The 461,373-nt window shown below is 37.3% G+C and carries 432 protein-coding genes, 3 tRNA genes, 1 other RNA gene, 4 pseudogenes and 4 riboswitches (1 of these 444 only partly in view); of the genes and pseudogenes, 137 read left to right on the top strand and 303 right to left on the bottom strand.

Annotated elements, in window-relative coordinates; translation table 11 throughout:
* The 3 genes from B5P37_RS09635 to B5P37_RS09625 form a co-directional block, all read right to left on the bottom strand.
* A protein-coding gene (locus B5P37_RS09635) for a pyruvate carboxylase (protein WP_085238015.1) crosses the window boundary here: on the bottom strand, positions 1-2,489 show its 5' portion. 982 nt of this gene lie to the left of the window's left edge; only the first 2,489 of its 3,471 coding nucleotides appear in the window; the start codon lies at positions 2,487-2,489; its stop codon lies beyond the left edge, outside the window.
* Between the two features lie 327 nt (positions 2,490-2,816).
* Complete coding sequence (ftsW, locus tag B5P37_RS09630) at positions 2,817-4,043, bottom strand: cell division peptidoglycan polymerase FtsW (protein ID WP_085238014.1); 1,227 nt, start codon at positions 4,041-4,043, stop codon at positions 2,817-2,819.
* Between the two features lie 71 nt (positions 4,044-4,114).
* Positions 4,115-4,390 carry an Fpa/YlaN family protein gene (locus B5P37_RS09625; protein WP_085238013.1) on the bottom strand — a complete coding sequence of 92 codons (276 nt, stop codon included), beginning with the start codon at positions 4,388-4,390 and terminating at the stop codon, positions 4,115-4,117.
* Positions 4,391-4,528: 138 nt separating this feature from the next.
* Here B5P37_RS09625 and B5P37_RS09620 point away from each other — a divergent pair, with 138 nt between their 5' ends.
* Positions 4,529-5,011, top strand: a complete 483-nt coding sequence (locus tag B5P37_RS09620; RefSeq protein WP_085238012.1) for a hypothetical protein — start codon at positions 4,529-4,531, stop codon at positions 5,009-5,011.
* The gene (locus tag B5P37_RS09615) at positions 5,012-5,185 is read left to right on the top strand and encodes a DUF2197 domain-containing protein (RefSeq protein WP_085238011.1); all 174 of its coding nucleotides are present in this window, start codon (positions 5,012-5,014) and stop codon (positions 5,183-5,185) included.
* A 237-nt stretch (positions 5,186-5,422) separates the two neighbouring features.
* Here B5P37_RS09615 and B5P37_RS09610 read toward each other — a convergent pair whose 3' ends face one another.
* Entirely contained in the window at positions 5,423-6,550 is a 1,128-nt protein-coding gene (locus tag B5P37_RS09610) for an NADH-dependent flavin oxidoreductase (RefSeq protein WP_085238010.1), read from the bottom strand.
* 195 nt (positions 6,551-6,745) lie between these two features.
* A complete protein-coding gene (gene typA, locus B5P37_RS09605; protein ID WP_085238009.1) occupies positions 6,746-8,596 on the bottom strand; it encodes a translational GTPase TypA in 1,851 nt (616 codons plus the stop codon).
* 96 nt (positions 8,597-8,692) lie between these two features.
* Here typA and B5P37_RS09600 point away from each other — a divergent pair, with 96 nt between their 5' ends.
* Positions 8,693-8,875 (top strand): DUF5325 family protein, encoded by a 183-nt coding sequence (locus B5P37_RS09600; RefSeq protein ID WP_085238008.1) that lies wholly within the window; start codon positions 8,693-8,695, stop codon positions 8,873-8,875.
* A 224-nt stretch (positions 8,876-9,099) separates the two neighbouring features.
* On the opposite strand, the gene B5P37_RS09595 is transcribed toward B5P37_RS09600, so the two are convergent.
* Complete coding sequence (locus B5P37_RS09595; RefSeq protein ID WP_085238007.1) at positions 9,100-9,921, bottom strand: inositol monophosphatase family protein; 822 nt, start codon at positions 9,919-9,921, stop codon at positions 9,100-9,102.
* A gap of 116 nt (positions 9,922-10,037) precedes the next feature.
* On the opposite strand from B5P37_RS09595, the gene B5P37_RS09590 reads away from it, so the two are divergent.
* Complete coding sequence (locus B5P37_RS09590) at positions 10,038-10,649, top strand: YktB family protein (protein ID WP_085238006.1); 612 nt, start codon at positions 10,038-10,040, stop codon at positions 10,647-10,649.
* Between the two features lie 173 nt (positions 10,650-10,822).
* Here the strand turns inward: B5P37_RS09590 and B5P37_RS09585 are convergent, their stop codons facing one another.
* The 13 genes from B5P37_RS09585 to B5P37_RS09525 form a co-directional block, all read right to left on the bottom strand.
* Complete coding sequence (locus B5P37_RS09585; protein WP_085238005.1) at positions 10,823-11,326, bottom strand: DUF4064 domain-containing protein; 504 nt, start codon at positions 11,324-11,326, stop codon at positions 10,823-10,825.
* 222 nt (positions 11,327-11,548) lie between these two features.
* The gene (gene auxB / locus B5P37_RS09580) at positions 11,549-12,550 is read right to left on the bottom strand and encodes a lipoteichoic acid stability factor AuxB (protein WP_085238004.1); all 1,002 of its coding nucleotides are present in this window, start codon (positions 12,548-12,550) and stop codon (positions 11,549-11,551) included.
* A 65-nt stretch (positions 12,551-12,615) separates the two neighbouring features.
* Positions 12,616-13,689 (bottom strand): ABC transporter substrate-binding protein, encoded by a 1,074-nt coding sequence (locus B5P37_RS09575; protein ID WP_085238003.1) that lies wholly within the window; start codon positions 13,687-13,689, stop codon positions 12,616-12,618.
* On the bottom strand, positions 13,686-14,498 hold the full coding sequence (locus tag B5P37_RS09570; RefSeq protein ID WP_085238002.1) for an ABC transporter permease: 813 nt from the start codon (positions 14,496-14,498) through the stop codon (positions 13,686-13,688). Before B5P37_RS09570 ends, B5P37_RS09575 begins: the two co-directional genes overlap by 4 nt.
* On the bottom strand, positions 14,495-15,301 hold the full coding sequence (locus B5P37_RS09565; RefSeq protein ID WP_085238001.1) for an ABC transporter permease: 807 nt from the start codon (positions 15,299-15,301) through the stop codon (positions 14,495-14,497). The genes B5P37_RS09570 and B5P37_RS09565 overlap by 4 nt, the downstream gene beginning before the upstream one ends.
* Complete coding sequence (locus tag B5P37_RS09560; protein ID WP_085238000.1) at positions 15,288-16,388, bottom strand: ABC transporter ATP-binding protein; 1,101 nt, start codon at positions 16,386-16,388, stop codon at positions 15,288-15,290. Before B5P37_RS09560 ends, B5P37_RS09565 begins: the two co-directional genes overlap by 14 nt.
* Before the next feature lie 12 nt (positions 16,389-16,400).
* The gene (locus B5P37_RS09555) at positions 16,401-16,940 is read right to left on the bottom strand and encodes a helix-turn-helix domain-containing protein (RefSeq protein ID WP_085237999.1); all 540 of its coding nucleotides are present in this window, start codon (positions 16,938-16,940) and stop codon (positions 16,401-16,403) included.
* Positions 16,941-17,042: 102 nt separating this feature from the next.
* Positions 17,043-17,315 (bottom strand): UPF0223 family protein, encoded by a 273-nt coding sequence (locus tag B5P37_RS09550; RefSeq protein ID WP_085237998.1) that lies wholly within the window; start codon positions 17,313-17,315, stop codon positions 17,043-17,045.
* 358 nt (positions 17,316-17,673) lie between these two features.
* Positions 17,674-19,080, bottom strand: a complete 1,407-nt coding sequence (gene lpdA / locus B5P37_RS09545; protein ID WP_085237997.1) for a dihydrolipoyl dehydrogenase — start codon at positions 19,078-19,080, stop codon at positions 17,674-17,676.
* A 4-nt stretch (positions 19,081-19,084) separates the two neighbouring features.
* Positions 19,085-20,380 (bottom strand): dihydrolipoamide acetyltransferase family protein, encoded by a 1,296-nt coding sequence (locus B5P37_RS09540; RefSeq protein WP_085237996.1) that lies wholly within the window; start codon positions 20,378-20,380, stop codon positions 19,085-19,087.
* Positions 20,381-20,517: 137 nt separating this feature from the next.
* Positions 20,518-21,495 (bottom strand): alpha-ketoacid dehydrogenase subunit beta, encoded by a 978-nt coding sequence (locus B5P37_RS09535; RefSeq protein ID WP_085237995.1) that lies wholly within the window; start codon positions 21,493-21,495, stop codon positions 20,518-20,520.
* A gap of 3 nt (positions 21,496-21,498) precedes the next feature.
* Positions 21,499-22,611, bottom strand: coding sequence for a pyruvate dehydrogenase (acetyl-transferring) E1 component subunit alpha (pdhA, locus tag B5P37_RS09530; protein ID WP_085237994.1), 1,113 nt, complete (start codon positions 22,609-22,611; stop codon positions 21,499-21,501).
* Between the two features lie 162 nt (positions 22,612-22,773).
* Positions 22,774-23,406, bottom strand: coding sequence for a YkyA family protein (locus B5P37_RS09525; RefSeq protein WP_085237993.1), 633 nt, complete (start codon positions 23,404-23,406; stop codon positions 22,774-22,776).
* 226 nt (positions 23,407-23,632) lie between these two features.
* Between B5P37_RS09525 and def the strand changes: the two genes are divergently transcribed.
* Positions 23,633-24,184 (top strand): peptide deformylase, encoded by a 552-nt coding sequence (gene def, locus B5P37_RS09520; RefSeq protein ID WP_085237992.1) that lies wholly within the window; start codon positions 23,633-23,635, stop codon positions 24,182-24,184.
* Positions 24,185-24,562: 378 nt separating this feature from the next.
* On the opposite strand, the gene B5P37_RS09515 is transcribed toward def, so the two are convergent.
* Positions 24,563-24,838: a hypothetical protein gene (locus tag B5P37_RS09515; protein WP_244898652.1), complete on the bottom strand. Its 276-nt coding sequence runs from the start codon at positions 24,836-24,838 to the stop codon at positions 24,563-24,565.
* Positions 24,839-25,163: 325 nt separating this feature from the next.
* Here B5P37_RS09515 and B5P37_RS09510 point away from each other — a divergent pair, with 325 nt between their 5' ends.
* A complete protein-coding gene (locus B5P37_RS09510; RefSeq protein WP_085237990.1) occupies positions 25,164-25,379 on the top strand; it encodes a DNA-dependent RNA polymerase subunit epsilon in 216 nt (71 codons plus the stop codon).
* Positions 25,379-27,058, top strand: a complete 1,680-nt coding sequence (rnjA, locus tag B5P37_RS09505) for a ribonuclease J1 (protein ID WP_085237989.1) — start codon at positions 25,379-25,381, stop codon at positions 27,056-27,058. The genes B5P37_RS09510 and rnjA overlap by 1 nt, the downstream gene beginning before the upstream one ends.
* Positions 27,059-27,149: 91 nt before the next feature.
* Here the strand turns inward: rnjA and B5P37_RS09500 are convergent, their stop codons facing one another.
* The 3 genes from B5P37_RS09500 to B5P37_RS09490 all read right to left on the bottom strand — a co-directional run bounded on the left by B5P37_RS09500 (position 27,150) and on the right by B5P37_RS09490 (position 30,521).
* Positions 27,150-27,809 (bottom strand): potassium channel family protein, encoded by a 660-nt coding sequence (locus B5P37_RS09500; protein ID WP_085237988.1) that lies wholly within the window; start codon positions 27,807-27,809, stop codon positions 27,150-27,152.
* Between the two features lie 346 nt (positions 27,810-28,155).
* Positions 28,156-29,175 (bottom strand): cytochrome d ubiquinol oxidase subunit II, encoded by a 1,020-nt coding sequence (locus B5P37_RS09495; protein ID WP_085237987.1) that lies wholly within the window; start codon positions 29,173-29,175, stop codon positions 28,156-28,158.
* Positions 29,175-30,521, bottom strand: a complete 1,347-nt coding sequence (locus B5P37_RS09490) for a cytochrome ubiquinol oxidase subunit I (protein WP_085237986.1) — start codon at positions 30,519-30,521, stop codon at positions 29,175-29,177. Before B5P37_RS09490 ends, B5P37_RS09495 begins: the two co-directional genes overlap by 1 nt.
* Before the next feature lie 204 nt (positions 30,522-30,725).
* Here B5P37_RS09490 and B5P37_RS09485 point away from each other — a divergent pair, with 204 nt between their 5' ends.
* A complete protein-coding gene (locus tag B5P37_RS09485; protein WP_085237985.1) occupies positions 30,726-30,956 on the top strand; it encodes a glutaredoxin family protein in 231 nt (76 codons plus the stop codon).
* A 217-nt stretch (positions 30,957-31,173) separates the two neighbouring features.
* Here B5P37_RS09485 and ptsP read toward each other — a convergent pair whose 3' ends face one another.
* The 5 genes from ptsP to auxA all read right to left on the bottom strand — a co-directional run bounded on the left by ptsP (position 31,174) and on the right by auxA (position 36,561).
* Positions 31,174-32,895 (bottom strand): phosphoenolpyruvate--protein phosphotransferase, encoded by a 1,722-nt coding sequence (gene ptsP / locus B5P37_RS09480; protein WP_085237984.1) that lies wholly within the window; start codon positions 32,893-32,895, stop codon positions 31,174-31,176.
* Positions 32,895-33,161, bottom strand: coding sequence for a phosphocarrier protein HPr (locus B5P37_RS09475; RefSeq protein WP_085237983.1), 267 nt, complete (start codon positions 33,159-33,161; stop codon positions 32,895-32,897). Before B5P37_RS09475 ends, ptsP begins: the two co-directional genes overlap by 1 nt.
* Before the next feature lie 167 nt (positions 33,162-33,328).
* Positions 33,329-33,856, bottom strand: coding sequence for a DUF697 domain-containing protein (locus tag B5P37_RS09470; protein ID WP_085237982.1), 528 nt, complete (start codon positions 33,854-33,856; stop codon positions 33,329-33,331).
* A 46-nt stretch (positions 33,857-33,902) separates the two neighbouring features.
* Entirely contained in the window at positions 33,903-35,075 is a 1,173-nt protein-coding gene (locus B5P37_RS09465; RefSeq protein ID WP_085237981.1) for a class I SAM-dependent rRNA methyltransferase, read from the bottom strand.
* Positions 35,076-35,241: 166 nt separating this feature from the next.
* A complete protein-coding gene (auxA, locus tag B5P37_RS09460; RefSeq protein ID WP_085237980.1) occupies positions 35,242-36,561 on the bottom strand; it encodes a lipoteichoic acid stability factor AuxA in 1,320 nt (439 codons plus the stop codon).
* A 375-nt stretch (positions 36,562-36,936) separates the two neighbouring features.
* On the opposite strand from auxA, the gene graF reads away from it, so the two are divergent.
* The 4 genes from graF to B5P37_RS09445 all read left to right on the top strand — a co-directional run bounded on the left by graF (position 36,937) and on the right by B5P37_RS09445 (position 40,521).
* Complete coding sequence (gene graF / locus B5P37_RS12050; RefSeq protein WP_206168697.1) at positions 36,937-37,068, top strand: glycopeptide resistance-associated protein GraF; 132 nt, start codon at positions 36,937-36,939, stop codon at positions 37,066-37,068.
* 441 nt (positions 37,069-37,509) lie between these two features.
* A riboswitch (TPP riboswitch) is annotated at positions 37,510-37,609 on the top strand.
* A 125-nt stretch (positions 37,610-37,734) separates the two neighbouring features.
* Positions 37,735-38,310: an ECF transporter S component gene (locus tag B5P37_RS09455; protein WP_085237979.1), complete on the top strand. Its 576-nt coding sequence runs from the start codon at positions 37,735-37,737 to the stop codon at positions 38,308-38,310.
* An 11-nt stretch (positions 38,311-38,321) separates the two neighbouring features.
* Positions 38,322-39,737, top strand: a complete 1,416-nt coding sequence (locus B5P37_RS09450) for an ABC transporter ATP-binding protein (RefSeq protein WP_085237978.1) — start codon at positions 38,322-38,324, stop codon at positions 39,735-39,737.
* Complete coding sequence (locus B5P37_RS09445; RefSeq protein WP_085237977.1) at positions 39,730-40,521, top strand: energy-coupling factor transporter transmembrane component T family protein; 792 nt, start codon at positions 39,730-39,732, stop codon at positions 40,519-40,521. Before B5P37_RS09450 ends, B5P37_RS09445 begins: the two co-directional genes overlap by 8 nt.
* Positions 40,522-40,766: 245 nt before the next feature.
* Here the strand turns inward: B5P37_RS09445 and purD are convergent, their stop codons facing one another.
* Genes purD through purE form a run of 11 tightly spaced genes read right to left on the bottom strand, consistent with a single transcriptional unit; the run spans position 40,767 to position 51,948 of the window.
* The gene (gene purD, locus B5P37_RS09440) at positions 40,767-42,017 is read right to left on the bottom strand and encodes a phosphoribosylamine--glycine ligase (protein WP_085238463.1); all 1,251 of its coding nucleotides are present in this window, start codon (positions 42,015-42,017) and stop codon (positions 40,767-40,769) included.
* A 16-nt stretch (positions 42,018-42,033) separates the two neighbouring features.
* A complete protein-coding gene (gene purH / locus B5P37_RS09435; protein ID WP_085237976.1) occupies positions 42,034-43,512 on the bottom strand; it encodes a bifunctional phosphoribosylaminoimidazolecarboxamide formyltransferase/IMP cyclohydrolase in 1,479 nt (492 codons plus the stop codon).
* Between the two features lie 16 nt (positions 43,513-43,528).
* Positions 43,529-44,095 carry a phosphoribosylglycinamide formyltransferase gene (purN, locus tag B5P37_RS09430; RefSeq protein WP_085237975.1) on the bottom strand — a complete coding sequence of 189 codons (567 nt, stop codon included), beginning with the start codon at positions 44,093-44,095 and terminating at the stop codon, positions 43,529-43,531.
* Positions 44,095-45,126 carry a phosphoribosylformylglycinamidine cyclo-ligase gene (gene purM / locus B5P37_RS09425; protein ID WP_085237974.1) on the bottom strand — a complete coding sequence of 344 codons (1,032 nt, stop codon included), beginning with the start codon at positions 45,124-45,126 and terminating at the stop codon, positions 44,095-44,097. The genes purN and purM overlap by 1 nt, the downstream gene beginning before the upstream one ends.
* Positions 45,127-45,129: 3 nt before the next feature.
* On the bottom strand, positions 45,130-46,551 hold the full coding sequence (gene purF, locus B5P37_RS09420) for an amidophosphoribosyltransferase (RefSeq protein WP_085238462.1): 1,422 nt from the start codon (positions 46,549-46,551) through the stop codon (positions 45,130-45,132).
* On the bottom strand, positions 46,530-48,719 hold the full coding sequence (purL, locus tag B5P37_RS09415) for a phosphoribosylformylglycinamidine synthase subunit PurL (protein WP_085237973.1): 2,190 nt from the start codon (positions 48,717-48,719) through the stop codon (positions 46,530-46,532). Before purL ends, purF begins: the two co-directional genes overlap by 22 nt.
* The gene (gene purQ / locus B5P37_RS09410) at positions 48,712-49,383 is read right to left on the bottom strand and encodes a phosphoribosylformylglycinamidine synthase I (RefSeq protein WP_085237972.1); all 672 of its coding nucleotides are present in this window, start codon (positions 49,381-49,383) and stop codon (positions 48,712-48,714) included. Before purQ ends, purL begins: the two co-directional genes overlap by 8 nt.
* Before the next feature lies 1 nt (position 49,384).
* On the bottom strand, positions 49,385-49,645 hold the full coding sequence (gene purS, locus B5P37_RS09405; RefSeq protein ID WP_085237971.1) for a phosphoribosylformylglycinamidine synthase subunit PurS: 261 nt from the start codon (positions 49,643-49,645) through the stop codon (positions 49,385-49,387).
* 2 nt (positions 49,646-49,647) lie between these two features.
* The gene (gene purC, locus B5P37_RS09400; protein WP_085237970.1) at positions 49,648-50,349 is read right to left on the bottom strand and encodes a phosphoribosylaminoimidazolesuccinocarboxamide synthase; all 702 of its coding nucleotides are present in this window, start codon (positions 50,347-50,349) and stop codon (positions 49,648-49,650) included.
* Positions 50,346-51,479 (bottom strand): 5-(carboxyamino)imidazole ribonucleotide synthase, encoded by a 1,134-nt coding sequence (purK, locus tag B5P37_RS09395; RefSeq protein WP_085237969.1) that lies wholly within the window; start codon positions 51,477-51,479, stop codon positions 50,346-50,348. Before purK ends, purC begins: the two co-directional genes overlap by 4 nt.
* A complete protein-coding gene (gene purE / locus B5P37_RS09390; RefSeq protein ID WP_085237968.1) occupies positions 51,466-51,948 on the bottom strand; it encodes a 5-(carboxyamino)imidazole ribonucleotide mutase in 483 nt (160 codons plus the stop codon). Before purE ends, purK begins: the two co-directional genes overlap by 14 nt.
* A 210-nt stretch (positions 51,949-52,158) precedes the next feature.
* On the opposite strand from purE, the gene folD reads away from it, so the two are divergent.
* Positions 52,159-53,016 carry a bifunctional methylenetetrahydrofolate dehydrogenase/methenyltetrahydrofolate cyclohydrolase FolD gene (folD, locus tag B5P37_RS09385; RefSeq protein WP_085237967.1) on the top strand — a complete coding sequence of 286 codons (858 nt, stop codon included), beginning with the start codon at positions 52,159-52,161 and terminating at the stop codon, positions 53,014-53,016.
* Positions 53,017-53,163: 147 nt separating this feature from the next.
* On the opposite strand, the gene B5P37_RS09380 is transcribed toward folD, so the two are convergent.
* A complete protein-coding gene (locus tag B5P37_RS09380; RefSeq protein WP_085237966.1) occupies positions 53,164-54,309 on the bottom strand; it encodes a globin domain-containing protein in 1,146 nt (381 codons plus the stop codon).
* Between the two features lie 224 nt (positions 54,310-54,533).
* Here B5P37_RS09380 and B5P37_RS09375 point away from each other — a divergent pair, with 224 nt between their 5' ends.
* The 5 genes from B5P37_RS09375 (at position 54,534) to qoxD (ending at position 59,525) form a co-directional block, all read left to right on the top strand.
* Entirely contained in the window at positions 54,534-54,884 is a 351-nt protein-coding gene (locus tag B5P37_RS09375; RefSeq protein WP_085237965.1) for an immunoglobulin-like domain-containing protein, read from the top strand.
* Between the two features lie 664 nt (positions 54,885-55,548).
* Positions 55,549-56,649 carry a cytochrome aa3 quinol oxidase subunit II gene (qoxA, locus tag B5P37_RS09370; RefSeq protein ID WP_085237964.1) on the top strand — a complete coding sequence of 367 codons (1,101 nt, stop codon included), beginning with the start codon at positions 55,549-55,551 and terminating at the stop codon, positions 56,647-56,649.
* Positions 56,650-56,651: 2 nt separating this feature from the next.
* Complete coding sequence (gene qoxB, locus B5P37_RS09365) at positions 56,652-58,640, top strand: cytochrome aa3 quinol oxidase subunit I (protein ID WP_085238461.1); 1,989 nt, start codon at positions 56,652-56,654, stop codon at positions 58,638-58,640.
* A complete protein-coding gene (gene qoxC, locus B5P37_RS09360) occupies positions 58,630-59,238 on the top strand; it encodes a cytochrome aa3 quinol oxidase subunit III (protein WP_085237963.1) in 609 nt (202 codons plus the stop codon). Before qoxB ends, qoxC begins: the two co-directional genes overlap by 11 nt.
* The gene (qoxD, locus tag B5P37_RS09355; protein WP_085237962.1) at positions 59,235-59,525 is read left to right on the top strand and encodes a cytochrome aa3 quinol oxidase subunit IV; all 291 of its coding nucleotides are present in this window, start codon (positions 59,235-59,237) and stop codon (positions 59,523-59,525) included. The genes qoxC and qoxD overlap by 4 nt, the downstream gene beginning before the upstream one ends.
* Positions 59,526-59,688: 163 nt before the next feature.
* On the opposite strand, the gene B5P37_RS09350 is transcribed toward qoxD, so the two are convergent.
* From B5P37_RS09350 to B5P37_RS09290, 13 genes are all read right to left on the bottom strand, one after another.
* Entirely contained in the window at positions 59,689-60,279 is a 591-nt protein-coding gene (locus B5P37_RS09350) for a PepSY domain-containing protein (protein ID WP_085237961.1), read from the bottom strand.
* A 109-nt stretch (positions 60,280-60,388) separates the two neighbouring features.
* Positions 60,389-61,720: a glycosyltransferase family 4 protein gene (locus B5P37_RS09345; protein ID WP_085237960.1), complete on the bottom strand. Its 1,332-nt coding sequence runs from the start codon at positions 61,718-61,720 to the stop codon at positions 60,389-60,391.
* 52 nt (positions 61,721-61,772) lie between these two features.
* Entirely contained in the window at positions 61,773-62,684 is a 912-nt protein-coding gene (locus B5P37_RS09340) for an ABC transporter ATP-binding protein (RefSeq protein WP_085237959.1), read from the bottom strand.
* A gap of 20 nt (positions 62,685-62,704) precedes the next feature.
* Positions 62,705-64,705, bottom strand: coding sequence for a hypothetical protein (locus tag B5P37_RS09335; RefSeq protein WP_085237958.1), 2,001 nt, complete (start codon positions 64,703-64,705; stop codon positions 62,705-62,707).
* The gene (locus tag B5P37_RS09330; protein ID WP_085237957.1) at positions 64,702-65,418 is read right to left on the bottom strand and encodes a hypothetical protein; all 717 of its coding nucleotides are present in this window, start codon (positions 65,416-65,418) and stop codon (positions 64,702-64,704) included. Before B5P37_RS09330 ends, B5P37_RS09335 begins: the two co-directional genes overlap by 4 nt.
* A gap of 13 nt (positions 65,419-65,431) precedes the next feature.
* Entirely contained in the window at positions 65,432-65,791 is a 360-nt protein-coding gene (locus tag B5P37_RS09325; protein ID WP_085237956.1) for a hypothetical protein, read from the bottom strand.
* Positions 65,772-66,920 carry a glycosyltransferase family 4 protein gene (locus B5P37_RS09320; protein WP_085237955.1) on the bottom strand — a complete coding sequence of 383 codons (1,149 nt, stop codon included), beginning with the start codon at positions 66,918-66,920 and terminating at the stop codon, positions 65,772-65,774. The genes B5P37_RS09325 and B5P37_RS09320 overlap by 20 nt, the downstream gene beginning before the upstream one ends.
* Positions 66,917-69,496, bottom strand: a complete 2,580-nt coding sequence (locus B5P37_RS09315) for a glycosyltransferase (protein ID WP_085237954.1) — start codon at positions 69,494-69,496, stop codon at positions 66,917-66,919. The genes B5P37_RS09320 and B5P37_RS09315 overlap by 4 nt, the downstream gene beginning before the upstream one ends.
* On the bottom strand, positions 69,493-70,065 hold the full coding sequence (locus B5P37_RS09310) for a hypothetical protein (RefSeq protein WP_085237953.1): 573 nt from the start codon (positions 70,063-70,065) through the stop codon (positions 69,493-69,495). The genes B5P37_RS09315 and B5P37_RS09310 overlap by 4 nt, the downstream gene beginning before the upstream one ends.
* The gene (locus B5P37_RS09305) at positions 70,066-71,259 is read right to left on the bottom strand and encodes a glycosyltransferase family 4 protein (RefSeq protein WP_085237952.1); all 1,194 of its coding nucleotides are present in this window, start codon (positions 71,257-71,259) and stop codon (positions 70,066-70,068) included. It lies immediately after the preceding gene.
* Between the two features lie 19 nt (positions 71,260-71,278).
* Positions 71,279-72,091 (bottom strand): ABC transporter permease, encoded by an 813-nt coding sequence (locus B5P37_RS09300; protein WP_085237951.1) that lies wholly within the window; start codon positions 72,089-72,091, stop codon positions 71,279-71,281.
* Between the two features lie 12 nt (positions 72,092-72,103).
* Complete coding sequence (locus tag B5P37_RS09295) at positions 72,104-73,384, bottom strand: nucleotide sugar dehydrogenase (RefSeq protein ID WP_085238460.1); 1,281 nt, start codon at positions 73,382-73,384, stop codon at positions 72,104-72,106.
* Positions 73,385-74,087: 703 nt separating this feature from the next.
* Entirely contained in the window at positions 74,088-75,743 is a 1,656-nt protein-coding gene (locus tag B5P37_RS09290) for a phospho-sugar mutase (RefSeq protein WP_169710801.1), read from the bottom strand.
* 227 nt (positions 75,744-75,970) lie between these two features.
* Here B5P37_RS09290 and B5P37_RS09285 point away from each other — a divergent pair, with 227 nt between their 5' ends.
* The 4 genes from B5P37_RS09285 to B5P37_RS09270 all read left to right on the top strand — a co-directional run bounded on the left by B5P37_RS09285 (position 75,971) and on the right by B5P37_RS09270 (position 82,563).
* Complete coding sequence (locus B5P37_RS09285) at positions 75,971-77,167, top strand: LCP family protein (protein ID WP_085237949.1); 1,197 nt, start codon at positions 75,971-75,973, stop codon at positions 77,165-77,167.
* Between the two features lie 14 nt (positions 77,168-77,181).
* Positions 77,182-77,652, top strand: a complete 471-nt coding sequence (locus tag B5P37_RS09280; protein ID WP_085237948.1) for a DUF2538 family protein — start codon at positions 77,182-77,184, stop codon at positions 77,650-77,652.
* 441 nt (positions 77,653-78,093) lie between these two features.
* Positions 78,094-78,516: a GNAT family N-acetyltransferase gene (locus B5P37_RS09275; RefSeq protein ID WP_085237947.1), complete on the top strand. Its 423-nt coding sequence runs from the start codon at positions 78,094-78,096 to the stop codon at positions 78,514-78,516.
* A gap of 294 nt (positions 78,517-78,810) precedes the next feature.
* Positions 78,811-82,563 (top strand): GW dipeptide domain-containing protein, encoded by a 3,753-nt coding sequence (locus B5P37_RS09270; RefSeq protein WP_085237946.1) that lies wholly within the window; start codon positions 78,811-78,813, stop codon positions 82,561-82,563.
* 201 nt (positions 82,564-82,764) lie between these two features.
* Here B5P37_RS09270 and B5P37_RS09265 read toward each other — a convergent pair whose 3' ends face one another.
* Complete coding sequence (locus B5P37_RS09265) at positions 82,765-84,561, bottom strand: acyltransferase family protein (RefSeq protein WP_483409476.1); 1,797 nt, start codon at positions 84,559-84,561, stop codon at positions 82,765-82,767.
* Positions 84,562-85,015: 454 nt separating this feature from the next.
* Here B5P37_RS09265 and B5P37_RS09260 point away from each other — a divergent pair, with 454 nt between their 5' ends.
* Complete coding sequence (locus B5P37_RS09260) at positions 85,016-86,020, top strand: acyltransferase family protein (RefSeq protein WP_085238459.1); 1,005 nt, start codon at positions 85,016-85,018, stop codon at positions 86,018-86,020.
* Between the two features lie 121 nt (positions 86,021-86,141).
* Positions 86,142-87,323, top strand: coding sequence for an aminotransferase class I/II-fold pyridoxal phosphate-dependent enzyme (locus tag B5P37_RS09255; protein ID WP_085237944.1), 1,182 nt, complete (start codon positions 86,142-86,144; stop codon positions 87,321-87,323).
* Between the two features lie 219 nt (positions 87,324-87,542).
* Here the strand turns inward: B5P37_RS09255 and menB are convergent, their stop codons facing one another.
* From menB to B5P37_RS09235, 4 genes are read right to left on the bottom strand one after another with little or no spacing between them, the layout of a single operon-like run.
* The gene (gene menB, locus B5P37_RS09250; RefSeq protein ID WP_085237943.1) at positions 87,543-88,361 is read right to left on the bottom strand and encodes a 1,4-dihydroxy-2-naphthoyl-CoA synthase; all 819 of its coding nucleotides are present in this window, start codon (positions 88,359-88,361) and stop codon (positions 87,543-87,545) included.
* Between the two features lie 16 nt (positions 88,362-88,377).
* Entirely contained in the window at positions 88,378-89,169 is a 792-nt protein-coding gene (gene menH, locus B5P37_RS09245) for a 2-succinyl-6-hydroxy-2,4-cyclohexadiene-1-carboxylate synthase (protein ID WP_085237942.1), read from the bottom strand.
* Complete coding sequence (gene menD / locus B5P37_RS09240; RefSeq protein WP_085237941.1) at positions 89,156-90,826, bottom strand: 2-succinyl-5-enolpyruvyl-6-hydroxy-3-cyclohexene-1-carboxylic-acid synthase; 1,671 nt, start codon at positions 90,824-90,826, stop codon at positions 89,156-89,158. Before menD ends, menH begins: the two co-directional genes overlap by 14 nt.
* Positions 90,819-92,177, bottom strand: a complete 1,359-nt coding sequence (locus tag B5P37_RS09235; protein WP_085237940.1) for an isochorismate synthase — start codon at positions 92,175-92,177, stop codon at positions 90,819-90,821. Before B5P37_RS09235 ends, menD begins: the two co-directional genes overlap by 8 nt.
* 173 nt (positions 92,178-92,350) lie before the next feature.
* On the opposite strand from B5P37_RS09235, the gene B5P37_RS09230 reads away from it, so the two are divergent.
* Positions 92,351-93,289, top strand: a complete 939-nt coding sequence (locus tag B5P37_RS09230; protein WP_085237939.1) for a 1,4-dihydroxy-2-naphthoate polyprenyltransferase — start codon at positions 92,351-92,353, stop codon at positions 93,287-93,289.
* A gap of 178 nt (positions 93,290-93,467) precedes the next feature.
* Here the strand turns inward: B5P37_RS09230 and B5P37_RS09225 are convergent, their stop codons facing one another.
* The 4 genes from B5P37_RS09225 to B5P37_RS12175 form a co-directional block, all read right to left on the bottom strand.
* Complete coding sequence (locus B5P37_RS09225; RefSeq protein WP_169710800.1) at positions 93,468-94,229, bottom strand: ABC transporter permease; 762 nt, start codon at positions 94,227-94,229, stop codon at positions 93,468-93,470.
* The gene (locus B5P37_RS09220; protein WP_085237937.1) at positions 94,229-94,879 is read right to left on the bottom strand and encodes an ABC transporter ATP-binding protein; all 651 of its coding nucleotides are present in this window, start codon (positions 94,877-94,879) and stop codon (positions 94,229-94,231) included. The genes B5P37_RS09225 and B5P37_RS09220 overlap by 1 nt, the downstream gene beginning before the upstream one ends.
* Complete coding sequence (locus B5P37_RS12180) at positions 94,872-95,021, bottom strand: hypothetical protein (RefSeq protein ID WP_240622360.1); 150 nt, start codon at positions 95,019-95,021, stop codon at positions 94,872-94,874. Before B5P37_RS12180 ends, B5P37_RS09220 begins: the two co-directional genes overlap by 8 nt.
* Before the next feature lie 155 nt (positions 95,022-95,176).
* Positions 95,177-95,449 (bottom strand): GNAT family N-acetyltransferase, encoded by a 273-nt coding sequence (locus B5P37_RS12175; RefSeq protein ID WP_240622359.1) that lies wholly within the window; start codon positions 95,447-95,449, stop codon positions 95,177-95,179.
* A gap of 142 nt (positions 95,450-95,591) precedes the next feature.
* Between B5P37_RS12175 and B5P37_RS09210 the strand changes: the two genes are divergently transcribed.
* Positions 95,592-96,002 (top strand): YolD-like family protein, encoded by a 411-nt coding sequence (locus B5P37_RS09210; protein WP_085237936.1) that lies wholly within the window; start codon positions 95,592-95,594, stop codon positions 96,000-96,002.
* A 183-nt stretch (positions 96,003-96,185) separates the two neighbouring features.
* Here B5P37_RS09210 and B5P37_RS09205 read toward each other — a convergent pair whose 3' ends face one another.
* Both B5P37_RS09205 and B5P37_RS09200 read right to left on the bottom strand, forming a co-directional pair.
* Positions 96,186-96,788: a CPBP family glutamic-type intramembrane protease gene (locus B5P37_RS09205; RefSeq protein WP_085238458.1), complete on the bottom strand. Its 603-nt coding sequence runs from the start codon at positions 96,786-96,788 to the stop codon at positions 96,186-96,188.
* A gap of 7 nt (positions 96,789-96,795) precedes the next feature.
* A complete protein-coding gene (locus B5P37_RS09200; RefSeq protein ID WP_085237935.1) occupies positions 96,796-96,981 on the bottom strand; it encodes a YkvS family protein in 186 nt (61 codons plus the stop codon).
* Positions 96,982-97,167: 186 nt separating this feature from the next.
* Between B5P37_RS09200 and lplA the strand changes: the two genes are divergently transcribed.
* Positions 97,168-98,157: a lipoate--protein ligase gene (gene lplA, locus B5P37_RS09195; protein WP_085237934.1), complete on the top strand. Its 990-nt coding sequence runs from the start codon at positions 97,168-97,170 to the stop codon at positions 98,155-98,157.
* Positions 98,158-98,290: 133 nt separating this feature from the next.
* On the opposite strand, the gene B5P37_RS09190 is transcribed toward lplA, so the two are convergent.
* Complete coding sequence (locus tag B5P37_RS09190; RefSeq protein ID WP_085237933.1) at positions 98,291-98,512, bottom strand: IDEAL domain-containing protein; 222 nt, start codon at positions 98,510-98,512, stop codon at positions 98,291-98,293.
* A gap of 242 nt (positions 98,513-98,754) precedes the next feature.
* On the opposite strand from B5P37_RS09190, the gene B5P37_RS09185 reads away from it, so the two are divergent.
* The 3 genes from B5P37_RS09185 (at position 98,755) to B5P37_RS09175 (ending at position 99,740) form a co-directional block, all read left to right on the top strand.
* Complete coding sequence (locus tag B5P37_RS09185) at positions 98,755-99,369, top strand: competence protein ComK (protein ID WP_085237932.1); 615 nt, start codon at positions 98,755-98,757, stop codon at positions 99,367-99,369.
* Positions 99,370-99,575: 206 nt separating this feature from the next.
* A tRNA-Asn gene (locus tag B5P37_RS09180) sits at positions 99,576-99,650 on the top strand.
* Position 99,651: 1 nt separating this feature from the next.
* Positions 99,652-99,740 (top strand) — tRNA-Ser (locus tag B5P37_RS09175).
* 129 nt (positions 99,741-99,869) lie between these two features.
* Here B5P37_RS09175 and B5P37_RS09170 read toward each other — a convergent pair.
* The 5 genes from B5P37_RS09170 to B5P37_RS09155 form a co-directional block, all read right to left on the bottom strand.
* Positions 99,870-101,132, bottom strand: coding sequence for an ISL3 family transposase (locus B5P37_RS09170; protein WP_085238457.1), 1,263 nt, complete (start codon positions 101,130-101,132; stop codon positions 99,870-99,872).
* Between the two features lie 280 nt (positions 101,133-101,412).
* The gene (locus B5P37_RS09165; protein WP_085237931.1) at positions 101,413-101,610 is read right to left on the bottom strand and encodes a hypothetical protein; all 198 of its coding nucleotides are present in this window, start codon (positions 101,608-101,610) and stop codon (positions 101,413-101,415) included.
* On the bottom strand, positions 101,603-101,719 hold the full coding sequence (locus B5P37_RS11835) for a hypothetical protein (RefSeq protein ID WP_103210810.1): 117 nt from the start codon (positions 101,717-101,719) through the stop codon (positions 101,603-101,605). Before B5P37_RS11835 ends, B5P37_RS09165 begins: the two co-directional genes overlap by 8 nt.
* A 451-nt stretch (positions 101,720-102,170) precedes the next feature.
* On the bottom strand, positions 102,171-102,479 hold the full coding sequence (locus B5P37_RS09160; protein WP_145951848.1) for a hypothetical protein: 309 nt from the start codon (positions 102,477-102,479) through the stop codon (positions 102,171-102,173).
* 85 nt (positions 102,480-102,564) lie between these two features.
* On the bottom strand, positions 102,565-103,053 hold the full coding sequence (locus B5P37_RS09155; RefSeq protein ID WP_085237929.1) for a hypothetical protein: 489 nt from the start codon (positions 103,051-103,053) through the stop codon (positions 102,565-102,567).
* A 1,834-nt stretch (positions 103,054-104,887) separates the two neighbouring features.
* Here B5P37_RS09155 and B5P37_RS09145 point away from each other — a divergent pair.
* Positions 104,888-108,913 (top strand): SdrD B-like domain-containing protein, encoded by a 4,026-nt coding sequence (locus tag B5P37_RS09145; RefSeq protein ID WP_085237927.1) that lies wholly within the window; start codon positions 104,888-104,890, stop codon positions 108,911-108,913.
* A gap of 505 nt (positions 108,914-109,418) precedes the next feature.
* Here the strand turns inward: B5P37_RS09145 and B5P37_RS09140 are convergent.
* Positions 109,419-110,936, bottom strand: a complete 1,518-nt coding sequence (locus B5P37_RS09140; protein ID WP_085237926.1) for a bifunctional metallophosphatase/5'-nucleotidase — start codon at positions 110,934-110,936, stop codon at positions 109,419-109,421.
* Between the two features lie 347 nt (positions 110,937-111,283).
* Here B5P37_RS09140 and B5P37_RS09135 point away from each other — a divergent pair, with 347 nt between their 5' ends.
* From B5P37_RS09135 to dltD, 5 genes are read left to right on the top strand one after another with little or no spacing between them, the layout of a single operon-like run.
* Positions 111,284-111,412 (top strand): teichoic acid D-Ala incorporation-associated protein DltX, encoded by a 129-nt coding sequence (locus tag B5P37_RS09135; RefSeq protein WP_019167254.1) that lies wholly within the window; start codon positions 111,284-111,286, stop codon positions 111,410-111,412.
* Between the two features lie 18 nt (positions 111,413-111,430).
* A complete protein-coding gene (gene dltA, locus B5P37_RS09130) occupies positions 111,431-112,885 on the top strand; it encodes a D-alanine--poly(phosphoribitol) ligase subunit DltA (protein WP_085237925.1) in 1,455 nt (484 codons plus the stop codon).
* A complete protein-coding gene (gene dltB, locus B5P37_RS09125) occupies positions 112,882-114,099 on the top strand; it encodes a D-alanyl-lipoteichoic acid biosynthesis protein DltB (RefSeq protein ID WP_085237924.1) in 1,218 nt (405 codons plus the stop codon). The genes dltA and dltB overlap by 4 nt, the downstream gene beginning before the upstream one ends.
* Before the next feature lie 12 nt (positions 114,100-114,111).
* Complete coding sequence (gene dltC / locus B5P37_RS09120; protein ID WP_085237923.1) at positions 114,112-114,348, top strand: D-alanine--poly(phosphoribitol) ligase subunit DltC; 237 nt, start codon at positions 114,112-114,114, stop codon at positions 114,346-114,348.
* Positions 114,345-115,487, top strand: coding sequence for a D-alanyl-lipoteichoic acid biosynthesis protein DltD (dltD, locus tag B5P37_RS09115; protein WP_085237922.1), 1,143 nt, complete (start codon positions 114,345-114,347; stop codon positions 115,485-115,487). The genes dltC and dltD overlap by 4 nt, the downstream gene beginning before the upstream one ends.
* Positions 115,488-115,673: 186 nt before the next feature.
* Here dltD and B5P37_RS09110 read toward each other — a convergent pair whose 3' ends face one another.
* From B5P37_RS09110 to B5P37_RS09085, 6 genes are all read right to left on the bottom strand, one after another.
* Entirely contained in the window at positions 115,674-117,032 is a 1,359-nt protein-coding gene (locus B5P37_RS09110; protein ID WP_085237921.1) for a TrkH family potassium uptake protein, read from the bottom strand.
* Between the two features lie 17 nt (positions 117,033-117,049).
* On the bottom strand, positions 117,050-118,681 hold the full coding sequence (locus tag B5P37_RS09105; RefSeq protein WP_085237920.1) for a S1C family serine protease: 1,632 nt from the start codon (positions 118,679-118,681) through the stop codon (positions 117,050-117,052).
* 283 nt (positions 118,682-118,964) lie between these two features.
* Entirely contained in the window at positions 118,965-119,765 is an 801-nt protein-coding gene (locus B5P37_RS09100; protein ID WP_085237919.1) for a TerC family protein, read from the bottom strand.
* Between the two features lie 218 nt (positions 119,766-119,983).
* Positions 119,984-120,107: riboswitch (yybP-ykoY riboswitch) on the bottom strand.
* A 200-nt stretch (positions 120,108-120,307) separates the two neighbouring features.
* Positions 120,308-121,870 (bottom strand): peptide chain release factor 3, encoded by a 1,563-nt coding sequence (locus B5P37_RS09095; RefSeq protein WP_085237918.1) that lies wholly within the window; start codon positions 121,868-121,870, stop codon positions 120,308-120,310.
* A gap of 20 nt (positions 121,871-121,890) precedes the next feature.
* Positions 121,891-122,130, bottom strand: coding sequence for a YueH family protein (locus B5P37_RS09090; RefSeq protein ID WP_085237917.1), 240 nt, complete (start codon positions 122,128-122,130; stop codon positions 121,891-121,893).
* A complete protein-coding gene (locus B5P37_RS09085) occupies positions 122,120-123,604 on the bottom strand; it encodes a UDP-N-acetylmuramoyl-L-alanyl-D-glutamate--L-lysine ligase (protein ID WP_085237916.1) in 1,485 nt (494 codons plus the stop codon). The genes B5P37_RS09090 and B5P37_RS09085 overlap by 11 nt, the downstream gene beginning before the upstream one ends.
* A 416-nt stretch (positions 123,605-124,020) precedes the next feature.
* Between B5P37_RS09085 and B5P37_RS09080 the strand changes: the two genes are divergently transcribed.
* Both B5P37_RS09080 and ltaA read left to right on the top strand, forming a co-directional pair.
* The gene (locus B5P37_RS09080; protein ID WP_085237915.1) at positions 124,021-125,196 is read left to right on the top strand and encodes a diglucosyl diacylglycerol synthase; all 1,176 of its coding nucleotides are present in this window, start codon (positions 124,021-124,023) and stop codon (positions 125,194-125,196) included.
* On the top strand, positions 125,174-126,358 hold the full coding sequence (gene ltaA / locus B5P37_RS09075) for a lipoteichoic acid biosynthesis MFS flippase LtaA (RefSeq protein ID WP_103322022.1): 1,185 nt from the start codon (positions 125,174-125,176) through the stop codon (positions 126,356-126,358). The genes B5P37_RS09080 and ltaA overlap by 23 nt, the downstream gene beginning before the upstream one ends.
* Positions 126,359-126,558: 200 nt before the next feature.
* On the opposite strand, the gene B5P37_RS09070 is transcribed toward ltaA, so the two are convergent.
* From B5P37_RS09070 to B5P37_RS09060, 3 genes and pseudogenes are all read right to left on the bottom strand, one after another.
* Positions 126,559-127,065, bottom strand: a complete 507-nt coding sequence (locus tag B5P37_RS09070; protein WP_085237913.1) for a 2'-5' RNA ligase family protein — start codon at positions 127,063-127,065, stop codon at positions 126,559-126,561.
* A 55-nt stretch (positions 127,066-127,120) separates the two neighbouring features.
* Positions 127,121-127,855 carry an esterase family protein gene (locus B5P37_RS09065; protein WP_085237912.1) on the bottom strand — a complete coding sequence of 245 codons (735 nt, stop codon included), beginning with the start codon at positions 127,853-127,855 and terminating at the stop codon, positions 127,121-127,123.
* Between the two features lie 105 nt (positions 127,856-127,960).
* Positions 127,961-129,531 (bottom strand): annotated as a pseudogene (locus B5P37_RS09060) (alanine/glycine:cation symporter family protein).
* A gap of 213 nt (positions 129,532-129,744) precedes the next feature.
* Between B5P37_RS09060 and cozEa the strand changes: the two are divergent.
* The 3 genes from cozEa (at position 129,745) to B5P37_RS09045 (ending at position 131,961) form a co-directional block, all read left to right on the top strand.
* The gene (gene cozEa, locus B5P37_RS09055) at positions 129,745-130,842 is read left to right on the top strand and encodes a lipoteichoic acid biosynthesis protein CozEa (protein ID WP_085237911.1); all 1,098 of its coding nucleotides are present in this window, start codon (positions 129,745-129,747) and stop codon (positions 130,840-130,842) included.
* 272 nt (positions 130,843-131,114) lie between these two features.
* On the top strand, positions 131,115-131,564 hold the full coding sequence (locus B5P37_RS09050; RefSeq protein ID WP_085237910.1) for a LytTR family DNA-binding domain-containing protein: 450 nt from the start codon (positions 131,115-131,117) through the stop codon (positions 131,562-131,564).
* A gap of 10 nt (positions 131,565-131,574) precedes the next feature.
* On the top strand, positions 131,575-131,961 hold the full coding sequence (locus tag B5P37_RS09045; protein ID WP_085237909.1) for a DUF3021 domain-containing protein: 387 nt from the start codon (positions 131,575-131,577) through the stop codon (positions 131,959-131,961).
* Positions 131,962-132,212: 251 nt separating this feature from the next.
* Here the strand turns inward: B5P37_RS09045 and fabI are convergent, their stop codons facing one another.
* The 7 genes from fabI to B5P37_RS09005 form a co-directional block, all read right to left on the bottom strand.
* Entirely contained in the window at positions 132,213-132,983 is a 771-nt protein-coding gene (fabI, locus tag B5P37_RS09035; protein ID WP_085237907.1) for an enoyl-ACP reductase FabI, read from the bottom strand.
* 153 nt (positions 132,984-133,136) lie between these two features.
* Positions 133,137-134,975 carry a monovalent cation:proton antiporter family protein gene (locus B5P37_RS09030; RefSeq protein WP_085237906.1) on the bottom strand — a complete coding sequence of 613 codons (1,839 nt, stop codon included), beginning with the start codon at positions 134,973-134,975 and terminating at the stop codon, positions 133,137-133,139.
* A gap of 13 nt (positions 134,976-134,988) precedes the next feature.
* A complete protein-coding gene (gene mgtE, locus B5P37_RS09025) occupies positions 134,989-136,389 on the bottom strand; it encodes a magnesium transporter (protein WP_085237905.1) in 1,401 nt (466 codons plus the stop codon).
* A gap of 13 nt (positions 136,390-136,402) precedes the next feature.
* Positions 136,403-137,257, bottom strand: coding sequence for an RluA family pseudouridine synthase (locus B5P37_RS09020; RefSeq protein WP_085237904.1), 855 nt, complete (start codon positions 137,255-137,257; stop codon positions 136,403-136,405).
* Positions 137,254-138,063 (bottom strand): NAD kinase, encoded by an 810-nt coding sequence (locus B5P37_RS09015; protein WP_085237903.1) that lies wholly within the window; start codon positions 138,061-138,063, stop codon positions 137,254-137,256. The genes B5P37_RS09020 and B5P37_RS09015 overlap by 4 nt, the downstream gene beginning before the upstream one ends.
* Before the next feature lie 11 nt (positions 138,064-138,074).
* Positions 138,075-138,707: a GTP diphosphokinase gene (yjbM, locus tag B5P37_RS09010; RefSeq protein ID WP_085237902.1), complete on the bottom strand. Its 633-nt coding sequence runs from the start codon at positions 138,705-138,707 to the stop codon at positions 138,075-138,077.
* Between the two features lie 16 nt (positions 138,708-138,723).
* A complete protein-coding gene (locus B5P37_RS09005) occupies positions 138,724-139,071 on the bottom strand; it encodes a UPF0738 family protein (RefSeq protein ID WP_085237901.1) in 348 nt (115 codons plus the stop codon).
* A gap of 131 nt (positions 139,072-139,202) precedes the next feature.
* Between B5P37_RS09005 and B5P37_RS09000 the strand changes: the two genes are divergently transcribed.
* The 3 genes from B5P37_RS09000 (at position 139,203) to yjbH (ending at position 141,332) form a co-directional block, all read left to right on the top strand.
* Positions 139,203-139,790, top strand: coding sequence for a CYTH domain-containing protein (locus B5P37_RS09000; protein ID WP_085237900.1), 588 nt, complete (start codon positions 139,203-139,205; stop codon positions 139,788-139,790).
* A gap of 365 nt (positions 139,791-140,155) precedes the next feature.
* Positions 140,156-140,527, top strand: a complete 372-nt coding sequence (locus B5P37_RS08995) for a truncated hemoglobin YjbI (RefSeq protein ID WP_085237899.1) — start codon at positions 140,156-140,158, stop codon at positions 140,525-140,527.
* 16 nt (positions 140,528-140,543) lie between these two features.
* On the top strand, positions 140,544-141,332 hold the full coding sequence (gene yjbH / locus B5P37_RS08990) for a protease adaptor protein YjbH (RefSeq protein ID WP_085237898.1): 789 nt from the start codon (positions 140,544-140,546) through the stop codon (positions 141,330-141,332).
* A 350-nt stretch (positions 141,333-141,682) separates the two neighbouring features.
* On the opposite strand, the gene B5P37_RS08985 is transcribed toward yjbH, so the two are convergent.
* Positions 141,683-142,429: an ABC transporter permease gene (locus B5P37_RS08985; RefSeq protein ID WP_244898607.1), complete on the bottom strand. Its 747-nt coding sequence runs from the start codon at positions 142,427-142,429 to the stop codon at positions 141,683-141,685.
* Positions 142,413-142,883, bottom strand: coding sequence for an ATP-binding cassette domain-containing protein (locus B5P37_RS08980; protein WP_085237897.1), 471 nt, complete (start codon positions 142,881-142,883; stop codon positions 142,413-142,415). Before B5P37_RS08980 ends, B5P37_RS08985 begins: the two co-directional genes overlap by 17 nt.
* A gap of 119 nt (positions 142,884-143,002) precedes the next feature.
* Between B5P37_RS08980 and B5P37_RS08975 the strand changes: the two genes are divergently transcribed.
* Positions 143,003-144,144 (top strand): IS3 family transposase gene (locus tag B5P37_RS08975; protein WP_280521809.1). Its coding sequence is split into 2 segments (ribosomal slippage): positions 143,003-143,261 and positions 143,261-144,144, totalling 1,143 coding nucleotides; the frame shifts between segments, so codons are not numbered across the junction.
* Positions 144,145-144,297: 153 nt separating this feature from the next.
* A complete protein-coding gene (locus B5P37_RS08970) occupies positions 144,298-144,486 on the top strand; it encodes an ATP-binding protein (RefSeq protein ID WP_244898606.1) in 189 nt (62 codons plus the stop codon).
* A gap of 44 nt (positions 144,487-144,530) precedes the next feature.
* On the opposite strand, the gene B5P37_RS08965 is transcribed toward B5P37_RS08970, so the two are convergent.
* The 11 genes from B5P37_RS08965 to spxA all read right to left on the bottom strand — a co-directional run bounded on the left by B5P37_RS08965 (position 144,531) and on the right by spxA (position 155,803).
* Positions 144,531-144,944: a hypothetical protein gene (locus B5P37_RS08965; protein ID WP_085237896.1), complete on the bottom strand. Its 414-nt coding sequence runs from the start codon at positions 144,942-144,944 to the stop codon at positions 144,531-144,533.
* Positions 144,944-145,753 (bottom strand): SagB/ThcOx family dehydrogenase, encoded by an 810-nt coding sequence (locus B5P37_RS08960; RefSeq protein ID WP_085237895.1) that lies wholly within the window; start codon positions 145,751-145,753, stop codon positions 144,944-144,946. The genes B5P37_RS08965 and B5P37_RS08960 overlap by 1 nt, the downstream gene beginning before the upstream one ends.
* 20 nt (positions 145,754-145,773) lie before the next feature.
* A complete protein-coding gene (locus tag B5P37_RS08955; protein ID WP_085237894.1) occupies positions 145,774-146,994 on the bottom strand; it encodes a YcaO-like family protein in 1,221 nt (406 codons plus the stop codon).
* Positions 146,995-147,507: a hypothetical protein gene (locus B5P37_RS08950; RefSeq protein WP_085237893.1), complete on the bottom strand. Its 513-nt coding sequence runs from the start codon at positions 147,505-147,507 to the stop codon at positions 146,995-146,997. It abuts the gene before it with no gap.
* Entirely contained in the window at positions 147,491-147,850 is a 360-nt protein-coding gene (locus B5P37_RS08945; RefSeq protein WP_085237892.1) for a hypothetical protein, read from the bottom strand. The genes B5P37_RS08950 and B5P37_RS08945 overlap by 17 nt, the downstream gene beginning before the upstream one ends.
* A gap of 144 nt (positions 147,851-147,994) precedes the next feature.
* Positions 147,995-148,246, bottom strand: a complete 252-nt coding sequence (locus B5P37_RS12380) for a transposase (protein WP_085236924.1) — start codon at positions 148,244-148,246, stop codon at positions 147,995-147,997.
* Between the two features lie 45 nt (positions 148,247-148,291).
* The gene (locus B5P37_RS08935) at positions 148,292-149,548 is read right to left on the bottom strand and encodes an IS1182 family transposase (RefSeq protein WP_085237024.1); all 1,257 of its coding nucleotides are present in this window, start codon (positions 149,546-149,548) and stop codon (positions 148,292-148,294) included.
* A 1,536-nt stretch (positions 149,549-151,084) separates the two neighbouring features.
* On the bottom strand, positions 151,085-152,893 hold the full coding sequence (pepF, locus tag B5P37_RS08930) for an oligoendopeptidase F (protein WP_085237891.1): 1,809 nt from the start codon (positions 152,891-152,893) through the stop codon (positions 151,085-151,087).
* 72 nt (positions 152,894-152,965) lie between these two features.
* Complete coding sequence (locus tag B5P37_RS08925; protein WP_085237890.1) at positions 152,966-153,931, bottom strand: competence protein CoiA; 966 nt, start codon at positions 153,929-153,931, stop codon at positions 152,966-152,968.
* Positions 153,932-154,215: 284 nt separating this feature from the next.
* Positions 154,216-154,920, bottom strand: a complete 705-nt coding sequence (gene mecA, locus B5P37_RS08920; RefSeq protein WP_085237889.1) for an adaptor protein MecA — start codon at positions 154,918-154,920, stop codon at positions 154,216-154,218.
* Positions 154,921-155,407: 487 nt separating this feature from the next.
* Positions 155,408-155,803: a transcriptional regulator SpxA gene (gene spxA / locus B5P37_RS08915; protein ID WP_085237888.1), complete on the bottom strand. Its 396-nt coding sequence runs from the start codon at positions 155,801-155,803 to the stop codon at positions 155,408-155,410.
* A 311-nt stretch (positions 155,804-156,114) separates the two neighbouring features.
* Between spxA and trpS the strand changes: the two genes are divergently transcribed.
* The gene (gene trpS, locus B5P37_RS08910) at positions 156,115-157,104 is read left to right on the top strand and encodes a tryptophan--tRNA ligase (RefSeq protein ID WP_085237887.1); all 990 of its coding nucleotides are present in this window, start codon (positions 156,115-156,117) and stop codon (positions 157,102-157,104) included.
* Between the two features lie 103 nt (positions 157,105-157,207).
* On the opposite strand, the gene B5P37_RS08905 is transcribed toward trpS, so the two are convergent.
* From B5P37_RS08905 to opp3b, 5 genes are read right to left on the bottom strand one after another with little or no spacing between them, the layout of a single operon-like run.
* Entirely contained in the window at positions 157,208-158,866 is a 1,659-nt protein-coding gene (locus tag B5P37_RS08905; RefSeq protein WP_085238455.1) for a peptide ABC transporter substrate-binding protein, read from the bottom strand.
* A 28-nt stretch (positions 158,867-158,894) separates the two neighbouring features.
* Positions 158,895-159,839, bottom strand: coding sequence for an ABC transporter ATP-binding protein (locus B5P37_RS08900; protein WP_085237886.1), 945 nt, complete (start codon positions 159,837-159,839; stop codon positions 158,895-158,897).
* Positions 159,832-160,911 (bottom strand): ABC transporter ATP-binding protein, encoded by a 1,080-nt coding sequence (locus tag B5P37_RS08895; RefSeq protein ID WP_085237885.1) that lies wholly within the window; start codon positions 160,909-160,911, stop codon positions 159,832-159,834. The genes B5P37_RS08900 and B5P37_RS08895 overlap by 8 nt, the downstream gene beginning before the upstream one ends.
* A gap of 14 nt (positions 160,912-160,925) precedes the next feature.
* Positions 160,926-161,987: an oligopeptide ABC transporter permease gene (gene opp3C, locus B5P37_RS08890; protein ID WP_085237884.1), complete on the bottom strand. Its 1,062-nt coding sequence runs from the start codon at positions 161,985-161,987 to the stop codon at positions 160,926-160,928.
* Entirely contained in the window at positions 161,987-162,913 is a 927-nt protein-coding gene (gene opp3b / locus B5P37_RS08885) for an oligopeptide ABC transporter permease (protein ID WP_085237883.1), read from the bottom strand. Before opp3b ends, opp3C begins: the two co-directional genes overlap by 1 nt.
* Before the next feature lie 200 nt (positions 162,914-163,113).
* On the opposite strand from opp3b, the gene B5P37_RS08880 reads away from it, so the two are divergent.
* Positions 163,114-163,491, top strand: coding sequence for a DUF3899 domain-containing protein (locus B5P37_RS08880; RefSeq protein ID WP_085237882.1), 378 nt, complete (start codon positions 163,114-163,116; stop codon positions 163,489-163,491).
* Between the two features lie 567 nt (positions 163,492-164,058).
* Here the strand turns inward: B5P37_RS08880 and fabF are convergent.
* Both fabF and B5P37_RS08870 read right to left on the bottom strand, forming a co-directional pair.
* The gene (fabF, locus tag B5P37_RS08875) at positions 164,059-165,303 is read right to left on the bottom strand and encodes a beta-ketoacyl-ACP synthase II (RefSeq protein ID WP_085237881.1); all 1,245 of its coding nucleotides are present in this window, start codon (positions 165,301-165,303) and stop codon (positions 164,059-164,061) included.
* 17 nt (positions 165,304-165,320) lie between these two features.
* The gene (locus B5P37_RS08870) at positions 165,321-166,262 is read right to left on the bottom strand and encodes a beta-ketoacyl-ACP synthase III (RefSeq protein WP_085237880.1); all 942 of its coding nucleotides are present in this window, start codon (positions 166,260-166,262) and stop codon (positions 165,321-165,323) included.
* A gap of 151 nt (positions 166,263-166,413) precedes the next feature.
* On the opposite strand from B5P37_RS08870, the gene B5P37_RS08865 reads away from it, so the two are divergent.
* Complete coding sequence (locus tag B5P37_RS08865) at positions 166,414-166,605, top strand: DUF2929 family protein (protein WP_085237879.1); 192 nt, start codon at positions 166,414-166,416, stop codon at positions 166,603-166,605.
* 167 nt (positions 166,606-166,772) lie between these two features.
* Here the strand turns inward: B5P37_RS08865 and B5P37_RS08860 are convergent, their stop codons facing one another.
* The 4 genes from B5P37_RS08860 to B5P37_RS08845 all read right to left on the bottom strand — a co-directional run bounded on the left by B5P37_RS08860 (position 166,773) and on the right by B5P37_RS08845 (position 173,446).
* Positions 166,773-167,672, bottom strand: a complete 900-nt coding sequence (locus B5P37_RS08860) for a 5'-nucleotidase, lipoprotein e(P4) family (RefSeq protein ID WP_085237878.1) — start codon at positions 167,670-167,672, stop codon at positions 166,773-166,775.
* A gap of 341 nt (positions 167,673-168,013) precedes the next feature.
* Positions 168,014-170,647, bottom strand: coding sequence for an ATP-dependent chaperone ClpB (gene clpB, locus B5P37_RS08855; RefSeq protein ID WP_085237877.1), 2,634 nt, complete (start codon positions 170,645-170,647; stop codon positions 168,014-168,016).
* 326 nt (positions 170,648-170,973) lie between these two features.
* Positions 170,974-172,833, bottom strand: a complete 1,860-nt coding sequence (locus tag B5P37_RS08850) for an acyltransferase family protein (RefSeq protein WP_085238454.1) — start codon at positions 172,831-172,833, stop codon at positions 170,974-170,976.
* Between the two features lie 304 nt (positions 172,834-173,137).
* Complete coding sequence (locus B5P37_RS08845; RefSeq protein WP_085237876.1) at positions 173,138-173,446, bottom strand: metal-sulfur cluster assembly factor; 309 nt, start codon at positions 173,444-173,446, stop codon at positions 173,138-173,140.
* A 113-nt stretch (positions 173,447-173,559) separates the two neighbouring features.
* Between B5P37_RS08845 and B5P37_RS08840 the strand changes: the two genes are divergently transcribed.
* Together B5P37_RS08840 and B5P37_RS08835 are read left to right on the top strand one after the other, a co-directional pair.
* Complete coding sequence (locus B5P37_RS08840; RefSeq protein WP_085237875.1) at positions 173,560-174,390, top strand: Cof-type HAD-IIB family hydrolase; 831 nt, start codon at positions 173,560-173,562, stop codon at positions 174,388-174,390.
* Positions 174,391-174,413: 23 nt separating this feature from the next.
* Positions 174,414-175,736 carry a CoA-disulfide reductase gene (locus B5P37_RS08835; RefSeq protein WP_085237874.1) on the top strand — a complete coding sequence of 441 codons (1,323 nt, stop codon included), beginning with the start codon at positions 174,414-174,416 and terminating at the stop codon, positions 175,734-175,736.
* Positions 175,737-176,019: 283 nt separating this feature from the next.
* Here the strand turns inward: B5P37_RS08835 and B5P37_RS08830 are convergent, their stop codons facing one another.
* The 7 genes from B5P37_RS08830 to B5P37_RS08800 form a co-directional block, all read right to left on the bottom strand.
* Positions 176,020-176,409, bottom strand: a complete 390-nt coding sequence (locus B5P37_RS08830; RefSeq protein WP_085237873.1) for a YisL family protein — start codon at positions 176,407-176,409, stop codon at positions 176,020-176,022.
* 288 nt (positions 176,410-176,697) lie between these two features.
* Positions 176,698-177,606, bottom strand: a complete 909-nt coding sequence (locus tag B5P37_RS08825) for a fumarylacetoacetate hydrolase family protein (RefSeq protein ID WP_085237872.1) — start codon at positions 177,604-177,606, stop codon at positions 176,698-176,700.
* Between the two features lie 81 nt (positions 177,607-177,687).
* Positions 177,688-181,332, bottom strand: coding sequence for a helicase-exonuclease AddAB subunit AddA (gene addA / locus B5P37_RS08820; protein ID WP_085237871.1), 3,645 nt, complete (start codon positions 181,330-181,332; stop codon positions 177,688-177,690).
* The gene (addB, locus tag B5P37_RS08815) at positions 181,313-184,798 is read right to left on the bottom strand and encodes a helicase-exonuclease AddAB subunit AddB (RefSeq protein WP_085237870.1); all 3,486 of its coding nucleotides are present in this window, start codon (positions 184,796-184,798) and stop codon (positions 181,313-181,315) included. Before addB ends, addA begins: the two co-directional genes overlap by 20 nt.
* Positions 184,799-185,094: 296 nt before the next feature.
* A complete protein-coding gene (lepB, locus tag B5P37_RS08810; protein ID WP_085237869.1) occupies positions 185,095-185,667 on the bottom strand; it encodes a signal peptidase I in 573 nt (190 codons plus the stop codon).
* An 18-nt stretch (positions 185,668-185,685) separates the two neighbouring features.
* Positions 185,686-186,201, bottom strand: a complete 516-nt coding sequence (lepB, locus tag B5P37_RS08805) for a signal peptidase I (RefSeq protein WP_169710799.1) — start codon at positions 186,199-186,201, stop codon at positions 185,686-185,688.
* A gap of 215 nt (positions 186,202-186,416) precedes the next feature.
* Positions 186,417-187,748, bottom strand: a complete 1,332-nt coding sequence (locus tag B5P37_RS08800; protein WP_085237867.1) for a glucose-6-phosphate isomerase — start codon at positions 187,746-187,748, stop codon at positions 186,417-186,419.
* Between the two features lie 193 nt (positions 187,749-187,941).
* Between B5P37_RS08800 and B5P37_RS08795 the strand changes: the two genes are divergently transcribed.
* From B5P37_RS08795 to B5P37_RS08785, 3 genes are all read left to right on the top strand, one after another.
* Entirely contained in the window at positions 187,942-189,144 is a 1,203-nt protein-coding gene (locus B5P37_RS08795) for an argininosuccinate synthase (protein ID WP_085237866.1), read from the top strand.
* Complete coding sequence (gene argH, locus B5P37_RS08790; protein WP_085237865.1) at positions 189,137-190,522, top strand: argininosuccinate lyase; 1,386 nt, start codon at positions 189,137-189,139, stop codon at positions 190,520-190,522. Before B5P37_RS08795 ends, argH begins: the two co-directional genes overlap by 8 nt.
* Before the next feature lie 271 nt (positions 190,523-190,793).
* A complete protein-coding gene (locus tag B5P37_RS08785; protein WP_085238453.1) occupies positions 190,794-191,714 on the top strand; it encodes a glycerophosphodiester phosphodiesterase in 921 nt (306 codons plus the stop codon).
* Between the two features lie 108 nt (positions 191,715-191,822).
* Here the strand turns inward: B5P37_RS08785 and B5P37_RS08780 are convergent, their stop codons facing one another.
* The 3 genes from B5P37_RS08780 to pruA all read right to left on the bottom strand — a co-directional run bounded on the left by B5P37_RS08780 (position 191,823) and on the right by pruA (position 196,092).
* On the bottom strand, positions 191,823-193,067 hold the full coding sequence (locus B5P37_RS08780; RefSeq protein ID WP_085237864.1) for a Glu/Leu/Phe/Val family dehydrogenase: 1,245 nt from the start codon (positions 193,065-193,067) through the stop codon (positions 191,823-191,825).
* 106 nt (positions 193,068-193,173) lie between these two features.
* Positions 193,174-194,373, bottom strand: coding sequence for an ornithine--oxo-acid transaminase (locus B5P37_RS08775; RefSeq protein ID WP_085237863.1), 1,200 nt, complete (start codon positions 194,371-194,373; stop codon positions 193,174-193,176).
* Between the two features lie 174 nt (positions 194,374-194,547).
* Positions 194,548-196,092, bottom strand: coding sequence for an L-glutamate gamma-semialdehyde dehydrogenase (gene pruA, locus B5P37_RS08770; RefSeq protein WP_085237862.1), 1,545 nt, complete (start codon positions 196,090-196,092; stop codon positions 194,548-194,550).
* Positions 196,093-196,848: 756 nt separating this feature from the next.
* Here pruA and ygs point away from each other — a divergent pair.
* Together ygs and B5P37_RS08760 are read left to right on the top strand one after the other, a co-directional pair.
* On the top strand, positions 196,849-197,238 hold the full coding sequence (gene ygs / locus B5P37_RS08765) for a S1 domain-containing post-transcriptional regulator Ygs (RefSeq protein WP_085237861.1): 390 nt from the start codon (positions 196,849-196,851) through the stop codon (positions 197,236-197,238).
* Positions 197,239-197,506: 268 nt separating this feature from the next.
* Positions 197,507-197,707, top strand: coding sequence for a cold-shock protein (locus B5P37_RS08760; RefSeq protein WP_014614408.1), 201 nt, complete (start codon positions 197,507-197,509; stop codon positions 197,705-197,707).
* Positions 197,708-198,211: 504 nt separating this feature from the next.
* Here the strand turns inward: B5P37_RS08760 and B5P37_RS08755 are convergent.
* Positions 198,212-198,475, bottom strand: coding sequence for a DUF1871 family protein (locus B5P37_RS08755; RefSeq protein WP_085237860.1), 264 nt, complete (start codon positions 198,473-198,475; stop codon positions 198,212-198,214).
* 27 nt (positions 198,476-198,502) lie between these two features.
* Complete coding sequence (locus B5P37_RS08750; RefSeq protein ID WP_085237859.1) at positions 198,503-199,096, bottom strand: peptidylprolyl isomerase; 594 nt, start codon at positions 199,094-199,096, stop codon at positions 198,503-198,505.
* 73 nt (positions 199,097-199,169) lie between these two features.
* On the opposite strand from B5P37_RS08750, the gene kapB reads away from it, so the two are divergent.
* The 8 genes from kapB to B5P37_RS08710 all read left to right on the top strand — a co-directional run bounded on the left by kapB (position 199,170) and on the right by B5P37_RS08710 (position 205,447).
* Positions 199,170-199,550, top strand: a complete 381-nt coding sequence (gene kapB, locus B5P37_RS08745; RefSeq protein ID WP_085237858.1) for a sporulation phosphorelay system protein KapB — start codon at positions 199,170-199,172, stop codon at positions 199,548-199,550.
* Positions 199,551-199,676: 126 nt separating this feature from the next.
* Positions 199,677-202,094 (top strand): Na+/H+ antiporter subunit A, encoded by a 2,418-nt coding sequence (locus tag B5P37_RS08740; RefSeq protein ID WP_085237857.1) that lies wholly within the window; start codon positions 199,677-199,679, stop codon positions 202,092-202,094.
* Entirely contained in the window at positions 202,057-202,503 is a 447-nt protein-coding gene (locus B5P37_RS08735) for a Na(+)/H(+) antiporter subunit B (RefSeq protein ID WP_085238452.1), read from the top strand. Before B5P37_RS08740 ends, B5P37_RS08735 begins: the two co-directional genes overlap by 38 nt.
* Positions 202,503-202,850, top strand: coding sequence for a Na+/H+ antiporter Mnh1 subunit C (gene mnhC1, locus B5P37_RS08730; RefSeq protein ID WP_085237856.1), 348 nt, complete (start codon positions 202,503-202,505; stop codon positions 202,848-202,850). The genes B5P37_RS08735 and mnhC1 overlap by 1 nt, the downstream gene beginning before the upstream one ends.
* Positions 202,840-204,339 (top strand): Na+/H+ antiporter subunit D, encoded by a 1,500-nt coding sequence (locus tag B5P37_RS08725; RefSeq protein ID WP_085237855.1) that lies wholly within the window; start codon positions 202,840-202,842, stop codon positions 204,337-204,339. Before mnhC1 ends, B5P37_RS08725 begins: the two co-directional genes overlap by 11 nt.
* Before the next feature lies 1 nt (position 204,340).
* A complete protein-coding gene (locus B5P37_RS08720) occupies positions 204,341-204,820 on the top strand; it encodes a Na+/H+ antiporter subunit E (RefSeq protein ID WP_085237854.1) in 480 nt (159 codons plus the stop codon).
* Entirely contained in the window at positions 204,820-205,113 is a 294-nt protein-coding gene (locus tag B5P37_RS08715; RefSeq protein ID WP_085237853.1) for a Na(+)/H(+) antiporter subunit F1, read from the top strand. Before B5P37_RS08720 ends, B5P37_RS08715 begins: the two co-directional genes overlap by 1 nt.
* Positions 205,091-205,447 (top strand): Na+/H+ antiporter subunit G1, encoded by a 357-nt coding sequence (locus B5P37_RS08710; RefSeq protein ID WP_085237852.1) that lies wholly within the window; start codon positions 205,091-205,093, stop codon positions 205,445-205,447. Before B5P37_RS08715 ends, B5P37_RS08710 begins: the two co-directional genes overlap by 23 nt.
* A gap of 185 nt (positions 205,448-205,632) precedes the next feature.
* Here the strand turns inward: B5P37_RS08710 and B5P37_RS08705 are convergent, their stop codons facing one another.
* From B5P37_RS08705 to B5P37_RS08680, 6 genes are all read right to left on the bottom strand, one after another.
* On the bottom strand, positions 205,633-206,007 hold the full coding sequence (locus B5P37_RS08705) for a PaaI family thioesterase (RefSeq protein ID WP_085237851.1): 375 nt from the start codon (positions 206,005-206,007) through the stop codon (positions 205,633-205,635).
* A gap of 21 nt (positions 206,008-206,028) precedes the next feature.
* Entirely contained in the window at positions 206,029-207,342 is a 1,314-nt protein-coding gene (locus B5P37_RS08700) for a Na+/H+ antiporter family protein (protein ID WP_085237850.1), read from the bottom strand.
* 233 nt (positions 207,343-207,575) lie between these two features.
* Positions 207,576-209,069: a M17 family metallopeptidase gene (locus tag B5P37_RS08695; protein ID WP_085238451.1), complete on the bottom strand. Its 1,494-nt coding sequence runs from the start codon at positions 209,067-209,069 to the stop codon at positions 207,576-207,578.
* Positions 209,070-209,313: 244 nt separating this feature from the next.
* On the bottom strand, positions 209,314-210,516 hold the full coding sequence (locus tag B5P37_RS08690) for an NAD(P)/FAD-dependent oxidoreductase (protein WP_085237849.1): 1,203 nt from the start codon (positions 210,514-210,516) through the stop codon (positions 209,314-209,316).
* 453 nt (positions 210,517-210,969) lie between these two features.
* Positions 210,970-211,329 (bottom strand): HesB/IscA family protein, encoded by a 360-nt coding sequence (locus tag B5P37_RS08685; RefSeq protein ID WP_085237848.1) that lies wholly within the window; start codon positions 211,327-211,329, stop codon positions 210,970-210,972.
* A gap of 13 nt (positions 211,330-211,342) precedes the next feature.
* Positions 211,343-211,579 (bottom strand): YuzB family protein, encoded by a 237-nt coding sequence (locus B5P37_RS08680; protein WP_085237847.1) that lies wholly within the window; start codon positions 211,577-211,579, stop codon positions 211,343-211,345.
* 282 nt (positions 211,580-211,861) lie between these two features.
* Here B5P37_RS08680 and B5P37_RS08675 point away from each other — a divergent pair, with 282 nt between their 5' ends.
* Both B5P37_RS08675 and B5P37_RS08670 read left to right on the top strand, forming a co-directional pair.
* Positions 211,862-212,926, top strand: coding sequence for an NAD(P)/FAD-dependent oxidoreductase (locus B5P37_RS08675; protein ID WP_085237846.1), 1,065 nt, complete (start codon positions 211,862-211,864; stop codon positions 212,924-212,926).
* A gap of 407 nt (positions 212,927-213,333) precedes the next feature.
* Positions 213,334-214,293: a site-2 protease family protein gene (locus tag B5P37_RS08670; protein ID WP_085237845.1), complete on the top strand. Its 960-nt coding sequence runs from the start codon at positions 213,334-213,336 to the stop codon at positions 214,291-214,293.
* A gap of 255 nt (positions 214,294-214,548) precedes the next feature.
* Here the strand turns inward: B5P37_RS08670 and B5P37_RS08665 are convergent, their stop codons facing one another.
* Positions 214,549-214,869 (bottom strand): YuzD family protein, encoded by a 321-nt coding sequence (locus B5P37_RS08665; RefSeq protein WP_085237844.1) that lies wholly within the window; start codon positions 214,867-214,869, stop codon positions 214,549-214,551.
* Between the two features lie 102 nt (positions 214,870-214,971).
* On the opposite strand from B5P37_RS08665, the gene B5P37_RS08660 reads away from it, so the two are divergent.
* Positions 214,972-215,214: a NifU family protein gene (locus tag B5P37_RS08660; RefSeq protein WP_016424597.1), complete on the top strand. Its 243-nt coding sequence runs from the start codon at positions 214,972-214,974 to the stop codon at positions 215,212-215,214.
* A 129-nt stretch (positions 215,215-215,343) separates the two neighbouring features.
* On the opposite strand, the gene B5P37_RS08655 is transcribed toward B5P37_RS08660, so the two are convergent.
* Genes B5P37_RS08655 through B5P37_RS08645 form a run of 3 tightly spaced genes read right to left on the bottom strand, consistent with a single transcriptional unit; the run spans position 215,344 to position 217,536 of the window.
* The gene (locus B5P37_RS08655) at positions 215,344-216,309 is read right to left on the bottom strand and encodes a 2-hydroxyacid dehydrogenase (RefSeq protein ID WP_085237843.1); all 966 of its coding nucleotides are present in this window, start codon (positions 216,307-216,309) and stop codon (positions 215,344-215,346) included.
* A 6-nt stretch (positions 216,310-216,315) separates the two neighbouring features.
* Positions 216,316-217,101, bottom strand: a complete 786-nt coding sequence (locus B5P37_RS08650) for a TIGR01457 family HAD-type hydrolase (RefSeq protein ID WP_085237842.1) — start codon at positions 217,099-217,101, stop codon at positions 216,316-216,318.
* A gap of 3 nt (positions 217,102-217,104) precedes the next feature.
* Positions 217,105-217,536 (bottom strand): DUF86 domain-containing protein, encoded by a 432-nt coding sequence (locus B5P37_RS08645; RefSeq protein WP_085237841.1) that lies wholly within the window; start codon positions 217,534-217,536, stop codon positions 217,105-217,107.
* A 101-nt stretch (positions 217,537-217,637) separates the two neighbouring features.
* Here B5P37_RS08645 and B5P37_RS08640 point away from each other — a divergent pair, with 101 nt between their 5' ends.
* Entirely contained in the window at positions 217,638-217,904 is a 267-nt protein-coding gene (locus B5P37_RS08640; protein ID WP_085237840.1) for a DUF3055 domain-containing protein, read from the top strand.
* A gap of 98 nt (positions 217,905-218,002) precedes the next feature.
* On the opposite strand, the gene B5P37_RS08635 is transcribed toward B5P37_RS08640, so the two are convergent.
* The 5 genes from B5P37_RS08635 to B5P37_RS08615 form a co-directional block, all read right to left on the bottom strand.
* The gene (locus tag B5P37_RS08635; protein WP_085237839.1) at positions 218,003-218,368 is read right to left on the bottom strand and encodes a YutD family protein; all 366 of its coding nucleotides are present in this window, start codon (positions 218,366-218,368) and stop codon (positions 218,003-218,005) included.
* A gap of 18 nt (positions 218,369-218,386) precedes the next feature.
* Positions 218,387-219,304, bottom strand: a complete 918-nt coding sequence (gene lipA, locus B5P37_RS08630; protein WP_085237838.1) for a lipoyl synthase — start codon at positions 219,302-219,304, stop codon at positions 218,387-218,389.
* Positions 219,305-219,386: 82 nt separating this feature from the next.
* Positions 219,387-220,709 carry a bifunctional metallophosphatase/5'-nucleotidase gene (locus B5P37_RS08625; protein WP_085237837.1) on the bottom strand — a complete coding sequence of 441 codons (1,323 nt, stop codon included), beginning with the start codon at positions 220,707-220,709 and terminating at the stop codon, positions 219,387-219,389.
* A 22-nt stretch (positions 220,710-220,731) separates the two neighbouring features.
* On the bottom strand, positions 220,732-221,553 hold the full coding sequence (locus B5P37_RS08620; RefSeq protein WP_206168703.1) for a sulfite exporter TauE/SafE family protein: 822 nt from the start codon (positions 221,551-221,553) through the stop codon (positions 220,732-220,734).
* Between the two features lie 14 nt (positions 221,554-221,567).
* On the bottom strand, positions 221,568-222,416 hold the full coding sequence (locus B5P37_RS08615) for a DUF72 domain-containing protein (protein ID WP_085237836.1): 849 nt from the start codon (positions 222,414-222,416) through the stop codon (positions 221,568-221,570).
* A gap of 120 nt (positions 222,417-222,536) precedes the next feature.
* Here B5P37_RS08615 and B5P37_RS08610 point away from each other — a divergent pair, with 120 nt between their 5' ends.
* Entirely contained in the window at positions 222,537-223,067 is a 531-nt protein-coding gene (locus tag B5P37_RS08610) for an alpha/beta hydrolase (RefSeq protein WP_085237835.1), read from the top strand.
* 78 nt (positions 223,068-223,145) lie between these two features.
* On the opposite strand, the gene B5P37_RS08605 is transcribed toward B5P37_RS08610, so the two are convergent.
* Genes B5P37_RS08605 through B5P37_RS08595 form a run of 3 tightly spaced genes read right to left on the bottom strand, consistent with a single transcriptional unit; the run spans position 223,146 to position 226,925 of the window.
* Positions 223,146-224,201: a thiopeptide-type bacteriocin biosynthesis protein gene (locus tag B5P37_RS08605; protein ID WP_085237834.1), complete on the bottom strand. Its 1,056-nt coding sequence runs from the start codon at positions 224,199-224,201 to the stop codon at positions 223,146-223,148.
* Between the two features lie 35 nt (positions 224,202-224,236).
* A complete protein-coding gene (locus B5P37_RS08600; RefSeq protein WP_169710797.1) occupies positions 224,237-226,108 on the bottom strand; it encodes a lantibiotic dehydratase in 1,872 nt (623 codons plus the stop codon).
* A complete protein-coding gene (locus B5P37_RS08595; protein ID WP_085237832.1) occupies positions 226,080-226,925 on the bottom strand; it encodes an Rgg family transcriptional regulator in 846 nt (281 codons plus the stop codon). The genes B5P37_RS08600 and B5P37_RS08595 overlap by 29 nt, the downstream gene beginning before the upstream one ends.
* 192 nt (positions 226,926-227,117) lie before the next feature.
* Between B5P37_RS08595 and B5P37_RS08590 the strand changes: the two genes are divergently transcribed.
* From B5P37_RS08590 to abc-f, 8 genes and pseudogenes are all read left to right on the top strand, one after another.
* Entirely contained in the window at positions 227,118-228,701 is a 1,584-nt protein-coding gene (locus B5P37_RS08590; RefSeq protein WP_169710796.1) for an ATP-binding cassette domain-containing protein, read from the top strand.
* 1 nt (position 228,702) lies between these two features.
* A complete protein-coding gene (locus B5P37_RS11985) occupies positions 228,703-228,909 on the top strand; it encodes a hypothetical protein (protein ID WP_085237830.1) in 207 nt (68 codons plus the stop codon).
* Positions 228,910-228,988: 79 nt separating this feature from the next.
* Positions 228,989-230,130, top strand: a pseudogene (locus tag B5P37_RS08575) (IS3 family transposase).
* A 119-nt stretch (positions 230,131-230,249) separates the two neighbouring features.
* Positions 230,250-230,576, top strand: coding sequence for a S41 family peptidase (locus B5P37_RS08570; protein WP_085237829.1), 327 nt, complete (start codon positions 230,250-230,252; stop codon positions 230,574-230,576).
* A complete protein-coding gene (locus B5P37_RS12270; protein ID WP_275086687.1) occupies positions 230,554-230,685 on the top strand; it encodes a hypothetical protein in 132 nt (43 codons plus the stop codon). Before B5P37_RS08570 ends, B5P37_RS12270 begins: the two co-directional genes overlap by 23 nt.
* A 68-nt stretch (positions 230,686-230,753) precedes the next feature.
* Positions 230,754-231,008 carry a hypothetical protein gene (locus B5P37_RS08565; RefSeq protein WP_085237828.1) on the top strand — a complete coding sequence of 85 codons (255 nt, stop codon included), beginning with the start codon at positions 230,754-230,756 and terminating at the stop codon, positions 231,006-231,008.
* Positions 230,998-231,855, top strand: coding sequence for a phosphoenolpyruvate carboxykinase (ATP) (locus tag B5P37_RS08560; RefSeq protein ID WP_085237827.1), 858 nt, complete (start codon positions 230,998-231,000; stop codon positions 231,853-231,855). The genes B5P37_RS08565 and B5P37_RS08560 overlap by 11 nt, the downstream gene beginning before the upstream one ends.
* A gap of 10 nt (positions 231,856-231,865) precedes the next feature.
* Entirely contained in the window at positions 231,866-233,335 is a 1,470-nt protein-coding gene (abc-f, locus tag B5P37_RS08555; protein ID WP_085237826.1) for a ribosomal protection-like ABC-F family protein, read from the top strand.
* Between the two features lie 664 nt (positions 233,336-233,999).
* Here abc-f and istB read toward each other — a convergent pair.
* The 7 genes from istB to sufC all read right to left on the bottom strand — a co-directional run bounded on the left by istB (position 234,000) and on the right by sufC (position 241,654).
* A complete protein-coding gene (gene istB, locus B5P37_RS08550) occupies positions 234,000-234,767 on the bottom strand; it encodes an IS21-like element helper ATPase IstB (protein ID WP_085236837.1) in 768 nt (255 codons plus the stop codon).
* Positions 234,768-234,777: 10 nt separating this feature from the next.
* On the bottom strand, positions 234,778-235,974 hold the full coding sequence (gene istA / locus B5P37_RS08545; RefSeq protein WP_240622398.1) for an IS21 family transposase: 1,197 nt from the start codon (positions 235,972-235,974) through the stop codon (positions 234,778-234,780).
* A gap of 376 nt (positions 235,975-236,350) precedes the next feature.
* Positions 236,351-237,748: a Fe-S cluster assembly protein SufB gene (gene sufB, locus B5P37_RS08535; protein ID WP_085237824.1), complete on the bottom strand. Its 1,398-nt coding sequence runs from the start codon at positions 237,746-237,748 to the stop codon at positions 236,351-236,353.
* A gap of 97 nt (positions 237,749-237,845) precedes the next feature.
* Positions 237,846-238,295 carry a Fe-S cluster assembly sulfur transfer protein SufU gene (sufU, locus tag B5P37_RS08530; RefSeq protein WP_019166867.1) on the bottom strand — a complete coding sequence of 150 codons (450 nt, stop codon included), beginning with the start codon at positions 238,293-238,295 and terminating at the stop codon, positions 237,846-237,848.
* Positions 238,285-239,526: a cysteine desulfurase gene (locus B5P37_RS08525; protein ID WP_014614445.1), complete on the bottom strand. Its 1,242-nt coding sequence runs from the start codon at positions 239,524-239,526 to the stop codon at positions 238,285-238,287. The genes sufU and B5P37_RS08525 overlap by 11 nt, the downstream gene beginning before the upstream one ends.
* A 28-nt stretch (positions 239,527-239,554) precedes the next feature.
* On the bottom strand, positions 239,555-240,862 hold the full coding sequence (gene sufD, locus B5P37_RS08520) for a Fe-S cluster assembly protein SufD (RefSeq protein ID WP_085237823.1): 1,308 nt from the start codon (positions 240,860-240,862) through the stop codon (positions 239,555-239,557).
* A 21-nt stretch (positions 240,863-240,883) separates the two neighbouring features.
* Positions 240,884-241,654, bottom strand: a complete 771-nt coding sequence (gene sufC, locus B5P37_RS08515; RefSeq protein WP_085237822.1) for a Fe-S cluster assembly ATPase SufC — start codon at positions 241,652-241,654, stop codon at positions 240,884-240,886.
* 298 nt (positions 241,655-241,952) lie between these two features.
* Here sufC and popT point away from each other — a divergent pair, with 298 nt between their 5' ends.
* Positions 241,953-242,825 (top strand): polyprenyl-phosphate transporter PopT, encoded by an 873-nt coding sequence (gene popT, locus B5P37_RS08510; protein WP_085237821.1) that lies wholly within the window; start codon positions 241,953-241,955, stop codon positions 242,823-242,825.
* A 121-nt stretch (positions 242,826-242,946) separates the two neighbouring features.
* Here popT and B5P37_RS08505 read toward each other — a convergent pair whose 3' ends face one another.
* The 8 genes from B5P37_RS08505 to B5P37_RS08470 all read right to left on the bottom strand — a co-directional run bounded on the left by B5P37_RS08505 (position 242,947) and on the right by B5P37_RS08470 (position 248,251).
* Positions 242,947-243,771, bottom strand: a complete 825-nt coding sequence (locus B5P37_RS08505; RefSeq protein WP_085237820.1) for a MetQ/NlpA family ABC transporter substrate-binding protein — start codon at positions 243,769-243,771, stop codon at positions 242,947-242,949.
* 110 nt (positions 243,772-243,881) lie between these two features.
* Entirely contained in the window at positions 243,882-244,706 is an 825-nt protein-coding gene (locus tag B5P37_RS08500; protein WP_085237819.1) for a MetQ/NlpA family ABC transporter substrate-binding protein, read from the bottom strand.
* Positions 244,707-244,726: 20 nt separating this feature from the next.
* Positions 244,727-245,422: a methionine ABC transporter permease gene (locus B5P37_RS08495; protein ID WP_085237818.1), complete on the bottom strand. Its 696-nt coding sequence runs from the start codon at positions 245,420-245,422 to the stop codon at positions 244,727-244,729.
* The gene (locus B5P37_RS08490) at positions 245,415-246,443 is read right to left on the bottom strand and encodes a methionine ABC transporter ATP-binding protein (RefSeq protein ID WP_085237817.1); all 1,029 of its coding nucleotides are present in this window, start codon (positions 246,441-246,443) and stop codon (positions 245,415-245,417) included. The genes B5P37_RS08495 and B5P37_RS08490 overlap by 8 nt, the downstream gene beginning before the upstream one ends.
* An 89-nt stretch (positions 246,444-246,532) precedes the next feature.
* Positions 246,533-246,641, bottom strand: a riboswitch (SAM riboswitch).
* Positions 246,642-246,686: 45 nt separating this feature from the next.
* Entirely contained in the window at positions 246,687-246,998 is a 312-nt protein-coding gene (locus tag B5P37_RS08485) for a thioredoxin family protein (RefSeq protein ID WP_085237816.1), read from the bottom strand.
* A complete protein-coding gene (locus B5P37_RS08480; RefSeq protein ID WP_085237815.1) occupies positions 246,961-247,356 on the bottom strand; it encodes a toprim domain-containing protein in 396 nt (131 codons plus the stop codon). Before B5P37_RS08480 ends, B5P37_RS08485 begins: the two co-directional genes overlap by 38 nt.
* Positions 247,357-247,434: 78 nt before the next feature.
* Positions 247,435-247,815, bottom strand: a complete 381-nt coding sequence (gene gcvH / locus B5P37_RS08475) for a glycine cleavage system protein GcvH (protein WP_085237814.1) — start codon at positions 247,813-247,815, stop codon at positions 247,435-247,437.
* Between the two features lie 79 nt (positions 247,816-247,894).
* On the bottom strand, positions 247,895-248,251 hold the full coding sequence (locus tag B5P37_RS08470; protein ID WP_085237813.1) for an arsenate reductase family protein: 357 nt from the start codon (positions 248,249-248,251) through the stop codon (positions 247,895-247,897).
* 280 nt (positions 248,252-248,531) lie between these two features.
* Here B5P37_RS08470 and B5P37_RS08465 point away from each other — a divergent pair, with 280 nt between their 5' ends.
* Positions 248,532-248,852, top strand: a complete 321-nt coding sequence (locus tag B5P37_RS08465; protein ID WP_085237812.1) for a thioredoxin family protein — start codon at positions 248,532-248,534, stop codon at positions 248,850-248,852.
* A gap of 367 nt (positions 248,853-249,219) precedes the next feature.
* Here the strand turns inward: B5P37_RS08465 and B5P37_RS08460 are convergent, their stop codons facing one another.
* Genes B5P37_RS08460 through B5P37_RS08450 form a run of 3 tightly spaced genes read right to left on the bottom strand, consistent with a single transcriptional unit; the run spans position 249,220 to position 251,569 of the window.
* On the bottom strand, positions 249,220-249,765 hold the full coding sequence (locus B5P37_RS08460) for a nitroreductase family protein (RefSeq protein WP_085237811.1): 546 nt from the start codon (positions 249,763-249,765) through the stop codon (positions 249,220-249,222).
* Positions 249,766-249,818: 53 nt separating this feature from the next.
* Positions 249,819-250,544 carry a type I 3-dehydroquinate dehydratase gene (gene aroD, locus B5P37_RS08455; RefSeq protein ID WP_085237810.1) on the bottom strand — a complete coding sequence of 242 codons (726 nt, stop codon included), beginning with the start codon at positions 250,542-250,544 and terminating at the stop codon, positions 249,819-249,821.
* A gap of 20 nt (positions 250,545-250,564) precedes the next feature.
* Positions 250,565-251,569, bottom strand: a complete 1,005-nt coding sequence (locus B5P37_RS08450) for a D-2-hydroxyacid dehydrogenase (RefSeq protein ID WP_085237809.1) — start codon at positions 251,567-251,569, stop codon at positions 250,565-250,567.
* 144 nt (positions 251,570-251,713) lie between these two features.
* Between B5P37_RS08450 and B5P37_RS08445 the strand changes: the two genes are divergently transcribed.
* A complete protein-coding gene (locus B5P37_RS08445; protein WP_085237808.1) occupies positions 251,714-252,133 on the top strand; it encodes an Ohr family peroxiredoxin in 420 nt (139 codons plus the stop codon).
* A gap of 291 nt (positions 252,134-252,424) precedes the next feature.
* Positions 252,425-252,925, top strand: a complete 501-nt coding sequence (locus tag B5P37_RS08440; RefSeq protein ID WP_085237807.1) for a GNAT family N-acetyltransferase — start codon at positions 252,425-252,427, stop codon at positions 252,923-252,925.
* 217 nt (positions 252,926-253,142) lie between these two features.
* Here the strand turns inward: B5P37_RS08440 and B5P37_RS08435 are convergent, their stop codons facing one another.
* The 21 genes from B5P37_RS08435 to B5P37_RS08330 all read right to left on the bottom strand — a co-directional run bounded on the left by B5P37_RS08435 (position 253,143) and on the right by B5P37_RS08330 (position 270,627).
* Positions 253,143-254,378 (bottom strand): serine hydrolase domain-containing protein, encoded by a 1,236-nt coding sequence (locus B5P37_RS08435; protein ID WP_420852989.1) that lies wholly within the window; start codon positions 254,376-254,378, stop codon positions 253,143-253,145.
* Between the two features lie 519 nt (positions 254,379-254,897).
* A complete protein-coding gene (locus B5P37_RS08430; RefSeq protein WP_085237805.1) occupies positions 254,898-255,596 on the bottom strand; it encodes an exotoxin beta-grasp domain-containing protein in 699 nt (232 codons plus the stop codon).
* Positions 255,597-255,906: 310 nt separating this feature from the next.
* Positions 255,907-256,620 carry an exotoxin beta-grasp domain-containing protein gene (locus tag B5P37_RS08425; protein ID WP_085237804.1) on the bottom strand — a complete coding sequence of 238 codons (714 nt, stop codon included), beginning with the start codon at positions 256,618-256,620 and terminating at the stop codon, positions 255,907-255,909.
* Between the two features lie 89 nt (positions 256,621-256,709).
* The gene (locus B5P37_RS08420) at positions 256,710-258,248 is read right to left on the bottom strand and encodes a coagulase domain-containing protein (RefSeq protein WP_085237803.1); all 1,539 of its coding nucleotides are present in this window, start codon (positions 258,246-258,248) and stop codon (positions 256,710-256,712) included.
* Positions 258,249-258,756: 508 nt separating this feature from the next.
* Positions 258,757-258,987, bottom strand: coding sequence for a DUF3923 family protein (locus B5P37_RS08415; RefSeq protein WP_085237802.1), 231 nt, complete (start codon positions 258,985-258,987; stop codon positions 258,757-258,759).
* Between the two features lie 448 nt (positions 258,988-259,435).
* Positions 259,436-259,669, bottom strand: coding sequence for a hypothetical protein (locus B5P37_RS08410; protein ID WP_085237801.1), 234 nt, complete (start codon positions 259,667-259,669; stop codon positions 259,436-259,438).
* A gap of 97 nt (positions 259,670-259,766) precedes the next feature.
* Positions 259,767-260,075 carry a phage head closure protein gene (locus B5P37_RS08405; protein WP_085237800.1) on the bottom strand — a complete coding sequence of 103 codons (309 nt, stop codon included), beginning with the start codon at positions 260,073-260,075 and terminating at the stop codon, positions 259,767-259,769.
* A 172-nt stretch (positions 260,076-260,247) separates the two neighbouring features.
* On the bottom strand, positions 260,248-261,891 hold the full coding sequence (locus tag B5P37_RS08400; protein ID WP_085237799.1) for a terminase large subunit: 1,644 nt from the start codon (positions 261,889-261,891) through the stop codon (positions 260,248-260,250).
* Positions 261,884-262,204: a hypothetical protein gene (locus tag B5P37_RS08395; RefSeq protein ID WP_085237798.1), complete on the bottom strand. Its 321-nt coding sequence runs from the start codon at positions 262,202-262,204 to the stop codon at positions 261,884-261,886. Before B5P37_RS08395 ends, B5P37_RS08400 begins: the two co-directional genes overlap by 8 nt.
* Before the next feature lie 419 nt (positions 262,205-262,623).
* Positions 262,624-262,905 carry a head-tail connector protein gene (locus tag B5P37_RS08385; protein ID WP_085237796.1) on the bottom strand — a complete coding sequence of 94 codons (282 nt, stop codon included), beginning with the start codon at positions 262,903-262,905 and terminating at the stop codon, positions 262,624-262,626.
* Positions 262,906-262,963: 58 nt separating this feature from the next.
* Positions 262,964-264,193 (bottom strand): phage major capsid protein, encoded by a 1,230-nt coding sequence (locus B5P37_RS08380; protein ID WP_085237795.1) that lies wholly within the window; start codon positions 264,191-264,193, stop codon positions 262,964-262,966.
* A gap of 1 nt (position 264,194) precedes the next feature.
* Positions 264,195-264,761: an HK97 family phage prohead protease gene (locus B5P37_RS08375; protein WP_085237794.1), complete on the bottom strand. Its 567-nt coding sequence runs from the start codon at positions 264,759-264,761 to the stop codon at positions 264,195-264,197.
* A complete protein-coding gene (locus B5P37_RS08370; RefSeq protein WP_085237793.1) occupies positions 264,748-265,926 on the bottom strand; it encodes a phage portal protein in 1,179 nt (392 codons plus the stop codon). The genes B5P37_RS08375 and B5P37_RS08370 overlap by 14 nt, the downstream gene beginning before the upstream one ends.
* A 134-nt stretch (positions 265,927-266,060) precedes the next feature.
* The gene (locus B5P37_RS08365; protein WP_085237792.1) at positions 266,061-266,402 is read right to left on the bottom strand and encodes a pathogenicity island protein; all 342 of its coding nucleotides are present in this window, start codon (positions 266,400-266,402) and stop codon (positions 266,061-266,063) included.
* Positions 266,403-266,717: 315 nt separating this feature from the next.
* Complete coding sequence (locus B5P37_RS08360; protein ID WP_085237791.1) at positions 266,718-269,090, bottom strand: phage/plasmid primase, P4 family; 2,373 nt, start codon at positions 269,088-269,090, stop codon at positions 266,718-266,720.
* 97 nt (positions 269,091-269,187) lie between these two features.
* On the bottom strand, positions 269,188-269,490 hold the full coding sequence (gene tscT / locus B5P37_RS08355; RefSeq protein WP_085237790.1) for a type II toxin-antitoxin system toxin TscT: 303 nt from the start codon (positions 269,488-269,490) through the stop codon (positions 269,188-269,190).
* Positions 269,490-269,762: a hypothetical protein gene (locus B5P37_RS08350; protein WP_085237789.1), complete on the bottom strand. Its 273-nt coding sequence runs from the start codon at positions 269,760-269,762 to the stop codon at positions 269,490-269,492. Before B5P37_RS08350 ends, tscT begins: the two co-directional genes overlap by 1 nt.
* Position 269,763: 1 nt before the next feature.
* A complete protein-coding gene (gene tscA / locus B5P37_RS08345) occupies positions 269,764-269,973 on the bottom strand; it encodes a type II toxin-antitoxin system antitoxin TscA (protein ID WP_085237788.1) in 210 nt (69 codons plus the stop codon).
* 1 nt (position 269,974) lies between these two features.
* Positions 269,975-270,178, bottom strand: a complete 204-nt coding sequence (locus B5P37_RS08340) for a pathogenicity island protein (protein WP_085237787.1) — start codon at positions 270,176-270,178, stop codon at positions 269,975-269,977.
* Positions 270,179-270,190: 12 nt separating this feature from the next.
* Positions 270,191-270,409 carry a helix-turn-helix transcriptional regulator gene (locus tag B5P37_RS08335; RefSeq protein ID WP_085237786.1) on the bottom strand — a complete coding sequence of 73 codons (219 nt, stop codon included), beginning with the start codon at positions 270,407-270,409 and terminating at the stop codon, positions 270,191-270,193.
* A gap of 2 nt (positions 270,410-270,411) precedes the next feature.
* Positions 270,412-270,627, bottom strand: a complete 216-nt coding sequence (locus B5P37_RS08330; protein ID WP_085237785.1) for a helix-turn-helix transcriptional regulator — start codon at positions 270,625-270,627, stop codon at positions 270,412-270,414.
* A gap of 134 nt (positions 270,628-270,761) precedes the next feature.
* Between B5P37_RS08330 and B5P37_RS08325 the strand changes: the two genes are divergently transcribed.
* Positions 270,762-271,337: a helix-turn-helix domain-containing protein gene (locus B5P37_RS08325; protein ID WP_085237784.1), complete on the top strand. Its 576-nt coding sequence runs from the start codon at positions 270,762-270,764 to the stop codon at positions 271,335-271,337.
* A 2-nt stretch (positions 271,338-271,339) separates the two neighbouring features.
* Positions 271,340-272,446, top strand: coding sequence for a tyrosine-type recombinase/integrase (locus tag B5P37_RS08320; RefSeq protein ID WP_085237783.1), 1,107 nt, complete (start codon positions 271,340-271,342; stop codon positions 272,444-272,446).
* 106 nt (positions 272,447-272,552) lie between these two features.
* Here B5P37_RS08320 and ssrA read toward each other — a convergent pair.
* From ssrA to B5P37_RS08260, 12 genes are all read right to left on the bottom strand, one after another.
* Positions 272,553-272,911, bottom strand: a transfer-messenger RNA (tmRNA) gene (gene ssrA, locus B5P37_RS08315).
* A 71-nt stretch (positions 272,912-272,982) separates the two neighbouring features.
* On the bottom strand, positions 272,983-273,447 hold the full coding sequence (gene smpB, locus B5P37_RS08310; protein ID WP_085237782.1) for an SsrA-binding protein SmpB: 465 nt from the start codon (positions 273,445-273,447) through the stop codon (positions 272,983-272,985).
* 14 nt (positions 273,448-273,461) lie between these two features.
* Positions 273,462-275,822, bottom strand: coding sequence for a ribonuclease R (gene rnr / locus B5P37_RS08305; protein ID WP_085237781.1), 2,361 nt, complete (start codon positions 275,820-275,822; stop codon positions 273,462-273,464).
* Between the two features lie 55 nt (positions 275,823-275,877).
* Positions 275,878-276,618, bottom strand: coding sequence for an alpha/beta hydrolase (locus tag B5P37_RS08300; RefSeq protein ID WP_085238449.1), 741 nt, complete (start codon positions 276,616-276,618; stop codon positions 275,878-275,880).
* A gap of 98 nt (positions 276,619-276,716) precedes the next feature.
* The gene (gene secG / locus B5P37_RS08295; RefSeq protein WP_085237780.1) at positions 276,717-276,950 is read right to left on the bottom strand and encodes a preprotein translocase subunit SecG; all 234 of its coding nucleotides are present in this window, start codon (positions 276,948-276,950) and stop codon (positions 276,717-276,719) included.
* Between the two features lie 68 nt (positions 276,951-277,018).
* A complete protein-coding gene (locus tag B5P37_RS08290) occupies positions 277,019-277,486 on the bottom strand; it encodes a hypothetical protein (RefSeq protein WP_085237779.1) in 468 nt (155 codons plus the stop codon).
* Between the two features lie 225 nt (positions 277,487-277,711).
* Positions 277,712-279,013, bottom strand: a complete 1,302-nt coding sequence (eno, locus tag B5P37_RS08285; RefSeq protein WP_085237778.1) for a surface-displayed alpha-enolase — start codon at positions 279,011-279,013, stop codon at positions 277,712-277,714.
* Positions 279,014-279,139: 126 nt separating this feature from the next.
* Positions 279,140-280,657: a 2,3-bisphosphoglycerate-independent phosphoglycerate mutase gene (gene gpmI / locus B5P37_RS08280; protein WP_085238448.1), complete on the bottom strand. Its 1,518-nt coding sequence runs from the start codon at positions 280,655-280,657 to the stop codon at positions 279,140-279,142.
* Between the two features lie 2 nt (positions 280,658-280,659).
* On the bottom strand, positions 280,660-281,421 hold the full coding sequence (gene tpiA / locus B5P37_RS08275) for a triose-phosphate isomerase (protein WP_085237777.1): 762 nt from the start codon (positions 281,419-281,421) through the stop codon (positions 280,660-280,662).
* A gap of 50 nt (positions 281,422-281,471) precedes the next feature.
* Positions 281,472-282,662 carry a phosphoglycerate kinase gene (locus B5P37_RS08270; protein ID WP_085237776.1) on the bottom strand — a complete coding sequence of 397 codons (1,191 nt, stop codon included), beginning with the start codon at positions 282,660-282,662 and terminating at the stop codon, positions 281,472-281,474.
* 141 nt (positions 282,663-282,803) lie between these two features.
* On the bottom strand, positions 282,804-283,811 hold the full coding sequence (gene gap, locus B5P37_RS08265; protein ID WP_085237775.1) for a type I glyceraldehyde-3-phosphate dehydrogenase: 1,008 nt from the start codon (positions 283,809-283,811) through the stop codon (positions 282,804-282,806).
* 63 nt (positions 283,812-283,874) lie between these two features.
* Positions 283,875-284,912 (bottom strand): sugar-binding transcriptional regulator, encoded by a 1,038-nt coding sequence (locus tag B5P37_RS08260; protein ID WP_085237774.1) that lies wholly within the window; start codon positions 284,910-284,912, stop codon positions 283,875-283,877.
* A gap of 284 nt (positions 284,913-285,196) precedes the next feature.
* On the opposite strand from B5P37_RS08260, the gene B5P37_RS08255 reads away from it, so the two are divergent.
* On the top strand, positions 285,197-285,421 hold the full coding sequence (locus B5P37_RS08255; RefSeq protein ID WP_085237773.1) for a hypothetical protein: 225 nt from the start codon (positions 285,197-285,199) through the stop codon (positions 285,419-285,421).
* A 108-nt stretch (positions 285,422-285,529) separates the two neighbouring features.
* On the opposite strand, the gene B5P37_RS08250 is transcribed toward B5P37_RS08255, so the two are convergent.
* Positions 285,530-286,150 (bottom strand): DUF4887 domain-containing protein, encoded by a 621-nt coding sequence (locus B5P37_RS08250; protein WP_085237772.1) that lies wholly within the window; start codon positions 286,148-286,150, stop codon positions 285,530-285,532.
* A gap of 687 nt (positions 286,151-286,837) precedes the next feature.
* Between B5P37_RS08250 and B5P37_RS08245 the strand changes: the two are divergent.
* Positions 286,838-287,760 (top strand): annotated as a pseudogene (locus tag B5P37_RS08245) (TIGR01777 family oxidoreductase).
* 115 nt (positions 287,761-287,875) lie between these two features.
* Here the strand turns inward: B5P37_RS08245 and B5P37_RS08240 are convergent.
* Positions 287,876-288,376 carry a GNAT family N-acetyltransferase gene (locus B5P37_RS08240; RefSeq protein ID WP_085237771.1) on the bottom strand — a complete coding sequence of 167 codons (501 nt, stop codon included), beginning with the start codon at positions 288,374-288,376 and terminating at the stop codon, positions 287,876-287,878.
* A gap of 88 nt (positions 288,377-288,464) precedes the next feature.
* Positions 288,465-289,052, bottom strand: coding sequence for an ATP-dependent Clp endopeptidase proteolytic subunit ClpP (clpP, locus tag B5P37_RS08235; protein ID WP_085237770.1), 588 nt, complete (start codon positions 289,050-289,052; stop codon positions 288,465-288,467).
* A 151-nt stretch (positions 289,053-289,203) separates the two neighbouring features.
* Here clpP and B5P37_RS08230 point away from each other — a divergent pair.
* Positions 289,204-289,275 (top strand) — tRNA-Arg (locus B5P37_RS08230).
* A gap of 344 nt (positions 289,276-289,619) precedes the next feature.
* On the opposite strand, the gene whiA is transcribed toward B5P37_RS08230, so the two are convergent.
* The 14 genes from whiA to B5P37_RS08160 all read right to left on the bottom strand — a co-directional run bounded on the left by whiA (position 289,620) and on the right by B5P37_RS08160 (position 305,474).
* Positions 289,620-290,564, bottom strand: a complete 945-nt coding sequence (gene whiA / locus B5P37_RS08225) for a DNA-binding protein WhiA (RefSeq protein ID WP_085237769.1) — start codon at positions 290,562-290,564, stop codon at positions 289,620-289,622.
* 46 nt (positions 290,565-290,610) lie between these two features.
* Complete coding sequence (locus tag B5P37_RS08220; RefSeq protein WP_085237768.1) at positions 290,611-291,606, bottom strand: gluconeogenesis factor YvcK family protein; 996 nt, start codon at positions 291,604-291,606, stop codon at positions 290,611-290,613.
* 1 nt (position 291,607) lies between these two features.
* On the bottom strand, positions 291,608-292,516 hold the full coding sequence (rapZ, locus tag B5P37_RS08215) for an RNase adapter RapZ (RefSeq protein WP_085237767.1): 909 nt from the start codon (positions 292,514-292,516) through the stop codon (positions 291,608-291,610).
* 295 nt (positions 292,517-292,811) lie between these two features.
* Positions 292,812-293,750, bottom strand: a complete 939-nt coding sequence (gene trxB, locus B5P37_RS08210) for a thioredoxin-disulfide reductase (RefSeq protein ID WP_085237766.1) — start codon at positions 293,748-293,750, stop codon at positions 292,812-292,814.
* Between the two features lie 63 nt (positions 293,751-293,813).
* Positions 293,814-295,253: a tetratricopeptide repeat protein gene (locus B5P37_RS08205; RefSeq protein ID WP_085237765.1), complete on the bottom strand. Its 1,440-nt coding sequence runs from the start codon at positions 295,251-295,253 to the stop codon at positions 293,814-293,816.
* 17 nt (positions 295,254-295,270) lie between these two features.
* Positions 295,271-295,756 carry an acyltransferase gene (locus tag B5P37_RS08200; RefSeq protein WP_085237764.1) on the bottom strand — a complete coding sequence of 162 codons (486 nt, stop codon included), beginning with the start codon at positions 295,754-295,756 and terminating at the stop codon, positions 295,271-295,273.
* Between the two features lies 1 nt (position 295,757).
* A complete protein-coding gene (lgt, locus tag B5P37_RS08195) occupies positions 295,758-296,597 on the bottom strand; it encodes a prolipoprotein diacylglyceryl transferase (protein WP_085237763.1) in 840 nt (279 codons plus the stop codon).
* A complete protein-coding gene (gene hprK, locus B5P37_RS08190) occupies positions 296,594-297,535 on the bottom strand; it encodes an HPr(Ser) kinase/phosphatase (protein ID WP_085237762.1) in 942 nt (313 codons plus the stop codon). Before hprK ends, lgt begins: the two co-directional genes overlap by 4 nt.
* Before the next feature lie 544 nt (positions 297,536-298,079).
* Positions 298,080-298,427, bottom strand: coding sequence for an SHOCT-like domain-containing protein (locus B5P37_RS08185; protein WP_085237761.1), 348 nt, complete (start codon positions 298,425-298,427; stop codon positions 298,080-298,082).
* Between the two features lie 3 nt (positions 298,428-298,430).
* Positions 298,431-301,274 (bottom strand): excinuclease ABC subunit UvrA, encoded by a 2,844-nt coding sequence (gene uvrA / locus B5P37_RS08180; RefSeq protein WP_085237760.1) that lies wholly within the window; start codon positions 301,272-301,274, stop codon positions 298,431-298,433.
* Between the two features lie 5 nt (positions 301,275-301,279).
* A complete protein-coding gene (uvrB, locus tag B5P37_RS08175) occupies positions 301,280-303,262 on the bottom strand; it encodes an excinuclease ABC subunit UvrB (RefSeq protein WP_085237759.1) in 1,983 nt (660 codons plus the stop codon).
* A 187-nt stretch (positions 303,263-303,449) separates the two neighbouring features.
* Positions 303,450-303,695 carry a CsbA family protein gene (locus B5P37_RS08170; protein ID WP_085237758.1) on the bottom strand — a complete coding sequence of 82 codons (246 nt, stop codon included), beginning with the start codon at positions 303,693-303,695 and terminating at the stop codon, positions 303,450-303,452.
* Between the two features lie 5 nt (positions 303,696-303,700).
* A complete protein-coding gene (locus B5P37_RS08165) occupies positions 303,701-304,342 on the bottom strand; it encodes a YfbR-like 5'-deoxynucleotidase (protein WP_085237757.1) in 642 nt (213 codons plus the stop codon).
* 388 nt (positions 304,343-304,730) lie between these two features.
* Positions 304,731-305,474 carry a nitroreductase family protein gene (locus tag B5P37_RS08160; protein ID WP_085237756.1) on the bottom strand — a complete coding sequence of 248 codons (744 nt, stop codon included), beginning with the start codon at positions 305,472-305,474 and terminating at the stop codon, positions 304,731-304,733.
* A 96-nt stretch (positions 305,475-305,570) separates the two neighbouring features.
* Here B5P37_RS08160 and B5P37_RS08155 point away from each other — a divergent pair, with 96 nt between their 5' ends.
* Both B5P37_RS08155 and B5P37_RS12375 read left to right on the top strand, forming a co-directional pair.
* Positions 305,571-305,903 (top strand): winged helix-turn-helix transcriptional regulator, encoded by a 333-nt coding sequence (locus tag B5P37_RS08155; RefSeq protein WP_085237755.1) that lies wholly within the window; start codon positions 305,571-305,573, stop codon positions 305,901-305,903.
* Positions 305,904-305,960: 57 nt separating this feature from the next.
* Positions 305,961-306,116 (top strand): MepB family protein, encoded by a 156-nt coding sequence (locus B5P37_RS12375; protein ID WP_085237754.1) that lies wholly within the window; start codon positions 305,961-305,963, stop codon positions 306,114-306,116.
* 91 nt (positions 306,117-306,207) lie between these two features.
* Here the strand turns inward: B5P37_RS12375 and prfB are convergent.
* The 6 genes and pseudogenes from prfB to fakB1 all read right to left on the bottom strand — a co-directional run bounded on the left by prfB (position 306,208) and on the right by fakB1 (position 313,953).
* Positions 306,208-307,311 (bottom strand): annotated as a pseudogene (gene prfB, locus B5P37_RS08145) (peptide chain release factor 2).
* Positions 307,312-307,345: 34 nt separating this feature from the next.
* Positions 307,346-309,874, bottom strand: coding sequence for a preprotein translocase subunit SecA (gene secA / locus B5P37_RS08140; protein ID WP_085237753.1), 2,529 nt, complete (start codon positions 309,872-309,874; stop codon positions 307,346-307,348).
* Positions 309,875-310,236: 362 nt separating this feature from the next.
* A complete protein-coding gene (gene hpf / locus B5P37_RS08135; RefSeq protein WP_085237752.1) occupies positions 310,237-310,797 on the bottom strand; it encodes a ribosome hibernation-promoting factor, HPF/YfiA family in 561 nt (186 codons plus the stop codon).
* 64 nt (positions 310,798-310,861) lie between these two features.
* Positions 310,862-311,509, bottom strand: a complete 648-nt coding sequence (locus B5P37_RS08130) for a ComF family protein (RefSeq protein ID WP_240622354.1) — start codon at positions 311,507-311,509, stop codon at positions 310,862-310,864.
* A 17-nt stretch (positions 311,510-311,526) separates the two neighbouring features.
* A complete protein-coding gene (locus B5P37_RS08125) occupies positions 311,527-312,813 on the bottom strand; it encodes a DEAD/DEAH box helicase family protein (RefSeq protein WP_085237751.1) in 1,287 nt (428 codons plus the stop codon).
* A gap of 252 nt (positions 312,814-313,065) precedes the next feature.
* A complete protein-coding gene (gene fakB1, locus B5P37_RS08120) occupies positions 313,066-313,953 on the bottom strand; it encodes a fatty acid kinase binding subunit FakB1 (RefSeq protein WP_085237750.1) in 888 nt (295 codons plus the stop codon).
* Between the two features lie 230 nt (positions 313,954-314,183).
* Between fakB1 and B5P37_RS08115 the strand changes: the two genes are divergently transcribed.
* Positions 314,184-314,831: a YigZ family protein gene (locus B5P37_RS08115; RefSeq protein ID WP_085237749.1), complete on the top strand. Its 648-nt coding sequence runs from the start codon at positions 314,184-314,186 to the stop codon at positions 314,829-314,831.
* Between the two features lie 381 nt (positions 314,832-315,212).
* Here the strand turns inward: B5P37_RS08115 and B5P37_RS08110 are convergent, their stop codons facing one another.
* Entirely contained in the window at positions 315,213-316,268 is a 1,056-nt protein-coding gene (locus B5P37_RS08110) for a glycosyltransferase family 4 protein (RefSeq protein ID WP_085237748.1), read from the bottom strand.
* Between the two features lie 444 nt (positions 316,269-316,712).
* On the opposite strand from B5P37_RS08110, the gene gdpS reads away from it, so the two are divergent.
* The 4 genes from gdpS (at position 316,713) to pepT (ending at position 320,610) form a co-directional block, all read left to right on the top strand.
* On the top strand, positions 316,713-317,783 hold the full coding sequence (gene gdpS / locus B5P37_RS08100; protein WP_085237746.1) for a GGDEF domain-containing protein GdpS: 1,071 nt from the start codon (positions 316,713-316,715) through the stop codon (positions 317,781-317,783).
* Positions 317,784-318,075: 292 nt separating this feature from the next.
* On the top strand, positions 318,076-318,837 hold the full coding sequence (locus tag B5P37_RS08095; RefSeq protein WP_085237745.1) for a threonine/serine exporter family protein: 762 nt from the start codon (positions 318,076-318,078) through the stop codon (positions 318,835-318,837).
* 69 nt (positions 318,838-318,906) lie between these two features.
* Positions 318,907-319,359, top strand: coding sequence for a threonine/serine exporter family protein (locus B5P37_RS08090; protein ID WP_425319124.1), 453 nt, complete (start codon positions 318,907-318,909; stop codon positions 319,357-319,359).
* 21 nt (positions 319,360-319,380) lie between these two features.
* Positions 319,381-320,610 (top strand): peptidase T, encoded by a 1,230-nt coding sequence (pepT, locus tag B5P37_RS08085; RefSeq protein WP_085237743.1) that lies wholly within the window; start codon positions 319,381-319,383, stop codon positions 320,608-320,610.
* Between the two features lie 71 nt (positions 320,611-320,681).
* On the opposite strand, the gene B5P37_RS08080 is transcribed toward pepT, so the two are convergent.
* The 3 genes from B5P37_RS08080 to B5P37_RS08070 form a co-directional block, all read right to left on the bottom strand.
* A complete protein-coding gene (locus B5P37_RS08080) occupies positions 320,682-321,797 on the bottom strand; it encodes a glycerate kinase (RefSeq protein ID WP_085237742.1) in 1,116 nt (371 codons plus the stop codon).
* Between the two features lie 459 nt (positions 321,798-322,256).
* Positions 322,257-322,577 (bottom strand): bacillithiol system redox-active protein YtxJ, encoded by a 321-nt coding sequence (gene ytxJ / locus B5P37_RS08075; protein ID WP_085237741.1) that lies wholly within the window; start codon positions 322,575-322,577, stop codon positions 322,257-322,259.
* A gap of 172 nt (positions 322,578-322,749) precedes the next feature.
* Positions 322,750-323,640 carry an EMYY motif lipoprotein gene (locus tag B5P37_RS08070; protein WP_085237740.1) on the bottom strand — a complete coding sequence of 297 codons (891 nt, stop codon included), beginning with the start codon at positions 323,638-323,640 and terminating at the stop codon, positions 322,750-322,752.
* 109 nt (positions 323,641-323,749) lie between these two features.
* On the opposite strand from B5P37_RS08070, the gene B5P37_RS08065 reads away from it, so the two are divergent.
* From B5P37_RS08065 to B5P37_RS08055, 3 genes are all read left to right on the top strand, one after another.
* Positions 323,750-324,271 carry a GrpB family protein gene (locus tag B5P37_RS08065; protein ID WP_085237739.1) on the top strand — a complete coding sequence of 174 codons (522 nt, stop codon included), beginning with the start codon at positions 323,750-323,752 and terminating at the stop codon, positions 324,269-324,271.
* A 140-nt stretch (positions 324,272-324,411) separates the two neighbouring features.
* Positions 324,412-325,341: a UDP-N-acetylmuramate dehydrogenase gene (gene murB / locus B5P37_RS08060; protein ID WP_085237738.1), complete on the top strand. Its 930-nt coding sequence runs from the start codon at positions 324,412-324,414 to the stop codon at positions 325,339-325,341.
* 26 nt (positions 325,342-325,367) lie between these two features.
* Entirely contained in the window at positions 325,368-325,682 is a 315-nt protein-coding gene (locus tag B5P37_RS08055) for a CHY zinc finger protein (protein ID WP_085237737.1), read from the top strand.
* A gap of 618 nt (positions 325,683-326,300) precedes the next feature.
* Here the strand turns inward: B5P37_RS08055 and nrdF are convergent.
* The 3 genes from nrdF to nrdI form a co-directional block, all read right to left on the bottom strand.
* Positions 326,301-327,269 (bottom strand): class 1b ribonucleoside-diphosphate reductase subunit beta, encoded by a 969-nt coding sequence (nrdF, locus tag B5P37_RS08050; RefSeq protein WP_085237736.1) that lies wholly within the window; start codon positions 327,267-327,269, stop codon positions 326,301-326,303.
* A 158-nt stretch (positions 327,270-327,427) separates the two neighbouring features.
* Positions 327,428-329,533: a class 1b ribonucleoside-diphosphate reductase subunit alpha gene (gene nrdE / locus B5P37_RS08045; RefSeq protein WP_085237735.1), complete on the bottom strand. Its 2,106-nt coding sequence runs from the start codon at positions 329,531-329,533 to the stop codon at positions 327,428-327,430.
* Entirely contained in the window at positions 329,496-329,894 is a 399-nt protein-coding gene (nrdI, locus tag B5P37_RS08040; protein ID WP_085237734.1) for a class Ib ribonucleoside-diphosphate reductase assembly flavoprotein NrdI, read from the bottom strand. The genes nrdE and nrdI overlap by 38 nt, the downstream gene beginning before the upstream one ends.
* Before the next feature lie 621 nt (positions 329,895-330,515).
* On the opposite strand from nrdI, the gene B5P37_RS08035 reads away from it, so the two are divergent.
* From B5P37_RS08035 to B5P37_RS08020, 4 genes are all read left to right on the top strand, one after another.
* Positions 330,516-331,400 carry a DMT family transporter gene (locus tag B5P37_RS08035; RefSeq protein WP_085237733.1) on the top strand — a complete coding sequence of 295 codons (885 nt, stop codon included), beginning with the start codon at positions 330,516-330,518 and terminating at the stop codon, positions 331,398-331,400.
* A 17-nt stretch (positions 331,401-331,417) separates the two neighbouring features.
* On the top strand, positions 331,418-331,918 hold the full coding sequence (queF, locus tag B5P37_RS08030) for a preQ(1) synthase (protein ID WP_085237732.1): 501 nt from the start codon (positions 331,418-331,420) through the stop codon (positions 331,916-331,918).
* 270 nt (positions 331,919-332,188) lie between these two features.
* Complete coding sequence (locus B5P37_RS08025) at positions 332,189-333,694, top strand: peptide MFS transporter (protein WP_085237731.1); 1,506 nt, start codon at positions 332,189-332,191, stop codon at positions 333,692-333,694.
* A gap of 354 nt (positions 333,695-334,048) precedes the next feature.
* A complete protein-coding gene (locus B5P37_RS08020; protein WP_085237730.1) occupies positions 334,049-335,551 on the top strand; it encodes a peptide MFS transporter in 1,503 nt (500 codons plus the stop codon).
* Positions 335,552-335,818: 267 nt separating this feature from the next.
* Here the strand turns inward: B5P37_RS08020 and B5P37_RS08015 are convergent, their stop codons facing one another.
* The 13 genes from B5P37_RS08015 to B5P37_RS07955 form a co-directional block, all read right to left on the bottom strand.
* On the bottom strand, positions 335,819-336,361 hold the full coding sequence (locus B5P37_RS08015; protein WP_085237729.1) for a 5' nucleotidase, NT5C type: 543 nt from the start codon (positions 336,359-336,361) through the stop codon (positions 335,819-335,821).
* Positions 336,362-336,449: 88 nt separating this feature from the next.
* Positions 336,450-337,499 (bottom strand): histidinol-phosphate transaminase, encoded by a 1,050-nt coding sequence (hisC, locus tag B5P37_RS08010; RefSeq protein WP_085237728.1) that lies wholly within the window; start codon positions 337,497-337,499, stop codon positions 336,450-336,452.
* A 292-nt stretch (positions 337,500-337,791) separates the two neighbouring features.
* Complete coding sequence (locus tag B5P37_RS08005; protein WP_085237727.1) at positions 337,792-339,306, bottom strand: ABC transporter permease/substrate-binding protein; 1,515 nt, start codon at positions 339,304-339,306, stop codon at positions 337,792-337,794.
* Positions 339,303-340,262: an ABC transporter ATP-binding protein gene (locus B5P37_RS08000; RefSeq protein ID WP_085237726.1), complete on the bottom strand. Its 960-nt coding sequence runs from the start codon at positions 340,260-340,262 to the stop codon at positions 339,303-339,305. The genes B5P37_RS08005 and B5P37_RS08000 overlap by 4 nt, the downstream gene beginning before the upstream one ends.
* Positions 340,263-340,588: 326 nt before the next feature.
* Positions 340,589-342,370, bottom strand: a complete 1,782-nt coding sequence (gene recQ / locus B5P37_RS07995; RefSeq protein ID WP_085237725.1) for a DNA helicase RecQ — start codon at positions 342,368-342,370, stop codon at positions 340,589-340,591.
* Positions 342,371-342,379: 9 nt separating this feature from the next.
* A complete protein-coding gene (locus tag B5P37_RS07990) occupies positions 342,380-344,266 on the bottom strand; it encodes an ABC-F family ATP-binding cassette domain-containing protein (RefSeq protein WP_085237724.1) in 1,887 nt (628 codons plus the stop codon).
* Positions 344,267-344,500: 234 nt separating this feature from the next.
* Positions 344,501-346,438 (bottom strand): polyglycerol-phosphate lipoteichoic acid synthase LtaS, encoded by a 1,938-nt coding sequence (ltaS, locus tag B5P37_RS07985; protein WP_085237723.1) that lies wholly within the window; start codon positions 346,436-346,438, stop codon positions 344,501-344,503.
* 359 nt (positions 346,439-346,797) lie between these two features.
* Positions 346,798-347,802 carry a 5-oxoprolinase subunit C family protein gene (locus B5P37_RS07980; RefSeq protein WP_085237722.1) on the bottom strand — a complete coding sequence of 335 codons (1,005 nt, stop codon included), beginning with the start codon at positions 347,800-347,802 and terminating at the stop codon, positions 346,798-346,800.
* The gene (locus B5P37_RS07975) at positions 347,802-348,482 is read right to left on the bottom strand and encodes a 5-oxoprolinase subunit B family protein (RefSeq protein ID WP_085237721.1); all 681 of its coding nucleotides are present in this window, start codon (positions 348,480-348,482) and stop codon (positions 347,802-347,804) included. Before B5P37_RS07975 ends, B5P37_RS07980 begins: the two co-directional genes overlap by 1 nt.
* Positions 348,483-348,496: 14 nt before the next feature.
* Entirely contained in the window at positions 348,497-348,703 is a 207-nt protein-coding gene (locus B5P37_RS07970) for a hypothetical protein (RefSeq protein WP_085237720.1), read from the bottom strand.
* A 58-nt stretch (positions 348,704-348,761) separates the two neighbouring features.
* On the bottom strand, positions 348,762-349,325 hold the full coding sequence (locus B5P37_RS07965) for an aminotransferase class IV (protein ID WP_244898605.1): 564 nt from the start codon (positions 349,323-349,325) through the stop codon (positions 348,762-348,764).
* Positions 349,322-350,470 carry an aminodeoxychorismate synthase component I gene (gene pabB, locus B5P37_RS07960; RefSeq protein WP_085237719.1) on the bottom strand — a complete coding sequence of 383 codons (1,149 nt, stop codon included), beginning with the start codon at positions 350,468-350,470 and terminating at the stop codon, positions 349,322-349,324. The genes B5P37_RS07965 and pabB overlap by 4 nt, the downstream gene beginning before the upstream one ends.
* Entirely contained in the window at positions 350,454-351,047 is a 594-nt protein-coding gene (locus B5P37_RS07955; protein WP_085237718.1) for an anthranilate synthase component II, read from the bottom strand. The genes pabB and B5P37_RS07955 overlap by 17 nt, the downstream gene beginning before the upstream one ends.
* 271 nt (positions 351,048-351,318) lie before the next feature.
* On the opposite strand from B5P37_RS07955, the gene queC reads away from it, so the two are divergent.
* From queC to B5P37_RS07930, 5 genes are all read left to right on the top strand, one after another.
* Positions 351,319-351,984 carry a 7-cyano-7-deazaguanine synthase QueC gene (queC, locus tag B5P37_RS07950; protein WP_085237717.1) on the top strand — a complete coding sequence of 222 codons (666 nt, stop codon included), beginning with the start codon at positions 351,319-351,321 and terminating at the stop codon, positions 351,982-351,984.
* Between the two features lies 1 nt (position 351,985).
* The gene (gene queD, locus B5P37_RS07945) at positions 351,986-352,417 is read left to right on the top strand and encodes a 6-carboxytetrahydropterin synthase QueD (protein WP_085237716.1); all 432 of its coding nucleotides are present in this window, start codon (positions 351,986-351,988) and stop codon (positions 352,415-352,417) included.
* Complete coding sequence (gene queE / locus B5P37_RS07940; protein WP_085237715.1) at positions 352,410-353,123, top strand: 7-carboxy-7-deazaguanine synthase QueE; 714 nt, start codon at positions 352,410-352,412, stop codon at positions 353,121-353,123. The genes queD and queE overlap by 8 nt, the downstream gene beginning before the upstream one ends.
* 149 nt (positions 353,124-353,272) lie before the next feature.
* Complete coding sequence (locus B5P37_RS07935; RefSeq protein WP_085237714.1) at positions 353,273-353,872, top strand: hypothetical protein; 600 nt, start codon at positions 353,273-353,275, stop codon at positions 353,870-353,872.
* A gap of 65 nt (positions 353,873-353,937) precedes the next feature.
* On the top strand, positions 353,938-354,192 hold the full coding sequence (locus B5P37_RS07930) for a GlsB/YeaQ/YmgE family stress response membrane protein (RefSeq protein WP_206168691.1): 255 nt from the start codon (positions 353,938-353,940) through the stop codon (positions 354,190-354,192).
* Positions 354,193-354,381: 189 nt separating this feature from the next.
* Here B5P37_RS07930 and B5P37_RS07925 read toward each other — a convergent pair whose 3' ends face one another.
* The 8 genes from B5P37_RS07925 to norA all read right to left on the bottom strand — a co-directional run bounded on the left by B5P37_RS07925 (position 354,382) and on the right by norA (position 365,265).
* Positions 354,382-355,359, bottom strand: coding sequence for a glycosyltransferase family 2 protein (locus B5P37_RS07925; protein WP_085237712.1), 978 nt, complete (start codon positions 355,357-355,359; stop codon positions 354,382-354,384).
* A 267-nt stretch (positions 355,360-355,626) separates the two neighbouring features.
* Positions 355,627-356,982 (bottom strand): hemolysin family protein, encoded by a 1,356-nt coding sequence (locus B5P37_RS07920; protein WP_085237711.1) that lies wholly within the window; start codon positions 356,980-356,982, stop codon positions 355,627-355,629.
* A gap of 301 nt (positions 356,983-357,283) precedes the next feature.
* Positions 357,284-359,182: a PTS fructose transporter subunit IIABC gene (locus B5P37_RS07915; protein ID WP_085237710.1), complete on the bottom strand. Its 1,899-nt coding sequence runs from the start codon at positions 359,180-359,182 to the stop codon at positions 357,284-357,286.
* A gap of 1 nt (position 359,183) precedes the next feature.
* Positions 359,184-360,107, bottom strand: a complete 924-nt coding sequence (gene pfkB, locus B5P37_RS07910; RefSeq protein ID WP_085237709.1) for a 1-phosphofructokinase — start codon at positions 360,105-360,107, stop codon at positions 359,184-359,186.
* Positions 360,104-360,859, bottom strand: coding sequence for a DeoR/GlpR family DNA-binding transcription regulator (locus B5P37_RS07905; RefSeq protein WP_085237708.1), 756 nt, complete (start codon positions 360,857-360,859; stop codon positions 360,104-360,106). The genes pfkB and B5P37_RS07905 overlap by 4 nt, the downstream gene beginning before the upstream one ends.
* A 273-nt stretch (positions 360,860-361,132) precedes the next feature.
* Positions 361,133-361,612: a Cys-tRNA(Pro) deacylase gene (gene ybaK / locus B5P37_RS07900; RefSeq protein WP_085237707.1), complete on the bottom strand. Its 480-nt coding sequence runs from the start codon at positions 361,610-361,612 to the stop codon at positions 361,133-361,135.
* A gap of 26 nt (positions 361,613-361,638) precedes the next feature.
* Positions 361,639-363,963 carry a CDP-glycerol glycerophosphotransferase family protein gene (locus B5P37_RS07895; RefSeq protein ID WP_085237706.1) on the bottom strand — a complete coding sequence of 775 codons (2,325 nt, stop codon included), beginning with the start codon at positions 363,961-363,963 and terminating at the stop codon, positions 361,639-361,641.
* A 132-nt stretch (positions 363,964-364,095) separates the two neighbouring features.
* The gene (gene norA / locus B5P37_RS07890) at positions 364,096-365,265 is read right to left on the bottom strand and encodes a multidrug efflux MFS transporter NorA (protein ID WP_085237705.1); all 1,170 of its coding nucleotides are present in this window, start codon (positions 365,263-365,265) and stop codon (positions 364,096-364,098) included.
* 302 nt (positions 365,266-365,567) lie between these two features.
* Here norA and B5P37_RS07885 point away from each other — a divergent pair, with 302 nt between their 5' ends.
* Complete coding sequence (locus B5P37_RS07885; RefSeq protein ID WP_085237704.1) at positions 365,568-366,281, top strand: CPBP family intramembrane glutamic endopeptidase; 714 nt, start codon at positions 365,568-365,570, stop codon at positions 366,279-366,281.
* 428 nt (positions 366,282-366,709) lie between these two features.
* On the opposite strand, the gene mdh is transcribed toward B5P37_RS07885, so the two are convergent.
* The 4 genes from mdh to B5P37_RS07865 form a co-directional block, all read right to left on the bottom strand.
* Entirely contained in the window at positions 366,710-367,654 is a 945-nt protein-coding gene (mdh, locus tag B5P37_RS07880) for a malate dehydrogenase (RefSeq protein ID WP_085237703.1), read from the bottom strand.
* Between the two features lie 231 nt (positions 367,655-367,885).
* On the bottom strand, positions 367,886-368,167 hold the full coding sequence (locus B5P37_RS07875; protein ID WP_085237702.1) for a hypothetical protein: 282 nt from the start codon (positions 368,165-368,167) through the stop codon (positions 367,886-367,888).
* Between the two features lie 81 nt (positions 368,168-368,248).
* Positions 368,249-369,157 carry an aldo/keto reductase gene (locus B5P37_RS07870; RefSeq protein ID WP_085237701.1) on the bottom strand — a complete coding sequence of 303 codons (909 nt, stop codon included), beginning with the start codon at positions 369,155-369,157 and terminating at the stop codon, positions 368,249-368,251.
* Between the two features lie 25 nt (positions 369,158-369,182).
* Complete coding sequence (locus B5P37_RS07865) at positions 369,183-370,109, bottom strand: CobW family GTP-binding protein (protein WP_085237700.1); 927 nt, start codon at positions 370,107-370,109, stop codon at positions 369,183-369,185.
* A gap of 226 nt (positions 370,110-370,335) precedes the next feature.
* Here B5P37_RS07865 and mgrA point away from each other — a divergent pair, with 226 nt between their 5' ends.
* The gene (gene mgrA, locus B5P37_RS07860) at positions 370,336-370,773 is read left to right on the top strand and encodes a global transcriptional regulator MgrA (protein ID WP_085237699.1); all 438 of its coding nucleotides are present in this window, start codon (positions 370,336-370,338) and stop codon (positions 370,771-370,773) included.
* 344 nt (positions 370,774-371,117) lie between these two features.
* Here the strand turns inward: mgrA and cydC are convergent, their stop codons facing one another.
* Together cydC and B5P37_RS07850 are read right to left on the bottom strand one after the other, a co-directional pair.
* Positions 371,118-372,803 carry a thiol reductant ABC exporter subunit CydC gene (gene cydC / locus B5P37_RS07855; protein WP_085237698.1) on the bottom strand — a complete coding sequence of 562 codons (1,686 nt, stop codon included), beginning with the start codon at positions 372,801-372,803 and terminating at the stop codon, positions 371,118-371,120.
* Complete coding sequence (locus tag B5P37_RS07850; RefSeq protein ID WP_085237697.1) at positions 372,803-374,440, bottom strand: ABC transporter ATP-binding protein/permease; 1,638 nt, start codon at positions 374,438-374,440, stop codon at positions 372,803-372,805. The genes cydC and B5P37_RS07850 overlap by 1 nt, the downstream gene beginning before the upstream one ends.
* 381 nt (positions 374,441-374,821) lie before the next feature.
* Here B5P37_RS07850 and B5P37_RS07845 point away from each other — a divergent pair, with 381 nt between their 5' ends.
* The 3 genes from B5P37_RS07845 (at position 374,822) to B5P37_RS07835 (ending at position 377,786) form a co-directional block, all read left to right on the top strand.
* Positions 374,822-375,673, top strand: coding sequence for an undecaprenyl-diphosphate phosphatase (locus tag B5P37_RS07845; RefSeq protein ID WP_085237696.1), 852 nt, complete (start codon positions 374,822-374,824; stop codon positions 375,671-375,673).
* Positions 375,674-376,069: 396 nt separating this feature from the next.
* The gene (locus B5P37_RS07840; RefSeq protein ID WP_085237695.1) at positions 376,070-376,981 is read left to right on the top strand and encodes a hypothetical protein; all 912 of its coding nucleotides are present in this window, start codon (positions 376,070-376,072) and stop codon (positions 376,979-376,981) included.
* Positions 376,982-377,219: 238 nt separating this feature from the next.
* Entirely contained in the window at positions 377,220-377,786 is a 567-nt protein-coding gene (locus tag B5P37_RS07835; RefSeq protein ID WP_085238446.1) for an LOG family protein, read from the top strand.
* Positions 377,787-377,858: 72 nt separating this feature from the next.
* Here the strand turns inward: B5P37_RS07835 and B5P37_RS07830 are convergent, their stop codons facing one another.
* From B5P37_RS07830 to B5P37_RS07820, 3 genes are all read right to left on the bottom strand, one after another.
* Entirely contained in the window at positions 377,859-378,407 is a 549-nt protein-coding gene (locus B5P37_RS07830; protein WP_085237694.1) for a GNAT family N-acetyltransferase, read from the bottom strand.
* Positions 378,408-378,579: 172 nt separating this feature from the next.
* Entirely contained in the window at positions 378,580-378,879 is a 300-nt protein-coding gene (locus tag B5P37_RS07825) for a hypothetical protein (RefSeq protein ID WP_085237693.1), read from the bottom strand.
* A 108-nt stretch (positions 378,880-378,987) separates the two neighbouring features.
* Positions 378,988-379,335 (bottom strand): SA0632 family lipoprotein, encoded by a 348-nt coding sequence (locus B5P37_RS07820; RefSeq protein WP_085238445.1) that lies wholly within the window; start codon positions 379,333-379,335, stop codon positions 378,988-378,990.
* A gap of 258 nt (positions 379,336-379,593) precedes the next feature.
* On the opposite strand from B5P37_RS07820, the gene B5P37_RS07815 reads away from it, so the two are divergent.
* Positions 379,594-380,277, top strand: a complete 684-nt coding sequence (locus tag B5P37_RS07815; protein ID WP_085237692.1) for a DUF1129 family protein — start codon at positions 379,594-379,596, stop codon at positions 380,275-380,277.
* 225 nt (positions 380,278-380,502) lie between these two features.
* Here B5P37_RS07815 and B5P37_RS07810 read toward each other — a convergent pair whose 3' ends face one another.
* The 10 genes from B5P37_RS07810 to B5P37_RS07765 form a co-directional block, all read right to left on the bottom strand.
* Positions 380,503-381,711, bottom strand: coding sequence for a sugar efflux transporter (locus B5P37_RS07810; RefSeq protein ID WP_085238444.1), 1,209 nt, complete (start codon positions 381,709-381,711; stop codon positions 380,503-380,505).
* A gap of 73 nt (positions 381,712-381,784) precedes the next feature.
* Positions 381,785-382,657 carry a LysR family transcriptional regulator gene (locus B5P37_RS07805; RefSeq protein ID WP_085237691.1) on the bottom strand — a complete coding sequence of 291 codons (873 nt, stop codon included), beginning with the start codon at positions 382,655-382,657 and terminating at the stop codon, positions 381,785-381,787.
* Positions 382,658-382,772: 115 nt separating this feature from the next.
* The gene (locus B5P37_RS07800) at positions 382,773-383,336 is read right to left on the bottom strand and encodes a ribonuclease FAU-1 family protein (protein WP_206168689.1); all 564 of its coding nucleotides are present in this window, start codon (positions 383,334-383,336) and stop codon (positions 382,773-382,775) included.
* A 268-nt stretch (positions 383,337-383,604) separates the two neighbouring features.
* On the bottom strand, positions 383,605-384,081 hold the full coding sequence (locus tag B5P37_RS07795) for a cupin domain-containing protein (protein ID WP_085237689.1): 477 nt from the start codon (positions 384,079-384,081) through the stop codon (positions 383,605-383,607).
* 20 nt (positions 384,082-384,101) lie between these two features.
* Positions 384,102-384,818: a YebC/PmpR family DNA-binding transcriptional regulator gene (locus B5P37_RS07790; RefSeq protein ID WP_085237688.1), complete on the bottom strand. Its 717-nt coding sequence runs from the start codon at positions 384,816-384,818 to the stop codon at positions 384,102-384,104.
* 75 nt (positions 384,819-384,893) lie between these two features.
* A complete protein-coding gene (locus B5P37_RS07785; RefSeq protein ID WP_085237687.1) occupies positions 384,894-385,898 on the bottom strand; it encodes a ThiF family adenylyltransferase in 1,005 nt (334 codons plus the stop codon).
* The gene (locus tag B5P37_RS07780; RefSeq protein WP_085237686.1) at positions 385,898-386,665 is read right to left on the bottom strand and encodes a thiazole synthase; all 768 of its coding nucleotides are present in this window, start codon (positions 386,663-386,665) and stop codon (positions 385,898-385,900) included. Before B5P37_RS07780 ends, B5P37_RS07785 begins: the two co-directional genes overlap by 1 nt.
* Before the next feature lie 3 nt (positions 386,666-386,668).
* Positions 386,669-386,869 (bottom strand): sulfur carrier protein ThiS, encoded by a 201-nt coding sequence (gene thiS, locus B5P37_RS07775; RefSeq protein ID WP_085237685.1) that lies wholly within the window; start codon positions 386,867-386,869, stop codon positions 386,669-386,671.
* Positions 386,870-387,463 carry a thiamine phosphate synthase gene (locus tag B5P37_RS07770; protein ID WP_085237684.1) on the bottom strand — a complete coding sequence of 198 codons (594 nt, stop codon included), beginning with the start codon at positions 387,461-387,463 and terminating at the stop codon, positions 386,870-386,872.
* A 73-nt stretch (positions 387,464-387,536) separates the two neighbouring features.
* Positions 387,537-387,645: riboswitch (TPP riboswitch) on the bottom strand.
* Positions 387,646-387,663: 18 nt separating this feature from the next.
* Complete coding sequence (locus tag B5P37_RS07765) at positions 387,664-388,296, bottom strand: Bax inhibitor-1/YccA family protein (protein ID WP_240622353.1); 633 nt, start codon at positions 388,294-388,296, stop codon at positions 387,664-387,666.
* A 334-nt stretch (positions 388,297-388,630) separates the two neighbouring features.
* On the opposite strand from B5P37_RS07765, the gene B5P37_RS07760 reads away from it, so the two are divergent.
* On the top strand, positions 388,631-389,446 hold the full coding sequence (locus tag B5P37_RS07760; protein ID WP_085237683.1) for a LysM peptidoglycan-binding domain-containing protein: 816 nt from the start codon (positions 388,631-388,633) through the stop codon (positions 389,444-389,446).
* Positions 389,447-389,746: 300 nt separating this feature from the next.
* Here the strand turns inward: B5P37_RS07760 and B5P37_RS07755 are convergent, their stop codons facing one another.
* From B5P37_RS07755 to B5P37_RS07730, 6 genes are all read right to left on the bottom strand, one after another.
* Positions 389,747-390,748: an inorganic phosphate transporter gene (locus B5P37_RS07755; protein ID WP_085237682.1), complete on the bottom strand. Its 1,002-nt coding sequence runs from the start codon at positions 390,746-390,748 to the stop codon at positions 389,747-389,749.
* Positions 390,749-390,762: 14 nt separating this feature from the next.
* A complete protein-coding gene (locus B5P37_RS07750) occupies positions 390,763-391,380 on the bottom strand; it encodes a DUF47 domain-containing protein (protein WP_085237681.1) in 618 nt (205 codons plus the stop codon).
* Between the two features lie 919 nt (positions 391,381-392,299).
* Positions 392,300-394,213, bottom strand: coding sequence for an FtsX-like permease family protein (locus B5P37_RS07745; protein ID WP_085237680.1), 1,914 nt, complete (start codon positions 394,211-394,213; stop codon positions 392,300-392,302).
* Positions 394,203-394,964 (bottom strand): ABC transporter ATP-binding protein, encoded by a 762-nt coding sequence (locus B5P37_RS07740; RefSeq protein WP_085237679.1) that lies wholly within the window; start codon positions 394,962-394,964, stop codon positions 394,203-394,205. Before B5P37_RS07740 ends, B5P37_RS07745 begins: the two co-directional genes overlap by 11 nt.
* A 92-nt stretch (positions 394,965-395,056) precedes the next feature.
* A complete protein-coding gene (locus B5P37_RS07735) occupies positions 395,057-396,094 on the bottom strand; it encodes a sensor histidine kinase (protein ID WP_085237678.1) in 1,038 nt (345 codons plus the stop codon).
* Positions 396,081-396,761, bottom strand: a complete 681-nt coding sequence (locus tag B5P37_RS07730) for a response regulator transcription factor (protein ID WP_085237677.1) — start codon at positions 396,759-396,761, stop codon at positions 396,081-396,083. The genes B5P37_RS07735 and B5P37_RS07730 overlap by 14 nt, the downstream gene beginning before the upstream one ends.
* Before the next feature lie 294 nt (positions 396,762-397,055).
* Here B5P37_RS07730 and B5P37_RS07725 point away from each other — a divergent pair, with 294 nt between their 5' ends.
* A complete protein-coding gene (locus tag B5P37_RS07725) occupies positions 397,056-397,565 on the top strand; it encodes a GNAT family N-acetyltransferase (protein ID WP_085237676.1) in 510 nt (169 codons plus the stop codon).
* A gap of 222 nt (positions 397,566-397,787) precedes the next feature.
* Here B5P37_RS07725 and B5P37_RS07720 read toward each other — a convergent pair whose 3' ends face one another.
* The 7 genes from B5P37_RS07720 to B5P37_RS07690 form a co-directional block, all read right to left on the bottom strand.
* The gene (locus tag B5P37_RS07720; RefSeq protein WP_085237675.1) at positions 397,788-398,813 is read right to left on the bottom strand and encodes an alpha/beta hydrolase; all 1,026 of its coding nucleotides are present in this window, start codon (positions 398,811-398,813) and stop codon (positions 397,788-397,790) included.
* Positions 398,814-398,855: 42 nt separating this feature from the next.
* A complete protein-coding gene (locus B5P37_RS07715; RefSeq protein ID WP_085237674.1) occupies positions 398,856-399,923 on the bottom strand; it encodes a YkvI family membrane protein in 1,068 nt (355 codons plus the stop codon).
* 436 nt (positions 399,924-400,359) lie between these two features.
* Positions 400,360-401,802 carry an MDR family MFS transporter gene (locus B5P37_RS07710; RefSeq protein ID WP_085237673.1) on the bottom strand — a complete coding sequence of 481 codons (1,443 nt, stop codon included), beginning with the start codon at positions 401,800-401,802 and terminating at the stop codon, positions 400,360-400,362.
* A 207-nt stretch (positions 401,803-402,009) separates the two neighbouring features.
* Positions 402,010-402,507: a hypothetical protein gene (locus B5P37_RS07705; RefSeq protein ID WP_085237672.1), complete on the bottom strand. Its 498-nt coding sequence runs from the start codon at positions 402,505-402,507 to the stop codon at positions 402,010-402,012.
* 296 nt (positions 402,508-402,803) lie between these two features.
* On the bottom strand, positions 402,804-403,607 hold the full coding sequence (locus B5P37_RS07700; protein WP_085237671.1) for an ABC transporter ATP-binding protein: 804 nt from the start codon (positions 403,605-403,607) through the stop codon (positions 402,804-402,806).
* Between the two features lie 357 nt (positions 403,608-403,964).
* Complete coding sequence (locus B5P37_RS07695; protein WP_085237670.1) at positions 403,965-404,798, bottom strand: YitT family protein; 834 nt, start codon at positions 404,796-404,798, stop codon at positions 403,965-403,967.
* Between the two features lie 536 nt (positions 404,799-405,334).
* Positions 405,335-406,561, bottom strand: coding sequence for a NupC/NupG family nucleoside CNT transporter (locus tag B5P37_RS07690; protein ID WP_085237669.1), 1,227 nt, complete (start codon positions 406,559-406,561; stop codon positions 405,335-405,337).
* A gap of 275 nt (positions 406,562-406,836) precedes the next feature.
* On the opposite strand from B5P37_RS07690, the gene B5P37_RS07685 reads away from it, so the two are divergent.
* From B5P37_RS07685 to B5P37_RS07675, 3 genes are read left to right on the top strand one after another with little or no spacing between them, the layout of a single operon-like run.
* On the top strand, positions 406,837-407,073 hold the full coding sequence (locus B5P37_RS07685; protein ID WP_085237668.1) for a FeoA family protein: 237 nt from the start codon (positions 406,837-406,839) through the stop codon (positions 407,071-407,073).
* Positions 407,066-409,060, top strand: coding sequence for a ferrous iron transport protein B (feoB, locus tag B5P37_RS07680; protein ID WP_085237667.1), 1,995 nt, complete (start codon positions 407,066-407,068; stop codon positions 409,058-409,060). The genes B5P37_RS07685 and feoB overlap by 8 nt, the downstream gene beginning before the upstream one ends.
* Before the next feature lie 13 nt (positions 409,061-409,073).
* Positions 409,074-409,232 (top strand): FeoB-associated Cys-rich membrane protein, encoded by a 159-nt coding sequence (locus B5P37_RS07675; protein WP_085237666.1) that lies wholly within the window; start codon positions 409,074-409,076, stop codon positions 409,230-409,232.
* Between the two features lie 209 nt (positions 409,233-409,441).
* Here the strand turns inward: B5P37_RS07675 and B5P37_RS07670 are convergent, their stop codons facing one another.
* Entirely contained in the window at positions 409,442-411,193 is a 1,752-nt protein-coding gene (locus B5P37_RS07670; protein WP_085237665.1) for an ABC transporter ATP-binding protein, read from the bottom strand.
* Positions 411,194-411,470: 277 nt separating this feature from the next.
* Between B5P37_RS07670 and pbp4 the strand changes: the two genes are divergently transcribed.
* Complete coding sequence (pbp4, locus tag B5P37_RS07665) at positions 411,471-412,748, top strand: penicillin-binding protein PBP4 (protein ID WP_085237664.1); 1,278 nt, start codon at positions 411,471-411,473, stop codon at positions 412,746-412,748.
* Positions 412,749-412,960: 212 nt separating this feature from the next.
* Here pbp4 and tagD read toward each other — a convergent pair whose 3' ends face one another.
* The 3 genes from tagD to B5P37_RS07650 form a co-directional block, all read right to left on the bottom strand.
* Positions 412,961-413,359, bottom strand: a complete 399-nt coding sequence (tagD, locus tag B5P37_RS07660; protein WP_085237663.1) for a glycerol-3-phosphate cytidylyltransferase — start codon at positions 413,357-413,359, stop codon at positions 412,961-412,963.
* A gap of 94 nt (positions 413,360-413,453) precedes the next feature.
* Positions 413,454-414,545, bottom strand: a complete 1,092-nt coding sequence (tarB, locus tag B5P37_RS07655) for a teichoic acid glycerol-phosphate primase TarB (RefSeq protein ID WP_085237662.1) — start codon at positions 414,543-414,545, stop codon at positions 413,454-413,456.
* A gap of 74 nt (positions 414,546-414,619) precedes the next feature.
* A complete protein-coding gene (locus B5P37_RS07650) occupies positions 414,620-415,423 on the bottom strand; it encodes an ABC transporter permease (RefSeq protein ID WP_085237661.1) in 804 nt (267 codons plus the stop codon).
* A gap of 276 nt (positions 415,424-415,699) precedes the next feature.
* Here B5P37_RS07650 and tagH point away from each other — a divergent pair, with 276 nt between their 5' ends.
* A complete protein-coding gene (gene tagH, locus B5P37_RS07645; RefSeq protein WP_085237660.1) occupies positions 415,700-416,494 on the top strand; it encodes a teichoic acids export ABC transporter ATP-binding subunit TagH in 795 nt (264 codons plus the stop codon).
* Between the two features lie 266 nt (positions 416,495-416,760).
* Here tagH and tarA read toward each other — a convergent pair whose 3' ends face one another.
* On the bottom strand, positions 416,761-417,582 hold the full coding sequence (gene tarA / locus B5P37_RS07640; protein ID WP_085237659.1) for an N-acetylglucosaminyldiphosphoundecaprenol N-acetyl-beta-D-mannosaminyltransferase TarA: 822 nt from the start codon (positions 417,580-417,582) through the stop codon (positions 416,761-416,763).
* Positions 417,583-417,949: 367 nt separating this feature from the next.
* On the opposite strand from tarA, the gene B5P37_RS07635 reads away from it, so the two are divergent.
* Complete coding sequence (locus B5P37_RS07635; protein ID WP_425319115.1) at positions 417,950-418,711, top strand: M50 family metallopeptidase; 762 nt, start codon at positions 417,950-417,952, stop codon at positions 418,709-418,711.
* 63 nt (positions 418,712-418,774) lie between these two features.
* Here B5P37_RS07635 and sbnI read toward each other — a convergent pair whose 3' ends face one another.
* From sbnI to sbnA, 9 genes are read right to left on the bottom strand one after another with little or no spacing between them, the layout of a single operon-like run.
* Entirely contained in the window at positions 418,775-419,542 is a 768-nt protein-coding gene (gene sbnI, locus B5P37_RS07630; protein WP_085237657.1) for a bifunctional transcriptional regulator/O-phospho-L-serine synthase SbnI, read from the bottom strand.
* Positions 419,542-420,741 (bottom strand): type III PLP-dependent enzyme, encoded by a 1,200-nt coding sequence (locus B5P37_RS07625; RefSeq protein WP_085237656.1) that lies wholly within the window; start codon positions 420,739-420,741, stop codon positions 419,542-419,544. Before B5P37_RS07625 ends, sbnI begins: the two co-directional genes overlap by 1 nt.
* Entirely contained in the window at positions 420,728-421,510 is a 783-nt protein-coding gene (locus tag B5P37_RS07620; RefSeq protein ID WP_085237655.1) for an HpcH/HpaI aldolase family protein, read from the bottom strand. The genes B5P37_RS07625 and B5P37_RS07620 overlap by 14 nt, the downstream gene beginning before the upstream one ends.
* The gene (sbnF, locus tag B5P37_RS07615; RefSeq protein WP_085237654.1) at positions 421,507-423,261 is read right to left on the bottom strand and encodes a staphyloferrin B biosynthesis protein SbnF; all 1,755 of its coding nucleotides are present in this window, start codon (positions 423,259-423,261) and stop codon (positions 421,507-421,509) included. Before sbnF ends, B5P37_RS07620 begins: the two co-directional genes overlap by 4 nt.
* Complete coding sequence (locus B5P37_RS07610) at positions 423,236-424,966, bottom strand: IucA/IucC family protein (protein WP_085238442.1); 1,731 nt, start codon at positions 424,964-424,966, stop codon at positions 423,236-423,238. Before B5P37_RS07610 ends, sbnF begins: the two co-directional genes overlap by 26 nt.
* The gene (locus tag B5P37_RS07605) at positions 424,953-426,212 is read right to left on the bottom strand and encodes an MFS transporter (RefSeq protein WP_085237653.1); all 1,260 of its coding nucleotides are present in this window, start codon (positions 426,210-426,212) and stop codon (positions 424,953-424,955) included. Before B5P37_RS07605 ends, B5P37_RS07610 begins: the two co-directional genes overlap by 14 nt.
* Positions 426,184-427,959 carry a staphyloferrin B biosynthesis protein SbnC gene (gene sbnC, locus B5P37_RS07600; RefSeq protein WP_085237652.1) on the bottom strand — a complete coding sequence of 592 codons (1,776 nt, stop codon included), beginning with the start codon at positions 427,957-427,959 and terminating at the stop codon, positions 426,184-426,186. The genes B5P37_RS07605 and sbnC overlap by 29 nt, the downstream gene beginning before the upstream one ends.
* 11 nt (positions 427,960-427,970) lie before the next feature.
* Positions 427,971-428,981 (bottom strand): 2,3-diaminopropionate biosynthesis protein SbnB, encoded by a 1,011-nt coding sequence (gene sbnB / locus B5P37_RS07595; protein ID WP_085237651.1) that lies wholly within the window; start codon positions 428,979-428,981, stop codon positions 427,971-427,973.
* Between the two features lie 20 nt (positions 428,982-429,001).
* A complete protein-coding gene (sbnA, locus tag B5P37_RS07590; RefSeq protein ID WP_085237650.1) occupies positions 429,002-429,961 on the bottom strand; it encodes a 2,3-diaminopropionate biosynthesis protein SbnA in 960 nt (319 codons plus the stop codon).
* 231 nt (positions 429,962-430,192) lie between these two features.
* On the opposite strand from sbnA, the gene B5P37_RS07585 reads away from it, so the two are divergent.
* Genes B5P37_RS07585 through B5P37_RS07575 form a run of 3 tightly spaced genes read left to right on the top strand, consistent with a single transcriptional unit; the run spans position 430,193 to position 433,184 of the window.
* Positions 430,193-431,176, top strand: a complete 984-nt coding sequence (locus B5P37_RS07585) for an ABC transporter substrate-binding protein (RefSeq protein WP_085237649.1) — start codon at positions 430,193-430,195, stop codon at positions 431,174-431,176.
* 17 nt (positions 431,177-431,193) lie between these two features.
* Positions 431,194-432,189 (top strand): FecCD family ABC transporter permease, encoded by a 996-nt coding sequence (locus B5P37_RS07580; RefSeq protein WP_085237648.1) that lies wholly within the window; start codon positions 431,194-431,196, stop codon positions 432,187-432,189.
* Entirely contained in the window at positions 432,186-433,184 is a 999-nt protein-coding gene (locus B5P37_RS07575) for a FecCD family ABC transporter permease (protein WP_085237647.1), read from the top strand. The genes B5P37_RS07580 and B5P37_RS07575 overlap by 4 nt, the downstream gene beginning before the upstream one ends.
* A 933-nt stretch (positions 433,185-434,117) precedes the next feature.
* Here B5P37_RS07575 and B5P37_RS07570 read toward each other — a convergent pair.
* Positions 434,118-434,774, bottom strand: a complete 657-nt coding sequence (locus B5P37_RS07570; protein WP_085237646.1) for a metal-dependent transcriptional regulator — start codon at positions 434,772-434,774, stop codon at positions 434,118-434,120.
* A gap of 120 nt (positions 434,775-434,894) precedes the next feature.
* Here B5P37_RS07570 and B5P37_RS07565 point away from each other — a divergent pair, with 120 nt between their 5' ends.
* The 5 genes from B5P37_RS07565 to B5P37_RS07545 all read left to right on the top strand — a co-directional run bounded on the left by B5P37_RS07565 (position 434,895) and on the right by B5P37_RS07545 (position 438,367).
* Positions 434,895-435,674 carry a metal ABC transporter ATP-binding protein gene (locus B5P37_RS07565; RefSeq protein WP_085237645.1) on the top strand — a complete coding sequence of 260 codons (780 nt, stop codon included), beginning with the start codon at positions 434,895-434,897 and terminating at the stop codon, positions 435,672-435,674.
* Complete coding sequence (locus tag B5P37_RS07560) at positions 435,649-436,488, top strand: metal ABC transporter permease (protein ID WP_085237644.1); 840 nt, start codon at positions 435,649-435,651, stop codon at positions 436,486-436,488. Before B5P37_RS07565 ends, B5P37_RS07560 begins: the two co-directional genes overlap by 26 nt.
* A complete protein-coding gene (mntC, locus tag B5P37_RS07555) occupies positions 436,485-437,408 on the top strand; it encodes a manganese ABC transporter substrate-binding lipoprotein MntC (RefSeq protein WP_085237643.1) in 924 nt (307 codons plus the stop codon). The genes B5P37_RS07560 and mntC overlap by 4 nt, the downstream gene beginning before the upstream one ends.
* Positions 437,409-437,930: 522 nt before the next feature.
* Positions 437,931-438,134: a sigS mRNA-stabilizing protein SroA gene (sroA, locus tag B5P37_RS07550; RefSeq protein ID WP_085237642.1), complete on the top strand. Its 204-nt coding sequence runs from the start codon at positions 437,931-437,933 to the stop codon at positions 438,132-438,134.
* 17 nt (positions 438,135-438,151) lie between these two features.
* A complete protein-coding gene (locus B5P37_RS07545; protein WP_085237641.1) occupies positions 438,152-438,367 on the top strand; it encodes a DUF2922 domain-containing protein in 216 nt (71 codons plus the stop codon).
* A gap of 367 nt (positions 438,368-438,734) precedes the next feature.
* Here the strand turns inward: B5P37_RS07545 and B5P37_RS07540 are convergent, their stop codons facing one another.
* Positions 438,735-438,953, bottom strand: coding sequence for a hypothetical protein (locus B5P37_RS07540; protein WP_244898604.1), 219 nt, complete (start codon positions 438,951-438,953; stop codon positions 438,735-438,737).
* A 266-nt stretch (positions 438,954-439,219) separates the two neighbouring features.
* Between B5P37_RS07540 and B5P37_RS07535 the strand changes: the two genes are divergently transcribed.
* The 3 genes from B5P37_RS07535 to sarA all read left to right on the top strand — a co-directional run bounded on the left by B5P37_RS07535 (position 439,220) and on the right by sarA (position 443,479).
* On the top strand, positions 439,220-440,098 hold the full coding sequence (locus tag B5P37_RS07535; RefSeq protein ID WP_244898603.1) for a DMT family transporter: 879 nt from the start codon (positions 439,220-439,222) through the stop codon (positions 440,096-440,098).
* Positions 440,099-440,312: 214 nt separating this feature from the next.
* The gene (locus tag B5P37_RS07530) at positions 440,313-441,632 is read left to right on the top strand and encodes an ISL3 family transposase (RefSeq protein ID WP_085238388.1); all 1,320 of its coding nucleotides are present in this window, start codon (positions 440,313-440,315) and stop codon (positions 441,630-441,632) included.
* Between the two features lie 1,475 nt (positions 441,633-443,107).
* Complete coding sequence (gene sarA, locus B5P37_RS07525) at positions 443,108-443,479, top strand: global transcriptional regulator SarA (RefSeq protein ID WP_085237638.1); 372 nt, start codon at positions 443,108-443,110, stop codon at positions 443,477-443,479.
* Between the two features lie 240 nt (positions 443,480-443,719).
* Here sarA and B5P37_RS07520 read toward each other — a convergent pair whose 3' ends face one another.
* From B5P37_RS07520 to B5P37_RS07495, 6 genes are all read right to left on the bottom strand, one after another.
* On the bottom strand, positions 443,720-444,436 hold the full coding sequence (locus B5P37_RS07520) for a hypothetical protein (protein WP_085237637.1): 717 nt from the start codon (positions 444,434-444,436) through the stop codon (positions 443,720-443,722).
* A 101-nt stretch (positions 444,437-444,537) separates the two neighbouring features.
* Positions 444,538-445,047: an SA0570 family protein gene (locus tag B5P37_RS07515; RefSeq protein ID WP_085237636.1), complete on the bottom strand. Its 510-nt coding sequence runs from the start codon at positions 445,045-445,047 to the stop codon at positions 444,538-444,540.
* An 86-nt stretch (positions 445,048-445,133) separates the two neighbouring features.
* Positions 445,134-445,934, bottom strand: a complete 801-nt coding sequence (locus B5P37_RS07510; protein ID WP_085237635.1) for an alpha/beta fold hydrolase — start codon at positions 445,932-445,934, stop codon at positions 445,134-445,136.
* A complete protein-coding gene (locus B5P37_RS07505) occupies positions 445,934-446,638 on the bottom strand; it encodes an HAD family hydrolase (RefSeq protein ID WP_085237634.1) in 705 nt (234 codons plus the stop codon). The genes B5P37_RS07510 and B5P37_RS07505 overlap by 1 nt, the downstream gene beginning before the upstream one ends.
* Before the next feature lie 55 nt (positions 446,639-446,693).
* Positions 446,694-447,644 carry a FecCD family ABC transporter permease gene (locus B5P37_RS07500; protein WP_085237633.1) on the bottom strand — a complete coding sequence of 317 codons (951 nt, stop codon included), beginning with the start codon at positions 447,642-447,644 and terminating at the stop codon, positions 446,694-446,696.
* A complete protein-coding gene (locus B5P37_RS07495) occupies positions 447,634-448,512 on the bottom strand; it encodes an ABC transporter substrate-binding protein (protein ID WP_085237632.1) in 879 nt (292 codons plus the stop codon). The genes B5P37_RS07500 and B5P37_RS07495 overlap by 11 nt, the downstream gene beginning before the upstream one ends.
* A 452-nt stretch (positions 448,513-448,964) precedes the next feature.
* On the opposite strand from B5P37_RS07495, the gene efeO reads away from it, so the two are divergent.
* From efeO to tatC, 5 genes are all read left to right on the top strand, one after another.
* Positions 448,965-449,819: an iron uptake system protein EfeO gene (gene efeO, locus B5P37_RS07490; RefSeq protein ID WP_085237631.1), complete on the top strand. Its 855-nt coding sequence runs from the start codon at positions 448,965-448,967 to the stop codon at positions 449,817-449,819.
* A complete protein-coding gene (gene efeB, locus B5P37_RS07485; protein WP_085237630.1) occupies positions 449,816-451,042 on the top strand; it encodes an iron uptake transporter deferrochelatase/peroxidase subunit in 1,227 nt (408 codons plus the stop codon). Before efeO ends, efeB begins: the two co-directional genes overlap by 4 nt.
* Positions 451,023-452,747 (top strand): FTR1 family protein, encoded by a 1,725-nt coding sequence (locus tag B5P37_RS07480; RefSeq protein WP_085237629.1) that lies wholly within the window; start codon positions 451,023-451,025, stop codon positions 452,745-452,747. The genes efeB and B5P37_RS07480 overlap by 20 nt, the downstream gene beginning before the upstream one ends.
* Positions 452,748-452,973: 226 nt before the next feature.
* A complete protein-coding gene (locus tag B5P37_RS07475; RefSeq protein ID WP_085237628.1) occupies positions 452,974-453,195 on the top strand; it encodes a twin-arginine translocase TatA/TatE family subunit in 222 nt (73 codons plus the stop codon).
* Positions 453,155-453,904, top strand: coding sequence for a twin-arginine translocase subunit TatC (gene tatC / locus B5P37_RS07470; RefSeq protein ID WP_085237627.1), 750 nt, complete (start codon positions 453,155-453,157; stop codon positions 453,902-453,904). The genes B5P37_RS07475 and tatC overlap by 41 nt, the downstream gene beginning before the upstream one ends.
* 41 nt (positions 453,905-453,945) lie before the next feature.
* On the opposite strand, the gene argS is transcribed toward tatC, so the two are convergent.
* The 6 genes from argS to B5P37_RS07440 form a co-directional block, all read right to left on the bottom strand.
* On the bottom strand, positions 453,946-455,604 hold the full coding sequence (argS, locus tag B5P37_RS07465) for an arginine--tRNA ligase (RefSeq protein WP_085237626.1): 1,659 nt from the start codon (positions 455,602-455,604) through the stop codon (positions 453,946-453,948).
* Position 455,605: 1 nt separating this feature from the next.
* Positions 455,606-456,016, bottom strand: a complete 411-nt coding sequence (locus B5P37_RS07460) for a YwiB family protein (RefSeq protein ID WP_085237625.1) — start codon at positions 456,014-456,016, stop codon at positions 455,606-455,608.
* Positions 456,017-456,262: 246 nt separating this feature from the next.
* Positions 456,263-456,772: a YwhD family protein gene (locus B5P37_RS07455; protein ID WP_085237624.1), complete on the bottom strand. Its 510-nt coding sequence runs from the start codon at positions 456,770-456,772 to the stop codon at positions 456,263-456,265.
* 91 nt (positions 456,773-456,863) lie between these two features.
* Positions 456,864-458,162 carry an HD domain-containing protein gene (locus B5P37_RS07450; RefSeq protein ID WP_085237623.1) on the bottom strand — a complete coding sequence of 433 codons (1,299 nt, stop codon included), beginning with the start codon at positions 458,160-458,162 and terminating at the stop codon, positions 456,864-456,866.
* Positions 458,163-458,184: 22 nt separating this feature from the next.
* Entirely contained in the window at positions 458,185-458,664 is a 480-nt protein-coding gene (locus B5P37_RS07445) for a GNAT family N-acetyltransferase (RefSeq protein WP_085237622.1), read from the bottom strand.
* A 223-nt stretch (positions 458,665-458,887) separates the two neighbouring features.
* Positions 458,888-459,229 (bottom strand): YuzB family protein, encoded by a 342-nt coding sequence (locus B5P37_RS07440; protein ID WP_085237621.1) that lies wholly within the window; start codon positions 459,227-459,229, stop codon positions 458,888-458,890.
* Positions 459,230-459,578: 349 nt separating this feature from the next.
* On the opposite strand from B5P37_RS07440, the gene B5P37_RS07435 reads away from it, so the two are divergent.
* Both B5P37_RS07435 and B5P37_RS07430 read left to right on the top strand, forming a co-directional pair.
* Positions 459,579-460,286, top strand: coding sequence for a trypsin-like serine peptidase (locus B5P37_RS07435; protein ID WP_085237620.1), 708 nt, complete (start codon positions 459,579-459,581; stop codon positions 460,284-460,286).
* Between the two features lie 299 nt (positions 460,287-460,585).
* Positions 460,586-461,296, top strand: a complete 711-nt coding sequence (locus B5P37_RS07430) for a trypsin-like serine peptidase (RefSeq protein WP_085237619.1) — start codon at positions 460,586-460,588, stop codon at positions 461,294-461,296.
* The last annotated feature ends 77 nt before the right edge of the window (positions 461,297-461,373 follow it).

Below are 461,373 nucleotides of genomic sequence, written 5' to 3'. Positions count from 1 at the left end.
TACACTTCTGTATGCGGCGACTTCATATCACTTTCAAAGTCACTATAATAAGGTCGTACCGCATCCCAATAATGAGAAAGTGATTCGTGTCCTTCGATATCCATTCGAATTCGACGCTCAAAACCACTCATCGCATAGTAAAGTGAATTGCTACTCGGTTGACTCGTCAAACCAGACATTGCGGCTACAGCTGTATCAATGATATCCACGCCTGCTTCAATCGCTTCTTTGTATACAAGAATACCGTTACCGCTTGTATCGTGCGTATGGAGATGAATCGGCAAATCAATCGCCGCTTTCAATTCTCCGATGAGCTCATAAGCCGCTCTAGGTTTGAGTAAACCGGCCATATCTTTAATTGCTAGCATGTGGAAGCCTTCACGTTCTAAATCTTTTGCTAACTTAACATAGTATTCTAATGTATAAATATTTGAACGCTCTGGATTTAAAATATCACCTGTATAACAAATCGTACCTTCTGAAATTTTACCTGCTTTTTGTACCGCTTCATTGGCAACTTTCATTTGTTCTAACCAATTCAATGAATCAAAAATTCTAAATACATCGATACCCGCTGCTGCACTCTCAGCTATAAATTTTTGAATGACATTGTCTGGATAATTGCGATAACCGACGGCGTTTGATGCACGTAATAACATCTGAAACAACACATTAGGAATCGCAGCTCTTAATTTTTCCAAACGTTGCCAAGGACTTTCTTTTAAAAAGTTATAGGCGACATCGAACGTCGCTCCGCCCCACATTTCAAGCGAGAAATTATCTTTCATCACGCGCGCAGTCTCAGGCGCAATTTTCATCAAATCATGCGTCCTTACCCGCGTTGCCAATAAGGATTGATGTGCATCTCGAAATGTCGTATCCGTTAATAACACGTCATCCTGTTGTTTGACCCATGCCGCTACCGCTTGCGGCCCTTCTTGATCGAGCAACTGTTTCGTGCCGACGAATGATGCAATGGTCTGTGCATCCGGTTTAGGAACACATGGCGTTTCAAAATGTGGCTTCGGTCTTTTTTCGACACTTGGGAATCCATTAATCGTTACATTACCGATATACTCAAGCGTTTTCGTCCCTCTATCGCGAGAAGTTCTAATTTCAAATAATTCCGGAGATTGTTCTAAAAATTTTGTCGTGTAATCTCCTGAAGCAAATTTTTCATGTAGAATCACATTACGTAAAAATGGAACATTTGTTTTCACACCACGAATCCGCATTTCTCGTAATGAACGGACCATTTTTTCACGTGCTTCTTTATAACTAATCGCATGTGTGGACACCTTAACGAGTAATGAATCATAGTATGGTGAAATTTCAGCACCTTGGAAAGCATCCCCTGCATCAAGACGTACACCAAAACCACCACTAGAACGGTACGCGACAATTCGTCCCGTATCTGGCATAAAGTCTTGCGTCGGATCCTCAGTTGTAATACGACACTGAATCGCATACCCCAATGTGCGAATCTCACTTTGCTGAGGCATTGCAATCGCTTCATCGTGTAACGCTTCACCATCCGCGATAAGAAGTTGTGTTTTTACAATATCTACCCCTGTGATCATTTCAGTTATCGTATGTTCAACCTGGATACGTGGATTGACTTCGATAAAATAAAAGTCATCCCCAGACACTAAAAACTCAACCGTCCCTGCATTGACATATTGAATTTGTTTCATTAAATCTACAGCTGCATCACAAATACGCTCGCGCAGTTGATCAGACAAACTTACTGATGGCGCTACTTCAACCACTTTTTGATGCCGTCGTTGTACCGAACAGTCTCTCTCATACAAATGAATGATATTGCCTACTTCATCACCAATCACTTGAACTTCGATATGTTTCGGCTCATCAATAAACTTTTCAATGTAGACCTCGCTATTACCGAATGATTTTTCTGCTTCTGATTTTGCACGAGTAAACGCTTCTTGGAGTTCTGAAGCTTCACGCACGATGCGCATTCCTTTACCTCCACCCCCACTCGTTGCTTTAATCATCAGTGGGTAGCCCGCTTCTTCCGCAAATTTTTCTGCATCTGCAAAATCATGAACAGGGCCATCAGTTCCGGGAATGACTGGTAAATTCGCACGAATAGCCGTAGCACGTGCTTTAACTTTGTCACCAAACATATCTAAATGTTCGAGATGTGGTCCAACAAAAATAATGTTTTCTTCAGCACAACGCTTTGCAAATTGCATATTTTCACTTAAGAAACCATAACCTGGGTGAATGGCATCCGCCCCTGCTTCTTTAGCGACTTTAATAATTTGTTCGATATTCAAATAACTTTCAGCAGGCCCTAAATTTTCACCCACTAAATACGATTCATCCGCTTTATAACGGTGCAAAGATCCCATATCTTCTTTTGAATAAATCGCTACTGTCTGAATGTTTAACTCGGTCGCTGCTCTGAAAATACGTATTGCAATTTCTCCACGGTTAGCGACTAACAATTTATGTATACGTTTCATTATGTGAACCCCCTGAATAGTAAGAAAATTCTAAAAATACATAGTCTATTATAGCAATAAATCGCACATATTTAAAAGATTCTGATTCTAAGAAACTTTTAAATTCTCAATCAAATTCATCTAAAGTCATTACTTAAACTTATCACTATTAATAAATTTAAGTAATATGTTAGTATTTTATCTTTATTTTTTAGCGATGTCAAAATTTTATCGTGTATAGAATAAACATATGCCTTGGCCCTACTTGTATACGCAAAATAAAATAAAATAAAGAAGTGGAGCAATCATTACAATTACCCCACTATGTAAACGACCTCGTAACTGTCGTTACTTCATTCTTTTCTGTTGTTTTTGCATATAGCGCTTTTTCGCTGCCTCATATTTAATTTGTTTGGCAATAATCAGCAATAATCCCATTGCAATACTCAAACTCAGCATAGAAGACCCACCAAAACTAATAAATGGCAATGGTACACCGGTTAAAGGAATCAAGCCGGAAATCCCCCCTAAGTTGACAAAGGATTGTAATGCGATATAACTTGCGATCCCAACGCAAACCAGTTTATAAAAATACGATGTTGTTCGAGAAGCAAGTTCAAAAGCACGGTAAACAATAAAGAATATGAGACACAAAACGGCCATTGCACCGATAAAGCCCAGTTCTTCACTAATGATTGCAAAAATAAAGTCCGTATGTGGCTCAGGAAGATAGCCCAGTTTCATAATGCTATTTCCGAGTCCCCGACCAAATAATCCCCCATTCCCTATAGCTAAGAGTGAATTGGACAAATGGTATCCAATGCCTGACTCATAATTAAAAGGGTTTTCCAACGCGCTAAATCTCGCCGTTAAATATGATGGGAGAATATTAATTCGGAAAATAACAATGATGATGATCACACCGACAAGCGCAATCATAGCATAGGACCCGATTTTAATGAGGTTTTTCACCCCAATACCCGAATAGACAATGATACTAAAGAATATGGCACCCGTTAAAAGCGTTTGACCGACGTCCTTTTGTAACAAAACGAGGCTCAGACAGAAGCCGACAAACGCAATTGGCCATAAAATCACAGTCGGCTGTCGCTGGATTTCGTAGCGCTTTCTTTCAATAATGTATGGGACGTATAAAATAATGGCAATTTTCAACAGTTCTGATGCTTGTAAATTCATGAAGCCCAAGTTTAACCAACTTTTCGAACCATTGATTTCACTACCAAACAATAGCGTCGCAAAAAGAAGTATCAATATGATTCCCATCATACCGAGCTGAACATTACGTTGTTTTAAAATTCTCACATCCATAATGTACGCTAAAAAAAACACAATGCCGAATCCCATCAATACGTATATTAACTGTCGTGAATAAAAATAAGTGCCTGCAACCGGTGTACCACCAGTCAACGTACCACGTGTTGCGGCCACCATACTTGCACTATATACCATTGTTAAGCCAATAAAGCAAAGTGCAAGATATGTGATTAATAATGGAAAATCGATATATTTAGATGACCTCAAAATATATCGAAATAGTCTTTTCATATTATTCATATGTTTCAATCATCCAATTCTCGCACTTAGACGGCGAAAAAACGCGCTACTATACATTAAGATAGTAACTGTTATACGCGAGTAAATGCTTCGTGTAATTTTGATAACTCTTTTTCTAAACGCAACATTAACTTTTTGCCATCTTCTTCACTTACAAGTCCAAGATTAACTGCAAAGTCAACCTCTTTTTGTAAACCGTACATTTGTGTATCTAAAACTTCCTCATACAAAGGACATTGTGGTAATGTTAAATTATCTATTTGAACTTTGATCAGTTGTAGTATTCGTTCTGCATCTTTATTCAATTGGTCATATGCAGTATTGCGCAGTTGTTGTTGCTTGCTCATGACATAATCCCCCTATTTCATTTTCTTCTTCTTTAAAAAAGTTTATCTTATCCCTATATAAAAAGCAAGTATATTTGACATGCCACCAAGGTGAAGTATGTTAAAATGTAGAGAGTGAAACTGAGGGAGTGCATATGAATGATTCAAATCAAAGGTAACGTTAAATTTCCAATTACACTTGATAGTACCACTTGGATTTTTGATGATAGAAAACTTTCAGTAGAAGATTTAGAAAAAGGCGTTTTTGATAGTCAAAAGCCTATCCAATTTGAAAATAACAAAGAATGGAACCGTGCGATACTAGAAGGCCAAACGAATCCACCGACCTTGAACAGTGAAATCAACTATAAAAAACGTGCCGTATTAAACGGATCATTTGTGATTAATATGACACCGTTCTTTAGAAATGCTGAGCCTAATGACGCTGTTACAACGATTCGGTTGTCGAATTCTGCAGATCATATCGATATTCCATTTGAATGTTTACCTTATCTATTCTTTCAATTTGCAAAAGAGGGTAAAAAACTTTATGAAGATGAAGGTGTTGATAGCTTTGTGTATACATTAGAAAATGGATACGAATATCAGTTTAAACACGTCACACATATCGAGGTGTTTTAGATGCGCAAAGTAACTTGTGTCATATGCGATACGGAAGTTTTGTTAGATGAAAACACACGCTTATCCAAACGATTGAAGCATAATCCAATTAAAACATTTATGTGCGATGAATGTAAAAGTCGACTTGACACACCAAAGCAACGTTCCTCTTCTTATCGTTACGACAAGTCTTGAGGAAGATAAGACCGTCACGTTGCTAGAATGAATGCTTTTCTAAAATATTCCCCTATAAGTCGGACGTAACGTGCCGATTTTATAGGGGGTTCTTTTAAGTGCATGGGTAGGACTGATCATATGATGAGGTGACAGTACAACAGCTCGTCACCTTTAATTAAGTCATCGTCAAAATGAATCATAGCATGAAAGTCGCTTCTGTTCAGCCATTTCCTACACCTCTATCTCAATGCGTTTCTAAGATTTAGGCTTCTGTGGATACGGATATCTCCCCTCAGCAAATGCTTTCCATAATGGATATGGCAAATGATGATGATCCGGTCTATCCGGGTCAAAGTAGGATATAATTTCTTGTTCTTTTCCGAGTTTGATTTTTCGAATGAAATCTTGATCAAATAGTAAGCCTCGTCCTAATGCAATTAAAGGTACACCCGCTTCAATTCCAGAACGTGCGTCTTCCGCATTAAATACAGCACCTACTGCAATAAGTGGCATACGCCCTTGCATCCATTTGAGAATTAAATCAATTCGTTTTTGCCCTTCATATTGACCGCTTCGTATTTTCGAATGAAGCGCCATCAGAGAGACATGGAGATAATCAATAGGTTTTTCGATAAGCGCTTTGACAATTCGTTCAGTAATATCCATTGTAAGTCCGCCTTCTTCCGCTTCTTCTGGAGAAAAACGATAACCTACAATAAAATCTTTTGGACCTTCTGAACGTGCAACACTCAACACTTCATCTGTAATGGCATGAGGGATAGCGAGACAATCTTTCCACTGATCCGTTCTACGGTTGTAATGAGGTGAGGTGAACTGATGAATCGCGTAATGATTTGCACCGTGAATTTCAACACCATCAAAACCTGCTTTAATTGCGAGAGATGTTGCTTTACCAAAATCTTTAATCATCGTCGCGACTTCTTCATCTGTCATTGCGCGAGCGTCATGCGTGGTATCTTTCCCAAATCCCACTGTTGAAATTGCACTCGGCGCTTTCACGTCACCATTAGGTACAAGTTCAGGTAAACTTTTTGCCCCACCATGATGAATTTGGACAACGGCTTTTGCGCCCCCTTCTTTCATTTTTTGAGCCAGTGTCCGGAGTCCATCAATATCACTTTCTTTAGAAATGGATGGCTCTCCAGGAAATGCCTTCCCTTCTTTATTCACATAACTTGCCGCTGTAATGGCTATGCCCACATCTTTTGAACGTGAAGTTACAAATTCTAATTCAACATCAGAAACAGTGCCATCTTCATTTGATAACGTATGTGTAAGGGGTGCCAGTACAAAACGATTTCTTACTGTTGCCCCATTTGGAAGTTCTAAAGGTTCAAATAAAGTTGCATATTTTCGATTCATTATGTTATCCTCCTCTTTTATCTCTAGTTTAGTATGATTTGTATGACAAAACGAAAAATACGCTCACATCCATGCATCAATATGATTTATTTCAAACGGATCATCTTCAATCGAAGCCCATTCATGACAATCTCTCGTTTATAAAGAAAAGAAGTAATGTCGTCTCCCTATAAAACGACATTACTTCGGTATTAATTAGTTCTCTTCCGCTTCCATCATTTGTTTGATACGTTTGGCCTCTTTTTCACGTTGCCCTTTGTTTAATATTCTTTTTCTTAAACGTACATTTTCTGGTGTCACTTCAACCAATTCATCATCATTGATAAACTCTAATGCTTCCTCTAATGACAATTTACGTGGTTTCTTCATTGTTTCTGTTTGATCTTTCGTCGCGGAACGCACATTCGTTTGATGTTTTACTTTTGTGATATTTACAGTTAAATCATTTTCACGATTGTTTTGACCTACAATCATGCCTTCATATACTTCCGTACCCGGTTCCATAAAGTTAACGCCACGATCTTCAAGACCAAGAATCGCATATTCACTTGCAGTGCCTTGATCCATCGACACAAGTACACCGTTACGGCGACCGCCAATACGTCCTTTAATACGCGGTCTAAATTCATCGAAAGTATGATTAATAATACCATAGCCACGCGTCATTGACATAAATTCTGTCGTATAACCGATTAAACCACGTGCAGGGACATTAAAAATAAGTCGTGTTAAGCCGTTATCCGTAGTCACCATGTCTACCATTTCACCTTTACGTTGCCCTAAAGATTCAATAATCGCACCCGTGTATTCTTCAGGCACTTCCGCTTGCACACGTTCAAATGGCTCGTGTAATACACCATCAATATCTTTTAAGATTACTTGTGGTTTGGAGACTTGTAATTCAAATCCTTCTCGACGCATATTTTCAATTAATATAGAGAGATGGAGTTCTCCTCGTCCTGCTACAGTCCATGCATCTGGTGAATCTGTTGGTGTGACTTTTAATGAAACATCCGTTTCCAACTGATTATCAAGGCGCTCTTGGATTTGACGCGCTGTCACAAACTGTCCTTCTCGACCCGCAAATGGGGAATTGTTCACTCTAAATGTCATTTCAAGCGTCGGTTCATCAATGCGTAATACAGGTAATGCTTCTTGATGATCCTGTGGTGTAATCGTTTCTCCAACGTTGATGTCTTCCATACCTGAAACTGCGATTAAGTCACCTGCATACGCTTCTTGAATTTCTTCACGCTTAAGGCCGAAATAACCAAAAATTTTCGTTACACGGAAGTTTTTAACAGAGCCATCTAATTTTAATAATGATACGTTTTCACCCACACGCATTGTCCCACGAAAAACGCGTCCGATTCCAATACGGCCTACATAATCGTTATAATCCAATAATGCAGGTTGGAATTGCAACGGTTCATCCCTGTTATCAACTGGCGCAGGAATATATTCTAAAATCGTTTCATATAAACTTTGCATATTTTCATCTTGTTGGTCAGCGTTCAAACTTGCTGTTCCATTAATCGCTGAAGCGTATACAACAGGGAAATCAAGTTGTTCCTCATTCGCATCCAGTTCAATGAATAAATCTAGAACCTCATCCACAACGCCTTCAGGACGGGCAGACGGTTTATCGATTTTATTCACAACAACCACCGGCTTCAAATTTTGTTCCAATGCTTTTTTCAACACGAAACGCGTTTGTGGCATCGTTCCTTCATATGCATCAACGACTAACACAACGCCATCAACCATTTTCATTATGCGTTCAACTTCACCACCAAAGTCAGCATGTCCTGGTGTATCTAAAATGTTGATTCTCGTATCTTTATAATCGACTGCGGTATTTTTCGCTAAAATTGTAATCCCGCGTTCCCTCTCGATGTCGTTAGAGTCCATCGCGCGTTCTGCTACATGCTCATTTTCACGGAAAATCCCAGATTGTTTTAATAGTTCATCGACCAAAGTCGTTTTACCATGGTCTACGTGAGCGATAATCGCAATGTTACGAACATCTTCTCTAAATTTTGTCATACTGTAATTCCTTTCTCGGGTAAATTATCACTTTCTTTTACAACTCGTTTATTATATCATAGAAACGAAATGAAGAAACAGTGAGGTGGACGAATAATGAAAAAATCTCAATCCGTCTTTTTAATTCTAGCCGTATTGGCTGTTTTCTTTTTAACTTTATTTAGCTTTGCCCTTGCTGCGACAAATATTTTTTGGATTATTGTGACGTTCATATTAATGGCAGCGACATTCGGCACAGGTTTTACTTTAAAAAGAAAATATCGTGAAGACGACGAGTAATCGTATTTTAAGCGGGACAAAACGCTCTTTTATAATGAAAAGATTGTCCCATCCCGCCCCTTTTAAAGTCAGTGATACTTGAAAAATTCAATTCAAACATCTGTATCTTCTTCTGATTCAAAACATCTCACCGCTTTACGCAAAGCGTCTCTCCTCAGGCCCTATCCACATATGCGACTGGATTGATTCCATTCCTTTATACTATGAACCGTCATCTGTGGTGACTACTTCTTTTTTTGAAACTTTTGCTGTAACGCCTGAAGTACAAAATCATAATTTTGTAAATACGATTGTCTGATTTCTTCGTGAACTTCGCGGTTACCTACTAAAATAGAGTTAGGTCGTGTAATTGACAGTGGTTCACCTAAAAAGTTCGTTGCGATGCCCCCTACTTCTTCCAAAATAATCATTCCACCGGCATAATCCCACGGTTGCAAACGTGGCGTTAAATATGCCGCTAAATGCCCGGTCGCTACATAAACAATTTCCAACGCCGCTGAACCGTATGCACGCGCACTTCTTGAATCAGCAATCACTGGTTGTAAGATTGTACTCAAAAAAGGTTTTGTTAACCAATTCGGGTTCATTCCAATGATACTCTCTTTGACTTTCGTACCGCTTAATTGAGGGATAGGATCTTGATTCTGATAAGCGCCTTGTCCCACTTTTGCATGATAGAGGATATCGTTCATCACATCATATACAAAGCCGGCATATGCTTGTCCTTCTTTAAAAACACCTATGGATATCGCAAAGTTCTCCCCTTGATGAATAAAATTAAGCGTTCCATCGATCGGATCTATCACCCACACGACGCCTTCAGTCGTATGGATATCGTGACCGTGGCCTTCTTCACCAATAATTCGATGATGCGGATATCTTTCTTGAATTTTTTGGACGATGAATGCTTCTACAGCCTTATCCACATTTGTTACAAGATCATTCGGATTTGATTTCACTTCAATAGCCAGTTCATCAACCATCCATTTTCGAATATTATTTCCCGCTTCTAGCACTAGACTTTTTGCAAAATCATATAAATGCATTTACCTCACTCCTATTGCATTTATTATACACTAAATGAGTTGAATTTAAATGTTCAAATACCCGTAATATGCTACAATGAAATCGATTTAAGAGATATAGATTAAGGAGGTCAATGATGACAAAATATCGATTTAAACCTAAAGATTTTAAAGTCTTTCAAATAGAAGGACTTGAGGCAAGAATGACAGGGATTGAAGCACAAATACGCCCCCAACTTTATGCGTTAGGTGACTATTTCACGGATTATTTAGAAACCGTCACTGGAGAAACCTTTTACGCTCATGTCGCAAAACATGCCCGTCGTACGGTGAATCCTCCTAAAGATACATGGGTCGCGTTTGCAACAAATAAACGTGGTTACAAAATGATGCCACATTTTCAAATTGGTTTATTTGAAGACCATTTATTTGTCATGTATGGCGTCATGCATGAAGATCAACAAAAAGCAGAAGACGTAAAAGTCTTTGAATCGCGTTTAGATACATTGTTACAGTTACCGGACGACTTTCAAATTTCTTTAGACCATACACAACCCAAAAAGTCACGAATTCAAGAAATGTCTAAAGATGAAATCAAAAAAGCCATTCATCGTGCTAAAAACGTTAAAAAAGGCGAATTTTTTGTAGCGCGTGCAATCACACCGCAATCTGAACATTTAAAATCAGATCGCCGCTTTATCGCGTTTTTAGAAGATACGTTTGAACACTTGTTGAAGTTTTATGCATAATTTTCAAAACTTTAAATGATTATCATAAAAGGTTGAGACATCACGACGTCTCAACCTTTTTTCAATGTGCAAACACGTCGTATAACATGAACATGTTTGTCCGTATTTTCTAATATTCTATCATTCAACATCCATCAAAGAATCATCGTGATGCTGTCATGATCAGTATTTGTCTAAAGATCCTTTTTTTCGTCATTGAGATTTACGCCTGTATCTGTTTCATCGTATGTGTCATAACGATAAGGATGATCCGTTTGGTAAACACCATTAGACGGATTTTTCGGCTTACGCACAAATAACATGATACTCGCAACCAACCACAACAATGCGGCGATCAAACTACCAGTAAGAAATAACCCCGTAAGTGCGCCAATAATTAAAAGAATCCCTGCTAAAATTTGTTTTTTAAAGATAAACGCGGCAACAACAGAAAAAATCAACGGGACTAATCCGAGTGCAATGATCAGAACACTTGCAATCTGATAATTTTCCACATCTTGAGTTGTCAATTGTAATTCATTTTGAAATTCAGGACTTTTCACTAATGAAAGGATATAGACTAACACAATCACCCATACAATATGTAGCCCAACCCCTACCCATGTTAATACCTTTTCTACTGTTCTCTTAAGTGGGGCCGCGTTACCTTGCGCATTTAATGTCTGTTCATCTACCATATAATAATACCTCCTTTTAAACTATATTACCTGTTTCAATTATACTTAAACTTAAAATATAAAGCACTATCAATTTCACACAAAAAAATATCTATTTTTAATCATATAAAATAACAAATTCTAATATAAAAAGATTAGGTCACATCACTATATGTGTCGGCACTTTGCTCAATCGAGTCAAAAACCTTCTAAATATAATGAATATGTCCTAATCCATTCGAATTATTGCTGTTCTTTTTCCGTTTCAGATGCCGCCCCTTGCTTTGAACGTGCTTGTTGCAATTTCAAACGATCATCGTAATTTTGACGTCGTTGAGAAGAAGCGCTAGGGCGTCGCTTACGTTGTTCCTTTTCATAAGCTTTACGTGCTTTTTTCTCTTCTTTTCTCTGCTGTCTTTCTTCCGATTTTGACAAAGGTGCTGTACGATTCTCTTCGCTATGCATGTCTTGTGCCATATGCTGGCTCGAACGCGGTTCTACATTCCTTGCCATTGTACGACTATCGTACACCATTGCATCATCATCTTCTTCAAGTGGCTGCTGTTGGTCATCTTGTCTTTTCAACGGCTTATGATGATATTTTGCAGATCGTGATAAGACTTCCGGCGTCTCCTCATCATTCTGCTCTATTGTTCGAGTCAACATTTCATCGTCTGTCGTTGTGTACGTGGAAGCAGATGGACGATTTTGATATTGTTGCTCGTACGTATGCTCTCGTACAGGTTCATATGGCGGGTATTGACCATATCCTTCTTCTTGATATGCAGGGACGAGTACAACTTTTTCTCTTCTCACTAACATCATTAATGCGGCGATAAAGAAAAATAACGGTACTAAAATGAAGAATAATGGTAAAGTCACAATAGTTACTAATAAAAATAATAAACCTGAAATAATGCGGTGGTTGATTGAAATCAATGCGAGGAATGAAATCAACAGACAAACGATTAAATATACGATAAATGCCCACACACCATTTTGCAACATAATCACAAATTGTGTTGCATTCATATTATTGTTTACTAAAATTTCCTGTAAAGTGACGTTGTTTGCAATACTATTCTCCAAACTTTGAATCGAACTTTCATTGCTAAACAACACCAAGCCAAAAAACATAGCAACGACAGTGCTACCTAGTAACAATAACCAACTTAACCAGCCCAATACCTTTTCAGCAAGTCGATTTACAGGACGACTGATTTGTGTATATGCTTCTCCTGTCATGCTTTCACTCCTTATATTTATCTTACTTCCTTCATTATAACTAAACTGAATTGAAATCACTACAATCAAAGCGCCATTTTGAAATTAAGAAAACGCTCATTATATTCGTTCAATACATCAAGTCCTAAATCGTGATAAACTTCTAAACGTCGCTGTCTTTCATGTGTTGGATAGACGCGCGTATCCTCACGCAATTCTTTCGGAAGATGTGCTTTTGCTGTCTCGTTCGGTGTCGCATAGCCGACCCATTCCGTGTTTTGCTGATTCACTTTTGGATCGAGCATAAAGTTAATAAATCGATGTGCCCCTTCAACATTTTGCGCAGTTTTTGGAATAACCATATTATCAAACCATAAATTAGAGCCTTCCTTAGGTACGACGTAATCAAAACGTTCGTCATCTTGGAAAACAGGTGCGGCTGAACCACTCCAAATCACTGCAACACTTGCTTCATGTTGTTGAAGCATCATCCCTATTTCATCACCAACGACGCCTCGGATGTTGGGTGCAATAGATTTGAGTTGTTGCTCCGCTTGCGCTAGATGCTCTGAATGGCGGTCATTCAAACTGTAACCTAAACTATTTAGCGCTAAGCCCATCACTTCACGCGCTCCATCAACTAAAAGAATATCGTTCTTCAAACGCGGATTCTTTAACACATTCCAGCTTGTAAAATCAATATCTGGATACTTTTCTTTATCGTATAAGATTCCTACCGTACCAAAAAAGTATGGCATTGAATAAACGTTATGACGATCAAACGGTTGATTCATATAATACGGGTCTAAATGCTTCATATTCGGAATTTTCTTATGGTCGAGTGGACGCAACAGATTGGCTTTCTTCATTTTTTCAATCGTATAATCACTTGGAAAAGCCACATCATAGTGCGTACCTCCATTACGAATTTTAGCCTCCATCGCCTCATTCGAATCAAAGGTCTCGTATACCACTTTTATACCGGTTTCTTCTTCAAATTGACTGATTAATTCTGGGTCGATATACTCACCCCAATTGTAGACATAGAGCTTATCCTGCTGTTTGCCGCCAAACTCATCATGATTAATCCAATAACCTACACCGAGACAAAGCAACCCCAATACGAGTGTACTCCCAATCAGCTGCATTAATTGTTTCATATCGTCACACCCCTTTTATTGGATTGTCGTTTGCGCTTTTGTCTCTGTACAAGTTGATATACGATTAAACCGACCATGATTAACGCAAACAGAATCGTGGATATCGCATTGATCTCCATACTAACTCCACGGCGTGCCATTGAGTAAACTTCAACTGACAGCACACTAAAGCCATTTCCTGTAACGAAGAAGCTTACAGTAAAGTCGTCCAATGAATAGGTTAAAGCCATAAAAAAGCCACCAATAATCCCAGGCATAATATGAGGAATCACCACTTTACTCAACAGTTGAAACTCAGATGCACCTAAATCTCGTGCTGCATTCATAATAGAGTCATTCATTTCATATAATTTTGGTAACACAATAATGACGACAATCGGGATACAAAATGCGATATGAGAAATCAATACCGATGTGAATCCTAATCCGAAACCTGTTAAATGGCCTAATGCCGTAAACATAATTAAAAACGATGCACCAATCACCACGTCAGACGACACCATTAATACATTGTTTAAAGTGAGCAACGAAATTTTGAGTGTTTGATTGCGCAATTGATACAACAATAACGCTCCAAATATACCAATAATCGTCGCAAGACTCGCCGCTAACAACGCGACAGCAATCGTATTAAAAACCACTTGTAACAAACGTGTATTCGCAAATAATGTTTGGTAATGCTCCCATGTAAAACCTTCAAAATGAATCATGTTGCCTGCACGATTAAACGAATAGAGTATTAAATAGAAAATCGGTAAATATAATAATACCAACAAAATAAACAAATAAAATTTCCCATACCATCTCATTTTAATGTCCCTCCCTTGCGCTTACTTCGTGTTAAAATCATAATCACTGCCATAAATAACACTAAGAAAAGTGCAATGGTAGACCCCATGCCGAAGTTTTGAATCACTAAAAACTGCTCTTCAATCGCAGTCCCAATATTAATCACTTTGTTACCTGCAATCAATCGAGTAATCATAAAAAGGGATAAAGCCGGAATAAAAGTCACTTGAATCCCTGTTTTAACCCCTTCAGCAGTGAGCGGGAGTAATACTTTTCGTATCACTGTCCACGTATTCGCGCCTAAGTCTTGTGCTGCAAAAAAGAGCTGATTGGGAATATCTTTCATACTGTTGTATATCGGCAACAACATGAAAGGGATATAAATATAGGCAGCCACAAAAATAAATGCAGGTGCAGTGAACAAAATATTTTGAGATGGAATATGCAATACTGCTAAAATTTTATTGATAAGACCATCATGACTGAAAATGCCGATAAATGCATATGTCTTAAGTAGTAAATTCATCCATGTGGGTATAATCATAATCAACAACCATGTCGCTGCATGTCGTGAATGATGAATAAAATATGCAGCAGGATAACTCACGAGTAAACAAATCAATGTAATTAAAAACGCATAGATAATCGACTCCAATAACATCGTCATATAGCGAACTGATAAGAATTGTTGATAATTCATTAAAGTAAAGTGACCGTTATCATCTACAAAAGAAAAATAACACAGCAAAATAACCGGAATAATAATAAACAAAACCATCCACAATAAATAAGGCACCGCAAGCCAACGATTAATATGTTTCATGATTCAAATCCCCATATCCTTCAATACGTTTATCAAATTCTTCCTCAGTTTCACCAGGCACCATAATATGAATCGCTTCTGGCTCAAAATCCAACCCGACACGTGTCCCAATGACTGCGTTTTTTGTCGATTGAATCATCCATTCATAGCCTTTACGATCCTCACAAATCATTTCATAATGCACACCTCGGAATAAGGAGCTTGTGACAGTCGCTTTGAAGAGCCCTTGTTCTTCCGGTACAACTGTAATATCTTCAGGTCGAATCACAACATCTACTTGTGTATGCGGTGGGATATCTTTATCGACACAATCAAAATCTTGGCCATATATATTCACAACGTAATCCTTAACCATTGTCCCTTCGACAATATTAGACTCCCCAATAAAATCAGCTACAAATCGATTGACTGGTTCATCATAAATATCTAAAGGTGTCCCAAATTGCTCAATTTTCCCATCGCGCATGACAAAAATAAAGTCGCTCAACGCAAGTGCTTCTTCCTGATCATGTGTGACAAAAACAAACGTAATACCGAGTCGCGATTGTAATTCTCGAAGTTCATATTGCATTTCTGTACGCAACTTGAGATCTAATGCCGATAATGATTCATCTAATAATAGAATTTCAGGTTCATTCACGATGGCACGTGCAATAGCGATACGTTGCTTTTGCCCGCCACTTAATGCATGAATGGGACTGTGAATATATTTTTCTAATTTGACTAATTTTAATGTCTCTTTTACCTTTACATCAATTTCTGCTTTTTTAAATTTTTTTAACTTCAAACCGAATGCAACGTTATCATAGACATTGAGATGCGGAAATAGCGCGTAATCCTGGAAAACCGTATTGACTTGACGTTGGTTCGCAGGGAGTTGATTGATATTTTTACCTAAATAAATCACTTCTCCCTCATCTGGCGCTTCAAAACCTGCAATTAATTTTAGCATTGTCGTTTTTCCACAACCCGAAGGCCCTAATAAGGTATAAAAATAACCCGACTCAATTTCTAAATCAATATCATCTAAAATCGTTGTTGTATCATATTTTTTTGTAACATTCTTAAACTTTAGTAATTCACTCAATTCTTAAACCTCCTATAAATATGACGACGTTGCAACAATCATCAATTGACTACTCACACGCCCCGTATTCGACAAGCGATGTGTCGCGTGCGCTTTAAAATAAAGTGCATCTCCTTTCTCCGCTGTATACTGTTGATCCCCCAAAGTAAGCGTCACTCGCCCTTCTAAACAATAAACAAACGTGTCTGATGTTGAAGGTTGAAAATCTTTGTATGAAGCATCAGGTTCTAGTGTTAGTATGAGAGGCTCCATATCAAACTCATTTGACCGTTTTACCGGCCATTGAAGAAAATAGCCCTTCTCTTCTTCACAGTAACTTAATTGTTCACTTTTTGGATAATGAACTTTTGCAACTTGTTTGTCATCAAAAAATTCTCGAGGGGATGTCCCCAGTACTTCTAAAATATTAAAAAATGTTTCCATATTTGGTGACGTTTTATTACTCTCAATTTGAGAGATATAACCTTTTGACAAATCGGTTCGTTCACCCAGCTCTTCCTGCGTTAAGTTTTTTAGACGCCTTAAATTTTTTATTTTTTGACCAATTTCCATACAGTGCCTCCACTCAAAAAAAGCGACTTGTTTACTTTTACTAAACATTTTGTTTAATGCTTAATAAAAATAACAAATCGCACAGCAAATTACAATACTTTTTTAATGGTTTGATAAAGTTTTTTGTTCTGGATTGTTTCTTGCTTCTTTAATCACTGCGTAACTGTCATAGCCACTTTGTTTTTTGAAATCATTGAAGCAATTTTTTTCATCAGCTTTACCGGGTATGATCTGTTTGAATTCGCGGTAACGTGTCATCAGTACTGTACGCTCAACTTGATCTTCATAATAGGCTTCAATCGCATTAAAAAAGCGTATCACGGCCATCATTTCATCTTGTGTCCAACTGACATCTATAGGATACGTATATTCCATTCTGTCACACCTTTCTTGCACGTTTTTTGGCACCGGTTCCCTATGCCATCTTATCATATTAATCAAAGGCTTATGAGTAAATGTATTAAAGTCATCGTGAGAGATTTGATATTACCCGCCTCTTAAAAGATGACACTGGAAAAGTGAATCAGTGGGATGAAATCATTTACCCCACCAGTTCGATTGATCATTGCGCCTTTTAATCGTGTACATGTCAAAATAGAAAAACGGTGACCTGGGTTGAAAAAACACTTTTATCAAGCTTTCTCCAACGCAAGTCACCTTTTCTTTAAAGGAACAATCATATCATCTGGTGTACAGCAAATGACTGTTCTGCATTTTTAAATATTCTTATCGTTTACATTGTATGAATTGGTAAACCAATCGCTTTTTCAGCTGCTTCCATGCTCATTTCACCTAAAGTTGGATGCGCATGTACTGTTAATGCGATATCTTCAGCATTCATACCTGCTTCAATGGCTAAGCCAAGCTCAGCGATAACATCTGAGGCATTTGTCCCTACAACTTGTGCACCAATTAATGTGTCATCTTCTTTTAATGTAATCAATTTAACGAATCCATTTGTATCGTTTAATGACAACGCACGACCATTGGCTTGATAAGGGAATTTAGAAGCTTTATAAGCTAATCCTTCTTCTTTTGCTTCTGCTTCAGTATAACCCACTTGCGCTAATTCTGGCTCAGTGAAACATACTGCTGGCATACCAATATAATCCACTTCTGAATTTTGTCCTGCAATCGCTTCAGCTGCGACTTTAGCTTCGTAACTTGCTTTATGTGCAAGAGGGAGACCCGGTACGATATCACCAATTGCATAGATACTATCCACAGACGAACGACTTTGTTTGTCTACTTCAACTAATCCACGATCAGTTAATTTCACACCCACTTCTTCTAAACCAAGTTCGTCTGTATTTGGACGACGACCGACAGTCACTAATACGTAATCCGCTTCAATGACTTTTTCTTCACCTTTCACTTCATAAGTGACTTTAACGCCGTTTTCTGTTTCTTCAGCAGATTTGGCTAAGGCTTCAGTTTCAATCTTCATTCCTTTGGCTTTCATTTCTTTTTTAACAGGGGCTACCATTTGTTTTTCGAAACCACCTAAGATTTCTTTAGCACCTTCAAGAATTGTCACTTCTGAACCAAAGTTTGCATACGCTGTACCTAACTCTGAACCGATATAGCCGCCACCAACGACAACTAATTTTTCAGGAACTTCTTCAAGGTTTAATGCGCCTGTCGAATCGAGCACACGACCGCCAAATTCAAAATTAGGGATTTGGATAGGACGTGAACCTGTTGCAACAATCGCATTTTTAAAGTTATACGTTTGCGCACTCTTTTCGTCCATTACACGTAAACTATGGGCATCAACAAAATACGCCTCACCTTTCACGATTTCAACTTTGTTACCTTTTAATAGCGATTCAACACCGCTTGTTAATTTATTCACTACTGAACCTTTAAACGATTGCACTTTGTTGAAATCTAAAGTGACGTTTTCTGCAGTCACACCTAGGTCATCCCCATGTTGTGCTTGTTCAAAACGATGAGAAACATTGAGTAGTGCTTTTGAAGGGATACATCCCACATTTAAGCATACGCCACCTAAATTACCTTTCTCAACGATGGTTACTTTTTGACCTAATTGTGCTGCACGAATTGCTGCAACATAACCACCAGGACCTGCCCCAATGACAATAGTATCTGTTTCAATTGGAAAATCTCCAACTACCATAATTTTACCCCTCCATTAATAATAATTCTGGATTGTTTAATAGACGTTTAATGTGATTCATTGCATTTTGACCTGTTGCGCCATCAATTTGTCTATGGTCAAAGCTTAATGACAATGCTAACACTGGTGCTGCAATGATTTCGCCATCTTTAACGATAGGTTTTTGTGCAATACGGCCAATACCCAAAATTGCAACTTCTGGGTGATTAATAACTGGTGTAAACCATTGACCACCTGCTGAACCGATGTTACTAATTGTACATGTTGCACCTTTCATTTCATCAGAAGTTAATTTACCTTCACGTGCTTTTACAGCCAATTCGTTAATTTCATCTGAGATTTGGAACATTGATTTACGATCAGCGTGTTTAATCACTGGAACTAACAAACCTCTTTCTGTATCTGCAGCAATACCGATATTCCAGTAGTGCTTATGAACCACTTCACCAGCTTCTTCGTTGAATGATGTGTTCAGTGCTGGATATTTTTTCAATGCAGAAACTAATGCTTTAACCACATAAGGTAAGAAAGTCAATTTTGTACCTTGTTCTGCAGCAATTTCTTTAAATTTCTTACGGTGATCCCATAATTCTTGAACATCGATTTCGTCCATTAAAGTCACGTGAGGTGCAGTATGTTTAGAGTTTACCATTGCCTTAGCAATTGCCTTACGCATCGCTGAGATTTTTTCTGTTGTTTCTGGGAAGTCACCTTCAGTCGAAATCGCTGCTGTCGTTGCCGCTGATCCTTCTGAAGAATCTGTTGATGCAGTCTCTTGCGCGGATGTCACTTCTTGTCCACCGCCATTTAAGTATGCATCTACATCTTCTTTAGTAATTCTACCATTTTTACCTGTACCATTTACAGCTTTAATGTTGACTTGATTGTCACGTGCATATTTACGCACTGACGGCATCGCTTTGATTTGTCTATTCTCATCAACTTCTACTGCTTCTTGAGTTGCTGGTGCAGCCTCTTGTTTAACTTCTTCTTTAGGGGCTTCTTCCGCTTTTTCTGACGCATTATCGTGATGTCCACCTTTAAATTCCATTTCTTCTGCGTCTGGTGCATCAATTTTTACAATGACGTCCCCCACAACTGAAACTGTTCCTTCGTCCACTAATACCTCCAGAACTGTACCACTAACAGGAGATGGGATTTCTACAACTGATTTATCGTTTTGCACTTCACATAGTATATCGTCTTCTTCAATCGTATCCCCAGCCTTAACAAACCACTTTACGATTTCACCTTCGTGGATACCTTCACCGATATCGGGTAATCTAAATTCAAATGCCACGTTGTTTCCTCCTAAATAAATCATTTTATAAACAAGTGCATTGCATACACATTTAGGAGAAGAAACGTCACCATTTCATTCTCCATCACTGTGTTGCAAATGACTTCTCATTAAAAATTCTTCTCAAATTTTAAACGTTAAAATTCTAATGTTGCTTTCGCTTTTTCAATAATATCATTTTTGTTAGGTAACCAAACATTTTCGGCTTGTGTAAACGGATAAATTGTATCTGGTGCTGCAACACGACCGATTGGTGCTTCTAATGAAAGAATTGCACGCTCAGATAATTCAGCGACAACATTAGCACCTACGCCAGCTTGTTTTTGAGCTTCTTGAACGACAACCACACGACCTGTTTTTTCTGTTGATTTTACTAAAGTTTCAACATCTAATGGTTGTACTGTACGTAAATCGATGACTTCAACAGAGTAACCGTCTTTTTCGAGTTCTTCAGCAGCTTTTAATGATTCTTGTACCATTGCCCCATAGCTAATAATCGTTAAATCTGTTCCTTCACGTTTAACGTTGGCTTTACCAATTTCAATTGTATAGGCTTCTTCAGGCACTTCTTCACGGAAAGAGCGGTAAAGTTTCATGTGTTCTAAGTAAACAACCGGGTCATTACTGCGGATACTTTCAATCAATAATCCTTTTGCATCATAAGGACCAGAAGGAATCACGACTTTTAAACCTGGTGATTGCGCTAAAATTCCTTCCAAATTATCTGCGTGTAATTCAGGTGTATGAACCCCACCACCGAATGGCGTACGAATTGTAATCGGCGCAGTTTTTGAAGCGCCAGAACGGAAACGATGACGTGCAATTTGACCTGCAACAGAGTCGAACACTTCAAATACGAAACCTAAAAATTGGATTTCCATAATTGGACGATAGCCTTGAGTAGCAAGTCCTAACGCCAAACCACCAATTCCTGATTCTGCTAAAGGTGTATCAAATACGCGATCTTCACCGAATTCTTTTTGTAACCCTTCTGTTACACGGAAAACACCGCCGTTTACACCTACATCTTCACCAAATAACAAAGTATTTTCATCGTTTTTAAGTTCAGTTGCTAGCGCATTGTTAATCGCTTGAACCATTGTCATTTGTGCCATGGCTTATTTCGACTCCTTCTCTTTGTAGATTTCATATTGCTCTTTTAAGTTGGCAGGCATCTCTTCATACATGATACCCATCAATGCAGTCACTGTTTGTTTTTCAGTGCCATCTGTTTCCTTAATTGCTGCTTTAATTTCTTTTTTAGCTTGCTCAATCACTTCATTTTCTTTTTCTTCAGACCATAAGCCCTTGTTTTCTAAGAATTTTCTGAAGCGTACCAACGGGTCTTTTTTCTCCCAATCTGAATCTTCATCTGAAGTTCTGTATTTAGTTGGATCGTCCCCTGCCATCGTATGTGGTCCGTAACGATACGTCATCGTTTCAATCAATGTTGGCCCTTCACCATTAATTGCTCGATCACGCGCTTCTTTTGTTGCTTGATATACAGCTAAAGCGTCCATACCGTCAACTTGAATACCTGGGATACCTACTGCAACTGCTTTTTGAGCTAATGTTTTTGCAGCCGTTTGTTTCTCACGTGGCGTTGAAATGGCGTAGTTGTTATTTTGAATAATGAAAATTGCAGGTACTTTATACGCAGATGCAAAGTTAATTCCTTCATAAAAATCACCTTGTGAGGAACCACCGTCACCTGTATAAGTGATTGCAACAGCTTTTTTACCTCGTTTTTTCAGACCTAATGCTACACCAGCAGTTTGAACGTATTGTGCCCCGATAATGATTTGTGGACTTAATGCATTGACACCTTCAGGCATTTGATTACCTATAAAATGTCCGCGAGAGAATAAGAAAGCTTTAGTTAAAGGTAAACCGTGCCAAATCAATTGTGGCACATCACGATAACCAGGAAGAATGAAGTCTTCTTTTTCTAATGCAAATTGTGAAGCAAGTTGTGAAGCTTCTTGACCTGCAGTCGGTGCATAAAATCCTAAGCGCCCTTGTCTGTTTAATGAAATTGAACGTTGGTCTAAAATACGTGTCCATACCATTCTTCTCATTAACTCAACCAACTGCTCATCCGATAAGTCCGGAAGTAAATCTTCATTTGTTACATTCCCATCTGCATCTAAAATTTGAACCATTTCAAATTTCGACTCAGTATCTTTCAATACTTTTTCAGCATCGAATTGGTGGTTTAACTTAGTAACCATGCAATTCACCATACCTTTCCCGTTTATAAATTAAATAATATTCGACTCACTCTAGTGTAACACAAAATATATAACTGTTAAACAGTTTTAACAAAGTTCTGTAACACTTGCTATCACAACAGTAAAGGCAACTGTTACACCTTTTTCTCCAAACTGTTATAGTTATTTGTTAGCGATTTCATCTACATCTTGTTTTTCTGTTTGAACTTTTCGAATGGCTTTCGTGTAGTCATCAACTTTTTTCTGCATCTCTTTTTGCGCGTCTGCTAATGCTTTAGAACGTTGATCCACTTCTGCTTGTGTACCCGTTTTCGATTTAAAATAACTAAATAAATCTTTCTCTTTATTAATGATATTTTGATAGCCTTTGATATACGCATCATGCTTTTTATTTTTGTCTTCAATCGCTGCATTCAATTGATCAAATTCTTTTTTGACATCTTTATCTTCAATTTGTTTTGACTCCGCCTTCATTTCTTTAAAAGCTTTTTCTGAATTTTGAATTGTACTTGCTTCTTTTTCCAATTGTTTCTCACGTTCTTTTGCATTATCGAGAACTTTATCGACCTGTGCTTGCACTTTAGAAATATCTTGTCCACTGATTTCTTTAGACAATTTTTCTTTCTCTTTTTCAAGTTTGTTCAGTTCTTTGTTAATTTGCTCGGTAGGCGCCTCAGCTTTTTGCATTTTATCAAATTCATCATTGTATTTCTGAATGTACTCACTATCTTTGTTACAGCCAGCCAATAATACAGCTGCTAGGACTGCAGTGCCCATTGTTTTTTTAAATTTCATTTTGCTTCCTCCTTCATCTTGTCAATGGTAATATTAATGAAAAAAACAGCATAATTCAAATAATCATTCACTTTTACATGCACTTCTTCGTTTTATCGATTCAGTCATTGTCACTTTCAAATCCTATCTCAACGCATTTCCTCGCCTGCTCCATTTGATTTCAAACCTCGGACTATCACTTGTCCTCTATTTTTTGATATATTATTCAATAAGGAAGGTGTCAAAAATGTTAACAATGAAAGATATTATTAGAGATGGACATCCGACATTGCGCCAACGCGCAAAAGAAGTGGAGTTCCCTTTAACTGAAGAAGATAAACAGACTTTAAAGGAGATGCAATTGTTTTTAAAAAATAGTCAAGATCCTGAAATAGCTGAAAAATATCAATTACGTAGCGGTGTGGGGTTAGCTGCGCCACAAATCAATGTACCAAAGCGCATGTTCGCTATTTATCTCCCCGATGATGGCGAAGGTCATGCCTATGATTTTGGTATCATCAACCCTAAAATTGTCAGTCACAGTGTTCAAGACGCTTATTTACCAACGGGCGAAGGATGCCTAAGTGTTGATGAAGATATCCCCGGTTTAGTACACCGCCATTATCGTATCAAATTAAAAGGCTATGATATTGAAGGAAATGAAATAAATTTGCGGTTGAAAGGGTATGCTGCAATTGTCGTTCAACATGAACTCGATCATCTTAACGGCGTTTTATTTTATGATCACATCGATTCCAAACACCCTTTACAACCTAAAGACGGTGCAGTAGAAGTTTAACAAGTCACTCTTCGTTAGGTTCACATTAACATTCGCGTACATGGCGCTTTCTTTGATAAGGAAAGCCTCATGTACGCCTTTTTTATTCATTTTACGAAACAAATCCCCTTTTACTTTGCATGAACATACCCGGACAAAGATAACGGACAGTTCAGCAATCGGGACGAAAATCGAATCCAAGAAAAAAGATGGGGTGGTGAAAAGATGGATACGTTCCCTTTCACTACCCCCAATGGCTGCAATCGCCCGACTACGGATTAAAATGATATCCCTATTTCTATACTTCGACTTGCATTTCTTTAAACAAAGGCGCTTTTTTTGATTGTTTTCATTGTCAATGTCAATATAAAAGATGATTCTTTTTCGATCACCTCGTCATTACATAAACATATCTTTACGTTGTTTGTATCGAATCCCCTCGTTATCTAATGCTTTTTTCAGTTTTTCAAATGTTTCTATGTCTAAAACTTCTGGGTCATGATGGTGTCTTATAAAATAATGGTCGGCTTGTGGCGTTTGCACTTCTTCGTATTCAAAAAACATCGTCACTTCATTAATTCTAATTTCAAACCGAATTTCACTCAAAAACTTATCCTGTCTGTTACGTTCTTCTTTAATTTCTTCCAGTAGTTGCGTCACACTTTTCATCTTCATCACCTATTTTGTGAATTTCAAATGATATTCTCTCCATTTAATCATTAGATAGTCTCTAGTTTATCACATTCCGCTTTATTTATTCGATGACTTCATGTAAAATAAAACCAAATGGGCTGTGTGCGCATATGGCCATACGCTCAATCTAGAACGGAAATCAAAACATTGCATGACACATAAAATGGCGAGTGACGGATGAATGGAATGATGTAGCACGTGAATGGATTACAAATTCGATTCATATTTTTTATTTTCATTGCCTTTCATGTGTTGACGCAACGTATCTATACAAAGTTAAGGTATCCAACTTAGGAGGAAAAAATAAATGTCAATTTTTAAAGTTTTTTATCAACATAATCGTGATGAAGTAATCGTTCGTGAAAATACACAAACACTTTATGTTGAAGCAAGATCTGAAGAACAAGTTCGTCGTTACTTAAAAGAACGAAATTATAATATTGAATTCATAACTAAATTAGAGGGCGCACATTTAGAATATGAACAACAATCCGATCATTTTAATGTGGAGCGCGCACAATAATGAAACAACTTCAAAAAAATGAAGTCGGTGTATATGCCCTCGGCGGTCTAGGTGAAATTGGTAAAAACACTTATGCTGTCGAGTATCAAGATGAAATTTTAATCATTGATGCAGGAATTAAATTCCCCGATGATGATTTGCTCGGTATTGATTATGTCATACCGGACTATACGTATCTTGAACAAAACCAAGATAAAATAGTCGGTTTAGTCATTACACACGGTCACGAAGATCATATCGGTGGTGTGCCCTACCTGCTCAAAAAGATTAATGTGCCTATTTACAGTGGTCCGCTTGCACTCGGCCTCATACGAAATAAATTAGAAGAACATCATTTGTTACGACAAGCAAAGCTCATCGAAATCACAGAAGATACAGTCATTACGTCGAAACATTTTAAGACGAGTTTTTATTTAACAACGCATAGTATTCCAGAAACATACGGTGTCATTGTCGATACACCTGAAGGCAAAATCATTCACACAGGTGACTTTAAGTTTGATTTCACACCTGTTGGCGCACCTGCGAATATTGGAAGAATGGCCCAATTGGGTGATGAAGGCGTGCTATGTTTACTGTCTGATTCAACGAACTCGCTTGTACCAGATTTTACATTAAGCGAACGCGAAGTCGGTCAAAATGTTGATAAAATTTTCCGTAACTGTACGGGACGTATTATCTTTGCCACTTTTGCTTCAAATATATACCGTGTTCAACAAGCCGTTGAAGCTGCTGTTAAGTACAACCGAAAAATCGTAACATTCGGTCGCTCAATGGAAAATAACATTAAAATTGGTACAGAATTAGGTTACATTAAAGCACCCCCAGAAACATTCGTAGAACCGAATAAAATCAATAGCATTCCAAAGCATGAGTTATTGATTTTATGTACAGGCTCTCAAGGTGAACCGATGGCAGCGTTATCTCGTATTGCTAATGGGACACATAAACAAATTAAAATTATTCCGGACGATACAGTAGTCTTTAGTTCTTCGCCAATTCCTGGAAATACGAAAAGCATTAACCGAACAATCAATGCGTTATATCAAGCAGGCGCTGAAGTAATCCATAGTAAAATCTCAAATATTCATACATCGGGACATGGTTCTCAAGGTGATCAACAATTAATGTTACGCCTCATTCGACCTAAATACTTCTTACCCATCCATGGTGAATATCGTATGCTCGTTGCACACGGACAAACAGGTGTGGACTGTGGTGTCGCTGAAGAAAATGTCTTTATTCATGATATTGGGGATGTGCTCGCATTAACACGAGATAGCGCGCGAACAGCTGGACGTATTCCTTCAGGTAACGTTTTAGTCGATGGAAGTGGTATTGGTGATATCGGTAACGTCGTTATTCGAGATCGTAAACTGCTCTCTGAAGAAGGCTTAGTAATTGTCGTCGTCAGCATTGACTTTAATAAAAAGCAATTATTATCAGGTCCAGATATTATTTCACGTGGCTTCGTCTATATGCGTGAATCCGGTCAATTGATTTATGATGCTCAAAAGAAAATTAAACAAGACGTCATTTATAAATTGAATAACAATGATAATATCCAATGGCATCAAGTTAAATCTTCTATTATCGAAACGTTGCAACCTTATTTATTTGAAAAAACAGCACGTAAACCTATGATTTTACCAGTCATAATGAAAGTCAATGAAAAGTAAGTCTGACATAACATTGTCTAGGTCGTAAAAAACCGATTAAGGAAAAATAATTTTTCTTAATCGGTTCTTTTTGAATAAATTAATTTAGATTTTAATGCGCCATCTTCTTTTCAAAACGTGTTAAATCATTATCATGACCAATCATAATTAAAATATCATCAAATTCTAAGGCCATGTCCGCTGCAGGCGCCACAATAATTTCTTTTCCTCTTTTAATCGCAATAATGTTAATTCCAAACTTTGCTCTTATATCTAAGCCAATCAACGTTTGACCTGCCATCGTTTCGCTGGCTTTAATCTCAACGATTGAGTGTTCATCAGAAAGCTCTAGATAATCCAATACTGACGCACTTGCTACGTTATGCGCAATGCGTCTTCCCATATCTCTTTCAGGATGCACGACTGTGTCTGCACCAATTTTATTTAAAATTTTCGCATGATAATCATTTTGTGCTTTAGCCGTTACTTTTTTTACACCTAATTCTTTAAGGATAAGGGTCGTCAGTGTACTCGCCTGAATATTTTCACCAATCGCGACAATGACATGGTCAAAGTTTCTAATTCCTAAACTTTTCATTACTGCTTCATCTGTTGTATCTGCAACAACCGCATGCGTCGCAATATCACTATATTCGTCCACACGATTTTCATCTTTATCTATCGCCATAACATCCATATCTAGTGCGTTCAGCTCTCTAACAATACTCCCACCGAATCGACCTAGACCAATGACTACATATTCTTTATCCATGTTTGACCTCCTGAAGTCAAAATTAAATTATACGCTGTGAGGAAAGCAGTTTATGAATGAGACAAGTATCCTTTATCATCGTTTTCTCCCATAAAGAAAAGTCGGTACACGTTGCAAATTATGAAAGTAAATCAAGCAATCAGGCAGCTCCTGTGCCCTGACATCATACCTCTCCCGTCATATCCCAACCTACTATGGTCAACTTCAAAACGCGGATACATGCCCAAGTCCATTTCTGTTCATTCTCAAAACTACACCTCAGCAAATGACACTCTTATCTTACTACAAAACACAGGAAGATGCATGGTTTCATCATGTGAATGTTCATGTACGAGACGATAGCTCCTTACTTTTTACCACGGACATAATCTTTATCAAATACAAATAATTTAAATATGAAGAAAAGCGAAGGACAAAGTAAGAGCAAACCACCAATAAACGCAATGATTAATACGACAGCCATGCCATCGCTTGTCACAGCATCCTTAATCTGAATGTACGGATACAGAATATACGGTAATTTACTTAAACCATAACCAAAAAAGGCCGTTCCAATTTGGATAATTACGAATATAAATGCTATGCCGTGTGCCTTTTTCATATATGTTAAAATGCCTGCCGCAATAAAAGCAATGAAGCTTAAAATAAATAACCAGCCATAGTCCCATACTGCTGAATTAAAGTGTGCTTCATTTTGCACACGTAAGGACAAAAAGACAAATAATGAAATAAACATCATCGGTGGTCCCCACATTAGAAACCATTTTCTCATTAACTCGTAAGCATTGTGATCATGTGCGCGATGTGCATAAAATGTCAAAAACCCAGATGAAATATATAAGACTGAAACAAGTGCTAAAAATACAACAGCCCAACCATACGGGTTCAACAACAGTGCTGTCCAGTTTAAATCAATTTTACCCGTCGCCGTTTCTTTAATAAAACCCCCTTCTGAAATTGTTAATGCGGTTGATAATGAAGCGGGAATCAACAAACCTGAGACTGCATAAAGCATTAACCACGATAATTTACTATCTTGGCCATAATTTTCAAATGCATAAAATGCCCCTCTAATCGATAATAGAATTAAAGCGATCGAACCTGGGATTAACAGTACTGTACCATAGTAGTAGGCCGTATCAGGAAAAAATCCAACAATACCGACAAAGAAAAAGACAAAGAATACATTTGTGACTTCCCATACAGGATTTAAATAGCGCTGAATTAAATGGTTAATCTGATGAGATTGATTAAATAATTTAGCGTGCAGGGAGAAAAAACCTGCGCCAAAATCAATAGAAGCAACGATGATGTAACCAAATAAGAAAAGCCATAGCACCGAAATGCCAACGAGTTCATAATTCATCATGCTTCACCTCGATTACGATTTAAATGTTCAATATGTTCATGAGCTGTTTTATTTTTAAACATTTTAAGAAGAACATATGTCGCTGAAAATAAAAGTACAAAATATAAAATAGCAAAGAGAATCGTCACAAATACTAGGCCATTTGCATCCGTTACTGCATCTTGCACTTTTAAAAATCCTCTAATGATCCATGGTTGACGTCCTAACTCTGTCAAAAACCAACCAAATTCAATCGCTAGCATTGCAGCGGGTCCTGTTAATAGAATCGTATACAATAAAAATTGATGTTGTGGATTGCGCTTTTTAATCCATAACATCACCACATACGCGAATGAAACAACAAAACAAAATATACCGAAGAATACCATTAAATCAAAGAAATAATGAACAATTAATGGTGGTAATTCATCCTTAGGAAAATCATTTAAACCTTTAACTTCTGTGTCAAAGCTCGAATCTGACAGAAAACTTAACGCACCTGGGATATGCAAGGCACCTTTAACTTCCTGAGTGGATTCATCTAAAACGCCAAATAATACTAAGTCAGCCCGAGATGCCGTATCAAAATGCCATTCATATGCGGCTAGTTTTTCTGGTTGTACCTGGTGTAAAAATTTTGCTGATAAATCGCCTGCTAACATAGACAAGAGAGAAAATATCAGACCTGCAATCATCGTCATTTTTAAAGCGGCTTGATGATAAGCCCGATCTTTTACAACTTTGTTTTTAAGCAATTTAAACGCGGCAATACTTGCCAAAATAAATGCCATAGTCATTAATGCTGTTGTAACGACATGAAAAGACCGTACAAAAAACGAAGCATTAAACATCGCTTCAATCGGATCAACATTTACCATTCTACCGCCCTTAAATTCCATACCTGCAGGCGTATTCATAAATGAATTCACCGATGTGATGAAGAGGGCTGAAAATGTCCCGCCTATGATTACTGGAATACTCATTAGAAAATGTATCCATTGATTTTTAAAACGATTCCAAGTATATAAATAAATACTTAAGAAAATAGCCTCAAAGAAAAACGCAAAAGTTTCCATAAATAATGGTAATGCAATCACGTGTCCACCAATTCGCATAAAAGTTGGCCATAATAATGATAATTGTAGTCCGATTACCGTTCCTGTCACTACACCGACGGCTACAGTAATCGTATATCCTTTAGCCCAGCGTTGGGCCAATGCTATATATTGAGCACTTTTCTTTTTAATGCCGATAAATTCTGCAATTGCAAAGAAAAGGGGCATACCCACACCAATTGTTGCAAAAATAATGTGGACTGCGAGTGTCATGCCAGTCAAAAAGCGGCTAATATCCACTGCATCCATGTCATTTCCTCCTTTAAACATATTCAAAATGTCCATTAATTATATACAATCAATCAGATGGTTTAATATAAATTTGTTCATTTATGCAATGACAATTTATTGACAAGACTAAAATTTGTCATTTTTATTTAGGCACTTGATTTGCTTTTTATAAATCTTTCCATTACGATGTAACAATCATGACTAAAGAAAGTAGGCTGAACCATGCCAGAAGTTATTCTTTATACACAAAATGATTGCCCACCTTGTGCATTTGTTAAACAACATCTTGCAGCACACCGTGTCACTTTCGAGGAGAGAAATATTGCAAATCCCACTTTTAGAAACGAAATGATTGCCCGCGACGCGTTTTCAACGCCATTTATTTTAATTGACAATGTACCGATGTACCAAGTTGATTTGGATGAATTAAATCAAAAAGTTGGCATTGATTAACTGACACGACTTCTTAAATTGATGATGCGCACCTGTTCATTTTTTTGAAGTCACTTTGGCGGGTGCGGTCAGTTTTTTATTACTATCAAAAACGGACGAGCGGAATGGCTTGGTCCGTTTTTCATTTTGTGCCCTATTAAAACAGACAGGTGAAGAAATCATTACGATTTTTCACCTGTCTGTTTTATGCGATTACATTTTTAGTTGTTCGTTGTCGTTATGCTTCGCTTGTATAAGCTTTTACGAGTGCTACAACTTCATCAACTGTCGCACAATTCAATGCACGATCAGCCAGTTGTACCATTTCAGTACGACTTAGATTTTTCAGTTGACGACGTGCTTTCAAAATAGAAGTGGCACTCATAGAAAACTCATCTAGTCCTAAGCCAACTAATAGTGGAATGGCTGTTTCATCTCCCGCCATTTCACCACACATGCCTGTCCATTTTCCTTCTTGATGTGAGGCGTCAATGACTTGCTTGATTAAACGCAAAATTGATGGATTGTATGGCTGATAAAGATATGACACACGTTCTGACATACGGTCAGCCGCCATCGTATATTGAATTAAATCGTTAGTACCGATACTGAAGAAATCAACTTCTTTTGCAAACACATCCGCTAAAGCCGCAGTCGAAGGAATTTCAACCATGATTCCTAATTCAATATCATCGCTGACTTCAACACCCTCTTGCTTCAAGTTTTCTTTTTCTTCAAGCAGTAACGCTTTTGCATCACGGAATTCTTGAATCGTTGCAACCATTGGAAACATAATATTCAATTTACCGTATACAGAAGCTCTTAACAATGCACGCAATTGCGGACGGAAAATATCTTGCTGATCTAAACAAAGTCGTATCGCACGATAGCCAAGGAATGGGTTCATTTCTTCTGGAAGGTTGAGGTATGGTAATTCTTTATCCCCACCGATGTCTAGCGTACGTACGACAACGCGTTTCCCTTCCATTGATTCTAGTACTTTTTTATACGCTTCAAATTGCTCATCCTCAGATGGCATATTGTCGCGTCCCATATAAAGAAACTCAGTACGATACAAGCCAATCCCTTCTGCACCATTGTTTTTTACACCTTCTAAATCGTTTGGTGTCCCAATGTTAGCAGCGAGTTCAACTTCATGCCCATCTTTTGTTTTTGAAACTTCATCGCGCAATTGTTTCAACGCTTCACGATCTGCAAAGTACATCTCACGTTTATGTTGATACGCCTTAATTTCATCATCTGCAGGGTTAACAATAACATCCCCAGTTAAACCATCAATGATAATCATATCGCCTTGTTGCACGATTTCTGTAATCGATTTTGTCCCGACTACAGCAGGAATCTCTAATGAACGACTCATAATAGCCGAGTGTGAAGTCCGTCCTCCAATATTCGTTACAAAACCTTGCACATATTGTTTATTAAGTTGTGCTGTATCTGACGGTGTCAAGTCATGCCCCACGATGACGACACTCTCATCTATAATGCTCGGATTCGGTAGTTCAACACCTAAAATATGCGCTAATACACGCTTTGAAACATCGCGAATATCCGCCGCACGTTCCTTCATATATTCATTGTCCATTGATTCGAAAATCGTAATGAAATTTTGTGTCACTTCTGTAAGCGCATGAGGTGCACTCGCATTTTCATTTTTAATTTTATCTTCAATCGGTTGAATTAATTCAGGGTCATCTAAAACCAATAAATGTGCATCAAAAATCGCCGCTTTATCTGGGCCGAGTTGTTCTTCTGCATGGTTACGAATTTTAGTTAATTCGATTTTAGAGCTTTTAATGGCTTCATTGAATTTTTGAATTTCCGCTTCAGGTTGTGTCGTCTGCGTATCCGTAAAACTTAAGTCCGGTTCCACGAGCAGATATGCTTTGGCAATAGCAACACCATCTGAAGCTGCAATTCCCTTAATAATATTTGACATTATTTTGTTAATCCTTCTTTAGATAAGACTTCTGTAATTGCGTTAATCGCTTCTTTTTCGTCACTACCATCAGCATAAATCGTGATTTCTGCATCTTTACCCACACCTAAGCTCATTACACCCATGATTGATTTTAAATTAACTTTTTTCGCATTATATTCAAGTTGAATATCTGAATCAAACTTTGATGCAGTTTGAACAAGCATTGTTGCTGGACGTGCGTGAATACCTGTTTCGTCAATAATTACATATGATTGTTGTTCCATCTTTTATCTTACTCCTTCTAATTCTAGATTGACTAGCTTAAATTATAATTTAATTCGCTATACAGCATAACATTACCAAATTCTATATTTAAATTCAATTCGTAAATGCTCAACGATACGTTTTTAAACGTCTTTACGCTTAATTTTGTGAAAAAGCACACAAATACCTATAAGGATTTAATGACATTTTCACATTTTTGAATATGGTCTTTCCCTACTTTAATCATAAAATAATAACTAATCGATGCTGACACAGCTTGACCGACAATTGGAAACCACCGTGTCTGTTTAGCTGCTGTACGCTTGGCCACATCACGTACAAATACTTTTAACAAGCCACTTGAAACTTTCTTTCCTATTAATTGGCTTCCTTGTATACCAGCGGATATGAGAATTCTATTTTTTAAATCGTCACTCATTTGGTTGACTTGTTTATGATCAAGTCCATAAATTTTGTTAATATCTTCAATCACATCACGCATCAATTTCATATCCACACCAAAGTCAAATCCAGGAATTGGGACAACTGTTGCAGTGGAAGACAATAATGCTTTCTTTTTAACAATACGTTCTGCCCGTTGACGTCTTTCATGTAATTCTGTATCTGTCGTTGGAAGGCCACCCTTTTTATCAACCTTTTCGATATTTAAAACTTTATGGCCTAATACGTCTGAAATTTTTTTCGATATACCCATTTTCAACTTCCTCCTCTTTCCGAATTTTTTTGCACGCATTATCAACTTATGGTTCAATTGTCACAAAAACCACTTTTAAGTATTTAGAAGGTTTGTAAGCGGCATGTGTTTTAAAATCTTTTGGTAAACCCATGACCTCTTTCATTTGATACGTATACCCTTGTTGTTCAATTGTATGCTTCACCATGTTTTTAAAAGCCTTCAACGTGTATGTACTATGATTCGTACTGAGCACTAATGTCCCTCCACGTGTGAGTATCTTTAAAGCCCCTTCAATTAAATGGTGGTAATCTTTAGTCACAGAAAATACTTTCTTTTTATTACGCGCAAAACTTGGTGGATCAATAACAATGGTATCGTAACGCAACTGATGACGCTGTGCATATTTATAAAAATCAAATGTATCCATCACAAAAATGGCATGTGATTGCGGTGCGATGCCGTTGAGTCCAAAGTTTTCTTCGGTGTATTGACGAGAACGATTCGCTAAATCCACACTCGTTGTCTGAGCGCCTCCAGTTGCTGCAATCACAGAAAATGCGCCTGTATAGCTAAATAAATTCAGAACTTTACGCCCTTCTGAATAATAATCTCTTAATTTTTTTCGAACATCCTTTTGGTCTAAGAAAATCCCCGTCATTGGCCCGTCATCAAGGTGTACGTTGTAAAAAGTATGGTTTTCTTCAATGACAATTGGAAATTCTGGTGCTTGACCTGCAACGAAGCCCCCTTCAATCGATTGATGCTTGAACCGTGTTTTCTCATAAACAGAATCATAGTGAAAAACCTTTTTAATCGCATCGATGATATATGGTCGATAATGATAAATCCCTTCAGAATACCATTGGATTAACAGATGGCCATGATAATTATCAATCGTTAACCCGCCTATCCCATCTCCCTCACCATTAAATATGCGAAAAGCGTTCGTGCCATCAATGTGATAGAAGTATTCACGTACTTCACGGGCTTCTGCAAAGCGCGTTTCAAAGTATGTGCGATTTATTTCTTCGTCTTCTCTATAAGTTAAAACCCAACCCAGTCCTTTATGTTGACGCCCGACATAACAAGTTGCTACATAACGATGTGTCGATGTCAGCAATTTAAAAAGATCCCCTTCTTCTAAATCATCTTGTTGAAATAAGTCTGCTTCCTCAATCAGTGGGTATTGATTAAAATATTTCTCTTCTTTACCTTTATTTAATATAGCCGTTTTCATGTGAGATCAACCTTTCCCTTCGTAACGCATGCTTTTGATTTTAACACGTAAGTTTTCTAATGCAAAATTTGACCGATAAATCCATGTAAAATAAAAAGGTAGAAACTTCATAATCCATTCGAAATTTCTACCTTTATTCATACATGTCACGTGCCAATTCCTATTTTCAACGTGGTTCGACAGGTTGTCTCAGTTGCAATACGAATGCAACAATGGCAGGCACCAACATCAGTACAAGTATCGGCGTAATAAATATTGAGAGTAGCAAACCATGAAATAGAATAACAATATATTCCGTAAGTAATTTAAAGAATAATATGCTGATCATAAACAATTGTAAATAATAAAATTTACCTCGCAACATTCTGACCACGCTCGTCACAATAAAAATAATCGCAATAATTAAGAGTAATAACAAGCTGACCCATTCATAAACATATTGGGTTTGTGACAATTGCCAATCCCCTGACATAAACAACGCATTACGATTATTGAATTCTAATAAAATAAAAAACAGTAACATGACACCGCATGCAATCATGACATAATGACGATTAATCCATTTCGGTCTCACCTTAAGAAATGAAGGGATATCATCATCTTCTAATCGTGCCCAAGCGAACCATTTTTTACCCAATGCTTCACGTTTAGCACGCATCTTCTCCATATCAATGCTTCTGCGCGTACGATGTGAAATATCATGAGTGAATTCCGCTGTGCGATGTTGAATATCTTTAAAATGTGTTTTAGACGTGTTTGTAAATTGATATTTTTTACTTCTGGAATATTCATTCGTTTCTCCAGTTATTTCTTCCTCAGACACAGGAAGTGCACGTCTCAAAAAGAGGAAATTCCAAATTGCCATTTGTCCAATCAACCATAACACAACAAAAAACGTATTGATGCTTAAAACATCAATGGGTGCAACATCATTGGCTTCAATACGGGTATACAGCGCCAGTTGTGTCATGATGTAACAAATCCCATAACTAAAAATAATCCATAAGTAGTGCTCTTTACGATGTAGTGGATTCAATTCATCTTTATACGTAATATAACCAATATGTACAAGAAAAGGGATCGTAAAGACAAAAGCAGTCCAACCGTACACTTGAGACATAAAAATTAATGTTAATACGAAGAAAATAATACCGATTAATAAAAATAAAATAGAAATATCGTAATCAAAGCGTGTTGTATTCGTTAACGTTCTCCCTATCAAAATCATCAAAAGGCCAAAAAGCAAAATGATCATACCGCTAGCTAAAGGTATGTCTCCAATATATTTGCTCATGACTCGAATGATTTCATTGAAAAAAGCCATAATAAAATCCCACAAATTATCGATATTGGTTCTAGGTTGCTTACCAGCTTTAAACTGTTGAATGAGTGGAATATTAATAAAAATAATAACGCTCAGCAATATTGAAAGTACACCGATAATGTAACTGTAAATCACTTCGGTGTATTTATTAAATAAAGACATCCTCTCACCTCAAAGTTATTATATACGAAGTTGTGTCGCCTGTCTGTATATTTCAAAAATATCAGACTTTAGAATGGGATAGTCATGAGTTTAACATGTTTTAAGCCCCAGTTAAGTCATCAAATAAAGCTTGTGTCATCATATCCTTGCCACTCCAATGTGTTTTACAACAATTCAAATGACATTGTGTTCAATGATTATATTAAAGGTTCAGATGATAGATCAAAAATCATTTGCTTTGAACAATTTGCCCTTGATGAACGGATGTTGCCCTATTCGATTCATAAATAAAAAATGCTACCGTTGATTATGTTTAGAAAAAACCCATTTAGGTTATAAAGTCGTATAGCTCAATATGAAAAGGAGGCGTTATAGATGACTGAAAAAGACATTAAAAATGCAGCCGAAAAAGCAAAAGATAAAGAGGAATCATTGAAAGATCAAGCGAAAGAAACCAAAGACGGCATTGAAAAAACAAAAGACGATATTCAAGATACATTTGAATAATACCCGTCAATGACATGTTTAAATGTGCTTCAATGACATTTAAACGTAGAATAGACTGTATGAGGGAGACACACAAACACGATTGATAAATGTTAATCAATCGCCTACTCGCGCGAGATAACTTGCTCAATTGGAGCAAAAAAGCTGTCTCGCGCTCTATATTAATGGCGCCGTTCACATCAAAGCCCCTTTGTGCTTTTTATTTTAAATATAAATCAACGTGCATCAATGGTGTGGCAAAAGTTTGGAAAGCGTCATGAGCATCAAGCAATGGAGATTGTACGCGATGTTGTCATTCTCTCATTGTCTCATCATTTTTAAATGCTATCCGTCAACAGTGTCTATTTTTTATACGATAATCGAACTCAAATCGCTTTAGAACAGCGTTTTAAGACCTTGACTTTTCACATGACTAGGTGTACATTTGCAATATCAACTAAATACGCACACTAGGGGTGTGAAAACTGAGATGAGGCGTCCCCTCAAACCCTTCGAACCTGAACTAGATGATACTAGCGTAGGAAAGTGTTTTGTTATGATATGAATACACACCAAATATTGTCCATTAACATTCAAATTATGGTGATTTATACATAAGTTAGCACAGTCACGCCTGTCTCTGTTTAGGAGATATGCGTATTTTTTTATTTTGGGAGGCATTAACAGATGAAAAAAGGTTTAACATTATCAGATGTACTCGTGACTGTATTAATTTCTGTCATTTTTGCAGTCATTTACAATCTTTGGTGGATTGTCAATAATACTGTACAGCCATTAGGTCTGCATATCGACCAACTCTTGTATGGGATGTGGTTTAGCGCAGCCGTTGTGGCTTACCTCATCATCCCAAAAATGGGGATTGCATTATTAGCAGAATTTGCTGCAGGTGCTGGCGAAACCATTCTTATGGGTCGTTTTGATATTCCTACAATTATTTATGCTTTACTACAAGGTCTTGCATGTGAAATTGTCTTTGCGATTTTCCGTTATCAATCGCGTGCATTTATGGTGGCGATTCTTGCTGGTATCGCTGCAGCAGTCATCAGTTTACCGATTGATTGGTATTACGGGTATTTAAATGAAGTCGCAACATGGAACTTAATTCTATTAATTTCATTCCGTTTGATTAGTGGCGCTGTTTTAGCGGGTATCTTCCCTTATTTACTCGTTAAAGCATTAGATCAAACCGGTGTGACACGCCTCTTTCGTCCAGCTTCGAAAGATGACTATGACACATTGTAAGGTGACGACACGTGCTAAAAGTTAAAAATTTACGTTTAAAATATCCAAGTGCACATCATAAAACATTCGATGGGATTGACCTCGAAATCAAAGACAAAGAAAAAGTACTTTTACTAGGGCCCTCTGGCTCTGGTAAGAGTACTTTACTCAATGTTCTCAGTGGCATTGTTCCAGACTTAATTGATTTACCATTAAAATACGATACATTAATGCCAGCGAAAAATGCGGGTGTTATTTTTCAAGACCCAGATTCACAATTTTGCCTGCCACAAGTGAATGAAGAATTAGCATTTATTTTAGAAAATCAGCAAGTGCCACGACAAGATATGGATCGCCGCATTCAACACGCATTAACACAAGTCGGGTTGGACATTAACCCTAAACAACAGATTCATCAATTAAGTGGAGGAATGAAACAAAAACTTGCCATTGCCGGCACGTTACTTCAAGGGGCAGACACGCTTTTTCTTGATGAACCCACTGCGATGTTAGACATTGAAGCTACAGAAAATCTTTGGAATCTTCTCAAATCCCTGTGGGCAGATCAAACTGTGTTAATCGTCGAACATAAAGTTGAACATATTTGGCAACATGTTGATCGTGTCATTCTTATGAATCATCGTGGACAAATCATTCAACAAGGGACACCTGACTACATTATGTCTGAATTTGAAGATTTATTGAGTGAATATGGAGTATGGCATCCTCATGCTTGGGCACGCGCGCCTCATCCTCGCCATGATGCACCAAAGCCCATTGATAAGCCCCACACCTTTCAATTTTCATATCAACAAGGCGCTGTTCAACGTGGACGACGCACATTATATCAAGTCGACCAACTTGAAATTTTGCCAGGTGAATGGATTACACTTACAGGTAAAAATGGCACAGGTAAAACATCCCTATTAGAGTCTATGATGCAATTAATTCGCTACAAAGGCGATATGCATTATAATGGGCAAAAATTAACAAAAATCAAAAGCGCGGCAAAACATATGTATTTAGTGTATCAAAATCCAGAACTTCAATTCATCCAGAATACCGTCTTTGATGAAATATGCATTAATTACCATCATATGGGAGCAGAACAAGCCAAATCAAAAACCAGCGACATGTTATCGTTGTTAGACTTAAAACATGTGGCTCAACAACATCCATTTGAGTTGTCTATGGGGCAAAAGCGCCGTTTAAGTGTTGCTACTGCGCTCAGTACAAATGCCGACATTATTTTACTGGATGAACCTACCTTTGGACTTGACAGTCAAAACACTTTTAAACTTCTCGAGTTATTCCAAAATCGAATCGCACAAGGGCAAACGGTATTCATGGTCACACATGATCCTCACATTATCGAAAAATATCCATCACGTCGATTAGAAGTTTTGGATGGCAAATTATATGAATATGAGGTGAGCGCACATGATTGAATCTTGGAAAACACGCTATACCTTCATGGATCAAGTGAATATCGTTACTAAATTATTGGTGGGTGTCGCACTCTTTTTCTTCATTATTTTTATTCACCATTTTGATTTTATGATTTACTTAGCAACTTTAATGTTGATTTTCATGTTACTCGTTGCGGGAACGAAATGGAGAGTCGTACTGACCTTTACATTTATCGCGACATTTTTTGCGCTGACTTCATCGTTATTTATGATTTTTTACGGTAAAGGACAACATCTATTACTTACATTTGGTTTTGTCAAAATAAGTACGGAAAGTCTCGTTCGAGGGCTTCACTTGTCTTTTCGAACAATGACAATTAGTTATTTAGGACTGGCGATTGCATTTACTTCACAAGTCATTATGATCTTTTATAGCTTTATGCAACACTTAAAAGTCAAACCTAAAATCGCGTATGCTTTTATGGCTGCTTTTCGAATGATTCCGCTCATGCTAGCCTCTTTATTCCAATTGCGAAATGCTTTAAAAATGCGTTATCAAATGATTGATAACCGCAACTATGTCGGCTTCAAACATTTAAAGCATTTACTCATTCCATTGTTAAGTCAAAACATTAGAAAAGCACATCGCCTCTCTGTCGCAATGGAGAAAAAAGGATTTAAAGATGGGCCACGTACTTATTATTATCACGTGCCTTTCAGCTATAAAGACCTTATTTTTGTTGGGGTAATCGTGATTATCATTTTTGCATCCTTCTTCCTCGCAAATACTTTACCAATTACCGGCATCACAGACGCACGTTAATGTTAACGCATGACAATTGCCATTATTTTGTGTGTCGGTTTGGTCGGTCGATGGTAACGAGCGGATGCGCGACATATTTCGGGACTGGAACATCATTCAGTCCCGATTTTCATTTTCATCTACATCATCATAGAACCTCATTTGACTACCTTCTTATCCACTGTACGGCACATACTTCAGCAACGTAAAACGAGGCTCAGGACATTTATAAAATGTGTCCTGAGCCACGATATGATACGTATGATTTACAATCCATCTCGCAATGCTTTGTGGGCAATATCTTTTCGATAAAACAAGGCATCACTTTCAATTTTGTCTACACGTGCATAAGCAGCTTTTTGTGCCGCTTCAATCGTCTCACCTTCACCGATAGCCAAGATCACACGGCCCCCCGCATTGATGAAATGACGACCATTATGTTTTAGACCACTGACAAAATAAGAACCTGGGTCATTTTCAAACCCTGTCACTTTTGCGCCCTTCTCATACTCAGCCGGATAACCTTTGGAGGCGAGCATCACGCCAACTACGGCATTGTCTTTCCACTTCATATGAATTGGCGCTTTCTCTTCCAATTCAATGATATGTGCCATCAGATCACTTTCTAAACGTGTGAGTAAAACTTGTGCTTCGGGATCCCCAAATCTTGCATTGAATTCAATCACTTTTGGACCCTCATCTGTTAAAATCGCACCGATATACAATAATCCGAAGTAATCATATCCTTCTGCTTTCATTGCTTGGGCAATCGGTTGCGCAATTTTTTCATTTGCTTCAGCAAGGACACGCGCACTCATATGCGGTACAGGGCAGTACGCCCCCATTCCCCCTGTATTCGGGCCTTTATCGCCATCATATGCACGTTTATGATCTTGTGCAATGGTATCGAACGGAACGGCATACTCACCATTCACAAACGTCATAAGTGAAAACTCTTCTCCAACTAAAAATTGCTCAAAGACCACTTTACTCTGTTGTTCTGGATAAAGTGTTTCCACAGCTTCACGTGCTTGTTCGCGTGTTTCAGCAATAATAACCCCTTTACCTGCTGCGAGGCCATCTTTTTTAAGAACAATTGGCAATTCACACGTTTCAATATATGCCAATGCTTCATTTTTATCATCTATTTCACGATATTCAGCAGTTGGAATATGATATTGCGCCATCAAACGCTTAGCAAATGATTTAGAGCCTTCAATTTGTGCGGCTTCTTTATTAGGTCCAAAGACTTTAATATTTGAACTTCTTAATGCATCTGCTAATCCTTCTGTAAGCGGCTGTTCTGGACCAATAATCACCCATTTAATGTCATGTGATAATGCGAAATCAACAATTGCGAGGTGATCATTTTCAGCAATTTCACTATGAACTTCTGCAACATGAGACATCGCGGGATTACCTGGAATCGCATAAACTCGTGTCACTAACTCTGACTGATTTAGTTTGTGAGCAATCGCATGTTCGCGCCCCCCACTACCGATGACTAGTACGTTCATCATTGATTAACCTCCTCTAATGTTTAAAATGACGCATGCCTGTAGTGACCATAGCGATGCCATAATGGTTGGCCATCTCTATTGAATCTTGATCTTTAATAGAGCCGCCCGGTTGAATAATCGCTTTGACTCCTGCTTTAGCCGCTGTTTCAACGGTATCACTCATTGGGAAGAAGCCATCCGAAGCGAGAACGACATGGTCATTCATTTCAATTGCGCGTTCAATCGCAATCTTCGCTGCACCGACACGATTCATTTGTCCAGCGCCAATCCCCACCGTTTGCTGCTCGTTAGCAAGCACAATCGCGTTACTTTTAACTGATTTGACAACTTTCCAAGCCAATAATAACGCACGCCATTGCGCATCAGTTGGTGCAACCTCAGTCACAACCGTCATCTCATCCGGTTCAACTTCAAATAAGTCCTTATCTTGTACGAGATAGCCGCCTGATACTGAGACAAATTCTGTTTTATCTGCTTCAAGCGTCATCTCAATTTCAAGTAAACGAATGTTTTTCTTTTGTTTTAAAATATCTAATGCTTCCGGTTCAAATTGTGGTGCAATCACAACTTCTAAAAATATCGCATGTAAATCTTCAGCAAGTGCGGCTGTCACCGGTCTATTTAATGCAACAATGCCACCAAAAATCGATTGGCTATCCGCTTCATATGCATGTTTGTATGCTTCATGTATGTTTGCACCAGTCCCCACGCCACATGGGTTCATGTGTTTAACAGCAACAGCGGCAGGTTGATCAAATTGTTTCACGAGGTTTAACGCCGCATCAGCATCTTTAATATTGTTATAGCTCAATTGTTTACCATGATGTTGATAGGCACCTGCAATCGTATTTCTCGCTGTGGACGTACGAATAAATGATGCGGATTGTTGTGGATTTTCCCCATAGCGTAACTGCTCTTGTTGTTGACCGAAAAATTGAGCGATGGCTTGGTCATATTCAAAAGTATGTTGAAACACTTTAAGCATTAATGCTTTTCTGAATGCTTCATCCAGTTCATTTTGTTGAATTCGTGTAATGATTTCTTCATAGTCGCTTGGATCAACAACTGTTGTCACATGCTTGAAATTTTTAGCTGCGGCACGTAACATTGTCGGACCACCGATATCAATATTTTCAATGGCATCCATTTCTGTGACCTCTGGGTTTTTAACCGTCTCTTGAAATGGATATAAATTCACGACAACCATATCGATTAAATCAATATTTTGCTGATTCAACTGTTCAAGGTGTTCTGGTTTGTCACGATCTGCTAAAATTCCTCCATGTACTGCTGGATGTAAAGTTTTAACACGACCGTCCATAATTTCTTCAAACCGTGTAAGTTCTGAAACAGAATTCACAGTAATTCCCGCTTCATCGATTGCACGAAATGTGCCGCCTGTCGAATAAAGTTCATACCCTGCTGCCACCAGTGCTTTGGCAAAATCAACAATACCTGTTTTATCTGAAACACTTAAAATTGCTTTTTTCATGATTGGTGATAACTCCTTATCGAATAATCTTCTTAATCACTGCTGGATACAACGCATATTCCAATGACTTAATACGCGCTTCTAATTTTTCTTGTGTATCGTCTTCATAAATCGGACATGTGCGCTGTTCAATCATTTGACCTGTGTCCATCCCAGCATCCACATAGTGTACCGTCGTTCCTGTGACTTTATCCCCACTGTTCAACGCCTGTCCAACTGCATTCTTCCCTTTATATTTGGGTAATAATGACGGATGAATGTTTAAAATTTGCCCTTCATATGCAGCTAATAACGTCTCTCCGATTAAACGCATATACCCCGCTAAGACAATCCATTCCACATTTTCTGCGCGCAATTGATTCAATACTGCTGTTTCGTAAGCAACTTTAGACTCAAAACGATGCGGTTCATAGGCATGTACCGGAATTTGACGGGCTTCTGCCAATGCAATACACGCTGCTTTAGGTTGATCCGTATATAATGCGGTCACTTCAATATGTGCAAGTTCACCAGATGCCACATGCGCCATAATATTATCAAAGTTCGTCCCAGAACCAGATGCAAAAATCGCGATTTTTACCACTATAATGCCTCCGTTAAGCGAATGGGTTGTGCTTCTTCGGTGATATAACCAATTGTATAAGCATCAACATTCGCATTTTTCAAGATTTTGTGTGCTTTTTCTTCGTCTTCAGGTGAAATCACAAGTGTAAAGCCAATCCCCATGTTAAAAATATGATACATTTCATCTGTTTCTATTTGACCTTGTTGTTGTAACCAATCAAAAATTGCAGGTGTCGGGAAGGACTCAGTGTTTACAACTGCCGTTTTCCCTTTTGGTAAAGCTCTCGGAATATTTTCATAAAAGCCGCCCCCTGTAATATGTGTCATCGCTTTAATTTGAACGTCTTTCTTCAATGCGAGAACAGGAGACACATATAATGCAGTCGGTGTTAACAAAACATCTAAATATGATTGTTCCCCTTCAAATGTATTTTCAACTTGGATACCTGACTCGGCAACAATACGGCGGACAAGACTATAACCATTCGAGTGAATCCCGTTCGATGCGAGACCAATGATTACATCACCTGTTTCAACTTTTGAACCATCGATATAGTCCTCTTTTTCAACGGCACCTACAGCAAAACCAGCGACATCATATTCCCCTTCATGATACATTTCGCCCATTTCTGCCGTTTCACCGCCAATCAGCGCTGTATTCGTTTCGACACACCCATCACTAATCCCTTTAACAATTTGCTCAATGACTTCTGGTACAACTTTATTTGTTGCGATGTAATCCAAGAAATAAAGTGGCTCAGCACCTGTCGTTAAAATGTCATTAACACACATTGCAACAGCGTCAATACCAATGGTGTCATGCTTATCGTAATCGATCGCAAGTTTCAATTTCGTGCCCACCCCGTCAGTCCCCGATACAAGAACAGGGGCTTTCATATCAAGTTGCGATAAATCAAATGTCGCTCCAAAGCCGCCTAAACCACCGATGACCTCTTTACGCATTGTCCGTTCAACATGGCTTGACATCCGCTTTACTGCTTCATAACCCGCTTCAATGTCTACGCCTGCTTTTTTATATGATTCCGCCATGGGTTACACTCCTCTTCTTTTCATTTCCTTTTGTTCTGGTAATTCATGATCTACAATTTCAATTGGGTATTGTCCAGTGAAACACGCATTACATTCCCCTTTAGAACCATGTGCTCTAAAAACTTCATGCATGCCTTCAACAGATAAATACGTCAGTGAATCCGCACCAATCATTTGTCGAATTTCATCCACACTATGTTGTGCAGCCATTAATTCCGCATGTGTAGAAACATCAATTCCGTAATAACATGGATCTTTTAGTGGAGGTGAGGAAATACCCATATGCACTTCTTTTGCACCTGCCATTTTCAACGCTTTGACAATGTATTTACTCGTCGTGCCACGGACAATGGAATCATCAATGACAACGACACGTTTCCCTTCAATGACGTCACGTATCGGTGCATGTTTCATTCGCACTTGACGTTCTCTCACACTTTGATCTGGCGTAATGAAAGTCCGCCCGATGTACCTGTTTTTAAGCAACCCTTGTTCATTCGGAATACCTGTCTGTTCAGAAAAACCTTTTGCCGCTTGTAATGAAGAATCTGGAACACCGATGACAATGTCCGCATCTACACCCATTTCTTCAGCCAATTTTCGACCTAATGCTTTTCTAACATTATAAATCGAATGCTTGTTGAATTCAGAATCCGGACGCGCAAAATAAATGTATTCCATCGCACACATTCGATGATCAATATCATGTGAATACATATCATAATCGACGTCATTGTCATTCGAGAATGTAATCAACTCACCTGGTTCGATATCACGGATGTACTCCGCACCAATGGCTGTAAATGCACAGGTCTCACTCGCAACACAATAAGCACCATCCACTTTTCCAAGCATCAGCGGACGAACGCCACATTGATCACGTGTGACTGTCAGTTGATTTTCATTTAAAATGACACAACTGAATGCCCCTTTAACTTGATTCAATGCTGCTTTTTGATTCGTTTTAATTTGGCTGGATTTCCCTTTAATCAGAAGATGCGCTAACACTTCTGAATCACTTGTTGTTTGAAAAATCCCTCCCATTGCTTCGATAGCCAAACGAATCTGATGTGCATTCGTTAAATTACCATTATGTGCTAAACCTAAATCCCCTTTGGAGTGTTTAAACAGAAAGGGCTGTACATTAGAAATCTCACTCGCGCCCGTCGTGGCATAACGAACATGCCCGATCGCATTAGGGTATGACTGTAATGAATGGAGCTGCTCTTCTGAAATGGCTTCTGTTAATAAGCCCATCCCACGTGCACCAAACAATTGCTTTCCATTCGAGCAAACAATGCCCGCACCTTCTTGGCCTCGATGTTGTAGACTGTGTAATGCCATATACGTCAGATATGCGGCATGTGGATGATTCCATATTCCGAATATCCCACATTCTTCATTTAGTCCACGGATGTCATACATGACTCAATAGCTCCTTCCCATTCACGTTTAAGTTCGGATGTACGACGTTCGATAATACTCTTTTGTGCGACGACTTTAAATTCATCTGTGTCAGTTAAAGTTCCGATTGGTGTAGCACGCTCAATATTTAATGTTTGTCCTTCTTTTACCGCAACAATATAGCGCCCTTGTGTCTCACTAAACAACTGGCCGTCTGTCAGGTCCACTTGTGCATCGATACCTAAGCCGTAGTGTGCACTGATTCTTGCAAGCGTAATGAGTAATCCACCTTTACCGACTGTTTGTGTATGTGAAATCACACCTTCGCGGATTGCTGAACGGATAGCTTCACCTTTTTTGACTTCATTTGATAAATCTAGGTGTTCAATTTCATGATTCACATCTTGATATAATAATTTTTCAATTTGACTACCGCCATAACTGTCTGTCGTTTCACCAATGACATAAAGTGTATCTCCAGCGCTAGGGTGATATGTTTGTAAGAACTGAATATCTTCAATCAAACCGACCATTCCAACTACTGGCGTTGGGAAAATAGAAGATGTACGTGTTTCGTTATACAAAGAAACATTCCCCGATACGACAGGTGTCGCTAATACTTCACATGCCTCTGCCATTCCTCGAGTAGAGTCTGCTAATTGTTGATAAATATGTTTTTTCTCCGGCGAACCATAGTTAAGACAGTCTGTCATTGCAAGTGGTTTAGCACCAACTGCGATTAAATTTCGATAAGCTTCGGCTACAACCATTTTGCCGCCTTCGTATGGATCGTTAAAAACATACCGCGCTTCACCATCAATCGTTGAAGCAATCGCTTTATTCGTTCCTTCAACGCGTACGACTGAAGCTTGAAGTCCTGGTTTAACAATCGTATTCGCCCCCACTTGTTGGTCATACTGATCATATAAATAATGCTTAGATGCGATGGTCGGATGCGTTAATAGGCGTTCAAACACATCATTCACATCAATATCATCATAACGATTCGGTGACGCATCATGTTGTAATGGCTCACCTTCAAGAATATAGACTGGTGCTTCATCAGCAAGAGGTTCTACTGGAATATCAGCAAACACTTCACCTTCATACGTTAATACAAAGCGGTTTGTGTCTGTCACTTCGCCGATCACTGCACTATCTAATTCATGATAATCAAACAAATCTAAAAACTTTTGTTCTGTTCCTTTTTTAACAACAAGTAACATGCGCTCTTGTGTTTCAGATAGCATCATTTCATAAGGTGAAATCCCTTCTTCACGGACAGGTACTTTTTCAAGTTGGAGATGAATACCGCTGCCACCTTTCGCCGCCATTTCTGATGATGATGACGTCAAACCCGCTGCCCCCATATCTTGAATACCAACGAGTTCTTCATAAGTAATCGCCTCAAGTGTCGCTTCCATTAATTTTTTACCGACAAATGGGTCACCAATTTGAACGGAAGGTCGTTTGCTTTCACTTTCTTCTGTCAGTTCTTCCGAGGCAAACGTCGCCCCGTGAATGCCGTCACGTCCCGTTTTTAAACCAACATATATGACTGAATTGCCAACCCCTTTGGCTGTGCCTTTCTGAATCATATCGTGGTCGATGACACCCACACACATCGCATTCACAAGAGGGTTTCCGTCATAACGCGCATCGAATTCGATTTCTCCGGCTGTTGTAGGAATACCGATACAGTTGCCGTAACCTCCAATGCCTGCGACAACCCCACGTAATAAACGACGATTGGTTTTTTCTGTCAGTTCACCAAAACGTAAGCTGTTCAATAAATTAATTGGACGTGCGCCAATCGATACGATATCACGAATAATACCGCCAACACCCGTTGCCGCCCCTTGATATGGTTCTATGGCAGAGGGATGATTGTGCGATTCTACTTTAAAGACCACTGCTTGATTATCGCCAATATCAACGACACCTGCCCCTTCACCAGGTCCCATCAAAACATGTTCACCTGTTGTTGGAAACTGTTTTAAAAATGGTTTTGAGTGTTTGTAAGAACAATGCTCACTCCACATCACCGAAAAGATACCTGTTTCGGTAAAATTGGGTGTCCGTCCTAAAATTTCACTTACTTTTTCGAATTCTGCATCACTTAATCCCATATCACGATACAACTTTTCAATTTTGACCTCTTCTGCAGTCGGTTCTAAAAATTTAGGCATTTTGTTCCCTCCAACTATTGACCATTGATTCAAATAATTTCACACCACTGTCTGTACCTAAAATCGCTTCTAATGCACGCTCTGGATGTGGCATCATCCCACAAACGTTACCTGTTTCATTAACAATACCTGCAATATCTTCATATGAACCGTTTGGATTGTCCACATACTTTAAAATGATTTGGTTATTTGCCACAAGTGCTTCATAGATTTCATCCGTACAATAATAATGACCTTCACCATGGGCAACAGGATAGACAACCTCTTCATCCTTGTTGTAGCTTTTTGTAAACGGCGTTTGATTATTGACGATTTTTAAACGTTCATTGCGGCTGACGAACAAGTGCGAATCGTTATGTAATAATGCACCTGGTAATAATCCTATTTCTGTCAGAATTTGAAAGCCATTACAAACACCCAGTACTGGTTTTCCTTCCTCAGCCAATCGTTTGACCTCTTTTATCACAGGGGCAACACTTGCGACTGCACCCGAACGTAAATAGTCACCAAAGGAAAATCCTCCTGGAATCAATACACCATCAAACCCTGATAATGATGTCTCTCGATAATCGACATATTCCGCATCAACGCCTGACTTTAATGCAGCATTATACATATCACGGTCGCAGTTTGAACCCGGGAATCTAAGGACAGCGAATTTCATATTATTCATTCTCCTTTTCATCCAAAACTTTGTAACTGTATTCTTCAATCACGGTATTCGCAAATAATTTTTCACTCAAAGTGGTAATGACATTGTGAACGGCTTCATCCGTCGCTTCATCTACGGTCATATACAAAACTTTACCGACACGAATGTCATTCACCTGTTCGTATCCTAAATCATGCACAGCACGGTTGAGTGCCTGTCCTTGCGTATCCAAAACTTGCGGTTGTAATGTGATGTGTAATTCGATAGTTTTCATGATTAAAGTGCCTCCAATTTATTTAAAAAAGTTTGATATGTCTCTATTAAAGAACCGGTCTCTTCTCTATATACATCTTTGTCAAAATTTTCTTGCGTTGCTTTATCCCAAATGCGGCATGTATCAGGTGAAATCTCATCTGCTAAAAGTATGTGTCCTTCCTGATCTCTACCGAACTCAATTTTAAAATCTACTAATGCCAATCCCATGGCGTCCATGAGCTTGATTAGTGCTTGATTCACTTGCAAGGCACGTGCTTTTAACTCGGCAATGGTGTCATCATCAGCAAGGTGTAACAATTTGATATGATCTTCTGTCATCAACGGATCATTGAGCGCATCATTTTTGTAGAAAAATTCTACAAATGGATAATCAAAAACAAGCCCTTTTTCAAACCCTAAACGCTTCGTAATAGACCCCGCCGCAATATTGCGTACAACAACTTCTAATGGGATAATTTCTACCGCTTTTACAGATTGTTCTGTCTCTGAAAGTTGGGATATAAAATGACTTTCTATCCCTTCTTGTTGAATATATTCAAAAATGCGTGATGTAATTTGGTTGTTCAAGCGACCTTTGCCAACCATGGCATCTTTCTTGGCTCCATTTCCAGCAGTCACTTCATCTTTATATTCAATTCTGAGTAAGCCTTGTTGTTCTGTTTCGTATACGCGTTTCGCTTTGCCTTCGTATAAAAGACTCATTTCGATTTGTCTCTCCCTTCAAATTTAGCAACGATTTTTTGTTCCGTCTCGCTCACATGATCAGTCAAAAGTGTTAAGTGTCCCATCTTTCGTTCAGGTTTACGCGTGATTTTACCGTACAGATGGACATGCCAATCCGGGTGTTCAAATAATTCTGTCTCTAATAAATCTAAATCTTTTCCTAATAAATTCATCATGATTGCCGGCTTAAACAGCTCAATCCGTTCAGGGAGTCGCTGCCCTGTTACAGCTAAAATGTGCGTGTCGAATTGCGAATAATCACAAGCTTCAATCGAATAATGACCTGAATTGTGAGGGCGTGGTGCAATTTCGTTAACAAATAATTCATGCGCTTCAGTGATGAAAAATTCAACAGTGAACGTGCCCACAAAATGCACCACTTGTGTGATTTTTTCAACTTCCGCCACTGCGGCTTGTGCTAAATCTGAACGTGCCGGGACGACTGTTTTAAACAATATTTGATCTCGGTGTTCATTTTCCTGTAATGGGAAATAAACTTTCTGCCCTTCTTTTCCCACTGTCACTGTTAAGGAGACTTCCATCTTCAAATTGACAAATTGTTCTGCAACGCATTCCTGTTGTGCAATCAGCTGCCGTGCTTCTTCTAATTGGGCTTCAGAGGTCAAACGAATTTGGCCTTTGCCATCGTACCCTCCAAAACGTGTTTTCAACATCAATGGATAACCTAATGTTTGAATTGCCTGATCCAAATCTGCCTCAGTTGTCACCTTTACAAACGGCACGACTTTTGTACCCGCTTGTGCAAGCGTTTGCTTTTCTGTATAACGGTCTTGCAACAGTTGTACTGCCTGATAGCCTTGTGGCACATGATAGGTTTTTGCGAGTTCTTTCAGTTGTTCACTCGCAATATTTTCAAATTCGTATGTGATGACATCCGATAATTGACCTAATTTCTCTAGCGCCGCCATATCATCGTATGCGGCATGAATAAACACATGTGCAATGTAGCGACTCGGACAAGTCTCATCCGGATCCAACACAACGACCCTAAAACCCATTTTTTGTGCGGATTGTGCCATCATTTTTCCGAGTTGTCCGCCCCCTATGATGCCAATCGTTTGACCGATTTTTAATTTATTGAAGGTCATCTTGCATCGCCTCTACTTTCTCAACGAGTGATTGCTCGTATGCTTCAAGACGTTTTTGCACCGCCTGATCAGCCATTCCAATCATTCGAGCCGCTAAAATACCTGCATTTTTTGCACCCGCTTGACCAATGGCCGTGGTCGCCACTGGAATTCCTCCAGGCATTTGAACAATTGAAAGTAAAGAATCAAGCCCTTTCAAACTTTTCGATTCAATCGGTACACCAATCACTGGCAATGTCGTCATAGATGCGACCATGCCAGGCAAATGCGCCGCACCACCTGCGCCTGCAATAATAACGGAATAACCATTTTTTCGTGCATTCGATGCAAAATCAACCATCATATGTGGTGTACGATGCGCAGAAACAACTTTTTGATCGTATGGAATTTTAAATTCTTCTAACATGGCACACGCTTCTTTCATCATTTCCCAATCAGAAGAACTCCCCATAATGACTGCTACTTTCACTGTGAACACCCTTTCAAAAATTTGAAATACTATTCTAATTAGTTGTATATTACAGATATAGCATACCAAGCTTAAATTGTTTTTTCAATGTAAAAATCGAACTTTAACACATTTTTAATATCTATAATTCGTTTTTTATAGCTGTTTTTGTTACAATTGAAATGCAATCATTCGTTAATTGTTCGAATTATTATGAGGAGGCTAATATTTATGAGCGCAAAGATTTTAGATGGTAAACAAATAGCAAAAGATTATCGTCAAGGGTTACAAAATGAGGTGGAGAAATTATCAGCACAAGGTTATACACCAAAACTATCAGTTATTTTAGTTGGTAATGATGGAGCGAGCCAAAGCTACGTTCGTTCAAAAAAGAAGGCAGCCGAAAAAATCGGTATGATTTCAGAAGTCATTCACCTCGATGAAAACACTTCAGAGGAAGATGTCCTTAAGGAATTAGACCGTCTGAACAATGATGATTCAGTCAGTGGTATTTTAGTTCAAGTGCCACTTCCTGCCCATGTAGATGAACAGAAAATGCTCGATGCGATTGATCCAGACAAGGATGTTGACGGTTTCCACCCTATTAATATTGGGCGCTTATATTTAGATAATGCACAACTCATTCCTTGTACACCATTAGGCGTCATGGAATTGTTAAAACATGCCGACATCGATCTTGAAGGGAAACACGCTGTTGTTATTGGCCGAAGCCACATTGTCGGTCAGCCTGTTGCAAAATTGCTCATCCAACAAAATGCAACGGTCACAGTATTACATTCTCGAAGTCAAAACATCAGTGACCATTTAAAACGAGCAGACGTGATTGTTAGTGCAGTCGGTCGTCCTGGTATGGTCACTAAAGATGACGTTAAACCTGGCGCTGTTGTGATTGACGTTGGTAATACACCTGACGAAAATGGTAAGCTTAAAGGCGATGTAGATTATGAAGATGTCAAAGAAATTGCTGGTGCGATCACCCCAGTCCCAGGTGGCGTTGGACCTATGACCATTACGATGGTATTAAATAACACATTGATTGCTGAGAAAATGCGTCGCGGCCTTGAATAGTCAATGCCCTCATCGTCCTGTCACAGCGCACATGACTCAGTCGTTGCTTGAGTTTCACACTCATTTTAAATGTAAAAATCCGAGACAACATCGTAAAACATTACGATGGTCTCGGATTCTATTTTTCTAACGTTTTTATGCCCTCTTTTAAACAGCCACACTCAATCTTGGTACAAATGTTTCGTAATGAATGTGCGATGCTTCTACTCCCAAACTTTGTAAAGATTCCATAACAGATTGTATAAATGCCGCACCTCCACAGACATATACTTGCGTGTCATCTGTAATATATGGTTTTAGCGCTTCCGCTTCTAAATAACCTTCACGATTTCTTAAATGGATGTGTAAATGATTATGATGGCCAGAAGCCGTAAGCTGTTCGAGTTCGTGTTTAAATGCCACATCATCTTCCGTTTTAGCCACATTTATAAATTGTGCAGTCACATTCTGAGGTGCAACTTGTCGATACATGGCGATGAGTGGTGTCACGCCGACGCCTGAACCAATGAACAACTGTGGTTTGTCAGCATGATGCACTTTGAAGCCACCTACTGGCGCTGATAAGTCAATCGTATCACCTACTTTAAATTCATCGTGTAATACGGTTGATACTTCCCCTTCATGTGTTTCGCTCACGTCTCTTTTCACAGCAAATGTCAGAAAATCTTTACCACCATCTGTAATCGAATAATGACGTTTCGCTTTATACGGCAATTTTTCACTTTCTATATCCACTGTAATATATTGCCCAGGTGTAAATTGACTCAAATCTTGTTCTTTTGAAGTGACTGTAAACGCTTTAATCTCATGCGTTATCGATTCAATTTTAGTGATTTCAAACGATTTGAAACCTTCCCATGCCATATGATCGTAAATATCTTTTTCAACGGCGATAAAAGCATCCGCAATCACACTGTAAGCTTTCGCCCAAGTTTGAATAATAGGATGTTCTGCATCGATGCCGACCACTTCTTGTATGGCTGCCAATAAATTTTCACCAACAATCGAATAATGTTCCGGTAACACTTGTAATGCACAATGCTTATATGCAATTTCTTTCACGACCGGCAAAATAGGCGTGAAATCGTCAATATGCATCGCCGCTGCTAGAACAGATTGTGCTAATGCCGTTGATTGAAAGCCTTTTTTCTGATTGGTTTGGTTAAACATATGACGTAATTCAGGATGTTGATGAAACATTCTATTGTAAAAATTAGACGTTATGTCAGTGCCTTGTTCTTTTAATACGGGGACCGTTTCTAAAATAATACCTTTTTCTTCTTGCGTTAACATTAACAATCACTCCTATTTTTATATACAATTTTATTTAACCGCATCATCATGACTTAAAATGATAAACTCATTCAGTCAACTCTTAAAAAACAATTAACAACTATTACAAATGTTTAATTATAATTAGGTCCATAGTAGGATAGCATATGCGCTTCAAAATTGTATAATACAAATGAATCATATGATTATCACAACTATAACAATAAACGGAGGGTCTGATTCCTATGAATAAATTACTTCAATCCCTGTCAGCATTAGGGGTGTCTGCTTCGCTTGTATCACCCAACTTATGTGTCGAAGCAACGACAAATGACAGCCCTTCTATTAAAGGTACGCATGATGAAGTCGTAAAACTAGGCGATGCATACAACCCTTTACACGGTGTATTCGCTTTCGATAAAGAAGACGGTGACTTAACAGATAAAATCACTGTCAACGGTCATATCGATACATCAAAACAAGGCGTATATCAATTACAATATCAAGTCACTGATTCTGATGGCATGACGGGTAAAACATCACGTACTGTTCAAGTCGTTGATGCACCACGTAATCTATCACAATCGGATAGCTAAACAATGATACGGCTATACACGTCGAAAAGCATACCTATGACAGCACTTTCCTTTTAGCAATAGGTCATTGTATGCGCTTCAGTGCCCTATACATGTGAACACCTTGTTCTCTTTCGTTGCGCATCTCCTAAAGCAACGCATTCATATGCATGAAACGACTGTTTCATCCCATCCCCACTGCAAATCATCATCAAAAAAGTATCCAGAATGTCGGCGACTGTACAGTTACAATCTAACAGTCGCTGAATGACATCCATTGACATACGTCATCTCCTTTGATGGATAAAGAAAATTCATATGTGCACGCGCATATAAGGTGCATCGTTGCCCTACACTTTTATTTTACACTTTTTTTCACAAACTTTTATTAGTAAATTCCCTATATTTTTATAAAAATCCCCTGTTAGCAATCATTAGAAAATTCAGTCATTATATGGGAATTGACCTTCTGTTTGCCGTTTACCTCATTAAATAAGTAGTTATTGGAACATTTCACAAAATGTACACATAATTTTAATAAAGCGCTGAACCCCTGTCACACTTAGAGTCTCAACGGTTTCATGAATTTCCATTAATTGTTTTTTCAAAATGCCACTTGTAAATATCATATATTATTTTAAAATTAGTATAAGCCCTACAATTGTAGTATTAGGAGGTCAAAAAAGTGTCAAAATTTAAGTCTTTGCTTCTTGCTTTCGGAACATTGTTTTTGCTTGCGGGCTGTTCTGATGTAGAAGTTTTAAACGCAAAAGGGCCAATGGCCAGCGACCAAAGATTTTTGATTATTTATTCAATCATCTTCATGGTTGCCATTGTTGCTGTTGTACTTATCTTATTCGCAATATTCACTTATAAATACCGATATAATAATACACGCGAATCTGGTAAGATGCATCACAACGCACTTCTTGAAACAGTATGGTTCCTTATCCCTGTAATTATTTTAATTGCATTGATGATTCCTACTGTTAAAGCTTTATATCAATATGAGGAGCCACCTAAAGCTGAGGACGATCCTATCGTTATCTATGCTGTAAGTGGTGGGTACAAGTGGTTCTTCGCTTATCCAGATGAAAAAATTGAAACGGTTAATCACCTTAAAATTCCAACTAACCGTCCAATCACTTTCAAACTTCAAGCGATGGACACAATGACAAGTTTCTGGGTTCCACAACTCGGTGGTCAAAAATATGCAATGACTGCTATGACTATGGAGTGGACTTATGAAGCACATGAGGAAGGTACATATCGTGGTCGTAACTCTAACTTCAACGGAGAAGGCTTCTCTCGTCACACATTTACCGTTGAAGCTGTTAGTCAGAAAGAATATGATGCTTGGGTGAAAGAAGCACAATCTCAAAAACCACTCGACCAAGATACTTTCGACAAACAATTGCTTCCAATCACTCAAAACAAAGCATTAACATTCAGTGGAACACACATGGCATTTGTAGATCCAGCAGCAGATCCGGAATACATTTTCTACGCTTATGATCGATTCAATTATGCACCGAAAGATCCAAACTTCTATGATGATAAAGTAGGCGTCTTAAGTGAACCGAACAAACCAGCGCGTAAATCACAAATTACGAATGTTAACTATGAGCGTCATGGTATGAAACCTGCGATTCTTAAAAACAATGAGCCTTATAACAATGAGTTCAAAAAAGAACAAGATCATACTATGGACGAAATGGAATCAATGCACAAAGGTGCCAAAGATGCTGAGGCACACAAAGATCATAACAGTGGAGGTGGACATTAATGATGGACTTTCCATGGAATGAGCTTATCGTAAAAGGAAACTGGATGATTACATTGGCTCAAATCAGTGCACCTTTTCTAGTTATAGGTGTTATTGCAGCCATTACTTACTTTAAGCTCTGGGGATATTTATATAAGGAATGGTTCACGTCAGTCGACCACAAAAAAATTGGTTTAATGTACTTGATCTGTGCTGTTCTAATGTTCGTACGTGGTGGTATTGATGCAATTCTATTACGTATTCAATTAACAGTACCAGACAACCCATTCTTAGAATCAAATCACTACAATGAGATTTTCTCAACGCACGGTGTCATCATGATTATCTTCATGGCAATGCCGCTTGTTATTGGTTTAATGAACATCATTATCCCATTACAAATCGGTGCGCGTGACGTTGCTTTCCCACTACTCAATAACATCAGTTTCTGGTTGTTCGTAGCGGGTATGCTTTTATTTAACCTTTCATTTATCGTGGGTGGATCACCAGCGGCAGGTTGGACAAACTACGCACCACTTGCAGGTGAGTTTAGTCCTGGTCCAGGTGTAAATTATTATTTAATTGCCATCCAGATTTCAGGTATTGGGACTTTAGCGACTGGTATTAACTTCTTTGTTACTATTATTCGTCTAAAATCACCAAGCATGACATTTATGCAAATGCCAATGTTTGTAGTTACAACATTTATTACAATGTTAATTATCATCTTGGCATTCCCAGTATTAACGATTGCACTTGCTTTAATGACTGCTGATAGAATCTTTGACACTGCATTCTTTACAGTAGCTAACGGTGGTATGCCAATGCTATGGGCAAACTTCTTCTGGGTATGGGGGCACCCTGAAGTATACATCCTTGTCCTTCCGGCATTTGGTATTTATTCAGAAATCATTCCAACATTTGCACGTAAACGTTTATTTGGACACCAAAGTATGGTGTGGGCCACTGCGGGTATCGCATTTTTGAGTTTCTTAGTTTGGGTTCACCATTTCTATACAATGGGAAATGGCGCTTTAGTTAACTCATTCTTCTCAATCACAACAATGTTGATCGCCGTGCCAACAGGTGTAAAAATCTTTAACTGGTTATTTACACTCCATAAAGGACGTATTACTTTTGAATCGCCAATGCTTTTCGCGTTAGCGTTTATTCCTAACTTTACAATTGGTGGGGTGACTGGTGTTATGCTTGCCATGGCATCAGCTGACTTCCAATACCACAACACGTATTTCCTAGTGGCACACTTCCACTATACAATTGTTGCTGGTGTCGTATTTGCATGTTTTGCAGCTATGATTTTCTGGTATCCAAAAGCAATGGGATACAAACTATTCGAAAAACCGAACAAATGGTTCTTCTGGATTTTCATGATTGGTTTCAACGTGACGTTCTTACCTCAGTTCATTTTAGGTCTTGATGGGATGCCACGTCGTCTATACACTTACATGCCAGAAGATGGTTGGTTCGTGTTAAACTTGATTTCTTCAATCGGTGCAGCAATGATGTCAATTGCGTTCTTAATCTTTGTAGGTAACATCGTATACAGTCACCTTAAAGCACCACGTGAAGCGACTGGTGATAACTGGAACGGTTTAGGACGCGGATTAGAGTGGTCAACAGCTTCTGCAATTCCACCTAAATACAACTTTGCTATCACACCAGATTGGGATGACATTGATACATTTGTTGAAATGAAAAAGCAAGGTAGACATTACCTTGACAATCATAATTACAGCGATATTCACATGCCGAACAATACACACATTGGTTTCTGGATGGGTATCCTATTCTTTATCGGTGGGTTCTTCCTAGTATTTGAAACATTATTACCTGCAATCCTTTCATTAGCTGGTATTTTTGCTTTAATGATTTGGAGAAGCTTCCAACAAGATCATGGTTACTACATTCCTGCAAGTGAAGTAGCTGAGACTGAAGCGCGCTTGAGAAAAGCTCGCCAAAAAGAAAGGGAGGCTATGAATCATGAGTCATAAAGTGGTTGATACTATTGATGCTCGTACACATGAAGGCGATCTGAATAAGCTCGGTTTCTGGATCTTCCTTACAGCTGAATTCGCACTTTTTGGTACACTTTTCGCAACGTTATTAACATTGCAACATGGCGGTGGATACGGTGGGATGCTGACAACAGAATTATTTGAGCTCCCCCTCGTTTTAATTATGACATTTTTACTTTTAGCAAGTTCTTACACATGTGGGATTGCAATCTATTACATGCGTAAAGAAAATAAAAGTTTATTGTTAGTATGGATGATTATTACAGTATTATTAGGGATGGGCTTTGTGGGCTTCGAAATTTTCGAGTTCTCACATTACGTTCATGAAGGTGCGACACCACAATTAGCTTCTTATTGGTCTAGTTTCTTTATTCTTTTAGGAACACACGGTGCCCACGTAACAGTTGGTATCTTCTGGATTATTTGTTTATTAATCCAAGTGGTAACACGCGGTTTAACAAAATATAATGCACCGAAATTGTTTATTGTGAGTTTATACTGGCACTTCTTAGATGTTGTATGGATCTTCATCTTTACTGCAGTCTATATGATAGGGATGGTGTATAGCGGATGAACACAATTGTAAAACATACGATAGGCTTTATTGCCTCAATCATCTTGACGTTACTCGCTGTATTCGTGACTTTATATACATCATTGACTTTTAACGCTAAAGTAACAATCATTTTTGGTTTTGCGTTTATCCAAGCCTTCTTACAACTCTTAATGTTCATGCATTTAACTGAAGGTAAAGATGGTCGCGTTCAACTTGCAAAAGTTATCTTCGCGATTATTATTACACTTATTACAGTCATCGGAACATATTGGGTTATGCAAGGTGGGCATGGTTCTCATATTTAAGCGATGCAAACCTAAAAGCACTAGCACTTCATGTGCTAGTGCTTTTATCATTGATAGAAAACTGACTTGATACTTGTAAAAAGAATCGACCCAGTCCATTAATTTTGACTGAGTCGATTCTTTTTTGGCTAGAGTCAAATGCCCCACCCTATTTCATTTCAATTTATTCATGATCTTGTTCTAGCACTTTGCTTGTTTTAGCATCTAATACAATTTCTTTTTCACCTTGCTTGCCATTCAATTCAATTTCGTATACAAAATGACCATCACTATTTTTCAACGTCCACTGTTTTAATTCGCCTTGTTGCTGTTCTTGCGCTTTTTTCACAGCTTTATCAAATTGCAATGCATCTGAATATTGAATTGTCGGATGCTGTTCTTGATCTTTCTCTTTGTCAATATGCTTATGAATGACTTTATTGTCTTTGTCTGATACTTTTATTTCAGCCTCTTCTTGACCTTTATGCAACTCTACATCGTAAACCCATTCACCTTTTTCTTTTTTATATTCGATTTGTTTTAACTCACCGTCAAACGCACTTTTGGCTGTTTTGATTGCGTTTTCTGGTTGCGTTTTAATCTGATTTAAAGCGATCGTTTGGCCATCTGTATTTTGATTTTTATGTTGTTGGTCATGAGTATGCTCAGTTTTAGTATGGTTAGCCTCTTTTTCAGAATCATGATGATCATCTTGACCACATGCTGCTAAAATGAAGCCTGTAGATAAGAGTATAGTTGTTAATTTTAATTTCATGATAGTATTACCTCCAATATCATTGTTTGCAATTGTTATACCCTTACAATACTAAAATATTCATATTCATATTGAATTCTATAAAATATCAGTCGTCAGATCGAGTGCATTATTTCATTTTAGAATTTATTCTCCCTATAAAAGAAACTTTACCATCTAATGTATCGTAAACGTTCAAGAAGCGCTGCTTTTCATTTTGCCAATTATAAATTTGTTTAGCGTGTCGTGTCTGTGCGCGATAATGTTGATATTGTTTGTCGTCATGAAGCAGTTGATTCACAGCTTGAGCAATATTACGACTCTCATGTGTGTCTGTGACAATACCGACTTCTTCCTCTTCTACCACACGTTTAATTTCAGGAAAATTACATGCAATAACAGGAACGTGGGCCATGATGTATTCAAACAGTTTGTTCGAACTCGCTGAATAATGATTAAAACAAATATTTTGAAGCACTTGAAAACCCACATAGGCTTCTCGGGTAATACTTGGTAACACTTCAAAAGGCACTTTGTCTAAGAAATAAATGCGATCCCGTGCTTCCGATTGTTCGGCTTGTGCTTTTAATACATCCGTTAATTTCCCTCCACCTACAAATAACAACACACCTTCGTCTATCATTGGCATTGCTTCAATCAGCTTATCTAATCCTCTGCCTTGCTGCAATCCACCTTGATAAAGTAGAATTTTTTCATCTGCATTAATACCCAGTTTCTCACGCAAATGACTGTATGGTTGTTTTTCAATATCGTAAAGCATTGAATAATTATATACCGGTTGCGGATAAAACCCATAAATCTCTTTATTGTACTGCGCTCGCGTATGATTCTCTACAATCATTGTATCTACAAAACGTAATAAAAAGCGCTCGATTTTTTTAATTCGTTCAGAGTTGTAGCCCGTTCGATCTGATTGCACTTCATGACTATCATAAACAAGTGGCTTAGGATGTAATCGCAACTTTGAACAAACAATGCCTTGAGGTAACGTATTCAAATCATTGGCATGGTATATATCCGCATTTAATCCATAACCTTTAACAATCATACGTGCAATAATCGAACCATTGACAACCCACTTTCGTATTTTTTTTACTTTTATCATCAACATCGTGATCAGTAACATCATCATATAGCTCAATAAATATTTTAAACTGATATAAAACAAACCTACTGCTATCACAAATGACACGCCTGCAATGATGGCAACAAAATACTTACCATGATCAGCATAAGCCTGTATGACCACCGGATAACGTTTCACGCGATGGACTCTAAAATGCGGTTCTCGCTGCTCAAAAGCGTCAATATCTTTATTTTTAAGGTCATTAATCGCAATTAAATCAACATCATATCCCGAGTCTGCCAGTGCCGTACATTCACGATTGACGCGTGCATCGTTTGTAAAATGATTCCACACAAACATGGCGACTTTTTTCATTTTCGCCCCTCCTTCTTTTCATAGACACTAACGATTCCTTTTTACATCAATATTAAAGCACACCGATTTGCCATAACAAGGCGAAGAGAAATAACACGCCGCTTCCGAGTAATGAAAAAAGGCTTCTTTTATCGTCAACATCCCATTCATGTTGTTCAATGGCATCATTTCGCTGTTGTTGTAATGTCAACATTTTCTTTTTATAAGCCAGCTGCCCTTTTTTATCACGTGCTTTAAACCCTCTAATTAACGTATTATAACGTTGAACGACTTCGTTCACTTCACCGTACGCAACCATTTCTCCATAATGAATCCAAATCGCGCGATCACACATGTTTTTAATTTGTGCAGCAGAATGCGACACAAAAAAGATTGTTTTTCCTTCTTCCTGCAAAGCTTTCATTTTTGCAATACACTTATTTGCAAACGTTTCATCTCCAACTGATAATGCTTCATCTACAATAAGGACATCCGGGTTCGTGTGAATCGCAATTGAAAATCCAAGCCGTGCTTTCATTCCACTTGAATAACTTTTAATCGGTTGATAAATAAAATCATCAAGTTCAGAAAAAGCGACGATGTCATCAAAAACGTGATTAATTTCTTTTAAAGACATGCCATGCATCAAACATTTATACCGAATATTTTCTTCACCTGTAAAATCATTATTTAAGCCGGCTGAAATCGCAATCAATGACGATTGGCCATTAATGTCGACAGACCCTTTTGTAGGTTGTAACACCTCAGCTAAAATATTGGATAATGTCGATTTACCTGAACCATTTAATCCTATCAAACCCACAGACATTCCTGGTTCAACTTCGAACGAAATATTGTATAATGCATAATAAGGTTTCGGTCGATAAAAGTAGCCAAAGGATAACAGTGCCAGTATTTTGTTAACTTTACTTTTATTTAAGTCATAAATTTTAGATACGTGATCTACTTTTACTTTATATGTCATCAGAACACCTCATTTTTCACTTAATCCCGCTTCAATCTCACTACAGCCGCTTTAATTTGCTGAAAACCATCAATATAGTGATCGAAATCTGCCATAAGTGTGTGAATGATATCGTTATCTTGTGCCATCGTACTCCCTTCTTCTACAAACGCCCACACCTTTTTGCCACTTCCTTTATAATCACTTAATTTGGATGGCACATAAGGATTAATGGTTTTAATTCCTGTTGTATGGGCATCAAATAATAGCAATCCGTCAAATTTTTGAGTGATATTTAAAAATTCAAAATAACCGACCAAAGGATGTAAGACGATATAATCTTTAAAATCACTGTTACGATATATATTTTTAATATTGCCACGAATATTTGTAAAACAATGAATTTTAAACGCCGTTTCCCCTTTTGCTTCCAAATATTTACATACAAGTTCAATTTCATTAAATCCACGCGTCGCATAGAAGTTGCCAAAATAACCTAAATGAATCAAATCCGGATCTAGTGGATAATGCGTATTTACTTTCTTATAGTCGTGAGGTCGTGGAATCGGGTGTCTTGAAATAACAGCACGTGACTGAATCGATTGCTTCATTTTTTCATCAAAACGTTCAATCATATATTTGAGCTGATGTTCATTCGTAAAAATCAGTTCGTCCGCATGACTGAGCGCTAACAATTCACATACATTGAATACATTATCATCAACGAGAGGACGCCACTCTCGATGGAGTCGTTGCTTCACGCTGTCAATATAAGACGCATCTTGAATTGGCGCATACCTTAAATCACTCGTCACAGTGGTATGTAAAGGGTCTGAAAACTCTGCTCTCCAATAAATCTCTGGTTGCTCTAATTTAATTTCAAAAGCTAAAAAATGAGATTGTGGAAACATCGCTCTTGAATATAAATGACGATACATTTTAGGATGCTGTGCAAGGACCTCTAAACCTTGCTCGGTAAAACCAGCAATACTTTCCCAACTTGAAAAGGCTTGTTTTGCATCGAGTAAATAATGTGTGTCGACCAAATGCGCTGCTAAAGTATTCAGTTTTTCATCTTTCTGCCGAATTCGTGACATGTCATTCGAAATGATATCCACAATTTCCCCTTTATCTCGAATACGCTTAGCCATGACATTTCCACTCGTGTCAATGTACGGTGGAAAACAGTACGCAATGACGAGCGTTTCTGCATGCCCTTCATTCAATAAATGGTAATGAAAAATCGGCATTTTCTCATAGATGTCTTGCTTGATCTGCCTTACTGTTTCTGGATCTTGTGTGTCAAGAAATCGACGTATTTGACGAATTAACGCGTTCACTTCCGGATAACACGACATATCCGTAGCATCTGTTACATTATAAATCGCCTCGATGGTCTCTAACGCTTCATAAACAGCTTGTCGATGCTTAATCTTCACGCCTTTTGTTTGCACATATTCCGAAAATAATCGTATTTCTGAAATACCTGGCGTACGATAACATACCTCATCGATATAACATTTCACGAAAGCATTAATTGGCTCATACAAATTCAAACCTTTCATCAATGCCGTTGGGTAAATTTTATCATTTGCGAGTCGATATAACACATGCGATGCCACTTCATGGTTCGCAATCGGGAGACTTGTGAGTGGCGTCTCTGATTCTAATGTGAGCACCACATGCGACACTTCAATTTGTTGTATCGCAAATGCAAATGATACATTAAAATGACGCTGATCCAATACAGAAAAGAGATGGTTTTCATGGCGCAATGGAGATTGCATCAGTTTTGAAAGGCCGTCCTCCCACTGAAAAACGAGAATGAGCTGATCATAAGTACGGTGTAATCGTGCAATCGTCTCAAGGTCAAATTGTTGAGGGACAAACCAAATACATGCAATACCTTTTTTCAATGCTTGAGTATATGGAATATTTTGCGTATGTCGAATCTCATTAATTAATAAATGACTTTGTTTTGGTATCGGTTGGTGCATTGCTTCAATTTGTTCTTGCGTATATTGCATCTCACGTTTTGTCATGATTTCACCTTCTTCCAAATCAACTTCACGCCTTTTTTTATATTCGTCCGATTCAGTCTTTTTTGATAGTATGAAATTTGTTCTAATCGTCGAATCCATGATTCATGTGCAAGATACTTTTTCTTATATTTCCAAGCACTTCGTTTAAATTGATGTAGTGTTCGAAAAGCATATTGCATCCGTTCGTGCGTATGTCGATACGTTTCATATAACATTTCATAATCTTTATTTAATTTGAGAATTTCTTGCTTTAACTGCATGACATTCAGGACAGGTTTCATTTTTTCATCTGCCCAATTTATAAGTAGTTGTGACATCAATCGCTGATTATGACTTTCATCATAAGACACACGATCTAAAGCAAAATACATCACCGTACATTGTCCATTTTGAAAATGATAAATATTCATAGTAAAGCGCTTTTCGAGTGGTTCTAAAACGGCTAGCAATTTACTTTCATCAATTTGGATAGCGTGCAACTGAATTTTTATGATTGTTTGTGTAGAAATTTGAGTGACAATTTGATGATATAAAGCGAGTTGCTGAGCGTGAATTGGATAATAAAAATGGAGTTCAATCTTGCGTATCGTCTTCATTATTGATGAAAATTCATTTGCTGGTCGTACGTCAATATCTTTACCTTTAAAATCAATTCGTAACATTGTTTCATCATTATTAAGGTCACGCGTAAGAAAATATTCATTTTGAACCATGTCAGCGTCCCCCTCAATAGACTTTAATTTGTGCTGTATCTGAAACTTTCTGTTGCTGATTTTGCTTCACAAATGCTTTAATACGATATTTCCCAGGTTCTAAAGTCAAGTGAAATACATTTTGATGTTGATACATGATTTTCTCCGTTGCTACCGATTCACCTTTTTTATAAATATAGAGCGCATATGTCATCTTTTCACCAGAACTACAGACGATGACATCTATCACCCCTTCTTCTTCCTGATGTGTCAAGATTTCATCGATTCTAAGTGTTGCTGGATTATGATCTAACAATGTCGCTGTTTCTAGCATGATATCTTCTAATTGGGACTCTAAATATTCATATGCACGTTTATAATCGATACTTGCCATCTGTGATCACCTCTAATTCTTTTTGAATAACAACATCCGCCCCCGTCTTACGTTGAATCATTGATGCAGCATTTTGACTCATCTGCAGAAAGACATCAGGATTTTGGATCAGTTCATCGATGTAAAGCGCCATGCGTTCAACATCATTTCGCGGTGCTAAATAACCAGAAATACCATGCTCAATAAAGTCTGGGATACCTCCAATCGCATTCGATATTGGTACAAGACCTGAACTCATGGCTTCATTTAATGAAACTCCCTGTGAATCATGGCGTGAAGGACCTAAATAAATGCCATGTTGTTGATGAATATGAGTGATGTCTTGTTGAGGAACAAATTTTTGATGCAGTTGAACGTTACGATATTTTTTCAATGGCGCCGTCAGTTTTTCAAATAACGGACCTTCACCATAGATTGAAAATGACAATTTTTTGAAATACCGCCGTTTTGCTAATTGTTGAATCACTTCTACCGTTAAATCATTGGCATAGTTTTTCGCTGTGAAAGGTCGAATGGACACGATACGAAAGCGATCTTCCACTTGTTTAGGCGTATATGGAAAAATTTGAGCATCTACAATATTAGGAATAATGTGATACCGTTCCGGAGTGACACCAACAAAAGGATCTACATATAGCACTTTAAATCGTTCTGAGATGTAAACAAATTGAATTTCTAAATCTTTACGCGTCATTAAATCTTTCAAAAAGGCTTTCTGATACTCATAATGTGTCTCTTTTTTTTGTAACTGTGCTTTCAACGCTGTTGCGGATGATAAGTAGTTATAATAGCGCGTGTACCATGCTTCTGCTTCAAATCCATGTAGCCATACAACAATGGGTGGTTTTTCCGCTAATCGTTCAATCGCACGAAACATCTTGTAGTTAATAAAGTGAAATAATAACTTGTCGTAGTGATGATTTTTCAAATGGCTATATAACTGTGCTTCATCCATGTACATCACTTTTACGCCGTCATAGTATGCATCTCGTTTGATTTTTGTTGTAAATACAACAACCGTCATTTCTATTTGATGTTGTTGATAGCCTTTCACTCGGCGATGTAAAAAGGCATTCGCATAAATTTTTTCTTGATTAGGATAGGTGTTCGTAATCAATAAATAGCTCATGATTTCACCTTTCTTTTTAATTGTTCTATTTCTTTTAATAACGTTGCATCGTGCGGTCGTTTAAATGATGCATAGCGTTCAACAATACGTAGAAATGCTTGAATCGTTTCTTCACTATGAAGTGTTGAACGTTTCAATCGTGCGATATACCAATGATAGATATAGTAATTAAAGCGATATTTCATATACGTGTCTATATAACCTTGTTTTGTCAAAAAGTTGATTTTTTCTTCCTCTAATCGCTCGTATTTATTAAAAAACTCGGCTGTGATTTGATTGGTCATAGAGTTCGTGTTTGCTGCATAATATACATGAATATTGTGATTGACGACTTTTACAACACGTGCATAATGCATCAATTGTAAAAAGAAGAGCGAATCCTGTCCAAGCGCACCAGGTACCATTCGAATCTTATGGCGTTGTAACAATGATTTTTTCGTAATCAAGGCTTGAATGCTCGCAGTTTTAAGTTTCATATTATGGAGCAATGTTCGTGTATCCTCTGTTCTATCCGCTTGTGCAACTGCAACGAAAGCATCATAATAACGATGCACTTGTGTTTGATTATCGTCTGCTTTAATCATGTTGCCAACGACCACATCGATTTCTGGATGTGCGCGCATCTCATTGAACAGCTGTGTCATCCCTTCTCCTACCCACTCATTATCAGGATCTAAAAAAGCAATCAGTGGAGCTTGTGCACGTTCTATTCCCACATTTCGCGGTGTTGATGCACTACCTGATGCTTTTGCTAATTCAATGACACGAATATTGGCATACCACTGGCAATATAAAGCAATGAGTCGTTTCGTATAATCATCGGTTGATCCATCATCGACAAGTATGATTTCAAGTTGCGGAAATAAGGTGTGGCTAATCATCGAACGCAAACACTTATGTTCTAAATGTGTCCCATTATTATGAACCGGTACAATCACACTCAATGCCGGTTGCTGATGATGTACAACACTTTGCTGTGGCATATCATCTACAAAGGTCAAATCTAATGCAAACCCCTGCTGCTCCCTGTCGGTCTCGTCGACTGAATCACGTTGAAATAAAGTCAGTTCTCGTTCCTCAAATGTATCTACATAGCGATAACCTTGTGCCATTTTGGTTATGAATGGGCTTTGAGTATAGACCGTTGCCGCCATTAAATCCGCAAGATACTCAGGTGCATACTGATGTTGCGAACTGAAGTACGTATAAAATGGCGTATCCACATCAGCGATACGAGAGACACTTTTTTTATGTTGATAGGTTTGTGCTTGGAACATGTCAGATGCCAACGCATCATCGTCCGAAATAATCACGCTGACCCATGGGTTAGAGAGATTTGGCGTAGATCGACCAAGAAATTGTGCCATTTCATTTAACCAATGGACATGGGTCATCGAGAGCATCATCTTCTGTGTCCCGATTGCCCGTGCACGATTCATCAGCATCGCATCCAGCTTTTTCACTTTGGCCATATCCGCCAATTCAAAAATAATCTGTATTTGTGGAAAAGTCATATTTACAAAGGCATTGTAATTTGAAACTAAAAAACTCCCCATCGCTTGCTGTTCAAAGATACGATTTGCACACATACTCTTTGAATATTTCACCGTGTTAAGATTAAGCACAATAGGAAATGTCCGATACATCGTTAAAGTATGTGCATGTGTGAGTGGTGCAGCAATATAAGGTAAATAACGCGCTGGATATTGATATTTCGTTCGATTGTGCCATAAATTACGATCAAATATTGTCAAATCTAACCCATTCTCCAAAGCACCGTCAAAAAGCATCATCATATCGTTTGTACGTTCTTCATACTTATTCAGCCATGAACCTGCAAAGACGACATCCCGTTTTGTCGCCGCTCTGTGAGTACCGATGGGATGATGCCATTCAGGATTGACCGGGAAATGCATCGCTTTCACACGTTGATGACCAAGCAATGCTTTATATTTTTCTACTAATGCCACTTCTGTCGTGATGACAACGTCCGCACATTGTGCATGCATTTGAAACACTTCAAAATTAACAGGATCTTCCTTATTAAAAAAAACGACCGGAATGTTTCGAGATTGACAGTCCGCCATTAATTGTTGTAACTCTTGAAATCGCGTACTATGCATCTGCGTATTACCTCTCCAATAACCGTCTACCCCTTCCCATGTTGAAGCAATAATGACGAAATCATATTGTGTCATGCACTGGGGTTGATTGATATACTCAAGTTCACATGCCCCCTCTAATGCACGATATAAAAATAGATCCGATACAATACCGACCTTCAGCGGTAACGTGCGACGCGATTGCGTGCGTTCACTCTGCTTTAATAACGCTTCGTAATCCGCATTTTGATCGCCTCTTCCAACTTCGTGATACGTTTTTAAGTAATCTACGAAAGGTTTTAAATACGGGGTTTCACTGATTTCAAAAAATGCTTTACTCGGCTCGATATCCAACAATTCTGCTAAATGTTCAAGTGCTGGCGTCTCTGTTTCATCAAAAGGAATCGGTTCTCTTGTCATCTGAAATGGCTTAGGAGAGCCAAAAAATAATTGTTTGATCGCTTTAAAATTCATGAGCGTCGCTCCCATAACTTAATCTGAATTTTTCCTAATTTTGAATGTCGTAACTTTAAATAGCGTGTCTTTAACGTCTCTCTCTGTTCAATGAGTTGTGCTACAAAATGACGTTTTTCAATCGCATCACCTAACACTTTTTGTACGATAAAACGATGTTGTCGCTCTTGCACTGCTTGTAACACATTTAAATGCTGGGCGATATGTAGCCAACTATTTTGATGCGGACACACCTTCTCATGCATTGGTGTATCCAGTTGAAATGTTTTCCATTCCTTATCGAAGTGCGCCAATTGAATCTGATTTTGTGAAGATTGCCAATCCACATATAGAAGGAGTTCCACCTGCTGTTTATGTACAAAATACGTCTCTGTTTTGTCCTGAATTGCGAGTTTCTGTCCCTTTTCAAACTCATAACGTACGAGACAAATCGTGCTTGCGACGTCATTTATGACGACCTTTTGGGTACATGCTTCGTCTGAATACAGTGCACTTTGATCGGCAAAAACAGCCACATAAGCCCCCGTATATGAGGTATTACGTAAAAAATCTTCCACTTGTGCATCCATCTAATTCCCCCTCAATCGTGCGATTAATTTCTCAATATTCCTTTCCCACATCAATGCTTCATCGCGCAATTTTACTGTATGTGAAATCGTTTGCGTCAAGGTCTCATGATCATTTTTCAACTGCTTTATATAAGCGATGATGTCTTCTGTTGAAGCATGTGCTTTAGCATAGCCCACACCATACTGTTGAATGAGTTGATCAACAGGCGCACCTAAGTTACACACAACAGGCGTCCCGCAACAAATACTATCCATCACTTTGCCAGGCATCACGTTCATAAATACACCTGTAGGTTTTAAAATGGAAAGTGACACATGATGTTCTGAAATCATCTTTAAACAAGGCGTGCGCTTCATAGGTGGAATAAGGTGCACATACGATAATCCCTCATTTTTAACGACTTGGCGAAATTGGTGGGCATGGACGCCATAAATCATTACTGTAAAATGAATATGTGCTTGATTAAGTTGGCGTGCAATATCAATCAGTTGTTCAACATTTTGCGCATAACCTAAATTCCCACTATAAATCACTGAAAAATAGGGTCTTTTTTGTTGAACTTGAACCTCATCTTTCGTAAAGGCATTGGGTAAATAAATAAAAGATGACGTTTCACCTATCATTGCTTTAATATGTTGTTCGAAATAGGGATTATTAACGACAATTTCATCGGCAGATTGATACATCTTCTTTTCCAAAAATTTAAGGAGTGGGAATGTCCATTTAAGCTGAAGTGCACCTACCCCTAAAAAGCTATCCGGCCACAAGTCTCTTATTTCTAAAAAATATTTCGCTTTACGATCTGTTTTGAAAAACAATGTGGCCCAAGCGAGAAAAATATTTGGACTTGTGACGTATATATTGTCAAAAGCAATCTTCTGTTTAAGATAGGCCTTCACTTTAATCATCAGCTCTAAATAATACAACAAGCGATAACATAAATTGGGGTGCTGCTTATCGAATTTCATCCGTATGCGATGAATCTGAGTCCCTTCTAACGCATTCAACGATTCACTATCAAAATAAGCACGGTTTTTGAATAATGTTTTGTTGGGATATGAAGGTTCAGTTGTCAGCACGATGGGTGAAAACCCCCGTTGATTAAGCTGCTCAAAAATCTTTTTCATACGGTTAGCAGCTGAACCTAACTCAGGATAAAAATTTTGGCTGATGATCAATATTTTCCTTTTCATAGTAACCCCTCTTCTGACGTTATAGAAAATCAAGTAATCGGTCCTTAAATCTTTGGTGTACCATTGCCCCTAAAATGAGTACGAATAGTGTGAACATCCAATAATAAAAATGATCTGACCATGTGCCATAGAGAATGGGATGTTGATGTACAAAAGCACTGCGATAGACCTCTACTAAATAAGTAAAAGGATTCAGTCTTGTGATCATTCTCAAAATAGGTTGAGCGCTATTCATACTCCAAAAAATAGGGGTCATAAAAAAGCCGAGCCTCAATATATTTTGCAAAATATTCTTTGTATCTCTTACGACAATCACTAACGAACTCATCAATAATGAAATACCGAAAATAGCTGGAAATGCCGCTATAATAAAATAAATAAATAGGAAATATTTCCAAAAATCGACTGTCCCTTGTAGGAGAGAGGTCACAAATAAAATACTCGTCATAAAAATCAAATTGAATAATGTATTTGTAAACGAAATCGACAATAATACCGATGAAGGGAATTTCATTTTAGTCACAAGTCCTAAATTGGCTTGAATGGCATTCGCTCCTGAATTTATGCTTTGTGAGATGAACAGCCACGGAAACAGTCCTGATATCAAATGCATAATAAATGGGACGCCATCCACTAAACGGTCTCCCCCACCTCTCAAGCCCAATCCAAAAATGAGATAATAAACACCCACTTGCATCATGGGTTGTAAAATATTCCAAAAGACGCCGAGATAATGGTTTGAATATTGGCTTTTCATATTGTAGAACGCAAGTTGGAAAATTTTAGGTCCGTTCTCAATCTGTTCCTTTAATAGCAAAAATAAGACTTTCACGCATAAAACCTACTATCTTTGTGGATTTTTCGCTGGTGTATGATACGTATACAAATTGCCATAATTGTAATAATCAACGGTATCAAATGACTGAGACATGACATTTTTTGTATCGAAAATGATGGGGTGTCGCATCCCTTTAAAATGGCGATCTGTTAATTTTTTAAATTCAGAATGGTCACTCAGTACAAGGACGAGAGAAGCATCATGCACAGCTTTCTCCATATCTTTCTCAACAAAATCGAGTTTCACATGTGGGTCGAAAGCAACAATTTCTATATCAAGGTGTTCATGTAATAATTCGTAAATATCAAAGGCTGGCGACTCACGAATATCATCAACATCGCCTTTATACGTCAAACCGAATACCGTCACCTTTACTGCGTTCAAATCTTGCAGTATTTGTTTAACCTTCTCTACGACATATGCCGGCATAGAACGATTGACTTGACGTCCTGTTTGAATTAAAGGCGAAAGTTCAGGAGATTTTGCAATGATGAAATATGGATCTACTGCTAAGCAATGGCCGCCCACCCCTGGACCTGGTTGATGAATATTCACACGCGGATGTTGATTCGCCATTTGAATCACATCTAAGACATTGATGTGTAAATCATCACTTATCTTTGCGATTTCATTAGCGAGCGCAATATTCAAATCGCGGTATGTATTCTCCATCAATTTACTCATTTCCGCAGTACGTGCATTCGTTTCAATCATGTCACCTTTTACAAAAGTTTGATAAACCTTTTTGCCAGCATCAACACATGCAGGTGTCACCCCACCGATAATGCGGTTGTTGTATACCAGTTCTTCTAAAATCTTGCCTGGAAGGACGCGTTCTGGACAATGAACTAAAAACAAATCTTCACCTATTGTATAACCCTGATGTTCAAGAAATGGTTTAACATGATCATCAATGGTTCTTGGTGCAATCGTCGATTCCACAATGACCGTATTGCCTTTTTTTAAATAAGGGACAATACTTGCTGTTGCCTGCATTACGATGGAAATATCACAAGATTCATATTCATCATCATTGTTCGGTGTCGGCACCGCAATAATAAACACATCCGCTTCTGCTGGCGTCAATGAAGCTTTGAAATGACCCGTCGCACGCACGTCATCAAATGCTTCTTGAAGACCTGGTTCCTCGATATGTATACATCCGTTATTTAAACTTTCTACCGTTTCACTATTAATATCCACACCTAAAACGTCAACCCCATGCTTGGCAAACATAATTGAAGTAGGTAATCCAATATAACCTAATCCGACAGTTGTTAATTTCACATTCATACACCTTTCTTCCCTTGAAATTGAGTGTTTTCTAAAGCATGCATTAGCGTGATGCTTTTGTTTGTTGATTATTAATTCTATATTAATTTTTAAGTAAATGAAGATTAATTTCAATTAAAAATAGTAAATAATCATTTCTTTTACTAAATTTTATAATTGAATAAACAATTAATAAACATTCTTTACTTTATATTTACATTTCAACTTGAATGTATTAAAAAATAAGTGTTGAGATTAGAAATCACTGGTGATCAAAAATGAATTCTGTCAAACGTCTTTGAGTTCAATCTTATGATTTTTCTCGATTGAAGAAATAGGAAAAAAAGGGGGGGATCCATATCAGTTATGACTAAAGGATGCAAATCACATGCAGCGCTGTGCATATGGATATAGATATGGCACTTTAGCACGCGCGTTGCCTTACTCAGGCAAAAATTGTGACATCCTCGACTTTCATGTGCACTCAAAGTTAAATCCATCATTTTTGTTTTTGGAGATGTATAAACGATTACAGGAGGAATGCCACGATACTCGAATTGATTTTCACACATTGTATGCCGGTTGATCCTGCTTGATGGCAAAGAAAAGACGTACACCTAAAAGCATCTTAGGCGTACGTCTTTTCATTTATAATGTAGTGATTCACTGGGGTAGCGCGTTTTCAATGACACAAGCGCGCTTCATTGCTCAGCACAGTCTATACTGCGTCGTTTAAGTATGTCGACTTAAATTCGTCAACAAGCGCTTCAAAATCAGGGACATTTAATGAAAAGTATACTTTAATTTTCGGCTCCGTACCAGACGGTCGCAAAGCTATAAATCCTTCATCAAATGTATATCGAATCACATCCGCTTTCGGTAAGTCAATCGGTGTCATCGAATCGTCTTGAAAATGTGTCGTTTGCTGGAACAAATAATCTTCTTTTGTTAATACTTTTAATCCTAACAAGGTGTCACTCGTATCATTTCTAAAATGTGACATCAAAGCATCGATTTTCTGTCTCCCAGCTTGACCAGAATATGTGGGTGATAACGTCACATCTTGATATTGGCCAATTTGTTTGTAAATGTCTTCTAATACCGCTTTAAATGTTAAACCATTTTGCGCTAACATTTGTTTATATTTCACAAGTAACGGGATAAATTGGATGGCGTCTTTATCACGCGATAAATCTTTGGCGAGATAACCATGACTCTCTTCAAATGCCAATACGAGTTGCGACGCATCTTTTTGACGTTGTTGAAGTTGCTCGGAAATATATTTAAAACCCGTTAAGACATTGACCACATCAATGTTCAACCTTTTTGCCAATACTTCGCTTAACGCACCTGTAACAATAGATTTAATGATATAAAAAGTCTCACTTGTTGGTTGCAATGTTTGATATCTTAATTTCATCAAGATCAAACCAATTTCATTCCCATTAAAATAGCGTGTTGTTCCATCCTCGTATCTTTCGACAAAACCAAAACGATCTGCATCTGGATCTGTTGCAATAATTAATGATGCGTCTTCTTTTTCAGCCAGTCGTATACCATATTCAAATGCCGCTTCTTCTTCAGGATTGGCACTTTTAACAGTAGGAAAACGACCATCCGGTTGAGATTGTGTTTTTTCAATCACGAAATCTTCAAACCCTAGCTCCGTAAGCAGTGTAGCGCCTAGAGGTAAACTCGTCCCATGTAGACTCGTTAAGATCACTTTTTCTCCTTGTGATACAATGGGGCCGACTAATGACTTAACGCCTGCTTTATATGCGTCTGTCACTTCTGAAGCTAATGGCGTAATCATCGCTTCATCGCGTAGGACTTCCACCGCTTTCGCCTCAATCGTTAAAGGAGACTGAATCGCATGAATACAGCGGCTTAAATCTTCTGATGCAGCCGGTAGTAACTGACCCCCATCTGCCCCATAAACTTTAATACCGTTATAATGACTCGGGTTATGACTCGCTGTAATCATGACACCCGCTGTAGCGTTTAAATACCGAACTGCAAAAGAAAGTTCAGGCGTCGATCTATAACGATCTGCTAATATGACCTTAACGCCTTCTGTCGCTAACACACAAGCCATCTCTTGTGCAAATTCCGACGACAAGAAACGTGTATCATAGTGAATGACAACCGAAGCTTCCTTAGATGTTTCGGTTAAGTATTGCGCTAAACCTAATGCGACTTTGCGCACAGTAAATTTATTTAAACGCCCCGGACCTAAACCTAATGTACTTCGAATCCCTGCTGTGCCAAAAGATAATACTTCTTCAAAACCTGCGTCTTGCTCTTCTTTTGTTTGCGCTTCATAAAACGGTCTGACTAAACTTTCATCAAGATGAGATATCCATTCTGCTTTCAAAACATCCACCATCCTCATATCTTACATAATTGAATATTGAGAGGTAAAAACCATTCACGATACCTCCCATTCATATCAATTTTATTATACATGAACATCTTCCATCCTCATAGAAAACAAATACCCCGTACAAAATACATCAAAATGATTGAAATGATTGAAATGTAACAAACACTTGCATTAAAATAGATAATCATATGTAAAATACCTGTTAGGAGCAATTCACTATGAATAAAGGACTCAAATTTTTACTCTATTTGTTAGCTTCAATGCTTGTTATTGTTCCTGCAATTTTTGTATTCATCCTATTTAACTCATCAAAAAATGCTTTTAACGATTCGTTCTCACAATCTGACGAACGTCAATCACAGTTAAGAGACACGAAAGTCAATGCTGCAAAAGAACCGATTTCTATTTTATTTTTAGGAATAGATGATAGCAGTACAAGAAGAGAAAATGGACAAAGTACCGAGAGCGCTCGTACAGATGCAATGATTTTATCAACTTTGAATCCTGACAACCATCAAATTCGATTGCTCAGTATTCCTCGTGACACTTTAAGTTATATCCCAAAAGTCGGATATTATGATAAAATCACACATGCGCATGCATACGGTGGCCCTGAAGCCTCTATGCGCGCTGTCGAAGCTTCACTTAATGTCCCTGTTGATTACTATGTTCGAATTAATATGGAAGCTTTTGCAACAACTGTAGATGAACTTGGTGGCATTGATTTCGATGTGCCGTATGACCTGAATGAGCCCAATACGAAAGATGAAGGTCGTATTAAGCTGAAAAAAGGTAAACAACATCTTAACGGCGATGAAGCGCTTGCGATTACACGAACACGTAAACAAGATTCTGATTTGCAACGCGGGCAACGCCAATTAGAAGTTTTAAAAATTCTGTTTAAAAAGGCCCAAGAAACTAAATCTTTACACAAATTAGATGAAATCATTGAAATTGTAGGAAAAAATTCAAAACATAATCTCAGTTACGCAGAAATCCAAGCACTTGCGACCCAGTATTTAGTCAATGATGTCGAAATTAAATCACAACAATTGAAAGGTGAAAGTGCATTACTGAATGGTATTTACTACATTAACCCTGACGTTGACAGTTTAATCGAAACATCTAACTTGTTACGTAAAGACTTAGGTTTAAAACCTATCCAAAATAAAAATGACTTTTTGACTGAACGCGTCAAAACGTTTTATGGTGAAATTCCTCCACTGTTACAGATTAATGATCAACTGTTACAAGATGTGAAAAAATTAACGCCAAATGATTCAACAAATGCAGATGATGGCACGACACAATCGAATGGTCCAGTTTCTCCCGATGCCCAGCAAGCGCAACCGTCCGTCGACCAACAACAAGGTGACACGACACAAAATCAAAACTCGAATGGTGCTTATCAATAATAGGAGGTCTCTACATGTCACGTCATACACAAGAAAAAATAAGACAAATCAATGGCATATTCAACATGCTTGAGCAACAAATTATTCATAGCAAAGATATGGCACACTTCCGTCAAGAATTATTTTATGTGAATCATGCGCATCGAGAAAATTACGAAGCCTTATTGCTTTATTATCAGGAGAGCCAAAACAATCCTGTCATCAATGGCGCTTGTTATATCGTAGCCCTCCCAGAAATCTTTGATGCAATCGACGTTTTTGAATCACCGCTTCCCTTTTCATGGGTCTATAATGAACAAGGGCTTACACCCGAAATGCAAAATTTAAGCGTTCCGATTCAATACCTTGTCGCTGCCGCACTTGAAGTGACAGACGTGAACATATTTAAACCTTCTGGCTACACAATGGGGATGAACAATTGGAATATTGTACAAATGAGACTCTTTTGGCAATATACCGCACTTGTTCGCCAGAATGCAAGTTAAGCTTTCATTTTCAACGCGTCCGATCAATGGACATTTGCCGTATACACTCGAATCGTACACAATGGCAAATCGATATCTAAGACACATAAAAATAAGGTTTTATGTCTAAAAGCGCTCTTCATTCGTCGCTTTTAGGCACTTTTTTTGGTAATTGATATTTCTATTGCTCCCCCCACTTTTAATTACGTTGTTCGAATCCTTACGACTGACTTCCGCTTTGATTTTTCTGATGTAGCGTACATCATCACTGCTTACATCATGCGCTATCGATGGCTTGCCACTTATGACGTATCCCCCGTATTCATTGTATTGAGCCATATCAAATACGATGCTATATTTTATACTTACATCATAAAAAATCGTTTAAAAAGCTTCCTTTCTTTCCTCAAATCTATTAAGATAAACGGTAACTTCATCTTCAATATGAAAGGAATGAATCGTATGTTTAAGAAAGTAGAAAATGAACAAGAGTACCAAGATGTACTCAAAATTCGTAAAACGGTATTTATTCAAGAACAAGGGGTCTCTGAAGAAGAAGAAATTGATAAGTATGAGAAGACAGCACATTATTTCATCGCCTACAATGATGCACAGCAACCTGTTGGAACTGCGCGCTATAGAGATGTAGATGGCAGTGCTAAAATTGAACGTGTCGCTGTTTTAAAAAGTACTCGGGGACAAGGTATCGGCAAACAATTAATGCAAACACTTGAAGAAGAGGCTGCTCAACAAGGATTTCGTCATTTCAAGTTAGGGGCTCAAACCCATGCTGTTCCTTTTTATGAATCACTGGGTTACCACACGTATGGGGAAGAATTTATGGATGCAGGTATGCCACATTTCAACATGGAAAAGCATATTTAACACGTTTCTTTTTTCAAAAATGACTGGTTCACATCGACGAATTTGTCAATGTCAATCAGTCATTTTTTGTTTTTATATTGAAACTCGTATGCTCTCCATGTCCAAAGCGCGATGTGTCTTTACATGCGAGATGTAGTAATTGTTGTTTATTTTAAATAATTAGAGAATATAAAAGAAGCGAGCGATTATTAAAATTAAATTACAATCCAGTTAAAATACACAAATTGTACTCTAATATCTCTATAATGTGATTAATCAACTTTTTAAATTAATTTATCTTAAAGGAGTCATGACATGGTCAAAAAATTTGGTTATAAGACACCCGCAATGCTCGCACTTACTTTGGCTGGAACTGCATATACGGCACATCATGCCGATGCAGCAGAACAATCACCTTCAGACAAACCTCCGATTAATGATAGGGGAAACACAAATACATTAAATCAAGCACAAACTGTTTCAAAGGTAACAACATCAGCATCCACTTTGGCTGGTTCTCAAACTTACAAAGATCCTAAACAAATCGATCCAATCAAAGTCACAACTGTCTCACAAACAGACAAGTCATTGACGGATATTCAACAGACCGGGGAGCAAGGCATAACGGGAGCAACTTCTCAAGATAAAACACAAACTGATGCACTGAATCAAACTTCAAACACACCACAGCGACCACATCAAGAGACTCCAAATACGAATATGAATCATCCCGTTGCATCAGAAAAATTCAATACGCAACAACGTACTGACAATTCTCCAACAACAAATAATAACCCAGCAAATCAGACAATACCAAAGCAAAACGAAGTGGCGGCAACGACTCAAGGTCAATCGATTAAAGCTGTTGTCAATTCAACACCTAAAGATATCAATGCCAATCCAGATGGTCCTACACCCCCACGTGTTGGCGGTAAAGGCGGCCCAGCCACTTTGTCACTCACACCATCCAATCAGACTGCTTATCGTGCTGCAACCGTTTCAACACCAAGCCCTTATCAACCTCAAGTGAAGTCGTCAATCAATGACTACATTCGTAAAAAGGGGTATCAAGTGCCTAAGTACGAAGAAGATTATTCAGTAACATTTCCAAAATATGGTTATCGCAATGGCGTAGGGGCACCTGAAGGCATTGTCCTTCACGATACCGCCAATGACAATTCAACAATTAATAGTGAGATCGCTTACATGAAGCGTAACTATCAAAATGCTTTTGTACATGGTTTTATTGATGGTAACCGCATAATTGAAACACATCCAACAGACTATTTAGCATGGGGTGCAGGCGCTATTGCCAATCAGCGTTACATCCATATTGAGCTTGTACACGTTCACGATTATGACTCGTTTGCACGTCAAATGAATAATATGGCGGACTATGCTGCAACGAACTTGCAATACTATAACTTGAAGCCAGATAGTGCTGAATATGACGGTCGCGGTACGGTTTGGACACATGCCGCAGTATCAAAATTTTTAGGTGGAACTGACCACGTGGATCCACACGGCTATTTAAAACAACATGGGTATTCTTACGATGAATTGTATGACTTAATTAATGAAAAATATCAAGTCAAAATGGGCTATGCATTACCGGCTGGGTCAACATCCCCTCCTGCACCATCTAAACCATCGACAAATACCAATCTAACTGTGAATGCTAAGACAGGTTATGGTCGCATCGCAACAAAAAATAGTGGGTTATATCAAACGGTCTATGATACAGCCGGTAAAAGTACAAACCAAATCAATAAAACTTTAAAAGTGACGAAAGAAGCCGCATTAAATGGGAATAAGTTCTATCTTGTGAGCGATGGCACATCTAATCAGTTACTCGGTTGGGTCAAGCAAGAAGATGTCACTTACCAAAATGCACAAGCCGAGAAAAGTAAAACGCAAAATTATCAAATCAAGCCGGGTACAGTCGTATACCAAGTGCCTTGGGGTACCAATAGTCAAGTCACGGGAACTGTGGCAGGTTCGAACAACGCGACATTTAAAGGGACGAAAGAACAAACTGTCGGTAATACGCAATGGCTATACGGAACTGTCAACCAAATAACAGGATGGATTAACGCAAATAGCATTGCACCGGATACACCTAAACCATCTACAAACACAGGATTACAGCTTACCAATGATACAGGTCTAGGCCGAATTAATTCAAAAAATAGCGGGTTGTACGCGACGGTTTATGATAAAAATGGCAAAGCAACCTCAGCCACAAATCAGACATTTAAAGTAACAAAAAAAGCCAATTTAAACGGTGAGACGTTCTACCTCGTGTCAGACTATCTTAACGGTAGCGCGATTGGTTGGGTTAAAAAATCTGATGTGAATTATCAAACGAGTCAAGCACCAACAACGATTAACGAAACGTATACTGTTCCATCCGGGGCAACATTATATCTCGTACCTTGGGGCACCAATAATCAAGTTGCAGGTCAAGTATCAGGGACAGGACAACAAACGTTTAAAGCAACGCAATCACAAAAAGTAGGTGCATTAACATACGTCTATGGCACTGCGAATCAATTATCAGGTTGGATTGATTCATCACTTTTAACCGCTTCCAAAGCGACAAATAATTTACCACAAAGCGTTTCACAAATGGGACAACTCAAAGTGACGAATTCTGGTATTAAAGCTTCTATTTATGATGCTAAAGCCAAAGATGCATCAACTTGGGCAGGTCAAACGTACAAAGTCACTAAATATGCGACAGCTCGTAACGAAGACTACGTGCTACTTCTCAATCAAAATGCGACTACACCACTCGGTTGGTTCAAAGCAGCAGATGTATTGACACGTGACTTAAGTGCAGAAAAAATAGTGAACGGACAGTATACAGTCAACAATAATACGACGGGCCTATACTCAGTGCCTTGGGGAACTGTCAAACAGCGCATTGATAATTTGAAAACCAGTGTAAATGCGACTTTCTCAGCTCAAAAATCGGTAACAGTTGGAAACGATACTTTTCTGTTTGGTTCAGTTAACCAAAAACTCGGCTGGATTAACCAAAAAGAATTAACTGCCGTTGCACCCAAAATAGCAACCCGTGCAGCCGCACCGCAAGTCGGCGTTAAAGGGGTTTCTACAACCGTGCCATCTCATATAGATGATTACTTTGTAACAAACGCAAAAGGATATTATTATGCTAAAGCAGGTGATAAAAAGGCAGCCGGAACACTTAATGCCTTTTACGAGCAGTTATTCAAAGTCCAAAAGTCTACCCTATCAGACGGTATCACCTGGTATTACGGTAAGTTTGAAAATGGCGTTTCAGGTTGGGTTAAAGCGGCTGATTTGCGCTCGACTTTGATTAAATATTATAAGTCCCCTAGTACCTTAAAAGCAGCATTAGATAAACAAATGGCATTATCCTATCCACCACAAACACAACGTGTCCCTGGTAAATGGGTTGATGCGACACGTGATGAAACATTAAAAGCGATGGACACGAATGCACTAGCTAAAGATTCAACACAAATCTATCAATTTTTAAAACTGGATCAATATCAAGGCTTAAAAGCTTCAGATTTAAATAAATTGTTGGTAGGTAAAGGCATTTTAGAAGGCCAAGGTCAAGCTTTCCAACAAGCCGCACAAACACATAATATTAATGAAATCTATTTAATTTCTCATGCGCTATTAGAAACTGGAAATGGGACATCTCAACTCGCAAATGGCGGTTATGTGGATAGCAAAAATAAAGTTGTAACGACAGATAGTAAAAAATATTACAATATGTTTGGCATTGGCGCTGTGGACACAGATGCATTGCGTAGTGGATTTAAAACAGCTGAGCAATACGGCTGGAACACCGTGAGTAAAGCGATTGTCGGTGGTGCAAAATTCATTCGTGATAAATATCTCGACGTATCGCAAAATACGTTATACCGTATGCGCTGGAATCCTCAGAATCCTGCTGTACACCAATATGCAACAGATATTCAGTGGGCAAGTGTTAATGCTTCACGTATGAAACATTTCTATAATCAAATTGGTGAATCAGGCATCTATTTCGATATCGACACCTACCAATAACAACACTTTCTTATAACAGGGAGCGAGGACACGATAAGGTCTTCGTTCCCTGTTTGATTGATCTGAAATTGCCAATAATACATGCCAATTTATCGCACAACGACCACGCTTTTCCTCTTCAAAAATGCAATTCAGAACTTCAAAAAAAGCAGCTGATGCCTCGATCAGCTGCTTCTTCAATTCAATCTGCTATTCCACCCATTAGGTGCTCACCGGTGTATGATGTGCTTTCATTTGCTCATCTAATTCTTTTACAAGTCTAACGATACCAGGATGTTCCAAATGGATACCATCATAAGCAAAGTATTCGACATGTCCCACGCCTACTTTATTCCAATCCACGAGAGTCACATGTTTATGCTTCTTCGCTGCTTCTTTAATCAATGTATTAACGTGGTTTTTATAGTCACGTGGCACTGTTGTATTCACTAAATAAATATCTGCTTTATCAAAATCTTTAACGAGGGTTTCCAATTGTTCTTCATTAAAATCACCATTTGTCCCTATTTGAATTACAATCGGCTGACCTTTACGATTAAATGACGCATAATTTCTCGCAACTTGTATCGCTGCTGCCATTGAACGTCCAACTTGTGCATCGATCGTCGGTTGATGATAGTGTTCATCAAGATAATACCCCATTCCAACGGTTAAAGAATCACCAATGAAAAGTGGCGATTGTTTTTGAGGGTCAAACGCAGTGTCTTTAGGTTGTGACGCCTCTTCAGATTTTTCGGTTGGTTGCTCAGGAGGTTGATTTTTATTTTTATGATTCGTCTGATAATGTTGTGCTTTTTGTTCATGCTGTGCAAGGTAATCAAATTGTCCACTTAAAACTAACGTCGCCATTACGATAATCGCTAATACAACAGGTGTCCGGATAATCGATATGAAACGCTGCTCTTTCCTATAAAATGCTTTGAAGCCATATCGTCTAAATGGTGTTTCAACAAATTGATACGATATTTCTGCCATCAACAGCATTAAACCGACGTCGATAAGGTACACATAGTACGGATATTGTCCTGCTACAAAATGTTGATGCACAAATGTCACAATGACAAAGTGCCATAAGTATAAACTGTATGACCTTTTACCAATGTAAATAAATAATGGGTTGCTCATCCATTTTGCTAATCGACCCGTCGGATGTACAAGACTTGCAATCAAAATTAACGTCAACAATGAAATGCCATAAAAGCCACCACTATATAGAAAATATTGTTGCTCGTTTATCAAATAAAACAAACTCAACAATGCAAGTAATGCCAACACACCGACAATATCTATAATAGCCGTAACAAGTTTTGGAGGTTGGACTTTCAACCGGAAAGCTGGCCAAATAAATGCAAATACAACACCGAGTAACAATGTTTGTAAACGTGTGTCCGTTCCAAAATAAGTTCGTGCATGGTTTGTATCAGGTGCAGAAAGATAATACATGAGCACCGCCGACCCTATAGAAATCAATGTAAATAGAATAACGAGCCATTTTTTTCGCTTAAATATCTTAAAAAATAACACTAATATCATCGGAAAAAAGATATAAAATTGTTCCTCAACTGCTAACGACCACAAATGTTTCAGTGGCATAGGTTTAAATTGATCAAAATAATCTACATCTTGGAAAATGTACCACCAGTTCGACATATATAATAATGCCGCAATCGCATCACCTTTGATGGATTCTAAAATTTTCGGTTCAAACATCACAACGTACAATACGGATACTAATGTGACAAAAAGCATCGCTGGGATTAAGCGTTTAAACCTTTTAATCCAGAAATTGGCTAAATCAATCTTATGATAGTTTTCATATTCAAACAGTAGCAACGATGTAATTAAATAGCCTGAAATAACAAAAAATGTATCTACACCTAAAAAGCCTCCTGATAGCCACTGTGCATTAAGATGATAAATAATAATAGCTATAACTGAAATTGCCCGCAATCCATCCAGTCCTGGTAAATAACGTGGTGGATGTTGTAATCGTTTCATTCCAGTAAAATTATGATGTGACATAACAACATTCTCCTAAGTTTGATGATATTTATAAAGAAGCGATTTGTAGATATATGCTATTCAATTTACCATAAATCTTGTCTAAATAAAATAGATAATACATGGTAGATTGTCAAACACCGTCCACACCTACTTCCAATGTTGCCGCTTTTATATGATTACCTATCACTGCAAACTTTATTTTAAGATTTCTTTCATAAATAATCAAATCAATCATCAGCTACATGAAATGTAATCGATTGGGGTATCATAAGGTGAATGCATGTTTCATAAAGGCGTCGTTGGATTTAAATTCTGATACGACAAGAGGCGGTGGTGTATCACTTCTCTTCCTTCATCACTCATGTATATTATTCGTTTTCTTTGCATTAGTAAAAAGTTTTATAATACCATTAATGTTGATATTGTTAAAAGGAGTCAGACCATTATGGTGGCACATCAAAAAAAGAGAGACGCATTTTTTGATAATGCACGTGCAATTTTAATCTTTTTAGTTGTCTTTGGGCATTTAATTCGCCCTTATGTTGATACGCATCCAGCGATTAACGCATTATATTTATTAATTTATAGTTTTCATATGCCTACATTTCTTTTCATTTCAGGCTACTTTGCCCACCATGTGGGTCGTGCTGGCTATATCGAAAAGGTAGGAAAAAAACTGTTAGGCCCTTATCTTATCTTTTTTGCCTTTTTCTCAGTTTATTACTTTGTAAGTGGCAAAAACAGTTCATTAGACTTAGATCCATTTGATCCTGTATTCGCGTTATGGTTTTTACTCACGCTCTTTTTCTTTAATGTTATTATTGTCATCGTTCGTCAGTTTAAACCCATCTATGTATTACCGATTGCCATTTTAGTAGCTGTGTTAGCAGGATTCTCAACGAACGTCAACGGCTATATGAGTTGGTCTCGCACGCTCGTTTTCTTCCCAGTCTTTTACATCGGTTATATCATAGATACGAGATTGAACCATTACGTACAACTGAGACGCTTCATGCCTATTTCTGTGCTGATTTTAATCGGCTTTTTTATTCTCTATCTCTTCCACCCTATCGATGCAGACTGGTTGCTTGCAAGTTCACCGTACAAGCAAGTTGAGGGGATTGAGTTAATCTATAGTCCACTGAAACGGTTATGTTTATACGTCATCATTTTTATGACAATGGGGGCCTTCCTCAATTTAGTCCCTCGAACGCATCATTATTTTACTTATATTGGATCTCGAACAATGTACGTATACTTATTACACGGTATTTTTATTGGGGTGATTCGTGGTCATCAAATTTATCCATTCATTGATCAACCATGGCTAGGGCTCATCTATAATTTTGTACTGACTGGTTTTATCGTATGGTTATGGTCTACCCATTTTATAGCGAAATGGACCAATCCATTTGTCAATTTACAACGCCCTTCCGCATTCAAACCTTATTAAAAAACATGAAGAAGTTAACTTTAGTCGATAAAAATAAATGTTCGTGTCACTTTAGGTTAGATTTTAAAGTCACGCTCATGTTATCCTAAATGTTAACTTCTTTATTTTAGGACGTGATGACATGAAATTAGCACTCAATACGCACGCACAACAACTCAAAGCACCAAGCATTCGACAATTTTCTAGCAAAATAAGTCAAATAGATGATGTTGTTAATCTAACGATTGGTCAACCAGACTTTCATATGCCAGATGAAGTTAAAGCAGCCTACCAAGATGCTATTAAAAACAATTACACCACTTACTCCCATAATAAAGGCCGTTTGGATACCCGTGAGGCCGTGGCAACTTATTATCAATCACGCTTTAAGGTTCACTATGATCCGGAAGAAATCATCATTACGAATGGCGCATCTGAAGCACTAGACACTGCGTTGCGCTGTATCATTAATCCAGGTGATGAAATCTTACTACCAGGTCCTGTGTATGCCGGTTATATCCCTTTAATTCAAACATTAGGCGGGATTCCTGTATTAATCGATACCCGTGATACCGAATTTAAAGTGACACCTGAAGCAATTCGGCAACACATAACACCTCGTTCTCGTGCGATACTACTCAACTATCCTTCCAATCCAACGGGTGCCATCTTATCAGGTGAAGAAGTTGCAGCGATTGTCGAAGTCATACAGTCTTACCCTATATTTCTCATCAGTGATGAAATATATGCTGAAAACACTTTCGGACAGATGCATACCTCTTTCGCACAGTTTGAATGTATTCGTGATCAATTATTACTCATTAACGGTTTAAGTAAATCACATTCAGCTACTGGGATACGGATTGGTTTTCTATCAGGTCCACAATATTTAATCGACCAGTTAACATTTATGCATGCTTATAACTGTATTTGTGCCAATGTGCCCGCTCAAATGGCAACGATTGCTGCATTACGTGATGCCGTTGATGCACCTAAAAAGATGAACGACGCTTATATTGCTCGGCGCAACTATTTGATTTCTGAATTAGAGGCAATGGGGTTCCAATTAGATGGGGTTCCTCAAGGTGCGTTTTATATTTTCCCTAATATCCAACAGTTTACCGATGACGACTTTTCGTTTTGTGTAGATGTCCTTGAACGCGTTGGGGTCGCAATGGTTCCTGGCTCCTCATTCACTGATTTGGGTAAAGGTTACGTTCGCATTTCATATGCTTATGACATGGCTTTATTAAGAGAAGGCATGAAGCGGCTACGTCAATACTTGTCTACGTATTATCCCTCATCTATAGTGACGCGAAATTAACATATCGTGATGTCATACCATACGATTATCAGCGTACATGTTTGTGCATATCCCTTCCATTTATGCTCGCGGAAAAAACAAACAAGTCACAATGAATGGATATATGCCCCCTTCAAAGTAAACAGTAAAATGAATACTTTGAAGGGGGCATATCAATCATATCGCTCACTCGATTTAATTATTGTGTTAAATTGTGCTCGTTTGCACGGTCATTGATTTTTATGGGAATTTTGGAAATTGATCAAAATCCGGATCACGCTTCTCTTTAAACGCGTCCCGACCTTCTTTGGCTTCGTCTGTCGTGTAATACAGCAATGTCGCATCTCCCGCAAATTGTTGTAAACCAGCTAAACCATCCGTATCCGCATTCATTGCGGCTTTTAAGAAGCGCAACGCAGTCGGTGAATGACGCATGATTTCTTTACACCATTGCACTGTTTCATCTTCAATATCTGCGAGTGGAACAACTGTATTTGCCATCCCCATATCCAATGCTTGTTGGGCATCATATTGACGACACAAATACCAAATTTCACGTGCTTTTTTATGGCCGACAATACGTGCTAAATAACCTGAACCGTAACCGGCATCAAATGATCCTACTTTTGGCCCTGTTTGACCGAAACGTGCATTGTCTGCCGCAATAGTAAGGTCACATACCACTTGTAAGACGTTGCCACCACCAATCGCATAGCCTTTAACCATGGCAATGACAGGTTTAGGAATCACGCGAATCAAACGTTGTAAATCCAATACATTCAAACGTGGGATTTGATCATCGCCGACATACCCTCCATGTCCGCGCACTTTCTGATCTCCCCCTGAACAAAAGGCTTTATCCCCCTCACCTGTCAAAATGATGACACCAATACGCGCATCATCTCTTGCACGTGTAAATGCATCAATCATTTCTTGGACTGTGTTCGGTGTAAACGCATTATGTACTTCGGGACGATTGATAGTCACTTTCGCTATCCCTTCAAAAAACTCATATTTTATTTCTTTATATTCTTTTAATGTTTCCCATTGTCTCTCCATGGTCGACCTCCTCTAGTTAAGCTTTTATAAACGCTAATAGTATTGTATCAAATTTAGCCGCATCTTCCACATTTATCGTATGCCCTACTTGTGCAACAACAGATAGATCAACTTGTGTTAAGTGATTGACCATCTCCCGAGCAATGTGAACAAACTTTTCATCCCATTCACCTACAATCAATTGCACAGGGCATTTTAAACGAGACAACTCAGGCCATAGGTTAGGCATATGACCTGTTCCATAATCTCGTAAAGCCTTTGCTAAGCGCTGTGGGTGTTGCGCAAGTCTCAGTTGACGGATGTCCTGGCGTTGGGCATCAGGTAAAAATCGCTGTGTCTGAAACAATGGCAATTGTTCCCAATCATTAACAAACACTTCTATGTTGGCCAATTCCAAAACACGTGCACGCGCGGCATCGACTTGTTGGCGCTCGATACGTGCACGTTCATCTTGAATGCCCGGCGAACCACTCTCTAATATCAACCCAGCCAGAAAATCTGGATGTTTCAATGCATAATATAATGCCACCCGTGCCCCCATTGAGTAGCCATGTAAGTAAATCGTATAGGATGGAAATAAACTGAAGACTTGATGCAATTGCGCTACGATAAAGTCAAAGTCCCAAGTGATTTCTAACGATGTATCATCTTGACCGTGCCCCGGCAAGTCTATACATAGCACGTGTGCTTCTTTCGATAACGGTTGAATATGGGCATCAAAAACACGTTGATCACTTATAAACCCGTGCAATAACACGAGCACATCTTTTGTATCTTTTTGCGCTTCGTACCAATTATAATGTAACATTGACCACTTCTCCCAATTTTTGGTATAGCTTTTGATGCGCTTCGTAATTGCCCTCACGACTTGTAATGACTTCAAATAAAGTAGATGTCATCGTTTCTAATGAACTATATTCAAACGATTGCAAGTCTTGAAAACGTTTGAAATTAAAATGATAAAGCATTGCTGTATGTTCAAAATCCAAACCTGTCGGCGTACCAAATAGACGTTCAAAATAATCAGACGCGCCTTCCTTTTGTGGTAAATATGAAAAGATACCACCACCGTCATTATTTAACAGGACAATATTCATATGAATATCATTTAATTTTGACATTAAAAGCCCGTTCATATCATGATAAAAAGCAATATCGCCAATTAAAAGCGTCACTTTTTGATGAACTGCCATCCCTAAAGCTGTAGAAACAACCCCGTCAATCCCATTCGCTCCTCGATTAGCATAAATGCGCGCTTGATGTTCAATGTATAGATTGTCTATATCACGAATAGGCATGCTGTTGCTGACGAACAATGCATCATCCGCACTTAATTTGTCCAACAAACGGCTCACATAAGCCGCTTCATCCGTTGCCGACTTTTGATGTGCTTTGATCGTTATACGCGCTTGTTCTTCCATACTTTGCCATTGGCGTAACCACATTTTTCTGTACGCAGCAGGAATCTCTCCTAAAGATCTAAAAAAGTCATTGGCAGACATTTCATAGTAGTAATCCGGCGTTTTAGGAAATGCGTCAATATCCACACTGTTTTGTACTAAAATTTGTGTCGCATCCGTCGTTTTCAACCAATGATTTAACTTTTTAGAAACGACTGGTTTACCAACACGAATCACGAAATCGGCTTTCAGTTCAAGGCCGCCACGCAACAATAAATCATAAGTGCCTATCACATTCGGGTGTTGTGTCGCACGTATCCCATTTAACGGGTCGGCGAGTATTGGCAAATCATAAATCGTTGCAAACGTTAAAATTTGGGAAATATCCTGATGTTGCATATCCCCTACAATAATCAAGCCTTTAGATTGCTTAAGTACAGGAAGAATCGCACTGAAATCCATCATTTTTTGATAATGTGGACGTGCATACGTATGTGACGTTAACAAATCTTGTCGAGAAATATCAGGTGTCAATGGTTCACGAAATGGTAAATTAAAATGAACGGGCCCTTGATGAGGACCGTCAAAGAACTGACTCGCCTTTTGCAATTGAAAGTCATTCGCTTCCAACGTATGTACCGTTCCATCTGCAATAGGAAGATCAAATTGAAAACGCACATAATTTTGAAACATGTTGACTTGATCGATCGCTTGAGGTGCACCCACTCCCCTTAATTCATGTGGTCGATCACTCGTTAAAATAATTAACGGCAATCGACTAATATGACTTTCTGCGATGGCTGGTACATAGTTGGCAGAAGCCGTTCCCGAAGTACAAACCAGTGCCACTGGACGTTGACTCCCTTTCATCAAACCGAGCGCGAAAAAAGCAGCACTTCTTTCGTCAGGATGAATCCATGTTTGAATATCGGGATGACACTCAAATGCTAAAGCTAAAGGTGTCGAACGTGAGCCAGGACTGATGACCGCCTCGCGCAATCCATAGGCATATAATTCTGATACAAAATGAAAGACTTGTTCTGTTAGAAAGCGCTGATTAGTCATATTCATTCACCCCTAAAGCTACCATCATCGGTTTAAATTTTAATGCGGTTTCAGCAACTTCTTCTGCCGCATTTGAATCTTTAACAATCCCCGCACCAGCAAACAATAAGGCTTGTTGGTGATTCATTAACATCGAACGAATTGCAACTATAAATTCACAGTCATCATACATATCAATCATCCCTACTGGTGCACCATACAATCCACGCGCTCCGAATTCATGGGCTTCAATGTAGTCTAATGCACGCGCCTTAGGATATCCTCCTAAAGCAGGTGTCGGATGTAAGTCGTCTATCAATTCAATGTAAGAAGAATGGGCTAACGGTCCACCAATTTCTGTGTATAAATGATACAAATGATCATTTTTAAGTACTTGAGGCTCACGATTATAATTGGCATATTGAATAAAAGGTCGAATATCTTCTAATATGCTCTCAACCACAATATCGTGTTCGATCAAATTTTTCTTGTTTTTCAGCAATGCCTCAATGCGCGCTTGATCTTGCGCCTCATCATTCGTTCTTGGAATCGTTCCTGCAACGGCTTTTGTATACAACGTGCCTGCTGTCACTCTAAATAATTGCTCTGGTGTTTGAGAAATAAAAATGTCCTCTTCTGATTCTAAAACAAACAGATAACTGTTTTTTTCGTTTTTGAGCGCACGATGTAACACTGCACCAATCTCGATATCTACATCAAATTGAATCATACGCCGACGCGAAAGGACAATTTTTTCATCATCTGCCAATTTTTCTGTTGTGGCTGCAACCAATGCCTCCCACTCATCTTTATAAATATCTTCAATACGCTTAATATGCGGAGGTGTAACGTTTTGGACCTCCACGCGTGTTAAATGATTTAATTTATCAACTAATTTATTAAATTGCTCAATCGAAAACGTTTCTTTCTGAACAGTATATGTCAAAAACGTCTCTTGATTGACTTGCGAGATTAAAACTTCAGGCAAAATAAAATGATTCACACCAAAACGACGCCATTCGTCCCCCATGCGTTTGTTCGAAAATTGGAAACCTCCGCAAATTCGTAAATGATGGCGTTCAGAATCAGGATGAATTAACGCAATGTTATTTTTAAACTTCTCCCATTCTTTAAAAATTGAGCGTTTATTTGTGAAATCATTTTTTATTTTTGTTGCAACACGGTATCCGAAAAACGAGGTTTCGTTATCATTTAAACGGAAATAGAAACGATCTCCTGCATCTTTTTTTGACATATCAAACAATGTAATAGGATCTATCGGTTGATCAAGCTTGATTTCAACTGAGACCCATTGTTGCTTTGTTTGTTGTACCGCGTCGATGATTGCCTGTTCGCAGACATCAACACTCATCCCATACTCACTTCTTTCATCATAATCAAGTTTTTTCCATTATTACATTCTAACATTTTTACAGAAGAATGTATGCCCAAGTGTCTTTTCCATAACATTATTATTGATTTCATAGAAGAACTTTTTTATAATGTCAATGTAATATAAATATTATAAAAAAGAGGTTGACTTACATGACATCTCAATTTGAAAAACATTCAACGTTTCACAAATATTGGCAACTCATGCGTCCTCATACGTTAACCGCGTCAGTGGTTCCTGTTTTAGTGGGAACAGCCACGGCGAAACTTTTTTTATTGGGCAGTGAGGACCACCTTCATTTTGGATTATTCATCGCTATGTTGTTATCATGTTTACTTATTCAAGCAGCAACGAACATGTTCAATGAGTACTACGACTATAAAAAAGGATTAGACGACCACGAGTCCGTGGGTATTGGTGGTGCAATTGTCCGAAATGGCATGACACCCCAACACGTATTCCAGCTGGCCATTATTTTTTATGTGATTGCCGCAATACTCGGACTTTACTTAGCAATCCAAAGTTCTTTTTGGCTTATTCCAGTCGGTCTTTTATGTATGGCCATAGGATATTTGTACACTGGCGGTCCTTTTCCAATCTCATGGACACCTTTAGGAGAACTTTTCTCAGGTGTATTTATGGGAATGATTATTGTCGTCATCGCTTTTTACATACAAACCGGTCAACTTCAAAGTTACGCCTTTTGGATAAGTATTCCTATCGTTATCACAATTGGTTTAATCAACATGTCGAACAATATTCGTGACCGTGTTAAAGACCGTCAAAGTGGTAGACGTACATTGCCTATTTTATTAGGTAAACGAGGATCACTCCTCTTTTTAGCGGTATTCTATGCAATTGCTTACCTTTTTGTCGTTTATACTGCATTTTTCAAAGATGGGGGGTCGCTGTTCTACTTACTCGCATTACTCAGCTTCCCATTACCCGTTAAAGTGTATCGCCGTTTCCAGAAAAACGATACACCGCAAACCATGATGCCTGCGATGGCCGCTGCTGGGAAAACCAATACCTTATTCGGCGTGTTATATGCACTTGGTATTTATATCAGTGCCTTGTTAGGCGGCGTCTAGTTTTTAAGCGAATAACCGTTGAAACGAAGTCTTGATTCATATTCAAGACTTCGATTTTTTTACGCCTTTTAATCCGCTATTACACTAAATTATATACTATTTCTATCTCATTCTACCACCCTCATTTGAACAGATACAAAACATCCCTTTCATTTCGCCCTTGTTTCATGATTGTTTTCTAATCTTCTGAGACCTGAATGAGTTGGTGACGCGGATTAAAAAATTGACGATACATTAAATAGGTTGCCACTAATGCTGAAACAATCGTTGCCGTCGTATGAATAAAGACGACCATTAACTGAAACTTAATCGCTTGCATCGGTGGCACACCTGCGATAATCATCCCCGTCATCATACCGGGTATCGATACGAGACCGTATGTTTTTACTGAGTCAATCGTCGGGACAATCGCCACTTTAATACTTTCCCGAATCGCATCTTTGGCCGCAATTGCAGGGCTCGCACCTAAAGAGAGTTTAGCCTCTATCATATCTGTTTCTTTTGTAAAAATGCGATTTAAATTTTGGTAACTTAAATTAATCGCAATCATCCCATTACTCCCGACCATACCGGCTACAGGTATGATTTCATTTGGAGTAAAATTAATCGCCCCTGTTAATAACACACCACCTAAAGACAAGGTTGCGCCTGTCAAAATACCTGCCAAAGAAATCCAAAAGGCATGCTTCACAACGACGGGTTGACGCTTTTTCGTATTCGCAGCCGCATTGATCATGATCACTAAAATCAAGGTAAGTACAATCCACACTTGTTCTAATTTAAATACAAATTCTAGTAAATATCCGATAATCACCAATTGAATCACCGCTCGTATCGCGGCAATGATCAGATCTTTCGCAATATGTAACTTTTCTTTGAATGAGACGATAATAGGAATGAACAATAATAAAGACGTCAGTAATAAAGAAGTGGTGCTCATCACATCAATCGCTCCTCCTTTGCTATCGATCCATGCTGTATTTCAATTTTACGATGAAACTGCCGCTGACTTTGATCGGTATTGTGTGTAATCCACAATACAGACATCCCTTTTTCTACTAAATCAAATACAAGCTTTTCAATTTGACGACTGTTTTTATCATCCAATGCACTCGTCGCTTCATCGAGCATGAGCAAATCAGGTGTAAACATGAGCTGGCGTACAATTGTAATACGCTGTTTCTCGCCCCCGGACATATTTTGCACTTTATCCGACAGTCGATACTTTTTCAATCCTACCTTCGCCATTAATGATTTGGCTTTTGCTTTATCAAAAGGCTCACGACGCACTTGTGCCGGAAAAGCTAAATTATCTCGAATCGTTCCACTAAGTAATGTAACACTTTGTGGTAAATAACTGATATGTTGCCTTAACATTTCTGGTTTATACTGGTCGTAACTTTTACCTTTAAAACACAAATCACCTTCAGTCGGGCTCAACAAATCTGCAATCACTTTTAACAAAGTACTCTTACCACTTCCAGAAGGCCCAACCACTGCGATTGCTTCACCACTTTCAACATGAATATTCACTTGCTTCAAAATATGGCGTTGCGCGATTTGATAACTCACATTCGTTAATTCAAGCATGTATTTTCTCTCCATTTCGGTATGTCATATAGTGATAACGATGGCCATAGCGTTCTTTTTGCAGGCACACTCGAAAACCTAACCTCTGATACAATTGATGCGCCACTGTATGATGCACATCACAATTCAATGCCCACGTCACTTCTGGTTTTGTACACAACTGATGATTGATCAATTTTGTCGCAATCCCACGCCCCCGATATTACGGGAAAGTCGCAACCGCTTCAATATAAAAATCATCGTGCTCCGCTTCCATTTGAGGGAGTGGCGTTCCATGTTGCAATAACAGCGGTCGCTCTAACGATAACTGTCGCCATGCTTGCTCATAATCTGCTTCGCACTGACCCGGATAGGACACACTCCCATCCCCGCCACTTGTCCTTCTATCTCGTAAACATCCACATGTTGAATATGCGTCCGATATTTGACTTCAGTGGTACTTCTCATCACCGCATCTATGACAAGGTCTGCGGGATAACGTTGGACGATTTCAAGATCCATATCTTGCCAAATGATATACGTTAATTGTGCAATCGCATGTGCATCTTGAGGCGTCGCTTTCCTAATCATACGCATCCACCTTTTCATCAGACCATTCATATTTCAGCCTATTTAACATCATCTTTAAAAACATCTCCTTTTAAACACAAATGTTTGCTTCATACTTTTCAAAACAGAACATATGTTCTATAATCAAGTGGAGGTGATTTTTATGCAAGATCAAACGCTTCCTAAAGCATATCAATGTGAAACAGATTATCGAAAAATTCCTAGGCAGTATCTCAATGCACGCATACCTAAAGGGAGAGGTATCGTCAAATGGGCGCCTTTTGCTACACTACCCGAACAATTTGAAGCCATCAAACAATTCGAACAACAACAACTTAAAATTGACCGCCCTCTCCTAAGTGAAGACCAATTCATCGAAATGAATCAAACCTTACATTTCAAAATTGCTAAAAATGCTTACAGCTACATTCGTTATTGGCGTAATGGACATATCCACACCGCTCAAGGTTATATTGCAAGCATCGATATGTTAAATAATGAACTCCTACTCACCAATGAAAAACGAACAAATCAAGTCGTCATCGGATTAAATGAACTGTACGCAATTGAATAGCGGTGATCATAAGGAAAAACCATACTTTTTAAACCACTTTTCCTAATGATATCCTATACCCATATTTCGGATAAATGGGTCATCAATTTGAATTTTTTTATTTTCTCCAACATTTCCGACACATTCACAGCCAACGCAAAACACAGTAAATGCAACAATCCAGTCACATTTACTGTGTTAAATTTAACCATGAAAAATCAATAGAATGACCACCGCTACAATTTGAGCAACCGTTGTTGTAATGATTCGACGTGTATACATATAACTCGCCCCCAACAACAACTGGCAAATAAAGATAAAGACTACAATCCACCATTGATCCAAATAAATAAAGAATGACGCTGAAAAAATCGCACTCAAAAATACAGCAAGCCATGGTTTCGAAGTAAGGCGTAGCATTTCCTTTTGCAAAATTGTACGTACATAAAGCTCATGGCAAGGCATGACAAATAATAATGTAACGAGCACTTGCCATTTAAAATATACCCCTGTCGCAGATAATTGCTTAATCAGTGAAGGATATGTGAGACTTGATGTCATCCAAGAAAAAATCACTTGTACGAGTACGAGTGCCACCCCCGTTGCCAATCCAATCGCAATAGATGTTAATAAACGCTTTGAAGCAAAATCTCTTTGATAAAAGACATAGCTAATCCCTGCGATTAACATAATACCTGTGTAGAGTTGCCAATAAACTTCCTGCTCTCCCCACAACAACGATAGAAGAATGTGGAAAACAATAAAGCTGAGTATAAACCAAAGTAGCGGTTTGCTGATTTTTTTCATATGCATATTATCCTTTTTGTTCAATAATTTTATATCTCTTATGATTAATGACTGTTTTTTCAGGTAAATCCAACTGACTGAAATTTTCCATGATTGTTAAATCTACAATCACGGAGTTATCATTAATCTTTTCAACCTTTCCTTTAATACCATCATGAAATTCTACAATATCTCCTATTTCTGCAATTGTCATTTTAATGCCCCCCTTAGAATTTACTAGCGTATATTGTACTAAAATTTACATTTTAAATAAACAATTTACGATAATTGTCAGAAATTAGTTATATTCTACTACTTTTTGAGACACATAAGTGGAAAAATGAAATTAAATGATGCATAACATAAATAAAGACATATTTATGGAAAGGCGTGTATCGCAATGAAATTCATTAGTAATCTTAACCATACCGATCCCGCTTTAAACTTGGCGATGGAAGAATACGTATTAAATACTGTTCCACTTGATGATGACAGCTATTTTCTATTTTATATCAATCGCCCATCGATCATTATCGGTAAAAACCAAAACACAATTGAAGAAGTGCACCAAGCTTATGTTGACAAACATCACATCGATGTAGTCCGTCGAATCTCTGGAGGCGGTGCTGTTTACCACGATTTCGGAAATTTAAACTTCAGTTTTATTACCAAGGATGATGGTCAAAGCTTTCATAACTTCAAAAAATTCACCCAGCCGATTGTCGACGTGTTAAATGATCTAGGTGTCAATGCTGAGTTAACTGGTCGCAATGACATACAAGTCGGTCAAGCTAAAATTTCAGGTAACGCTATGGTGAAAGTCAAAGATCGGATGTTTAGTCACGGCACCCTGATGTTGAACAGTGAATTAGACGAAGTTCAAAATGCTTTGCGCGTAAATCCCGCTAAAATCAAATCAAAAGGTGTCAAATCTGTTCGTAAACGGGTTGCCAATATCCAAGAATTTTTAGATTCCCCTCTCGACATCGAAACATTTAAAACCATCATTCTAAAAAAATTATTTGGTGAAGCCGAAGTTGAGACTTACACACTGACCGAGCAAGATTGGAATAATATCGAAAAATTAAGTAATGAGAAATATCGCACTTGGGAATGGAATTACGGTAAAAATCCAAAATACAATTTTGAGCGTGAACATAAATTTGAAAAAGGGTTCGTACAAATCAAACTTGATGTCAAAAAAGGCCGTATTGCACACGCCAAAATTTTTGGAGACTTTTTTGGTGAAGGTGAAATCTCTGAACTTGAAAATGCTTTAATTGATGTTTTACACCAAAAAAGCGCAATTCAAGATGCCCTTAACGATTATGATTTTTATCATTATTTCGGTGATATTCCTCGCGATGAATTAATTGACATGATGCTTTAAGGCACCAAAACACCTCTTAAATCATTGGTGTTTATTCAAAACAAATTCAACTTCTATTAGAAAACCGCATTAAAAACAGGACGCTCCTTATATGACGGATCGTCCTGTTTATTTTGAAACATTTTCAATTGTGCTACTGTTCACAATCCTCTGCCTCCAGCTCTAAATATTCTTCCGTATAGGCTAAAAACGCACGTTCATTTTTATTGATTAACGCCTCGTCAATCAAACGTCGTAATGCTTGCTTACGCTGATTTTTCAATGCTTGTGCAATCACAATTTCCACGCCTAATTGTTTAATCGTAAGAATTGGGTCAAATACAATCAGTTTTTTTACGTCTGTTTGATTTTTCATATTGAGTCACTCCTTTGTATTTATCATCTATAGACTCTTAAGTTATTTAACAGTATACCGAAATACACTTAAAAACGCAATGAATATTCTGAATTTTTAAAGTAATTAAGTCAGAATTTTATCTAATTAATGTAATAGTAAACTTAAAGAAACAAAGTAAAATTGACTTCATTCAGAATATTCATATAATTAGTATTAGAAAGAGAGAACCTACACCTTTTTATAGACAGGAGGGTTCGAACATGGACCAAAGTTCCAATACCACATACGCCATTTGTAAAGGAGATATGTTTTTAAGGCCTGTTGATGGCCCTGATGGCATACTGATGAGTACCGAAATTTATAGATACGATGGTGCACATTTTATTATTCACGATCGTGTCCAACGTATCATGGAGCGTAGTTGTAAACATTATGGGGAAACATACTCTGGGAGAAAAGCACAGGCAAAAAGAATCGCACGTATCTCCAACAAAACCCCTATCTTGCTCACTCCGATTTATCAAACCTACTTTTTCCCCACTCATTCTGACAGAGTTCCTGAGAATTCCTGGTTGAATATGCATTATGTCGTTAAACTTAAGCCAATGAAAGGCGCTCGTTGTAAAGTTACTTTTGCTAATGAAGAATCTGTGATCATCAACATCTCTCATCACAGTATTAAGCATCAATTTTTGAACTGCATTTACTTTTCTTATTTAATGACAAGATCTAATCAAGTACAAACGCATAATCCGGAAAAGCCTATTGATTACAATCAGCAACGCTTTAACATCTTTGAAGCCTTATCTCAATACGCACTATTAGAAAAAACGAAAAAAGAATTAGAAGAAAAGAAAGTCCAAGATTACCTGTAGCCTAAACGCTCATCCGTATGAATATTTCACAAGAAATCATTCAATTGTCATATCATTCAACGATTATTATTTCAATCCATTAACAAAGTGTAAAGTTAACGGAAGTTGTATACGCATAGTGTAAATATTCCGTTAACTTTTTTATCGTTATCCCTTGATTTCTTAATTGATATTGCTATAATAGTATTTGTGATTGAAAAAAACATTCCACAGTAGCTCAGTGGTAGAGCTATCGGCTGTTAACCGATCGGTCGTAGGTTCGAGTCCTACCTGTGGAGCCATGGAAACGTACTCAAGTTGGCTGAAGAGGCGCCCCTGCTAAGGGTGTAGGTCGTGAAAGCGGCGCGAGGGTTCGAATCCCTCCGTTTCCGTAAGATAGGAAACAATGGTTAATATTTGTTTTCTTAAAACTATGAAGAACGCTGTTATTACGGCGTTCTTTTTATTTTCACTTAATATTCGGGCTCTTTGTCAACGTCGGTTGGTGAAGAAATATCGTACTAAGTGGCAATTTTTTGTTGCTTAGTACGTTTTTTATATTCACTTACGTATAACCTTGAAATAATTAAAATCCTATTTCTAAAGTTATAAAAATTTCTATAACCATAAGAGACACGCTTAATAAGCTTTATTTTATTGTTAATACCTTCAATTGGACCATTGGTCAAATGAGGATTTTGAATCGTATTTGAAATATAAGGTATATATTTTATGAGTGTGTTAATAACACGTTTGAGTCCATTTGATCTTAGAGTTTCTAGAATATGATGCCCTGCTTCATACGTTAATTGGAATTCTTCATCAAAAGTTAACAAGAATTGTACTAAACTATACTGACTATGCCATGTATTAAAAAGTCTGAACGAGTGATAGTGGACTCTGTCTAATTCAATTGGAGATTTTAATAAAAGCTTCCAATACCGTTTTAATTTATTGTACTTGGGTTTTTCTCTAGTCTTAAAACTATTCATTGTTTTAACGCGACTGTGATTGATTTCACGGTTAACCGCTTGAACAATATGAAAACGGTCTAAGATAATATCTGCATTGGGAAATAATGATTGAATTAGCGACATGTATGGTGGATACATATCAATAGAAACACTTTTAACTCCTTCACGCTGCTTTCTTGAGAATCTTAAAAAGTATTCTTCCAACTTGAACTTACGTCGATCTGGCAAGATATCAATAATATCATGCGTGATACTATCACAGTATATAAAGCTCATAGAGCTGTCGACATCATTAGTTGACTTAAATTCATCAAAGGATAAATGTTGGGGCAATATATCACTAGGTTGTGTTTTTACTGCTTCCCCTAGGTCTTTCAAATACCGATGAACAGTTGAAGGTGAAACTAAAACACTATTCGCTATATCTTTTTCAGATATGACAGTGGCGAGCTTTCTCGTCACCATTAGTTTTACGTCATTAGAAATTGTACAACGCGGTTCTATATATGGTGTTTTAGCCGTAAAAGTTTGACCACAAGCTTTACAATAGAAGCGTTGCTTTTTTAACACAAGATAACTAGGCCTTTCAAGAATAAGCCCCATATACACTCTTGTACTGCGAAAGCCATTTTTAATAACTGTGTGTTGCTCATTCTTGATACCACAACACTCACAACCTTTAGGTTGATAAGTTAAAACCCCTTTATAAAACAATGATTGAACGTTCTTGAAGGTTTGAATACCTAAACATTCAGTGATTTTTAAATTTGATACTTTTATTCCAATCATTTCTGATATATCATTATACATAGGCACGAATATCTCTCCTTAATTTGTTGGTTTTGTCACTTACAATTATAGAGATATTTGTGCTATTTTTGAATTTAAAACAAAAATAACGGCCAGTGAAAAAATCACCAACCGTTAAAAGTATAGAACCAATATTCGTTGACATCTGATTCGAAATAAAGCGGTCAATTTATGGTCAAATAAAAAATATTTTTACTTTTTACGTCTCTCATTGACCATTTTTTGACCAAATTAATTTTCAAAATGAATACCCCCCACCTATTGCAGGCGGGGTAGTTTTTTATTTATTTTCTCGTTCGAGTTGTTTTTGGTAGTTGTAAAGTTTTTCTGCAGTATCAAGAGAAATACCTCCTAGTTCTCTAACACCTCTTCTTAAATCGGAAATACGCGCTTGTGATATACCAGTATCTTTAAATATTCTATATCCTGACACATCGCTATCTAGTAATTTTTGGATTGATTTTTTAAATTCAGTCATTTTTCTTCACATTCTTTTTATCTAAGTAATAGAAATGCGTTTTTCTTCCTATAAACAATAATAATGGTAGGCTTAATATAAATAATGATAAATACATTTGACCTGTCATATTTGAAAACCTCCAAAATTTATTATATACTTCAAGTGTAAGGAGGAGCCAAAAGGCTCCATTAGATTACTTGTCTTGGTTATCTTGTTTGGTCGCCAGATAACCTAGGTGCCACATTCTAAGTTGTTTTAATAGCGCTGGAAGAACTAGTATCAACAACGATGCTGGTTGTTCTAGCGCTTTTTCTATCAAGTAAACCAAGGTTTTACCCTCCCTTCACTTGAAGTGCGTAAGGCATTAACCACCTTACATAAACTATTATACTACCCAGAAGGAATATAGTCAATCCCTTTTCACTAACTTTTTTAAAATTTTTACATAAAAAATACCACACCGATGAGGTGTGGTGGTGAATAGGCAACCGTCGCAACAGTTAGCCTCAAGTACACTCCGCAGCTGTGTACCGCTATTTGTTTGTATTATAACAAAAAATCACAACAATATAAAATTGTTAATCTTTTCCATACTCTAAACTATTAATATTACACTCATATTTTTTGGATATCTCAATATTAGATACTTCATATAATATTTCACAAAAATTTAAATTGAATTCCTTATTGGTTTTTATGTTTATGTTTCTAAAATCATCACCTAATACATGAATTCTATATAAATCATCTGTTGTTTGAAAATTTATAACACTATTTTTATGATCAACGTATACAATCTTACCCTTTTTCTGTATATTAACCTTGGTTTCTTTTTCATTTACCGCTTCAAGTATACTATTGATATTATGAATAGTTTTATTATCCATAATTATTTCTTTTTGACTATCCCTATTCTTATATGTAATTTCCAACTTATCTTCATCAAGTTCTTTATACCATTTTCTGATAGCTTTAAAAAGTCCTATACCCCAGTTTTTTTATGTTTGTTTCCGGGTTAAAATCATCGGAAGACTTAAAAACTTCATCAAAAATATAAAAATCATTATTTTCAACATCATTCATATCGATTTGACTATTCGGGTTTCTTTCTAACTCTAAAATATATGAACCAGCATATGTGTTATTTAATATTAATGTACTTTGTTCTTTTACCTTTTCTGATATTTTACCCTTTAAAGCGCTATTTCCAGATTTGTAGTTTAATGCGTATGTGTAAATCTTTTGTAAACCACCAATAATTTGATTTAAACTCACTAAATCAATTGTTCCACTTTTTAGATCTGAAAATATCTTAATTTCAACTTTGTTTGATTTCTTTTCTATTTCATCTTGAAACGAAATCATCCTTTTGTTGCCTACTTCTAATATATTTCTATAGCTACTATTTTTAATTTTATTTAGTTCGTTATCGTCTACTAAAAAATCAGTTATCTTTTTCATAAAATTCACACCTCCTAGTACATATGTAATCTTATGAGCGCTTTTTTATTGCCGTTTCTATCGGTGCTGAAAAATTTTATCCAACCTGTTTCTTGTCTTTTTAGATTTGAATATACATCTATATATTGATCTATATTTTTATCGAGAGTTCTAGAATCAGGAGCACATAAAAAATCAACATTATATTTTTCTTTTGTATAACATCGAAGTTTCTGCTGTAATTTTTCATCACTCGCTAATTGAAAACCTTTATTCTTCCTCAAATCTATTAAAGCTATTATGTCTATATCTCCGTTTCCGTATTTTGCTTATTTTTCGTTAATACACCGTTATATCTCGTAACACAAACGTTGATATGACGGTGTTTTGTTGTATTTGGTTGTTTTTCGTTAAACCTCGTATTTAGATTTTTACGTCCCCGGAACGTCCCTGAAAAGCGTAAAAATTAGAAAAACGTCCCCGGAACGTCCCCCGTGTTTTTTATTAAAAATAACCCCATTTATTTCAGGCGGGGTATTGGGGAAGGCTACTCTATGATGTAGTCTTCCTCTTCTTCTGTGTGCTGCAGTGGAATGTCAACTGGAGATTGAGTCGGTACACCGAACTCTTGTAAAATCCGTAAATTAACCCCTCTAACACTCGTTGTTAAAGAGGTTTTGTTTTACACGTGTCAAAAATGTGTCATGACTTAAAATAACCCCCATCTATTGTAGGCGGGGGTTATTTATTCGTTTTCTTTATCGAGTTTCTTTTGGTAGTTGTATAGTTTTTCAGCATTCAACAAACCTAATCTATCTAATTTAGACTTACCTAACCTTAATTGTTTAATAGTCGCTTCGTTCATACCTGCCTCTTTACTTATTTTGTATGCACTAATATCAGAGTTAAGTAGTTTTATAATTTCGTTTCTCACTTAGAACACCGCATTTGCTATACATATCCCCAATACTACAAATAGCAAACATGCTATAAATTCAAGTTTTTCTTTTATGTTCGTTTTTCTGATGCTATATTTTATCCTCATAGTTTGCACATAAATGAAGAACATTATACATTAAATTTGAAAGGGAAATTGCCCTCTCGTTATTTAGTTGAGTTCGAAAGCTATCTCGATTACGATAACCGCCAAGTTAAGTTTTATCGAGAACTTAAAGCTTTTGAACTTTTTTGTTTCTCTATTTATTTACCTCCCTTCTATTTGGTATCCTTATATGATAAGTGAGTTTTCTAACTTATCCAGTCCCTTTTACTGATTTTTCTTTTTTATTTTTAAGTACAAAACACTTTCATATATACCTATTTCACATGTTATACTCCTTTTTTCATAAATGAACAGAATTTATACCTTCATACGTATCAAATTACTTCATTCGATTTCGTAAAACAACCCCTCAATAGTTACAAAAGTTACTTTTTCTTAAAAACACTTATTTTTTTCGACAAATTTATTTTTTTTGTACGTCGTAAAAGCATTATTTTTAAACATAATAAATCATATATTGTATGTCATTTAAGTTTTAAGGTGTGATATTTTTATAATTTTAATCTCTCTTTAACATTATTAATGTTTATAAGGCTCTTTTGTTTAATTTTACCTTTGTATTATTATTTAATATATATGACAATCGCATCAAGTTTGACTGTTAATATTTTCGTTAATACTTTTGCTAAATATTAAAAAAGTTAAAATATGGCGTATCCCGTTATAATAATGCTTGATTAATTAAATATTTTAATCTCTTTTAATTGTATTAATCAATTTATTGTGATAGGATTTTAACACGTCGGCTTAAAAAAAAGATAAACAAGAAACGTAATTTGGAGATGATATTTTATGAATAAGAATAACCCTATTAAAAACAAAACCCTTTCGCGGTTTTCTATCCGAAAGTGTTCTGTGGGTACAGCCTCTTTCTTGATAGGAACTGTGGCATTTTTTGGAATCCACCACGAGGCATTTGCGGCGGAGAATTCAACAGCACCTGTAACCGTAACACAATTAAAAGAAAATCCAAGTCAAAATACAGTTGATTCATCCGCATCAACAGAAGCGACAAATACAAATACACAAGCGCCAACCGATGTACAATCCCCTTCTCAAAGCAATCCAGAACAAAGTAGTCCAGCAACTCAAGCAACAGAAACAACAGAAACAACAAACCCAAGTGATGGAACACAAACAGCTGATTCATCCAATAACAAAACTGAACCAAGCGCAGATGCGAACAAAGTAGATACGAATACTAGTACTGATACAGCAAACGGTCAATCTAAAGAGCAACAAGAAACAACCCCTCTTTCAGAATCTCAACCTACAACGACATCGGAACAAAGCAATACGACTACTTCACCACAGACAAATACACAAGAACTTCCATCTACTGAAAATACAAACACAACACCAACAACTCAAGCGGCTTCAGCTGAACAACCAACTGAATCGACACCACAATCAGGCGAAAATGCGAATATTCAAAATGTTAACACTATTAATACACCTGCGTCTCCTTCACAATTAACAAAGATTGAGGGAACAACACAAGCTCGTGCATTAGATGCAACAACGACACAACCCACCGCTGCTGGAGGAAGCAATGTAAATGATAAAGTCACTGCATCAAATATCAAAACTACTGAATCATACATTGAGCCAAATAACTCCGGAAGCTTTTATTTAAGAACTCAGTTTACTGTAAATGGTGACGTCAAAGAAGGCGATTACTTTACAGTTACAATGCCAGAGACTGTCAATATTTATGGAGATACACGTTACCATTCAGATGATCGAGAATCACTAAAAAGCGCAGATGGTCAAGTTATTGCTATTGGAACTTATGATGTCCCTACTCATAAGATGACATACACATTTACAAATGTAGTCAATAATTTAACGAACGTTACTGGGTCATTTAATTTAACACAATTTATGGACCGTAAAGCAGCACCTAATTCACAAGTTTATCCGTTAAAATATGACGTAGCCGGAGAATCTTTTGAAACGAACCTTGATGTTTACTATGGCAAATATTATAATTACAAAGATTCCAATTTAAAGTCAATGATTACTATGGAAGATACTAAAACGGGGGATTATGAACAATACATTTATGTTAATCCACTAAAAATGACTGCCACTGATTCAGTCGTTAGAGTTCAAGGCTTCCAAAAAGATCCAACAGCGAGTAATGGACAATTAAATCAGCAGAATTCAAAAATTCAAATTTTTAAAGTAAATGATAATCAAAATTTAAATAGTAGCTTTGGAGTTAATGATGGTGATTATCAAGATGTTACAAATCAATTTAACATAACATATTACAATAAAGACAACGTTGCAGACATTAACTTCGGTACACTAAATGGTGCACGCTATATTGTTAAAGTAACAAGTAAAGAAGTCGCTGATTCAAAAGCGGATTTACAATTACGTTCTATTATGTATACTAAAAATGCCTATAACCAGTATGATACTATTACTTGGGATAATGACATTTTAAAAAGTGCTTCAAGCGGAACAGCAGACGGAACAGAAGCCTTGTATAATCTTGGTGACAAAGTGTGGAACGATGTCAACAAAAACGGTATTCAAGATGCTGGAGAAGTCGGTATTCCAAACGTTAAAGTCACATTAAAAGACAGTAATGGCACAGTTATTGCAACAACAGAAACAAATACAAACGGAAAATATGTTTTCAACAAACTGAAAAATGGTGTTTATTACGTTGACTTTGAAACACCTGCAAATTACACACCAACTGTAGCTAATCAAGAAAACGATGCGCTTGATTCTGACGGTCCATTACGTGCACCTGCAATTATCAGTGACGGAAATAATTTAACAGTTGACCAAGGTTTTTATCTGACTGAAACACCAAAATATAATGTCGGTGATAAAGTTTGGGAAGATTCAAATAAAAACGGTATCCAAGATGCAGATGAAAAAGGTATCTCTGGTGTGACTGTCACGTTGAAAGATACTGACGGAAATATCGTTGGCACACAAGTCACTGATGCAAATGGAAATTATTTATTTGAGAAAGTTGCAGAAGGTGAATATCATATTGACTTCACGACACCTGAAGGTTATACACCTACAATAACTGGACAAGGTCCTGTTGAAAATGATTCTAATGGCGTATCTACAAACCTTATCGTGGCTGGTCAAGATGACCTTACAATCGACAGCGGTTTCTATCGCCCGACTTACAATGTCGGTGATAAAGTTTGGGAAGACTCTAACAAAGACGGTATCCAACAGGATAACGAAAAAGGTATCTCTGGCGTAACTGTTACGTTGAAAGATACTGCTGGTAATGTCATCGGTACACAAGTCACTGATGCTAACGGTAACTATTTATTTGACAATGTCAATGATGGTGAATACAAAATTGAATTCACGACACCTCAAGGTTATACGCCTACAGTGACTGGTCAAGGGACTGCTGACAAAGATTCTAACGGCGTTTCTACGACAGTAACCGTAGCTGGACATGACGACGTTACAATCGACAGCGGTTTCTATCGCCCGACTTACAAAGTTGGTGATAAAGTTTGGGAAGACTCTAACAAAGACGGTATCCAACAGGATAACGAAAAAGGTATCTCTGGTGTCACTGTTACGTTGAAAGACAATGCTGGTAATGTCATCGGTACACAAGTCACTGATGCTAACGGTAACTATTTATTTGACAATGTCAATGATGGTGAATACAAAATTGAATTCACGACACCTCAAGGTTATACGCCTACTGTCATTGGTCAAGGTTCTACTGACAAAGACTCTAATGGTGTTTCTACGACAGTAACCGTAGCTGGACATGACGACGTTACAATCGACAGCGGTTTCTATCGTCCGACTTTCAGCGTTGGTGATAAAGTTTGGGAAGATTCTAACAAAGACGGTATCCAAGATGCAGATGAAAAAGGTATCTCTGGAGTGACTGTTACGTTAACACGCCCTGATGGCTCTACTGTTACAACGACTACAGATGCGAATGGTGAGTATCACTTTAACGATTTAGTGAATGGACAATACAAAATTACTTTCCAAACACCTGAGGGCTTCCAACCTACTGCGACACACGCTGGTGGTAATAACGCTACAGATTCTGATGGCACATCTGTTGACGTCACTGTTAACAATGCAGACGACTTAACAATCGACAGTGGTTTTTATCGTCCGACTTACAATGTTGGTGATAAAGTTTGGGAAGACTCTAATAAAGATGGTATCCAAGATGCAGATGAAAAAGGTATCCCTGGCGTGACTGTTACGTTGAAAGACGCTACTGGCAATATCATCGGTACACGTGTTACTGATGAAAACGGTAACTATTTATTTGACAATGTCAATGATGGTGAATACAAAATTGAATTCACGACACCTCAAGGTTATACGCCTACTGTCATTGGTCAAGGTTCTACTGACAAAGACTCTAACGGCGTTTCTACGACAGTGACCGTAGCTGGACATGACGATTTAACAATTGATAGTGGATTCCACAAAGATACACCAGATCAACCAAGTCCGGAACAACCGAGCGAACCAGGTCAACCAAATGACCCGACTCCAGAAAAACCAAGTGAACCAGGTCAACCAAACAATCCAAGTCCGGAACAACCGAGCGAGCCAGGCCAACCGAACGACCCGACTCCAGAAAAACCAAGTGAACCAGGTCAACCGAACAATCCAAGTCCGGAACAACCAAGTCATCCAGCTCCATCAAAACACATGTCTACTTTACCTGAAACGGGTCAAAACCCATCACAACAAGGGACATTGTTAGGTGGTATTTTAGCAGCATTAGGTGCACTCTTATTTGCGCGTAAAAAACGTAAATCGAAAAAGCAATCACATTAATCACAATTCAAGTTGGATTGATTTAAACAACTAGATCTAACGATAAAGATTCATCATGTACATGCTTTGATCAAGTGATGCGTGTTTTATTGACAACGTCACTTGTCATCCTATTGCGTGTATGATGTCATGCGTCTTTGCCTCAGCTTCTTAAAGTTTTAATGAGAAGCTGGGGCTTTTTCAGGTTCTAAATTTGACTATATGACTAAAGTCTCGTCATTTTGCACAGCATTATGCCTCTGTTTAACGTGTTTTACGCGCTATGAAGCTTGATTTTCAATGTTTTACCCCTTTATTTTTAATGATGTACGACAAATGCCGTGAGAAGATTCACTGTAATGCATACATAAAATGTCTCAAATAACACTTCAGGCCGAAAAAACTCAACCTTAGACAATGTCTTTTATAATAGAAGAAATTAAGTTACAGCGTTGTCGTGATATACAAAAAATAAAAGCTAATTCTATTAAAATCCTAACAATAGAAATTAGCTTTTTATATTTGCTTATCTGTAGCTTTTAAACTGCATGTTTTGTGCTAAAGGAACAGACGTATCTTCAAATGTACGTAACTCACGTACTAACAATTCAGGCATCGTTATAGGAAGTGTTTGATGAACGATAGCCCGCGTGAGTAGATGTCGATAATGACGATAGATATAATCTGTCGTAACGACACGATAACTAAAATCATGACGCAGCTCAAACTTCGTCACACGTTGATGACTCGGTTGGGATACATCTATCACATAATCAAAGCCACTCCAAAACAAAAAGTGTGTAGGATCCGTGTCTCTCAGTTCCCACTTGCCTTCCTCTTGTGTAAGGTGCGCAACACTTGTCTCAATTAACCGTAATATATCCGCTCCTTTTAGCGTTAAATGAATCGGTTTATCAGGATGTGGATAGCTATAATAAATATCTTCATTCTTCAATTGCCCTTTTAATCCCGTTGCATGAGGTAATGGTAAATGAACACATGTGATTGGAATATCTGTTTCACGATATAAACTTTGATGTAGCAATTGAATATACGGATGCATTTGTGGCGTAGAAATCAAATCGTGAAAAGTGTCAAAATGCATATCAATTGCTCGCGAAGTCACATATTCATTTTTCCAATTCCAGATTGCTTTACGATCATAATAGGTCAAATTCAGTAAGTCTTGAGCTTCTGGATAATCTGTTAAAGTAACAATTTTAGGTTCCATTTTTAGCAGTTCAAAAGAATTACGTCGCTTTCTAAAATGTGCCTTCACATGAACCACTGTCTCAGCATTTTGTCCGGCTTGTACGAATAATGTCGTCCCATCATTTTCAATCATCATTTCATGTTGATGTCCAGTGATCATTAAATCAATCATTCCAGCTTTTCTCATAATCTCTTCTGCTTGATTTTTACTTACTGCATCATGTGAATGACTCAGTTTTGATAATCCGCCATGATAAAGTACAATGAGGAAATCTGGCTCAATCGTCTCGTAAATATATTGTATCCATCGCTGTGCAGCAAATGTCGCGCTTTCTACCATCACTTCTGATTCCATTTCAATATTTTCATTTCTCATTAATCCTTCAGAAGAAAGTCCAATCACAACGAGCTTAAGCCCTTCAATATATTTAACAGTGTAGGGCGTTGAAAAATAAGGTTCGTGTGTCACTGCATAAACGACATTGGCTGACAACCATGGAAAACGTGATAAAGCTGCTGAACGATTAAAAAAGTCCAAACCATATTTAAATTCATTTTCACTCATGCCACTCGCATCATAGTTCATGGCATTCATCAATTTAATCATCGGATGTCGCTTATAAGGTGCTATAATGGCGTAATAAAACGCTGTAATACTTCCGGCTAGGTTACCACCATTATCCACTAAAACGACGTGCTGGTGCTTCTGACGCACTTCATTAATATATGTCCCTGCACGATAAATATTTGATCGTTCGCTTTCATTCAGTATCTGACTATGCATGTCAGATGTGGCTATAATGTGTATCCTGATTTCGTCATGTACGCTCATCATCTCTCACCTCGCATCCCTTTGTACTTATTTTATCATATCTCACTTGGGACAACTATTGACCTTCCGCTTATTTTCATATAACATCATAAACGTGTGATACATCATTAAAAATTATCAATATTAAAATTGTTTTCAAAATGCTGTTCAACAATAAAAACAATTTTAAATATACTTTTATTTATTTAACCTCACACCATACAACTGGAGACCTATTTTCTTGTATTTTTATCCTTTTTTTCAATAAATGAATTGACTTTCAGAATATATTAAATTAAATTATCTTTATCCGGGTTAAATGACATCGTTTAATCATCACGTCAAATGAGGCAAAGGGTGAAAATATTATGAAATTAAATCAATTACCTATTAAAACGGTCGCATTAACATTACTTTATTTTGCTATTATGCTGACATTGTATTTTATTTATGGTAATGGCGATACACAAAACACATTCATCTATAATGATTTTTAATGTTAAAGGAGCCAAAACATGAAAGATGTTTTAAAAATGATTACACAGCACAGTCAAACGCAACCGGACTACGTAGCCGTACAACATCAGGATGAAACATTAACTTATCTAGAGTTAGAAAACTACTCATCACGTCTTGCTGCACAGTTACTAGAGAGCAAAAATCCTGTTATTGTATACGGTCATATGTCTCCTTTTATGGTAGTTGGTATGATTGCTGCCTTAAAAGCTGGATGCGGTTATGTCCCAATTGATCAGTCCATACCAACAAACCGTATTCAACACATTTTCGACAAAGTTTCACCACAATTTGTGATCAACACAACTGACACACCGCTCAATTTTGAAGGGGTACATGAATATGTTATTCAAGATATACGCGCGTTTGAAGCCGTACAATCCCTACCACTTATGAAAAGTGACGCGATTGCTTATACGATTTTCACATCAGGATCAACGGGGTTACCTAAAGGTGTGAAGATTTATTATGAGAGCCTTGTAGAATTTGCGAACTGGGTTGATTTGCTGAATCAATACCATACAAAAGATATATGGTTAAACCAAGCCCCATTCTCATTCGACTTGTCCGTTATGGCGATTTATCCATGTCTCCTTTCGGGTGGGACATTATTATTAGTCAATAAAGAAATGATTGCTGCACCTAAAAAATTATATGAATTATTCCAGAGTGAAAAGATTAACGTTTGGGTTTCCACACCTTCTTTTATGGAAATTTGTTTAATGTTGCCTAATATGAATGAAAAAGATATGGCATACTTACGTACATTTTTATTCTGTGGAGAAGTGTTAGGTCACCATACAGCACAGTCACTGTTAAATAAATTCCCACAATCTTATTTATACAACACGTATGGGCCAACAGAAGCAACTGTTGCCATTACAAGCGTACGCGTCACACAATCAGTCCTAGATCGTCATCAAGCGGTTCCTGTGGGTCTTCCTAGAAGTGGCACAACGTTAGATTTAACTGAAGAAGGCGAACTGATTATTAAAGGAAGTTCTGTCAGTGCGGGTTATTTGAAAGATCCTGAGAAAACTGAAAAAGCTTTCTTTTCAGATGGGGGTCAACGTGCATACTACTCTGGAGATAAAGCCACTTTTGAAGATGGTTTGTGGTTTGTGAAGGGACGTATCGATAATCAAATTAAATACAATGGTTATCGTATGGAACTTGAAGAAATCGAAGCCAAAATGAATGCTTTATCTTACGTCAGCACATCCATGGTTGTACCTATTTATAAAAAAGATAAAATCGTATATTTAAAAGGTGTCATTAAGCTGAACGCTGAGAATGTCGATATTGCTGATATTTCTAAAGATGTCAAGCAACACTTAAAAAGCGAATTGCCAGATTATATGATTCCTAAAAAGATTGAAGTTGCGGAAGATATGCCATTAACAAATAACGGAAAGCTTGACCGTAAACGCATTAACGAGGTATATCAATCATGATCCCATATAGTAGCTTTCACTTTTTTGCGATTGCACTGATTGTACTTTTACCTGTTATGATACTTGGACTATTAGGCAAACGATCAAAAATTTACAACTTCATCAGCACGTTCATTATGATTGTCATTATCTTTGCTGATGACAAACACAATTTTTTTGGTATGAGTTATTTAAGTTATCACTTAATGAGTTTGTTTTTGTATATCGTATGGCAAACAATCATTATTAAAGGTTTCGAACATTTTAGAGCTAAAGGGCGTTCTACAGCACTGTATGTCACTACGATGATTTTATCGATAGCACCGCTCTTTATGGTCAAACTCTTGCAAAGTTCATGGTTAGGTTCAGGCCAACTCCATTTACACAGTTCGAAACTCGTCGAACTCTTTGGTTTTCTTGGGATCTCTTATATTATGTTTAAGAGTGTCCAATTAATTATGGAAATCCATGATGGCACATTAAAGCAAACGGTAGATGTGAAGAAACTCGTGCAGTTCATCACTTTCTTCCCGACCATTTCTTCTGGTCCGATTGATCGCTATCGCCGTTTCGTCAAAGACTACGATAAACCGATTGTATTGGATAAATATGGGCCATTGTTAGGTAAAGCTGTTCACTATATTATGATAGGTTTTCTGTACAAATATATTATTGCGCATTTTGTACAACAATACTTTGTTACACCCTATCAGAATGATCTCCATGCATTCACGGATTATCTCATTTATATGTATGGCTATAGCTTCTACCTGTTCTTTGACTTTGCCGGTTATAGTTTATTCGCGATCGCATTGAGTTACGTTTACGGTATTGAGTCACCGATTAACTTTAATCAACCATTTCGTGCGAAAAACATCAAAGACTTTTGGAATAGATGGCATATGAGTTTATCTTTTTGGTTCCGTGATTGTATCTATATGCGCTTTATTTTCTTCATGACAAAGAAGAAATATATCAAATCGACATTCCACGTCTCTAACTTAGCATTCTTATTGAACTTCGGTATCATGGGATTGTGGCATGGTTTTGAATGGTTTTATGTTGCTTATGGCTTATATCACGCACTACTTTTCTTTTTGTACAACCATTATGAAAAATGGCGTAAAAAACGCTTTGGTAAATTAGATCATCCCGTACTCAATGTCTTGAGTATCTTGATTACTTTCCACTGTGTTGCTTTTGGCTTTTTAATCTTTTCAGGACATTTAATTTAAGGAGAGAGATTTATGGAATTTAACGAAAAAGTTTTAGATATTATTGCAGAAGTTGCAGATGACGATATTGTTAAAACAAATCCAGATATTCACATTTTTGACGAAGGCATTATGGATTCAATGCAATCTGTACAATTGTTGGTTGCTTTCCAAGAAGAACTTGGTATTGAGGTGCCGATTATGGACTTTAACAGAGAAGATTGGGGTACACCAAATCAAATGATTAATGAATTGGCAAAATTACAATGAAATTAAAGCAGCCTTACATTATTGCGTTTTTAGCAAGTATCCTATTGTTTGCCATTTTCATTTTATTACCTGCAAAATGGTTTGTACCACCACATCTCGCAAATCAATTGCCAAAATATCAAGTTTCAAATGATAGTGATATGTTAAAAGGACAGTATCTACAAGAAGCGATGGTGAAGGACCCTGATTATTATCCAGTTTATGGATCCAGTGAACTCACTAAATCAGACCCATTCCAGCCTGCGATTTTGTTAAAAGGACATTCAAAACGCTTGTTTTATATCGGGACTGGGGGCTCTACAGATTTAATTCAACTCATGACATTAGGTGCACAATTTGACCATTTAAAAAATAAAAAAATGACGATTATTGTGTCACCACAATGGTTCACACATCACGGATTAACTGAAGTGAATTATCAAGGTCGCTCTTCTCAGTTACAGATTAACAGTATTTTTAATAATCCTAATATTTCTCAAGACATCAAAAAACGACTTGCTCATCGTTTATTGCATTTCAAAGAGAACCAAAATAATGACTATTTGAAATCCTATGCAAAGACTGATCATCCAGACGGGCATTTTTTGAATCCACTTTATACCAATCATCTTGAGAAAATGGAAGCGTTGCAGTCGTATTTGCCGCTTCATCACCTCAGTGACTTACCAAAGTTATATGACAACAGTAAGAAGCAAGATTTAAATTGGAAAGCATTGGATAAAAAAGCATACCAATATGGTGCGTCTCAAAGCCGATCTAATCCTTATGAAATCAAAGATGAATATTGGCATAAATTAAAGCATAAAAAGTCTATCGGCAGACAACATGAATTCCGATTAAAATCTGTTGAGTATGATGACTTATCACTTTTAATCGATACAATGAATGAAGCCGGCGCAGATGTACAGTACATTTTAATTCCAGTGAATGGAAAATGGTACGATCACATTGATATCCCAAGAGACAGACGTATGGCTGTGAATCAAAAAATTGTGAAGACCATTGAAGATCATCACGGTCAAGTCGTAGATTTATCTAAAAATGACTATACCCCGTATTATATGAGTGATGCTGTACATATTGGCTGGCGTGGCTGGGTTGATGTCAGTCAGCACATTCAAGAACATATGGCACAATAAAACGCCTGTGCATATCACAAAAAAGACATTCCATTTACATTTCTTGTACCTTGGAATGTCTTTTTGATTTGTGTTATTAAACAAATTATGAAATGGCAACATCGTCTGAACGATAAAAATTACTTTGCTTCACTACAAACATTATCGAAAGTATGGCCACGATTTCTCTGTCACACACATGAACAGCTAACCAATCTGAATGCGTTCTTTTGGGAAATGGTACTTTGCAGGTTCACGATGACCGCTGATCATAATAATAAACGAAATCAAACCGACACGCCCAATAAACATCAAAATCATTAATACCACTTTGGATACACTCCCCAATTCTGAAGTAATCCCCGTTGATAAGCCACAAGTTCCGAATGCTGACATGATCTCAAAATAAACTTTGATAAAGTCAATATGATGGCCTTCGTTTAACAGAATGACAAATGTCCCTATAAAGGTCATCACAATAGCAATGCAAAATACCGCAAAGGAACGTTGTATATCTTGATTGTGAATTTCACGATTAAACACGCGAATGGATGACTTTTCAGCATTAGGTTTGTAATTAATGACGAATAAAATAATAATCGCAAACGTCGTTGTACGAATGCCACCGCCTACAGAACTAGGAGATGAACCAATGAACATCAACGCGCCCATCAGTAAATTCGTTGCATCTGAGAACTGTGACACATCAAATGTTTGTAAGCCGGCACTTCGCGTCGACACCGATTGGAACATAGCGTAAAATAAAGTTTTGTGCCATGATTCATTGGCAAACACACCATTCGCCTCAATCAATAAAATCCCTACAACACCGCCGATTAAAATCATTAAATAAGTCACCGTTGTCACTTTGGTGAAAAGCGAAAATCTGAAGTTCGGAATTCTGTTTTTAATATAGGCTTTGATTTCAAGTAATACTGGAAAACCGATAGAGCCTAAAACAATTAAAACCATGACAATCGACTGGACAAAGTAATCATTGGCATAAGGAATCAAAGAGTCACCTGTAATGTCTAATCCACCGTTTGTCGTCGCTGAAATCGAAACAAATACCCCTTGTAAAATGGCTTCTTTCAAATCATGAATATCCCGATAAAAATAAAAAGCAAGTAATGTTGCACCGACGAATTCAATGGCTAAAATCGCTCTCACAATGTCTAAAATGAGTTTGACTGTTCCACTCATTGAATCTCTATTATTATCTAACATAATGAGTTGGCGCTCACGTATTCCAATATGTTTCCCTAATACAACCCATAACAACGTACCAATTGCCATCACACCAATGCCACCAATATTGAGAATAACCAATAACATCATGTACCCAAAAGCAGAGTACGTCTCTGATATATTCACCGGTGTCAATCCAGTCACACTCACACCTGATACAGCGACAAACAATGTATCGATCGGGGCCACTTTGACACCTGGCTTGTGTACACCCGGTAAATTCAACAATAAAAACGCACCGATGATTGCGACAAAGTAGTACAAGACAATCCCTTGCTGTGGGCTCGATTTCTTCAATAACAATTTGACTATGGACACAGTCATTCACCCCAAAGCTATTTCAATTTAAATGAGATGTTCTTCATCTCACCTTCACGTATAACCTGTAACTCAATTGGCGCCTTCTCATCAAGATGTTCGGTCAATTTTTCTTTATAAGCCAATGTGTTTTTAATAGGTTGATGATCTAATTCTACTATGACATCCCCTTTTTTCAAACCCGATCCTTGTGCAGGACTATTTGACTCAATCTCTCGAACAATGACACCTTCTTTTTGAGATTCAGCAATTTTCAATGATTTTCGTAAAGCAGGGCTGATATCCTCAATATTATCCAATTTGATATATGTTTGAGGTTGTTGAATATCCCCTTCTTTTTCAATCTTTTCCGCTACTTTTAACGCCCAATTGATAGGTATTGCAAACCCCATATTTTGTACACTCGGCATGTTTATTTTAAGTGAAGCAATGCCAATTAATTGTCCTTTTTGATCAATGACCGCACCTCCTGAATCACCTGGGTTAATCGGTGCATCGACTTGGAAAGTGTTCAGTAACGTATCATATGTATTGTCTTGATTTAAGTCCACTGGTACATCACGCTTTAAACCAGAAACAATGCCCTCTCCCACTGTGTTTTGAAAGTCCAAACTAACGGGATTCCCTATCACAAGCACAGGTTCACCTAAAACAATCGCATTCGAATTTCCAAGTTTGAATGGCTTGAGGACGTCCCCTTTAGGTACTTTCATCTTCATGACAGCAATATCTGCCAATGGATATCGACCAATTACCTCTGCCGTCTCTGTTTGTTGATCCCCAAAAGTGAGCATATGCGTTTTACGGTCACCGACAACATGCGCGTTCGTTAATATATAAAGGGTGTCATCTACTTTTTTGTAGACGACACCTGAGCCACTTTCTTTTTCTATTTGTGTTTGACTGCCTGTCCCTTTATCTGTACTTGGTGTGTTTTGTCTATTATTTTCAATTGATACGACAGACTTTATTGCGTTATTCGCATTTTCCATCGTTTGAGTCACTATTTTACCTGAACCATTTTCTTTCTGTTCTGTTTGAAGCGCTTGTTTCGTATTATGATTTTCGCTTTGGTTTACATTTTTAAAGATAGAGAACAACAAGACGAGTATCAATATTGCTGCAATCACAATTAAAATTTTCGCCCATTCTCGTGTCAAGAATGCGGTCACTTTTTCTGTCCAATCTCTCTTTGTCGTATATGCGTGTTGTGCTGGATCTTCTTGCTGAGAATCTGATGACGACGTGTTTTCAGCGGTACGACTTTCTTTCTTCGTTTCACCTTCATCTACTGTGTGTTTGTGATGTGACGCGCCCTGTGTTTGTTCTGCACGACTCCCATTGATACTGACGGATGAAGTCTCTTCAAGAGGTCGCACACGTTGAGAGAAGCCCTCTGATTCGGTTTGCGCTGCTTTTGACTGCTTTTCATGGTCATCATGTGTAATTTTTTCAATGCGCGCTTTTCGCAAGTTATCTTTCACTCGTTCTTCATTATTTTTAACTTGTGCTTTTTCCTTTTCAGCTTTGAGCGCGTTTTCTTTTGCTTCAGCTTTTAATCTCGCCTCACGCTCTTCATTATGAAAATATTCGCGACGTTGACGCTTATATTGATGTCTAGGAATCACATGTTTTTGATCTCGATCCATTGCACGTCCTCCTCATATATTTCTTTTTCTATTATGCCATATTGTCACTTAAATTTCTGTAATATTCTCTTATATAGCACGAAATTTTTAAAGTACACACAGATCATTTTTAGAATATATATTGCTTGTTTTCGTTATATGGATCTTATGTAGATATGCCTATTTCAATAGATGAATCTCAATATTAAAAACGGTTACGTCCTTGCCCCCTTATTGCTCATTTGAAGCACATTTTATAAAATCAACACCACTCATATCATTCAGGCGGTGTTGATTTTCATTTTTATGATGAATGTTTTTTATTTTTGACTGCCGATGTAAGCCAACCGACAACGACAAGCCCGATCATCACTGACCAGAAGATGATTTGCCATAATACAGAATGCGGGAAATTTTGTGGAATTAAACCGACATCTTTGTGCGCTAACACAAGAATGACAAGTTTAACCCCTACCCAACCCACAATTGCAAATGCGGCCCCTTCAAGTCCAGGGTATTTGTTAAGTAATTCAACGAAAAATGACGCTGCAAAACGCATTAAAATGACCCCTATCAATCCTCCGATAAGCATCACTACGAATTGTCCTGCATCCATCCCTCCAAAATGCACACCAATCGCTGGTAAAGTGACTGCAATCGCTAATGCTGCTAACATGGAATCAATCGCAAATGCAATGTCTGCAAATTCAACTTTAGCCACCGTAGCCCAAAATTCTTTGGCGCTGACCTTTTTTTCGACACCTGATTCATCAAAATGATGATCATCATTGTCCGGTGTCGTCTGTTCTTCATCTTGATGTTTAAAAAATGTGTACAGGTTCTTAGCAGACATATAAAGGAGGTATAGCGCACCTAATGCTTGAATCCACCAAAAATTCGCCAAAATACTAATTAAAAATAAGGCAATAAAACGAAAAACAAATGCACCTAACAAACCATAAAACAATGCTTTTTTACGTTGCTCTGGCGGTAAATGTTTCACCATCACTGCCATAACAATGGCATTATCAGCAGCTAATAATCCTTCTAAAAATACAAGGACTAACACAACCCAACTATATGATAACAATAAACTCGGATCCATCGTTCATCCACTCCTTTACGTTTTTAAAATGTACACGGGACAAATACCTCATTTTTAGGTTGTTGTCTCCGCCGAATAAAATGACAACCGCTACATGACTCACTTATTATAATCTCAAGAGACGACTGAAAAGACATTCACTCATCACCACTTATTGCTACCTAAAAAATGAGCCGGCTGACTTAAAACATAATTAAAGAGACCCATGCTAAATCAATAGCAAAGGTCTCACTTAGCAAAATACTTTGCCCGCTTCACCGGAAGACTATTATTCTTCGTAATGACGACAAAGCGTTATTAACGTCTCATACGTTAATCAAGTTACTCCCCTCTGACAACAGTCAGTCACAGATATTTAATAATGATGTCAATATTATACCCAATTTTCGAGAAAAATAACAGTCCCTTAGTATAAATATTTATTTTTTATTAAAATACATAAGATATTTTCAATACTTACCTATTATTGTTACGCTTTCATTATCAAGCAAAACCTCTGATGCAATATCCATCACATCAGAGGCAATAAAAACAAGAACGTATTAAAGTAAACTATACAACTTAATCTCAGGAAACTTCTCTTCAAACCAACGTGTCGCAAAATCATTTTCAAATAAAAACACTTTGTTGTCATAACGGTCATTAACTAAAATGGAACGACTTGTGCTCATTTTATCTTGCACATCTTCCTCGTTCTCAATCCAACGCGCAATCTTTTTACCGACCGGTTCCATGACCACATCAACGTTGTATTCATTTTTCATACGATGCTCAAACACTTCGAATTGTAATTGTCCGACTGCACCTAAAATAATTTGATTGGTATGCGGCGATTTATAATACTGAATGGCCCCTTCTTGTACTAATTGTTCAATCCCTTTGTGAAAATGCTTTTGTTTCATGACATTTTTAGCAGACACTTTCATAAAAATCTCAGGGGTGAACTGAGGAAGTGCTTTAAAATTGAAATTTTGGTTTCCTCCGACTAATGTGTCTCCAATTTGGTAATTCCCTGTATCATATAAACCAATAATGTCCCCGGCAACTGCATGGTTGATGGTTGCTTTGTCATCTGCCATAAAGCTCGTTGATCGTGTAATCTTTTGCTTTTTACCTGTTCGCTGCAGCTTCACATCCATACCACGTTCGAATGCGCCACTCACAACACGCATAAAAGCAATACGGTCACGATGTTTCGGATCCATGTTTGCCTGAATTTTAAAAATGAAACCAGAGAAGTCTGTATCGAAAGGACTGACCTCTACATCTTCATCTGTTTGGCGCGCATGAGGCATTGGGGCATGATCCACATAGGCATTTAAAAAGTTTTGCACGCCAAAGTTCGCTAACGCCGAGCCAAAAAATACCGGTGTTAAATCTCCGCGCATTAAGGCATCCTGATCAAACGTTTCACCTGCCTCCTCCACGAGCATAAACTCTTCTATCGCCTGTGAAAAAACGCTGTCACTTGCGATTGGGTGTGCTTCTTCTAATTCATAGTCCTCATTTATGTGCAAAATATTTTCTTCATCTCTGAAAGGTTCTATCGTACGGTCTTCTCGATCAATAATCCCGAAGAAACTTTGTCCCATTCCGATAGGCCAATTCATTGGATACGTTTCAATACCTAAAGTCGACTCAATTTCATCTAATAATTCAAACGGCTCTTTACCTACACGGTCTAGTTTGTTGATAAATGTAAAGATAGGAATCCCTCTCATTTTACATACTTTAAAAAGTTTAAGCGTCTGGGGCTCGATTCCTTTGGCACAGTCGATCACCATGACCGCACTGTCCACAGCCATTAACGTCCGATACGTATCCTCTGAAAAGTCTTCATGCCCAGGTGTGTCCAATATATTGATTTTAAAATCATCGTAGTCAAACTGCATCACTGAACTCGTCACAGAAATACCACGTTCTTGTTCAACTTTCATCCAGTCACTTGTTGCAAACTTACCTGTTTTCTTTCCTTTTACTGTCCCGGCTTCACGAATTGCACCACTAAAATATAATAATTTTTCAGTTAATGTGGTTTTCCCAGCATCTGGATGCGAGATAATCGCAAACGTTTTACGGGACTGTACTTCTTCTCTAATACCCATTTCATAACTCCTTTAGTTTTTTAAACTTCTTGTATCCATCTTGTGATACGTAAGGCGAGTATTTGTGCCTCTTCTTCATCAATCACATTAAATAAATGAATCCATAAATGTTCGGTCAATGCATCTCCGTACAAGGTGTCTGCAATTTGAATCGACCAATACAATTCTGGAATTGATACGACAATATAATTCTCTTTATGATTATGGTATAGCCATACTTTTGCTGAAAAATGTTCACTATAGCTCTCTCTAATCTTCATTCGGACCGCCACCAAACTTTTGATATGCTGCTTCTAAACCGATTAAATCATCACGATGTGGAACTTTGACATGACCTGGCATGATTTGATACGGCTCTCGCCCTTTTGAAGCGAGGACGACCGTATCCCCCGGTTCTGCAACTTCAATCGCATGGCGTATCCCTTCAGCACGATCTGAAAATTCCACAAAATTTTGATGTGTCGCACCTTTAGCCAGTTCTGCTGTCAACATCTTAGGATCATCATTCGCTGGATTATCCGGTGTGAAAATGACATAATCCGCACGAGAAGCCACGCGTCCCATCTCAGGGGTTTTCGTTAAATCACGCTCTCCTGCCATACCGACAAGGAAAATGAGTTTTTGTTTTACAAAAGGTTGTACCGCATCGATTAACTTAGACATCCCATCCGCTGTGTGCGCATAATCGATAATCAAATCAATCGGTAACGATGGATCGAGGACTTCTAAACGTCCCTCAATGGGTGCTAAATTCGCCACACATTTTGTAACTTTTTCAAGTGAGATCCCTTTGACCCATACCGCTAACATCGCCGCCATCAAATTTGAAATATTAAAGCGACCGACATAAGGCGAACGTACAGGATATGTCCCAAACGGTGTCACAAAATCAAACGTCACACCTTGCAATGATTCTTGAATATGAGTCGCCATAAATTGCGCCTCTTGCTCGATTCCGTATGTGATACATTCATAAGGCGTCACTGTTTTTAAATGCGTTGAAAAAGGATCATCTGCATTGACAATCACATATTTTTGACGACTTAAATCTTGGCCAAGTTGACTGAACAAAAGTGACTTCGCATATCCATAGGCTTCCATAGTGCCATGAAAGTCCAGATGGTCTTGTGTTAAATTTGTAAAAATCGCCACATCAAACTCTACGCCATTGAGTCGTCCCAAACTTAATCCATGAGAAGACACTTCTAACGTCATGACTTCAGCCCCTGCTGTAACCGCTTCATGCATTTTTTTAGTCAGCAGTACCGTTTCAGGTGTCGTATTGGCACCTTTCGTCAATGTTTCATTGATTTGAAAACCATTCGTACCAAGATATGCACTGCCTTTGCCTAACTGACGATATATATAATGAATCATTGTTGCAATAGATGTCTTACCATTAGTCCCAGTAACACCTATTGTTGTGAGTTGTTGACTTGGAAATCCAAAAAGTTGGTGTACTAAATAACTTGCGACACGCAACGTATCTGGAACAACGACTTGTGTCACATCTCCTTCTAAATCAAGGAGACGGTTAACCACCACGATACGACACCCTTGTTCAACGACATTTTGTGCAAAGCGATGACTGTCTACCGTATACCCTTTTGATGCGACAAAAATACTACCTTCTTTTGCCTGACGCGAATCTGTCGTTACATCATTCACTTCAATATCTAAATGTCCCTTCACTTGCTTGATTAAAATATGATCGAATAAGTGTTCCGCATTCACAGACATCTCTCCTTTTTGTATACTCACTTATTATACACTTTTTTGCTTCAAATTATATGCTATATCGCGTATTTTACGACGATATACGCCTAGTTGTCACATATTATATGATTCATTTTATATAAAAACGGGTATGTTTTTAGCAACGTTTTTGATTCATACACCTCTAGTCCGAAATATATAACTCACTATTGTATCAAACATTAGAGTAAGTTAAGATAAAATAATGAAATGACGGGAGTCGTGCGTGTCATATTCGTTTTTTTCGCTGAAATTAAGCGAATGTTTTACTTTCTTATTATATTAACATTGTTACTATTGCGTTAGAAATTCTTATAATTTTTCACAATATGCGCAAATTACGGTACACTAGCATTGAACAAGAATATGTCTAAATATTTCGGAGGCTGGCTTTCATGATAACTGAAAAGAAAAAATTATTGATTATCACGGGTTCGTTTGGAAATGGTCACATTCAAGTGACAAACAGTATCGTTGAACAATTAAATCAAATGAACCTCGAAAACCTTACAGTTGTTCAACATGATCTGTTTTTAGAAGCACATCCTATCATGACAACAATTTGTAAAAAATGGTACATCAATAGTTTTAAATATTTCCGTCGTATGTATAAAGCATTCTATTATAGTCGCCCGGATCAATTAGATAAATGCTTCTATAAATATTACGGTTTAAATAAGCTACTCAACTTATTACTTAAAGAAAAACCAGATTTAATTTTAGTGACTTTTCCAACCCCTGTGATGTCTGTACTCACAGAGCAATTTAATATCAATATTCCAATTGCCACGGTGATGACCGATTATCGCATGCATAAAAACTGGATCACTCCGAATTCGACACGTTATTATTTAGCAACGAATGATTTGAAAAAAGAATTCGAATCCATTGGTATTCCTAGTGAAAAATTAAAAGTGACTGGCATTCCAATTTCTGATCAATTCGAACAACCTGTTGAACGTGAAGCGTGGTTACGTCAACACCAACTTGATCCGAATGCAAGAACGATACTCATGTCAGCAGGGGCTTTCGGTGTCTCGAAAGGATTCGACCACATGATCCAACGCATACTCAATGAAAATCAGCAAGTACAAGTGGTCATGATTTGTGGGCATAATAAAGAGTTGAAACGACAACTTTCAGCGACTTTTAAGCATCATGATAATGTGCGCATTCTCGGTTATTCTGCACATATGAACCAGTGGATGGCCGCCAGTCATTTAATGATTACCAAGCCTGGTGGCATTACAATTTCTGAGGCATTAGTCAGAAAAATACCGATGATTTTCTTAAATCCTGCACCTGGTCAAGAATTAGAAAATGCACTTTATTTTGAAGAAAAAGGGTTTGGAAAAATTGCACAAACACCTTCAGAAGCGATTGATATTATCACTTATTTGACACACCACCCCTCTGACATAGCACGAATGATTGAACATATGAATGATGCATATGAATCCCATGCCACGCAACGTTTGTGTCAAGACTTATTAGATTTACTATACAACAGCGCGCATGTTGAAACTGTTTATGGAAAGGTGCCTTTATATGCAAAACTACTCGTCAAATAAGATGACCACACGGAGTTTCTATCTGCTATTAGTCATTTTGTTTTTGATGGAATTTGCAAGAGGTATGTATGTTTTAAGCTACTTACCCTTATTACCAACTGCATCGCATATTGCCGTTAGTATTACATCCATTGCAATTTCCATTCATTTTATTTCGGACTCAGTAACCAATTTTGTTATCGGTTTCATATTAAAGCGACTTGGCCCTAAAATTGTCCTTACTTTAGGTTTTCTTGTCGCATTAATTAGTTTGTTTTTAATCATTTGGTTCCCTACCTCACCACTCATACTTATCTTGAGTGCTGTGATGCTGGGAATTGCTGTATGTCCAATTTGGGTAATCATGCTAGCGAGTGTCGATGAATCGACTCGGGGCAAACAAATGGGGTATGTTTATTTTTCGTGGCTATCAGGGATGTTAGCCGGTATGATTACGATGAATTTAATATTTAAAGCGCACCCAACACGGTTTAACTTTTTAATGTCCCTCTGTGTCGCGGTTGCTTTCATACTTTATTATTTTGTAAAGGTAAAACTGACTGATTACCATACAAAAAGCGTAAAACAACAACTCCAACAAATCGTCAGTGTGTCCCGTCGTCATTTTGTCCTATTTCCTGGTATTTTATTTCAAGGGATTGCTATCAGTGCCCTTGTTCCAGTGCTCCCTCAGTATGCCGTCGATATTGTAGGGGTGACCACATTAGAATACACAGTCGCCATTATCACTGGCGGGATAGGTTGTACAATTTCCATGCTTTTTCTATCCAAATTGATTGATGCTTACTCCACTCGTTTTACGAAAAGCATTATATTGACTGGCTTTGTGATTTATAGCCTTGCCATTTTTTCACTCACATTCATCCAGTATATTGTCATCGTGTGGATTATTGCGTTTTTCATTGGGATGTTGTATGGCTTATTATTACCAGCTTGGAATACCTTTATGGCACAGTTCATTCATCCAAATGAACAAGAGGAAACTTGGGGCGTTATTAATAGTATTCAAGGCTTCGGTGCAATGTTAGGTCCATTATTTGGTGGTCCGATTTCACAATTCACTGGGAGCCCAATCTTTACTTTCTATTTTGCAGCGTTACTCATCTTTTTCCTTGCTTGTTTTTATGGCGTATATTTTGTTAGACAGCGCCATGTACACTAATGCGCTTCAAATATGATAGAGGCACCTATAACATCTGAAAATCATAAAAACAAACACAATGATTAAAAATCAACATAAAATGAATGAGAGTGGGATGACGAAACCAACATAGATTTCGTCATCCCACTCTCATTTTCATATGGATACTATTGTCCCGAATCCTTCAGATAGCATTGCTTTTCGTCTCATTTTGTTCATTATTATAAAGAGAACGTTGCAATTTCTTCCCATTCCTCGACATCTTCATTAAATTGCATCAGTGACAATTGATCAATGGTTTCTTTATGATTCACACCTGCAAGGCGGACTTGACCATAAATATCTTCGAACTCTTGACTCGTCAAACCTTGTGCAATCGTAAAATGTGGCACAAACGCATGCTCGGATTTGCCATAAAAGTCTTCTCCATCAAAGCGATTAAATAAATCTTCTAAAGCAGCATTTTTTTCTACTTTGAAGTAAATCACGTTCGTAACCGGTGCAAAATTTGACGCTTTTGTCACATGCACCTCTACTTCCTGTGCCCCTGCCAAACGCTTTTCAATTTCCGCTTTAACTTGTTCGAGTTGAGACGCTTCAACGTCAAAGTGACTTTTAATCGTAATATGCGGTTGAATCATTGTATAATGCTTATCATAACGTTTACGATATGCATTGACCTCTTTTTGGAAATCTTTTGACGGAATTAATGCTAATCCTAAAATCATTTGAATTCCTCCTTTGTATTCGCTTACTTTCTATTATAGCAAATTTTCTAAACAATTAGTTACTCAAAAAATAGGTCAACATATCGGGAAGTTTTTTTTGCCAAGTTTTCCAGTTATGACCACCATCTAATTCCTCGTATTGATAGGTCATTGCTTCAGACTCGATTAAATCTTTTAACACGCGATTCGGTGTTAAAAAATCAGCGTCCTCCCCAGTCGTAGGAAGCTTAAATGCAATTTCTTCTTTTCCTATAACGTGCCAAATATTCAACTCTGATTTAAATTGGCATCGGTCGAAAATTTGTTTCACGGTATCATCAAAATATGGACTGAGCATCCCCACTTGACTCATGACACGCGGATAAGACAGCGCGGTTAAAAAGGCAATACTTCCAGCTAAACTATCGCCTAATAATAATCTCGCATGGCCCACTTTATAAGTTGCAAACGTGCGATCAATCCAAGGTAAAATTTCATTAGCGACAGCTTGAACAGTTTGCCCTGCCTTTTCACCTTGTGGATGAAATTCCTTACGCCGCATCTCCACATTTTCATAGTGCAAACCGATAATAATGGCCCGTTCAATTTCCCCTGCTTTTCTCAGCTTCTCATAGACACGATGAATTTGCCCGTATCTCAAAAAATCACGACCATCAAAACAAAAAATTACTTTAGACTTGTATAAATCAGAATAATCTCTAGGTAAATACACTGATAATGTAATTTCTCGCTCTAAGTAGTCACTATTAAAATGTGTAACGGTGATTTCACCTGGTTTAAATGACGACATAAAAGCGCCTCCTTATACGAATTAATCTCATTGTATCAGGAGACGCCGATTGTGTTAATTTATATCACTCATATCACATGTTTGAATACTGAAGTTAACCTCAAATTATGATTGAACCTCTTCTTCTTTTAAACGTTTAGGATAATCTTCCAACCAAAATGTTGCAGTTGGTAAGTCCTTCGCATCAGGACGATAAATCGCTGTTTTACCAGTCCCATTTTTCTTTTTCTGTAACTCGAAATCTTTTAATGCATTCATTGCAGGTTTGTGTAAAATCCAAATGGCTACAATGTTTAACCATGCCATCAATCCAACACCTAAGTCACCCATTGCCCATGCAACATCCGCTGTTTTTACTGCACCATAAGCTGTCGCAGCAATTAAGATGATACGCGTCACATTCCGCCACAGTCGATTTTGATTTTTAGCTACTCGGTTCGTTAAGAAACTTACATTCGTTTCAGCAATATAGTAATAAGCTAGAATTGTTGTAAATGCAAAGAAGAACAATGCAATGGCAATAAAGTAAGAACCAAAACCTGACACACTTGGATCAAAGTGATAGCTCGATCCGTGTAGCGCTTTATCAATACCAGCCTGTGCGTACATCGCTGTACCAGAATAATCTTTCGTGCCATCTGCATTTTGTACAAAAATTCCACCATCTCTAATCAAATGCGGCGCACCACTTGCTTCAACTGTACCATCTGTCGTATTGTACGTCCCTGCAATTAAAATCATTAATGCTGTCGCTGTACATACAAATAACGTATCAACATAAACTGAAAAGGCTTGTACAAGGCCTTGTTTCGCAGGATGTGAGACCTCAGCCGCCGCTGCTGCGTGAGGACCTGTACCTTGACCTGCTTCGTTCGAATAAAGACCACGTTTGACCCCAATCTCAATCATCGCACCAACGATTCCCCAAATGCAGCTTCCATACCAAATGCCGATTTGAAGATGAGTGCAAATAACGCCGGAACTTCTTGAATGTTTAACACAATAATGACTACAGCCATCAAAATATAGACAATAGCCATAAAAGGCACGACGGCTGTTGCAACGGATGCAATCCATTTCACGCCTCCAAAAATAATCAACGCTAAAATAATCACAAGGGCAATAGCCACGCTCCATGTCGGCACACCAAATGCGTTATGCATCGAGCTCGCAATGGCATTAGATTGAACACCTGGTAGTAACAACCCTACTGAAATAATCGTCACAATTGCAAAAGCCAAGCCATAAATTTTACCGAACTTACCTTTAATTCCCCGTTCAATATAGTATGCAGGGCCACCCCGGTATTCGCCGTCTTCTTCTTTCTTATAAATTTGACCGAGTGCAGATTCAACAAATGCCGTACCCGCCCCTAAAAAAGCTGTCGCCCACATCCAAAATACCGCACCAGGACCCCCGATAAAAATTGCTGTTGAAACACCGACGATATTCCCTGTTCCGACACGCCCTGCTAATGAAAGCGCAATCGCTTGAAAGCTCGAGATTCCGGTAGGTGACTTCTCTCCTTGGAACATTAAGCGAATCATTTCTTTAAAGTGACGGACTTGTAAAAAGCGACTCATTAAACTAAATGCAACCCCCGTAAGCAAAAGACCATACACCAACGGCTTACTCCAAACAATCTCGTTAAGCCATCCCACCACAGTTGCTAACATAATTATTCCCCCTGAAACTTTCGGATTATTTTTAAAAATTTTCTGATAATATGAATTGATTATACACACTTAATAAATTCCGCGCAACCTTTTTTCGATATACATGAGCCAATTCTCAATCTTTATCATAATGATTTAAATTTAGCCTTTTAAGCTTTTTATGATTGGGCTATACTGTAAACAGTGTTGTTATAAAAGAAGGAGGAACTATGTATGACAAATAAAGTGTGGTTTCGCACAGGAATAGCATTGCTCATTTTATTTTTACTTATTAAATTATTTTTAGATGTTAACTACATCTTTATGCCTATAATCGTAATCATTCAATCTATTATACTGCCTTTATTATTAAGTGGGTTTTTATTTTATGTTTGCTTACCTTTTCAAAAGTTTTTAGAAAAACATCATCTTCCGAGGTGGGCAAGCATTACAATTATCTTGCTGGGACTCACAGCTATGATTGCTGCTGTCATTGGTGTCATCGGTCCTGTCATCGCCACTCAAATCGAAAACTTAATCCATCAAATTCCATTTATTCAACGTGAAGCGGAGCGATTAATCAACTTCGCATTGGCCCAACGTGATCGATTACCTGATGAAGTGACGAACAAAATCAATGATGTCATTTCATATTTGAGCCAAATGACTTCAAACCTCTTATCCAATTCACTCAACATTATTTCAAGTATTGTGTCGACACTATTTTTGCTTATTTTAGTTCCATTTTTCTTGATATATATGTTAAAAGATCATGAACGTTTTATTCCTGCAGTGGCAAATATTTTCAATGGCGAACGTAAAATTTTTGTCGTCAACTTATTAAAGGATTTAAACCAAACACTGATGTCCTACATTCAAGGTCAAGTCACTGTCAGTTTGATTTTGGGCGTCATTTTATATGTTGGATATACCATTATCGGTTTAGAATATACGTTACTTCTTGTCATGTTTGCGATTGTTGCCAATATGATCCCATTTTTAGGCCCATGGATGGCATTTTTACCGGCAGGGATTTTAGGATTGATTCAAAGCCCTAGTACTTTCGTTTGGGTCTGTGTCATTACTTTAATTGCACAACAATTAGAAGGAAATGTCATTACACCGAATGTTATGGGGAAATCACTTAATATTCATCCATTAACGATTATCATTGTTATTTTAGCTTCTGGTAGTTTAGGTGGCTTTACATTAATCTTAGTTGCCGTACCACTTTACGCCGTCCTAAAAACAATTGTTCGGAATGTCTTTAAATATCGTCATCAAATCATGCAAAAAGCGCATAGTGATGTCAATGATAAAAGTATGCTCTAACTATACATGAATAGCAGTCAGCACCCGCATCGCTTAATTGAAGCGTAGAGGTGCTGACTTTTTTTGGATAAAACAATCTCAATCAAATGGAACCCAGGACATCATATCCATCGTGCTTTAATGGGTGAACATTTTATTTTTTATTTTTGCTAAAAAATCGATGTCATTTCAACCGCTTAGCTTTATATTTCAACCGCTTAGCTGACATTTGATTTCAGCGCGTCTACTTTTTGATATGCTATGTCTAAGATAGAAGTGAAGGAGTTTAGACTATGAAATGGCGATTTAAAGAAAATAAAGCTCAGCATGATTTGGTTTTGACGATTGAGAAAGCACAATACGATAAGGAAGTTTCAGATTTGGTGGCCTATTTGGAAGCCTTTCAAGTCATGAAATCAGACGTTATTGCGGTTAAATCCGATGATCACATTTACTTGCTAAAAATAGATGAGATTATTACCATCGAAGTGGATGGAGACGCTTTAGTGGTTATGACTAAAAATCAATGCTACCGCATGCGGGAACGCCTTTACAAGATGAAAGATCGTTTGCCAACTGATCATTTTGTTCAAGTATCCAAACAAGCGCTCATTAATTTGAATCACTTGCAGATGATGGAAGCTTCTTTCTCGGGTAATATGCTGGCTGTTTTAACCAACAAAACCAAAATAATTATTAGCCGTCGTTACTTGAAAAATTTGGAAGAAAAACTAGGATTGTGAGGGAGAATAAATGAAAAAAATAATCAATTTGTATATCTATGGTATCGGTATAGGGGGAATCATTTATAGCTTAAGCTTAATCGTAGGAGGCGTTGAAACACAAACCGTATCAAACATTGTCTCTTGCCTTGCTTTTAGTGGTTTTATGGGCATCGCTTCACTCTATTATGATATTAAAAACTGGTCACTTTTACAAAAAAGCATTTGTCATTTTTTAACCATTGCGCTGATTGTTTTTGCCATGAATGTCTATAATCATTGGTTTTCCCCTAAGGAATATTTAGGATTTTTCCTTGAGTTTTCTGTGATTTATATCATCATTTGGCTCTGTACTTACTTTTTGAATTATCGTAGTAGTCGAGAAATAAATAAAAAATTGAGAGAAAGACGTAAGTAAGCCATGCAAGCCGTTTCCACACCCTTTTCTGGTATTACGAGACCCGCGATATCAAACAAATTTATGTATCAAAATCATCCATTGACATGGGTGGTTTTGATACGTTTGAAAGCCTCCAATACGGACCCTCCCCATTAGCTTTTCTTCTTACGCATAACAAAAATAAGCTATTTACAATAAAAAAAGACAACTTCATTTTTGAAAATGAGGTTGTCTTAGAGACTTCCAAATCCAATCCACACATAGACGCCTTAACGAATTGCATGATATCCAGCATCGACATGAATGTTTTCACCTGTGACACCTGAAGAAAAGTCACTTAACAAATAAGCAGCCGTTTTGCCGACTTCTTCTTGATCAACATTACGTCTTAATGGTGCACGTTGTTCAATCTCTTTTAAAATCGTCGTAAAACTCCCTACCCCTCTTGCGCTTAACGTACGAATCGGGCCTGCGGAAATGGCATTCACTCGAATATTATCTTGACCTAAATCGGCTGCCAAATATTTCACTGACGCTTCTAAACTCGCTTTTGCAATTCCCATTACGTTATAGTTTGGTACAGCAAATTCGCCACCAATATAAGTCGATGTCACGATACTTCCCGCTTCGTTCATGATTTTTCGCGCTTCACGTGCAACGATAGTTAATGAGTATGCACTGATATCTTGTGCAAGTAAGAAGCCGTCACGTGACGTTTCAGAATATCGCCCTCTCAATTCTTCAACACGTGCAAACGCGATAGAATGGAATACCCCATCAATTTTACCGACATCTTTACCAATTTGTTCAAAACCTTTAATCACATCTTCGTCACTTTGAACATCCACTTGATAAACATGTTTCTCAGTTTGATTCAGTTGGTCAATCAATTGGTCTAACTCTTTAAAACTTCTTTCTTTTCGATATGTAAATACTAATTTTGCCCCCAATTGATCCAATACTTTTGCAACACCATAACCGATACTCCGTTTATTTGCGATACCCATCACTACAAATGTTTTGCCTTCAAGATTCATCAATTTGATTACTCCTTTTCGTTTAATTACATCTTGTTCTTAATTTTAACATCTGGTACTAAATTTTAAAAATGATATCCTCAATAACGTGGCACACCTATCAAAACCCGTTACATCAACGTTCACACTCTGATTTTGATAGGTGCCCATTTACTATTAAAACATTTCAAGTTCTATTTTCAATTGATCCACATATTCTTTCGTACCTGTCACAATTAATCGATCACCATACTTAAGTTGCGTATCACCGTGAGGCACAATAGATTCATTGTTGCGAATAATCCGGACAAAGATGATATCTCCACCGAATGGAAAATGGCGCAACTGCATTTGATCGAATGCATAATTGTACATACCAATTTCATATAAAGAGGTTTCGACGTTGCTAAGTAAATTCAACATGTTCGGCGTCTCAATCATCCCTTTTAATAAAATCTGATTGCTTTGGAAGTTACTAAACAATTCAATGCCTTGGCTGCTCAGTTCCTGTGCTTCATCATTCGTTTCTAAACGACAAATGACACGCTCTACACCGTGTTCCTTTGCCATTAAAGCGACGCGGCGATTAATCTCGTCATCATTCGTTGAACAGACCACAATATCGCTCTCATACAAGCCAAGTCTCTCCAAAATATCCGAGCGATAATCCGTCATCTCTATCATTGTAATGTCGTCCGATAGTACTCGATGATCGGATAAATCTTTTCGATAGTACAGCGAAATTTCATAAAGTTGCGAACGTAGGCCTTGTGCAATAGGAATAGATAATTGATTTTTCCCAATCATTGCCACTTTAATCGAACGTTGTACTTCGTCTGGAATCGGAATGAGCTTTTTAAAAACAATCGGGACAAATACGCACGTAATCACAGCACTTAAAATTAAAATGCCTGACGTTTCTTCACTGATTGTTCCCAACTTCTCAGCGATTTTTGCCGCAGCGATGACGAGCGATAATGTAGACGTCAACAAAAACGCAGAAGCAATCGTGGTTCTCATATCAAACCATTTCTTTATCAACATGACAGGCACTAATTTTGAAATGATGAAAGTGATAATCAATGCTGGGATGATCAACACTATTTTCGGATCATTAATCAACGAAGGAATGTCGAGGTCCACCCCAACCATAATAAAGAAAATCGGGATGAAGAAACCATAACCAAATGAGTCTAATTTTTCGACAAGATCTTTAGTTGGCCCGAGCAACGACACAACGACGCCTGCTAAAAACGCCCCTAAAATGTGTTCTGCACCGACGCCCTCTGCTAACGCGACTAATAATATCATCAATGCGAAAACTGCACGAATACCAATTTGCGTCGTCCCATTCATTAATTTTTCTAAAAACGGTGCTTTCTTGAATAGTCCACCTAAAAAGTAAAAGACAATCGTAAAAACGACCAAAATCCCGATGAGCCAAATTGTACCGCCTCCTGATGCATGCAATGCACCATAAACCGTCAGCAATAACATCGTCGCTAAATCTGCTAAAACCGCTACGAGCAAAATAAATTGACCTATCGTCGTACTCATTAAATGCATTTCTTTCAACGTTGGCACAACAACGCCTAATGAGATCGTAGAAATAATGATCACCATTAATAGGACATCATCGATTAAGCCGAACCAGTGGAAGGCATAGGAAAGCCCAATAGAAAACAACATAATTAACATAAAAACATAAAGCGCTAATTTTAAATGACTTGGGCCTTGTTGCTCGGCTTCGTTTTGTTTTTTATTCGATTTATCTTTTTTAAAGGCTGAAAAATCAATTTCCAAACCACTTAAAAACATTAAGAAAATAAACCCTAACGTGGATAAAATATTCAACACATCATCTCGATGAACTAAGTTTAAAAATGAATTGCCGATAATAATCCCCATCAAAATCTCAGCAACAACTACCGGTAAAAATGAAATTTTCAACCTATGAATCAAGATGGGTGTGATCATCGCCGCAATAATGACGATGACTAGCGATACAAATTGCATGCATGTCTCTCCCTCAAGTTAAATATGACATGAATGTCGTTGCTAATCCAAAATAAATCAACATACTGACAATGTCATTAATCGTAGTAATAAATGGGCCGCTTGCAACAGCTGGGTCAATCCCGATACGATTGATTAAAAGCGGAATCACTGAACCAATCGTTGTCCCCACCGTCATAGCAATGGTGAGGCTCGTCCCCACAATCATGGCAAGATAGGGTTGACCGTATAATACCATAATAATGATGCTAAGGCTCATCGCACAGGTAATTCCTGTTAGAAAACCACTCCCTGATTCACGTAAAGCCAATTTAATTTTACTTTTTTCTTTAATCTCTCCTGTAGAAATATTACGTACAGATACGGCTAGGGATTGTGTTCCGGAATTTCCGGACATCCCACTAATTATCGGAATAAACGCAGCTAATAATGCTACTTTTTCTAATGTTTCTTCAAAAGAACCCAATATTGAAGCCGTTATCATCCCTAAAACAGTGAGAATTAACAACCAAGGCAAACGTTTAATCGCCGTTTGAATGATTGTATCGTCCGTAGAGTCAATGTCTGACACCCCGGCTAAACGAGAGTAGTCTTCGCTCGCTTCTTCATCCATAACGTCGACGATATCATCAATCGTAATAATCCCTAATAAGTGGTTCTGATAATCGACAACCGGCATCGCAATAAAGTCATAGTCTCTCATGGTTTGCGCCACATCTTCTTGGTCGTCTGCAACATTCGCACTAATCACACGTTCACTCATGATGTCCTCAATATAGGCATCGTTTTCAGCGACAATCAAATCTCTTAGAGAAATCACCCCAACCAGCTTCTTACTTTCATCCACAACAAAAATGACATAAATGGTTTCCGCATCAGGTGCTTGTGCCTTTACATGCATTAACGCTTCATGAACCGGTGTGTTCACTGTTAATGAAATATATTCGGTTGTCATGATACCGCCGGCTGTGTCTTCTTCATAGTGCAGTAACGCTTTTATCTCTTTAGCGTCTTCACGATTCATCAACATTAACAAACTGGCGAGCTTCTTTTTAGAGAGCTGATTTAAAATATCGACCGCATTATCATAAGACATTTGCTCAAGGACTTGACTCGCATAAGTTGCATCCATCGTCTCAAATAATGCTTCATAATCTTCTTCATCAATTTCTAAATGTTCAAAGAACGCCGCAATCTCTTCTGGAGAAAGAAATTGATACATTATTTGACGAACTTCATCATCACTGTCTTCAAAATATTCGCTTTGTTCATAAGCATGTAATGTTAAAAATTCTTCTCGAAATTGATCAATATCGCCACTTTCAATTAAATCATCCAACATTTTTTTATTGTACATTTCCTCATCATCGTGTGTGATGCGTTCATTGTCTTTTGTCACTTTTGCCACCTCCATCAATCTTATCACGCTACAAAGTCGTTAAAATTCGCTCGAAGCAAGGTTGCTCATTTTTGATGCATAAGTTTTCTTGTGTCAACGGGTGCTTAAATCTGACATCTGCACATTTTAACAATTGCGTTGGATATTTCGGATGCGCTTGACCATATAATGTATCTCCTACCAAGGGTGTGCCAAGCCATTGAAAATGCACGCGGATTTGATGGGTTCTTCCCGTTTCAAGTTTAACACGGCACCACGTATATGACTTAAATTGCTTTAACGGCCAATACAGTGTTTTGGCAGGTTTCCCATCATTTGAAACAACTCGATTGATAATACTATCTGACGCCCGTTTAATCGGTACATCTATCGTCCCTTGCTCAGATAATCTCCCTTCACAAATGCACTCATAGTATTTTTCTATTGAGCATTGATTCATGAGATGATGCATATGACGTGATTTTGCAATAATCACAATGCCACTCGTATGTCGGTCAAGTCGTGTGACAATATGAGGAATCCCTTGTTCATCATGCGCTAACATGTGTGCAAGTGCTTGTTCAACAAGACTTTGATGCGGGTGTTCACGTGATGGTGCTGTATTTTGATGCGTCGGTTTCGCTACCAATAGCAAACTATCGTCTTCATATAATATATTTAATGGTGCATCATATGGAATAAGATAGGGACTCGGCACTTCTTTCGGTAAATGGACTTCTAATATATCGCCTGCTTCCAATACATACCGAACTGTACGATTATGGCCATTCACAATTAAAGCGCCATCTTGTTTAATGGCGCTCAACGTCTTTTTGGAAAACTGTTGTTCGTATAGCAATGCCTTTATTGTAGTTGTTTCGGTCACATGATATTTAAAAATCACAATGTCTCACCACTTGAAATAAATGAATCATGGACTCTCTTCCAAAATGGGAAAGGCCTGAAACGTGCGAAACGAACCTTTTCATTTGCAACACGATATTGAATCGCATTCACATTTTTATGTTTTACACTCACATGATCCACAGTAGATAAAATAACTTCGTGATTCACTGGTTTGACATGACATGTATGATGTTTAGGGAGTACGAGCGGTGAGCCTACCGTCCGGAAGACTCTATTGTTAATCGAAGCGATTTCGGTTAACTGAATGGCTTCCAATGAAGGGTGAATCAACGCTCCGCCTAATGCTTTATTGTATGCGGTCGAACCGGATGGTGTTGACACACACAAGCCATCTCCTCTAAAACGCTCAAAATGCTGACCGCGAATGTCGATATCAACCACTAATGTGCTTCCATTCTCAGTTTTCATTGTCGCTTCATTTAAAGCTAAATAACGGGTCTCATATCCTTGATTATGGTATCGAACAATCACTTCAAGCAAAGGATACTCAATCACTTGAAACTGGGAATTATGAATGGCAATGACCAATTTTTCAACTTCATGTGGTAACCAATCGGCATAAAAGCCCAAATGTCCAGTATGAATCCCTACAAAAGCGCAACGGGATAACATATGACTATATTGATGAAATGCTTGAAGCAACGTTCCATCTCCACCCACAGAAATGACAATTTCAGGATTTTCTCGATCTTCCTGCATTTTAAAATCTTGCATATGGCACATCATTTTATGTTTCAGTGCTTCAGACTTTGAATCTCCTTTAGATAAAATAACGTAACGCATCTGTCCACCCCTCACTTCTCATGTTGATTCGCCCGTTTTTTTGAATAATACTTCTGCGCTTCCTGTATCTCTTCTTTGATTTCGGACATTTCTTCATCCAAAAGAAAGGCAGCTTCCGCAGCGCGTTCAAGTCTCGATTGAATCTCTGGTGGATAGTCCCCATCATACTTATATCGTAACGTATGTTCAATTGTCGCCCAAAAGTTCATTGCAAGCGTGCGAATCTGAATTTCTGCCAGTATCAACGTCGTCCCATTTAATGTCTCAATGGGGTATTCAATGATGACGTGATACGAGCGATAACCACTTTGTTTCGTATTGCTGATGTAGTCTCGCTCCTCAACAACTTTAAAGTCTTTTCGTTGACGCAACAATTCAACCACAATATCGATGTCATCTACAAACTGACACATCATTCGAAGTCCAGCGATATCATACATTTCTTCGCGTAAACAATCGAATGCAATCCCCCTTTTATTTGCCTTATCAACAATACTAGAAATCGGTTTTACACGTCCAGTCACAAATTCAATTGGTGAATGATGTTCATTGACTTGATATTGTTTGCGTAACCCCTTTAACTTGACTTTCAACTCATCAATCGCTTGTTGATAGGGTGCTAGAAAAAATTCCCATTGGTTCATCTTACCTCACTCCGCTTCATTCGAGTTCAAATACTTCTTCAACAGCAGACACAAATGGTTTTCCATAATTTAAATTACCTTTAATATTATCTAACAAGTAATCTAATTCCGTAGAAAAATTTGTGAGCGTTAATGAATCGTTGATCACTATCTCTTTGTCTCGATGTTCATGAAGCATAGACCAGGTTTCTTCAACAAACATTAAATACGAAAATGAAGTGCCGTCATCTAATAAATAAACAAACGCATGTCGATCACTATCTGCAAGCATTTGCCCTACTTCTGTTAAACCTTCTGTGGATTGATCCGTATAGCATAAAATACGGTGATCTTGAATTTTTACTTCGTTGACATAAATACGCATATACTTTCCTCCTCATCACATAACATTTTAACACAATTTAATGATGTGCTCATTGTTGAAATATGGCATATTCTAAATACTTTTATATGAAGACACAATTCGGCATAATATCTCATAAGGAGTGATTTTTAATGGCAATCGAACATGAAATTGAATTCAAGCAACTGCTCGATCAAAACACGTATGAAACGATAAAAACACACTATTTCAAACAACAAAGACCGTTTAAACAAGTCAATTTCTATATTGATACACCTGACTTACAAATCCAATCCCAAAAAATGGCTTTACGCATCCGAAAAAAAGCTGACAGTACGCACGAACTCACTTTAAAAGTGCCTGACACAGTCGGATTACTTGAATATCATGCGACATGTCATATCCAACCAGAAGCAGCAATGGCCATCCCACAATCTCTGCTCAGCTCTGAAATACGTGACCAACTGAAAATGCGTCACGTGTCATTAGACGCATTACAAGTTTTAGGAGCATTGACCACGTATCGATTGGAATTGCAAATGGATGAGGGCTTACTCGTGTTAGACCACAGTCAATATTTAGGAACTGAAGATTATGAATTAGAATTTGAAGTGCATGACTTCGAAACAGGTCAACAAGCGTTTCACGAATTATTAGCACAACACCATTTATCACCGAATGTCCCAAAAAATAAAGTCCAACGTTTTTTTGATTATCAACAATCCAAGCCACACGGTTAGGACGCGTTCGAGAGATATCGCCATGATGAAAGCGTTAAAATCATGCTCCAATCGCATTCGGCTTGACTTGTTAATCAATCACAAATCTTTGGTATTTAAATCGCTTATCACAAAGCGACCCTATGATTTAAAAGTCATATCTCCATGATTCTCTAGTCCTATGAACGTGTACACTACGGAGTTTACAATTGATTGATCAATATGAAGAAGCACAAGTTGACTATCATATGCGTCATACATTGATGAAAGCCTTTTTCTGTACCGCTATTTATACGAAACATCGACAAACGTAAGTGTTTTTGCTTTGAATTGTAAAAATTCATGTTATCATTTATGTATAACTAGTCATATAAGCGGTGATAACAATGACACAGACGCCTTATGAAATGATTGGTCGAGAGAGGCTGAATCAGCTTGTCGATCACTTTTATCGTCTCGTAGAACAAGATAATCGTATTAACCATATATTTCCTGGTGATTTTGCAGAAACAGCACGTAAACAAAAACAATTTCTGACACAGTTTTTAGGAGGGCCCGATTTGTATACACAGGAGCATGGCCACCCTATGTTAAGAATGCGTCATATGCCATTTCCCATCGACCATATCGCCAAAGATGCATGGCTTGAAAACATGCATACGGCTATTTCACATGCGCAACTACCGCATGGTGTGGGAGATTATTTGTATGAACGGCTACGTTTAACAGCAAATCACATGGTCAATATAGAAAATTAATTGTAGGTGAAATCACATGACGAAAGAATTGAGAGCTATTGTAAATACTTGTCGTGAAGATTCAAATCTTTCACCTGTCAGTAAGATTGAGATTTATTCTTTCTTTGATCCATTTGACAAAGATAGTTTTAAACTTTCTGCCGTTCTGTCAAAATTAAGAATTGAATATCATCAATATATCCGTATTCGTCATATTTTAAACCCATCATTACGTGTCCTCACAAAGTGTCAAGCACAGAGCACATCAGATCGTGACAACATTGCTTTGGCCTTTAAAGCAGCAGAATTACAAGGGCGTGCACGTGCACATCGTTTTATGCATCTCATTCAAAACGAAATCATACCGAAGCCTGATATTGTTACAGAAGCTATGATTGCGAATTGTATCGTGAATGCTGGATTAGATTACGATGTGTATCAAGATGATTTAAAAAACGGACACTTGCGTGAGAGTTTGAAAGTTGACCTTCATATTGCACGAGAAATGGAAGTCGAACAAGCCCCTTCCCTCGTTTTTTTTAATGAAGATATTCGAGAGGAAGGATTGAAGGTAGAAGGCCTTTATCCCTATCATATTTATACGTATATTATTAATGAAATGATGGGTGCACCTATAGAAAAGTGTTTACCCCCTAAATTATATGAGTATATTCAACAGAAACAGTTAGTCACTGTAGAAGAATTGCTCACTATTTATGAATGGCCTGAGAAAACGTTGAGAAAAGAATTAAAAAAACTGATGTTGCAACAAAAAGTAAAGAAACTCAATTATCCAGATGGAGAGTTTTGGAAATCTATGATGTAGCGTGAGCCCATCATACGAATCGATCTTTTGGGGTGGGAGGTTATACTTCCCGCTTTTTTATTTTTATCCTTTAGAAACTGATGGGACATACCAAACCGTCACTCGCTAAAAAACCAACTCAAATCAGGCGTTCTATCACTGCCAATTTTGGTTACAAATCGTAATGATGACATACTTTGAATACAACAAAACAAGCACATTTATAACTGATTATTCTTTTTCTTTTATAAGTGATATCCAAATACATATATACTTAATACTTAAGACAATTAGAATAGTAACAGCAAAAAACCGATTAAGTAATCATATTTTACTTTGTCGGTTTTTACAGTTTATATTAATTTTTAATACTAATACTTTTTCTCTCTTTTGGACAAATACAAAAAAACAACTAGGAATACAAAAGAGTAAATTATTAAAGTAAGAACACTGGCCCAAGAAATCTGATTTCCCGCAACGATATCCCAACCCAATTTAGCATAATTGTATGACGGTAGTGTTTTCGCAAAGCCTTGCATATTAGAAGGCATTGCTGCTACAGGCATCCAAAGCCCTCCTAAAAATGATAAAATAAGGTACACAATAGTTCCAACAGATTGTGCGATAGATCCCAATTGTCCTATAATCAATGCTAAAAATAGGAATACAAAACTTCCTATATTTAATGCTAAAGTGACGTAAAAAACTTTAGTTAACTCTATATGTACACCATTCCAAAAGTATGCAATAACAAACATTAGTATTGTAAAAAGTATTGAAATTAATAAGTAAGTAAATAAATGACTTATCAAATAATAACTTGTTTTAATCGGTGATACCTTTAGATAATTATACCAATTATCTTTTTTTTCACTAGCAACACGAGTTCCTAATAAATTAATAGCATTTCCCATTATACCAAATGAAATTAGTGAAATTAGTGAATACTCTACCCAACTCGTACCATCAATATTGGCATTTTTAGGAAATATTTCAGAATAAATAATATAAAAAATAGTTGGTAATAATATGATTAAACAAACATACTTAAAGTCTCTGAAATTTCTTTTAACATTTAATTGTATCAAGAATAATAATTGTTTACTTTTTATCATCATTTATAATCCCCCTAAATATTTTATTTATTGTTATTTCTTCTTTTTTAAAAAACATGTTTAACTCAGGAGATTTCTTTATCAATTCTTGATATTGTGAATAAGAAAAATATAAAGTATCATCTTCGATTATCTTTGCCAAATTTTCGATATCGCATATGTCAATATTCATTAAGTGCTTCTTGTCCAAAAGAAATAGTGGATCCTTTTTCGCTAATAGTACATCTTTATTTTTATCGAGTACTATTTTTCCTTTGTTTAAAATGACAATTCTATTAGTAAACCTTTCTATTTCATCAAAGTCATGACTTATAAGTAAGATAGTTAAATTTGAGTTTTCCACTTTATTTTTAATATTACTCCAAAATTTTTCTTTTGATAAAATGTCCATACCTACAGTAGGTTCATCAAGAATAAGCAATAAAGGGTCATTCGAAATTGCTGCTGCATATTGCAACCTTCTTTGCTGTCCTCCAGATAATTGGGAGCAATAATGATGTTAGACTCATTAACGGACACAGCGAATTGATAATAAATAGTTTATAATAATATTATTAATTTACGGGAGTGTCTGTCATGACTAAGAGAAGATATGATCATAACTTTAAGATGGAAGCAATAAAACTGGTTGAATCAGGTAGAAAAGCGACTGAGGTCTCAAGAGACCTTGATATACCGATACAAACACTTACAAAATGGCTGAGTAAGTATCGTGAAGGTGGCGAAGCATCTTTTGTTGGTAGCGGTAAATTAACACCAGTAAAACAAACAGAAGTCGAATTACAAAAGCGACTTAAGGAACTTGAAGAAGAGAATCGAATATTAAAAAAGGCTATGCACATCTTTGCCAAAGACCAGAAATAATTTATGAATTTATATATCAACACCGGCACGAATTTCGTGTGACTAAGATGTGCAAAGTATTAGGTGTTTCAAAAAGTGGATATTATGATTGGAAAAAACGTCCAGCTTCATCACAACAAAAGAGACGTGATAGATTAAAAAAGGAAATCTATAAAGTTTATATTGGAAGTCAAAAAAGGTACGGCAGTCCAAAAATCACAAAGGAACTGATGAAAGAAGGAATAAAGGTTTCACAGCGTACAGTAACAAGATTGATGAAAGAAATGGGTATCAGATCAATCACAAAGAAGAAATATAAAGCAACAACAGATTCTAAACACAATCTACCAATATATCCGAATTTACTAAACCAACGATTTAAAGTTGAAAAGCCAGGTGTGGTATGGGTATCAGATATTACCTATATTTATACACGGGAAGGATGGGTGTATCTCGCAACAGTGATGGATTTATTCTCAAGAAGAATAATAGGTTGGTCAATGTCGAACAGAATGACGAAAGATTTAGTGATTTCAGCACTAGAAAGAGCATTTACTGCACAGAAGCCAACAGCAGGTTTAATACACCATTCTGATAGAGGAAGTCAATATGCCTCAATAGAATATCAAAATATATTAAGAGAAAACGAAATAATAACGAGTATGAGTCGGAAGGGAAATTGTTATGACAATGCGTGTATAGAGTCATTTCACAGTATAATAAAGAAAGAACTCATTCATCATTGTAATTTTCAAACGCGTAATGAGGCAATGTTTAGTATTATAGAATATATTGTGACATTCTATAATTCCAAAAGAATTCATTCAACACTAAATTATCTAAGTCCACTTGAATTTGAAAAAATGTTTTCATAAAATGACCTGTTTAAAAATGAACTTATATGATTTAATAAGTTTATTTTTGAATAGGAAACCGAGCAGAGCGAGGTAAAATTATAAATTCACTGTGTCCGATTTCTTGACACAAATCCAGACCTCTTCTATCAATTGATGTCACTCAGGTATGAAATGAAATCCACAATCATAACGACGAATATCCCATTTTCTAGTTGGGGAGACTCATTTAGTAACAAGATAGCGTCAGCAGCCATTATTGATAGACTTATTCACCATTCAAAAATATTTAAAATTACAGGCGATTCATACCGACTTAAAGACTATAAAAGTGAAAAAAGTTTAAACATACGTCATTCTTAAACCGCCAAAAAACGACATTTTCAAACCGCCATAAAACAACATTTTCAAACCGCTATTGACACTAACCAATCATTTAGATTGTCTAAAGATATTTTTAACTTCTCTTCTAATGGTTTTTGTCTTATTAATGATAATAATTGACTAACGTCGTACTTTTGCAAAGCTAATTCTTGATGAATTTCAGAATCCGCCAATTGAATATCATTATCACTTATATTATTTAAGTACTTATCAATACACAAATTTTCTAAAGGGGTTTTTTCACTAATTATTATTTTTATAAAATTTCTATTAGAGCATCCATCAATGACAATAATATTATCGCGCTTCATTTTGTGAATAAGTATATGTTCAAGTATATGCATATACGATAAATCCTCTTCTGATTCAAACCTTATATATATCGATGTGTGACTAAAAAGTTTACTCCTTTTAAAAAATATTGTTTTTCTAGGCATTATAGTTCCTCCACATCTTTAGTGATAAATAAACAATTAATTAAACTTTCATTCTTTCCGTCTACACCTAGTAAAGTTTCAACTTTAAAATCATCCGTACCTCCCATATATGTACTCACCAAATTATATTCAGTAGCCATTAAGGATATATTTTGTGCCATTGCGCCTGCTTCTATTAGCATATATCTATATGCTCTATCATCATATTTAAATGTAGATCGTTTAAATATAGTTGTGATAAAAAATATAATAGACGGTTTTCCCATATTTTGAAACATCATTATATAATTTGAAATATTGAATAATTCTGAATTCGAACTTATTAAGCTTAAAGAATGATTATCAGAACTATAATGATATAAACCTTTTGGCAATTCTTCATAATCGTCAAATACAATACCATATAACTCTAATGGGTACAATGCACCTGCTGATGGAATAACTCGTGTATTTTTCTTATTTTTACCATATCCTGACCAAAATAAATTAGATATTATGTCAAATGTAATTCTCGAATTAGTGGTTGGTATCTTAACTTGTGACCTTCTATTATTAAGTAAATTAAATAAACACTTTTTACTTGGACCCTTCAAATTAAAGCTCTGTTGAAAAATATAATGTTTTTCTGGATTTATTGAAGATTTTATAAAATTCCGACTATTCAAAAGAGTTCGAGACTTATACATATTTCTCATTAAATAACCTTTACTGTGCTTAGTATTTTGATGAAATTCTTGAAAAAGAATTGCGTTTTGGCCTATTAAACCTGTATAATAATTACTTATCATTGTTGATTTAAAATCTTCCATATTTTCCTCCGTCAATTTCATTATGGAAAAGGATGTGGTACAATTGGTTGATTATTTTTTAATTCTTCTTTAATTCTTATTCCTCTAGAAATTAAATTATCATCAATTTCTTCTAATCTTTTATGTTTTAATACTTTTATGAAGTTAGGTTCAATATCAAGCATATTGGGTATTATAGTTTTCCCAACTAACCAATTAGTTCGTTTTAATTCTTTTGAAGTAACATCCACATAATATACATCCTTTTTTATTTTTTTCATTTCATTTAAAAGTTGTTCATAAATTTCTTTATCATCTTTTTCCATTACTTCTTCATTTATATTAAACTCTTTATTTTCTTTATCTAAAAAATATAAATGTTTACACATATTATCGTTGAAATATAATATTGAATGATCTTGATAATCATTAATGTTATCGAAATTATCTATTCTGATTCTTTCTTTATTAAAAACCACTGCAGCATAACCTATAATACTTTGTGTCAATTCTAACAGTGTTTTTTTACAAGCTTCAATCCAAGTATGTCTAACGCATGCAGCAACAACACATCCACCATTTTGGAACTCTGCCACACCAAATACTGCTGGAACATTCCAATCTAACTCCATTTTGTATAATCTAAATTTTATATTCGAGCACTTAATATAATTATCAAAATATTTTTTTAATATCGTATTTGCTTCAATTGATATTCTCTTGCATGGCAATTGCCTTCTCCAAATATACTGAAAAGCGTCGCGCTCTAACACCTCAGAAATTCCTTTCCACATACACTGGTATTGGTTTTCACCACACGCAGCTCCTGTAGCAGTTGTTATCCATCTATTAGTTTTATTACTTCGATAGGTTAAATAAATAGCATCGACAGGTAATGCAACTATTTTGTTATTTACGCAATCTAAACACTCTTTCCATTTATAGTCATCATAATTATTGCTAGCTTCACTATTTAGATATGAAGGATCAATTTTCTTGATACCTTCTTTTATAACTTCTAAATTGTTTGGATGTAAGCAAGAGTATCTTTCAATATATTCACCTACAGCAGAGTTCTCTGCATTTTCAGGTGTTATTCCCGCCCCACTAGCATTAAATCCGGCAGTTGAATAATTCCCCCCAAATGCCATTTTGACATAAACCTTTGGCAAACCATAATAAGTAGGAAAACTATAAATATTTTTTATCAATCCATATTTTTCATCAATAAATAATGAGGAATCTACTTTATTACAATTCATTTATAACTTCACCTCAAAAACACTATTATCATATTCGGAATCAGGGAAACAATTCTTACATTTTGTACTTTTCAGTAAATTATGTTCTCTCCAAGAACTATTCATAAAAGAGTATTCCATGATTTTTTGTGCAATTTCATTTTCAATAATCACGTCATTACTTTGCAAAATCCTTTTAAAAATAATTGTATTAACATAAGAAAATCCTAATTCTAATAATTCATCTAATACAAATTCCCTACTGTCTATATCAGAATTATTAAATAATTTTAATATGTCTCCATAATAGTTATTATCAGTTTCCCTTATGATTTTACACTCTAAACATGAAGTTACTCTCGGAATGGTGTATGGACCTATAACAAATGATAAATCTTCGTATACTAAAGATATATAAGGTTTATTTAATTTAGATAAATATTCATTTAAAATAAGTTGCTTATTTCTGTTGAATTTTCTGATTATTATTAAACCAATATCAAAATTACCTTTATCATTATTTAAATTGATCATTTTTTTTCGCATAGGAGTATTTAGAAATATATTTCTCAACTAAGTCTGCATCTCCACATACACCGATGATATTATTTTCTATAGTATTTATTGAAATATTTATATTCTTCGCTCTTAATAAATGTTCTGTATTTTCGGATTTTTCCAAACCGTGATTTTGTCTTAATAATTCATATATTTGCTTCTTATAAAGTTTATCATCAAAATTTAAATCTCCATTTTTAATTTCTTGGATAATTGATAAAACTTTACTTTTGCTTAATCCATGAATTTCAAATATACTCTTGGCTATTTTTAAATAAATACGGTTATCCTTTGATACTACGTCAATATCTGTTCTCATTAAAAATCCCCTCAAATTTAAGATGGGGCTGGGACACAGACCTTCAGTTCCATTAAGAAAAAGCCGTCAAAAATTCATTTTTTAGAATTTGACGGCTTTTTTCTTAATTAGCGAACGAAAACTAGCACTAATTTTGGCCAGTTTTCATATATTTACTGCCATGAGTGCGATGCCAAGTTCACATTCAACTTTTGATTGAGTGCGAACCGATAATCTTTGGAAACCCAAATTAGCCTTCAGATTTCCAAAAGTTGATTCAACATCTATCTTTCTCTTTTGATAAATGTGTTTTTTCTTTGGATCTGAAAGCTGCTTATTTGTGAAAGCTTTAAAATAGTCCCAAGTTAGATTTTTAAATAAGCTTTTATTTGTGTTGGGGTGAGTACTTTGTTTCATACATTGACTTCGTAATGGACAGCCCACACACTCTTCACATGCATATCATTTAAAATCTCTTTGAATACCGTATCCGTCTCTTCTCTTTCTGTAACTTCGAAAATGTAATGTCTTCTTATTCGGACATATGTAATAATCTTCTATCTCGTTGTATTCCCAGTTAGCAGTAATAAATGGATTGTTTTTATATTTACGCTGCTTCTCTTTGAGATACATACTATAAGTGATCAAAGGTGTTTTCTCAAATTTATCTAGTATCATGGTATAGTTGTATTCACTTCCGTAACCTGCATCTGCCACGATATACTCCGGAATGTCACCATATAATTCTTTCATTTCATTCAAAAACGGCTCCAGTGTTCTCGTATCTCCTGGTTTATTATACACGCCGTAGGCTAGTATAAATTGATTATTTGTTGCTATTTGTAAGTTATAACCTGGTTTTAATTGTCCATTTTTCATGTGGTCATCTTTCATTCTCATAAATGTCGCATCATGATCAGTCTTAGAATAACTTTTTCTGTCGCCATAAATTTCCATTTGTTTGTCATATTTTAATTTACGGTCTTTAAAATCTTGGACGGCTTTCTTACTTTGTCTCACCTTACTTCTTTCTTTTCTAAGGCTTTTTCTTGTTTTTACATCTTGAGTCGTTTCAATTTCAGACGTGAGCGCATCATCTTTAAAACCTAAATGCGTCTCTATTTGATTCAGTTCTTCACTTGTTAATTCATGCCCAGATTCACGCTTGATTTCAGGAATAATCTCTTCAGAAACGAGTTGCTCATATAATGCCGTAGATTTTTCAATGACAGACTGACTAAAACGCTTCGTATTAGCTAGCCATTGGAATGTGTACTTATTCGCATTTGCTTCTATTTTTGTGCCATCAATATAAATGACATCCTCTGTAATGAGTTTATCTTCTAATAATTGTGCTCTTAAACCGACAAATAAAATATGTAGAAATTTCATCATATGGGGGTTCACTCTAAAGCGATTGATTGTTCTATAAGTTGGCGTTTGGCCTTGCGCAAGCCACATCATTCGGCAACTATCTTTTAAAAGGTGTTCGATTCTTCGGCCTGAAAAAACAGAATGAGTATAACCATACAGTATGATTTTTAACATCATTTTGGGGTGGTATGATGAAGGACCTCTTTGGCTATAATATGGATTAAAAGCTTCTTGGGGAATAGATTCTACCAGCTTGTTGATAATGAATACGATATCATTTTCTGGAAAAGACATCTCAGTTTCTATTGGAAGTGTAAGTTGAAACATGTTATAATTTTTGTACATATAAAGCACCCCTGTCTATTATTTTTGTGGTTATTAATAATTATACGGGAAGTGCTTTATTTTTTTAAGTCATATCTAAAAAGAGCTCTGATTAAATGTTTTTTGACATCTAATCAGAGCTTTTTTAACAAACTAGGGGGATTATGTCCCACCCCCTTTTTCAAATTAACAACAGCAACAACATGGACAGCAACATAATGTTACATTCCAATTCATTTGTTCACTTGCCAAAAAGTCATCCATTTCTAGTTTACGAATTACAAATTGTTCTTCCATTTTTTTCACTACCATTAAAACTAAAATCAGAAAAAAGACTGTCTCGAAATCCTATTAATAAACCAAGTAAAAGAAATATAACTTTCCTATGGTCTTTAAATGTATTCACATAATCTTTTTTCACTTACATATTATAATACTGTAAAAGCACATTTACAATGATTATTTTCTGAAAAGTTAGAATATTTTGAATGATAAGCGAAAATACTTCTTTACTACTTTTTTAAAATTCTAAATTATAAAATAACAATCTAACGAAAACCAATTAAATTGATTTTCCATTTGAGGTTTTTGATTGAGATATATATTTATGAAAAAATGTCTTTTTGCATTATAAAAGATATTTAACTCGATTATTCAGAATTAAGAAGAAAGTACAAATGATCCAAGAACAATAAAAAAACACTACAAAACTTGTAATTTATTGGAATTAGAAAAACAAAGTAAGAGAATTACGTTAAAAAAACCACAGAAATTAGATTCATACAAAACAATAATTAACGAATGTTAGAGTTAGGCTTTACAGTAATGGACATTTATAAGTATACTGAAAAGTAAAACCCCGAAAGCAAGTAAACATATTTATAAACGTCAAATCTTTATCTTTTAATTTTGTCTTTAATATACCTTATTACCATCAAATGTATTTATAAAGTGGAAATCATTGTTTTACTGCGAAAGCGAAAGCCATTTTTAATAACTGTGTTGCTCATTCTTAATACCACAACACTCACAACCTTTAGGTTGATAAGTTAAAACCCCTTTATAAAACAATGATTGAAAGTTCTTGAAGGTTTGACATGAATACCTAAACATTCAGTGATTTTTAAATTTGATACTTTTATTCTGATCATTTTTGATATATCATTATACATAGGCACGAATATCTCTCCTTAATTTGTTGGTTTAGTCACTTACAATTATAGAGATATTTGTGCTATTTTTGTATTTAAAACAAAAATAACGGTCAGTGATAAACTCACCAACCGTTAAAAGTATCAGGCATATTTTTTGAACACTATATCATTATCCGAGTTACGTTAAACAGATAGATTTTCCAATATAAAAAACGCCGTGTTTCGACACGGCGCTAAACAAAGGGGATGGGAGAAATTTTTCACTTCAAACAAAGGGGTATGTTTGTAATGTGATTAATTTCATGCTCATAATATATCATGTGTGTCACGTTGTTTCAACCCATTTCAATCCTAAAAGTAAAACTTTCACAAATCCGACATATTGTAAACGGATTCAATCTTATCAAGCTTTCATTAATTTTTCAAAAGTATCTAATTTTTGTTCAAACACTTTACACGCATCTTCAATTGGTTCTGGAGTCGTCATATCAACACCTGCATTTTTCAAAATTTCTATTGGATAATTCGAACTTCCTTTTTTCAAAAATTCATTGATATAACGTTCTACTGCAGGTTGACCTTCTGTTAAAATTTGATGACTCAAACTTTGCGCAGCACTGTAACCTGTCGCATATTGATAAACGTAATAGTTCATATAAAAATGCGGAATGCGTGACCATTCTTTACTAATATTTTCATCTGTTTCCACTGTGTCGCCAAAATATTGACGATTTAATGCTGCATATTCTTCATTCATACGCGTTGCGGTTAAAGGCTCTCCCGCTTCTTCAATTTGATGAATTTTATGTTCAAACTCTGCAAACATCGTCTGACGGAATAATGTCGCACGGAATCGCTCTAATTCTTGGTTGAGTAACAATAAGCGACGTTTGTCATCCAAATGCTGATCCATATAATGACTCAACAACGCTTCATTACATGTTGATGCCACTTCCGCAACAAAAATAGAGTAATCACTCATATTGGACGGTTGATTTTTACGACTGAAGTAACTATGCGCTGAATGTCCAAATTCATGAACAAGTGTATACAAGTCAGAAACAGTATCCGACCAGTTCAATAAAATAAATGGGTTCGTTTGATGTGCACCTGATGAATATGCGCCTGAACGTTTACCTTTATTTTCATAAACGTCAACCCATCTGTTGTCTAGCCCTTCTTTGATCACGTTTAAATATTCTTCGCCCATTGGTGCTAAACCTTTCAACATCCACTCTACGGCTTCATCATATGGCATCTCAAATTGGATATCTTTTACCATTGGTGTATACATATCGTACATTTTCAATTCATCTACACCGAGTAATTCTTTTCGCAATTGAGTATAACGATGTAATAGCGGTAGATATTTATGTACGGTTTTAACTAAGTTGTCATACACTTCTTCTGGGATATGGTTGTTGCTTAATGCTTGTCCACGTGCACTTTTATAATTATGAGAACGTGCATTAAATACATGCTTCTTCACTTCACCTGCTAATGTTGCAGCGAGTGTATTATTATAGCTCCCATAAGCTTTATACATTTCATTATAAGCAGATTGGCGTAACACACGATCATCTGACTCTAAATATTTAATAAAAGTCCCTTGTGTTAATGGATGCGTTTTTCCATCTTTGTCAGTCACATCTTCAAATGTTAAATCTGCATTATCAAACATACTAAACACATTGCTAGGTGTTGAAAGTGCGTCCTGCACTTCAGCTAACAATTTTTCTTTATCTGCATCTAATACATGAGGTCGTTTTTGATTAATTAATTGTAAATCAAATTCAAAACGTTTTAATCCTTCATGCTCAGCTACAAAAGATTCAATTGTTTTTTCATCAATTTGCAATAATTCAGGCACTAGGAAACTCCATGTTGAACTGAGTTTAATTGCTAATTGATGTGCACGTGCTTCAAAACCTGTATATTTGTCATTTGCTGTATCTTGATCCTGTTTTAAATGCGCATAGACATAGACTGTTTCTAACTCTGTTTCAACCTCGTCTTCTAATGCAAGTGCTTGAAATAATGTTTCAGCACTATCGCCTAAATGACCTTTGAATTGTTCTTCTTTACCAAGATAGCTTTCTACCTTTTTAAAAGCCTGTTCCCATGCTTCATCGTTCTCAAAAATGGTTGTTAAATCCCATGAATATTCAGGATATTTTTGTTCTTGTGCTTCTCTAGTCAATTGTTGACTCATATGATCTCCTCCTCATGATGAATGTGATAAGACTATTTTCTCATTTTTCTCACAATAATGCACCTCATTCAACTATAAATGTAGTAATTTTAAATAACGTTGGATCACTTGATGGATGATTTGCCTTTTATCATACCCTTCAATTGCAAAGTAACGCCATTTTATCTTCTCGTATAAAGCGGGCTCGATCTGTTGCTTTGTTTGAAGTGCGCTTAGCATGACGAGTTGCCACAAGACAGGATGTGTTTGAATATAAAGCTGCTCAGGAAATAAATATCCTGTTAATTTTGTGACTTGAATATCGGTTAACCGCATTTGATACATTAATGACAATGTTGTATCCAAAACACTATTTTTGCGGCGACATTGTTGGATATAATTCAATATTTGAGATGTTGATAACTTTCTGATTTCACAGCTTTGCGTCGGCATAGCTTCCAAATGCGCGCCAAACTTTGAAATCGGGATCATGGCTGATTGTACATGAAACGTATTGTGTGACAATGGAATGAGTCCTGATAAACAAATGAGCTGAAACTGTATCGTGTCAATACAGTACAACGTGCGATGTGACGGGATAATGCACTGTTGTTGTAATTGTGATAAGCAATATTGCCCGTTCCTTTGACGCGGCTGACTTGTTAACCAGATTACTTGATAGCCCGCGTCTCGCAAACCGCGCGTCCTTTCACGCAACTTTCTAATACCAATTGGGCTGAACTGAATTTCAATCGCCCATTTTTTAAATATAATGTCAGGGATTTGTGCCACTTCGCTCAGATAAGGTTCCAACTTGACGTGACTGTCTATCGTTTGAAGCTTTTGATAGAGCATCGATTTACATTGACGATGTTGTATGGATTCTCCTTTATGATGTACATGTGCTTGTCCATGATGAAAATGTGCAAAATGTGGCGCCTTACGTATACCTGTTTTCAAAATCAAAGGCGCCTTGCACACTGGACAGTAGTAGCGTTCTTTTTTATTGGCATGGCTCGCAAAAATTTGTTCTAATTGCGCATTATAAGCTGTTAACATTGTTTCACCTCAATCACATACACGCATATGAATCAATGATTACTTTTAAAATGCATAATAAAATGATAAACACGAATGAATCTATGTCTCACTTGTTCAACCTTGCTTTATCAATGACATGAGATATCAGATAGAGGATAACTTGATCTCCTTTGTATCATTATGGTTGCCACGCGCCTCTCCTCGTCTTTCCATTCAGCCTCACACATCCAAAAACCTCATAATAAAAAGAGGTAGCGCTATTAAAGCACTCCCCCTCTTTTATTACTCACAGCACGATTCAATTATTGGGCATCTGAAAAGTAACGCGTCACTTGTGCCATCACATTATGACTCATTACAATTTTGCCGTAGTCATTTAAATAAATTTCAGTTTTATCACTTGGTGCTGCGAATTCTAGAATCTGTCCATAAAAATCATGAATCAACGTTTCAGAAACCGCTTCATCAAAATGCACAACATAATAATATTGATTATCCAGCATATAAAGCAAATCTTCAAATTGTGTGACTTGTTGATCATTGCGATGTGCATAAGCAATCACATTTTCTAAATCTTCAAATTTAAAGAGCGCTGTTCGTGTTGTCTCATGCTGTTTATGAGAACGTTTACGATATGAAGGCGCCTCTGCCACTTTCTGACTTTCTGATGTTTCTTCGTCTTTTAATGACTGTGATAACAATTCGTTCAATTGACTATCGAATTCATCAAATGCACGCTCTTCCTCTGACATCTGCATTAAATCTTCATTTTTTGATTTGGAAATTGTGACTTCCACACCTTTCTCAAAGGCATGAACTTGAATCCATAGCGGCCCTTCAACGACGAAATCTTCTTCTTCATTGACTTCTTCCATTACTGACCAAAAAAATTCTTCACCGCGTTTACGGTTTGTCCACAGGTCTTCACGTTTAAATCCGCGCGCTTCTATATCTGTATACGTAATAAAAAGCTTTACTGTCATGTCATCAATGCGTTCTATTCTCATATCATCTCACTCCTTACAGTCGATGAATAGTAATCCTATTGTATTAAACAACTTGTAAAAACTCAATCTATTTGTCTGTATGATGATGTTGTAAAACATATCCATTTTTTTAATACGGTACTGTTAATCTTATACCCTGTTGGTACATCATTTCAACGTGAATATCGTCATTTTTATAAATAATAAAATCGGTTGACTTACACGCGCATTGCACATCCTATTAGGCGTATGTTCTCATCAAATCACAAAAGAAGTTTTATACTATCCCGGCCTATGCACGTGGGAAAACACCCTTTAATCATCAAACCAATGACATGATTGCGCATTTTTAAAGTGACACGCATAACATCTCATCATTTTCATGCCTAACCTTTCATCAACCTCTCCTTTTTGAAACACCCTCACACACACAAAAAGGACTGGAACGTCTTTTGTTCTAGTCCTTTTTATTTTCGTTTTACCGTTCATTGCAGTAAAATCAATATCATTAATCCACCATACGTTGCGCTTCTTGCAATTGGAACGTACGAACTTTGCGAGGTAAGAAACGACGGATTTCGTCTTCATTGTAACCCACTTGTAGTCGTTTATCATCTAGAATGATTGGTCGACGTAAAATACCAGGGTTTTCTTGAATGATTGTATATAAATCTTGAAGTGGTAATGAATCGATATCCACGTTGATTTTCTGATAAGTTTTAGAACGTGTTGAGATAATTTCATCCGTTCCATCTTCAGTCATTTTTAAAATTTGTTTAATTTCATCTAAAGTTAAATGTTCAGAAAAAATATTTCGCTCCGTATACGGAATGTCATGTTCTTGTAACCATGCTTTCGCTTTACGGCAAGATGTGCAACTTGGTGAAGTAAATAATGTTACCATACATCTCACTCTCCTCAATTAATGAAAATGAATTCATTGTAATTTAACGTTTCAAGTTTGACTGCTTCATAGACGTTCAAACAATGCAAATCTTTACTTTCTCGTATCTAACGTTATGTTTCTATTATACACCTTTAACATTAAAATTAAATGAGAAAAATACAAAATAATTCAATGATTGCAATAATCAGACTTTAGTATGATTTTTCCAATGTGTGATGTAGGTTTTTATAGGAACATCCCTTACAAACTTTGAAAATACTGTTACAATAGAAATACATATAAACATGACAGAAAGTAGGCTAATTAATATGAAAACATTATTCTCAGGTATTCAACCTAGTGGTATCCCAACAATTGGCAATTACATTGGGGCATTAAAACAATTTAATGAAATTCAAGATGACTATGATTGTTATTTTTGTATCGTTGATCAACATGCCATTACTGTACCACAAGATCGCTTGAAATTGAGAAAACAAATTCGTCAGCTTGCAGCCATTTACCTTGCATCAGGTCTAAATCCCGAGAAAGTCACACTTTTTATTCAGTCCGAAGTACCTGCTCATGTTCAAGCAGGTTGGATGCTCACAACGATATCTTCTATCGGTGAGCTTGAACGGATGACTCAGTTTAAAGATAAAGCGCAAAAGCAGAGTGAAGGCATCCCTGCTGGCTTACTCACATACCCACCACTCATGGCAGCAGATATCATTCTATATAATACTGAAATTGTACCCGTTGGTGAAGATCAAAAACAACATATCGAACTCACACGTAACTTAGTCGATCGCTTTAATAGTCGTTATAATGATATTTTAGTAAAGCCCGAAATTCAAATGCCTAAAGTCGGTGGTCGCGTAATGAGTTTACAGGATCCGACTAAGAAAATGAGTAAAAGTGACGATAATACTAAAAACTTTATTTCTCTTTTAGATGATCCAAAAGCGGCAGCTAAAAAGATTAAAAGTGCAGTTACTGATTCAGATGGTATCATTCAATTTGATAAAGAAAACAAACCTGGAATCTCTAATCTTCTGACGATTTATTCAAGCTTAACAGATGAATCTATCACATCATTAGAATCTCGTTATGCGAATGAAGGTTATGGGACATTTAAAGCGGATTTAGCAACTGTCGTTGAAAACTTTTTAACTGATTTCCAAGAAAAATATAATGCTTTTTATGAATCGGAAGCATTAGATACAGTCTTAGATCAAGGCCGTGAAAAAGCACATCGCGTCTCATCTAAAACATTGAAAAAAATGGAAAAAGCGATGGGCTTAGGTCGTAAGCGATAAAAAGCACAGTTAGACTTGCATATTTTTTATATCAAAGACAAAAGCGCGTGCCCGTGTAGTCATTTCACTACACGGGCACGCGCTTTATTTTCTTTAAAACTCATTATTTCTCTTTCTTTTTCCCAGTTTCTCTATCGATACTTTTATCGATATAAGCATATTTCAACGATGTGTCACCACCGATGTTATGATATTGTAAATTTTTCACTTGTGGGTTCGTTAAATGAGACTCCCCTTTCTGATAAATCGGTGCAATCGGTGCTTCATTTAACAATAGTTCTTCCGCTTCTACCAATATGCGGTTGCGTTGATCAACATCTTTCAATAACGGGCCATTCGCCTCTTTAATTTTTTGGTCATAAATTTTGTTACTCCAACCCGTGTTGTTCGACGCATTTCCTGTTGTCATAATATCAAGGAACGTCATCGCATCTGGATAATCTGGTCCCCATCCTGAAATTGAAATATCATAATCTCCACCATGTTCACGTGCAATACGTTGTTTAAATGGCAATTGTTGAATTTTCACTGTTACACCCGGCAAATTCTTTTCAATTTGTGCTTTAATAAATTCAGCTGAAATTTTATTTGATGGTGTATCATCTGTATTCATTGTAAAGGTAAATTCTTCTTGACCTAACGCTTGTTGCGCTTTTTTGAAGTGTGCTTTTGCTTCTTCAGGCTGATACTTCAGCGGCGATTTAATCTGATCCGCATAGTCTTTACCGCTTGGATCTTTCGCTGTATCTTTTGATGTGAAACCATCACTAGGTTGAGAACCATTGTTTAATACCGAATCCACATAAGCATTTTTATTTATGGCTTGTGCAAATGCTAGGCGTAAATCTTTATTTTTGAATGCAGGGACTTTATCTTGATTTAATTTCAAGTAAAACGTTGCCGCAAGTAAACGTTTTTTTAATGCAGGTGTACCTTTATATTTGTCCACTTGTTCAGAAGTAATCGTTGTATCATCGACTGAGCCAGTATCGTATAAAGACGCACCTGCTTGGGCATCTTTCAATACTTTGTAGTTGATTTTATCCAATTTGACTACATCTTTATCCCAATATTGGTCATTTTTAACGAGGAGTATTTTATCTTCAACTGCCCATTTTTTCACTTTAAACGGACCATTGTAGACAGATTTATCTGCTGTTGTACCGTAACGCTCACCATATTTTTTCACCACTTTTTCATTTTGTGGTAAAAACGTTCCAAATGCTAACATTTCTTTAAAATATGGAATTGGCTTATTTAATTCAAATTGTAATGTATAATCATCTAAAGCTTTTACACCGAGTTCTGATGGTTTCTTTTTACCTGTATTAATCGCTTCAGCATTTTTTAAATCATACATGATGTAGGCATATTCAGAAGCCGTATCAGGGTTTAATACACGTTGCCATGCGAAAACAAAGTCGTGCGCTGTCACTGGATCCCCATTCGACCATTTCGCATTTTTTCTCAATTCTATTGTCCATGTTTTACCGTCTTCTGAAATGTTGGGCTCCCCTTTTGCGACACCAGGTTGTGCAACATCATTTTTACCTAACGTATACAACCCTTCATAAACTTGATTAAACTTATCAAAGCTTACTGTGTCTGTGACTTTTGCAGAATCGAGCGAAGCCATGTCTTGTGGAATTACTTTTCGGAACACTTGACCTTCATCATCATAAATGCCTCCGCTATTTCCACATGCCGCCAATACAAGCACGGCTAATACTGCTGTTACAAATAATTTAAACGTATGACGCATATTCAATTGTATTTCCCCCTTTCTGTCTTTATCCATTCACCGTATCGTATTCATTTTGTTGATATTGTTTAAGCTCTTCGTCTGTCGCAAACACAAAATGATCAGGTGTGACTTCGACTAGACGACGTTGATCATCGAGCGCATCCTCTGTTTGGAACATGATACGTTTTCTCGTACGCTCACTATCTGGATCTGGTTGTGGTACAGCAGATAATAAAGACTTCGTATAAGGGTGCAGTGGATGATGATATATTTCATTTGCAGATCCTAGCTCAACAATCCTTCCAAGATGCATCACTGCAATGCGATCAGAAATGTATTTAACCATCGATAAATCATGCGCAATGAATAAGAATGTAATATTTCTTTCACGCTGTAACTTCTGCATTAAGTTGACAACTTGTGCTTGAATCGAAACGTCCAAAGCTGAGATCGGTTCGTCTGCAATAATAAATTCTGGTTCAACCGCGAGCGCACGTGCGATACCAATACGTTGTCGTTGTCCTCCAGAGAATTCATGGGGATAACGATTCGCATGACTCTTTCTTAAACCTACAGTTTCTAATAAGTCGTATACACGTTTTTTTCTGTCTTCACGATTTTTTGCTAGCTTGTGGATATCAATCCCTTCTGCAACAATATCCATTACTTTCAGTCTCGGATTTAACGATGCATAAGGGTCTTGGAAAATCATTTGGATTTTTTTATTAAACTTCAATAAATCTTTACGCTTTTTAATTTCCTGGATGTTTACCCCTTCGTAAAGCACCTGTCCATCTGTAACGTCATTCAGCCTAATAATGGCTTTTCCTGTTGTTGATTTTCCTGAACCAGACTCTCCAACCAAACCAAAAGTTTCTCCTCTATATATTTTAAAAGAGATATCTTCAATCGCACGTACTTCATTTCGTTTACCATGATTAAAATATTGTTTTAAATTTTTAACTTCAAGGAGTACTTCTTTCTCAGCCATTAAACGACACCCTTTCTACACGTTCTGGTTTTGCTAAATTATTAGGCATTGGACGTTGTTTCCGCTTCACAATTTCTGGTGGTTCAACTTGCGGTGCACGTTCATCTAATAGCCAAGAGCGCACAAAATGCGTAGGTGAAACTTTAAACCACGGAGGTGCCTCTTTAAAATCAATCGCGAGCGCATATTCACTACGTGCGGCGAATGCATCACCCTTAGGTGGATGAATCAAATCTGGTGGTGAACCTGGTATTGCTAATAAGGTTGCATCATCCCCCATATCTAAGTCAGGCATTGATGAAAGCAATCCCCATGTATATGGATGCTTAGGGTCATAGAAAATTTCGTTGACATCGCCTGTTTCAATCATTTGACCCCCATACATGACGGCCACTCGATCAGCGACGTTCGCTACAACACCTAAATCGTGTGTAATGAAAATGATTGATGTATCAATTTTTTGTTGAAGCTCTTTCATCAACTCTAATATTTGCGCTTGCATTGTTACGTCAAGTGCTGTCGTAGGTTCATCAGCAATGAGTATTTTAGGTTCACATGCAAGGGCTAAAGCGATGACGATACGTTGGCGTTGTCCTCCAGAAAATTGATGAGGATACGCATTGAAGCGTGCTTCAACATTTTTTAAACCGACTAACTTTAATAATTCAATGGCTCTTTTTTTGGCTTCTGATTTACTCAAACCGATATGACGAATAATAGGCTCCATGACTTGTTTTCCAATCTTCATTGTCGGATTTAATGACGTCATCGGATCTTGGAAAATCATTGAAATTTCTTTTCCACGTAATTTCATTAATTCTTTTTCCGACTTTTGCGTTAAGTCTTCACCGTTAAATATAATACTCCCTTTTTTAATTCGCCCTGTTGGCCCTTGGAATAACTTAGTAATTGCTTTTGTCGTTACAGATTTCCCTGAACCTGATTCACCAACAATCGCTAACGTTTCTCCTTTGTTTAAATATAAATCAACGCCTCTTACCGCTTGCACTTCCCCAGCTTCAATATCGAAAGAAACATGCAAGTCATTAATTTCTAATATACGTTCAGACATTGTACATTCCTCCTTTATTTACGCATTTTAGGGTCAAATGCATCGCGTAGACCGTCACTAAAGAGATAGAAAAATAGAATAAGTAAACTTAACACAACAGCAGGTACAAATAATTCATGTGGATGAATTAATAACATCGCACGGCCCTCATTAACCAGTGAACCTAGAGATGTTCGAGGTGCTGGTACGCCGATACCGATAAAGCTTAAAAAGGCTTCGAAGAAAATCGCATTAGGTACAGTGAACATTGATGTCACGATAATCGCCCCTAATGTATTCGGTAAGATGTGTTTAAAAATTAATTTTAAATCCGATGTGCCCAATGTACGTGAGGCTAAGACGAATTCTTGACGTTTCAACTTCAAAAATTCTCCACGAACGACCCTGCTCATGCCAATCCAACCTGTAATCGTCATCGCTAAAATAATAGTCCAAATCGATGGTTCAAAGATTAAGACGAATAAAATAACAACGATTAAAGTTGGAATCGATGAAATGATTTCAATGATACGTTGTAAAATATCATCAACACGACCGCCGAAATAGCCTGAAACCGCCCCATAAATTACACCGATAAAAATATCCAATATTGCCGCAACAAAACCGATAAAGAGCGACACTTGTGTTCCTTGCCACGTACGAGACCACAAATCACGACCGAGTTGGTCCGTACCAAACCAAAAGTTTTCTTTAACATGTGCTTTTTCATAGGCATTTCCATCCACGCCTTGTCCATCAAAAGGCAAAAACGGAATTTGATCTAACACAGCTATTTTAGGTGGCAAATTACGTCGTTGAACATCTTGTTCGGCATAGTCATGACCGTTTAAATGGGGGCCAATTAATGCAAATAAAATCATAATAATAAGGCCAATCATGCCGATCACAGCTAATTTATTACGTTTTAACTGCGTCCATGCATCTTGCCAAAATGTGCGTCCTTCGCGCTGGAAGTCTTGCTCTCCACTATCTGGTGCACCGGTACGAACAAAATCTTCATGCATGATGCCCGCTGTTTGCGCAACTGTTGCGCCAGAAAGATCATCCCCTGGTAAATGATGTTGTTGATTCGACATTATTTTTTACCCCCTTGCAATCGAATTCGTGGATCAATTAAACCGTAAAGTACATCCACAATGAAAATGGATACGATAAACAATGTACTGAATAAAAGCGTAATCGCCATGATCACTGAGAAGTCATTTGTGGTAATTGAACGCACAAATTGGTCACCTAATCCTGGGACACCGAAAATGTTTTCAATTGTTAACGTCCCGGTTAAAATGCTCGCTAACATTGGGACTAAAATCGTTACCACTGGGATAAGCGCATTACGTAACGCATGTCCAAATAACACTCGTGCTGTAGAATTCCCTTTTGCTCGAGCCAATAGTATGTAATCAGAGCTCAAGACTTCTATCATTTCTGCTCGAATATAACGTGCAACGGTCGCTAAAACAACAGCGGATAAAGCTAATGAAGGTAATACCGCTGTCGATAGTCCTTCCCAACCCGCAACTGGAAACCATTGTAATCTCACGGCAAAGACGTACTGTAATAAAACCGCTAAGACAAACGACGGCACAGATATTGCAATTACTGAGATAAAGGTGGCGAGATAGTCTACCCACGAATTTTGACGTGTGGCCGCAATCACACCTAATATGACTCCTAATATGACACCAATCACCATCGCAAATAACCCCATTTGAACTGATGGTACTAATCTCGGTTTAATGAGATCCCAAACAGGTTGGTTGTCATATTGGAAAGAATTACCAAAATCTCCTTTTACAACATTTTTCATATAGTTCGCATATTGCACCGGTAACGGATCATTTAATCCGTATTTCTCGTTCAATATTGTTTTTTGTTGTTCACTTAACTTTTCATCGTTAAATGGTGAGCCCGGCATCAATTTCATTAAGAAAAATGTAATGGTAATAATAATAAACAAAGAAATTACCATATACAATAAACGTTTCAGAGTATACCTAAGCATTGATTCATTCCCCCTACATCTAAGTTAACATTCCCTTCTAAATTTTCAGAAATATTAATGCCATTATAGTCTTTCCGTAAAATTTAATCAATAGCATTTGGTTTAACTCTATAAAATTTTTGATTACTTTTATTTTATATATCAAAATCGCTCTATATCCGTTACAATATTTGAAAAAGCTTTAAAAAAGGACTGAAACTATGAAATACTTAAATCAAAATGCCATTATTTATATTTTATTCACACCCCTGGCAACTTTGGGCATATGGTTATTTACAACACACACTTTCATTCATTTCGTAAATACCTTTTTCACCATCACTGTACTCGTAGGGATGATGTTGTTCGCCTTACTCATTGTTCAAGAAGGCATACTCGATGTAACCAGTTATGGGTTTAGAAAATTTCGTTACCAACTGATGCGCAAAAAAAATCGTGTCCGTTATGAAGCAGATGAATTTTTCAATCCAAAACACCCTAAAAAAACACATCATTTTGTATCACCTTGGATTAAACCTGCTTTAATCATACATTTCATCTATTTTGTCATTTCTATTGCACTCGCTTTTCTCATTTAAAAATGAATACCCTATACATGGGTGTTTGTTGAACACGCATGTGATATCAGATAATTCTGAAATAAAGTAACTTCATAGCTTGTTTATAAAGGTGAATATTTAATTGTCTCAACTTCAATTAAATGGAAACTCTGTGATTAAACTACTTTTAAAATAATGCCTATAAATCAATTTTCTATGATATAAATCATTTTCCTAAACGGAATTTTTATGACGTGTTTCTTCTATTAAAAATGTCAACACATAAGATGCACTTCATGCACATAATCTTTCATCTTTTCAATCAAATTGATGTACGTCTATAGCAAACATCATTTGTATATCTATTCATAAATATGCCTTACACTTCTTAATATTGTGAAACCAAATCTGTAAGCCCTTACTCCTTTATCGATTTGTTCTTTCACATACCAAGCTCTTTTATTTCATTTCCTCCCATTAAAAATTCATATGCCTTCTAAAAAAGCGGCGGATCTTGTCAGAGACAAAATCCACCGCTTCGAGGATATGACTGGATTCGCATCACAATAAACGTGCTAATCCATTGTCATATTTAACTTTTCACAGTTATTCACTATATTTTTTAAAGATCAGTACTGCGTTATGTCCACCAAAACCTAAACTGTTACTCATCGCATATTCAATCTCATGATCAACAGCTTGATTTGGCGTAATATCTAAATCAATTTCTGGATCTGGGCTATTCGCATTGATTGTTGGAGCGATTTTACCATCTCGAATAGATAAAATAGAGAAAATGGCTTCGATTCCACCTGTCGCACCTAACAAATGGCCTGTCATAGATTTTGTAGAGCTGATTTTCAATGATTTCGCCGCTTCACCAAATGTGTTTTTCACCGCTTGAATTTCAGATAAATCGCCTACCGGTGTACTTGTCCCATGTGCATTTAAGTATTGGATATCGCTCGGTTGAACCCCCGCATCTTTAATCGCGGCTTCCATCGCACGAGAGCCTCCTTCACCTTCAGGCGCTGGTGCCGTAATATGGTAGGCATCACCAGTCGCACCATAACCTACGAGTTCAGCATATATATTTGCACCTCTTGCTTGTGCTGACTCAAGTGATTCTAAAATTAATACGCCAGCACCTTCACCCATTACAAAACCGTCTCGGCCTTCTTGGAATGGACGACAAGCCGTTTCCACATCCTCATTTGTTGTCAGCGCACGGCTTGCACTAAACCCTGCAATTGCCATATGTGTAATAGGCGCCTCAGTTCCACCCGCAATCATCACATCTGCGTCACCACGTTCAATAAATTTAAACGCTTCACCAATTGAGTTTGTGGCAGTTGCACATGCAGTAACTGTAGAGCCGTTAGGTCCTTTTGCACCCGTATCAATCGATACTTGACCTGACGCCATATCGGGAATTAGCATAGGAACAAAGAATGGGCTCACACGACGAGGACCACGTGCTTTTAATTGATCATAAGCTTGTTCAAACGTTTCCATACCACCAATGCCTGAACCAATCCAAACCCCGACGCGATCTGCATTGTGCTCATCTATGATTAATCCTGAATCTTTTAACGCTTCTCGTGCAGCAACAATGGCATATTGTGTAAAACGCGCCATTTTACGTGCTTCTTTCTTAGGAATAAAATCTTCAATATTAAAATCTTTTAATTCTCCACCAATGTGAACTTGATAAGGTGACGTATCTAATCGCGTAATTTTATCGATACCATTAACACCCTTTAAAGCATTTTCCCACATTGTCGGGACATCATTTCCGATTGGTGATAATCCACCTAAACCTGTTACTACAACACGCTGTTTCTTTGTCATATTCATTTCCTCCTCTATTATTTACCCCATCTGATGACGATTGAGCCCCAAGTGAGTCCGCCACCGAAGCCTACAAAAACAACAATATCATCGTCTTTGATACGTCCATCTTCTAATTCTTGTCTTACACTGAGCGGGATAGAAGCTGCTGATGTATTTCCATATTTATTTACTGAGACACTCATTTTTTCTTTCGGTAAATTTAAGCGTTGACGTGCTGATTCCATAATGCGAATATTGGCTTGATGCGGAATAAACATGTCAATATCATCTGCACTTAAGTTCGCTTTTTCCACTGCACGTTGTGACGATTCACCCATCACACGTACAGCAAATTTAAAGACTTCGCGTCCGTTCATACGAATAAAGTTAGTCTCTTTATCTTGATAGAGATACTTACCTCCAACACCATCAGAACCTAACTCATAGCTCAGAATACCACGATTTTCTGATACTTCGCCAATGATAACTGCACCTGCACCATCACCAAATAAAATCGCTGTTCCACGATCATTAAAATCTGTAATTTTTGACAGCTTATCCGCACCAACTACAAGTACGTTTTGATATTCTCCTGATAGCACAAAGGAGCGTGCTGTTACGATAGCATACATAAACCCTGAGCATGCGGCCAATTGATCCATAGAAGCAATTTTACCTAAACCTAAACGCTGTTGTAATATATTCGCTACGGTAGGAAAGCGATGATCCCCTGTAGATGTTGCCACAATAACCATGTCAATGTCTTGTGCTGCGATACCTGCATCTTCTATCGCACGAAGACTGGCTTCATACGCTAAATCAGATGTATCTTGATTTTCATCTGCCCATCTACGTTCTTTAATACCTGTCATTTGTGAAATCCATTCATCTGATGTATCTAGGTATGATTCAAAATATGCATTATCCACAACCCGATCTGGTGCGTATGCCCCAAACCCTTTAATACCTACATTCATGGTTTGAACACCTTCTTCTTAATTTTTTAATACCAGGTATTAATTTAACATATAATCGTTTAAAAAAACAAGCCACATGCTAGTGAACGCTATACAAAACATGAGAAGCATACTATAATGAACTTATCAGTTTTATGGAGGCAAATATAAAATGAAATACTTCATCACATTGATTTGGGCTATTCTCCTTGTAGAAATGATTAACTTTGTTTTGAATAGTCTTAGCGGTGGCGGACCTCTTAATCTTGTGACACCTCTTTTCGTCGCAGTCTTTGCAGTCATTGTACTTGCATTATTAGATGTTGCCACAACACCGCACAAGCAATCTCAAGATACACATTAAATTGAATCATACGCTATGATAATTAAAGGTTGAATACGAACACACGTTATTTCGTTCGTACTCAACCTTTTTTGTACGTGAATCTTTCTTCTCAAATCTGCCAAAATACGTCAAACAGCAGAACAAAATTGACTCCACCTCAATTTGCCCTGCCGTCATGTTAACTATTATTTCATTTCATACGTTTTCACTTTATTCGTTTTAACATCAAAATAGCGTAATGATTGTTCACGCTTTTCAATTTTTTTATTGCCATCAATGCTGTAATCGTTATTGTATAATGTCGCTTCCCAACTGCCATACATTGGATTAGGGAAAATAATATATTTGCTACCAAACTCATCTTCATGCTGTTTCACTAATTGTTCACGCGCTTGCGGTGTTGCAGCTTTAGGCTCGTCAAAGTCAAGTAAATTGTCACCAAATAACATCACTAAGTTATATTCAGTACGCACGCGATCACGGCGCTCAGCTTTACCTTTTTCTCCCTCTTTTTTCAATAATACGTGCTTTTTATCTGCTTGTGGCAATTTTTCGCTTCTCAAGTTTTTAATCGTTGCCTCTAAATCTTTTTCATGCGAACGGTCAGATACGTAAAAAATTTCCACACCGTGGCGATCGGCGTATTTTAAAAACGACTTCGCGCCATAAACAGGTTTCGCTTGCGCCGATTCAACCCATTCATGCCATCCTTCAGGAAACACTTGCCCTTTTAATGCACTCGTTGCTTGATACGGAGAATTATCAAGTACCGTTTCGTCAATATCAAGTACAATGGCTAATTTTTTTCCGCCTTTATGATCCTTAATTTTCTTACTTAATGTTTCTTTTGCTGCGTTATAACCTTGTGCATACAAAGCTTTAGCTTCAGCAGAGTTTTGATACCATGCCACACTCATCACATTTTGTTGCCCTAATATACGAGCGGCTTGATTTTTGTCCTGAGTTGTTGCTTGTTGTGTTTTTACGCCCTCTTGTTCACCAGAAGCAAACGTTGCTGAAGGAAGACTAGAAGATACAATCCCAAGTGCTAAGAGTGCTGCTGTCGTTTTTGTCCATTTTTTCAAGTCATTCACCTTTTCTTATGTATAATATGAGAATCCATTGTTTGTGTTATCCACACATCTATATTAAAACCTTTTATAATAAATCTCAATATTTCTATTAATTTTTTTATATTCTTTACAATAAAAGCAGACATTCTTAAAATTAAAACATTTAACTATGATGCTAATTCAAAAAAATAATTTTTATCATTGATGTACATCCACTGACTTCTGTGCGTTTCACCATATAAGATAAGGGGCTGAAACAACACAGTGTTAACTCGTGTCTCAGCCCCTTACGAATGTTTATATTCCAATGAATAAAGTTTACCGCCTGATGTTGTTGCCTCAACTATACTGCTTTATTCTTGTGTCGAAACGTCATCATCCACTTCAGATGGTCGCTCAACTTTAAATTGAATATCACCGTCTTTTAATTCTCCATAAATCATTGTGCCTTCTGGTAAGTTTTCTTTAATCATCATACGCGCAAGTGGTGTTTCTACATGGCGTTGTACAAAACGTTTTAATGGACGTGCACCAAATTGCGGTTCATAAGCTGTTTCTCCCATCCATTTTGCCGCCGCATCTGAAATTTCGAGCGTGATGCGTTGATCTTTCAAACGTTGATTTAAGTTCATCAATACTTTATCTACAATTAATCGCATATCTTCAACTGTCAAAGGTTTGAATAGGACAATGTCATCCATACGATTCAAAATTTCAGGTTTAAAATAAGCATTCAAACTTTCCATTACTGCTTTTTCAGTATGTGCATCGATAACACCCGTATCTTTGACATTTTCTAATAATATTTGTGAGCCAATATTACTTGTCATGATAATAATTGTGTTTTTGAAGTCGACACTTCGACCTTTTGAGTCTGTGAGGCGCCCTTCATCTAAGATTTGCAAGAGCACATTGAAAACATCTGCATGCGCCTTTTCAACTTCATCTAATAAAATCACTGAATATGGGTGACGTCTAACCGCTTCAGTCAATTGCCCACCTTCATCATGACCCACATAACCTGGAGGGGCACCAATCAACCGAGAAACGGCATGTTTTTCCATGTACTCGCTCATATCAATACGAATCATATGTTTTTCAGAATCAAACAATGATGATGCCAATGATTTGGCTAATTCTGTTTTACCTACACCTGTTGGTCCTAAAAATAAGAAGGAACCAATCGGACGATTCGGATCTTTAATCCCCGCTCTCGCACGTACAACAGCATCTGCAACTAAGTCTACCGCACGGTCCTGGCCAACAACACGCTCATGAAGAATATCGGATAAGTGTAACAACTTATCACGTTCAGTTTCGACAAGTTTTGACACTGGAATACCTGTCCATTGACTTACAATCTCACCAATTTCTTCGTCTGTAACGACTTCTCGAATGATTCTATCCGTGTCTCCACCTTGTTCTTCCTGGAATGCTGCTTCTAATGCTTTTAACTCTTTTTCTAATTGTGGTATTTTACCATGCTGAAGTACCGCTGCTTTCTCTAAATCATAATTATTCTCAGCATCTTCTAACGCTTTACGACTTTCATCAAGTTCCGCCCGTTTTTCTTGTACTTTAGCAATTTTTTCTTTTTCATTTTCAACACGTGCTTGAAGTGAGGCTTGTTTTTCTTTTTCTTCAGCCAATTCTTGTTGTAACTCTTTCAAACGTAAACGACTTGCTTCATCAGATTCTTTTTTCAATGCATTTTCTTCAATTTCTAACTGCATGACACGACGATTGGCTTGGTCAAGTTCAGTCGGATTTGATCCCATTTCTGTACGAATCGTTGCTGAAGCTTGATCGACTAAATCAATGGCTTTATCTGGTAAGAATCGATCTGTAATATAGCGATCAGACAATTCTGCAGCAGCGACTAACGCACGGTCTTGAATGCGCACACCGTGATGGACTTCATAGCGTTCTTTTAATCCTCTCAAAATCGAAATTGTATCTTCAATATTAGGTTCAGCCACATTGACTTTTTGGAAGCGACGCTCTAATGCCGAATCTTTTTCGATATATTCACGGTATTCATTTAATGTTGTCGCACCGATACAATGTAACTCTCCTCTAGCCAACATCGGTTTCAACATATTTCCCGCATCCATTGCGCCATCTGTTTTCCCTGCACCGACAAGCATATGGATTTCATCGATAAATAATAAAATACGTCCTTCTGATTCTTTTACTTCTTTAAGTACAGCTTTAAGACGCTCTTCAAATTCACCACGATACTTTGCACCTGCAACGAGTGCACTTAAATCTAACTCAAATACAGTTTTATCCAATAGTGAATCCGGTACATCTTTTTTTACAATTCGTTGTGCCAAGCCTTCAACAATCGCTGTTTTACCGACACCAGGTTCCCCGATAAGGACAGGATTGTTTTTTGTTTTACGACTTAAAATACGAATAGTATTTCGAATTTCTTCATCTCGACCGATAACAGGATCCATATTCCCTTTACGTACTTCTTCTACTAAGTCACGCCCATATTTTGCTAACGCTTCGTAATTGATTTCTGGATTTTGTGTCGTCACATGATTCCCTCCTCTAATCTTTTTAATGATTTCAATGATTGCTTCTTTCTTATTACCTACAAATCGTTGTGTCGTTTCATCTATGTCCATTGCTGCACGCAAAATATGCTCCATAGAAATATATTGATCTTCATATGTTTGCATATATTTTTCTGCTTTAAGAAATAAGTCGTTTGTTTTAGGAGAAAGGTACTGACCATATTGCACTTGGTCACCTTTCACTGTCGGGTAATTATTAAGTTGACGCTCATAAGCTTGATTTAACGCATGCGTATCGATGTGCGCACGTTCTAAAATACTATTGAATAAGCTCTCTGGTGCTTCGAGAACGGCTTTTAATACCGTCTCTACTTCTATATTCGTCAGTTTGTAAGATTTTGCATGTTCAATTGCTTTTTGAAGTGCATTTTGAATTGCATGTGTCATTTGATTAATGTCCAAAATGTCTCACTCCTTTATTAAAATAGGTCGATTGACTTTGACTTTCTTTGACCTTAATCATATTATAAGCCTATTATCTACAAAAATCAATCCATAACTTTGACTTTTTTTGACCATTTATAATGACATCACTTTCTCTTCGGTTTCCATCATTAAAAGCGCCCATATGAGGTTGGATTCCTTTAAATAAAAAGGTAGCAGCGAGGGAAGAGAGAAATCTCGTTTTAATTCAGATTTCATCAACTTCCCCTGCCCTACCTTCAAAGGCATGCCTATTGTCTCATATCAAAGTATCCATTTCGCACCAAGAGGGTAGCCATAACGTCCTAACGTTTCAATTTCATAGCTGATTCATTCGTCGACGGATGCTTTTTTTCGATTGTTTTGATGATTGCATTCGTTAATGCGCGTACACCCGGTGGCTCCAAATGTATGCCATCCGGTGCAAAGTATTCCACATGATTGGCAGAATCATGATACCAGTCGACTAATGTCACATTATCCTGATGTTTTGCCGCTTGTGCTAACACTTTATTCACATGTGTTTCATATGAGCGAGGAACACGCGTATTCACGAGATATATGTCCGCTTTGTCGAATTGTTTAATCAGGTCTCCCAACTGTTCTTCTGTAAAATCTCCATTGGTTCCCAATTCAAGGACAACAATATCATTTTTATCTCGGTAATCGGTATACTTTTCTTTCGCGAGTGGAATCGCTTCTATTAAGTTCCGTCCTACTTTTCCATCAATGGTCGCATTGGGTACAAAAGATTTGAAATAATCACCAATATCCACCATAACAGAGTCTCCAATTAATAGCGGTTTCCATGATGCATAACGTTGTTTGCTGCCTTTGACAATTAAACCGTTAATTTCAAGTTGTGGTAAAACGGCTGGATGCGTCACCCACTTATCCATTTCTGCTGTATTGACTTCTGTCATGTGTGTGGGTTGATATTCAGAAAAGCGATTGAAGCCACCTGCAAGAACAATGAGGCTAGGTACAAGTAGAATGATAAAAAGCCAAGTTCGTCTCACTTTAGATAAACGCCAATTTTTTAAGTGCTTGAACGTGAAACTGTTAAATCCTTGTTTTCTAAAAGGCTGTTCAATAAAACGATATGAAAATTCTGCCATGATAACAATTAAAATCAACTCAATCCCGTAAATCAATTGCGGAATTTGACCTTGTACGAATTGATGATGTATCAATACAATAATTGGAAAATGCCATAAATACAGACTGTATGAACGACTACCGATGTATGTTAATATGCGAGTACCCATCAGTTTTGCGAAATAACCAGAAGGATGCACGCTACTCGCGATAATCCCTAACGTCAACCCTGAGATGACAAAAAATCCACCATAATAAAGGACAGCATTTGTCTCTTCTACAAACTTAAAGCAGAGTAACAAGATGATTAAACCTAAAAGCCCCACACTATCGATACTCATACGCATTCCAAAGTTGACTTTTGACTTTAACTGAAAAGGTGGCCAGATGAATGCCAATAAAACACCCATTAATAAAGTCTGTAACCGTGTATCCGTACCGAAATAAACACGCGCAACATTTGCATGCGGTACATACATCACCATCATCATAATCATAGAAATAACAAGCAAAGTGAAAAATGTAAGACGTAACCACTTTAAACGACGGATTAAGGAGATTAAAATGGACAATATAATTGGAAAAACAAGGTAAAACTGCTCCTCAATCGCTAAAGACCATAAATGCTTTAAAGGTTGTACGGTAAATTGCTCAAAGTAGTCCACATCTTGTGCAATATACCACCAATTCGAAACATAAAAGATGGCTGCAAGACTATCCCCACGTACTTTTTGAATTTCTGAAGGTGCAAAAACAAGCGTTAACACGATGACGCCCATGACTAAAAAGAACACAGCCGGTATGAGACGTTTCATTCGTCTCAACCAAAACTTCAATAGTGCAATCCGCCCTGTGTTATGATACTCCGTTAATAATAAACTCGTAATTAAATAACCTGAAATAACGAAAAATGTGTCAACCCCTAAAAAGCCCCCAGGCAACCATTGCGGATTCAAATGATAGATCAGAATCGCAATCACTGCAATTGCTCTTAAACCATCTAATCCAGGCATATAACGAGGTTTGATTGTTCGTCTCTCTCTCTGATTAAAATTCCACACAATCATCATTCTTTCCAATTTAATGTAATCATTTACCATTTTATAATATTTGTATATTATATCTTTTCGATTGCGCGAGTGCAATAACATTTTAAATTGTATTCCAACTATTTCTTCAACTTATGCAATCGCTTACATTTGCTGTCGTCCAAAGGCGTGGATATGTAACCAGGTGCGTCTAAAATAAGACTACTTTGTTTGCTTTGCATGAAATCACATTTAAATGCGCTTGATACTGAAAAAGAACTTTCAAAATTGATGACAACAATTAAGAAAGTTCTAAACAAGCGTTTTAACTGATTAACAGTGATTAGCTCACGCCTAACGCAATTTTAGCGTAACGAGACATCATGTCTTTGTTCCAAGGCGGATTCCAAACAATATTCACTTCTGTATCTTGAATTTCTGGCAGCTCTGCTAATACCGTTTTGACCTGATCAACAATTTGTGGCCCGAGCGGACAACCAATAGACGTTAATGTCATTTCTACTGTACATAAACCGTCATCATCTAAATCAACTTTATAAACAAGCCCTAGATTAACAATATCGATACCTAGTTCAGGGTCGATGACATTTTCTAGCGCGCCTAATATGCTATCTTTGAGTGCTTCTTCCATCCGTATCACCTCATTTTACTTTTTACTAGTAACAATATAACAAAATCCCCACTTTTCGACAATAAAATGCTATGATATGAATACACTGAAACTTGGAACTAAGGAGCTAATGAATGGAACAGCATTTAATTTGTTTAGATTTAGATGGAACACTCTTGAATGATCAAAAAGTGATTCCCGAATATACATTTCGAGTGTTAAAAGCACTCCAACAACAAGGACATGCCATCATGATTGCGACAGGTCGTCCTTATCGCGCAAGTCAACTTTACTATGATCAACTCGATTTAAAAACACCTATTGTCAATTTCAATGGTGCATTTGTCCACCACCCCCACGATGACACGTTTCCAACGCAACATCATCGTTTAGACGAAGGGATTGCGACAAGTATTATTGACACTTTAAAAAAAATGAACGTCAAAAATTTGATTGCTGAAGTAAAAGATTGCGTTTTTATAGATCAACCTGACGCACGCCTTTTTGAGGGCTTTAGCATGGGTAATCCTGTGACACAAGTCGGTGATTTACGTGAGACTTTAAATGAAGATCCTACTTCATTACTCATTGAGGCTGAAGAAATCATGATTCCACGCATCAAACAAATGCTCACACGCTTTTATGCTGAAAATATAGAGCATCGTCGCTGGGGGGCCCCTTTCCCCGTGATTGAAATTGTGAAAAAAGACATTAGTAAAGCGGTCGGTATTCATTTCGTCAAAGAGTGGCTTCAAATCAAACACGAAAACACCATTGCATTCGGCGATGAAGATAATGACTTAGAAATGATTAAGTATGCAAACTACGGTATTGCAATGGATAATGCCATTGATGAGTTAAAATACGTCGCTAAAGAAATCACACAATCCAACAATGAGGACGGTATCGGTGTGTATTTAAATCGTTTCTTCAATTTAAATATTCCTAAAGATCAAGAAAAATAGACAGAAAAAAGGAGCTTATTTACATGACACAACATATTATCGTCGTTGGCGCAGTCGCAGGTGGCGCTACAAGTGCAAGCCAAATCCGACGCTTAGACAAAGAAAGTCGCATCACTGTTTATGAAAAAGACAACTATATGAGTTTTGCAAATTGTGGTTTACCTTACTATCTTGGTCATGTCGTTGCCAAAAGAGATCACCTCTTATCCGCAACGCCTGAAAAGTTTAAAACTAAAAAAGATATTACAGTTAAAGTGAATCATGAAATTATAGATATTGATGACATTCATCAAACAGTAACAGTGAAAAACCACTTAACAGGTGAAACATTTGAGGATCATTACGACATTTTAGTGCTCAGTCCTGGTGCACGAGCTAATCGACTTAACTTTAATGTCCCTCACCTCTTTACACTGCGCAACATGGATGACACTGATCAAATTGATGCGTACATCGAAGAACACCGAGCACAGCGTGTTTTAATTGTCGGTGCCGGTTATGTCAGTCTAGAAATGGTTGAAAATATGTATCATCGTGGACTCCAACCAACACTCATCCATCGTTCAGATGCAGTTAATAAATTAATGGACCAAGATATGAATCGCGTTATTTTTGACCAACTCGATCAACATCACATTCCTTATCGATTAAATGAAGAAATCGTAGCCATCGAAGGGCATCAGGTGACCTTTACTTCTGGTCTAGTAGAGCACTATGATTTAATCATTGCGGGTGTAGGCGTAACGCCTAACTCTGAATTTATAGCAAAATCAAATATCCAACTAGATGACAAAGGCTATGTTCCTGTTGATGATTGCTTTAAAACAAACGTCCCAAATGTGTATGCTGTTGGAGATATCATTACAAGTTTTTATCGCCACGTTGACCTCCCTGCACACGTTCCACTTGCTTGGGGCGCGCATCGAGGGGCTAGTGTGATTGCTGAACAAATCAGCGGTAATCATGACATTAAATTTAAAGGTTTCATCGGTGCAAATATCGTTAAATTTTTCGATTACACGTTGGCTAGCACAGGGATTTCCCCACAAGAATTAAAACATTTTGACTATCAAATGGTCGAAGTAAAAAAATCAACACATGCCGGCTACTATCCAAATAATAGCGACGTACATTTAAGAGCTTATTTTGACAAAAAAACACGCCAAATTTTGCGTGTCGCAGCAGTAGGTGAAAAAGGGGTCGACAAACGGATCGACACCCTTTCTATGGCCTTGATGCATCAGGCAACAATTGATGAATTGACCGAATTCGAAGTGGCTTATGCCCCACCATTCAGTCATCCAAAAGATCTCATTAATTTATTAGGTTACCAAGCACGCCAATAAGATTGAATGTGATAACAGGGGGGGACGATTTATATTCCAGCCCTGTTCGTTTATCTCTTGGATGATATAAAGAAGAATGAAACACCTTTTTGTACTTTTCAAACAGCCTTTCTCTATTTTGGCATTCCATATCGGCTGCCCTTTATTAAAAAAAGACCTGATTTAATGTTTTTAGCAATAAATCAGGTCTTTTTTATGATGAGGATTAGGCGAATGCGATCTTAATCACTTGATTTTAAGACGACTCCGTCTACTTCAATTTGTTGATATATCAAAGGCAAGGTTATTTGAATAATCCTGTGATAGGTCCCCAAGGCAATATTGCACCTAAAACGATGGTTAACAATGCGACAATCCACGTTGCAATAAATAGACCTCGCGTCTCTAACTTTTTCTTTTTACGTGCAATTGTCACTTCCATCAGTCCAATGACTGCAATACCACCTACCATTTTTAGCGTCAATAACATATGACTAGCGCCAGCACTTGTGAACGCCTTCACCACGAGCCAAAAACCAGTCACAAGAACGAAAAGCATCAATACACGAGTTGCCATATGTAATGATTTAAATAATGGTGTTGGGCCTTGTTTGTTAGAGTAGTTTTCATAAGCCGCATAGAAAAGAATTAACAAGACAATCCAACTGACAATATGCAAGTTAATTAACAACATATTTAATAGCTCCTTTCTTTGTGAATCTTCCCCATCATAACATAATTGTAATATTCTATACATATAAATTACCTTTGTGTTATTTTATAAACATTTTGTATTTAGAACGACCATTAATTTTATTAAAAAATGGCGCACACGGCTTCCATGCCATAGGCTGTTCGTCAATACGCCTGATGTCGGGGCTGCTTTTTGGTCTCTTTCATCAAACTCAAAGAGACTGAGTGCAGTTCTCAACATACAACTCAGTCTCAATTGAATGGGTGTCTCCCAACACGCCCATTGATGTTATTCTTCTTTTGCAATAAAGTTCGTTAAAGTCCCAATATTATCAATTGTCACTTTCACTTCATCACCCGGTTGTAAAAACTTCGGTGGGTTCATACCGGCACCGACGCCAGCAGGTGTCCCCGTTGCAATAATGTCACCAGGATGTAAAGCTACATATTTTGAAATTTCTTCAATTAACTCATCAATTTTCAAAATCATTTGAGACGTATTACCGTCTTGGCGAATTTCATTGTTGACTTTTGTCACGATATTAACATTTTCAGGTGTTGGCAATTCATCTTTTGTGACAATGTAAGGCCCCATCGGACACGCGCCAGTTAAACTTTTTGACAAGAAAGCTTGCGCATGCGCCTTTTGTGCATTACGATCTGTAATGTCGTTAATAATCGTGTAACCATAAACATAATCCAAAGCTAAGCCTTTTGGAATCTTTTCTCCTGATTTACCAATCACGACACCTAATTCACCTTCATAATCTAACGCATCCGTCACATCACGGTGGTTCGGAATCGTACTTTCATCACCTGTCAATGAAGAAGCCGCTTTTGTAAATACATATAAGCGGTTCACTTCATGGTTAAGTTCTTCCGCGTGCGCTTTATAATTACGTCCGAAAGCAATCACGTTGTTTGTCGGTGTAACTGGTGGTAAAAATTCGATATCTTCAAACGGAACTTTATAGTCAGCGCCTTGGCCACTGTTTTCTGCCGCAACGACCGCTTTTCTTACTTGTTCTTGAAAATCTAGTGTTTGGTTTTGTTGTAAACCTTCGAGTAAAGTTTTGGGATGGAAATCTCCTTCTCCAAAATTAGCGAAAACGCGCTTTAAATCCCAAGCCGCTTCTTCTCTTTTCACCTTCACTCCATATGAAATTTCACCATTATGTTTGAATGATAGGAATTTCATTCATCATCAGCTCCTAACGTATATCTTAGTCATATTATAACGGAAATTTTAAACGAATCACAAATTTTTAAAGTTAAACGCTTAAATCTCTAATTCACCGTATTTAAAGAAGTATAAATAACCATTCACAGGTGTCTTCAATATCGTTTCTAATGCACGTTGATAATACTGCATTTGAACACGATATTTTTGTTTCAGCATCATTTCCATCTCTGCATCGGATATCCCTCGTCTTCGAATCAACGCATCAGTTTTATAATCTACAAAGTAATAATGACCGTTCTCTTTAAAAACTAAATCGATCATCCCCTGTATCATTGAAGCGTCCGTGGATACATTTGTCTCTTCAACTTCATGTTGATTCACGACGAAAGGTACTTCGGTATGCCGTTCTTCACTTTTAGCGATACGTGCATACAGTGGACTGTTAATGAAACGTTGAATTTCATCGACGGCAATCACTTGTAATGCTTCGGCCGGAATAATCGAGCGCTCGACTAATGATGTTAAAAACTGATTCAATGCTTGTTCTGTAAAACCATCTTCTACAAATGGTAAATGCTGCATGACGGTGTGCATCAGCGTCCCAATTTCCGCAGCGGTATACTTCACTTCTTGTAAAAATTGAGGACGATCATAAGTTGCAATGCCTAATCGATATTGCCGAACCCGTTCATAATTCGTGTCCGCTTGTTCTGTTTCAAGTTGACGTTTCAATTCTGATACAGATTGCTTTGATGCTTGCTGAACCGCTTGCTGATATGGATATTCAAACAAAAGTTGTTGCTCGATTTGTTTGGCAACCTGATCATCTATAGGGGTTGACGCTAATTTCGCTTCTAATGCTTCCAGTGAATGACTCTGATTATCAACTAAATCTTGCTCCGTCGGTAAGACCGTTTCCGCCTCGAGATGTTGCACTTGAATATGCGGCTTAACAACTGGGGCTAATGTCGTCGCATCGGATTCAAAACGTTGATGTGCTTGTAATGCACTATTTTGATATTTGCTGAAAACACTGTATAACAGTTGGAATGGATTTTTAGCATTAAAGCGATCCATCACTGTTAACTTTTGATTTGCAATCGGCGCTGACGCTAACACTTCAAGTTCTTTTTCTTGCTTAGCCGTTCCGATTAAAAAGAGTTGTTCCTTTGCTCGAGTAAAAGCCACATAGATTAAACGCATTTCTTCTGAAATCATCTCTTTTTGATTCACAAGATCAATACTCATCGAAATCAAAGAAGGATAAAATAATCCTTGTGCTTCATCATAGTATTGTAAGCCTAAACCTGCATGTTGATTGAGCACGACGGCTTTGCCCAAGTCACTTTTATTAAATTGACGCGTTAGACCAGAATAAATGACGAATGGGAATTCCAAACCTTTACTGCTGTGAATCGTCATCATACGCACAACATTATCATTGGGTCCGATGACATTTTCTTCTCCAAAATCTTTCCCACGCGCAATCATTTGATCGATAAAACGAATAAATTGGAATAATCCACGAAAACTTGAATTTTCAAAGTCAACAGCCTTATTAAACAAGCCGTACAAATTTGCGCGTCGCCCTCGTCCTCCGATTAACGCACTAAAATATTGAATGATATAGTGATCGTTAAACAATTGATCAATCAACTGATAAACAGGGTGATGTAAACTATAGTCTTGGTAAAATGCTAAATCGTTTAAAAATTTCTCCAATTTTGCAACGATCGCAGGTTCGGCTTCATCTGATGCGAGATAATGTTGAATGGACTGATAAAAGTAATTATCTTGTGGTGCAACAACACGAATTTTGGCAAGTTCATCTTCTGTAAATTGATATATCATCGATCGCATTAAACCGACCAAATAAATATCTTGGAGCGGGTTGTCAATCGTACGTAAAAACGATAACATCAAACGGATTTCAGTCTGTTCAAAATAACCTTGTTTACTATTCACAAATAAAGGAATATCTCGATCTTTGAAAGCTTGTTGAACAAGTCGCGCATTGCTATAACTTCTTTCAAGGATGACGATATCTTTATACTGCGCTGGACGATAAGTTTGCGTTTTTGAATCGTACACTTTTTTTGTTTCAAGAATGGTTTGAACCTGTTGAACAATCAAATGCGCCTCTTGCTCACTCGCCGTCATCTCTCGGTCTTGATCTACCATCAATACATTGAACTGGACCGGTAATTCGACTGCATCATAGGACGCACCATGATACAATTTTGCAGCGTCATCATATTCAATTTCACCGACTTCCGTATCCATCATATGCGTAAATAAATAATTCGTCGTTGATAATACTGCCGGACGTGATCGGAAATTTTGAGATAAATCGATTCTCCAGCCTCCTGGTTGTTCAGGCTGATTAAACCGTTGATATTTTTCGATAAATAAGCTAGGATCCGCTTGTCTAAATTTATAGATGGACTGCTTCACATCTCCAACCATGAACAGATTACCGTTCGATTCATCGCCGCGTTTAATGCTCGCGATGATGCTTTCTTGTACACGGTTTGTATCTTGATATTCATCCACCAAAATCTCTTTGAAATGTTCTCGATATGCTTGAGCAATCTCTGACGGGTTTCCGTCTCCATCCCTCAAAATTTGTAATGCAAAATGTTCATAATCCGAAAAATCCAAAATATTGCGCGCTCTTTTAGCTTGGCTAAACGTATGAAGAACATCTTTCGTTAATCTTGCTAAATAATTGACCCGTGGTGCGAGCTGATACAATTCTTCCAATAGCGTTTCATCATCGCGCCCTAAAAAATGCGTTTTGATTTGATTCATATTGTTTTTGAAACTTTCATAGTACATTTTGAAAACGTCATATGCTTCATCGAGCATCGGATCTTCTTTCACATCTTTGGGTTTCGTTGGCATTCGACCTAGTTGATATTCCGCTATACGATTTTTATCAATTTGAGGTTCAGCTAAAACACGACGCAAAAAATCGCGATGTTTGGAAATGAATGTCACATGCTTAGGAAAATCTCCAACCCATTCAAATTGGTGATAAGCTTCCTCTATCGCATCTTGTGCTGCCTCTAAATATAAACGAATATATTTATTCAAAGTGTCTAAATACTGTTGCTGAAGATGTCGTTCTAAGTAAGGTTGATCTAACGTATTCAACCACTCAATAGGGTCTGGATGCGCGACACTAAAATGATACAGCTGTTTAATGATTTGACGTAATGCCGAGTCATCTCTATCTGTAGAAATATGTTCAGTTAAAGTTACAAATGTTGGATCCAATTGTTCATAGTGCTTTTCGAGTACATCATCAATCACCTGTTCTAACAATAATATATTTTCAACTTCACTCGCCGTTCTAAAATTTGGATCAATCTCTAACACGTCATAATGTTGTTGAATGAGTCGCAAACAAAAACTATGTAAAGTCGAAATTTGTGCTTGATGTATTTTGGATCTTTGATTTTTTAAGTGTTGGTTAGAAGGGTCTGCCAAAGCAGCTTGTTGGATGCGAGCTTCAACACGATGCTTCATCTCACGTGCACTTAAATTCGTAAAAGTGACCACTAGTAAACGATCAACATCTATCTCATCACGCAAAATGCGTTGAATAATCCGTTCTACAAGTACAGCGGTTTTACCAGAACCCGCTGCCGCAGCAACAAGAATATCTTGATCTTTGGCGTAAATACTTTCCCATTGTGCATCCGTCCACTGAACGTGATCAGGTTTGGCTGGAATCATGCGCATCCACTCCTTCCTTGTCTACTGTCGCTATGAGTTCAAGCGGTTTTATTTTTTCATCAACATGACGATACTTCGGACTATCAATCATACTATCTACGTGACACACAGCTTGGTACTGACAGAACTGGCAAGGCAATTGCTTACGAAATTGTATTGGCGCCACTTCATTATGCCCATCCATAATATGCGTTGCGATATCCTGAAAATTACGGCGGTTATGTTGAATCAGTTTATGAATTGTCGCTTCATCTGTCACTTTACTTGTTGCATAAAAGCTACCGTCTTTTTTCAATCCAATAGGGACAATGTCAGATTGAAACCCTGTCGTTAAGCGTGAATCGTAAGCCTCTAAAACATCCACATCGTTGTTGAGCAATCCTTGTAGCTGATAAGACTTTAAAAAGTCAATCTCACGTTTGGCATCTTGAACGTCCTTCCAAGCACGCTTTTCATCTCTAAATTTATGAACAAACATGTATAAAAAGCCTCCTGGTTTTACCGCTTCACTCAACCCGAGCCTTTCCTTATTTTGTAATGCGATATCCATATAAGTCATCATCTGCATCTGTAAGCCATAGTAAACTTTGACTAAATCTAATGATGCACTTGAAGATGAAGACTTATAATCAATAATGTTAATAAAACTTTGATTGTTTTTTTGGAATGCATCAATACGGTCAATTTGTCCACGAATATAGATAGGAATCCCTTGTTTCGTGTATAATGGCGCTGCTTTCAGTTCAGAATCATTTTTCGGTGATTTACGAAACGCTTTTTCAAATGCAATCGGTCTGAACTGTGAATACGTCGTTTGATATTTCATCGCATATAAAGTCGCTTGAACTATTGCACCGATGCGCTGTGATAAGTAACGATAATACGCCGTAGAGTTCAATAAATTAAATTGAACAAGTGGCAAAACATACGCTAATGCTTCACGTGTATATGCATGAATTTGTTGTTCAGTTAACTGATTAAAACGCCCTTCTATTTTCTCCGCTATATACTTTAATGCATCATGAAAAATCGTCCCTAAATCAAAATTTTGTAGTTGATATTTCGTTCTTTCATTCAGTTTTAACCCGTGTGATGTATAGTGTTTAAATGGACATTGTTGATATCCTTCAAAACGTGATACGCTAGCATGAATGGCTTTTCCGTACAGTGCTGTCGTTAAATGGGCATCCAATTGAACTGTGGCATTCGTATATGTGAGCGCAGATTTCAAATGTTTGAGTCCATCATTTAATTGTCGATGCTGAGCCATCACAGCATAAGCTGAAAACCATGTATCGGCAATCAGCCCTTCATCAAGCCACGTTTTTAACGCTTCAAACAAATGCACTTTCGTTTGGTGAGGATGTTCGATAAGCGTTAATGTGTCGCGTGCATGTTGATGTGTCAAACGTGTGACTTGCAATTGATGAAACAGGGCAAGAATGTCATTTAGAAACGGACTTCTTTCGCGCTCGGCACCACTCGCATCCATTAAACTATATGAAAAAGTGATGGCTTCCTTCCCTCGTGTCATCGCATAATAACATACAAATGCTTCATCCATTTGTAAAATATCCGATGTCGGACTCAATTGGATTTCCGCATAACGCTCAAAATCTTTCTTTTCACTGTCAGAAATCAATCCTGAGCCGTTAATCGCTTGAGGCATGACACCATCATTCATTCCTATCATATAAATGTGCTTTTTGTTGTCTACTTTGGCCAAATCCATCGTCCCAATTGTAACCTGGTCTAACGTTTGCGGGATCATCGAAAATTCCAGTTCATTTAATCCGACATCTAAAATTTCCAAAAAGCGATCTAATGTCATCTCACGTTCATCAAAAACTGTGACGACATCATCTAACACGCGAATCAATCCATGCCATATTTGATCGATTTCCTCCGCCGCCTCATGTTTGCCTAGTTGGTCTAATCTATCCCGCTGCGTCATCAGTTGCGTTGGCAATTCAAAATCTTCCATCGCTTCATAAAAATAAGTCGCAAAACTTCTTGCATGGGTCCCCTGGGCTAACTTTTCCTCGAATTTCAATAACTTATTAAAAATATCGTTTTTCAAATCAATTACTTTTTGAAATGTTGCTGTTTCTTCTTCTGTCAATGGGTCATTCGGACGTAATCCCATTTTACGAAATTGATTTAATTCAAAGTAATGTGGGTCCAACCAACGTTTGCCATAAATCCCACGTTCAAGCGCAAAGTTTTCCAACAACTGAATCAAATACGCACTTTCAGTAAAGTATTGGGAAAGTATTTGTGTTTTTAATAGTCGCATCAATGGATCAAATTGCCACCCCGTTTGAAGCACTTCAATTAATGCACGTAACATTTCCATGATTGGGTGGTGCGTCATCGATTTTTTCACATCAAGATTGTATGGAATGTCATATTGAGGTAAAATCGCATCCAATAAATAGACGTAGGCAGAATCGCGATATAGAATCGCAATATCTTGAAAACGATACCCTTTTTCACGGACGTCTCTCAAAATTGCACGTGCGATTTCATTGACTTCCTCACGTGTCGTTGGCGCTTCCCATATTTGAATCCCCCCATCCGTGAGCGGTTGCACCTCGGGTTGTAATGCGTCAAATTGCTGTTCAAGCACCTGAATTGACGCCGATTGGAAACGCATAGATTGCTGAAAATACATCCGTTCCAATGGTTTTTTCACTTGTCGTGACATCTCTTCAAAATGGGATAAGGCTTCGGAAGGTTTACGAAACATACTGAATGGTGACTCATCCCCATTCGTAGTCAAGGCGACTGTCACAGATTGTGCATGCTTTACCAACGCCTCAATCATTTGATATTCTTGTGTCGAAAAGTTATGAAAACCATCAATAAAAATATCCGCTTGTTTTAACCAAGCTGATTGTGGAATCAATGAAATGATACGGTTCATCAAACCTTCACCTGTGATATACTCCGATGACAGACGCTGAACGAGTTTTTGATAGATCAAGGCGATATCGTGCAACTTATGACGTGTACGTGGCTCAAATTGCATATCTTGAGCCATTTGAGAAACCATTTCAGGCTGCACTGCATACTTTTCAAAGTCTTGAATTTGCTCACGCATTTTCGTACTAAATCCCATGTAACGCACTTGTGAGCGGTACAATTTCAGTTCTTTTTGCACCTCTTGTAAAATGTCGTAAATCATCATTTCTATTGCGATACTTGATAGCCGCTTTTCGTGAACACCGCCCAATTCTTGAATCACACGATGCCCGAGTCGTTCAAAGTGTAACACTTCTGCCCGAATACTCCCCAGCAACGCGTTATCATTGACCAACGCTTGTTCATATAAATACGTCCCTTGCATAGGTGTGATAATTACAATAGGACGTCCTAACGGTTGTGATTTCATCTTTTGCTTTATTTCGTTTAACATGAAAGTGCTCTTGCCGGTTCCAGCACGTCCTAACAATATTTTGAACATCGAATCCCCCTCTCTAACCCTTCTGGTGATATCTCATTTATTCATCATTATAGCATTAACGCCCCCTATTCCTCTATGAAAGATCGTTTAAACATGGGATGGATTCCCGACACATCGAGGCGCCTCAAATCAAACTTTCCATCTTGCGTCCACCATGAGATCATGATATTGCATTAAAAAAGCAGCCGAGCACAATCTCGACTGCTTTTTTAATCATTGAGGACGGATTGCCTTGGACTTGATTCGACTTTAAAGCATGTCGTTCAGTCCGTTCCGTCATCATGCATCATTTAATTTTATGACTCAGTGTGGTCTGGATTAAAGTTGATTTTAAATCGATTAAGTGGCCAGAATCTGAGAGAAACTTTACCAACAATTTGCTCTTTGTCAATCAGGCCAAATGCACGGCTATCTTTACTTACTTCTCGGTTATCTCCTAATACTAAATACTTGTCTTTAGGAATTTTTGTTTCCCCATTACTTCCTTGGAGATCTTTAGAGTCAAAAGAACCCGTAATTTGATCATACGTTTTATGTTTTAAATTATAGTTTAAATACGGTTCATCGACTTTTTTATCATTTAAATAAAGCTGGTCATCCTTATAAACCACGTGATCACCTGGTTTACCGATAATACGTTTCACATAATCATTATTTTCATCTGCATGAAATACAATCACGTTACCATTATCTAAATTGCCAAATGTTTTCCCTAATTTATTTACGATGACACGTTCTCCATCTTTTAAAGTGGGGTCCATAGAATCACCTTTGATGTTATAAGGCTTAATTACAAATGTATACAGCAAACCGACAATGAGTATCGCTACCCCTATAGAAATTAACCATTCGATTGTCTCTTTTTTCACAGTTTTACACCTCTTGTTTTAAAAATAAGTCTTTATGCTATCAAAAGGAAAATAACGGATTGCTATTGTCCCTTCAATATTAGATTTTTCAATTAAACCAAATTGTCTAGAATCTTGACGATCACGGCGTTGGTCATTTAAGACTAAATAGCGATTTGGCGGAATGATATCACTTTCCGAACCGGGGAGCGATTTCAGTGACCATGTTGCGCTATCATGCTTTAAAAGATAAGGTTCAGCAACAGGCGTATGATCAAGTTGCAACTGTCCATTTTGAAATTCAACAGATTGTCCTGGCTCGCCTATCACCCGTCCAACACGATATTGATGATCGACTTGATAAACCACGATATCCTCGTGATGCAAACCATAGCGTGGTGAGATTTTATTAACAATCAATCGGTCGTGCGGGTGAAGTGTCGGCGTCATGTTCGCTTCTTTCACTTCATACGGAATCACAACCCATATTACAAGAATCATCAATAAAATGATTGCGCTAATGGCCGCTATCATACTTTTTATTAGATACTTCAAATTTGCACTCCCAATCATACAAAATTATCCATAACAACGTTTATATTATCATAAAATGCATAAGAAACGTTAGTGATTCTATTTGCTGCGGATCACGTTTAAGCTTTTGTATTCGAACGATGACATTGGTCTGTGTATAAAATAAAAACCGGAAAAGTGAAACGAATCATCCACTCCACTTTTCCGATTGATCATAAAGACAAAGGATCTCTATATTATAAACGTGCTTCTAATTCTTTTTTCTTATCTTCAAAACCAGGTTTACCTAATAGCGCAAACATATTTTGTTTGTATGCTTCTACACCAGGTTGGTTGAATGGATTGACGCCTAATTGATATCCACTCATCGCGACTGCCAGTTCAAAGAAGTATACGACATATCCATAAGTTTCAGCATCTAAACGTGGTAATTGAATTACTAAATTCGGCACGCCTCCATCTGTATGGGCTAATAATGTCCCTTCAAATGCTTTAGTATTCACTTCATCCACTGTTTTACCTACTAAATAGTTCAAACCATCTAAATCTTCTTCATCTGCTTCAATTGTAATATCGTGCTCAGGCGTTTCGACTTTCAAAACTGTTTCAATCAAGAAGCGGCGACCTTCCTGCACATATTGTCCTAATGAGTGTAAATCCGTTGTAAAATTGGCACTTGAAGGATAGATCCCTTTCAAATCTTTACCTTCTGATTCGCCAAACAATTGTTTCCACCATTCATTGAAATATTGTAATGACGGTTCATAGTTAATCAACATTTCAGTCGTATAGCCTTTGTTGTAAAGAATATTACGAATCGATGCATATTGATAAGCAATGTTTGAAGCTAAGTCATCAGAAGAAAGTTCTTCACGTGCTTTCGCTGCTCCCCCCATCATCGCATCAATATCAATACCCGCGACTGCAATAGGCAATAAGCCCACCGCTGTTAAAACAGAAAAACGTCCGCCCACATCATCAGGCACAACAAAAGATTCATAACCTTCATTTGTCGCAAGTTGTTTCAGTGCACCTTTCGACTGATCTGTTGTTGCAAAAATACGTTTAACTGCTTCAGCTTTTCCATATTTTTCTTCCAATAATTTTTTGAAAATGCGGAAAGCCACAGCCGGTTCAGTTGTCGTTCCAGATTTTGAAATGACATTGACTGAGTAATCTTTGCCCTCTAAGTATTCAATTAATGAATGCAAATAAGATGACGACAAATGGTTACCAGCAAAGATGATTTCTGGATACGTTTGATCTTTTTTAAATGCAGGTGTCAACATTTCGATTGCTGAACGTGCACCTAGGTAAGAACCCCCTATGCCGATAACAACAAGTACATCTGAATGAGATTGAATTTGTTTTGCCGCTGCTTTAATACGTGAAAATTCTTCTTTATCGTAATGGACGGGTAAATCCACCCAACCTAAAAAGTCACTTCCCGCACCTGTACCGTCGTGAATAGTACGATGAATGGTTTTCACAGCTTCTTGTTGCTGCTCTAATTCGTGTTGACCAAAAAATTTTAAAGCTTTTTGAAAATCAAATTGGATATGCGTCATACACTTTTGCCTCCTAGTTTTTACTTAACCTGTTTTCATTTTACTAACTTGTCTTCACAAATTCAATGTTACGACCTTAAGTACACAATCTATTCAACCTTTTTATGTATATTTATATGACTATTTGCATATTAAAACATTTGTGTTATAGTATAGTCATACAAAACATATGATTTAAACAGAGGTGACCAGGATGAAAGAAAAAGTAGTTTTAGCCTATTCAGGTGGATTAGATACAAGTGTGGCGGTGCAGTGGTTGATTGACAATGGTTACGATGTCATTGCATGTTGCTTAGATGTTGGTGAAGGTAAAGATTTAGATCTTGTTTATCAAAAAGCGTTAGATATGGGCGCGATTGAGTCACACATTATCCATGCGACAAAAGAATTTGCTGAAACGTATGTCAGCTATGCGATTAAAGGGAATTTAAAATACGAACAAACCTACCCTCTTGTATCTGCGCTATCACGACCCCTTATCTCAAAAAAATTAGTAGAAATCGCACATCAAACCAATGCAAGTGCCATCGCACATGGTTGTACAGGTAAAGGGAATGACCAAGTGCGATTCGAAGTCGCAATTAAAGCATTGGATCCTGAACTTAAAGTGATTGCTCCCGTTCGTGAGTGGGGATGGAGTCGTGAAGAAGAAATTGATTATGCAAAAAAACATAACATCCCTGTTCCGATTGGTAAAGAATCACCTTATTCTATCGACCAAAATTTATGGGGACGTAGTAACGAGTGTGGCGTATTAGAAGACCCATATGTTGCACCACCAAAAGATGCTTACGGTTTGACAAATGAATTAGAAGATACGCCTGATACACCCGAAGAAATTTTACTCACTTTTAAAGAAGGGTTACCGACACACGTGAATGGTCAACCTTACGAATTAGATGCACTAATCCTGCATTTAAATGAATTAGCGGGACGTCATGGTATCGGTCGCATTGATCATATTGAAAACCGCCTTGTCGGAATCAAATCAAGAGAAGTTTATGAAACACCTGGGGCAGAAGTCATCCAAAAGGCTCATCTTAGCTTAGAAACAATCACATTAACAAAAGACGTGGCGCATTTTAAACCTATTATTGAAAAGCAACTCGCAGAACAAGTCTACAACGGGCTATGGTTTTCACCATTAACAGACGCACTCAAATCATTTATCGACCATACGCAACAGTTTGTGACGGGTGATGTCCGTGTCAAATTGTTTAAAGGACACGCAATTGTGAATGGTAGAAAATCAGACTACACGCTTTACAACGAAAAATTAGCGACTTATACAAAAGAAGATGCTTTCAATCAACAAGCAGCAGTTGGATTTATTGATATTTATGGGTTACCTACACAAGTGAATGCAATGTTGCATGGAGGTTATGCAAATGAGTAAAAAAGCTTGGGGCGGTCGATTTGAGGAAAAGCCAGAAGATTGGGTGGATGCTTTCAATGCGTCCATCCACTTTGACAAACAGTTAGTGGATGAAGATATACAAGGAAGTATCGCACACGCCACAATGCTCGCTCATTGTCAAATTATCACGGAAGCAGAAAGCCAACAAATCATTCAAGGTTTAAAAGCGATACAACAAGATATACATGCCGGAAAAGTTGAATTTCAAACTGCTTTAGAAGATATTCATCTCAATATCGAACATGAGTTGATTCAACGGATTGGTCCTGTAGGTGGAAAACTACACACTGGTCGTAGTCGAAATGACCAAGTTGCTACGGATATGCATTTATACACTAAAAAAGAAGTCCACATCATTATAGATTATATCCATGCCTTCCAAAGTACACTTTTACAAATCGCAGAACAACATGTCGATACATTGATGCCAGGTTATACACATTTACAACGTGCGCAGCCTATTTCATTCGCACATCATATTTTAACTTACTTTTGGATGTTAGAACGTGATCAGACCCGTTTTAAAGAAGCGCTTGCACGCATTGATGTCTCTCCATTAGGTGCGGCAGCTTTAAGTGGAACGACCTACCCTATCGATCGTCACGAAACGCAACAGCTCCTCGGATTCAATGCATTATACGAAAACAGTATCGATGCTGTCAGTGATCGTGATTATATTATTGAAACATTAAGCCATATTAATTTGACGATGATTCATTTGTCGCGTTTAGCAGAAGAAATCATCTTTTGGTCCTCTGAAGAAGCACAATTCATCACTTTATCTGATGGCTTTTCAACAGGTTCCTCTATTATGCCACAAAAGAAAAATCCTGATATGGCAGAATTAATTCGTGGTAAAGTCGGACGTACGACAGGCCATCTCGTCAGTATGTTGATGACGTTAAAAGGATTGCCACTCGCATACAATAAAGATATGCAAGAAGATAAAGAAGGACTGTTTGATGCCATCGATACCATTAAAGGGGCGCTGCGCATTTTTGATGGCATGCTCTCAACGATGACTGTGAATACCGATCGCTTACATGAGACGGTGCGTCAAGATTTCTCTAATGCAACAGAGTTAGCAGACTACTTGGTGACGAAAGGGATACCATTTAGAGATGCACATGAAATTGTAGGTCAAATTGTACTTTGGGCGATACAAAATAATACGTATTTATTAGATATCCCACTTGCGGTTTACCAAAAACATCATCCACACATCGACAATGATATTTATCAGTTCCTTCAACCTGATGAGGCTGTTAAACGTAGACAAAGTTATGGATCTACAGGCCAGCAAGCTGTGCGTCATCAGCTTCAAGTCGCTCGTACGTACTTAACACAACAACATTAAATGACATATTTTTAACGGTGAAACATTCTGTCGCATACAAGACATGAAGTCGTCTCACCGTTTTCTCATGACAAAAGTCTACCTTTTCATATTCGCGTCTATCTCGCATGGTAATCTTGAAAGTTTTAATTAAAGGTGATGAATCTTTTATATCTATAAAGAAAACGTAATTTTCACTCAAAAACTGTTGTTATTTTCTGAGATTTTGGTTAATTTGGAACTAGGCTATCAAATTAAGGGGGTTTCTAAATTGAGACGAACATACAAATTAATGACATCAACCGTTATCATCAGCACATTACTATGCGGAACGACATTTTTAACAGGCGTCGCTGAAGAAGGACCACAGAAAAACGCAGTGAAACATGCTCAAGCAACACCACTTTCAGCCAATATACATAACGTTTTAAACAAACCACATGTCAACATTGGACATCGCGGTGCAAGCGGCTATGCACCAGAGCACACATTCGTTTCATATGATTTAAGTCTTTGCAAAATGGGTGCAGATTACCTTGAAATCGACCTACAGATGACGAAAGATGGCCATTTAGTTGCGATGCATGATGAGACCGTTAATCGAACGACAAATGGCAAAGGACGTGTCAGAGATTATACGCTAGCTGAACTGAAACAACTCGATGCAGGGGCTTGGTTTAACAAAGCGCATCCTAAACAACAAAACGCACAATATGTCGGTCAACGCATTCCGACTTTAGATGAAATATTTGAGCGTTATGGCACGCGTGCGAATTATTATATCGAAACAAAATCGCCCGATGTTTATCCGGGTATGGAAGAAAAACTACTGAAAACATTACATCAGCACGGACTTGCTCATTCACAACAGTTACGTAATGGTAAAGTGGTGATTCAATCATTTTCACGAGAAAGTCTCAAAAAAGTCCATCGTCTCAATCCTGCTATTCCACTCGTTCAATTGTTAAATAAAGGCGAGCTTCAGCACCAGTCCCCGTCTGATTTGATTGCCATTCAGCGCTATGCAGTGGGTGTGGGGCCAGATTATCGAGATCTTACTAAGCATCGTACACAAGCGCTTCGCAAACAAGGATTTTATATTCATCCGTACACAGTCAATGATACAAAAACGATGAAACGTTTAAATGATTATGGTGTGACCGGTCTATTTACAAATTATCCTGATAAATATCGTGCAGTGAACGAAAAATAAAACGATGCAGTCGCCCTGCTCCGTTTTACGTATATCCATTAAAACAAGCCATTGAGATGCGGATATCGCATTTCAATGGCTTGCTTTTCAATCATTTCACATTGTACTTTATGCCCAACCGCGGTAACGTGCCGCTTCAGCAGTACGCTTAATGCCGACGATGTACGCCGCTAAACGCATATCAATTTTACGATTTTCTGCTAAGTTATAAATCGTATCGAACGCATTGACAAGTTTTTCACGTAATTTTTCATTTACTTCATCTTCTGTCCAATAATAACCTGTGTTATTTTGTACCCATTCAAAGTATGAAACTGTCACGCCTCCAGCGCTCGCAAGTACATCTGGTACAAGTAAGATACCGCGTTCTGTTAAAATCTTTGTTGCTTCTGGTGTCGTTGGTCCATTCGCTGCTTCTACTACGATTTCAGCTTTAATATCTGCTGCGTTATCAGCAGTAATTTGATTCGCAATTGCGGCAGGCACTAAAATGTCACAATCTAATTCAAATAATTCTTTGTTTGTAATAGTATCTTCAAACAGATTAGTGACTGTACCAAAACTGTCACGACGATCCAATAAATAGTCAATATCTAATCCTTCAGGGTCGTGCAGTGCACCATATGCATCTGAAATACCTACAATTTTCGCACCTCTATCGTACAAAAACTTCGCTAAGAAACTTCCTGCATTTCCAAAGCCTTGAATAACGATACGTGCACCTTCAATGGATTTACCACGACGTTTTGCTGCTTCTTCAATTGCAATCACGACACCTAAAGCTGTAGAACGATCACGGCCTTGAGATCCACCTAATACAATCGGTTTACCTGTAATAAATCCTGGAGAGTTGAATTCGTCCATTTGACTGTATTCATCCATCATCCACGCCATAATTTGTGAATTCGTGAATACGTCTGGTGCCGGAATATCTTTAGTCGGTCCAACAATCTGTGAAATCGCACGGACATAACCACGCGATAAACGTTCTACTTCATGAATACTCATTTGTCGTGGATCACAAACAATACCGCCTTTACCACCACCGTATGGTAAATCAACAATACCGCACTTTAATGTCATCCACATTGATAATGCTTTAACTTCTTCTTCATCGACATCCGGATGAAAACGCACGCCACCTTTTGTAGGCCCCACCGCATCATTATGTTGCGCACGATAACCTGTAAATGTTTTAACTGTCCCATCGTCCATTCTCACTGGAATGCGCACGGTTAAAAATCTCAAAGGTTCCTTGATAAGTTCATACATGCCATCATCAAAGCCTAATTTATGCATTGCTTCCTTAATGATGCCTTGCGTTGACGTCACTAAATTATTTTTTTCAGCCATGATCCTTTTCGCCTCTTTTTCATACTATTGTTTTCGTTTACATTCGTATTGTAACATAAGCCATACTATTTTAAAGTGTTTCACTCAAACGATTCGTATTACTTTTTTAGCTTTGTGCGAATACTTTTTTCACTTTGTCAATGGCAAAATCTAGTTCCTCTTTTGTAATGACTAAAGGCGGTGCAAATCGGATGACCGTATCATGCGTTTCTTTACATAACAAACCTTCATCTTTTAAACGTTCACAGTATGGACGTGCGTTTTCATGAAGTTCAACCCCAATAAATAAACCGCGACCACGCACTTCTTTTATCGCTGGATGGTCAATGTCTTCGAGCGCTTTTTTAAAGTACTCACCCAATTCAAGTGAGCGCCCCGGTAAATCCTCATCGACGATCACATCCAATGCTGCAATTGAAGCTGCACACGCTAATGGATTACCCCCAAATGTTGAGCCGTGCGATCCTGGTGTGAACACATCTAATACTTCTTTATCTGCAAGGACGACTGAAATTGGTAAGACACCGCCCCCAAGCGCTTTACCTAAAATGTATACATCTGCTTTTACATCATCCCAGTCTGTCGCAAACAACTTACCTGTACGGCCTAAACCGGCTTGAATTTCGTCTGCGATAAATAAAACATTGTGCTCATCACAAAGTTCACGAACAGCTTTTAAATAACCTTTAGGAGGAATGTTAATACCGGCTTCACCTTGAATCGGTTCAATTAATACAGCGGCTGTATTTTCGTTAATCGCTGCTTTTAAACTTTCAATATTGCCAAACTCAACATTTTGAAAGCCTTCTAGCAACGGACCATAACCACGTTGGTATTCTTTTTCTGAGGAGAGTGAGACGGGTGCCATCGTACGACCGTGGAAGTTACCAATCATCGCAATGACTTCGGCTTCATTCGGTTTGATACCTTTGACTTCATAAGCCCAACGACGTGCAGCTTTCAATGCTGTTTCTACTGCTTCTGCACCTGTATTCATTGGTAATGCTTTTTCTTTACCTGATAATTTACAAATTTTTTCGTACCATTCGCCTAGATTTTCACTGTGGAATGCACGAGAAACTAATGTGACACGATCAGCTTGTTCTTTAACAGCTTGAATAATTTTAGGGTGTCGGTGTCCTTGATTGACTGCGGAATATGCAGCCAACATATCCATGTAACGATTGCCTTCTGGGTCTTTTACCCACACGCCTTCCGCTTCTGAAATGACGATAGGAAGTGGCAGATAGTTGTGTGCGCCATAATGATTTGTTTTTTCAATGATTTCTTCAGATTTTGCTACCATGCAATCTCCTCCTTAAAAAAATACGCCTAGCGATTCACATGAAAGTGTAGGGTAAATCGATGAATACATCGCATCAATACTCGTCACTCAAGTCATGAACGTTGCTCATCAATGATTTACCCTACATCGATACAAAACACATTGTCTTGTAACCGTCGTTATTTAATTCATCATTTATAGATGTTCTGATACTGAACGACCTTGCATGTGTAACACTAAGTAGTCTGGTCCACCTGCTTTTGAATCTGTGCCTGACATTTTGAACCCGCCGAATGGTTGGTAACCTACCACCGCACCTGTACAGCCTCGATTAAAGTATAAATTACCGACCATGAAGTCACGACGTGCTTGTTCTAATTTTAAACGGTTATTCGAAATTACGCCACCCGTTAAACCATATTCAGTGTCATTTGCGACGTCAATGGCTTCATCAAAATCTTTAACTTTTGTAAAACCAACGACAGGTCCAAAAATTTCTTCTTGCATGATTCGTGAATGAGGATCTAAATCTGCAAAAATCGTTGGATACACAAAGTTACCTACCGATTCATCCGTCCGACCTCCTGTAATCAGGCGGCCTTCTTTTTTACCGATTTCAATATAGTTTTTAATTTTATCTAATGATTTTTGATCAATAACTGGTCCAACATACGTATCAGGTTCCGCTGCGTTACCCACTTTGATTTTTTCCGTTTCTGCTTTTACACGTTCTAACAATTCATCGTATATGTCTTGGTGTGCAATGACACGTGAACATGCCGAACATTTTTGTCCAGAAAAACCAAAAGCGGAGTAGACAATAGCATCAGTTGCCACTTGTAAATCTGCCTCGTTATCAACGATGATGGCATCTTTACCACCCATTTCAGCAATCACACGTTTGATATGATTTTGACCCTCTTGGATGACCGCTGCTTTTTGGATAATCTCTTGACCCACTTTTTTAGAACCAGTAAATGAAATCAAACCGACATCTTTGTTTTCAATTAAAAAGTCACCAATCTCACTTGAAGAACCCGGAATCCAGTTCACAACACCTTTAGGCAAGCCCGCTTCTTCTAACACCTCCATAAATTTATATGAAATAATCGGTGTATTAGAAGAAGGTTTCAACAATACTGTGTTCCCTGTTACTACGGGTGCTGCTGTTGTCCCCGCCATGATGGCATACGCGAAGTTCCATGGAGAAATCACAACACTCACACCGACCGGTAAATAATCGAATTGATTGTACTCACCAGGACGACTGTTGACACGTTTACCGTCTTTCAGTTCGAGCATTTGGCGACCGTAATATTCCATAAAGTCAATCGCTTCAGCTGTATCTGCATCTGCCTCTTTCCAAGGCTTGCCCCCTTCTTTTGAAAGCAATGCTGAAAATTCATGCTTACGTTTACGCGTTAAAGCAGCTGCTCTAAACAAAATGTTCGCACGCACTTTCGGATCTACATTTCTCCATGTTTTAAACGCTTCTTTCGCTGCTTCTAATGCCTGTTGCGCATGTGCTTTAGTCGCTTTTGAGACGTAACCAATTGTTTCTTCACGATTTGAAGGATTATACACGCGTGTTTTCTCCTCAGTAAAAACGCGTTCTCCTCCAATAATAAGCGGATATTCTTTTCCAAGCTCACTTTCTACTTTTTCTAATGCACGAAAATAAGCTTTTCGGTTCTCCTCTCGTGTAAAATCTGTAAATGGTTCATGCTCATATGGAATCATTTAAAAATCCTCCTTTGTTTTGTTTAAGAAAGCCCTTACATCTATCATGACATATCCACAGCTTATTTGTAAAAGAAAAAACTTTCATTATCCTTGTATTAGGCTACATCACATGCGGACGATATCACAGTTAGAGTTGAGAATAGGATTGAGACCTCATGCACGGTTCGTTGCGTCAAAATCTTGCAATCCATGCATTATGCTTGTCTATAAGATGGACATTAAGGGCGTATTCACTTCGTTTTTTCGACTAAAGTGGGCAATATGACATATCACAAAGGACCGGAAACCCACATGAATGCTCGACTGCGGCTCATCCCTTAGGTACCTGATCTCGATTGACAATGATCAAACTAAACCTTTCTACGTTCAGATGATAGATCGTGTCTGGTCTGTATTGTTTCACCCCTATATTAAGCGCTTTCATCCACTAGCATTATAGCCTTTTTAGCACAGCTTTTGCAACAGCGCTTCCATGTTCATTTATCATTTTACACTTACCAATCTCCTCCTATTTAATTGTTAGAACATTTCTTCTGTCATTGATACAATGTTCAAATGCTCGATCCCTCGCCTACATTTTTTAATTTCGTAGGCAGATAACTGATATCGAAAATACTTCCATGGCTTCATCACATCTGTTGCCATAAACTGGCTCATCATTAATTGTATGCGGTTAAAGAAATGAATGTTAGGATATTTTTTAGAGATGTGCTATGATAAAAATGTTAAATACAAATCGATAAGGGGTTATGAATGTTGAAAAAACAGTATCGTGTTGGCCAACATGTCAAAGTGCGCGTGACTGGTATTCAACCCTACGGCGCTTTCGTCGAGACCCCTGACAGTACTGAAGGACTCATTCATATTTCCGAAATCATGGATGATTATGTGCACAATTTAAAGAAGATTTTATCGCCGGGTCAAACCGTGAAAGCCAAAATCATCTCGATTGATCAAAACGGAAAATTAAATTTATCCCTCAAAGATAATGATTATTTTAAAAATTATGAGCGTAAAAAAGGTAAATATTCAGTATTGGATGAAATTCAGGAAACTGAGAAATTTGGGTTTCGAACATTAGAGGAACGTTTGCCATATTGGGTGAAACAGTCCAAAAAGAAAATGAAATATGAGTCTAAATAACGCTTGAAGTCAATGTACAAATTGTGCATTGGCTTTTTATGATTCAGGATTATATATACATACAAACGCCTTGTGCTAGAGGCTTTTCGATAATTTTTTTAAAATTTGTAAATAAAATCCTTTACTTTAATTAAATTAAGGTGTATAGTTAGATTATCGTAATAAAAGAACTTGAATTGAATTGTAGTGTATTTGTTTAGAATATCCTCTTTTTTAATCAATGAATTTATTGCAAATATTTGTGCAAAAGCACGTGGAGGTATTCTATATGAATAACGGTACTGTTAAATGGTTTAACGCAGAAAAAGGTTTTGGATTTATTGAAAGAGAAAATGGCGACGACGTATTCGTACATTTCTCAGCAATCGTTGGAGATGGCTATAAATCTTTAGAAGAAGGTCAAAATGTTGACTTTGATATCGTAGAAGGCGAACGTGGCGCGCAAGCAGCTAACGTTGTAAAAATGTAATTTACATTTTATAGATTGACGAGGCTTATACGCCTCGTTTTTTTTTGGTTCTTTACTTTTAACGGTTGGTGAGTTGATCACTGGCCGTTATTTTTGTTTTAAATACAAAAATAGCACAAATATCTCTATAATTGTAAGTGATGAAACCAACAAATTAAGGAGAGATATTCGTGCCTATGTATAATGATATATTAAAAATGATTGGAATAAAAGTATTAAACTTAAAAATCATTCAATGTTTAATGATTAAAATATTCAAAAGATGTAAATGCTGTCGAAAACGCCCTGATCATCAAATCATTGAACGGGATAAGCTTTAGGACGACCTTTCCCTACTTTGACAAAGCGCCTATATATTAAGAAAGCAGTCTAATGAACATTTCATCAGCCTGCTCTCCTCCTATATCCCCATCTTTTATTCTATACGATTCAAAATTTATGAAACGATGGTTATAAAAGGCATGACACTTGCGTCACCGTAGTAACTATAATGCACGATAAATATTATGATGACGTATGGCAATATGACTGCATATTCACCGCTACCGTTGCTCTCGATAGACATACCTCAAACGGTAAGGTTTCATCAAAAGAAAATTGATAAATCTTTTGAAATGCTTGTGCCACAGCTTCTGGTTCACCTAATTGATGTACCGCATCCATCATCTCGTAAACTTCTGCATCTCCCATCGTTGGATCATCAAATTGCATCGGATTCCAATCCGCTAAATATTGATACAGACGAATATTCAAATCATTATTTGCCATGCGATGTCCCCCATTTATGTCACATCATTATTCTTCAATTTCGATTGATTCAATCACAACATCGTACGTCGGTTTATCTTGTGCACCAACTTTTACACTTGCGATATCTTCTAAAGTTGCTTCACCTTCAATGAGTTGACCGAATACAGTATGTTTTTGATCTAACCAAGGTGTGCCCCCTTTTTCTTTATAAGCTTCAGCGATTTCTTCTGGCCAACCACCATCAACTAATTGATGAATCATTTGTGCCGGTACTTCCTTCATTTGAACGATAAAAAATTGTGAGCCATTCGTACCAGGACCCGCATTTGCCATAGATAATGCGCCATATAAATTGAAAGCATGCTCTGAAAATTCATCTTCAAATGGTCCACCGTAAATACTTTCGCCACCCATACCTGTACCAGTCGGATCTCCACCTTGAATCATAAAATCATTGATCACGCGGTGGAACGTAATTCCATCGTAGTAGCCTTTTTTAGAAAGTTCAACAAAGTTTTTAACTGTTTTTGGTGCAATTTCAGGGAATAATTTTAATGTCATGTCCCCTTTATTTGTATGCATGATTACTTTAATTTCATTTTCTTGAATTTCTTTTGTTAATTGTGGATATTTAGTCATTTTTTAATACTCCATTCATGATAAACTGTTGTATATCACTATTTTAACATATTTGGGAGAGGATGGTATTCACATGCTTTATCGTTTTGCACATAAAACAGGGGTTTATGTTGTAGAAGTTGTTGAAAATCAGGAAAACCAGTGTCTAGTTAAAGTTTTACAGGTCATTAAACATCCTAAACAAGGAGATCTTCATCATCCAAACGAAGTAGAAGGTGTCTTTTTTCATGAAAGAAAAGCACTCAGTTTATATGAAAAACGGTTGACATCGCAAAGTCGTCTCAGTCCTTTCGACGGTGAGATAGAAGATTATACAGTCACACTTCAACGTGCACTCACAGCGCTTGAAAATCAGCTAAAAGCAATGGATACGCCATATGCCCACGCATCTTTAGATTGTTTAGAACAATTGAAGAAAGATTACGCAAGTCAATATCGGACAAACTTTTTATAATACAATTGCGTTTCTTCTTATTTAAATGTCACTGGAAAACGGGCTCACCGTTGCAGTGGCATATTTTTCACAGGTTTCATAATCATGTATAATATGTGTATCGTAGTTTTTAAAGGAGGGCAATCTATGAGTTGGTTACATATAGCGGTCTTGCTACCGTTAATATTTGCAATACTCATTCCGATTTTGTATCGCTTTTACAAACGCATCCATCTCGGCTGGTTTGTATTACCGATACCGGTAGTATTGTTTGCTTATTTTACATCTTACATTAAACCAACAATGTCCGGGCAATTTACAGAACAATCCGCCGCTTGGATGCCACAAATTGGGATGAACTTTGATGTTTATGTTGATGGCCTAGGATTGTTATTTAGTTTACTGATTACAGGCGTTGGGAGTCTTGTCGTACTATATTCAATTAGTTATATCAGCCAATCAGAACAACTCGGTCATTTCTATTGTTACTTGTTAATGTTTATGAGTGCGATGTTAGGTGTAGTACTTTCAGACAATCTACTCGTACTTTACTTTTTCTGGGAATTAACATCATTTTCAAGTTTCTTACTCATATCATTTTGGCGGCATAAAGAAAAATCATTGTATGGTGCGATGAAATCAATGATGATTACCGTTTTTGGTGGATTATCTTTACTCGGTGGCTTCATCTTACTCTACCTGGCTTCTGGTACATGGCGTATTCGTGAAATCATCGAAAATGTATCTCAAGTTCAAACGTCACCCATTTTTATCATTGCCATGGTGCTCATCATTATTGGTGCAATGACAAAATCTGCACAGTTTCCATTTTATATTTGGTTACCGGATGCGATGGAGGCACCGACGCCTGTGAGTGCGTACCTTCATTCAGCAACCATGGTTAAAGCAGGGATTTACCTTATTGCACGTTTAACACCCATTTTCGCAGTATCTCAAGGATGGATTTGGACGGTGACGCTTTTTGGACTCGTCACACTCTTCTGGGGATCCCTAAATGCAACGAAGCAGCAAGATTTAAAAGGTATTCTCGCTTTTTCAACTGTATCTCAACTCGGTATGATTATGTCAATGCTAGGTGTCGGTGCAGTGAGCTATCATTTTGAAGGCGTAGAAAGCCAACTTTATCTTGCCGCATATAGTGCAGCGATTTTCCATCTTATTAACCATGCAACATTTAAAGGTGCACTTTTCATGATTACTGGTGCAGTCGATCATGCTACTGGAACACGTGATATTCGCAAACTTGGCGGTTTAATGACCATCATGCCGATTTCATTCACTCTGTCTGTCATTACATCTTTAAGTATGGCTGGTGTCCCGCCATTTAATGGATTCTTATCTAAAGAACAGTTTCTTGAGGCCATGCTTGAAGTAACTCATGCACCTATATTCAGCTTAAATACCGTTGGCTTGGCTATACCAGTCGTGGCAATCGTCGGCAGTATTTTTACATTTGTTTATGCGTTTAAATTCATATCTGAAATTTTCTTAGGTTCACATCAACCCGATGTATTACCAAATAAAGCGCATGAAGCACCTATGCTGATGAATATTTCACCAATCATTTTAGCGATATTCGTCATTGCGATTGGTTTATTTCCAAGTATTGTTGCGGTACCTTTTGTCGAGCCGGCCGTCAAATCGATTGCACATACGAATCAAGTTGAAGCATCATTCCAACTATGGCATGGCTTCACACCGGCATTCTTATCCACTTTGATGATTTACATTGTAGGTGTATTATTACTACTCACTTTCAAACGTTGGGTGCCGATTCTTAAAGCGATACCGAAACAACTGACATTAAATCATTGGTATAATCAAACGGGTCGTTATACCCCTTATTATGCAACACAAATTACAAGAACGTATATGACCGGATTTAATCGTAACAACTTGTTAATCATTTTCTTTATGATGATTGTGATTACTTTCGTCACATTGATTTTCGTACCTTTTAACGTCGATTTTGTGAAGGTGTCATCGATTCGATCTTATGAATTTATCTCAGTGATTACTATTACAATTGCGGCCGTGATGATTATCTTTGCCCGTTCACGCCTATTCAGCATTATTATGTTAAGTGCGGTCGGCTATTCAATGGCAATATTTTTCATTTTCTTTAATGCACCGGATCTCGCTTTAACACAATTCGTTGTTGAAACGATTTCTACAGCACTGTTTTTACTTTGTTTCTATCACTTACCCAACATGAGCCGTTACAACGAATCCATTCGTTATCGTGTCGTTAATGCACTCATTTCTATCGGTGTGGGGGCAGTTGTGGTTGTTTTAGGACTCATTGCATATGGAAATCGTCATTTCGAATCAATTAGTTCTTTCTATAAAGAACATGTTTTTGACCTCGCTGCAGGTAAAAATATGATCAATGTTATTCTTGTGGACTTCCGGGGTACCGATACTTTATTTGAATCCGCTGTACTCGGCATTGCAGGTATGGGGATTTATACGTTAATTAAATTACGTGCTAAACACAAAAATGGTTATGAAAGGATTGAGAAAGTTGAACAGACAGAAAAATGATTTAGTTGCGCAGTACTCGGCATTGATTATCTTTTTCTTAATAATGATGTTCGGATTCTCCCTTTTCTTAGCTGGACATTATACACCCGGAGGCGGCTTTATTGGTGGTTTACTCGTTTCAAGTGCACTTGTCATTATTGCAGTCGCATTTGACGTTAAAACATTGCGCAAAGTTTTCCCTTGGGATTTTAAGAAATTAATTGCTTTAGGTATGAGTTTCTGTGTCGGTGCGCCGATGCTCAGCTGGACATATGGTAAAAACTTCTTCACCCACACAGCGGTGGATATTCCTTTACCACTACTCCAACCTGTGCATCTACACACTGCTGTTATTTTTGATACAGGTGTGTTGTTCGTCGTTATTGGCACAGTACTGACAATTATTCTAACGATTGGAGAGAATGAGTAATGGAAATTGTATTGATCATCGTTTGTGGTTTACTTACATCTATCAGTGTCTACCTCATTCTTTCTAAAAGTTTGATAAGAATTATTATTGGTACGACATTACTTTCACATGCAGCAAATTTATTTATTCTAACGATGGGTGGTCTTAAAAATGGTAATGTCCCAATTTATGAGAAGGGCGTTACTAATTATGTTGATCCTATCCCACAAGCATTAATATTAACAGCGATTGTCATCTCATTTGCGGTCACTGCCTTTTTCTTAGTTCTCGCGTTTAGAAGTTATAAAGAACTAGGTACAGACAACGTTGAAAAAATGAAAGGGGTGCCACAAGAAGATGATGAATGAAAACTTAATTGTTATGGTCTTAGTTATCCCTATCATAACAGCGATTCTATTGATTTTTAGTGGCCATCGCCCTTTTATTAAACGTTATATCGCATTTACCGGTACGCTGTTGACCTTAACTTTCTCAGTTTGGAACTTAGTCAACGTCTGGCACAATGGCCGCCCTATTGTGTTAGAGCTCGGGTCATGGAAAGCACCTTATAGTATCGTTTTCGTGCTCGACTTATTCAGTGCACTTCTTGTTACGACAAGTGTGACGATTACCCTTTTAGTCATTTTGTTTTCGTATCAATCTATCGGATTGCATCGTGAAACGTATTACTACTATTTCACAGTCATGATGATGTTAACAGGGATTAACGGCGCATTTATTACAGGCGACATTTTCAACTTATTCGTCTTTTTCGAAGTCTTTTTAATGTCATCCTATGGTTTAATGGTGATCGGCGGAACAAAGATTCAACTCCAGGAGAGTGTAAAATATCTTTTAGTGAACGTGGTCTCCTCTGCTTTCTTCGTCATCGCAGTCGGGATATTATACTCTATTGTCGGAACACTGAATTTAGCTGATATTAGTCAAAAACTAAATACGGTCTCTGAAACGCATCCAGGACTATTAAGTATTGCGTTTATTTTATTCATTTTTGTATTTGCGACCAAGGCCGGGGTTTTCCCAATGTATGTATGGTTGCCTGGCGCCTATTACGCACCGCCGTTCGCAATTATTGCGTTTTTCGGTGCCTTACTGACTAAGGTAGGGGTATATGCGATTGCGCGTGTTATGAGTTTGTTTTTCCATCATACACTCACGTTTTCACACTATACGATTTTAGCGCTTGCGATGTTGACGATTATTTTTGGTTCCATCGGCGCAGTTGGCTTTAGAGACACAAAACGTATTATTTTATACAACATTATGATTGCAGTAGGTGTCATTTTAGTCGGTGTTGGTTTAATGAGTGAGGCTGGTATGATTGGTGCCATTTATTATACGCTTCACGACATGTTGATTAAAGCTGCCTTATTCTTCATCATTGGAATTATGTTTAAAATTACGAAAAGTACAGATTTACGTGATTTTGGTGGACTGATTCACCATTATCCTGTGCTCGGTTGGACCTTTTTTATTGCCGCGCTTAGTTTAGCCGGTATTCCACCATTGAGTGGGTTCTACGGCAAACTTTATATCGTTCAAGCCGCGTTTGAAGAAGGATTCTATGCGACGGGTATTATCGTTTTACTTTCTAGCCTTGCCGTACTGTATTCAGTCATCAACATTTTCTTACGTGGATTCTTTGGTAAGAGTTATGGCTATGTATACAATCCACGCCTTCATCACCGTGGTTTACTCGCTGTGAGTATATTATCTGTCGTTATTGCAGTTGTCTTTGGTCTTACCGCTGGATCACTTTATCCAATTGTGTCAGAAGCAGCGAAGTCATTCTATCAACCAGACACATATATTCAAAGCGTATTGGGGGTGAAGTAATATGGCAGTACAAATTGTCGTCAATATTATTTTAGCTATTTTTTGGCTCTTTCTATCAGACAGTTATACCATGAACGCTTTCGTTTTAGGCTACCTTTTTGCGCTATTACTCGTTTACTTAATGCGCAAAGTTTTACCTGGCCGATTTTATATCATTACTTTATATAGAGTCGTTCAATTGATGTTTGTCTTTTTATTCGAATTGATTAAAGCGAACATCGATGTATTGCGTATTATTCTTCAACCGCGTATTAAAAACGAATCCGCATTCTTCGTTTATGAAACGGATTTAGAACATAAGTGGCAAGTGGCATTACTATCCAACTTAATCACTTTAACACCAGGTACTGTCGTCATTGGTATTAATGATGATATGAAACGTTTGTATATCCACTGCCTCAATTTCTCAACTAAAGAGGAAGAAGTTGCGAGTATTAAAGGATCGCTTGAAAAAGCAGTGAAAGAAGTAGGTGAATCGTAATGAACTATGATATTTTCATCATTATTGCCTTAGTTATCGTTGTACTTTCCATTTTAGCTATACTCGTGCGCGTCATTATTGGCCCTACTTTACCTGATCGCGTCGTTGCTTTAGACGCAATTGGGATTCAACTCATGGCTGTCATCGGGTTGTTCTCTATCATACTAGGGACACATTATATGATTGTCGCTATTTTGTTAATCGGTATTCTTGCCTTTTTAGGGACTGCTGTTTTTGCTAAATTTATGGATAAAGGTCAGGTGATTGAGTATGACAGAAACGATCACGATTAGCATCGGGCTCATTCTTGTTTTTATCGGCGCATTATTTAGTGTCCTTGCTGCGATTGGCATGATACGTTTAGATGATGTCTATTCACGTGCACATGCGGCCGGGAAAGCGTCCACTTTGGGAACGATGCTCCTTCTAACCGGCACTTTTATCTACTTTATCGGCAAAGAAGGTTACATCAACTTTCAACTTTTAATCGGTATTGTTTTCGTTTTCATTACGGGACCATTAGCGAGTCACCTCGTGTTGAAAGCCGCATATAATCTGAAAACACCTGCGTCAAAAAGATTAAAATTAGACGAAGTAAAAGAAGATATTAAAGACACAAAATTGTAACTACCATAATAAAAACAATCGGGACACCCTCTTTAGTGGGGGCTGTCCCGATTGTTTTTATTCAGTACTATTTCGACCTGCGTGTTCAATCTCTTCTACTATGATTTCCTTCAATCTTATCTCTTGAAAGATTGAAGAAAAGGGTTCGCGTCTGAACTCGGCATCACCGTACATATTCGGTGGACTTATTTCAACGGCTTAATTGCTATCGTTCCACGCATGACAGAGATTAATACATTGGTGTCACTTTTTATATGAATATCCCACACATGCGTTGTACGCCCTTGATGTAAAAGACGTGCCTCTGCATAAACGATACCTTCGCGTACGGATTGAATATGATTCGCATTCATTTCCAAACCTAATGGAATATATTTTGAAGTATCTAACAAATGCGCAGAACCGATTGAACATGTCGTTTCACCGAGTGCCAATGTCGCACCACCATGTAAATATCCAAATGGTTGTTTGACTTTGTCTGTGACCGGCATCGCCATTTTAACATAGCCGTCTTTTTGATCGACTATTGTCATTTCTAACAATTCTATCAAATTTGTCATACAACCCACTCCTTTTCACTATTATAATACGAGTGCTGCAATCGTTCCCATTATAATCAAAGGAACATTATAAAACACAAAGTTTGGAATACATGTATCTCGGATATGATCATGTTGTCCATCGACATTGAGTCCTGCAGTCGGCCCTAACGTCGAATCACTTGCCGGAGAGCCTGAATCACCTAAAGCCCCCGCAGTTCCTATTAGTGCGATTAATGCCATCGTACTCATTCCCATCGCTTCACCAAAAGGAATAAATAACGCAGCCAAAATCGGTATCGTTGCAAAAGAAGACCCGATTCCTAGTGTGACGATAAGACCGATAAGATACATGAGAATAATACTAACAAATTGATGTTGTCCTGAAATGAACGTCAAACCGTCCACTAACTTTTTGATATCACCCGTCTGATTCATCACCCCTGCGAACCCATTTGCACTTAAAATGACACACCCAATATAGGCCATAATTTTTATACCGTCTACAAACTGATCATCCAGTTGACGCCATGAATAAAGACCTGATACAAAAAAGACGAGCACCCCTGCTAAAGCGCCAAAAATCATCGAATCAAATAATGTCTGTACGACAAAGGTCACAACGATGGCAACGAGCGTGACGATAATCGCCGCTGGTTTAATTCGCGTTGTGTCTTCTTCAGTTGCTGCTTCTATTTTACGGTAAGTTCTGGGCTTACGGTAATAAAACATGGCGATAATGAGTCCAATTATATAGCCAGAAGCAGGAATCAACATGGCTTTCCAAATCATATTAAATTCGATGGGGTGTCCGGCTTTATCAAATCCTTTTTGTATAATTTCATGGAATATATGACCAAAACCAAAAGGTAATAATACATATGGAAAACAAAGTCCAAAACCAATCACCATCGCAATCAATCGACGATCTATCTCCAACTCGTTAAACAGACTTAATAACGGTGGAATAACAATTGGAATAAACGCAATGTGTACAGGAATAACGTTTTGACTCATAATACTGAGCGCTAACAACGCCGTCACCATCAAAATTTTAACTTTTAAGCGTGACACCTTTGTATTCTCTGCACGGATAAAAAAGATAATTTTTCTGACGAGATAATCTGTAATACCACTATATGAAATCAACGCGGCAAATCCGCCTAATAAAGCATAACTGAGCGCAACTTCAGCACCATCCACGATATTATTTGTAAATGTAGAAATCGTTTTTTCAAATGGCAGGCCTGCAAGCCACCCACCAACGAGTGCACTGATAAACAAGCTAATAACGACATTGAGTCGACATAAACAGAGCACGATCATAATCACAACTGCTATTAATACTGAATTCATTTCTCAGTCTCCTTTAGTTCATTATCGAGTTAAAGCATCCGTGTACAATACTAACAGGTCATCGCCCATCCGTCAATGTCTCTTTATCCCCGATCTACATCCTTTGCTCATACATCATAAACACCTCTCTATACTATGACACACTGCATGAACTTGCGTATCAAACCGTATAGAGAAGTGTATGACGAATCTAGTGAACCTTTCACCTATCCTTTAATCAACAAACAATGAAATCAACGCGTTGCTTTACAACCATATTCCGACTTCAACCATGTCACAATTGTTGCAATCATAAAACCTGTAGGCCCTTTTGGCCCTTTATACGACGCCTTATTCATTGTCGCAGGGCCTGCAATGTCAAAATGCATATGCGGCGTTTGACCACTAAAATGCGTGATAAAGGCGGCAGCAAATAAGGCTTTACCATGTGCATTGACATGGTTTGTTAAATCTGCGACATCAGAAGCCTTAATATTTTGGCGTTCTGTCGCGGTGATAGGCAGTTCAAACACTGGTTCTTCATAAACTCGAGAATGTTTAAAAATCGCGTCTAATATGTCAGGCTGCACCCGCTCTTGAAAAACGGCTGCCTTATCTTCACCTAAAGCAACGATCGCGGCCCCCGTTAATGTAGCAAAATCCATAATCATCGTTGGTTGATACTGATTGGCATAATACACCGCGTCCGCTAAAACCAATCGCCCTTCCGCATCAGTATTAGGGACTTCGACGGTCTCACCACTCAATGCTGTAAATACATCATCAGGTTTCATCGCATTATTCGCAATCATATTTTCAGCCGCTGCAATCACCGCCACGATATTCACTTTAATTTTAAGTGCATGAATGGCTTCCACCATCCCTATCACATTTGCTGCACCACACATATCAAATTTCATTGTCGGAAGGCCCGTTTTAGACTTAATTGAGTACCCCCCGGAATCATATGTAATGCCCTTTCCGACGAGTGCAATCAAGGGCGCGTCTTGATCGGTATCTCCATGATATTCAAGCGTGATAATCCTTGGTGAGTGAATAGAGCCCTTTCCGACTGCTTGAACTAAACCAAATCCTTCTTGTTGAATTTGATCCGCATCTTTCACTTGAACTTTTACAGTTGTATCTTTAAAATAATGCGCCACTGTTTCAGCCAAATAACTTGGCGTCATAATATTAGGTGGCATATTGCTTAAATCTCGTGCCTTATTAATCGCGCGTCCCAACTTTTGTCCACCTTCAATGAATGGAGAATAGTCTGCCAATTGCGCACAATTGCCCCCCATTTGAAGACGAAAGGCTGGTTTTTTATGAGATTTATAATCATCAAATTGATAGAGGGCTTGCTCACTTTGAAGACCCATTAATTTAAAAATCACTTCTGATGAAACTGATTTCGTCAAAAATGTATGTACCTTGAAATTGATTTGTGTCACTGTTGTTTGCTGTAAAAATCGGAATAACGCCCCCCATATTTGCAAGTAGTCATGGTCTTGCAATTGATTGGTATTCCCAAGTCCTACTGTCACTATGCGATGCATTTGTCCCTCTAGCAAGATTGCTGTTGAAGAAACTGCACCTTTTTTAGCGTTGATGACTTGGTGTGCTTTTAATTCAGTGAGCGCTTCAAAAAACGTCGTATCATCTTTGACATCTTTAGAATACTGATTTAAATGTTCTGGTACCCCAGCCACAATGACTGCAGGTGTCTCTATTTGTTGTGAAGGCATGCCATTCACTCCTTTCAAAATATAAAAAGGAGCAGAAGCAAAACCTAAATGAATCATATAGGTTTCGTCATTCCACTCCCGATATCGCTGCTTAATCACTCATACATGAGGATACATCTAAACGTGTCAGACTGTAAATCGATTGCCCTTCATCGATGCCCCTAAACGTCGGCTGCCCATTCAGACGCCAGTGTTCTATCACAGTCTTGACAGTTCATGTATTAAGTGAAATACACCTTAAAACTTAAAATTTACCTTTTTTATAAGCTAAGCCTAAACCACCAATTTTAAAGATAGCACGTGTATCAATAACACGTTTCATAAATGCCGCTTTTTTACCTGTAATTTCACGGCCATAAACAACACCGACACCATCATGACGACCTAAAGAGCAGACTGTACCCCGATCATTGTATGAAAATGCTTCTGTCGGTGCCCCTTTTAAAATGTTTACAATATTAGAAGCTGTTTTCTCACCTTGTTGCATTGCGATTTGTGCTGTTGTCGGTAATGGACGTTCCTCACCTTCAGGGATAAAGGCTGAAACATCACCAATTACAAAGATATCATCGTAACCGTCAATTGTTAAATCTTGTTTTGTGACAATACGACCACGTTTAACCCCTTCGAATGATTTCTCCATTAATTGACTACCACGAACCCCTGCTGCCCAAACGACTGTGTTCGCTTCTAATTGTTGTTCTTCGTCATTGATTTTGACTACAAAACCTTTTTCATTTGCAGCAACAATTGGCGTACCGACTTTAAATTCCACACCACGCTGCTCTAAATAACTTACTGCATGACTGACTAATTCGTCTGAAAACATTGGCAACATTTTCGGTGCTGCTTCCACACATGTCACCTTCACTTTGCTTTGCTCTACACCATACTTATTCGCTAACTCAGGAATACGATCAGTGAGTTCTCCTAAAAATTCGATACCCGTGAAACCTGCACCACCCACGAGGATAGCTAAATCTTTATCATCTTTCGTTTTAGAAGCGGCATAATTAGCAAACTTGTCTTCAATATGACGCGCAATACGACGTGCTGTGTGTACGTTTTCAATTTGGAAAGCGTATTCTTTCATTCCATCGATGCCAAATGTTTCTGATTCGAATCCTAATGCGACAACTAAGATATCAAACTCAAAAATGCCGTTTGTTGTTTCTACTTTTTTCGCATTACGATCAATTTTTGTTACTTCTGCACATACGAAATCTACATGTTTTTTCAATACACTTTCAATCGGATACAATAAGTCTTCATAGCTAATTGTCCCTGCAGAAGCTTCATGTAACCAAGTTGATTCGTAGTGGTAATCATTTTTGTTAATTAAAGTAATGTGTGCATCCTCTGGAGCTAATTTTTTTTGAAGTTTTGTCACAGTTTGTAACCCAGCATAGCCCGCACCTAAAACGAGCACTTTTTTTCGTTCAGCCATTTGCATTCACCTATTCTTTCTTAAAAATAATTAATTTCTAATCATACTGTATACCCTCTTAATTTTTACAGTACACAAAATTGTAAAATGTTGTCATTAATAAGTGTATAGTTTTTTATAATTGAATTCAAGTTTATATCATAGAAGTTTACACTGCTTTTCACAAACATGATTTAAATATTAAGCATTTCAAAACAGCAACCTATCATTCTCATCATAAAAGAGGCTTGGACAATATTTTCGCCTAGCCTCATTTCAGTCATTATGCGTTTAAAATACGGCGTGACGTCCCGAATTAGCGATGTGTTTTAAACCGATTTTTTCACCTTTACCACACTCATGATGACTCAAACACGACTTTTTTAAAATAAGTTTCCGACATTTACACTTAAATCAGCAAGACTCAAGTTGACGCATACTCTCATCGATATTTCGATGCACGGCAATCCCTACTCAGCAATTCTCAGGTGTCCCTTTAACTGTCGCTGTTCTAAATGAGCTTCCACAACCACATGAAGCAATTGCGTTAGGGTTATCAATTTGGAAACCGCCGCCCATTAATGACTGTTTGAAATCAATCGTCGTTCCATTTAAAATCGGTGCATCTTCTTTATCTACAAGCACTTTTAAACCGTAGAATTCAAAAACGTCATCGTTGTCACCAGGTTCTGACTCTGCTGTCATACCGTAAGTTAATCCCGTACAACCGCCTCCATTCACTTTCACCTTTAGATAACCTTCTGCCATATCATTTTGTTTGAGCATATCTTTCACTTCATATGCCGCCGCTTCTGTCAAATTAATGACTGCCATTGTTTGACCTCCTTTAAAAAACCCAAGTTTCTTCTATGTGTCTGTATATATTTTGTAATAAATCGTCTGGTGTATCTCCTTCGACAATATCTCCATTAACTAATGCATAGAGCCCTGATGAACAAATTCCACAGTTTTGAAGACAACCATAATCGAGAACGTCCACTTCTGGATCATTGTCTAGCTTATGGTAGACTTCTTCTGCACCTCTTGCCATGTTAGAAATACAGAATTCGACAATTGGATTCATTTGACACCCTCTTCTATATTTTAATGATACTAGTATATCAAACTTTATATCGAACTGCTATGTGACTGCTTCATGCCTTTCATTCAGTCACGACCTTGTTTGAATCGCATGCTCAAAACTCTAATTCTAGGCCTATCCCTTTGTTTGTATGACTTTCAAAAAAAGGATATAATTATAAGTGGAGTTAAATTGATTTAAATTTACGTTCATTTGTTTCAACATGTCAACCTGCACGCTTGGAATAAACAACGTAGGATATATCGTTAAAAAGGGGTATTCAAAATGAAGAATCTAGTTTTGTTAGGCGGCGGTTATGGCAATATGCGCATAATGTCAAAAATTTTGCCAGATGCCCTTCCGGATGATTACAGTATTACATTAATTGACCGGATGCCGTACCACGGACTTAAGACAGAGTTTTACGCACTTGCTGCAGGAGCGAAGTCCGACAAAGAAGTTCGTGTCAAATTCCCGCAACATGATAGAACACATACCGTTTATGGGGAGATTACCGACATCGATTTAGACAATCAAATTATTTCTGTAGGTCAAACGAAAGTGGATTACGATGAACTTGTTATCGGCTTAGGTTGTGAAGATAAGTATCATAATGTCCCTGGTGCCCAAGAATACACGTACAGCATTCAAACATTACACGACGCACGTAAAACGTATCATGATATTTCTGACCTCCCTACGAATGCCAAAGTCGGCATTGTCGGAGCCGGTTTAAGTGGTATCGAATTGGCGAGCGCATTACGCGAGAGCCGCAGTGACCTTCGAATCCACTTGTATGATCGCGGTGATCGCATTTTAAATCAATTCCCCGAAAAATTAAGTAATTATGTTAAAAAATGGTTCGATAAACATGATGTAACAGTTGTTCCTAATTCTGATATCGTCAAAGTTGAACCAGGTATACTTTATAATAAAGAAACAAAAAGCGAGCATGATCTCATCGTTTGGACAGCCGGAATTCAACCCGTTGAAATTGTGCGCAATCTTCCTGTCGACCTAAGCCGTAGTCATCGTGTGATGGTCAATCAATATCATCAAATTCCAACGTATCCAAATGTGTATGTCGTTGGTGACTGTGCGAATTTACCACATGCGCCAAGTGCACAATTGGCAGAGGAACAGGCGGATCAAATTGCGATGGTCCTTAAAACACTTTGGGCGGGTAAAAATTTACCTGAAAAAATGCCTGAAATTAAAATTCAAGGCTTTCTCGGCTCTTTAGGTGAGAAAAAAGGGTTTGCTTACCTCATGGATACGACAGTGACCGGTCGTTTAGCCTCTATATTGAAGTCCGGTGTGCTCTGGTTGTATAAACATCATAACGGATAATATCAAACATTGAGATGTGTCTTTCAAAATGCCTATTGAAAAATGAAAGCTTAAAAGACGCATCTCTTTTTTTATTAAGTCAACGGCACGTGTGACATCTAACCACTTTTATTGACTGTATCACGTTTGGTGCACGTGTCTTTGGCTGAGACATGCATCTAAAGAACGCCCGCTTACACCGACATTACTACCACTTCAAACCTTTTAACTTAAAAAAGCTAGAACATAAACCTTACTCTCAAAATAAAAAACCGAGGCAAATCATCTTGAATTTTTATCGATTTTTATAAAATATTCATATTATTTTATAAAAACAAACCCCTCACGTATAATTAGAGAATACTCACAAAATAAACTATAGGAGAAACTTTATGAAGCTGGGAGCTTAGAGAAATGGTTTATTAATTATGAAAAAAATATATATTAACATTATTTATAATGTCTTGTTTTACGAAATATTGTTTATATTACTTATCCTTATTTCCTATATTTCTAAGAATGATACACTTATTCTTATTTCTAACCTTATTTTAATTGGCCTATTAGTTATTATAATTCATGAGTTAGGTCATTTTTTCATAGGTAAAATCCAGGGGATGTCACTATACATGATTTCATTAGTATCAGTGATATTCATCAAAAATAACTTTTACTTTTCATATCCTGTATTTTTAGCTGTTGGTGCAACAAATATGTATAAAGACAATTGGAAAGAAGGTTTAAAGGTAGAGAAATTAATATGGTATGCATTAGGAGGTCCTACCTTTAATGTTCTTACTATAGTAATCGTATGCTTATTTAAATTGATTTTTGAGAATTTTTACTTAGATATGTTTCTAATATTAAATATTGTGATTTTGGTTGTCACGTTGTTCCCCTTCATAAAAGGTAATGATGGTTATACTTTTCTAGAGTTATTAATAAAAAAAGAGAATAGCAACTTCTATAAGTCATATTTAAGTCATTCTATATACACGAGTGAGACATTAAACCTATATGATCATCAAGCATTATTTTTCGAGATAACTGATACGTTTAAATGGAATGTTGTTTATTTAAATGGTGTCGTAAATGGTAAAGTAATGCAAAAGTCTATGAAACAGACATATAATAATAAGTATGAACAAAATATTATAGATTTATATTTAGTAGGCTTAGGGATAAAATCGGAACAAGAGATAAATTTTGATTCTATTTCACCCATATATGGAAAGTGTCTTTACTATTTAAATATTTATCTGCAATATAAAGAAAAGAAATATTTGAATCTTGCAAGTGACCATACACATGAAATATTAGATGAATACCAAATCAACATAGCAGAAAATATAATAAAAAATCACAAAGCGCTTTATGATAAAAACTAAAATGCCTTTTATTCAACAAATGGAACATTCAGAATGTGCTTTAGCAATTTATGTCCATCATCAAAAATAGGATATTTTTATTTCAAACGAAATTTCAATATTTCGTATTATGCAGCGATAAAACGGAAAAGCTCACTTTAATGTAGTGAGCTTTTTTGTAAAGGTGTGTTAAGCATTTAAAGATGATTAAGATATTTTAGAAGACTTACTAACATGGGGAGTCATTTGCGTTTATCCCCTCCAAAACTTCATTCACTACAGATTGAATCGCTCTTCTATAAAACGTTTTATCGGTTTGAGTTGGATATAACCGTCTGCCACGTATTCATCATTCATCGTCACGAGCGGATAGAACAATTCATCATTTTGTATTTGTTCAATGTAGTGTTGATCATGATCTGTTAGCCCGTCATCTGCTCCCATAATATCAATATACGTATACTCAAAATGGATATTAGGATATTTTCTCGGCAATAATGTCTTTAACCAATCATACGTATTTTCCGAACTTGGTGCATTCACACAACTCGCACAGATGACTTCCGCCCCATATACCACTACACTTACTTTTTCCATAATTCTCCCCCTCAGTGATTCAATAGATTTTTTGTACCAATTCCATTATAATAAAAAAATAAGGATAAAATGAACCTTTTAATTTGAGAGGAGGCATCACTCATGCCAACTGAAAATGCGACAATGTACGATCAAGTTGCAGAAGTCATCGAAAAGTTACGTCCGTTCTTATTACGTGATGGCGGTGATTGTGAGCTTGTCGATGTTGAAGACGGTATTGTAAAACTACAATTACTCGGCGCTTGTGGCACATGTCCAAGCAGTACGATTACTTTAAAAGCTGGGATTGAGCGCGCATTAATCGAAGAAGTCCCTGGCGTTGTAGAGGTTGAACAAGTTTTCTAACAGCATGATGACTGTATCTTGTTCACCTCCATATGCATAAAGCGTTGAGATGACCACTACCCAAGGTACCATCTCAACGCTTTTAATCATGTCTTAGATTTCATAGGCTAAAACAAAACGTACGGCGATTTAGTCAATCGAAACGGCATTACGCGGCGATTGCCCTTCTAAAACATCTTTAATATTCAACAGGCAAGTTTGAATCATTTGGTCACGCGTTAATACGGTTGCACTTCCAATATGCGGTGTCACAATAACGTTAGGATATTGTAACAACGGATGATCCATACGAATCGGTTCATCCCGAACAACGTCTAATCCACAACCCGCAATTTCTCCTGTAGCAATTGCTTCAATTAAATCTTCTTCCACTACTAAATCACCACGTCCAATATTGACAAAAATGGCATCGTTGCGCATTTTTTTAAACACTTCTTTGTCGAACATATTTTGTGTTTCCGGTGTTGAAGGTGCCGTGCAAATGACAAAATCACTTTCCTTAATTAATTGCTCAAATGATGTGTAAAATGCACCCAATTCATTTTCAGCTTTCATATTTCTTGAACGATTATGATACAAAATATCAGCATGAAACCCTTTCAAACGACGTGCAAAAGCGCGCCCAATTTCACCCATACCAAAAATACCGACTTTAGAATTATAAATGTCTTTACCTGCTAATAAGTAAGGTCCCCAACTTTTCCACTGGCCATCTTGTACATATTTTTCTGCTTCAACGATACGTCGAGAAGCAGCCATCATCAATGCAAAACCTAACTCAGCTGTCGTTTCACTTAAGACATGCGGTGTATTTGAGATTTGTACATGGTGCTGTGCTGCGGCTTGTACATCAATATTGTCATATCCAACTGCCATATTTGCGACAATTTTCAAATGGGGTGCATGTTCAAAGAGGGTTTGATCTATTTTTTCACTTAGGGTTACAAGTAAAGCTGTTTTATCTTGAGCTGCTGCCAAAAACTTTTCACGTGGCATGGGGGTTAAGTCATCATCCCACATTTCTACTTCACCTAAAGTTTCCAAACGTGCTATAAATTTTTGTGGAATACGTCGGGTTACTAAAATTTTTTCCATGTTTGATCACTCACCTTTAATTAATTGCTCACGTAGTTCGTTTAAATCTTTAACACTATAAGTCGCAGGAATGTCCTGTTTCATGACTTCTTCTTTTGTCGTCACGCCCGTTTGTACGTGAATGGTATCTATACCGAACTGAATACCTGCCATAATATCAGTATCGTAGAGATCTCCAATCATCGCAACATCTTCTTTGTTAAGCTGCAGGACTTGCAATGCTTTTTCCATGATAGGCGTCTCAGGCTTTCCAATAAAAATTGGGGATTGCTTTGATGAAACCGTCACCACACTTGTAATAGAGCCATTGCCAGGTAAAAAGCCTTGCTCCTTAGGTATAGAAGGATCTGGATTCGTTGAAATAAAAGTCGCACCATTTTGCACTGCTAATGTCGCTGTTGCTAATTTGTTATAGGTAATCGCTTCATCTAATCCAACGACCACATAATCGACATGAACATCGTCCTTTAGCGTCAACCCGGCTTCTTCCAATGCTGTCGCTAACCCCGAACCCCCAATCATGTACACCGTCGCATCTGGGTGTTCACTCTGAATGTAATCTGCCGTTGCCATAGCTGAAGTAATCACTTCTTCTGGTTGTGCCGAAATCCCCATCGTCGCCAATTTTTCTACGACATCCACTGGAGCTTTAGTTGAGTTGTTTGTCACATACAGGTGCGGAATACCTTGCGCGTTGAGGTAATCAATAAATTCTGCCGCACCTTCAATTTTTTGCGTTCCTTTATACATCGTGCCGTCCAGATCGATTAAATAACCTTGATATGCTTTCATGACTTATTGCGCTCCTTTACCAAATGCAGTTACAGGGACCTGCTCATTCTCTAAAAATAGTAAAACTTCTTCAATAAACTTTTGATAATGTGGAAGAACCTCATCAAATAAAGGGACGAGAGATGATGGTTCTAAATGGTCGTAAAAATGGACGAACTGACGGCGTACATCTATTGTTCGGTGTAACGCTTGTTGTGTGTCTTTGGAAATGACGCCCTCGAGTTCCAAAATATCAATCACATCTTTATAATTACCAGGATCTCTCAAAATAAAAGCATCAATAATCATATTACCGATATCTACTGAAGATTCGATAAGCATTTGTGCAACCCGTTCGAATGCATATGTGTTCGATTTGACAACGGGATAATCTACCGTGAGCTGATGTAAATATTTTATCTTTGTTTCTAATTGGGATTTATCAACAAAATACACTTTCCTGTCACCTCAATTCCTTCTTATCATATCACAATTTTGCATACAACTTCATTTATCGCTATACTTGGCATAACATCATTTTTAAAGGAGTTACCGATATGATCGATATGTTTTTATACGATGATATTGAACCTTCACAAATTCGTTTCGTTGGCTTTGTCGGCGAAATCAGTCGTTACGACCTTGTGTTGATTCAAACCGATCGCCATTATGGAAAAACCCTCGTCCTGAATACACAAACAAACAAATTTGGAATCATTGGTTCAGATGATTTAGCGGAACCAGGCTATATCGCATATATTTTAGGTGTCAACGAAGATGAAGGCGATGAAATTACCGCTTATTTAAACGAAGTGATACAATAATACGTTTGATACAAGCCGCTATTGCATGCCCGACCATGTTGATGGCATTAAAAAGCCTTTCAATAGGGGCATCCCCAATCTATTGAAAGGCCTTTATATTAATCTTGTATTGTCGGTTTGATTTTAACGTTTTTTAATTTGTCTTTCTCCTCAATCCACGCATCCGATCCTAACCGCTTCTCAACTTCTGCTTTTGAAAGTCGACGTACAACAAAGTAGGCACATCCAAAATTACAATATTCATATAAATAATCCTGAATGGTTGAAAAACGTTTGTTGAATTCTGCTTTTTTATACGAATCTTCATAAAAACCCTTTAATCTCAGTTGATCATAACCATAATCCCCAACCACAAAGTCATATTTATCCAAAATCTCTGAATACCTTGCAATAAAATCATCTTCATTAAATCCATTTTTATATGAAGTTAACAATTCAAAATAATGATTTCCTACTTTTATCATACATAAATCACCTGGTTCTTATAATTTAAGTTGTTCGTCACCAAGTCGATGTTTTTCTTTTGCAGCTTCGTTCACTTGTTCATCTGCATGGTATGAACTACGTACTAATGGACCCGCTTGACAATGTTTAAAGCCTTTTTCCATTGCCACTTTACGCAATTTACCAAACTCTAATGGTGTATAATATTTTTGAACTTTTAAATGTTTACGCGAAGGTTGTAAATACTGCCCAATTGTTAAAATATCTACACCACTTGCACGTAAATCATCCATTGTTTCGTGAAGTTCTTCTATTGTTTCGCCTAACCCCACCATAATACTTGATTTTGTTGGAATATCAGGTTGTAGCTCTTTAGAACGACGTAAAAATTCTAAAGTTCGATCGTACGTCGCACGGGCACGAACTCTTGGTGTTAAACGACGCACTGTTTCGATATTATGGTTCAAAATATCGGGACGTGCTGCCATCAAAGTCGCCAAAGCTTCGTAATCGCCTCCCATGTCTGACGGTAAGATTTCAATCGTTGTAAACGGGTTGAGCTCACGTACTTTGCGAACTGTCTCGGCATATACATTGGAACCTGCGTCTTTTAAATCATCACGTGCAACAGCAGTAATCACGACATGCTTTAAGTTCATTTGTTTAACCGAATCCGCTACACGTGCAGGTTCCCCTAAATCTAATTCATTAGGTAAGCCTGTTTTAACTGCGCAAAAACGACACGCTCGTGTACAGACATCTCCTAAAATCATAAATGTTGCTGTACGACGGTCTCCCCAACATTCATGAATATTTGGACATTTCGCTTCTTCACATACAGTATGGAGCCCTTTTTTACGCATCATTTTTTTCAGACCAGTATAATTGTCGTTCGTATTCAACTTTATTTTAAGCCAATCTGGTTTGCGTAAAATTTCTTCATTTTTTGTAGCCATAACAGTGAAAACCCTCCCAAAATTTATAGATCTAACTTCATTATATCTAAATTTACAAAAAATTAAAATCTTCTGTTCCAGTCTATGAAATCGCTAACAATTTGTTTTTAAAAATATCTCTTAAGAATTCGGGCATTAAATAGGTGATGCGCGCACCTTTTAATGTTGGGAAATAACGTCCAAACGTGTACATATCCACAGTTCCTAATACGTACATCGCTTCATCTTCTATTTCTGTCCCATCGACAAAATAACGGTCACTCGAGCACACATAGCCCGCCTGAAACAAAATATATCCTCCAAAGATATCGCCCCTGAAACCTAAGCCTTGCGCATGCTCGTACATATACTCTTGCGCGCGTGCTTTCTTAATGACTTCTTTCAGCGCAGCACCCGTCAATTGAATACGTACAACATTAATGGGGTGCGGTAACATCTGGTGGATATCATATGCGGTTAATTTTTTCTTGTCATACCCTTTAACGAGTAGTCCTGCATTAATTAACGTACAATCGGCTTGGGTAAATTCATGCACACTTTCTGCTAATAAATAGCTCGCTTCAGTAATAAAATTCGTCGCCCGCTGTAATGTCATGGGTTGGTTCACAACAATATCGCTGAGTAACGCTTTCCCTTCCGATTCAAAATCAGTAGTCACTTGTGGTAATTCTTCAAGTTCATGCAATGTTGCCTTTTTCTCCACAACGACACCTTCATCAATTTCTAATGTCACCTCACCTAAATAATGACCATATTTTCCTGCCGCAGCCATTAATACACCATTTCTCACTTCACCTCGTTCGAAATAATGATGCGTATGTGCGCCGAAAATGACATCAATTTCTGGAATTTCCTCACATAGACGTTCATCAAAAAAGAGGCCCACATGACTTAATACAATGAGCACATCATATGCGCCTTGATGTACTGCAATCTCTTGCTTAATCGCATCAAGCGGGTCTGTCACCACCCAATCTAATGCACGATAAAAGGGTGTGAAAGGTGCCGTTGCAGCCACATACATCAAACGAACCCCTTCAATTTCCTCAATATATGAAGAAACCACATGTTGAGGTAATTGTCCCGATTCATCTAAGACATTCGCACAAATGACTTTGAATCGTGCCGCTTCGTACAATGCATTCAAAGCTTCATGAGAAATCGTCATCCCTTCATTATTTCCAAGCGTTGCGACATCACATCCTGCATCATTTAACAATTGTATATTGCGCTGCCCTAATGTGGCTTCTGTCACTGGTAAAGACAAATCAACATGATCACCGATATCAACATAACGAGAAGGATGGGACAATTGCTGACGTGCTGTCTTTAAATATGCCGTAATCCGTGAAAACGCATGTAAATGACTATGAATATCATTTGTATGATAAATGGTTAAACGCATCAACTCGCCTCGCTTTGTTCATTTATAATGATTGAATAATGAGATACAGTCCTAATCCCAACATAACTAAACGTAAGATTAAGACAATCGTATCTGACTTCACTGCTTTGTTTAACTTCACACCGAGTTGTGCCCCAACCCAACTTGATAAAATAAGTATGATACTGTATCCCCATACGACATGTCCTAAAACAATGTGCCCAATTGAACCTGCCACACTTGAAAAGAAAATCATCATCATGCTTGTGCCGACTGCGACATGCGGTGGAAAGCGAAACACAAGTAACATGAGTGGTGTCATTAATGCGCCCCCACCAATACCAAATAGGCCCGCAGTTAGCCCAATGACGAATGAAGCGACAATCGCAATGGACGGCACAACACCGTATCGATATTGTTCACCATGTGCATCTGTAAATGATTTCATATAACGTGGTTGTTGAAACGCTTTAATAGGCGGGATGCGGTGACGTACCATTAATAAAATTGATACGATGATGAGAAAAATACCAAAATAGAGATTAAATGAATGAATGGTTAAATATTGACTTAAATATGCCCCAATCAACGCCCCTGGAATAATACCAATTGTAAAAATAATCCCATTTTTAACATCTACTTGCTTTTGCTTTAAATATCCCATCGTTGATGATAAGCCTGTTGCAATTAAAATAATGGAAGACGTCCCAATTGCGGTTTGAGGTGTTATCCCCTCTAAAACATGGAGTGAAACGCCAAAATAGATGAGTGTTGGCACGATAATAATGCCGCCACCGATGCCTACTAAAGCACCAATAATCGCAGATAAAAACCCCACAAAAATCAAAATGATCACACTCAACATGGACAGCCCTCCCTTTAAAATAACTTCAGTTGTTGCGGTGCTAAACCTTCATAATCTATTCCTAATAGCTGCTGAAAATGTTTCGCATTCTCTGCTGCATGTCCCCCAGAGTTGTTATTAAATATCACATACACTTGTTGTGCTTTTTGATCTAATAATTTCACTTTATCAACAAGTTGTTGCAATTCCTCTGGCGAATAATTATATAGATAACGGACATCTCGCCATTCTTGATCCGTCATGTCTTTTTTAGTCCACCCGTGTCGATTACGCCCGTGCAAGCGGACGAGCGCTGTTTGATGCGTAATACGATTGACAAGTGGCACACATCCTTCTCCCACTTGAGGTTCATCACACACCGCATGAATCAATTCGTGTTCTGTCAAAAAAGCTAAAGTATGCTCTAGCATATTTGCACGAAACCAAGATTGATGTCGAAACTCTATACATACGGGGAGTTGTTGTAATTGTGCACGTACATATCGGATGTACTTAATATTTTTAGCATTACAATCAAACCATGGTGGAAACTGTACTAAGACCATCGCTAAACGTTGTGCATCAATCAACGGTTGTAACATAAGACGAAAATCATTAAAAAGTACTTCGATTGTCTCAGCATAGTCGTGATAATCAGCATGTAACGTTAAAGCTTGATGAATTTTTACGACAAATTTAAACCGTTCTGGTGTTTCATTCACCCATTTGATCATATTTCGTTCAGGTTGAATAGCATAGTACGAAGCATCTAATTCCACGACCGGAAAATGACTGGCATAGGTCTGTAACTTATCTGTTTTTCGTTGTAAATCTTCATACAGGGTGTCATGGTCGCCCCACCCTGTGAGACCAATTTCTATCATTATCATCACCGACTTCATTTTATCATATCCATCGCCAGATGTACGCGATGACAATTCTGTTTGTTTTCATATAACAGAGGGTATATGAGGATAACAAATATGTAAAAGAGGTGTTTACTTATGGTCCAACAAATCGCTTACGGCACGCATAGAGACCAACACTACGACGTCTATCATAATGAAACAAATACATTGAATTCATGGCTTGTTCTCGTACATGGTGGGTATTGGCGTCAAAAATATGATAAAACACTGATGGACCCGATGATTGACTTTTTGATTGAATCGGGATACTCCGTCGTGAATATTGAATACCGTCGGGGCACTTCCCATCCTTGGCCAATACCAAGTGAAGATGTGGCTGCCGCAGTGGAACATTTTAAAGTATCAGAATATCAACCTCAACACCTTGTAGGTATCGGACATTCCGTTGGTGGGCAACTCGTTCTACTGAATGCCACTTTATTTCAGCAAGTGATTGCATTTGCCCCTGTTACAGATGTACTTTACACACATCATCAACATTTAGGACAAGATGCCGTGGTAGAATATTTTGATACCGTGTCCACCCATACCTTATGTGCAGCCTCGCCACTGATGCAAGCGCCCACTCAATCAAAGATTGAGTTAAGACATGATTATATATTTTAGAAAATAAAAAATGTAGGAAAAAGAGCATTTTCATTCCGCCATTTTCCTACATCTTAAAGCCCCCAATTATATCTCAAATTAACTTTTAGTTTTTCTTATCTCTCGATTTATTACTCTACAAACAATATTTATACAAATATTCTCTTCATCAGAATTGGTCCCAAAAGTTCTTAGACACAACAGATGTATAATATTTCTTATAATAGAATGTTTGTCATTCTCAGCTAAGTTAATAAAACCTTGACAATTAAGCAAACGAGATAAATATGTGTTCCATTTTTTCAAGTCGCTATTGCTAATTAATTCATCAGTATCGTATAATGTGTAACTGTTTTTAAATATTTCTATATATTGTTTTTCATTATATCTAAAAATGGATGAATATTCTTTTTTGTTGTAATATTTACTCGCTACTCTGAATTGATCAGATAAAGAACTTGAGTAAGTAGATAAAATTTTAAATATTAAAGTGAGAACTATATTGCGTTTATTCTTTGAATTCATCTTACATATAGATATCGTTAATATACTATCTATATAAAAAAGTTCTTCAGCAAAATACAGTACCATTTTATTTTTATATTTGTGTAGATCCGGTTTATAAAAAGCGATTTCATATTCTATTAAAGTATTTCTTTTAGCATATTTAGAAAAAATATTGTTTATTTGAGTTAAATCAATTATTTCTTTGAATTTTAATCTAATCCTGATGTGGTGGTAATTATCGAAATATGGTATGAAAAAATAACTCTTTAATGGAGAAAAATCATTAATATCAGATATAAGGTTTTCAAGTGTATATGCAATAAAATCATTTTGAAATTCTTTAGGAAGAATAATGTTATATTGAAACCAGTTGCTATCAATAGGAGTGTATGTTTTAGAGATCCCATGACATTTAACCTCATCATAAATTTGTTCTGATAATGACGGTTCAGTTTTAATGAAATTAAACATAACTTCAGTTAAGTATTTATCATTTTGTTTATTAGAAACAATAGATTCATTAATATCATACGAAATATCTTCGAAATAAATATTGTATCTCTTTTTTAAATTGTATAATTTCCATATAAAGTTTAAATCATATTCATTATATAAATCTATAAATATCCTTCTATCAAATTGTCTCACATATACATATCTAGGTATATTAAATATTTTTATTTTTACAAGTAATTCTTTGATAAAAGGTTCTTTTTTAATTTATTCTCAATCATTAAATTTAAAATCCACGATTTTGGAAACAAAGTTATATTTTCATATTTAATTTCTGGGAACACTATGTGATTATTTCTTATACTTTGCAGATCATAAAACAATGAATAGGAGTCTGCAAAGTAATTATCACTCCAATATAATAAATCCTTAACTAACTCTGGTGCTAAATCTAGTGCATTAGCTACGTTATATTGATTGAAACTTACTATTTCTATATTTGAATTTTTTACTTCTAAAAGAAATATTTTCCCATCAATAACTTTTATATAAAGGTTTTCAATGTCAAATTCATCATTTTTTGCCCACGAGTTCATTGAAAATGAATACTCCGATTCACAAAAGTCTTTCATTATATTTATAAAATAAGGATTTTTAGGGAAATAATTTATAGAAATAGTCTTCAAATTATTCATTTTAAATATTGACTCATCAATATATCTTAAATTCGAATAAATGTTTTTATTTATATAAGACAGTCTTCCTTCTGATTTTGCAATTCCATTTTTACAAATATAATCAGATAAATTGTATTTTAAGGTCTTGCCATCTTTAGAAAAAATATTAACTGATAAGTGAAATGATGGTGAATATTTCTTGTTTTCGTCAAAATTATTTAACTTTAAATGTGATAAATCAATACTCTGACTACGTTGCAATTTGGATATTTCTGATAATATAGAAATTTCTTTCTTTAAATATAGAAAAATATCATCGTAATTATTTGCCATGTACAAATGTTTCTGTCTCACTTGTGTATAATCTGAATAAAAATCAGTGAATTTAACTATGCCATCACCAAACCGATCTAGTAAAAATAGAACATCTGCCCTATATCGTTTATCATAATCTTTTCTAGAAGCATATTTTTGAATAAATTTCACAAATGAATTGAAATCTTTCTTTATCCTATTCATATCAATATTGAAGTGATTAATATTAGACTCTGTATCAAAATTTAGATAAGAAGAACTTTCTGCTATGCTTTTTAAACATTTTTCAATTTCTTTTATAATATTTATATCAAGTTTATCAACTGTAGTATTTATTTTATTAATGTTTTTTATAATGATGTTATGAGTATGTTTATTATAATTTAATGATTCTTCCTTTAAAAACCTATCTAGAGCCTGAAAATTATGATAATAAATTTTTTGATCTAAATTTGTTAATAGTAGTTCAGTTTTAAGTAACTCAATGAGTATACATTCAACAACATTTTTAGAGATAGAAGCAAATAGATGATTTAAATGATTAGATATCTCTTTATAAGATTTAGGTGATTTAGTGAAATTTAAAATCTCTGTTATAATAATATTGTTAGATGTTTTTAAAATTTTTTTCGAACTATTCCATTCGTTATAAATATAAATCTCTGTTATATTTATAACATTCTCATTGCATTTAAATAACAAATGACCTAAGTTGTTTATTTTCAAACTACTGATATAGTTTTTTAACCATAAACTATCGATATTAGTATATACTTTGAAATTATTATTTATAGATATATAATTTTTGAGCATTGAGTTACTTGCTTTAATATCGAGAAATTTAAAAGAAGAAAGAAGTCTATAAGGAGTAGCACGATAGATGCTTCTTTTCATATAGTTTCTTAAAGCATGTTCCGCTTTATAATTCATCTCCCCTTTATTTTTACTGTATATTTGTTCATATAAACTCCTAGAGCTAGTAAATATTTGCTTTTCAAGATAACTATTAGTGGTACTCCTAGAGTTGTTTGCCATTCTTATGCACACAATATTTAAAAGGTCATACATAAGCCCCCCCTTTTTACCATCTGATTTTTTGAATTTTTTCAAATAAACTTTCAAACATATTTTTGTAATTATTAGCACCTATGCTATCACAAAACTTTATGTGTAGGACTATAGCATTTTCGATATTATTATTAGGACTTTTTAGATAGGTTTCGAAAAGTTTAAATAATTTAATCATATAAAGTTCAAAGAAATTATTTTCTTTTACGCTAATGTTATAAGCCATACTTAACCATTTATTAAAATGTATTCTATCGTTACGTTCAATTGCGATAACTAATGCATTTACTATTATTCTTACTTGATCATTCCCATAAGGCCTTAAATCTTCAAACTTGGTAAATCTTTTCAAACATTTTGATAGAAGTATATCAATTAATTCTATATCAAATATATACATACAATTAGAAAAAATTGTCAATTCATATTTTGTCCAATATTCTGCGTCTATTAGATAACGAGATATATTTTGACATTTAATAGAATTTTCAATATTAAGAATTTTATTAATCCTAGAATCAACTACTTCAAGTAAATGACTTCTTTTAGGTTCTGAAAATTGAATACTTATAATCTTAGTCATTGATTTTAAAGATGAAACATCCTTTTTTATTGTGAAATGATCAAGTGTTTCTAATACTTTCATTGCTTTATTAGAGCGTCCATTTTCATGTATTATTAAAAATTCTTCCGGTGTTATATTGAGCCTATCAAGTAAAGAAAAAAAATTAGTTATACTTGTATCCATTCTATTATTTACGTATTTGTAATAAGCACTCCTAGTGAAAATATTTTCACACAATGAAGTAACAGGAATGTTTTTGTTTTTACGAATTATTTCTATTGTAGCACCAAACATAATATCCCCCTAAAAATGTAAACTTTAGTTTACATTATAAAACATTATAGTTTAATTGCATATAACATAGTGTACAAGAACAGAAATGAGGTGATTAATATGTTTCACTTATTACTTAAAGGAGCAATAGGCTTTTTAATACTACGTACTGTATGGATAGGTATCTACTAATCTCAATATATGGTGATTTTTATGAAAAAAAGTTTAATAATGAGTGTTAGGAATAGATCGCTACTAGTTCTTTTAATAATACTACTTGCATCAACATTAACTGGCACTTTCATTCAGTTTTTAAAAGGGGACATATTCCAAAATGCAATTGAATTGAAATTCAGCCATATGAGTCTATTTATTATATTTTTGGGATTAACAATATTTTTTGAAGTGCTGCTATACTATATTGAATGGTTGTATGAAAATAATTTGATTAAAGAAGCTTTGGCTAAACAAAAAAATGATGTTGGAAAAACAATACTTAATTTAAAGCATTACAAAGACATAGAAAATATTAAGGAAAATAATTTGAATAAACTGACAAATATTATTGATAGTTTAGAATATAGTTACTATAAGGCATTTTTTGATGTACTGTACTTATTATTTAGAGTACTATTTGTATCGGTTGCGCTTCTATATATCAATATTTATGTAGGACTTATTGTGGTCCTAATGATGTTTCTTCCACTACTAATCACAAAATTATTTAAAAATAAACTTGCTCACTTAGAAGAGAAATTGTATGAACAAAAAGGTGTGAATTTAAAATTTTATAAAAACTTGATGGATAATTTGAAGTATATAAAAGTATTCGAATTAAGAAAGCATTATTATAGAAAATTCATAACTAATGTTGGAGTAGAAAAAAAGAGTTGGGCAACATCTAAGAATTATCAAGTTACTTTAAATGCTGCTTATTCATTAAGTTCGTACTTATCACACTTTATAGTATTAACTATTGCAATTTATTTAGTTTATAAAAATGCTATTAATCCAGGTACAGTAATCACATTATTAGGATTAGTGGATCAACTGAGCATGCCCATACTTAGCCTTTCAAGAAATATAAATAGTATTAATAGCACAAAGAAACTAAGAAGCCAATTATCTAACAATTATAATACAATAGATGATAGTGAATTGGTAACGATTGATTTTAAAGACAAAATACATGCTAGTGGTTTAGAACTTAATATCAAAAATTATAATTTAATTTATAAAGATGTAGAATTTTGCAAAAACAAAAAGCATTTAATTATTGGAAGAAGTGGCATAGGTAAATCTATTTTTATTGACGCGCTTCTAGGATTGAGCCCGATAGATGCGGGAGTTATTCAATATGACGATAAACAACTGAATGAACATGGGAATCCATTGAAAAAAACATCCTATATCATGACAGAAAATATATTATTTGATGAAACTGTGCTATACAACATCATATTCAATAATACCGCGACTGAGAAGCAATATTTCATTATTAATAAATTATTGCCAGACAATGTCATTTTCGAAAAAAGTATTGATAAATTGTCGAGTGGTGAAAAAAGAAGGGTGTTGCTGCTAAGGGGACTATTGTCAGATAAAGATACATTAGTTTTTGATGAACCTACATCAAATTTAGATGAAAGTACGAGTCAGGTATTTTGGGATTTACTCATGAATATTAATCATAAGACAGTCATCATCATCTCACATAACACACCTCAATATATTTCTGAAAAATTTGATTATATCATTGATTTTGCCAATTATGTAGAAAGGAATCGTGATATTTAATATGGAGGTTATATATTTTGGAGTTGATACTGTAGAGGAATATTTAAAGTCATTTGGATTGATAACTAAAAACAAAAAAAATCATCTGAAAATTCTTGATGCATATCCACCGTTACCGGACTATATCATAAATAAAATTATTGTAGAAGTTAATGAAAACTCTCCATTAATAATCGAAAACTGGAAAGCAGGAAAAAATAAGGTTTGATGTTAGACTCATTAACGGACACAGCGAATTGATAATAAATAGTTTATAATAATATTATTAATTTACGGGAGTGTCTGTCATGACTAAGAGAAGATATGAGCATAACTTTAAGATGGAAGCAATAAAACTGGTTGAATCAGGTAGAAAAGCGACTGAGGTCTCAAGAGACCTTGATATACCGATACAAACACTTACAAAATGGCTGAGTAAGTATCGTGAAGGTGGCGAAGCATCTTTTGTTGGTAGCGGTAAATTAACACCAGTAAAACAAACAGAAGTCGAATTACAAAAGCGACTTAAGGAACTTGAAGAAGAGAATCGAATATTAAAAAAGGCTATGCACATCTTTGCCAAAGACCAGAAATAATTTATGAATTTATATATCAACACCGGCACGAATTTCGTGTGACTAAGATGTGCAAAGTATTAGGTGTTTCAAAAAGTGGATATTATGATTGGAAAAAACGTCCAGCTTCATCACAACAAAAGAGACGTGATAGATTAAAAAAGGAAATCTATAAAGTTTATATTGGAAGTCAAAAAAGGTACGGCAGTCCAAAAATCACAAAGGAACTGATGAAAGAAGGAATAAAGGTTTCACAGCGTACAGTAACAAGATTGATGAAAGAAATGGGTATCAGATCAATCACAAAGAAGAAATATAAAGCAACAACAGATTCTAAACACAATCTACCAATATATCCGAATTTACTAAACCAACGATTTAAAGTTGAAAAGCCAGGTGTGGTATGGGTATCAGATATTACCTATATTTATACACGGGAAGGATGGGTGTATCTCGCAACAGTGATGGATTTATTCTCAAGAAGAATAATAGGTTGGTCAATGTCGAACAGAATGACGAAAGATTTAGTGATTTCAGCACTAGAAAGAGCATTTACTGCACAGAAGCCAACAGCAGGTTTAATACACCATTCTGATAGAGGAAGTCAATATGCCTCAATAGAATATCAAAATATATTAAGAGAAAACGAAATAATAACGAGTATGAGTCGGAAGGGAAATTGTTATGACAATGCGTGTATAGAGTCATTTCACAGTATAATAAAGAAAGAACTCATTCATCATTGTAATTTTCAAACGCGTAATGAGGCAATGTTTAGTATTATAGAATATATTGTGACATTCTATAATTCCAAAAGAATTCATTCAACACTAAATTATCTAAGTCCACTTGAATTTGAAAAAATGTTTTCATAAAATGACCTGTTTAAAAATGAACTTATATGATTTAATAAGTTTATTTTTGAATAGGAAACCGAGCAGAGCGAGGTAAAATTATAAATTCACTGTGTCCGATTTCTTGACACAAATCCAAAATTAGTTTATTAGTTTCTAATACTACATGCAGCTCTGCTGAGTTATTTGTTGAACAAATGGCAGATAGTTATAATACATTAATAATTGGAAGTAAAACATATGGCAAAAAATATATTTATAATAGACAATTCATTAACAATGTGGAAATCCTTATTCCTAAACATAAGTTGAGTTTGAGTTTCGATATTAATAAACATTTTGATTTTAATCAATATTATAAAATTAAATCTAAATTTAAAATTAAAAAGGAATATAATTTTCCGGTAATCAAAAGCTACAATGAATTGAAAGGGGGTGATTATAATGAAACAATGGAAGAAGCCTAAAATTAGTAAGTTAGAAGTAAAAAGTATTAAAACTAAAGGTTTGACGGTAGAATCTTCACTATATGCGAGTGGTGCGCATAGAGGCGAGCTTATAATAGGAGGACGCTAGCCACACCAAAAGAATAAAGAGTTTATCTCTTTATTCTTTTTTAATATTTATAAGATTGGATGATGTATATGAAAAAATACAATTTAATTTTAACAGATAACACAGCTATTTTAGATATCGAAGATGAAGATCCTATTTTTTTAAATGAAACTGCAACCTTAATTATAGATAATTACATCAATGGAAAAGATCAGGAATGGATATATAAATATATATTAGAATCATACAGTATTGTAGATGAACAAAAATCGGAAGTAAAAAAACAAATTTTCAATACAATACGTGAATTCAATGAAAGTGTAAATAAAGAGCATGATTTGTAAGTCTTATGAGAAAAATTTTAACTTTTATAATAATTTAATTAATATTGAGACTAATGACTTGAATGTGTTAAATCAAATTACCTATATCTATAGAGAATATATAGATGAATCCGGTTTAAAACCAATTTATTACGTTAAAATAGAGAACAATGGAAATAATAAATATTTATTGAGTGAGTTAATAGATAACAACAATATAAAGATAACCCATGGTAAATCAAAAAAAATGATGAAAAAGTGGACCGATAAAGTGACTTTTTTACCTCCTATTACTGTACCATTTTTTCAAAAACAGTTTTCTTTTTTTCATGGATGTGCAATTCGTATAAAAAATAAAACAGTTGTTATTTTGGGACCAAGTAAATCAGGTAAAACAACTTTAATAATGGAATTAATGGATTTAAAATGTAAACTTATCAGTGATGATTTGGTAGTGATAAATAATATAGATGGTTCCATTCTCCCTTTTAAAAAGCCAATAGGAATCAGAAATACTAATAAATTTCTTTTTGAAAAAAGAATTCAGAGATTACTTATAGATAAAGATAATTCCCCCCCTTTTTTTTCATTAGCAAATGGATTGCAAACCGCTCTAATTCACATAACTGATGTAAATGATTGGTCATTTTTCGAAAAAGCCAGTTATATCGATGAGATTTATTTTATAAGCGACAATTTTAAAGACGTCGATAGTCCAGAAGATTTTTTTAAATTATTTTTAAAACAAGCTTGTATTTCAATGGATATAGTAAATACTCTTATGAAAATATATTTACAATTAAAAAAAACACCAGCTAAAATTAACGTTAGAGATTTAAATGACGTCTTAAAGGTGTTAGACATCTAGGGGTGAGAGCATGAATAATTTAGCAATTAAATTGGAAAATGTGAAATTTACGTACGGCACAAAAGCGCTGATTACAATTAAAACGTTAGCGGCTTATAAAAATGAAAGGATAGCCATCGTAGGAAAGAATGGTTCTGGGAAAACAACACTTTTAAAGCTGATTCATGGTATTATCACTCCGCATGAAGGGACCATCAAAACATATATTAAAATGACATATATTCCTCAAATTGAATATGATCAACTGACAGTAGATACCAATACATTAGATTTTGAGTTGCTATCAAAATTTCATGTTCCAGATATTACAATGACACACTTAAGTGGGGGAGAAAAACGTAAGCTACTTTTAACAGAAGGTCTGTCTTATTATACTGAAGGTTTATTATTAGATGAACCTACTACTCATATGGATTATAAAGGGATAAATCAGTTGAAATCTATTCTAAATTACCATTATGGCTTAGTCATATTTGTGAGTCACGATAGAGATTTTATCAATGAAATTGCAACGCAAATATGGGAAATTGAAGATGGACAAATTAATGTATATTTAGGGAACTATGACGATTATATGCAACAGAAAAATGAAATGTTAGAAGCTGTTAAAAATGAAAATGATAAGAAGCAAAAAGAAAGGAAGAGGTTACAAAAATCTTTGGAAGAAAAAAGAAAGCAAGCAGAAAGTATTGAAAAAATAAGCAAAAAGCAGAGAAAGCGTCATATTAAACCGAATCGTTTAGCAGCCTCAAAACAAAAAGATACTGTACAGAAAAGTATTTTTAAAAATGCTAAAAATATTGAGAAAAGAATAGAAAATATAGGAGAGGATTTAACAATTGGAGAGCTTCCTCAAATTGAGTTTCCTACTGTAAAAAGTTTGGAAATGCATAAAAGGTTTCCTATTATGGGCGAGGACATCACACTCACAATTAACGATAAAACAATTTTTAATCGTCTTAGCTTTCAATTTGAAAAAGGCGAAAAAATAGCGATTATAGGTGATAATGGCACGGGTAAAACCTCTCTTCTCAATTATATAATTAGAAATGAAGAAGGAATGACTATTTCTAAAAATGCTAAAATTAAAGTTTATGAACAAATGGGTTATATTTTGGATGACGATCAAACATTGATTAAGTATCTTGAAGAGAAAAGTGATTATGAAAACAGCTTGATTAAAACGGTTCTTTTAAACCTTGGATTTAGCCAACTCGAAATCAATACGAAAAAAATGAATGAATTAAGTGGGGGAGAAGCGACTAAACTGAGTATCGCCAAATTGTTATTAGAACCCTCTAACGTATTAATTTTAGATGAACCTACGAATTTTATGGATGTTTACACAATAGAAGCGCTTGAAAATCTTTTGATGAGTTATAAAGGCACGGTTATCTTTACAACACATGATCAAGCCTTTGTAGACAAAGTTGCCACGCAAGTTTGGGAGATTAAAAATGCGCGTCTACAAAGAATATAAGTTCCAATCTGAGTAGAAAGTCACTTGTTCTTATGACAATGTATGAAGTTTAATGCTTTTGGTAGAGGAATAAATGATTTTTCCAATACATTAGAAGGATAAAACACACGCCATCAAGTGAGTACTTGAGTCTCTCTTATGGGGTGTATTCTAAAACGCAATTTCGAATGTTATTTTAATAATTGGAAATTTTTAGAAATAAATTGTTTTGGGAAGGGATGTTTATTTCTAATCGTATAGATTGCTATTACATTTAATAGGATGTTTCTCATGGGGCTTGTGTTGATGAGATTTAATGATCTTTCCGATCTATTTCAAAATTGAGATGAATGTTGCAGCTTTTTGATTTTTGAGCATCGCTAGGTTTATGTGACAAGACACTTAAAAATTCAAGATTAAAATTACCTTTTGCTTATATAAAGGTTTTGATGTTTTTTTATGCTTAATCCCTTTATCTGTATTATTTAGCGGAGCCATTTCATTGTATGTCGATTTAAAGAAGCGAAAAAATACCTTTAAAAATAAATGAAGGTGTTGTAAGAAAGAAGTGATTTCTTCTAGTGCGCTATTTTCGGATCTATCTTTCAATCATGGTGAAATACCTGTCAATAGCGGTTTGAAAATGTTGTTTTATGGCGGTTTGAAAATGTCGTTTTTTGGCGGTTTAAGAATGACGTATGTTTAAACTTTTTTCACTTTTATAGTCTTTAAGTCGGTATGAATCGCCTGTAATTTTAAATATTTTTGAATGGTGAATAAGTCTATCAATAATGGCTGCTGACGCTATCTTGTTACTAAATGAGTCTCCCCAACTAGAAAATGGGATATTCGTCGTTATGATTGTGGATTTCATTTCATACCTGAGTGACATCAATTGATAGAAGAGGTCTGCCTGTTCTTTTGAGATGGGGGTATAGCCTATTTCATCAATGATAAGCAGTTCAATTCTGTTTAATTGTTTTAAAGTTTTATTGGTGATTCCTTTCTCCTCTGAAGTGGTTAAGAGTTCAATTAACTCTTTAAAAGTATAGAATCGAGTTTTGATATTTTGTTTACAGGCTTCTACGCCTAGCGATATTGCTAGATGTGTCTTACCGACACCACTATTACCTAAGAAGCATATATTGATATTCTTCTCTAGAAAATGCATGGATTTTAATGTGAGTATTTCTTGTTTATTAATGCTTGGTTGAAACGTGAAATCAAAGTCACTTAAATATTTAACCTTAGGGAAACGTGCTAACTTAATAGCGCGTTTAAATTTTTGTTCAGCTTGATATTCTACTTCCTTTTCTGTCAACTCAAGTAAAATTTCAGTTAAAGATTTTTGATTCTTGGATAGTGATTCTAAATACTTCGGATAATAGTCTTTAATCATTTTTAGATTGAGCAGTTGAAAATTTTCTAATAGCTTTTGATGGTCTGTATACATATCTGTTCTCCTACACCTCGTCATATTTTAATAATGAATCTTCGATATAAGTAAGAATTTCTTGATCGTCTTTGTGCTTGAATGCATCAGACTTCAATATCTCACACATATCTTCGGTAACATAATTGAATTTCTTTTCCGATAAATGATGGGTTCTAATTAACTCGGCATCAAAGTAGATGGATAATTCGTCAGTCAATTCATTAAAGATTAATTGAACCTCCTCTCCAATAAACTTTGTAGGTACTGAATATTTACCTTTTCTAAAATTAACCATCGACTCTTTAGAAACGATTCGAATGCATTCATCTTCGACATAGGTGTCTAGTAACTGCACATTAAACGGGTTCAATAGATGTTTTTCTTCAGAATTGAATAAATCAATTGGATAGCAGTCAGTTGCTTGCGATATTTCGTTATGGTTCATTTCATGACAAAAGTGATTGACAAGACTGATAAGTTCAACAGCGTCATAAAATTCGTAATCGTAGGGCCTTAAACGTTGTTCCACAAATTTAGCTAAAGATTCCACAGAGCCCTTGGTTTGCGGCCTATAAGGCCTACACGCGATGGGTTCAAAGTTTGCATCTTTACTAAATTGATGAAAAAGGGCGTTAAATACCACTTTTCTATATTGTGTTCTAGGACGATCAACGACCGTTTTCATATTATCGAACCATATCTCCTTAGGAACACCTCCAGTGTACTCAAAAGATTCTTTCAAACATTGAAATAATGTATCTTGTTTTCTATCCCAAGTTAATGTGATATACTTCATTTTTGAATAGTGTAGAACGTAAAGAAAGATATTAAATTGATAACGTTTCCCAAATTTATCATGCATGACCATATCTTCTTTCCAGTCTACTTGAGCAGCTATACCGGGTCGTGCTTCTACCCGTATAGTTGCTTTTTTAATTTCCTTTCCTTTTTTATTCTTACAATATTCTCTTAGAATCGTATATTTGCCTTCATACCCTTTTTTAGTAATATATTTATAAATCGCCATAGCCGTACAACCTAGCTCTAATTTTTCGTCTATGAGCGTTTTATAGGGTTCTAATTTTGATACTCTCTTTGTCGTTTTTCTTGTTTTTAATTTTTTCAACTCATTGCCTTTCCCAGCCTCATAATATTTTTTTACTGTCCTTGGATCGCAATGATATTGTCTAGCCAGCTCAGCGTAATTTGGTTTTATGCCTTTCATAATGTAAAATGACACTCCTTCGTATATATCATGTCTCAATCAAACAACCTCCATTCAAAGATTGAGTTAAGACATGATTATATATTTTAGAAAATAAAAAATGTAGGAAAAACAGCATTTTCATTCCGCCATTTTCCTACATTTTATAACCGCCATTTACAATACCATTGTATATAAAATAATGACTAAATATTTTGGAAGCATTAATCTTAAAATTATTATAAATCTCACTAGGACAAGAGTTATCACATTCTAACATTAATGTTATATCATTATGATTAAAAAGGTCATCCCCTAACCAAAGAGCCCGAAAAAAAGGTGACAAAGTGGGTTTTCCACCTTGTCACCTTTTTAAATCTGCGTTGGCAACAATCAATTATCCGATGCTGCCCTCCATTTCGAATTTAATCAAACGGTTCATTTCGACAGCATATTCCATTGGTAATTCTTTTGTAAATGGTTCAATGAAGCCCATAACGATCATTTCAGTCGCTTCTTCTTCCGAAATACCACGAGACATCAAGTAGAAAAGTTGTTCTTCTGAAACTTTAGATACTTTTGCTTCATGTTCTAAAGAGATGTTGTCATTGAAAATTTCATTATATGGGATCGTATCAGATGTTGACTTGTTATCAAGAATTAACGTATCACATTCAATGTTTGAACGGGCACCTTTTGCTTTACGTCCAAAATGTACAATACCACGATAAACAACTTTACCGCCGTCTTTTGAAATTGACTTAGAGACGATGGTTGAAGAAGTATTCGGTGCTTTGTGAATCATTTTAGCCCCAGCATCTTGAACTTGACCTTTACCGGCAAATGCGATAGAAAGTGTGCTTCCTTTCGCACCTTCGCCAAGCAATACACATGATGGATATTTCATCGTTAACTTAGAGCCTAAGTTACCATCAACCCATTCCATATTTCCATTTTCATGGACAAACGTACGCTTCGTTACAAGATTATAGACGTTATTCGCCCAGTTTTGAATCGTTGTATAACGAACATGTGCATCTTTGTGAACAATGATTTCAACAACTGCTGAGTGTAGTGAATTCGTTGTGTATACCGGTGCTGTACAACCTTCAACATAATTTACAGATGCGCCTTCATCAGCAATAATCAACGTACGCTCAAATTGTCCCATGTTTTCTGAGTTAATACGGAAATACGCTTGAAGTGGTGTGTCTAATTTAATATTTTTCGGCACGTAAATGAAAGACCCCCCCGACCATACAGCCGAGTTTAAAGCCGCAAATTTATTGTCTGCAGCAGGGATGACCGATGCAAAATATTTTTTAAATAATTCTTCATTTTCTTTTAAAGCTGTGTCAGTATCTTTAAAGATAATCCCTTTTTCTTCAAGTTCTTTTTCCATATTATGGTAAACAACTTCAGATTCATATTGTGCAGAAACCCCAGCTAAATATTTTTGCTCTGCTTCTGGAATTCCTAATTTATCGAAAGTACGTTTAATTTCTTCAGGCACTTCATCCCAAGAACGTTCGGAACGTTCAGAAGGCTTGACATAATATGTGATGTCATCAAAATCTAACTCTGACAAATCGCCGCCCCATTGTGGCATTGGCATTTTGTAAAACTGTTTTAAAGATTTTAAACGGAAATCGAGCATCCATTCCGGTTCATCTTTTATTTTTGAAATTTCACGTACAATATTTTCTGTTAAGCCACGTTCTGATCTAAAAATCGATACGTCTTCATCATGGAAGCCATATTTATAATCGCCTACATCAGGTGCTTTCTTAGCCATCAATCATCACTCCTATTTCTAATTCATTCATGAGTGCCTTATGACAACTCATTTTCAACTCTATCGTTATCGCTGTGTAAAAAATTCTCACAAACGACTATTCTTCACTTTTACCTTCTTTTTCTACAGTACCCTTTTCAAGTGCTTTCCATGCAAGTGTGGCACATTTAATGCGGGCTGGGAATTGAGAAACACCTTGTAATGCTTCAATATCTCCCATTTCCTCAGTGATTTCATAATCTTCACCGAGCATCATTTTCGTAAATTCTTGGCTCATTTGCATGGCTTCTTTTAAACTATGCCCTTTAATCGCTTCAGTCATCATCGACGCACTCGACATCGAAATCGAACAACCTTCACCTTCAAATTTTGCATCACGAATGACACCGTCTTCAATATCAAATGTTAAGCGAATACGGTCACCACAAGTGGGATTGTTCATATCGACAGTCATCGTCCCGTCTTCAATGACACCTTTATTTCGCGGATTTTTATAATGATCCATAATCACCGAACGATATAATTGGTCTAGATTATTAAAATTCATATGAGAAAAACTCCTTCGTTTGTTTCAATCCTTCGACAAGTTGATCGATATCTTCTTTTGTATTATAGATATAAAAACTTGCACGCGCTGTTGAAGAAACGTTTAACCATTTCATTAATGGTTGTGCACAATGGTGACCTGCACGCACGGCAACACCTTCAGTATCCAAAGCAGTCGCAACGTCATGTGGATGTACATCTTTAAGATTGAACGTAATGATACCTGCACGTTTGTCTTTAGATGGTCCGTAAATGTCGATACCTTCAATTTGTGACATTTGTTCATAGGCATACGTTGTTAAAGCTTGTTCATGTTCATGAATCGCATCAAAACCAATAGACTCAATGTATTCAATAGCTGCTTGTAAACCAATCGCTTGAGCTATTAAAGGTGTGCCTGCTTCAAACTTCGTCGGTAAGTCTGTCCAAGTACTGTCATACAAGTCCACAAAATCAATCATATCGCCACCGAACTCAGTAGGCTCCATTTGATTCAAGTGTTCTCGTTTTCCATAAAGGACACCAATTCCTGTTGGTCCAAGCATTTTATGGCCACTAAAACTATAAAAATCAACATTCAAATCTTGAACATCTACTTTCATATGTGGAACAGACTGTGCACCATCAACTGAAATAATCGCACCATGTTCATGCGCAATTTCTGCAATCGCTTTAATATCATTAATTGTTCCTAATACGTTAGAAACATGCGCAATTGCTACAATTTTCGTACGTTCTGAAACTGTCTCACGCACAGCTTCTAATGTAATCGTACCATCTTCTGCCATCGGGATAAATTTTAATGTCGCACCTTGACGTTTCGCGAGTTGTTGCCAAGGGACAAGATTCGCATGGTGCTCCATTTGTGTGACAACAATTTCGTCACCTTCACCGACATTGGCATCTCCATAGCTATGCGCAATCATATTAATCGCTGCCGTTGTACCACGAGTAAAAATAATTTCTTCAAAATATTTCGCATGGATAAAACGACGGACTGTTTCACGTGCCCCTTCGTAACCATCTGTCGCAAGTGAACCGAGTGTATGCACCCCACGATGCACGTTCGAATTGTAACGCTCATAGTAATCTGACAAAGCGTCAATCACTTGCTTCGGTTTTTGACTTGTTGCTGTTGAATCCAAATATGCAAGACGTTTCCCATTGACTTGTTGTTCTAAAATGGGAAAGTCTTTGATAATTGCTTCTACATTTAGTTTTGTATCGGCCACTACAATCACAGACCTTTCTTGAATTGTATTATTTGCCTACTTTCAGCTCAATCACTTCACGTAATTGACGTTGAACATCTTCAATTGGTAATTCACGTACAACTGGATCTAAGAAACCGTGAATAACAAGACGTTCTGCTTCTGATTGCGAAATACCACGACTCATAAGGTAGTAAAGTTGTTCTGGATCTACACGACCTACTGATGCTGCGTGTCCTGCTTCTACATCGTCTTCATCGATTAATAGAATTGGGTTCGCATCACCACGTGCATTTTCAGAAAGCATGAGCACACGTGATTCTTGGTTAGCTGATGAACCTGAACCGCCATGTTTAATATGACCAATACCATTAAAGATAGAAGAAGCATTTTCTTTCATCACACCATGCTTCAAGATATAGCCATCTGTTTCTTTACCGTATTGCACAATACGAGATGTTAAGTTAATTGTTTGTGTACCACGTCCAACCACAACTGATTTAAGCTCAGAAGATGAACGGTCACCAATTAAGTTTGTTGTATTATCAATAATTTGGTCGCCTTCATTCATTAAACCTAATGACCAACGAATAGAGGCATCTGCTGCAGTCACACCACGACGAATGATATGACCTGTAAAACCTTGGTCTAAAAAGTCAACAGAACCATATGAAATGTTAGAGTTCGCGCCAGCAACCACTTCTGAAATAATATTCAATTGGTTTCCTTCGCCACTCGCTGTTGATAAATAGTTTTCTACGTACGTCACTTCAGCACTTTCTTCAGTCACTAATAAAACATGATTGAAGAAACTTGCATTGTCATCGTCATGAAGTACAACATATTGAATTGGATGTTCGACAACAACATTTTTCGGTACATAGACGAAAATACCACCGTTCATTAATGCCGTGTGTAAAGCCGTAAGACGATGTTCGTCCACAGATACAGCATCTTTCATAAAGTATTTTTCGACCAAGTCACTATGATTCACAAGCGCTTCTTGAATATGCTCAATGATTACGCCATCTTTTTTAGCTTGATCATTCACTTTCGTATAAGCAAGGGTATTGTTATGTTGAATCACTAAGTTTTCAGTGTTTTCGACGTTAATAATACGATCGATTTCTTTCGGTAATTCTTTTAAATCGTTGTATACAGCACCTTCTGTTTCATGCTGATTAAATGAGTCAAAATCCCATTTCGTTAATTTTGTTTTATCTGGTTTAGGCATTTCTAAAGATTCGACTTGTTTAAGTGCTTTTTTTCTTAATTCAGTCATCCACGAAGGTTCGTTATGGGCTTGTGAATAATCAACAAGTTGATCTTCAGAAATATTTAATGTTTCAGTCGTCATAATTATTTCCTCCTGTGATGATTATTGGTTTGCCGTTACTGATTCGTATTCTTCTTTAACCCATTCATAACCTTCTGCTTCAAGGCGTTTCGCTAACTCAGCACCACCTGATTTAACAACGATACCGTTATACATCACATGGACATAATCCGGCGTGATATAGTTTAAGAGACGTTGGTAATGCGTAATGATAAGTGAGCCAAAGTTGTCGCCACGCATTTCATTGATTCCTTTTGAAACCACTTTTAAAGCATCGATATCGAGACCAGAGTCAATTTCATCTAAAATTGCAAATTTAGGTTGTAACATCATTAACTGCAAAATTTCGTTACGTTTTTTCTCACCACCGGAGAATCCTTCGTTCAAGTAACGTTGCGCCATATCTTTATCCATATCTAAGAAGTCCATTTTTTGATCGAGTTGTTTGATAAATTGCATTAAGTTAATTTCGTTACCCTCTTCACGTTGTGCATTAATTGCTGAACGCATAAAATCTGCATTCGTCACACCGGTAATTTCTGATGGGTATTGCATAGCTAAAAAAAGACCCGCTTTGGCACGTTCATCAACTTCTAATTCTAAAACATTTACTCCATCTAATAACACTTCACCTTGTGTCACTTCATATGATGGGTGGCCCATAATTGCTGAAGATAGTGTTGATTTCCCTGTACCGTTTGGCCCCATGATGGCATGAATTTCCCCTGTGTTGATTGTCAAGTTAACACCTTTTAAGATCTCTTTATCGTCAATAGACACATGTAAGTCCTTAATTTCTAATGTTGATGGCATGATATATTCCCTCCAAAATAATGTTAGATTCCATAGATTAGTTTATAATAATTTTAAAGTAACGTCAAAAGGTTTTCTCCATTTGTCCGTAGCTTATTATATCGAAAACAGGGCGAATTACAAACCATTTCAAGTTATAAAGTTCGATAGCAAGTCAAACTTGATTCCATTATTTTAATAAAACAATAATGATAATCAACAGCCCTCTGTTCTCATTCAAATCAATATAAGATAATGATACATCGCTCTACGAAATAATATGTTATGATGTATGGATAAAAAAGAAAGGATTACAATTATGTCGAAATTTAAACTTTCTAATATTCCTCGTGGTTTCGCAATGGGGGTCAGTGATTTAATCCCAGGCGTAAGTGGCGGTACAATTGCGTTATTACTCGGAATATATGATGATTTTATTCAATCTGTAAGTGGTGTTTTCTCAAAGAATTTTAAAAAGAGTATTTTATTTTTATTACCGATCGTGATAGGTATGGGCTTAGCTATCGGCATTTTAAGTAGTGTCATTAATTATTTATTAGCGGAACATCCCGTCCCGACTATGTTCTTTTTCTTTGGACTGATATTAGGGATTATTCCATTTTTATTACGCATCTCAAGATATAGACAGACTTATCACATTCAGCATTGGCTCGTTATGCTTGTCTGCGTCATTATTTTAGCATCAATGGCGTTTTTCAAAGGCGATAGTAGTCATGCTGTACCTTCACACATCGATGTATCAGGACCGATGTTAATAAAATACTTAATAGCAGGGATTTGTGCATCAAGTGCGATGCTATTACCCGGTATTTCAGGTTCGTTCGTGTTATTATTATTCGGCGTTTACAGTACAGTGACGTTTTCTATTTCAGAAGCTGTTCGTTTTAACTTTGAAGGACTTCCTGTCATATTACTCGTCGGTGTCGGTGTCGTCATCGGTTTTGTTATTGCAAGTAAGATCATCACATTTTTACTCGAACATTATACCTATTTAACATATGCTGCGATATTAGGCCTTGTCATCGGCTCACTTTTTTCAGTATTCCCTGGCCTGCCAACGACTGGGCTGAGCTGGATGATCTCGATTGTGACACTGCTCGTAGGCTTCGCAATTAGCCATATTTTAGGTCGATTCACCGATGATACAGTCACACACACAACAAATGAATAAAGTTAAAAACCATGTACCCTCACCATTGCCATGTCACACTTTATAAAAATAAAAACAGCTGTCATTGGAATCCCGTTTCCAAGTTGACAGCTGCTTTTGTATTCACGTTGATCGACTGATACTATTTGGCTGGAATTACTGCGCCGCCAAATTCTTTTTTAATGTAGTCACGCACTTCATCAGATTGTAATGCTTTCAAATATTCTTGAAACTTTTTATCGTTTTTGTGTCCTTTTTGAACAGCTAAAATATTCGCAAATGGTGTCGATTCATCTTCAACAGCAATAGAATCTTCCAACGGCTTCAAACCATTGTCAATGGCATAGTTAGAATTCATAATTACCGCGTCACCTTCATTGTTGTTGTACGTTTTCGGTAAAAATTCTGCACCTTGTTGATTATCAAATTTTAAATGCTTTTTATTTTCTGTAATGTCATCTAACTTCGCATCTTCAATTTTAATACCGTCTTTTATTTTGATTAATCCTGCTTTTACAAAAAATGATAAGAAGCGCCCTTCTTCTGCGGGGTTGTTAGAAATATAGATTTTAGCGCCATCTGGCAAATCTTTTAAGCTTTTATGTTTTTTACTATACACAGCCATAGGTGTTGTCAATACTTTACCTACTTCTTCTATCTTATAGCCGTGCGACTTTTTCTCAGCTTCTAAATATGGAACGTGTTGGAATAAGTTGGCATCCACATCCCCTTTATCCAACAATTTATTTGGAATTTTGTAATCGTTGACTTCCCGAATCTCAACTTCATACCCTTTTTTCTTCAAAATCTCTCCAGCTTTTTTTGCTACCTGACCATGTGGTGTCGGTGTAGCCGCTACAACGATTTTTTTATCGTCACTCTTACTACTATTTTCGCTCTTCCCACATGCTGTTAAAACAAGTGCTAAAACAAGTAATCCTGTCACCAAAAATGATAATTTTCTCATATGACGTTTTCTCCCCTTTTATTTCATATTTATAGACGATTTAGGGTGTGGTCTCCTTTTCAAGGGCGCTATCACACCCGCTTTTTTGTCAAATTGACATACCATGCGGCTTATTCAGCCGGAATTACAGCACCATCATATTTTTTATTGATGAAATCTTTAATTTCTTTAGAATGTAAAACTTCCATTAATGCTTTGATTTTTTCATCATTTTTATGTCCATCTTTCACTGCGATTAAGTTTGCATAAGGGTTGTCTTCTGCTTTTTCAACTGCAATGGAATCTTTTTGTGGATTCAATTTTTGTTCAATTGCAAAGTTAGAATTAATGATGACTGCATCGCCTTCATTGTTTTGATATGTTTTTGGTAAAAATTCTGCTGATTGTTTGCTATTGAATTTGATGTTTTTGCTGTTTTCTACAATGTCATCAAATGTCGCATTTTGAATTTTTACACCATCTTTAATTTTGATTAAACCTGCATCAACGAAGAATTTCAAGAAACGACCTTGTTCTGCTGGATTGTTTGATACAAATATTTCTGCACCATTTGGTAAATCTTTTAAACTTTTATATTTGTTTGAATAGACTGCCATAGGTTCGATATGCACATCACCTGCTGATTCGATCTTATAGCCTTTCTCTTTTTTCTCTGTGTCTAAGTACGGTGTATGTTGGAAATAGTTTGCATCCAACTCTCCTGCATCAAGCAATTTATTCGGCGTTGTGTAATCGTTAATCGTTTTAATCTCTAAATCATAACCTTTTTCTTTCAATAACGGTTTTGCTTCTTCTAAAATTTCTGCGTGAGGCGCTGGAGATGCACCGACAACAATTTTCTTGTCGTTTCCTTTGCTTGTATCTGCTTTATTTCCACATGCTGCAAGTCCTACTGCCAATGCTAAAATAACAATAATCGATAAAATCCTCTTCATTCTACATTTCTCCCTTTTTATTAACGTTTATCTATTTTATTCGTCATCCAATCTCCTAGAAATTGAATTAAAAATACTAACACTAAAATAAAAATCGTTGAGACTAAGATGACATCATTTTGGTTCCGAGTAAAACCAGTTAAGTAAGCAAGGTTACCTAATCCACCGGCACCAATAACACCTGCCACCGCTGTCGAACCAACCAATGCAATTGCCGTCACTGTAATCCCTGAGATAAGTGCGGGTAATGATTCAGGAATTAACACCTTAAGCACAATGTTCCATGTTGTTGCCCCCATTGAACGTGCGGCTTCAATCACACCTTTATCAATTTCTTTTAAAGCAATTTCTACTAAGCGGCCATAAAACGGTGATGCGCCAATAATCAATGCAGGTAAAGCCCCTGTAGGTCCACTAATCGTACCGAGCAGTAAGCTGGTAAACGGAATTAAGAGTAAAATCAAAATAATGAACGGAATTGCTCTGAATAAGTTGACAACAAATGAGACAATGCTATAAAAAATACGTCCCGTTTTCGCTTCACTTTTTGAAGTCAGAAAAAGTATAACGCCTAGAATCAAGCCGAGTACAAATGAAAACGCCGTCGAAATGATCGTCATATACAATGTTTCGTATGTCGCTTCCCATACGGCAGGCCATTTTACATTCGGCATGGTTATCATTTCGTGTAAAATATCGCTCATACTCTTACCCATGTTTGATCACCTCAATGTCTACATTTTGTGCATCTAACGCTGCTTTAATTTCTTCAAAGTGTATCTTTGAAAAATCTTTAATATGCACGAGCAAATAACCGATAGCCCCCGTTTTAGAATGTTTAATGTTTCCTTCTAAAATATTCAATTGAAGGTGATGCGTTTCTGTCAAATATGACACGACCGGCTGTGTTGTATTTTCACCCGAAAAAGTCAGTCGCGCCAACACTTCATCAGCTTTTAAATCAAAGGTGTGCGTTAAATCTTCGCCTTGATCACTCGGTTTCAAGTCTTCTCGAACAAATCGACGTGTCACCTCATGCTGTGGATTCTCAAAAATGTCTGACACTTTTCCTTCCTCAATGACTTTACCGTTTTCCATCACAGCAACATCGTCACAAATGCGTCGAATGACATGCATTTCATGTGTGATCATAATAATCGTTAAATTATTCTCTTTTTTCAATTGAAGTAATAAGTCTAGTATTTCATCTGTTGTTTGTGGATCTAGCGCACTTGTCGCTTCGTCACACAACAATACTTCTGGATTGTTTGCTAAAGCACGCGCAATACCGACACGCTGCTTTTGTCCGCCTGATAACTCTGATGGATATGCGTGCTCACGCCCCTGTAACCCTACACGAGAGACGAGTTCCATCGCATGTTCTTTCGCTTCACCTTTAGGAACACCCGCAATTTCGAGTGGAAAAATGATATTATCCAACACCGTTCTAGACCACAATAAGTTAAAATGTTGGAAAATCATACTCACTTTTTGACGCTTTCGTCGTAACTCAGATGGACTTAATTGCCCGATATGATCGCCGCCGATGATGACTTCACCTGACGTGGGTTTCTCTAAATAATTAAATAATCGAATCAAAGTACTTTTACCTGCTCCTGAAAATCCGATAATCCCATAAATTTTACCTCTATCGATTTCGAGATTTACATTATTTACAGCAGTTACAGATTTTGATTTACTCTCGTACTTCTTCACTATATTTTTAAGTGTAATCATTCTACGCCTCCTCAGTCTTTCCTTTATAAATTAAAAAAATGCTTTCTCTTTTAAAGAAAAAAGAGAAAGCAATAACACGAGTCGCTTTTCTCTCATCTTCAAAAGTCGTCAATACTTTTTGTGAATTGGCACCATTTCTATAATATAGACGGTTGCCGGGCTTCGTAGGGCACATCCCTCCACCACTCTGGATAAGAGTTTTCTGATTATTTAATTGTTTACTATAATATCATTGTCCGCAACTTACGTCAATGGTTTTTTTATTTTTTCTAATAAATCAGTAACAGAATGAAACGCATAAATCCGTTCAACTTCTTGATCATATCGCATGATGAGTAGTACAGGAACGGATTGGATTTCATGTGTTTGACTCCACTCCGGGTAATAATTCAAATCCACTTTCACCAGAGGCCATGACACCATTTCATTCACAATATCTAACATTCGTTCCGCCACCTTACATGTCCCACACATCGGCGTATATCCAAAAATAAGATGGGCACTTTTATCGAAATGTTCAGATATATTGTTTGATTGTTTTGAAACATTCGGCATAAGAATACTTCCCTTTAACAAAAAAGTCTTGCTTTACTTTAAAACCAAAATTTTGTAAACGTTTAGCGAGATAATCACGTGGACAGCGTGCGACTTCACTATAAGTCGTGTCGATAACGATATCTATCCGCTCACTCAAATACGTGGAAAACCACTTGCGAATCCGTCTACCTTCTGCGTCTGCATCAACTAATATATAGACTTGTTTATCATACAAATATTCAATCATATTGTCTAGCTTTTCGATTCCCATTGTTCCATGTGTACAAATGATTTCTACAGGTTCTAGCAACACTTCTTGAAGACGTTTTTTATCAGATTTCCCTTCAACCACTATCACCTTATGGATCATCGTCATGTGCTTCACCTTCTAAAAAATATTTGTATATAAAAAACTCCTAGATAATGACATTACCGAGGAGTTCTCATGATGCGATTATTCACCAATCATTTTTTCATAGCTTGCTGCATCCATTAATGCATCTAGCTCGCTTGAATCATTCAATTCAACTTTAATCATCCATGCATTTTCATAGGGTGATTCGTTGACTGCTTCAGGTGTATCTTCTAAATCTTCGTTCACTTCAACGACTTGACCTGAAACTGGAGAATACAATTCAGAAACGGTTTTAACAGATTCTACACTACCAAAAGTTTCCCCTTCAGATACGTTGTCATTCACTTCCGGAAGTTCAACGAAAACGATATCCCCTAACTCACTTTGTGCAAAATCAGTGATACCAATAATCGCAGTATTTCCTTCAACTTTTACCCATTCATGTTCTTTGGAATATTTTAATTCACTTGGCACTGCCACTTGAATCCCCTCCTATTTTGTATGTACGTGTACGTTTACATTTCAATCATGACACATTGCGCTTATTCTATCAACTATTTTATGATAACCAAGTCTCACGATAAACGTCTTCTTTAAATCCTAATGTCACGACATCACCAGATATCGCAAGGGGTCTTTTCACCAACATACCATCAGAAGCAAGCAATTCTAATTTTTCTTCATCTGGCATCGTGTCCAATTGCGTTTTCAGATTCAGTTCTCTATACTTTGCGCCGTGTGTATTAAAAAATTTCTTAATATCGACACCTGATTTTTCAATAATCTCGCGGAATTCTTCTTTCGTTGGTGTATGTTGTGTAATGTCTATAGGTTCGTAACTCACACCATGCTCCGACAAAAACTTTGCCGCTTTTTTACATGTTGTACAGTTAGGATATTGATAAAATTTAATCATTCATAAACCTCCTCGTTAAAATACATTTTAAATATCTTGAATTATGATTGTTTATATCTACTTGTTAGAAAATCAAATTATGAGATATATAATTATTAACACTGCACTATTTATATAATGCAAAGATATATTCACAATGTAATAGTAACGCTTTAAGAAAAAGAAAACAATCTATTTCACCTTTCATTTGCACAGCATTTGAAAATCAATGTAAAGTGACTTCTTAGCCAAAATCCGATATAATATCGTTACTTAATTGATTTATAAGGAGAGGTCTAACATGCAAAGTATTACTGAAATGGAGACATTCAATCAAGTCATTCAAAGCAACGAACCCGTTATCATTAAATTTGAAGCGGGTTGGTGTCCAGATTGTAGAGCAATGGATATGTGGATTGACCCCATTATTGAAAAATATAACCAATATACATGGTATTCAGTGAATCGTGATGAATTGGAAGAAGCGGCTGTACAATATGAAGTGATGGGTATTCCAAGCCTTTTAATTTTCCAAAATGGTGAAAAACGTCATCATCTTCACTCTGCAAATGCAAAATCACCTGAACAAGTGGAACAGTACCTCGCTGAAAGTTTAGGCTAACTTTTAACACCCTACAATTAGCGAACAGGATAGCACTTCATGCCTGGTGCGTTAAAGTCTTATTGCTGATGACATTAAATCGCACTACATTGTCCTTCCTGTTTCTATAAAAAAGAACCGAGAGATTCTCTCGGTTCTTTTTTATAGATGTAACTTTATGTTAGCACAGAGTCTCATCGCTTCTGCCAAAATTTTGTTTTTCGTGCGTCTACGAAGTATCTTATGTTTAAAGCGTATTCATGTATACGCGACTTCCCTCAGCATCATCTCAACGCGCTCTAAGACACCGCTCTCGGAAAAATCCCTCGCAAATTCGTGGAGACACGCTCCCTCATGTTATTCACCTCTTAGATCTGCGTCGTTTACTTTAAAACTCTGAAATTAAACCTCTATTTTTACGTGGAACTTTCTTGTAGTTTTCCTCATCTATGAGGTCGGTAAGATAAATAAATCCTACAAGTTTTTCATCTGGCCCGACCCCGAATGCTGTACGCACTTTAGGGTTAAATATATAATCGGGCGTTTTCCAACAAGTTCCAATCCCTTTTTCATACAACAATAATAATAAATTCTGCGCGAACGCACCTACTGCTAAATAATTTTCATTATCTTCTCGTTGCCGCGCATCACATTTCATAACAATCGCTAAAAATCCACCTAGATGCGTCACAGCTTCATAATGATTTTGTTGTTTTTCATGATCTCTAGGAAATGCATATCGAGAAATTTCTCGGCTCATATCACCGAGCTTACGTTTGGGCACATAAACCACACGCCACGGTTCTCTCATCCCATGGTTCGGTGCGTCCGCCGCTTCAAAAATAGCTGTTTTTACTGCTTCTTCATCGATATACATCTCTCTATCGAACTTCTTTATACTTCTTCGTGATTGAATCGCTTCTCGAAGTTCCATCTCTATCGACCCCTTTTTATTGATAACCATTATCAATTATATACAACAGAGGTCTAACTTTCAAATATACTGTATAGCGGTAACACTTCTGCCAGCGTATGCACGTGCAGTTGTCCTGGTGCAACATTGTCGAACAACGCGCCATAAGACAAAGCGCCCCCAAATGCATTCTGTGCCGTTCTCGAAATGCGTCCGAGTTGCCCCATCGCTATCCCTGTCACCCATTGCGGCAAAGCCTCGCTCGCTTCGGTTAACGCTTGTAACAATGTTAATACATCTTGTTGCGAATGCGGCATCACTGCAATTTTCAAATGATTCGCACCTAATTGCGCCATATGGTAGTAAGTTTTTTTGAGCACTTCAATTTGAGGTGTTTCATTAAAATTATGATACGAAGCAATCGAAATCTTTCCACCTTGATGAATCGCTTCAACGATTTGACGTCTATTGTCTTGATATTGCGCCCATTCAATATCAATCATATCAATATGTTCCAGTGTGGCTAAATCACGCAATAACTGTAAATAATCATCTTGAGATAACCGCCCTTGTCCACCTTGATCCGATGTCCGGTAGGTCACAAGCAATTCAAACGCGGTTGAACATTCGATTAACTGCTGAACGATTTGTCGAACCGTAGCAATCTCGCAGTGAGTTAACGCATCAATACGTAATTCTAAAATATCAAAATCATCCACGTACCGTGTCACATGCTGCAACTCACTTTCTGTCAAAGATGAATGCGTTGGCATTAAACTGGCAACGATTTTTGTTTTCACTGATGTTTCCCCTTTTCTTTTTATGGATTCACAATATTTTCAGCTTGTCGTGTATGAATAAATGATAAAACATCATCTAATGGAATATCCACTAAATTTTTCACAGCTTCATCAGTATAAAATGCAACATGTGGCGAAAGCAATACATGGTCATGTTCTAATAATAATTGTAACGTGTCATCTTCTAATTGACGGTGTCCCCAATCATGACGGAAGTATGCCCCTTCATTTTCATACGTATCAATGGCCGCTCCAGCGATACGCCCTTCGTTCAAGCCACGGATGAGTGCCTGTGTATCTAGCACACTGCCTCTTGCAGCATTGATCAACAATAATCCTGGTTTCGCTTGTTTTAAAACCGACTCATTAACAACATGATAATTTTCTTTAGAACCCGGAATATGAAGCGTGAGCACGTCCACTTGTTGAATCAACGCTTCCAAGCTATCTACATAAGTCAAAATGTCTTTGAGTTGCTCATCAGGTGCGATATCATAAGCTAACACTTTCGCTCCAAATCCTTTAAAAATTTTTGCCGCTCTACGCCCAATTCTCCCTGTACCGAGCACACCAATTGTAAGTGACTCAATCGTTCGCCCTTGTAAATTGAGATTCCACGTAAAATCATGCTGTGCCATATTACGATCGATTTGTGCTGTATGACGTACCAATTCTAATGTACGTGTCACTGCAAACTCTGCAATCGATTGCGGTGAATAGCTCGGAACATTACTGATTTTAACATTTTCAAGATTCGCCGCCGCTAAATCGAATTGATCGTAGCCCGCAGAACGTTGGGCAATGTGAAAAATCCCCTTGTCAGCCAATAGGGCATAAAATTGGCTATTAAATGTAGTCGTTTGAGAAATCGTAATCCCGTCTACATCCGTAAATTGTGCAATTTGTTGTTCGTCTAAAGCACCTTCTATGCATTCGATTTCCACTTCACCTTGGTGTGCGAGTGCCCATTGTTCTAATGCAAGGCGTTCATCTTCTCTCACATCAAATACTTTAATTTTTTTCATAATTCGTTCCTCCTTTAAATATCAGTATATTCTGAATAAATCAACTATAGATCATTCTCGTTCATTTGAAAAGACATGATGATTAAAATCTGAGTCTATGGGTAAACAATATGAGACAAACAGAAACCAAAGGAGGCATTTCGAATGACTGTCATTTATCAAACCACTGCAACGAACACAGGTGGACGCAAAGGCCAAGTTGAAACAGAGGACCAAACTTTAAAATTAAACTTGGCACCACCCGATCATGCCAAAGAAGGCGAAACAAACCCTGAACAATTATTTGCTGCAGGTTATGCTTCTTGTTTTAATGGTGCATTCGATATGATTTTAAAACGTAACGGTTTCCGTCAAGCAGAACCCGTTGTTGCTTTAACTGTACAATTAATGGATGACCCCGATTCAGAAAGCCCTATGTTAGGTGTGGACATTCAAGCAACAGTTAAAAACATGTCTCAAGAAGACGCAGAACAATGCTTAAAAGAAACACACGAATTTTGTCCATACTCAAAAGCAACACGTGGAAACATTGCGTTTAATATGGCAGTTCGCGTCGTAGAATAAGCGATATTCTCATACGATTTTACGATTACAAACCACACCTTTCATTGTGTTGCGTTCACGCTCACTTTGAAAGGTGTGATTTATGATTCGATATGACAGATTAAATACACTTTTTCTATCCTGCTTTACATTTGTAAAATCATCATTTCTATTTAATCAATATCAATTAATTATAGTCAGATTTTAATTTGATAAAACAATTTATATTTAAAATCCATAAACATTATTGAATTTTCAAAAATTTTTGATTATCATTAGGAATGAACATGATGGCGCGCAGGAGGTTGTAATATGATAAAAGTTTTAACACATGAGGATTCAAATCAATTCAAACAGTTGATCAGCACGGCACATGAGGAAAAAACCTCCCCTTATTTCGACAAGGTTTATGCCCTTCCAACACATACATTGGAGAATAGTGATCAGTTACTCCATCCTGACTCACAAAACCAAGTCGTCATTTTAGGTGCTTTTCACCATGACGCTTTAATTGGCTTCATACAATTAAACTTCAATTTAGAGATAACCAAACGACATAAAGCATTACTCAAATCCCTCTATGTCGCTCCACCATATCGACATGAAGACATCGCACAACAACTCGTAGAGACGCTCATTTCATTTGCGAGAGACAAGGGAATCGAACATATCGTATTATCTGTCGCGTCTAACAATATTGCCGCAAAAAATTTTTTTAATCAACTCGGATTTGAATTTTTAGCAATTGAAGCACACGCACGTAAAATCGATGATCGCTACATTGAAGATCACTGGTTCATTTACTATACGTAGATGATTCTTCTTATGCCCTAATGTGACACCCATTGATATCACAATATTTGATTTCTGAATCTTCTTGCTAACAACATTTCTCCTTCTTTAAAATCCATTAAAACATGCCATCCGTATTATTGTGCGCCCTTAATCTGAACATGTCACATATATCAAAACAGGCACAATGAATCTATTGCCATCACATTCACCATGCCTGTTAATTAATATGACTCATTTAATTTTCCGGGCCAACCGTCACACCAGGTTGATTAATGATCGCGCGTTGATTTAAAATATTGTAATAAATATGCTTAATCTTCGCTTCATTGTTGTTCGGATTCGGTTGGTCATCATTCGTGGCCAATACGACAATATACTGGTCATTGAAATACGTTGTGAAAATATGACCGAAAAAAATACCATTGATTCGGTTTTTGTCATTGTATACATAAAAACCATAACGATATTTTTCAGGATAACGTTTGGTCATCAGTTCGTGTAAATACGGGTGCGTCACATCTTGAGGAAACATCTGATTCGTCTGTAAACTTCTCACTAAAACCCCCATATCATGTGCCGACATGTAAATGTTGCCTGCACCATAATACTGATCCAAATATTGAGGCGGTCTATAGTAAGGCGCATTGGTCTTCTTATCAATGCCATAACCTTTTGCAAAATGTTCATCATAACGTGTATCGTTAAAAAATGCGCTGTGCGTCAATTCCAGTGGGTTTCCTATAAAATGATAATAATTTTTCACATATGATTGGTGCGTCACATTTTCAATCACTTTCGCTAAAACAAGGTAATTGGCATCATTATAAAAATGCTTATGATAAAATTTAGGATCAATTCCTCTTTGATGTATCTCTTTAATGGCACCATTCAAATCCAAAATTTTATCTGAACCTTGGTATTTGTAAAAGCCACTGCGATGTCTTAATAAATCTTCAATAGTCAACTTTTGATGAAATTCAAAACCAGATATATACTTTGATACCGGATCGTTAACATTCACTTTGTTCTCAAGTTCTAACTTCTTGACCATCATTCCAGTCAGAAACTTTTGGGCTGACCCAATTAAATAAAGGGTATTAGGGTCATTTTTTTTACCACTTTCAAAGTCTTGGTAACCATATCCTTTGTTCATCATCAACTGACCATTTTCAAAAACAGCAATTGTACCATTGAATTTCGCGTGTTGTAAATATTGATCAATTTTTTGAGATGCAGGATTTTCAGAATTATACACGGTTTTTAACGGCGGGATTTCATCCGTTCCTTCAGCCGTCTGTTTGTTTTTCTGTTGTGATGTATCTTCAATTGAGACGTGCGTCATATCATTGATTGCCTTAATTTGATGATACAAATAAAAGCAACCTGCTAAAATAGCAACCACAATACCGCCGATAAGCAAGTAAGTCAGCAACGATTTTTTTCCTTTGTTCACTAGCTTTCTACTCCTCATTCATTCTCCCAACCTACATTCAGCTAAACTGTCCTTACAGCATAATAGAAATCGAATTAAGAAACTGAAATTTTAAGATAATAACCATGCTGTGACTCAATATTTGCCCCTATCAACATTGCACAACATACTGAATAACAACATTGTTTAAATTGTACCATGAAACTGGCCTAACTTAAAAATATTTTATAAAACTAACAAAACATACGACTTGATTTTCATCAAATGAAGTATATATTTTATACATGAGTTCACAACAATACAAAAACTGCTATTCTATCATCCTAAACAACCTTTAAGAAACGCATAAAATATTCGTAAAGTAATCTAATATTTAGCTGGACATCCAAAAAGAAAATAACATATCATGGCACATTTAATCGAATGGATAACCTCCGCGACGAGCGACTGCTAAAACAAAAACATACCCTCCAAAGTCACTACCGAGTCACTTTGAAGGGTCAACGTTCTATAAGGAGAAATTTATTTTGTTTTAAAGTTTATGGTTATCATTGGAATTTATAGTTTAATATCAATTGATTTGATTGTACGTGAATCAATGACATCACTCATGCGATGCGCTTGTAACTTTTTGTCTAACTCAAATGTATATTTATCTGAAGGGTTATCACCCGTTTTAATGACAATCGTTCCATGGCTTAATTCTTTTTGGTATAAACCATACTGTTTCACTAAGATTTGACGTAATTTGAAATCTAGCTCTTTTAATGAGATTTCTTCTTTAGCGATAGTAAAATTCGTCAATCGCGTTGAAATGACACCGGCCTGGAAATGTTGGTTAACAGTGATCATCGGTCGGCTCACATAATCGTAATATTGGTACTCGTTTTTCTTTGTAATACCACCAATCGAATTGAGCGTAGCTTGTTTGCCCGTACCTTCTGGGACAACAAATATATTTAAACCTTCATATGTTTTATTCTTTTCATGATACTTTTGCAGGTCTTGACCGACTAATTTGATGGACGCATGCGTATGGTGTTTCGTCACAAAATCAATACGGTCTGAATCGTAGCGATGACCTGAAAGATTTGAATAAGTAAAACTCGGCTTTAAATAGTATGCTCTCAATGACGCTGCTGTTTCAGGTGCTTGAACTGTTGCCTGTGCTGTAGACGTGAGTAACGTACTCGTGTAACCCCCTGTCGCTAAAATACCCGCTACCAAAGTTGCTTTGAATAATGTTGTTATTTTCATAGATGTGAACGCCTTCTTCCTTAAACTAATAGATGTGATTCCAAGTATTTTGGCTTACTTAATTTTCAGTGACATGCACTGATTCAGCCTTGTATATACAGTTAAATAGTCAGTAAAGTACATTGTCACCATTTCCCAAATATGTTCACTTTGTGATGTACTGTAAATACCATTCATCCTGATACACAACAGCGACATCTTGTTACACTTTTTAGCACTTTACAGGCACTGCCTTCAACAAGTCATTTGATCAAAAGCACATCACTTTTCTACAAAATACTCAAGTACTCTAAATTCAATTTAAATCTCTTTAATTTTTATTGCGTACTCTAAATCCAATTGAAATTTCTTTAATTTTTCTTGTATCAATCACATCACTCATACGATGTTCTTGTAATTTTTTATGCAATTCAAATGTATATCTATCTTTTTCATTATAATCTGTAAAAATAATGATTTCACCTTCAGTTGAACCATATTTATATAAACCATAGTCTTTGATTAACATTTGACGTAATCTAAAGTCTAATTCTTTTAAAGTCATTTCTTCTTTATATAAATCAAAACCTCTCAACGTTATCGCTTCTGATGCAAAACCAGCTTTTTTATAAATGAGAATTTCTGGACTTGAAACTACATCAAAATATTGTTGCTTGTTTTTCTTCGTCACACCACCAATTGAATTCGTTGTTGCTTGTTTACCTGTACCTTCTGGAACAACAAAGACGTCTAAACCATCATAAGTTTTCGTTTGCGCATTATATTTTTCTAAATCTTTGCCTACTAATTTTACAGACAACGCTGAAGCATTTGGTATTGGTAAATCTAATCTTCCATTTTCGTAATAGCCTGTTAAATTCTTATACTCAAAATATGGTTTAGAATAATAATCAATTAATTCTTTTGCTGTTTCACCTTTTTGTACTTCTGCATGCGCAGTTGTTGGCAATAAACCACCTGCGTAACTCCCTGTTGCTAAAATTCCTGCTGCTAATGTCGCTTTTAAAAATGTTGTCATTTTCATAGATGTAAACTCCTTTAAAATTGTATGATATTAATGTCATACAATCGCGGTCATTGTGGCAGTCATATTTATACTTGAATCATTTGCACTTAGCCACCATTGTATGCACGATTAATCTTTTTATTAAAATACTTTTGGTGTGCTTCACTTAACATGTTCACTTTTTGTTGTGCCGTTATTCTGTCTTGATACTTATGTGTATCGACATACTGGTTCACTTTTTCTTCAGCTTCACGAACATGATTACGACGAATCGCACGTTTATCACGTTCAGTGTAACCTGATGTATCACTTATACTCACACCTTGTAATGTTCCAGTTCGTGAATAATGTGATGTTTCTTCAATATCAATAAGATTAGATTCTGTAATCGTTTCTTGTACTCCATGCTTCTGCGCATCAACTGGGGAAATTGGTGCTGATGTAACATGCAGTCTTTCTGTCGAGCTAGGCATATTGGGCGCAGCATGTGTTTGAATTGGGGCTTCGTTTATCCCGTTCATGCTTGGCACTGTTGATTTAACATCTGCCTTATCTAATGATCGTTTGTGAGGCGATGGTTGTTCCACCTCAAAAGTCTCTGTATGTGACGCTTGTTGCAATGTAGGGATTGGCTTTTGTCCAACTTGCACTACATATGTAGGGACTTGTTTTGTCAACGGAAAATCTGTTTCAACCACCGTCTCGCGCACACGAGTTAAATCCTGTGTCTGCGTTTGTTTCGAAGGTGATAACATTGACTGAGTCTTATGCTTACCTGTTGTCAATTGCATTTCAGCTTTTTTCAATGCGCGTGGATGTCTATAACTTTTATCCTCTTTTGCTTTTTTAGCATCGTCTCTTAGCTTTTGTTTTACTTTATTATCTTTTTCGTTTTCTTTGGACAATGCTGGAATATCCATTGGTCGTGATAAATCAATTTCTTCAAAAAATTCATCAATAATTGCTTCTAGATCTTCTGTTTTTTCAAGTACCATTCTCTGATTTACAGGTCTCTTTGCATTGCGTTCTCCATCTGTGTATCCAATAATTAAATCAAGCTTAGTGTACAAATTTTGAACTGCCTCGTTTTGCCTTATAAAAGTACTTCCTAACATTAATACCTGATTTTCCAATCTATTTAGCTTTTCATCAACTTTCTCTTGTTCATTTTCATCAAATGTTTTCAAGTCCGGTTTTTTATTTGCTATTTCCTCAATTTCTTTTAAGAACTCATTTTTATTACTTTCTAACGCATTATATAAATGAATATACCTGTGATATGTCAGACCATAGATACTTTCTTTTGCTTGATAATTTTTGCTTTTCAGCATTTTTTCTTCTTTCAAAAATAAATTTATTGCCTCTGCTTCTGCCATAAATTTATTTTTGTATCTATCAACCACTTCTTTAAACTCAGGTTGATCATAACGTTCATAATTGTCTATTGTAAGTTTATCAACTAATCGCTCTAAACTCTTTCTATATTCTTCACTATAAACAACAGTGCTTCTATGTCCCTGAATATCTAAAGCTTTTGACCGATATGGATTCTCCTCTCCACTGACAATTGCACTTGCGTGCTCTGTTGTAGCAATATGTGATGCTAAAATCGCACTCGCTGATAATACAAATAACTTTTTCCTCACCTAGGTGTACTCCTTTTCATAACATCTTCAATCTTTTGTCTCATTCCCCATTAATAAGACATTTAAATTATATATTCCAACAGTTCTAATAAGAATTAACTACCTTTTAAAACAATTATAAATAATAATTACATTAATTAAGATTTTATTAATACTTATTTTCGATAGTTTTCTTCTTATTTTAATATATGATTTTTTGGTGAGGCTTCACCTTATTTCATCTTTTTTAACATTTAAAATAGCCATTAAGTATTATGAAAAGGGGTGTAAATGATTGGTGTGAATACGTGCATAAAATGATCAATATTATGGATACATATAGAACTATTATGCTTTTAAAATATATTTTAACTCGACATATCAAACGCGCTTATCTTAAATTCAATCCAGCTTTCTTCAAATAGAATCCTTCTGAAATTTATAGAGGTCGTCCAAGACATTGATACATCACGGCAATGAATTGTCGTGTTTTCTCAACTGACGACCTTTGATAAATCAATTTTTACTTTTATGACTTTCTTTCAGCTTTCCTTATATTGACCATACACCAAATTAACTGAATCATAACAGGTATCAAAAAAAACGCAGCTAACACTAGAATATTCAGTAATTTTATCTCTAGCGTTTGCAGTGCACCTGTGGCATCAACATTTCTATTCCAAAGTAGCATAGATAAAAATAAAAAAATGGCACCTTCTAAAATAGTAATCATCCACCAAAAAATCCATGAAGCTTTCATTCCAATCGCCCCCTTTAATTTGGTTAATACTATATTAAAATTTAACACATAAATATTAGATAAAACAATATATACCTTAAATGTTATAGAATTATTTTATTTGTTATATTATAAATATAAGTGTGATTTTGAATAGTTAATGAGATTTGGGGTGCTTTTATGCGCAAGGAAAATCGTTTTTCCTTTTACTTTTTGTGCAACCAAAAATAAAAAGCCCATAACCGCAATGGTTATAGGCTACATAGTGGAAGCGGCGGGATTTGATTTATCCGTTTACATAATGGTGTGCTATACTCTATAAACACTGTCATATCAACGTTTTAATTAAAATTACATATCAGTGTAAAATGTTAAAATTGATAAAACAACTAAAATTTGTGCACTCATTTTATCAGACGCCTCCAACGTTTCAATTGTCATATCAAACGTCTTCTTGTGTTCTGAAAAACTAGAATGACAAATTATTCAATGCCTCAAAGTCTGGGGGATAGATTTCTTCAATCGTAACTACATATTTTAAATTAACAGTGATTTTTGTTGGTTCCAATACTTCTATCAATTCGTTTTCTGAATTGTCTTCTTCAATTTTAGAAACTGATACTTCTTCACCAGTGATTAATGTTAATTTAATATGATCTAAACCATCTTTCTTTAATAACTCTGAAATGTATTCTTTATCCATTTATATCACCTCCTTATAATCACGTTTTATTTGCATTCAACTTACCCATTACCCACAAATCATAATTATAATGCATCTGAATGCGTTTCTCAGCGTCTTATTTATACGCTTTTGCATATATTGTTAAAGTCCTATTCAATCCATTATCATTTTGAACCGATTCAATATAGAAATCTAAATCTTTCCATTTGATACGTTGACTTGCTGTAATCCCCTCTCTATATCTTATAATAAACCTCACGGGTATTTCTGACGCTGTAAGTCCTGAACCTATAAACTCATTCCCACGTATTGTTTTTATATCCGACCAAGGTTTTGCAATTAACTTTTCTTTGTAGCTATCGGGCATTGGTCCACTGCTTACTCTTTCAACTATCTTAATTTTATTATTAAAATGATACGCCATTGTTACACCTCCTCTACATGCAGACAATTTTGTCCATTTGTTGTTAGTCAATTTAGAATAATAGTACGCGCCCTTTTTCGAGCATGTACTTTTACACTATTCAATTTGGGATTGTCATCCGTCGTGTTTCACGACGTCCTTACCCTAACAGAATAATTCGTTCTGCCAGCTATCACATAGCTCTTAAAAACTGTTCATAATTATCAAACAAACCAACATAAGCATCTAATAATGAAGCCGTGCCATCTATACGGCGTTTAGGTGATTGGTTTTTCACAGGTGCAATGTTGCCGTTACGATCTGTTTCAATACCTGTATTTGTTAAGCACCATTTTAATATAGGATTGTTATTATAATTCACTTTGTGTTTTTCAAGGTCTGCACCCATATTTTGCATAGGTAAGCTTAATGTCTTTGCCCCTTGTGGTGTACGTACCATTATAAAACCGTTTGCCTCCATCTCATCAACCCAGTAACGGGCAGAATAATTGTCGTAGTATATCCATAGTGGCGTGATATCATACTCATTCAACATTTCTAAGAACCAATCAGTGATGTCGCTGTAATCAATCGTATTACCCCTACACAAACGAAGTAATCCTTGCTCATGCCATTTGTCATAAGGTATTTTATCTTCGTCTACACGCTTTCTCAGATTATCCTCAGGCAACCAATACATCTGATGCACATAACGTATTTCTGTTTCAGGGTCGACGAATAATAACGTGGCGCAACTCAAATCGGTTGTGATACTTAAATCCGCACCACCTATCGCATAACTACCCGAGAAGTCATGTATATCAAAAGTATCTTCGTTATTAATCACATCAAATGTGAGCCATGCGCTATGTGTGACTTCACGTACATTAAAATCTTTAGTTAAAATTCCCGTTAAATCATTCACATTGTTTTTAGCACGTGCAACTTTGCGTTCTAAGTCCTCCACTTTTTTAGACACACCTAACGCAGGATTTGCCTTTTGCCAGCATTTAGGTATTTTATATTCAGCTTTATGATCTAACTCGTACATTATCGGCAAAAAGTTATCATCTTCAAATTTACCATCAACCACGTTGCAAGCATACTCATATAAATCATCAAATATCGTGCCTCTATGTGTTCCAGCCGTTGTAATCATAATCAATAACGGTTGTGTACGTGCTGACTGGGATTGTTTCATTACTTCATATAAATTGCGGTCTTGAATAGAATGTAATTCGTCAATCACAACAAGATGCGCATTCAATCCATCTAATGAATTGGAGTTTTTAGCTAAAGACTGCATCTTACTAAAATTATGTGCAAAGTATAAATCGCTTTTACGCTTACGGATATTTTTGTTTAAATCAGGGCTCTGTGCAATCATCTCATGTGCTTGGTCGAATAAGATATTAGCTTGGTCACGTTTCGATGCAACTGAATACACTTCTGAACCACTTTCCCCGTCTGCAATCATCATATATAATGCAATAGCGCTTAACATAGTTGTTTTACCGTTCTTACGCCCAACAAAGAAAAAGGACTCGGTATAACGTCGATACCCTGTTTCTTTATCGACAAAGCCGAATAGCGTCGAAATATAGGCTTTTTGAAACAAATCTAACTTTAGGGGCTTACCCGCTAGCTCACCTTTAGAATGACGACAGAAGCGCTCTATAAAACCGATAGGGCGTTCTGCTTTAGTTTCATCATAAATGTATTTGTCGTGATGCTCCATGTCATCTAAAAGCTTCTTATATTGTTTACGTACACGTTTTGAAGCTACAATATCGCCACTTTCAATTTTTTGGTAATACTGTTTAATGTAGTTAGCCATTGGTCACAAAGTCCATAAACGTATCTGATTCTTCTACACGTTGAGGCAGGAGTGACAATAATTGCTTATAAGTGGCGTTATACTTTGTTACAGTTGTATTGTATGACTTCATAGCTGGGTTCTCTTTAAGGTAGGATTGTTCTCCTTGAGTAAATACGTATGTCGCACCATGCTCACGTACAGTACGTTTTAGTTCGTCCAGTGTTTCTTTCATAAATGTTAGTTCTTCTAATAAATCGTATGCTATATGTTTGTTTTCTATATCATTTTTATCAATGTATGTTTTAAGTTTTTCCAAATTGATATATTTCATTTTTATATTCTCCTATCTTTTTTTAGCCACCCCTAAATGTTGAAAATATCAGGTAGAGGAAAAGAAAGCCCCTGCACCGTTTCCCAGACACTCTTTTACCTCCGACATTATAGGGGGGGTAATTAATTAATTTAATTTATACTTTTATTATATTTCCATCTTTATCGAATTGTAATCCTTCCCCAATTGCTGGTGTCCCGAAATGTTCCTGATTATGGCACGTCTGACATAATGCTTCTAAATGGTCGTGGTTCAATGATACATATGGATTCTTATAATTCTCAGCATTTAAATATATTTTATGATGACAAATAGAGGCTAAACCACCACATCTTTCACAAATATAATTCTGTTTAGACATATAGCTGTTTTTACACTTAGCCCATTTGCTACTTCTATAAAATGATGCTGGAATACTCCTACTCATTATAATCACGACCTAATGCAGTTAAAGATACCAATAAACTATCAATCGTACGCTTTAAACGCTCACTGTCTTGTGTCTGTGGGTCAAACCACAACTGCAATATAAACTTAGCTGTCGTTTGTGCTAATGGTTGTACTGGTTCATCTAACCAATCACGACCAGTAGTGATATACAGGTAGTTAGGTATCGCGTCGATAAGTGGTTTGATAATATCGTCATTGTAATCACCATCTATTCGTAAAGCATTACGTGCATCTTCAATTGTTATGATCATATAGTTCACTTCCTTATGAAAAAGGACACCAGCTATTAACTGATGCCCTAGTTATTTATTACGCTCCTACATCAGATGAAGCACTTGTTAACTTAACGAAAGCATCATCAACTAAAACGCGTGTATCTGCGACCGCCATTGCTCGATAGTCAATCAAGCCTGAACGGAATGAAGACTCACGAGAAGATTCAAGCATGATGCCTTGCGGTAAGTTGTAACCGATATAGTTAAAGTCTCCTAATAGAATTGTGCCGTCTTCGATATTGTCGTCAATAATGACTGGCTTACCGAAGATATATCCTACATTCTCACGTTGCGCATCTTGTACAAAGATAGGACGTTTATTACCATCTTGAACGCCATACACTGTGTTATATAACGTTGCATTGCTCATAGCGAATTTTGCATTTTGTGCATAGCCTCGCTTTAACATTCCTAACGCTTTTGTGAAGTCAGTATATTTGCCTGTAAGCTCTAAGCTGTTTTCATCATTCCATGTAATACCAGTTAAGATACCTTGACCTTGATTGTTACCCGTACCATTAATCAATGCGTATTCGATCGCTTCTACAACGCAGTTAGTCAATTCTTCAACAAGATATGATTCAAATGCTGAGATGCTCATCGTTTTAGCTTTCACTGAGATACTAAAGATTTTAATAATCTCATTCGCCTCAAAAGATACCGCTGTTGTAACTACTTTGTCTGCTTCTACTTTAGCACCCTCAGTATGCCATTCAGCGCGTTCTTGTGGTGTGCTAATTGGGATACGGATTTTTGTAGGCATATTGAATGAACGTACATTTGCAAGTAAGCCACCTTGTGTACGCGCACGACGAATGACTTCGTTTAATGTTTGCTCTGGGATGACTGCTGATGCATTTGAAGATGAAGTAAATTCATCTGCGCGGTGTTCTGATTTTTGAATATCCATTGCATGATTGAATGAACGTTGTTCCACATCTGATAATTCTTGTCCTAACATTTTCTTGAAGAATGCTGATCGGTATTCTTCTGTACCGAATACATTATTATTTTGAACTTCATTATTTTGTTTAAATTGTTGTCCTGTAATAGGGTTATATGAACGATTTTCCACTTGTTCTTGCTCCTTTTCTTTAATATTTTCTTTAGCTTGATTTAAGCCTTCAATTTCAATATTTAACTTTGTCACGTCTGCTTCTGGGTCATTTTCGATTGTGCCTCTAATTTCACCAGCGCGTGTTTCAATATCTTCAAGAGATGCATTGCGATAATGATTAAATGCTTCTTGTACTGTATTAAACATTTTATTTAATCTCCTTTGATTGTAATTTATTTAAACCGATTAAGGCTTGTTGTCTTGCTTGATATTTAAGTTCTGCTTCTTGAATTTGTTGTCGTGCCTCTACACTCGCCTCAGCATATGCGGGATAATTCACAACACTAAACTCAAGGACTTTGTCTATTTTGGTAATAGTTCGTGTGCGTGTATTCACATCATATTGACTACCGTCTGATACTGTGAAGCCGAAACTCATACCTGAGAGGTCGCCCCGTTTTACTGCCGTATAAACAGAGCGGGCTTCTTCCGTATCTGGTAAGGTAGCACGGAAATGCATACCTACATCATCAGTCCATATATCCATTGTCTTAGGTGACTTTGCTAATGGAATGCGATTCATATCATGTGACACTAATAAGCGTGTATCGTTGAGCTTCAATCCATCTAACGCATTACGTTTAATGATTTCGGTATATGAACCTGTCGGCGTATTAATTTGAGTAGGTTTATTAAAAACAATTGCTGTTCCCTCGAGTACCATTTCGGTACTTTGGGAATCTGTTTGTATTTCTGCACTTCTAATTTCCTTCATCTGCTTTAACCTCCTTATCTGCCATTTGATAATTCTTTGCTAGTGTTTTTTCAATGTAGTTTAGACTTTGAATTCTCTCGTCTCCATCTTCAACATGAGGCAAATTCATTAAGTCACGGGCTTCATTTATGGTTAGTAAACCGAGTGGCAACAATTCTTTGATAATGGTTGATTTCGATTGATTACTTGCATACTGTAATTTTGAAGATTCAAAAATGATGCGATTACTAAATGATTGTTCACGTTCTGTAAAAATCTTTTCAGTCAGTTCTGATGACAATTGAATAGCGAAAGGTTCAATCACAGACTCGAAAAATGCTTGCCATGTGTTCTCATCGTAACTACCTGTCACAATAGCTTCATTGATTCCTAAATACTCATATATCTTTTGTTTAATCACTTTTATTTGGTTCGTATCCACCTGAACATCTGATATATTCAGTTGCTGATAATCCATTGACGTGTCTAACGGAACAACACCACCGTTATTTGCCATTGACAGATAGTTATTCGTAAATTCTTCTTTTGCTTCTTTTAACTTACTAGGACTCAATGCCTGATTATATTTCAGAATACCTCTAATTTGAGCCGAGTTCTTAATTGCCTCAGTCATGCCCTCATTTTGTGTATACGCAAGTTGTAATGTATTCATGATCGCGTCGTTGTTATCACCTAGCAATTCATTAGAATTAAAGTGACGACGCAACACGGCTATTTCTGACAAATGAAAATGGATAACCTCACCATCGTTGAATAAAAATTTAAGGTACATTTCACCTACATCATCAACCACATATTCAACACTGCTCGGTGTTAACGGGTATAAATTTCTCAAGTTACCTTTATTGTCCTTTTGCACAAGAATAAATGCGTTATTGAATAAGTAGTATTGTGTCGCTACTTTATACAAAAAGTCATAACCACTCATATATGGATTAGGTCTATTTTGTAAGATTCTGTTGATTTTATAGTTATTAAAATCTTTCGTATTGTTTACATGCTTACCTGATAACTTCGCAATATGTCTTGCGATTGTATCAACTGCACTACGATATATGTCGTTTGAATATGCGTCACCTGAAAATTGAGATAATGACTTAAAGCCACCCGTAAGCATTTCAAATTGTTGTGCAGTGTTGCGCTCAATTGTTTCAAGTCCTAGCATCTTGTTTAACCACTTCGGCACTTTCTCACCTACTTTATAGAATGTTTGTTCCCTTTTAGTACATACGTTCGGTTTATTTGCTTAAATTATACCACACTAGGGTATGTAAGTCTAGTTGTGGCAAGGGTTTGAGGTTATACAGCTGTAAACGCTACGGGCAACCAGTGATCTGTTTTTATATTTTTACTTTTAACAATCGGAAGATTTAAAGACTTACCATCAATAAGATAGTACATAGGTGGGCAAATATTCATTTCAATTAATCCATCATGTTTTAGCTCTGCTACTATGTCAAAAGCCTCTTCATTCCAACCAAGCCAAAACACCACATTTTCATGATTACCACTTGTATATGCGCCATCTCCTTTATAGTCAAAGCCATTTTCTTCAAATATCCGTTCAATTTCCACAAACGATGTTTCTTTATGATTTTTGATATAATTTAATATTTCTTTTTTTAGTTTATGCTTGTTCATAATTTCCTCCAATTATTTAAAAGTTACTGAAATTCGTACAAAAGTTACTGAAATTTTTATTTTCGGTAACCTCATAAAACACAGTAAGAGCGGGGGATTATGCTACTTAAGTTACCGAGTTACCGAAATTTTAGAACTTAGTATTTATTTTTTATATAGTCACATATACAAACCTAATTTTTTTTGCAATAAGTTGAATATTTCTAGTAACTCAGTAACTTTTTGTTATCAAACGTTGTCATGACGCCCTCCATTGTGGTTACTGAAATTTTTATTTTCGGTAACTTTCGGTAACTTCGGTAACTTCGGTAACCACTAAACAGCTTTAATATTATTGTTTTCATATAAAGCATATGTTTTATTTTTTTCAGGGAAGTCTATACCATTATTCATAAGATCTAAGTCACCAGTGGACTCAATTAATCTATCCCACGTTACTTTTCCTTTACCGTCAGTTTTCCAATCATCACTGAGGTAACTCTTAAATTGCTTATGAAATTTCCTTTCTGAAATCGGAAAATATCCATTGTTTTTACAAAACTCTTTATAGAAGCCGTAAACAATGTATTTTGGTATTTTTCTTAACAACCACTCATCAAATACATTGATTTTAAATTCGTAAACTGGATCATTATCCTGTTTATAAAGGTCTAACATTTTGTGCGATGCGTCAGGGACATCAAAAGTATCAAAATCCATATTGATTGCTCTGTAAAGCACATACTCTAATACTTTTTGATTTTTAACATACTGCTCTTTTATATTGAAATTCTCAGATTGCCCATTGAAATTTGCATTAAACGGAACTATCAACAATCTTCTTAACGTTCCTGAAGTCTTATCTTTAAAGCTAGGCATGCCATTTGTTGATTGAATCACCGTGCATTTGAATGTGGCTCTATATAAAGGCTGATTCTTAAATTCAACAAGAACTGGATCACCAGTAACTACACTTTTGAAATTTGAAGAATCATCTATATAAACACCTACTGGCACATCATCACCAATTACAGCGGTTTTTCCTTCTAACACACTTAATTTAAATCTTTCATCAAATTCGTTCACTTTTAGGCTTGCAATATTTTCTTCACCTATAATCTGTGTTATTAATTCTTGAAATGTCCCTTTACCATTGTTGCCATCACCAACTAAAAATATGGCTTTTTTGCGAGTATAATTACCATTTAAAGAATCATTAATAACTTGCCAAAGCAACTTATCAATACCATGATCATTACAAGCTATTTCATTAATCCAATTGTCGACACTCCAACCCTCTATTACAGGCACCCCACTTTGTGTTTTATAAGCTGTATTAATTTTAGTGGTAAACACATATTCAGGTGTAAAAGGTTCTAGTTGTTTTGTTTTACGATTAAACACACCATTTTTAACAGGTATTAAATCGGGCGAATTCGTTTTACTTTTTATATCGACTCTATTCTTTAAGTGATAGATGACTTCGTCAGCTTTGTTGCTGTTAAGTTTAGGTTCTAACCACGAAATAACTCGTTTAATATAAGAAACATTTTGTGTGTAAATGCCTTCTTCAGCTCTATACATGGCTAATTTTGTATTTTCTTCAAGGTCAAATAAAATAAATTTCAAGTTTTCTTTCAAAAGATGAGCGCATCTATTAGGGCTTATAACTGTTGGTTTTCTGCCTTTCTCACCCTCTTCTATCCAAAGTTTTTCCATATATGAACGTTCATCATCCCCAACTTTACTTAACATTTTTCTTACACTTTCTTTGTCACTTAATATTACTTCAAAATCATTTATACCTTTTTGATATACTTCTTTTTGATTTGCAATAGCCTTTTCAAGCTCTAATTCTCCCCATGTGCTATTGCCACGCTTACTATTCCATTTATCGGTTAAATTGTTATAAGTTAAGAATATACGTTCCATTTGAGCTTTGTTTTTTCCTGTATAGAATGCTAAATAATGTAATAAGCTTTGTACGGCTTCACTAGGACTTGCAAAATATTGTTCGTAATCTCCTTGTAGTAAGTCACTAATTTTATCCTTTTGCTTGGATTTAAGCATGATATTTATAACTTCCTCATCAGAAAGTTGACTTTCACTATTATGGTTATTTGTCGTAGTTGCTTCAAAAGAGGCTTCTTCTTTAAAATACTGTTCAACTAAATTATTCAATATGGTTTGATCTTCGCTTATTTCGCTTTGTCCAATTGATTCGCCCGTAACCGTCATAAATCTAGCCGTATCATATAATTCAATATCTAAATCAGTACGTTTCTTCTTACGATTGCTTGGTAGCTTGCCTTTAAAGAAACAGTGTACACCTGTTCCACTCGGTGATTTTTCACAGTACGTCATTTTATTTAGTGTTTTAACCAAATCTGAATGTATTTCACCGTTGTCGCTAACAGCGTTATCTATATCTAAGCAAATGTATTCATTGTCACCACTTAAAACAAAACCAATACCACTGTATTTTTCATTCATCTCGTATTCTATATAAGCCGTATTAAAGTCAGTCCATGTATTCTTATTATTAGAACTTGCTCTATAACCTTTATCATTATAAGGAACCTTGCTATAATTCTGTTGTTTTTCATTCCATTTAGCACACCAAAGCACCCAATTAGGAATTTCTTTTAATTCTTTTGGAATATTATCTTCATTAACTCTTAATATATTATCTTTTACTTTTAGTGCCACAAAATACCTCCCAACCAATTACAATCAGAGCGAAAAATGCTATAATGTTAGTAGAGTGTTTCTTAATCGCTCTGATTATTTTTTATATTTTTTTCTGCTATGCGTTATCAGTTCTGTCGCCAAACTTCGCTGATGACGCTTTTTCTATTTCTTTAAACTCTTGAATTTGCTTGTCGAGTCGCTCAATATATATATGCATTAAGTCGCATAACTGCGCAATTTGAATACGGTGTTCATGATATTTATAGCCATGTATTTTCACTTCGTTCATACTCAACACGTGACTAGGTTCATGTATAAAATATTCATTTTCAAACCACTCAAAAGAAGTAACTGCATCATTGATTTTCTCTTTAACTATTTCAATTTCACTAAATAGATTTCTAATTTCCCAATTCATTATTCGTTCTCTCCTTTGTCATTTAGTAATACATAGAGTTCGTCCAAGTGTATTGTTGTGTTTTTCTCTTCAATTTCCAGATCGTCCCTAATCATCATTTGGAAATTCTCAAATGCTTCGATAACATTCTCATCTGATAATTGCGTTACAATATATGTTGCTAATGCGTTGATCATTTCATTATGTGCCACAGCACGACCAAGTGCATATTTTGTATCACCATATTTAAGCGCAACTTGTTTCATTTCCTTTATATTTTCTGAAATATCCATTTTAAATTTCCTCCACAATTTCAAAGTTATTTTCAATTTGCTGTACAGCCCACTGAATAATTGATTCTAAATGTTTCTCGCGGCTCACAGTTTCATACCATTCATTTTCGCCATCTTTAATCTTATGTTTGTACTCGGTTGCTACATCATCACTTACTGCAATCAATGTATTATAAATATCATCAAGCACCTGTATTTGTTGTTGGTTCATTTTAACTACCTACCTTTTTCTTATTTTTGATTTCTGTAATTCTTGATAGATCCATTTCTAACACTGCAATTTGAACATCATTATTGATTTCAGGAAAATACTGTTCAAATACTTGTGGCGATACATTCAAAAGCAAATTGTGTTTAGTGTCTTTGATGTTGTACCAACCGACAATTGTCTTTGTAATAATTACTTGTTGTTTCATCGTTATCCCTCCTTATTGTGTAATTGGAAATTCAGTTGAGAATAGTTGTTCAATTGGAATGCCATACATTTCGCTGAGTGTGCGTGCCTCCGGAAGTGTGAAATATGCTTTCCCAATTTCTTTTAACGAATAACGCTGTGGTGATAAACTTAATTTTCTAGCCACATAGTTTTGCGTGTGTCCGTGTTCCTTTCGTGTGATGTATAAAACTGGGTAATGAATTTTTGTCATGTTTATTCCTCCTTTTTTAAATAAATTTCTACATTTAGCGGGAAAATTTTTTCTATTGAAACATTTAAAGCCTTCGCAATTTTATAAGCACTAATCATTGATGGTGTTGACTTATTATTTTCAAACAATGAAATTGCCGATGTACTTAAACCTGTAATTCTAGCTAATTCTTTTTGTTTGAGATTTTTGTTAATTCTCAACTCTTTCATATTATTCATATTCACCCCTCCTTTTTAACCACAGCTAAATTTGCTATAGTTAAATTTAACCACAGCTAAAAAGAATTGTCAAACAAAAATTTACCACAGTTAAATTTAATGGTATTATTAAAGTACGAGAAAGAGGTGTAATAATGAATGTAGGGAAAAATATAAAAAAAATAAGAAAAGAAAAAAATATAACTTTAGAACAATTGAGTAAGAAAACCGGTTTTTCTGCCGGCTACATTTCGCAAATTGAAAATGGAAAAAGAGAAAAACCTTCACGTGAATTTTTGAAAAGTATCACTTATGGCCTTGATGTTTCCGAAACTTATTTAATTACAGGGAAAAAAACAATGGCTGATTTATCTGAGGATGAACTCAAAAAAAGTTGGGAAGAATCACAGAATAGTTTTAAAGAATCTAGGAAAAACTTCAGAACACGAATCGATAACGATTTAAAAGAAATTCTCACAATGGAATTAGGATATACAGAAGAATTATTTTTATCAGTAGCGTTAAAATTTCTAAAAAACTCCACAGTAAACGATCTCACCATGATAACTGCAATTTTAAAACAATATAATGATTATAATAATATTTATTACATCACAGAGGATAAAGAAGCGTTGCTTCAAGATATTGAAAATATAAAGGAACAAATTGAAATAATTTTTCAAACCCGTTATGGTATTGCTAGATATGATGAATCCGAAAAGAGTGATTAAAATTGCAACATGATTTAAGACTATCCCACAACATTTATAAAGATGATAAACGTGGTACATATTACTTCCGCATCACATACTATGACAAGACGAATAAACGCCAGTATATTACACGTAAAGGCTTCAAACAACGTAAAGAAGCTGTGAAAAAGTGTAATGAAATCATGGACGAATTGGAGGGTGCTGGTCAACTTAACCGCTTGCCGTTTGATGTGCTTGTTGAAGAATACACAGAATGGTATTCTGCACGCCGTAAAACTTCAAGTATCAAAGCATTAAAGACACATACAAATAATCACCTTGTACCTTATTTCGGTTCAATGGACGTATTTAAGATGACAACACATGATATTATGAAGTTTCAAAATAAGAAGATGAAAGAAAAATTCTCAGGAGATTATTTAAAAAGCATGCACATTTATCTTGTTGCTATTTTAAATCATGCTATGAAGTTTCATGATCTAAAGCAAAATGTGGCCTCATTAGTTGGTAACTTTGAAATTGAGAATTCTAAACGATTAAATTACTGGACGTTAGAAGAATACCAAAAGTTTTACGCTATCTTACCGAACATTGAACAACAAACCTTTTTTAAATTATTGTTTTATAGCGGTATGCGTAAAGGAGAAATTCGAGCATTGACATGGAAAAATGTTAATTTTGAGGAAAACTATATTCACGTTGACAAAGCCGACTATCATGGAGAGGTAACCACACCTAAAACGAAAGCAAGTATTCGTGACATTTATATGCCTCAACACATGATGGACACATTACGTGATTTTCAAGAGTGGTATAAAGAAAATAAAATGTACAAAGATAATTATGTATTGTTTGGTAATTTCTTCAAAGCGTATAGTGAATCACTTATTGACCGCTGGTATAACAAGGCTTTTAAAACACTAGACGATTCCCTTGAAGATGATGAAAAAATACCACGTATTGTATTACATGAATGGCGTCATAGTCATGCTTCTTTACTTGTAAATGCAGGCGCTAGTGTGATGATTATCGCGCAACGTTTAGGACATAGTGACACAACAGAAGTATATAATAGATATGGCCACTTATATCCAAGCACACAAAAAGAGATAATAAAATATTTATAACCACTATCCTAAATTAAGGAAGTGGTTTTTTACGCTGTGCATTATCTGTGCACTATTTGTGCACCCAAAAATAAAAAGCCCATAACCACAAGGGTTATAGGCTACACAGTGGAGACGGCGGGATTCGAACCCGCGTCCAAAGGTCCTGATACAAATGTTTCTACGTGTGTAGTCTATCTATCACATTCACATCATGCAAGGCGATAGACAGCCAACATGATGCTAGTTTGATTCATCTCTTCTCGTCAGACTTCAAACGGCAGTAACGAGCGTATCCTACTAAAGTTGAATCACGTTAACAGCACATAGGCGATGCTGTTAGGTGATGCAGAGTGCGTTAGGCAGCTACTGCTAAGTTATTGTTAGTTTTGCCAGTTATTATAAACTGATGTGTTGATGACGGAGCCAACCCTCCGACACGCTTCACAAGCTCTGGGGACCCCTGTCGAATCCAAAAACGCCCCCGTGATTCAATGTGCTTTCTTCACATGAAAGCACATTATATCATATCAAATTTTTACAATCTTAGCAAACCATTAATAATTTTGTTTCATCGCACGATCTATATCACGTTTGACGGCTTTTTCTTTTAAAGCATGGCGCTTATCATAATTTTTCTTACCTCGTGCGATGCCCAATAATACTTTGCAGTTCCCGTGTTTCAAATACAATTTGAGAGGGACGATAGAATAGCCCATTTCACGTGTACGTTCGCCTATTTTGACTATTTCCCGTTTATGCAACAAGAGCTTTCGAACTCGGCGTGGATCATGGTTAAATCGGTTACCCTCTTCGTAAGGTGCAATATGCATTTGATGCAAAAACATCTCGCCTCGTTTAACTTGCGCATAGCTGTCTTTCAAGTTGGCACTCCCACGTCGAATCGATTTGATTTCAGTCCCTTGTAATACAATACCCGCCTCAATCGTATCTTCAATATGATAATCGTGGCGCGCTTTACGATTTTCTGCTAACGTCCCTTTTCCTGACTTTTTCGGCATGGCTTCACCTCAACTTATTTTTTCTTCTTGCGTGCCTTTTTCTTTACTTTTTTATTTTTATAAAACGGTTGATGTTCCGTGCGACCTGATTTTTCACGGCGTCTCGCATGTTTTCCTTTGCGTTGCTTACGTTTATTTTTCTTATCTTTCTTCTCAAAAGCTTGACCTTTTGTTTTCGCTTGAATCGTATGACCCCGTGCTACTTTTTCACGGTACGTCCTCATTTCAATCGGCATGCCTATGATTTGGAAATCAATTTGTCGCTCCTCTACATCGACATGAACGACCTTGACTTTGACCTCATCACCGATACGAAATACTTTTGCTTTTCGTTCACCGATCAAAGCCATTTGACGTTCATCAAAATGATAGTAGTCATCGGTCATATTTTGAACGTTCACCATTCCTTCAATCGTATTCGGTAACTCTATAAACATCCCGAAATTTGCGACTGAACTAATAATCCCTTCAAATTCATCGCCAATATGTTGAATCATAAACTCTGCTTTTTTCAACTCATCTGTATCCCGTTCAGCATCAATCGCACGTCGCTCACGATTTGACGTATGCTCTGCAATCTGTGGAAGCTTTTCTTCCCATTCACGCATCGCACGCGCATCCATTGATTTTTCAATTAAATATTTACGCACTAAACGATGAACGATTAAATCTGGATAACGACGAATAGGTGAGGTGAAGTGTGTATAATATTCTGCCGCTAAACCAAAGTGTCCCGTATTTTCAGCATCATAACGTGCTTGTTGCATCGATCGTAACATCATCGTTGAAATGACGCGATCTTCCGGTCGACCTGCAATTGCTTCGTTAATATTTTGTAATGTACTTGGATGAATGTCTTCTCCAGTCCCTTTTACCATAATGCCAAAATTTGTAATAAAATCAAAAAATTGCCGTAAACGCTCTGACTTCGGTTGTTCATGAATGCGATAAATGAATGGCACTTGCTTTTCACTAAAATGTGCTGCCACTGTCTCATTTGCGATTAACATAAACGATTCAATCAAGCGTTCTCCATCACCACGTTCACGTGTGACCACATCTTTTGGAATCCCTTCCTCGTTCACGATGACTTTCGCTTCTTTGATATCAAAATCGATTTCTCCACGCTTTTGACGCATGGCGATTAACTGTTTTGATAATGTTTGCGCTAATTCTAACATCGGGACGAGCTCGGCATATTGTGCACTCGTTTCAGGATCTTTATCAGTAATGATACGGTTGACCGCTTCATATGTCATACGTGCATCAGAATGAATGATACTTTCGAAAATCTCGTGTCGGACAACTGTCCCTTGACGATCAATTTCCATGCGACAACTCATCGCTAAACGGTCGACGTGAGGATTTAATGAACAAATCCCATTACTCAGACGGTGTGGAATCATTGGAATGACACGATCGACCAGATAAACACTGGTTGCTCGATCATAAGCTTCTTGATCCAATGCAGAGCCTTCTGTGACATAATGACTCACATCGGCAATGCTTACAGTGAGTAAGGTGTTGCCGTTTTCTAACTTCTCAACTGCAATGGCATCATCCAAATCTTTTGCATCTGCACCATCAATTGTTATCGTTAATTCTCCTCTTAAATCACGGCGTCCTTGACGTTCTTCAGGGCGAATCGTTTCAGGAATGGCCTCCGCTTCTTTTAACACGTCTTCAGGAAACGTCATTTCAATCCCGTGTTGATAAATAATAGATAAAATATCAACCCCAGGATCATTTTTATGACCTAAAATTGCTGAAATCTGGCCTTCCGGATTGTTTGTACCATCTGAGTAATTTGTAATTTGAACGAGTACTTTATGGCCTTCAACTGCTCCTAGATCTTGACCTTTAGGAATAAAAATGTCTTGCATAATCCGTTTATCATCGGGAACCACAAATCCAAAGTGACGTGCTTCCGAAAACGTGCCGACAACTTGTTTCACAGAATGAGACTCAATCGCTTTGACTTCACCTTCGAATTTTCCTTTTCGAAAATCACCGCGAGACTTTTTCACTTCGACTAAGACAATATCACCATCCATCGCGCGATTCACTTTTGTTGGAGGGATAAAAATGTCTTCCATCTCTTCATTTTCTGGTCGTAAAAATGCGAAACCTTTTTTATTCTGGCTTAATGTCCCTCTAATTAAACCTTCTTTCAACTGATTCTCCTGCTTCTTTTGATAACGATCTTGTTTCGTGCGCGTGACCATTCCAGTCTGTTCTAATTCTACTAAAATTTTGATGAGGTCACGAAACGAATCTGCACTGTTTAATCCTAATGCATCTTGGAAATCAGAAACAGACATCGGTTCATAATTTTCGCTTTTAATGATGGTTTTAATCTCTTCTTTTAAATTCATTTTGCGCCTCCTTTCTCTTCATAAATTGTTCATCTATTCTATCCATACCGTTATATTACTCAGACCAATCTAACGTCTCTAAAAACTGATAAACATCTTCAAATACAGCATCTTTTTCCTTACCAATCGTAATCACATGACCCGAATTTTTATACCATGAAATCCGTTTATCATCGGACATCGCTTCATCGTATATGATGTTTGCTGAATCTGGGTTAATCATTTCATCATGTTCAGCTTGGATGATTAATAGCGGATCAATGACTTCATCTACTGAATCACGCACACCTTGTAGCATGACTTGTAATTCTTTTAATGTTTCAGTAGGATGAAAAGCAGCCATTTCTCGCTCGATTGTTTCTTCATCTTTACCTTCATATTTTTTAAATTGACGTGCATACGCTAACACACCTTTATACATCGATCCCTCTGTTTTAATATACATCGGTGCACACATCGTTGCGATCCCTTTCAAGCTCCGATTTAAGCTCAGTTTTAATGCAAAAACACCACCTAGCGACAATCCAGCTACCGCAATTTCATCATAACCTTTGTCAACCAAAAAATCATATCCATCTAACACGTCTTTATACCAAACGTGTGGACTTGATTTTAAAATCTCTTCCGGCGGTGCAGCATGACCTTCATAATGAGGGGCATAAGAAGTATACCCTTTTCTCTGTAAAAAACGGCCGAGTTGTCGGACATCTGAACTGTTGCCCGTAAAGCCGTGTAATAGTAATACTGCACGTTTTCCTTCCTCAAAAAAGAAAGGTTTTGGTAATTGTATTTTCATCTCTGACATCTCGTCCTTTCAATTGCTCGTCTCCTTTATTTTATCGGTTTGAACCGATGCACACAAACAAAAAAGTCCGACTGTTCAACGGCCGGACTTTACATATTGAAATAACTGATACCTAACATTAATACAAAGAAAATAATCGAAAGTACAATTGTCAATCTATGCAAAAATAAATCTACACCACGTTGTTTTTGTTTACCAAATAATTGTTCCGCACCACCACTAATGGCTCCGGATAATCCATTACTTTTACCTTCTTGTAATAAAACAACTGTGATGAGCGCGATACAGTCAATAATGAGTAATACGATAAAAAAACTATGCATCAGACTGTCCTCCATTCATCATATACGAAAGCTATTTTATCACATATTGAAAAGATTCACAACACGCATTAACGATTGAACGTGGACTTGCGTTTCACACTCATCGTAATCATCATCACAACGAGCACCAATGAACCGATGAATACGACCCCATAAGGTACTAAACCAAAGAAGCCCTTCACATGATAAATCGCTGAATAAAGGACAGGGGGATTTAACAATGCATTGAATAGTTGTGATATGAAGACTGCTAGCATAAACCACCACAAATAAGGATGTTGATTTTTAAGTGCAACGACCCCTGCGGCATACGCTAAAATGTAGAGGATACCAATATAGCGTAAACTATTATTGATGGCATTAATACTGTTTTCAGTCGCTTTATTCCCTGAATGTTCAAGCATATATGCCACGACTTGACCATCGACAACCATCACTTGATGAATGACCAAACAAACAGCAAATAAAAACGATAAATAGGCAAGTAACTTCCCAGTATGTCGGGCGCGTAATTCCTTATCTTGTATTTGTGACATTGCTTTTCTCCTTCTCAATCATTTGAATCTATTATAACAGTTAAAAATGAGGAAAGAAAATGCGGTTTCTTTCTGACATCAACTTAGCGGCGAGGTGCATCACGTCGCTTATATTTCGCGCTCATGCACCTTTCCCACACGTCTTATATCCATCTTAGCGCTTTTATTAAAGAAGGTGCGCATCATCATGACACGCACCTCTCTTCTAGCGAACGATTTAAACGTCTATTTTAAGTTATAGAATGATTTTAATCCTTCATATTTTGCTGTTTCGTAAAGTTCATCTTCAATACGTAACAATTGGTTGTATTTCGCAATACGGTCTGTACGTGATAATGAACCTGTTTTAATTTGACCTGCATTCGTTGCAACTGCAATATCTGCAATTGTTGTATCTTCTGTTTCACCTGAACGGTGCGATACAACTGCTGTATAGCCCGCTTTTTGTGCCATTTCAATCGCTTCAAATGTTTCAGTTAATGTACCAATTTGGTTAACTTTGATTAAAATCGAATTACCGATGCTTTGTTCGATGCCTTTACTTAATATTTCAGTGTTCGTTACGAATAAGTCGTCACCCACTAATTGAACACGGTCACCGATACGCTCTGTTAATAATTTCCAACCTTCCCAATCGTTTTCGTCCATACCGTCTTCGATTGTCAAGATAGGATACTTATCTACAAGTTGTTCTAAGTAGTCGACTTGTTCTTTAGCAGAAAGCTTAGCCCCTTTTTCACCTTCGAATTTCGTATAATCGTATACGCCATTTTCATAGAATTCAGATGATGCACAGTCAAAACCTAAGAATACGTCTTTCCCTGGTTCTAACCCGGCTGCTATAATCGCTTCAAGAATTGTTTCAACACCATCTTCAGTGCCTTCGAATTTCGGTGCAAATCCACCTTCATCCCCAACTGCTGTGACTAAACCGCGTGATTTTAAGATTTTAGCCAATGCATGGAATACTTCCGCACCCCAACGCAATGCTTCTTTAAATGACTCTGCCCCTACAGGTAAAATCATAAATTCTTGGAATGCAATCGGTGCGTCGGAATGCGAGCCTCCATTGACGATGTTCATCATTGGTGTCGGTAATACTGTCGCATTGAAACCACCTAAATATTTGTATAACGGTTGACCTAAGAAGTCTGAAGCTGCACGTGCGACTGCAATAGATACACCTAAAATTGCATTTGCACCTAACTTACTTTTGTTTGCAGTACCGTCTAATTGAATCATCATTTTATCGATTGAAACTTGTTCTAATACTGAGAACTCGCCTTCGATTAATTCTGGTGCGATGATTTCGTTTACATTTTCAACGGCTTTTTCTACACCTTTACCTAAATAGCGGTCCGCATCGCCATCACGTAATTCAACAGCTTCATGTTCTCCTGTTGAAGCGCCTGATGGGACTAATGCGCGTCCAAACGCACCACTTTCTGTTAAAACTTCTACCTCGACTGTAGGATTACCGCGTGAGTCTAATACTTCGCGAGCGTATACATCAGTAATAATTGGCATAATGTTAAATCTCCTTTTTCAATCAATTTATAAATATACATTCAATTGGGTTTGAACATACTTTATTCCATTTCATTTTGACTTCTCACTATTATTATAACGATTCATTCGTGTTTCTCAAATCATTTAATGTTGGATTAAAGATTCACCCGTCATTTCTTCGGGTTGATCAATGTTTAATAAATCTAGCAAAGTAGGTGCTAAATCACCAAGACGACCTGTTTGACGTAATGTAACGCCTTCTTTCGTCACAATGACAGGAACCGGATTTGTCGTATGTGTTGTCATCGGTTGATCATCATCAGTCAACACTTCATCAGAATTACCATGGTCCGCAGTAATAATCGCATAACCATCCATGTCTAAAATTTTATCGACAACAGCACCTAAACATTCATCCACAGCTTCAATCGCTTTAATCGTCGGTTCTAACATCCCACTATGTCCTACCATGTCTGGATTTGCAAAGTTAAGGATGATAAGGTCAAGGTCTCCTTTATCCAACTCTTTCAGCAATGCATCTTTGACTTCATATGCACTCATTTCAGGCTTTAAGTCATACGTTGCCACTTTAGGGGAGTTGATTAAAATGCGTCGTTCGCCTTTGAACTCTTCATTTTGTCCACCATTCATAAAGTAAGTCACGTGTGGATACTTTTCCGTTTCAGCAATGCGTAACTGTGTCAAACCATGATCTTGTGCAACTTCACCAATTGTATTATGCAAGTCTACCTTTTCGAATACGATTTCGGCATCCACTTGATCATTGTATTTTGTAAATGTTGCATAGTATAAATCATTGACACGCTCTACTTCAAAACCATCGAATGCTTTACTTGTAAAGATTTCTGATAGTTGACCCGCACGGTCTGGTCTAAAGTTGTAGAAAATGACAGAATCGCCATCGTTGACACCATTATTTTGATTTTCAACAACAAATGGTTCTACAAATTCGTCCGTAAGATCATTGTCATAATTCGCTTGAACTCCTTCATGTGCAGATGCATATTTGACATCGCTAAATCCACGAATAGCATCATATGCTTTATGTTCACGTTCCCAACGTTTATCACGGTCCATTGCATAATAACGTCCAGATACTGAAGCGAATTGGCCGACACCTAATGCTTTAAACTTTTCTTCTGTTTCATCAATGTATTTTAATGCCGATTTTTGATCCACGTCACGACCATCTAGAAACGCATGGACGTAAACTTTTGTTAAGTTTTTACGCTGCGCTAATTCTAACAGGGCATACAGATGTTTGTAATGACTGTGCACACCGCCATCTGAAAGCAATCCAAAAATGTGTAACGCACCATTTGTCTCTAATGCATGATCAATCGCTTTGTTCAATACTTTATTTTCAAAAAAGTCCCCGTCCTCAATGGACTTGTTAATTCGTGTTAAACTTTGATAGACAATGCGCCCTGCGCCAATATTCATATGCCCCACTTCTGAGTTACCCATTTGACCTTCTGGAAGTCCCACGTCTAAACCACTTGCTTCTATTTGTGTTGTAGGAAACTTCTCATAATAACGATCGAAGTTAGGTTTATGCGCGAGTTTAACCGCATTGCCGTGTACTTCTTCGCGATTTGCAAAGCCATCGAGTATGATAAGCGCTGTAGGTTTTTTTGCCATCATTATTTTGCACCTTCTAACAATTGAACATAGTCTTCCACTTTAAGTGACGCGCCACCCACTAGGGCACCGTCAATATCCGTTTCAGCCATATATTCTTTAATATTATTAGGTTTTACACTACCACCGTATTGAATGCGTGTTGTTTGGGCTACTGCATCATCTGTTAATTCGGCCACTTTTCGACGTACTGCCGCACACATTTCATTCGCATCTTTTGCTGTTGACGACTTACCTGTCCCAATCGCCCAAATCGGTTCGTAAGCAATCACGACGTTTTTAACTTGGTCATCAGACAAGCCTTTCAATGCTTTTTCAACTTGCGCTTCAACAACTTCATTTGCTTTGCCGCTTTCGCGTTCTTCATCCGTTTCACCAACACAGATGATCGGTGTCATGTTGTGGTTAAATACGGCATGTGCTTTTTTATTGATTTCTTCGTCTGTTTCATGGAATAAGTCACGACGTTCAGAGTGACCAATAACGACGTAGCTCACACCTAAATCCGCTAATGCAGCAGGGGATGTTTCTCCCGTAAATGCACCACTATCTTCAAAATAAGTGTTTTGCGCACCGATTTTAAGACCTGGGGCTACATTTTCTTTTGTTAATGAAATCAATGCATCTAATTGAATTGTTGGTGCACAAATTACTGCTTCAATCTCATTTGTATCTGGCAACTCTGGTAAGGCTTGAACAAAGTCTTTTGCCTCTTGTACCGTTTTATTCATTTTCCAGTTACCTGCGATAATTGGTTTTCTCACTATGGAACACTCCTTCTTTATTCATGAATTTCTTTTCGATTTTTGATACATTACTGATCAGCAATCGCTTTAATTCCTGGTAAAACTTTACCTTCTAAATATTCTAGTGACGCACCGCCACCTGTAGAGATATGCGTGAAGTCCTCTTCAAAGCCAAGTTGCATTGCAGCAGCCGCTGAATCTCCACCACCGATGATTGTGATCGCATCTTTAAGTTCAGCAATTGCTTCACACACACCGATTGTTCCTTGTGCAAAATTACTGAATTCAAAAACACCCATAGGACCGTTCCACACCACTGTTTCTGCACCTTGTAATTCTTCTTTAAAGCGTGCAACTGTTGCAGGACCGATATCCATAGCTTCTTGATCTTCAGGAATCTCATTAATATCCACTGTAGTAATTTGCGCTTCATTAGAGAATTCTTTAGCCACTTTAGCATCAACTGGTAAAATAATTTGATCACTCGCGCGTTCGAGTAAATCTTTCGCAAAATCGATTTTATCTGCTTCTAGCAATGACAAGCCAATTTCTTTACCTTGTGCTTTTAAAAATGTATAGGCCATTCCACCGCCGATAAGGACTTTATCTGCAACTTTTAACAAGTTTTCAATCACGCCGATTTTATCTGAAACTTTTGCACCGCCAAGAATGGCAACAACAGGTTTCTTAGGATGTTCAACGACACCACCGATGAATTTAATTTCTTTTTCCATTAAGAACCCAGCGACTGTTTCTAAATGCGTTGAAATTCCAACGTTTGATGCATGTTCACGGTGTGCAGTACCAAATGCATCATTGACAAAAATGTCACCTAGTGATGCCCAGTAACGACCAAGTTCACTGTCATTTTTAGATTCCTTTTTACCTTCTACATCTTCAAAACGTGTATTTTCAAACATTAATACTTCGCCTGAATTTAATGCTTTAATCGCAGACTCTAATTTTTCACCGCGTGTTTCAGGGATAAATTGGACCGATTGACCTAACTTTTCTGATAAACGTTGTGCCACAGGTGCCAATGTTAATTTTGCTTTATCACTTTCTTCTTTTACTTTACCCAAGTGTGAGAATACGACAACTTTCCCACCTTGTTCGATGATATATTTTAAAGTTGGTAACGCTTGAACGATACGGTTATCATTTGTGATTTCTCCGTCTTTCATAGGGACATTAAAATCAGCGCGTACAAGTACAACTTTATCCTTTAATTCAACATTTGTGACGTCTTTTTTTGGCATAGGAACCCCTCCTCATAATCGTTGTCAATTTTAAAATAAGCGGAGAAGCGTTTGTGCTCCTCCGCCTACTATCAGCTACAAAATAGTTAGAAGCACATATTAGAGTACTTACAAATCTATTTTAATCTATTTTAATCTATTTTATTTAGAATGGCTTGCTAAATATTCTAAAGTACGTACAAGTTGTGCAGTATATGACATTTCGTTGTCGTACCAAGATGCTACTTTAACTAATTGACGATCACCAACAGTCATGACACGTGTTTGCGTTGCGTCGAATAATGCACCAAAAGTCATACCTACAACGTCTGAAGAAACAATTTCATCTTCAGTGTAACCGAAAGATTCGTTTGTTGCAGATTTCATCACTTGGTTCACTTCTTCAACTGTCACTTCTTTTTCTAATACAACTGTTAATTCAGTCAATGAACCTGTTGCAACAGGAACACGTTGCGCACCACCATCTAATTTACCAGCGATTTCAGGGATAACTAAACCAATTGCTTTTGCTGCCCCAGTTGAATTAGGGATAATGTTTTGTGCAGCTGCACGCGCACGACGTTTGTCACCTTTTCTGTGCGGTGCATCTAAAGTATTTTGGTCACCTGTATATGCGTGAATTGTTGTCATTAAACCTTCAACGATACCGAAGTTGTCTTGCAATGTTTTTGCAACTGGTGCTAATGAGTTTGTTGTACATGATGCACCAGATACAACTGTTTCACTACCATCTAAAATTTCATGGTTGACATTGTATACAACCGTTTTAAGATCACCTTTAGCTGGTGCAGAAATCAATACTTTTTTAGCACCTGCTTCGATGTGTGCTTCTGCTTTTTCTTTATCTGTAAAGAAACCAGTACATTCTAAAACAACGTCGATACCAAGTTCAGCCCATGGTAAGTTTTTAGGTTCTGGTTCTGAGAAAGATTTCACTTCTTTACCATTTACACGGAAACCACCGTCAATGACTTCTACTTCTTCAGTAAAACGACCTTGAGTTGAATCGTATTTTAATAAGTGTGCCAACATATCATCATCTGTTAAATCGTTTACAGCGACAACCTCAATGTTTTCTACACTTTGAATTCTTCTAAATGCTAAACGTCCAATTCTACCAAATCCGTTAATTGCTACTTTTACTGCCATGTTTAATGGCCTCCTTTAAATGATATTTAAAAAGTGGATCAAATCTAATTTTAAACCCTTCACTCACTTTTTATTACAAACAAACTTTTCCCTCATTATTACTTTTGCTGCTGCTTCATCTGTAATTAAAATGGTGTTGGGTGTCGCCAACTTAAGATAAGCTTCAATCGCCAATCCCTTTGAGGCGCCCCCGGCAACAGCAAAAATATGTGCTTTGGATTGTGCTTCTTCTAGTTGAATACCAATCGTTTTCACTTTGTGAATGATACGACCTTGTTGATCAAAATAATAACCGAACGCTTCACCCACTGCACAATGATGTTGAAGTTTCTCTATCACTTCTGGTGGCGATTGTCTTCTTTTCGCCATTTTCAGCGCATCACCAATGCCGTGTATTGTAAATTGTGATTCACGAATTTTATCCAAAGTCTGTATCACTGAAGGTTCTTTTAATAAATTTTGATAAGTCAATTCACTCACTTGTTCGGGAACATACAATGTTGTATAGCTCCCCCCAGTTCTTTGCGCCATTCTAGAACAAATCGTATTCGCTTGAAATATGACATTTTGACCTAGACCACCACGTGCCGGCACAAAAAAGACCTGGAATGGTAAATGAGACATTGCATCACTCACCGATGCCATAGTAGAGCCGCCTGTAACTGACACAATGGCTTGATCATACAGCTGTTTTTCAAGAAGCTGTCCAGCAATTCGACCCAGTTCTACTTTAACACTAGAATCTTTATCACTATCCCCTGGAATAACATGCACTTCATCCAGCTGATATTCAGACTTAATCATTTGTGCGAGACGGTGATAGTCTGTATATTGATTAAAATATTCACTCAGTTGCGAAACGACATCTCTTCCTTGTGAAGTTAATGTCATTCCTGTCGGCTTCACAGAGATGAGCTCTTGTTGTTTCAATAAATCCGTTTCCGAACGTAATACGCGTTCTGTTAAATTAAGCAACTCACTTAATGTCCGTCGCCCAACCGGCTGATATTTTTGAATCATTGTTAAAATAGAAAAACGTCGATGCATTTTGTCTATCAAGTCAGGCACAATTTTTTGTTGAACATGAATCATCCGTTCCAAGTTAAAGGCCTCCTTAATAGTGACAAGATGGCCACATTTAAGCCATACTGTGACATTTTTAGTCCCAAATACTTTATAACCTTATCTCGTTTACAAGTTCATCATACTACCAGTTGATAAGAAATGCAAGTCATAAAGCATCCCGATTTAATAGTTCGTTGGACAAAAAACGACCCTATGTGGCGTTAATCTCTATCGTTATGACTACGATAGACGATTTTCGATACAGTTAAACATTGAAATCGCTCAAAGATTATTTTACATTAAGGTAAAGAGGTGAAACGATGTCTAAATCAAATGAACAACCGGAAGTCATCGATCCATCTGACCCACGCTATAAACGTTTAGATGATTTTTCCAATCGTCACGACCCGACTTTTCAAAATTCAAACGGCCATTACACAAACATTCGCTACTTTGGGTGTGCACCAGTCGGTTGTCTGCCAGGTTGCTTGTTCTCTATTTTACTGTCTATTTTACTGACGCTACTCCTCAATTGGCTTTTTTGAAGTCACATATTAAAAAACAGACCAAGTCTAATACATTTGACTTGGTCGGTGCTTTGTTTCTGCATGTCAGGGTGTTTCATTGTTGTATCTTCATTGTTATAGCTTGTTCTATGACGGCGAATTTTCTGATGATTGATTGCTCTTTGATTGTGGCTTTTGATTCTGTTGAGGTGCCACAGATTCAGGCGTTTGTGAATTTTGCTGACTTGAATCCTGTGTTGAACGTTGTTCAGTCGAACGCTTCACTTCTGTTTGGGGTTTCGTCGTTTGCTGTGTGTCCTTTTGTTTATCTGTCTCCGATGATGAATCATTCTCGTTCTCTTTCTCTTCATTTTTAGGTTTTTCTGGCTTACGCGATTGTTGTTGTTGCTGCTGCTGTTGACGTTGTCTTTCTATTTGCGCTTGACGTTCTGCCTCAATAGCCGCCTGACGTTCCGCTTCAATCATTCGTTCTTGTTCAGCTTGAGCCTCTTCTTGCGCTTTCTCACGTTCTTTTTGCTCTTTTTCTTTTTTTATTTCTGCATCGCGCTTTTCTTTTTGTTCCTCAATTTCATTTTCTTTTAGACGTTCTTGACTTCGATGTGATTGATCAACAAAAGAAAAGATTGCAAAAACCAAGCCGCCGAGTAGGAGCAAAATAACAATTATACTGAAGCACCCGAACAAACCTTTTTTCTTTTTGCGCGTCGCAGTATCGTGTCCTTGCATATTGTACTTTGGAGCTGTCATTACATTCCCTCTCTTTTTTGATGGTTATCGTTATATTTGATTCGGTCCTTTGTCATCGAAAATAAACAGGTTATATTTCAAATAGTCAAAAATGAAAAGTGATCCCTTTCAGAATACACTACAATTGATACTTTTATGCGTTATTACTATTCTAACATGAATGAATCGTCGTATGATTGCACTTAACCTTTTATAACAAATACAATCCACCTAAATTCTATAGTCATACTGATTTCATTTTACCTTTTTACTATAAACAAAACCATTCACAACGTTTATATTTTACATCAGTCGACGTTTTGTCAATAAGATGAATATTGATTATGCCCATATATAGGCAAATGCCTTTTTGATATCGAGTCAATATACAACAATTTGGGTCATTCTGTATTAAAATATAATGTAGATGATAGACATACACGATATGATATCCGCCATTTGGACGCACTTAAAAAGAGACCTGAATGCTGCATCATTCAGATCTCAACTAAAGGGAGTCAAAAATACCTTCGTCGTGTATATTTAAGGGGTATACTGAATTTAATTAAGAGATGTATTAATTATCGAAGGTACTTCTATTATATCGTACTTTGTGAAAAAATAAACAGAATATAGACGATGTAAGTGAAGAATTGTTGACTATTTGTTGACAATACAATGAACATCTAAAAAAGGAGAGACAAAAAAATGACACACTATTTAATCACTGGGGTACAGGATTAGTTGGTCGTGCCTTGGTCAATCATTTAAGTCAACGTGACGATACATTCATAACGATATTAACAAGACAGACATCACTTGCTAACTCCACTCATATCACATATGTAAACTGGCATGATGCAGGATGGGAAAATCAAATTCCAGATGTCGATGTCGTGATTAATCTGGCTGGAGCAACTTTAAATCAACGCTGGACAGCGCGACATCAACAAGTGATGATGACGAGTCGAATCCAAGCGACACGTGCCTTATTTGATTTATTTAAAAACCGTGCTCACAAACCTAAAGTATTGTTTAATGCAAGTGCCATGGGCTGTTATCGCCCTTCTCTCAACACGATTTACATAGAGTCAGCTCACATCACACCTCACGATTTATTATCTGAAATCGTTTATCAATGGGAGCGACAAGCTGCCCTATTTGAATCTTTTGGTACACGCGTCATTGATGGTCGCTTTAGCCTGATATTATCCCGACATGGCGGTGCGCTACCCAAAATGGCTTTACCTTACAATTGCTTTGTAGGGGGACGCCTCGGTACCGGAAAACAATGGTATTCTTGGATTCATATCACCGATGTCGTACGCGCCATATGTTTTCTCATCGACACACCAGAAGCTTCTGGGCCATATCATTTTGCCTCGCCTTCTCCTACGACGCAACATCACTTTGGACAGTGTCTCGCTTCAATCTTAAATCGACCACATTATACGTGGGTGCCTGCCTGTATTTTACGACTCATACTCGGTAAAATGGCAACATTATTATTGGACACCCCATATATTGTCCCACAAAGATTGACACAATTAGGATTCACTTTCCAGTATCCGACATTACATTTAGCCTTAAAAGCGCTCTATCACGAGAGTAAACCCTCTCCCTCACTATAGAACAATCTTCTAAGGTGAGCTTCCTTATGCGACGTATCTGATGAGCAAGGACTTCCGTTCGGGCAAAAACCCGTTCGGATTGTACTTGTCCCTTCTTCTACATTGTGCGATTCGGCTATGATTTCAATTGTTTTTGATAAAAAGTTAAATCTAGCCAACGATCAAATTTATACCCTACTTTTTCTAGCGTCCCCACTGCTTTAAAACCTAATTTTTCATGCAGTTTCAAACTTCCTTCATTCTCTGCGTCAATTCCCGCTATCATCGTTTGATATCCCTGTGCAATCGCTGTGTCAGTTAGCACTGTTAATAATGCGCGAGCAATCCCTTGCCTTCTTGCAGTCGGACTGACATAAATCGCATGTTCAATCGTATATTGATAGGCTGGCCAATCTCGAAACATGCCATACGTTGCAAATCCTACAACTCGTCCCGCTTGTTCATAAACAAAAATCGGATACCCCGCACGTTGCTTTTGTTCAAACCAGCAACGTCGCTCTTCTAAAGTGGTAGGTTCATAAGTGTATACAGCGGTTGTGTTGACAATCGCATGGTTGTATATTGCCATCATATCATCTAAGTCATTTAAGGTCGCTTCTCTAATTTGTGGATGCATCTTGTCACACCTCTTCCTTTTCCACACTATAAATTAAGGGGCGAAGCATTTCTGCCTCGTCCCTTTCACTTACATATACTGCACATATTTATGCTTTTTCTGGTGCCATCACTTCGTCGATTAAACCGTAAGCTTTTGCTTCTTCAGCTGTAAGGAAATTATCCCGATCCGTATCTTTTTCGATTTTTTCAATCGGTTGGCCTGTGCGTTCTGATAAAATTTTGTTCAATTTTGCACGTGTTTTTAAAATATGTTTCGCTGCAATTTCAATTTCAGTCGCTTGACCTTGTGCCCCACCAAGTGGCTGATGAATCATGACTTCTGCATTTGGAAGCGCGAAGCGTTTACCTTTTGCACCTGCTGCTAATAAGAATGAACCCATTGATGCCGCCATACCGATACAAATCGTTTGAACGTCAGGTTTAATATGTTGAATCGTATCATAAATCGCAAAACCTGCTGTGACACTACCTCCTGGAGAGTTGATATATAAGTAAATATCCTTCTCCGCATCTTGCGCTTGTAAAAATAGTAATTGTGATACGATTGAGTTCGCTACATTATCATCAATCGCAGAACCGAGCATAATAATTCGGTCTTTCAATAGACGCGAATAAATGTCATATGCGCGCTCACCGCGGTTTGTTGTTTCAATAACTGTAGGGATTAAATTCATAGGATGGTTCCTCCTCATTGTTTTAATTTAAATTCATTTTAACTCAAAAGTCAAAAATGGTCAAAAAGAATGCATTTGTGATTCATTTATTTTAGGTATTGACCCTTTTACCTCTAAACGGTAAAATGGTGAGTGGATTTGCGTAATCTTACCCCTCGTAGTGTAATGGATAACACATAAGATTCCGGTTCTTACAATAGAGGTTCGATTCCTCTCGAGGGGGCTAATCACAATCAATGATTCACTTTTAAAATCAAGAATCCCACCTATTTGTAGGTGGGGCTTTTTATTTCTTTTTTCCATATTTTAAACTGAACCGTGTCGATAATTAATTGCTCAACATATACACAATGCCTAAGATACATACCAAGATAACTACGATATTAAAACATATTGCAAAAACATCTTTCTGTCTATTGGTCATATTTATCACCTCATTATATTCTGAAGTCTCCCCCGTTCTATCTACATCAAAAATAACCCCGCCTATTTGTAGGAGGGGCTTTGGACTTAATGAAACACCATCCTATAACACCATGTGTCAAAAACTTTTATGCACTCAGGTGATTAAAATTCAAATTGTTTACCGCTTCTAATTTGATCCGCCATATCGTTTAACTTTCTCAAACGATGATTGATACCTGATTTCGAAATCGTTCCTGTGCTGACCATTTCCCCGAGTTCTTTTAAAGAGACATCTTGATGTTCAATCCTTAATCTTGCTACCTCTCTTAATCGCTCCGGTAAGTTGTCAATTCCTATTTCTTGATCGATTAATTGAATACTTTCAACCTGTTTCATTGCTGCGCTCACCGTTTTATTTAAGTTCGCCGTTTCACAATTCACAAGACGGTTGACCGAGTTGCGCATGTCACGAACAATTCTGACGTCTTCAAATTTTAATAACGCTTGATAACCGCCAATCAAGCTTAGGAACTCCGCGATACGTTCAGCTTCTTTCAGATAAGTAATCCATCCTTTTTTTCTTTCCAAACTTTTAGCATTGAGTTCATACGTATTCATCAGTTGCGTCAATCCCACCGAATGCCCTTCATAAAGCGAAAAAATTTCTAAATGGTAAGATGACGTTTCAGGATTATTTACCGATCCCCCTGCTAAAAAGGCACCTCTTAAATAACTGCGTCTCATTTCATCATCTTTTACCATTTCAGAATCAATTTCATAACTGAACATTCCATTTTTCAAAATGCCAAGGTCATCTAAAATCTCTTTCGCTCGCATTTTGATACGACAAATATAAATATTGTTTTTCTTTAATTTCATTTTTTTTCGCACTAAAATTTCGACTTCTACCTTGAACACGAGCTTAATTAACGAATAAATACGTCGTGCCGTCGTTGCATTTTCAGTTTGTATATTAATCACAAATTGTTGATTCGATAAGCTTAATACACCATTCATACGTATCAATGCGCTCAATTCCGCTTTTGCATTATCGTGATCAACTTCTATACGCGTCAGTTCATTTTTCATTTCAGATGCAAAGCTCATAATGAATCGTTCCCTTTCTTTTTACTGTGAATCATAATGGCTATATTCAGGATTTAAATTGATTCGGATGAAATTGAATCGTGCTAATTTCCTGTAAAGCAATTTCATAAATCATTTCAGCTAAAACTTCTGTACGATGTCTCACGTAATCATGTTCTGAAATTTCTACGAGATGCGCACCAGTAACAAGTTGCACACCGAGTTGCTCCAACTCTTTCATATCATAATAAACTGGTTTTGCACCTTTTGCTTCGTACTTATCCAAAGTTTGCGCTGAAAATTCCAACTCATTCGCAATGACAAAATCAATCACATGTGCCCCTAACTGTTGATGTATGGCATCGATATGATCTTTTACTGTATACTGATCTGTTTCTCCTGGCTGAGTCATAATGTTAGAAACGTACAATTTCTTTGCCGTGCTCTCCACAATCGCTTCTGCTATGCCTTTGACACACAAATTTGAAATGACACTCGTATATAATGACCCCGGGCCTAATACAATTAAATCTGCTTCACGTAACGCCTCAACTGCCTCATCCATAGGTTGTACGTCAGCCGGTTCCAAGTACACGCGCTTAATTTTCTTTTGTTTTCTAGGGATATTCGATTCTCCAGTGACAATTTCACCATCTTCCATTTCTGCATTTAATGAAACACTCGAAATGGTAGAAGGGATCACACGCCCCTTAATATTTAAAATTTTACTGAGTTCTTTAATAGCATGACCAAAATCGTGTGTAATGTTCGTTAAAGCTGCAATCAGCAAATTTCCTAGCGAATGCCCACTGATTTGATCTTCTTTAAAACGATATTGAAAAAGTTGTTCCAACATCGGTTCTACGTCACTCAACGCAGCCAACACATTGCGAACATCTCCAGGTGCAGGAATATCCATTTCATTTCTGATTTTCCCAGTACTTCCCCCATCATCTGCAACCGTCACAATCGCTGTAATATCTATCGGAAAAGACTTTAATCCTCTTGCCAAAACGGACAAACCAGTACCTCCACCAATCAGTACTAATTTAAGTTGTTTCATTTTACTCGCCACTTTCTATATGTGCGTCACGATGATGCACGTACACATGATAATCATATATTTGTTTTAACTCTTCAGCTAAACGTTGTGCTAATGCGACAGAGCGATGTTGACCTCCTGTACATCCAATCGCAATCACCAGTTGGGATTTTCCTTCTTTTTTGTAACCAGGAATCATAAATAATAGTAAGTCTAACAATTTCTCATAAAAAGTGTTCGTTTCTTTCCATCTCATCACATATTTATAGACCTCTTCATCCATTCCTGTCAGGGGTCTTAACTCTTCCACATAATAAGGATTAGGTAAAAAACGGACATCAAACACTAAATCTGCATCCATTTGAATACCATGTTTAAAACCAAAGCTCGACACGTTTATCGAAAACGTGGATTGATTTTCCTTGTTAAAATGATCATAAACACGTTTTCTTAATGTTTTTGGTGTCAATTTCGTCGTATCGATCGTGTAATTCGCTAAACTTCTCACTTCCGCTAGCAATTGACGTTCTTCATTAATTGCCTGCACAAGTGACAGTTCAGAATGCTCTTGTAACGGATGTTTACGCCGTGTTTCTTTATATCTTGAAATCAATTTTTCACTTTCTGCATCAACAAACAGCACGTCGACAATCACATCTTTACGGCTTTGTACCGCATCAATTTCACGTACTAAATATTGAAAAAATTCACGCCCTCTTAAATCGATACCAATGGCCACTTTTTGCATTGAAGGATTTCCTTGCTCCATTAATTCAACAAATTTTGGGAGTAAGATAGGCGGTAAGTTATCGACACAAAAATATCCTAAATCTTCTAAACTTTGAATGACCACGGATTTACCTGCACCGGAAAGTCCTGTGATAACAAGTAATTCACTTTTTACAATTTCATTATTTTCTTCATGTTGCATTTTTAACCACCATCCAATCATATTCTCTATTAGTTTACATGAAATCGGTCTAAAGTTATAGATAGAAGAAAAATCGTTCACACCACACAACCTGTACAGCATTGATTTCAATAAAAAACGTTCTGCGGTACGACTCTATGACATAGGTTTAGTGAGTTAAAATAATCTCTATTAAAATGTGCACTTTTACGAACAATCCACGTCTCCGATTGGCTTCGTCACCTTTTGATGCGTATGTAAAAAAGGAACTGGAAACAAACGTCCCAGCTCCTGATGATTACTTGTGACCTAGCAATTATGCTTCGTCATGTAAGCTTTCAATATATTCTTGCACGCTTTGCGCTGCGATACTTCCATCGCTTGTCGCCGTTACAATTTGGCGTAATCCTTTTTCACGCACGTCACCAGCAACATAAATACCTTTAACCGCTGTGCTCATGTCTGGGTTTGCCACAATATAACCCGCGTCATTTGTAATACCTAAATTTTTAAATGGTTGTGTTAATGGTTTCATACCGACATAGACGAAAAGACCATCTGCTTCTACAGTCTGCTCAGTACCGTCTACCGTTGAAACAAGTGTCAGTGAGCCCACTTTACCATCTTTTTCATTCACTGATTTAAGTGTATGATTCCAAATGAAATCAATTTTATCGTTTTTAAACGCACGATCTTGCAAGATTTTTTGTGCTCTTAATTGATCACGACGATGAACGATTGTGACCTTATCAGCAAATTTAGTTAAAAATGTCCCTTCTTCTACTGCAGAGTCTCCTCCACCAATCACGTAAACATTTTTATTTTTAAAGAACGCACCATCGCAGACCGCACAGTAGCTGACACCGCGGCCACCAAGTTCTTCTTCACCCGGCACGCCTACTTTCTTATACTCAGCGCCTGTAGCGATAATGACTGCCGTTGCTTCCAATTGACTCGAACCTAAGTCAATGATTTTATAATTCCCTTTATCTTCAATGCCTTTAATGTCACCGTATTGATACGTTGCACCAAACTTTTTAGCATGGTCAAACATTTTAGTAGAAAGATCAGGACCTGAAATCATTTCAAAACCTGGAAAATTTTCGACTTCTTCTGTGTTGGCCATTTGTCCGCCTGGTACTCCACGTTCAATCATGACTGTTTTTAAATTTGCACGTGAGGCATACACAGCTGCTGTCATACCCGCTGGTCCTGCTCCAATAATCGCCACATCATATCTGACTTGTTCTGACATGATTTGTTCCTCCTCATCATTTTATCATAAGCATTTTACACCATTTAATGTGCCGACTCAAATTTAAAAGCTCAGTAGGTGCTCTAGTGCATTTTCAAAATCATCATCAGTAACATTGAAGAGATCTATTAATTGTGCCCGCGTCATAACTTCATCACCGATTTGATTGAAATAGAGATGCGCCACTGCGGCAACATAAACCGTTACACATTCGAAATCAACATGATTAATCAACAAATTTTCAGCATAATTCATCCAACTTAAAAATAGCGCCGTATGTGTTTGAATTTGAGGGATGTCATAGAGCATCACCATACCTTGATGAATAAAGTGAAGCTTCGTCAACTGTATATTTTGAATCAAATAAGTTAAATACAGTTTTTCATAATCGCCCATTTCCTCTAAAATATTCCAAACTTCTTTTGTCATTAAAACTTCTTTACCATTTAATTGATGTAATAGGAAAAGTCCGAATAGACGTTCATGTTGATCATCACTGATTAATAGCGGCTCAATATGTTGCTTAAAATATGCGGTACGCTCTTCAATAATCCATGGTGGATAGCCATGGCTCGCCTTCGAAAATTGGGTTAAGCCTTGCCAAAAATGTTGACTTTGTTCAACATTTCCTAGGTAATAATAATTGAATGAGAGCGCATGAAACAATTGGAATGTTTGAAATTTACCTTTCCGATGAAGGGGAATTAAAAGTTGTTGAGATGCTGCGTACTGTTTCAAGTAACTTAATACAATACCGAGTTTAAATGTTTCTTCATCGTTGATTGGCCGAATTTTATTAAGTCGCTTCACATAACGTTCGAAACGCGCATGCTGGTTCATATTGTACAACAATAAAGTATAATGACATAAGGCGTGTACATCGGAAGGATCTTCACGCAATAAACGTTCGAACATCTCCTGTGCTTCGTGATTATCATTCAAATAAAGATAACACATCGCCAACAAGTTACGGATGATGTGATGATCTTTTATCACGTCATCTTGTCTTAACAAATACTCACGGGCCTCAATCAAACGACCTTCTCCAAACAAATACTGAAAAACAACTTGCGTCACAAACAGTTGACTTTCCATTTCAAGGGGGTGTTCTCCAGTAAAAGCAACTTCAAACATGTCTTCTAATTCTATACGATAATCTTCATCGTCAGCGAGAAAAGCATAACACAATCCAAATAAATACGCTTTGTTCGGCTCATTTAAATCAATATTCAATTGGCTCAATTCATAATATGCTGCTTCTATTTCAGTCCCATTACAGATTTCTTCGTAATAGAGTGCCTCAGCCCGCCCAGGTGATTTTAATTTTAGGAAACACGTTGCCAATTGTTGCTTTGCTTCAAAACAATCAGGTGACAACGTTAACACTTTCTCTAAATATCGTTGTGCTTTGACATAATTTTGATGTTGCATATGTTGTTGTGCTAAACGCTCATACAAGGCAATATCTTGTCCCAGTTGAATGATTTTACTTTGTTGTGTCATACATTGTCACCTCACTTTTATTGTTTTGAAAAGATTTGTATCGGGTTGCCATAAGCAACGACATGATCAGGAATATCTTTAGAAACTACACTTCCGGCACCAATTTGAACATGATGACCTATTTTTACGCCAGGCAAAACAATGACATTCGCACCAATCATCGTATGATGCCCGATTTCAATATCTCCTACCCTTAACGATTCCGTCAAAAATTCATGTGTTAACAAAGTTGTATTATAACCAATAATCACATTTTTACCAATCTTTATTTTTTCAGGGTAGAGAATATCCGGCATGGCTTTAAATGCAAACGCTGTATGTTCACCAATCGTCATTTTTAACCAATGCCGATAAATCCAACGTTTAAGGCGAACACTCGGAATGTACCTTGTCACTTCTATAATACATGTATTCCTAAACAATCGTGTAAAACGGATATAGCGATACAGATGCGCCAATGCATTGTACCGCGTGGTCGGATATACTTTAAGTCGTCGCTTCACTTTAATGTTTTCCTCTCTTTTCAAACGGCCAATTGAGCACCTGTACATCACGATATAACGGAATATTTTTTTTGTAACGTCTCCATATAATAAAGATGATACCGATAATGATGGAGATAACGGAAACAACTTGTGCGATACGAATCGTTTCTGTCAACATTAAACTGTCTGTCCGTAAACCTTCGATAAAGAATCGTCCTATCGAATACCAAATTAAGTATGTGAAAAAAGTTTCCCCTATTTTCAAACGTCGACGTAATGAAATGAGTAGAATAAATCCAATCACATCCCATACGGATTCGTACAAAAAGGTCGGATGGTAATAAATGCCGTCAATTTTCATATTTTCAATAATAAACTTTGGCAGATGTAAAGACTCTAAAAACGCTCGGCTTACAGGACCGCCATGCGCTTCATGATTCATGAAGTTCCCCCATCGTCCGATACCTTGCGCCAAGATAATGCTTGGTGCGACAATATCACCGAGTTGAAAGGGATGCCAATTTTTACGATAACAATAGTAAATACCGACAGCAAAAGCACCGATCAATCCACCATGAATCGCAATGCCGCCTTGCCATATCATCGGAATCTCTATTGGATTTTGAACATAATAATCTAAATGAAATAGCACAAAGTACAGTCGTGCAGAAATAATCGCGACAAATATACATGTGAGTAATAGATTGACTAAATCATCTTCACGAAATCCAACGGCTTGGGCACTCTTTTGAGCAATCCAATAGCCTAATAAAATGGCACTCGCGATAATAATGCCATACCATTTCACTTCAAAAATGCCTATTGAAAAAGCAACTGGATCAATATATCCTAATATCATTTTTTGTCTCCTTTAGCTTGCGCACTGTTTTTTAATATTTCAGCGTTCAAACGTTCATTGAATTCTTCAGCTGTGTTAATCCCCATAATATTGAGACGATAGTTCATCGCTGCGACTTCAATAATCACTGCGACATTACGTCCAGGTCTTACCGGAATCGTTTTCTTTGTAATTTCAGTATCTAAAATTTTGAGTGTTTCGTGATTTAAACCTACACGGTCATACAACTTGTCCGAACGCCACGTTTCGAGGTTAATATTTAATCGAATCCGTTTTTGTGTCAAAATCGAACCGGCACCAAATAATGTCATGACATTAATAATACCTAGTCCTCTAATTTCTAATAAATGTTCAATAATTTTTGGCGCTTTGCCGATTAACTGATCTTTATTAATTTCTTTGATTTCCACATTATCATCTGCAACGAGGCGATGCCCACGTTTAACAAGTTCAAGCGCGGTTTCACTTTTACCGATACCTGAATCTCCAGTAATTAGCACGCCCACACCATATACGTCAACGAGCACACCGTGTAGCGAAGTCGCATTCGCAAGCTCATGTTCGAGATAGGTTGTCAAACGCCCCATCACTCGCGTTGTCGCTTCATTCACATAAATCAATGGGGTATCAAGTTCGCGAGCTGCTGTTATCAATTCGTCAGGTGCTTCATGCCCCCGTGTAATAATAATTGCTGGCGTTTCAGGTCGACACAATTTTCTCATACGACCGTGACGCTCTGTATCCGGCAATAAATTATAAAACGAAAGTTCTGTTGTACCTAACAGTTGGATTCGATTGGAAGCGTAGTGTGAAAAATACCCTGCCATTTCCAAGCCTGGTCTCGATATATCCGTATTATGTATAGGACGATTTAACCCCGCTTCTCCAGCAATGACTTTCATATTAAACCGTGTTACTAAATCTTGAGTCGTTAACATCTCATCACCTCAGTTTTACTATTTCCATATAGGCAAACACGTTAGCTATATGACGATACACATGATTACGTTTTTCATTATACATGAATCATCACATTTGAAACACAATTCAACATGCTATCGTGATACTTCTCCTTCACTTGATGTACATCACCCATACACTATGAACGGCAATGTAATATCATTGAAATGGCCTTGTTTATCATAACACCTCAACATACGAATGGCTACTACCGACCTTGATAGTTGATAGCGGCCTTGCTAACTGTATGCACAATTGGCGTCGTTCGATTTCACCCGTCGTATACAAGGACGATATCCGCCCTCATTCAATTTCAACGACACGCGTTTTATTCCTTTAATTGCTAAAATGAGATATCTTTTCCTTAGAACATATAAAATGAGACATTAGACCCTCTATGCGTCTAATGCCTCATTTTGTTATGGTCATTCAAACCTGATCAATGCCATACTTCACCTTAAAATCTGTCGCTTAACCTTCGTTCGTTAACAAAAGTCATCAATGTTTCGCACTCATGATACGTTAACGGCGATTCAATTTAATGATGACGTCATCCAATGTTTTTTCTACTTCATCCAAAAGTGATTTACGCTCACTCTCACTCATTTCTTTTACTTTATCGCGCTTTTGATGGACATAGTCACGCCCTTGCTTTAACGTTTTTGTGACATGATTTAACGTCTCTTGTACGAAGCCTTCTACCGCATTTTCAAAATGCTGTTCGTTTTGTGTTGACGTGTTTTCTTTCTCTTTTGAGGACGTCTCTTCTTTATTTTCTTTTGTCATCGCATCTAACAATGTCGTCGCTTCTTCAACAGTGATTTTTCCAGCTTCCAATAACTCAAGTACTTTGATTTTAGCTTCTTTCATCTTCTAGTCCTCCATTCGTTCCTTATCACGCGCTAACACAGTTTTGAGATAACGTCCTGTATATGATTCTGGTATTGCAGCAATCTCTTCCGGTGTTCCCGTTGCAAGAATCGTACCTCCACCGTCTCCACCTTCCGGACCTAAGTCAATTAAGTGATCTGCAGTTTTGATAACATCAAGATTGTGTTCAATGATAACGACAGAATCGCCATTATCAACAATTCGATTCAATACTTTGAGTAACCTGCTAATATCGTCAACATGCAAACCAGTGGTCGGTTCATCGAGAATATATATCGATCGCCCTGTTGAACGTTTATGCAATTCAGAAGCCAGTTTTACCCGTTGTGCCTCTCCACCTGAAAGTGTCGTGGCAGGTTGGCCCAGCGTAATATAACCCAATCCGACATCTACTAAAGTTTGTAGTTTGCGCTTGATTTTAGGAATGTTTCCAAAAAATTGAGCTGCATCTTCGACCGTCATTTCTAATACATCTGCAATATTTTTACCTTTATAAGTCACTTCTAATGTTTCACGATTGTATCGCTGACCATGACACACTTCACAAGGAACATATACATCTGGAAGAAAATGCATTTCTATTTTTATAATACCATCTCCCTTACACGCTTCACAACGTCCACCTTTCACATTAAAACTAAAACGACCTTTTTGATACCCTCGGACTTTAGATTCGTTTGTAGATGCAAAAACGTCTCGAATATCATCGAAAACGCCTGTATATGTCGCTGGATTAGAACGTGGTGTTCGACCGATAGGAGATTGATCAATGTCAATGATTTTATCAATTTCTTCAATCCCTGTGATGTCATCGTGTGCACCTGGTTTTACTTTGGATTTATTAATCACTTTCGCTAATGATTTATATAATACTTCGTTGACGAGCGAACTTTTCCCGGAGCCTGATACCCCCGTTACAACATTCATCACAGATAATGGGAAATCCACATCAATGTTTTTCAAATTGTTACTCCGTGCCCCTTTGATAGAGATTTTTCGTTCTGTGATAGGGCGACGTTGCTCAGGCACTGGAATATACTTTTGACCGCTTAAATATTGACCTGTTAAAGAGTGTGGATTTTGCATCACTTCTTCTGGTGTCCCACTCGCGATGACTTCTCCACCATGTTCACCCGCACCCGGTCCAATATCGACAAGATAGTCCGCAGCAACCATGGTATCTTCATCATGTTCAACCACGATTAACGTATTCCCTAAATCGCGCATTTCTTGAAGGGTATGAATGAGACGGTCATTATCACGTTGATGTAGACCAATAGACGGTTCATCCAAGACATATAACACACCTGATAATCGAGAACCAATTTGTGTTGCGAGTCGAATACGCTGTGCTTCCCCTCCTGATAACGTCCCCGAAGCGCGATTCAAAGTTAAATAATCTAATCCTACATTATTTAAAAAAGTGAGTCGTGAAATGATTTCCTTTAAAATCATATTCGCAATTTGTGCATCTTGATCAGAAAGGACGATGTTTTCGTAATACTCAAGCGCTTCTTTAATGGATTGTTCCACCACTTCACCGATATTTTTACCTGCCACATATACCGATAATGCTTCGCGGCTCAATCGCTGACCATGACATGTTTCACATACTTGTTCCGCCATATATTTTTGCATCATTTCACGCACATATTCAGAAGGTGATTCGCGATAACGTCTTTCAATGTTAGGGACGACACCTTCAAAAGGCATTGTCCGGCTTCGCTGTTGTCCGTTTTTGGATGTGAAATTGAACGTGATTTCCTTATCTCCTGAACCGTACAAGATGATATGCTTTTGACGCTCTGTCAATTTTTTAAACGGTTTATCCATATTGATTTTATATACATCACACACACGTTTTAACAGTGTCGGGTAAAAGTCTGAACTTGTCGGTTCCCACGGCAGTATGGCACCTTCATTCAATGTTTTATCTTTATCTGGTACGACTAAATCTAAATCGACTGTTAATTTTTGTCCTAAACCATCACATGTCGAACAAGCCCCAAATGGACTATTGAAACTAAACATTCGAGGTTCAAGTTCTCCAATTGAAAAACCACAAATCGGACACGCATGTTTTTCTGAAAATTCTAATGTGCCCCCGTCAATCAAATCAACAACAAGACGCCCTTCTGACAGCGCTAATACCGTTTCAATAGAATCGGCTAACCGTGTTTCAATACCAGGCTTGACGACGACACGGTCGACAACGATTTCAATGGTATGGTTTTTATTTTTATCAAGTTCAGTCACTTGCGTCACATCCATCACTTCGCCATCTACCCGAACACGTACGTAACCTTTCTTACCAATATCTGCCAACAGTTTTTCATGTGTCCCTTTACGATGATTCACAACCGGCGCTAACAATTGTATTTTTGTACGTTCTTCCAGTTCCATAATGCGATCCACCATTTGTTGAACGGTTTGTGATTCAATTTCTATACCGTGATCCGGACAATAAGGTTTCCCGATACGCGCATATAACAAACGAAGATAATCATATATTTCCGTCACTGTTGCCACAGTGGAACGTGGATTTTTACTCGTCGTCTTTTGATCAATAGAAATCGCTGGAGATAACCCTTCAATTGTATCGACATCTGGTTTATCCATTTGTCCTAAAAACTGACGGGCATACGCACTCAACGATTCAACATAACGTCGCTGACCTTCCGCATAAATCGTATCAAAAGCGAGCGAAGATTTCCCCGATCCAGAGAGCCCTGTCATGACAATTAATTGATGTTTGGGTAACTCGATATCTATATTTTTTAAATTATGGGCACGTGCCCCTTTCACTATAATTGACGGTTCTTTCATTCATTTCACCCTTTTGATTTTAGTTCGAACAATAGATCTCTCAACTCTGTTGCTTTTTCAAAATCTAACGCTTTTGCTGCGTCTTTCATTTCTCGTTCAATATTTTTAATTGTTTTTTCACGTTCTTTTTTCGTCATTTTCTTAGGAACTTCAGTTCTTTCTGCTTCATTCGTCTCATCCGATTCAACGGTTGCACTAATGACATCATGAATTTCTTTAATAATCGTCTGTGGTGTAATGCCGTGTTTTTCGTTGTATGCCATTTGAATTTCACGACGTCGTTCTGTCTCATCTATAGCGACGCGCATCGAATCGGTGATTTTATCAGCATACATGATGACCTCACCTTTATCATTTCGTGCCGCCCGCCCCATCGTTTGAATCAATGAACGTTCAGAACGCAAGAAACCTTCTTTATCTGCATCTAAAATAATCACTAATGACACTTCTGGAATATCCAAACCTTCCCTTAACAAGTTGATTCCGATTAATACATCAAAAGTACCCATTCGCAAATCTCGAATGATTTCAATGCGTTCTAACGTTTTAATTTCAGAATGTAGGTAATTGACTTTTACGCCTGCTTCTTTTAAATAAGTCGTTAAATCTTCACTCATTTTTTTCGTTAGCGTTGTGATCAGCACACGCTCTCCACGTTCTGTCCGCTCATGAATTTCACTCAACAAATCATCAATTTGATTTTTAGTTGGTCGAACTTCTACTTTTGGATCTAACAAGCCTGTAGGTCGAATAATTTGTTCGACCATTTCATCGGTATGTTCTATTTCATAAGGTCCCGGAGTGGCCGATACATAAACCAGCTGCGGCGCTTTTTCTTCAAACTCTTCAAACTTTAACGGTCTATTATCCAACGCACTTGGCAAACGAAATCCATGCTCGACCAATACTTGTTTACGTGCGCGATCCCCATTATACATCCCACGTACTTGTGGCAATGTGACGTGAGACTCATCAATCATAATCAACCAATCATCTCCAAAGTAATCAAGCAACGTGTACGGTGTTGAACCAAGTGGCCGTAATGTCAGATGCACTGAATAGTTTTCAATGCCAGAAGTAAACCCCATCTCGCGCATCATTTCTAAATCATAATTCGTCCGTTGCTCTAAACGTTGTGCTTCCAACAGTTTATTTTCACTTCTTAATTTTTCAAGTTGTGTTGCCAATTCTTTTTCAATGCGTTCGATTGCGATTGCCATTTTTTCTTCACGTGTAACGAAGTGAGAAGCTGGGAACAAGGCAAAATGTTCACGCTCTTTTAATACTTCCCCCGTCAAATAATTAATCTCACTAATGCGATCGATTTCATCTCCAAAAAATTCCACACGAATACACAGTTCGTCGCGTGATGCTGGAAAAATTTCCACCACATCGCCGCGCACTCTAAATGTACCCCGTTTAAAATCGATATCATTACGTGTATACTGCACATCGACAAGCTTTCTTAATAAATCACTACGATCCATCTCCATACCGACACGAATGCTGACAACCAAGTCACGATATTCTTCTGGATTACCCAAACCATAGATACAACTGACACTGGCGATGATGATCACATCATCTCTTTCAAAAAGCGCACTGGTTGCAGAGTGCCGCAATTGATCAATTTCATCGTTAATTGATGCATCCTTTTCTATAAATGTGTCAGTAGACGGAACATATGCTTCTGGTTGATAATAGTCGTAATAACTTACAAAATATTCCACTCTATTTTCAGGAAAAAAAGCTTTAAACTCGCTATACAACTGTCCAGCCAGCGTTTTGTTATGCGCAATAATCAATGTCGGTTTCCCCACCTCTTTAATCACATTGCTCATCGTAAATGTTTTTCCCGTACCCGTTGCACCGAGTAACGTTTGGTGACGTTTACCTGCTTTAATCCCTTCTACCAGTGCTTTTATCGCTTGAGGTTGGTCGCCCTGTGGTTCAAAATTTGAAGCAATTTTAAATTCATGATGCGCCATTCCATGTCCGCCTCCTATCACTTAATACTCATATTTTAACAGAATACAATCCAAAAACACAAACATTTGTTCGTAAAACGACATAAAGAGGAGTGCCTCTGATGTTGGTCGCCATTCGTGTCAGATTCACTCCTACTATCACTATCTTTTATTTTCAATACACTGCTTTGCTGTGCATCATTTCATGCTATATATCCCCTTCATGGTCATGTCCAATACGATGAAGGTTGAGTTGATCTACAATGATATACCCTGCTAATAATGATACAACATCGAGAAAAATAATCCATTCATTATGAAAAAAACCTTTATAAACTGACGCGCCGATAATGATCAATGTAATCAGTGTCCCCACCCATTTGCTTCTCGTCACCGCACTAAAGATTACCACAAGGACACAAGGAAAAAAAGCGGCCAATAGATACCAAATCAACCTTATCACATCTTTCTTTTATTAAGGATTTGCATCGTCATTTCTCTCAACTCAGTTCGAGGTATAAATCTTTCAGTCAACATTTCAGGAATAATATTATCCATAAAGTCCTGTACCGAAGCAAGATGATCAAATTGCATAATCGTCTCAAGGCTCATCTCGTATATTTCAAAGAATAACGGCTCTGGATTACGCTTTTGAATTTCACCAAATGTTTCATAGAGTAAGTCGATTTTATCCGCAACCGACAAAATCTGACCTTCTAATGAATCATCTTTTCCTTCTTGTAAACGACGACGATAAATGGCTTGATAACACTCAGGAATATCCGCTTTAATAAAAGTATCTACCATCTCTTCTTCGACTTGGGAAAACAGTTTTTTTAATTCACCACTCGCATATTTAACCGGTGTTTTAATGTCTCCGGTAAACACTTCAGCAAAGTCATGGTTTAAAGCTTTTTCGTACAAATTTTTCCAATCCACCGTATTGCCGTGATGTTCTTCGACTGTTCCTAAATATTGCGCAATTTTAGTCACTTTAAAAGAGTGCGCCGCAACATTGTGTTCGAAATATTTAAATTTCCCGGGTAATCGAATCAATTTTTCCAAATCGGATAATCTTTTAAAATATTGATGAACGCCCATAACCAACCTCCTCTTTCACATTGTAACGTTCGGTCTCCACTTGTTGATTATATTAACACATTTAGATGTGAGTTAGCAGTGGTTTTCCTGAGTTTCAGAAAAAGTGCGCATTTATTTTACATCGATACCGTATCAGCTGAACATCGAATACATTTGGCAGTAGTAGATAGTGCGCTGTTTTAAAAAATCAATAGACATAGGAGGAACCAAGAATGTTAAATCACCTGAGTTAGAACCAAACATACCATTCCCGGGTTTGTTCGCATTCCAAGTGGCTTTATTTTTTAATCGTTTCCTCCTATAATGTTGATTCTATTTAACTGTATAACATCCATATTTCATGAAACATTAATCTAGCTTTTAACGCCCTTCATTAAACAACTTAAAATTATATTAATTTCTGTTGCTTCAATATATCCTTTGTATCTTCAGAATAATTCTTTTCACTATAATACGTTTCAAATCTTTTTAACCAATGACTTGTTTGGTAATGATTATCAAAGGCATATTCTTTTAAATTTTCATAGTATTGATTAATATCGTCGACTGTTCTATTAACCTGAAAATCTTCAGCTTGAAAAACATTTATGCGATCATCAAGACGCGGTTTGGGTTTTTGCTTTGTTTTAGAAGGTTTCCCGATACTAACACCAATAAATGGAAATATATAATGAGGTAGATTAAACATTTCAATGAGTTCTTTAGATATCCTTCTGACTCCACCAATTACACAACTTCCAAGTTCTAAACTTTCTGCTGCAATCACTGCATTTTCTGCTGCTAGTGATAAATCAGTCGTGCTTATTAAGACAGGCTCTATCTCACCTTCAAAGTTAAATTTAGTACCATTTACTGTATACAAATGATAGTCTATACAGAAGAGTATAAACAAACTACTTTGACTAATTAATTTGGCATTTGATATTTGTCCATTTTTTTCTAATATTTCACATAATGTGTCCTTCACCTTGTCTTCGAATAAAATCATGCTATAATTTTGTCCATTCATCCATGTTGGCGCTTGTTTGGCCGCTCGTATAATGCGTTCTTTATTATAAGAAGATAGTTTATAGTTATTAACATAATGTCTTACTGACGTCCGATTGAGTAAGTAATCGATTGTCTCATTCATTTTAATTCCCCCTTTATGTGATATATTTAGATTACTCAATCTATTAAATATCAACAATACTATTTAATTTAATAGTACTTTTAAAGGAGTCATAGAATGCGAAAAACGTATCAACAAATGGCAGAGGAAGAATGTGGTATCGCGAATGCGCTTTATTTGATAGGTGGGAAATGGAAAATGATTATTTTATATTACCTTTTAATAAAAGATCGTAAATTTAATGAGCTCGAAAGATTGTTGGAATATGCGACGCCTACAACATTAAATAATAATTTAAATGAGTTAATTGAAGATGAATTAATATATAAGATTGTCTTATCCGAAAAACCTGTTCGTTCTGTATACAAGATAGCACCTAAAGGCAAAATGCTTGAGACTGTACTTTTAAATCTTAGGGAATTTGGTTTGACAAATCTTAATAAAAATTAAAATAGTGATGATTTAACAAAGTGATAATGAATTTTTATTTGATTGTAACGAATTTAGTTGCGTATTTTAGAGGGACAGTTTGTTTTTCCTTTTGGCGTTTTAACTGAGAAAGGTATTATTCAGTCAGTAAAATCAAAAGGCAACATCGCTTTTAGAGTCTATCTGCCATGGGTAAAAGCTTTTAATGTTTTTGAAATCATATACGTAATCTAAAAAAACCGAGGAAAATTTTAAATGATTTTCCTCGGTTTTTTATTTTGAGATTAGGATTGAAGTCCCAACCCCATTTTATGAATCAAATAGATTATTGCATTTGAAGCCGTAAATACGCTTCAATAAATGGACCTATCTCTCCGTCCATCACAGCATTTACATTTCCAGTTTCTTCATTTGTACGATGATCTTTTACCATAGAGTAGGGGTGGAAAACGTACGATCGTATTTGACTCCCCCAACCAATTTCTTTTTGTTCGCCACGAATTGCCGCCAATTCCTGTTCTTTTTGCTCTAATTCAAGTTGATACAATTTCGCTTTCAACATTTTCATAGCTGCTTCTCTATTCTTAATTTGCGAACGTTCGTTTTGGTTATTCACTACAATACCTGTAGGATGGTGGGTAATACGGATCGCCGATTCCGTTTTGTTAATATGTTGTCCCCCGCACCAGATGCACGGAATGTATCGATAGAAATATCATCTGGGTTAATTTCAATCTCAATTTTTTCATTATTGAACTCAGGAATCACATCGCATGAAGCAAATGACGTATGACGGCGACCTGAAGCATCAAAAGGAGAAATCCGTACAAGGCGGTGGACACCTTTCTCTGCTTTTAAATATCCGTATGCATTGTGACCTTTCACGCGCATCGTGACACTTTTAACACCCGCTTCATCCCCCGCTTGGTAGTCGACTAATTCAACTGTAAAGCCTTGGCGTTCACAAAAACGTTGGTACATACGCAACAGCATATTCGTCCAGTCTTGTGATTCCGTTCCACCTGCACCAGGGTGAAGTTCAATGATTGCATTACTTGCATCATGTTCACCATCAAGTAACAATTGCAATTCAAATTGATCTATTTTTTCTTGAAATGCGATGACGTCCTGTTCCAATTCATTTTTCATCTCTTCATCGTACTCTTCTTGAAGCAATTCATACGTGGTTAACATTTCTTCTAGTACACCAGTAATGTCGTAATAACCATTTACGACAGTTTTTAACGCATTATTTTCATCAATAATCGTCTGTGCACGTGCTTGGTCATCCCAAAACTGAGGCTCTGCCATCATTTCCTCATATTCTTGAATGTTTGTCTCTTTGTTTTCTAAGTCAAAGAGACCCCCTAATTTGATCTAGTTTCGTTTCAAAGTTGTCCATATTTCGCTTGATTTCAGACATTTCCATGATGTTTCACTCCTCTATCATATATATTGTCAGGCTATTGACCATGACAATTTTTATACTTTTTACCGCTTCCACATGGACAAGGTTCATTACGCCCAACCTCTGGCTCTTTTACGATAGGTTTTTGCTTTACTTTTTCTTTACCGTCATCTGCAGATACATGTTTACCTTCTAGTGCTTTTGTTTTTTCACGTTCTACATCTTCATCTACCGTGATAACCGATTTTAAAATATACTTACTTACGTCTTCTTCAATACTTTGCATCATAATATCAAAAAGTTGATGACCTTCATTTTGATAATCACGTAATGGGTTTTGCTGACCGTATGAACGCAAATGAATCCCTTGTCTCAATTGGTCCATCGTATCGATATGAGACGTCCAATGATCATCAATAGAACGCAATAAAATCATACGTTCAAATTCCGGCATACGCTCACCGAGTTGCGCTTTTTGATGTGCATAGGATGCTTCAATTTTTTCCCAAATAACATCAAATATATCTTCGCGATCTTTACCATTCACTTCAGCTTCTGTCAATTCTCCTTCATGTAAGAAGACATCTTGAACATAATGAAGCAACGGCTCGTAATTCATTTTTTCTTCATCTTCATTGACATAGTATTGCAGTGCACGATTCAACGTCGATTTCATCATTTGAATGACGAGTTCTGAGCTTTCTGCTTCATCAATAATTTGATTTCGCTCTTCATACATAATTTCACGTTGTTTACGCAATACTTCGTCATACTCTAAAATACGTTTACGCGCATCAAAGTTATTTCCTTCCACACGTTTTTGTGCAGATTCAACTGCGCGAGAAACCATTTTAGATTCAATCGGCGTAGAATCATCCATACCTAAACGGTTCATCATTGCCTGCATACGTTCCGTACCGAAACGGACCATTAAATCATCTTGTAACGAGAGATAAAAACGGCTGTCCCCTTTATCTCCTTGACGGCCCGAACGACCACGCAACTGATCATCAATTCGACGTGATTCATGTCGTTCTGTCCCAATTACAGCTAATCCACCAAGCGCTTCGACACCTTCGCCTAATTTTATGTCTGTCCCACGTCCAGCCATGTTCGTCGCAATGGTTACAGCACCTTTTTGTCCCGCACCAGATACAATTTCTGCTTCTTTTTCGTGGTTTTTAGCATTTAACACACTGTGACGAATACCACGTTTCTTTAATAGTTCAGAAATATATTCAGACGTTTCTACAGCTACCGTACCAAGTAAGACAGGTTGACCACGTCGGTGTTTTTCTATAACTTCTTCCACAACGGCGTTAAATTTTCCTTTTTGGCTCACATAAATCAAGTCAGCACGATCCACACGCTGTACAGGTCGGTTCGTTGGAATTTGCGTCACTGTCATATTGTAAATATTACGGAATTCTTCTTCTTCCGTTTTAGCCGTCCCTGTCATACCTGCTAACTTATTGTACATTCTGAAATAGTTTTGGAAAGTAATCGAAGCCATCGTTTTAGATTCATTTTGAATTTGTACATTTTCTTTCGCTTCAATCGCTTGATGTAATCCTTCTGAGAAACGTCGACCCGGCATCGTTCGTCCTGTGAATTGGTCTACAATAAGAATTTCACCATCAGTGACCATGTAGTCAACGTCACGTTGCATTGTATAATGCGCGCGTAAAGCGAGGTTGATGTGATGAATGATATCCACATGTTTTACATCATATAAGTTGTCGATTTTAAACATTCTCTCAGCTTTATCGATTCCTTGCTCCGTTAATTGAATACTTTTCGTTTGCACATCGTAATTATAATCATCTTCAGCTTTAAGCATTTTCGAAAATACATTTGCTTGTGTATAAAGTGAAGTCGACTTTTCTGCTTCACCTGAAATAATTAGTGGCGTACGTGCTTCATCAATTAAAATAGAGTCAACCTCATCAATAATTGCAAAATGAAGCGGACGCATGACACGATCCTCTTTATAATTCACCATGTTATCACGCAAATAGTCAAAGCCGAGCTCATTATTAGTACTGTATGTGATATCTCTGCTATAAGCCTCGCGTTTTTCTACTGTGCTTAAGCTGTTCAAGTTCAATCCTACCGTCAATCCTAGAAAATTATAGAGTTCTGTCATTTCTTCACTTTGAACACTCGATAAATATTCATTGACTGTAATGACGTGCACACCGCGCCCTGTTAATGCATTCAAGTACGTCGGCATCGTTGCCGTTAATGTTTTACCTTCACCTGTTCTCATCTCTGCAATATCACCATTATGAATGGCAATCCCACCCATAATTTGTACTTTATAGGGTGTCATTTGAAAAACACGTATGGAAGCTTCACGCACGAGCGCAAATGCCTCAGGTAAAATCTCATCTAATTTGTGATTCTGCTTTTTAATATCTTCTATCTTTTGCACTTCTTCTTGAAAAGCTTTCGTTTTTGCTCTCATTTCTTCATCAGTTAACAATGCGATATCTTTTTCTAGTGCAATGACTTTATCTGCTAATTTACTTAAACGTTTGACTTCTCGCTTATTACCGTCAATCATTTTAGTTAAAAAACCCATTTTGTTCGCTCCTTTAGCCTTAAAACTGTATCGCTTACAACTATCCATCATACCATTTCTAGGTATAAATTTATACTTAAACCACTTTGTATCATTCAGACACTCCCACAATCTGATTATAATACCCTATTCGCTCAAATCCCAATGTCTTGTCTGAAACGGTATGAATAAACAAACAAGGGGCAAGTTTCAAATCTAACGTCGTACATTAGATTTTTTCGCTTGCCCCTTCTCATGATGAATGCCTAAATGTCCTGCACTCATCTCTACCATTTTCTTTAAAATCGTTTCCCAATACGCACCGTGCGTCTATAGAAACAACAGTAATCAGACATGTTTCAATGCCTCGTTAAAGAAAATTGTTATTCAGTTTCAATCAGGCCATATTTGCCATCTTTTCGACGGTAAACAATGCTTGTGCCATCTGTTTCACGATCATTGAACACGAAGAAATCGTGACCTAATAAATTCATTTGTAAAACAGCTTCTTCAGAGTCCATTGGCTTCAAGCTAAATGTTTTAGAACGAATAATCTCAATGTCAGAATCAATCGCTTCGCTTTCAGGTTCTGGTTCCACTGCTTCAACTTCAGTAAAGATATCTTCTTCATAACCACGGTCTCTATTTTTACGATTGACGCGTGTTTTATACTTACGTACTTGACGTTCAAGTTTGTTATTAATCAAATCAATTCCCGCATACAAATCATCATGACGCTCTTCCGCACGAAGTGTCACATTTTTCAATGGGATCGTCACTTCAATTTTAGTACTAGAATTTTGGTATGTTTTTACTTTAACATGTGCTGTTGCATTAGGTACATGCGTAAAGTAACGTTCCAATTTACCAATTTTTTCCTCAATATAATTTCTCATTGCATCTGTGATTGTGAGGTTGTCTCCATGAATTTCAAAGTTAATCATAGTGCTCGCTCCTTTCAACCTCTTTTTATAATTTATTTCTTACTTATATTTTAACATGTTTGTGCTATCTCGCAAATGTTAACATACTTAATTTTCTGACTTTTTGTTGTAATAATACATGTCCTGCACAATGTGCCGTATGTCCAGTCGTGTAAATATCATCTATTAGGAGAACTGATCTGTTTTCTATACAAATATCACTTTCGAAATAAATGGGATTCGGGGCATGGTGACGTTGTACGGATGAGAGTGCAAACTGTTTCGAACGCGGATGCATCTTTAAACAAGGGAGAAAATTCCGACGTTGCGCGGTGAGTACCATTTGCACAGGATTAAACGTACGTTGAAAATCATGTTGTTCGCTTGAAGGCATTGGAATAATGAGTTCATCAGGACGGTGTGGAATGCGGACATAAGCAGCAAAAATTTCTGCAATCGCAACATCATTGAGAAATTTAAATTGATGCATGAGTGTTTTTACAAAATGTTGATAGTGAAATTGGGCATTGATATTTTCAAAACAAACATCTCGATATTGCAGGTCACGACAACTTATACAACACCCCGTTTCATCTAATACGCCTTTGCAATACGTACATCTCCCCATCTCGTCAAACCGACATGCTGTCATTGCTTCGTGACATGTCGGACATAGCACCGGTGCACGCTTAAACAATTGACTGACAAGCAATGTTTCTTGTATCGGTGTCATACAAAATCGACATCGCTTCAATCTAACCAGCCTCGCGCTTTCGCAACTCTATTCATTTGTTGCAACTGTCGTCGTGCTTGATACATCGCCCTTGTACGTCCTTGATGAAAAAAGCATACTTCACCGTTTGGACAAGTGGCTTTACGTCCAACACGCCCCGCAATTTGAATCAATGCGGTTGATGTATAGCGATGACTATCCATCACCCATACGTCTAAAAAAGGCATGGTAAAGCCTCGTTCTAATATTGTTGTCGTTAACATGATTTTATACGTGCCATTTCTTAATTCTGACACTTTTGTTAAACGGTCAGGATCATCGCTATAGACGAAACCCAATCGACTTACTTTGGATGCATATGTTCGATAAAATTGCTTCATTTCGCGAATATCACTAAAAAACAATAATGTCGTTCGTTGTCGTTGTAGCTGTTTTTGCATCTTTGTTAGCAAATGCCGTTGTAACTTTTTTGTGCGGAGATTGAAATATTTAAAAATAGGAATCACCAGTGGTTGACGATGATACCTTGCCGGTAATGTCACTGTATGTGCCTCATCAAATTGTTTTTTTAAAGTTTTTGGTGGCGTCGCGCTCATATAAATTAAAGCTTTTTCACTTCTCGCAGCACGTTCGATTGTTTCCATTAATGCCGGATCCATCGATAATGGAAAAGCATCGACTTCATCGACAAAGATGACATGAAAATGACTTCTGAAGCGGTACAGTTGATGTACCGTCGCAACCACAAAATGTGCGTGATATCGCTGTCGGCATGCTTGGTGTAAAACATCGATAGCCTCGTCTGAAAAAGCTTGTTTGAGTCGCTCGCTAACCTCAATGACAACGTCTAAACGTGGTGAAACGACCGCTACGTTTTTACCTTGACATCGTGCTTGAGCGATTGCTTCAAACATCATCTCTGTTTTCCCTGCTCCAGTCACTGCATGAAGTAATAAAGCATCATTATTTTCTACAGCTTTTACAATCGTTTCAGATGCATACTGCTGTTGTGCCGATAACTGAAATGACAAGTGATAGTTTGCTATGGAAGGCGCCGTCAAGCTTCTCATTGTATACACATCCGTATGACTATCCATACGTCCCATATTCAAACAATGGCGGCAATATACGACTTTTTCATTATACCGAGGGCTATCATATTGATAAAAATGGTAAGGACGTCTAGTCGTACATCGATGACATTGCCACCCATGTAAAGTATGTGTTACGCCTTTTTCAACGTTAACAATGTCCTTTGAATCATAAGCCGTCACATCAGTGATTAATTGACCATTGGGATACATAGATATCCTCCTTTCATCAATGTACACGCATCAGCACATAAAATTACTTCATGACTCTGACATTTTTCAAAAAACATGTGCACGTTCATCTACATAAAAAAAGAGAATAGGCTAATCCCCCATTCTCAACAAGTTGATTCATGCATTCATTTAATTCAATTTCAACAGTGATTCCATTTTCTTTTTATAATTGGAATATGGCATCGATATTTCAAGAAACCGACGCAAAAATTCATGAAAATAACCAAAACATCATTGGCGCTCGACATTAACCGAATCGGGTACTTCAACACGTCGATTGACCACACCGATACCAAAGCTTCCTAATCCTAAGTGGGACGTAATTACAGGCCCCAATTCTGAAAACACAATATTTTTATCGGGATACTTCACTTTAAGTGATTCATAGACGCGTTGAGATTCATCTCTGTCATTGCCACCAATCACCATGACAGTTGCTTCATCGAATTCATTTGCGCGTTCAATAACTTTCTCTTCAATCACCTTTAATGCACGTTTTTTTGTACGTACTTTTTCATACGGTACGATAAGTCCCTCTTCAAAAGTAAGAACAGGTTTCATCTTCAATAAATTACCTATCCATGCTTGAGCCCCTGTAATCCGCCCACTCTTGTACAAATTTTTCAAATCATCAACGACAAGAAATGCGCCGACATGTTGGACCATGTCATCTAAATCTTTTAAGATGTCTTCTACTGTTTTGCCTTCTTCTATTAATTCTAAAGCGCGTAAAGCCATGATACCTTCTGGTAAACAAGCAATTTTCGAATCAACAGGGTGGACACGTATCCCTTCAACCATGCCCGCAGCTTGTACAGCTGTTTGATATGTGCCACTAATCCCACTTGAAAGATGCACCACAATAATATCCGTGTATCCCTCTTCCCTATACGCTTCATAGGCATGAATCATTTCACCTATAGCGGGTTGACTTGTCGTCGGAATGGTGTCGGACTCCTTTAAAATTTGATGAAATTCATCTGCAAAAATCGAAATATTTTCTTTAAAGTTATCACCATTTTCTAAAGTAATACTTAAAGGAACTGTTCGAATATTACTTTTTTGTAATATATGTTGGGGGATATAGCTTGTCGAATCAGTCATTACAGCTATTTTCATATTCCTTCCTCCTCTTAAATGAATCACTAATTTATCAATAATGATTATTTTTAAACATTGGGTCTTTCGCGCTTTCATTTACATGTACTGACACGTTCGTTTATAACAAATTCCACTATCGTTTGTCATTACTTTTTACAGCATCAACACTACGCACATTCCGACCTTTAAGTTGGTTCTCATTATAGTATAATAGATTCAACAATTATTACAATAAAGGGGGATCTGATGTGACAGATTCAGTGATAACGATCAAAGGCGAACACATCATAGAAAATGTAATCAGTAAGTCGCGCTTCATCGCACATATCAAACCTGTACAAAGTGAAGATGAAGCCAAAGCATTTATTGCTGCGAAGAAAAAAGAGCATCGTGAAGCCACTCATAATTGCTCAGCCTATACAATTGGAGATACGATGTTGATTCAAAAAGCGCACGATGATGGTGAACCTAGTGGAACTGCAGGCGTTCCGATGTTGGAAATGTTAAAAAAACTTGAAGTTCACGATGCAGTTGTCGTCGTAACACGTTATTTTGGTGGTATCAAACTAGGAACAGGCGGACTTATTCGTGCATACGGTGGCGCTGTACGCGATGTGATTCAAGATGTCGGTCGCGTTGCTTTAAAACCGGCCATTCCAGTTCAAATTTCAATGGCTTATGATTTAACTGGCAAATTTGAATACGAACTTCAATCCACCACTTTTATCCTCCGAGATACGCGCTATACCGATCAAGTCACTTACCACATTGACGTACTCGAAGCAGACTATGAAACGTTCGTACAATTTGCGAACCAACATACACAAGGTAAATACGAATTAGAAACGAAACCCGTCATGCGTCTTCCGTTTGATATTGACACATCTGTAGATTGAACAATCCAAAGACGGTTCACCCCATCAATATACCGTAAAACGATTTGAATCAATTCATTACGCTAACAATCATCCTTTCCGGTCCGATTTAAGAGTCCGGAAGGTTTTTTCTTTTCATGACATCTTTATACAACGCATTTGGTACAACAAACCGCTTACCGAAACCATATGATTAAATGGGCTCAAATCACAAAAATCTCCCATCCAAAAGATGAGAGCTTATCCAATTCATACGAATATCATTTTAAAAAGAGAGGGAAACTTCAACATTGATGTTATAAATGTCTTGTCCCCTCATTGGATGTGCGATGACATGCGCATCAAAATGCAATGGCTTGGCATTTCATTTCAATTTAATTCAAATGAGATTGCCCAATCGATTTACTTTCCTTTTGACCGCTTTCTTTTCGATAACAAATTGAGCAACGGACGATAATCATCATCGATTAAACCTGTAAACTCAACAATCAGTTCTATTGTAATCACGATAAGAATCATCATCAAAAAGACGCCCCACGGTTCAGAAAGGTAAAGAATGATGCTGACAACACTAAACATAAATGCAATAGAATAGATTAAAGTGACAGTTTGACGATGCGTATAACCCAGTTCTAAAAGTTTGTGATGCAAATGTGATTTATCTGCTTGCATAATATGTTGTCCCTTTTTCACCCTGCGAATCATTGCAAATAATGTATCGATAAACGGGACTGCAAGAATAACAATAGGGAAAAACAAAGAAATAAAAGTAATGTTTTTAAAACCAAGTAACGATACAAAACCAATAATAAAACCGATGCATAATGCCCCACTGTCTCCTAAAAAAATCTTAGCTGGATGAAAGTTAAAAGCGAGAAATCCAAATAACGCACCGATTAAAACACTACAAATCATGATAATAAAGATGTTGCCTTGAAGAATGGCAATAAAGGCTATTGTCGCCAGTGCAATGACTGATACCCCTGCTGCCAAACCATCTAGCCCATCGATTAAATTAATGGCATTCGTTATGGCTACAATCCAAAAAATAGTTATCGGAACGCTCAGCCAACCAAAATATAGAGTAGGACCAATAGGTATAGAAATAAAGTCGATCGTTACACCGTAGGATACGACAATTAAAGCCGCTGCAATTTGACCTAATAATTTGATAATCGGCTTTAAATCATATAAATCATCAATCAAACCTACCAAATACATAACAATTGCACCAAGTAACAAAGGCTTGATTTCTCGTTCAATGGGATGTCCAAGCCAAACGCCTATAAAAAAAGACAATAGTATTGCTGAACCCCCAAGCATTGAGATAGGCTTAGTGTGTATCTTACGGAAGTTGGGTTTATCTACAATATCTAACTTTTTTGAAACAGCAATTACAATTGGTGTAATTATTAAACTGACTATCATTGAGACGCCAATGAGTGTTAAAGTATACATCAGTTCACCTACATTACAGGAAAATTTTCTTCATTAAATAATTAACAAGTGACATCGGTTGAGACCCAAATGCCAAAACGCAATGATCCCCCTCAACAAGCAAGAAACGATCTATTACAAACGATGATGCGCGATTGTTATGAAATGATTCATCCGTTCATACCCAACCATTTAAAAGTCATCATCAAAATCGAGTTAACATATGTATTTTACATTAATTTCACATTATATCAAAACATCATACAAAAATAATCTTTTTATATACCGCACTAAAACAGAGAGGCCAAAAAGTTTAGATACATGTCTATTCTATCATATCTTCGCTTGCAAGTTTCGCTAAAAAGATTTCAGCATTCATAAAACCTTTTTGATTATAAAAACTAATGACAAATTGTAACATTTCACATACAATAACTAAGGGTAACGAAAAGGAGTCGCATAAATATGATTGAAGCTATTATCTATAATATTTCAGTAACAATCGCCGGAATTTATCTGTTTCATCGTCTTCAATATGCCGAATCTCACGACTTTAGATTTTCCAAAAGCTATATTACGGTGTTGATGACCATTGTTGGATTATTGCTAGCCTTTCATCCTATTCCGATTGAAAGCTACCACATTCAACTTTCTTTTCTTCCTTTACTTTTTTTAGGTAGATACACGAACTCATTTTACACACTATTTGCAGCAGTCATTATCGCCCTTGTTGGCTATTTTGTGATTGCGACAACATTAACATACGCTGTCGCACTGCTCGTCATCGCTGCGATTATTAGTACAATTGGACCTTTTATAAAGCAAAAGCATGTCTATGCTATTCAAATTTTAAATGTTTTAAGCGTAATGATTTTAGCGATTATCGCTCTGTTTATGCCTTCATATGATATTAAAGAAGTCTTTTATTTAGTTCCTATATCTATGATTGCAACCTTTATCACAGCGATTTTTTATGTCGATTTATTACGATTTTTCTCATTAATTGATCGCTACGAGCATGAAGATACAGTGGATTATTTAACAGGTTTAGGCAACGTGAAAGAGTTCGACCGACACTTAAACACCGTCTCCTCGATCGCTGAAAAAAAACATCACAGTTTGGCATTATTGCTCATCGATATTGATGGATTTAAAGATGTCAATGATGCCTATACACATCGTGCAGGCGATGCAGTATTAAAACAAATGTCGCACCTTTTACAAAATTATGTCCCTCAATCGACACGGATTTTCCGTAACGGTGGAGAAGAGTTTTCAATTGTATTGGAAGATTACACTTTAGATGCCTGTGTCAAACTGGCCGAAAGTATCCGAAAAGCAGTTGAAAAATCGAACTTTCATTTGCCTGAAAAAGTGGTCATTAAACTGTCCGTATCTATCGGTGTGGGTTATTTGACACCTGACAGTCCTAAATCACAGCGCAAATTGTTTAAAGATGCCGATGACATGTTACATGTGGCTAAAAATGAAGGCCGTAATAAGGTCATGTTTAGTCCGATTATTCATTTACAATAACGCATCTCGATACATCTAGAGACGAGTCATCTTAAAGTGATCCCGTCTCTTTTTGTTTGCATACCTCTACTGATCATATTGTTATGTTTTTAGTAAGATAAAAGTGAATTTTTAAGTATTCTAAACATCGTCATTGTTCGATTATGTCGTTTCACTACACAACATGTCATCACATGGTTGTGTATGCTCAGAACATTCCCATCATTACAGCCCTTTATCTTTTGTGATGTAATGATTGCATCAGTACTTATTCCCATGTAGACTGACTATTGATAAGAAAGGAGATTCAGTCATGACACAAGGCCTCACTATCATTGATGAAAATAAAGTGATTGATATCGTCTTACTGGCTGGTAAGGTGTTGTTAGAGAGCGGTGCTGAAACTTATCGCGTTGAAGATACTATGGGACGTATTGCCGCAAGCTTTGGGCTTGAAGATACTTATGCATTTGTGACGTCTACCGCTATTATTTTTTCATTGAACGACCGAACGAACACACGGCTCGTCCGTGTGCGTGATCGTACAACAGATTTGGAAAAAATTGCGCTTGCTAATAATATTTCACGTAAAATTTCTCAAAATGCTTTATCCATAGATGATGCGAAAGCTGAGTTAATTCATCTTGAACATGCTTCACTGCAATACTCATCAGTGATTAAATTTTTAGCTGCATCCATTGCCTGTGGTTTCTTTTTATTTATGTTTGGTGGCGGACCACATGATTTCATTTATGCTGTCATCGCCGGCGGGGGCGCTTTCTTAACTTTTGATCTCGTACAACGCTTTATTCAGATTAAATTTTTCTCAGAATTTATCAGTGCGATGGTCGTTATTGCAATTGCCTCCTTCTTTACTCGTATCGGCTGGGCAACGGATCAAGATATTATTACTATTGCAGGTGTCATGCCGCTTGTACCAGGAATTTTAATTACGAATGCAATCCGTGACTTAATGGCAGGCGAATTACTTGCTGGAATGTCACGCGGTGTGGAAGCCGCATTGACTGCTTTTGCAATCGGTGCAGGTGTGGCAATCGTATTACTCATTTTGTAGAAAGAGGTGTGGAAGTTGAGTGAGACGCTTTATTATATTGCACAATTTTTGATTAGCTTTGTATCGACAATGCTCTTTTCAGTTATATTTAATGCCCCCAAACGTCTGCTTCTCGCTTCAGGCTTTGTCGGTGCGATGGGTTGGACGATTTATAAAATCACTGTCGATATGCATTATGGTATCGTTATGGCTGCATTCCTCGGAAGCTTTATTTTGGCGATAATGAGTCATACAATGAGTCGTCGCTATAAACGTCCCGTGATTATATTTATCGTTCCCGGAATTATCCCATTAGTTCCCGGAGGCGCTGCATATGAGGCAACACGCCTTCTCGTTACAAATGCATATACATCCGCTGTCAATCAATTTTTAGAAGTGACATTGACATCTGGGGCTATCGCTTTTGGAATCCTTTGCGCTGAGATTTTCTATTACATTTATACACGCTTCAAACACGCATATGGTAAACTTAGAGGAAAGCATTATCGCAAAGGCTATCACATGAACAATCGTATTTCATAGATAAAGAAGGAGTGTTTACATATGAAAAACCAGATCATCGAAAGATTATCACGCTACGCTAAAATCAATACACAATCTGATCCGACAAGTGACGCAACACCTTCCACTGAGCGCCAATGGGACTTATTGCGCCTATTAGAACAAGAACTACAAGCAATGGGACTTCCAACTGATATCGACGATCATGGATACCTTTTCGCTACATTAGAAGCTAATATCGAAGGAGACTTTCCTACAGTTGGCTTTTTGGCTCATGTGGATACTTCACCAGACTTCAACGCTGCAAACGTGAATCCACAAATCATTGATGCCTATGATGGCGGTGTGATCACTTTAGGAACTTCTGGTCGTGAAATCGATCCTGAAGTGTTCCCTGATATCCTCAAAGTGAAAGGCCATACCTTAATGACAACAGATGGCACTTCCCTTCTTGGCGCAGACGATAAAGCTGGCGTCGTAGAAATTATGGAAGCATTGCAATATCTGCTCGAACATCCAGAAATTAAACACGGTCGTATTCGTGTTGGTTTTACGCCAGACGAAGAAATTGGTCGCGGTCCTCACAAATTCGATGTTGAACGTTTCAATGCTGATTTTGCCTATACAATGGATGGCAGTCAATTGGGTGAATTGCAATTCGAAAGTTTCAACGCTGCTGAAGCACAGATTACTTTTGAAGGCGTCAATGTCCATCCTGGTTCAGCAAAAGACAAAATGGTCAACGCCTTAAATCTTGCGCATGCATTCCATCAAGCTTTGCCCGAAAAGGAAGTCCCCGAGCATACAGAAGGCTACGAAGGTTTTTTCCACTTAATGCATATGACGGGTAATGTAGAAAAAGTAACCTCACAGTATATCATTCGTGATCATGATGCCCAGTCGTTTGAAAATAGAAAACAGCGCCTTGTCTCTATTCAAAAAGAACTCAATGCGCGTTATCATTATGACCCGGTTCACCTTACCATTCATGATCAATATCGCAATATGGCTGAAAAAATCAAACCATTACAATATATTATCGACATTCCAACTGCTGTGTATTCAGACCTTAACATTACACCGAATACAGCACCGATTCGCGGTGGTACGGATGGCTCGCAACTTTCATTTATGGGATTGCCTACACCGAACTTGTTCACAGGTTGTGACAATTTCCATGGCCCTTATGAATATGCATCTATTGATGTTATGGCTCAAGCTGTACAAGTCATTTTAGGCATTGTTCAAAAAATAGTAATAACAAAAGAATAGCCATACAGAAATAGACCTTTACCATTTTCAAAAAAATGATAAAGGTCTATTTCTTTCACATATCATTCGATTTACTGAAATGATGTCTGTAATAATCGAATCGCCTGTATGACATCATTTCTTAATTGCACACCCATTTTAAAATCAGGTAATGATTTTGGCATATCAATAAACGTGTTAAACATTGCTGTCACACCTAGTGCTTCGAAACGTTCAAACTTGTCTCTAGTCCCACAAATAGCAATTGAAGGCTTGCCATGCTGATGACAAAGTTCAGCAATTCTTAATGAAGAGGTCTCAATCATTTCATCTTGTTCATCAATCCCCTCACCAAAGACAACCAAATCGGCTTGTTCCACTAATCGATTCAAACCTGTAATTTGATCGACTAATTCATGGCTCGTACAGATTTCAGCATTAAACAATGCATGCATCGTTGCTGCTATGCCGCCGCCTGCACCACCTCTGTGAACCGACCCCAGTACAAGATGATGCTGATGTTTGAATAGCTCACTCCAATACCATAACAAATTGTCAATCGTCACTGCCTCTTCACGATTCATTTGATAGTGACGGTAGGTTTTCATAATAGCACTTTGTTTACCATATAACTTACTTTCAAAGTCCGTCACAATTTGAATGCGACATGCTTTCAAGCCAGCATGTAAGTGTTGTAGATCAATTTGACGCACATGCTTGATGGCGTCACTCCCTTTTGTCATATCCACAATGCGACCTTCATCATCGTAAAAACGCGCACCTAGCGCCTGTAACATACCTGCGCCACCATCGAATGTATCGATGGCACCGACAGAAATGATCATATGTTGTGCGTTTTTATCTAACGCATGGCGAATGACCTCACCCAAACCAAAACTGGTATGTGTCACGTACGCCTCGTTACCCGTTAAAAATTGGCCCGCTTCAATCACTGTCAGTCCATCATCTGTTTGACCATATGTCACATCTTTTTGTTGCATCATTGCATCATGTGCAGTCATTCGATATTGCGTTCCTGATTTCCACAAAAATATAGCATTGAGTAGTTCTCTTCTACCATTAAATAGTGGGACTTGTACAATATCAGCCTCTGTAATCTGACTCGCAATGCCTTCCTCTATATAACGATTGGCATCGTAACTAGAAATAATGCCGTTAAATTCATCCATTGCAACTAAGACTTTCATGTTTTCACCCTCTTATCTTTCTTGTTTTATCATAAAAATTTTAATTTTAAAGTTAATCCGCTTATCACATTTAAGTGTCTCCCGTATCACAGCAAATTACGCGCTAGTGCATGGATACACTTAAATTGACTGCGCTTCTACATTAGGCTTCAAGCAAAACAGTATCCGTGGTTGTTCGCTCTGAATAGCCATACGACATAAATCATTCGAATGCTGAGGCATTTTCCTCTATATTATAGCCTTGTCTATCAAAAGTGTACAAACCTATTCTGTCAAATACAGTGCAACTGACATCACACCGTTCCGAGTACAAAAGTCAAAAAGCAACACATCATCCTCAATCGATGGTGTTGCTTTCATTACTTATTGATTATGTACTCGTCTTCATACGTTATTTCTAATGTTATGTCGTTTGTATTTATACCACATTCCCATCAGGCACGTCGTCCTACCTGGTACTTATTCCTCAGCTTTTGCCAGTGAAGACACGGTAATATTTTGATGATGGTCATGCCACTTCAATTCGCCATTAACAAAATAAAATGCTTGTGGTGATTCGTGTTTGACTCCCGTCTTTTCAGCAATATAATCCGATAGCTCACGCGCTTCTTGAACCACTACATAATAGCCATCCATGTCACGCTCATATAAAAATTTATTAAATTGATCAAAAGCATTGTCCGAAATTGGGCAAGTTTGACTGTGTTTTAAAATAAACACATAGTCATGCGCTTCCATTGTTTGTTCAAACTGGTCAATCGAAGTTAGCTTAATTGCCATTCTCTTCACCTCTAAATAGATTTTTCTGTCTGCCTTTTATTTAAAATGAATGCTTAGTTTTCTCAATGTTTACCATTATACACACATAATATCACCTTGTTAACCTTTAATTTTAAATCCGTTTGCATTCATACGTGCAATTTTCTATCACACAACCATTCGCACATCTCGATTAAAGTCCCATTTGATCCCGCTGATTTTCATAATCTTGATTATATTTTTCTAAATCTTCGCCTTTGGTAATTAAAGTATGCACGTCCACTTGGGATAATTTTTGATTATACGTAATTGTTTTAATACGGGCTTGATAATAACGTTCTAAACTATAATACATTTGCACAGCATCTTGACGGACTTGACTCGTCATTTCATCTTTGAGTTGGGTTTCATTCAAAGCTTTAATTTGGTCTTGAATTAATGGAATAATCTCGGTTTTTATCGTTTTAATCTGCACGTCTTCATCCTTTTCACGAATTGAGGTTTCTGCAATATTTTTTATACGTGAATTGTTTTTATCCAATTGTGCTTCAAGTTTCATACTGTCTTCGATTCCTTGTGCAGATTGCTTTGCACGGTTAAGTTGGTTTTCAACACGGCTCCGATATTTTTCAAACTGTTGTGTGTCATCCAAAATATTTTCATTCGTTTGAATTGAATTTTGGCAAAGTACGACAAATTGCTCTAATTTCTCAATTTCTTTTTCTTTACCCTCTACTCCTTTTAAATATGTTGCTTTTAATAACTTTAAATCCTTGTTCTCTGCTGGAAGTTTTTCCGCTGCTTGATGATAGTGTTTCATTTGAGGCTTTAATTTTTCATCAATTTGGTGTTTCATTTGACTAAAAGCGCGTTTATTCGCATCAGTCGTATCGGTTTGACTTAAATGATACAGCTGATTTAAATCCATCTGGTCCATCGTTTGCTTAATTTTTAGTTCTTGTTTCATCACGGTTTGCATTTGTTGATCGAATGCATGTTGTTGTTGTCGAGAAGACGGAAAACAAGCAGTCAGACCCCCTAGGGCCACCAAACTTAAAATCAACATTATCGTCCATTTTTTCATTATTACACCTCTTATTAATTCGTATTATACATAAACGTATTTAACTTGAAAATAATATATGATATAGTAATTCAGAATTATGGAAAATCACCTTATAGGAGGCTAGCTCATGTACCGTCATGTTCAACCTTTCATGACCGATGACAAATCATCATACTATCATCAACAGTATGAAACATATCATGCCCTATTATTAAATCTTTTAGACTCCCCGATTAAATTCACCCAACATATCGGTGGAACTGCCCATTTCAATTATCCAACAGAACCCATTTTAGACATTTTAGTAGGTGTGCGTAATTTACATGATATTACTGCATTAGATGAAAAAAGATTAAATTATGCAGGGTTTTATCGCCTACATCATTCATATGAAAAGAAAGTCGTCATGGCAAAATTCAATAACTTAAGCGATTTAAAACAAGACGTTCGTTTACATATTATTCAAATGCAGACCCCTACTTTTGACAAATATCAACGCTATCATGATTTATTGACACATCAATCAGATGCAATCCACTTTTTCAAAGCACAAAAAAAGGCACTTGCACAACAGCCCCTAACGATTCGCACTTATGAAACGATAAAAGCACAGTGGTTTGACGCACTTCAACAGTACACGACGTCATAGAGGTTTGGGCATGACGCGGTCCATTAAAACGGTTAAAATATAATTAAATCTATTATTGCAAAAATGGACGATTAAAATATACTTCAATAAGATAAGAAGTCGATGAGCAAAATTTTACGTTGTTATTACGGAAAGAGAGGATGTTAATTGTGAATCAATCTCGCATCTTACGGGAATTAGAATCACTTGTTCCTGTAAATACAATAAAAGTGGATGAACCCCTTAAACGTTATACGTATACAGAGACAGGAGGCAATGCTGATTTTTATATCTCGCCTGAACATTTTGAAGACGTACAAAAAATAGTAAAATACGCATATGAGCAGCAAATCCCGGTCACATATTTAGGCAATGGGTCCAATATTATTATTCGAGATGGGGGTATTCGTGGCATTGTCATAAGTTTGCTGTCTCTCAATCATATCGAAGCTTCTGATGCAACAATTATCGCCGGAAGTGGTGCGGCAATTATCGATGTATCTCGTAAAGCACGAGATTATGCATTAACTGGCCTCGAATTTGCCTGTGGTATTCCGGGGTCAATTGGTGGCGCAGTTTATATGAATGCCGGCGCTTATGGCGGTGAAGTGAAAGATGTCATTGATTATGCGTTGGTCATTAATGAGCGTGGTGATTTACTCCAATTGACACATAATGAGCTCGAATTAGATTATCGTAACAGTATTATTCAACAGCAACACTATGTCGTATTAGAGGCTGCTTTTACACTTACTCCCGGCAAACAAGTTGAAATTCAAGAGAAAATGGATGATTTAACGGCGCGTCGAGAATCGAAACAACCGCTTGAGTATCCTTCTTGCGGTAGTGTTTTTCGTCGACCACCTGGCCATTTTGCAGGCCAATTAATTCAAAACGCAAATTTACAAGGCCATCGTATTGGTGGCGTCGAAGTCTCATTGAAACATGCTGGTTTTATGGTCAATGTCGATCATGGGACTGCCACGGATTATGAAGCACTGATTCATCACGTGCAAAAAGTCGTTAAAGAAAAGTTTGATATCTCTCTAGAACGAGAAGTTCGCATCATTGGAGAGCCATTAGAAAAATAAAAATATAACTAAGGGGAGCGGGTAGAATGACACATGTTTATGGTGCAACAATTGATGATGAAACACGTTGCGTGCATTATCACACACCACTTGATATTATTGCAATTAAATTTAAATGCTGTAACAAGTATTATCCATGTTTTAAATGTCACAATGAATCTGAAAAGCATCACCCTAAGCGCTGGCATTCAGATGAGTTTGATGTACATGCCATTTTGTGTGGGGTATGTCAACATGAAATGTCGATTGAAACCTACATGATGAACGAATCTTGTCCGAAATGCAACGCACACTTTAACAATCGATGCAAGTTTCATTATCATCACTATTTTGAAATTTAAATTTTTCCAGTGGTTGAGATGACAGCTTCATCTCCTCATTTCAACCTGAACCTCTCGTATGATTAGAATGCAAGATAAATCTAACATGCGTCCGAGGATGGACATAAGAAGAGACTGACTGCATTAAAGTCTTATCATCACGCCTTAATCATCTACACAGTTACCTAAAAGACTTACGTCATTTGAGATAGCATGGCACGTAGAGGGGGAGCTACGGCTTCACCCTCTCGCGTGCATCGCATTTGCGCTCAATCATCAAATGTAACTTTTATCAATTTGAAAAAGCCTGGCCGTTTGGTCAATGCAACCGCGTCAACCTATCCACAAAAACATCACATCTCCCATTATCTCTTCCATTTTTTTCATCGCGTCCCTCTATCACTTGTTTACTCGATCATCATCAACCTAATAAGACATTCATCAATACGCTTCCACACGCTCAATCATCACACATAATAAAAGCAACCTCACCTCGGATGAGACACCACCTTCAAAGTCGCATTTAAATGGACCTTTCAGATAGGATGACCCTCGAAGTGAAGTTGCTTATGTAGCGGTGAAGTATTCAATTACGCACACGCTATCGTGCGTTATCTTATTCTTGTTGACGTCAAAACACTAGTCATTAAATACAAAATCATCATCTTGAAGTGCTTCGACATTTAACGCAAGCGTATAGCCGTCACCTTTAACTGAGAAGAAATCATGGTTTTTCGTTGATGTATCTAATGCATTTTCAATAATCGGACTGAACTCACGCTCTTCAAAATAAGGTTCAAAACCAAGATTAGACAATGCTTTGTTGCCGTTATAACGTACATAGTTCATGACATCGTCTGCTAAGCCAATCGGTTCGTATAGTTTACGCGTATAGGACTCTTCATTCGCATATAAATCTTCTAATAATTTATACATTTCTTGATCGGCTTTTTGTTTTTCACTTTCTGAAAGTTCATTGCGCAAACTTTGAGCATCTAAGCCTGTGAAAACGCCATGAATTGATTCATCAAGTAAAATTTTACGGATGATTTCACCCGATGTCGTCATGCGACCTTGGCCAGCCAAATACAATGGGTAATAGAATCCAGAATAAAATAAAAACGTTTCTAAAAACACACTTGATACGCGTGCCATATACTGATCATAAATGGAAGCTTCTTTGCCCCATAATTTGTGATAATTACTAATGATTTTTTCAGATTTGTATTTCAAATGCGGTTCTTCAAGGACCCATTTGTCTAACAATTCATTGGTTTCTTTAGAGGGTAAGAGCGTCGTGAAAATATGTGAATAGCTTTTAGCATGGATTTGTTCCATCATTCCCATAAAAGAATAAACAGCTTTTTTTCGTAAGTCTTTCGTATGCAACATGATTAAAGGCATTCCGTCATCAGCTTGATGCGTATCCAAACCCGTTAAACCTGCCAAAGCCTTTTTAAATGCTTCTTGTTCATCATCAGTTAACGTTTTCCAACTCGCAATATCTTTAGAGACTTTAAATTCAGTTTCAACCCACATTTGAGCGATGTTTTGACGCCAAAACATATTCGTCATATCTTCTTGAGTGTTCCAATTTACAGCTATCATTGATATTATTTGCTCCTATCTTTATTATGATGTACGACAAATGGGGGATAAGCGCTATACGGTGGCCTATCCCCCGCAATCGTTTAAAAACAGATGTCCCATTTCAAGACATATTGGGGTCTCGCTTTTCCGTATTTATAGGTGCATCACCACATCACTTAAATTGAACAGCTTGTACACTCTTCTACACTCAACAATTTGTTTCGTGTATAGTACAAAGATTTTAATCCTTTATGATGTGCATACACATACAAACGTGATAACTCACGCGTCGAAATTTCTGAATTCACATACAAAATTGTAGAAATACCTTGATCGATATGTGTTTGAATTGTCGCAATAAGATCAATCAGCTTCATTTGATCAATATTAAACGCTGATTTGTAATACCACATCGTTTGTGGTGATAAAAATGGCATTGGATAAAATGTTTCAGCATTTCCATATGTTCGACGTTCAATTTGATCTACAATTGGCATTACTGAACTCGTTGCATTTTGTACATAAGAAATACTTTGCGTTGGTGCAATGGCTAAACGATATGCATGATATAAACCATACTTTTCCACTTCAGCTTGTAGGGCTTTCCAATCTTCACGCGTAGGAATTGTGTGGTGTTCAAACAATGCTTTCACTTTGTCAGACTGTGGCAAGAAATCTTCCGTCGTATAACGCTCAAAATAACGGCCATTCGCATAATCAGACTGATCAAAGTCCACAAATGCTTCCCCACGTTCTTTCGCAATTTGCATTGAACGTTCTATTGAATAGTAATTCATCATCATAAAGAAAACATTCGCAAAGTCTTTAGCTTCTTCTGATTCATAATTGATATAATTTTTCGCTAAATAACCATGTAAGTTCATGACACCTAAACCTACTGAATGCAATTCGCTATTCGCTTTTTTCACGCCTGGCGCATTTTGAATGTTTGCGATATCGCTTACCACTGTTAATGCGTCCATACCTGTATGTACAGATGCTCTAAATTGATCAGATTCCATCACATTAACGATATTTAATGAACCCAAATTACAAGAAATATCTCGTTTGATTTCATCTTCTACACCATAATCATTGATAATCGATGTTTCTTGAAGTTGGAAAATTTCTGTACACAAGTTACTCATTTTAATTTGGCCAATGTTCGCATTCGCATGCACACGATTCGCATTGTCCTTGAACATTAAATAAGGATACCCAGATTGCAATTGTGTTTGTGCTATCATATTAAGCATTTCACGCGCATCTTTGCTCTTCTTCATTACATTAGGGTTTTCCACTAATCGATCATAGTATTCATCAATATTAATATCGTCAAGTGTCACGCCATATTCCTGTTCAACAGTGTGAGGGGCAAACATAAAAAAGTCTTTTCCTTCTTTTGCAAGTTCAAAAAATTTAGAAGGGACAATCAAACCTGTTGAAATAGTAGAAAGGCGTAAATCTTCATCTGCATTTATTTTTTTCGTATCTAAAAATTCTTCTACATCATAGTGGAAAATGTTCAGGTACACGGCACCCGCACCTGGACGTTGACCTAATTGGTCCGCGTAACTAAAGCCTCCCTCAAGCGCTTTTGCAATTGGTAAAACACCTTTTGCGACACCTTTAATTCCTTTGATGGCTTCACCTCGCGCACGTAATTTAGAGAGGTTGATAGCAACACCACCACCAATTTTACTTAATTGTTTTGCCGTTGAATCGATGAAATTAATCGAGTTCAAACTATCGTCAACTTCCAGTAGAAAACATGACACAAGTTCTCCTCTGCGCGCACGCCCTGCATTTAAAAACGTTGGCGTTGCCGGTTGATAACGTTGCTCGATCATTGCAGAAGCGAATTGTTTCGCAAGTGTGACGTCCCCTTTTGCAAGATAAAGCGACACAATCAACACATGTTGATGATAGTTTTCAAGATACTGTGACTTATCATTTGTTTTCAACGCATAATCTTTGAAAAATTTACTCGCTGACATATAGCTCGCAAAGTGAAACGGAATCGCCTCTGCATATGCAATTAATTCCGCAAGCTGAGCTTCACTATACTCCTCAAATACATTGTAATAAAAATTGTTGTCAACTAAAAAGTGAAGGCGTTCAAGTTCGCTATCGAAATGAACCGTTTTATCTTGAATTTCTTCTAAATATAATGCAAGTGCCTCTTGGTCTTTCTCTAATTGAAAAAAACCTTTTTCATTTCTTTTAGTCACTTGATTATTCAGTTCAATATGCTTGTATTGCTTTTGTTCCATAGTTTTCATAAAAATTGACCACCTTCTCTTTAAATTCTGTTGTATCATGGGCATTGCCATGGAGTTCAAATTTCATCAATAAAGGGACGTGGTACGTATTGGCAATAGTTTCTCCTGCTTTCGCAAAATTACTACCCCAATTTCGATTGCCACTTGCTGCAACACCCTTTAAGTTTTTATAATTTTTTTCCAAAAATTGTTGGACTGGTTGAGGTACCTCACCAAAACCAATTGTCCCTGTCAAAATAATAAATGGTTCCGTTACAATTTCTGACGCATTCGTTTCATTAATCTCAAGGGTGTTGTTCAGTTTTGTACGTTTCACGAATCGTCTAACATTACCCGTAAAAGAATAAAACACAATTTTCATCTCGGATAACCACCTTTCTTATGAGATTATCATTCACATGCGCTTTAATCCGTCTTCTCAACCACAATTTAAATATCCCGCAATTAAAATACGAACATATATTTGATTAGGTGCTATTTATGAAATAAGTTAAAATGTTGCATTTTTTATCATTGTTGAAATCATTTCGATATTGTCTTGTTCAAATACAACATATAGAGAACCAAAGAAATAGAATGTTCAAAATCGTGTAAACTATCCTTAAATTCAATCTTTCTTGTGCGACATTCTACTCCCAAAACACAACATATAGTGTTAAAATTCGCTCGCTCATACTATATTATGTGTCTCATTATACATAAGTCTTTTTGTTTTTTAAAGCAAAAATTTTTCTCTTTTGTCAGATTTTGTCATCAAAAGCGATGATATCAACCACTTGGAGATTTCAAAAAAATTTTCGGAAGCAAACTTTATTTTTCGCTTGACTTTCATTCTATAAAGCGTTATAAATACCTATAAATAGAACGTATGTTCTGTTTATAGGTACTTTATTTGAGTGAAGTTTCTCGATATGATGAAAGTTATGACTTTTTATGCTAAGATGTATAAGTCAAATTTTTATAAAAGTAAGAGGCGATTAGAATGAATACTAAAGTCAAAGGTATCATCGCTATTTTAATTTCTGCTATTGGGTTTAGTTTTATGGCAGTTTTTTTTCGCCTATCTGGTGACTTGCCCATATTCCAAAAATCATTAGCTCGAAACTTCGTGGCGATGTTCATTCCGCTGTTCTTTATTATTAAATATAAACAGCCTTTCTTCGGTAAACTCAGCAGTCAACCTTTATTACTGACTCGTTCTACTCTAGGTTTGTTGGGGGTATTACTAAACATTTATGCGATAGACCATATGGTTTTAAGCGATGCAGATATACTCATGAAACTGAATCCGTTTTGGACAATACTCTTAAGCTTGCTCTTTCTAAAAGAATATATTCAAAAATATCAAATTACAGCAATGCTCATTGCGATTATCGGGATGTTATTTGTTGTAAAACCTGAGTTTTCGTCCGAAATTATCCCCGCACTTGTTGGCCTTTTATCCGGTATCTTTGCTGCCTCAGCTTATACCGCTGTTCGCGCATTGAGCACACGAGAGGCGCCATATACCATTGTGTTTTATTTTTCGTTCTTTTCAGTTATCATCCTAATTCCTTTTGTCATTTTCACTTATGAACCGATGAGTGTCATGCAAATGGTTTATTTAATTTTAGCAGGGCTTTCCGCTGCTGTAGGACAAATTGGTATTACAGTTGCATACAGTTATGCTCCTGCAAAAGATATTTCTATTTTCACATATGCATCAATTATTTTCACAGCGTTGATAGGTTTCGTGTTATTTAGAGAAGCACCTGACTTTTATGCAATCATCGGCTATATCATTATTTTAAGTGCCAGCTATTATATGTTCGAAAAAGCCAGACAAATGACACGCTCAAAACAACGACAATCCCATACTTCAAAATAATTTAAGGAGGCCTTCCCATGACAGAAGGACGTTCAAAAAGCGAATTGCAAGACATTACACTGCTCGGTAATCAAGACAACACATATCACTTTGATTATCGACCTGATATTTTAGAAACATTTGAAAACAAACATCAAAACAGAGACTATTTCGTCAAATTCAATTGTCCCGAATTCACATCTTTATGTCCGATTACCGGACAACCTGATTTTGCTACCATTTATATTTCCTATATTCCTAACGTTAAAATGGTAGAGTCCAAATCTTTAAAACTTTATTTGTTTAGTTTTCGTAATCATGGAGACTTCCATGAAGATTGTATGAATATTATTATGAATGATTTAATTGAACTCATGGACCCACATTACATTGAAGTTTGGGGCAAGTTCACACCACGGGGTGGCATCTCCATTGACCCCTATACCAATTATGGTCGTCCAAATTCAAAATACGAAAAAATGGCGGAATACCGCTTAATGAATCATGATATGTATCCTGAAAAAATCGATAATCGTTAAACATTAGTAATGAAATCAAAATACTATTTCTTACAAGCCTTACAAAATCGATATGTTTTATCCCTGACTCATAAAAAAATGAATCAGGGGTATTTTTTACCGCTATATGCGCCTTTATCATCTTGCTACACAAGTCATTAAAACAAATCATTTGATTACAAATTCTTAAAAGTATTATTGCAAAATAAGTATTGAATTAAAATCTTCTTGTTAAACATTACATTTAGTTATAAAATGGATTTAACTTTACTAGTTTAGGGGGAGTTGTTATTGGCTTCACATTATACAAAAGAAGAAATCCTTAACAGTACACCGCGTACAGGATTTTTTGGCCATCCAAAAGGGTTAAGTACCCTCGTTTTCACAGAGTTTTGGGAGCGCTTTAGTTACTACGGTATGAAAGCAATTTTAGCATACTACATTTATTATTCAGTCGCTAAAGGCGGATTCGGACTCGATCAAGGTGTGGCATTACAAATTGTGTCGATATACGGCGCTTTAGTTTATATGAGTGGTATTATCGGGGGTTGGATTGCCGACCGTATTACCGGTACACGTCATGCGCTTTTCTACGGTGGTATTTTAATTATGATCGGGCATATTTTGTTATCACTACCAAATAGTCTGACATTATTACTGATTTCACTACTCTTTTTAATTATCGGGACAGGACTATTAAAACCGAACATTTCATCTACAGTGGGCTTGTTGTATGACAAAAATGACTCACGTATGGATTCAGCTTTTACTATCTTTTATATGAGTATTAACTTAGGTGCGTTATTGTCACCACTGATTATTGGTTGGGTTCAAGTGAATGTTGGTTTCCACCTCGGCTTTGCAATTGCAGCTGTCGGAATGTTTTTTGGATTATTGATTTATCTGATTACAAATAAAAAATCACTAGGACTTGCGGGTGCAGAAGTGCCGGATCCACTCACAAAAGGGGAAATTTCAAAATTAGTTAAAATTATAGCCGGTGTGATTGTGATTCTTATTCTAATCGGCGTCTTTCTCAATATGCGTGGCCAACTTACAATCGAAACATTTGCAAACATCATTACGATTTTAGGTGTCATTTTACCATTATTTTTATTCACTAGAATGATTCTCAGTCAAAAAACAGCTACACATGAACGTAAACGTGTATTTGCTTACATTCCATTGTTCATTGCATCTGTCGCATTTTGGATGATTCAAGAGCAAGGTTCAACTGTGTTAGCACAGTTCGCCGACACAAAAACACAGCTTGAATTATCTAAAGTCACTGGAGGTTTAATCGATTTTCATGTTCCACCCGCATGGTTCCAATCTTTAAACCCATTGTTCATTATTATTCTAGCACCATTATTTTCAATTTTATGGATGAAACTTGGACGCTTTAATCCACCAACTGTTATAAAATTTGCAATTGGTGTCATTCTTGCAGGTGTATCTTATTTAATCATGATTATTCCAGATTCAAACCAACTCATCAATCCGTTCTGGTTAGTCGCAAGCTTCTTCCTTGTTACAATAGGTGAGCTTTGTTTGTCTCCAATCGGGTTATCAACGACAACGAAACTTGCACCTGAAGCATTTACTGCTCAAATGATGAGTATTTGGTTTTTATCTAATGCCATGGCGCAAGGGTTAAATGCACAAATGGTTCAAGTCTATGTATTGATTAGTACACACCAATACTTCTTATATTCTGGCTTATTTGCACTAGGTATCGGTATTGTTTTATTCTTAGTCTCACCATTTATCAAAAACTTAATGCAAGGTGTAAAATAAGTCACTGACAGTTCATTATCACTAGAGCGAGAGAAGGATGCCCTTCTCTCGCTCTTATGATGTGACGTCGTTTATAATCACAAATGATGAAGTCGTTGTGTTTTATTGACCACTGTCCTCCCTTAAGCGTTGAACAAAACGCCTCTCATTTTTTCTTTGAAATCGAAAAGCTTCCGTTTTCAAAGCCCTACCGCCCTTTATTTATCAATCCCTTTGTTTAAATATCAATTATTTTGTATTTTTTTATCTGAATATTTTAAATTTTATTATTTTTAAAAACTCATTGAAATTTATTTTTATGAAGCGTAAACTTGCTATTACATGTTTTGTTCATTTAGGAAGGATGGATTTGCAATGTCAGAGCACTCACATGAAACAGCGGTTCAAAATATTCCACAAAAAGGATTTTTTGGTCACCCTCGTGGGTTAGGTGTCCTTTATACTGTAGAATTCTGGGAACGCTTCAGTTACTACGGTATGCGTGCACTCTTGATCTATTATATTTACTATAATGTGCACCAAGGGGGATTAGGACTCGAAAAAACCTTTGCGCAATCATTGATGGCGGTTTATGGGTCACTTATTTTTATGACCTCTATATTAGGAGGTTGGGTGGCTGATCGAATACTTGGCACAAGGCGCGCCATGTTTTATGGTGCAGTCCTAATTATTATCGGTCATATTTGTCTCAGCCTTCCATTCGGTTTGAGTGGCTTATTATCATCAATGTTCTTTATTATTGTAGGATCTGGTCTGATGAAACCGAATATTTCAAATATTGTCGGTCGACTTTATCCGAAAGATGATAGTCGTGTTGACTCTGGCTTCGTTATTTTTTATATGGCAGTGAATATGGGCGCATTCGTTTCACCACTTGTGCTCGATCACTTTAGAAGTACGGGGAACTTTCATGGTGGTTTTTTAATCGCGGCAATCGGGATGGGGCTCTCATTAGTCTTCTATCTCCTATTCCATAAACGTAACTTAGGAGAAATCGGTACCTTTCCGCCTCACCCACTCAGTCCAACTGAAAAGAAAAAGTATGCCCTCATATTTGGGAGTATGATTGTAGTCATTGCTTTCGTATTTGCAATCGCCTACATGACAGGGACACTTTCTTTTAATTTAGTGAGTTTAATCGTATTGATTCTAGGTTTTGCTTTACCGTTTATTTATTTTACGATTATGATTCGAAGCAAAGATACAACGTCTATAGAGCGGTCACGCGTTATCGCTTTCATCCCACTTTTTATTGTCGGGGTGATTTTCTGGTCAATTCAAGAACAAGGTGCGAACGTTCTCAATGTTTATGCCGATGAAAAAGCAGATCTTTCGTTTAATTTACTCGGATGGGAAAGTGCTTTTCCAGTCACTTGGTTCCAATCGATCAATCCGTTTTTCATTGTTGCCTTCGCGCCTATCATTTCTTGGTTATGGCGGAGACTTGGACGTTTTGAGCCAAGCTTACCTATAAAGTTTGCAATCGGTTTATTCTTAGCCGGCGTCTCATTCATCTTAATGATGGTCGTCATCTTTGTATCTCACGGGTCAGAAATTTGGTTTATGTGGATCGTACTTTCTTATTTTATTTGTGTTATCGGAGAACTTTGTATTTCACCAACGGGAAACAGTTCAGCTGTCAAACTTGCACCGGAAAACTTTAATGCACAAATGATGAGTTTATGGCTATTGACCAATGCGACGGCACAAGCCATTAACGCACAACTCGTCAAACTACAACCTTTGATTGGAGATCAAAACTATTTTGGTCTCATCGGTGGTATCGCTATTGTCGTTGCGATCCTTGCAGTGGTCGGTTCACCGGCGATTTTAAAAGCGATGAAAGGTATACGTTAACGCTCTTCCCCGCTGAATCACACTACGACGTACAAAATCACGGTCTAAAGTGTGGGAATCAAAGAGGACAGAACGGCGCTATCAGTACAATCACCCGTCTAATACCAGAATCAACACATTTCGCTCTGTCTCATTTGACAGAATAGCTAAAAAGGAAGACTTTCAATCCAAACGTTGAAAGTCTTCCTTTTTTAATTTTATTTGTATGGCGCATTTCAATTTCACCAAAAGATATGTCATCCTCAATTCAATGATTCACTTATTGGTTTATGAAAGCCCCGGTTCACTTAAAAAATAACGTTCTACTTCTTTCCAGTTATTCAATCTTGTGAATTCCATTTGCCCTTCGTTGTGGGGCGCGGTAAACATGAGTGGCTTACCTTTATGTCCTTTTAGTTGTCTTGGATTATCATCAATTAAATAATCGGTTGCCACAATGTCTTTTTGTCCGCAAAAAACAAAATGCTGTGGGTCCAAAAATGGAAAATGTTTACGCAACCATTCATACTTATCATAAAAAGATGTCGGCACATCCATTGCAGCTGTCACAATATAAATCTCATAATGCTTGGACAATTTTTCAACGACCTCTTGTGCATCTTTCATCACTGCAAGACGACTAAAGAATCCATCTGAAGCTAAAATGTCACGTAATGTCTCAGTATGTTCAGGCATGATGTCATAGATTCTTTGGCCAACGATTTGTTGAATTGTCACACTCAATTGTGTACGACGATTGAATTCATCTAAAATCGCGCCCATTGTGTCCGCTAATACTTCATCCATATCAATACCAATTGAACTTCTCATGTTATCGCTCCTTGTATTCATTTCACCGATTGAGCGCCCGATTTCAAAGCTGATTTGAGTCGCTCACCATTGCACATTACAATTCGGATTAAAAGGATTTCAGTACATTGCGAATGATTTCATTTTGCTCAGGAAATCCTAATGAAATACGCACGCCATTTGGAAATACACGTGCAATAATTCCATTCCGCAACAATGTTTCATCTAAAGCTTGCGCTCTATCCGTTTCAACAAATACAAAGTTGGTTTGCGATGGATAAATTTTTAACCTCGTTTGTAATTCAAAAAACTTTTCTCTCTCAACACGATTCTTTTCCACAATTTCTTGTAAGTGTTTCTGATCTTCAAAAGCTTTTAATGCGGCTTGTTCCGATAAACTTGTCGTATTAAATGGTGGACGAATAACATTGAGTTGTGTCGCCAACGCTGCTGATGAAATCAGGTAACCGATACGCAAACCTGCTAAACCATACGCTTTTGAAAATGTACGCATCATCGCTAAATTTGAATATTGTTCCATTAACTCCAACGTTCTTGGGAAATCTTTCGCTGTGACATACTCACCATAGGCTTCATCAATAAATACAGGGATGTGCGCAGGAATCTTCTCTAGAAAAGCAACGATTTCATCATGTGTGTGATATGTTCCACTTGGGTTATTTGGATTACAAATCCATACGACTGCTGTTTTATCATTCACTGCAGCGGCAATACCATCTAAATCAAATGCCCCTTCAATTAACGGCACTTGGACTGTTTCAGCATCTTCTACAATCGCATTGTGGATGTATTGTCCAAAAGTCCCTTGACTCGTTACGACATTATCCCCAGCACGCACTAAAGTCCGTGAAATGATGACAATCATTTCGTCAAGTCCAGCCCCAAAAAGGACCTGCGACTTATCTACACCATAATGTGACGCAATGGCTTCTTGTAATAATGGTGCATTCGGCTCTGGGTATAAAAATAATTCATCGACATGATCTTTAATTGCTTGCTTAGCCGCAGGAGAAGGTCCATAAACATTTTCATTAGAGGCATGTTTATACAGTTCTCCTTCAACGCCATACTTCTCTTTCAACTTTTCCGACGACAATCCAGGTTGATACGCGCTTAATTTAGAAATTTGTTTTTTCATTTCTATACCTCCTATGTATCAGAATTTTTAAAATATAGTTATCAGTATAACTATATTTCGACTAAAATGCTAGATAATCAGTATATCATTTAATTATTTTTTAGTACATTAAAGCGCTCAAGTACTATTGAACTTTTATGAGGATTGATTCAACGCCTTTGAATCGCATTTTATGCCCTTGATTGCTCATTTTCCTTTCCAAAACACTTAGAAACTCGCACAAAACACGCAACGCCTTTCAAAGTTTTCATTTTAATGTCCACTTTGAAAGGCGTCTGTCATCATTAACTTTTTATTGAATTAAACCTTCTTTTTTAAGGTAATCTTTCGCTACTTGATATGGATCTTCATCTTTTTCAGCTACGCGATAGTTCATTTCCTGCATTTCTTCATCTGAAATTTTACCCGCTAACTGATTCAACGCTTTTTTAACTTCAGGATGTGCGTCGATAAATGATTTTTTAAACAATGGTGCACCTTGATACGGTGGGAAAACTTTCCGATCATCTTTTAGCACAATCATATCAAATTGTTTTAACTCCGCATCTGTTGAATATGCATCAATTAAGTTAATATCTCCACTTTCAATGGCTTGATAGCGTAATTTAGGTTCCATTTTTTTCACATTTTGGAAGTCTAAGTGATACGTTTTCTGTATAGCTGGATAACCATCTTCTCGGTCATTAAATTCAAGTGTAAAACCTGGTCGAATTTTATCTTCCACTTTTTTCAAGTCACTGATTGTTTTGATGTTATTTTCTTCTGCAAAGCTTCGTTTAACTGCCAAAGCATACGTATTATTATATTTCATAGGTTTTAATAACGTCATATCAAACTTTTTATCTAAACTTGCATTGGCTTGCTGATAAACGTTTTGTTCATCTTTAGATTGAGGGGCTTCTTTTGTGAGTTCTCCTAAAACTGTTCCTGTGAATTCGAGATAGCCATCAATATCATCAGATTTTAATGCATTAAATAAAAATGCTGTTTTCCCCATACCATCTTTAACAATCACTTGATCATCAGTTTGGTCTTCTATTAATATTTTGTACATGTTTGTAATGATGGATGGTTCTGTCCCTAATTTTCCAGCAATCGTTATCCGATCATGCGGCGCAGAAAACAATGGGACAATCGTAACAGTCAACATAATAATGAAAATTGCCGCAAGTGTCGTCAACATCTTTCGATAGGACACACGACTTAATATTCTTAAAACAATATCAAACACAATCGCTAAGACCGCGGCTGGGATTGCACCAATTAATATCAGTGAGGTATTGTTTCGATCTATACCTAATAATATCAAGTCTCCTAAGCCGCCTGCACCGATTAAAGCTGCGAGTGTCGCTGTCCCAATGATAAGTACCATCGCTGTTCGAATCCCAGCCATAATGACGGGCATTGCTAACGGAAGCTCCACTTTAGTCAATCGGCGAAACGGCTTCATTCCAATTCCTTTAGCCGCTTCAATCAATGAAGGATCGACACCGGTGATCCCCGTGTAAGTATTCCGTAAAATCGGCAATAGCGCATACACAACTAACGCGATGACCGCTGGAACTGTCCCAATCCCAAATAGCGGAATCATCAATCCCAATAACGCTAAAGACGGCACCGTTTGTAAAATTGCGGCAATATTAATCACCGCTTCAGAAATTTTAGGTGTTTTAGTTAATACAATCCCCAGTGGTACACCAATAAGAACAGCAATTAGTAAAGCAATAAATGACAGTTGAATATGTTCAAATAACGCAGTGAAAAGTTCGCCTTTTCGAGCGCTTAATGTATCTAATAATGTATTCACACGCGCGCACCTGCCTTATTCTGTGATAAAAAGTTGAAAATGGCTTGTCGCGATAACATCCAATGGGTATCCGCTGCAGGGATGATCACCGCTTCATGTGTCACAAGTTCATCGTAAATGTCACTGACCGTTTGATGCGAATCAACAGTTGGATATTGCTCAACCTGTGTAGCTGTTGCTTTTTCACCCACAAGTTCTACCGCTTTTCCAAGTGAGAAATGATTGAGTACGACGCTTGTTAAGTCACCCAAAAATTGGCGAACGAAGTCATTCTTCGGTGTTTTAATAAAATCATTCGGTGTCCCAATTTGTTCGACACGACCATGATTCAACAAACAAATGCGATCGCCTAATTTAAAGGCTTCTTCAATATCATGCGTCACAAAAACGATTGTTTTTTTGATTTGGTCTTGTAATTTCAATAAATCATCCTGTAATTTCTCTCGTGTAATCGGATCCAACGCACTAAAAGGTTCATCCATTAAAATGACAGGTGGGTCGACAGCCAATGCACGCACCACGCCGACACGTTGTCGTTGTCCACCAGACAATTCATCTGGTTTTCGATTTCTAAACTGTTGCGGCTCGAGTCCGACCATAGTGAGTAATTCATCAATACGGGCATCAATTTTCTCTTTCGACCACCCTTTCATGAGGGGCACTTGCGCAATATTATCACGTATTGTCATATGTGGAAATAAAGCGATTTGCTGTAAAACATAGCCCATATCCCAACGCATTTCATGTACGTCATAGTCACTGATGGGGTGATCTTTGAAATAGATATAACCATCTGATAATGGGATTAATCGATTCATCATTTTCAACGTCGTTGTTTTACCAGAGCCAGACGGTCCAATTAAGATGAAAATTTCACCTTCTTCAATCTCCATGTCTACTTGATTAACAATGACTTTATCATCGTAACGTTTTGAAACGTTGCTCAATTTTATCATATAACCCCTCTATCTTTTTCAGTTTTTATGTACTTATACCCCAATTCATTGGGCATTACATTCATTAAATCATAATTCTTTAAAAAAATAACATTATTTGCACTCAAAGCGCTCGGATTATTTGAAAATCATAACAGTTGCTTGCAATTAAAACCATTTGTCGACTGATAAGACGTGAAACTTTAACAACGTTGAGATACATACTGAGTGTCTTCAGCCCTCGCGCCTCATTTGTTTTAATATCTAAAATTTAAAAAATAACGGCTAGCGAATCATTCACCAACCGTTAAATTATAGAAATTAAAAATATACGCCGCAATAAACTTTTATGAACGGTGCATTTTATAATCTTGAATGACCTCAAGAAATTCAGGACAGTAATGTTTTAACTTGTAACTTCCTACACCATCGATTTGAATCATTTCTTGTTTTGTCATGGGTTTTCTTTTTGCAAAATCCTCTAAAGTATAATCTGTGAAAATGTTCGTAGGCGGTGTGCTCAATCGTTCACTCAATGCTCGACGAACCTCTACCAGTTTCTCAAATAGTACGCGATCCACACCCTCTACGGTGTTGATATGCACGGTTTCTTTAGATTTGCGTATGAAAGGTGTTGTATAAACTTGGACTTCTTCCATCAATAGTTTTTCCACTGAAGCATCACAGACCAATACTTCATTATACTCATTTAAAAATCCTTTAAATCGGAGCTCGTCAATTAAATGATGGAGCTCGCCTGTCGTGTAATTTCTCATAATCCCGTATGTTGAAAGGTTTTGATAGCCTTGATGATAAATATAATCTGACTCTTCTCCTCGTAATACTTGGATGACGATGGCATAGCCTTCTTGTTGTCGCAACCGTGCTACAGCGCTGATAATCATTTTAGCTTCTTTTGTCATATTATATGTTTTGTTTTTGTTAATACAATTACTGCATTGTTGGCACTCTTCCAGTTTTTCATTCGGTTCAAAATAATAAACCAATGTCGCTTCTAGACATTTATTGGTCTTCGTGTATTGAATCATTTTCGTTAATTTTTCACCCATACGTTCCTTGTAGTCATCATCCGCTTTAGACGTACTAATAAAATATTGATGCAATTCCACATCTCTATCACTGTATAATAAAATACAATCGCTTTCTAAACCATCGCGTCCTGCACGTCCCGCTTCTTGATAATACGACTCCAAATCGCCTGGCATATTATAATGAATTACATAGCGTACGTTTGACTTATCAATTCCCATACCAAACGCATTTGTTGCAACAACAACTCGAATACGGTCATATAGAAAGTCATTTTGTGCTGCATCTCTTTGTTTTGCTGGCATTCCCGCATGATAATATGTCGCCGAAACTCCCGCTTCATCTAATGCGTCGTATAACGCTTCAACTTGCTTTCGTGTCGAGCAATACACAATACCAGCCATTCCACTATATTTCTGAATATAATCCAACACAAACTTTTGACGCTGATACGTACGATTCACTTGAAATTTTAAGTTACGTCGTCGAATGCTTGTCTTAATTAAATGTTGCCGTTGTATCATCAATCGATCCATAATATCTTGTTGCACTTCAGCAGTCGCTGTAGCCGTTAATGCGACAATCGCAAACGACTGTGGCATTGACAACACCCGTTGAATGACAGCTTGATAACTCGGGCGAAAATCATGCCCCCATTTAGAAATACAATGTGCCTCGTCAAATGCAACTAATGAGATTTTCACTCGCCGTAATAACATTTCAAAATAGGGTTGCTCCAGACGTTCTGGTGCGATGTATAAAAACTTTAATTCACCGTTCACTAATTGTGCTTCTATTTCTTTTTGCTCTGAATGACTCAAACTACTATTCAAATAGGCTGCGGCGATGCCCATTGTTTTCAATTGATCAACTTGGTCTTTCATTAACGAAATAAGCGGACTGATGACCAATGTCGTCCCTTGCAACATTAATCCTGGTACTTGGTAGCATATGGATTTCCCCCCACCTGTAGGCAAAACCCCTAAAGTGTGATGACGATCCAAAACACATTCAATAATTTCTCTCTGACCTGGACGAAAAGTTTGGTATCCAAAATAATGCGACAATGTTTGCTCCATGCTATCCCTCTATTGTTCTAAAATTTCTTCTAGTTCACTCCACCTTGTGATGTCGGTGTCATATTGAGCTTCGAGCGCTTCTCTTTCCTCATTTAATGCTTTGATTTTGGAATAATCAGCATTAGCCTTTATCATTTCTTCATCGATTTCTTTTAAACGTGTTTCTGCTTCATCAATACGAACTAATAATGTTTCATATTCTCTTTTCTCTTTGTAGGACAATCCTTTTCGTTTCTTCTTAGGCGGGGCAGCAGTAGTGGCCGTTTGCTGTGATGCTTTTGATTGCGTTTTAGCTGCTTCTATTTGTTTTTGGTAAGCCCAATAATCCTCAAACTGTCCGAGTATCATATCCACTTGACCATCGTGGATATACCAGTAACAATCGACGACTTTATCTAAAAAGTAACGGTCGTGACTGACTGTAATCACCGTCCCACCAAATGTTTGAATATAATATTCCAATATCGTCAATGTTTCCGTATCCAAATCATTGGTCGGTTCATCTAAAAGTAAGACGTTGGGCTGATGCACTAATAATTTCAACAAATACAGACGCTTTTGTTCGCCACCTGACAATTTATAGATTTTTTTACCATGTGTCGCACTTGGAAACAAAAAACGTTCTAATAGCTGTGTCACAGAAACCGTCGTCCCATCTTTTTGTCGCGCCAATTCACTTTCTTCCCGCAGAAAATCAATCATACGTATGTCGCGATGAAGGCGTTCATCCGTTTGTTTAAAATAAGCGATTTTAACCGTTTGACCTACTTTTACAACACCTTCGTAATCCGTATCTTCTCCGGCTAAAATATTTAACATTGTTGTTTTGCCAACACCATTTTCACCGACAATACCGATTTGCACCCCATTCTGAATCAGCGTTGTTACATTTTCAAACAAAGTCTGTGTATCGATACGTTTTGTAACTTCTTCAAGTTCAAAGACTTGTTTACCTAACCGCGAATAAGCCAAATTCAAAGTGCCTTTTTCTTGTGCTTGATGTGACTGAACTTGCGCTTTTAAATCATGAAAGCGATTCTGCCTCGCTTGTTGCTTTGTTGTTCGTGCTTTTACACCTGCACGCATCCACGCCAGTTCTTGTTGAAAGAGGGCGCGTTGCTTGGTTTGTTGACGCGCTTCAATCTCTTCTTTTTCTGCACGCATGGCAATATATGTTTCATAATTACCTGGATAGGTATCCAACTTACCATTTCTTAATTCTACAATACGGGTTGCCACTTCATTTAAAAAATACCGGTCATGTGTGACAAAAACCACCGTTTTAGGATAAGACTTTACAAATTGAATCAACCACTGTATCGACTCGAAATCCAAATGGTTCGTTGGCTCATCCAACAACAGTAAATCTGGCTTTTCAATTAATGTTCTCGCTAAAATGACACGCTTTTGTTGGCCACCAGATAATTGTTCTAGCGGTCGTGTCGTATCGTGAATGCCTAATTTTGATAAAATCGTCTTGATTTCTGCACTGTAATCCCATGCATGCCAATCATCCATGGCAGCTTGGGCGGCCATCATTTCACCAAATGCTTGATCAGTTTGTTCCGTTGCGTATTTTTCAGTAGCATCCTCGTAACGCTTAATGACCTGTAATTCTTCAGAGTCTGCACTGAAGACGGCCTCATACACAGTCAGGGATGGGTCTAAGTGATGGTTTTGAGCAGCATAGCGAATACGGTATTGTTTCGGATGCGACTGTTCTGCCTCAAAATCTTCATCCAAACCGGCCATCACTTTCAACAATGAACTTTTACCTGTACCATTAATACCTACCAAACCAATGCGTTCTTGATTTGAAATGGAGAAATGTAAATCATCAAAAATGACTTTATCCGCATAAGATTTGTTGAGGTGTTCAATTTTATATGCTTCCACCACACATCCATCCTTTTCTTAAAGTTTGACTCATATTTGTTTATTCACCTTAAATCAGTTCTATATATTATACACTTTTTTAGCAACAAAAGATACAAGAAGCATTATGCGTCTGAAACGTGCTTTCAAAGCGGTTGTTTTTTTACAACTCAATCTATACGTACCCATCATCGATTGGACAACCCAAAAAAGCAGAGAAGTGCACGTCATGTACATTTCTCTGCCCTTTCCAATCTATTTCGGTTCACCTTTAGGACCCGGTTGATATTTGTAATCGGTCGGTTTGATTTTATTGAAATCTGGATTTTTATAGAAACGGAATAAATCTCCATTCAAGACTTTATCGCTGTTTTCTAAGTCACTTTGTACTTGCTTCTTATTCTTTTCAAAATCTTCCGGTATCGTGTCCAAAGGTTTGTTGTCTTTATTGCTATAAAGTTTACCATTCACATATTTGTAATTGGTTGTCACAAAGTCACCATTACGGAATGGAATGACCGGTTTATGATCTTTCGATAACATGTCTGTACCGAACATCAAGAAGTTTTTCGTATCAATACCCAACAAGTGAAGTAATGTTGGCATCACATCGATTTGACCTGCATACGTTTGATCCACTTCAGGTTCAACACCCGGCGCTTTTAACCAAAAACCAGTTGCATTTAAATCGTTAAATTTCGCTGGCGTAATCGGCTCACCTAACAATTCAGACATCGCCTTGTTATGGTTTTCTGAAATACCATAGTGGTCACCATAAATGAGAATCACTGAATCATCGTATAAACCTTGATTTTTCAAATCTGTAATAAATTGTTCTAACGCCTCATCTAAATAACGCGCCGTTTGAATGTAACCATCCACTGTCGCATTCCCTGTGTCTCCTTTGGTAATCGTTGCATCTTCATCCTTCAATGTAAATGGATAATGGTTCGTCAAAGTAATTAAATGAGAATAGAACGGTTGCTTCTCTTTAGACAAATATTCCACAGCTGTTTTGAAAAACGGCTTATCTTTCAAACCGAGGTTCTCTAAGTTGCCCGGTGACATGTCAAAGTATGTGGCATCATAAAATTTATCTACACCGAAATGACGATACACTTGATCACGGTTCCAGAATGTTTTATAGTCTCCGTGCATTACATTCGTTGTGTACCCTTGTTTTTGGTGTAAAATAGCTGGTAATGATTCGTAAGTATTATCACCTTTTAATGAAAAAGCAGATCCTTGTGGTAAACCATATAGGCTATTATCCATTGTAAATTCAGCATCCGATGTTTTACCTTGTCCAGTTTGGTGGTAGAAATGCGGATAATATCTAAAATCATCTTGTCCAGAAGACAGTCGATTTAAAAACGGCGTCACTTCTTCACCATGAACTTTTTTATTAATCAAGAAAGTTTGGAAGCTTTCTAAATGGATTTTAATAATATTTTTCCCTTTAGCGTTACCGAAATATTTCATGTTCGGTTCTGTATTTTTTTGTTTTGTGTAATTCAAAACTTCCGTTAGGTCATCTTCAGACGCCAATGCCTTTTGTTGGTTATTTTGTACCGTTTTGACACCATCATACACTGTAAAGTTGTATGGACCTAAATATTTAACGAGATATTTATGGTCAAATGTACGCGTCAATAATTCTGGACGATCTGTTTCAGCAAATGCTAAGTTCAAGAAAAACAATGCAATCGCCGTTGCCATCACGACTGGTACAAATTTCTTTTGGAATACTTTGTCACTCAGCCATTTTCTTTTGAATACTAAAATAAACAAATAAACCAGTGTATCAATGAAATAAACGAAATCATACCATTGAAATGATGCACCTACAGCACCGCCCATAGAATCGACATTGCTGACTTGGTTCAATGTACTAAATGTAATGAAGTCTGAGAAAAAGCGGAAATACACAACATTGGCATACAACAAAAATGTTAATAAAAAGCCACCAATAAATATGAACCAATAAGCTTTACGTCCTTTAAAGAACAAGAACACACTCAATAATAGTGCGACTAAACTATATGGGTTCATTAATAAAATTAAATTTTGTGTTAAACCTTTAACACCTAATGACAAGTCCACATAATAGGCAAAATACGTTTTCAACGCAATGGTTAAAACCATGAGTAAGAAAAACGTAAACACGCCTATTCTTTTTTTTCCTTTTTCCATATTTGTTCCCCCGTCGCTCAATCATCTGGTCGTCAGCGCTGACTGTAATTTATACGCTTAAATTGTAAAATTTTTATTTCATTTGTTGTTTTTGTAATTATTTTGTAATATTCAATAGTAGTTTCAATATAACAATATATAGGAGTTAAGTTCAAATTTCAAGTCAAAAAGGTCAATATTAATGTCATCTGCGTCATTCTCGTTGTATCTTGAATGGCCGCGAGCTGCTCTCCAATTCGACTTTCGTCGCCTATTTATTAGACTCAATGGATACCATTATACCGTATGCATCGGTGCTTGTATTCAGACTCCAGTTGTATCTCGTCAATCAAAAACAATCCTTAATCGAATCGTTTACACTATTTCAACATTTCTTTTTGCATTCTAAATTCAATACCTTGGAACAACTGCTTACGCCATTTATGATATTTTACTAAATTTTGTTCAGCTTGTATCACATCAATAAATTGAAACTTGATTTTTGCCCCTTGCCGTTTTTGAGCAATTTTAGATAAATGATACGATGCAATCGTACCAATTTGAGGATAACTTCCTAAAGTATAGTGATCATTTAATAAAATGACAGGCGCCCCTTCTTTTTTAACTTGAATCGTTCCACGTTTTACAGATTGATGCGGCGGCATATCCTCATAATACGCTTTAATCGGTGCACCTTCTAAAACCACACCCATCCGATTAGCTTTACTCGACACTTGGTATTCCCCATTCGTAAATGTGCGAAGCGTTTCTGCCTCAAAATCTTCCGTCCCTTTATTTGGGATGACGTGCACGACATCAGACAAGTAGTTGAGCGACAGTGCATAACCATCAACACCCCAATCCACCGTTTTACGCTGTGCTAAATTTTTAAAGAGTTGATGATGGCGCTTGTTATAATCGCGTTTCATTTCAATCGTATCGCCTGCTTGTAAACGGCGGCCATAATAGCCCCCCATTCTTGAAATTGTATCTGTCGATGTCGAGTCTAGCCATCTTTCCAGTTCAAAACCCCCTGCCACTGCAAGATACAAACGAGAGCCACGACGTAAATGATCGAAAGCAAGGACATCGCCTTTATTCATTAAATGAAGCTTATTGACTTGAACACGCATTTCTTCAGTATAGGCATAACTTTGCGCGCCCGAAAGTGCGATTAATGTCGGTTCAGTAAAGCGAATGCGCGCCATTTGATTCGTCATTTCAAGTGTCGCCTCATTGCGATCATTTCCAACGAGTCGATTCGCAATTTCATGCGCTAATACATCTAACGCCCCACTACGAATCACCCCCATATGTTCATAACCCACACGTCCAAAATCTTGAAAACTTGAAAATAAGCCACTTTCTTCTATTATGATTGTCATCAGTCGTTACCTCCCGGCTGTACTTCAAAAAATTTCACATGATCTCCTAAAGAAATAAGTGCAAAATCTTTCTTTTTAGGATCAAATAAAGGCAATGACGTATGCCCAATCACCAACCAATCACTGTATGTCTCTGTTGTCGTAATCCCACATTTATTATTTTCCAAAATCACAGACCCTGCTGGAATGAGTCGTGGTTCTGCGGCCGTATGATTGACAATGATTTCCGGATTAACACTTGATAAATAAGGGAATCCAGGCGAATAGCCCATCATAGAAACGAAATAGTCTGCACGCGTATGTAAATCAATAAACGTTTCACGCGGCATGTTTAACTCTTCTAAGATCATCTCCAAATGAGGTCCGTGCGCACCACCGTAGACAATCGGGACTTTAACACATTGCATTTGCCTTTCTCTCACGCTATCTTGCGTATCAATATTTTCAATCAATGCTTGCATATGTAAGAATGGAGACGTAATGTTTAAATGTTTCATCATCATACGTGCATCATATGAGATCATCATGTCCGTTTCGGTTGGTACGATTTCAGTGATGAATGGATCGTTTTGTTCAATCAAACATTGGCGAATAGCCAATAATTTTTCAGTGGCTGCGGGTGTCACATCTCCTTCTAAAGATACGACAATCGCTTGATCACCTTGACTATATACTTTCATATTTCCACCTCTATTTATTTATCATAAAATAAACTCAAAATGCCGCGCATATGTATGACGAGTTGCCCTACAAAACCATAAACCAGTGCCCCTTGTATGATGAAAATGAGCGTCATCCACACATATGTCCATAACCGCTGTTGGCGAGCGACGAGCTGCTCCACCACCATTTGACTGATCCACATCATGACGAGAAAGGCGACAATATAAAGACCTATCATTCAATCACCTGCTTTGATTGCTGCAATGAAATAGGGACCCACTCACGCAAACTATTAATCATCCATAGTTGCCCCCTTGATTAAGTGCGGCTTCTACCCTATCTGTCGTTATATATGCTTCAGTGATGCGCCCCTCTGTTAACAAAGCTTGTCGCATGCACCCCTGTAAAAAATCATGATCATATACGGGGGTAACAGCCTGTCCATTCATTTCAAGGACGACATTGCCAATATCAAATTCCAGCACCTTATGGGTCTCTGCATCATAGAACAAGGCCATTTGCGTCGCATGTGAATGTACGAGATGTTGACGCTCAGAGGTCTTGTGTACACGTTGCCATTGTGGCACTTGTGCATGCATTGGAACGAATTGTGCCGTCATCGTCGTCGTTTCTTGCAAAGGAAATATCTCAGTGCGATATACACCGGAGGGTTCTAAAATCATCTTTACACGGTATTGCCCTGTCCTGTACTGTTGTTGGAACTGTTGTATCGTTTGTTGCCAAGCTTTTAAATCGAATGGGATATTAAAATAAGTACTTGCCCGTTGTATCCGCTGTAAATGGTAATCAAGACGTCGAAAGTGACCATTGTCTAGTCGCATCGTTTCAAATAAGTTCATTGCAATCCCTCTAATATTTTCGTTTTTGCTTGAAATTCTGCATACTCTTGTGCCGGGTCAGAATCAATTGTAATCCCTGCACCTACACCATAAAAAAATGTATCGTCAATTTGTTCGATTGTACGTATCGCCACATTAAAAATTGCGCGCGCATTCGGTAGTAACAACCCGATTGCACCACAATAAATATGCCGAGGCGTTTTTTCCAGTTGATGGATAATGTTCATCGTATTTACTTTAGGGGCACCTGTTATAGAACCACACGGAAAAAGTGCGCGTAATAACGTTTGGTACGTTGTTGTTTGTGGGAGTCTCCCACTAACCATTGTCGTCATTTGAAAAACTGTTTGATAACGTTCGATTTCAAACGGACGATGGACGGATACACTGCCCGTCGTTGCTACACGTGCAATGTCATTACGCAACAAATCTACAATCATGACATTTTCTGCGCGATCTTTAGCCGATTCTTTTAAGATTTGAGCATTGCGTTCATCTTCTTCGGGCGTCTCACCTCGTGGCATCGTCCCCTTCATCGGTTTACTCACTACAGCTTTTGGATGTCCATCAAAATCACCGACTTGGAAAAACAATTCTGGTGAGATAGAGGCGAGTTTAATCTCTGGCGTATCAAATAACACAGTATAATCGCCATTGGTTTGTTGTGTCAATTGATGGTAAAGAGATGCAATCGACAGCTTGGCGAAACTTCTCAATCGCGTTGTATAATTCACTTGATAGGTCCAACCAGCAATAATCTCATCATGAATCATGCGAACATGCTTCATAATGGACGCTCGATCCTCTATAAATTGGAATCGACTCGTGTCTGAATGGTTTTGTAAAGCATTCGTTAATATTTGATCGGCTTCAATCGGTTTTTCAAACGCAAAATAAGCCGCATAAATACCATGATCTGGGGAATACGTACGAAAATCCGAATGGAAATACGGTGCCGCTTCGTACGGAAGATACAACGCCACGTAATAACCATTCTGTTGATAATGTGCCGCTTCATCTATTATTTCCCCAACTTGTTCAAGCTGATACGCGATACCCGTATCACTCGGCTGATCAAATTGATATTGATAAGTGGTCGTCGTATTTGGATCGGTATAATATTTATAATTAAACTTGACAACCATGGTCTATCCCTGCTTTTCTTAAAAAGTTTCTCATTTGTTCATGACCGTATGCCGACAAAATCGACTCCGGATGATATTGTACGCCAACAATGGGCCGCGTAAGATGCCGCACGGCCATCACAATTCCTTCATCATTATGTGCCGAAATGCGGAGTGGTTCAGCGATGGTTGCTGGATCAGCCATCAGTGAATGATAGCGCATCACTTCAAACGAATCAGGTAGATCTTGAAAAAGCGCTGAGCGATCATGGATAATACGTGTCGTATGCCCATGCACCGGCCGAGACGCATGAACAATATTGCCACCGTAATACGTCACTAATAATTGAAAACCTAAACACACCCCTAAAATTGGCGTTGTTGATTCAAACGCTTTGATCACTTCAAATAGTATCGGGTAATCTTTAGGCGCGCCCGGTCCAGGAGAGATAATCAATGCTGTAGGTTGCAACTGTTGTAAAGCAGCGATAGATACAGTCGCAACATCGATGACAGTCACACGCTGTTGACTCACATATTCAACATAATCAACAATATTATACGTAAAAGAGTCTTTATTATCTATCATTACAATCATTGTTTTTGCCTCATTCTTTTTTAATAACTCTATTATCACAAATGTTACCGCAATTGACAAAGTTGAAGTGACCTATTTTAACACACTACAAAACACAACTTGATTTATATGTTGAAATGTATTACAGTATGGAACAGAATTAAAATGAAGAGGTTCCTAGCAATCAACCCTCTATAAAAAACTAGACATGCCTTACCGTCTACTTTTTATAGGGACGGCTTTTTTTGTGCCTTTATTGATGAGGAACGGCTCAACTAAAGGAGCGATAACAATGTCAGAAGTGCTCAAAAATGAAAAAGCACTCGTTGTTTTTAGCGGAGGACAAGATAGTACAACTTGCCTCTTTTATGCTAAAAAACACTTTAAAACCGTCGAATTGGTCACATTCGAGTATGGACAACGCCATGCCAAAGAAATTGAAGTTGCTAAAGCGATTGCACAAGATCAGGGATTAAAACATCATATTTTAGACATGGCTTTGCTTGCCCAACTTAGCCCCAACGCGTTAACATCTCACGATATGACAATCGATCAACAGAATGATATTCCAAATACTTTTGTCCCTGCCCGCAATCTACTGTTTCTATCTTTTGCAGGCGCACTCGCCTATCAAATTGGTGCGAAACATTTGATTACAGGTGTATGTGAAACAGATTTTTCGGGCTATCCAGATTGTCGTGACACCTTTATCAAGTCAATGAATGTCACACTTAATTTAGCGATGGATCGCGATTTTGTGATACATACGCCGCTGATGTGGCTCGATAAAAAGGAAACTTGGGCGCTCAGTGATCAACTTGGTGTCCTAGACTATGTCCGCAATCACACACTCACATGTTACAACGGTATCATCGCTGAAGGATGCGGGACATGTCCTGCATGCCAGTTACGTCAACGAGGTCTCAAACAATATCTAACAGAAAAAGGACGTGAATAAAATGATGCAACAAATTTATCCACAAGTCGCTCATGACTATATTTATGAACTGAATAAAGACTTTAACTTTTCAGCTGCACATTTCATTCCTGATGAACGCGCTGGAAAGTGTATGCGCGTCCATGGCCATACGTATTTTGTCAACTTAACCATTGGTGGCGACAAACTCAATAGTATGGGATTCCTCATTAATTTCAGCACATTGAAAAGCCTGATTCACGATCGTTTTGACCATTATTTATTGAATGATCTCGTTGATTTTCAAGGGAAATCCCCCTCAACAGAAGTCGTTGCACACACAATATATGAGATTGTGGCGGCACATTTAGAACAATTACCGAACGCACCGCAATGTCTTCAAGTCTTTTTGCGTGAAACGCCAACAAGTTATGTCGTTTATCGTCCAAAACGTCAGGAGCATCATCATGGCTAAAATACCTGTACTAGAAATTTTTGGTCCAACCATTCAAGGTGAGGGACGCGTGATTGGTCGTAAAACGATGTTCGTACGTACAGCAGGTTGTGACTTTCGCTGTAGTTGGTGTGATTCCAAATTCACTTGGGATGGCAGTATGAAAGACGACATCGAAATGATGGAAGCAGAAGACATTTTGGCACGATTGAGAGAGATTGGGGGTAACCGCTTTAACCATGTGACGATTTCTGGAGGTAATCCAGCGCTCATCAAAGGCCTTCAAGCTTTCGTCGACTTGTGTGCAAGTCACCATATCTACACGGCACTCGAAACACAAGGTACGAAATTCCAACCTTGGATGCGTCAAATCAATGATCTCACGCTGTCACCCAAACCACCAAGTTCAGGCATGCAACACAACGTCCACCTCTTAGATGGTGTCATCAACCAATTAGACCCTTCACGAATCAATCTAAAAGTCGTCGTTTTTGATGACAAAGACTATGATTTCGCTAAAATGATTCACCATCGTTATCCCGATATTCCATTTTACTTGCAAGTCGGAAATCCCTATTTAGAGGATCATGTTGAACAGCATACAGAAAAATTATTATCACGATACGAAGCATTGATTGACCAAGTCACATTAGATGCTGAAATGAATGACGTCTTTGTACTCCCTCAACTTCATACGCTGATTTGGAGTAATATGAAAGGCGTCTAACGCGTTATTCTTTCTTCTCTGTCATTTTATACGTACAACTTTTAATACCAAATTGTTATAAATCATATATTTTCAAAGTGTTATTAAATGCTTATCTAGAATGACATTGGTATAATAATGAAATGAATTGGAAAAGTTAGGAGAACGCCATGGCCTTATTTGTCATCTTAAATATCATCATTGTCGTTGGCGTATTGCTCATTGATATGCATCGACATCAATATCAATATATCCGCTTAAGTACCGTGTTATTCGCCATTACACTCAACGGTTTAATCAATCCGATTTTATTAAATCAGATTTCCTTTATTACTATGGCAACTTTTTTAATGTATTTGATATGGTATGTCTTACAAATCGAATTAGAACGGACTGTCCGCCGGTTTAACATTAAAAATCAAAAGTTTTTTACAATGATTATTGCAATAATGATTAGTATTCTATTCGTCGTAATGGCACAGACGGCAGATCAATCCTATTATATGTCTGTCCCTTATTTAGCACCGGCAATTTTTTTATTCGGTGCGATTTTACAATTCTCATGCACCTTGCAATCCACACGATTTAATGCTTTTTATCGCAAACTTAAAATCAAACAGCCTTTGTGGATAGGTGCATGTCTCATCGTATTGTCTATGGTCCTAATGATGCTATTGACACCTTTTTGGTACTTATTTCTCATTGTGCATCTGAATTTCTTCACATTATTTGTGGTAGAAAAATTATTTATTTTAAGAAAAGATGTTTAAAGCCATTTTTAGCATGGGTATGTATCTATTGAGCCTTAATAGTTCAGAAAAATAAAGGAGGCAATATTATGGGTTTTATAGTTATGTTAATCGTCGGTGGTCTCATTGGTTGGGCTGCTGGTGCAATTTTAGGTAAAGATGTCCCAGGTGGCATCCTCGGTAACATTATCGCTGGTTTGATTGGTTCTGCGATTGGTAGTTGGCTACTCGGTCATTGGGGACCAGAATTCGGTGGCGTTTATATTTTACCCGCATTAATCGGTGCAATTATTTTAATTGCTTTAGCTTCACTTATTTTAGGAAAAATGCGTGGTAAATAAATATGCGTGATGTGTCTCATCACATAGATGTTACACGCCCAATATAAAATATCATATTAAATTCGTGGCCCGTCAATCGCGACGAATTGCAAACCCGTTGCACATCAAAAGTGCAACGGGTTCTGTTATTTGGACTCTCCCATACTCCGATACGATTCGCCTTTATGAATATCAGCTTTTTTATTCCGTTCATTCTCCCACTGATTCTTCCTTATGATGTTTTCTAGGTATTTCAACATTTGCAGCCTCTACAATATACTTCGGTCGCTGTTTCACCTCATAATAGATTCTGCCAATATATTCCCCAACCACACCAATGGATACAAGCTGAATGCCACCAATAAATAACACCGCAGCAATCATCGTAAAATAACCCGGGACATCCACACCATGAATCAATGTATCTATCAATAAATAAACAATATAGAGCATGCTCATCCCAAAAATCATCAAACCTAAATAAATCATCATGCGTAACGGTTTATAATTAAAGGAAATTAAGCCATCTATTGCATAATTGAACAAACTACCAAATGACCATTTCGATTCTCCGGCTTCACGGGCTACATTTTCGTATTGAATCACTTTACTGTTATAGCCAATCCACGAAAAGAGCCCTTTAGAAAAGCGATTGTATTCTCCTAAACGTACTAATGAACGTACGGCACGTTGGCTCAACAACCTAAAATCGCCAATCCCATCTTCTAATTTGATATCCTCAATAAAATAATTGATCATTTTGTAATAGAGTCGTGATAACCATTTACGTGAGGCATGCTCCCCGGTACGACTTCGCTTTGCAATCACTTGGTCATAGCCTTCCACGTATGCTTTAACCATATTAGGGATCAGTTCAGGCGGATGCTGTAAATCTGCATCTATCATGATGACCGCATCGCAATCTACGCTATGTTCAAATCCTGCAATCATAGCCGCTTCTTTACCAAAATTTCTACTAAACGAGATGAACTTGACACGAGAGGATTGAATAGCGGCTTCTTGAAGAATTGTCATCGTCTGATCTCGACTCCCGTCATTAATGAACAGTATATCATAATCATAAGCTTGTTGATGCGCATCTTTGTCTAATATTTGTGTTAATTCGTTGATTGTTTGATGTAAAACATCCATTTCATTAAAGCATGGGACAATAACACGTAATTTCATTTTGTGCACCTACTTCATTAGCATTTTTCTATCTTGTCTTTTGCCTTCTACCCATTATTCCCAAATTTTAACGTTTACTCCAATATAAAAAGCGGGATAGAATCTAATACTGAGATTAGCATTCATATCCCACTTCTAGTCACAACAAGGAAGCCTTGCCTTATTGTTTCAGTTCGCCCTACGTCGGTCCTCATCATTCAGTTACACTGATGTGACTGACAGCGTTATTCAATTTTCATTCTCTATTTCAATCATACTGTTGTCCGTTTATGCTTCATCTATAAAGTATTCGTCTTCGTTCTCTTTATTTTTCGCACGTGCTTGATTATGCTCATAACACAACAGAACATGGATAATTTGATGATTCTCTATTTCAGAAATCACCCATCGATCATAATCGGTATCAACAAAATCATCTTGTTCGAGTTCTGTATTTTGAGCTTGTAACCAGCCACCGATTGTATCAATGTCTTCGGAATCTTCAAAAACAATACCAAACATGTCTTCTAAATCACTTAACAACACACGTCCATTGATTTGATATGTGCCTGCTTCTAACTCCACAATATCATTGACTTCATCATCGTCAAATTCATCTCGTATTTCTCCAACAATTTCTTCTAAAATATCTTCCATTGTTAAAATACCGGCTGTTCCACCATATTCATCAATAATCAAACTCATATGCACATGTTCACGTTGCATACGAACGAGCGCATCGCTAATGCGTGTCGTTTCAGAAATCATGGGCAACTCATGAATATAATCCGCAGTTTTAATCGGAACACCTGATGCATATTCTGTTAAAAATTCTTTCACATTAATGAAACCTTTAATATGGTCTTTATCTCCATTCTCTGTGATCGGATAACGCGTAAATTGGTGTTCTTTAATCGTTTCTAGCAGTTCGTCAACATTGAAAGGCTCATTTAACGTAATCATTTGTGTTCGCGGCACCATGATATCTTTGGCATGGCGTTCATCAAATGAAAAAATATTTTGCATGTAAGCGAGTTCCGTCTGATTGATTTCTCCACCATGGTAGCTGTTATTCATAATGATTTTCAGCTCTTCTTCGGACATCGCTTCATTACCTGCAATGGGGTCTACACCAAACACTCTTATGATAAAACGTGCTGAACCATTCATTAGCCAAATTAATGGCTTCATGATGGTACCAAAGTAGTACAACGGTCTCGCATATAACAGTGCAATACGATCTGTATATTGAATTGCCAGACTCTTAGGTGCTAATTCACCAATCACGACATGTATATAGGTCACAATAGTAAAAGCTGTAACTATAGATACCGTCATCACAAGTGGGTCCGGTATATTTAAAGCTTCAATCACTGGATGCAATAGACGTTCAAATAAAGGTTCACCTAACCAACCTAAACCTAAAGAAGTCACCGTAATCCCTAATTGACACGCCGATAAATAGTAATCTAAGTTTAAAATCATTTTTTTCACGACACGTGCATTGCCATTTCCCTCAGCAATGAGCTGCTCGATACGTGATGCCCTTACTTTTACTAACGCAAATTCAGAACCTACAAAAACTGTTGTTAAAGCAATTAATGCAAAAAATATAAATAAGTATAATATGGTCGTACTATCCAATTAGTTCCCTAATAGATAGGGATTCACCTCCGTTAATTGACATCGCTCAACAGAAAGCAATGCATTCTTGTATTGGCTATTGTAACAATGTTTCATAACGATTGCTAAATCCTTCCCATTGAGCTCCCTCCAGACACAAAATTATTAATTTTATCTTACCATAATTTCTAGTAGAATTATACCATGAACCTATGGGAGTCGTGTCGACGGGCACTCTCCTATGTTCTCAAAAACGTAAAAGGGAACGATTCACAACGTGCTGTCGTGAATCATTCCCCATACCATGGTCTTGAGCCCCTTATTATATTTGACTTGGTGACGGCTTAAGTATACCGTAACATACCGCACTAACGACGGAACCAATTAAAATGGCAAGTATCGTCAGTAGCGCATGACCAGGGTCTGTACCAATAATCACAAATAAGCCGCCGTGTGGTGCTTTAATGCTTGCTCCCCATAACAACGCTAATCCTCCGCTAATACCTGAACCGAGCATCATTGAAGGAATCACCCGTAACGGATCGGCGGCTGCAAAAGGAATCGCTCCTTCAGTAATAAAACTGCCACCCATGATGAAGTTTGGAACTATCGCGCCCCGTTGCTCTTTTGTGAATTTAGCGCGGAAAATCATCATGGCAATCGCCACAGCAATCGGTGGCACCATTCCACCAACCATTGCTGCTGTAATAGGGGATGCATTCCCTGCTGTTAATGCTGCTGTACTAAATACATAGGCGGCTTTATTAAACGGACCACCCATATCAATCGCCATCATGCCACCAATAACGATGCCAAGTATCACGACGTTGCTTCCCGATAAATGGTTCAATCCTGAAGTTAGGACGTTATTGAGCCATGCAGCAGGTGTATTAAAAATATAAATCATCAACAAACCGGTCACAACCACAGACACAATAGGATAAATTAATGTCGGTTTTAAGCCTTCCAACATTTCTGGAAAGTTTTTTGTGACTTTTTTAATGCCTAGCGTTAAGTATCCCGCCAAGAAACCGGCAATGATGCCACCTAAAAAGCCGGAATGACCCGATACCGCTAACATCCCACCAACGAGCCCAGCTGCAAAACCAGGTTTATCCGCAATACTCCGTGCAATGTAACCGGACAAAATCGGGATAATTAATGTAAAGGCGCTTTTATTCCCGATTTCCCACAATGTGGCCGCAAATGCATTATAATGGCTACTACTCGGATCCATTGCATCTGGATGAATCATAAATACAATGGCCATTAAAATACCTCCTGCAATGACTAGCGGCAACATATTAGATACCCCATTCATTAAATGTTTATAAATGGTTTTGCCGACGCTCAATTTTTCAGCGCTTTTCTTGTCTGTTGTCTGATGATCGGCAACAAACGGCGGACGTGAAGTATCTAATGCAGAACGAATCAATGCTTCCGGCTTTTTAATGCCATCTGCTACCGACACTTCAACAACATTTTTACCGTTAAAACGATTCATTTCAACATGCACATCTGCGGCAACAATGACCCCCGTTGCACGTTCGATGTCTTGTGCGGTTAATTTATTTTTAATCCCGCTTGCACCATTTGTTTCAACTTTGATGCGAACGCCCATTGCCTCAGCTTGCTTTTTCAATGCATCTCGCGCCATATACGTATGTGCGATACCTGTAGGACAAGCGGTTACAGCCAAAACGTATGGCCCTTCGTCTGCATCCGGTACAGTTTCACTCGCGACATCCATAGCTTCTTCAGCAACCGCTTCATCTGCTTGATCAATGATTGCCAGTACATCTTCTGGTGTCTCAGCATCAAGCAACTGTTGACGCACGTGTGCATGCATTAAAATCCCTGATAATTTTGCTAAAGCATCTAAATGTGTTTGTGCACCTGTCGCAGGCGCTGCAATCATAAAAAATAAATGTGCAGGTGCGCCGTCTAAGCTCTCATAATCGATACCTTGCTGCGTTTTACCAAAGGCGATAGCCGGCGTATTGACCGCTTCGACTTTTGCATGGGGAATCGCAATGCCTTCACCTACCCCTGTCGAACTTTGTTGTTCGCGCGCCTGAATCGCCTTGATGTAGCCCTCCAAATCGTTTAACTTTCCGGCTTGATTTAATTGTTGAGCCAGTTCATTAATCACCGCCGCTTTCGATGTAGCAGTCAGATTCATTGCTATCGTTTCTTTCGTGAGTAACGTTGTAATTCTCATATTATTCCTCCACCTTTAATGGTTCTATCGTCACATGTGCTTGAAGTGCTCGAATTGATTCAACATCGGCCAAATCTTCATTAAAGGCCGTCGCAGAACCTGATGCAACCGCTAAAGTTAATGCATCTGGCAAAGTTTGCCGTTGGGAAAGACCTGCGAGTAATCCTGCCACCGTACTATCACCCGCACCGACTGTATTGACAACTGGTTGTTGTGGAACAGACATTTTATACGCTTCAGTATCATCAACATATATTGCCCCTTCTCCACCTAATGTAACAATGACAGATTGCGCGCCTCGATCGACTAAACGACGTGCATACATCAACACCTCGCGTTCAGTTTTAATGGTAATGCCAAAAATTTCTTCTAATTCATGTAAATTCGGCTTAATGAACAAGGGGTGATATGGTAACACGCCTTCAATTAAAGATTTCTCCGCATCCACAATCAACTGTGCCCCTGTTTGTTGTACGATTTTAGCAATATCGACATACATCGTCTTTGGCAGACTTAAAGGCACACTTCCTGCAACAACGACGGTGTCCTCTGATGAGGTATTTCGAATTTGTTCGAACAAGCTTTCGATTTGATCTTCTGTGATGCGTGGACCGGCTGCATTGATTTCTGTCTCTTGTTGACTTTTCAGTTTTACATTGACTCGTGTCTCATCATTGATAGAAATAAATGATGTTTGAATCCCTTCTAGTTTGAGCGCTTGCTCAATCCATTGACCAGGAAAGCCCCCGACAAACCCGAGCGCAATAGACGGCACTTGTAATGTTTGAAGTACACGAGAGACATTAATCCCTTTTCCCCCTGCAAATTTACTTGTTGACGTCGTTCGATTCAAACCACCTTCTACAAAGTCATCAACCACCATGACATAATCAACGGATGGATTAAAAGTCACTGTGTAAATCATATGCGTCCTCCTAATATTTCAAATTGTGTACTATAAATATTAAAATTGCTGATTTCGCGCGCGTTTTCTGATGTTATTACGATCGGTATGTCTGGTAAGTGAATCGCCGCTAAATACTGATGATTAAATTTTGATTGATCTGCTAATACATAGGTTTGTTGTGCATTTTTCGTTGCCGTTTCTTTAATGACCGCTTCACGTTCATCCGGCGTCGTCAATCCAGCCTCACAATCAATACCATTCACCCCAAGAAAAGCTTTATTGAAACGATATTGTTGCAAAAACGCGACCGCTCGACTACCAACAATCGCTAAAGTATTCGCTTTCACATCGCCACCAATCAATTTAGTCGTTATGCCGTGTTTTAATAATGCGTCCACATGTGATAAACCATTCGTCACTACCGTCAAATCCTGCGCTTTTAAAAATGGAATCATTTCCAAAGTCGTTGAACCGGCATCCAAATAAATACAATCCCCCTCGTTGACCAGCTGTGCGGCTCTTTTCGCTATCTCAATCTTTTCTTCAATATGTTGCGTCCGTTTCTCATGAAGTTCCAGTTCTCTATGATCGTGCACCAATTTTGCTCCCCCATGAACGCGTGTCAACTTCCCGTCATCTTGAAGTTTAGATAAATCACGTCGCACTGTTGAAGCACTACACCCTGTATATTCAATTAAGTGTTGGAGCGACAAAAATTGGTGTTGCTCAAGTGCTGATAAAATGAGCGCATGTCTTTTTTCTGTTAACAATCTCATCACCTCGAATTAATTTTATTATAATGTATTCGCTTTCATAATTCAATCACTTTCAATCAAAAACAATCACAATCAATCATAATTTCTATTGAAACTATCGAATTCAATCACATTGTTACTCATTTTTTATATTTAATCGAATGGTCCAGACGTTATCGCACCACCACTTACAACTAAAAATGCGCAAAGTCATTTCAGAAAATGTCTAAAACGACCTTGCGCATTGTGTTATTTAACGATGAATATTGGTTCTTGCACCTATCATCATTATTGAATCACATGACTCACAGTTGCACGACTCATTGTGATTAATGCCTCTGGCGCCAACCCCATTTGAACCCCACGGAGGCCGGCACTCACAAAGATTCGCTGTTGCGCTTGTACCGTTGCATCCACAACTGTGGGGAAATGTGTTTTCATACCAATAGGTGAACATCCGCCACGGACGTAACCTGTCACTTTTTTCAAATCATCGAGTGGCATTAAGTGTAATTTCTTTTCGCCAACCGCAGAAGCCGCGGCTTTCATATCTAAATGTGCAGCCACTGGAATAACAAAAACAAAGTGCTCATGTCGGTCATTTTCGAGCACGAGTGTTTTATACACTTCTTCTGTTGTCGCTGCAATTCGTTCTGCCACTTCACGGCCATCCATATGTGCGCCTCCAACTTCGAACGTCCGCACTTCATAAGTCACTTTAGCCCGATCCAGTTGTCGCATTGCATTCGTTTTCTTCTGTTTCACCATACTTACATACACCTTTTCTCGAAAAATTAACGTTTCAATATTGACGCTACAATTTGTATATCTGCATTGCGATGATCAAAAGTCATCAATTCAGTCGTTATTTTTTGATGATTGACGTGTTGTGCATTGCGGATAGACTGACTCAATTCGGCAACATCCGTTGTCACTTGTTGAATACTTGGAAATTCAGCAATATCGAAATAAAAACCAATATCTTGACGATAACGTCCCGTGTCTTCATCAAGTAGAAAAATCGGACGGTTCAAATGTGCGTAATCAAACATTGCTGAAGAATAATCCGAAATCAGTACCGCTGAAATCAAATAAAGTTCTTGAATATCTACCATTTCATTGAAAAAGCAGTGGACGCGCGGATGTAAATTTTGATACTGCGTGCGTAAATGCCCTTCATTGGGATGTAATTTGACAATGATCTCATAAGAAGAAGGAAGACTTTCCAACAACGCAACGATATCTAAATTCGAAATGGATTTACGACTATTTTTTCGCCAAGTTGGACAGAATAAAATATATTGTTTCGTTTCATCGCGTTCAAAGAAATACTTTTCTTGAATGGTAAGCCACATTTCCAAATCATCTTGATGGCGTAATAACAAACTATTTCTTGGAGCACCTTCACGTAGCACTGTCAAATTGGGATGCGTTTCTAGTCGAAAAGCCGAACGAATATAAGTTTCATATCGATCAGATGACGAAAGCAGGACATCCCATTTATGCATCCGTGGTTTGAACTGTTCTGCTTGCTTTTGACGCTCTATCGGATCCACAAGATCATTGACCATCCGTTTTAATGGGAAACCATGCCACGTCTGAATCACTTGTTGATCTGGATGTTTGGTCAACCTATCCCAAAGATTTCCGTTAATCACCACGTAACGACATTGCTCGAATGACCGAATATATGCACGCGTCCCAAAGCGCACAGGGGTCATACCAAACGCTCTAATTTCCATTTCTACTAATGGGTCTGCCGCACTGACATAAATCTTAAACGTAGGATAAAGTCGTTGTATCGCACAGGCAATCGCTTTTGGATCACCGGAAAAGTTTTTACCATGAAATGATTCGATAAATATCGCTTCACGAGAAACTTGTCGCCGTTGATTTTGAAATTTTTTTAATTGTGCTTCGAGCTTGAACAATCCTTTTCGTGTCATCGTGTACAAGCGTGACCCTTTACGAATTGGACTTTTCGGCGCCAATTCAACCGCTTCTTTTGCTTTTATTGCAGTCCGCTTCAATACATTTTGGAGATAATGACGACGGGCTTTTACTTTTGGTTTTCGTAATTGTGCAATATCAATAGGATGCTGTCGAGCAACTGCCATCGTCTTTTGAACGAGCGCTTCTGCCCCTTGATGTTGTGCAATGTGCGTGTGGAAAATCTGTACATCGGCTTCACGTTCCTCTTCTGTATAAGACCCTTTCACCATAGCTAACATTGCCTCTGCATCTTCTTCAAACGATTTACGCAGCCATGTTACAGCGTGAAATGGCGCATAAATGTGTTTTAATACGTGGTCTTCTCCAGGATATAAACATACGCGGTTTCCTGATGCCAACGCCTCTAAAATGGAATAACCAAACGTTTCATAGGGTGATGTTGACACATAAATATAATCTGTTGGTTCTTGCGCATTAATATGGACGACATGTTCTAATTGATAAGCCGTAATTAGATTTTCATATAAAGTCAACGAAGGTCCATAACCTTGTAAATAGAGATGGATATCCGTTCGCCCTTTCGTATGAACGAAATAGCGCATTAACTTAATCACATATGAAATATCCTTAATCTCATCTTCAAAACGCGCTTTTATTAAGAAATTGCGCGTCTCACGGACAGGTTGTGATTGAAAATGCACATGTTGATGATTGACGTACATCGGAAAAACATGAGGATAGCCATATTGTTGTTCAAATGCTTCCGCAATTTCAGGGGTGCTCACACGCACGGCATCAATCGCTTCTAATGCAAGGTCGATGCGAGGATTAATATAGGCCAATGGACTATGAATTTCACCTAAAATAGTCGTTTGGGGCGCACGATGTTTGACTTCACGTGCAAACATAAAAAAGTCTTCTCGTGTCAATATCAATAAATCCGCATGGCGTAACGAATGCACCCCTCGAAATGCCATGAATTTGACGGCATCTAACGTTTCACCCTCTTCAGCACGCAATGTGGCAACATCACGTTGCCGAAAGGGCATATAATTGACATATGTCACTTGATAACCCGCACGCAAAAAACTTTGCAATAAATTTAAATTACTACGGGTTGTCCCACCTTTTTGAAAAATATTATAACCTAATATTTTAATTTGCATCTTTACTCGCTCCTACTCGTTCGTTCCAATTTTTCCTATTATATCATGAAAATCGCACAACATCGCATGACACTCTTCCCCATAGACGTGTCAAACACCGCCTGGTTGTTGATTCCTTCTTTCACACTGAAATCAGTCGCGCGCACTGCCATTATTATTTTTACGTAAATGTCGCTCAATCAAAATCACCATACAACCGAGTAACATCAGTACAATCGATATTAATAATGGATATTCAATATTGATATCGTATAAAGTCCCTGCAATCAGCGGACCAATGAAGTTCCCCAAACTCGTAAATGTCGAATTGATGCCACCAGCAAAACCTTGTCGATCACCCGCAATATTTGAGAAATAATTCGTTAGTGCTGGACGTATTAAATCAAAACCGATAAATACGATAAAACTGATCAGCATCACATGCCAATAACTCTGTGCAAAAATCAATAACACCAGAACCACAGATGAATAAATCAATGCATAAATGATAAACACTAATTCACTCATATAACGAATCATTTTATCAAAGAAAAACACTTGGAATATCGCTCCAAAAATCCCTCCGCCTGTAATAGCGATAGAAATATCAGCAGGATCAAAATCGATTTTATCAGCTGTATAAAGCGGAAATAACGTTTCAAATGCGGACAAGCCCAATGCAAGAATAAGGGTCAAAACTACTGGCGTAATAAACGCTTTGTAGTTGATTTGCAAAAGTGTTGTGCGATCAAATTGTCGAAACCCTTGCATGGATGACTGATTCGGTGCATGAACAAATATCACTGTACCTATAAAAGCTAGTAAGCCTAAAATACCCGCACAAACGAACGGCAAACGATGTGAAATTTCTGCTAAAAAACCGCCGACACCTGGACCTAAAATAAACCCTACAGAAACAATTGCCGACATATAACCAAAGTTGCGCGCTTTATCTTTTTCCGAAGATAAGTCGGCAATCAGACCTGTGACACCTGGCATGACCAATCCCGCGCTAAAGCCACCTAATACTCGAGAAAAAATAAGTAATGAGAAAGAATGACTCGCCGCAAAAATAAATTCAGATATACTAAATAAAACTAAACCCACACTAATGATATGTTTTTTTCCCAAACGATCTGCTAATGCCCCACCAAATGGAGAGACGACCATTTGAGACAATGCAAATACAGCAACCATTATTCCTAAATCGGCGCCAGTAAGATTTAAATCTTTCAAATAAATCGGTATCACTGGAATAATCAGCCCAATACCAAGAAAGACTAAGAAAACATTAAGATATAAGATGACAAATGGTTTACTCAAACCGCTCACTCCCCTCTATATTAATCTAAAATATTAAAGTATTATATAATAATGACGTTACAAAAAAAAAGTGTTGGCACACCTTTTGGGTTACACAAGCATGCAGATGGTGGATGCAACCTTCATACGCAATCATAGTGGTCTAACAAACCGCCGGACAATTTATCATGCCGAGATGGCTTTTTAAACGACTCACTTTTATGATTACACATATGCCATCTGAAATAGTAGATATTCCCATAAAAATAAAAATATTGTTAAAATAAAATTACATCCATACATTTTACAGCAGGAGGTTTAACATGACGACTTCATCAAAAAATATCGCTTGGCGTGATTTATGGGCCATAGCCGTTTTACTGGTTGTTCAACAACTTCTTAAAGTGATTTTAAATACTGGGATTCTCAGTCATCATGCCATTCCTGACACAATCTTATTACTCCTGGCAGATATCATCACATCCCTGTCAGTCATCTTATATTTAGCTTGGTCACACCGGCATGGGTTGACCACTCATATGGCAGATGCATTGCGACGTGCAAAAAAACATCTGCGCCTGATGATCTGGGCTTATGTCCTCTATATGGTGAGTATGTTTGTAACCCATTTGCTAATCTATTTTTTGCCGGAACAATGGCAATACAAAGAAACCGGCAATCAAGAAGCGCTGACAACCTTATTCCATGAGCCTGCGTTGTTGCCCGTTATATTTTTAAGTTTAGTCGTTATATCACCTATAACAGAAGAGCTCCTTTTTCGCCATCTCTTGATTGGGGTCATAGGACAAAAATTTGGCATCACTTTTATGGGCGTGGTGTCTATCGTGTTTTTTGCAATGCTTCATATGTCAGCAGCCCACTCTCCTTTTGAAATTTTGCCCTATTTATTATTGGCCATTCTGTTCGTCGTGACGTATATCAAAAGTGGTTGCAATATTGCCGTTTCTATTATGATGCATATGTTTAACAATGGCATTTCTTTTGTTGGTGTGATACTTCAAGTCTTTTATTTATAAACCAACCTTTCATTCAAATGCGCTATGCACAGCACTCAAATTGAACAAGAGGATTCCTCACAGCATGTAAAAAAGCACACGCATCATACGGACCGAAATTATGAACGATTATTTATAATTGTACATTTTGCTTTAACAACGCCTCGCTGATTTCAGGATACGATTCATTTATTATATCATTGCACATGTTTCAACGGCTGGACATCATTGCGTACCGATAAAACCCATTTGTTCACGGATAGATAATCAGCCGCCGATATCATGCCTCCAAAAAATAACGACGGACATTTCATAGCAGAATCACTATGAGACATTCGTCGTTATGTTGGCATGACTATACGTCATACAGTGCTAGACAATCATGCATCATCAACCCGTCACGCCCTAGAAAGAAACCCTTTCTCCATACCCCTAGTTCAACTTAACGCTTAACTTTCCACTGTTTTTAAAGCCGACTTAACGTTTTCTACCGCTGCCGCTGAACGTTGCAACTGTAAACGTTCCTGCTCCGTTAACTCCAACTCGATAATACGTTCCATCCCTTTTGCACCGAGTACTGTTGGAACACCGATATAAATATCCTCTAATCCATACTCACCTTGACAATATGCAATCGTTGGTAAAACGCGTTTTTGATCTTCTAAAATCGCAATAAGCATTTCGTACACTGCTGCAGCAGGTGCATAGTATGCGGATCCACTTCCTAACAGTTGTACAATTTCCGCACCGCCGTTACGCGTTCTTTCCACGATGGCTTCTAATTGATCCGCGGGGAGTAATTCTGATACTGGTACGCCATTCACCTGGCTATGACGAACTAACGGAACCATCGTATCCCCATGCCCTCCAAGCACGAGTCCTGTCACATCATTGACTGCGACATTTAACGCTTCTGCGACAAACGTGTTAAATCTTGCTGTGTCTAACACACCCGATTGACCGATGACACGCTCGCTTGGAAAACCTGACGTGCGATACACGGTATACGTCATTGCATCCACTGGGTTAGTTAATACAATAATCGTACAATGTGGTGAATACTGAACAATCTTCTTTGTCACGTCCACCATCACTTGTTCGTTGATTTGCACAAGATCGTCACGACTCATCCCAGGCTGACGTGGGACACCAGCTGTAATAACCACGACATCAGAATCTTTCGTATCCGCATAATCGATTGTCGATTGCACATGCACATTAAACCCCAAAATCGATCCACTCTGTTGCATGTCCAATGTTTTGCCTTTCATGACGGATTCATTTTTTTCACGATCGACAATCAGCACGTCTGCATTCCCTCTTGATGCAACGATAAATGCAAGTGTCGCACCCGTATGGCCTGAACCAATAATCGAAACTTTTTTACGTCTCATTTTGAAATCCCCCTTATATATCATCACTTGTATTATAGCATTGCAATTTTATCCATGTGCAATACAACGTCATTTTTACTTGTATTCTTTGTGACACCTTTGAGTCAATCAGGATACATCTCCTCCGCCTTTCTCTATGATACTTTTGTAACAAAAAACTCAAAGGTCAAACCATGAACAGATAAAACGCCCACACGAAATAGCTTCATGTCGGCGTTTTTTAAAATTTCATTAATGATATTGAAATAACATATATAGATATAGCGCAAACGCGCCCGCCATTAATAATGTCATTACAAACAAGTAGAGCGCGGTGCGTCCATATTTAAATAAAAAAGCAATAAACATCGCAATCACATTGTAAACTAAAAAGACACCAAAAATCGTAACAAGCCAAATAATATCTGGTGAAAAAATGAATAGCAATGCCACGATTAAACCAAATATTACATAAGGGATAGCCATTACGTTACGTTCAAAACGACTGCGTTTTAATTTTTCCTCTTCTGTCATAGCGTTTACCTCTCACCTCGTCTTGTCATTTTCAATTGTACATCGTTTATCATATCATCACACATCTTGACTATGACAATTTTATGGAATATCTTGCCCTTGCGCAGCAGTATAGATGTCAAACCACTCTTGCTCATGTAACTCCATTTGCAATCCCGCAATCATTTCATCAATGCGTGCCAATCGCTGTGTACCTAACACTGGCATGATATCTGCTGGATGCTTTTTAAACCAGGCTGATACAACCGCACCTATTGAAGTATGATGTTGTTCAGCAATCTGTTGCAATACAGGCAAAACGCGTGAAGCAACCTCATCATTGCGATCAAATAACTTCCCGCCTGCCAATGGGCTCCAAGCCATTAATTTTACCCCTTCTCGATACATATTGTCTATCGTCCCATCATGAAACGCATCTAAATGATAAGGAGAGACTTCAATTTGATTCACAGCAATATGGAACTTGTCATCTTTCAAGCAACGATTCAACAGTTCATACTGTGCATTCTTAAAGTTTGAAACACCAAATGACAATAGTTTTCCTTCGTCGACGAGATCTTTTAAAGCATCTGTGATATCACAAGGTTTCATGAGCGGTGACGGACGATGAATCAATAAACTATCTAAATGCTCCACTTGAAACGCCATTAATGTGCGCTCTACAGTACGTTTAATGTGGGCTTTACTTAAATCATAACGATGGCCCTTCTGATGCCCATCATTCACATCCGGCAAAATCACACCGCACTTACTTACAAGTTGAATTTTATCCCGTAGTCCTGGTGACAAAGCCAGTGCGTCCCCAAACAGGCTTTCAACCGACCCATGACCATAAATATCCGCATGATCCATTGTCGTAATACCACGATCAACCAATTCATGAATAAAACGGTTCATTTCTTGTGGCGACTTTTGCCATTCTAAAGCACGAAAAAAGCCTTGAATAATCCTTGAGTACGACACATGCTGATTAATAACGATTTGATCCATACCAACACCCCTTGACCCATTCATATTAAGTAAATTGTAACATATCCAATTGGTTTCTTAACATGGCCTTGTCTAAATGTTCTCCAACTATGACAATCGTTGTCGGTAATGAGACGTCCGACCCAATATTTTCAACAGTAGGCAATCCTTCCGCATATTGAACCAGAAACATATCATTGGGTTGTTCACGAAATTGAATATAGCCTTTCAAGCGTAAAACGTTATCAGATAAATTCAAAATAAATCGTGCAAAATTTTCTTGTGCTACAGCTCCATTAAACGTATACTTTAAACTTGTGTAATGAGCATGCGCATGACTCTGTGTGAATGTCGGGGATTGTGCACTTGCACCTTCTTTAACTTTTTGTGTTAATTGACCATATTTTGATAGTGCAATAGAAGCATGCGGTGCTAAAGTATGCACTTCTTCAATGACTTTGTCCAATGCTTCTTCACTGCGTATTAAATCCACTTTGTTAATGAAGAGCGTATGACTCGCACGAATTTGATCTTCCATTAAGCGACGCGTTGACGCTGAGTATTGCTGTCTGTTCAAAAAACGAATGCTATCGATGACCCCAATCGTATCAATAGACGAAAGCACACCAGCAATCAAAGGATCCTGACAAGCAACTAAAATATCTATCGGATTCGCAATGCCTGTCGCCTCAACAATAATATGATGCAGTGTTTCATCACGACTCAATTGATATAAATGTGCAATTAAATCATTTTGCATATCACAACAAATACACCCTTGTAGAGAAGTACGTTGCACATGATAACCGCTCAAAAGATGACTGTCTACATCAAATTCACCAAATTCGTTTACAATGAGCGCAACTTTCTCATCTTTTTTTAATATTTGCGTCATATAATGATTTAAGAACGTGGTTTTACCACTTCCTAGGAAACCGTGCACAATTGTAAGTGATTTATTTTTTTTATTCATAAATTTAACCCTTTCTCTCATAAAATCTACAAATCTGCTATAATATATGTATATGTCTGACTTTTAACTTGATAAAGTACGCTTTATCTTCTAAAATTACTGCATACTATGTTTTAAGAATAGCATAGATTGATGTGAGAACGGTTTAAATCACTCGATTATGGACGGATTCCCATTCGCGATAAAGAGAGAGAAAACGGATAGAATGTTTGGAGGAGAACTAATTATGTCTGACCATTTAAACTTAAAAGAGCAAGTATGTTTTAGTTTGTATAACGCACAAAGACAAGTTAACCGCTATTATTCAAATAAGATTTTCAAAAAATATAAGCTCACATACCCGCAATTTTTAGTATTAGAAATTTTATGGAATCAATCCCCTGTCAATGTGAAAAAAGTTGTGACTGACTTGGCACTCGATACAGGAACTGTATCACCTTTATTAAAACGTATGGAGCAAATTGATTTGATTAGGAGAGAGCGCTCTGAAATCGATCAACGCGAAGTATTTGTGCATTTGACTGAAAAAAGCAGAAAAATGGAACCTGAGTTAGCAGATGCCTCACAACAAGTTGCCGAAGCTTCTTCATTAACACCTGATGAAGTAAAAGAATTAAATCGACTACTCGAAAAAGTCATCACTGCTTTTGATGAAAGTAAATAACCTTTAAGAATTAATGTTAATATATGATGCGTATTTTTTCCGTATTGCTATAGATAGACTTTGTTTTAGCGTATCCATTTGATGTGCAATCAATTTGGGGATTCGTGGTACGAATTTTTAAATCTATCGTCTTATCGACATGACGCTAGGTTTAAATGTAATCAAATTTTGATTAATTTGACTAAGACAGATTGAAGTTTATCTATACATACATATTGAGTTCAAAAAAAGCGTGAGAATGCCATCAACATTCAAAACGCTTTTTTTGTTACTCTTTTTCATTTTAAGAAAATAGTATTTATTATTTCGCAATAACACCATTAAATGATATAGATACATTCATATTAACTTTCCTTACCTTCGCCCCATCCTTTTAAAAATGCTTCTGGCGTGCAATCCGCTTCAATTCTACCTTCATTCATTACAATCACACGGTCAAACTGGTTTAAATATTGAATATCGTGGGTCGCAACGACGAGTGTTTCTGCACTTTGATGAATATATGCCATGACTTCTTCTGCATGCTTTACATCTAAAGCTGTCGTCGGTTCATCTAATAACCAAACCGGACAATCTCTTAAAAAAAGCCGTGCCAACGCTAAACGTTGAATCTCTCCTCCAGACAATGTGTTTTGAGTAAGTGTTAAATGCCGATCCAAGCTCACCTTTTCAAGACCGAGTTGATCCAACACCTTTCGACAATGTGCATACGGTGCCTCTGTTAATAAATTTTCATACACTGTCCCATCATAGAAATGCGGATGTTGTAACAACGTATTTAACTGTGCATAATAAGCAGGGCGGTCTATGGATTGCAACTCTTCATCGTCTACCATTATTCTCCCCTCACTCGGCGTGTATAAGCCCATGAGCAACTGTAATAATGTCGACTTTCCTGATCCTGATACACCAACAATTGCAACATGTTCGCCTTTATGAATTTGGAGATTCAAATCATCAACACTGGGTCGTTGCTGGGTGTCGTAATAGAGCGTTGTATGCGCTAATGCATAAAGGAGAGCGCTTTGTGGTAACGGTGCAATATGTGTTTTCCTTTCCCCAACTATAGCGTGATCATGCTGTAAAACCTCTGATAAGCGTTGTTGGGCCAAATCTGTCTCACTTTTATATTCAGCCACTTGGCTCATTGGAACAGCTTGTTCTAACAGTGTTAATACCATTAAAATGATACTCATCACGTAAATAACATCTAATTTTTGACTTTCTACCATTACAATCGCTAAAACAAGACTGAAAAGCAAGGCGACCATACTGATTAAATCTCTGAAATAGTTATATTTTAAATGACCACGTTGCGCACGATGCTCCGCGTCACTGAATGCTTGTTCAGACGCTTTCATGTGAGTGTAATAACGTTGCATACTATTAAAACGTTGCAACTCCTCCTGTCCAGAGACATAATCATAGTACTCGTGCATCCATTGTTCCTGTGTCATATTGACTTGTTGTCGAATATCAATGGCTTGTTTCACTTGTACAGCAGGAAAAACAAGTAAAGTCAGACACATCGTGATCATCAACACCACCGCATGAATCCACGAAAAAAAGATTAGCACACATGCAGAAATGAGGGTCACGACACCTATAACAATAGGGGGATAGTATACACGCAAATAAACATTTTGTAATGACTCCACATGCGTGACCATTTTCCCAAGTAAGTCACTTGAACGAAACTTTCGAAAGACATCAGGAACCAAGGGAATTAAGCTTCGGTACAATTGCACTCGAATATCTCTAAGCATCGTAAAAGTAGCCCGATGCGAACGCAACCGCTCATAGTATCTCGCAATCGCACGAATAAATCCGAATAATTTCACAGTAACAATTAGACCCATTAAAGCATATAGGGGCGCACCTTTCGCACTTTGGGTAATCATGTAACCACTTAAAAAGAACATGCTCAATGCCACAAGACTTCCCACAATGCCAATGAAAATTGCCATAACGATATCTCGATGCCATCGCATTTGTATCACTTGTTGAATACGTTCCTTGCGCTTTTTCATCACTGTTCACCTCCAACATCCTCGCGTTTGAGCTGTATTTGGATATCGTGATCATCGGCTTGTATTGTTCCTTGATCAAGAAAAATCCGACGGGTCGCCTGTGCAATCGTTTGCTGACGATGTGCAATCGTCAACCGCGTCGTATGACGAAAATAACGATTTAACGTTTCCTGAATAACGCGTTCTGTTGCTTGGTCTAGTCCTGCAACTGGCTCATCTAACACAACAAAGTCTGGTTCTAAAACAAGCAATCTTGCCAACTCGATACGTCGCATTTCACCGCCAGACAACATCTCGCCACCTTCACCAATCAATGTATCGATACCATTACGGAGTCGCTCAACGACAGGCTTCAATTGAACCGCTTCCAAAGCTGACATGACTTTCTCTACAGTCACTTCATGAAATACAGCGACATTTTCAGCAATGGTGGCATTAAAAATATAAGGATTTTGCGATAAATAGCCGATTTTGATATCGTTCTTTTGATAACAAATTGTCCCTTTTTGCGGCGACAGTTCACCTAATAATAAACGAACTAATGTTGATTTCCCTGTGCCACTCGGACCGACAAGTGCAATATGGTCCCCTTCAAACACATCAAACTGAATATCGTGTAAAACGTTCGATGCCATTTGCGGGTAATGATACGATAATTGACGCACTTGAATGAGCGCTTGCTGAGCAGGATTTGTCATGCGTGGAGCATCAATGACTGCTTCTTCATGAACAATCGCTTCATGAATTACCTCACTTGCCCCTTCACTTTCTTTACCTGTATGAAAGGCTTGACCTAAATCTTTAATGGCGTTATAAAATTCGGGAGCCATGAGCATTGCAATCGCTGCCGTGCCAAATTGGATGGAGTGAAAAACAATTAAACTTAAACCTACCTCCAAAGCCACGAGACCTATCCCTAACATACTTATGAACTCCAACATCAAGCCAGATAAAAAAGCACTTCTTAAAATCACCATTGTTTTATCGCGAAATTGTGTACTCTCTGCTTCAATTGTCGTCACCGCTTCTTCAGAACGATTAAATAGTTTTAAAGTGACCAACCCTTTCGTCAAGCTTAAAAAGCGTTGACCAAACTGATTCAAAAAAGTCATTTGATCTTTGGCATCATCCCGTGTTTTAAGGCCAAAAACAATATAAAAAATAGGAATGAATGGCGCTGTCACTAGCATGATGATAGCGGTGGGTAAATGTACGACAAACATGGTCATCATAATGGCAAGCGGAATGAATGTTGATTTGAATACTTGGGGTAAATACTGTCGATAAAAGGGTAACATTTCAGACAATGTTTCAGTAGCCATCGTGAGACGCGTTCCTACCGCTTGATGTTTTGAATCATTCAACAGCTGATGCCGCACTGCTTGACGGACTCGATGTGCGAGACGCTCACCTAACCAACGATTGAAGTAATCAAAAGTTGCACGTAAAAGTAGGATGCACGCTAAAAAAACAATCCCTATCCACCATGTTGTAGGCTGTTGTAACAACAATCGTTCTAATATTTTTCCTATCGTCACATTTTGTGCAACGACGGTGAGTGCGAGACCGATACAAACGATCGCCATACAGAGCGGCAACACATAAAACTTTCTTACCCATTGGTGCAATTCTCTCATCTCTATTTGCCTCCGTTTTTTTGTCGTTATTCCATTTTACACGTTCATTCACTTACTTTCATTCGATATACTCTTGAAATCCGTCTGAGCCATTCGCTTCGACGCGTATACATGGCCAGACGCACGACAGACTATCGCATCAATTGCTATTGAAATATAGCGACTACAAATCCGCGTCCTTTATATCAACACACAATCAAACCTTTCTCAGTTTGATTACGCATCTTTTATTGTTATACGTGACACATTTCAATTCTCTCAGTCCAGAGGCTTATCTTTTAAAAATTTCTCAGTTAAAAAAAGACATCTTAATTACTAATGTGCTATTATATGCTATGTTATATTAAACGTCACATAAAAATAATTAAAGAGGGGTCTTGTATGTTATTTTTCGAATTAATTAAAGCCATTATCCTCGGTATTGTCGAGGGAATGACAGAATTCGCACCCGTTTCATCTACCGGGCACATGATTTTAGTCGATGATTTATGGTTAAAATCCACTTCTTTTTTAGGTGCACAATCTGCCTTCACCTTTAAAATCGTGATTCAACTCGGTTCCATTACTGCAGCAGCATGGATTTTTCGTCATAAGTACTTCGAAATGTTACATATCGGAAAATATGCGCCAAAGCACCAACCCGGTCGTCGCTCTAAGCCACGCCGTCTCAATCTCATTCATATTCTTATTGGGATGATTCCAGCAGGGATACTCGGTTTACTTTTCGATAACCTCATTGAAAAGTATTTGTTCAGTATCCCAACCGTTTTATTTGGGCTGTTCATCGGTGCGATCTATATGATCATCGCGGATAAATATAGCGTTACCGTTAAAAATCCAAAAAAATTAGACGAAATCACGTATTTCCAAGCATTTGTTATTGGCCTTTCTCAAGCAGTGGCAATGTGGCCAGGTTTTTCTCGTTCAGGTTCAACCATTTCAACAGGGGTATTAATGAAATTAGATCACAAGTCTGCTTCTGATTTTACTTTTATTATGGCTGTGCCTATTATGCTTGCTGCAAGTGGTTTATCGATTATTAAACATATAGATTATCTTAAGTTTGCAGACCTACCATTTTATATATTTGGTTTCTTAGCAGCATTCGTATTCGGATTTATCTCCATCAGACTCTTTTTGAAATTGATTCAAAATGTTAAATTATTACCATTTGCGCTTTATCGTATCGTACTTGTCGTGATTATTGCTGTTGTCTACTTCGGCATTTTATAATTCATCAGCGTCCCCGTTTGATCAATCGTATCGATAAACGATGACACGACACTCAGATTTCAACTCTACTTTTCAATACGAGCATGGCATGGAGATATCCCATGTCTTATAAAAAGTCAGGTGTAAATCCCCCTAAAGTTGAACCTTAAAGTTCAATTTTAGGGGGTGTTTCTTTTGAATAAAACACGATAAGGTTACATCCTCGAGTACACCGTATCCTCCTCTTTCCACTGGATACCTCTCGTCATACCATTGTGTAAATGACTGTTTATAAAGCGATTTTTCGTTTTTGGAATCATTGAAAGATTGAGTTTAGGGTCTCTATGTCTTTGCGTTTATCGCTTAATTTGAAAGGGTAAAAAACAAGAAGTAGATTAATAATTGGAGGCAACGTTCATGAATAAAACAATCAAAACTGTGATTAATCTGTTACCTATATTTTTAGTACCACTTATTTTAGAACGCAAAAAATTCAAACAGCACCCTGACGTCCAAAAAGCGACGAAAACAACCGTGCACACTTCCAAAGCAGTTGTACACCATACCCAACATGCCGCAACATCTGTAAAAGACGCGATCGTTTCCGGTTCGAGTCATGTTAAAAACACTGTACAAAGAAAAAAACGACGTCATGATTACAATAAAGCGATTAAAAAACAAAATGAAATTCTGCAGTACAATCGTCCTGAAAATGTGCGTGCACGCGGAAAATCACTAGCTAAAGCAAATCGTAAAGAAATCGATACAATGGCTAAAAACTTACAAAAACATATCACGCAACGTCATAAAGAAGAAGAAAAAAACGTGGAAAAACGTCAAAAGCATATGATTAAAAATATGAAAAAAATGCAGAAATATGAAGAGAAAGTTGGTCTTACACCCGGACATTTAGACAAAAAAGCTGAAAAACGTGGCGAAAAGCTCGAACAACAAAACAAAAAAACAGTCGATAAAATGAATCAGAAATTAAAAAAACATATCGAACAACGCCATAAAAAAGAAGATAAACAGAAAAAAGAGCGAGAAAAAGCATTAAAACAGCAAATGAAAAAAATACAAAAACACCATGCAATATCTCAAAAATCCAAAGCTGAAGCCACATCGTCATCAACAGTCAATCAAGATGAAAAACAGTCGGTGACATCTTCAGCCCTTGGTCAACGAGATACACCTACAACGGCGCAGTCCCCATTACACACACAACATTATCAAAAAATGGCGCAGCACGTTGAAAACAGTGATACATTAAGACAAAATCAGCAATTAAATGATATTTCTCAGGCGTCTTTGGACAAGCAGAAACGTTAACCTCATCAAATCAGAACAGCGTTGAAAATCGCTTATCAAAAGCAACTTTCATCGCTGTTTTCTTTTTGTTAATTTTAAATATCAATTCGCAAACCTCTTGATGCAGAGCGAACGCATTTGTTACTTTTATCAGCATCTTTTGAGATAACGTCTTTTTTCTATATGATGGTTCACCGCTATACGTCTACACTGATTTGTATTAAAATAGAACTATTCTTCAAAGGAGTTGGTTTAAATGATACAACGTATAGCTGTATTCTGTGGTGCAAGCAAAGGGTTTAATGATACATATGTCAAATCGGCTTATGAACTTGGGACGTATCTTGCTAAACAAGATATCGAACTCATTTTTGGCGCAGGCTCCGTCGGTATGATGGGTGCCATTCAAGACGGTGTTTTAGATCATGGCGGTCGTGCTATCGGTGTCATGCCCCGCTTTCTAGATGATCGTGAAATTACAAGTCAAAAAGTTTCCGAACTCATATTAGTGGATTCCATGCATGAACGAAAACAAAAAATGGCTGAACTTGCTGATGCTTTCGTTATTGCACCCGGAGGCGCGGGTTCGCTAGAGGAATTTTTCGAAGTGTATTGTTGGGCACAAATTGGATTACATCAAAAACCTATGGGTATGTTTAATATCAACGGGTTTTTTACACCTTTAGAATCATTAATCCAACATATGATTAAAGAAGGATTCATTGATGAAAAATATGCTGCGCTTGCAGGTCTGTATGACACGCCAGCCACATTATTAGAAGGACTAAAAAATGCCAAACCCCTTTCTGTTCGCACATACAACTAACATCCACTTCGTCATTCGTACACTGATTGATGTTGCTTTTCTCAACCTGCGACATCAACCAGTGTGTTGATTTTATGCGCGCTTCAATTCCTTTTTATAACGCACTTGAGGCCTCAAAACATGATGTTCACTTAAACCCGGCTTGTCAAAGTCATCGTAATGGGACATCCCTATCTTTTCCATGACTCGAATCGAAGCTTGATTGATTTTAGCTGCCATTGCATACACTTCTGTTATCCCCTGCTCTGCAATATATGAAAGCACTGCCTGAGCCCCTTCAGTTGCGATACCATTATCCCAAACTTCAGGAGACAATCTCCAACCAATTTCATAAAAAGGCAGTTCCTTAAATGTGTAATCGACCGCTTTAGGGATGTAATTGACACCAATAAAACCAATCCATTCTCTTGTCGCTTTCAATTCCACCGCAAATAGCCCTAATTGATATTGCTTTAAATAAGATCGCATCGCCTCAAAGTCACGCGCTGTTCGCTGATAACTCAATAAACTAGGAAAATATTGACGCACTTTACGATTCGCATTCAGTTGTTGAAATGGAAGCAAATCTTCATCATACCAATCTCTCAGTTTTAATCGTTCAGTCTCTATATAAACGGTCATCACATTCCCTCCATTCAAGTCACCTCGTCATAGTAAAAAAGCGGGATAGAAATCTTAAGACATGGATGCGATTTCTTCTTCCCGCTTCATTGGGCTATCTATTTTTCAAAGTTTGCGTCATACGTCGTCTACGTTGCGCAATCACACACCACCAGAAGTCGCCGCTCATTCTTTATGCTTTAGAAATGTAACTGATGAGTTGAATCGTCACAGGCACTTCCTTCAATCGCTCAGGACGATACCCTTTTTGAGTTGTGAACACCGCGTCTACAAAATCATTTTTATGATTTAAACGATACGTTGCTGTATACGTCTCCCAATCATGCTTAAAATTGGGCTTTAATGCAATGACACGCTTTAATTCACCTGTTGAATCAATCATAGGATAACCCGTAATATTTTCAAGTTCGCGCCCCAATTCAATCAGTGTCATATCGCGTCCTTCTAGTAATCGAAACTCTTTTTCGTACATTCATTAAACCCCTTTTCTCTCCGTATGATTTGTATGTCTCATACCCCCTCTTACCGAACATCAAACGCACTTCATTGATGCGGCATGGATTGGATATGATATGATTCATTAATGACTTTTTTTAGTGCCAGATGTGTCCGTTGCACTTGATTGATCCTCAGATTGAGATGATTGCTCTGATTGATCTGTTGTTTTGGCATCTTTTTTCGACGCTTTTGACTTACTTTTTTCTTTTTTGTCATCTGAGGTTTTAGCTTTTTCAATAGACTGTTCAAGGTCTTTAATTTGATCGTCCAACTTCTTACCTTGCTCTTTTAATTTTTTATTTTCTTCTTGCAAAGCTTGCTGTTCTTTTTCTAACGATTGAATTTCGTTTTGTAATTTTTCTTTTTCATTATTACCACAGCCTGATAACAAGAATATCGTTCCTATCATCACAATCAGCTTTTTTTTCATACATACTCTCTCCATATCAAATGACTTCCAATTCATTTTATCATGATTTTCATAGATACGCATAACTGTACTCTCTTTTAAATGCCATTATTAAACGCGGACCAACGACATATCATTGAAAAGTGGCTCCAACACTTAACCTCGACTGCATATTTGTTATTCCGTATGATCAATTCTCTATAAAATGTTGCTTTCTCATATTAAAATTGGCATAATAAGTACCATTCAATAGACTTCAGTCATAGGGGTGTTTGATTTATGAAAACGACGAATGAATTGATGAAAGAAAACAATGTCAAAGCTTTACGGCTCAACAATACGGATCGTCAAATTTTCGAAAGTTATATGACCTATGTCCGTGCGGATATGCGGGTCAATGCACACGACTCTGAAAAAGTACTTCAAGGTATTTTAACTCACCTTCTTAATGCTGAAGATAGAGGCTTACACGCAATGGATTTTTTCGACCATGACCCTAAAAAGCATGCGATTCAAACGATTAAAACACTTCCTAATCATACATTAAGCAACATTGGCCATTATATTTTACAACATCTCATTTTTTTGTTAGGTGTATTTTGCTTCTTAAAAGGTTTCATCGGTTTTTTTATTAATGATACACGCATTTATTTGTATACCTTCCCACTCACTTTTATTACGGGCATATTCACCACCTTTTTATTTATTTGGGCTTGCTTTAAAATGATCCAATTACAGGCGTTCAGTTATTCTCGTCTGACATGGTTGTTTGGTTATTTCGCACTGATTACACTGATTGTGTTGATTTTTATTATTTTCTTTATCCCCCAAAATTTTTTACAATTTGGTCCGTATATTCACGTCAGTGATTGGGTATTCATTATTGCATCTTTTATTATTGTTCCAATAGGTTTATTGAAATATCGACGCGATGATAATGAAAATCGTGCTTCATGGCGTTAATTCACGTATCACTGCACACCGTTAGACAACAAAGATGTACACCTCATAAAAACATCCGAGACGTTGCTGTCACTGACTACGCACGTCTCGGGTAATATGAATGGCTTCAAATCCTATCTGATATTTCTTCTGTACAACCGTTCACACAACATTGACGCCTCACCATGTTATATAAGGTGAAACGCCAACATCCTAACTCGCAGCCATGTCGTCATCCACTCTGGACTAACCCGTCGTTTGTACCGATTTTGAATGAGACTTAGTAAATAAAATCAACACAAAACCACATGATAAAGAGAGTGCAGAAACATAAAATACATTTCCTAATCCGACCCAATGACTCATTGCCCCCCCTAACAAATTCCCCAACAATTGGCCTAATACCATCGCATTCGCGAATAGCGTTGATGCGTATCCTGGAAACTGAGGTAACACGTCCTGGAAATAACTGATGCCTATACCGAGCAATACTGCTAAAAAAGCAGCCAGCAGGATTTGGCCGACAAGCATCATGCGTATGCTGTCAAATAAACCAATGCTACCAAAAAACAAGCTTCCACATATCGCCGCTATCGCTAACAATGTTCGCGTTTGAATCTTACTTGCAACCATTCCTAAAAGAATCATAAAAGGGACCTCTAATCCTGCACATAAACTCGCAAGGTGACCGACATATTTCTCTTCTTCATTCAAATATTGTGTCACAAAAAGAGGCATGTTGAGCGTATACATCCATTGACCAATATGTAATAGCACAAATGCGATGAAAGGGATGATTAAATAACGATGTGTGAGCAATGATGGAGCATTCTGTTCAGTCACTGCACGTTCACGTATTGGTTTTGTGACCTTGACGTCTTTAAAAAAGAAAAATTGTAATAGTAAAGCAGTCAAAATAATGACCACTGTGCCGATAAACAGACCGCTGTAACCCCATATTTGATTTAAGATGTTCCCCACTAACGGCCCAAATAAAAAGCCAAATGAAAACATTGAACGTAAGACTGAATTCGCAAAGATCGCGCGACTACTTGACGTTGATTGGTTGATTGATTCTCGTGCAGATGCGTACAGTTGTGGCATAGCCGGTGCGAATAACCCTTGAAATATCGCAAATAAAATAATAAACCATACGACTGAATGAACAAAAAAAGGTAAAATAAAACTGATTGCGCCCATTAATAAACCTGCAATAATCAACAATTTTCTATTAATGGCATGTGTATCTGAAAAACGTGCGACAATACTATTAATTGCAAATTGACTCATCGCGGCAAGTGCCAGTAACAAACCAAATTGATGCGTGGTCATCCCAAGTTGATTCGTCGCAAATAACACAAAAAATGGGACTGTAATGGCAATTCCCATTCCAATCAACATCATATTGACGAGAAAAAGTTGATAATTTTTTATCGTTAATAATTCACGAAACATGATTGCACTCCCTTCTATCATTTTGAATGAACTTCCATAAAAAATTTAAGCCATATATCATTCCAAACACATGTTAGTGCTCAAAATTTTCAATATTTAAATACTGTTTAAACACATCGATAAATGCACTGACTTGTGGCAATTGCACCATACTCATGTCATAGCTTAAGTAAGTAGAACGTACCAATGACCGCTCCTCTATATCTACTTTTAACATTGCAAATTGTTCCGGATCTAAATCTTTTGCCATAATTTCTGGCAAAATTGTTACACCAACGCCGCTCAATAATAACGCTTTACAAGTTGCGACTTGATCCACTTTGATTTGGGCACGGTAGTCTTGAGACATATGCTGTTGGTACCATGTTTTAATTTGGTTAATATAAACCGGATCGGCCTGAAATTCAATGAATGGTAACTTATGTAACTCTTCTTCCTTATTTTTCGGGAAAATAAAGTAGTGTTGGTCGTCCATTAAATGATCATTGTGCATATTTAAAAGTTGATTCCCGCGGACAATCATAATGTGATAATCATTGTGATTAACTTTAATATGCTCGCTCGACCCTACTTGCAATTGAATTTCAACATTTGGAAATGCCGCAGTATAACGATTTAATACTTCTGGCAAAACTGTTTGCCCAACTAATGAAGAACAACCAATAGATAGTGTACCATTAATCGCGCCAACATGTGCCTTAATTTTATCTTGGAACAACCGCTCTTGTTTTAACATTGATTTTGCATGCGCAATGACCATCGCACCTTCAGTCGTTGTAATGAGTTGCTTCTTCGTCCGAATAAAAATGTCCACACCGAAATGACGCTCGATTGATTTCAAACGTTGTGTCACAGCAGGTTGTGAAATATAGAGACGCTCTGCCGCTTTGCGTAGCGTACGTGTTTCATCTAATGTCAGTAATAATCGATAATCATCAATCTTCATCATACAGCCTCCTCAAAATAAAAGAAACACTAGACAACTTGTCGTCCAGTGTGCAGAAATCTTTTCACGACATAGAAGCACATTCGTTTAACCTGTGAAAAGTCTCTCTTTATATCTATGTCTGTTTATACTCGTCTTTCTTTTGATACTTGCGATTGATTTTATGATAACAATACATCGCTTTTTTTTCGATACTTTCAAAATCTTCATCAATTTGAATCATCAATTGATGTGCAATGACATACGCCTCATGATATTGTTTACGCGTAATTTGTTTAGATTTCAATGCACGCGCCAAGTCTTCCTCATCAACGAGTTCATATTGTCCATTCGGTAAAGCAAGCACATCTAAACATAAATCCAACGTTCGTGCTTTCCCTTTTTGCGTAATGTTTTTTAAATTAATATCAAAATAATATTGAAGCGGTTGTCCTTTATCATTGAACATGACAGTCATACTGTAACGTTTTTTTTCTGGCAGAATCTGTAGCCACTGATATCCATCGTCAGCCACTACCATTCGTTGATTAACTACAGTCACCTCTAAAGGATCTCTCACCTTTTTAATTGAAATTAAACCTATAATGCCTTTAAATTTATTATTATTTACTTTAACTTCGATATAATCATGGTCTAAGAGGCGACGCCAGTGACGTTTGTCAATATATTTCACTTTCACAGCCACCAACTCCCTTTTTTCCCATTATATATAAATCGAAGTAGGATGTCACTTGTGGTATGTACGTTATAAAATAAAAATAAAGTAAGTTCAAAGTCATATTTTAGTAAAAACTGGATGACTGCACATTCCAAACAATCGTATTATCTCGAAACCAAACCCATTAAAAGCGTGCGCTAACCACGCGCCTACACGATTTTGTTTTCCGCCAAAAAGCAAACAGACTGACAAGACCCTTCAGCATCTTATCAGTCTATAGCGAATACGTTTAAACCGATTTCTTTGCATATTTTCGAATGATGGCTTCATGCTCAGGATACCATGCAAGCAGTGTCTCTTGACTAAATAGTTCAAAATGCTCAAACTGAAACGCGGGTTGAACCATACATCCCACTACTGCAAATGCATTTTCACACTCGATTGACGAGGCAAAAATTGTCCCTTTAGACACCACATATTGCAATACATCCCCTTCATCAACATTGGGTCCTAATCGAACAGTACGATATGTACGATCCGGAAAAATCATATGAATCGTTAATGTTGCACCGACATGATAATACCAAATCTCATCCGCATCAATGCGATGAAAATGCGAAATATTTTGATCTTCTAACAGAAAATAAATACTCGAATAGTTCGGACGTTGCGCTGTTTGATCCGGGCTTAAAGCCGTTTGACGATAGTAGCCCCCTTCTGGATGAGGGACTAACCCTAGATGGTGCACCCAATCTTCTGCTTTCATTCGGTTCAGGCCTCCATTCATTAAGAAAGCTCTACATTGTGAAAAACGTGTTGAACATCTTCCAAATCTTCAAGAACATCGATTAATTTTTCGAACATTTCTTGATCCGCTTCAGATAATTGCACTTCTGTTTGTGGCAGCATTTCGAATTCAGCCACTTCAAATTCAGCGACGCCCAATGTTTTTAACACTTGTTGTACTGCGCCAAATTGATCGGGTTCTGCATAAACAATCGTTAAGTCACCTTCTTCAGTAACATCACGCACATCGACATCGTTCTCCATCAACGTCTCAAGAACGGTCTCCGCATCAAAACCTTCGAATGCAAATGTAGCCGTATGATCAAACATGTATGCGACCGAGCCAGAAACACCCATGTTGCCGCCGTTTTTACCGAAAGCTGCTCTCACATCAGAAGCTGTACGATTCACATTATTTGTCAATGCATCAACAATGACCATAGAACCACTTGGACCAAAACCTTCATAGCGCAGTGCGTTGAAATCTTCATCACCACCACCCTTGGCTTTGTCAATGGCTCTCTCAATGATATGGTTGGGTACAGAATAAGTTTTGGCGCGTTCAAGAACAAGTTTTAATGCTTGGTTTGATTCAGGGTCAGGTTCTCCCGACTTCGCTGCGACATAGATTTCTTTACCAAACTTCGCATAAATACGACTTGTATTTTTATCTTTTTGCGCCTTCTTTTCTTTAATGTTATTCCATTTACGTCCCATGACTTCCATCTCGCTTTCAAATACTTTTTTGAGTACGCTTTATTATACATGGAACATTCAGACCCTGGCAACTGACTAAATATTCGTTTCACTTACAAACGCTTGCTGCACAATAGATTGCGCAATGGCTTCGTCTTCCGCACCATAGACGAGTATTCGGCCATCTTGGTAGAGCGTCATATCATAATTTTTATATTGTAGACGTTTGACAAAGGCATTGTGAATTAAAACGTGTACCTCTGGATGCAGTGGTAGGTCAAATTGTTTAGAAGACAAGCGCAACTGGTAAACGCCTCCACATAACAGCTGGGTTGATTTTAAATGCTTATCTTCCAATCGGGGATAATGATGTTGTGCACAAACTGGACAATCCAATTCTTTAAGTGATGAAATGGCAGTTTTTTTCAATTTCCCGTGATAGATATCCCCCGTCGTCATTTGATAAGAAAAATCACCGTGCATTAAATAATAAAACACTTCTGCCACAACAAAACTGCTTGCTAAGTGAACTGCAGGAGGCAATACACCATTGAGTTCACAACTCTCCATTGTTTCTGGAACGTCCGGCATTACACAATGAAGACAAGGCCCTTGCGTACTGATTGGAAACACGCTCAACTGTCCGCCAACAACCGCACCATAGATATATGGAATAGTTAACTTTTGTGTCGCTTCATTGACTAAATAGCGCGTTTCAAAGCGATCTAAGCCGTCGAGTACCATGTCGGGACGCACCTGTTCCAACATCCCAATAATATTACGTGCGGTCACTTCTTCATACAATGGTTCAATGACCACTTCTCGATTCATCATTTCAAGCCGCTTCTTCAGTGCAAATACTTTAGGAATCAGTGCTGCTGCATCTTCTTCAAGATAACCACTCTGGCGATGCAAATTAGAATAAGTGACGACATCTTTATCCACAATAGTCAGTCGACCTATGCCACTTCTGACCAATTGTTCAGCGATACCACTTCCTAAAGCACCCACCCCCATAATTAAAATATGCATTTGTTTCAACTGTTGTTGACTGGATTGGCCAAAATGTTGAAAGCGTATTTGTCTATCATAACGTTCCATTATAAGAATCCTAATCCCTCTGAAGGGCTTGATTGTACCGCATTATAACGAATAGGAATACGACCCGCTTCATAACTCAGACGACCCGCTTCAATTCCTTTTTTCATCGCCTCAGCCATTTTCACTGGGTCTTGAGCTCGAGACACCGCTGAATTCAAAAGGATGGCATCCGCACCGAGTTCCATCGCTTCCGCACAGTCCTTAGCTGAGCCTATTCCTGCATCAACAATGACAGGCACGTTACTTTTTTCAATGATATAACGTAAATTCAATGGGTTGCTAATGCCTCGACCCGTACCAATTGGAGATGCAAGGGGCATCACAGCATGTACACCTAGCGCTTCTAAACGTTGCGCTAATACCACGTCATCAGAAATGTATGGACAAACGATATAACCTTTTTCTAGTAAAATTTCACATGCGCGATACGTTTCTAGAGGGTCTGGAAGCAATGTATCATCGTCACCAATAACCTCTACTTTAATCATGTCGCATACCCCTGCTTCTTTCGCTAATTCAGCAATCCGTACCGCCTCTTCTGCTGTTTTAGCCCCCGCTGTATTTGGAAATGTTGTAAATTGAGATAAATCTACATTCGCCAATGGATTAGGTAAATTTTCGTCATATAAACGCATCCGTCTTACAGCAAACGTCAAGACTTCCGTTTCTGATGCAGCTATCGCTTGTGATTGAATCGTTTCATCTTCAAACTTTCCTGTTCCTAAAAATAATCTTGAGTTAAATGTTAAATGACCAATTTTGAACATCTTCTATCCGCCTCCTACAAATTCTAATAATTCTAATTGATCTGCTTCTCTCACTTCTGTTGTTGCCCATTCCGAGCGTTTGATGACTTGTGCATTTCGTTCAACAGCCATCCGTTTTGCCTCAATACCAAAATGATTGAGTACCTCTTGAATGGTTGTCCCCTCTTCAAAATTTTGCTTCTCACCATTTACAAAAACATTCATTTAATTCACCTTCTTTAAAAACCATTGTTTGATCATTTGTTTAAACACTTGCTTATCACTAGAGAACGCACAACTGAGACACGCAATACCTGCAAAGCGTGATGACACTTGTTGCACCGTCTCTACTGTAATCCCTCCTAGCGCAACCACTGGAAAATCAAGTGACAACACTGCATCAATTTCACTCGGCGTGCGAGGTGGCAAATCGGGCTTCGACGCTGTAGTAAAAAGGTGACTGAAAAGAACAAAGTCTAATTGTTGCGCTTGTGCTTCACGCACTTGATTGACTGAATGCGTCGACATACTCACTTGAAAGTCCTTCCCTTCCTCTTTTTTTAGTTGTGCTGCTCGCCAATCCCCTTCTCTAAAATGAACATTGGGAATGTTTAATTTTCGTGCTAACTGCACATCCGTATGAACAATCACTTTAGACTTTGGAAATCCGTTCGCCAACAATTTCACCGTCCATTTTTCGAGTTGTTGCTGTGTCATTGGCGTTCGTAAAATCACACCGTAGATTTCACACGAAATTTCACATAATCGATCAATATGCCATTGATTGAGCGTCGTATATGGTGTCACTACAATAATCAAAAAGCTCGCCCCCTCTACTTCCCCAAATAAAAAACTACTTTTCTCATTTTTTACAGAAAAGTAGCCATAACCGACGTGAATACAGCCACTTTCCTACGCCAGTACGAACTGGATCAGGTTCAGGAATTTTGAAATGTCTATTTCAATCTCAGCCATTTTAAATGGCACTTCCAGTGGAATGTTTCTAATATTGAATTGTTTTATCGTTTCACCATACGAGCTAATTCTAACACATAACGAATCACACGGAAAAGATTTAAGAACAGATTAAATCCCATTTCTCTCGCTGAAAACTGTCCCCGCTTCATACGATTGAAGTCATACAACGTGTAAAGTAAAAACAGTAATAGTCCTACAATGGCTATCACAGTGTAATAAAACGAATTGTGTATCCACCAACCAAGAAGGCTAGCAATAATTAATACGATTAAAGTGACAAATAAATATTTCCCCATACTTGAGGCGTCCTTAATCCAAAAATAGCCGAGAACACCAAATAACACAAACCCCAAAACAGCGAGTAACACCATATTAAAGAATAAACGTGCCCCTAAATCTTGCAAAGTATAGATCAAAGTCGGGTAAGAGAGTAAACCCGCGACAATCGTATAAATGTGAGAAATAATCGGACCACTAAAACGAACGCGCTGAACGACCATCGAAGCAAGGATAAGGATCAACAAACCTAGGGATAATGGCTGATACCATGACGATGGTAAAAATTGTCCTAAATAAGTTGAAACACCGAATATCAGCCAATAATAAGTAAAATATAACCATACTTTTCCATACTTTGCTTGTGGATGTTGATGGAAAAAGTGTGTCGCCATCATCTTCACAACTCCTTTGAAAGAATAAACACATGCCACCGTTAAAAAAGCGTACCTTATTAAAAAAAGGGCTTTATTTCTATACATCTATTTTATGTTACAAAAAGTTTAATTATATAAAAAGTTTAAAATTTCAAATGTTCCTAAAAAAGGATAGTGGCAACATTCATCAACAAATATATAACAAAACTCTATATTTCACAACATTACAGATTCGTAACAACGCCCTTTCAATGCATAATATTTGTTATCATGGGTATTGAATTGATAATCAACTTACACAAATCAACCATTGCTCAACACATATGACATGACGTGTAACTAAGGAGGCAATACTTTGAAAAAATTCGCATTTGCAATTTCAATGACATCTGGGGCAGTCGCATTACTTACGCATCAAGACGCCGAAGCTTCAACACAACATACCGTTCAAGCAGGGGAATCTCTTTGGTCTATTGCGCAACAATACGGCGTTTCTATCGATAGCATTAAGCAATCGAACCAATTGTCGAATAACATGATTTTTCCAGGACAAGTGATTACTATTGGGGGTGGCGGTGGCGCTCAAGCTACGCACTCATCATCACAAGCACAAAACGGGGTCCATACAGTGCAAGCGGGCGAATCTTTAAATATCATTGCCGCACAATACGGTGTGTCCGTACAAAATCTCATGCAAGCAAATGGATTAACAAGCTATCTGATTCACCCTAACCAATCTCTACAAATCCCTGGCGGAGGTGGCGGTGTGACGTCACAAACAACAGGTGGAACAGGGTCAACGCCTTCAACCAATCAAAACTCAAATACACCGACGTTCAATCACCAAAATTTATACGACTGGGGACAATGTACATGGCATGTCTTTAATCGACGTGCGGAAACAGGCCAACCGATTAGTACATTTTGGTGGAATGCTGATCACTGGGCAGCAAATGCAGCAGGAGATGGCTATACTGTTGATCATCATCCGACAGTCGGATCGATTATGCAAAACTATGATGGCCCTATAGGTCACGTCGCTTATGTTGAACGTGTAAATCCTGATGGTAGTATTTTAATCTCAGAAATGAATTACAATACACCTCCAGGTGTGGTAGATTACCGTATCATTCCAGCATCTATCGCTTCTTCATACAACTACATTCATTAAAAATTTAAGCCATTGAGACGACTGAGGATTTCCTCTAGTCGTCTCAATGGCTTATACATCATTAAACGACACCGATGTCAGATGGCATAAGCTGTTCTCGAAGTCTATTTGACATTTTTGCTTCTCATATCAATCTGATGTGCGCTCGAAAAATAGAACCTTCATTTTTATGAATAACTACACCCTATGCATCCTCCAATATTTCACACTTTAAATAGCAATATATCAAAAAAGAGACTAAGCAATCCCTTTCGCTTAATCTCGTTCCTCAAATCTCTCATATTCTATTCATAGCTTATACTATAATAGCAAATTCAGGATGAAGTAAATCGCTCCGGCAAGCACACCTGAAATCGGTAAAGTAATCACCCAAGTCACAATCATACGTTTCGCTGTATTCCAATGCACACCTTTAATTCGGTTTGATGAGCCCACCCCTAAAATTGAAGATGAAACCACGTGTGTTGTGGATAGCGGAAAATGTAATGATGATGCAACAAAAATCGTCAGCGCAGATGCCAAATCAGCAGATGCGCCATTGGCTGGACGTATTTTCATAATATTACCACCGACCGTTTTAATAATTTTCCATCCTCCAACTGCAGTACCTAGACCCATGGCAGCAGCACAGGATACTTTGACCCACAATGCCGGTTCCACACTGTTTTGCACATTGGCAACAATTAACGCCAACGTAATAATCCCCATAGATTTTTGAGCATCATTTGTTCCATGAGAAAATGACTGTAATGACGCAGTAAAAATTTGAAACAGGCGAAAGTTTCGGTTCGTTCGTGTTAAATTGGCATTTTTGAATACGGTTTTAACAATCGTATACATGATAAAACCTACGACAAAAGCGATAACCGGAGATAAAATCAATACGAGTACGATTTTTGTAAAACCTTGGTAATGCAAGACATTAAATGAACCTGCAGAAGCAATAGCTGCCCCAGCAATGGCACCAATCAATGCATGCGATGACGAACTAGGTATGCCATAAAACCATGTCACTAAATTCCATACTATAGCCGCTAATATCGCCGCTAGTACAACAATCAATCCATTATCCAATGTAAACGGGTTAACAATCTCCTTCGTAATCGTAGACGCCACACCAGTAAATGTGAGTGCACCAATAAAGTTCATAATCGCAGCGAGGAAAATGGCCTGCCTCGGCGACAGTGCACGTGTTGAGACCGCCGTTGCTACCGCATTTGCTGTATCATGAAATCCATTAATAAAGTCAAATAATAACGAAAAGATAATGATAGCTACCGTAATAAGCAACAAATACTCCATAAATGAGGACTCCCTTAGCTATTTTTCATTATGATTGTTTCAAAATTATTCGCAACAGCTTGACAGCGGTCTGCGACATTTTCTAAACTTTCATAAATGTCCTTAATTTTAATTAAAGTGACTGGATCGGTTTCACTGTTAAAAATATGCTTGATTGATTGACGTAAAATTCCATCACAATTTGTTTCGTATTCTTTAATATTGATTGAATGCACACGCATATGTGAAAGCTTTTTCTCTGTCAATAATCCAATAGCTAATTTCATTTCACCTATTGCTTTTTGAATATTATCTACAAACTCTAACATGTATTCATCTGTATATTCTATTGAGTACATTTCAAACATACCAGATGTTTCTTCCATCGCATCTAAAACGTCATCAATCGCATTACATAACGCCATAATATCCTCACGCTCAATAGGTGTAATGAATGTCTGATTGAGGTCTGTAATCACTTGATGCATCAATTCATCACCATGTGATTCATACGTTTTAATGTTGTCAGCATAAGCTCGCAAATCTAAATGTGTTGTGAAATCCATTTTACCGAATTCAATTGCAGCTCGGTCTAAATTGAAAATCATATCCTCTAGACGCTCCATGAACTTATCCTTTTTCTTCCTAATCATGTTAAAATCCTCCATTCAGCGATTACCTAATCACTATTGTAAAAGTTGTGTTACTTTAATTATAAAATATCATTAAAAATTTGTTAACTTAAAATGTATGATACGCAACCACATCAGTTCGTATTTTAGATTTTGATTGATATGCACTGCTTTCACACTTTTTCATAATCCTATTCGAAAATATCACATAATTAAAGATGCTACAATTAAATTTACAAAACCTTAACATTTTATTTTGTGAAGATATATCACGCTTTTCTTCATCATCCTTATCCTTTTCTTATTTCCTATAATCCATTGCTATGCAGTGTACTTAAACATCCTACATTGATGTGTTCGTGGTAAATCTTTCAATATTTGAGTAAAAATTTGAAGCAATGTTTTTGAGAAAATGATATCTAAAATCATTCAGGTGTGATAACAAAAACTTATCATATAACCGTTTATTATGTAAAAAATGCACTTCTTGCTATGATAAGTCACTCATCCAATCATTTAAATGACAAAATGAGCGACCTATTGGAGATACACAAAAAAAGATGATATTGTATATATTTTCTATGTGCATCTATCCTACTTTAACATGAAACACGCTTGATTCACCTACTTATTTTCATATAAAATTTTTTATTATTATTGACTGACCTGTTCATACTGGAAAAATAAAATGAGAAATCCGAAATGTTTTATGACGAACGCACATAAAAATCCTCCAAAGTTTTCTTTTTAATAGCACTTTGGAGGGATGGAGCAGAGAACAACATATATAGAAAAATCAAAAGAGGGACCAAAAACGGCGAATCAAAGTCAGTACCTCAGCGGTCATCTATTCAAGAATAAGAAGTAAGTGTAATTACATTCATGCCTGACTCCACCACACAACCATCGTCTGAAGGTTTAACAATTTGTATCATTATATCTAAATTGAAAACTTAATCACTCGTCTTGAATGGAAATAAGCAAACACTGCAAACATGATGTAAACACCCACATATGCTCCCATTGCTAAAAAAACGGGAATAAAGTTAACACCACCCACTAATGTGTTAAAAGCACGTGCTGCAAAATAAGCATGACCTAAACCAATGAGCAACGGTAATCCGAAGTTAAAACTAATTTTTAATGCTATCCCTTTGACCATATCTGAATGTGTGTAACCCATTTTACGTAGAATTTGATAATTGACCATCTCATCTTCATTTTCATCCATCTGTTTAATATAAATAATACAACCTGCTGCAATCAAAAACGTAATACCTAAAAAGCCACTGACAAACAAAAACATTCCTGAATAAGTAAACTGTTCTTTTAACAATGCAGTATGTGAATCAGGCAATCCCTTATTCAATTGCTGATTCCATCTTTCCACTACTTTTAAGTCTTTTTTATCATTCAAATCAAATCCGACTTGTGTCGCTATCGGATGACGTGCTTTATCTTTAATTTTTGTATCTTTAAGTCTCTCAAAGCTTTGATTGTCAATCACTGCTATAGGTACACCAAATGTCAAAAGGGTAGAAAACCGATTTTCTTTACTAATCTCCTCAATTTTCAGGGGAATATGCGTATTTTTGTATCCTAAATCTAAAATCATCCCTTGTTCAAATCCTAAAATAGATTCTGTTAACGAAAAACTGTTAACGAAAACCATTTCTCCCTCTTGAACATCGATGTCTGAAAATTGTGCGTCACTCGTAATCGGTATATCCGAAACGTCTTGATTTAGCTTTTCTGTCGAATGAAAAATTGGAACTCTGATGACATCCTGTGTGTGTTTATGATATGCAATGTCATGTGCTTTCAATTGAGATTCAAACTTTTTTACCGCATCAGCTTCATTAATATATGTAAATTCATACGGTGACATTGCACTGACATTATTTTCGATATTTGCTTTTCCAATCATTGCAAAAGACAATAAACTGATAGTAATGGCTGAAATGACTCCAATAATGGTCAATGAAAAGGCATTCTTTTTCATCCTATGCATAATCGATGCTGTAAAAATAACGTCTGTCACATTGATATGCCCACGCTTTACCTGTTTTAACGTTTTAAAAATCAGTGACACAGAACTTCTGAAGAAAAAGTATGCTCCCACTACTGTTAAAAATAATATGGAAAAGACAAGCATAAAAAACAATACCAAATTAGCTACCTTTGCAATGAGAAGTGTTGAAAAATAATAACCTAAACCAATCATCACGATACCAAGCCCCCCAAAAATAACATCTCTTTTCGTCATTTGAGGATATGTCGATTCACTTTGTTGCACATCATACATCATTCGAATAATCGAACGTCGCTTAATAAAAATGAAACTTTGCAATACGATTAAAATATATGCACATACCACGAGAGCTATTGTTACAATCATTGCAGCAGGTTCAAACAAAATCCTGATGTCAAGTGGAATATTTGTTACCTTTTTCACAATTAGCAATAAAAAGCGTGATCCAAACACCCCTAATAAAAAGCTCAAAACTGTTATACTGAGAAAAATAAGACCTTGCTCTAATATAATCATACACATCAAATCTTTACGTGATAAACCGATCAATTGAAATAGTGCAAAACTTTTTGTACGCCGACGAATAAACAAATGGTTAGCATAAAGTAGAAAAATCACAATGATAATAAATAAAAACACTTCACCAATCCCAGCACTCTTATTCAATAAAGCGGCCGACTCCGTATCCGTCACATCTTTAGTGTATTTCAATGTTACAAAACTAAAGTAAAGTGCAATGCTTAATATGAGAGAAAACAAATAAAGTCCATAGTGTTTGAGGTTTTGTTTGAAATTTTTAAATATAATACAACTAAAACTCATGTTTCACACCACCCAATACACTTTGATTTTGAATGATTGCTTGATAAAAGTGTGAGACAGGTTGATTGCCTTGAAAGAGTTCTGTATGAATTTGCCCGTCCTTAAGCATGATGACACGATTAGCATAACTCGCAGCAACAGGATCATGTGTCACCATCACTATCGTTGTTTCCATCTGTTGATTAATCACTTCTAAACGTTTCAGCAAGTCTTGCGCACTTTTGGAATCCAATGCTCCTGTCGGCTCGTCAGCAAAAATAATAGCCGGCCGACTAATTAAGGCTCTTGCTGCAGCTGTTCGTTGTTTTTGACCACCTGAGATTTCATCCGGATATTTATTTTTAATTTCTGCAATACCTAAAGCATCTACCACTTCTTCAAAGCGCTGCTCAGCTTCTTTCTTACTCAAATTCATCATAGATAACGGTAGCATGATATTTTCACGCACAGTCAATGTGTGTAAAACATTGTAATCTTGAAAAATAAAGCCTACATCTCGTTTCCTGAAATAAGACAATTGTTTATTTGACATTCTTGTAATATCTTGACTATTGATTTCAATGCTTCCTCTTGTCACATAATCAATAGAACTGATGACGTTCAACAATGTGGTTTTCCCGGACCCAGATGGTCCCATAATTGCCACAAACTCTCCTTTATCCACTGAAAAATTGATGTCCTTCAATACTTCAAATGATTGTTTTTTATTCCCATATGTTTTACTGACATGACTTACTTGTAATATGGACACGATTACTCACTCCTTATTCATTCACTCTATACCTAGTATTGTACAGAGAAAATAGATTAAAATCGTGCGAATCACATGACAAAACGCATGCTTCATGTGACAGTTTTGTCACCTGACATGCGTTGAAGATAGTCATTTTGTTGTGGAAATGTTAAAGATACCGTTGTTCCTTCATCAACTACAGAAACTATATCAATTTGAAGACCTAGTGCTTCACGGACGGACTCAACCAAATAAAGCCCCATCCCCGATGACGTATATAAATGTGCACTATTTTTACCTGCAAAACCACGCTGAAAAATACGGGGCATATCCTGTTTGGCAATTCCGCTACCATAATCTTGAATATGCAATCTCACCTTCTGGTTTTCTATTGTTTGAGAAATGTCAATATCCGCATGTTCAGAATATTTAACCGCATTCGAGATAATTTGTCGAATCACCATACGCATCCATCTTTTATCCGTGTAAACCATCGTCATTTCAGGAATATCAACATTAAAACCAAGACCTTTAAGGATAGCAATATGACGCAATTGATGGATTTCATTAATAACTAATTCACGTAATGTCACCTTTTCAAAAAACATATCATGTGCTTGATGATTGAGTCGCGCTAAAAATAAATGTTGGTCTAGCATATAATCAATGCGTGACCATTCATACATCAGCTGTTTGCGCCTCACAAAGTCACTTTCTTTCTCAATCAATAACTTTAAAGCCGTGATCGGTGTTTTAATATCATGAACAAACTCGGTCATACTTTGTTCATTTAAATCAATCCAATATTGTTGCTGTGCAATAGATTGGTGTAACTGCGTGATTTTCGCACGCAAGTATCGTAACGTCATCTGTTCAAAAGGCGTTTCTGCGAGAAGATGATGATGGACCGCTTCAATTTCCGGATCGCTTTCTAAATGCTGATAATACTTTGTCTCTTTAAAAAATCTATAAATTAGGAAAAAGATTGTCACTAACCATTTTACACCAATAATATACCAGATATTATCAAATGGAAGGTCATCATCAAGAAAAGTAAAAACGAGTAATAAAATATCAAATATTACAAATATCGTTATCCAAGCCATGCGTTCTTGTAAAAAATAGACAATCCATCTAATTGTTATCATGCGCAATATACCCTTTCCCGACTTTTGTTTCAATGACCTCGAGTATCCCGAGTGCTGCCAATTTTTTGCGCAGCCGGTTGACGTTGACAGTTAACGTATTGTCATTCACAAACGCTTCGTCATCCCACAATGCAGACATTAAAACTTCACGTGCGACAATTTCATTTTTTTGACGAAGCAAGATTTCCAATATCAATGATTCCGTACGTGACAAATCAATCGTCTGTTGCTCTTTCGTCACCATACCTTTAGACCAATCAACGACCGCTCCTTGCCACATCACAATTCGTCGCTCTTGTTGGCTATATTGATACACGCGCCGAAAAATAGCTTGTATTTTAGCGATAAGTACAGGCATGTGAAACGGTTTTTGAATATAGTCGTCTGCTCCCATTTCCATACTCATCACTTGGTCCATTGGATTATCTCGAGAGGAAATGAACACGATCGGAACATTCGAATAATTACGAATTTGACGCGTCCAATAAAAACCATCAAATTTAGGCAATGTTACATCCATTAAAATTACATGTGGTTTATATTCGAGGAACTGCTGAAGCACACCATCAAAATCTTGAACTTTAGTCACATTAAAATCCCAACTTGACAACGCTTCAGTAAGCTGTTGGCATAAAGCTTGATCATCTTCTACTAGCAGTATATCCATTAATCTCCGTCCTTTGTATAGCTTAATTTTTCTCCCTTTTGTTTACGATATTAAAAATACTACAAGCGTTAAATCGGAATAAATGATTTGTTAATGACTCGTTTATTCCTCCCCGCTGTATCTCCATTAAAATCCATCACCCACACCGCTTTCAATATTACAGAAATATAAAATATTCATTTTTCAAAATTCAATTTATCATCGTAGAAATTTCCTATATTTATTAAATTACGTTACAATAAGCTTACGGAATTAATAAGGTGCCATATCCGTGTAGAAAATGGAGGTGAAGGCATGGCAATAACAATCAGAGAAATTAGCATCAATGATGTCGAAGCATTTATGACACTCATGAAACAGTCTTTTGATGAATCACAATATATGCTTTATGATCCGGGTGAATATATGCCTTCTTTAGAAAACGTCATTTCACGTATTGAAGCAGTCATTACTTCTCCTTATCTGACTATTCTTGTGGCAGAAAGTGAGCAGCAACTGGTTGGATACTTAACAGTAACGACCCAAAAGTTGCATCGTGTTGAACATCATGCGGAGATTTCCATGGCTGTTTTACGTGACTTTCAAGGTTTAGGGATTGGTTTTGATTTAATCCAGCATTGTAAGAAATGGTGCCAAGCGCACGGTATAACAAGGATTTCATTAACTGTTGTCACAGAAAACAAAGTTGCCATACGCCTTTATGAACGTGCTGGCTTTAAAGTTGAAGGCGAATTGCGCCATACATTAAAGATTAATGGTGAATACTTCAATGAATTGGTGATGTCCTATTTACTGAATGATTAGTGACCCCTGTATAACATTGCTACTGAGGATACATGAATCTCCTCAACAAACGAAACTAAAAATAAGCGTCTTCAAATTAGAACAGAATATAATTCATTGCCTCTTACTTTAAGTGTATCTCAGAAAAAATAAACACAGGTCCTTTCAGCCTTACCATTCCTTGATGATGACGCTGAAAGGAACCTCCTCATTTACTGATTGACCTCATATGCCACTGACACTTCAAATGTCATACGGATTCAAAACAATTTCCGTATGTGCCCCCTCACTTGTCTTTGTATTGACTTGCGTATTTGATGTATTTCGACTTAAAAAGTGAAGCATTTGTTGGATATTTTCCTTTGATTCAGGTTTGTTCAAATGGAACTGATATTGATGTTTCAAATGATGTGTCCCATCAAAGAAAAAACGTTCAACTACAATATCTTTCTTCTCTAACGCATTGGCAAAGGCCACATTTTGACTCATAAAGGGATCCGCATCGCCAACAGATAAATATGTCGCAGGAAACTGAGCGGTAAGCTGATTTTTAGTCGACATTTCCGTGATGTTTTTAAAGCGTGTTTCCCAATTTTCGACACCTGTGTAACTCTTCATAAATAAATCTATTCGTGGAAATTCGGTAGCTCGCACTGTTTTCATATCGTAAAAACCGCCGAAAAACATCGCCGCTTTAATTTGGTTCGGGCTGAATTGCTGTGCAAAATCCATCTCTTTGCGCAATGGTGTGTTGGTTTGCATTGCTGTGTACTGACTACTGATTTGGGCACCTGCCGAATCACCGCCAATGACCACTTCGTTTAAATTAATTGGTAAATTCCGCTCATTTTGTTTAATAAAGCGTACCGCATGATCCATTTGAATGAGTGGTGTTGGATAGCGATATTCTGGGGCAAGTGCATAATTGATATTCACTACAACATAACCGTGTTCCGCAATTTGTGCAAGTAACGGGTTTTTGTATTGCTTGTCTCCAGCAATAAACCCTCCACCATGCACCCAAAAAATCACAGGGAGTTTTTCATTCGCATTGACATGCTTCGGCATTAAAATATCTAATTGGCTATTTGGTAGTCCTTCCATATACGTAATATTTTCAATTGCAGAAACATTTTTATTTTGAATTGAAACTTTTTGATCAACGTGTTTGGACTGTTTCGGTTCAAAAAAATAGCCGGCTATAAGACCGGCTATAACAAGTAGAATAATGAATGTAATCAAAATCCATCTTTTTCTATGATTTGTCATTCCAATCTTTCCTTTCGGAAAAATTGTAACATATTTAATTAATTAAGCAATGAATTTCTTATCTTGTGATTTTCTATAAAAGTATTTTACCGTCACTGCAATAACAATGAAAAGGCCAATAACCCCCATCATTGGGTAAACAATGGCAATTAAACCTTCAAAACCGACGAAGCTCAAAACGTAAGCAAGCGGTACTAAAATAGAAATCATAACATAATACTTTTTCGTATACGGTGACGTAAAACGTGCCGCAAATGAATAAGATAAACCTAAAATTGTGTTATACATAACTGCCAACATCACAATCGATAATACAACAATTAAGATAGGTGAAATCTTACCCGCTAGAATTAATGTAGGAATGGCTGCATTTTTAATCTCTGTATACTCGGACTGAAGTGCAAAATTAATTAATCCCAGCAGGACGAGATAAACGACACCTCCAATTAATCCTCCTAATCCTGAAACTAATCTTTTAGATGCATCGCCACCAATAGCGACAAGTGTACTGAAGCCGACTGCAAAAGCTAAGCCCCCATAGTTAAAGCCATTCCAAATGGCCAAACCAATATTAGGTGTTTCCACAACACGATTAATATGTGAAAGTGGAATCGAACCTTTGAATAGTGACGTTGCAGCAATAAGCACAACTAGTACAATCAGCACGGGTGTCACAATACCTAGGGCACGTACAATTTTATTGAAGTCCATCAACAAAGTAATATAAACGGCAATACACATCAATAATGACCCTAGCCAAATCGGTACGCCAAAACTTTCATTGAATGTTGAACCTGCCCCTGCAATCATTGTAATAGTGACCGCATAGAGTGATAAAATCAATATATAATCAATCACAAGTCCAAGTTTTTTTCCGAACAAATACTCAAGCGTTGATTCATGATTTTCAGCATCAAATGCTGTACCAATTTTAGCAACTTGACGTCCAATAAATGTTAATATTATACCTGAAATAATCACACCGATATAGGAATAAATACCATATCTACTAAAAAATTGCAGTACTTCTTGACCAGTAGAAAAACCAGCTCCGACTACAACACCTACATAGGCAAAAGCTATTTTTATAGCTTCATTATATTTTTTCATACTGTTTTGACCTCCTCGTTAGCAAAACACGTTAAACATTAAAACACATTCATCTCTTAATTTCAAACTTTCATAAGGTCATTAAACCTTTGAAAACCTTGCTACGACTGGGTTTAACACCGTATCAAATCACTTTATAGCATATTTTTTATACCTTTTTACGAATAAATAAACAATTGAGTCCATATATTTGTATTACTATACAAAAATGATAAATTTACCTCTTTTTAAACTTGTGACTGCACAAAAATCACTTTTAACATTTTTTAAACTTGACGTGTTTGTCTTTTCTGTTCAAAACGTTATGCACTCCAAAAAAGGAAGTTAAGCAATATCAGATTGCCTCACTTCCTCATTCAAGTTTTCAACTGACAGATGGCTTGCTTAACCTGCCCTTGTAAAACGACTTTTTGCTATTGCTTCAGTTGTTTTTCATCTACAAATCATCTTGTGTTGCATTTTGTTGACGCTTTTCTTGCGAAGCGTTTGTCAATCTAAATGCTAAAATTAATCCAATGATCAATAATACCACTGCAAAAATATATGCACTATGCATCCCGGATGTCATGGCTTGATTGCGAATATCTTGTGTAATATGCACATATTTCTCCAACACTCTATTTTGAACCCCTGATACGATACCGACAAATATCGCAATGCCTGTCGCTCCTGCAATAGGCTGTAACACATTAAAAATAGCCGTTCCATGTGGATATTTATCCTGTGGTAAAGCGTTTAAACCATTGGTACTTACAGGCATCATAATTGCAGCCGTACCAATCATTAATACAATATAAGCGAGGACAAAAATATAAACAGGTAAACCCGGATGTACTGTCGTATAAAAAATCGCGACACCGAGCAATAATAACATACCTGGTATGACTAATTTTCGTGGACCAAATTTATCAAACAATCCTCCCATAAAAGGTGACAGAAAACCATTCAGTAACGCACCTGGTAATAAAATCAATCCAGCCACTTTAGCTGAAAAACCCATTGGTCCTTGTAAATACATGGGCATCACAATTTCAGATGCAAACATACTCATCATAATGATCACAAAAATAATCATACCTTTACGGAAATTGTGAAATTGTAAAACACGAAAATCCAAAATAGGTTCTTCCAAAATCAACTGACGACGAATAAAAGCAACAATACATACTAAGCCGACAATAAGCGGTATCGCAATTCCCCAGTTGAGAATGCCTCCTTGCACAGCACTTACTCTCGACACACTATAAATCAAACCGGTAATTCCGACTGTGGATAACATAATGGAGACGACATCTATTTTTGGTTTTGTCACTTCTCCAACATTTTTCAAGAAAACGAAACCAAATACAAATGCAAAAAGCATAAATGGAATAACAATAAAAAATAACCAACGCCAGCCCATATAATCAACAATGACACCTGATAAAGTGGGACCTAACGCGGGCGCAAACATAATGATAAGACCAAATGTCCCCATCACTTTTCCTCTCACCGATTCATCAAACAAAAGTAACATCGCATTCATGATTAATGGAATCATTAAACCTGTGCCAATCGCCTGAATCATACGTCCTGTGAGTAACATTGGAAAGTTCATGGCAAAACCAGAAATTAAAGAACCTATCATAAAAATAATGAGTAAGCCTAAAAATAAACGTCTCGTTGTAAACCATTGAATAATCAATGCAGAAAGTGGTGATACAATGCCCATAATCATCATAAAACCACTTGCCATCCATTGCACTGTTGTACGTGAAATATCAAAATATTGCATCAATGTTTGCAAAGCAATATTTAACAATGTTTCATTTAAAATCATGAAAAAAGCCCCAATTAAAAATACAGCCATAATCATTTTTGAATGTTTCTGAGTTTCCATAATCCCTCTCCCTCCATCATCGAACTTATTCATTATACACAAACTGAAATTAAATAGATATAGAAAAACATGATGCCTACAATTTGATTTCTAGACTTATATTGACATTGAACGAATTGTAATCGCTCTTTGTAAGCTGCACTGCTCCCGCAAACATTAAAAACCACTCGATACGGCATCGGTATCGAATGGTTTTTTGTTTTGACATTATGCGTCTTTATAGTGATTCAACTGTTCAAAGTCAACGACAACTTGATCCATACGTTTCGCTGTATCTTTTAATACATTGCGCGCGACCTTGTTGCTCGGATCAAGCTTTAAAATCTGTTTCGAAATCTGAAAAGCTTTTTTATCAGAAATGACTGGTTCTGGAATCGCGTGTAACAACAACATCTGTAACAAGCTCTTCACTTCTTTGCCTTCAGTTAAATCAATTGAAGCTTCGGCATGATAATATGCAGACTCTAATGCACCTGGCACATCACTCAATGGATATACAAGAAGTAAAAATGCTAAATCATGAATTTCACTTGTCTCTTTGTCTTTTATCATATCGAGGAGACAAGTATAATACATCACACTTTCTTCCTCATACGCACTGGAGATATACGCTTCTTCAAACTCTAAAAAATCAGTCGCAGACATTAAGTTCTTCACTGCATCAAATTCGCCGTTTAAGACATGTCTCTTTATTAAATCTTGCATGGCTCGTCCTCCTGAATGTGCCATTATCCAATCGACCTTATTTTAACATATTAAGAAAAAAATTTCAGATTGGTCAATCACATTAAGTTCAATTATATCAAATAATTCATTGCAAAGATTATTTTAACATATTTTTTACAAATAAACTTCTATTCTAGAGGTTGAAATTGATGAAGTGCGTCAGATTCAGCGCCCATCTCATGAATAACACGTTATATGGTAGTCCAAAAAATAGCTGTCGCATACGCGCCACAGATAACCTATCCTCTGTTGCCTGAACTTTTATTACGTATGACTTAAGCCTTCTCGTAATGCTTACATAATAAATTATAAGTAATCAACATGGGCTTTCCTGTACGTGGATCTGTACTTAATTCTGCATCAATATTAAAGACTTGTTCTAAAATTTCATTTGTGAGCACTTCATGTGTCTCTCCTTGTTTAACAATCGCACCATTTTTCATCGCAATCAAATGATCTGAAAAGCGAATCGCTTGATTGATATCATGTAGGACCATAATAATCGTCGTTCCTTGTTTCTCATTCAGTTCTTGAACGAGCTCTAAAATTTCAAGCTGATGTGAAATATCTAAATAAGTTGTTGGCTCATCGAGAAAAATGATATCCGTCTTTTGCGCTAGCGCCATCGCAATCCATACACGTTGACGTTGACCTCCACTTAAATCATTCACGGCACGGTGTTTAAAATCAATCGTTCCCGTCACACGCATCGCCCAATCAATCGCCTTTTTATCTTCTTCATTTAAACGACCGAATCCTTTTTGATGAGGAAAACGTCCATATGACACAAGCTCTCCAGCCGTCAATCCATCTGAAACGTCAGGCGATTGAGGTAATATTGCAATTTTTTTAGCAATTTCTTTCGTTGATTGAACATGGATATTCTTACCATCTAAACAAATTTCTCCACTTTTGGTATTCAATAATCGAGAAAGTGCTTTGAGTAAAGTCGATTTGCCACATCCATTCGGTCCAATGATTGAAGTAATCGCACCATCTGGTATTGCGACATTCAAACGATCAACAATAACACGGTCACCATAACCGATTGTGACATCTTTCCCTATTAATCTATTCATCGTCATCCTTCTTTCTTAAAACGATTACGCACTTTATATATGCGCCTTGTACAAAGTCGTTCCTGTATGCATGCATGAAAATGCATCATGCGCATGTCATTCATTCCCAATTATTTTGTGCAATTGATAATCATTATCATATTTAACGACAGTATATCATTATTTGAAAAATATTTCTAACCGTAAATCAAGCGCGTGTTCACAAAACCATCCCTTACTCCGCACTAATGACCCTCAAAAGCGACTATGAACACACGCCCGGCTCAACTGCTCTACAACTAAAAAAGCTATGAAGAAATGGTCCTCATCCAATTCTTCATAGCGCGTCTCATGATTCATTTCCCTTTGCAGTACATCCTAGTCTTCAACTAAAAAACCGTTACCATAAACATCGCGTACATCATGCACAACAACAAATGCATTGCTATCAATTTTACGAATCATTCGTTTCGTTCGTGATAATTGGGTCTTGCTAATGACCGCATAAAGTACATCCGTTTCTTGTTTCGAGAAATACCCTCTGCCGTTCAAAATCGTAATACCTCGCCCAATATCTTCATCTATCATTTTTGCAATACGGTCCGGTGATTTTGAAATAATTGTCACTGCTTTCTTAGGATTTAATCCTTCAATAACAAAGTCCATCACTTTCGTACCAATATAAAGACTAATAATCGTTAAAAGTGCACGATCTAACGGTATCACAGTTAAAGAAATGACAACGACAATTAAATCAAAAAAGAGTAATGCGTATGGTGTGCTCACATCCAAATATTTATTGGCAATCCGTGCTAAGATGGTCGTTCCTGCTGTTGTCCCCCCTGCCAATACAATCACACCGATACCTAAACCGATTGAAAAACCTCCGAAAACAGCGTTGATAATAATATCTTCCGTTTTCACTGCCCAAGATGCGGTTAAACTTAGAAACAATGAGATTAATACAGTAGCTACAATTGTTAAATACATGCTCCGTTTACTTAAAAACTTATAGCCGATTGCAATCAAGATGGCATTAACAACAAAGTTAACAATGGCGGGTGACCAATGGAATGCGTAGTATAAAACAATGGCTAACCCCGTCACACCCCCTTCACCGAGATCACCTGCAATCACAAATGCGTTCACCCCTACTGCAAATATAAATGAGCCTATCACGACTAATATTAAATCTCTTATTGTTCGATTCACCCCGTCATTCCCCCTTTTCATTTTTTATTTCAATCTTATCATATGCCATACTATCATATCTTTTACACAAAACGTACCCTTGATTTTCGTCTACACATATAAAGATAGACTGAAAATTTTAAATTTCTGAATATTTCGTTTACTTTTTGCTATGACTCGTGTATAATATGAATTACCTTATTTGTTGCTAGTCATCTAGTCAACAAGAGGCCATCTCCTTTGTGTTTTATAATAAAAGAGATTTTTGCTCGAGATTGATATCTTGCTCGAATATCAATCTAAATTATTCATTTCCCGTCTAAGGCAGTTCAGCAATCGCTGGGCTGCTTTTTTATACGCAATCAAACATCGAATACGTCCAACTGATTTTGTAGCGACACCCCATCAACGTGTAAGATAAGCGCTCGCTTTCCAATCTTTCATTATCATAATAGCAATCCTTAGCCTATCCCTAAAACCAATAAAAGAAGAGAACCCGCATCATTGCGATACAGATTCTCCTCCTTATTAACATCCGTCACACATACGGATTAATTTTACCATGCGAATAAACCGACAAAACTCGCTGTTAACAATGAAACTAAAATCCCTGCTAACAACATCATTGGTACATACTTTGAAATAATGTCCGACGTTTTTTCTTGAACAATCCCTTTTAATGTACCGATAATCATACCTAATGTAGAGAAGTTCGCAAATGAGACTAAGAAAGTCGAAATCACTGCGCGACGATGTGGCGCATAATCATTGACTTCTCCAGCAATTTGTCCCATGACAACAAACTCATTAGTCACAATTTTCTTCGCCATTTGTTGTGCCACTACCCAAGCTTCATCAATCGGTAAGCCCAGTAATAGTGCAAATGGCCACATGAAGACACCTAAAATTTGGTCTAAACCAAAGCTTCCTTTAAGATGGAACAGATGACCGATTCCTCCTGTAATTAAATGGATTAAACGATCGGCAAGTTCTGCTAAAGCAACAAAACTAATAACAAATGCAATGATAATTAACACTAATTTACCCGCATTTAATACAGAATCACCTAAGAAAGAGAAAAATGGTTGGCGCGCTTCATTTGAACGCAAATCATAAATCACGTCTTCGTCAGCATCTAATTTGATAGGATTCAAAATCGCCGCAACAATCATCGCATTAACAATATTTAATGGAATCGCTGTCAACACCAATTCACCAGGAATCATCGTCACATAAGCGCCTACAATCGCCCCTGAAACAGAACTCATTGACATCATCGCAATCGTTAAAACACGTGCGTCCTTCATCCGCTTCAATTGTTCACTCGAAACTGCAAGTGCCTCTGTATTACCTAAGAACATCATTTCAATTCCGAAAAATGCTTCAAATTTAGGTTGACGTGTAATTTTAGCAAGTACCCAACCAATGCCTCGCATCACCCAAGGCAAAATTCGGAAATACATTAAAATATCAAAAAGTGGAACAACTAATAAAATTGGGAATAGCGCTGCAACAGCCATATCTAATTGCTTCGTTGCTGTAAAGCTATGAAACGCAAAGCCAATCCCTGCAAAGGCAGCATCGATAACCCATGAAATGCCCTCTGCTGCTTTTTTTACTGCAAGTGTCCCGGCTGGGAAATAAACAAAAAACCATGCTAACAATAGATTTAAAACAACAAGTATCGCAATCGAGTGCCACTGGATGTTTTTTCGGTCCCGAGAACATAAATATGCAAGCCCTAAAAAAGCAACCAATCCAATAATATTAATGATTAAATACATAAAGCGCTACCTCTTACCTTTCAACTGTTTTTTAACAAGTTTAGTATACCACGTGCTTTCTTACCTGAGAATATATTTTTTTAGGCATTTAAAGTCTCAATGTATAAGCAATAAATGATTCGATATTATTTTTATTTGATAATTTTAAAATGTTTAGATCACAATTCAATACTTTTACACATTTGATATTAAAAAAACATTGCCACCAAACGAAAAACATCGTATTCTATAATTAACTGAAAATGATTATCATTAATGATTAAGTAGGTGGGAATATGTTACATGTTGCAAATGCTGAGATTGGAAAACCCTATCGTGTAAAAGCATTAGAGACAAATAATACCAATTTGAAGCATCGTTTACGCGCTTTAGGATGCGTGGAAGGATGTCAAATTTCTGTATATCAAAAAGGATTGTTTAAAGGCCCTTGCACAATGAAGATTAATGGCCAACATATTTGCATTCGTAATTGTGATGCTTGCGAGATTCGCTTGGAGCAAGCTTATGAGTAATGCGTATTGTATTTTAGGTAACCCCAACGTTGGCAAAACATCATTATTCAATGCGCTCACCGGATCTTATGAATATGTCGGAAATTGGAGCGGTGTCACAGTTGAGAAAAAAGTCGGTCAACTCAAAAAGAAATCTGGTCAGCTCATCGATTTGCCAGGCATTTACGATTTGGTCCCGATTTCTCGAGATGAAACCGTGGTCACAGATTATTTATTAAACGCATCATTCGACGGGATGGTCAACATTATTGATGCCGCTCAAATCAAACGTAATTTTAATTTAACTGTCCAGTTACTCGAATTCGGTGCCCCATTGCTGATTGGACTCAACATGATTGACGTCGCTAATAAACGCGGCATTCGGATTAATCATCAACGGCTTATGCGTCAACTGCATATCCCGATCATTCCAATCATTGCTCGTACAGGAAAAGGGAGTGACGACGTACTAAACGCGCTCGTCGATCACCAAGTCTCCCGTCAACGTCCGCTAAAAATTAATTATGGCACTGACATTGAGCAGTTGTTATCTCAACTCATTGCTGCGATGCCCACAACGCTTTCTTTAGCACGTGAACAATACCGTTTTTTAGCGATTCAATATTTATTACACAATCCATCTGTACGCACATATTTAGAACAAACGACATTACATCATTTTGATACATTAGTTACGAATTTCAATGCATCACATACTGTAGATATCGAACAACACATTGTGGCATGTCGTCAAAATTATATTGATACGTTATTAGCAGATGTGGTGACATACCCTGATACACAACGTCAACATATGACTGAACGTATCGACGCAATACTCACACATAAATTACTTGGCATCCCCATTTTTTTAGGTCTAATGTGGTTCATCTTTCAAATCACGTTCACTTGGGTTGGGACCCCGCTTTCGGACCAATTGGATGCTTTTTTCGGTGGTCCTTTAACCGAACAAACACAACGATTAATGGATTGGGTGGGCATTTATCCGGCACTGCAAGATTTAGTTACAGATGGCATTATCGCAGGGGTTGGAGGCGTACTCGTATTCATCCCACAAATTTTAGTCCTCTTTTTCTTTATATCTTTGCTCGAAGATTCAGGCTATATGGCACGTATTGCGGTGATTATGGATCGTATCATGGAAAAGTTTGGACTTAATGGCAAATCATTTATTCCTATGATTATTGGTTTTGGGTGTAATGTCCCAGGCATTATGGCTGCGCGAAGTATCGAGGAAGAAAAAGAACGTCTAACAACAATATTAATTGCACCATTCATGTCCTGTTCAGCAAGATTACCTGTTTATGGCTTGTTCGTTGCCATTTTCTTTGCGAAACATCAAGCGCTCGTCGTGTTGAGTCTTTATGTCTTAGGTATTGTTGTCGCACTATTCGTAAGTTGGATTCTTTCAAAAACATTACTCAAAAAGGACACATCCATTTTTGTCATTGAATTGCCTCCTTACCGCTTGCCGTCACTAAAAACATTATGGCGTAGCACATGGGAAAAAGGGAAAGGTTTCGTAAAAAAAGCCGGGACATTTATTTTTGCAGGATCTGTTATCATTTGGTTACTCAACTATACAGGACCATCAGGCATCAATGTCCCTGTCGATCAAAGCTTTTTACATCTGATTGGTGCGATGATTGCACCGCTGATTTCCCCACTCGGATTTAGTTCATGGCAAACAGCGGCCACGTTAATTCCTGGCTTTCTCGCTAAAGAAGTCATCATCAGTGCAATGGCGATTATCTTTGCGGTCAATGAAGACAGTCTTGTTTCAATGGTATCCACACATTTCAATGCATTATCTGCCTATACTTTTATGGTGTTTATTTTGCTGTATACGCCTTGTTTAGCAACTGTTGCAGCCATTCGTAAAGAAACACCTTCATGGAAATGGACGTTACTCGCTGTCACTTATCCCGTAACCGTTGCCTATCTTTTGTCGCTCGTCATATATCAAATCGGTTCATATTTTTTATAGGAGGCCTATCAACATGACCATTGTAGTCAATTTGTTACTCGTATTATGCATCGTCAGCTATACGCTATATACGCTAACAAAGTTTTTCAAAAAATCCAAACAAGGTAAATGTAGTGCTTGTGATGCAAATCAACAGTGTCCTACTGAACATTTACCTAAACATTTACAATAATTTGTAATCAAGCGTCACATCTGATTATTGAGGAATAACTCAGTCCCTTATCTCAATAGCATCATAGCGGGTGACTTGCCGTGCTCAAGTGCATGATTTCTGTTTTAACTTTCTCATTGCTACTTATAGACCGAAAAGAAAAAGCTGGAAACATATCGACATCACTTTTGCACTAAGTAGATGTTGATGTGTTCCCAGCATTTTTAAATTTAATGATTCTCGTTGTCTTCTGGCACTTGTTGGTGTGTGAGGTTTTGCGTCTCCACAAATTGTTGATATTTTTCATGTGTTTGCATTAACGACTCGTGACGCCCTTTGCCGGTCACTTCTCCATGATCTAAAAAGATGATTTGTGCCGCCTTTTTTATCGTAGAGAGTCTATGTGCAATGACGATGGTTGTACGGTTTTCCATTAATATATCTAATGCTTCTTGGATTTTACGTTCACTTTCACTATCAAGATTTGCTGTCGCCTCATCTAGCAACAAAATATCAGGATTTTTTACAAAGCTTCTTGCAATATCAATCCGCTGACGTTGTCCTCCTGATAGTTTCAGACCACGTTCACCTACAATCGTATCGTAACCTTGTTCGAACGCCATGATAAAGTCATGACAATTCGCTAATTTCGCATAATGTATCAGTTCTTCCTCAGGTACCTCTCTGTCGATACCATACAAGATGTTGTCACGAATCGTTCCATTCATCATCGCATTACTTTGCATGACGTAACCAATCTTTCTTCGCCAATCCGTAAGTGACAGATCATATATCGACGTGCCATTATACAAGATATCCCCTTGCTGAATTTCGTACATCCGTTCAATCAAGCTAAATATCGTACTTTTACCAGAACCCGATGGTCCCACGAACGCCGTCACTTCACCTCTCAGTACATTAAATGAGACATCATTTAATACAGTAGCGGTATCGTAACCAAAACGCACATGGTCAAACGTTAAATCTCCTGTTGGAATATCATGTTGGACGTTAGGTGCATCGATACGTTCAAGCGGTTCATGTAAGATTTCATAAATCCGGCTACTTGCTCCAACCGCTTTTTTATAATCCGTCACCAATGTCGATAGATTAATAAGTGGCATAGATAAATTCAATACGTAAAAAATCATGGCTACCAGTGTCCCCGCTGAAATAGCCCCTGAAGCGATACGCATCCCACCAAAGCCTAAAATAATACCAATCGTTAACAGCATAATAATCCCAGAAATAGGTTGGACAATTGCTGCGATCTTCGCTTGTTTCAGTCCTAAATCATAAATCTTTATTAGATTATGATGTGCTTTATCCAATTCCAACTGCTCTGTATTGGCAACTTTGACTAAACGCATCTCCGTCAACACACGACCTAATAAGCCACTAAAATTCGCGACTTCCGTTTGTGTGTTTGTCGATATTTTTTGCATGATTTTACCGAGAGGCACCATGACCAACACAAAAATAGGAATTGTAATGAACGTCAGCAGTGTCATTTGCCAATCAAGAACAAACAGCATAATCAACGAACCGATGAGTGTAATAATCGACGGGAAAAAACCTGGGAGTTTTTGTGATATAAAGTCATTAATCACCTTTGTGTCATCCGTTAAACGACTCATCAACTGACCGCTTTCATTCTTATCAAAAAACGGCATTTTCAAATGGATGATATGACGCCATAACACTGAGCGAATTGCATAAATAATTTTTTCACCAATTTTGTTTAACAAATAATACCCAATACCACTTAATAAAGCGTTAACTACAAATACGACAACTAATATCCCCAAAAAAACTGGATTGATCGACTCTACGGTGAATTTATCTACCAATTGACCAGTAAACAAAGGCACAAGTAGTCCACTTAGACTGCCTAATGAGGCAATCAACACGGCCACAATAATCAACCCGACTGGCCATGAAATTTTCTTTAATAAGAACAAAAGTGGGTTACGTTCTCTCATAATGACATACCTCTTTTTCTATTGTTATCGTTGCATTTTAAGACTACCTTCAGTCTTCGCGCTCTGTACAAGCAGTCTAACGCATTGATTTACGCTCCTTTTCATATATGACGTTAACAGATAATCCTTAAACTTTCCACCACTTTTGGAATTAATTGAAACTCTGACTTTTCCCAATGCACATCAATTGCAATCTCGTTTATAAACGCTTCATTTTATGATAAAATATTTCATGTTGTTTTATTATTTATAGCTATTTTAGATTGAGGGTTGCCAGATGAAAAAATTAATATTATCCATTGTGGTTGTATTCTTCGCCACTACTATTATAACACCTTTCGCCCGGGCATATACACCCACACCTGTCGAGCTTGCACAACAGAGTGGCTATCCCGTGACATGGCCTTACCAACCTGAAGGCATGATTAATATTAGCGAAACAGGACAAATTTTGTACAACTATCATAGCAACCAACAATGGTATCCTGCTTCTATGACAAAATTGATGACGATGTACTTAACATTGCAGGCTGTTAAAGAAAAGAAACTTTCACTGAATGATACGGTGAAAATCACGGACCAACATTATCGAATGTCTACGCTTCCCGAGTTGAGTAATACAAAACTTTACCCCGGTGAAATATATACGATTGCAGAACTACTTCAAATTACAGTTTCAGCGTCAAGCAATGCCGCTGCCTTAATTTTAGCCAATCAAGTTTCAGGAAACACCTCAGACTTTGTTGATAAAATGAATGAAACTGCCAAGGCTTTAGGAATGACGCACACCCACTATGTTAATCCAACTGGTGCAAGAAACCGCTTATTGCTAGAATTTGCACCTGAGAAATATCGAAATGAGGCATCATCTACCTCTACACCACGTGATTATGCCATTCTTGCTTTACATACGGTCAAAGATACACCTAAAATTTTAGATTTTACAAAACAAATTGCCCCTACGCAACACGGAGTAACTTATTACACTTTCAATGATTTGTTGGAAGGTGGAAATATGAGTTTACCGGGAACAGATGGCTTAAAAACAGGATCGAGTGATATTGCGGATTATAATAATTCTCTTACTACAAAACGTGGTGCATTTCGTATCTTTCATATTATTATGGGGGCAGGCGATTATCGTCACTTAGGTGGTGAAAAAGAACGTAACATGATGAGTGCAAGTGCCATTAACTATAGCTTTGCTCAATATGATTACAAAAAAGTCCTATCCAAAGGCAAGCATGTCATCGATGATAAAAAATATTATGTCACACAAGATTTATATGACGTTGTTCCAAAAAGTCTCAAAACGCCTTATCATTTTGTTGTCACAGATAGTCAAGTCCACCTAGAATATCCACGCCAGTTTATTACGAAAAATCAGGGGCCGCCTTCTGTTAAAGTGGAAAACCCACTCATTTATGAGTCTAAATCTGTCGTCGTTTCAAGTTGGCGTGCATATCCTGTATTGACGACACTCGCATTTGCAGTTATCGTATTGATACTTGCTTTCATACTCAACCGCATTTTCAGCTTGTTACGAAAAAAATAAACTTTTAATATCAACCATTTCGAAATGACTTCAAGGCGCCACATCGTTTATTCCAATGTAGCGCCTTGACTGAGTGCACTCGGAATCCCCATTGAACATCTCAGACTTTGTCTATTGGAGAAACTTAGAGTGTGGTTTCTCACTATTTCCTTCATTAAAACAAACAGAGACTGGCGCAATCGCGTGCCAGTCTCTGTTTGTTATATTCAATATTACTTTACATCTTTACCATACAATTCTTGTTTGATTTGCGTTGTTGAGATACCTTCCGTCCGCTTCAAGTAAATGACTTCACACTTACCTTTTAAGAAGTCAAATTCTCCTTCCCAATCATGGCCCATCACAAAAGTATCAATTTCATATTTTTCAACGTCTGATTCTTTTTGCGACCAATCCTTTTCAGGGATGACGAGGTCAACATAACGAATCGATTCCAACATCATTTTACGTTGTTCATAATTGTAATATGATTTCTTGTTTTTAATTTGATTAAATTCATCACTCGAAAGTGCTACAACAAGGTAGTCCCCCATTTCTCGTGCACGGCGTAACAATTCGATATGTCCATAGTGTAAAAGATCGTACGTTCCATATGTAATTACACGTTTCATCTTTACACCTCCTTAACATAGTTAAAATTAACTTCATTTTGTAAAGATTATAGCACAAACCAATATCGATTCCTAAAAATAATCGATTTACACCTTATATTTTTACTAGTTTTTTAACATAGTTCACGACTTGATTTAAACTTTCACTTGTGTTGTATTGATGCCATTCTTTAAACAACGGCTGAAGTTGACCTTCTCGAACTCGTTCATATAATGACAGTTCATCATATACTTTATACATCTGAGGGATATCATAATAATATTCATTCAAACCACGAACTTTTTCATATTCCGCTTCATCATAAACATAGAAAAGTGTTGGCGTATCTGCAATACTCGCTTCTATTGCTAAAGAACTGTAATCTGTAATAACCAAATCGGCTAATACAATCAAATCAAGTGTGCACATTTTCGTATTTTGCGCAGTTCCCACCACAGTGGGGTGATATTTACTTAAAAGCGTATAACCTGGAACCGCTGTTTCAAAAGTTTGTTTATCTATCGTTCGATTGGCACGTCCTTCTTCACGATACGTTGGCAAATAGACCGCTACTTTATTATCAATGCCTAACTCTTTTTTCAGTTTTTCTTTGTGCGCTTGATGGTCTAAACGGCGATACGTCGTTAATCTCGGACTCCCAAAGCCGATCAGTTGTTCATAGCGCGCACCAAACGCCTTTTCGAAGCAATGTGCCATTTGTTGTCCCCCGACTAAATATTTGTCGGTTGCTTCATAGACGGCACGATATTGTGCAACTTGTGGCTTGTGATTTAAATCCACAGCATGGTCTTCTAAACCGAACTTTTTCAGTGCACCTGCCGCATGCCATGTTTGAATCACAGTCTGACCTTTCTTTTTTTCCCATCCTGCCATTAATAAATAATACGTATCAATAAAAATGACTTTTGCAGTAGCCAATGCAGACAATTGCTTTAAAATTGTAGCAGTTTTAAGCGGATAGCATGTCACATGATCTCTGTTTTCTAAATAGTGAAAATCTTTTTCTTTTGCAAAAACAGTAATTCTAAACCCTTGTTCATCTAATTGATAGATAATCGGTAACTGGTCTTCCTTGAAAGTCATTAAAAATACGATATGATTTCTATCAATGCGTAAAGTACGATAAAAACGGCTTAAAAAAGCCACAATATATATATATAACGCTTTGATGTAATGTCGCATCATCTCTTCACCGCCTTAAAATATTATTTATAAACAAAGCCCCCAACACAATTCCATGTATTGAGGGACTGTTCTCATTACATAAAATCTGCAAAGTGATCTCTGTAGCGCATATGTAACATCGAACCCATAATAAATAACATAACTGTAACACAAATATTGTATAGTGCAAGTTCCCAGTGCGTGATAAAGTACCACTCATGAAAGAGGATTGCCGCACGGTAACTCTCTGCAACAAAATAAATAGGATTAAACATTAAAATCTTTTCTGCCAACGATCCTGCAGGAGGTGTCCACAAAATCGGTGACGCGTAAAAAAGAACCCTTAATAAAGCTTGCATTGCCATTTGTGTATCACGAACGAGCACACCTAAAGTTGAAGTTAATAATGAGACTGCCGACGTAAAACAAAATGCAAATGGAATGTAAAGAAACAGTTGCAACATATAAATGCTCGGCTTAATGCCTCCCACTGTACATAAAACAATAATCGCAAGGACCAACATTAAATGACCATACAATTTACTCGTCACAATATAAGTCGGAATAATAGAAAGGGGGAAGTTCATTTTTGCAACTTGACCATACTTCATCGTAATGGATTTCGTTCCTTCTAAAATACCTTGATTAATGAAGAACCACATGCTGATACCGACGAGTAACCAATAGATAAAAGGAATGCCGTCGATAGGATGATTACTTCTGATTCCAAACCCAAAGACAAACCAGTAAACCATAATTTGTATCACAGGATTAATCATCTCCCAAGCTAATCCAAGATAGTTGTTATGGTTTGAAATCTTAAGTTGGAATTGTGCTAACCGTTGAATAAGGTAAAAACTTTTAAAATGCTCTTTCACTACGGTAATAACAGAATTCATAATTTACCACGCTTTCACATGCTGGATAACCACCTAGAACGCATACTAAAGTGACCGTTGCACATTAATATTTGACCTAGTGTATCCCATCGCCTATTCTTTAATTGAAAAGCTGTACTGAATTAAGTAGAATAAATACATTGTATTCCTAATACTTTACAATAGCTTTACAAATTTAACAACCATACAATAATATATTATAATCTATAGACATAAGATGATGGAAGTAAAATACAAAATTCATTCTAATATTATCAATGTAAGGACTGTTCTCAGATGAATCCAACTGTCAGTATTAATGAAGTGACAAAAGAATATCGTATTTACCGAAACAATAAAGAACGTATTAAAGATGCATTGTGGCCGAAGCATAAAAACAAAACATTTTATGCACTCAAAGATGTCACATTTCAAGCCTATGCAGGTGATGTAATCGGATTAGTAGGTATTAATGGCTCAGGTAAATCAACGCTCAGTAATATGATTGGGGGATCTCTCTCACCCACACATGGGCGGATCGACAAAACAGGTGATGTGAGCGTTATCGCTATCAACGCAGGGCTCAACGGCAACTTAACAGGCATGGAAAACATTGAGTTCAAAATGTTATGCATGGGTTTTAAAAAGAATGAAATTAAAGCACTCACACCTGAAATTGTCGAATTTAGCGAACTGGGCGAATTTATTTATCAACCGGTCAAAAAGTATTCGAGCGGGATGCGTTCGAAACTCGGTTTTTCTATTAGTGCAACGATCAATCCAGAAATCCTTGTCATTGACGAAGCGCTCTCTGTAGGTGATCAAACGTTTACTCAGAAAAGTTTGAACAAAATTTATGAATTTAAAGAACAAGAAAAAACCATTTTCTTCGTCAGTCATAATATCCGACAAGTCAAAGATTTTTGTACAAAGATCGCTTGGATTGAAGCAGGTCGTTTGAAAGATTTCGGTTCTGTAGAAGAAACCCTCCCTAAATATGAAAGCTTTTTAAAAGATTTCAAGAAAAAATCCGCTGCCGAACAAAAAGCATTTCGCAATGCCCTAGATGAAGCACGGTTTGTCGTTAAATAGTAGTCTCATGTCATGGATGAGGCGCTTTCATCAATCAGTGGTTGGTGGCGTGAATCATGCCACTTCGCTTTTCTAACTTTTCTTTACAGGTTCACTGTTGAACAGCAAATGAATGCCATACTTTATTGTATCTTGATTCACTTCAAATGTGGTGTGATTTGTTTTCTTGAATGCATATTTCACTTAATATCAGGTGCTTGATACACGCAAAAAGAGCGATTCGGACAATCACGCTTGAGATTGTCTGAATCGCTCTTATCCATTAACTATCGCATCAACTTTTGCTTATATACAGCAAACATAAACTTAGGAATACGTTTCAATCGATGGATGCGTTTCAAATCGGTCAATGCACGATATACCCATTCTAAATTCATTGCGCGCCACACATAAGGCGCCCTTTTTACGTCTCCACTATATACGTCGATTGAGCCGCCCACACCCATCATTAAGGTGTGATCAAAATGATGACGATTATTTTGAATCCATTGCTCTTGCTTTGGATATCCCATTCCGACAAAAATAAAATCCGGATTAAACTGGCGAATTTGTTCAATGACCGATTGATCCGTTACATCGATAAAACCATGATGCGTTTGAAGCGCAATATTTGGATACTGACGTTGAATACGTCGTGCTGCCTTCTCTACAACAGGCGACGTTGCCCCAAGTAAAAACACTTTTTTGTTGCTGATATCCGCAATGTTTAAACATGTTTCCATCAGTTCTATACCCGGAACGCGTTCTTTCAGCGGTTGCCCCAATATTCGAGATGCTTTTACAATACCTGTACCATCCGGGACGATGTAATCGGCATGTTTAAGTGTCTGTAAATAAAGTGGATCTTCTGAAGCGTAGTGCACGATTTCAGGATTAGCTGTAACGATAAACAAATTGTGCTGCGTCTCTGTTTGTATATATGTCAAAATATTTTGATGCATGTCCAATAATGTCACATTATCAAACATGACATCCATCACTTGTACTTGTGCAGTTGCCTCTTTTAAAGCATATCCTTCTTCTACTGTAGTGGTATCACGACTAGGTAAAGTGCCCTCATGATGACTACTAGGCAATGCTTTCACCATAGTCTCACCTTCTATCTCTTATTATATTTAACAGCTGTTTACAATATTTTTACATGATATTGATGCTACTTTAACACATTTTACACCAAAATCAAGTTAAATCCTATTATTTTTATAAAATTCATTCTAAAGTCTGAAATCGAAAAAACCCACTACTCATGTCATCAATCCTTTCGTTGATTGTGTGTAGTGGCAAAGGAAAATAATGTTTAAAATCAGGCCATCAACTGACTTCTAGCGCTTTTACTTTTGCTTCATTTATTCCCTAAAGACGTTTTCTCATTCTGTCACGATAAATGTCCAACCACTTTAAGACTTAAGTCCATAGTATGGTGTTCAGGAAATCATTATAATTAAAGTAAGATTTATGAAAGGATGGACTTCTATGCAAGGATACTCTTGGATTACTTCCCCTATGCCCATTTCATTTCTAATACTCATCTGTCTCACAGGGGGATATTTATTATGTCGACATTACGCCAATCGTCCAATTTTTTCATGGCTCGATATCGCACTCAATTACATTCCCGTGCTCACGCATGAATTTGGACACGTCTTGTTCAATCGATTGTCAGGTGGACGGGTGCTAGACTTTGTCGTTGTTGCCACTCGACATGAACGTCAAATGACAGGGCAACAAGGCTATGCTGTGACACAAAGTAGAAGTCGTTCTGGACAAATTTTCACGACATTGGGCGGCTACTTAATGTCTCCGATCATGCTCACATTAGGTCTCTACTTCCAAAGTAAAGGGCAAGGCGCACTGTTTGTTCTATCTTATATTTTGATTTTTATTTATTTTACGTGGAAGACTTCACGAAAATTAGTTCCAATTTTACTCATTGCCTTTTTAATTTTAATCGGTTATCTCGGCATACAGTCTGAAAACTTATCACAGTATTCTCTCACTTATATGTTCGTTTACCATCTTATTCTTGGAACGCTTTTAGGTGAAATCATACAATCCACCGTCACCATTGTCCAATTAACATTCGCCCGTCCTCAACCTGATTGGGATGGCACAGCATTAAAGATGTTAACGCATCTCCCTACTTTCATCTTTTCTTGCTTTTGGATTATGATTAACATTTGTGCGTTCTATTATTTCATTCAACATACTTTACTTTAAAACAGAACAAGCAATGCAATCGGACGCATCCTCACTTGCATTGCCTGCCTGTTCTGTTTTGAGTTATTCTCCTTCAATCAAATAAACTTTTTCAGTGTAACAACGCATATTTTCAATTTTTTTCTGTAAAAAAGTCCGCCATTGTCTATGCTGTGTCAATGCATCTCGTCCTGTTAAAAGCCGTAATGGGACTTGTAAATTCAAACACCGTCCTACAATATTAAAACGCGTCACACCTGCTGGCACTTTTTGCCCTTTATTGACAATGGCTTCAATTTCACTCATTTGTAAGGGGGGATATTTCATTAGTACATCACCCGAATCTAAGCACAACCTCGTACGATGCGGGATACGTTCTACTTTACACCTCGAACTATAACATTGAACGATTTTTTTCCACGCTTCGAGCGAATGGTTTCCTAAATCCGCTTTGTACAAATAATATTCGGTGTGTGAATCGCACATTGTAATAAATGGTGGCGTTTCACGTACTTCTGTCGTCCACGGTAATAATGGCTCATTCGCTAAAATGTCACACCAACGTCCGCTCCGGATTTTGTGATGCCAACTTCCAATTGAATACTGCGTACGATGAATGATTTGTACTGGGATCATTTGACATCCGAGCATTCGTAAACTCATATAGCGATGAACGCCATCAATGACCATATAGCGCCCAAGTTTTGTTTTGACGACGAGTACTGGATGACGCAATCGCTGCTCTTTTTCAATACTCGCTTTTGTCTTTTCTAATCGCCCAGGTTCATAAGCTTCATGAAGATCTATCTTATCTACTGAAACCAACTGTAAAGTCTCGCGAAGATTCTCCATTATTCCTCCTCCTTTTTACGTGACCAATAAATGAATTGAGGATGTGGATGACTTAAAAAATCATGATGTGAAATCGACCAACCATATGCCCCTGCGTATTCAAAGATAATAACATCTCCAACAGTCAATTTTGGAACCATGATGTCTTTAGCAAAAACGTCTTTCGGTGTACACAATTGCCCTACAAGGGTGACAGGCTGTTGTTGGATTGATGGCATATTCAAAGGACTCGACGGTTCAGCCATCGTTAAGATTCGAAATGGGTGTTGATGTTGCCACGAAACGGGAAGTCTAAAGTGCTGTGTGCCGCCTTTTAACACCGCAAACCAATGTCCATGAACACGTTTTAAATCAAGCACTTCTGTCACATAATAACCGCTATGTGCCACTAAGTAACGTCCGCATTCAAAATTCAATGTAACCTGTTGCAATTGTTCCTGTTCTATTAATCTTGCCAACTGTGATGTAAAGGTCGTCCAGTCAAATTGCGCACTCAAATCTGCATAATTGACGCCAATCCCACCTCCGACATTGAGATGTTGCAAGGTGAATTGATGTTGCGTCGCCCAGGCTTTTGCTTTTTTAAAATACAATGCCATCACTGCTAAATGACGTTTGGCATCTAAATGATTCGAAATAGAGTGAAAATGAAAACCGTCCAACTGAATACGGGGCATTTGAAGCGCCATTGCAATCGCGCTATCAACATCGCTTTCATCTATTCCAAATTGTGTCGGTTGCCCTGCCATATGTAATGTTGCGCCTGGAAATGGCCCAGCTAAATTCACCCGAAGCAATATCGACATCGTCTTATTTTCACGTTCTAACAACATATTTAAGCGCTCTAGCTCCAACACACTTTCGACATGTATGCGTCGAATACCTTGTTGAACCGCATATAATAATGAATCTTCTGTTTTCCCTGGCCCACCAAAAATAATACGGTCAGCGGTTGTATGTTCAAGTGCTTTAGCCAACTCACCTTCTGATGCCACTTCAAAACCGGCTACGCGTGGATTGATCTCTGCTAAAAGAGGGGATTCACTGTTCGCTTTCATCGCATAATACATCTCACATTGTTTTGGCAACTGTGCTGTTACATTTTCAAGATGCATTACCAACGCATCCATATCATAAATGAAATGACAAAGTGCCCCTTGTTGTTTAAGCTGCTTAACGTACATTTCAAGCGTTGTCATCTCTATTCACCTCTTTCATCTGTGCCAAATCTTGTTGCAAATGACGATATATTTTCCCTCTGTCATCTCCCATCAATAAACACTGTACCCCTTGATTGCGCCATTGTTTGACTTGCGCCTCATCCCGCGGGAGCGCGCAGAAATATTTCCCCGCTGCCTTGGTTGCCTGATATATTTTTTGAATCGCACATTGAACGTCTTCATGACGCGTTTGCCACGGCAATCCTATTGATTGAGACAAATCTGCAGCGCCTTCAATAATCATGTCTAAACCGTCCACCTGCACAATATCTTCAATTTGTGCCACCCCTTCCATATCCTCAATCATTGCGATAACGATGATTGACGCATTGGATTGCGTCATCGCAGTAGTCAACGGAATCTTACCAAATTGTGCAACTCTGCCCCCGTTTAAACTGCGCATACCTTGGGGATAATAACGACTTAACGCCACTACACGTTCTGCTGTTGCGCGATCTTTCACATGAGGGATGATAATGCCTTTTGCTCCCATATCTAGTACTTTGATGATATCGCGTTCAATTGACGCACTCACACGGACAATCGGAATAATCTGCGCTGTTTCAGCCGCACGAATCATATGTGCAAGGGTACCATCATCTATAGCGACATGCTCTGTATCAATCACCACAAAATCATAACCACTCGCTGCAATCAACTCAACGACCAATGGATCTGGAATAGCATTCATTAAACCATACTGCATTTTTCCTAATTCTAGATTGGCTTTCAGTGATAATACACTCATTGAACCACCTCTCTTAACGGATTTCGTACTTGATGTAAACGCAACGCAACATCTTCTCTGAGACGACGTGTCGTTAGTTTTTCAATTTGAATCGTCGGTGCAAATAAATCAAAGTGTTCATAGTTTGGTAACGACGGAAACCTGTCTTGATACCTTTCAATCACTTTACGGATTATGCGCCACTGCGTTTGTGCTTCAACCTCGTAATTTTGATGAACGAATTGAACAATTTCTGCAATATTAATGAAGAAAAACGCATCATGAAGAAAATCTCTCACAAGTGTTACGGACTCCGTTTCAATGAATGAATTGCAATTCACTTTACGATGCGCTTCAGGGGTATAACGCAACTGTGGGTATTGTGCAATATCACTCAACAAACTCGGCTTAAATCGCAAACCATCATGAAAATCTTTCAGTGCAATACGCGTTGGCCAACCGTCCTCATGAATCAATGTCATATTTTGCGCATGTGACTCAAAAGCAATCCCATGATAATAAAGCATGTGAATCATTGGTGTCACCGCCACATCATAAAATTGCTGTAACCATCGTTCAACGCCATATTTTGAGCACCATGAATCAATCAATGGTCGCCCAGTGGTATCTGTTGAATAAAGCGCATTAAAAGGAAGCGCTGACTCATGTTCCTTAATATAGTGATAAATGTTTTCTCTCCAAATGACACCTAACGTTCCATAGATTTGCGTTTGTTTTATGGAAGATAATGTCGGATGATGATAAGCATGACCGAACACTTCACCTAAAAAAATTGTTTTCAATTCTTTTTCAAGGAAAGCGTCACGGGATTGGATACGCTTGAGCCAGTCTGTGATTTGTGCAGCATTTTCAATTGTGTGCGGGGCTAATACGCGCTTTGTAGACGTATTCGTAATACTGATAGGCACTTTTAAGCAGTACTTATCCTTATCTGTAGGCGCAAGCGTGCGAATCGATTGCTGTGGCATATAATTTTCCTCACACGTTCCCAACCAAATCATCTCCCCATTCATCCAAGCTTCTGCAAATACAACTTGGATGACATGCTCAAACTGCCAAGGATGAACAGGCAATATCATCATCGTTTCTAAAGTATGGCCAGCATGCGCAATCCGTTTTGTAAATTTTTCAAATGTCGCATGCCCGAGCTGCTTTTTCAACAACTGTAGCCTATCCACCGTGTGTGAGACAGTGGTTTCAACATAGTCCGATTTGACGGCAATCCATTGCAATGGCACTGACGGTCGAAAATCAGGTCCATAGGTTGTATTATCCGTCAACGTAAAACCGAGCCGCGATTTATAACTCGGATGATAAGGATGTCCTTCCATTGCGTATGCTTCAAAATCATCAAACGTTTCTAAATTTTGTATCGGTTGACGTGCACGAGAACGTAATGCCTGTGTATCTTTTAATTCCGTTTGTAACAACTCCAGAATGAAATCTTCCAATCGTGCTTCATCTTTTTCAAAAGTAAAGTTCACTTCTCTGAGGAGTTGGACATAATTTAACGTTTCGACCACTTCGTCATTTTCAACACGCCAAATGGGGGACATGACCCGCAATCGATCAAAACTGTCTGTGTGCGTCATTTGCACACGATATTGCGCTGTCTCTCCATTGATGTGATAGGCATATCGCGTTGAATCGTTCAGCGGAAGCATTTCATATTGAACAATATCTTCATAGACGAGAGACGTGATGAGTTGATGCATAATCCGTTTTCTAACTTGTTGAATGATTTGACTCATCGATGAAGCCCTCCTTTTCACAAATAGGATTCGGTATTTTAACATAAATGGGGTCTTCTCCCCGTTCTTGTAATTTACTCATTAAATTAGCTTTTGCGTAAAAAATAGGATTGTAGCGTAAATCTTCCAAACATTGGATGAGCAGATCACGGCCTTGTGCCTTTTGTTGCCATTCCGCCAATGTCGCGTTCACCGCTTTCCAAAGCAACAACTCTTGCCCTGTCGCTTTGCCTAACGTTGAAACAAGATGCCCTAAATGATTGACAATAATGTAATACTTAAAGCGATGCCATGCCTCTTGATGACGATACACAACCGGACTCTCTTCCCCGATAATCTTTGGGATAATGCCTTGTTGTGTCGCAATCAACTCGGACACACATATCCCTTCTAAATCACGTACATAACAGACGGTTGGACATCCTTCTTCTATTGTGACTAATGTATTTTGAACATGGGCTTCTAGGCTAATCCCCGTTTTAACAAACAAGTCGAGCATCGGCCAAATCACTCGATTTAAGTACAACGTCAACCATGCTTCACATGATAGTCCACTTTGCTGCCACACTCCGGCTAACTTGGAATGCACATGGTCTGGCATTGTTTCTAGCAGACTCGCAAGCACATGAATTTCCACCTCAGGACCATAATCCACGATGCCTTCTCGCACGATCATGGCACTATTGGCCAAAAGATCAAGAGATGTTTCATCATGGTTAGGTTGCAATGCACGATAACCATGTTCGAACATCAATTTAAAGGTGGGCGTTTCAAATTCATTTTTGATTGCTGCGACAACTTCCGCTGCGTCTAATGTCCTTTGTATCTGTTCAAAATCATTCGTCCTGATAAAGTTGGTCAATCGTACTTGTATCGGCAACTTTAAATAGATATTTAATTTTTTTGAAAAGACCGTACGTACAGATGAAGTGGGATAAACGACATCTCCACGTTGCCCTAAATCTTGTATTCTTCCGTTAGCCAAATATTGTTGGATCACCGGCTCCTGCTTTAAAACCGCGATTTGATATGGGTGAACAGGGAGCAAACGATACGTTGCTGTGTACGCATGTGCTTCGATTTCAGCTAATTGGCGCAGTGTCTGATCTACAACCTGTTCATATGTTGGGACATAACGTTCAACCAACAGTGTAGGATCAACCGCTAAATAGTGTAATTGAAAAGCCGCGTGGCATTCAGGTGCATATTTTTCAATATCTTCATCTGTAAAGCCTGTCGCACTTTTAGGTGTAGGATGAAAGGGATGACCTAAATAAAGCGATTGTTCAGATATTAAATAATCATCGTTGCCTGTGATAGCGGGACGTGTCATTTGTTCAAGATAACGTGCCGTTCTTGTAATACTGTTATGCATGTCTTGTTTCACACGTGTCACAATCGCTGTAAGAAGTGTCTCCTGCGCATCATCCGCCATCGCTTCGAGCACATACGTTATCGCTTCTAAAAGTGTTAACTGCGAGACATGCCCTATACTTTCTAGATATACGGCTTTGTCATACATATGGTGTCCCATGGGTGACCAATAATGCCATGTGCCACGCAACGTCAACTGATCATTCAAACGAATCTCCCATTGCGATGTATCTGATACGGTTTGATGCATCCCGTTTTCACGAAAATAAATATTTAAAAGTCGCTCTAACGTGGCATGTTCTGCGCGTTTTCTTGTATTAATATTTTGCACGACGTTCATTAACCTCCCAAAAATCCTTGAATATCGGATTTATTTTTTGATTTTTAATCTGTGATGTCCATAATACGGCACTGCTCAAAATAAAGGTCACTCCCATCATGATAAATGTGCTTGCTGGTGACGTATGGCTCGTTACCCATGCCCCACTCAAACTTCCGATCATTTGCCCAACGACTAAAAAACTGTGTGTCGTTCCAACAAATGTCCCTTTAAGTTGCTGATGACTTGCGTTGACGACGACGAACATGACACTTTGAATTAATGCACTGTATGTCAAACCTTGGAAAATACGCGCCAAACCGAGCATCCACAAATCCGATGCCAAACCTTGCCAAATGACGCTCATGCCACATAACACGCTAGCAATCATATACACATTTTTTACGTACGCTTTATCATTAAAATAGCCCCATAAAGGTGCACTGATCATAGAAGCACCCCAAAAAGCGGACTGGATCAATCCCACTGCCGCGCGATGATCAATCGATGTGTGATTGACATGTGAGGTCAGGGGTGCGAGTGCAGTGAGCATGCCATACATTGCAAAATTTGCAAGCATACCCACAATAATAAAGCGACAAGTCAAGGGGGTGCATAGCAAACATTTCATCGAATGACGTACACTTTTTTGTCTCTTTTGTTGTGGGACATCAAACTGTGATTGTGTCTCTGTTAAATAAAAAACAGCAAGCACACACATCGTTATTGTTAACCCCGCAATCATCAAGAGCAACGTTTGAAAACCAACAATTGTAGCGAGCAGTCCTCCAATAAACGGACCGATTAGTGCACCCGCACTGACTGCACTTTGTAGTTTCCCAAGCACTGTCCCGCGTTGCACTTCAGGGGCTTCACTACTCGCAAAAGCACTCGATGCTTCAACGACACCCCCAAAGGCGCCTTGCAGTAATCGGACAAGAATGAATTGAAACGGCGTTTGACAGAAAGCCATCAGCAGTAAACAAATGGCTAAACCAAATAATGCACGAATCACCATCCACTTACGGCTAATGCGATCCGCAAGTTTTCCCCATAAAGGCGCCACCATCATCGTTGTCAACGCTGGAGCAGCAATGGCGAGACCACTCCACAATTGAATTTCAACAATATTCAGTTTTTTTAGTGACGCGATATAGATTGGCAATAATGGGACTAAAACCGTCAGCCCTGCAATGGCGATCAATTGACCGAACCATAGCATTCGAAAATTACGTTGCCAAATGCGTTGTGCTGTCATGTGTCACCTTCATCGGATTCGGTACACGGCTTAAGCTAGAAGGCATGCTTCCTCCTCCGTCGCTCCGTTGATACAGAAGCGGCAACAAGATCCGTTTAAACGGCCATGTTTCTTGTTGAAAAATGATTCGTACGACTTCCTCATACTGCCCTGGCAACCAATCTATATCTCCAATCGCATTGTGCATTTTTTGTCTCACTAACGTCATTAAGGTCATTTCCGATATGTTAAAAACGTCCACGAGTGCATCAACAATTGCGTACAAATTGACACTCACTGCTAACGTTTGGAAATATGCGAAGAACCTTTCTATTGCTTTGTTCAATAACGTATTAGGGGTATCTTTTCGCACAATATATTTCGGTTGTTCTAACCCGTTTTTCTCTAGCCATTTTGGAAATATGCGAACCGTATCGTGATCTCTAAGAATGAAATGTGTCACCTGCCCATCTCGAAAAGAAACTAAGACATTTTGACCGTGTATTTCAGGTAACACACCATATTTGATAAAACCTAAAGCCATCTTCAAAAATTGTAAGCTGAGCTGTTCAAATAAGTGCAGCAACTGTGATGTCGTAGGTTCTGGTGTTCCTAAAATACGTTGATATAATCCTCGGTCATGCGCAGCAAGTGCAGCCATTGATACCACGATTGTGTTATCCGCCATGCTTTCAGGGTAATATCTGAACTGCATCGTTAAGTGACCGGATTGATCTTGAAAAATATCACGTTTTTCATTGATAAATGACCACCATACTGTTTCGTCGCAAAGTTGAACACTTTCATGAAGTAATGTGTCACGCGCTGTAATTTCACGTAATAACCCCTCTCCAGCTTCACCATTTTTCATATATCGTGTAGGTGTTAAGCGTAATGCGCCTAATGATTGCATTGAAAATGGTACTTTTAAATGCACCATCGATGGTTCAGTCGGTAACAACGTACGCATTGATGAAGACGAGACATATGCGCCAACATGCATATCGAGTAAAACGACGATACCTTGTTCAATCTCTGATTCGAATTGTTGTGGGATGACATGTGCATATTGCCATGGATGAACTGGAAAAATCAGATAGGCCTCAGCATCATAACCCCTTGCACTTAAAACTTGGCGACTTTCTTCCAAAGCAGTACCCCAAAACGTTTCATAGCATTGCGTTGTCGCTGTCGCACTGTGCAAGACATGTGTCTTCTTCACTGCAACTGTTCTAACTGCAAATGGTCGATAATATTCGGATTGGTAGCACTGATAATCTTCAGGTGTCAGACCTCTTTTTTCTTTCGCTAAAGGATGAAAAGGACGATCTTTTAAACTGGCCAATTGTTCGGAATAAATAAATGTATCCTCAGATGGAGAGAAATGAACATACTGATCTGTCAGTTGCTCAATAGCTACTGCCAACCCTGCAGTCACACGCTGATGTTCCCATTCTGTTGCAATATCTGCATTCATCGTAATAAACTGCTGCCAGAAAGCGACCGCTTGCAGTGGACGACAAACTTCCGCTTCAACACATTCAACAGCATCTCCATTAAATCGATACATATTCAAACCGCTTTGATAGACTGGAATAAGCAACACGGTATCTTGTTTCTCATATCGTAAATAACATTGCTGACCTAGGCGCATGGACTGACTTGCGCTGACTATCCCTCCGATATCTTCAAATATCAGTGCATCGACAAGATCTTTAAGGATGTGGCGATGTGCACGTTGTTTAAAGGACTCCTCATAGGTAGACATCGACACACCTCCTAATAAAGACTTAAAGTTGTACCTAGATTTTCAGCTTGCGCACGTTGATAAATCAAATATGCACTAGCGATATCTTCAATCGCCATTCCCATAGGATTCAATAAAATGATTTCATCTTCATGTTCACGGCCGACTTTTTCACCTGTGACCAATTGTCCGAGTTCGGCATGGAGTCGCGCCTTGCTAAAGCGTCCTTCTTCAACAAGCTGATGAATGGTTTTCTTCTCTCTATTACACTGAGACCAATCATCGACTACGACTTTATCCGCTTTAACAAACACCTCTTTTTCAACATCCATAATCGAAATATTGCTAATGAATGTCCCTGGACGCAACCAGTCATATGCAATATAAGGTTGGTCTGTTACCGTACACGGAATCACAACATCACCATGTGACACAGCTTCTCGTGCGGTTGATGCTTGTATCCACGTCACGTCAGGGCGATGTTTCTGCCATTTTTCTATCATTTTCTTCGATGCTGCTTCGAACTGATCATACAAATAGACACACTGAATATGATCAAATTGCTCTAACATCGTCTGTAACTGCTTCTCACCAATCAAACCACAACCAATAATAGTCAGATTTTCAAAGTTTTCTTTCGCTAAGTAACGTGCCGCAATCGCTGATACTGCCGCTGTCCTCATACTACTTATCAAACTTGCTTCCATGACCGCAATGGGATAATGCGTCTCTGGATCATTTAAAATAATGACCCCACTCGCCCGTTCAATGTCCCTTTTAGATGGATTATCATGCTTGCTACCAATCCACTTGATCCCAGAAATCGGATGTGCACCTCCAACATAACTCGGCATCGCAATAATCCGATCCGCAATATGACCATTTTCTGCATCTTGTCGTAAATATGGCTTTAAAGGTTGTACAAAATCTTGATGTGCATGTGCAGTCAAAGCTTCGGTCAATGCCTCCATATAAATATGTGACTGTGCACCTCCAGCTTTCTCAATATCCGAACGATTTAAATACAATAAAGTTTTATCCATTTTTAAAGCTCCTTTTCTGTTTATGATTGTGTTAACTGTGCAATCCAATCTTCTGAATACACTAAATCTAAGTAGCGGTCACCTCGGTCCGGTAAAATCGTCACGATCGTCGCACCGGGTGTCACATGTTCCGTTAATTGCTGAATGGCACTGATGATTGCACCTGTTGAGCCTCCAGCAAATATCCCTTCCTCATCTAACAATCGGCGACAACCTACCACAGATTGATAGTCGCTCATATGAATGACTTCATCAATCTCAGTCGCATCTAAAATTTCCGGCACACGACTGGCCCCGATTCCAGGGAGTGCTCTGTCGCACGGTGTATCACCAAAAATAATGGACCCTTTTGCATCTACAGCTATAACTTTTGCATGCGGATGATGGGCTTTGATCTTACGACTGATGCCCATAATACTGCCTGTTGTACTCACAGGAGCAACAAAATAATCTATAGGGCGTTGTACAGTGTTGACAATTTCCGTCCCTGCACCGTAATAATGCGCTTGCCAATTCAGATCATTTGCATATTGATTAATCCAATAGCCATGTTCAGTTTCTTCTAACAATGATTGCACACGTTGAATGCGTGTCATCAAATACCCACCATGTTCATCAGGCGTATCTACCATATCGACATTTGCACCGTAACTCTGAATCATTTTTAAATTCGTCGGTGAGATTTTAGGGTCCACTACACATGTGAGCTTTAGTCCTTTAATTTTGGCTATCATCGCAAGCGCGATCCCTAAATTGCCCGACGTACTTTCAATCAAATGGGTTTTAGATGTAATTTCACCCGTTTCAAACCCACGTTCTATAATAAATTGTGCCGGTCGGTCCTTCATACTCCCACCCGGATTCATATATTCCAACTTGGCTAACACATCATGATTTGGAAACAAGCGTGCCAATCGCACAATCGGTGTTTCCCCAATACATGAAAGTAGCGAATCGTAAATCGGTTCTTTTTGATTCACTGACACATGACCTCCTTCAAATCAAAATAAATATTTCTGCTATAAATGAGAATGATTATCATTATCGTTTATGGTGGCATTATATTTATATTTAATTTATAAGTCAAATATTTATATCCATATCAAAAATATAAAAATTCTATTGACATGCTTATTTAAATTAGAGATACTAGTTGAGAATGATTCTCAATTTCTAAATCACATCAAGAAAAAAGGAGACATGAATCACTTATGAAGAAAATTTTAAAATTGCTTGTATTTCCATTAATTCTTATTCTCGTCTTATCCGCATGTGGAAATACGAATAAAAAAACCAGTGAGGAAAAAGGAAGTCAGACCACGACAATTAAGCATGCAATGGGAACGACTGAGATTAAAGGACATCCTCAAAGAATCGTTACGTTATATCAAGGCGCGACAGACGTTGCTGTTTCATTAGGTGTTAGCCCTGTCGGTGCAGTGGAATCATGGACACAAAAACCAAAATACGATTACATCAAAGATCATTTAAAAGACACACAAATCGTCGGTCAAGAACCTGCACCTAACTTAGAAGAAATTGCAAAACTGAAACCTGATTTAATCGTTGCTTCTAAAGTAAGAAATGAAAAAGTTTATGATCAGCTGTCTAAAATTGCACCGACAATTTCACAAGAGACGGTATATCAATTTAAAGATACAACTCAAATGTTAGGGAAAGCGTTAGGAAAAGAGAAAGAAGCCGATGCGCTGCTGCAAAAATATGAGGACAAAGTTAAAACTTTCCAAAAAGATGCACAGGCGAAATATGGAGAAGCTTGGCCGATTACGGCATCCGTTGTAAACTTCCGTGCAGACCAAACACGCCTCTATGCTGGAGGCTACGCTGGGGAAATCCTTCATGACTTAGGATTCAAACGTCCAGAAGCTCAACAAAAAGAGGTGGATAAAGGAAAAGATATTATTCCGCTCACATCAAAAGAAAGCATACCTTTGATTAATGCAGATCAAATTTTCATTTTCCAATCTGATCCAAATGCTAAAGACGCACAGCTCATTCAGAAAAATGAGCAAGAATGGACTTCAAGCCCACAGTGGAAAAATTTAGATGCAGTTAAAAAAGGCCATGTCGCCAATGGGATTGATGAAGTGACATGGAATTTAGCGGGAGGCTATCAATCATCACTTCAAGTCATAGATGACCTGTATGAAAAATTAGATATTAAAAAGAATTAAAAATAAGGAGTTACACTATGTCATTTAAACCGATATATCATATGATTATTGCAGGTTTATGTCTTATCGTTGTAACCCTACTCAGCTTAATGATTGGACCAACGCTTGTATCACTACCACAGTTGATACAGGCGTTCTTCCACTTTGATGCTCGAAACGATATACATACTCTTGTCATAGATTCACGTGTCTCACGTACATTGATTGCTTTATTAACCGGTGCAGCGCTTAGTGTTTCTGGATTATTAATGCAAGTCCTCACACGAAATGCTGTTGCATCTCCCGGACTCTTTGGTGTCAATGCCGGTGCAATATTTTTCGTTATCTTTTGCGTGACATGGGTGCGCATCCAATCTTTTTCAACACTCATCGTCATCGCCATCGCTGGTGCACTGTTTGTCACATTACTCGTCGTCGCTTTAGGCATGTTTAAACAAACACGTTTTTCGCCACAACGCGTCATCCTTGCAGGTGCTTCCATTTCAATGTTGTTCACAGCTTTTACGCAAGGCATGTTAATCATGAATGAAACACAATTACAAGGCTTACTTTTTTGGTTGGGTGGATCGGTGTCATTACGCAATATTTGGGAGGTCCCTTGGATTATTGTATTGATTGGTATACTTCTACTCTTAGCTTTTCTGATGGCATCACACATTAATATTTTAATGACGAGTGATGATATCGCTGCCGGATTAGGTCAAAATGTTCAGCTTACAAAATGGATATTAATTGCGCTCATTAGTGCTTTAGCAGGGAGTTCAGTTGCGCTTGCAGGCTCGATTTTATTTGTCGGTTTAATTATCCCTAATATCGCTAAACGACTGCTGCCCCCACGCTATCAACTATTAATTCCATACTCCGCATTACTCGGTGCTTGCTTAATGATCGGTTCAGATATCGTGGCACGCCTCATTATTCAGCCATTAGAATTACCCGTAGGCATTATGACTGGGGTGTTGGGTGCTATCGTCCTTATTTATATGATGAAAAAGGAAGTTTATCACGTATGAAAAATTTACAAAATCACGCTTATATTCCATTGTTTTTTGCAACATTCACTCTGATACTCGTATTCTTGTTAAGTTTAATGCTGGGTTCAAGCTACATCAGTATGATCGATCTCTTGACTTATATACGTTATCCAAGCCAGAGTATCCACCAATTTACGATTGAGGTGCTTCGACTTCCTCGTGTAACACTCGCTCTCCTAGCCGGAGCAACAATAGGTATCAGTGGTTTTCTCTTACAAAATGTATTAAAAAACCCTATTGCTTCACCGGATTTAATCGGCGTCACAGGCGGGGCGAGTTTAGGTGCGGTCATTTTTATTGCCATGTTCAGCCATCTGAGCATCCATTTACTCCCCGCTTTCGCTATCGCAGGAGGGATGACCACCATGTTGGCTTTAATGTTATTTCAATTCAAAGGGCACATCCGTCCATCCACCTTAATCATTATCGGTATTGCCCTACAAACGTTACTCATCTCATTAACACAAGGCGTCTTATTAACGACAAAGCAACTATCCGCTTCCAAAGCATATACATGGCTTGTTGGAAGTTTATACGGTGCGACATTCCAAGAAAGCATCATTTTATTTGGGGTGTTCATTGCACTCACCCCTTTGCTCTATATCATCTTACCACGGATGAAAATCGCTGCATTAAACGATTCAGTCGCGGTTGGACTTGGGTTACACTTACGACAAACACAGTACTTACAGCTAGTGACTGCAACCCTACTTGTCTCTGTTGCAGTCAGCTTCATCGGTAATATTGGGTTTGTTGGGTTGATTGCGCCTCATATTGCTAAAACATGTATTAAAAGCAATGCATTAAAACAATGCATCATGACTGCATTAGTAGGTGCAATCTCTATCATGATTGCCGATTTGATAGGTCGTACGTTATTTTTACCTAAAGAAATCCCAGCAGGTGTCTTTGTTGCTGCCTTTGGTGCGCCTTTCTTTATTTACTTATTGCTCACTGTCAAAAAATGGTCATAAATCGATGCAAAAGGCGCTCACACGAAAGCACTGCACTGGAGGACACCGCCGTTATTTTCTGAAGTCCTTCATCTTGATAGGCATAAATCGCACTTTGTCTGCTCGATTGAGTCACAACGTGCCATCTGAATCATTCAAGTTCCAATAGAAAACGCCTGGAACAGAAATGTTCAAGAAAGAAAATATATAATAGAAGTTTTTGAATTTAGAAATCATGAAATACCTTTGATACTTTATTCACAATGACCTCTGCAAAATGGCTAAAGAAATTGGGCGGTAGACCCAGATACGATTTTAGAGAGTGAATCATTACGAAAAAAGACTTCCTTTCAATGGTAATCGAAAACGCGATTGACCTAGTCCCGTCAATCGCGTTTTTATACTAAATTAAAATGTCTAAAGAGATTATCTAAGCCCTGATCATACGAATCATGAAATCAAAGCATCTTAAATATCAATTGGATAAAAGTAAATTGTTAATGCTATCAAAACATGATTAAACAAGTTGATATTTTACTAATTTTTCTGAAAAATTCCTCCTTTTTTCGAGAAAATTATGCAATGCTTTGTGTAATTAAATCTAAGGTTTTTTAATAAGGTGTGACTCCTTTCTACTCATGCCACCGCATCATTTACGCTATAGAACTCGGGTCGTATGAGAGTTCATCTTGTCTGGCGGATTCATCCATTCTACATAGCCTTAGTTATGATGTTTCTGTTCGTCGGTGCGCGTGTTTGCGTCCGACTTCCTTTAGATTCCACTTCACAATGGACACCCTTGTCTTTCGCTAACAGTGCCTATACCAAGTCTGTAACGGACTTTCACCGTCAAGGTGTTATCTGTATCGGGCGCACCAAAAACAGCCACTAAATTCTAAAAATGAATTTTAACGGCTGTTTTCGGTGCTACAATCAATTGGACTGGTGAAGTTGTTACTCAGACTCGACTTTTTCACCAAATATCACTTCGGCATTTTGATAACTGAGTACGACTTTTTCTCCTTTGTTGTCTAACTTTAATAATTGATTGATATCATCTTTTTCAATTAAGCGCACCTTGTCACCAATGGATAATGCCTTACTAGATAAGAAAACGAGCAATTCAGAACGATCTCTAACGCGCCGAATTGTTACCATATCCCCTGCTTCAAACGAGAGAAGCGGTAACTTATATATCTCCTCATATTCATGGTTTCTTGGTATAACACCGCCATGAGGACAAGTCTTAGGGTAGTTGAGCAACGCGTCTAACCGCTCTATGAACAATTTTGAAACACGATGTTCTAACACTTCAGCTTCAACGTGCACTTCTTCCCATGTGTAATTTAAAACTTCAATTAAAAACAATTCAATGAGTCGATGGCGCTTAATCACATCTAATGTATAGGTTAATCCTACTTCGGATAACTTCACACCTTTATATGGTTTCGTAATCACATAACCTTCTTTTTCTAATCGTCCTACCATTTCACTTACTGAAGGTGGCTTTATATTCAAAAAGAGTGACAATGTTTTATTGGAAACATAAGTATTTATGCCATCGTGAGTTAAAATTGCTTTGAGATAATCCTCTTTTTCCTCAGTTAACATACCTTCACCTCTCTCATATATTCACCTTATTGTATCATGAAATGAATTGTTATTGACAACTTTCAAGTTTTAATATAATTTAGTTAGGGTAACCTAATAATTTATAAAGGTGGTGGTAATATGTTATCTGTAGAAAATCTAAACTTACATTTAGGTAACAAACATGTCCTTAAAGATGTGACATTGCGTTTACCTTTTAATGGTGAAATGATTGGGATTATGGGACCGAATGGTAGTGGAAAGTCATCGCTCATCAAATCCATTATTGGCGAATTGCCCGCTAAAGGAAAGGTTTCATTGAATGCTCAACCTGTCGCCCAGCACCTTACAGACATCACTTACATTCCACAAAAGTCAGTATTAGACCTTGATTTTCCTATAAATGTACAAGATCTCGTATTAACGGGGTGTTATCAAGAAATCGGTTGGTTTCGCCGCGTTCCTTCAGCAATTCGTTCAAAAAGAGATGCACTCTTAAAAGAACTCGAATTATATGATTTGCGCAAACGACAACTTCATGCATTGAGTGGTGGACAGTTGCAACGTGTATTCATCGCACGTGCGCTGATGTCCGATAGTTTGGTATACCTTCTCGATGAACCCTTTGTCGGTATTGATTTTAAAAGTGAACACATTATATTTGATAAATTAAATCAGTTGAAGCAACAAGGCAAATTGATTTTAATCGTGCATCATGACCTTGCAACAGCGGCACACTATTTTGACCGCATTTTGCTCTTAAATCAATCTGTTGCTTTCTTCGGACCTAGCTCTGAAGCATTACAACCTGAAAATATCGAATCTGTGTTTTTAAGTCATTATCACCCAAATCGAATACAAGATACACGATCTCATAGAAAGGAGCAGACGCAACATGTCGTTCGTTCAACACCTTTTTGAATATCAATTCTTATCTCGCGCCATGTTGACTGCTGTACTGGTTGGTATCGTATGTGGTGTCGTCGGTTGCTTAATTATTTTAAGAGGCTTATCACTCATGGGAGACGCAATGAGTCACGCCGTCTTACCTGGTGTTGCACTGTCATTTTTAATCCATATTCCGATGTTTATCGGTGCACTCGTTACAGGGATGTTAAGCAGTATCATCATTGGTTATATTTCTGATACTTCAAAAACGAAAAAAGATGCTGCCATTGGGATTACTTTCACTACTTTTTTAGCGCTGGGCATCGTACTCATCAGTGTCATTCATTCCGCTACAGACTTATATCATATCCTATTTGGAAATATACTCGCGATTACTCAATCTGCATTCTATACAACTCTATTTGTAAGCATGATTGTACTCGCTTTAATATTCATCTTATATCGACCACTCAAAATGTCGACATTCGACCCTATATTTAGTCGCATGAGCGGGCTCAATACGAAAGTCATCCATTATTTTATGATGTTACTCTTGGCCCTCGTTATTGTTGCCAGTGTCCAAACGGTCGGCGTTATTTTAGTTGTCGCATTACTCATTACACCTGCGTCTACAGCTTTTTTGATTGCGAAAAAACTATCAACGATGATGCTCATTTCGAGCATTTTCAGTGTTATCAGTTCGACTCTAGGTATCTATATCAGTTTCAAGCTCAATTTACCGAGTGGTGCAGTCATCGTACTGATCTCAGCCGTATTGTATGCCTTGACATTTAGCATTATCAAACTCAAATCCAAATTACATAAAGGAGTTATTCAAACATCATGATAAAAAAATCTTTATTGTTATTTATGCTTTCTCTCACAATGTTACTTACAGCTTGTGGCTTCAAACAACAAGAAACTTCACATAAATTAAAAATCGTCACAACCAACTCTATTCTCTATGACATGACGAAAAACATTACAGGTGACAAAGCTGAAATTCACAGCATCGTTCCTGTTGGACAAGATCCTCACGAATACGAAATCAAACCTGCTGACGTTCAAGCACTCACAGATGCAGATCTTATCATTTACAATGGTTTTAATCTCGAAAGTGGAAACGGTTGGTTTGAAAAAGCATTGAAACAGGCAAATAAATCTTTAAAAGATGATACAGTCATTCAAGCTTCAAAAAACGTAACCCCTATCTACTTGAAACAAGGAGAAAAATCTGAACACAATATTGACCCTCATGCTTGGTTGAGTTTAGACAATGGAATTCAATATGTAGAAAATATTAAAGCTGCTGTTGAAAAAGCAGATTCTAAACACAAACAAGATTTTGATAAACAAGGAACAAGCTATTTAAAAGAACTTAAAACATTAAATCAAGAAAGTAAAGATAAATTCAATGACATTCCAAAAGAAAAGCGTGTCATGATTACAAGTGAAGGTGCATTTAAATACTTTGCACAACAATATGACGTGACTCCCGGCTATATTTGGGAAATCAATACTGAAAACCAAGGCACACCTTCACAAATGAAACAAGCGATTGATTTCGTGAAAAAACATCAAATTAAAAACCTGTTACTTGAAACAAGTGTAAGCGATAAAAGCATGAAAAGCCTCGGTGAAGAAACAGGAGCGAAAATATTCGGTACTGTTTACACAGATTCAATTGGTAAAGAAGGAAGCAACGGAGACTCTTATTACAAAATGATGAAATCAAATATTGAAACGATTCATCAGAGCATGCAATAAAAACGATAGCCTTGTCACTTGGATTCAATAAACGCCGTAAATTTAAACCGATTCTCACATGGATATTGCTTAGCGCTTAAATGATAAGATTCACGCCTTGATATCAAAAATCGTCCGCTGAAAGTGGTACTTCACTTGTAGTGTGATGCTGATAGTGATGAGTAGTTTTAAAAAATTTGGCATAGTCGTGAGTTTCACGGTTATGCCTTTTATGTTGCTTTCTAAACCCGTTCATTTCCACTACAGGTGGACGCTTTCTGCGGGTATGACTTGAGCCTCCTCGGAAGAAGTTCACTTCCTGCGGGGTCTCAAGACTCATGCTATCCCCGCAAGAGTCGTACCTTACGTTCCAATCAACTTCGGTTAATGTCCTTTTTACGTAACGCCGACACACATTCACGATTTTCTCTTATATAACGGATATGTACTGAACTCGTATACGCATTGCATTAAAAAATAATGATGATGGGTGTGCTTTTTTCTTTCTTTATTCGATATATAAAGTGAAAGGAGGTCAGAAACATGAACATGAATCACTTAACACTTATTCTGACGCAAACAACAACATCACCTGAAGGGAAAATCAAAAAAACGTCTCGTCGCTTTACGCAATTACAAAATGACGCAACACACGAAGATTTGAAAAAGTTCAGTCAAATTATTGAAACATTGACTGGAGAAACGTATGACACAATTGAACTTTTGACATCCGAAATCATCCAATAACGGGAGGACAATACAAGATGAATACTAAAACTTTAGAAATCACTTTCACTGATGCACTGCAAAAAAACTTCAAATTAACGTTACCCAATATTCAAACGTCTGTTACGAAAGAGATGGTTGAGACGCAAGCACAAAACTTAGTGTCATTAGGGTTACTAAAAACAAATAATGGACGCATCCAACAAGCTGCAAGCGCACATCTTATCGATAAATCCATTGTCGTTTTGTTCTAACTTTTCATATTGAACGAGGTCGCTCCTATAGCGGACCTCGTTCTTTTTGTATCAAGACAAATTTTTAGTATTACTTGTTCAAAATAACGTCTATAAGCTTTAATTCATCCATCTATTCAAATGATGTGCAGCCGTTGCTTTTCACACTACGACACGGCCTATCACCCCATATCAGGACATGCGTCCGATTGATATAAACATGCGAAATACATTTAAGTCATACTAACATGTTATGCTGTTATTTTTAGGTCGAGAGACGTCCATCCTTACACGCTTGGACAATAACACGTTGTGGATGAAATGAAAATGACCAAGGGCATACATCGTCAAGCAAACGATCTATAAAGGGGGAAGCATCCGACTCCACTCACATATTCGCTGAGTGACATGGACGAATTCGTACTTCGTCTCCATAAAACACTTTATATTTTCCAAGCTTTTGACATATCGCATATTTTTCAAACACTTCATCAATACGCGCCAATGTCTTGTAAGATTTCAGAGGATTCAACACTTCTACATACTGTCCTTCTTGAAGATTTGATGTCGCATTGACGTTAATGAAAAACAAATGTTCATTAATCACGCGTACAATTTCATGTTCCTTCAAATAATCACAACTTTCCTTTTATATAAGCCATCCGACTGTACGATGACTTATGTTGATTGACAAAAATAAATTAGAACTTTTATCGAAAAATAACTTAACATATCTTCAGTAAACAATACAATAAAATCGCCCCTAAATATACAACTTTTTGTTATACTAGTCACACATTATAGTTTAAGGTCGTGGTTTTTATGATTTCGCTGTTGCTCATTTTAGGTCTATTCGCCGGGGCTGTGATCCCCGTGCAAACATCAATTAATACGCAATTAAGTCGCTACACACAATCTACCCTCTTCGCTTCGGCTATATCGTTTTCTACTGGTGTTTTATGGTTGATTGGGATGAACCTCATATTGAATCCCGGTCATTTTTCTATTTCAGCTTTCAAACATTATCGTTTTGATTACTATTGGTACATAGGTGGATTGATGGGCGTTGTCTTTTTAACTGGAAACATATTATTGCTCTCTCGTATTGGCGCATCATTAACGGTCGTTTCCAGTATTACAGGGCAAGTGCTGATGAGCGTCCTCATCGATACATATGGGTGGTTTCATGTACACGTACAGACCCTATCCATGATGAAAGTGCTAGGCATACTATTACTACTCATTGGAATTGTTTTTATGAATTTAAAAAGAAAGTCATCATTAACCCCACAATCTCAACATCACTTTTTATGGATTGCGTTTGCCGTTGTCATCGGCTTTGCACCTCCAATACAAACAGCGGTCAACAGCCATCTCGGCCAAACTTTAAATTCGCCCTATTTTTCCTCACTCATATCATTTACAGTTGGGGCAATCGCATTAACACTTTTAACAGCATTTGTACATAAGCGTTTCACTATAAAATCCACTGTCCCCTCACACGGGTCATTAAAATGGTGGCATTTTATCGGAGGCGCGCTCGGTGGCATTTTTGTAACGACCAATATTATCTTAACGCCTCATATCGGCGTCACTTTGACACTCATTACCGTCATGCTCGGTCAAATGATTGCGGGTGCGTTCATCGATCACTTGGGGCTTCTCGGTTTACCTTCACGCTCTATCACAAAGCCGCGTTTATTAGGATTGAGCCTCATCATCATTGCCATTGCAATCATTCAATTCAACTAATATGGTCATAAACTTTATAGGTAAATAATCAAAAATATCATCTATATCCCTCAATTGTATGGTGAGAGAATCAGATGATATTTTGGTTCTATACTTTTAACGGTTGGTGAGTTTTTCACTGGCCGTTATTTTTGTTTTAAATTCAAAAATAGCACAAATATCTCTATAATTGTAAGTGACAAAACCAACAAATTAAGGAGAGATATTCGTGCCTATGTATAATGATATATCAGAAATGATTGGAATAAAAGTATCAAATTTAAAAATCACTGAATGTTTAGGTATTCAAACCTTCAAGAACGTTCAATCATTGTTTTATAAAGGGGTTTTAACTTATCAACCTAAAGGTTGTGAGTGTTGTGGTATCAAGAATGAGCAACACACAGTTATTAAAAATGGCTTTCGCAGTACAAGAGTGTATATGGGGCTTATTCTTGAAAGGCCTAGTTATCTTGTGTTAAAAAAGCAACGCTTCTATTGTAAAGCTTGTGGTCAAACTTTTACGGCTAAAACACCATATATAGAACCGCGTTGTACAATTTCTAATGACGTAAAACTAATGGTGACGAGAAAGCTCGCCACTGTCATATCTGAAAAAGATATAGCGAATAGTGTTTTAGTTTCACCTTCAACTGTTCATCGGTATTTGAAAGACCTAGGGGAAGCAGTAAAAACACAACCTAGTGATATATTGCCCCAACATTTATCCTTTGATGAATTTAAGTCAACTAATGATGTCGACAGCTCTATGAGCTTTATATACTGTGATAGTATCACGCATGATATTATTGATATCTTGCCAGATCGACGTAAGTTCAAGTTGGAAGAATACTTTTTAAGATTCTCAAGAAAGCAGCGTGAAGGAGTTAAAAGTGTTTCTATTGATATGTATCCACCATACATGTCGCTAATTCAATCATTATTTCCCAATGCAGATATTATCTTAGACCGTTTTCATATTGTTCAAGCGGTTAACCGTGAAATCAATCACAGTCGCGTTAAAACAATGAATAGTTTTAAGACTAGAGAAAAACCCAAGTACAATAAATTAAAACGGTATTGGAAGCTTTTATTAAAATCTCCAATTGAATTAGACAGAGTCCACTATCACTCGTTCAGACTTTTTAATACATGGCATAGTCAGTATAGTTTAGTACAATTCTTGTTAACTTTTGATGAAGAATTCCAATTAACGTATGAAGCAGGACATCATATTCTAGAAACTCTAAGATCAAATAACATTGAACAATTAGAGGAAGCATTACAACGTTCGAAGAGTTTAAATATTTCAAATGGACTCAAACGTGTTATTAACACACTCATAAAATATATACCTTATATTTCAAATACGATTCAAAATCCTCATTTGACCAATGGTCCAATTGAAGGTATTAACAATAAAATAAAGCTTATTAAGCGTGTCTCTTATGGTTATAGAAATTTTTATAACTTTAGAAATAGGATTTTAATTATTTCAAGGTTATACGTAAGTGAATATAAAAAACGTACTAAGCAACAAAAAATTGCCACTTAGTACGATATTTCTTCACCAACCGACGTTGACAAAGAGCCGATATTTTTGATTTTCACCTATATATGTAAAATTTTTAACAAAATATTGCAAATCTTTAGCTATATTTTGCGTTTCATTAATTATTATCAAAATAAAATGCATATTAATATAAAGATATTACATATAATCTCAAACTTTACAAATAAATATATGTGATTTTGATTTACGATGGAAAAATATTTTATATCATTATAATATAAATTGTCATTTACTTAGCAATCGTTTATTAAAATGATGTCTATCCTTTAACATGCTACCCTTTTATAATGATATCGAATGTCTCAAAATGATTCTGACATTGACACGATACACAATAAAATAACTTTTCCTTCCCATTTTTCAGTCGCGAACAATCCTTTTCCTCATCGTCTTCTTTATCAAACAACTTTAGCACGCATGCTCAATTGCGTAGTGAAGAAGTTCAAAAACGCTTATGGTTACAGAATTCACACCGATACCTGCCTTTAATCGCATGCCTCATTCTTCAAACTAGTGTATTCAGTTATAGTGATGTTTCAATGATAACAATGACTTTAAAATAAAGCAATGAAGCCGTTTCACGGCAATAGCAATCCCTCATCCAATTATTCCTATTGTGCATTTGCATAAAATTTATCGACTAGATTTTCCATAAAAGCGCACAAATTAGAACTTAATTGTACAACGTGTTTTATATTCAATCTTTCCTCTTTCTGATCAATATTTCCAACTCAAATGGTGAACGCTTCTCGGCCAACTCTCATATTTTAATAGTTAAAAAATAACTGTTATTTCTATGATTTCACTCTCATTTTAACATGATAATATGGAAGAGATTCCGTATATCAATTCATTATTAAAGCAAAATAATCACTCCTTTTCACCCTATGATTTCAACACTAAAAAGGCATATCCTCATTGCTTTTTTCAACTCAAATACTCGCCCAATCATCACTCAATTGTTATATATAAAAACAGTAAATACATCAATCGAATAATAAATTATGATAGAATAAACAAGCAACTTTTAAATTAATAAATGCGTTTTTATTGGCTAAAAAGTTGTTAAGAATCCCAATGCAAATATTTTTAAACCAAGTTAAACGCAACTTTAAATACATTTTTACTTTTTCACATCTTTTTAGTTATTTTTATGCAAATTATGGGTATGTAAACATATATAACAACTTATATTGAGGCGTTTGAATTTATTTCTTTAACATTTAAGCGTTGTGAAATGTTGAAGCGTCTTATTTTACAAATGTTTACCAATTAGATATAATATATTAAATAATTCGGATGTTAAAAAATATATTATAATTTATACTAGTGCGTTTTTGTGGTGTGAGGCACACTTTGTTTGCTATAATATAAGATGTTATTGGGATTTTCTAGAAATGTAGAGTTTTTATTACATTTCATCACGTTAAGGGTAATATATATGGGAGGTTATGCGAATGGCTGTTACAAGAGTTAAAGATTGTTTTGAATTGTTATCTATGGTGACTTATGCGGATAGATTAAAGAGCGTGATCAAAAAGGAATTTAAAATTAGCTTTGAGGAGTTTGCTGTTTTAACACACTTAAGCTATAGAATAGAAGAGGAGTATTACTTAAAAGATATTATTAACAACTTAAACTACAAACAACCACAAGTCGTTAAAGCGGTTAAAAATTTATCTCAAGAAGGATACTTCGACAAACGACGAAATGAAAACGATGAGCGAACTGTGCTTATTTTAATCAATGATCAACAACGTGAAAAAATCGATGCGTTATTAAATCGCGTGAATGATACAATCAAATCTACCGATATTAGACCACAATAATCACAAGAAACACCTACAGAATAGAAATGATCAAAAAACCATGCAGCATCAGCCATCACACTGATGTCGCATGGTTTTTTGTTGTGAAAAGATATATATAATTCCAATCGCGATTTCAAATAATGACGCAGATGATAAACATTTTTACATTATCAAACACAAACGGACGAGTGAAATAAACTAATCCATCCCACTCGTCCGATCGATCACCCTATATTTCTAAAGCGTTTTTCTATGTCATTAGGACTTTTTTCTAGTCGATAATTCTATTGTGTAAAAAATAATAAGCACTAAAATCATCACCCAAATCGCAATAGAAATCAGTTGTGCGGCTTGCTCATCTGGCACGATGACATCAATGGTTTTCTGAAGTAGCAATAATCCGATTCCTGTATACTCTAAATATTTGCGATATAGACCAAAAGCTGTCACCATCAATCCAATTAGCGCAATGACCATATGCATATATTGTGTGACAACATGAATGCCTAAGTAAAAGTCAAACGCATTCATTAAAATCAAAATGACCGCGATAATGGCTAACGCTCCGCCAGCATAACTTTCTAATTTATTTCGATATAAGTAATTTTTATGCATGATGCGTGTATAGATAATGATTGATATCGGTAAAATAACAAACATATATACCAACGATAATCCCGTCGCCGCACCAAAAGGTATCAATTGTTTATCATATAGAGAAGAGATCAAAATAAAATTAATAATAAAGAATACGACAGGATTAAACTGTATAATAAATAAGTTTTTTTGAATCGTTAATATAATCTCAGCTGGAGACTTTTGACGATATTCAATATAGTCTTTATCTTCTGCTTCTGACTTTTGAATATCTTTTCTCAAATTTTCTTTCACATCATCAATTAAATTAGGTGCAACACCTTTATGTGTAAAATAATCTTCAACATTCTCCAATAAAGTCCGATCGTTAGGTCTCATATAATCCTCCGTCTCATTTGATACATCGTCTTATTATGTCAGTAAGCGAGACGCGCAGACACTTGCTCTTGATGCACGTTATTCATCATGATGACTCTTATTTAATTTGCTTCCAAGTCAATGCGGTATAACTTTAACGTTTTGTCGTGTGGATTGGATGATGTGAACTGATATGAAACAGGGCCATCTGAGATGTAACCACTATTTCCTGTGATATTGTTAAAATGTAAACGCATGATTGCACGTGAACTGACTTGCTTTTTCACATCGTCATATTTAGGACCATTCAGTTCGTCATAGCTCATGCTAATGCGCTTCACTTTCGCATGCCGACCCGCACCATTGGCTGTAACAATCATCTGACCCTTATCCGTATGATATTCGTAATATTCCTCTTTCCCATTGGCGTTAGTTGTATGAATCCCTTTTCCTTTATCTTCAAGCACCTTGCCCATTTTTTCACCAATAGCCACGCCTTCAATCTCTTGATCACCATTCTGTAGCGCTTTGACTGACTCCAAGCTATTCCCTGTCATTGCATTAGCTGAACCTGTATAAACACCTGAAAATGTAAGTCCTGTTATAAGTAACACGCTTGCCAACTTTTTCATAGGGTTCACACTCCTCTTTCTCTTTATCGTATTCACCCTTATCATACCCTAAAGTCCACGGGAATAACAGTTATATTACAAAAAGATTACAGATCCATATTATGCGTCGTTCTTTGCATAAAGTTTTTCACCGTTTTCAGGAACTTCTCTTTTTCTTCTACAAAGGGATAGACACCTGATTTCTTAAATAACGCGTACGTGGCATTCGGCAATAATTGCGCCACATATTCAGATTCGTTTGGTATCACACGTTCATTCGCCACACCTGCAATCACTAACGTCCGCACATGTACTTCCGGTAAAAATCCTTCCAAATCAATGTCTGTGAACGATTCCTCTACTGCCGTTTTTTCAAAATCAGTTAATAACGCTGCAGAGTCATTCACACCTTTAAGAAATCGACGTACTTTCCCATTGGCGAAATAGAGATGTTTATCTAAATACTTCGCCTGTTCCGCTTCACTCCATGTTCGGATTTTCTCGGCGTATTTACGAAACAGTCGCTCATCAGGTAAAACTTCTTCTTCCACTGTCGGATTAATCAAAATCAACTCCGACACTTTTTCTGGCGCTCGACGTACTAAATCTAAAGCGACAGCACTGCCTAATTCAATGCCAATCACTGTTGCACACTCGATATATAAAAAGTCCATCAATTCTTTTAAGTCTTGGCTATACTCAGGGAAATCAATTTGTAAAGGTTTATCTGAATAGCCATGACCTCTTAAATCAATAAGAATGACTTGAAAATAACGTGATAAGCGCTTGGCAATATCTTCAAAAATCGTATGGTTCATGTAGATAGAATGTACCATTACAATTGGATAGCCTTTACCCATAGAGCGGTAATTCAAGGCCGTACCATCTGATGCTTTAAATAATTGCATTACTTTTCAGCCTCCCGTTTAATATTTAAAATATCTAGTAATTCTTCAAGCGTTGTAATTTCAAAATCCATTTCTGAATCGAGTGGCACGACTTCGTCCGCTTGTTCACCGTGACGATACCAAACACTCACCATTCCCATAGCTCGCGCTGGCGCCACATCGTTTAATGCATCATCCCCTACATAGATCACCTGTTCCGGTTGTACGTCTAACTTTTCTAATAAATCTTCATAAATTCGTGGGTGTGGTTTTCGAAAGCCGACATTTTCCGAAGTCGTCAAGTGATTGACGTAAGACTCTATTCCTAATGCATAAACACGATAACGCTTAATTTTAGACTTACCATTCGCAATGACACCAATTTTGTAATTCGCTTCTTTTAATTTTCGTAAAGTGTATGTCGTATCATAAAACGGAAACACGTAACGATAAAAATGCATTTCAAAATCATGAAATAAGTCTTTCCAAGTTAAACGATCTATATTAAATCGCTTAATCATTTCTTTATACAAATCTGGTTTGTCATGATCGGCATCATCATCCAGCTCTATAAATTTTTTACGAAAGTCTGAAGCCTGTACGCGCACCAAATAATCATGAAATCGTTCATATTGTTCTTCAATAAATTTTTCGCGTGATTTCTGACGGTCTAACAGTGTACCTTCTAAATCAAAGATCACGGCTTTAATTTGTGTTAAGTCCATAGTCTACCCCATTACTTCATCTTTTAAATAATATTATACTATATGCGTCAATGATTTATCGGCGGTCCATCACCATGAGATATAACATCAATGGAATGCCTAAAACCGCCAATACGATGCTTGCCGGAATTTGAATCGGTGCGAACCACTGTGCGCCTATAACATCGGCAGCGACCATGATTGTGCCCCCAATCAAAACATTTAAACCCATTTTAAAAAGCAAGTGCCCTCGACTCATCCGATGCACAAATTGAGGAATGACCATCCCAATAAATCCAATCACACCGACAAAACCAATCATCACGGCTGACAACATCGTCACAAGAACGAGTATGCTTAATGATAAACGTTCGACGTTTAAACCCAATGCAGCGCTCGACCATTCATTCATTTGCAACAACTTTATTTGAGATGTCCAAAAAACCAATAGCCCGCCTACCACTAAAAGTAATAAACTGACAACAATGACTTCTCGATACTCTGCTGCAGAAAATCCCCCAAACATATAAGCGACAATATTTTGTAAGCGTTGAGGATTGAATTGAACGAGTATAAACAATACCGCATTCAATAACGCCCCTATTAAAATACCTGCTAAAATCAATCCTCGGGTCGGATTGCCTTTTGATAAGGCGTAGGCAATCATCATTACAATCAACAATGAGACCATTCCCATCGCTATCGCAAAAGGGGCAATCCAAACAAAAGGAAGGCCAAGCATAACAGCAGAGGCTGCACCAACTGTCGCCCCATTCGCCAAACCGAGCGTATAACTATCTGCGAGCGGATTATTTAATATAATCTGAAACATTTGCCCTGCAAGCGTGAGTCCCATTCCAACGAACAGCGCTAAGAGTGTGCGTGGCAACCGCACCTCTACAATCAACGTCTGCGTTAAAGGACTCCCCCATTCCAACTGACTCAATAAGCTGTATGCACAGACAAGCATTAAAAGAAGGCTCCATGTACTCATGGCCATGAAACCTTTGATTTTCCTATTTTTCATAAATGGCATCTCTCAACATTTTCATCGCCTCATCCAAACGCGGTCCAGGACGCGATAACATATCATCGTTGAGTGCTATCACACGTTGCGCTTTGACCGCCTTGATTTCATCAAACCCACCACGTTGTTGCACTTCTGATCGATAGGCTTCTGTTGACACACCCGTTGTCGCAATCATTACATCAGGATTCTTCTTGATGATTTGCTCTTTGCTTACTTTGGGCCAACCTTGAACATCTGCAAATATGTTTTGCGCATGCAGTTGCTTAAGCATATCGTTCATAAATGTTTCTCCACCTGCCGCATAAATTTCAGGTGTTGATGCAATCTCAATAAACACTCGCGGTTGTGCTTTGTCGGGAATTTGTTTTACCACTTCTGCAATATGCTGTTTCGTTTCACTCACAAGCGCTTCTGCCTTTTTTTCTGTTCCAGTGACCTTACCAATTTGTTTGAAACTGTCATACATCTCTTCAATCGAATGTGCATCTTTAACATAGACGACTTGAATGCCACGCTCACTCAAGCGATCGAGTACTTTTCCTTGTGTCGCTTTTTGAGATTCATGCGCTAATATCAAGTCCGGCCGTGCTTTAATGAGGGCTTCTTCATTCAAATGTAAAGCATCAAATTGCTGCTTATTGCGCACTTCTTTTGGATAATCATCTACAGTTGAAACACCGACAATTTTATCTCCAAGTCCTAGTTCATATAAAATTTCCGTATTGCTCGGTATTAATGAAATCACCCGTTTGGGGACTGTATCAGAAGATCCCTCAGTCTTTTTGGTCTGATTTTCATTAGCATCACACCCAACAAGTATGAAAATCATTATGATGATTACGGTTACAAACCATTTAAATTTCATCGTTTCACTCCTATTTTCATCGTATTTGTTTATCTTATCATTTTTCATAGTTTTATAGTGTTTGAATTTATTTTTATTTTGAAATTTTACTGTATTTTTGTTTAAAGACCTTTATTCGTTCCACCTCTTATTATTTCTCTTAAAGCGTGTAAATATTTCATGTTGATTAAAAACAAAAGCATTCATCATCAACAATCAAGCATAAATAAATAACAAATGAAGAAATTTATATTAAATATTCAATTTGATAAAATCTATTAATAAACTATATTGACAATTATGGATACCTCGGAATATAATTAATTGAAAATGATTATCAATTGATAAAGTGTTTGCTGTTGTATGCGGTTTCAGCACATCACATTCAGGCGTGTTGATTTTACACAAAACATTTATCTTAGCAAGCAACCACGATCATTATCATAATCTATTATATCGATGAGGTGAAAACTATGAAAAAAATGACAACGGTCTTATTAGCATCGTCACTTCTACTCACTGCATGTGGGAATCAAAATCATGATGATAAACCAAAAGGGAAATCATCAAAGGGAAGTACTGAAAGCACGGCGGCGTTAGAGAAAGCAACACAAGAATATAAAAAGTTTACAGATAATGAGTTAGATCAATTCCTTGTTGGAACTGAAGACTTTGTCCAAGCCATTAAAAATGATGATAGAGAAAAAGCGAAATCATTATATCCGAAAGTACGCATGTATTATGAACGTTCTGAACCTGTTGCTGAATCGTTTGGAGATTTAGACCCTAAAATTGACGCACGACTCGCAGACCTGAAAGAAGAAAACAAAGAACAAGAATGGACAGGTTATCACAAAATCGAGAAAGCCCTATTTGAAGATCAAATCATTAATGACACGACAAAAAAAGATGCTGATCAACTGTTAAAAGATACGAAGGAATTACGTGCAAAAGCAGACACTTTAGATATTACACCCAAATTAATGCTCCAAGGATCTGTCGACTTACTCAATGAAATTTCAACTTCTAAAATTACTGGTGAAGAAGAAATTTATTCTCACACTGACCTGTACGACTTTAAAGCTAATATTGAAGGTGCCGAAAAAATATATGAACTTTTCAAACCTACTTTAGATCAAAAAGATAAAGATTTAAGTCAAAATATTAAATCAAAATTTGATAAAGTCAATCAATTATTAGACAAATATAAAAAAGATGATGGCTACATTTTATATACTGAATTAACTGACTCACAGAAAAAAGAACTCTCCAATGCGGTCAATGAACTGGGTGAACCATTGAGTCAAATGGCAGTGGTTACAGAATGACACAACAAAACAACCATAATGAGACGATTTATTCACGCCGATCATTCCTCAAAATGTTAGGCGTTGGGGGCGCGGGCATCGCGATAGGGGCTAGCGGTGTTGGAAGTATCTTCTCATTTAAATCGATGTTCGATACCCCCCAAGATGAATCAGACACAGCATATCAATTTTACGGTAAAGTTCAACCTGGTATTACGACCCCACCGCAAAAAAACATCCATTTAGCTGTATTAGATTTGAAAAATAAAGATACGACAGTCATTCGAAAAATGTTTAAATCTTGGACACAAAGTGCTCTGAACATGATGCAGGGCAAAGCAATTGGAAAGGCAACAAGCAATACTTTGCTCCCACCTGTTGACACCGGAGAAGCGTTAGATCTTGATGCAAACAAATTAACTCTTACTTTCGGTGTGAGTAGAAACTTTTTACAACAATTAGGACTTAAAAGTAAAATCCCTCACTCATTTAAAGATTTGCCACATTTTCCAAATGATCAGTTAGATAAAGCCATTACAGGCGGAGATATCTTCATTCAAGCGTGTGCAGACGATCCACAAGTCGCCTTCCATGCCATTCACAACTTAATTCGACCTTATCTCGATGTTGTTCAAGTGAAATGGTCTGAGACAGGTTTCATTTCTGGAAAAGGCAAAGAGACTCCGCGAAATTTAATGGCATTTAAAGATGGGACACAAAACCCTCGTGACACAAAAGGTTATAAAAATTATGTATTTCTAGACGACGGTTGGGCAAAGTATGGTACCTATTGTGTATTAAGAAAGATTCAAATCCATATCGAAACGTGGGATCGCACAGCTTTAGAAGAACAAGAAGCAACATTTGGACGTCATCGCGCATCTGGTGCCCCATTAGGCAAAAAAAATGAGTTTGATGATATGGACTTATCAGCAAAAGATGCACAAGGAGCGGATGTTATTCCAAAAGATGCCCATACACGCTTAGCAAAGGAAGCTAATACAGAAATTTTACGTCGTGCTTATAACTATATGCGTGGTACAGACAATAAAACAGGGAACTACGACGCAGGACTATTATTTATTTCATTCCAGAAACATCCACAACAATTTATTGATATACAAAATAGTTTAGGCTCAAAAGATAAACTAAATGAATATATTACACATAGAGGGTCCGGATTATTTTTAATTCTCCCTGGCGTCAAAAAGGGAGGTTACTTAGGTGAAGCATTATTTAATTAAATGTGTTATCGTTGCTATCCTATTGAGTGCCTTCACTAAAATCCTTCCTGTTACTGCTGCTGAAAATGAAAAAGATTTTAATGATGTCTATGTCGCTATTTCAGATGCAAAGTCAGCATTACAAAATAAAAACCAATCTGACACTGCTAAAAAGAACAGTATTGAGCAAGTGGAAAAGCAAGTCCATGCCTTAAAACTTGATCATTCTGAAGAAGGACAACGTGTCGCATCCGATTTAAAAAATTTAAATACCGCTCAATCTACTGAAAAGCAAAAAGCGCAACTTTCAGAATTAACAAAGTCACTCATTGCTTATGAAAAGACACACAATCAAACAGACAATAAAGCAGCGATTAAAACGTTACAGTCCTTAATTAATCAACAAGAATCCGTCATTAAAAAAGCCATAAAAGATAACAATCAAGAAAAATTAAAGCAAATTAATGGTACGCTTAATTCAATATGGACAAAACATGAATCCGTCATTAGAAACAAAAATGTGGATCAATACGGTCAAATTGAAGTTTATTTAATGCAATTAAGGGTGTCTATCGAAAAAGAACCGTTAAATACTCAAAAAGTCGACTCAAGTTGGCAGTCTTTCAAATCAGCAATCAATCAAGCTGATCAAACCGTAGGAAACAAACATAAACGTCAATACCATGCAACAGATTTAAACATATATCTCAATCAATCGATTCAAGCAATTGATCGAGGAGATTTGAAGCAAGCCGATCAATCACTTAGTCAATTCATCAAAACATGGCCGTATGTAGAAGGCCAAATCCAAACGAAAAACATCAGTCTTTACAATAAAATTGAAAACCGTATCCCCTACTATCAAGGTATATTAGACAATACTAACAAAGATGATGTAAAAAAAGCATTGACCACTATTAACCAAGAAATTGCAGAAACAGTTGGCAAGCAAGGTTATACTTCATGGGATGTCATGCTCATATTTTTACGTGAAGGATTAGAAGTATTACTCATTGTTATGACATTGACAACGATGACACGCCAAATGCACGATAGAAAAGGCACAGTAAGTGTTTTAGGCGGCGCCATAGCGGGATTAATCATCAGTTTATTACTCGCATTTTTGTTTATCCGCTTACTTGGCGATAGCGGTATACTCAGAGAAGGTATGGAAGCCGCTCTAGGATTGATTGCTGTATTCTTAATGTATATTGTCGGAATATGGATGCATCAACGTTCAAATGCGAGACGCTGGGATGCAATGATGCAATCGATGTACAATAAGGCCGTTCAAAACCGAAATCTTCTATTACTAGGCACCATTGGAGGCATCACCGTATTAAGAGAAGGTGTTGAAATTATAGTTTTTTATATGGGAATGGTCGGTAGCATTACAGCGATACACTTTATTTTAGGCATTGTTTACGCACTTGCCATTTTAACTGTATTTGCATTCTTATATCGCTTTATCATTAAATTAATCCCGATTTATTATATTTTTAAGTTCTTATCATTCATTTTATTTATCATGGCATTCAAAATGCTTGGAATGAGCATTCAAAAGTTACAATTATTAGATATCATATCGAGACACAGTTTAGAAAATGTTCCTACGCTAAGTTGGGTTGGTTTCTATCCAACGATTGAAACACTTGTAGCACAAATGATTTTCATGATATTTGTGGGACTCATTTACACGTTTAAAGCAAATAAGAAACCTAAATAATCTGTTAAAAAACTGCAAAACTAAAGTACACACAGATCAAATATGCTAACCCGATTATCGTTCACAGTGATTGGCTATAATGCGGGGGTGGTTGCTCATCTCCACTCCCCCACATTTCTTCAAACATTTAGAACGACAAGTCAACGCATTAAATGTATTGGCTACCCTTATCGTAAACACATATTAAAAAAGTGATAAGAGAAACATTTAGAGAAGAGGAATTTTTATGTTAGAAACGACATTCGTTTTAGGTATGACGAGTCCAACCGGTCTTATCATCATCAGTGTCATTGCGCTCATTCTTTTTGGACCGAAAAAACTCCCTCAATTTGGTCGAGCCATTGGTTCAACGTTACGTGAATTTAAATCTGCAACAGAACATATCACAGAAGATGATGAATCTTTAGATACTCCCAGTACAAAACCTACGAAACAAGAACGCCAATGAATTATCATTAGCCCATCATTTTAACGAGCTGAACACACGGCTCATCAAAGTTGGTGGAACATTTATCGTCACACTCATTGTTGTCTATATGTCATCACATTGGTGGATGTCCCTATTCATTCAAGCTGTAGCGCAAAAAGGTGTTCCCTTACACGCCTTTAGTTTTACTGAAATGATACAGATATACATCATGATTATTTTATTTTGTACATTCTGTATCACGTCTCCCGTGCTATTTTATCAATTGTGGGCATTTATCGCACCAGGACTTAAAGGTGTGGAACGTCAATTTATTTATCGATATAGTCTGATTTCATTTTTACTTTTTCTTATAGGAATTGCACTTGCATACTGGCTCATTTTCCCGCTCATCGTTCAGTTTTCATTCAACTTGTCAAAGTTGATGTCGATTGAGCCAGTTATTGGTTTCAAACAATACTTGACTGAACTACTGCGTTGGCTCTTGTGTTTCGGTATCATTTTTCAATTGCCAGTTTTATTTATAGGCTTGGCTAAATTCGAACTCATTGATGCAGTCATGTTACGACCTTACCGCAAGTATGTTTACTTCAGCTGTTTTGTATTGGCCAGTTTGATTGCCCCTCCTGACTTGATGTTAAATATCTTATTGGCATTGCCTTTGATTTTATTATTTGAACTGAGTATGTTCATCCTTCGATTTACGAAGCCTTATGATCAATCAATATAAAAGGCAACTTCAGTGTTTTTGAACTGAGGTTGCCTTTTTCATTACATTTGTTCTGGTGCAGAAACGCCAACTAATTGTAACGCGTTGCGCATTGTAATTCGTACAGCATCAATCAATGCTAAATGTGCGCGTGTCTTCTCTTGATCCTCTGTTAAAACTTTTTCCGCATTGTAAAATTTATGGAAATGTGCTGCTAAATCTTGAATATAATTCGTCACACGATGCGGTGCTCTCGCTTCAGCCGCCCCTTCAATCATAGGTTCAAATTCAGCTAATTTTTTTAACAGCTCAATAGCTTTCTCATTCGTAATCGTTTGGTATGCTGCGCCTTTTACAACCTGATACCCTTGTGCTTCGGCTTGGCGCAAAATCGAACAAATACGTGCGTGTGCATATTGTGCATAATATACCGGATTGTCTTGCGATTGTTCTTTTGCAAGGGCCATATCAAAATCAAAATGCGTGTCCGCACTGCGCATCGTTAAAAAGTAACGTGCCGCATCTCGACCGACTTCATCCATAATTTCTCGTAAAGTAATCGCATTACCTGTCCGTTTGCTCATTTTCACTTCTTCACCATTGTGCATTAAACGTACCATTTGCATGATTTGTACTTCTAAACGGTCACTATCAACGCCAAATGTTTCAACCGCTGCTTTCAGACGATTGATATAGCCATGGTGATCTGCGCCAAATAAGTTAATTAATTGATCATTGCCACGTTGGAATTTATCATAGTGGTATGCAATATCTGGTAAGAAATACGTATACGTCCCGTCTTTTTTAATCAACACACGATCCTTATCATCTTTAAAATCCGTTGTTCGCAACCACGTCGCATCATCTTTCTCATAAACGTAACCATTTTCCGTCATTTTCTCTAAAACTGCTTGGATTTCATGATTTTCATACAAGGTACTTTCACTAAACCAATGATCAAAGTGAATATTGAAGTCTGCAAGATCCTGTTTTAACTTAGTCATTTCATAAGCGACGCCTAATTCTCTAAATGTTTTTAAACGTGCTTCATCCGGCAAATGCATTAAATCTGGTTGCGCTTCAGCTAAATTCGCCCCAATCTCTTTAATATCTTGACCGTGATAGCCATCTTCCGGCATCTTCGCTTCATGTCCTAAATGTTCTAAATAGCGCGCTTCTATAGAATACGCTAAATTCGTAATTTGATTACCCGCGTCATTAATATAGTATTCACGAGTGACGTCATACCCGGCTGCATCTAAAATATTACATAATGTGTCACCAACCGCAGCGTTACGCGCATGACCAATATGTAAATCACCTGTTGGATTGGCTGATACGTACTCTACCAATATTTTTTTGTTTTTAGACTGTGCCACACGACCAAATTGCGTATCTTCTGTTAAAGCCTGATCAATCACTCCGTTGAGATAACTTGGGTCTAAATAAAAGTTAATAAATCCAGGCCCTGCAATATCGATCGATTGAACACGTGCCGTTGCCGTATCTAAATGATCCACAATACTTTGCGCAATCTCTCTTGGGTTACGCTTCGCTTGTTTCGTTAAAACCATCGCAATATTCGTAGCATAATCGCCATTTTTTGTATCTTTAGGTGTTTCTATTTTAATTTCTGGTATCGTATCCACAAGCTGTGCCTGTTGAATACTCTTTTTTATTTCTTCAATCAAAGTGTATTTAACTTGATCAATGATATTCATTTTATCGCTCCTTATATTTAATCTCGTATTGATATGTACCCACTTTTTCATCATCTTGAAATAACACGTAATGAATTTTCAATCTTCCTCCGCTTTCAGACACAAAATGATTCATACCTAACGTCTGTACTGTCAGTAACATTTTACCATATGGCAATTCATAAAAAGTTGTCGTTTCTTGGCCTTCAACAAAGTGCAAGTTCATCCTAATGTCGCCGTTTCGAATGAGCTTTACACTCCCTTCCAATACTTTTAAAGTGACATCTACAGTAGCCGATTCAATTTGTTCTTGATAACGAATCCACGCCGATTCTTTTTTCAACCATTGTCCCATCGTTTGATATGAAAAGCACTCTTTTTGACCCTCTCGCTTCACCACTTGTTCCACTTCGATTGTCACATTATGTTCCACCTGCGTTTTCACCTTATTTCGTTTGAATTTCGTTTAAATAATAATTGCCATTATATCATAGATTGAAAGGCGATTACGTATCAAATTTCATATTATCATGCAGCCTTATATTTCTATGCGCAAACGTAGAAGGTGACTTTTTCTAACACGGCGTTAATCCGTCGTTTAGAAATCAAGTCACCTTAAGCGGGATGTATGTTACAGCCTTCTATGTTTAACAAAAACCCTTTACCAATCATATCGCATCTATTCAGCAAAGGCTTGATGTAACGTCGCTGATGAATTCGCCCACATCGCTTCGTCATGCGTCTTAAGAAAATCAGCTAAGATTTGACGGTTTTCTGGACCAATTTGATCAACAATAATGTTGTGTTTCATTGATTTATCCATCATATTCACATGTTCTGGCATACTTTTATACCCACGGCGAATACGTTTATTCACTAATAAATAAGCAGCGGTCACTCCCGCATAATACGGTCCTTGTTCGCCTCGCTCTGTCGTCACCCAACATAACCAATATGCCTTAGCCCCTTCTACATCAACTACGGCTTTATCAGTAATCCATTTGACACCGCGTTCCACTGCTGCACGTGCATGCATTGCACCAATATCAATAAAAGCCTCCTGTGCCTCAATATCGATAAAGACCGGGGCAATATTATCGAGACTAATCGCACCGATGTTCGTCCCTTTATGACCATCTAATGGATCGTTTTTGATAATATTAAAATTAAATCCTTTTTTCTCAGCCATATCGCTAACCCTCCTCAATTTCGATCTGCATCATCTCCATGATTGTAAAATATAGATGATACTTGTCACCACATTTTGATATCAACCGATATTAATTCAGCTCGTTTAATAAGTTAATAATTTTTGTTTTAATCTCTATATCTTCAATACCCATGATTAACTCTTTTGGATAATATAACTTATAGTCTTTTCGTTTAATTCCTGTAATGCTTGAAATAATCAAGGACTGACTACTAATTTCACGTATGTTGCCATTGTGTTGTAACAAATGAATCGGCTGTCTATTGGAACCCGGGCGATCATAATCGTACGGCAAGTCAGAAAACGAATCGCTCACAAAATAATAATCAGGATCAATTCCCGCTTGCTCAAACAAATCACACAGCTCTGTAATCGTTATGATTGAACCGTCAAACGGTAAAAACTTAAATAAATCACGATGAATGAAACGACGCGCCAAATCACTAAGAATCGGGTCTGCTTCCTCAGTCCAACGTTTCAAATAATAAACGACATCCGCTTCATCTAATCTGACATATTCTTCCACTGTTGCACGATTCTCAAAAAATGGCACAAAATCTCGTGGTGCGATATTAAAGGCATATCCTTGTTCGTACAAATGTTTTGCACGTTTAAAACAATGATTGAGGACCACCTCACCACTTCGACTGACAGGATGAAAATAAATTTGCCAATACATTTGATAACGACTCATTATAAAGTTTTCTACCGCATGCATGCCACTTTCTTTAATCAACACTTCTTTCTCTGAAGGGCGCATCAATCTCAAAATGCGTTCCATATCAAAAGTACCGTATGATACCCCTGTAAAATAAGCATCTCGCTGCAAATAATCCATTCGATCCGCATCAATTTGGGATGAAATCATCGACACCACCAGTTGATTCCGATGCGTCTTGTTGATAACTTCTGCGACCTCACCTGGAAATGTCTCACTCACGCGGCGTAACACCGCATTCACTTCTGTATCTCCCATAATAATGGCTTGCGTATAAGCTTCATGATCCGTGTTGAAAATTTTTTCGAAACTATGTGAAAATGGGCCATGTCCTAAATCATGTAATAACGCGGCACACATCGCAAGTGGGCGATCTGCATTATCCCATTCTTGGCGTTCTTTAAACGTTTCATCTATAATACGGCGTACAATTTCATAAACACCTAAGGAATGTCCAAACCGACTATGCTCAGCAGTATGAAAAGCTAAATTCAGTGTGCCCAGTTGTTTAATCCGACGCAAACGTTGGAATTCTTTTGTTTTAATTAAGTCCCAAATCAGTTGATCTTGAACGTGGATATAACGATGAATCGGATCCTTAAACACCTTTTCTTCCGACAACTTACGTACAACATACGCTGTTTCTGTCAATCAAACCCCTCCTTGCCATCATTTAATGTAATGTTTTCTTCATTAATGCTAAATGCATTGTTTCACCGTACATCATATGGGCATAAGTACGAACGACTTCAAAACCTTCCTGTTCGTAAAATTCAACCGCTTTCTCGTTCTGCGTGTCCACTTCAAGATAAACGGCATCGTACGCCCCTCCGACATGGTCTAACCCTTTTTCTAACAGTAAACGACCGTACCCCCTATTTTGGGAATGCGGACGTACATAATGTGCAGACAAATACAGTTCGCTTCCTTGAATAAAATTCGCAAAACCGACGACTTCTCCGTCTTCGATTGCGACCATGAATAATTGGTCTTCCAATCTTTTAAGCAAATGCGCCTCGTTATATGAAGCCGCAAGTAGTTCATTCACTGTAGAAGCTGCATATATATTTAAATACGTATTGTACCACGCTTTTGTTGCCACATTGCGGATACCATGTACATCTTCTGGTGTGGCAATTCTTACTTCATACATTTCACATTTCGCTCCTTATTGCTTTATAGAATACATTCTATTATACCACAAACACGCACTGAAAAAGCGGTGAAACAGCTTTCCACCTCCTTCTCTTCTTATCGTTAAAAACATGTCTTTACGTCGCGCTATGCGTATATTGAACATGACGCACTCAAAAAAGACACCTCTCAACAATGACAGGCGTCTCCCCTAATATGCATCTATCAACAAGAAAATCAACTTATCCTTTACCTTTACGATTCTCCAATTTTTCTTTTAATTTACGATCTTGTTCTTCTTTCCGACGTTTTCGCTCTTCGTTACGCTTTCTCAAGCGCTCTTCCTCTTCAGGATCACGTGGTTTTTGAAGTTGCTTTTGAACTTTCTCCATCAATTCTTCTTCTGTTGTTGCAGCCAACGGACGATTATTGACAAACGCAAATGTTTTACGCCGACCTGGTCCACAATATGATTGACAACCCACTTCAATCTCCGCATCTGGGTCAAGCTTTTTCAGTTTTTGGGTCAATGTTTTAAGATTCACTGCTTGGCAATCATCGCAAACCAAAAATTTATTTTTCACCTCGACGTCTCACCTCTCAATTTTTTAGCTTTATTCATTTTACTCTTTTTCCACAATTTTTCAAGGTAAACATATTCAAATCCTAATCGGTGGTACTGTAAAACCACCTTTCTCATATCACGTTCCATACAGCATAGACGATACTTTTCTCATAAACTAACGATTCAACCCCATCATTTTGTGTTTAATCCCTTACGCTAAAAATGACATCGACATTCATTATATGATTATTCCTCTATAACTTTAAATCATGTAAATCCAAAACTACACAAAAACATTATTACATAAATTATACATATTATTAATATTATGTTAAAATATAATATATAATAAAATAAGGAGTGGTGAGATGAAAAAAATCCGATTGCTGCTATGGTTGTCTCTTTTATCCGTTCTCTTTATGCCTATCGACTCTGTTTGGGCTCAAAAAGGATCACAGACGCTCGTGTCAGACACAGTGAAAGATTCTCACAGTAAATATACGGCGAAATACGAATCTGGGACCCATCAGCATTGTACAGCCATTCTGATTTCGTCAAATGTCGCCGTCACTGCTAAACATTGCGGGGGATCACAAACCACAAAATATGGTGGCACCATCTATCCAGGAGAGTCCGGATTGAGTACCCCTTTTGGTTATATGAATATTAGCACGTACATTCCAAACCCCAAATATGATATTGCTCTATTAAAAGGGACCGATAGAGACCAAAGTAACGCCTACAAATACTATATAAGACAATTCAAGACGACTGTAACAGGTTTCTCAGATTCAGAATTAAGCGGGATGGTCGGTCGTGAAGCCTACTCCTATGGTTATCCTTACAAGTATAGTGGTTATAAACAATATCGCAGTGATGGCACCATTGATTTTTATCAACACGATCCCCTTCTTCGGACGACGTTACCAACTTTTGAAGGGCAATCGGGGTCTGGTGTCTTCTTAAAAAATGGTCAGTTTGTCGGCATTATCATCACAAGAACATCAGATTACAAAGGAAATGTCCTTCCGTTTACACAAGAAATTGCCAAATGGATTAATGACAACGCAAAGTAGGTAGCCCTGACGTTGTCCATTGTTTGATGTGCTTGATGGCGTAGATAAAGGGGCTGAGCTTTATTCCCAGTCGTTTGCCGATTGTACGACTAAACTAGACATGACAGGTTATGGTGGTCGTTACCTTTAAGATTAGGCACAGTGCTGTTACACTCATCCAAGAATAATGATATTACTGACACCAAATTGCCTTTTCGACACATCCATATGTGACATGCACGCTCAGCGCACGATGCTTGATTTAGGCAAGTCCGCTTCCACTTTACATTCGATATATAACATATTAAAGGTGTGATAACATGAAAAAAGTATGCTGGATCATATTCCTTTCGCTAGCCTGTTTTCTCCTTATACCTACCGAGTCCACTTTTGCTCAAAAGGGAACACAAGTCCTTGTTCCAGACACAGTGAAAGATTCTCATAGTAAATACACTGCCAAATACACATCTGGTACCGGTCATACTTGTACAGCGATTCTTATTTCATCAACTGCTGCAATAACTGCGCAACATTGCGGTGGAACTAAATCTATGTCTCCCGCCGGTACGATATATCCAGGTGCGTCAGGATTACAGACACCTTTCGGGTATATGAATATTCGATACTACATTCCACATCCCAAATATGATATCGCAGTCATTAAAGGGATTGATAGGGATCAAGATAAATTCTACAAATACTATATCGGAAAATTTAAAACAAAAGTGACAGGTTATACAACTGAGACATTTAACAGTTTCGTTAATAAAGCAGTATATTCCTATGGCTACCCTTACAAGGAAGGGGTGTTTAAACAATATCGCAGTGATGGTGAAATCACTCATTTTAGTCAATATCTTCCTCTCTTAAGTACGACGTTGCCTGCTTACGAAGGTCAATCGGGATCTGGTGTTTTCTTAAAAAGTGGTCAATTCATTGGTATTATGACAGGGAAGACACAAAAAGACGAAGCAAATGTCCTCCCATTTACAGAAGAAATCGCCAACTGGATTAACGACAATGCGAATTAGTAATCCTGACGTTGTTCATTGCTGGACCGTAGATAAAGGCGTTGACCTTTATCTACGGTCGCTTCCTAATATCACGA

Source organism: Staphylococcus lutrae (assembly GCF_002101335.1).
GTDB classification, from domain to species: Bacteria; Bacillota; Bacilli; order Staphylococcales; family Staphylococcaceae; genus Staphylococcus; species Staphylococcus lutrae.
The sequence above is the reverse complement of the archived record's forward strand: the minus strand, read 5'-3'. Positions and strand labels throughout refer to the sequence as shown.

Excerpts from the sequence above, each read along its gene's own strand:
- ftsW (WP_085238014.1), bottom strand. The coding sequence starts at position 4,043 with ATGAATAATATGAAAAGACTATTTCGATATATTTTGAGGTCATCTAAA.
- B5P37_RS09625 (WP_085238013.1), bottom strand. The coding sequence starts at position 4,390 with ATGAGCAAGCAACAACAACTGCGCAATACTGCATATGACCAATTGAAT.
- B5P37_RS09620 (WP_085238012.1), top strand. The coding sequence starts at position 4,529 with ATGATTCAAATCAAAGGTAACGTTAAATTTCCAATTACACTTGATAGT.
- B5P37_RS09615 (WP_085238011.1), top strand. The coding sequence starts at position 5,012 with ATGCGCAAAGTAACTTGTGTCATATGCGATACGGAAGTTTTGTTAGAT.
- B5P37_RS09610 (WP_085238010.1), bottom strand. The coding sequence starts at position 6,550 with ATGAATCGAAAATATGCAACTTTATTTGAACCTTTAGAACTTCCAAAT.
- typA (WP_085238009.1), bottom strand. The coding sequence starts at position 8,596 with ATGACAAAATTTAGAGAAGATGTTCGTAACATTGCGATTATCGCTCAC.
- B5P37_RS09600 (WP_085238008.1), top strand. The coding sequence starts at position 8,693 with ATGAAAAAATCTCAATCCGTCTTTTTAATTCTAGCCGTATTGGCTGTT.
- B5P37_RS09595 (WP_085238007.1), bottom strand. The coding sequence starts at position 9,921 with ATGCATTTATATGATTTTGCAAAAAGTCTAGTGCTAGAAGCGGGAAAT.
- B5P37_RS09590 (WP_085238006.1), top strand. The coding sequence starts at position 10,038 with ATGACAAAATATCGATTTAAACCTAAAGATTTTAAAGTCTTTCAAATA.
- B5P37_RS09585 (WP_085238005.1), bottom strand. The coding sequence starts at position 11,326 with ATGGTAGATGAACAGACATTAAATGCGCAAGGTAACGCGGCCCCACTT.
- auxB (WP_085238004.1), bottom strand. The coding sequence starts at position 12,550 with ATGACAGGAGAAGCATATACACAAATCAGTCGTCCTGTAAATCGACTT.
- B5P37_RS09575 (WP_085238003.1), bottom strand. The coding sequence starts at position 13,689 with ATGAAACAATTAATGCAGCTGATTGGGAGTACACTCGTATTGGGGTTG.
- B5P37_RS09570 (WP_085238002.1), bottom strand. The coding sequence starts at position 14,498 with ATGAGATGGTATGGGAAATTTTATTTGTTTATTTTGTTGGTATTATTA.
- B5P37_RS09565 (WP_085238001.1), bottom strand. The coding sequence starts at position 15,301 with ATGAAACATATTAATCGTTGGCTTGCGGTGCCTTATTTATTGTGGATG.
- B5P37_RS09555 (WP_085237999.1), bottom strand. The coding sequence starts at position 16,940 with ATGGAAATTGGTCAAAAAATAAAAAATTTAAGGCGTCTAAAAAACTTA.
- B5P37_RS09550 (WP_085237998.1), bottom strand. The coding sequence starts at position 17,315 with ATGGAATATACGTATCCTATAGATGTCAGTTGGACACAAGATGAAATG.
- lpdA (WP_085237997.1), bottom strand. The coding sequence starts at position 19,080 with ATGGTAGTTGGAGATTTTCCAATTGAAACAGATACTATTGTCATTGGG.
- B5P37_RS09535 (WP_085237995.1), bottom strand. The coding sequence starts at position 21,495 with ATGGCACAAATGACAATGGTTCAAGCGATTAACAATGCGCTAGCAACT.
- pdhA (WP_085237994.1), bottom strand. The coding sequence starts at position 22,611 with ATGGTTACTAAGTTAAACCACCAATTCGATGCTGAAAAAGTATTGAAA.
- B5P37_RS09525 (WP_085237993.1), bottom strand. The coding sequence starts at position 23,406 with ATGAAATTTAAAAAAACAATGGGCACTGCAGTCCTAGCAGCTGTATTA.
- def (WP_085237992.1), top strand. The coding sequence starts at position 23,633 with ATGTTAACAATGAAAGATATTATTAGAGATGGACATCCGACATTGCGC.
- B5P37_RS09515 (WP_244898652.1), bottom strand. The coding sequence starts at position 24,838 with ATGAAGATGAAAAGTGTGACGCAACTACTGGAAGAAATTAAAGAAGAA.
- B5P37_RS09510 (WP_085237990.1), top strand. The coding sequence starts at position 25,164 with ATGTCAATTTTTAAAGTTTTTTATCAACATAATCGTGATGAAGTAATC.
- rnjA (WP_085237989.1), top strand. The coding sequence starts at position 25,379 with ATGAAACAACTTCAAAAAAATGAAGTCGGTGTATATGCCCTCGGCGGT.
- B5P37_RS09500 (WP_085237988.1), bottom strand. The coding sequence starts at position 27,809 with ATGGATAAAGAATATGTAGTCATTGGTCTAGGTCGATTCGGTGGGAGT.
- B5P37_RS09495 (WP_085237987.1), bottom strand. The coding sequence starts at position 29,175 with ATGAATTATGAACTCGTTGGCATTTCGGTGCTATGGCTTTTCTTATTT.
- B5P37_RS09490 (WP_085237986.1), bottom strand. The coding sequence starts at position 30,521 with ATGGATGCAGTGGATATTAGCCGCTTTTTGACTGGCATGACACTCGCA.
- B5P37_RS09485 (WP_085237985.1), top strand. The coding sequence starts at position 30,726 with ATGCCAGAAGTTATTCTTTATACACAAAATGATTGCCCACCTTGTGCA.
- ptsP (WP_085237984.1), bottom strand. The coding sequence starts at position 32,895 with ATGTCAAATATTATTAAGGGAATTGCAGCTTCAGATGGTGTTGCTATT.
- B5P37_RS09475 (WP_085237983.1), bottom strand. The coding sequence starts at position 33,161 with ATGGAACAACAATCATATGTAATTATTGACGAAACAGGTATTCACGCA.
- B5P37_RS09470 (WP_085237982.1), bottom strand. The coding sequence starts at position 33,856 with ATGGGTATATCGAAAAAAATTTCAGACGTATTAGGCCATAAAGTTTTA.
- B5P37_RS09465 (WP_085237981.1), bottom strand. The coding sequence starts at position 35,075 with ATGAAAACGGCTATATTAAATAAAGGTAAAGAAGAGAAATATTTTAAT.
- auxA (WP_085237980.1), bottom strand. The coding sequence starts at position 36,561 with ATGTCTTTATTTAATAAATACACCGAAGTGATTTACAGTTACATTATC.
- graF (WP_206168697.1), top strand. The coding sequence starts at position 36,937 with ATGACTGAAAAAGACATTAAAAATGCAGCCGAAAAAGCAAAAGATAAA.
- B5P37_RS09455 (WP_085237979.1), top strand. The coding sequence starts at position 37,735 with ATGAAAAAAGGTTTAACATTATCAGATGTACTCGTGACTGTATTAATT.
- B5P37_RS09445 (WP_085237977.1), top strand. The coding sequence starts at position 39,730 with ATGATTGAATCTTGGAAAACACGCTATACCTTCATGGATCAAGTGAAT.
- purD (WP_085238463.1), bottom strand. The coding sequence starts at position 42,017 with ATGAACGTACTAGTCATCGGTAGTGGGGGGCGCGAACATGCGATTGCT.
- purH (WP_085237976.1), bottom strand. The coding sequence starts at position 43,512 with ATGAAAAAAGCAATTTTAAGTGTTTCAGATAAAACAGGTATTGTTGAT.
- purM (WP_085237974.1), bottom strand. The coding sequence starts at position 45,126 with ATGGCGGAATCATATAAAAAAGCAGGCGTAGACATTGAAGCGGGTTAT.
- purF (WP_085238462.1), bottom strand. The coding sequence starts at position 46,551 with ATGTATGACATCCGTGGACTAAATGAAGAATGTGGGATATTCGGAATA.
- purL (WP_085237973.1), bottom strand. The coding sequence starts at position 48,719 with ATGCCTAAATTTTTAGAACCGACTGCAGAAGAGGTCAAAATTGAAAAG.
- purQ (WP_085237972.1), bottom strand. The coding sequence starts at position 49,383 with ATGAAATTCGCTGTCCTTAGATTCCCGGGTTCAAACTGCGACCGTGAT.
- purS (WP_085237971.1), bottom strand. The coding sequence starts at position 49,645 with ATGAAAACTATCGAATTACACATCACATTACAACCGCAAGTTTTGGAT.
- purC (WP_085237970.1), bottom strand. The coding sequence starts at position 50,349 with ATGAGTCTTTTATACGAAGGCAAAGCGAAACGCGTATACGAAACAGAA.
- purK (WP_085237969.1), bottom strand. The coding sequence starts at position 51,479 with ATGACCTTCAATAAATTAAAAATCGGTCAAACGATTGGCATCATAGGG.
- folD (WP_085237967.1), top strand. The coding sequence starts at position 52,159 with ATGAGCGCAAAGATTTTAGATGGTAAACAAATAGCAAAAGATTATCGT.
- B5P37_RS09380 (WP_085237966.1), bottom strand. The coding sequence starts at position 54,309 with ATGTTAACGCAAGAAGAAAAAGGTATTATTTTAGAAACGGTCCCCGTA.
- B5P37_RS09375 (WP_085237965.1), top strand. The coding sequence starts at position 54,534 with ATGAATAAATTACTTCAATCCCTGTCAGCATTAGGGGTGTCTGCTTCG.
- qoxB (WP_085238461.1), top strand. The coding sequence starts at position 56,652 with ATGGACTTTCCATGGAATGAGCTTATCGTAAAAGGAAACTGGATGATT.
- qoxC (WP_085237963.1), top strand. The coding sequence starts at position 58,630 with ATGAGTCATAAAGTGGTTGATACTATTGATGCTCGTACACATGAAGGC.
- qoxD (WP_085237962.1), top strand. The coding sequence starts at position 59,235 with ATGAACACAATTGTAAAACATACGATAGGCTTTATTGCCTCAATCATC.
- B5P37_RS09350 (WP_085237961.1), bottom strand. The coding sequence starts at position 60,279 with ATGAAATTAAAATTAACAACTATACTCTTATCTACAGGCTTCATTTTA.
- B5P37_RS09345 (WP_085237960.1), bottom strand. The coding sequence starts at position 61,720 with ATGAAAAAAGTCGCCATGTTTGTGTGGAATCATTTTACAAACGATGCA.
- B5P37_RS09340 (WP_085237959.1), bottom strand. The coding sequence starts at position 62,684 with ATGACATATAAAGTAAAAGTAGATCACGTATCTAAAATTTATGACTTA.
- B5P37_RS09335 (WP_085237958.1), bottom strand. The coding sequence starts at position 64,705 with ATGACAAAACGTGAGATGCAATATACGCAAGAACAAATTGAAGCAATG.
- B5P37_RS09330 (WP_085237957.1), bottom strand. The coding sequence starts at position 65,418 with ATGGTTCAAAATGAATATTTTCTTACGCGTGACCTTAATAATGATGAA.
- B5P37_RS09325 (WP_085237956.1), bottom strand. The coding sequence starts at position 65,791 with ATGGCAAGTATCGATTATAAACGTGCATATGAATATTTAGAGTCCCAA.
- B5P37_RS09320 (WP_085237955.1), bottom strand. The coding sequence starts at position 66,920 with ATGAGCTATTTATTGATTACGAACACCTATCCTAATCAAGAAAAAATT.
- B5P37_RS09315 (WP_085237954.1), bottom strand. The coding sequence starts at position 69,496 with ATGAATTTTAAAGCGATCAAACAATTATTTTTTGGCTCTCCTAAGCCA.
- B5P37_RS09310 (WP_085237953.1), bottom strand. The coding sequence starts at position 70,065 with ATGGATGCACAAGTGGAAGATTTTTTACGTAATACCTCATATACGGGG.
- B5P37_RS09305 (WP_085237952.1), bottom strand. The coding sequence starts at position 71,259 with ATGAAAAGGAAAATATTGATCATCAGCCAAAATTTTTATCCTGAGTTA.
- B5P37_RS09285 (WP_085237949.1), top strand. The coding sequence starts at position 75,971 with ATGAATAAAGGACTCAAATTTTTACTCTATTTGTTAGCTTCAATGCTT.
- B5P37_RS09280 (WP_085237948.1), top strand. The coding sequence starts at position 77,182 with ATGTCACGTCATACACAAGAAAAAATAAGACAAATCAATGGCATATTC.
- B5P37_RS09275 (WP_085237947.1), top strand. The coding sequence starts at position 78,094 with ATGTTTAAGAAAGTAGAAAATGAACAAGAGTACCAAGATGTACTCAAA.
- B5P37_RS09270 (WP_085237946.1), top strand. The coding sequence starts at position 78,811 with ATGGTCAAAAAATTTGGTTATAAGACACCCGCAATGCTCGCACTTACT.
- B5P37_RS09265 (WP_483409476.1), bottom strand. The coding sequence starts at position 84,561 with ATGAAACGATTACAACATCCACCACGTTATTTACCAGGACTGGATGGA.
- B5P37_RS09255 (WP_085237944.1), top strand. The coding sequence starts at position 86,142 with ATGAAATTAGCACTCAATACGCACGCACAACAACTCAAAGCACCAAGC.
- menB (WP_085237943.1), bottom strand. The coding sequence starts at position 88,361 with ATGGAGAGACAATGGGAAACATTAAAAGAATATAAAGAAATAAAATAT.
- menH (WP_085237942.1), bottom strand. The coding sequence starts at position 89,169 with ATGTTACATTATAATTGGTACGAAGCGCAAAAAGATACAAAAGATGTG.
- menD (WP_085237941.1), bottom strand. The coding sequence starts at position 90,826 with ATGACTAATCAGCGCTTTCTAACAGAACAAGTCTTTCATTTTGTATCA.
- B5P37_RS09235 (WP_085237940.1), bottom strand. The coding sequence starts at position 92,177 with ATGAGTGTTGATGTCTGCGAACAGGCAATCATCGACGCGGTACAACAA.
- B5P37_RS09230 (WP_085237939.1), top strand. The coding sequence starts at position 92,351 with ATGACATCTCAATTTGAAAAACATTCAACGTTTCACAAATATTGGCAA.
- B5P37_RS09225 (WP_169710800.1), bottom strand. The coding sequence starts at position 94,229 with ATGAGCACCACTTCTTTATTACTGACGTCTTTATTATTGTTCATTCCT.
- B5P37_RS09220 (WP_085237937.1), bottom strand. The coding sequence starts at position 94,879 with ATGCTTGAATTAACGAATGTGAGTTATCAAATCGCGCAACGCCATATT.
- B5P37_RS12175 (WP_240622359.1), bottom strand. The coding sequence starts at position 95,449 with ATGATTAGGAAAGCGACGCCTCAAGATGCACATGCGATTGCACAATTA.
- B5P37_RS09210 (WP_085237936.1), top strand. The coding sequence starts at position 95,592 with ATGCAAGATCAAACGCTTCCTAAAGCATATCAATGTGAAACAGATTAT.
- B5P37_RS09205 (WP_085238458.1), bottom strand. The coding sequence starts at position 96,788 with ATGAAAAAAATCAGCAAACCGCTACTTTGGTTTATACTCAGCTTTATT.
- B5P37_RS09200 (WP_085237935.1), bottom strand. The coding sequence starts at position 96,981 with ATGACAATTGCAGAAATAGGAGATATTGTAGAATTTCATGATGGTATT.
- lplA (WP_085237934.1), top strand. The coding sequence starts at position 97,168 with ATGAAATTCATTAGTAATCTTAACCATACCGATCCCGCTTTAAACTTG.
- B5P37_RS09190 (WP_085237933.1), bottom strand. The coding sequence starts at position 98,512 with ATGAAAAATCAAACAGACGTAAAAAAACTGATTGTATTTGACCCAATT.
- B5P37_RS09185 (WP_085237932.1), top strand. The coding sequence starts at position 98,755 with ATGGACCAAAGTTCCAATACCACATACGCCATTTGTAAAGGAGATATG.
- B5P37_RS09170 (WP_085238457.1), bottom strand. The coding sequence starts at position 101,132 with ATGTATAATGATATATCAGAAATGATTGGAATAAAAGTATCAAATTTA.
- B5P37_RS09165 (WP_085237931.1), bottom strand. The coding sequence starts at position 101,610 with ATGACTGAATTTAAAAAATCAATCCAAAAATTACTAGATAGCGATGTG.
- B5P37_RS11835 (WP_103210810.1), bottom strand. The coding sequence starts at position 101,719 with ATGACAGGTCAAATGTATTTATCATTATTTATATTAAGCCTACCATTA.
- B5P37_RS09160 (WP_145951848.1), bottom strand. The coding sequence starts at position 102,479 with ATGGATAATAAAACTATTCATAATATCAATAGTATACTTGAAGCGGTA.
- B5P37_RS09155 (WP_085237929.1), bottom strand. The coding sequence starts at position 103,053 with ATGAAAAAGATAACTGATTTTTTAGTAGACGATAACGAACTAAATAAA.
- B5P37_RS09145 (WP_085237927.1), top strand. The coding sequence starts at position 104,888 with ATGAATAAGAATAACCCTATTAAAAACAAAACCCTTTCGCGGTTTTCT.
- B5P37_RS09140 (WP_085237926.1), bottom strand. The coding sequence starts at position 110,936 with ATGAGCGTACATGACGAAATCAGGATACACATTATAGCCACATCTGAC.
- B5P37_RS09135 (WP_019167254.1), top strand. The coding sequence starts at position 111,284 with ATGAAATTAAATCAATTACCTATTAAAACGGTCGCATTAACATTACTT.
- dltA (WP_085237925.1), top strand. The coding sequence starts at position 111,431 with ATGAAAGATGTTTTAAAAATGATTACACAGCACAGTCAAACGCAACCG.
- dltB (WP_085237924.1), top strand. The coding sequence starts at position 112,882 with ATGATCCCATATAGTAGCTTTCACTTTTTTGCGATTGCACTGATTGTA.
- dltC (WP_085237923.1), top strand. The coding sequence starts at position 114,112 with ATGGAATTTAACGAAAAAGTTTTAGATATTATTGCAGAAGTTGCAGAT.
- dltD (WP_085237922.1), top strand. The coding sequence starts at position 114,345 with ATGAAATTAAAGCAGCCTTACATTATTGCGTTTTTAGCAAGTATCCTA.
- B5P37_RS09105 (WP_085237920.1), bottom strand. The coding sequence starts at position 118,681 with ATGGATCGAGATCAAAAACATGTGATTCCTAGACATCAATATAAGCGT.
- B5P37_RS09100 (WP_085237919.1), bottom strand. The coding sequence starts at position 119,765 with ATGGATCCGAGTTTATTGTTATCATATAGTTGGGTTGTGTTAGTCCTT.
- B5P37_RS09095 (WP_085237918.1), bottom strand. The coding sequence starts at position 121,870 with ATGGGTATTAGAGAAGAAGTACAGTCCCGTAAAACGTTTGCGATTATC.
- B5P37_RS09090 (WP_085237917.1), bottom strand. The coding sequence starts at position 122,130 with ATGAAGATTAGAGAGAGCTATAGTGAACATTTTTCAGCAAAAGTATGG.
- B5P37_RS09080 (WP_085237915.1), top strand. The coding sequence starts at position 124,021 with ATGATAACTGAAAAGAAAAAATTATTGATTATCACGGGTTCGTTTGGA.
- ltaA (WP_103322022.1), top strand. The coding sequence starts at position 125,174 with ATGCAAAACTACTCGTCAAATAAGATGACCACACGGAGTTTCTATCTG.
- B5P37_RS09070 (WP_085237913.1), bottom strand. The coding sequence starts at position 127,065 with ATGATTTTAGGATTAGCATTAATTCCGTCAAAAGATTTCCAAAAAGAG.
- B5P37_RS09065 (WP_085237912.1), bottom strand. The coding sequence starts at position 127,855 with ATGTCGTCATTTAAACCAGGTGAAATCACCGTTACACATTTTAATAGT.
- cozEa (WP_085237911.1), top strand. The coding sequence starts at position 129,745 with ATGACAAATAAAGTGTGGTTTCGCACAGGAATAGCATTGCTCATTTTA.
- B5P37_RS09050 (WP_085237910.1), top strand. The coding sequence starts at position 131,115 with ATGAAATGGCGATTTAAAGAAAATAAAGCTCAGCATGATTTGGTTTTG.
- B5P37_RS09045 (WP_085237909.1), top strand. The coding sequence starts at position 131,575 with ATGAAAAAAATAATCAATTTGTATATCTATGGTATCGGTATAGGGGGA.
- B5P37_RS09030 (WP_085237906.1), bottom strand. The coding sequence starts at position 134,975 with ATGCAATTTGTATCGCTAGTCATCGTCATTATTGCGGCGATGATCACA.
- mgtE (WP_085237905.1), bottom strand. The coding sequence starts at position 136,389 with ATGGAGGTGGCAAAAGTGACAAAAGACAATGAACGCATCACACACGAT.
- B5P37_RS09015 (WP_085237903.1), bottom strand. The coding sequence starts at position 138,063 with ATGCGTTACGTTATTTTATCTAAAGGAGATTCAAAGTCTGAAGCACTG.
- yjbM (WP_085237902.1), bottom strand. The coding sequence starts at position 138,707 with ATGAACCAATGGGAATTTTTTCTAGCACCCTATCAACAAGCGATTGAT.
- B5P37_RS09005 (WP_085237901.1), bottom strand. The coding sequence starts at position 139,071 with ATGCGTATTTATGTCAACGAAGTAAAAATTCAAGATCACCGTATTTTA.
- B5P37_RS09000 (WP_085237900.1), top strand. The coding sequence starts at position 139,203 with ATGGCAATCGAACATGAAATTGAATTCAAGCAACTGCTCGATCAAAAC.
- B5P37_RS08995 (WP_085237899.1), top strand. The coding sequence starts at position 140,156 with ATGACACAGACGCCTTATGAAATGATTGGTCGAGAGAGGCTGAATCAG.
- yjbH (WP_085237898.1), top strand. The coding sequence starts at position 140,544 with ATGACGAAAGAATTGAGAGCTATTGTAAATACTTGTCGTGAAGATTCA.
- B5P37_RS08985 (WP_244898607.1), bottom strand. The coding sequence starts at position 142,429 with ATGATGATAAAAAGTAAACAATTATTATTCTTGATACAATTAAATGTT.
- B5P37_RS08970 (WP_244898606.1), top strand. The coding sequence starts at position 144,298 with ATGAAATCCACAATCATAACGACGAATATCCCATTTTCTAGTTGGGGA.
- B5P37_RS08965 (WP_085237896.1), bottom strand. The coding sequence starts at position 144,944 with ATGCCTAGAAAAACAATATTTTTTAAAAGGAGTAAACTTTTTAGTCAC.
- B5P37_RS08960 (WP_085237895.1), bottom strand. The coding sequence starts at position 145,753 with ATGGAAGATTTTAAATCAACAATGATAAGTAATTATTATACAGGTTTA.
- B5P37_RS08955 (WP_085237894.1), bottom strand. The coding sequence starts at position 146,994 with ATGAATTGTAATAAAGTAGATTCCTCATTATTTATTGATGAAAAATAT.
- B5P37_RS08950 (WP_085237893.1), bottom strand. The coding sequence starts at position 147,507 with ATGATCAATTTAAATAATGATAAAGGTAATTTTGATATTGGTTTAATA.
- B5P37_RS08945 (WP_085237892.1), bottom strand. The coding sequence starts at position 147,850 with ATGAGAACAGATATTGACGTAGTATCAAAGGATAACCGTATTTATTTA.
- B5P37_RS12380 (WP_085236924.1), bottom strand. The coding sequence starts at position 148,246 with ATGAAACAAAGTACTCACCCCAACACAAATAAAAGCTTATTTAAAAAT.
- B5P37_RS08935 (WP_085237024.1), bottom strand. The coding sequence starts at position 149,548 with ATGTACAAAAATTATAACATGTTTCAACTTACACTTCCAATAGAAACT.
- pepF (WP_085237891.1), bottom strand. The coding sequence starts at position 152,893 with ATGAGTCAACAATTGACTAGAGAAGCACAAGAACAAAAATATCCTGAA.
- B5P37_RS08925 (WP_085237890.1), bottom strand. The coding sequence starts at position 153,931 with ATGTTAACAGCTTATAATGCGCAATTAGAACAAATTTTTGCGAGCCAT.
- mecA (WP_085237889.1), bottom strand. The coding sequence starts at position 154,920 with ATGAGAATAGAACGCATTGATGACATGACAGTAAAGCTTTTTATTACG.
- spxA (WP_085237888.1), bottom strand. The coding sequence starts at position 155,803 with ATGGTAACATTATTTACTTCACCAAGTTGCACATCTTGCCGTAAAGCG.
- trpS (WP_085237887.1), top strand. The coding sequence starts at position 156,115 with ATGAAAACATTATTCTCAGGTATTCAACCTAGTGGTATCCCAACAATT.
- B5P37_RS08905 (WP_085238455.1), bottom strand. The coding sequence starts at position 158,866 with ATGCGTCATACGTTTAAATTATTTGTAACAGCAGTATTAGCCGTGCTT.
- B5P37_RS08900 (WP_085237886.1), bottom strand. The coding sequence starts at position 159,839 with ATGGCTGAGAAAGAAGTACTCCTTGAAGTTAAAAATTTAAAACAATAT.
- B5P37_RS08895 (WP_085237885.1), bottom strand. The coding sequence starts at position 160,911 with ATGTCTGAACGTATATTAGAAATTAATGACTTGCATGTTTCTTTCGAT.
- opp3C (WP_085237884.1), bottom strand. The coding sequence starts at position 161,987 with ATGTCGAATCAACAACATCATTTACCAGGGGATGATCTTTCTGGCGCA.
- opp3b (WP_085237883.1), bottom strand. The coding sequence starts at position 162,913 with ATGCTTAGGTATACTCTGAAACGTTTATTGTATATGGTAATTTCTTTG.
- B5P37_RS08880 (WP_085237882.1), top strand. The coding sequence starts at position 163,114 with ATGAAATACTTAAATCAAAATGCCATTATTTATATTTTATTCACACCC.
- fabF (WP_085237881.1), bottom strand. The coding sequence starts at position 165,303 with ATGACAAAGAAACAGCGTGTTGTAGTAACAGGTTTAGGTGGATTATCA.
- B5P37_RS08870 (WP_085237880.1), bottom strand. The coding sequence starts at position 166,262 with ATGAATGTAGGTATTAAAGGGTTTGGGGCATACGCACCAGATCGGGTT.
- B5P37_RS08865 (WP_085237879.1), top strand. The coding sequence starts at position 166,414 with ATGAAATACTTCATCACATTGATTTGGGCTATTCTCCTTGTAGAAATG.
- B5P37_RS08850 (WP_085238454.1), bottom strand. The coding sequence starts at position 172,833 with ATGATTGTGTGGAATTTTAATCAGAGAGAGAGACGAACAATCAAACCT.
- B5P37_RS08845 (WP_085237876.1), bottom strand. The coding sequence starts at position 173,446 with ATGGAAGAAGCACTCAAAGATAGCATATTAGGCGCGCTAGAAAATGTC.
- B5P37_RS08840 (WP_085237875.1), top strand. The coding sequence starts at position 173,560 with ATGGAACAGCATTTAATTTGTTTAGATTTAGATGGAACACTCTTGAAT.
- B5P37_RS08835 (WP_085237874.1), top strand. The coding sequence starts at position 174,414 with ATGACACAACATATTATCGTCGTTGGCGCAGTCGCAGGTGGCGCTACA.
- B5P37_RS08830 (WP_085237873.1), bottom strand. The coding sequence starts at position 176,409 with ATGTTGTTAATTAACTTGCATATTGTCAGTTGGATTGTCTTGTTAATT.
- B5P37_RS08825 (WP_085237872.1), bottom strand. The coding sequence starts at position 177,606 with ATGAAATTCCTATCATTCAAACATAATGGTGAAATTTCATATGGAGTG.
- addA (WP_085237871.1), bottom strand. The coding sequence starts at position 181,332 with ATGATTCCAGCCAAACCTGATCACGTTCAGTGGACGGATGCACAATGG.
- addB (WP_085237870.1), bottom strand. The coding sequence starts at position 184,798 with ATGTTCAAAATATTGTTAGGACGTGCTGGAACCGGCAAGAGCACTTTC.
- B5P37_RS08800 (WP_085237867.1), bottom strand. The coding sequence starts at position 187,748 with ATGACGCATATCCAATTTGATTTTCAAAAAGCTTTAAAATTTTTTGGT.
- B5P37_RS08795 (WP_085237866.1), top strand. The coding sequence starts at position 187,942 with ATGAAAGAAAAAGTAGTTTTAGCCTATTCAGGTGGATTAGATACAAGT.
- argH (WP_085237865.1), top strand. The coding sequence starts at position 189,137 with ATGAGTAAAAAAGCTTGGGGCGGTCGATTTGAGGAAAAGCCAGAAGAT.
- B5P37_RS08785 (WP_085238453.1), top strand. The coding sequence starts at position 190,794 with ATGACATCAACCGTTATCATCAGCACATTACTATGCGGAACGACATTT.
- B5P37_RS08780 (WP_085237864.1), bottom strand. The coding sequence starts at position 193,067 with ATGGCTGAAAAAAATAATTTAGTGACGTCAACGCAAGGCATCATTAAG.
- B5P37_RS08775 (WP_085237863.1), bottom strand. The coding sequence starts at position 194,373 with ATGGTAGCAAAATCTGAAGAAATCATTGAAAAAACAAATCATTATGGC.
- pruA (WP_085237862.1), bottom strand. The coding sequence starts at position 196,092 with ATGATTCCATATGAGCATGAACCATTTACAGATTTTACACGAGAGGAG.
- ygs (WP_085237861.1), top strand. The coding sequence starts at position 196,849 with ATGTTGAAAAAACAGTATCGTGTTGGCCAACATGTCAAAGTGCGCGTG.
- B5P37_RS08760 (WP_014614408.1), top strand. The coding sequence starts at position 197,507 with ATGAATAACGGTACTGTTAAATGGTTTAACGCAGAAAAAGGTTTTGGA.
- B5P37_RS08755 (WP_085237860.1), bottom strand. The coding sequence starts at position 198,475 with ATGGCAAATAATGATTTGAATATTCGTCTGTATCAATATTTAGCGGAT.
- B5P37_RS08750 (WP_085237859.1), bottom strand. The coding sequence starts at position 199,096 with ATGACTAAATATCCACAATTAACAAAAGAAATTCAAGAAAATGAAATT.
- kapB (WP_085237858.1), top strand. The coding sequence starts at position 199,170 with ATGCTTTATCGTTTTGCACATAAAACAGGGGTTTATGTTGTAGAAGTT.
- B5P37_RS08740 (WP_085237857.1), top strand. The coding sequence starts at position 199,677 with ATGAGTTGGTTACATATAGCGGTCTTGCTACCGTTAATATTTGCAATA.
- B5P37_RS08735 (WP_085238452.1), top strand. The coding sequence starts at position 202,057 with ATGAAAGGATTGAGAAAGTTGAACAGACAGAAAAATGATTTAGTTGCG.
- mnhC1 (WP_085237856.1), top strand. The coding sequence starts at position 202,503 with ATGGAAATTGTATTGATCATCGTTTGTGGTTTACTTACATCTATCAGT.
- B5P37_RS08725 (WP_085237855.1), top strand. The coding sequence starts at position 202,840 with ATGATGAATGAAAACTTAATTGTTATGGTCTTAGTTATCCCTATCATA.
- B5P37_RS08720 (WP_085237854.1), top strand. The coding sequence starts at position 204,341 with ATGGCAGTACAAATTGTCGTCAATATTATTTTAGCTATTTTTTGGCTC.
- B5P37_RS08715 (WP_085237853.1), top strand. The coding sequence starts at position 204,820 with ATGAACTATGATATTTTCATCATTATTGCCTTAGTTATCGTTGTACTT.
- B5P37_RS08710 (WP_085237852.1), top strand. The coding sequence starts at position 205,091 with ATGACAGAAACGATCACGATTAGCATCGGGCTCATTCTTGTTTTTATC.
- B5P37_RS08705 (WP_085237851.1), bottom strand. The coding sequence starts at position 206,007 with ATGACAAATTTGATAGAATTGTTAGAAATGACAATAGTCGATCAAAAA.
- B5P37_RS08700 (WP_085237850.1), bottom strand. The coding sequence starts at position 207,342 with ATGAATTCAGTATTAATAGCAGTTGTGATTATGATCGTGCTCTGTTTA.
- B5P37_RS08695 (WP_085238451.1), bottom strand. The coding sequence starts at position 209,069 with ATGCCTTCACAACAAATAGAGACACCTGCAGTCATTGTGGCTGGGGTA.
- B5P37_RS08690 (WP_085237849.1), bottom strand. The coding sequence starts at position 210,516 with ATGGCTGAACGAAAAAAAGTGCTCGTTTTAGGTGCGGGCTATGCTGGG.
- B5P37_RS08685 (WP_085237848.1), bottom strand. The coding sequence starts at position 211,329 with ATGGCAGTCATTAATTTGACAGAAGCGGCGGCATATGAAGTGAAAGAT.
- B5P37_RS08680 (WP_085237847.1), bottom strand. The coding sequence starts at position 211,579 with ATGAATCCAATTGTCGAATTCTGTATTTCTAACATGGCAAGAGGTGCA.
- B5P37_RS08675 (WP_085237846.1), top strand. The coding sequence starts at position 211,862 with ATGAAGAATCTAGTTTTGTTAGGCGGCGGTTATGGCAATATGCGCATA.
- B5P37_RS08670 (WP_085237845.1), top strand. The coding sequence starts at position 213,334 with ATGAAAAAAATATATATTAACATTATTTATAATGTCTTGTTTTACGAA.
- B5P37_RS08665 (WP_085237844.1), bottom strand. The coding sequence starts at position 214,869 with ATGGAAAAAGTAAGTGTAGTGGTATATGGGGCGGAAGTCATCTGTGCG.
- B5P37_RS08660 (WP_016424597.1), top strand. The coding sequence starts at position 214,972 with ATGCCAACTGAAAATGCGACAATGTACGATCAAGTTGCAGAAGTCATC.
- B5P37_RS08655 (WP_085237843.1), bottom strand. The coding sequence starts at position 216,309 with ATGGAAAAAATTTTAGTAACCCGACGTATTCCACAAAAATTTATAGCA.
- B5P37_RS08650 (WP_085237842.1), bottom strand. The coding sequence starts at position 217,101 with ATGAAAGCATATCAAGGTTATTTAATCGATCTGGACGGCACGATGTAT.
- B5P37_RS08640 (WP_085237840.1), top strand. The coding sequence starts at position 217,638 with ATGATCGATATGTTTTTATACGATGATATTGAACCTTCACAAATTCGT.
- B5P37_RS08635 (WP_085237839.1), bottom strand. The coding sequence starts at position 218,368 with ATGATAAAAGTAGGAAATCATTATTTTGAATTGTTAACTTCATATAAA.
- lipA (WP_085237838.1), bottom strand. The coding sequence starts at position 219,304 with ATGGCTACAAAAAATGAAGAAATTTTACGCAAACCAGATTGGCTTAAA.
- B5P37_RS08625 (WP_085237837.1), bottom strand. The coding sequence starts at position 220,709 with ATGCGTTTAACCATTTATCATACAAATGATATTCATAGTCATTTACAT.
- B5P37_RS08620 (WP_206168703.1), bottom strand. The coding sequence starts at position 221,553 with ATGTTGAGTGTGATCATTTTGATTTTTGTGGGGTTTTTATCTGCGATT.
- B5P37_RS08615 (WP_085237836.1), bottom strand. The coding sequence starts at position 222,416 with ATGATAGAAATTGGTCTCACAGGGTGGGGCGACCATGACACCCTGTAT.
- B5P37_RS08610 (WP_085237835.1), top strand. The coding sequence starts at position 222,537 with ATGGTCCAACAAATCGCTTACGGCACGCATAGAGACCAACACTACGAC.
- B5P37_RS08595 (WP_085237832.1), bottom strand. The coding sequence starts at position 226,925 with ATGTTTGGTGCTACAATAGAAATAATTCGTAAAAACAAAAACATTCCT.
- B5P37_RS08590 (WP_169710796.1), top strand. The coding sequence starts at position 227,118 with ATGAAAAAAAGTTTAATAATGAGTGTTAGGAATAGATCGCTACTAGTT.
- B5P37_RS11985 (WP_085237830.1), top strand. The coding sequence starts at position 228,703 with ATGGAGGTTATATATTTTGGAGTTGATACTGTAGAGGAATATTTAAAG.
- B5P37_RS12270 (WP_275086687.1), top strand. The coding sequence starts at position 230,554 with ATGAAACAATGGAAGAAGCCTAAAATTAGTAAGTTAGAAGTAAAAAGT.
- B5P37_RS08565 (WP_085237828.1), top strand. The coding sequence starts at position 230,754 with ATGAAAAAATACAATTTAATTTTAACAGATAACACAGCTATTTTAGAT.
- B5P37_RS08560 (WP_085237827.1), top strand. The coding sequence starts at position 230,998 with ATGATTTGTAAGTCTTATGAGAAAAATTTTAACTTTTATAATAATTTA.
- abc-f (WP_085237826.1), top strand. The coding sequence starts at position 231,866 with ATGAATAATTTAGCAATTAAATTGGAAAATGTGAAATTTACGTACGGC.
- istB (WP_085236837.1), bottom strand. The coding sequence starts at position 234,767 with ATGTATACAGACCATCAAAAGCTATTAGAAAATTTTCAACTGCTCAAT.
- istA (WP_240622398.1), bottom strand. The coding sequence starts at position 235,974 with ATGAAAGGCATAAAACCAAATTACGCTGAGCTGGCTAGACAATATCAT.
- sufB (WP_085237824.1), bottom strand. The coding sequence starts at position 237,748 with ATGGCTAAGAAAGCACCTGATGTAGGCGATTATAAATATGGCTTCCAT.
- sufU (WP_019166867.1), bottom strand. The coding sequence starts at position 238,295 with ATGAATTTTAATAATCTAGACCAATTATATCGTTCGGTGATTATGGAT.
- sufD (WP_085237823.1), bottom strand. The coding sequence starts at position 240,862 with ATGACGACTGAAACATTAAATATTTCTGAAGATCAACTTGTTGATTAT.
- sufC (WP_085237822.1), bottom strand. The coding sequence starts at position 241,654 with ATGCCATCAACATTAGAAATTAAGGACTTACATGTGTCTATTGACGAT.
- popT (WP_085237821.1), top strand. The coding sequence starts at position 241,953 with ATGTCGAAATTTAAACTTTCTAATATTCCTCGTGGTTTCGCAATGGGG.
- B5P37_RS08505 (WP_085237820.1), bottom strand. The coding sequence starts at position 243,771 with ATGAGAAAATTATCATTTTTGGTGACAGGATTACTTGTTTTAGCACTT.
- B5P37_RS08500 (WP_085237819.1), bottom strand. The coding sequence starts at position 244,706 with ATGAAGAGGATTTTATCGATTATTGTTATTTTAGCATTGGCAGTAGGA.
- B5P37_RS08495 (WP_085237818.1), bottom strand. The coding sequence starts at position 245,422 with ATGGGTAAGAGTATGAGCGATATTTTACACGAAATGATAACCATGCCG.
- B5P37_RS08490 (WP_085237817.1), bottom strand. The coding sequence starts at position 246,443 with ATGATTACACTTAAAAATATAGTGAAGAAGTACGAGAGTAAATCAAAA.
- B5P37_RS08485 (WP_085237816.1), bottom strand. The coding sequence starts at position 246,998 with ATGCCGAATGTTTCAAAACAATCAAACAATATATCTGAACATTTCGAT.
- B5P37_RS08480 (WP_085237815.1), bottom strand. The coding sequence starts at position 247,356 with ATGACGATGATCCATAAGGTGATAGTGGTTGAAGGGAAATCTGATAAA.
- B5P37_RS08470 (WP_085237813.1), bottom strand. The coding sequence starts at position 248,251 with ATGATTAAATTTTATCAATATCCTAACTGTACAACATGTAAAAAAGCG.
- B5P37_RS08465 (WP_085237812.1), top strand. The coding sequence starts at position 248,532 with ATGCAAAGTATTACTGAAATGGAGACATTCAATCAAGTCATTCAAAGC.
- B5P37_RS08460 (WP_085237811.1), bottom strand. The coding sequence starts at position 249,765 with ATGGAACTTCGAGAAGCGATTCAATCACGAAGAAGTATAAAGAAGTTC.
- B5P37_RS08450 (WP_085237809.1), bottom strand. The coding sequence starts at position 251,569 with ATGAAAAAAATTAAAGTATTTGATGTGAGAGAAGATGAACGCCTTGCA.
- B5P37_RS08445 (WP_085237808.1), top strand. The coding sequence starts at position 251,714 with ATGACTGTCATTTATCAAACCACTGCAACGAACACAGGTGGACGCAAA.
- B5P37_RS08440 (WP_085237807.1), top strand. The coding sequence starts at position 252,425 with ATGATAAAAGTTTTAACACATGAGGATTCAAATCAATTCAAACAGTTG.
- B5P37_RS08435 (WP_420852989.1), bottom strand. The coding sequence starts at position 254,378 with ATGAGGAGTAGAAAGCTAGTGAACAAAGGAAAAAAATCGTTGCTGACT.
- B5P37_RS08430 (WP_085237805.1), bottom strand. The coding sequence starts at position 255,596 with ATGAAAATAACAACATTATTCAAAGCAACTTTGGTAGCGGGTATTTTA.
- B5P37_RS08425 (WP_085237804.1), bottom strand. The coding sequence starts at position 256,620 with ATGAAAATGACAACATTTTTAAAAGCGACATTAGCAGCAGGAATTTTA.
- B5P37_RS08415 (WP_085237802.1), bottom strand. The coding sequence starts at position 258,987 with ATGAAAGCTTCATGGATTTTTTGGTGGATGATTACTATTTTAGAAGGT.
- B5P37_RS08410 (WP_085237801.1), bottom strand. The coding sequence starts at position 259,669 with ATGGATAAAGAATACATTTCAGAGTTATTAAAGAAAGATGGTTTAGAT.
- B5P37_RS08405 (WP_085237800.1), bottom strand. The coding sequence starts at position 260,075 with ATGGCGTATCATTTTAATAATAAAATTAAGATAGTTGAAAGAGTAAGC.
- B5P37_RS08400 (WP_085237799.1), bottom strand. The coding sequence starts at position 261,891 with ATGGCTAACTACATTAAACAGTATTACCAAAAAATTGAAAGTGGCGAT.
- B5P37_RS08395 (WP_085237798.1), bottom strand. The coding sequence starts at position 262,204 with ATGAAATATATCAATTTGGAAAAACTTAAAACATACATTGATAAAAAT.
- B5P37_RS08385 (WP_085237796.1), bottom strand. The coding sequence starts at position 262,905 with ATGATCATAACAATTGAAGATGCACGTAATGCTTTACGAATAGATGGT.
- B5P37_RS08380 (WP_085237795.1), bottom strand. The coding sequence starts at position 264,193 with ATGTTTAATACAGTACAAGAAGCATTTAATCATTATCGCAATGCATCT.
- B5P37_RS08375 (WP_085237794.1), bottom strand. The coding sequence starts at position 264,761 with ATGAAGGAAATTAGAAGTGCAGAAATACAAACAGATTCCCAAAGTACC.
- B5P37_RS08370 (WP_085237793.1), bottom strand. The coding sequence starts at position 265,926 with ATGCTAGGACTTGAAACAATTGAGCGCAACACTGCACAACAATTTGAA.
- B5P37_RS08365 (WP_085237792.1), bottom strand. The coding sequence starts at position 266,402 with ATGAACAAGCATAAACTAAAAAAAGAAATATTAAATTATATCAAAAAT.
- tscT (WP_085237790.1), bottom strand. The coding sequence starts at position 269,490 with ATGAATTGGGAAATTAGAAATCTATTTAGTGAAATTGAAATAGTTAAA.
- B5P37_RS08350 (WP_085237789.1), bottom strand. The coding sequence starts at position 269,762 with ATGGATATTTCAGAAAATATAAAGGAAATGAAACAAGTTGCGCTTAAA.
- tscA (WP_085237788.1), bottom strand. The coding sequence starts at position 269,973 with ATGAACCAACAACAAATACAGGTGCTTGATGATATTTATAATACATTG.
- B5P37_RS08340 (WP_085237787.1), bottom strand. The coding sequence starts at position 270,178 with ATGAAACAACAAGTAATTATTACAAAGACAATTGTCGGTTGGTACAAC.
- B5P37_RS08335 (WP_085237786.1), bottom strand. The coding sequence starts at position 270,409 with ATGACAAAAATTCATTACCCAGTTTTATACATCACACGAAAGGAACAC.
- B5P37_RS08330 (WP_085237785.1), bottom strand. The coding sequence starts at position 270,627 with ATGAATAATATGAAAGAGTTGAGAATTAACAAAAATCTCAAACAAAAA.
- B5P37_RS08325 (WP_085237784.1), top strand. The coding sequence starts at position 270,762 with ATGAATGTAGGGAAAAATATAAAAAAAATAAGAAAAGAAAAAAATATA.
- smpB (WP_085237782.1), bottom strand. The coding sequence starts at position 273,447 with ATGCCGAAAAAGTCAGGAAAAGGGACGTTAGCAGAAAATCGTAAAGCG.
- rnr (WP_085237781.1), bottom strand. The coding sequence starts at position 275,822 with ATGAATTTAAAAGAAGAGATTAAAACCATCATTAAAAGCGAAAATTAT.
- B5P37_RS08300 (WP_085238449.1), bottom strand. The coding sequence starts at position 276,618 with ATGAAAATACAATTACCAAAACCTTTCTTTTTTGAGGAAGGAAAACGT.
- secG (WP_085237780.1), bottom strand. The coding sequence starts at position 276,950 with ATGCATAGTTTTTTTATCGTATTACTCATTATTGACTGTATCGCGCTC.
- B5P37_RS08290 (WP_085237779.1), bottom strand. The coding sequence starts at position 277,486 with ATGTCACAAATACAAGATAAGGAATTACGCGCCCGACATACTGGGAAG.
- eno (WP_085237778.1), bottom strand. The coding sequence starts at position 279,013 with ATGCCAATTATTACTGATGTATACGCTCGCGAAGTATTAGACTCACGC.
- gpmI (WP_085238448.1), bottom strand. The coding sequence starts at position 280,657 with ATGGCAAAAAAACCTACAGCGCTTATCATACTCGATGGCTTTGCAAAT.
- B5P37_RS08270 (WP_085237776.1), bottom strand. The coding sequence starts at position 282,662 with ATGCCAAAAAAAGACGTCACAAATGTTGAATTAAAGGATAAAGTTGTA.
- gap (WP_085237775.1), bottom strand. The coding sequence starts at position 283,811 with ATGGCAGTAAAAGTAGCAATTAACGGATTTGGTAGAATTGGACGTTTA.
- B5P37_RS08255 (WP_085237773.1), top strand. The coding sequence starts at position 285,197 with ATGTCTAAATCAAATGAACAACCGGAAGTCATCGATCCATCTGACCCA.
- B5P37_RS08250 (WP_085237772.1), bottom strand. The coding sequence starts at position 286,150 with ATGACAGCTCCAAAGTACAATATGCAAGGACACGATACTGCGACGCGC.
- B5P37_RS08240 (WP_085237771.1), bottom strand. The coding sequence starts at position 288,376 with ATGCATCCACAAATTAGAGAAGCGACCTTAAATGACTTAGATGATATG.
- clpP (WP_085237770.1), bottom strand. The coding sequence starts at position 289,052 with ATGAATTTAATCCCTACAGTTATTGAAACAACAAACCGCGGTGAGCGC.
- whiA (WP_085237769.1), bottom strand. The coding sequence starts at position 290,564 with ATGAGCTTTGCATCTGAAATGAAAAATGAACTGACGCGTATAGAAGTT.
- B5P37_RS08220 (WP_085237768.1), bottom strand. The coding sequence starts at position 291,606 with ATGAAACAACTTAAATTAGTACTGATTGGTGGAGGTACTGGTTTGTCC.
- rapZ (WP_085237767.1), bottom strand. The coding sequence starts at position 292,516 with ATGCAACATGAAGAAAATAATGAAATTGTAAAAAGTGAATTACTTGTT.
- trxB (WP_085237766.1), bottom strand. The coding sequence starts at position 293,750 with ATGTCAGAACAAGTCAGATATGATGTGGCGATTATTGGAGCAGGACCA.
- B5P37_RS08205 (WP_085237765.1), bottom strand. The coding sequence starts at position 295,253 with ATGACACAACAAAGTAAAATCATTCAACTGGGACAAGATATTGCCTTG.
- lgt (WP_085237763.1), bottom strand. The coding sequence starts at position 296,597 with ATGATATTAGGATATATTGATCCAGTTGCTTTTTCAATAGGCATTTTT.
- hprK (WP_085237762.1), bottom strand. The coding sequence starts at position 297,535 with ATGTTAACGACTCAAGATTTAGTAACACGGTTTAATATGAAAGTCATT.
- B5P37_RS08185 (WP_085237761.1), bottom strand. The coding sequence starts at position 298,427 with ATGAAAGAAGCTAAAATCAAAGTACTTGAGTTATTGGAAGCTGGAAAA.
- uvrA (WP_085237760.1), bottom strand. The coding sequence starts at position 301,274 with ATGAAAGAACCGTCAATTATAGTGAAAGGGGCACGTGCCCATAATTTA.
- uvrB (WP_085237759.1), bottom strand. The coding sequence starts at position 303,262 with ATGGCGCATCATGAATTTAAAATTGCTTCAAATTTTGAACCACAGGGC.
- B5P37_RS08165 (WP_085237757.1), bottom strand. The coding sequence starts at position 304,342 with ATGGGCGTTCATCAATATTTTAAAAGATTATCCGATTTGGAAAAATTG.
- B5P37_RS08160 (WP_085237756.1), bottom strand. The coding sequence starts at position 305,474 with ATGAATGAGACAATCGATTACTTACTCAATCGGACGTCAGTAAGACAT.
- B5P37_RS08155 (WP_085237755.1), top strand. The coding sequence starts at position 305,571 with ATGCGAAAAACGTATCAACAAATGGCAGAGGAAGAATGTGGTATCGCG.
- secA (WP_085237753.1), bottom strand. The coding sequence starts at position 309,874 with ATGGGTTTTTTAACTAAAATGATTGACGGTAATAAGCGAGAAGTCAAA.
- hpf (WP_085237752.1), bottom strand. The coding sequence starts at position 310,797 with ATGATTAACTTTGAAATTCATGGAGACAACCTCACAATCACAGATGCA.
- B5P37_RS08130 (WP_240622354.1), bottom strand. The coding sequence starts at position 311,509 with ATGACACCGATACAAGAAACATTGCTTGTCAGTCAATTGTTTAAGCGT.
- B5P37_RS08125 (WP_085237751.1), bottom strand. The coding sequence starts at position 312,813 with ATGTATCCCAATGGTCAATTAATCACTGATGTGACGGCTTATGATTCA.
- fakB1 (WP_085237750.1), bottom strand. The coding sequence starts at position 313,953 with ATGAAAATAGCTGTAATGACTGATTCGACAAGCTATATCCCCCAACAT.
- B5P37_RS08110 (WP_085237748.1), bottom strand. The coding sequence starts at position 316,268 with ATGTATACTTTAACACTCATTGGCGTCTCAATGATAGTCAGTTTAATA.
- gdpS (WP_085237746.1), top strand. The coding sequence starts at position 316,713 with ATGATTGAAGCTATTATCTATAATATTTCAGTAACAATCGCCGGAATT.
- B5P37_RS08095 (WP_085237745.1), top strand. The coding sequence starts at position 318,076 with ATGACACAAGGCCTCACTATCATTGATGAAAATAAAGTGATTGATATC.
- B5P37_RS08090 (WP_425319124.1), top strand. The coding sequence starts at position 318,907 with ATGCTCTTTTCAGTTATATTTAATGCCCCCAAACGTCTGCTTCTCGCT.
- pepT (WP_085237743.1), top strand. The coding sequence starts at position 319,381 with ATGAAAAACCAGATCATCGAAAGATTATCACGCTACGCTAAAATCAAT.
- B5P37_RS08080 (WP_085237742.1), bottom strand. The coding sequence starts at position 321,797 with ATGAAAGTCTTAGTTGCAATGGATGAATTTAACGGCATTATTTCTAGT.
- ytxJ (WP_085237741.1), bottom strand. The coding sequence starts at position 322,577 with ATGGCAATTAAGCTAACTTCGATTGACCAGTTTGAACAAACAATGGAA.
- B5P37_RS08070 (WP_085237740.1), bottom strand. The coding sequence starts at position 323,640 with ATGAAAAAATGGACGATAATGTTGATTTTAAGTTTGGTGGCCCTAGGG.
- B5P37_RS08065 (WP_085237739.1), top strand. The coding sequence starts at position 323,750 with ATGTACCGTCATGTTCAACCTTTCATGACCGATGACAAATCATCATAC.
- murB (WP_085237738.1), top strand. The coding sequence starts at position 324,412 with ATGTTAATTGTGAATCAATCTCGCATCTTACGGGAATTAGAATCACTT.
- B5P37_RS08055 (WP_085237737.1), top strand. The coding sequence starts at position 325,368 with ATGACACATGTTTATGGTGCAACAATTGATGATGAAACACGTTGCGTG.
- nrdF (WP_085237736.1), bottom strand. The coding sequence starts at position 327,269 with ATGATAGCTGTAAATTGGAACACTCAAGAAGATATGACGAATATGTTT.
- nrdE (WP_085237735.1), bottom strand. The coding sequence starts at position 329,533 with ATGAAAACTATGGAACAAAAGCAATACAAGCATATTGAACTGAATAAT.
- nrdI (WP_085237734.1), bottom strand. The coding sequence starts at position 329,894 with ATGAAAATTGTGTTTTATTCTTTTACGGGTAATGTTAGACGATTCGTG.
- B5P37_RS08035 (WP_085237733.1), top strand. The coding sequence starts at position 330,516 with ATGAATACTAAAGTCAAAGGTATCATCGCTATTTTAATTTCTGCTATT.
- queF (WP_085237732.1), top strand. The coding sequence starts at position 331,418 with ATGACAGAAGGACGTTCAAAAAGCGAATTGCAAGACATTACACTGCTC.
- B5P37_RS08020 (WP_085237730.1), top strand. The coding sequence starts at position 334,049 with ATGTCAGAGCACTCACATGAAACAGCGGTTCAAAATATTCCACAAAAA.
- B5P37_RS08015 (WP_085237729.1), bottom strand. The coding sequence starts at position 336,361 with ATGAGAAGTTCAATTGGTATTGATATGGATGAAGTATTAGCGGACACA.
- hisC (WP_085237728.1), bottom strand. The coding sequence starts at position 337,499 with ATGAAAAAACAAATTTCTAAATTAAGCGCGTATCAACCTGGATTGTCG.
- B5P37_RS08000 (WP_085237726.1), bottom strand. The coding sequence starts at position 340,262 with ATGATAAAATTGAGCAACGTTTCAAAACGTTACGATGATAAAGTCATT.
- recQ (WP_085237725.1), bottom strand. The coding sequence starts at position 342,370 with ATGGAGCAAACATTGTCGCATTATTTTGGATACCAAACTTTTCGTCCA.
- ltaS (WP_085237723.1), bottom strand. The coding sequence starts at position 346,438 with ATGGAAAAAGGAAAAAAAAGAATAGGCGTGTTTACGTTTTTCTTACTC.
- B5P37_RS07980 (WP_085237722.1), bottom strand. The coding sequence starts at position 347,802 with ATGACAATCATAATAGAAGAAAGTGGCTTATTTTCAAGTTTTCAAGAT.
- B5P37_RS07975 (WP_085237721.1), bottom strand. The coding sequence starts at position 348,482 with ATGAAAGTATATAGTCAAGGTGATCAAGCGATTGTCGTATCTTTAGAA.
- B5P37_RS07970 (WP_085237720.1), bottom strand. The coding sequence starts at position 348,703 with ATGATAGGTCTTTATATTGTCGCCTTTCTCGTCATGATGTGGATCAGT.
- B5P37_RS07965 (WP_244898605.1), bottom strand. The coding sequence starts at position 349,325 with ATGAACTTATTTGAAACGATGCGACTAGACAATGGTCACTTTCGACGT.
- pabB (WP_085237719.1), bottom strand. The coding sequence starts at position 350,470 with ATGGTTGTCAAGTTTAATTATAAATATTATACCGATCCAAATACGACG.
- B5P37_RS07955 (WP_085237718.1), bottom strand. The coding sequence starts at position 351,047 with ATGATTGTAATGATAGATAATAAAGACTCTTTTACGTATAATATTGTT.
- queC (WP_085237717.1), top strand. The coding sequence starts at position 351,319 with ATGTCAGAAGTGCTCAAAAATGAAAAAGCACTCGTTGTTTTTAGCGGA.
- queD (WP_085237716.1), top strand. The coding sequence starts at position 351,986 with ATGATGCAACAAATTTATCCACAAGTCGCTCATGACTATATTTATGAA.
- queE (WP_085237715.1), top strand. The coding sequence starts at position 352,410 with ATGGCTAAAATACCTGTACTAGAAATTTTTGGTCCAACCATTCAAGGT.
- B5P37_RS07935 (WP_085237714.1), top strand. The coding sequence starts at position 353,273 with ATGGCCTTATTTGTCATCTTAAATATCATCATTGTCGTTGGCGTATTG.
- B5P37_RS07925 (WP_085237712.1), bottom strand. The coding sequence starts at position 355,359 with ATGAAATTACGTGTTATTGTCCCATGCTTTAATGAAATGGATGTTTTA.
- B5P37_RS07915 (WP_085237710.1), bottom strand. The coding sequence starts at position 359,182 with ATGAGAATTACAACGTTACTCACGAAAGAAACGATAGCAATGAATCTG.
- pfkB (WP_085237709.1), bottom strand. The coding sequence starts at position 360,107 with ATGATTTACACAGTGACTTTTAATCCATCCGTTGATTATGTCATGGTG.
- ybaK (WP_085237707.1), bottom strand. The coding sequence starts at position 361,612 with ATGGTGAAACAGAAGAAAACGAATGCAATGCGACAACTGGATCGGGCT.
- B5P37_RS07895 (WP_085237706.1), bottom strand. The coding sequence starts at position 363,963 with ATGCAAATTAAAATATTAGGTTATAATATTTTTCAAAAAGGTGGGACA.
- B5P37_RS07885 (WP_085237704.1), top strand. The coding sequence starts at position 365,568 with ATGACGACTTCATCAAAAAATATCGCTTGGCGTGATTTATGGGCCATA.
- mdh (WP_085237703.1), bottom strand. The coding sequence starts at position 367,654 with ATGAGACGTAAAAAAGTTTCGATTATTGGTTCAGGCCATACGGGTGCG.
- B5P37_RS07875 (WP_085237702.1), bottom strand. The coding sequence starts at position 368,167 with ATGACAGAAGAGGAAAAATTAAAACGCAGTCGTTTTGAACGTAACGTA.
- B5P37_RS07870 (WP_085237701.1), bottom strand. The coding sequence starts at position 369,157 with ATGGATCAAATCGTTATTAATCAGCATGTGTCGTACTCAAGGATTATT.
- B5P37_RS07865 (WP_085237700.1), bottom strand. The coding sequence starts at position 370,109 with ATGAATAAAAAAAATAAATCACTTACAATTGTGCACGGTTTCCTAGGA.
- mgrA (WP_085237699.1), top strand. The coding sequence starts at position 370,336 with ATGTCTGACCATTTAAACTTAAAAGAGCAAGTATGTTTTAGTTTGTAT.
- cydC (WP_085237698.1), bottom strand. The coding sequence starts at position 372,803 with ATGAAAAAGCGCAAGGAACGTATTCAACAAGTGATACAAATGCGATGG.
- B5P37_RS07850 (WP_085237697.1), bottom strand. The coding sequence starts at position 374,440 with ATGAGAGAATTGCACCAATGGGTAAGAAAGTTTTATGTGTTGCCGCTC.
- B5P37_RS07845 (WP_085237696.1), top strand. The coding sequence starts at position 374,822 with ATGTTATTTTTCGAATTAATTAAAGCCATTATCCTCGGTATTGTCGAG.
- B5P37_RS07840 (WP_085237695.1), top strand. The coding sequence starts at position 376,070 with ATGAATAAAACAATCAAAACTGTGATTAATCTGTTACCTATATTTTTA.
- B5P37_RS07830 (WP_085237694.1), bottom strand. The coding sequence starts at position 378,407 with ATGACCGTTTATATAGAGACTGAACGATTAAAACTGAGAGATTGGTAT.
- B5P37_RS07825 (WP_085237693.1), bottom strand. The coding sequence starts at position 378,879 with ATGTACGAAAAAGAGTTTCGATTACTAGAAGGACGCGATATGACACTG.
- B5P37_RS07820 (WP_085238445.1), bottom strand. The coding sequence starts at position 379,335 with ATGAAAAAAAAGCTGATTGTGATGATAGGAACGATATTCTTGTTATCA.
- B5P37_RS07815 (WP_085237692.1), top strand. The coding sequence starts at position 379,594 with ATGAAAACGACGAATGAATTGATGAAAGAAAACAATGTCAAAGCTTTA.
- B5P37_RS07810 (WP_085238444.1), bottom strand. The coding sequence starts at position 381,711 with ATGTTTCGTGAATTATTAACGATAAAAAATTATCAACTTTTTCTCGTC.
- B5P37_RS07805 (WP_085237691.1), bottom strand. The coding sequence starts at position 382,657 with ATGAAGATTGATGATTATCGATTATTACTGACATTAGATGAAACACGT.
- B5P37_RS07795 (WP_085237689.1), bottom strand. The coding sequence starts at position 384,081 with ATGAAAGCAGAAGATTGGGTGCACCATCTAGGGTTAGTCCCTCATCCA.
- B5P37_RS07790 (WP_085237688.1), bottom strand. The coding sequence starts at position 384,818 with ATGGGACGTAAATGGAATAACATTAAAGAAAAGAAGGCGCAAAAAGAT.
- B5P37_RS07785 (WP_085237687.1), bottom strand. The coding sequence starts at position 385,898 with ATGGAACGTTATGATAGACAAATACGCTTTCAACATTTTGGCCAATCC.
- B5P37_RS07780 (WP_085237686.1), bottom strand. The coding sequence starts at position 386,665 with ATGTTCAAAATTGGTCATTTAACATTTAACTCAAGATTATTTTTAGGA.
- thiS (WP_085237685.1), bottom strand. The coding sequence starts at position 386,869 with ATGAATGTTTTTGTAAATGGTGAGAAGCAAAATTTTGAAGAGGGGACA.
- B5P37_RS07765 (WP_240622353.1), bottom strand. The coding sequence starts at position 388,296 with ATGATGGCGACACACTTTTTCCATCAACATCCACAAGCAAAGTATGGA.
- B5P37_RS07755 (WP_085237682.1), bottom strand. The coding sequence starts at position 390,748 with ATGGAGTATTTGTTGCTTATTACGGTAGCTATCATTATCTTTTCGTTA.
- B5P37_RS07750 (WP_085237681.1), bottom strand. The coding sequence starts at position 391,380 with ATGATTAGGAAGAAAAAGGATAAGTTCATGGAGCGTCTAGAGGATATG.
- B5P37_RS07745 (WP_085237680.1), bottom strand. The coding sequence starts at position 394,213 with ATGAGTTTTAGTTGTATTATATTTAAAAATTTCAAACAAAACCTCAAA.
- B5P37_RS07735 (WP_085237678.1), bottom strand. The coding sequence starts at position 396,094 with ATGATAACAATTAGATGGATTGTCTATTTTTTACAAGAACGCATGGCT.
- B5P37_RS07730 (WP_085237677.1), bottom strand. The coding sequence starts at position 396,761 with ATGGATATACTGCTAGTAGAAGATGATCAAGCTTTATGCCAACAGCTT.
- B5P37_RS07725 (WP_085237676.1), top strand. The coding sequence starts at position 397,056 with ATGGCAATAACAATCAGAGAAATTAGCATCAATGATGTCGAAGCATTT.
- B5P37_RS07720 (WP_085237675.1), bottom strand. The coding sequence starts at position 398,813 with ATGACAAATCATAGAAAAAGATGGATTTTGATTACATTCATTATTCTA.
- B5P37_RS07715 (WP_085237674.1), bottom strand. The coding sequence starts at position 399,923 with ATGAAAAAATATAATGAAGCTATAAAAATAGCTTTTGCCTATGTAGGT.
- B5P37_RS07710 (WP_085237673.1), bottom strand. The coding sequence starts at position 401,802 with ATGGAAACTCAGAAACATTCAAAAATGATTATGGCTGTATTTTTAATT.
- B5P37_RS07705 (WP_085237672.1), bottom strand. The coding sequence starts at position 402,507 with ATGCAAGATTTAATAAAGAGACATGTCTTAAACGGCGAATTTGATGCA.
- B5P37_RS07700 (WP_085237671.1), bottom strand. The coding sequence starts at position 403,607 with ATGAATAGATTAATAGGGAAAGATGTCACAATCGGTTATGGTGACCGT.
- B5P37_RS07690 (WP_085237669.1), bottom strand. The coding sequence starts at position 406,561 with ATGTATTTAATCATTAATATTATTGGATTGGTTGCTTTTTTAGGGCTT.
- B5P37_RS07685 (WP_085237668.1), top strand. The coding sequence starts at position 406,837 with ATGTTACATGTTGCAAATGCTGAGATTGGAAAACCCTATCGTGTAAAA.
- feoB (WP_085237667.1), top strand. The coding sequence starts at position 407,066 with ATGAGTAATGCGTATTGTATTTTAGGTAACCCCAACGTTGGCAAAACA.
- B5P37_RS07675 (WP_085237666.1), top strand. The coding sequence starts at position 409,074 with ATGACCATTGTAGTCAATTTGTTACTCGTATTATGCATCGTCAGCTAT.
- B5P37_RS07670 (WP_085237665.1), bottom strand. The coding sequence starts at position 411,193 with ATGAGAGAACGTAACCCACTTTTGTTCTTATTAAAGAAAATTTCATGG.
- pbp4 (WP_085237664.1), top strand. The coding sequence starts at position 411,471 with ATGAAAAAATTAATATTATCCATTGTGGTTGTATTCTTCGCCACTACT.
- tagD (WP_085237663.1), bottom strand. The coding sequence starts at position 413,359 with ATGAAACGTGTAATTACATATGGAACGTACGATCTTTTACACTATGGA.
- tarB (WP_085237662.1), bottom strand. The coding sequence starts at position 414,545 with ATGATGCGACATTACATCAAAGCGTTATATATATATATTGTGGCTTTT.
- B5P37_RS07650 (WP_085237661.1), bottom strand. The coding sequence starts at position 415,423 with ATGAATTCTGTTATTACCGTAGTGAAAGAGCATTTTAAAAGTTTTTAC.
- tagH (WP_085237660.1), top strand. The coding sequence starts at position 415,700 with ATGAATCCAACTGTCAGTATTAATGAAGTGACAAAAGAATATCGTATT.
- tarA (WP_085237659.1), bottom strand. The coding sequence starts at position 417,582 with ATGGTGAAAGCATTGCCTAGTAGTCATCATGAGGGCACTTTACCTAGT.
- B5P37_RS07635 (WP_425319115.1), top strand. The coding sequence starts at position 417,950 with ATGAAAGGATGGACTTCTATGCAAGGATACTCTTGGATTACTTCCCCT.
- sbnI (WP_085237657.1), bottom strand. The coding sequence starts at position 419,542 with ATGGAGAATCTTCGCGAGACTTTACAGTTGGTTTCAGTAGATAAGATA.
- B5P37_RS07625 (WP_085237656.1), bottom strand. The coding sequence starts at position 420,741 with ATGACAACGCTTGAAATGTACGTTAAGCAGCTTAAACAACAAGGGGCA.
- B5P37_RS07620 (WP_085237655.1), bottom strand. The coding sequence starts at position 421,510 with ATGAGTGTATTATCACTGAAAGCCAATCTAGAATTAGGAAAAATGCAG.
- sbnF (WP_085237654.1), bottom strand. The coding sequence starts at position 423,261 with ATGAGTCAAATCATTCAACAAGTTAGAAAACGGATTATGCATCAACTC.
- B5P37_RS07605 (WP_085237653.1), bottom strand. The coding sequence starts at position 426,212 with ATGACAGCACAACGCATTTGGCAACGTAATTTTCGAATGCTATGGTTC.
- sbnC (WP_085237652.1), bottom strand. The coding sequence starts at position 427,959 with ATGTCTACCTATGAGGAGTCCTTTAAACAACGTGCACATCGCCACATC.
- sbnB (WP_085237651.1), bottom strand. The coding sequence starts at position 428,981 with ATGGATAAAACTTTATTGTATTTAAATCGTTCGGATATTGAGAAAGCT.
- B5P37_RS07585 (WP_085237649.1), top strand. The coding sequence starts at position 430,193 with ATGAAGAAAATTTTAAAATTGCTTGTATTTCCATTAATTCTTATTCTC.
- B5P37_RS07580 (WP_085237648.1), top strand. The coding sequence starts at position 431,194 with ATGTCATTTAAACCGATATATCATATGATTATTGCAGGTTTATGTCTT.
- B5P37_RS07575 (WP_085237647.1), top strand. The coding sequence starts at position 432,186 with ATGAAAAATTTACAAAATCACGCTTATATTCCATTGTTTTTTGCAACA.
- B5P37_RS07570 (WP_085237646.1), bottom strand. The coding sequence starts at position 434,774 with ATGTTAACTGAGGAAAAAGAGGATTATCTCAAAGCAATTTTAACTCAC.
- B5P37_RS07565 (WP_085237645.1), top strand. The coding sequence starts at position 434,895 with ATGTTATCTGTAGAAAATCTAAACTTACATTTAGGTAACAAACATGTC.
- B5P37_RS07560 (WP_085237644.1), top strand. The coding sequence starts at position 435,649 with ATGTCGTTCGTTCAACACCTTTTTGAATATCAATTCTTATCTCGCGCC.
- mntC (WP_085237643.1), top strand. The coding sequence starts at position 436,485 with ATGATAAAAAAATCTTTATTGTTATTTATGCTTTCTCTCACAATGTTA.
- sroA (WP_085237642.1), top strand. The coding sequence starts at position 437,931 with ATGAACATGAATCACTTAACACTTATTCTGACGCAAACAACAACATCA.
- B5P37_RS07545 (WP_085237641.1), top strand. The coding sequence starts at position 438,152 with ATGAATACTAAAACTTTAGAAATCACTTTCACTGATGCACTGCAAAAA.
- B5P37_RS07530 (WP_085238388.1), top strand. The coding sequence starts at position 440,313 with ATGTATAATGATATATCAGAAATGATTGGAATAAAAGTATCAAATTTA.
- sarA (WP_085237638.1), top strand. The coding sequence starts at position 443,108 with ATGGCTGTTACAAGAGTTAAAGATTGTTTTGAATTGTTATCTATGGTG.
- B5P37_RS07520 (WP_085237637.1), bottom strand. The coding sequence starts at position 444,436 with ATGAGACCTAACGATCGGACTTTATTGGAGAATGTTGAAGATTATTTT.
- B5P37_RS07515 (WP_085237636.1), bottom strand. The coding sequence starts at position 445,047 with ATGAAAAAGTTGGCAAGCGTGTTACTTATAACAGGACTTACATTTTCA.
- B5P37_RS07510 (WP_085237635.1), bottom strand. The coding sequence starts at position 445,934 with ATGCAATTATTTAAAGCATCAGATGGTACGGCCTTGAATTACCGCTCT.
- B5P37_RS07505 (WP_085237634.1), bottom strand. The coding sequence starts at position 446,638 with ATGGACTTAACACAAATTAAAGCCGTGATCTTTGATTTAGAAGGTACA.
- B5P37_RS07500 (WP_085237633.1), bottom strand. The coding sequence starts at position 447,644 with ATGAAAAATAGGAAAATCAAAGGTTTCATGGCCATGAGTACATGGAGC.
- B5P37_RS07495 (WP_085237632.1), bottom strand. The coding sequence starts at position 448,512 with ATGAAATTTAAATGGTTTGTAACCGTAATCATCATAATGATTTTCATA.
- efeO (WP_085237631.1), top strand. The coding sequence starts at position 448,965 with ATGAAAAAAATGACAACGGTCTTATTAGCATCGTCACTTCTACTCACT.
- efeB (WP_085237630.1), top strand. The coding sequence starts at position 449,816 with ATGACACAACAAAACAACCATAATGAGACGATTTATTCACGCCGATCA.
- B5P37_RS07475 (WP_085237628.1), top strand. The coding sequence starts at position 452,974 with ATGTTAGAAACGACATTCGTTTTAGGTATGACGAGTCCAACCGGTCTT.
- argS (WP_085237626.1), bottom strand. The coding sequence starts at position 455,604 with ATGAATATCATTGATCAAGTTAAATACACTTTGATTGAAGAAATAAAA.
- B5P37_RS07455 (WP_085237624.1), bottom strand. The coding sequence starts at position 456,772 with ATGGCTGAGAAAAAAGGATTTAATTTTAATATTATCAAAAACGATCCA.
- B5P37_RS07445 (WP_085237622.1), bottom strand. The coding sequence starts at position 458,664 with ATGTATGAAGTAAGAATTGCCACACCAGAAGATGTACATGGTATCCGC.
- B5P37_RS07435 (WP_085237620.1), top strand. The coding sequence starts at position 459,579 with ATGAAAAAAATCCGATTGCTGCTATGGTTGTCTCTTTTATCCGTTCTC.
- B5P37_RS07430 (WP_085237619.1), top strand. The coding sequence starts at position 460,586 with ATGAAAAAAGTATGCTGGATCATATTCCTTTCGCTAGCCTGTTTTCTC.